This is a genomic window from Embleya sp. L77 (assembly GCF_055557415.1).
The window spans coordinates 6289757-6746420 of sequence record NZ_CM145709.1 but is presented as its reverse complement, the minus strand read 5'-3'; the positions used below and the strand labels follow the sequence as shown (position 1 = coordinate 6746420).

The 456664-nt window shown below is 72.0% G+C and carries 410 protein-coding genes, 9 pseudogenes and 3 riboswitches (2 of these 422 cut by a window edge); of the genes and pseudogenes, 180 read left to right on the top strand and 239 right to left on the bottom strand.

Going from position 1 to position 456664, the window contains the following annotated elements; translation table 11 throughout:
* From ACZOOI_RS28785 to ACZOOI_RS28775, 3 genes are all read right to left on the bottom strand, one after another.
* Nucleotides 1-929 carry the 5' portion of an AAA family ATPase gene (locus ACZOOI_RS28785; protein WP_465278563.1) on the bottom strand. 379 nt of this gene lie to the left of the window's left edge, so the window shows 929 of its 1308 coding nt (coding positions 1-929); its start codon is at nt 927-929; its stop codon lies off the left edge, out of view.
* 200 nt (nt 930-1129) lie between these two features.
* Nucleotides 1130-2557 (bottom strand): hypothetical protein, encoded by a 1428-nt coding sequence (locus tag ACZOOI_RS28780; RefSeq protein WP_465278562.1) that lies wholly within the window; start codon nt 2555-2557, stop codon nt 1130-1132.
* A 287-nt stretch (nt 2558-2844) separates the two neighbouring features.
* On the bottom strand, nt 2845-4176 hold the full coding sequence (locus tag ACZOOI_RS28775; RefSeq protein ID WP_465278561.1) for a GAF domain-containing protein: 1332 nt from the start codon (nt 4174-4176) through the stop codon (nt 2845-2847).
* A gap of 310 nt (nt 4177-4486) precedes the next feature.
* Here ACZOOI_RS28775 and ACZOOI_RS28770 point away from each other — a divergent pair, with 310 nt between their 5' ends.
* A complete protein-coding gene (locus ACZOOI_RS28770; RefSeq protein WP_465278560.1) occupies nt 4487-5296 on the top strand; it encodes an alpha/beta fold hydrolase in 810 nt (269 codons plus the stop codon).
* A 308-nt stretch (nt 5297-5604) separates the two neighbouring features.
* Nucleotides 5605-6429: an SAM-dependent methyltransferase gene (locus ACZOOI_RS28765; protein WP_465278559.1), complete on the top strand. Its 825-nt coding sequence runs from the start codon at nt 5605-5607 to the stop codon at nt 6427-6429.
* 274 nt (nt 6430-6703) lie between these two features.
* Here ACZOOI_RS28765 and ACZOOI_RS28760 read toward each other — a convergent pair whose 3' ends face one another.
* The 5 genes from ACZOOI_RS28760 to ACZOOI_RS28740 form a co-directional block, all read right to left on the bottom strand.
* On the bottom strand, nt 6704-7528 hold the full coding sequence (locus ACZOOI_RS28760; protein WP_465278558.1) for a hypothetical protein: 825 nt from the start codon (nt 7526-7528) through the stop codon (nt 6704-6706).
* A gap of 175 nt (nt 7529-7703) precedes the next feature.
* Complete coding sequence (locus tag ACZOOI_RS28755; RefSeq protein ID WP_465278557.1) at nt 7704-8186, bottom strand: SigE family RNA polymerase sigma factor; 483 nt, start codon at nt 8184-8186, stop codon at nt 7704-7706.
* Between the two features lie 318 nt (nt 8187-8504).
* Entirely contained in the window at nt 8505-9101 is a 597-nt protein-coding gene (locus ACZOOI_RS28750; RefSeq protein ID WP_465278556.1) for a polysaccharide deacetylase family protein, read from the bottom strand.
* A 1110-nt stretch (nt 9102-10211) separates the two neighbouring features.
* On the bottom strand, nt 10212-10964 hold the full coding sequence (locus ACZOOI_RS28745) for a class II aldolase/adducin family protein (RefSeq protein ID WP_465278555.1): 753 nt from the start codon (nt 10962-10964) through the stop codon (nt 10212-10214).
* A 63-nt stretch (nt 10965-11027) separates the two neighbouring features.
* Nucleotides 11028-12224 carry an amidohydrolase family protein gene (locus ACZOOI_RS28740; protein WP_465278554.1) on the bottom strand — a complete coding sequence of 399 codons (1197 nt, stop codon included), beginning with the start codon at nt 12222-12224 and terminating at the stop codon, nt 11028-11030.
* Between the two features lie 79 nt (nt 12225-12303).
* Here ACZOOI_RS28740 and ACZOOI_RS28735 point away from each other — a divergent pair, with 79 nt between their 5' ends.
* The 4 genes from ACZOOI_RS28735 (at nt 12304) to ACZOOI_RS28720 (ending at nt 15748) form a co-directional block, all read left to right on the top strand.
* Nucleotides 12304-13032 carry an IclR family transcriptional regulator gene (locus ACZOOI_RS28735; protein ID WP_465278553.1) on the top strand — a complete coding sequence of 243 codons (729 nt, stop codon included), beginning with the start codon at nt 12304-12306 and terminating at the stop codon, nt 13030-13032.
* 397 nt (nt 13033-13429) lie between these two features.
* The gene (locus tag ACZOOI_RS28730) at nt 13430-14230 is read left to right on the top strand and encodes an alpha/beta fold hydrolase (RefSeq protein ID WP_465278552.1); all 801 of its coding nucleotides are present in this window, start codon (nt 13430-13432) and stop codon (nt 14228-14230) included.
* A 230-nt stretch (nt 14231-14460) separates the two neighbouring features.
* Nucleotides 14461-14685 (top strand): DUF397 domain-containing protein, encoded by a 225-nt coding sequence (locus ACZOOI_RS28725; protein ID WP_465278551.1) that lies wholly within the window; start codon nt 14461-14463, stop codon nt 14683-14685.
* A gap of 109 nt (nt 14686-14794) precedes the next feature.
* Nucleotides 14795-15748, top strand: a complete 954-nt coding sequence (locus tag ACZOOI_RS28720) for a helix-turn-helix domain-containing protein (RefSeq protein ID WP_465278550.1) — start codon at nt 14795-14797, stop codon at nt 15746-15748.
* Nucleotides 15749-15789: 41 nt separating this feature from the next.
* Here the strand turns inward: ACZOOI_RS28720 and ACZOOI_RS28715 are convergent, their stop codons facing one another.
* From ACZOOI_RS28715 to ACZOOI_RS28700, 4 genes are all read right to left on the bottom strand, one after another.
* Complete coding sequence (locus ACZOOI_RS28715) at nt 15790-16602, bottom strand: SAM-dependent methyltransferase (protein ID WP_465278549.1); 813 nt, start codon at nt 16600-16602, stop codon at nt 15790-15792.
* A 358-nt stretch (nt 16603-16960) separates the two neighbouring features.
* On the bottom strand, nt 16961-17470 hold the full coding sequence (locus ACZOOI_RS28710) for an RNA polymerase sigma factor sigma-70 region 4 domain-containing protein (protein WP_465278548.1): 510 nt from the start codon (nt 17468-17470) through the stop codon (nt 16961-16963).
* On the bottom strand, nt 17460-18557 hold the full coding sequence (locus ACZOOI_RS28705) for a helix-turn-helix domain-containing protein (RefSeq protein WP_465278547.1): 1098 nt from the start codon (nt 18555-18557) through the stop codon (nt 17460-17462). Before ACZOOI_RS28705 ends, ACZOOI_RS28710 begins: the two co-directional genes overlap by 11 nt.
* 826 nt (nt 18558-19383) lie before the next feature.
* Complete coding sequence (locus ACZOOI_RS28700) at nt 19384-20196, bottom strand: class I SAM-dependent methyltransferase (protein ID WP_465278546.1); 813 nt, start codon at nt 20194-20196, stop codon at nt 19384-19386.
* Nucleotides 20197-20425: 229 nt separating this feature from the next.
* Between ACZOOI_RS28700 and ACZOOI_RS28695 the strand changes: the two genes are divergently transcribed.
* Complete coding sequence (locus tag ACZOOI_RS28695) at nt 20426-21238, top strand: SAM-dependent methyltransferase (RefSeq protein WP_465278545.1); 813 nt, start codon at nt 20426-20428, stop codon at nt 21236-21238.
* Between the two features lie 200 nt (nt 21239-21438).
* On the opposite strand, the gene ACZOOI_RS28690 is transcribed toward ACZOOI_RS28695, so the two are convergent.
* The 6 genes from ACZOOI_RS28690 to ACZOOI_RS28665 all read right to left on the bottom strand — a co-directional run bounded on the left by ACZOOI_RS28690 (nt 21439) and on the right by ACZOOI_RS28665 (nt 26808).
* Complete coding sequence (locus ACZOOI_RS28690; RefSeq protein WP_465281308.1) at nt 21439-23739, bottom strand: FtsX-like permease family protein; 2301 nt, start codon at nt 23737-23739, stop codon at nt 21439-21441.
* A gap of 20 nt (nt 23740-23759) precedes the next feature.
* Nucleotides 23760-24440 carry an ABC transporter ATP-binding protein gene (locus ACZOOI_RS28685; protein WP_465278544.1) on the bottom strand — a complete coding sequence of 227 codons (681 nt, stop codon included), beginning with the start codon at nt 24438-24440 and terminating at the stop codon, nt 23760-23762.
* Nucleotides 24437-24961 (bottom strand): PadR family transcriptional regulator, encoded by a 525-nt coding sequence (locus ACZOOI_RS28680; protein ID WP_391582288.1) that lies wholly within the window; start codon nt 24959-24961, stop codon nt 24437-24439. The genes ACZOOI_RS28685 and ACZOOI_RS28680 overlap by 4 nt, the downstream gene beginning before the upstream one ends.
* Nucleotides 24962-25173: 212 nt before the next feature.
* Complete coding sequence (locus ACZOOI_RS28675) at nt 25174-25965, bottom strand: S1 family peptidase (RefSeq protein ID WP_465278543.1); 792 nt, start codon at nt 25963-25965, stop codon at nt 25174-25176.
* 244 nt (nt 25966-26209) lie between these two features.
* Nucleotides 26210-26527, bottom strand: coding sequence for a peptidylprolyl isomerase (locus tag ACZOOI_RS28670; protein WP_391582286.1), 318 nt, complete (start codon nt 26525-26527; stop codon nt 26210-26212).
* A 134-nt stretch (nt 26528-26661) separates the two neighbouring features.
* Entirely contained in the window at nt 26662-26808 is a 147-nt protein-coding gene (locus ACZOOI_RS28665; RefSeq protein ID WP_465278542.1) for a hypothetical protein, read from the bottom strand.
* A gap of 217 nt (nt 26809-27025) precedes the next feature.
* Here ACZOOI_RS28665 and ACZOOI_RS28660 point away from each other — a divergent pair, with 217 nt between their 5' ends.
* From ACZOOI_RS28660 to ACZOOI_RS28650, 3 genes are read left to right on the top strand one after another with little or no spacing between them, the layout of a single operon-like run.
* On the top strand, nt 27026-27487 hold the full coding sequence (locus ACZOOI_RS28660) for a hypothetical protein (RefSeq protein WP_391582282.1): 462 nt from the start codon (nt 27026-27028) through the stop codon (nt 27485-27487).
* Nucleotides 27488-27492: 5 nt separating this feature from the next.
* Nucleotides 27493-28014 (top strand): DCC1-like thiol-disulfide oxidoreductase family protein, encoded by a 522-nt coding sequence (locus ACZOOI_RS28655; RefSeq protein WP_465278541.1) that lies wholly within the window; start codon nt 27493-27495, stop codon nt 28012-28014.
* Nucleotides 28015-28025: 11 nt separating this feature from the next.
* Nucleotides 28026-28811, top strand: a complete 786-nt coding sequence (locus ACZOOI_RS28650; RefSeq protein ID WP_465278540.1) for a TetR/AcrR family transcriptional regulator — start codon at nt 28026-28028, stop codon at nt 28809-28811.
* A gap of 14 nt (nt 28812-28825) precedes the next feature.
* Here the strand turns inward: ACZOOI_RS28650 and ACZOOI_RS28645 are convergent.
* Together ACZOOI_RS28645 and ACZOOI_RS28640 are read right to left on the bottom strand one after the other, a co-directional pair.
* Nucleotides 28826-29499, bottom strand: a pseudogene (locus ACZOOI_RS28645) (transposase).
* Nucleotides 29500-29530: 31 nt separating this feature from the next.
* Nucleotides 29531-29722: pseudogene (locus ACZOOI_RS28640) on the bottom strand (DUF6924 domain-containing protein); the annotation flags it as partial.
* 155 nt (nt 29723-29877) lie between these two features.
* Here ACZOOI_RS28640 and ACZOOI_RS28635 point away from each other — a divergent pair.
* From ACZOOI_RS28635 to ACZOOI_RS28625, 3 genes and pseudogenes are all read left to right on the top strand, one after another.
* Nucleotides 29878-30474, top strand: coding sequence for a DUF6461 domain-containing protein (locus ACZOOI_RS28635; protein WP_465278539.1), 597 nt, complete (start codon nt 29878-29880; stop codon nt 30472-30474).
* A gap of 871 nt (nt 30475-31345) precedes the next feature.
* Nucleotides 31346-31756, top strand: coding sequence for a RidA family protein (locus ACZOOI_RS28630; protein ID WP_465278538.1), 411 nt, complete (start codon nt 31346-31348; stop codon nt 31754-31756).
* Nucleotides 31757-31884: 128 nt separating this feature from the next.
* Nucleotides 31885-32208, top strand: a pseudogene (locus ACZOOI_RS28625) (hypothetical protein); the annotation flags it as partial.
* A gap of 3 nt (nt 32209-32211) precedes the next feature.
* Here ACZOOI_RS28625 and ACZOOI_RS28620 read toward each other — a convergent pair.
* Both ACZOOI_RS28620 and ACZOOI_RS28615 read right to left on the bottom strand, forming a co-directional pair.
* A pseudogene (locus ACZOOI_RS28620) lies at nt 32212-32697 on the bottom strand (ATP-binding protein); the annotation flags it as partial.
* A gap of 134 nt (nt 32698-32831) precedes the next feature.
* Nucleotides 32832-33866, bottom strand: a complete 1035-nt coding sequence (locus tag ACZOOI_RS28615) for a beta propeller repeat protein (protein WP_465278537.1) — start codon at nt 33864-33866, stop codon at nt 32832-32834.
* A gap of 140 nt (nt 33867-34006) precedes the next feature.
* Between ACZOOI_RS28615 and ACZOOI_RS28610 the strand changes: the two are divergent.
* From ACZOOI_RS28610 to ACZOOI_RS28590, 5 genes and pseudogenes are all read left to right on the top strand, one after another.
* Nucleotides 34007-34463 (top strand): annotated as a pseudogene (locus tag ACZOOI_RS28610) (transposase).
* Nucleotides 34464-34736: 273 nt separating this feature from the next.
* Nucleotides 34737-35354 (top strand): HD domain-containing protein, encoded by a 618-nt coding sequence (locus ACZOOI_RS28605; protein WP_465278536.1) that lies wholly within the window; start codon nt 34737-34739, stop codon nt 35352-35354.
* Between the two features lie 187 nt (nt 35355-35541).
* Nucleotides 35542-36306, top strand: a complete 765-nt coding sequence (locus tag ACZOOI_RS28600) for a nucleotidyltransferase domain-containing protein (protein ID WP_465278535.1) — start codon at nt 35542-35544, stop codon at nt 36304-36306.
* A gap of 223 nt (nt 36307-36529) precedes the next feature.
* Nucleotides 36530-37324, top strand: coding sequence for an SDR family NAD(P)-dependent oxidoreductase (locus tag ACZOOI_RS28595; protein WP_465278534.1), 795 nt, complete (start codon nt 36530-36532; stop codon nt 37322-37324).
* A 106-nt stretch (nt 37325-37430) separates the two neighbouring features.
* Nucleotides 37431-38024, top strand: coding sequence for a DUF1349 domain-containing protein (locus ACZOOI_RS28590; RefSeq protein ID WP_465278533.1), 594 nt, complete (start codon nt 37431-37433; stop codon nt 38022-38024).
* A gap of 99 nt (nt 38025-38123) precedes the next feature.
* On the opposite strand, the gene ACZOOI_RS28585 is transcribed toward ACZOOI_RS28590, so the two are convergent.
* The 3 genes from ACZOOI_RS28585 to ACZOOI_RS28575 all read right to left on the bottom strand — a co-directional run bounded on the left by ACZOOI_RS28585 (nt 38124) and on the right by ACZOOI_RS28575 (nt 40194).
* A complete protein-coding gene (locus ACZOOI_RS28585; RefSeq protein ID WP_465278532.1) occupies nt 38124-38378 on the bottom strand; it encodes a hypothetical protein in 255 nt (84 codons plus the stop codon).
* 69 nt (nt 38379-38447) lie between these two features.
* Nucleotides 38448-39119 (bottom strand): YigZ family protein, encoded by a 672-nt coding sequence (locus ACZOOI_RS28580; RefSeq protein WP_465278531.1) that lies wholly within the window; start codon nt 39117-39119, stop codon nt 38448-38450.
* A gap of 178 nt (nt 39120-39297) precedes the next feature.
* A complete protein-coding gene (locus ACZOOI_RS28575) occupies nt 39298-40194 on the bottom strand; it encodes a LysR family transcriptional regulator (RefSeq protein WP_465278530.1) in 897 nt (298 codons plus the stop codon).
* Between the two features lie 158 nt (nt 40195-40352).
* Between ACZOOI_RS28575 and ACZOOI_RS28570 the strand changes: the two genes are divergently transcribed.
* Complete coding sequence (locus ACZOOI_RS28570; protein ID WP_465278529.1) at nt 40353-41594, top strand: MFS transporter; 1242 nt, start codon at nt 40353-40355, stop codon at nt 41592-41594.
* Between the two features lie 117 nt (nt 41595-41711).
* Nucleotides 41712-42125, top strand: a complete 414-nt coding sequence (locus ACZOOI_RS28565; protein ID WP_465278528.1) for a VOC family protein — start codon at nt 41712-41714, stop codon at nt 42123-42125.
* Between the two features lie 14 nt (nt 42126-42139).
* Here ACZOOI_RS28565 and ACZOOI_RS28560 read toward each other — a convergent pair whose 3' ends face one another.
* Nucleotides 42140-42829: a helix-turn-helix domain-containing protein gene (locus ACZOOI_RS28560; RefSeq protein WP_465278527.1), complete on the bottom strand. Its 690-nt coding sequence runs from the start codon at nt 42827-42829 to the stop codon at nt 42140-42142.
* 75 nt (nt 42830-42904) lie between these two features.
* Here ACZOOI_RS28560 and ACZOOI_RS28555 point away from each other — a divergent pair, with 75 nt between their 5' ends.
* On the top strand, nt 42905-43114 hold the full coding sequence (locus ACZOOI_RS28555) for a hypothetical protein (RefSeq protein WP_465278526.1): 210 nt from the start codon (nt 42905-42907) through the stop codon (nt 43112-43114).
* Nucleotides 43115-43259: 145 nt separating this feature from the next.
* Here ACZOOI_RS28555 and tsaD read toward each other — a convergent pair whose 3' ends face one another.
* Nucleotides 43260-44333: a tRNA (adenosine(37)-N6)-threonylcarbamoyltransferase complex transferase subunit TsaD gene (tsaD, locus tag ACZOOI_RS28550; protein ID WP_465278525.1), complete on the bottom strand. Its 1074-nt coding sequence runs from the start codon at nt 44331-44333 to the stop codon at nt 43260-43262.
* A gap of 132 nt (nt 44334-44465) precedes the next feature.
* Between tsaD and ACZOOI_RS28545 the strand changes: the two genes are divergently transcribed.
* Together ACZOOI_RS28545 and ACZOOI_RS28540 are read left to right on the top strand one after the other, a co-directional pair.
* Complete coding sequence (locus tag ACZOOI_RS28545; RefSeq protein ID WP_465278524.1) at nt 44466-46748, top strand: excinuclease ABC subunit UvrA; 2283 nt, start codon at nt 44466-44468, stop codon at nt 46746-46748.
* Between the two features lie 115 nt (nt 46749-46863).
* Complete coding sequence (locus tag ACZOOI_RS28540; RefSeq protein WP_465278523.1) at nt 46864-48840, top strand: hypothetical protein; 1977 nt, start codon at nt 46864-46866, stop codon at nt 48838-48840.
* Nucleotides 48841-48908: 68 nt separating this feature from the next.
* On the opposite strand, the gene ACZOOI_RS28535 is transcribed toward ACZOOI_RS28540, so the two are convergent.
* Nucleotides 48909-49703: an ABC transporter permease gene (locus ACZOOI_RS28535; RefSeq protein WP_465278522.1), complete on the bottom strand. Its 795-nt coding sequence runs from the start codon at nt 49701-49703 to the stop codon at nt 48909-48911.
* On the bottom strand, nt 49700-50719 hold the full coding sequence (locus tag ACZOOI_RS28530) for an ATP-binding cassette domain-containing protein (protein WP_465278521.1): 1020 nt from the start codon (nt 50717-50719) through the stop codon (nt 49700-49702). The genes ACZOOI_RS28535 and ACZOOI_RS28530 overlap by 4 nt, the downstream gene beginning before the upstream one ends.
* Before the next feature lie 219 nt (nt 50720-50938).
* Between ACZOOI_RS28530 and ACZOOI_RS28525 the strand changes: the two genes are divergently transcribed.
* From ACZOOI_RS28525 to ACZOOI_RS28505, 5 genes are all read left to right on the top strand, one after another.
* Nucleotides 50939-51736 (top strand): TetR/AcrR family transcriptional regulator, encoded by a 798-nt coding sequence (locus ACZOOI_RS28525; protein ID WP_465278520.1) that lies wholly within the window; start codon nt 50939-50941, stop codon nt 51734-51736.
* Between the two features lie 134 nt (nt 51737-51870).
* Entirely contained in the window at nt 51871-54531 is a 2661-nt protein-coding gene (locus ACZOOI_RS28520) for a DEAD/DEAH box helicase (protein WP_465278519.1), read from the top strand.
* Entirely contained in the window at nt 54528-55361 is an 834-nt protein-coding gene (locus ACZOOI_RS28515) for an SWIM zinc finger family protein (protein WP_465278518.1), read from the top strand. The genes ACZOOI_RS28520 and ACZOOI_RS28515 overlap by 4 nt, the downstream gene beginning before the upstream one ends.
* Before the next feature lie 127 nt (nt 55362-55488).
* Entirely contained in the window at nt 55489-56193 is a 705-nt protein-coding gene (locus ACZOOI_RS28510; protein WP_465278517.1) for an HAD family hydrolase, read from the top strand.
* Nucleotides 56193-56633 carry an NUDIX domain-containing protein gene (locus tag ACZOOI_RS28505; RefSeq protein ID WP_465278516.1) on the top strand — a complete coding sequence of 147 codons (441 nt, stop codon included), beginning with the start codon at nt 56193-56195 and terminating at the stop codon, nt 56631-56633. Before ACZOOI_RS28510 ends, ACZOOI_RS28505 begins: the two co-directional genes overlap by 1 nt.
* Nucleotides 56634-56703: 70 nt before the next feature.
* On the opposite strand, the gene ACZOOI_RS28500 is transcribed toward ACZOOI_RS28505, so the two are convergent.
* Together ACZOOI_RS28500 and ACZOOI_RS28495 are read right to left on the bottom strand one after the other, a co-directional pair.
* Nucleotides 56704-57630 carry a galactosyltransferase-related protein gene (locus ACZOOI_RS28500; RefSeq protein WP_465278515.1) on the bottom strand — a complete coding sequence of 309 codons (927 nt, stop codon included), beginning with the start codon at nt 57628-57630 and terminating at the stop codon, nt 56704-56706.
* Nucleotides 57631-58006: 376 nt separating this feature from the next.
* The gene (locus ACZOOI_RS28495) at nt 58007-58585 is read right to left on the bottom strand and encodes a TetR/AcrR family transcriptional regulator (protein WP_465278514.1); all 579 of its coding nucleotides are present in this window, start codon (nt 58583-58585) and stop codon (nt 58007-58009) included.
* A 154-nt stretch (nt 58586-58739) separates the two neighbouring features.
* Between ACZOOI_RS28495 and ACZOOI_RS28490 the strand changes: the two genes are divergently transcribed.
* Nucleotides 58740-59636, top strand: coding sequence for an SCO6745 family protein (locus tag ACZOOI_RS28490; RefSeq protein WP_465278513.1), 897 nt, complete (start codon nt 58740-58742; stop codon nt 59634-59636).
* 71 nt (nt 59637-59707) lie between these two features.
* Here ACZOOI_RS28490 and ACZOOI_RS28485 read toward each other — a convergent pair whose 3' ends face one another.
* Together ACZOOI_RS28485 and ACZOOI_RS28480 are read right to left on the bottom strand one after the other, a co-directional pair.
* Entirely contained in the window at nt 59708-60259 is a 552-nt protein-coding gene (locus ACZOOI_RS28485) for an urease subunit beta (protein WP_465278512.1), read from the bottom strand.
* 13 nt (nt 60260-60272) lie between these two features.
* Nucleotides 60273-61052 carry a sirohydrochlorin chelatase gene (locus ACZOOI_RS28480; RefSeq protein ID WP_465278511.1) on the bottom strand — a complete coding sequence of 260 codons (780 nt, stop codon included), beginning with the start codon at nt 61050-61052 and terminating at the stop codon, nt 60273-60275.
* Nucleotides 61053-61513: 461 nt separating this feature from the next.
* Between ACZOOI_RS28480 and ACZOOI_RS28475 the strand changes: the two genes are divergently transcribed.
* Nucleotides 61514-61945 carry a type II toxin-antitoxin system PemK/MazF family toxin gene (locus ACZOOI_RS28475; protein WP_465278510.1) on the top strand — a complete coding sequence of 144 codons (432 nt, stop codon included), beginning with the start codon at nt 61514-61516 and terminating at the stop codon, nt 61943-61945.
* Between the two features lie 54 nt (nt 61946-61999).
* Here ACZOOI_RS28475 and ACZOOI_RS28470 read toward each other — a convergent pair whose 3' ends face one another.
* The 8 genes from ACZOOI_RS28470 to ACZOOI_RS28435 all read right to left on the bottom strand — a co-directional run bounded on the left by ACZOOI_RS28470 (nt 62000) and on the right by ACZOOI_RS28435 (nt 73347).
* The gene (locus ACZOOI_RS28470; protein WP_465278509.1) at nt 62000-62350 is read right to left on the bottom strand and encodes a cation:proton antiporter; all 351 of its coding nucleotides are present in this window, start codon (nt 62348-62350) and stop codon (nt 62000-62002) included.
* A gap of 1 nt (nt 62351) precedes the next feature.
* A complete protein-coding gene (locus ACZOOI_RS28465) occupies nt 62352-62615 on the bottom strand; it encodes a monovalent cation/H+ antiporter complex subunit F (protein ID WP_391582252.1) in 264 nt (87 codons plus the stop codon).
* Nucleotides 62612-63175: a Na+/H+ antiporter subunit E gene (locus ACZOOI_RS28460; RefSeq protein WP_465278508.1), complete on the bottom strand. Its 564-nt coding sequence runs from the start codon at nt 63173-63175 to the stop codon at nt 62612-62614. Before ACZOOI_RS28460 ends, ACZOOI_RS28465 begins: the two co-directional genes overlap by 4 nt.
* Entirely contained in the window at nt 63172-64743 is a 1572-nt protein-coding gene (locus ACZOOI_RS28455) for a Na+/H+ antiporter subunit D (RefSeq protein ID WP_465278507.1), read from the bottom strand. The genes ACZOOI_RS28460 and ACZOOI_RS28455 overlap by 4 nt, the downstream gene beginning before the upstream one ends.
* Entirely contained in the window at nt 64740-65528 is a 789-nt protein-coding gene (locus ACZOOI_RS28450) for a Na(+)/H(+) antiporter subunit C (RefSeq protein WP_465278506.1), read from the bottom strand. Before ACZOOI_RS28450 ends, ACZOOI_RS28455 begins: the two co-directional genes overlap by 4 nt.
* Entirely contained in the window at nt 65525-68464 is a 2940-nt protein-coding gene (locus ACZOOI_RS28445) for a Na+/H+ antiporter subunit A (RefSeq protein ID WP_465278505.1), read from the bottom strand. Before ACZOOI_RS28445 ends, ACZOOI_RS28450 begins: the two co-directional genes overlap by 4 nt.
* Before the next feature lie 587 nt (nt 68465-69051).
* Nucleotides 69052-69408: an arsenate reductase family protein gene (locus ACZOOI_RS28440; protein WP_465278504.1), complete on the bottom strand. Its 357-nt coding sequence runs from the start codon at nt 69406-69408 to the stop codon at nt 69052-69054.
* A gap of 648 nt (nt 69409-70056) precedes the next feature.
* Complete coding sequence (locus tag ACZOOI_RS28435; protein ID WP_465278503.1) at nt 70057-73347, bottom strand: AfsR/SARP family transcriptional regulator; 3291 nt, start codon at nt 73345-73347, stop codon at nt 70057-70059.
* 170 nt (nt 73348-73517) lie between these two features.
* Between ACZOOI_RS28435 and ACZOOI_RS28430 the strand changes: the two genes are divergently transcribed.
* Nucleotides 73518-74585, top strand: coding sequence for an NADP-dependent oxidoreductase (locus ACZOOI_RS28430; RefSeq protein WP_465278502.1), 1068 nt, complete (start codon nt 73518-73520; stop codon nt 74583-74585).
* A 53-nt stretch (nt 74586-74638) separates the two neighbouring features.
* Nucleotides 74639-75244, top strand: coding sequence for an NAD(P)H oxidoreductase (locus tag ACZOOI_RS28425; protein ID WP_465278501.1), 606 nt, complete (start codon nt 74639-74641; stop codon nt 75242-75244).
* A gap of 317 nt (nt 75245-75561) precedes the next feature.
* Here the strand turns inward: ACZOOI_RS28425 and ACZOOI_RS28420 are convergent, their stop codons facing one another.
* From ACZOOI_RS28420 to ACZOOI_RS28400, 5 genes are all read right to left on the bottom strand, one after another.
* Complete coding sequence (locus tag ACZOOI_RS28420) at nt 75562-78120, bottom strand: ABC transporter permease (RefSeq protein ID WP_465281307.1); 2559 nt, start codon at nt 78118-78120, stop codon at nt 75562-75564.
* Entirely contained in the window at nt 78120-78869 is a 750-nt protein-coding gene (locus tag ACZOOI_RS28415) for an ABC transporter ATP-binding protein (protein ID WP_465278500.1), read from the bottom strand. Before ACZOOI_RS28415 ends, ACZOOI_RS28420 begins: the two co-directional genes overlap by 1 nt.
* Nucleotides 78870-79167: 298 nt before the next feature.
* Nucleotides 79168-79848, bottom strand: coding sequence for an ArsR/SmtB family transcription factor (locus ACZOOI_RS28410; protein WP_465278499.1), 681 nt, complete (start codon nt 79846-79848; stop codon nt 79168-79170).
* A 156-nt stretch (nt 79849-80004) separates the two neighbouring features.
* The gene (locus ACZOOI_RS28405) at nt 80005-80535 is read right to left on the bottom strand and encodes a DUF1697 domain-containing protein (RefSeq protein ID WP_465278498.1); all 531 of its coding nucleotides are present in this window, start codon (nt 80533-80535) and stop codon (nt 80005-80007) included.
* Nucleotides 80536-80768: 233 nt separating this feature from the next.
* Nucleotides 80769-81335, bottom strand: coding sequence for a TetR/AcrR family transcriptional regulator (locus ACZOOI_RS28400; protein WP_465278497.1), 567 nt, complete (start codon nt 81333-81335; stop codon nt 80769-80771).
* A 101-nt stretch (nt 81336-81436) separates the two neighbouring features.
* Between ACZOOI_RS28400 and ACZOOI_RS28395 the strand changes: the two genes are divergently transcribed.
* Both ACZOOI_RS28395 and ACZOOI_RS28390 read left to right on the top strand, forming a co-directional pair.
* Nucleotides 81437-81931 (top strand): FBP domain-containing protein, encoded by a 495-nt coding sequence (locus tag ACZOOI_RS28395; protein WP_465278496.1) that lies wholly within the window; start codon nt 81437-81439, stop codon nt 81929-81931.
* Between the two features lie 188 nt (nt 81932-82119).
* On the top strand, nt 82120-82959 hold the full coding sequence (locus ACZOOI_RS28390; protein ID WP_465278495.1) for an NAD(P)H-binding protein: 840 nt from the start codon (nt 82120-82122) through the stop codon (nt 82957-82959).
* A gap of 288 nt (nt 82960-83247) precedes the next feature.
* On the opposite strand, the pseudogene ACZOOI_RS28385 reads toward ACZOOI_RS28390, so the two are convergent.
* Nucleotides 83248-83427: pseudogene (locus ACZOOI_RS28385) on the bottom strand (EstA family serine hydrolase); the annotation flags it as partial.
* A gap of 346 nt (nt 83428-83773) precedes the next feature.
* On the opposite strand from ACZOOI_RS28385, the gene ACZOOI_RS28380 reads away from it, so the two are divergent.
* From ACZOOI_RS28380 to ACZOOI_RS28365, 4 genes are all read left to right on the top strand, one after another.
* A complete protein-coding gene (locus tag ACZOOI_RS28380) occupies nt 83774-84517 on the top strand; it encodes a PadR family transcriptional regulator (protein WP_465278494.1) in 744 nt (247 codons plus the stop codon).
* A gap of 209 nt (nt 84518-84726) precedes the next feature.
* Nucleotides 84727-85893, top strand: a complete 1167-nt coding sequence (locus ACZOOI_RS28375) for an ATP-binding cassette domain-containing protein (RefSeq protein ID WP_465278493.1) — start codon at nt 84727-84729, stop codon at nt 85891-85893.
* 95 nt (nt 85894-85988) lie between these two features.
* The gene (locus tag ACZOOI_RS28370) at nt 85989-86735 is read left to right on the top strand and encodes an ABC transporter permease (protein WP_465281306.1); all 747 of its coding nucleotides are present in this window, start codon (nt 85989-85991) and stop codon (nt 86733-86735) included.
* Nucleotides 86736-86854: 119 nt separating this feature from the next.
* Nucleotides 86855-87256 (top strand): VOC family protein, encoded by a 402-nt coding sequence (locus ACZOOI_RS28365; protein WP_465278492.1) that lies wholly within the window; start codon nt 86855-86857, stop codon nt 87254-87256.
* A 25-nt stretch (nt 87257-87281) separates the two neighbouring features.
* Here ACZOOI_RS28365 and ACZOOI_RS28360 read toward each other — a convergent pair whose 3' ends face one another.
* From ACZOOI_RS28360 to ACZOOI_RS28340, 5 genes are all read right to left on the bottom strand, one after another.
* Nucleotides 87282-88073, bottom strand: a complete 792-nt coding sequence (locus tag ACZOOI_RS28360; protein ID WP_465278491.1) for a glutamate racemase — start codon at nt 88071-88073, stop codon at nt 87282-87284.
* A 214-nt stretch (nt 88074-88287) separates the two neighbouring features.
* Entirely contained in the window at nt 88288-88524 is a 237-nt protein-coding gene (locus tag ACZOOI_RS28355; RefSeq protein WP_465278490.1) for a Sir2 family NAD-dependent protein deacetylase, read from the bottom strand.
* 46 nt (nt 88525-88570) lie between these two features.
* Entirely contained in the window at nt 88571-88951 is a 381-nt protein-coding gene (locus ACZOOI_RS28350; RefSeq protein ID WP_465278489.1) for a DUF4180 domain-containing protein, read from the bottom strand.
* A gap of 235 nt (nt 88952-89186) precedes the next feature.
* Nucleotides 89187-91061 (bottom strand): vWA domain-containing protein, encoded by a 1875-nt coding sequence (locus tag ACZOOI_RS28345; RefSeq protein WP_465278488.1) that lies wholly within the window; start codon nt 91059-91061, stop codon nt 89187-89189.
* A 12-nt stretch (nt 91062-91073) separates the two neighbouring features.
* Nucleotides 91074-92135, bottom strand: a complete 1062-nt coding sequence (locus tag ACZOOI_RS28340; protein ID WP_465278487.1) for an ATP-binding protein — start codon at nt 92133-92135, stop codon at nt 91074-91076.
* Between the two features lie 582 nt (nt 92136-92717).
* Here ACZOOI_RS28340 and ACZOOI_RS28335 point away from each other — a divergent pair.
* Nucleotides 92718-93323 carry a hypothetical protein gene (locus ACZOOI_RS28335; protein WP_465278486.1) on the top strand — a complete coding sequence of 202 codons (606 nt, stop codon included), beginning with the start codon at nt 92718-92720 and terminating at the stop codon, nt 93321-93323.
* Nucleotides 93310-93630: a transcriptional regulator gene (locus tag ACZOOI_RS28330; RefSeq protein WP_465278485.1), complete on the top strand. Its 321-nt coding sequence runs from the start codon at nt 93310-93312 to the stop codon at nt 93628-93630. Before ACZOOI_RS28335 ends, ACZOOI_RS28330 begins: the two co-directional genes overlap by 14 nt.
* A gap of 171 nt (nt 93631-93801) precedes the next feature.
* On the opposite strand, the gene ACZOOI_RS28325 is transcribed toward ACZOOI_RS28330, so the two are convergent.
* From ACZOOI_RS28325 to ACZOOI_RS28310, 4 genes are all read right to left on the bottom strand, one after another.
* Nucleotides 93802-94404, bottom strand: a complete 603-nt coding sequence (locus ACZOOI_RS28325) for a DJ-1/PfpI family protein (RefSeq protein WP_465278484.1) — start codon at nt 94402-94404, stop codon at nt 93802-93804.
* Nucleotides 94401-94634, bottom strand: a complete 234-nt coding sequence (locus ACZOOI_RS28320) for a hypothetical protein (RefSeq protein ID WP_465278483.1) — start codon at nt 94632-94634, stop codon at nt 94401-94403. Before ACZOOI_RS28320 ends, ACZOOI_RS28325 begins: the two co-directional genes overlap by 4 nt.
* 148 nt (nt 94635-94782) lie before the next feature.
* Complete coding sequence (locus tag ACZOOI_RS28315) at nt 94783-95160, bottom strand: DUF952 domain-containing protein (protein WP_465278482.1); 378 nt, start codon at nt 95158-95160, stop codon at nt 94783-94785.
* 71 nt (nt 95161-95231) lie between these two features.
* Complete coding sequence (locus tag ACZOOI_RS28310) at nt 95232-95660, bottom strand: DUF4440 domain-containing protein (RefSeq protein WP_465278481.1); 429 nt, start codon at nt 95658-95660, stop codon at nt 95232-95234.
* Between the two features lie 373 nt (nt 95661-96033).
* On the opposite strand from ACZOOI_RS28310, the gene ACZOOI_RS28305 reads away from it, so the two are divergent.
* Complete coding sequence (locus ACZOOI_RS28305; protein WP_465278480.1) at nt 96034-96921, top strand: methyltransferase domain-containing protein; 888 nt, start codon at nt 96034-96036, stop codon at nt 96919-96921.
* Between the two features lie 190 nt (nt 96922-97111).
* On the opposite strand, the gene ACZOOI_RS28300 is transcribed toward ACZOOI_RS28305, so the two are convergent.
* Nucleotides 97112-98764 (bottom strand): MFS transporter, encoded by a 1653-nt coding sequence (locus ACZOOI_RS28300; RefSeq protein ID WP_465278479.1) that lies wholly within the window; start codon nt 98762-98764, stop codon nt 97112-97114.
* A gap of 228 nt (nt 98765-98992) precedes the next feature.
* Between ACZOOI_RS28300 and ACZOOI_RS28295 the strand changes: the two genes are divergently transcribed.
* A complete protein-coding gene (locus tag ACZOOI_RS28295) occupies nt 98993-100030 on the top strand; it encodes a TetR/AcrR family transcriptional regulator C-terminal domain-containing protein (RefSeq protein WP_465278478.1) in 1038 nt (345 codons plus the stop codon).
* A gap of 37 nt (nt 100031-100067) precedes the next feature.
* On the opposite strand, the gene ACZOOI_RS28290 is transcribed toward ACZOOI_RS28295, so the two are convergent.
* Complete coding sequence (locus ACZOOI_RS28290; protein WP_465278477.1) at nt 100068-100496, bottom strand: response regulator; 429 nt, start codon at nt 100494-100496, stop codon at nt 100068-100070.
* Between the two features lie 221 nt (nt 100497-100717).
* Here ACZOOI_RS28290 and ACZOOI_RS28285 point away from each other — a divergent pair, with 221 nt between their 5' ends.
* The 7 genes from ACZOOI_RS28285 (at nt 100718) to ACZOOI_RS28255 (ending at nt 107247) form a co-directional block, all read left to right on the top strand.
* Nucleotides 100718-101323, top strand: a complete 606-nt coding sequence (locus ACZOOI_RS28285) for a class I SAM-dependent methyltransferase (RefSeq protein WP_465278476.1) — start codon at nt 100718-100720, stop codon at nt 101321-101323.
* Nucleotides 101324-101365: 42 nt separating this feature from the next.
* Nucleotides 101366-102142 (top strand): SGNH/GDSL hydrolase family protein, encoded by a 777-nt coding sequence (locus ACZOOI_RS28280; protein WP_465278475.1) that lies wholly within the window; start codon nt 101366-101368, stop codon nt 102140-102142.
* 140 nt (nt 102143-102282) lie between these two features.
* On the top strand, nt 102283-103128 hold the full coding sequence (locus ACZOOI_RS28275; RefSeq protein WP_465278474.1) for a siderophore-interacting protein: 846 nt from the start codon (nt 102283-102285) through the stop codon (nt 103126-103128).
* 187 nt (nt 103129-103315) lie between these two features.
* Nucleotides 103316-104767, top strand: a complete 1452-nt coding sequence (locus tag ACZOOI_RS28270; RefSeq protein WP_465278473.1) for a M1 family metallopeptidase — start codon at nt 103316-103318, stop codon at nt 104765-104767.
* A gap of 179 nt (nt 104768-104946) precedes the next feature.
* A complete protein-coding gene (locus tag ACZOOI_RS28265) occupies nt 104947-106206 on the top strand; it encodes an MFS transporter (RefSeq protein ID WP_465278472.1) in 1260 nt (419 codons plus the stop codon).
* Between the two features lie 74 nt (nt 106207-106280).
* Nucleotides 106281-106790: a TetR/AcrR family transcriptional regulator gene (locus ACZOOI_RS28260; protein WP_465281305.1), complete on the top strand. Its 510-nt coding sequence runs from the start codon at nt 106281-106283 to the stop codon at nt 106788-106790.
* A 34-nt stretch (nt 106791-106824) separates the two neighbouring features.
* Entirely contained in the window at nt 106825-107247 is a 423-nt protein-coding gene (locus ACZOOI_RS28255) for a YchJ family protein (RefSeq protein WP_465278471.1), read from the top strand.
* A gap of 4 nt (nt 107248-107251) precedes the next feature.
* On the opposite strand, the gene ACZOOI_RS28250 is transcribed toward ACZOOI_RS28255, so the two are convergent.
* Nucleotides 107252-107923, bottom strand: coding sequence for a B3/B4 domain-containing protein (locus ACZOOI_RS28250; protein WP_465278470.1), 672 nt, complete (start codon nt 107921-107923; stop codon nt 107252-107254).
* Nucleotides 107924-107985: 62 nt separating this feature from the next.
* Here ACZOOI_RS28250 and ACZOOI_RS28245 point away from each other — a divergent pair, with 62 nt between their 5' ends.
* Entirely contained in the window at nt 107986-108594 is a 609-nt protein-coding gene (locus tag ACZOOI_RS28245) for a helix-turn-helix domain-containing protein (RefSeq protein ID WP_465278469.1), read from the top strand.
* A 43-nt stretch (nt 108595-108637) separates the two neighbouring features.
* Here the strand turns inward: ACZOOI_RS28245 and ACZOOI_RS28240 are convergent, their stop codons facing one another.
* The gene (locus ACZOOI_RS28240; protein WP_465278468.1) at nt 108638-109465 is read right to left on the bottom strand and encodes an MOSC domain-containing protein; all 828 of its coding nucleotides are present in this window, start codon (nt 109463-109465) and stop codon (nt 108638-108640) included.
* Nucleotides 109466-109680: 215 nt separating this feature from the next.
* On the bottom strand, nt 109681-110523 hold the full coding sequence (locus ACZOOI_RS28235) for an SDR family NAD(P)-dependent oxidoreductase (protein ID WP_465278467.1): 843 nt from the start codon (nt 110521-110523) through the stop codon (nt 109681-109683).
* 97 nt (nt 110524-110620) lie between these two features.
* Here ACZOOI_RS28235 and ACZOOI_RS28230 point away from each other — a divergent pair, with 97 nt between their 5' ends.
* Nucleotides 110621-110779 carry a hypothetical protein gene (locus tag ACZOOI_RS28230; protein WP_465278466.1) on the top strand — a complete coding sequence of 53 codons (159 nt, stop codon included), beginning with the start codon at nt 110621-110623 and terminating at the stop codon, nt 110777-110779.
* On the opposite strand, the gene ACZOOI_RS28225 is transcribed toward ACZOOI_RS28230, so the two are convergent.
* Entirely contained in the window at nt 110776-111468 is a 693-nt protein-coding gene (locus tag ACZOOI_RS28225; protein WP_465278465.1) for a TetR/AcrR family transcriptional regulator, read from the bottom strand. The genes ACZOOI_RS28230 and ACZOOI_RS28225 overlap by 4 nt on opposite strands.
* Before the next feature lie 201 nt (nt 111469-111669).
* Here ACZOOI_RS28225 and ACZOOI_RS28220 point away from each other — a divergent pair, with 201 nt between their 5' ends.
* Entirely contained in the window at nt 111670-113277 is a 1608-nt protein-coding gene (locus ACZOOI_RS28220; protein ID WP_465278464.1) for an MFS transporter, read from the top strand.
* Nucleotides 113278-113363: 86 nt separating this feature from the next.
* On the opposite strand, the gene ACZOOI_RS28215 is transcribed toward ACZOOI_RS28220, so the two are convergent.
* Nucleotides 113364-114227, bottom strand: a complete 864-nt coding sequence (locus ACZOOI_RS28215) for a phosphotransferase family protein (RefSeq protein ID WP_465278463.1) — start codon at nt 114225-114227, stop codon at nt 113364-113366.
* Between the two features lie 346 nt (nt 114228-114573).
* Between ACZOOI_RS28215 and ACZOOI_RS28210 the strand changes: the two genes are divergently transcribed.
* The gene (locus ACZOOI_RS28210; protein WP_465278462.1) at nt 114574-115728 is read left to right on the top strand and encodes an SMI1/KNR4 family protein; all 1155 of its coding nucleotides are present in this window, start codon (nt 114574-114576) and stop codon (nt 115726-115728) included.
* A gap of 241 nt (nt 115729-115969) precedes the next feature.
* Here ACZOOI_RS28210 and ACZOOI_RS28205 read toward each other — a convergent pair whose 3' ends face one another.
* Entirely contained in the window at nt 115970-116236 is a 267-nt protein-coding gene (locus tag ACZOOI_RS28205) for a helix-turn-helix domain-containing protein (protein ID WP_465278461.1), read from the bottom strand.
* Nucleotides 116237-116284: 48 nt separating this feature from the next.
* Between ACZOOI_RS28205 and map the strand changes: the two genes are divergently transcribed.
* On the top strand, nt 116285-117052 hold the full coding sequence (map, locus tag ACZOOI_RS28200) for a type I methionyl aminopeptidase (protein ID WP_465278460.1): 768 nt from the start codon (nt 116285-116287) through the stop codon (nt 117050-117052).
* Between the two features lie 60 nt (nt 117053-117112).
* On the opposite strand, the gene ACZOOI_RS28195 is transcribed toward map, so the two are convergent.
* The gene (locus tag ACZOOI_RS28195) at nt 117113-118096 is read right to left on the bottom strand and encodes a Gfo/Idh/MocA family protein (RefSeq protein WP_465278459.1); all 984 of its coding nucleotides are present in this window, start codon (nt 118094-118096) and stop codon (nt 117113-117115) included.
* 229 nt (nt 118097-118325) lie between these two features.
* Here ACZOOI_RS28195 and ACZOOI_RS28190 point away from each other — a divergent pair, with 229 nt between their 5' ends.
* Nucleotides 118326-119120 carry a L,D-transpeptidase family protein gene (locus ACZOOI_RS28190; RefSeq protein ID WP_465278458.1) on the top strand — a complete coding sequence of 265 codons (795 nt, stop codon included), beginning with the start codon at nt 118326-118328 and terminating at the stop codon, nt 119118-119120.
* Nucleotides 119121-119142: 22 nt separating this feature from the next.
* Nucleotides 119143-119667 (top strand): HD domain-containing protein, encoded by a 525-nt coding sequence (locus ACZOOI_RS28185; RefSeq protein WP_465278457.1) that lies wholly within the window; start codon nt 119143-119145, stop codon nt 119665-119667.
* Between the two features lie 101 nt (nt 119668-119768).
* On the opposite strand, the gene ACZOOI_RS28180 is transcribed toward ACZOOI_RS28185, so the two are convergent.
* A complete protein-coding gene (locus ACZOOI_RS28180; RefSeq protein ID WP_465278456.1) occupies nt 119769-120512 on the bottom strand; it encodes an SDR family NAD(P)-dependent oxidoreductase in 744 nt (247 codons plus the stop codon).
* A gap of 72 nt (nt 120513-120584) precedes the next feature.
* Between ACZOOI_RS28180 and ACZOOI_RS28175 the strand changes: the two genes are divergently transcribed.
* From ACZOOI_RS28175 to ACZOOI_RS28165, 3 genes are all read left to right on the top strand, one after another.
* Nucleotides 120585-121196, top strand: coding sequence for a GNAT family N-acetyltransferase (locus ACZOOI_RS28175; RefSeq protein WP_465278455.1), 612 nt, complete (start codon nt 120585-120587; stop codon nt 121194-121196).
* Between the two features lie 149 nt (nt 121197-121345).
* Entirely contained in the window at nt 121346-122281 is a 936-nt protein-coding gene (locus ACZOOI_RS28170; protein WP_465278454.1) for an acyltransferase domain-containing protein, read from the top strand.
* 166 nt (nt 122282-122447) lie between these two features.
* Complete coding sequence (locus tag ACZOOI_RS28165) at nt 122448-123248, top strand: APH(3') family aminoglycoside O-phosphotransferase (protein WP_465278453.1); 801 nt, start codon at nt 122448-122450, stop codon at nt 123246-123248.
* Nucleotides 123249-123390: 142 nt separating this feature from the next.
* Here the strand turns inward: ACZOOI_RS28165 and ACZOOI_RS28160 are convergent, their stop codons facing one another.
* Nucleotides 123391-123999, bottom strand: a complete 609-nt coding sequence (locus ACZOOI_RS28160; RefSeq protein ID WP_465278452.1) for a TetR/AcrR family transcriptional regulator — start codon at nt 123997-123999, stop codon at nt 123391-123393.
* A 223-nt stretch (nt 124000-124222) separates the two neighbouring features.
* Between ACZOOI_RS28160 and ACZOOI_RS28155 the strand changes: the two genes are divergently transcribed.
* The 3 genes from ACZOOI_RS28155 to ACZOOI_RS28145 all read left to right on the top strand — a co-directional run bounded on the left by ACZOOI_RS28155 (nt 124223) and on the right by ACZOOI_RS28145 (nt 126833).
* Nucleotides 124223-125110, top strand: a complete 888-nt coding sequence (locus ACZOOI_RS28155) for a Vgb family protein (RefSeq protein ID WP_465278451.1) — start codon at nt 124223-124225, stop codon at nt 125108-125110.
* A gap of 299 nt (nt 125111-125409) precedes the next feature.
* Nucleotides 125410-125826 (top strand): hypothetical protein, encoded by a 417-nt coding sequence (locus ACZOOI_RS28150; RefSeq protein ID WP_465278450.1) that lies wholly within the window; start codon nt 125410-125412, stop codon nt 125824-125826.
* Nucleotides 125823-126833, top strand: a complete 1011-nt coding sequence (locus tag ACZOOI_RS28145; RefSeq protein WP_465278449.1) for a serine hydrolase domain-containing protein — start codon at nt 125823-125825, stop codon at nt 126831-126833. Before ACZOOI_RS28150 ends, ACZOOI_RS28145 begins: the two co-directional genes overlap by 4 nt.
* A 253-nt stretch (nt 126834-127086) precedes the next feature.
* Here the strand turns inward: ACZOOI_RS28145 and ACZOOI_RS28140 are convergent, their stop codons facing one another.
* Both ACZOOI_RS28140 and ACZOOI_RS28135 read right to left on the bottom strand, forming a co-directional pair.
* The gene (locus tag ACZOOI_RS28140) at nt 127087-128778 is read right to left on the bottom strand and encodes a dihydroxyacetone kinase family protein (RefSeq protein WP_465278448.1); all 1692 of its coding nucleotides are present in this window, start codon (nt 128776-128778) and stop codon (nt 127087-127089) included.
* 150 nt (nt 128779-128928) lie between these two features.
* On the bottom strand, nt 128929-129270 hold the full coding sequence (locus ACZOOI_RS28135) for a S24/S26 family peptidase (RefSeq protein WP_391582191.1): 342 nt from the start codon (nt 129268-129270) through the stop codon (nt 128929-128931).
* A gap of 301 nt (nt 129271-129571) precedes the next feature.
* Here ACZOOI_RS28135 and ACZOOI_RS28130 point away from each other — a divergent pair, with 301 nt between their 5' ends.
* Complete coding sequence (locus tag ACZOOI_RS28130) at nt 129572-130216, top strand: LysE family translocator (RefSeq protein ID WP_465278447.1); 645 nt, start codon at nt 129572-129574, stop codon at nt 130214-130216.
* A 73-nt stretch (nt 130217-130289) separates the two neighbouring features.
* On the opposite strand, the gene ACZOOI_RS28125 is transcribed toward ACZOOI_RS28130, so the two are convergent.
* Entirely contained in the window at nt 130290-130994 is a 705-nt protein-coding gene (locus tag ACZOOI_RS28125) for an MOSC domain-containing protein (protein WP_465278446.1), read from the bottom strand.
* A gap of 151 nt (nt 130995-131145) precedes the next feature.
* On the opposite strand from ACZOOI_RS28125, the gene ACZOOI_RS28120 reads away from it, so the two are divergent.
* Nucleotides 131146-131304 carry a hypothetical protein gene (locus ACZOOI_RS28120; protein ID WP_465278445.1) on the top strand — a complete coding sequence of 53 codons (159 nt, stop codon included), beginning with the start codon at nt 131146-131148 and terminating at the stop codon, nt 131302-131304.
* A 143-nt stretch (nt 131305-131447) separates the two neighbouring features.
* On the opposite strand, the gene ACZOOI_RS28115 is transcribed toward ACZOOI_RS28120, so the two are convergent.
* Nucleotides 131448-131825, bottom strand: a complete 378-nt coding sequence (locus tag ACZOOI_RS28115; RefSeq protein ID WP_465278444.1) for a VOC family protein — start codon at nt 131823-131825, stop codon at nt 131448-131450.
* Between the two features lie 199 nt (nt 131826-132024).
* On the opposite strand from ACZOOI_RS28115, the gene ACZOOI_RS28110 reads away from it, so the two are divergent.
* From ACZOOI_RS28110 to ACZOOI_RS28090, 5 genes are all read left to right on the top strand, one after another.
* Nucleotides 132025-132849 (top strand): GNAT family N-acetyltransferase, encoded by an 825-nt coding sequence (locus ACZOOI_RS28110; RefSeq protein ID WP_465278443.1) that lies wholly within the window; start codon nt 132025-132027, stop codon nt 132847-132849.
* 50 nt (nt 132850-132899) lie between these two features.
* Complete coding sequence (mug, locus tag ACZOOI_RS28105; RefSeq protein WP_465281304.1) at nt 132900-133544, top strand: G/U mismatch-specific DNA glycosylase; 645 nt, start codon at nt 132900-132902, stop codon at nt 133542-133544.
* A gap of 199 nt (nt 133545-133743) precedes the next feature.
* Nucleotides 133744-133932 carry a hypothetical protein gene (locus ACZOOI_RS28100; RefSeq protein WP_465278442.1) on the top strand — a complete coding sequence of 63 codons (189 nt, stop codon included), beginning with the start codon at nt 133744-133746 and terminating at the stop codon, nt 133930-133932.
* A 357-nt stretch (nt 133933-134289) separates the two neighbouring features.
* Nucleotides 134290-134536, top strand: a riboswitch (cobalamin riboswitch).
* 77 nt (nt 134537-134613) lie between these two features.
* Nucleotides 134614-136932, top strand: a complete 2319-nt coding sequence (locus ACZOOI_RS28095) for a ribonucleoside-diphosphate reductase subunit alpha (RefSeq protein ID WP_465281303.1) — start codon at nt 134614-134616, stop codon at nt 136930-136932.
* 17 nt (nt 136933-136949) lie between these two features.
* Complete coding sequence (locus ACZOOI_RS28090; protein ID WP_391582446.1) at nt 136950-137927, top strand: ribonucleotide-diphosphate reductase subunit beta; 978 nt, start codon at nt 136950-136952, stop codon at nt 137925-137927.
* Between the two features lie 118 nt (nt 137928-138045).
* On the opposite strand, the gene ACZOOI_RS28085 is transcribed toward ACZOOI_RS28090, so the two are convergent.
* Nucleotides 138046-138852: a helix-turn-helix domain-containing protein gene (locus ACZOOI_RS28085; RefSeq protein WP_465278441.1), complete on the bottom strand. Its 807-nt coding sequence runs from the start codon at nt 138850-138852 to the stop codon at nt 138046-138048.
* A gap of 133 nt (nt 138853-138985) precedes the next feature.
* Here ACZOOI_RS28085 and ACZOOI_RS28080 point away from each other — a divergent pair, with 133 nt between their 5' ends.
* A complete protein-coding gene (locus tag ACZOOI_RS28080; RefSeq protein WP_465278440.1) occupies nt 138986-139999 on the top strand; it encodes a zinc-dependent alcohol dehydrogenase family protein in 1014 nt (337 codons plus the stop codon).
* A gap of 264 nt (nt 140000-140263) precedes the next feature.
* Here ACZOOI_RS28080 and ACZOOI_RS28075 read toward each other — a convergent pair whose 3' ends face one another.
* Nucleotides 140264-141982 (bottom strand): alkaline phosphatase D family protein, encoded by a 1719-nt coding sequence (locus tag ACZOOI_RS28075; protein WP_465278439.1) that lies wholly within the window; start codon nt 141980-141982, stop codon nt 140264-140266.
* 275 nt (nt 141983-142257) lie between these two features.
* Here ACZOOI_RS28075 and ACZOOI_RS28070 point away from each other — a divergent pair, with 275 nt between their 5' ends.
* Nucleotides 142258-143112 (top strand): amidohydrolase family protein, encoded by an 855-nt coding sequence (locus tag ACZOOI_RS28070; protein ID WP_465278438.1) that lies wholly within the window; start codon nt 142258-142260, stop codon nt 143110-143112.
* Nucleotides 143113-143181: 69 nt separating this feature from the next.
* Here the strand turns inward: ACZOOI_RS28070 and ACZOOI_RS28065 are convergent, their stop codons facing one another.
* Entirely contained in the window at nt 143182-144723 is a 1542-nt protein-coding gene (locus ACZOOI_RS28065) for an ATP-dependent DNA ligase (protein WP_465281302.1), read from the bottom strand.
* Between the two features lie 1007 nt (nt 144724-145730).
* Nucleotides 145731-147173 carry an adenylosuccinate lyase gene (gene purB, locus ACZOOI_RS28060; RefSeq protein ID WP_465278437.1) on the bottom strand — a complete coding sequence of 481 codons (1443 nt, stop codon included), beginning with the start codon at nt 147171-147173 and terminating at the stop codon, nt 145731-145733.
* A 140-nt stretch (nt 147174-147313) separates the two neighbouring features.
* Here purB and ACZOOI_RS28055 point away from each other — a divergent pair, with 140 nt between their 5' ends.
* The 3 genes and pseudogenes from ACZOOI_RS28055 to ACZOOI_RS28045 all read left to right on the top strand — a co-directional run.
* Complete coding sequence (locus tag ACZOOI_RS28055) at nt 147314-147646, top strand: YnfA family protein (protein WP_465278436.1); 333 nt, start codon at nt 147314-147316, stop codon at nt 147644-147646.
* Between the two features lie 90 nt (nt 147647-147736).
* Nucleotides 147737-149005, top strand: coding sequence for a YihY/virulence factor BrkB family protein (locus ACZOOI_RS28050; protein ID WP_465278435.1), 1269 nt, complete (start codon nt 147737-147739; stop codon nt 149003-149005).
* Nucleotides 149006-149017: 12 nt separating this feature from the next.
* Nucleotides 149018-149419 (top strand): annotated as a pseudogene (locus ACZOOI_RS28045) (class I SAM-dependent methyltransferase); the annotation flags it as partial.
* Nucleotides 149420-149435: 16 nt separating this feature from the next.
* Here ACZOOI_RS28045 and ACZOOI_RS28040 read toward each other — a convergent pair.
* From ACZOOI_RS28040 to ACZOOI_RS28005, 8 genes and pseudogenes are all read right to left on the bottom strand, one after another.
* Nucleotides 149436-150470 carry an EamA family transporter gene (locus ACZOOI_RS28040; protein ID WP_465278434.1) on the bottom strand — a complete coding sequence of 345 codons (1035 nt, stop codon included), beginning with the start codon at nt 150468-150470 and terminating at the stop codon, nt 149436-149438.
* A gap of 30 nt (nt 150471-150500) precedes the next feature.
* Complete coding sequence (locus ACZOOI_RS28035; protein WP_465278433.1) at nt 150501-151172, bottom strand: GOLPH3/VPS74 family protein; 672 nt, start codon at nt 151170-151172, stop codon at nt 150501-150503.
* Between the two features lie 218 nt (nt 151173-151390).
* Nucleotides 151391-151651 (bottom strand): annotated as a pseudogene (locus tag ACZOOI_RS28030) (type II toxin-antitoxin system antitoxin); the annotation flags it as partial.
* Nucleotides 151597-152520: an SPFH domain-containing protein gene (locus tag ACZOOI_RS28025; RefSeq protein WP_465278432.1), complete on the bottom strand. Its 924-nt coding sequence runs from the start codon at nt 152518-152520 to the stop codon at nt 151597-151599. The gene ACZOOI_RS28025 and the pseudogene ACZOOI_RS28030, both read right to left, overlap by 55 nt.
* Nucleotides 152521-152680: 160 nt before the next feature.
* Nucleotides 152681-154279 (bottom strand): hypothetical protein, encoded by a 1599-nt coding sequence (locus ACZOOI_RS28020; protein WP_465278431.1) that lies wholly within the window; start codon nt 154277-154279, stop codon nt 152681-152683.
* Nucleotides 154280-154515: 236 nt separating this feature from the next.
* Nucleotides 154516-154743, bottom strand: coding sequence for a hypothetical protein (locus tag ACZOOI_RS28015; protein WP_465278430.1), 228 nt, complete (start codon nt 154741-154743; stop codon nt 154516-154518).
* A gap of 301 nt (nt 154744-155044) precedes the next feature.
* A complete protein-coding gene (locus ACZOOI_RS28010; protein ID WP_465281301.1) occupies nt 155045-155680 on the bottom strand; it encodes a response regulator transcription factor in 636 nt (211 codons plus the stop codon).
* A gap of 11 nt (nt 155681-155691) precedes the next feature.
* Complete coding sequence (locus ACZOOI_RS28005) at nt 155692-156945, bottom strand: sensor histidine kinase (RefSeq protein WP_465278429.1); 1254 nt, start codon at nt 156943-156945, stop codon at nt 155692-155694.
* Nucleotides 156946-157277: 332 nt separating this feature from the next.
* Here ACZOOI_RS28005 and ACZOOI_RS28000 point away from each other — a divergent pair, with 332 nt between their 5' ends.
* Nucleotides 157278-158654, top strand: a complete 1377-nt coding sequence (locus tag ACZOOI_RS28000; RefSeq protein WP_465278428.1) for an FtsW/RodA/SpoVE family cell cycle protein — start codon at nt 157278-157280, stop codon at nt 158652-158654.
* On the top strand, nt 158651-160123 hold the full coding sequence (locus tag ACZOOI_RS27995) for a penicillin-binding transpeptidase domain-containing protein (RefSeq protein WP_465278427.1): 1473 nt from the start codon (nt 158651-158653) through the stop codon (nt 160121-160123). Before ACZOOI_RS28000 ends, ACZOOI_RS27995 begins: the two co-directional genes overlap by 4 nt.
* 54 nt (nt 160124-160177) lie before the next feature.
* Here ACZOOI_RS27995 and ACZOOI_RS27990 read toward each other — a convergent pair whose 3' ends face one another.
* On the bottom strand, nt 160178-160786 hold the full coding sequence (locus tag ACZOOI_RS27990; protein ID WP_465278426.1) for a TetR/AcrR family transcriptional regulator: 609 nt from the start codon (nt 160784-160786) through the stop codon (nt 160178-160180).
* 139 nt (nt 160787-160925) lie between these two features.
* On the opposite strand from ACZOOI_RS27990, the gene hpnH reads away from it, so the two are divergent.
* From hpnH to ACZOOI_RS27970, 4 genes are all read left to right on the top strand, one after another.
* Nucleotides 160926-161930 carry an adenosyl-hopene transferase HpnH gene (hpnH, locus tag ACZOOI_RS27985; RefSeq protein WP_360316710.1) on the top strand — a complete coding sequence of 335 codons (1005 nt, stop codon included), beginning with the start codon at nt 160926-160928 and terminating at the stop codon, nt 161928-161930.
* A gap of 463 nt (nt 161931-162393) precedes the next feature.
* On the top strand, nt 162394-162759 hold the full coding sequence (locus ACZOOI_RS27980) for a hypothetical protein (protein WP_465278425.1): 366 nt from the start codon (nt 162394-162396) through the stop codon (nt 162757-162759).
* Nucleotides 162760-163157: 398 nt separating this feature from the next.
* On the top strand, nt 163158-164126 hold the full coding sequence (locus ACZOOI_RS27975) for a helix-turn-helix domain-containing protein (RefSeq protein WP_465278424.1): 969 nt from the start codon (nt 163158-163160) through the stop codon (nt 164124-164126).
* The gene (locus ACZOOI_RS27970; protein WP_465278423.1) at nt 164123-164578 is read left to right on the top strand and encodes a GNAT family N-acetyltransferase; all 456 of its coding nucleotides are present in this window, start codon (nt 164123-164125) and stop codon (nt 164576-164578) included. Before ACZOOI_RS27975 ends, ACZOOI_RS27970 begins: the two co-directional genes overlap by 4 nt.
* Before the next feature lie 137 nt (nt 164579-164715).
* On the opposite strand, the gene ACZOOI_RS27965 is transcribed toward ACZOOI_RS27970, so the two are convergent.
* Nucleotides 164716-164970, bottom strand: coding sequence for a hypothetical protein (locus ACZOOI_RS27965; RefSeq protein ID WP_391582165.1), 255 nt, complete (start codon nt 164968-164970; stop codon nt 164716-164718).
* A gap of 49 nt (nt 164971-165019) precedes the next feature.
* On the bottom strand, nt 165020-166273 hold the full coding sequence (locus tag ACZOOI_RS27960) for an MFS transporter (protein ID WP_465278422.1): 1254 nt from the start codon (nt 166271-166273) through the stop codon (nt 165020-165022).
* Nucleotides 166274-166330: 57 nt separating this feature from the next.
* Between ACZOOI_RS27960 and ACZOOI_RS27955 the strand changes: the two genes are divergently transcribed.
* From ACZOOI_RS27955 to ACZOOI_RS27920, 8 genes are all read left to right on the top strand, one after another.
* Entirely contained in the window at nt 166331-167206 is an 876-nt protein-coding gene (locus ACZOOI_RS27955) for an acyl-CoA thioesterase (protein WP_465278421.1), read from the top strand.
* Between the two features lie 39 nt (nt 167207-167245).
* The gene (locus tag ACZOOI_RS27950) at nt 167246-167620 is read left to right on the top strand and encodes a VOC family protein (RefSeq protein ID WP_040876040.1); all 375 of its coding nucleotides are present in this window, start codon (nt 167246-167248) and stop codon (nt 167618-167620) included.
* A gap of 212 nt (nt 167621-167832) precedes the next feature.
* Entirely contained in the window at nt 167833-168612 is a 780-nt protein-coding gene (locus ACZOOI_RS27945; RefSeq protein ID WP_465278420.1) for an enoyl-CoA hydratase/isomerase family protein, read from the top strand.
* A 4-nt stretch (nt 168613-168616) separates the two neighbouring features.
* Nucleotides 168617-169531: an SDR family oxidoreductase gene (locus ACZOOI_RS27940; RefSeq protein WP_465278419.1), complete on the top strand. Its 915-nt coding sequence runs from the start codon at nt 168617-168619 to the stop codon at nt 169529-169531.
* Between the two features lie 202 nt (nt 169532-169733).
* On the top strand, nt 169734-170873 hold the full coding sequence (locus ACZOOI_RS27935) for a magnesium and cobalt transport protein CorA (protein WP_465278418.1): 1140 nt from the start codon (nt 169734-169736) through the stop codon (nt 170871-170873).
* A 162-nt stretch (nt 170874-171035) separates the two neighbouring features.
* A complete protein-coding gene (locus ACZOOI_RS27930; protein WP_465278417.1) occupies nt 171036-171776 on the top strand; it encodes an alpha/beta fold hydrolase in 741 nt (246 codons plus the stop codon).
* Between the two features lie 146 nt (nt 171777-171922).
* The gene (locus ACZOOI_RS27925) at nt 171923-173236 is read left to right on the top strand and encodes a sensor histidine kinase (protein ID WP_465278416.1); all 1314 of its coding nucleotides are present in this window, start codon (nt 171923-171925) and stop codon (nt 173234-173236) included.
* Nucleotides 173200-173850 (top strand): LuxR C-terminal-related transcriptional regulator, encoded by a 651-nt coding sequence (locus ACZOOI_RS27920; RefSeq protein ID WP_465278415.1) that lies wholly within the window; start codon nt 173200-173202, stop codon nt 173848-173850. Before ACZOOI_RS27925 ends, ACZOOI_RS27920 begins: the two co-directional genes overlap by 37 nt.
* Nucleotides 173851-173980: 130 nt before the next feature.
* Here the strand turns inward: ACZOOI_RS27920 and ACZOOI_RS27915 are convergent, their stop codons facing one another.
* Nucleotides 173981-174184 carry a hypothetical protein gene (locus ACZOOI_RS27915; protein WP_158695784.1) on the bottom strand — a complete coding sequence of 68 codons (204 nt, stop codon included), beginning with the start codon at nt 174182-174184 and terminating at the stop codon, nt 173981-173983.
* 546 nt (nt 174185-174730) lie between these two features.
* Here ACZOOI_RS27915 and ACZOOI_RS27910 point away from each other — a divergent pair.
* The gene (locus ACZOOI_RS27910) at nt 174731-176158 is read left to right on the top strand and encodes a hemolysin family protein (RefSeq protein WP_465278414.1); all 1428 of its coding nucleotides are present in this window, start codon (nt 174731-174733) and stop codon (nt 176156-176158) included.
* A complete protein-coding gene (locus ACZOOI_RS27905) occupies nt 176155-177222 on the top strand; it encodes a hemolysin family protein (RefSeq protein ID WP_391582154.1) in 1068 nt (355 codons plus the stop codon). The genes ACZOOI_RS27910 and ACZOOI_RS27905 overlap by 4 nt, the downstream gene beginning before the upstream one ends.
* Nucleotides 177223-177308: 86 nt before the next feature.
* Here the strand turns inward: ACZOOI_RS27905 and ACZOOI_RS27900 are convergent, their stop codons facing one another.
* Nucleotides 177309-178457 carry an epoxide hydrolase family protein gene (locus ACZOOI_RS27900; RefSeq protein ID WP_465278413.1) on the bottom strand — a complete coding sequence of 383 codons (1149 nt, stop codon included), beginning with the start codon at nt 178455-178457 and terminating at the stop codon, nt 177309-177311.
* Between the two features lie 33 nt (nt 178458-178490).
* Nucleotides 178491-178781: a hypothetical protein gene (locus tag ACZOOI_RS27895; RefSeq protein ID WP_465278412.1), complete on the bottom strand. Its 291-nt coding sequence runs from the start codon at nt 178779-178781 to the stop codon at nt 178491-178493.
* A 371-nt stretch (nt 178782-179152) separates the two neighbouring features.
* Here ACZOOI_RS27895 and ACZOOI_RS27890 point away from each other — a divergent pair, with 371 nt between their 5' ends.
* The 4 genes from ACZOOI_RS27890 (at nt 179153) to ACZOOI_RS27875 (ending at nt 182702) form a co-directional block, all read left to right on the top strand.
* Entirely contained in the window at nt 179153-179812 is a 660-nt protein-coding gene (locus ACZOOI_RS27890) for a hypothetical protein (protein ID WP_465278411.1), read from the top strand.
* 70 nt (nt 179813-179882) lie between these two features.
* Nucleotides 179883-180404, top strand: a complete 522-nt coding sequence (locus ACZOOI_RS27885) for a pyridoxamine 5'-phosphate oxidase family protein (RefSeq protein WP_465278410.1) — start codon at nt 179883-179885, stop codon at nt 180402-180404.
* 54 nt (nt 180405-180458) lie between these two features.
* Complete coding sequence (locus ACZOOI_RS27880; RefSeq protein ID WP_465278409.1) at nt 180459-181013, top strand: TetR/AcrR family transcriptional regulator; 555 nt, start codon at nt 180459-180461, stop codon at nt 181011-181013.
* 120 nt (nt 181014-181133) lie between these two features.
* Complete coding sequence (locus ACZOOI_RS27875; RefSeq protein WP_465278408.1) at nt 181134-182702, top strand: MFS transporter; 1569 nt, start codon at nt 181134-181136, stop codon at nt 182700-182702.
* 182 nt (nt 182703-182884) lie between these two features.
* Here ACZOOI_RS27875 and ACZOOI_RS27870 read toward each other — a convergent pair whose 3' ends face one another.
* Nucleotides 182885-183361 carry a GNAT family N-acetyltransferase gene (locus ACZOOI_RS27870; protein WP_465278407.1) on the bottom strand — a complete coding sequence of 159 codons (477 nt, stop codon included), beginning with the start codon at nt 183359-183361 and terminating at the stop codon, nt 182885-182887.
* Nucleotides 183362-183501: 140 nt separating this feature from the next.
* Here ACZOOI_RS27870 and ACZOOI_RS27865 point away from each other — a divergent pair, with 140 nt between their 5' ends.
* Nucleotides 183502-184344: a metallophosphoesterase gene (locus ACZOOI_RS27865; RefSeq protein ID WP_465278406.1), complete on the top strand. Its 843-nt coding sequence runs from the start codon at nt 183502-183504 to the stop codon at nt 184342-184344.
* A gap of 72 nt (nt 184345-184416) precedes the next feature.
* On the opposite strand, the gene ACZOOI_RS27860 is transcribed toward ACZOOI_RS27865, so the two are convergent.
* Nucleotides 184417-184824: a VOC family protein gene (locus tag ACZOOI_RS27860; protein ID WP_465278405.1), complete on the bottom strand. Its 408-nt coding sequence runs from the start codon at nt 184822-184824 to the stop codon at nt 184417-184419.
* A 155-nt stretch (nt 184825-184979) separates the two neighbouring features.
* Nucleotides 184980-185840, bottom strand: a complete 861-nt coding sequence (locus ACZOOI_RS27855) for a helix-turn-helix domain-containing protein (protein ID WP_465278404.1) — start codon at nt 185838-185840, stop codon at nt 184980-184982.
* A 52-nt stretch (nt 185841-185892) separates the two neighbouring features.
* Here ACZOOI_RS27855 and ACZOOI_RS27850 point away from each other — a divergent pair, with 52 nt between their 5' ends.
* Nucleotides 185893-186345 carry an RpiB/LacA/LacB family sugar-phosphate isomerase gene (locus ACZOOI_RS27850; RefSeq protein ID WP_465278403.1) on the top strand — a complete coding sequence of 151 codons (453 nt, stop codon included), beginning with the start codon at nt 185893-185895 and terminating at the stop codon, nt 186343-186345.
* Here the strand turns inward: ACZOOI_RS27850 and ACZOOI_RS27845 are convergent.
* The 4 genes from ACZOOI_RS27845 to ACZOOI_RS27830 form a co-directional block, all read right to left on the bottom strand.
* Nucleotides 186311-187072: an HAD family hydrolase gene (locus tag ACZOOI_RS27845; protein WP_465278402.1), complete on the bottom strand. Its 762-nt coding sequence runs from the start codon at nt 187070-187072 to the stop codon at nt 186311-186313. The two genes, ACZOOI_RS27850 and ACZOOI_RS27845, sit on opposite strands and share 35 nt — an antisense overlap.
* A gap of 136 nt (nt 187073-187208) precedes the next feature.
* The gene (locus tag ACZOOI_RS27840) at nt 187209-187895 is read right to left on the bottom strand and encodes a TIGR00266 family protein (RefSeq protein WP_465278401.1); all 687 of its coding nucleotides are present in this window, start codon (nt 187893-187895) and stop codon (nt 187209-187211) included.
* A 96-nt stretch (nt 187896-187991) separates the two neighbouring features.
* Entirely contained in the window at nt 187992-188768 is a 777-nt protein-coding gene (locus ACZOOI_RS27835) for a VOC family protein (protein WP_465278400.1), read from the bottom strand.
* 308 nt (nt 188769-189076) lie between these two features.
* Nucleotides 189077-189691 (bottom strand): hypothetical protein, encoded by a 615-nt coding sequence (locus tag ACZOOI_RS27830; protein ID WP_465278399.1) that lies wholly within the window; start codon nt 189689-189691, stop codon nt 189077-189079.
* A gap of 290 nt (nt 189692-189981) precedes the next feature.
* Here ACZOOI_RS27830 and ACZOOI_RS27825 point away from each other — a divergent pair, with 290 nt between their 5' ends.
* From ACZOOI_RS27825 to ACZOOI_RS27800, 6 genes are all read left to right on the top strand, one after another.
* Entirely contained in the window at nt 189982-191511 is a 1530-nt protein-coding gene (locus ACZOOI_RS27825; RefSeq protein ID WP_465278398.1) for an efflux RND transporter periplasmic adaptor subunit, read from the top strand.
* Nucleotides 191508-192335, top strand: a complete 828-nt coding sequence (locus tag ACZOOI_RS27820) for an ABC transporter ATP-binding protein (RefSeq protein ID WP_465278397.1) — start codon at nt 191508-191510, stop codon at nt 192333-192335. The genes ACZOOI_RS27825 and ACZOOI_RS27820 overlap by 4 nt, the downstream gene beginning before the upstream one ends.
* Complete coding sequence (locus tag ACZOOI_RS27815) at nt 192332-193552, top strand: ABC transporter permease (RefSeq protein ID WP_465278396.1); 1221 nt, start codon at nt 192332-192334, stop codon at nt 193550-193552. Before ACZOOI_RS27820 ends, ACZOOI_RS27815 begins: the two co-directional genes overlap by 4 nt.
* 99 nt (nt 193553-193651) lie before the next feature.
* The gene (locus ACZOOI_RS27810) at nt 193652-194485 is read left to right on the top strand and encodes a DUF5666 domain-containing protein (protein ID WP_465278395.1); all 834 of its coding nucleotides are present in this window, start codon (nt 193652-193654) and stop codon (nt 194483-194485) included.
* 1 nt (nt 194486) lies between these two features.
* A complete protein-coding gene (locus ACZOOI_RS27805; RefSeq protein WP_465278394.1) occupies nt 194487-195218 on the top strand; it encodes a response regulator transcription factor in 732 nt (243 codons plus the stop codon).
* Nucleotides 195219-195228: 10 nt separating this feature from the next.
* Entirely contained in the window at nt 195229-196686 is a 1458-nt protein-coding gene (locus ACZOOI_RS27800; RefSeq protein WP_465278393.1) for a sensor histidine kinase, read from the top strand.
* Nucleotides 196687-196744: 58 nt separating this feature from the next.
* On the opposite strand, the gene ACZOOI_RS27795 is transcribed toward ACZOOI_RS27800, so the two are convergent.
* Together ACZOOI_RS27795 and ACZOOI_RS27790 are read right to left on the bottom strand one after the other, a co-directional pair.
* Nucleotides 196745-197155, bottom strand: coding sequence for a VOC family protein (locus ACZOOI_RS27795; RefSeq protein WP_465278392.1), 411 nt, complete (start codon nt 197153-197155; stop codon nt 196745-196747).
* Nucleotides 197156-197402: 247 nt separating this feature from the next.
* Nucleotides 197403-199538 carry an MMPL family transporter gene (locus tag ACZOOI_RS27790; RefSeq protein ID WP_465278391.1) on the bottom strand — a complete coding sequence of 712 codons (2136 nt, stop codon included), beginning with the start codon at nt 199536-199538 and terminating at the stop codon, nt 197403-197405.
* 304 nt (nt 199539-199842) lie between these two features.
* On the opposite strand from ACZOOI_RS27790, the gene ACZOOI_RS27785 reads away from it, so the two are divergent.
* The 3 genes from ACZOOI_RS27785 to ACZOOI_RS27775 all read left to right on the top strand — a co-directional run bounded on the left by ACZOOI_RS27785 (nt 199843) and on the right by ACZOOI_RS27775 (nt 202919).
* Nucleotides 199843-201783 (top strand): sensor histidine kinase, encoded by a 1941-nt coding sequence (locus ACZOOI_RS27785; RefSeq protein ID WP_465278390.1) that lies wholly within the window; start codon nt 199843-199845, stop codon nt 201781-201783.
* A 247-nt stretch (nt 201784-202030) separates the two neighbouring features.
* Nucleotides 202031-202606: a TerD family protein gene (locus ACZOOI_RS27780; RefSeq protein WP_020548622.1), complete on the top strand. Its 576-nt coding sequence runs from the start codon at nt 202031-202033 to the stop codon at nt 202604-202606.
* A gap of 193 nt (nt 202607-202799) precedes the next feature.
* Complete coding sequence (locus ACZOOI_RS27775) at nt 202800-202919, top strand: Rv0909 family putative TA system antitoxin (RefSeq protein ID WP_379989414.1); 120 nt, start codon at nt 202800-202802, stop codon at nt 202917-202919.
* Nucleotides 202920-202962: 43 nt separating this feature from the next.
* On the opposite strand, the gene ACZOOI_RS27770 is transcribed toward ACZOOI_RS27775, so the two are convergent.
* On the bottom strand, nt 202963-203775 hold the full coding sequence (locus tag ACZOOI_RS27770; RefSeq protein WP_465278389.1) for a TetR/AcrR family transcriptional regulator: 813 nt from the start codon (nt 203773-203775) through the stop codon (nt 202963-202965).
* A 68-nt stretch (nt 203776-203843) separates the two neighbouring features.
* On the opposite strand from ACZOOI_RS27770, the gene ACZOOI_RS27765 reads away from it, so the two are divergent.
* The gene (locus ACZOOI_RS27765; RefSeq protein WP_465278388.1) at nt 203844-204293 is read left to right on the top strand and encodes a PaaI family thioesterase; all 450 of its coding nucleotides are present in this window, start codon (nt 203844-203846) and stop codon (nt 204291-204293) included.
* A 53-nt stretch (nt 204294-204346) separates the two neighbouring features.
* Here ACZOOI_RS27765 and ACZOOI_RS27760 read toward each other — a convergent pair whose 3' ends face one another.
* Nucleotides 204347-205267 carry a LysR family transcriptional regulator gene (locus ACZOOI_RS27760; RefSeq protein WP_465278387.1) on the bottom strand — a complete coding sequence of 307 codons (921 nt, stop codon included), beginning with the start codon at nt 205265-205267 and terminating at the stop codon, nt 204347-204349.
* Nucleotides 205268-205355: 88 nt separating this feature from the next.
* Between ACZOOI_RS27760 and ACZOOI_RS27755 the strand changes: the two genes are divergently transcribed.
* From ACZOOI_RS27755 to ACZOOI_RS27745, 3 genes are read left to right on the top strand one after another with little or no spacing between them, the layout of a single operon-like run.
* Complete coding sequence (locus tag ACZOOI_RS27755) at nt 205356-206069, top strand: succinate dehydrogenase cytochrome b subunit (RefSeq protein WP_465278386.1); 714 nt, start codon at nt 205356-205358, stop codon at nt 206067-206069.
* A gap of 5 nt (nt 206070-206074) precedes the next feature.
* Nucleotides 206075-208060 (top strand): fumarate reductase/succinate dehydrogenase flavoprotein subunit, encoded by a 1986-nt coding sequence (locus tag ACZOOI_RS27750; RefSeq protein ID WP_465278385.1) that lies wholly within the window; start codon nt 206075-206077, stop codon nt 208058-208060.
* Nucleotides 208057-208803: a succinate dehydrogenase/fumarate reductase iron-sulfur subunit gene (locus ACZOOI_RS27745; RefSeq protein ID WP_465278384.1), complete on the top strand. Its 747-nt coding sequence runs from the start codon at nt 208057-208059 to the stop codon at nt 208801-208803. The genes ACZOOI_RS27750 and ACZOOI_RS27745 overlap by 4 nt, the downstream gene beginning before the upstream one ends.
* 298 nt (nt 208804-209101) lie before the next feature.
* Here the strand turns inward: ACZOOI_RS27745 and ACZOOI_RS27740 are convergent, their stop codons facing one another.
* Nucleotides 209102-209878, bottom strand: coding sequence for a FadR/GntR family transcriptional regulator (locus tag ACZOOI_RS27740; protein WP_391582124.1), 777 nt, complete (start codon nt 209876-209878; stop codon nt 209102-209104).
* Nucleotides 209875-210810 (bottom strand): aldo/keto reductase, encoded by a 936-nt coding sequence (locus tag ACZOOI_RS27735; RefSeq protein WP_465278383.1) that lies wholly within the window; start codon nt 210808-210810, stop codon nt 209875-209877. The genes ACZOOI_RS27740 and ACZOOI_RS27735 overlap by 4 nt, the downstream gene beginning before the upstream one ends.
* 115 nt (nt 210811-210925) lie before the next feature.
* Here ACZOOI_RS27735 and ACZOOI_RS27730 point away from each other — a divergent pair, with 115 nt between their 5' ends.
* Nucleotides 210926-212125: a DegT/DnrJ/EryC1/StrS family aminotransferase gene (locus ACZOOI_RS27730; protein ID WP_391582122.1), complete on the top strand. Its 1200-nt coding sequence runs from the start codon at nt 210926-210928 to the stop codon at nt 212123-212125.
* 129 nt (nt 212126-212254) lie between these two features.
* On the opposite strand, the gene ACZOOI_RS27725 is transcribed toward ACZOOI_RS27730, so the two are convergent.
* On the bottom strand, nt 212255-212833 hold the full coding sequence (locus ACZOOI_RS27725; protein WP_465278382.1) for a YceI family protein: 579 nt from the start codon (nt 212831-212833) through the stop codon (nt 212255-212257).
* A 102-nt stretch (nt 212834-212935) separates the two neighbouring features.
* Between ACZOOI_RS27725 and ACZOOI_RS27720 the strand changes: the two genes are divergently transcribed.
* Nucleotides 212936-213445 (top strand): MarR family winged helix-turn-helix transcriptional regulator, encoded by a 510-nt coding sequence (locus ACZOOI_RS27720; protein WP_391582121.1) that lies wholly within the window; start codon nt 212936-212938, stop codon nt 213443-213445.
* 188 nt (nt 213446-213633) lie between these two features.
* Here the strand turns inward: ACZOOI_RS27720 and ACZOOI_RS27715 are convergent, their stop codons facing one another.
* Nucleotides 213634-214380: a nucleotidyltransferase family protein gene (locus ACZOOI_RS27715; protein WP_026217837.1), complete on the bottom strand. Its 747-nt coding sequence runs from the start codon at nt 214378-214380 to the stop codon at nt 213634-213636.
* Between the two features lie 126 nt (nt 214381-214506).
* Here ACZOOI_RS27715 and ACZOOI_RS27710 point away from each other — a divergent pair, with 126 nt between their 5' ends.
* From ACZOOI_RS27710 to ACZOOI_RS27700, 3 genes are all read left to right on the top strand, one after another.
* Nucleotides 214507-215235: a hypothetical protein gene (locus ACZOOI_RS27710; protein WP_391582119.1), complete on the top strand. Its 729-nt coding sequence runs from the start codon at nt 214507-214509 to the stop codon at nt 215233-215235.
* The gene (locus ACZOOI_RS27705; protein WP_465278381.1) at nt 215232-215822 is read left to right on the top strand and encodes a DUF3558 family protein; all 591 of its coding nucleotides are present in this window, start codon (nt 215232-215234) and stop codon (nt 215820-215822) included. Before ACZOOI_RS27710 ends, ACZOOI_RS27705 begins: the two co-directional genes overlap by 4 nt.
* Before the next feature lie 111 nt (nt 215823-215933).
* Complete coding sequence (locus tag ACZOOI_RS27700) at nt 215934-216398, top strand: glycoside hydrolase family 3 protein (protein WP_391582117.1); 465 nt, start codon at nt 215934-215936, stop codon at nt 216396-216398.
* A 29-nt stretch (nt 216399-216427) separates the two neighbouring features.
* Here ACZOOI_RS27700 and ACZOOI_RS27695 read toward each other — a convergent pair whose 3' ends face one another.
* A complete protein-coding gene (locus tag ACZOOI_RS27695; RefSeq protein ID WP_465278380.1) occupies nt 216428-218689 on the bottom strand; it encodes a PI-PLC domain-containing protein in 2262 nt (753 codons plus the stop codon).
* Nucleotides 218690-218821: 132 nt separating this feature from the next.
* Nucleotides 218822-219286, bottom strand: a complete 465-nt coding sequence (locus ACZOOI_RS27690; protein WP_465278379.1) for a DUF4442 domain-containing protein — start codon at nt 219284-219286, stop codon at nt 218822-218824.
* Between the two features lie 88 nt (nt 219287-219374).
* On the opposite strand from ACZOOI_RS27690, the gene ACZOOI_RS27685 reads away from it, so the two are divergent.
* A complete protein-coding gene (locus ACZOOI_RS27685; RefSeq protein WP_465278378.1) occupies nt 219375-220181 on the top strand; it encodes an enoyl-CoA hydratase/isomerase family protein in 807 nt (268 codons plus the stop codon).
* A 14-nt stretch (nt 220182-220195) separates the two neighbouring features.
* Here ACZOOI_RS27685 and ACZOOI_RS27680 read toward each other — a convergent pair whose 3' ends face one another.
* Complete coding sequence (locus ACZOOI_RS27680) at nt 220196-220552, bottom strand: hypothetical protein (protein ID WP_465278377.1); 357 nt, start codon at nt 220550-220552, stop codon at nt 220196-220198.
* A gap of 199 nt (nt 220553-220751) precedes the next feature.
* Between ACZOOI_RS27680 and ACZOOI_RS27675 the strand changes: the two genes are divergently transcribed.
* Together ACZOOI_RS27675 and ACZOOI_RS27670 are read left to right on the top strand one after the other, a co-directional pair.
* Nucleotides 220752-222125 carry a CoA transferase gene (locus ACZOOI_RS27675; RefSeq protein ID WP_465278376.1) on the top strand — a complete coding sequence of 458 codons (1374 nt, stop codon included), beginning with the start codon at nt 220752-220754 and terminating at the stop codon, nt 222123-222125.
* A gap of 200 nt (nt 222126-222325) precedes the next feature.
* A complete protein-coding gene (locus tag ACZOOI_RS27670) occupies nt 222326-222832 on the top strand; it encodes a hypothetical protein (protein WP_391582111.1) in 507 nt (168 codons plus the stop codon).
* 69 nt (nt 222833-222901) lie between these two features.
* Here the strand turns inward: ACZOOI_RS27670 and ACZOOI_RS27665 are convergent, their stop codons facing one another.
* On the bottom strand, nt 222902-223717 hold the full coding sequence (locus ACZOOI_RS27665; protein WP_465278375.1) for an SAM-dependent methyltransferase: 816 nt from the start codon (nt 223715-223717) through the stop codon (nt 222902-222904).
* Between the two features lie 188 nt (nt 223718-223905).
* Between ACZOOI_RS27665 and ACZOOI_RS27660 the strand changes: the two genes are divergently transcribed.
* A complete protein-coding gene (locus tag ACZOOI_RS27660) occupies nt 223906-224334 on the top strand; it encodes an STAS domain-containing protein (RefSeq protein WP_465278374.1) in 429 nt (142 codons plus the stop codon).
* Here ACZOOI_RS27660 and ACZOOI_RS27655 read toward each other — a convergent pair.
* The gene (locus ACZOOI_RS27655) at nt 224245-225234 is read right to left on the bottom strand and encodes a sigma-70 family RNA polymerase sigma factor (RefSeq protein ID WP_465278373.1); all 990 of its coding nucleotides are present in this window, start codon (nt 225232-225234) and stop codon (nt 224245-224247) included. The genes ACZOOI_RS27660 and ACZOOI_RS27655 overlap by 90 nt on opposite strands.
* 106 nt (nt 225235-225340) lie before the next feature.
* Nucleotides 225341-225664: a UBP-type zinc finger domain-containing protein gene (locus ACZOOI_RS27650; protein WP_465278372.1), complete on the bottom strand. Its 324-nt coding sequence runs from the start codon at nt 225662-225664 to the stop codon at nt 225341-225343.
* Between the two features lie 237 nt (nt 225665-225901).
* Here ACZOOI_RS27650 and ACZOOI_RS27645 point away from each other — a divergent pair, with 237 nt between their 5' ends.
* The 3 genes from ACZOOI_RS27645 to ACZOOI_RS27635 all read left to right on the top strand — a co-directional run bounded on the left by ACZOOI_RS27645 (nt 225902) and on the right by ACZOOI_RS27635 (nt 229402).
* The gene (locus ACZOOI_RS27645; protein ID WP_465278371.1) at nt 225902-227386 is read left to right on the top strand and encodes a flavin-containing monooxygenase; all 1485 of its coding nucleotides are present in this window, start codon (nt 225902-225904) and stop codon (nt 227384-227386) included.
* A 124-nt stretch (nt 227387-227510) separates the two neighbouring features.
* Entirely contained in the window at nt 227511-228434 is a 924-nt protein-coding gene (locus ACZOOI_RS27640) for an SDR family NAD(P)-dependent oxidoreductase (RefSeq protein ID WP_465278370.1), read from the top strand.
* 32 nt (nt 228435-228466) lie between these two features.
* Nucleotides 228467-229402 (top strand): alpha/beta fold hydrolase, encoded by a 936-nt coding sequence (locus ACZOOI_RS27635; protein ID WP_465278369.1) that lies wholly within the window; start codon nt 228467-228469, stop codon nt 229400-229402.
* Between the two features lie 205 nt (nt 229403-229607).
* Here the strand turns inward: ACZOOI_RS27635 and ACZOOI_RS27630 are convergent, their stop codons facing one another.
* From ACZOOI_RS27630 to ACZOOI_RS27605, 6 genes are all read right to left on the bottom strand, one after another.
* Nucleotides 229608-231836: a HelD family protein gene (locus ACZOOI_RS27630; RefSeq protein WP_465278368.1), complete on the bottom strand. Its 2229-nt coding sequence runs from the start codon at nt 231834-231836 to the stop codon at nt 229608-229610.
* A 316-nt stretch (nt 231837-232152) separates the two neighbouring features.
* Nucleotides 232153-233724 (bottom strand): putative Ig domain-containing protein, encoded by a 1572-nt coding sequence (locus tag ACZOOI_RS27625; RefSeq protein WP_465278367.1) that lies wholly within the window; start codon nt 233722-233724, stop codon nt 232153-232155.
* Nucleotides 233725-234528: 804 nt separating this feature from the next.
* Nucleotides 234529-235545: a TIGR03617 family F420-dependent LLM class oxidoreductase gene (locus ACZOOI_RS27620; protein WP_465278366.1), complete on the bottom strand. Its 1017-nt coding sequence runs from the start codon at nt 235543-235545 to the stop codon at nt 234529-234531.
* Nucleotides 235542-236447: an SDR family NAD(P)-dependent oxidoreductase gene (locus ACZOOI_RS27615; protein ID WP_465278365.1), complete on the bottom strand. Its 906-nt coding sequence runs from the start codon at nt 236445-236447 to the stop codon at nt 235542-235544. The genes ACZOOI_RS27620 and ACZOOI_RS27615 overlap by 4 nt, the downstream gene beginning before the upstream one ends.
* Nucleotides 236448-236552: 105 nt before the next feature.
* The gene (locus ACZOOI_RS27610) at nt 236553-237185 is read right to left on the bottom strand and encodes a response regulator (RefSeq protein ID WP_465278364.1); all 633 of its coding nucleotides are present in this window, start codon (nt 237183-237185) and stop codon (nt 236553-236555) included.
* Nucleotides 237182-238417: a sensor histidine kinase gene (locus ACZOOI_RS27605; RefSeq protein WP_465278363.1), complete on the bottom strand. Its 1236-nt coding sequence runs from the start codon at nt 238415-238417 to the stop codon at nt 237182-237184. Before ACZOOI_RS27605 ends, ACZOOI_RS27610 begins: the two co-directional genes overlap by 4 nt.
* Before the next feature lie 271 nt (nt 238418-238688).
* On the opposite strand from ACZOOI_RS27605, the gene ACZOOI_RS27600 reads away from it, so the two are divergent.
* Nucleotides 238689-239243 (top strand): GlcG/HbpS family heme-binding protein, encoded by a 555-nt coding sequence (locus ACZOOI_RS27600; RefSeq protein WP_465278362.1) that lies wholly within the window; start codon nt 238689-238691, stop codon nt 239241-239243.
* Nucleotides 239244-239481: 238 nt separating this feature from the next.
* On the opposite strand, the gene ACZOOI_RS27595 is transcribed toward ACZOOI_RS27600, so the two are convergent.
* Nucleotides 239482-239685 (bottom strand): hypothetical protein, encoded by a 204-nt coding sequence (locus ACZOOI_RS27595; protein ID WP_465278361.1) that lies wholly within the window; start codon nt 239683-239685, stop codon nt 239482-239484.
* A 397-nt stretch (nt 239686-240082) separates the two neighbouring features.
* Nucleotides 240083-241432 (bottom strand): GH1 family beta-glucosidase, encoded by a 1350-nt coding sequence (locus tag ACZOOI_RS27590; RefSeq protein WP_465278360.1) that lies wholly within the window; start codon nt 241430-241432, stop codon nt 240083-240085.
* Nucleotides 241433-241628: 196 nt separating this feature from the next.
* Here ACZOOI_RS27590 and ACZOOI_RS27585 point away from each other — a divergent pair, with 196 nt between their 5' ends.
* Entirely contained in the window at nt 241629-245597 is a 3969-nt protein-coding gene (locus ACZOOI_RS27585) for an ABC transporter ATP-binding protein (RefSeq protein ID WP_465278359.1), read from the top strand.
* Nucleotides 245598-246600: 1003 nt separating this feature from the next.
* Here ACZOOI_RS27585 and ACZOOI_RS27580 read toward each other — a convergent pair.
* Genes ACZOOI_RS27580 through ACZOOI_RS27570 form a run of 3 tightly spaced genes read right to left on the bottom strand, consistent with a single transcriptional unit; the run spans nt 246601 to nt 250604 of the window.
* Nucleotides 246601-249141 (bottom strand): FtsX-like permease family protein, encoded by a 2541-nt coding sequence (locus tag ACZOOI_RS27580; RefSeq protein ID WP_465278358.1) that lies wholly within the window; start codon nt 249139-249141, stop codon nt 246601-246603.
* Between the two features lie 6 nt (nt 249142-249147).
* Nucleotides 249148-249927 carry an ABC transporter ATP-binding protein gene (locus ACZOOI_RS27575; protein WP_465278357.1) on the bottom strand — a complete coding sequence of 260 codons (780 nt, stop codon included), beginning with the start codon at nt 249925-249927 and terminating at the stop codon, nt 249148-249150.
* Nucleotides 249924-250604: a hypothetical protein gene (locus ACZOOI_RS27570; RefSeq protein WP_465278356.1), complete on the bottom strand. Its 681-nt coding sequence runs from the start codon at nt 250602-250604 to the stop codon at nt 249924-249926. Before ACZOOI_RS27570 ends, ACZOOI_RS27575 begins: the two co-directional genes overlap by 4 nt.
* 438 nt (nt 250605-251042) lie before the next feature.
* Between ACZOOI_RS27570 and ACZOOI_RS27565 the strand changes: the two genes are divergently transcribed.
* Nucleotides 251043-252305 carry a sensor histidine kinase gene (locus ACZOOI_RS27565; protein ID WP_465278355.1) on the top strand — a complete coding sequence of 421 codons (1263 nt, stop codon included), beginning with the start codon at nt 251043-251045 and terminating at the stop codon, nt 252303-252305.
* Nucleotides 252302-252976 (top strand): response regulator, encoded by a 675-nt coding sequence (locus ACZOOI_RS27560; RefSeq protein ID WP_465278354.1) that lies wholly within the window; start codon nt 252302-252304, stop codon nt 252974-252976. The genes ACZOOI_RS27565 and ACZOOI_RS27560 overlap by 4 nt, the downstream gene beginning before the upstream one ends.
* A gap of 266 nt (nt 252977-253242) precedes the next feature.
* Here ACZOOI_RS27560 and ACZOOI_RS27555 read toward each other — a convergent pair whose 3' ends face one another.
* The 3 genes from ACZOOI_RS27555 to ACZOOI_RS27545 all read right to left on the bottom strand — a co-directional run bounded on the left by ACZOOI_RS27555 (nt 253243) and on the right by ACZOOI_RS27545 (nt 258241).
* Complete coding sequence (locus ACZOOI_RS27555; RefSeq protein ID WP_465278353.1) at nt 253243-255777, bottom strand: ABC transporter permease; 2535 nt, start codon at nt 255775-255777, stop codon at nt 253243-253245.
* Nucleotides 255777-256610 (bottom strand): ABC transporter ATP-binding protein, encoded by an 834-nt coding sequence (locus ACZOOI_RS27550; protein ID WP_465278352.1) that lies wholly within the window; start codon nt 256608-256610, stop codon nt 255777-255779. Before ACZOOI_RS27550 ends, ACZOOI_RS27555 begins: the two co-directional genes overlap by 1 nt.
* Nucleotides 256611-256774: 164 nt before the next feature.
* The gene (locus tag ACZOOI_RS27545) at nt 256775-258241 is read right to left on the bottom strand and encodes an MFS transporter (RefSeq protein WP_465278351.1); all 1467 of its coding nucleotides are present in this window, start codon (nt 258239-258241) and stop codon (nt 256775-256777) included.
* 257 nt (nt 258242-258498) lie between these two features.
* Here ACZOOI_RS27545 and ACZOOI_RS27540 point away from each other — a divergent pair, with 257 nt between their 5' ends.
* Both ACZOOI_RS27540 and ACZOOI_RS27535 read left to right on the top strand, forming a co-directional pair.
* Nucleotides 258499-258990 carry a hypothetical protein gene (locus ACZOOI_RS27540; RefSeq protein ID WP_465278350.1) on the top strand — a complete coding sequence of 164 codons (492 nt, stop codon included), beginning with the start codon at nt 258499-258501 and terminating at the stop codon, nt 258988-258990.
* A 162-nt stretch (nt 258991-259152) separates the two neighbouring features.
* Nucleotides 259153-260244, top strand: coding sequence for an aminotransferase class V-fold PLP-dependent enzyme (locus ACZOOI_RS27535; protein WP_465278349.1), 1092 nt, complete (start codon nt 259153-259155; stop codon nt 260242-260244).
* Between the two features lie 307 nt (nt 260245-260551).
* Here ACZOOI_RS27535 and ACZOOI_RS27530 read toward each other — a convergent pair whose 3' ends face one another.
* Nucleotides 260552-261433: a TIGR03620 family F420-dependent LLM class oxidoreductase gene (locus ACZOOI_RS27530; protein ID WP_465278348.1), complete on the bottom strand. Its 882-nt coding sequence runs from the start codon at nt 261431-261433 to the stop codon at nt 260552-260554.
* 282 nt (nt 261434-261715) lie between these two features.
* On the opposite strand from ACZOOI_RS27530, the gene ACZOOI_RS27525 reads away from it, so the two are divergent.
* On the top strand, nt 261716-262615 hold the full coding sequence (locus ACZOOI_RS27525) for an AIM24 family protein (protein WP_465278347.1): 900 nt from the start codon (nt 261716-261718) through the stop codon (nt 262613-262615).
* A 52-nt stretch (nt 262616-262667) separates the two neighbouring features.
* Here ACZOOI_RS27525 and ACZOOI_RS27520 read toward each other — a convergent pair whose 3' ends face one another.
* From ACZOOI_RS27520 to ACZOOI_RS27510, 3 genes are all read right to left on the bottom strand, one after another.
* On the bottom strand, nt 262668-263525 hold the full coding sequence (locus tag ACZOOI_RS27520) for a thioesterase family protein (protein ID WP_465278346.1): 858 nt from the start codon (nt 263523-263525) through the stop codon (nt 262668-262670).
* Nucleotides 263526-263637: 112 nt separating this feature from the next.
* A complete protein-coding gene (locus ACZOOI_RS27515; protein WP_465278345.1) occupies nt 263638-264066 on the bottom strand; it encodes a proteasome activator in 429 nt (142 codons plus the stop codon).
* A 45-nt stretch (nt 264067-264111) separates the two neighbouring features.
* A complete protein-coding gene (locus ACZOOI_RS27510; RefSeq protein WP_465278344.1) occupies nt 264112-264432 on the bottom strand; it encodes a hypothetical protein in 321 nt (106 codons plus the stop codon).
* Nucleotides 264433-265032: 600 nt separating this feature from the next.
* On the opposite strand from ACZOOI_RS27510, the gene ACZOOI_RS27505 reads away from it, so the two are divergent.
* The gene (locus tag ACZOOI_RS27505) at nt 265033-265638 is read left to right on the top strand and encodes a PadR family transcriptional regulator (protein ID WP_465278343.1); all 606 of its coding nucleotides are present in this window, start codon (nt 265033-265035) and stop codon (nt 265636-265638) included.
* A gap of 183 nt (nt 265639-265821) precedes the next feature.
* Here ACZOOI_RS27505 and ACZOOI_RS27500 read toward each other — a convergent pair whose 3' ends face one another.
* Together ACZOOI_RS27500 and ACZOOI_RS27495 are read right to left on the bottom strand one after the other, a co-directional pair.
* The gene (locus ACZOOI_RS27500) at nt 265822-266805 is read right to left on the bottom strand and encodes a ketopantoate reductase family protein (RefSeq protein WP_465278342.1); all 984 of its coding nucleotides are present in this window, start codon (nt 266803-266805) and stop codon (nt 265822-265824) included.
* 223 nt (nt 266806-267028) lie between these two features.
* Complete coding sequence (locus ACZOOI_RS27495) at nt 267029-267550, bottom strand: GNAT family N-acetyltransferase (protein WP_396004870.1); 522 nt, start codon at nt 267548-267550, stop codon at nt 267029-267031.
* Nucleotides 267551-267850: 300 nt separating this feature from the next.
* Here ACZOOI_RS27495 and ACZOOI_RS27490 point away from each other — a divergent pair, with 300 nt between their 5' ends.
* Entirely contained in the window at nt 267851-269065 is a 1215-nt protein-coding gene (locus ACZOOI_RS27490; RefSeq protein ID WP_465281300.1) for a pyridoxal phosphate-dependent aminotransferase, read from the top strand.
* Between the two features lie 53 nt (nt 269066-269118).
* Here ACZOOI_RS27490 and ACZOOI_RS27485 read toward each other — a convergent pair whose 3' ends face one another.
* On the bottom strand, nt 269119-270036 hold the full coding sequence (locus tag ACZOOI_RS27485) for an LLM class F420-dependent oxidoreductase (RefSeq protein ID WP_465278341.1): 918 nt from the start codon (nt 270034-270036) through the stop codon (nt 269119-269121).
* Between the two features lie 53 nt (nt 270037-270089).
* Nucleotides 270090-271040 (bottom strand): glutamate ABC transporter substrate-binding protein, encoded by a 951-nt coding sequence (locus tag ACZOOI_RS27480; protein WP_465278340.1) that lies wholly within the window; start codon nt 271038-271040, stop codon nt 270090-270092.
* 314 nt (nt 271041-271354) lie between these two features.
* On the opposite strand from ACZOOI_RS27480, the gene gdhA reads away from it, so the two are divergent.
* A complete protein-coding gene (gene gdhA / locus ACZOOI_RS27475) occupies nt 271355-272716 on the top strand; it encodes an NADP-specific glutamate dehydrogenase (protein ID WP_465278339.1) in 1362 nt (453 codons plus the stop codon).
* Between the two features lie 58 nt (nt 272717-272774).
* Here gdhA and ACZOOI_RS27470 read toward each other — a convergent pair whose 3' ends face one another.
* Complete coding sequence (locus ACZOOI_RS27470) at nt 272775-273269, bottom strand: GNAT family N-acetyltransferase (RefSeq protein ID WP_465278338.1); 495 nt, start codon at nt 273267-273269, stop codon at nt 272775-272777.
* A gap of 484 nt (nt 273270-273753) precedes the next feature.
* On the opposite strand from ACZOOI_RS27470, the gene ACZOOI_RS27465 reads away from it, so the two are divergent.
* Nucleotides 273754-274137 (top strand): RNHCP domain-containing protein, encoded by a 384-nt coding sequence (locus tag ACZOOI_RS27465; protein WP_391582072.1) that lies wholly within the window; start codon nt 273754-273756, stop codon nt 274135-274137.
* 2 nt (nt 274138-274139) lie between these two features.
* Nucleotides 274140-274547 carry an RNHCP domain-containing protein gene (locus ACZOOI_RS27460; protein ID WP_391582071.1) on the top strand — a complete coding sequence of 136 codons (408 nt, stop codon included), beginning with the start codon at nt 274140-274142 and terminating at the stop codon, nt 274545-274547.
* A 142-nt stretch (nt 274548-274689) separates the two neighbouring features.
* Here the strand turns inward: ACZOOI_RS27460 and ACZOOI_RS27455 are convergent, their stop codons facing one another.
* Both ACZOOI_RS27455 and ACZOOI_RS27450 read right to left on the bottom strand, forming a co-directional pair.
* Nucleotides 274690-275460, bottom strand: a complete 771-nt coding sequence (locus ACZOOI_RS27455) for a siderophore-interacting protein (RefSeq protein WP_465278337.1) — start codon at nt 275458-275460, stop codon at nt 274690-274692.
* Entirely contained in the window at nt 275457-276959 is a 1503-nt protein-coding gene (locus ACZOOI_RS27450) for an MFS transporter (protein WP_465278336.1), read from the bottom strand. The genes ACZOOI_RS27455 and ACZOOI_RS27450 overlap by 4 nt, the downstream gene beginning before the upstream one ends.
* Before the next feature lie 123 nt (nt 276960-277082).
* Between ACZOOI_RS27450 and ACZOOI_RS27445 the strand changes: the two genes are divergently transcribed.
* A complete protein-coding gene (locus ACZOOI_RS27445; protein WP_465278335.1) occupies nt 277083-277994 on the top strand; it encodes a LysR family transcriptional regulator in 912 nt (303 codons plus the stop codon).
* A gap of 64 nt (nt 277995-278058) precedes the next feature.
* Here ACZOOI_RS27445 and ACZOOI_RS27440 read toward each other — a convergent pair whose 3' ends face one another.
* From ACZOOI_RS27440 to ACZOOI_RS27415, 6 genes are all read right to left on the bottom strand, one after another.
* Entirely contained in the window at nt 278059-278511 is a 453-nt protein-coding gene (locus ACZOOI_RS27440; protein ID WP_465278334.1) for a VOC family protein, read from the bottom strand.
* Nucleotides 278512-278715: 204 nt separating this feature from the next.
* Nucleotides 278716-279513 (bottom strand): PhzF family phenazine biosynthesis protein, encoded by a 798-nt coding sequence (locus ACZOOI_RS27435; RefSeq protein WP_465278333.1) that lies wholly within the window; start codon nt 279511-279513, stop codon nt 278716-278718.
* Nucleotides 279514-279518: 5 nt separating this feature from the next.
* A complete protein-coding gene (locus ACZOOI_RS27430) occupies nt 279519-283235 on the bottom strand; it encodes a VWA domain-containing protein (protein ID WP_465278332.1) in 3717 nt (1238 codons plus the stop codon).
* 295 nt (nt 283236-283530) lie between these two features.
* Nucleotides 283531-284112, bottom strand: coding sequence for an SH3 domain-containing protein (locus ACZOOI_RS27425; RefSeq protein ID WP_465278331.1), 582 nt, complete (start codon nt 284110-284112; stop codon nt 283531-283533).
* A gap of 153 nt (nt 284113-284265) precedes the next feature.
* The gene (locus ACZOOI_RS27420; protein ID WP_465278330.1) at nt 284266-285063 is read right to left on the bottom strand and encodes a CPBP family intramembrane glutamic endopeptidase; all 798 of its coding nucleotides are present in this window, start codon (nt 285061-285063) and stop codon (nt 284266-284268) included.
* 28 nt (nt 285064-285091) lie between these two features.
* A complete protein-coding gene (locus ACZOOI_RS27415; RefSeq protein WP_465278329.1) occupies nt 285092-286570 on the bottom strand; it encodes a glutamate-cysteine ligase family protein in 1479 nt (492 codons plus the stop codon).
* A gap of 320 nt (nt 286571-286890) precedes the next feature.
* Between ACZOOI_RS27415 and ACZOOI_RS27410 the strand changes: the two genes are divergently transcribed.
* The 5 genes from ACZOOI_RS27410 (at nt 286891) to ACZOOI_RS27390 (ending at nt 291403) form a co-directional block, all read left to right on the top strand.
* Nucleotides 286891-287709, top strand: a complete 819-nt coding sequence (locus ACZOOI_RS27410) for a polysaccharide deacetylase family protein (protein WP_465278328.1) — start codon at nt 286891-286893, stop codon at nt 287707-287709.
* A 189-nt stretch (nt 287710-287898) separates the two neighbouring features.
* Nucleotides 287899-289818 carry a recombinase family protein gene (locus ACZOOI_RS27405; protein ID WP_465278327.1) on the top strand — a complete coding sequence of 640 codons (1920 nt, stop codon included), beginning with the start codon at nt 287899-287901 and terminating at the stop codon, nt 289816-289818.
* A 567-nt stretch (nt 289819-290385) separates the two neighbouring features.
* Complete coding sequence (locus ACZOOI_RS27400) at nt 290386-290640, top strand: hypothetical protein (protein ID WP_465278326.1); 255 nt, start codon at nt 290386-290388, stop codon at nt 290638-290640.
* Entirely contained in the window at nt 290637-291134 is a 498-nt protein-coding gene (locus ACZOOI_RS27395) for a hypothetical protein (RefSeq protein WP_465278325.1), read from the top strand. The genes ACZOOI_RS27400 and ACZOOI_RS27395 overlap by 4 nt, the downstream gene beginning before the upstream one ends.
* 2 nt (nt 291135-291136) lie before the next feature.
* A complete protein-coding gene (locus ACZOOI_RS27390; RefSeq protein ID WP_465278324.1) occupies nt 291137-291403 on the top strand; it encodes a hypothetical protein in 267 nt (88 codons plus the stop codon).
* A 311-nt stretch (nt 291404-291714) separates the two neighbouring features.
* On the opposite strand, the gene ACZOOI_RS27385 is transcribed toward ACZOOI_RS27390, so the two are convergent.
* A complete protein-coding gene (locus ACZOOI_RS27385; protein ID WP_465278323.1) occupies nt 291715-292620 on the bottom strand; it encodes a hypothetical protein in 906 nt (301 codons plus the stop codon).
* Between the two features lie 814 nt (nt 292621-293434).
* Here ACZOOI_RS27385 and ACZOOI_RS27380 point away from each other — a divergent pair.
* From ACZOOI_RS27380 to ACZOOI_RS27360, 5 genes are all read left to right on the top strand, one after another.
* Nucleotides 293435-293662, top strand: coding sequence for a hypothetical protein (locus ACZOOI_RS27380; protein ID WP_465278322.1), 228 nt, complete (start codon nt 293435-293437; stop codon nt 293660-293662).
* Nucleotides 293640-294149 carry a DUF6879 family protein gene (locus ACZOOI_RS27375; RefSeq protein WP_465278321.1) on the top strand — a complete coding sequence of 170 codons (510 nt, stop codon included), beginning with the start codon at nt 293640-293642 and terminating at the stop codon, nt 294147-294149. Before ACZOOI_RS27380 ends, ACZOOI_RS27375 begins: the two co-directional genes overlap by 23 nt.
* 4 nt (nt 294150-294153) lie before the next feature.
* Nucleotides 294154-294999, top strand: coding sequence for a DUF5753 domain-containing protein (locus ACZOOI_RS27370; RefSeq protein ID WP_465278320.1), 846 nt, complete (start codon nt 294154-294156; stop codon nt 294997-294999).
* A 61-nt stretch (nt 295000-295060) separates the two neighbouring features.
* Entirely contained in the window at nt 295061-295279 is a 219-nt protein-coding gene (locus ACZOOI_RS27365) for a hypothetical protein (protein WP_465278319.1), read from the top strand.
* Between the two features lie 297 nt (nt 295280-295576).
* On the top strand, nt 295577-295867 hold the full coding sequence (locus ACZOOI_RS27360) for a hypothetical protein (protein ID WP_465278318.1): 291 nt from the start codon (nt 295577-295579) through the stop codon (nt 295865-295867).
* A 63-nt stretch (nt 295868-295930) separates the two neighbouring features.
* On the opposite strand, the gene ACZOOI_RS27355 is transcribed toward ACZOOI_RS27360, so the two are convergent.
* Nucleotides 295931-296197 (bottom strand): GntR family transcriptional regulator, encoded by a 267-nt coding sequence (locus ACZOOI_RS27355; protein ID WP_465278317.1) that lies wholly within the window; start codon nt 296195-296197, stop codon nt 295931-295933.
* A 167-nt stretch (nt 296198-296364) separates the two neighbouring features.
* On the opposite strand from ACZOOI_RS27355, the gene ACZOOI_RS27350 reads away from it, so the two are divergent.
* The 6 genes from ACZOOI_RS27350 (at nt 296365) to ACZOOI_RS27325 (ending at nt 301309) form a co-directional block, all read left to right on the top strand.
* On the top strand, nt 296365-296733 hold the full coding sequence (locus ACZOOI_RS27350; RefSeq protein ID WP_465278316.1) for a hypothetical protein: 369 nt from the start codon (nt 296365-296367) through the stop codon (nt 296731-296733).
* Between the two features lie 458 nt (nt 296734-297191).
* Entirely contained in the window at nt 297192-298424 is a 1233-nt protein-coding gene (locus ACZOOI_RS27345) for a hemolysin family protein (protein WP_465281299.1), read from the top strand.
* Complete coding sequence (locus ACZOOI_RS27340) at nt 298424-299410, top strand: hemolysin family protein (protein ID WP_465278315.1); 987 nt, start codon at nt 298424-298426, stop codon at nt 299408-299410. The genes ACZOOI_RS27345 and ACZOOI_RS27340 overlap by 1 nt, the downstream gene beginning before the upstream one ends.
* 221 nt (nt 299411-299631) lie before the next feature.
* Nucleotides 299632-300201: a hypothetical protein gene (locus ACZOOI_RS27335; RefSeq protein ID WP_396004855.1), complete on the top strand. Its 570-nt coding sequence runs from the start codon at nt 299632-299634 to the stop codon at nt 300199-300201.
* Between the two features lie 154 nt (nt 300202-300355).
* Nucleotides 300356-300556 carry a DUF5999 family protein gene (locus ACZOOI_RS27330; protein ID WP_078978673.1) on the top strand — a complete coding sequence of 67 codons (201 nt, stop codon included), beginning with the start codon at nt 300356-300358 and terminating at the stop codon, nt 300554-300556.
* A gap of 162 nt (nt 300557-300718) precedes the next feature.
* Nucleotides 300719-301309: a TetR/AcrR family transcriptional regulator gene (locus ACZOOI_RS27325; protein ID WP_391582058.1), complete on the top strand. Its 591-nt coding sequence runs from the start codon at nt 300719-300721 to the stop codon at nt 301307-301309.
* 57 nt (nt 301310-301366) lie between these two features.
* Here ACZOOI_RS27325 and gcvP read toward each other — a convergent pair whose 3' ends face one another.
* From gcvP to ACZOOI_RS27240, 17 genes are all read right to left on the bottom strand, one after another.
* A complete protein-coding gene (gcvP, locus tag ACZOOI_RS27320; protein ID WP_465278314.1) occupies nt 301367-304288 on the bottom strand; it encodes an aminomethyl-transferring glycine dehydrogenase in 2922 nt (973 codons plus the stop codon).
* Between the two features lie 61 nt (nt 304289-304349).
* Nucleotides 304350-304486, bottom strand: a riboswitch (glycine riboswitch).
* A 2-nt stretch (nt 304487-304488) separates the two neighbouring features.
* Nucleotides 304489-304585, bottom strand: a riboswitch (glycine riboswitch).
* A 48-nt stretch (nt 304586-304633) separates the two neighbouring features.
* A complete protein-coding gene (locus ACZOOI_RS27315) occupies nt 304634-305326 on the bottom strand; it encodes a DUF4230 domain-containing protein (RefSeq protein WP_465278313.1) in 693 nt (230 codons plus the stop codon).
* 55 nt (nt 305327-305381) lie between these two features.
* A complete protein-coding gene (locus ACZOOI_RS27310) occupies nt 305382-306731 on the bottom strand; it encodes a DNA polymerase IV (protein WP_465278312.1) in 1350 nt (449 codons plus the stop codon).
* Nucleotides 306732-306772: 41 nt separating this feature from the next.
* Complete coding sequence (locus tag ACZOOI_RS27305; protein ID WP_465278311.1) at nt 306773-307459, bottom strand: SanA/YdcF family protein; 687 nt, start codon at nt 307457-307459, stop codon at nt 306773-306775.
* 47 nt (nt 307460-307506) lie between these two features.
* Nucleotides 307507-308121 carry a MerR family transcriptional regulator gene (locus tag ACZOOI_RS27300; protein ID WP_391582053.1) on the bottom strand — a complete coding sequence of 205 codons (615 nt, stop codon included), beginning with the start codon at nt 308119-308121 and terminating at the stop codon, nt 307507-307509.
* Between the two features lie 436 nt (nt 308122-308557).
* Nucleotides 308558-309031, bottom strand: coding sequence for a bifunctional nuclease family protein (locus ACZOOI_RS27295; protein WP_020548711.1), 474 nt, complete (start codon nt 309029-309031; stop codon nt 308558-308560).
* A gap of 146 nt (nt 309032-309177) precedes the next feature.
* Nucleotides 309178-309930: a transcriptional regulator FtsR gene (ftsR, locus tag ACZOOI_RS27290; protein ID WP_465278310.1), complete on the bottom strand. Its 753-nt coding sequence runs from the start codon at nt 309928-309930 to the stop codon at nt 309178-309180.
* Nucleotides 309927-310445, bottom strand: a complete 519-nt coding sequence (locus tag ACZOOI_RS27285) for an FHA domain-containing protein (protein WP_391582051.1) — start codon at nt 310443-310445, stop codon at nt 309927-309929. The genes ftsR and ACZOOI_RS27285 overlap by 4 nt, the downstream gene beginning before the upstream one ends.
* 373 nt (nt 310446-310818) lie before the next feature.
* Nucleotides 310819-311205, bottom strand: a complete 387-nt coding sequence (gene gcvH, locus ACZOOI_RS27280) for a glycine cleavage system protein GcvH (RefSeq protein WP_026217856.1) — start codon at nt 311203-311205, stop codon at nt 310819-310821.
* A 74-nt stretch (nt 311206-311279) separates the two neighbouring features.
* On the bottom strand, nt 311280-312281 hold the full coding sequence (locus tag ACZOOI_RS27275; protein WP_465281298.1) for a DUF881 domain-containing protein: 1002 nt from the start codon (nt 312279-312281) through the stop codon (nt 311280-311282).
* A 352-nt stretch (nt 312282-312633) separates the two neighbouring features.
* Nucleotides 312634-312966 (bottom strand): small basic family protein, encoded by a 333-nt coding sequence (locus ACZOOI_RS27270; protein ID WP_020548716.1) that lies wholly within the window; start codon nt 312964-312966, stop codon nt 312634-312636.
* A complete protein-coding gene (locus tag ACZOOI_RS27265; protein ID WP_465278309.1) occupies nt 312963-313943 on the bottom strand; it encodes a DUF881 domain-containing protein in 981 nt (326 codons plus the stop codon). Before ACZOOI_RS27265 ends, ACZOOI_RS27270 begins: the two co-directional genes overlap by 4 nt.
* Before the next feature lie 203 nt (nt 313944-314146).
* Nucleotides 314147-316642 carry a sugar phosphate nucleotidyltransferase gene (locus ACZOOI_RS27260; RefSeq protein ID WP_391582049.1) on the bottom strand — a complete coding sequence of 832 codons (2496 nt, stop codon included), beginning with the start codon at nt 316640-316642 and terminating at the stop codon, nt 314147-314149.
* 112 nt (nt 316643-316754) lie between these two features.
* Nucleotides 316755-317411: a CDP-alcohol phosphatidyltransferase family protein gene (locus ACZOOI_RS27255; protein WP_391582048.1), complete on the bottom strand. Its 657-nt coding sequence runs from the start codon at nt 317409-317411 to the stop codon at nt 316755-316757.
* Nucleotides 317412-317479: 68 nt separating this feature from the next.
* Nucleotides 317480-318916 (bottom strand): glycosyltransferase 87 family protein, encoded by a 1437-nt coding sequence (locus ACZOOI_RS27250; protein WP_465278308.1) that lies wholly within the window; start codon nt 318914-318916, stop codon nt 317480-317482.
* A gap of 129 nt (nt 318917-319045) precedes the next feature.
* Complete coding sequence (locus ACZOOI_RS27245; RefSeq protein ID WP_465278307.1) at nt 319046-320407, bottom strand: glycosyltransferase 87 family protein; 1362 nt, start codon at nt 320405-320407, stop codon at nt 319046-319048.
* A gap of 107 nt (nt 320408-320514) precedes the next feature.
* Nucleotides 320515-322542 carry an acetoacetate--CoA ligase gene (locus ACZOOI_RS27240; protein ID WP_465278306.1) on the bottom strand — a complete coding sequence of 676 codons (2028 nt, stop codon included), beginning with the start codon at nt 322540-322542 and terminating at the stop codon, nt 320515-320517.
* A gap of 165 nt (nt 322543-322707) precedes the next feature.
* On the opposite strand from ACZOOI_RS27240, the gene ACZOOI_RS27235 reads away from it, so the two are divergent.
* From ACZOOI_RS27235 to ACZOOI_RS27220, 4 genes are all read left to right on the top strand, one after another.
* Nucleotides 322708-323619 (top strand): diiron oxygenase, encoded by a 912-nt coding sequence (locus ACZOOI_RS27235; RefSeq protein ID WP_396004840.1) that lies wholly within the window; start codon nt 322708-322710, stop codon nt 323617-323619.
* Between the two features lie 135 nt (nt 323620-323754).
* A complete protein-coding gene (locus tag ACZOOI_RS27230; RefSeq protein ID WP_391582043.1) occupies nt 323755-324201 on the top strand; it encodes a Zn-ribbon domain-containing OB-fold protein in 447 nt (148 codons plus the stop codon).
* Nucleotides 324198-325391 (top strand): lipid-transfer protein, encoded by a 1194-nt coding sequence (locus tag ACZOOI_RS27225; protein ID WP_391582042.1) that lies wholly within the window; start codon nt 324198-324200, stop codon nt 325389-325391. The genes ACZOOI_RS27230 and ACZOOI_RS27225 overlap by 4 nt, the downstream gene beginning before the upstream one ends.
* Nucleotides 325392-325498: 107 nt before the next feature.
* The gene (locus ACZOOI_RS27220) at nt 325499-326365 is read left to right on the top strand and encodes an amidohydrolase family protein (protein ID WP_465278305.1); all 867 of its coding nucleotides are present in this window, start codon (nt 325499-325501) and stop codon (nt 326363-326365) included.
* Between the two features lie 22 nt (nt 326366-326387).
* On the opposite strand, the gene ACZOOI_RS27215 is transcribed toward ACZOOI_RS27220, so the two are convergent.
* Nucleotides 326388-327362 (bottom strand): LLM class F420-dependent oxidoreductase, encoded by a 975-nt coding sequence (locus ACZOOI_RS27215; RefSeq protein WP_465278304.1) that lies wholly within the window; start codon nt 327360-327362, stop codon nt 326388-326390.
* 102 nt (nt 327363-327464) lie between these two features.
* On the bottom strand, nt 327465-328592 hold the full coding sequence (locus ACZOOI_RS27210; protein WP_465278303.1) for a serpin family protein: 1128 nt from the start codon (nt 328590-328592) through the stop codon (nt 327465-327467).
* A gap of 98 nt (nt 328593-328690) precedes the next feature.
* Here ACZOOI_RS27210 and ACZOOI_RS27205 point away from each other — a divergent pair, with 98 nt between their 5' ends.
* Complete coding sequence (locus ACZOOI_RS27205) at nt 328691-329251, top strand: nuclear transport factor 2 family protein (protein ID WP_465278302.1); 561 nt, start codon at nt 328691-328693, stop codon at nt 329249-329251.
* Here the strand turns inward: ACZOOI_RS27205 and ACZOOI_RS27200 are convergent.
* The 7 genes from ACZOOI_RS27200 to ACZOOI_RS27170 all read right to left on the bottom strand — a co-directional run bounded on the left by ACZOOI_RS27200 (nt 329248) and on the right by ACZOOI_RS27170 (nt 341050).
* Nucleotides 329248-333798 (bottom strand): coiled-coil domain-containing protein, encoded by a 4551-nt coding sequence (locus tag ACZOOI_RS27200; protein WP_465278301.1) that lies wholly within the window; start codon nt 333796-333798, stop codon nt 329248-329250. The two genes, ACZOOI_RS27205 and ACZOOI_RS27200, sit on opposite strands and share 4 nt — an antisense overlap.
* Before the next feature lie 215 nt (nt 333799-334013).
* On the bottom strand, nt 334014-334865 hold the full coding sequence (locus ACZOOI_RS27195; RefSeq protein ID WP_391582035.1) for a hypothetical protein: 852 nt from the start codon (nt 334863-334865) through the stop codon (nt 334014-334016).
* Nucleotides 334862-336409: a hypothetical protein gene (locus tag ACZOOI_RS27190; RefSeq protein ID WP_396004830.1), complete on the bottom strand. Its 1548-nt coding sequence runs from the start codon at nt 336407-336409 to the stop codon at nt 334862-334864. Before ACZOOI_RS27190 ends, ACZOOI_RS27195 begins: the two co-directional genes overlap by 4 nt.
* Before the next feature lie 90 nt (nt 336410-336499).
* A complete protein-coding gene (locus tag ACZOOI_RS27185; protein ID WP_465278300.1) occupies nt 336500-337912 on the bottom strand; it encodes a HEAT repeat domain-containing protein in 1413 nt (470 codons plus the stop codon).
* Nucleotides 337913-338134: 222 nt separating this feature from the next.
* The gene (locus tag ACZOOI_RS27180; protein WP_465278299.1) at nt 338135-338539 is read right to left on the bottom strand and encodes a hypothetical protein; all 405 of its coding nucleotides are present in this window, start codon (nt 338537-338539) and stop codon (nt 338135-338137) included.
* 119 nt (nt 338540-338658) lie between these two features.
* Complete coding sequence (locus tag ACZOOI_RS27175) at nt 338659-338889, bottom strand: hypothetical protein (protein ID WP_465278298.1); 231 nt, start codon at nt 338887-338889, stop codon at nt 338659-338661.
* A 268-nt stretch (nt 338890-339157) separates the two neighbouring features.
* A complete protein-coding gene (locus ACZOOI_RS27170; protein WP_465278297.1) occupies nt 339158-341050 on the bottom strand; it encodes a penicillin-binding transpeptidase domain-containing protein in 1893 nt (630 codons plus the stop codon).
* 263 nt (nt 341051-341313) lie between these two features.
* Between ACZOOI_RS27170 and ACZOOI_RS27165 the strand changes: the two genes are divergently transcribed.
* Nucleotides 341314-341688 carry a WhiB family transcriptional regulator gene (locus ACZOOI_RS27165; protein WP_391582029.1) on the top strand — a complete coding sequence of 125 codons (375 nt, stop codon included), beginning with the start codon at nt 341314-341316 and terminating at the stop codon, nt 341686-341688.
* Between the two features lie 47 nt (nt 341689-341735).
* Here ACZOOI_RS27165 and ACZOOI_RS27160 read toward each other — a convergent pair whose 3' ends face one another.
* Nucleotides 341736-342311, bottom strand: a complete 576-nt coding sequence (locus tag ACZOOI_RS27160) for a phosphoribosyltransferase family protein (protein WP_465278296.1) — start codon at nt 342309-342311, stop codon at nt 341736-341738.
* A 132-nt stretch (nt 342312-342443) separates the two neighbouring features.
* A complete protein-coding gene (locus ACZOOI_RS27155) occupies nt 342444-342671 on the bottom strand; it encodes a hypothetical protein (RefSeq protein WP_020548744.1) in 228 nt (75 codons plus the stop codon).
* Nucleotides 342672-342870: 199 nt separating this feature from the next.
* Between ACZOOI_RS27155 and ACZOOI_RS27150 the strand changes: the two genes are divergently transcribed.
* On the top strand, nt 342871-344958 hold the full coding sequence (locus ACZOOI_RS27150; RefSeq protein ID WP_465278295.1) for a serine/threonine-protein kinase: 2088 nt from the start codon (nt 342871-342873) through the stop codon (nt 344956-344958).
* A gap of 194 nt (nt 344959-345152) precedes the next feature.
* Here ACZOOI_RS27150 and ACZOOI_RS27145 read toward each other — a convergent pair whose 3' ends face one another.
* A complete protein-coding gene (locus ACZOOI_RS27145) occupies nt 345153-346274 on the bottom strand; it encodes a DUF2637 domain-containing protein (RefSeq protein WP_465278294.1) in 1122 nt (373 codons plus the stop codon).
* A gap of 412 nt (nt 346275-346686) precedes the next feature.
* Here ACZOOI_RS27145 and ACZOOI_RS27140 point away from each other — a divergent pair, with 412 nt between their 5' ends.
* Nucleotides 346687-347580 (top strand): hypothetical protein, encoded by an 894-nt coding sequence (locus tag ACZOOI_RS27140; RefSeq protein ID WP_465278293.1) that lies wholly within the window; start codon nt 346687-346689, stop codon nt 347578-347580.
* 42 nt (nt 347581-347622) lie between these two features.
* Here the strand turns inward: ACZOOI_RS27140 and ACZOOI_RS27135 are convergent, their stop codons facing one another.
* The 24 genes and pseudogenes from ACZOOI_RS27135 to argC form a co-directional block, all read right to left on the bottom strand.
* Nucleotides 347623-348414 carry a TrmH family RNA methyltransferase gene (locus ACZOOI_RS27135; RefSeq protein ID WP_465281297.1) on the bottom strand — a complete coding sequence of 264 codons (792 nt, stop codon included), beginning with the start codon at nt 348412-348414 and terminating at the stop codon, nt 347623-347625.
* Between the two features lie 215 nt (nt 348415-348629).
* Nucleotides 348630-349853, bottom strand: coding sequence for a uroporphyrinogen-III C-methyltransferase (gene cobA / locus ACZOOI_RS27130; protein ID WP_465278292.1), 1224 nt, complete (start codon nt 349851-349853; stop codon nt 348630-348632).
* A 221-nt stretch (nt 349854-350074) separates the two neighbouring features.
* Nucleotides 350075-355318 (bottom strand): nicotinate-nucleotide--dimethylbenzimidazole phosphoribosyltransferase, encoded by a 5244-nt coding sequence (cobT, locus tag ACZOOI_RS27125; protein WP_465278291.1) that lies wholly within the window; start codon nt 355316-355318, stop codon nt 350075-350077.
* Complete coding sequence (gene cobC, locus ACZOOI_RS27120) at nt 355315-356418, bottom strand: Rv2231c family pyridoxal phosphate-dependent protein CobC (protein WP_465278290.1); 1104 nt, start codon at nt 356416-356418, stop codon at nt 355315-355317. Before cobC ends, cobT begins: the two co-directional genes overlap by 4 nt.
* Nucleotides 356408-356575, bottom strand: coding sequence for a hypothetical protein (locus ACZOOI_RS27115; protein WP_465278289.1), 168 nt, complete (start codon nt 356573-356575; stop codon nt 356408-356410). Before ACZOOI_RS27115 ends, cobC begins: the two co-directional genes overlap by 11 nt.
* Nucleotides 356576-356602: 27 nt before the next feature.
* The gene (locus ACZOOI_RS27110; protein ID WP_465278288.1) at nt 356603-357214 is read right to left on the bottom strand and encodes a cobalamin biosynthesis protein; all 612 of its coding nucleotides are present in this window, start codon (nt 357212-357214) and stop codon (nt 356603-356605) included.
* Nucleotides 357211-358425, bottom strand: a complete 1215-nt coding sequence (gene cbiE / locus ACZOOI_RS27105; RefSeq protein WP_465278287.1) for a precorrin-6y C5,15-methyltransferase (decarboxylating) subunit CbiE — start codon at nt 358423-358425, stop codon at nt 357211-357213. The genes ACZOOI_RS27110 and cbiE overlap by 4 nt, the downstream gene beginning before the upstream one ends.
* Before the next feature lie 121 nt (nt 358426-358546).
* Complete coding sequence (locus ACZOOI_RS27100; protein ID WP_465278286.1) at nt 358547-360028, bottom strand: cobyrinate a,c-diamide synthase; 1482 nt, start codon at nt 360026-360028, stop codon at nt 358547-358549.
* Nucleotides 360025-360639, bottom strand: coding sequence for a cob(I)yrinic acid a,c-diamide adenosyltransferase (gene cobO / locus ACZOOI_RS27095; protein ID WP_465278285.1), 615 nt, complete (start codon nt 360637-360639; stop codon nt 360025-360027). The genes ACZOOI_RS27100 and cobO overlap by 4 nt, the downstream gene beginning before the upstream one ends.
* Nucleotides 360640-360829: 190 nt before the next feature.
* Nucleotides 360830-362914 carry a putative cobaltochelatase gene (locus ACZOOI_RS27090; protein WP_465278284.1) on the bottom strand — a complete coding sequence of 695 codons (2085 nt, stop codon included), beginning with the start codon at nt 362912-362914 and terminating at the stop codon, nt 360830-360832.
* Nucleotides 362915-363323: 409 nt separating this feature from the next.
* On the bottom strand, nt 363324-364145 hold the full coding sequence (locus tag ACZOOI_RS27085; protein ID WP_465278283.1) for a MetQ/NlpA family ABC transporter substrate-binding protein: 822 nt from the start codon (nt 364143-364145) through the stop codon (nt 363324-363326).
* A 78-nt stretch (nt 364146-364223) separates the two neighbouring features.
* Nucleotides 364224-364877: pseudogene (locus ACZOOI_RS27080) on the bottom strand (methionine ABC transporter permease); the annotation flags it as partial.
* A 2-nt stretch (nt 364878-364879) separates the two neighbouring features.
* On the bottom strand, nt 364880-365941 hold the full coding sequence (locus tag ACZOOI_RS27075) for a methionine ABC transporter ATP-binding protein (RefSeq protein WP_465278282.1): 1062 nt from the start codon (nt 365939-365941) through the stop codon (nt 364880-364882).
* Nucleotides 365942-366330: 389 nt separating this feature from the next.
* Nucleotides 366331-366807, bottom strand: coding sequence for a GNAT family N-acetyltransferase (locus ACZOOI_RS27070; protein WP_391582012.1), 477 nt, complete (start codon nt 366805-366807; stop codon nt 366331-366333).
* 250 nt (nt 366808-367057) lie between these two features.
* Nucleotides 367058-367888: an SDR family NAD(P)-dependent oxidoreductase gene (locus ACZOOI_RS27065; protein WP_465278281.1), complete on the bottom strand. Its 831-nt coding sequence runs from the start codon at nt 367886-367888 to the stop codon at nt 367058-367060.
* Nucleotides 367885-369729, bottom strand: a complete 1845-nt coding sequence (locus tag ACZOOI_RS27060) for a wax ester/triacylglycerol synthase family O-acyltransferase (protein ID WP_465278280.1) — start codon at nt 369727-369729, stop codon at nt 367885-367887. The genes ACZOOI_RS27065 and ACZOOI_RS27060 overlap by 4 nt, the downstream gene beginning before the upstream one ends.
* Nucleotides 369726-370964, bottom strand: coding sequence for an alpha/beta hydrolase family protein (locus ACZOOI_RS27055; RefSeq protein ID WP_465278279.1), 1239 nt, complete (start codon nt 370962-370964; stop codon nt 369726-369728). The genes ACZOOI_RS27060 and ACZOOI_RS27055 overlap by 4 nt, the downstream gene beginning before the upstream one ends.
* A gap of 257 nt (nt 370965-371221) precedes the next feature.
* Entirely contained in the window at nt 371222-372640 is a 1419-nt protein-coding gene (argH, locus tag ACZOOI_RS27050) for an argininosuccinate lyase (RefSeq protein ID WP_465278278.1), read from the bottom strand.
* Nucleotides 372637-373836, bottom strand: coding sequence for an argininosuccinate synthase (locus ACZOOI_RS27045; RefSeq protein ID WP_465278277.1), 1200 nt, complete (start codon nt 373834-373836; stop codon nt 372637-372639). Before ACZOOI_RS27045 ends, argH begins: the two co-directional genes overlap by 4 nt.
* 101 nt (nt 373837-373937) lie before the next feature.
* The gene (locus ACZOOI_RS27040) at nt 373938-374486 is read right to left on the bottom strand and encodes an arginine repressor (RefSeq protein WP_396004803.1); all 549 of its coding nucleotides are present in this window, start codon (nt 374484-374486) and stop codon (nt 373938-373940) included.
* A 42-nt stretch (nt 374487-374528) separates the two neighbouring features.
* On the bottom strand, nt 374529-375737 hold the full coding sequence (locus ACZOOI_RS27035; RefSeq protein ID WP_465278276.1) for an acetylornithine transaminase: 1209 nt from the start codon (nt 375735-375737) through the stop codon (nt 374529-374531).
* Nucleotides 375734-376687 (bottom strand): acetylglutamate kinase, encoded by a 954-nt coding sequence (gene argB / locus ACZOOI_RS27030; protein ID WP_465278275.1) that lies wholly within the window; start codon nt 376685-376687, stop codon nt 375734-375736. Before argB ends, ACZOOI_RS27035 begins: the two co-directional genes overlap by 4 nt.
* A 32-nt stretch (nt 376688-376719) precedes the next feature.
* A complete protein-coding gene (argJ, locus tag ACZOOI_RS27025) occupies nt 376720-377874 on the bottom strand; it encodes a bifunctional glutamate N-acetyltransferase/amino-acid acetyltransferase ArgJ (RefSeq protein ID WP_465278274.1) in 1155 nt (384 codons plus the stop codon).
* Nucleotides 377871-378899, bottom strand: a complete 1029-nt coding sequence (gene argC / locus ACZOOI_RS27020; protein WP_465278273.1) for an N-acetyl-gamma-glutamyl-phosphate reductase — start codon at nt 378897-378899, stop codon at nt 377871-377873. Before argC ends, argJ begins: the two co-directional genes overlap by 4 nt.
* 257 nt (nt 378900-379156) lie before the next feature.
* Here argC and ACZOOI_RS27015 point away from each other — a divergent pair, with 257 nt between their 5' ends.
* Together ACZOOI_RS27015 and ACZOOI_RS27010 are read left to right on the top strand one after the other, a co-directional pair.
* Nucleotides 379157-381034, top strand: a complete 1878-nt coding sequence (locus ACZOOI_RS27015; protein ID WP_465278272.1) for an arabinofuranosyltransferase AftB family protein — start codon at nt 379157-379159, stop codon at nt 381032-381034.
* Between the two features lie 88 nt (nt 381035-381122).
* A complete protein-coding gene (locus tag ACZOOI_RS27010; protein ID WP_465278271.1) occupies nt 381123-382979 on the top strand; it encodes an arabinofuranosyltransferase AftB family protein in 1857 nt (618 codons plus the stop codon).
* A 40-nt stretch (nt 382980-383019) separates the two neighbouring features.
* Here ACZOOI_RS27010 and ACZOOI_RS27005 read toward each other — a convergent pair whose 3' ends face one another.
* Complete coding sequence (locus ACZOOI_RS27005; protein ID WP_465278270.1) at nt 383020-383694, bottom strand: SDR family oxidoreductase; 675 nt, start codon at nt 383692-383694, stop codon at nt 383020-383022.
* 81 nt (nt 383695-383775) lie between these two features.
* On the opposite strand from ACZOOI_RS27005, the gene ACZOOI_RS27000 reads away from it, so the two are divergent.
* The gene (locus ACZOOI_RS27000; RefSeq protein ID WP_465278269.1) at nt 383776-385638 is read left to right on the top strand and encodes an arabinofuranosyltransferase AftB family protein; all 1863 of its coding nucleotides are present in this window, start codon (nt 383776-383778) and stop codon (nt 385636-385638) included.
* Nucleotides 385639-385704: 66 nt separating this feature from the next.
* Here the strand turns inward: ACZOOI_RS27000 and pheT are convergent, their stop codons facing one another.
* The 7 genes from pheT to infC form a co-directional block, all read right to left on the bottom strand.
* Nucleotides 385705-388212 (bottom strand): phenylalanine--tRNA ligase subunit beta, encoded by a 2508-nt coding sequence (gene pheT / locus ACZOOI_RS26995; RefSeq protein ID WP_465278268.1) that lies wholly within the window; start codon nt 388210-388212, stop codon nt 385705-385707.
* A complete protein-coding gene (gene pheS, locus ACZOOI_RS26990) occupies nt 388212-389333 on the bottom strand; it encodes a phenylalanine--tRNA ligase subunit alpha (protein ID WP_391581996.1) in 1122 nt (373 codons plus the stop codon). Before pheS ends, pheT begins: the two co-directional genes overlap by 1 nt.
* A gap of 163 nt (nt 389334-389496) precedes the next feature.
* The gene (locus ACZOOI_RS26985) at nt 389497-390546 is read right to left on the bottom strand and encodes a sensor histidine kinase (RefSeq protein WP_465278267.1); all 1050 of its coding nucleotides are present in this window, start codon (nt 390544-390546) and stop codon (nt 389497-389499) included.
* A gap of 136 nt (nt 390547-390682) precedes the next feature.
* Entirely contained in the window at nt 390683-391531 is an 849-nt protein-coding gene (locus tag ACZOOI_RS26980) for a TrmH family RNA methyltransferase (RefSeq protein WP_465278266.1), read from the bottom strand.
* Between the two features lie 73 nt (nt 391532-391604).
* Nucleotides 391605-391997: a 50S ribosomal protein L20 gene (rplT, locus tag ACZOOI_RS26975; RefSeq protein WP_020552013.1), complete on the bottom strand. Its 393-nt coding sequence runs from the start codon at nt 391995-391997 to the stop codon at nt 391605-391607.
* Between the two features lie 117 nt (nt 391998-392114).
* Nucleotides 392115-392309 carry a 50S ribosomal protein L35 gene (rpmI, locus tag ACZOOI_RS26970; protein WP_078978620.1) on the bottom strand — a complete coding sequence of 65 codons (195 nt, stop codon included), beginning with the start codon at nt 392307-392309 and terminating at the stop codon, nt 392115-392117.
* Nucleotides 392310-392405: 96 nt separating this feature from the next.
* Entirely contained in the window at nt 392406-393131 is a 726-nt protein-coding gene (gene infC, locus ACZOOI_RS26965; RefSeq protein WP_391582441.1) for a translation initiation factor IF-3, read from the bottom strand.
* Between the two features lie 370 nt (nt 393132-393501).
* On the opposite strand from infC, the gene ACZOOI_RS26960 reads away from it, so the two are divergent.
* Nucleotides 393502-393894 carry a DUF1844 domain-containing protein gene (locus ACZOOI_RS26960; protein ID WP_465278265.1) on the top strand — a complete coding sequence of 131 codons (393 nt, stop codon included), beginning with the start codon at nt 393502-393504 and terminating at the stop codon, nt 393892-393894.
* 368 nt (nt 393895-394262) lie between these two features.
* On the opposite strand, the gene ACZOOI_RS26955 is transcribed toward ACZOOI_RS26960, so the two are convergent.
* Together ACZOOI_RS26955 and ACZOOI_RS26950 are read right to left on the bottom strand one after the other, a co-directional pair.
* On the bottom strand, nt 394263-395000 hold the full coding sequence (locus tag ACZOOI_RS26955; RefSeq protein ID WP_465278264.1) for an SseB family protein: 738 nt from the start codon (nt 394998-395000) through the stop codon (nt 394263-394265).
* 397 nt (nt 395001-395397) lie between these two features.
* Nucleotides 395398-397185, bottom strand: coding sequence for a carboxyl transferase domain-containing protein (locus ACZOOI_RS26950; protein ID WP_465278263.1), 1788 nt, complete (start codon nt 397183-397185; stop codon nt 395398-395400).
* Nucleotides 397186-397273: 88 nt separating this feature from the next.
* On the opposite strand from ACZOOI_RS26950, the gene ACZOOI_RS26945 reads away from it, so the two are divergent.
* From ACZOOI_RS26945 to ACZOOI_RS26925, 5 genes are all read left to right on the top strand, one after another.
* A complete protein-coding gene (locus tag ACZOOI_RS26945; RefSeq protein WP_465278262.1) occupies nt 397274-398524 on the top strand; it encodes an amino acid deaminase/aldolase in 1251 nt (416 codons plus the stop codon).
* A 336-nt stretch (nt 398525-398860) separates the two neighbouring features.
* Nucleotides 398861-399235: an STAS domain-containing protein gene (locus ACZOOI_RS26940; RefSeq protein ID WP_020552020.1), complete on the top strand. Its 375-nt coding sequence runs from the start codon at nt 398861-398863 to the stop codon at nt 399233-399235.
* 40 nt (nt 399236-399275) lie between these two features.
* Nucleotides 399276-400217, top strand: a complete 942-nt coding sequence (locus ACZOOI_RS26935) for a 5'-3' exonuclease (RefSeq protein ID WP_465278261.1) — start codon at nt 399276-399278, stop codon at nt 400215-400217.
* Nucleotides 400218-400367: 150 nt separating this feature from the next.
* Nucleotides 400368-401096, top strand: coding sequence for a hypothetical protein (locus tag ACZOOI_RS26930; RefSeq protein WP_465278260.1), 729 nt, complete (start codon nt 400368-400370; stop codon nt 401094-401096).
* Between the two features lie 242 nt (nt 401097-401338).
* Complete coding sequence (locus ACZOOI_RS26925) at nt 401339-403102, top strand: RNA polymerase sigma factor (RefSeq protein WP_465278259.1); 1764 nt, start codon at nt 401339-401341, stop codon at nt 403100-403102.
* A 19-nt stretch (nt 403103-403121) separates the two neighbouring features.
* Here ACZOOI_RS26925 and ACZOOI_RS26920 read toward each other — a convergent pair whose 3' ends face one another.
* From ACZOOI_RS26920 to ACZOOI_RS26880, 9 genes are all read right to left on the bottom strand, one after another.
* Nucleotides 403122-404546, bottom strand: a complete 1425-nt coding sequence (locus ACZOOI_RS26920) for an amidase (protein WP_465278258.1) — start codon at nt 404544-404546, stop codon at nt 403122-403124.
* A gap of 153 nt (nt 404547-404699) precedes the next feature.
* Nucleotides 404700-407429: a DEAD/DEAH box helicase gene (locus ACZOOI_RS26915; protein ID WP_465281296.1), complete on the bottom strand. Its 2730-nt coding sequence runs from the start codon at nt 407427-407429 to the stop codon at nt 404700-404702.
* Nucleotides 407430-407602: 173 nt separating this feature from the next.
* Nucleotides 407603-408490 (bottom strand): diacylglycerol kinase, encoded by an 888-nt coding sequence (locus ACZOOI_RS26910; RefSeq protein ID WP_465278257.1) that lies wholly within the window; start codon nt 408488-408490, stop codon nt 407603-407605.
* A gap of 26 nt (nt 408491-408516) precedes the next feature.
* Nucleotides 408517-409395, bottom strand: a complete 879-nt coding sequence (tatC, locus tag ACZOOI_RS26905; RefSeq protein ID WP_465281295.1) for a twin-arginine translocase subunit TatC — start codon at nt 409393-409395, stop codon at nt 408517-408519.
* A gap of 106 nt (nt 409396-409501) precedes the next feature.
* Nucleotides 409502-409783 (bottom strand): Sec-independent protein translocase subunit TatA, encoded by a 282-nt coding sequence (gene tatA, locus ACZOOI_RS26900; protein ID WP_391581983.1) that lies wholly within the window; start codon nt 409781-409783, stop codon nt 409502-409504.
* Between the two features lie 129 nt (nt 409784-409912).
* A complete protein-coding gene (locus ACZOOI_RS26895) occupies nt 409913-410140 on the bottom strand; it encodes a hypothetical protein (RefSeq protein WP_465278256.1) in 228 nt (75 codons plus the stop codon).
* Between the two features lie 43 nt (nt 410141-410183).
* Nucleotides 410184-410387 carry a hypothetical protein gene (locus ACZOOI_RS26890; protein WP_078978606.1) on the bottom strand — a complete coding sequence of 68 codons (204 nt, stop codon included), beginning with the start codon at nt 410385-410387 and terminating at the stop codon, nt 410184-410186.
* Between the two features lie 113 nt (nt 410388-410500).
* On the bottom strand, nt 410501-411475 hold the full coding sequence (locus tag ACZOOI_RS26885; RefSeq protein ID WP_396004783.1) for a helix-turn-helix transcriptional regulator: 975 nt from the start codon (nt 411473-411475) through the stop codon (nt 410501-410503).
* Nucleotides 411472-412455: a helix-turn-helix transcriptional regulator gene (locus tag ACZOOI_RS26880; protein ID WP_465278255.1), complete on the bottom strand. Its 984-nt coding sequence runs from the start codon at nt 412453-412455 to the stop codon at nt 411472-411474. The genes ACZOOI_RS26885 and ACZOOI_RS26880 overlap by 4 nt, the downstream gene beginning before the upstream one ends.
* 128 nt (nt 412456-412583) lie before the next feature.
* On the opposite strand from ACZOOI_RS26880, the gene ACZOOI_RS26875 reads away from it, so the two are divergent.
* Nucleotides 412584-413669 carry a DUF3866 family protein gene (locus ACZOOI_RS26875; protein ID WP_465278254.1) on the top strand — a complete coding sequence of 362 codons (1086 nt, stop codon included), beginning with the start codon at nt 412584-412586 and terminating at the stop codon, nt 413667-413669.
* A 204-nt stretch (nt 413670-413873) separates the two neighbouring features.
* Here the strand turns inward: ACZOOI_RS26875 and ACZOOI_RS26870 are convergent, their stop codons facing one another.
* From ACZOOI_RS26870 to ACZOOI_RS26850, 5 genes are all read right to left on the bottom strand, one after another.
* On the bottom strand, nt 413874-414251 hold the full coding sequence (locus ACZOOI_RS26870) for an FKBP-type peptidyl-prolyl cis-trans isomerase (protein ID WP_391581978.1): 378 nt from the start codon (nt 414249-414251) through the stop codon (nt 413874-413876).
* Nucleotides 414252-414333: 82 nt separating this feature from the next.
* Nucleotides 414334-415146 carry an FKBP-type peptidyl-prolyl cis-trans isomerase gene (locus ACZOOI_RS26865; RefSeq protein WP_465278253.1) on the bottom strand — a complete coding sequence of 271 codons (813 nt, stop codon included), beginning with the start codon at nt 415144-415146 and terminating at the stop codon, nt 414334-414336.
* Between the two features lie 179 nt (nt 415147-415325).
* Complete coding sequence (locus ACZOOI_RS26860) at nt 415326-416162, bottom strand: ABC transporter ATP-binding protein (protein ID WP_465278252.1); 837 nt, start codon at nt 416160-416162, stop codon at nt 415326-415328.
* A 230-nt stretch (nt 416163-416392) separates the two neighbouring features.
* Complete coding sequence (gene pafA / locus ACZOOI_RS26855; protein ID WP_360306344.1) at nt 416393-417754, bottom strand: Pup--protein ligase; 1362 nt, start codon at nt 417752-417754, stop codon at nt 416393-416395.
* 9 nt (nt 417755-417763) lie between these two features.
* Nucleotides 417764-418993: an MFS transporter gene (locus ACZOOI_RS26850; RefSeq protein WP_465278251.1), complete on the bottom strand. Its 1230-nt coding sequence runs from the start codon at nt 418991-418993 to the stop codon at nt 417764-417766.
* A 155-nt stretch (nt 418994-419148) separates the two neighbouring features.
* Between ACZOOI_RS26850 and ACZOOI_RS26845 the strand changes: the two genes are divergently transcribed.
* Nucleotides 419149-420171, top strand: a complete 1023-nt coding sequence (locus ACZOOI_RS26845) for a LacI family DNA-binding transcriptional regulator (RefSeq protein ID WP_465278250.1) — start codon at nt 419149-419151, stop codon at nt 420169-420171.
* Nucleotides 420172-420245: 74 nt separating this feature from the next.
* Here the strand turns inward: ACZOOI_RS26845 and prcA are convergent, their stop codons facing one another.
* The 6 genes from prcA to arc all read right to left on the bottom strand — a co-directional run bounded on the left by prcA (nt 420246) and on the right by arc (nt 426388).
* Nucleotides 420246-421034, bottom strand: a complete 789-nt coding sequence (prcA, locus tag ACZOOI_RS26840) for a proteasome subunit alpha (RefSeq protein WP_391581973.1) — start codon at nt 421032-421034, stop codon at nt 420246-420248.
* Nucleotides 421035-421098: 64 nt separating this feature from the next.
* Complete coding sequence (gene prcB, locus ACZOOI_RS26835; protein ID WP_465278249.1) at nt 421099-421944, bottom strand: proteasome subunit beta; 846 nt, start codon at nt 421942-421944, stop codon at nt 421099-421101.
* Complete coding sequence (locus ACZOOI_RS26830) at nt 421896-422501, bottom strand: endonuclease VII domain-containing protein (protein ID WP_465278248.1); 606 nt, start codon at nt 422499-422501, stop codon at nt 421896-421898. The genes prcB and ACZOOI_RS26830 overlap by 49 nt, the downstream gene beginning before the upstream one ends.
* Nucleotides 422502-422507: 6 nt before the next feature.
* Nucleotides 422508-422717, bottom strand: a complete 210-nt coding sequence (locus ACZOOI_RS26825) for a ubiquitin-like protein Pup (RefSeq protein ID WP_391581970.1) — start codon at nt 422715-422717, stop codon at nt 422508-422510.
* A gap of 175 nt (nt 422718-422892) precedes the next feature.
* Nucleotides 422893-424398: a depupylase/deamidase Dop gene (gene dop, locus ACZOOI_RS26820; RefSeq protein WP_391581969.1), complete on the bottom strand. Its 1506-nt coding sequence runs from the start codon at nt 424396-424398 to the stop codon at nt 422893-422895.
* A 220-nt stretch (nt 424399-424618) separates the two neighbouring features.
* Entirely contained in the window at nt 424619-426388 is a 1770-nt protein-coding gene (gene arc / locus ACZOOI_RS26815; protein ID WP_391581968.1) for a proteasome ATPase, read from the bottom strand.
* 224 nt (nt 426389-426612) lie between these two features.
* Between arc and ACZOOI_RS26810 the strand changes: the two genes are divergently transcribed.
* On the top strand, nt 426613-426900 hold the full coding sequence (locus ACZOOI_RS26810; RefSeq protein ID WP_465278247.1) for a ferredoxin: 288 nt from the start codon (nt 426613-426615) through the stop codon (nt 426898-426900).
* 33 nt (nt 426901-426933) lie between these two features.
* Here the strand turns inward: ACZOOI_RS26810 and ACZOOI_RS26805 are convergent, their stop codons facing one another.
* Both ACZOOI_RS26805 and ACZOOI_RS26800 read right to left on the bottom strand, forming a co-directional pair.
* The gene (locus ACZOOI_RS26805) at nt 426934-427698 is read right to left on the bottom strand and encodes a hypothetical protein (RefSeq protein ID WP_465278246.1); all 765 of its coding nucleotides are present in this window, start codon (nt 427696-427698) and stop codon (nt 426934-426936) included.
* Between the two features lie 81 nt (nt 427699-427779).
* Complete coding sequence (locus ACZOOI_RS26800) at nt 427780-428688, bottom strand: tRNA (adenine-N1)-methyltransferase (RefSeq protein WP_355532594.1); 909 nt, start codon at nt 428686-428688, stop codon at nt 427780-427782.
* Between the two features lie 95 nt (nt 428689-428783).
* Here ACZOOI_RS26800 and ACZOOI_RS26795 point away from each other — a divergent pair, with 95 nt between their 5' ends.
* A complete protein-coding gene (locus ACZOOI_RS26795; RefSeq protein WP_465278245.1) occupies nt 428784-429959 on the top strand; it encodes a M50 family metallopeptidase in 1176 nt (391 codons plus the stop codon).
* A gap of 206 nt (nt 429960-430165) precedes the next feature.
* Here the strand turns inward: ACZOOI_RS26795 and ACZOOI_RS26790 are convergent, their stop codons facing one another.
* Complete coding sequence (locus tag ACZOOI_RS26790) at nt 430166-431602, bottom strand: cellulase family glycosylhydrolase (RefSeq protein WP_465278244.1); 1437 nt, start codon at nt 431600-431602, stop codon at nt 430166-430168.
* Nucleotides 431603-431739: 137 nt separating this feature from the next.
* Here ACZOOI_RS26790 and ACZOOI_RS26785 point away from each other — a divergent pair, with 137 nt between their 5' ends.
* Nucleotides 431740-432654, top strand: coding sequence for a RecB family exonuclease (locus tag ACZOOI_RS26785; protein ID WP_465278243.1), 915 nt, complete (start codon nt 431740-431742; stop codon nt 432652-432654).
* 39 nt (nt 432655-432693) lie between these two features.
* Here the strand turns inward: ACZOOI_RS26785 and ACZOOI_RS26780 are convergent, their stop codons facing one another.
* The 5 genes from ACZOOI_RS26780 to metH all read right to left on the bottom strand — a co-directional run bounded on the left by ACZOOI_RS26780 (nt 432694) and on the right by metH (nt 440514).
* A complete protein-coding gene (locus ACZOOI_RS26780; protein ID WP_020552051.1) occupies nt 432694-433371 on the bottom strand; it encodes a response regulator in 678 nt (225 codons plus the stop codon).
* A complete protein-coding gene (locus ACZOOI_RS26775; RefSeq protein WP_465278242.1) occupies nt 433368-434741 on the bottom strand; it encodes a sensor histidine kinase in 1374 nt (457 codons plus the stop codon). Before ACZOOI_RS26775 ends, ACZOOI_RS26780 begins: the two co-directional genes overlap by 4 nt.
* 537 nt (nt 434742-435278) lie before the next feature.
* The gene (locus ACZOOI_RS26770; RefSeq protein ID WP_465278241.1) at nt 435279-435983 is read right to left on the bottom strand and encodes an HAD family hydrolase; all 705 of its coding nucleotides are present in this window, start codon (nt 435981-435983) and stop codon (nt 435279-435281) included.
* A gap of 129 nt (nt 435984-436112) precedes the next feature.
* Nucleotides 436113-436961, bottom strand: coding sequence for a putative RNA methyltransferase (locus tag ACZOOI_RS26765; RefSeq protein WP_465278240.1), 849 nt, complete (start codon nt 436959-436961; stop codon nt 436113-436115).
* A 76-nt stretch (nt 436962-437037) separates the two neighbouring features.
* On the bottom strand, nt 437038-440514 hold the full coding sequence (gene metH / locus ACZOOI_RS26760) for a methionine synthase (protein WP_465278239.1): 3477 nt from the start codon (nt 440512-440514) through the stop codon (nt 437038-437040).
* Nucleotides 440515-440871: 357 nt separating this feature from the next.
* On the opposite strand from metH, the gene ACZOOI_RS26755 reads away from it, so the two are divergent.
* Nucleotides 440872-441723: a PAC2 family protein gene (locus ACZOOI_RS26755; RefSeq protein ID WP_379992349.1), complete on the top strand. Its 852-nt coding sequence runs from the start codon at nt 440872-440874 to the stop codon at nt 441721-441723.
* 141 nt (nt 441724-441864) lie between these two features.
* Here ACZOOI_RS26755 and ACZOOI_RS26750 read toward each other — a convergent pair whose 3' ends face one another.
* The 4 genes from ACZOOI_RS26750 to ACZOOI_RS26735 all read right to left on the bottom strand — a co-directional run bounded on the left by ACZOOI_RS26750 (nt 441865) and on the right by ACZOOI_RS26735 (nt 445727).
* Nucleotides 441865-442404 (bottom strand): group III truncated hemoglobin, encoded by a 540-nt coding sequence (locus tag ACZOOI_RS26750; RefSeq protein ID WP_465278238.1) that lies wholly within the window; start codon nt 442402-442404, stop codon nt 441865-441867.
* 224 nt (nt 442405-442628) lie between these two features.
* A complete protein-coding gene (locus ACZOOI_RS26745; protein WP_465281294.1) occupies nt 442629-444419 on the bottom strand; it encodes a glycosyl hydrolase family 18 protein in 1791 nt (596 codons plus the stop codon).
* 311 nt (nt 444420-444730) lie between these two features.
* On the bottom strand, nt 444731-445351 hold the full coding sequence (locus ACZOOI_RS26740; RefSeq protein WP_020552059.1) for a hypothetical protein: 621 nt from the start codon (nt 445349-445351) through the stop codon (nt 444731-444733).
* 46 nt (nt 445352-445397) lie between these two features.
* The gene (locus tag ACZOOI_RS26735) at nt 445398-445727 is read right to left on the bottom strand and encodes a hypothetical protein (RefSeq protein ID WP_465278237.1); all 330 of its coding nucleotides are present in this window, start codon (nt 445725-445727) and stop codon (nt 445398-445400) included.
* Nucleotides 445728-445927: 200 nt separating this feature from the next.
* Between ACZOOI_RS26735 and ACZOOI_RS26730 the strand changes: the two genes are divergently transcribed.
* The 7 genes from ACZOOI_RS26730 (at nt 445928) to ACZOOI_RS26700 (ending at nt 455576) form a co-directional block, all read left to right on the top strand.
* Nucleotides 445928-446908 carry an NAD(P)/FAD-dependent oxidoreductase gene (locus tag ACZOOI_RS26730; RefSeq protein WP_465278236.1) on the top strand — a complete coding sequence of 327 codons (981 nt, stop codon included), beginning with the start codon at nt 445928-445930 and terminating at the stop codon, nt 446906-446908.
* 872 nt (nt 446909-447780) lie between these two features.
* Nucleotides 447781-449427, top strand: a complete 1647-nt coding sequence (locus ACZOOI_RS26725; protein ID WP_465278235.1) for an ABC transporter substrate-binding protein — start codon at nt 447781-447783, stop codon at nt 449425-449427.
* On the top strand, nt 449427-450359 hold the full coding sequence (locus ACZOOI_RS26720) for an ABC transporter permease (RefSeq protein ID WP_465281293.1): 933 nt from the start codon (nt 449427-449429) through the stop codon (nt 450357-450359). Before ACZOOI_RS26725 ends, ACZOOI_RS26720 begins: the two co-directional genes overlap by 1 nt.
* Nucleotides 450360-450361: 2 nt before the next feature.
* Complete coding sequence (locus tag ACZOOI_RS26715; RefSeq protein WP_465278234.1) at nt 450362-451222, top strand: ABC transporter permease; 861 nt, start codon at nt 450362-450364, stop codon at nt 451220-451222.
* Between the two features lie 65 nt (nt 451223-451287).
* Nucleotides 451288-452976 carry a dipeptide ABC transporter ATP-binding protein gene (locus ACZOOI_RS26710; RefSeq protein WP_465278233.1) on the top strand — a complete coding sequence of 563 codons (1689 nt, stop codon included), beginning with the start codon at nt 451288-451290 and terminating at the stop codon, nt 452974-452976.
* Complete coding sequence (locus ACZOOI_RS26705) at nt 452973-454028, top strand: LLM class flavin-dependent oxidoreductase (RefSeq protein ID WP_465278232.1); 1056 nt, start codon at nt 452973-452975, stop codon at nt 454026-454028. Before ACZOOI_RS26710 ends, ACZOOI_RS26705 begins: the two co-directional genes overlap by 4 nt.
* Before the next feature lie 603 nt (nt 454029-454631).
* Entirely contained in the window at nt 454632-455576 is a 945-nt protein-coding gene (locus ACZOOI_RS26700) for a glutathione S-transferase C-terminal domain-containing protein (protein WP_465278231.1), read from the top strand.
* A gap of 57 nt (nt 455577-455633) precedes the next feature.
* Here ACZOOI_RS26700 and ACZOOI_RS26695 read toward each other — a convergent pair whose 3' ends face one another.
* Nucleotides 455634-456664, bottom strand: partial view of an NtaA/DmoA family FMN-dependent monooxygenase gene (locus ACZOOI_RS26695; RefSeq protein ID WP_465278230.1) — the 3' portion only. It continues 451 nt past the right edge of the window; 1031 of the gene's 1482 nt are visible here — the last part of the coding sequence; its start codon lies off the right edge, out of view; its stop codon occupies nt 455634-455636.

Sequence of the window (456664 nt, the reverse complement as noted above, 5' to 3'; positions counted from 1 at the left end):
TCCCCCACCGTGCCCCTGACCAGCATGGAGAGCACCTCCCGGGAGGAACCGGCCGCGGTCGCGAAGGCGATCAGGCACAGCGCCATCTCCCAACTGCGCGGCGACGGCCACGGACCGCCTCGGCCGGTCTCGCTGGTCGGCAGCCGGTGCACGAGCGTCGGTCGCGCCGCGAGCAGCCCGCACACGGCCCGACGGGCGAACGCCACCGCCTCCGGCAGGCCGGTCGGGTCGAGCCGGGGCAGGGTGGCCTTCGGCCACGTGCCACCGAGCCCGCGGACCACGACGTCGTGGTCGTGGGTCCATTGCAGATGCACGAATCGGTTCGCCAGGGGTGCGCTCAGTTCCCAGCCGTCGGCCGCCGAGGAGCGCGGGTTGGCGGCGGCCACGATCCGCACCCCGGGCGGCAACTGCAGTGCGCCGATCCGTCGTTCGAGGACGAGGCGGAGCAGGGCGGCCTGCACGGCCGGTGTCGCGGTGGAGAGTTCGTCCAGGAACAGCAGCCCTCGGCCGGCCCGCACCAGGCGCACCGCCCAGTCCGGCGGGGCCAACGGGACACCCTGTTCGGCGGGATCGTCGCCGACGATGGGCAGCCCGGAGAAGTCGGAGGGTTCGTGCACGCTGGCGATCACCGTGGTCAGCGGAAGGTCCAGGGACGCGGCGAGTTGGGTCAGCGCCGCGGTCTTGCCGATGCCCGGCTCGCCCCACAGGAGTACCGGCAGGTCGGCGGCCACGGCCAGGGTCAGGGCCTCCAGTTGGGTGTCCGGGCGCGGTTCGGTGCCGGCGTCGCGCAGGAGGGCCAACAGGTCGCCGGCGACGTCGAGTTGGCGGGTGTGCCGCGGCTCGACGGACGGGGTGCGGGCCGCGGTGGTGCCGACGGACGGCCGGGAATTCGGCGCGGTGGCGGGGCTGTACGGGGCGTATGTGGTCATGTCTTCATCACCTTTGGGCTTGGGTCCCCGGGGCGGCAGCGGCGGTCGCGCGGGCCTGACCGGACGTCCCCCGGGGCGGGCGGCGGTTGTGTTCCGATGCGCGTGAGTGCGCGGACTGTCGTTTCGGCTCGACGCGACTTCGAGTGCGCGCGAGTGTGCGGATCGAGGTTTCGGGGCGACGCGACTTCCAGAGGTTCGGGTCAACGCGACTTCGAGTGGCACGGGCAGGTGCGATAGCCGCGCGGGCGGCGGTGGTTCTCGTGGATGCGGCCCGCTCCGGGGTCGATCAGGCCTGCTCTGAAGAGGCCGTAGGTGACTCGGCGCAGCGCGGCCGTCTCCAACTCGTCGCGCAGCGGACCGTCGCGCAGCAGTGCCTCGGGGCCCAGCAGGCTCTCGACGACGGCCAGGGCACCGGCGGTGTCGCCGTGGTCCAGGCGTTCGCGAACGCCGGTCAGGCAGTTCGGGCGCCGGTGTGCCTCGTCGATGACCCGCAGACAGGGAAGCGGCGTGCCGGTCAGCGCGGCCAGCAGTTCCTCGCGGCGGATCTCGGCCGGGTCGTGGTCGAGCGGCACCAGTACTCCGTCGACCAGACCGATCCGGTGTCGGGCGCCCCGGCAGTCCACCGGATGCGGTTGGCCTGCCCGGTCCGGGATCCGGGACGCTCCGGCCGGGACGCGATCCGGTACCAGTGCCGAGGCGACCAGCGGGTGCAGTCGATCGATGTCGATCGCGCCGGCGCGCAGCAGCACCAGGTCCGGGAGCATCCAGGTCGCCGCGTCGGGCAGGATCGGCAGCCCGGAGCTGCCGCCGGCCGATTCCGGCGTGGCCCGCACTACGGGCGGCCCGAGGTCGTCGCCGTCGGCCGTCAGGTCCAGGACCCGCCGATGTCGCCCGTCGAGCCGCACCTGGACGCTGCCCGCGGATCGGCCCTCGGCCCGGAGCAGAATCCGCGCCTCGGCCGCCCACCGGTCGAGCGCGCAGTGGTGCGGGTACGGCGGTGCCCCGGGCGGATTCGGATCCCGGTGCGCGACCGGGTCGGCGAGACCGTCGGCGGGCGGCCGGTCGGCCCCGGATCGCATCCGCAGTTCGTCGGTCCTGCGTGCGTCCCACAGGTGGCGGTGCAGGTCCAGGCGGTATCGCCGGTTGGGGTGGGGGTGGGGGTACGAGCGCGGTGGGACATCGGCCCGGTCGGGCGATCCGTCCCACAGCGCGAGGCTGATCCGCTGACCGGCGTCCGCCCATGCGGGTGGAGTCCTGGCCACCAGGTACACCGTGCCCCGGCCCGCACGGCCGTCATCGTCCTCGACGCGGTACCGCGCCAAGGCGATGGTCAGGCCGGGCCGCAGCAGTCCGTCGGGGGCGATCCTCGGCATGTGCCAACGCAGCAGGTCGGGAGCCAAGTGCCGGAGATCGTCCCGGACTCGGGCCGCCAGGTCTCGGCCATGGGTGCGTGCCACAAGGCGTGGATGCACGTCGACGTCGATGCCCGCGGCGGCACATGCCCCCGCCCAGTCGCCGACGCGGCGGCGAGCGGTCGCAGTCTCGATCATGGAGGGCGGCACGGCGAACTCGCGCACGCGCAGCCAAAAGGAGGGGCGGAAATCCCTGTTCGCGATTCGAGTGAGCATCAGCACTCACCTTGCGCGGACGGGACCCCCATTCTGTAAGCAGAAAGAGTGATCATCACCGCAGAGCGTACCGGCCGTGCTCGCGTTCCGCCAAGTACCTCCGCCGGAAGCGTCGCCGGAGCCGGGGAAGTGGCGCGCCCGGCGGGCGGGTTGGCCATGCGGCCGGCGGGAGGCGGACGGCCCGGCCTCGCCGCGCAGTGGATCGGCGCCCCGACCCGGAAGCCGCCCCGCTCCCCCGGCCGCGCAGCGGCCCGGCGGCCCCACGCCCGATCTGCGCGCCCACGACCTCACATCGACCAGCGCAGAGCCGTGTCGTAGTCGGCCGTGGCAAGCACACGGTGGCGGAGGCGTTCGTGCAGTGTGTTGCGCAGGGCGAGGATGCGTGGCGCCGTGGAGCCGGGGAGGAGCGGGCCCCGGTAGTGGTCGAGGAGGGTGTCGATCGGGGTATTGGGGATGGACAGCGCGCGGTCGAGGTCGAGGAAGTCGGCTTCGACGTCGCCGGTCAGGCGGTAGGGGTCGGAGGCCAGCCGGTGGCCCAGGATCGGACGCAGTCGGGCGAGTTCGGCCCGGATGGTGGCCGGGCGGCCGGCGGGCCCGTGGACCGCCTCGGTGATCGCCCGGGCCGTCATGCCTCCCGGTTCGCTCAGCAGGGTCGTGACGATCTCCGCGTGGCGCGGGGTGAGTTCGTGGGTGGTGCCGGCGATCTCCAGGCGGGCCCGGCGCAGGCCCAATGCGCGAAAGCGCAGGGGTGCGGTGGTCAGGGCGCCGGCCGCGGAGTCCTCGGCGATCAGCAGGAACAGGCCGCCCGCGGCCAGGCGTTCGACCAGGACGGGCTGTCCGTCGGGGAGCAGCAGTCGGCCCTCGGTCGGGGGTCCGGGCAGGTGGTGTGGGAGCCAACCGGGTGGATCCGAGCGCACGATGCGGCCCCGCGGGTCGGCGATCGCACTGCGCGTGCCGAGCCGGCGGGCGATGCGTTCGGTGTAGCGGGTGCTCACTCGGGCCTCCGCGCGCAGCCGGATCGTCTCCAGTTCCGATTGGGCCAGTCGGCGGGCGGTGTCCAGGAGGGGTATCGCCAGTGGTTGCCAGTGCCGCTCGGGGCAGGTGAAGTCGAGAATGCCGAGCAGTTCGCCGCTCGCCGGGTCGTGGATCGGGGTGGCGGTACAGGTGTACGCGGTGGCCGCGGACAGGAAGTGTTCGGCGCCGAAGACCTGGAACGGACGGCCGGTCGCGAGCGTCGTGCCGACCCCGCTCGTGCCCGCGGCGTCCTCGCTCCACAGCGCGCCGGGCAGCAGATGCACCCGCTCGGCCGAGCGCAGCGTGGCCGTGTCGCCCTGGACCCAGAGCAGATGCCCTTGGGCGTCGCTGAGGAACAGGAGCCGGCCCGGGTCCGCGGTGAGACCGGCCAGCGAGCGGCGCAGCAGCGGCCAGATCCGGCTCAGCGGGTGTTCCTCGCGCTGCCGGGCCAGTTCGTCGTCGTAAAGGGTGACCGGCGGGAGATAGGCGTCCGGCGGCAGGCCGTGTCGCCGCGCGCGTGACCAGGAGGCCCGGATCGGGTCTCGTATCTCCGCCGCCGATCCGCCGCCCAGGGCTCGGTCGCGCGCCTTCGGTCGTAGCGCCATGTGACCATCATGCCGGCGCGGGGTGAGCTCCTTCGTTTCGGACGTGTAAACGCAATTCATGACGTCGGGGCACGCCGGCCCCGGTCGAGGCGGTCGGCGTCACCTCCGGATGGGGCGGATGGGCCGCATCGGCGACATCGCCGGGTCTGCACCCGGCGGCGCCCGGCGCCGCCCTCGTACCGGATGGCAAAGCGGAATGTGCAACGTTGCTGCAACCCCCCTTCGGTGTCTGGTGGAACGTGCGTGCGCTCACGCAAACTGCGGTGGCGCACGTCGGCGACTCGGCGGCCGGGATCGGAGGAGACAGACGGTGCCCTATCTGGAGTTGTCCGACGCCGTTCCGCTGTACTACGAGGAACACAGCTCCGGCCGGCCGGTTTTGCTGCTGCACGGGTGGACGATGAACAGCACCTTCTGGGCGGGCAATGTCGCCGCCCTGGCGGCGGAGAACCGGGTGATCCTCGCCGATTTCCGCGGGCACGGGCGATCGGGCAAGACGCCCGAGGGGCATTCGTTGGCCCAATACGCCCGTGATGTCCACGAGTTGGTTCGGGCGCTGGATCTGTCCGAATTGACGCTGCTGGGCTGGTCCATGGGTACATCGGTGATTCTGTCGTATGTACGGCAGTTCGGCTGTGCCGGGCTGCGCGGCGCGGTGTTCGTCGATCAGTCTCCGTGCTTCATGGACGCTCCCGACTGGGAGTTCCCGTTGCAGGGCGGCTATTCGGCCGCAGATCTGGCCGTGTTCGCGCAGACGGTTCGGCATGCCCGGCCGCTGGCGATCAAGCCGTTCATCCAGGCGTGCTTCGCCGAGCCGCCGGCTGCGGAGGCCGTGGACGCGGCGTATGCGGAGACCACCCAGACCCACACCTCCTCCGCGCTGGATGTGTGGATGGACATGGCGCATTCCGACTGGCGGCCGGTGCTGCCCGAGGTGAACGTGCCGACCCTGCTCGTCTACGGCGAGCGCAGTCGGATCTTCCCCGGGGACCTCGCCGGTTGGCTCGCCGGGGTTTTGCCCGACGCGCGGGTGGCGAAGTTCCCTGCGAGCGGGCATGTGCCCTTCGTTGAGGAACGCGAACGATTCGACGCTGTCGTCAAGGATTTCCTCCGCCGCTGACCTCCCGGGCGGTGGTACGGAGGAAGATGCGGGACGCCCGGCGGGTATCCCCGCCTCGCCCGATTCGGGCGGCCCGCGACCCGCGACTCGCGCGTCGACAGTCGGGAAGGCCGATGATTGTGATGCCTGACCGGACACCGGGTGGCAGGCCGTGCGGCGGCCGCCCGGCCGACACGCGAGCGGCGGTCGTACGGACATCGGATACGCGGACGTCAGGCACACGGGGGCCGGACGTACGGGAACCGGGCGTACGACCGCCGGCGCGGGTGCCCGCGGCCAGGCCGCCGGAGTCGCCTCCGGCGGCGCCGGTGCCCTGGTCGCGGTTGTCCGGGTTGCGCACCGATCTGCCGCATCCCGCGCGGATGTACGACCACTACCTCAACGGGAAGAACAACTTCGCGATCGATCGCGGCGCCGCGGCGGATGTGCTCGCCCTGGCGCCGGAGGTGCGTGGGATGGCCTTCGCGAATCGGGCGTTCCTGCGGCGCGCGGTGTCGTTCGCGGCCGGGTGTGGGATCCGTCAGTTCCTCGACATCGGGGTGGGTCTGCCGACGGCCGGCGACACCTACGAGTGTGCGGTGCTCGCGACCGAGGAGGCGCGGGCGGTGTACGTCGACAACGACCCGCTGGTGCTCGCGCACGCCCGCGCGTTGTCCACCCGGCCCGGTCGGGTGCACGTGACGGAGGGGGATCTTCGGGATCCGGGCACGCTGTTGGAACGGGCGGCCGGGCGGTCCGGGTTGGACTTCCGCAGGCCGGTGGCGGTGGTGCTGACCGCGGTGTTGCACTATCTGTCGGACGCGGACGATCCGCGGTCCGTGGTGGGTGAGTTGATGGCTGCCACGGCGCCCGGCAGTGCGCTGGTGCTCTCGCACGTGGCCGCCGATCTGCGTCCGGAGGCCGCCCGGGCCACGGCTGAGACGTATCGGCATTCGACCGCCCCACTGTTCCCGCGCGCCCTCCGGGACGTGCGCGCGTTCTTCACCGGGCTGAGCCTGGTCGAGCCCGGAGTGGTCCCGATCTCGACCTGGCGAGCCGACCGCCTGCCGCGCCCGCACGCGGACCGCCAGTGGATGTACGCGGGGGTCGGCCGCAAGCCGGCGGGGGGCGGCCGGACCGGGCAGAGGGCTTGACCGGTACGCAACCCCGAGCGCCCGGTCGGATGACGAATTCGGCTTGGGGCGTGCCGGCCCCGGCCGACCGCGGTCCGCACTGCGACGCACCGGTCGTAGGCGTTTCACGCGCGCCGGGTCCGATCGGCACACCCCGCGTCCCCCGCGGTCGCGCGCACGAACAGCCGGTGCGCGGGCCGGGTATTGCCATCCCGCGTGCTTCGACGACCGCACACCCGCCCTCGGGCCGTGCTCGAGGGCGGGCGCGTGATCGACGTGAGCGGGCGTCAGGGCCTCAGGGGGCCGGGCGGGCCGGCGGCAGGGCGGCGCGCACCGCCGGGTCGGTGGCGAGTGCGGACAACTGGGCGCCGGTCAGCGCAGGGCCGCTCAGCAGGGTGCCGAACTTGTTCCGTGTGGTCGACGTGAACACATACGGGGTCCCGTCGGGAGTAACGAAGGCGAACGCCACCACGACGTCGCCGGGGCCGGTGACATGGGTCGCCGTGCTCGTCTTCGAGCCGTCCGGCAGCACACCGCGCGAGCAGTCGGTCCATGGAACGGCCGGATTCCCCGACTTGTCGAGTCCGGCCGGGACATCACAGGGAGATACGGGCGAAGCGCCGGGCGTGGTCGCGACGCCGCTGCCGAGATCGAGTCCGACGGCGGAGCCGTCGGCGCGGGTGAGCAGGAAGAAGAGCGTGTCGTCGCCCTGTGCCTGGTCCGCAACGGAGACGATGCCGGCGGGCGGGTCGGCTCGGAGCGCCGCCAGGACCCGGTCGTGCACGACACGGGGATCACTTTGCACGGGCCCGCCCCCGCTCGGAGGCGCTGTCGGCAGCGATGCGGTCGACGGGGCCGGGACGGCCCGCGGGGGCGCGGCGGCCGGCCCGACCGCGGTCGGGCCCTCGTCACCGGGCAGCAGGGCGACGACGCCCGCGGTCGCCCCGGCGAGTACGGCTCCCACCGCGAGCGTGCTCAGACCGACGCCCAGTCGCCGGCGACGACGCCGACGCACGCCACCCGCCCGCACGTCGGTCAGCACGTCGGGAACCGGGGGCTCGGCATGCGCCGCCGGGAGCATCTCTCGCATCAGAGCGGGCAATTCGTCTTCGAGTGGCATCGTGTGCTCCTTCGTGTGGTGTGATGAAATCCGGTGGGCGCCGCCCCGGACATCCGTCGGACACGGCTGTCGGGTGACCACCTCGCGTGGTGTCCTGGTGCCTTCGGCGACGACCCATCCGCCGAAAGTCCTTCCGGACCGGACCGGCTGCGCCAAGGCTTGCCATGCGAGCCGGTCAGGAGCGGGCTATGTCGATGAGCGATTCGCCGAGGATCTCGCGCAGTTGGTCCAATCCGCGGCTGGCCGCCGAGCGCACCGCGGACGAGGTCCGGCCCAGCAGCGCCGCTGTCTCCTCGATGCTCTGGTCCTCCCAGTACCGCAGCACCAACACCGCTCGATAGACCGGCGACACCCGTCCCAGCGCAGCCAACAACGCCAATCGACGGGCGCTGTCCACCGTTTCGGCGACGGATTCGGGAATCGCCTCGGCGGGGTACTCGTGGCTGGCGCGCAGGCGCTTGGTGTCCATGAAACCGCGCACCAGCACTCGTCGGGTGTAGGAATCGACGGCGCCCGGGTCACGCATCCGGTGCCAGGAAACGAACACCTTCTCCAGCGCAACCTGGACCAGGTCCTCCGCCTGGTGCCAGTCTCCACACAGCAGATATGCCGTCCGCCGCAACGCCTGATACCGCGCCGCGACGAACTCGTCGAACAAGTGATCCCGCTCCTGTCTCATCCCTGATCCAGCCTCATCCCGAGACCCTCTCTCCCCGTACGACCGATGGCCCCGGCCGTTCGCACTCGCGTTTCCGTGTCGGAGTTAGGGCGGGTCGAGCAGCACGAAATGTTGCGTCCCCGAGCCACATTCGCCACCTCGCCCGCGTCCGGACGGGGACGCGTCGGCGCCCCGGGTCAGTTCGGCGGCTTGGGCTTCGGCTTCGGCTTCGGCCGGACCTACCGGCCACGTGGCGAACACCGCAGCCGCCGCGCCGACGGCAGGTCGGCGCGGCGGCGGGCTCGGCGGGACGGGGACTCAGCGGAACGGGAGGTCGAAGTTCCAGCCCTTGGCCTTGTATTCGGTGATCAGGCGGTCGACCGCGTCCACGGTCTGTTGGCGATCGCCGCCCGCGTCGTGCAGGGTGACCACGCCGGTCGGGGTGATCCCGTCGCGAAGGCGCTGGAGGAGGACGTCCACGCCGGGCAGTTCCCAGTCGCCGGGCATCAGGGTCCAACTCAGCGGGCGCAGGCCGAGGTTCGCGGCGACCGCGGGCGACTGGCCCCAATTGCCGTACGGCGCACGGAAGTAGGGTATTTCGACGCCGGGTACGGCGGTCCGGATCCGGTCGTTGGTCTGCTGGATGTCCGCTTCGATCTCCGCCGGGGAGACGGTGGTCAGGTCGCGGTGGCGATAGGTGTGGTTGCACAGGGTGTGGCCGTCGGCGACGATCGCGCGGACCGTCGGCTGCTGCCACTCGACCATCTCGCCGACGACGCAGAACACCGCCTTGACCTGGTGCTTCTTGAGCACCTGCAGCAGTTGCGGGGTGTACTGCGGACTGGGTCCGTCGTCGAAGGTGAGCGCGACCTGGTTGCCGGGGTGGGCGGTCGTGGTGACCAGGGCCGGGCTCACCGGGCCGGCGGCGGGAGCGCTCGCGGAAACGGCTGCGGGAGCGGCCTCGGCGCCCGCTAAGGCGGTGTCCGCCGTGGGCGATGCGGTGGCGGCGGGTGAACCGACCCAGGCCGTCGCGGCGCAGACCAGTGCGGCGACGACCAGGGGTACCGGACGCCGGCGGCGCGGCCGGGGTCGGAGGTGGGTGGTGCGAGTGGGTGACATCGGGGTGGTTCCTTTCGGTGGAGCGTTGGTCGTGGTGCTGTGGAGCGACCGAATCGCGGCGCCGCGGACTCCGACCCCGGCAGGCATCGGTGGATGCGCCGCCGGACCGAGCAGCACGGGCCGAGCAGCACGTGGCGCGGGCACGAGGGCAGGCCGAAGCGCGGGCAGGGCCCGCACGGCTCCGCCGTCGGCGTTCGGTTTTTTCGGAAGGGAATTCGATATCGGACGTTCATCTTTTGGACTATCCGCCGATACGTATTGCACCGTCACCCGACGCAGGCCGAATGGTTTATGGCCTGCGATCCGGGACACCCGGGCCGCGATTGTGCGCAGAGCATCGAGGCCGGCCGACCTCGATCCGAGAATGAACCGTTCGTAAACGGAACCCTTCCGGAATGCGCACGCAGCAGAGCCTTTCGGTTCTTTTGCCACCGGTCTAGACCTATGTTAGCTTTGCGTGTCGCAGCTCTGACTGTGTGGAATCGCACCTGCTCAGGCGCTTGACCGAGTGATCCGCCATCGATCATAATCTTGCATGATCGCAATCATTTGATCAGCAAGGCGCTCTGAAGAAACGTTTCCTCGCAGCTCGATGCACTTTCCGGCGCATCGAAGCACCGGTGCGTGATTTGCCGCGCCCTCGGAAATCAAGCCATGCCTTCGATATCCAGCCGAGAATCCAAAAAAGGGCCCCGCTCCCCCACCACGAAGTGGCAGAGAAGCGGGGCCTCAGGATTGCGGGACAGCGGATTTCCGGCCACCGGCGAGAGCGGCGCGGATTCCCCCACCCAACTGTCGTCGGCGCCTTCCTCCAGGGCCATCGCACTCGACGCCCGTGCCCCACCCCCGTCGGTCCGGGACGAGGATAGGCGAGGCGCGGGCCTCGCGGGGTGGGAACGTCCGGGGTCAGTCGGCCTCTTTGGGGTCGGCCAGGAGATCCGGGGCGAGGCGTAGTTCCGCGCGCACCGAGGACTCCCAATAGCCGACGAAGCCGTTGCCGTCGCTGCCGCGGCTGCGTTCGAGCCAGTGCGCGGGCAGCGGGCTGGTCCGGCGCCCGTCGGCGGCGCGGACCATCCAGGCGTTCCGGCAGCGGATTTCGAGGGCGACCGCGCGCTGGTGGACGGCGCGCGTGCTGACGCCGAGGACGAACACCCCGTGCCCGGCGAGCAGCGCGAGGTCGACGTCGCCCATCGCCGCGACCACCTTGCGCGCGGCCGCGGAATTGTTCACCGCCTCGTCGTACTCGTCGACGAGCGTCAGGTCCCCGCCGCCGAGGGCGGAGCTCTGGTCGTACGCGGGCGGCACCTCGCCCATGTCGGCCCACACCGTGCCGAATCGCGGGTGGTTGTGCATCGCCACCCGGACGTCCGGGCGGACCTTGTGCAGTTCGAGGTGCAGCGGGATGCCGAGCGGCGCAGGCCAATCGCCCTCGACGACGTTGCCCTCCAGGTCGATGCGGATGATGTCGCGCGGGCGGATCTCGTTCCAGGTCAGCAACCAGGGGTTGCACAGCAGCGTGCCGTCTCCGAGGTTGTAGGTGATGTGGCCGGCGAGGTGGTCGTCGTAGCCCTCGCGCCAGAGCATGCGCGCCAACAGCACGATCTCCTGAGCGGGAGTGAGATCGGGGATCAGCTTTCCGGGCGTCGGTCCGAATGCCATGAAATGCCTTTCACAGAGGAAGAGTCGACCGGAGTCCGGCCCGCACGGCCGGGTCCGCGGCGCTCAGGCGTCGAGCGGCAGGACGACGTCGGGCAGCGGGTGTCGGTAGAGCTTCGCGGCATTCTCGCTGCACATCATCCGCAGCTCGGCGGCGGGAATGTCGCCCCAGTACCGCGCGATCACGTCCTGGGTGTGCGGCCAGGTACCGTCGCCGTGTGGGTAGTCGGTCTCCAGCATGATGTGGTCGACGCCGATGACGTGCCGCAGCGCGATCGTGGAGGGGTCGTCGAGGGTGCAGAACCAGAAGTTGCGGCGCAGCACGTCGGCGGGGCGGTCGTCCCAGCCCAGGCCGTAGCCGGAACGGTCGACGATGTTGTCGAGCCGGTCGATGAGCATGGGCACCCAGCCGATGCCGCCCTCGCTCATGGCGATCTTCAGGTTCGGGTGCCGGACCGGGTAGCCGGACCACAACCATTCGCTGCACGCGCCCAGGGACAGTTGGCCGAACATCGTCGCGCCGAGTTGCAGTGCGGGGCCGCCGGGCGGGATGGCGTGCATGCCCGAGCTGCCCACGTGCAGCGAGATGACGGTGTCGGTGTCGTCGCACGCGCGGATGATCGGGTCCCAGTGCTCGCGGTTCCACAGCGACGGCAGGCCGATCGCGTGCGGGCGTTCGGGGAAGGTCACCGAGGTGAAGCCACGGGCCGCGTTGCGCTCGATCTCGGCCACGGCCTCGGCCGGGTCGGCGAGGTAGGTGATCCCTCCGGGAATGATCCGCTCGGGGTGGGCGCGGTACCACTCCTCGTACATCCAGTCGTTCCACGCGCGCACGCATGCCTTACCCACCTCGACGTCCCGCGCCTGCGCGAACACCCGGCCGCAGAACCCGGTGATCTGGGACGGGAAGTTGAGCATGGCCCAGATGCCGCCGAGGTCCATGTCCCGGACCCGGGCGTGCACGTCGTGGCAGCCGGGTCGCATCTGGTCGAAGCGCGCCGGTTCCAGCTTGACCGTCTCGGGCCGACGGCCGGCGACGGCGTTCATGCCCACCTGCGAGTAGCGCTCGCCCTCGAACTCCCAGACCTGCGCGCCGTTCGCGTCCGCGACGATGCGCGGGCCGCGTGCGCGCAGCGACGCCGGCAGATGGGTGTCGAACAGGTGCGGCGGCTCGACGACGTGGTCGTCGACCGAGATGACGGTGTACCGCACGGTGGCGGGCTCGGGATCGGGGAGGAACAGCTCGGGGTCGAGGGTCGTCACGACAACTCCCTGATCCTTGTGTGTCGCCATGCGACACGCTATATTGCTCAGTGATCCGCAATGTATCGGAGGGCTCCCGATGGCCGTCAAGCCCCTGCAGAGCCTTGCGCGCGCCCTGGAAGTGATCGAGGTCGTCGCCGCGCACGAGCCCGTCGGGGTGGCGGAGCTCGCTCGACTCACCGGAGTGGACAAGAGCGCCCTACAGCGGATCCTGGTCACGTTGCACGCGAGCGGATGGCTGCGGCCCACCGCCGAACCGCCCACCCGATGGCGGCTGACCACCCGCCCCCTGGTCCTGGCGGCTCAGGCGCGACGTCGTGACGACCTGTCCACCCGCGCTCGTCCCGTCCTCGCGGACCTGCGCGAGGCGACCGGGGAGACGGTCACCCTCGCGGTGCCCGACGCCGGGCGCATCGTCGCCGTCGATGTCGCGGAGAGCCGGCAGCTCGTGCGCACCGTCCCGCGCATCGGGCTGGTGTTCCCCGCAGCCACCAGCGCGGCCGGGCTGGCCCTGTGCGCGGCCACACCCCCCGACGAATGGGACCTCTCCGGCATCGATCCGCACGACGAGGGCTTCGGGCGGGAGTTGGCCGACACTCGCAGCCGCGGCTGGTCGCTCAGCATCGGCGCGGTGAACGCCGACATCTCCAGCGTCGGTGCGGCCGTCCTCGACGCGACCGGCCGCCCGATGGCCGCGCTGATCGTCAGCGCCCCGGCCGGCCGACTCGACGAAGTTGGTTGCACGCGCGTCGGGAGGCTGGTCGCCCGGGCGGCGGAGAGCCTGAGCGAGCACTGCCGGCCGTCCTGACGGCATTTCCGGCACGGCCACGATTTCGTCGGCGGCTCCACTCGCGTGCGTACGGGCCGCGCCGGCGTCGTGCGCACCTTCGCCGATTCGGGGACGGGACACGGGTGACGAAACGCGAACGGGGCACGGGCCGGGCGGGTGTGCCTCGGCCGCCGAGCGGATCCCGGTCTGCCGCGCCACCCGTGCCGACCGGCAATTCGGCCATGTACCCGACGGGTTCGAGCCGCACGGGCCGTTCGCGGGCCGTGTCCCGGGTGATCGCGGCGGTCGGCCGATAGCATCGGTCGATCGCGGCGAGCCGGCCGGTTCGACGCCCGCTGGGCGGGGATGCGTACGCTCGGGCCGGCGCGGCCCGGGAGCGCCGTCCCGTCCCGACGGCGAATGGAACTCATCGACCATGCCCTACCTGCACGCCAACGGCATCCGTCTTTCCTACGAGCGCTCCGGTAGCGGGGAAAGTGTTCTTCTGATCATGGGTTCCGGCGCTGCGGGCCGGGTCTGGACCATGCATCAGACGCCCGCGCTGCATCGTGCGGGATTCGAGACGATCGTCTTCGACAATCGGGGAATCGCACCCTCGGACGTGCCGCCCGGGAAGTACTCGCTCGCGGACATGGTGGCCGATACCAAGGGCCTGATCGACGCGTTGGATCTGGCTCCGTGCCGCGTCGTCGGACTGTCCCTGGGGGCGCTGATCGCGCAGGAACTCGCCTTGCGACACCCGGAGTCGGTACACAGTGCGGTGCTCATCGCCACCCGGTCCCGCTCGGACGCCGTCCGGCGCGCGCAGACTCTCGCGGACCGGGAGGTGGCCCAAAGCGGTGTGCCGCTGCCGGCCGCCTATCGCGCGTTGAACACGGCGATCCTGATGTTGTCGCCGACCACGTTGAACGACGACGACGCAGCCGCGACGTGGGTGGAGATCTTCGAGCTGGCCGGCGACGCGAACACCTCCACCGGCCAGACGTGGGTGGACCTGGACGTGGATCGGCGTGCGGAGTTGCGTCGGATCACCGTGCCGTGTCGGGTCGTGGCGTTCGCCGACGACCTGATCGCTCCCGTGCATCTGGCCGCCGAGGTGGCCGACGCCATCCCGAACTGCGACCTCGTCACCATCCCCGACGCGGGCCACCTGGGCCACCTGGAGCGTCCCGAGGAGGTCAACTCGGCGATCGTCGAGTTCCTCGAAAAGTACTGAACGCGAGCCCCGTTCCCTGCGCGAACAATTCGCCCTGCCGGAAGCGGACGGGCGGGTCGGCGCGCCGAGCACACGCGCACTCTTTCGAGGGACTTCACGCCGGGCCTCCCGCGGCTAGGCTGCTTGTCGGATCCATGCTGCAAATGCAGGTGGCTTTGCACGACGACGGTCGCGTCCGTGATCGCGCCGTGCGGGTCACGAGCGGACGGGTTCGGAAAGGGTGATGAGGAATGCGTGCCGGCAACGGGGATCCGGCGGACTCGTTCGGGTCCGTGACGTGGGTGAAGAGCAGTGCGAGCACGGCCGAGGGCAATTGCGTGGAACTGGCCGCGCTGCCCGGCGGGGAGATCGCGGTCCGTGATTCACGGTTCACGCGGGGGCCGGCTCTGGTCTACTCCCGAGCGGAGCTCGCCGCGTTCGTGGCGGGCGCCAGGGCGGCGAGTTCGACTCCTTGATCGACTGAGCCCGGCGGTTCGGCCGGGTCGCGGCCGACCGGATCGACGGACACGCGGGTTCCGACTCGGAATAATGGCGTGCGTCGACACGTCCATTCCTGGAGCCCGCATGTCCGCCGACCGCCCGGCCCGCGTCCCGTCGATCGCACCCGTGGTGTCACTGACCCAGCAGAGCAGTCCGGCCGCCGCCGTGAAGGTACTGGGCGCCACACTGCGCAAGTTGCGCCTGGACAACGGCAAGGGACTCAAGGACGCGGCCGAGGCCATTCGGGCGTCGATGTCCAAGATCAGCAGGCTGGAGCGGGGCGAGAGCCCGCCACGCGCCCGGGACGTCTTCGATCTGGTCCGCTTCTACGGCGTCCACGACGAGGAATCCCTCTTCGAGATAGAGGAGTTGCTCAAGAAGGCGCTGGAGCGCGCGTGGTGGAGCCACTACAGCGACGTGATGCCGGGCTGGTTGGCGCGGTTGATCGGCATGGAGGACGCGGCGGCCAAGATCGACACCTATGAGGTGCATGTCGTACCGGGGCTGTTGCAGGTGCCCGCGTACACCCGCGCGATCGTGCGGACCGGTTTGCCTCGGGCGGCCGACGAGGAGGTCGAGCGGCGGATCGAACTGCGGCGGCAGCGGCAGGCGTTGCTCGCCGACGAGCGCCGTCCGGACCTGACCGCGCTGTTGGACGAGGGCATCCTGCGGCGGCCGGTCGGCGGTCCGGACGTGATGGCCGAGCAGATGCGACACCTGTTGGCCGAGTCGGCCCGGGACCGGATCAACATCCGCATCGTGCGCTTCGACCGCGCGGCCAGTATCACGCCGCCGTCGCCGATGACGTATCTGCGCTTCGCCTCGGGCGGGCCGAGCGAGATGATCTACCTGGAACAGGCCAACAGCGCCACGTACTTGAGCAGGCGTGCGGACATCGACGCCTACCGCGAGATCCTGCTGCGACTGTGGGCCGTGGCCGAGGACCGCCTGTCCAGCCAACGCATGTTGCGCGACGCCGAGCGGCACTTCGCGGCGGCCGGGCCGGACCCGGGCGGAGGTCGAGCCCCGTCCGGATAGGCCACGGCGCACCCGTCGTTCCGGTTCGCGGCGGGGCCCGGTCAGGGAATCCGGGCCAGGCCGCCGTACTCGATCCATTCGTCGGTCTCCTGCCGAGCGATCACGTGCGAGTCGGGCCGCCACGTGGAGACCTCGACCAGGCCCGGTTCCAGGATGGTCAGGCCCTCGAAGTAGCCGTCCACCTGGGCGGGTTCGCGCACCCGGCCCCAGTTGTTCCCGGTCGCCTCGGCCATGAAGTCGCTGACCCCGTCCCGGATCGCCGGGTCCTCGCTGACCAGTTGGCAGATCACCATGTAGCTGCCCGAGGGCAGCCGCTCGGCGACCCGGCGGATCATCGCGGCCGGCTCGGCCGATTCCGGCAGGCAGTGCAGGACCGACACGAACAGCGCGGCCACCGGTTCGTCGAGCCGGATCAGCCGTTCGACCTCCGGGTGTTCGAAGATGCCCGCGGTGTCGGTCATGTCCGCCTGGATCACCGCGGTGTTGTCGTTCTCCTCCAACAACATCCGGCCGTGCGCCAGCACGATGGGGTCGTTGTCGACGTAGACCACCCGGGCCGCGGGGTCGACGCCCTGGGCCACCTGGTGCACGTTCTCCCGGGTCGGCAGGCCGGATCCGTGGTCCAGGAACTGCCGGACCCCGTATTCGGCGGCCAGCACCCGTACCACCCGTTGCAGGAACGCCCGGTTGTTGCGCGCGAGTTCGCGGGTGCTCGGGACGATCTTGAGCAGTTCCTCGCAGGCCGCCCGGTCGGCGGGATAGTTGTCCGTGCCGCCGAGGTACCAGTCGTACATCCGGGCCGCGCTGGGTGTGTCCACGTCGATCTCGGAATCGTGTTTCTCCCCGTGCCCCATTCCGCCCCCTCGTTGTCGCGCCCGCCGGTGCGCCGTCGCCGTCCCGGGCCCACGGGCCATGCTAGGACCGCAGGTCGTCCCGGGGCAGGTACTCGATCGAGATGCGGCCCGCAGCTTTGTGGCCCGCATCGGCGCGGGTGAACCGGAGGGCGACGGGCGAAACGGCGACCGGGGAGAAACGAACCGCGCGGACGGAGAAGGCGGCCGGAGCGAGACGGGCCGCGCGGCGGGGGAAGGCAGCCGAAGCGAGACCGGCCAGGCGGCAGGAGAGACGGCCGCAGCGAGACGGGCCGCGCGGGAGAAGAGGCGGCCGGGCGGGAACGGGCCGCGCGGGAGGGGCCGCACGACCCGTGCCGTCTCATCGGTCGCGATGCCCGGGCCCCGGTACGGCGTCGGGACCGCGTTCGAGGGCCTTGACCACGTCCGTGGGCAGGCTGCGTTCGGCCAGCACCAACTGCGCGGCCACTTCCGGTGGATCGGTGCCCATCAGGTCGGCGGTCGCGGTGAGCGTCATGCCCAGGCGGTAGTGCAGCATCACCGCGTCCGCCTGCGGCGACGGCAATGCCTCGTGCAGGGAGTCCGGCACCGGCCCGGGCGAGCCGGCGACCGCGCGGCCCAGGATGCGCCAGGCCCCGGCGGTCGGGTTCGGCCCGCGCAGGATGTCCGCCCAGTTCGTGGCCAGTTCCGCGACCGCCGACTGCACGGCCCGCTCGCCGCGGACCGGGTCGCCCACCCGCAGCCGGGCGTACTGCGCCCAGCGCGCCCGGTGCAGCAGACAGAACGCGGCGAAGTCGAGCGGAGCACGGGACCGCCCGACGACCGCGACGCCGACGGTGCCCGATCGGCCCGGTGCCGGGTCAAGGGACATCGACACCGCCCGAACGGGCCGGTGAATCCGGGTCGGCGGCCCCGCGTCGGCCACCCGAGCCCGGCTCGGCTCCGCCGGAACGTGCGTGCCCACCCGGCTCGGGCCCGTCGAGCGCGGCGAACGCCAATCCGCCGGCCGGGAATCCGGCGTCGCCGAGACGGGTCAGCACGCCGTAGTGCACCTGGGTCCACAACCTGCGCACCACATCCGGATGCGCGCCCAGTCGCTCGACCAGGATCTCGGCACAGACCCGGTCCGGGATCAGTTCGCCGGCCAGGATCCGCGCCGGCATGTCGGCGGTCAGCGGAGCCGCGCCGAGCAGCTCCGGTGCCGGTTGCCCGGCGGCCAACCACAACCCGCGCAACATCGCCGCCAACAACCGCACCAGATCCCGCAGTTCGCGCCGGATGCCGTGATCGATGCCGCGCGAACACTCCCACAACGCCCGCAACTCGTGGGCGTCGCCGGCCAGCTTCCCGGCCAGTGTCTCCACGACCGGCCACGACGCCCACACCTCTCCGGCCAGGATCCGGGCCAAAAACCCCTCGCTGATTCCGGCCTGCCAGGCCAGGTCCGCGACGGTGATTCCGTCGAGGCGGCGCAGTTCGCGCAGCGCCGCGGCCAACCGCTCCCCGGCGTGCTGCGAGCAGGACAGGTCCTCGTCGCCGCCGACGTCCGCCCCCGGGTGCCCCCGAGCGCCCAGGCGCGCGGCCAATTGCGCGGACCACTCCGGGCGCACCCGCGTCGTCGCCGGTGGGTGCGCCTCACCCACCACCGCCCGATAGCGCTGGGTCTCCCCGCTCAGCCGATCCGCGTACGCCAGCCGCACCCGCAGCGGCTCGCGGGTGCGCTCGGCCTCCTCCAGCGCGCAGGCCACCCGGCGCAGGATCTCCACAATGCCCGCCTCCAGGCCCCGCGAGTCGGCCGGGTCGGCCGGAGGTCGCGCGCCCCGCTCGCGCTCGCGCACCCGCTGCGCGCGCCGCCGACACGTCGGGTCGCAGTACATCCGCTTGCGGCCGGTCACCTTGCGCTGGGCGAAGCGCCGCCCGCACGCCGCGCACCTGGTGATGCCCCTTCGGGTGTTCATCCCCTGTTTCTCCTTCCGGTTCCGGGCGAGGCAATCAAGGGATCCGCCGGGTCCGCGGTGCGCACGCACGTCGCCGGCGGCGCCTGGGCACTCGGCCGGAGCAGGACGTCCGCAACCTCCGCGCTCCCCGTTGTCTCCCCGAAGAGAAACCACGGAATAGTACATTCGGGAATCGTCGGAGGCGGTCGGAAAGCTCTCCGGCGGATAATTCGATCAGCATGGGCGATTCCTTGATCGTCGTTTCCGATGACCCGGGAGCGGTGACCGCCACCCGGGGTCATTCGACGTTCCGGAAGCTACTCCCAGACTTTCCCGGACATCAACGAATCCACAGAAATGCAAATGCACGGAGCCCGGCCCCGAGCATCCGAAACGATCGAGGACGTCCTGCCGATCCGACATCATCGAACGGTCGATGCGCGGAGAACCGCAGGTCCGAGGGCATAAACGCACACACGCCAGCGGGACCCGATCGGAAAGCGTCAACGCCTCGGAGCAGCCAGATTTCCACGCTCGTCATGGAGAGGACACGCCCGTTCGTCGAATCCACTCTCCCGGGTGACGCCCGTGCAATTGCATATGCAAAAGGCCGACCTCTGCGCGCGGCCGGAAATCCCGACAATACCGACACCCGTCCCGCCCGACACACTTCCGAATCCGCACCGGCGCCTTCGCGCCGCTGCGCCGGCCGCCCGCGCACACGCCGCGCACACCCGCGGCCGCGCGGACCCGGGCGCGCCCACGCGCGCCGCCCGCCCGGAAGCGACTCGGGCCCGGTAGCACCGCCCGGCTCGACCCGCCTGCCGGCCCCGCACACCCGCCCAGCTCAGCCGTGCACCCGCCCCGGCCGCCCGCCGCGGATCGCCCAGGCCCGCGCGCCGAGCACGATCGACCCGTCCGCCCGAGTCGGCACCGACGCCCGCAGCGCCTCCCGCAGCCGGTCCCGGGCCGGCCCGGACAGCGCGGCCACATACCCGGGAGCGGGGCCCTGCCCGGCCAGGAACGGCTCCCACAGGTCCGCGAAGCCGGCAAACCCGGTGGTGATCTCGATCGGTACGACCGCCACGTCGAGCAACCCGGCCCGCTCCCAGCACTCCCGCAGCCGATCGGGACGGCACACCGCGAACCGGCGGCCCTCGTCCCACCGTTCCGCCGCCGGGTCCACACCGCGGGCGGCGGCCCAGAAGTACCGCAGGAAGTCCATGCCCTCGGCGTAGTCCCACACATATGCGGCCACCGTCCCGCCGGGCCGCACCACCCGAGTCGCCTCGGCCACCGCCGCGACGGGCGTCGGCAGGAAGTTGAGCACCAGCCCGCTCACCACGACGTCGCACCCGCCGTCCCGAAGCGGCGGCGCCGTCGCGTCGGCCACCACGAAGCCGGCCGGCGCGGGCACCTCGGCCCGGGCCCGGGCCACGAATGCGGCGGCCCGGTCCAGGCCCAGCACCCATTCGGGTCGGGCGCGCGCCACCACGGTCGCGGTCAACGCGCCCGTACCGCAGCCCGTGTCCAGCCATCGCAGCCCCGGCGCGGCATCCAACCAGGCCACGAACTCGGCCGCGACCGCCCGACTCCACCGCCCCATGTACCGCTCATAGGCGTCCCCGGCCGCCCACGTGTCGAACCGCTGCTCGGTCATCCCTCCACCATCCCCGACCCGGACCGGACCGGCCACAACGGCGCCGGTCGGGGGCCGGCGAGCCGGGTCGTCGGCGGGTTCGCGCGGGCCGACACGCCCATGCACCGCGGCGAGCCGATCCGCGCCGGCCTGGCACAATGGTTGGGGAATCGGTTCGATCGCGCCGGTCGGCGCCGTCTTCCGTTCGGAGCGTGCCGGGTGAACGCGTCCAGGGAAGAGGAACCACCCCGTGAGCGAGAGTCGACCCGCCGAGGGCCCGCCGACATCGAACCAGGACGTGGCGCACAACGCCCGGGTCTGGAACCACTGGCTGGGCGGCAAGGACAACTACCCGATCGACCGCAAGGTCGGCGACCACGTCACCGACATGTTCCCCTCGATCGGCGAAGTCGCCCGGGCGGATCGCGTCTTCCTGGGCCGGGTGGTGCGGTTCCTGGCCGGCGAGGCGGGCGTGGACCAGTTCCTGGACATCGGCACCGGGCTGCCCACCGCGGACAACACGCACGAGGTCGCCCAGCGGGTGAACCCCGCCGCGCGAATCGTGTACGTGGACAACGACCCCCTGGTGCTCGCGCACGCCCGCGCCCTGCTCACCAGCACCCCCGAAGGCGCCACCGACTACATCGACGCCGACGCCCACGACCCGGACTCGATCCTTCGCGCCGCCGCGGCGACGCTGGACTTCGAGCGGCCGATCGCGGTGATGCTGCTGGGCAGCCTCAACTTCATCCTGGACACCGACACGGCCGTGGCCATCGTCCACCGACTGATGGCCGCGGTGCCCGCCGGCAGCTACCTCGTGGTCACCCACCCGACCACCGAACTCGGCGGCGAGGGCAACGTCGAGGCGATGCGCTTTTGGAACGAGAACGCCACACCGCCGATCACCGCCCGCAGCCGCGCCGAGTTCGACCGGTTCTTCGAGGGCCTGGAGTTGCTCGAACCGGGGGTCGTCTCCTGCGCACGCTGGCGCGCCGACTCCCCCACCGGCGAAGTTCCGCCCATCGTCCCCCAGTTCGGCGCCGTCGCGCGCAAGACCTGAGAACGGGCGGCACATCCACCGACCCCGGGCGCCCCTGACTGTGGGCCGCCCGGCCCCGCCGGCGCACGCACGCTGTCGGCGGCGCCCGGCGGCCGAGCCGGTGTTCCGCCGACCATCGCGACCACCCGGCCCGCACAGCGGCGGTGCCGGTCCCCACGGCCCGGGTCCGACACCGCCTCGCGGGTTCCGCCCGCCGGCTCCTATTCCGTGCGCAGCCCGTCCGGCCGCATCAACCGCCACAGCGGCGGCAGGCTCAGCGCGGTGACCAGCAGCACCACGCCCGCACCGATCCCGGTCATCGACGCCATGCCGCTCCAGTCCACGGCAAAGGGCCGACCGACCATCCCCAGCAGCGCGGCGCCCAGTCCCACGCCCGTGGCCGCGGCGAGCAGCAGGCCCAGACCCACCGGAATCGCCGTCTGGTAGAGGATCGACCAGCTCAGCGTGCTGCGCCTGGTGCCGAACGCAACCAGCACCGACAACAACTTCCGCCGCTCGCGCAGCTGTTCCAGCATGGTCACCAACAGACTCGCACCGATCAGCAGCAGCACCACGGCCGTACCGATGAACAGCGCGGTGCGCACGTTCGCGAAACGCCGCGACTCGCGGGTCGAGGCCAGGTCGTAGACCGTGGACAGCGGATCGACCCGGGCGGCGGTGTTGCGCACCAGGTCCCGAACGTCCCGGACGGTCGGGTCGATCCGCACGTCCAGCGAGTAGGTCAGGCGCCTGGTCGCCGCCACCGGCACCGCGCCCGGTGTCGCCAGGACGCCGTCGTAGGAAATCCCGCTCGCATCGGCCCGACCCGGCACGGTCGGCGCGGTCGCGGGAATCACCCACGGCGTGCGGGCCGGGGCCGACCCCATGGACATCCCGTACGACGGATCGATGACCACCTGCCGTCCGGGGGTCGGCTTCATCGCGCCCGTCGGGTCCGGCCCGCGCTCCTCGATGATGAACGTGTCACCGTCCGCGCAGCGCTCGATCCGGGCCAACTCGCGCAAGGCGTCGCACGTCCCGATGGTCAGCGACGTCCCCTCGGTCGGATTGTCGGCCCGGTCGCCGATCCGGGTGCCCGCGTGCCCGAAGGCGCTGCGCACCCCCTTGGTCCGCCGAACGCGATCGGTGATCTCGGCGACCCGCTCGCCGCCCACCTGCCCCTCGGACGACACCGACATCTGGGCCCGGCCGGGGTCCTGACCGGTCTCCTTGACGTAGTCGTTCTCGATGCCCGTGAAGAGCATCTGCAAAGCGATCGCACCGGCCACCGCGACCGCGATCCCGTTCACCGAGCGAGCCGCCGCGCCACTGCCCAACTGAAGCCGGCGCACCGCCAGTTGCCACGGCACCCGACCCCCACCGAGCCGGGTCACCAGGGCCTCGACCAGCCACGGCAACAACGCGGTGACACCGACCAGCAGGAACACCGTGCCGCCGATCACCTGGGCCTGGTTGAACTCCCCCGCGTCGGCACCTCGACGGATCATCGGGAAGAGCAGCGCCACACCCACGACCGGCAGCAACAACCGCCACCACACCCGGCGCCGGGCCGGGGTAGCGGTGCGCACCACACCGAGCGGCTCGATCACCACCGTGCGCAGCGCGAACAGCGTCACCGCGACGGCGGCGGCCGGTACCGCGAGCGCGACCAGCACCACCAGCGGCACGCTCGGATCCAGGTCGCCGGGGAAGATGCTCAGGTCGAAAGCCGCCGCCACGTCGGTCATTTGTCGGCCGACGAGGAAGAAGCCGAGCCCGAAGAGCAGGCCGAACAAAGACCCCGCGAGCGCCTCGCCGGCCGCGATCCACCGGGTGGTCCGGGCATCCGCTCCGACCAGCCGCAGCGCCGCGAGCCGGCGGTCCCGCCGCTCACCGCCGAACCGCACGGCCGTGGCGATCAGCACCGCGACCGGCATCAGCAGCACCACGAACATCACCACGACGAGCAGGAGCAGCCGGGGGTCCAGTTTCTCCGCGGGAAAGTCGTTGCCGAACGCGGTGATCCGGAGCGCCGAGCTCGATTCCCCGGACAGCGCGTCGCTGCCGAGGTAGAACGCCAGGTCGTCCGGACCGATCAGGCCCCGGTCGGCGATCCGCCCGGCCGTGCGGTAGGGCAGCCGCTCCTTGAGCAGCGCGCCCCGCTTCGAGGCGAGCAGGTCGGCCAGGGCGGGCGAGACCATCATCTCGCCCGGGGCGGGCAGCCGGCTCAGCCCCGGCGGGATCGGTGCCCGAGGGCCCTCCGGGCGCAGCACCCGGCCGCGGATCTCGTCGCCCTTGTAGGTGGTGTCCGCCACGCCGACCAGCAGGGTGTTCGGCGCGGCGTGCTGGGCCCGGCCCGACAACTCGTCCCGCTCCCGCCCGCGGTCGTCCCGCGCGCCCAGCGCTCCGGGTATCGCGGTGGTCAGCAGCAGCAGCGCCACGCCGAGGCCGACGCCGATCGCGGTCAGCAGCGTGCGGGTCCAGCCCTCCCGGCCGCCGGTGACCGCGAAGCCGATGCCCATCCTCAGATCGCGGAAAACGCTCACGCGGCACGCGCCATGTCCCGGGACCTGCCGTCGCGGACGACGATCTCACGGTCGGAGTAGGCGGCGATCCGGGCTTCGTGGGTGACCAGCACGATCGCGGCCTTCGTGGTGCGGGCGGCCTCGATCAGCAGCTTCATGACGCGTTCGCCGTTGAGCGAGTCCAGCGCACCGGTAGGCTCGTCGGCGAAGACCACGCGGGGGCGGATCACCAGGGCTCGCGCCACCGCGATCCGCTGGCCCTGGCCGCCGGAGATCTCCCCGGGCCGCTTGCCCGCGAGGTCGGCGACTTCCAGGCGCTCCATCCACTCGCGTGCCTTCGCCTCGGCCTCCTTGCGCTTGACCGCGTTCAGCCGCAGCGGCAGCGCGACGTTCTCCAGGCAGGTCAGCTCGGGTACCAACTGGCCGAACTGGAAGACGAACCCGAAGTCGCTCCGGCGCAGCGCGCTGCGCCGGGAGTCCGACATGGCGGTCAGGTCGCCGCCGTCGTAGCGGATGCTGCCCGAGTCGGGGCGGACGATGCCGGCCAGACAGTGCAGCAGGGTGGACTTGCCGGATCCGGACGGGCCCATGATGGCGACGATCTCGCCCGTGCCGACGGTGAACTCGGCACCGGCCAGCGCAGGCGTCGCACCGTACGTCTTGTGCAGCTCGTGGCCGCTGAGCAGGGCGTCGGTCACTTGCGGATCTCCTGGGTGAGTTCGCCGAGACGGGCGGTGGTCAGTTCCAGCCACCGCAGGTCCGCTTCGAGGTGGAACAGCGCGTGGTCGCAGATCAACCGGTCGCTGAGGTCGCCGTCGAGCTTGCGCCGGGTGAGGTCGCGCATCATGCGCAGGTGTTCGGCGCGTTGGGTGTCGAGGATCTCGTTCGCGTCCCGGCCGGTGAGCAGCGCGAGCACGACCTTGGTGTAGAGCGTCGACTGGAGGTAGGGCTCGGGCTTCTCCGGTTGGCCCAGCCACTGTTCGACGTCGGTGACGCCGGCGTCGGTGATCGAGTAGCGCTTGCGCTCGGGGCCGCCGCTGGTTTCGAGGCCGTCTATCTCCACGAGCCCGTTCTTCAGCAGCCGCGACATGGTCGAGTAGACCTGGCCGTAGGCGAGCGAACGGTCCCGGCCGAAGCGCTCGTCGAAGCTGCGCTTGAGGTCGTAGCCGTGCCGGGGGCCGGACTCCAGGAGCCCGAGCAGGGTGTGTCCGATTGACATGCCGAGGACTATACACAGGAGGTATACCTAGTGTGTATAGCGGTAACGACGAAGGCGCGCCGCCCGATCGGCGGCGCGCCTTCGTCGCTCGTCCCTCGTCCCGCGGCCTGCGTCCTGATGAATGCGTCGCTCGACCGCGTGTCGTGCGGCCGGCAGGCCGCGAATCGGCGGGCGGGCCGTGGATCACACGCGGTTCCGGTCTCGCGGACCGCTCAGAGGCCGAGGCCCTTGGTCACGGCGCTCGCCCGGGTGAACACCGACTCGGGCTGCTCGCCCGTGCAGTACTTGTTGCCGGTGGACACGATCCCGATCAGCTTGCCCTTCTCGACCAGCGGCCCGCCCGAGTCGCCGCGGCAGATGCTGGTGCCGGGGTTGTCCGCCGGCGCCTGGCCGCACACCCGGGTGGCCGGGCTGTCCGTGGGGAACGTGTAGGGCTCGCACTGCGCCAGCGGTGAGAGCACCAGGGTCGTCCGCTTGAGCCGCGTGGTCGTCGCCCCGCCGTCCGTCTTGCCCCACCCGTAGACCGTCGCCTGGTTGCCGACCTTGTAGAGCGCGTCGTCCTTGGCGCCGGCAATCGGCAGCGGCTTCTGGTTCAGTGCCCGGTCCAGGTCGAGCACGGCGGCGTCGTAGGTCAGCAGGCCCGGCTCGAACTTCGGATGCAGCTTGCTCCCGGTCACCTTGCGGGTCTGTCCGCCCGTACCCGCCAGATCCAGGCGCCCGGCGACCACCGTGATGGCGGTCGGGTCGTCCAGGCCGTTGACACAGTGGGCCGCGGTGAGCACCTTCTTCGGGGCCACCAGCGTTCCGCCGCACAGTTGTTGGCCGTCGGCGGTGAACAGGGCCACGGCGTACGGCGCGGCGCCGGCGGGCGCGTCGGTGCCGAAGCGCACGGCCGAGGCGGGTGCGGCGCAGACCCCGATGGCGGCCAGGGCGACGGCCGCCGCTCCGAACATCTTCACCGACGGGCGTCCGTGGGTGTCCTGCGTCTGGCGAGTACGAATCATCTCGAGGTGCCTTTCGATCGAACGGCCGTGCGGCGGGGCTCCCGGCGGAGGCGACGGCTCTACTCTCTGGACGCGCGTGGTCGCCCTGCGGATGCATCCCCGTGCGTTCCCGGGCCCATCCCTCGGTCACGAACACTTCCGTCGAACGGTTCCGGCCGCCTTCGTCACCCACCGCCTTCGCCCCGGCCCGGCTTCGTCCCGGCCCGCTTCGTCCCCTCAAGGAGCCGGGCAGCCGCGTGCCCGGTCAGTCCTCGTCGACGAAGCGGGCCGGGCGGGTGCCCGCCAGCTTGATGATGTGGAAGCCGTACTGGGACGCGACCAAGTCGCTGAACTGACCGGGGCGCAGCGCGACCAGCGCCTCGGCGAACGCGTCGGCGTAGTCGTCCTCCTGCCCCCAGCCCAGGTCGCCGCCGTTCGCCGCGGACAGCGGGTCCTTGGAGCGTTTCCGGGCGATCTCGCCGAACCGGCCCGGGTCCCGGGCGAGTTCGTCGAGGATCGCGCGACCCTCGCTCTCGGTCTCCACCGCGATGTGCAGGGCGTGGTATTCCAGCGCGTCGGACAAGGTCGCTCCCGGGGTCGTCGCCACCCGGCGCGCTCGGGCCGAGCGCGGTCACCGAGTTGTCGATCATGTGGATGATAAGGCCGCCACGCGCCGGACCGGGCCCGACCCGCACACGCCGCACGGGCGGTCGGGGACTACCCCGCCGCCGACTCGGCGGATGCCGCGAGCGAGTCCCGGCTCCGGGTCGGGCGGCCCTCGGCCAGGTCGACCAACACCGTGCCCACCCAGGCCGGTTCCGCCGCGGTGACCGCGCGCAGGTGTTCGGCTTCGCCCAGCGCCACCGCATCGACTGGGACGCGCCGGTGGCGGAATAGGCCGCGTCCGCCTCACCTCCGCCAACGCCCGTCGATCGATCCGCACTTGCGGGTCGATCGACGGGTTTCGCCGTTTTCGAACCATGCTCCGACCACCCGGCCTCAAGTGACTTGAACGTGTTCAAAAACAGGTCTACAGTCACGCTCGTCGGCCAGTTGAACACGTTCAAAAAGGAGCCGGGGCATGGATATGACCGTCGTCACCTACGCCATCTATCTGGTCATCAGCATCGGGCTGACCGTGTGGGTGGCCCGCACCCTCAGCCGCAGCGGGCAGGTCTTCCTCCAGGACGTCCTACACGGGCGCGAGGAACTCGCCGTCGCCGTCAACCACCTCCTGGTGGTCGGCTTCTATCTCGTCAACCTCGGCTTCGTCGCGCTCTACCTCAAGGTCGGCGACACCGTCGAGAACGCCCGCGACTCGGTCGAGGCGCTGTCCGTCAAGCTGGGCACGGTGCTGCTGGTCCTGGGCGTGCTGCACCTGCTCAACGTCTACGTGCTGAACCGGATCCGGCAGCGCGGCCTCGACGACGAGGCGTACCGCGCCGGCACCGGCGGGGCGCGCCGCGCGCACAAGGTCTCCGGCCGCGACTTCGCGCCGCCGGTGCCGCCGCAGGGCACGACCCGCCCGGCGCCCGGGGTCTGATCCCGATGACCGCCGAACCCGAGAACACCGTGCCGGGCCGATCGGAGGGGACGGCCCGGCACGGCTCCCCCGACCCCGAATCGCCGGCCCCGGTCCACCGACTCACCGTCCTCTACGACGCCGACTGCCCGCTGTGCACGGCGTTGTGCGACTGGCTCGCCCGGCAGCGGACGCTGGTCGCCGTCGATCTGCTCCCGGCCGACTCGCCCCGGGCGCACAACCGTTTCCCCGAACTCGACCACGCCGCGACCCTGCGCGAACTCACCATCGTGGGCGGCGGCGGCGAGGTGTGGTCGGGGGCCGCGGCATGGGTCACCGTGGCGTGGGCCCTGCGTGCCTACCGGGGCCTGTCGCACCGGCTCGCCACGCCCATGGGCATGCCGGTGGCCCGGGCCGCGGTGCTGGCCGCGGCCCGAATCCGGGCGGTCACCCGCAGCGAACCGCTCCCGCCGTATCCGTACGCCGATCCCTACCGGGAACCGTGGACGGTGGTCGCCTGTGCCGACCGGTGCGAGATCGAGCACTAACCTTGCCTGTCGTGGAGCACGTGGAAGACACCGACGCATCGACCCCGGCCGACAAGGGCGAACCGCCGGACCGGGGCGGGCGACCCGGCAAGAGCGAGCAGACGCGGTCTCTGATCCTGGAGACCGCGCTGCGGCTGTTCCGCGAGCGTGGCTACGACAAGACGACCATGCGGGCCATCGCCCAGGAGTCCGGCGTCTCGGTCGGCAACGCCTACTACTACTTCGGCTCCAAAGAGCACCTCATCCACGGCTTCTACGACCAGGTCACCCACGAGCACATCAGCCGATGCCGGCAGGACCTGCGCGGTGTCCGCGACTTCGGCGACCGGCTCCAGGTGGTGCTGTCCGCGTGGTTGGACGTCGCCGAGCCGTACCACGCGTTCGCGGTGCAGTTCTTCCGCAATGCCGCGGATCCGGAGAGCCCGCTCAGCCCGTTCTCCGCCGAGTCCTATCCGATCCGCGCACAGGTCACCGCGCTGTTCGCCGACGTGCTGCGCGGCTCCTCGCTCCGCATCGACGACGAACTCGCCGAATTGTTGCCCGAGTTGTTGTGGCTGCACCTGATGGGCATCGTGCTCTTCTGGGTCTACGACCGCTCGCCCGAGTGCGCCAAGTCGCGCGCGTTCGTCGCCCGCACCACGCCGATGGTGGAGCGGGTGATCTCGCTGTCCCGCTACAAGGTCCTCCGTCCGCTGGTGCGCGATGCCGAACGGCTGATCCGCGACTACATCGTGCCCGAGGGCGCCGCGGCGGGGAACGCGGGCGGGCCGTCCGAACCGCCCGCGGTTCGCCGCTAGGGCTTGTATGAAAGTCACATCCATTCGTTGATGGCTGCGATGTGGACAGTGGCCTCGTATCGGGCTGCGAGCTTGTCGTACCGTGTTGCGACCGCCCGGTTCCTCTTGAGGTGGTTGATGCCGCATTCGACCGCGTGGCGGGCCTTGTGGTCGTCCGGGTCGAAGGCCGGGGGCCGACCGCCCGTCCGTCCTCGCTTGAGGCGGTTGCGGACCTGGTCGTCCTTCTCCGGGATGGTGCACGCGATCCCGCGGCGCCGCAGCAGCGCGCGGTTGGCCCGGGAGCTGTAGGCCTTGTCGCCGCGCACCCGGTCGGGTCGGGTGCGCGGCCGGCCGGGCCCGGTCCGGGGCACCCGGATCGCCGCGAGGACCGCCGCGAATCGGGGCGAGTCGCCGCGTTGTTGACCGCCCAGGTGATCAATCCGCAGGCGTCCGCGCGGGCCCGGAGTCGTTCGAGGACGTGTTTCCACGTGCCGTCCCGCTGCCACCGTCGGAACAGGCTGTACACACTCGGCCAGGGACCGTACCGCTCGGGCACGTCCCGCCACGGTGCCCCGGTTCGAACTCGCCACCGGATCCCATCGATCAGGTGCCGGCGCGTCCACGGCGTAGGCCGACCCGATCTCCGCGGTATCGGCAACAAGAGCTCCAGTACCGCCCATTGACGTTCCGTCGGATCTCCCCGACTCACCCGGGAACACGTAAATGATCTGTTCGTCTTCTTCCGCGACAGCCTCTTCGTCCACCAGGGCCCGAACATCTACGACCGAGAACCGAAGGTCGCTGACGTAAGTGGCAAGGGAGTGATCGCCGGCAGCATCAAGTGCGGCTCGAACCGCATCCCAGGCCCTCTCGTCACTGAAATCGGTACGCAGAACCAGCGAAGCCAGATCATCGGGCTGAGGCAGGGGCATGAACGGATCCTCCCACCCGAGGTTGACATCCGCCGTCGCCCGAGGTTCAGGGCACCCCACGGAATTGCCGAACACCCCCTGGGCTTGATGCCGTCGGCATCTTCGTGACGCGTGTCAGGCCGGCATTGTCGTTCCACGGCGCCATACTCCGTGGCATGCCGACTGTTCCCGACCCCGGTGTGTATGCCTGGTTCGAGGCGGACCGCCGCCTGCCCTACTACACACTGCTGTTCACAAATCGCCTCGCGCCTGCCGAGGTCCTCCGGCGCCTTGCCTCTCCCGAGCCCGTGACGGGAGCCGGGCGGGAGGCGTCTCCGGACGATGCGGATCGAGTCGACGTCCACGACCTGGGAGAGTGGACTCTGACCGTGGAAGGGCACGGGTTCGAAACCTATGTCGACACCGCGGTCAAGCGTCTGTCGATCGGCACCGAGGTGGTGATGCTCACCTACAACGTGCTGGCCCACTGCCGCTTTCGGCACGTCGTCGACGGCGAAACGTGGACGGACTTCGACGCGGTCGACCCCAGCGACCGCTTCGGGCTCCACCCCGACCGCCTCGCCCACGACATGCGCCGCGCCGGCCTCGACCCCGATCACGACTTCGACACCACCGACGACGACGAACCGCTGCTCTGGCGCTCCCGGACGATGGCCCTGGCCGAGTCGCTCACCGGAATCCGCGTCGCTTCGGAGATCTTCGATACCGCGCCCGCGCTGTCCACGACCATCCGCCTCGACATCGGCGAATAGCAGCCGCCGGCCGAACCTCTTGCGGCAGCCACCAGCGACGGGGCCCGAAGCACACCAACGAGGTGACGCGTTGCCGCCTCGCAAGACTTCCGTCGATCAAGCGCAGGCCGGACGGGCGGGTGTCGTTGGCGTTCGTGGGCACGTTCACGCTTGCCCAACCGCCACAACCATCGACCCGCTGTCGCGAAACCCTCCCAGAGATGGGCGCGTGCACCACCAGCGGCCCGGACCCTGCCAGGGGAACACACCCCGCGCGAATCCCGGCACTTCGCGCAGGAGAGTGTCGGCGCATGCCGGCGGTACGGCGCGAACTGCGCGAACTTTGCGTCTGAGACAAGATCGGGCCACCGCAGAGCACCATCACGTCGTGGAACGTCGAGCCTGGAGCCGACATTCCACGACGCCAACTTGCGGATACCCGCAAGCTACTTCCGGGCAGCCGCAAGATCGGAGATGTGTCGCCCCGGCGTCGACACATCGCGACGCGACTCAACGGCGCCGGAGGCAACTTCCATAACCACGGGGGTAAAGACAGACCACTGACATCACCGTGCCGCTGTGCGAACAACCTCACCACGGATGGAACACCCTCCCGCCGCTGTCCGCGGTCGGTTGAACCGGGATGCCGCCGAAGCTTTCCGGTGGCATCGCGAATCGGAACCCAGCGGCTCATCCCCCACGGGCCGGGACATGGACTACTGCCTGCCCCCGGACTTGCGCACAGGTGCATCCCCGCGGATCCGAGCCAACTGTGTATGTCGAGCAGAAATGACGGCGTTGCCGTGGGGGCGGCGATAAAGGGAAGGCGGGAGCCGCCGGGGTGCCGGCAAAATGTCCGCGCTCAGCACCCGACGAGAAAGGCCCCACGACTATGGCTCGTGCCATTACTTTGATCCGCTCCGCCTCTCTGTCCGACGTCGCCGAGTACGCGTACGCGGCCACGGCGCCCGCGGAGTCACGCCTGATCTTCCTCGCCGGGTCATGTCCGCTGAACGATGACGGCTCCACGGCGGCGATCGGGGACTACGCGGGCCAGGCAGCGAAAGCGATCGAGAACATGCAGGCTGCTCTTGCGGCCTCGGGTGCGTCGCTCCAGGACGTCATCAGCACAAGGGTTCTCGTCGCATCGGCCCGGCGGGAGGACCTGGTCGCCGCCTGGCAGGTGGTCCGGGACTCGTTCGCCGACCATGACGTCCCCAGCACCTTGATGGGGGTCACCGTGCTCGGTTACGACGACCAACTCGTCGAGATCGAGGCCGTCGCCGCCGTGCTCGATTCTTGAGACCTCTTCAAAGGACACCGCCAACGCGGGATGGCCGGCCGGCCGCCAGGACGGCCGGCATCAAGGCAGGTAGCGACAGAGGTCAGCCGGCCTTGGCGGCTTCCTGGCTGACCGACGACACTCGCACGATGGATGACAGCGCATCGCCAGGGTCGGTGGAACGAGGGTGGGATGGGCTGTTTTACCGGGTTCCCACGGACGCGTTCGAGGCATCGTTCCTGCCCAGCCCGGACGAGGACCTGGGATCGGTGTGCAACGTCGATGTCGAGGTCCGGCTGACGGACGGATCACGGTGGAGCGCGACGGTGTTCACTCTCGCCGAAGTCGACCGCTTGATGAAGAGCTGGGCAGACAGCGGTGAGGCGCTGGACGGACGGTACTTCTGGTGCTTGGACGGTTTGATCGTCCGGGAGCCCCGCATCGAGAGCATGAGCGGTGTGATCGCCGGCTTGGCCTGGCCGCAGGTAGGTGCCAAGCTTGCTCGTCAGCCGCCCTGCCGCTTCGGCGGCGGTGAGGTTGCGGACCACGTCGTCGAGGCTGATGAAGTAGATCGAGTAGCCGGCCCGGCAGGCGGCAACCGCAGGCGCGACGGCGATGTGCGTCTTCCCGACGCCGGGAGGGCCGAGCAGTGCGGCGTTCGCCTTGGCTTCGACGAACGACAAGGTCGCGAGATCCTTGACCTTGCGCGGGTCCAGCTCGGACCGGAACGAGAAGTCGTACTCGTCGAGTGTCTTGCAATGCGGCGGCTTCGACAGCCGCAAGCCTTGGCGGAACCGGCGATCGTCACGAACGGCGTACTCCTCGGACAGCACCAGGTCGAGGAAGTCCAGGTAGCCCATCTTGGCGTCGTCGGCACGTTTGGCGAACTCCTCGACGGTTTCCGCAACCGCCGACGCCTCCACTCGGGAATCGGCTATCGCACGCCCCACGAAGTCCAGCATCCGGAGCGGGAATTGAAACTCGCCGCATAGCCCCCGTCCGTGGTGGTGACCGCAGGGTTTGCTCGTCGCCGCCACCCGATACGCCGCCCGACGCGGCTTCGCTGCGGTTGCGGCCGTACCGCACGATGCGTCGCTCAGTAGTACCGGCGGTGCCAACGCCCTGTGGCGAGGTCGAGTTCGGAGTATGCGGCCTCTCCCGGCGTCTCCGTCACGTAGACGCGGCCCTCGCCCTCGGCGATCGACCAGGCGGCGATGTCGTCGCGCAGCGTCTTCGGGCCCTGGGCGGTCAGTTCCACGACGCCGCCCTTCCCCGCGGCGCAGAACAACCGTCCCTCGACGAACGCCACGCCGATGGCGGCGACTCGGTCGCGTACGACCACCGAGAAGCCGCGCTGTGCGGACCCGCGGAGTATGCGGCCGCCGCGCGATCTGCCGGTGACGTACACGTCGCCGTCGGCGTCGAAGGCGATGCCCGCCAGCAGGTCGGCCGCGTCGGGGCCGTCCGGATCGGCGATCCGCGTCCACGCGGTGCCGTCGAAGTGCAACAGGGTGCTGTTGTGGCCGGCGGCATAGACGTCGTTCGCCGTGCGGCCGCGGACGGCGCCGATCGGTGCCCCGATCCCCGGGTGGAACTGCGACCAGTCGAGGCCGTTCCAGTGGTAAAGCGCTCCGCCGAAGGTGGCGATGTGTACGTCGTCGTCCGAAGTCCCCCACACGGCCATGGGGTTCGGCCGACCGCGATTGTGCGCCTGTGCGGGCAGCGCGGTGTGGCGCCAGGTCACACCGCCTTCGGGCGTGTCGAACTCCAGGTCCGGCGGCATGGTGTCCGCCCAGGGAACAGGTGCGCTCGTCCAGACCAGGCCGGTGCTGCTCGTCGCCCACACATGTCCCTGCGGCGAGCACCACAGCTCGCGGAGCGTGTCGTTGGTCGCGAGGATGTTCTCGGCCGGCTCGTCGCTGCCGACGGGGCGCCGGAAGACGTACCCCGTCGCGTTGCCCGAGTCACCCGGGGCGTACGCGATCAGCAGGAAGTGCACCACGCCGCTGGCCTCATGGACGACGACGATGTCCTCCACGAACTCGCGCGAAGCCTCCTCCGAGGACCCGTGCGACCTCCCACCCGAACCCCCGCCCTCCATCACGGCGGCGGCATCCCCCGGCTCGTTCATCGCAGCGCCACCTCCGGCTCGGTCCGGTGCCGACGATCACGGCACACGACGCCGAACCGCTCAACCGGGAGAACAGGCCATCACCACGACCGATCCTAGGGCCCGTATGAAAGTGGATCTTGCTCTGGGATGATCTTGGGGTGAGTCGGGGAGATCTGACGGAACGTCAATGGGCGGTACTGGAGCCCTTGTTGCCGATACCGCAGAGATCGGGTCGGCCTACGCCGTGGACGCGCCGGCACCTGATCGATGGGATCCGGTGGCGAGTTCGAACCGGGGCACCGTGGCGGGACGTGCCCGAGCGGTACGGTCCCTGGCCGAGTGTGTACAGCCTGTTCCGACGGTGGCAGCGGGACGGCACGTGGAAACACGTCCTCGAACGACCCCAGGCCCGCGCGGGTCCGCAACCGCCTCAAGCGAGGACGGACGGGCGGTCGGCCCCCGGCCTTCGACCCGGACGACCACAAGGCCCGCCACGCGGTCGAATGCGGCATCAACCACCTCAAGAGGAACCGGGCGGTCGCAACACGGTACGACAAGCTCGCAGCCCGATACGAGGCCACTGTCCACATCGCAGCCATCAACGAATGGATGTGACTTTCATACAAGCACTAGCGCCTGTCTTCGATCCCACGCCGAGCAGTGCTCCTCCCGGTGCGCTCGTGCCCGTGGCCACCGCGGATCGGCGGCGTGTCCACCGGGCCCACCACGTACTCCGGCGGGATGTCCGGAGGGGATTGCATATCGTGGGGGCGTCCGCGATCTTCACCGCGCCGCGCACCGGGCGCCGGCAGTCGACTGCCGGTCGTCGCCTCGGTGGGGCGGCGCGGCGATCCGGACGCCGACCGACCGTTCGATCGAGGAGTTGCCTTGTCCGGTGTTCCGCTGTTCCCGCCCACCGATGCGCACCTGGCCGCGCAGATCGGCTTCGTCCTGGAGATAGACCGGCTCAAGGGTGTGGTCCGGCGCAACCTGATCGCGGACGCGTCGCGGCGCGAGAACACCGCGGAGCACTCGTGGCACCTGGCCATGCTGGCGGGCACCCTGGCCGAGCACGCCGCGACCGAGGTGGACGTCGCGCGGGTGATCCGGATGTTGCTGATCCACGACCTGGTCGAGATCGACGCGGGTGACACGTTCTACTACGACGCGGTCGCCGAGGTGGACCAGGTCGAGCGCGAGCAAAAGGGCGCGGCCCGCATCTTCGGCCTGCTGCCCGCCGGACAGGGCGCGGAACTGCGGGCGCTGTGGGAGGAGTTCGAGGCCCGGGAAACGCCGGACGCGCGCTTCGCCAAGGCCGTCGACCGGTTCCAGCCGTGCCTGCTCAACTTCCACACCGAGGGCGGCACCTGGCGCGAGTACGACCTCACCCGCACCGAGGTGCTGGCCAAGCAGGGCAGCACGATCGCGGACGGCTCGCCGTCGTTGTGGGCCTACACCCTGGAGCTGATCGACGAGGCGGTCGCCCGCGGCTATCTGCGGCCGTGACCGAATGCGCCTCCGGCCGGTTGAGCACCCGGCCGAACCCGCCCCGGCCCGAAGGAGACCCGGATCGAACGCGGCCCGGAACGGACCGGCGCACGCCCCGTCGGGCCCCGGTGCCGGCGCACCGATCCGCGGGTCGGCCCGTCGGAGGGCACGCCGATCCGCTCCGGGTGCGTTGTAGCCTGCGATCATGACCAGTGACGCATCCTTCACCACCCACGTCACGGAACGCCTTGCCGCGCTGCCCGGCGTCGCGGCAGTCGCGCTCGGCGGATCACGCGCCCAGTGCACCCATCGCCCGGACAGCGACTGGGACTTCTCGGTGTACTACCGGGACGGGTTCACCCCGGACGCGGTCCGCGGCCTCGGCTGGCCGGGCGAGGTCTCCGAGTTCGGCGCGTGGGGTGGCGGGGTCTTCAACGGCGGCGCCTGGTTGACCGTCCAGGACCGCGCCGTCGACCTGCACTATCGCGAACTCGCGGATGTGCAGCGGCGGCTCGCGGACGCACGGGAGGGCCGGTTCGAGGTCGAGCGGCTGCTGTTCCACCTGGCGGGCGTGCCGACCTACCTCGTGGTGGCCGAACTCGCGGTCAACCGGGTCCTGTTCGGCGACCTGCCGCGGCCCTCCTACCCGGAGGCGCTGCGTCGCACCGGACACGCCCGGTGGAGCGACGACGCGCGGCTGACCCTCGGCTACGCCGACCAGGCGCATGCCGGCCGCGGTCATGTCACCGACGTGGCGGGCGCGATCGGCCGCGCGGCCTGCGAGGCCGCGCACGCGGTGGCGGCCGGCCGCGGCGAGTGGGTGACCAATGAGAAGACCCTCCTGGATCGGGCGGGCCTGCGCGGCATCGACGAGATCATCTCCCGCCTGACCCCGTCGACGCTGTCCACCGCGATCGCCGAGACCGGCACCCTCCTCGACACGGCCCTGTCGGCGAGCCGACCCGGCTGACTCGGCCCGCCGGCCGGGCCCTCCCGACCGTCCGTTGCCCGCCGAACTCCGTTGCCAGATAGGCCCTTTCGCCGATCACGGCAGCGCAATCGGCCGCTTGGCCGCGAGCTGTCCATCCCGTCCGGAGACCCCTCGCCACTGCGTCGATCGCGCCGCGAGCCGCGCCGAACGCGACGACCGATTTCCGCCAGCAATGACCTTTCCTCCTGGCAATGATTGAGCCATGAACTTGAACCTGAAGAACAAGGTCGTCGTGGTCACCGGTGGCAGCAAGGGCATCGGCCTGGCGATCGTGCGCGGCTTCGCCGAGGAGGGCGCCCGGGTGGTCGCCGGCAGCCGCACCATATCCCCCGAACTCATCGCACTGCGTGCGGAGTTCGACGTACTCCCGGTGGCCGTGGACCTGACCCGTCCGGACGGCCCGGCCGAACTGGTCCAGGTCGCCCTCGACGCGCACGGCGGCCTGGACGTGCTCGTCAACAACGTCGGCTCCGGCGTCCCGACGCCCTCGATCATCGAGGTCGAGGACGCCGAGTGGCAGCGGATCTTCGAGATCAACCTGTTCAGCGCGGTGCGCGCGACCAAGGCCGCGATGCCGGCCATCCTCGCCCGCAACGGCGGCGCGGTGATCACCATCAGCTCGCTGAACAGTCACCTTCCGGCCGCGTCGCTCGTGCACTACTCGGCCGCGAAGGCCGCGCTGAGCTCGTACTCGAAGTCGCTGGCCGAGGAATTCGGCCCGCAGGGCGTGCGGGTGAACACCGTCTCGCCCGGTCCGGTGCGCACCCCGCTGTGGACCGACCCGGGGCAGTTGGCGGACATGATGGCTGCGTCCGCCGGAACCACCGCGCAGGTGTTCATGGACGAGGTGCTGCCGCAGGCGATGGGTGTGCTCACCGGCCGCGTCTCCGAGCCGCAGGAGGTCGCCGACGTGGTGCTGTTCCTGGCCTCGGAGCGCGCCGCGAACATCATGGGCGTGGACTACATCGTCGACGGCGGCATGCACAAGGCGATCTGACCCACCGGCGGCCGGCCGAGCCGATCCCGGCGGCGAGGAGCGATCCGGGCCCGATCGCTCCGAGCCTGCCGGAATCGGCTCGGCCGGGCCGCATTACGCTCGGCGTATGGATGCCAAGGATGTGGACTGGGACGAGGCGCGCTGGCTCAACGCGCCGAGTGCGGCCGAGCGGGTGGGCACCGCACTCGTGGTGACTCCGCATGCCGGCGCCGACTTCTGGCGACAGACCTCGTACGGCTTCACCCGGGACACCGGGAGCGCGCTGCTCACCGCGTTGCCGCCGGACACCTCGGTGGAGGTGACCTTCGACGGCGACTTCGACTCGCTCTACGACCAGGCCGGCATCTTCGTGCGCGTGGACGAGCAGACCTGGGTCAAGGCCGGGGTCGAGGTCACCGACGGCGCGTTGCACGTGGGCGCCGTGGTCACGCGCGGGATGTCCGACTGGTCGCTCGCGCCGGTCCCCGAGTGGGTGGGCCGGTCGGTCACCGTCCGGGTCAGCCGGACCGGCGATGCGCTGACCATTCGGGCGCGCGCGGACGACGACGACTGGCGCACGATCCGCCTGGCACCGCTCGCCCCGGACGCACAGGCTTTCGCCGGCCCGTTCTGTTGCTCGCCGGAACGCGCGGATCTGCGCGTACGTTTCACCCGCTTCGTCCTCGGACCCGCCGACGCGGGGCTGCACGAGAGCCCCTGAACCGATCGCTTCGTCACCGCGGGGGGCCACTGCGTCACCGAGGTCGGGCGGTGGCACCGAAGCCGAGCGATACCACCGAGGCCGGGCATGGCACCGAGGTCAGGCGCCTCCCGCCGATGGTGGGAGCGTCACGCCGTATTCGCGGGCGGCATGCAGCGCATCCTCCAGCTCGTCCAGCGCGGGTGACAGCGCGTTCGTATCGTGCGCGGCACTTGCCTCGGACAATACGGCACGGGCGCGAATCACCCGTTCCCGAACGACCCTGGCGACCTCCGCCTGGTCGGTCGCCGACTTCTCGTCGTATCCAGCCGTCATCACTTCCTCTTTTCCCGCGGCCCCCGTGCCAGCACCCATGTACCCCTTGGTGTTCCGACTTGCGGCGCGTTTCAACCTGCCTCGGGGCGCTCCGGCGCGAGAAGTGCGTCAAGAAGTGTTTCGGGAGGCGTCCACCTCGACGAATGTGCGCCCGGTCTCGCGAGCGCTCGCTCGGCCGCCGGTCAGGTCGGTCAGCCGAGCCGTGAAGCGCTCCCGATCCGGTTCCGGCACGCACACGTCGATCGCCACCTCGACGCCGTAGCGGATGTCGCGTACCTCGTGGCCGAGCCCGCGCAGGTCGTTCTCCAGCCGGCCGGCGTGGGCGTGGTCGACGTCCACGGTCAACACCAGCATCGGCCGCAGTTCGACCACTCCGACGGTGTCCACCGCCTCGGTCACCGCCGAGCCGTACGCCCTGATCAGGCCGCCGGCGCCGAGCATGATGCCGCCGAAGTAGCGGGTCACCACCGCGACCGTCTCGGTGAGTTCGCGGCGCCGGAGCACCTGGAGCATCGGCGCACCCGCCGTGCCGGACGGTTCGCCGTCGTCGTACCCCTTCTCCTGTCCGCCCGCGATCCACGCCGAGCAGTTGTGCCGCGCGGAAGGATGCAGCGCCCGACGTCGGGCCAGGAATGCCTGCGCCTCGGCGTCGTCGGTCACCCGCGCGACGGCGCACAGGAAGCGCGAGCGCCGCACCTCGATCTCGACCTCACCTTCAGACTTGATCGTGAGCAGCGGCATGACCAGGTCCTTCGGCGCGAGATCGGTTGACGGCACCACGGTATGGCCCCTCGGACGGCGCTGCGGCCCGGGGCACGGGCCGGGGCACGGGCCGGGGCGGGGCAGGGCCGACGCGGCGAACGACGTGCACCCGAACGTCGGGCAAGGACAACGTTTTGTCGATGGATCGTCATGTTCGATCGAGGCCGGCCCGGGGCCGGGTCCGGCCGCGGCCGGATCAGGCGGCTCGCACCGACAGCCGGGTCGACGCGGCGACGAACGAACGCAGCAGGTTCGTCTCGTGCCCGGCCCGCCAGGTGAGCGTGACCGCCGACTCGGCCAGGCCGGTGACCGGCACGAACGCCACGTCGGGTCGCCCGTTGTAGCCGGCGAACTGCGCACAGAACAGCAGCACGCCCAGATCGGCGGCGATCAACGACAACACTTCCTGAAGGGTGCCGGCGCTCGGTCCGTGTGGAATCGGCCGACCGCCCGGAGTCGTCGTCGGCGACTGGAGTTCACGCCAGCGCGCGGGCGCGGGGCCGGCGATGTCCACGAACGTGCACTTGGCCAACTCCTCGGCGCCCACGTGCTCGCGGGCCGCGAACGCATGCCGGGTGGAGACCCCGAGCACGAGCGGGTCGGCGGCGATCACCGGGCCGGTGCGCAACGCCGGGTCGACCACCGGCAGGGTCACGAACGCCGCGTCGATCTCGCCGCGCAGGAGTGGACCGAACGGATCCGACAGCGCCGTCTCGACCAGGTCGGCGCGCGCCCGGGGGTGACCGGTGCGAAAGTCGCCGACCAAATCCAGCAGGGTGCCGTAGGGCGTGCCGACGAATCCGATGCGCAGGGTCCCCTCGATGCCGCGGGCGCGGGCCCGGGCCCGGTCGACCGCTTCGGTGATCCCGTCGAACGCGGGGCCCACCTCGGCCAGGAACAGCTCTCCCTGCGGCGTGAGCCGCACCCGGCGGCTGTTGCGCTCGAACAGCCGGGCGCCGATCCGCTCCTCCAGTTGCCGCAGCAGTTGACTGACCCGGGCCTGCGACGTGTAGAGCCGCGCGGCGGTGCGGGTGAAGTGCAACTCCTCGCTCAACACGACGAAGCACTCCAATTCGCGGAACTCCACGCTCATCCGCGCTCTCCTCCCCTCGGATACCGCTCGACCCCGCCCACGCCGGGGCGTCCGCTCGGCGGTGCACCGGACTTCGACCTGCGAGCATAAGCGAGGCTTGTGCTTGCATGCGATCTTGGCCGTTGTTCGGGTCCCGGGTGCCGGCCAGGCTGAACGTCATGTCCAACCCAGTCGTCGACCCCGCCTCGACCGCTCCGTCCTCGCCCGTTCCCGGACCCGCCGGCGGCTCCGGGCCCGCTCCCGAGACCGCCGGCGTCCGGTCCTGGCTCGCCGTCACGGCCATCGCCGTCGGCACCTTCGCGGTGGTCTGCACCGAGATGCTCCCGGTCGGCCTGCTCACCCCCATCTCGCACGGACTGCACGTGTCCGACGGCACCACCGGCCTGGCCATGTCCCTGGCCGCAGTGGTGGCCGGCCTCGCCGCGCCGATCGTGCTCGTCGCCGCCGGTCGGGTGGACCGGCGGATCGTGTTGGCCGCGATGATGCTCGTGCTGATCGCCGCCAACACGATCAGCGCGCTGGCGCCGAACTTCGCCACCCTGTTGTTCGCCCGCGTGCTCGTGGGCATCGGCATCGGCGGCTTCTGGGCGATCGGCGCGAGCCTGCCGGCGCGCCTGGTGCCCGCCCGATCGGTCGGCCGGGCCGCCGCGGTGATCTTCGGCGGGGTATCGGTGGCCTCGGTGATCGGGGTGCCGGTCGGCACGATGATCGGCGAATGGGCCGGGTGGCGCGTAGCGTTCGCGGTGCCGGCCGGGCTCGGCGCAGCCGTCCTGCTCTCCCTGCGGGTGCTGGTGCCGCCGCTGCCGGCCGAGCGGGCCGTGGGGCCGCGCGAGCTCACCGCGCTGCTGCGTCGGCGCACCGTGCTCGCCGGCGCGGCCGCACTGGTCCTGGTGGTCGCCGGGCACTTCGGCGCCTACACCTACATCCGGCCGATCCTGGAGGAGGTCGGCGACCTGGGTCCGGGACCGATCGGCGGGCTGCTGCTCGGCTACGGCGTCGCGGGTGTGGTGGGCAACTTCGTGGCCGGCGGGTACATCGGGCGGGCTCCGCACGGCACGCTCGCGGTCGCGGCCGGGCTGCTGGCCGTCGCCGTCGTGGTGCTCGCACTGTGCGGGGCCTGGACGCCGGGTACCGCGACGGCGATGCTCGCGTGGGGACTGGCCTACGGCGCGGTGCCGGTGGGCTTGCAGGCGTGGTTGCTGCGCTCGGCTCCGGATGCGCCCGAGGCGGCATCGGCGGTGTTCGTCACCGGGTTCCAGGTCGCCATCGCGCTCGGCTCGCTGCTGGGCGGCGCCGCGGTGGATGCCGTGGCCACCGCCTCGGTGTTGTGGTTCGGCGGTGTCCTGGCCGCGACGACCGCACTGCTCGCCCTGGCGGCGGCGCGGCGGGACCGCGGGTGAGCACCTCCGAGGCGGCGAGTGCGCGCGTCGGACGCGTGCGCCGACACGTCGGACGTGCGGGGAGACACGTCCGATTCGTTCAAGATCGCGACCGCCGGCGCCGGCTAGCGTAAAGGCATGACTTCTCGTGCGTTTCGTTTCCACTTCATCGGGCTCGTGGTCACCGACATGGCCGCGTCGCTCGCGTTCTACCGGGCGCTCGGCCTGGACATCCCCGCCGAGCACGACGCGCTCCCACATGTCGAGGTGACGTTGCCCGAAGGGCCGCTGCTGGTTCTGGACTCGGTCGAGACGGTGCGCTCGTTCGACCCCGGGTGGACCGCACCGACCGGCGGCCACCGGGCCTCGCTGGCCTTCGCGTTCGCCGATCCGGCCGACGTCGACAAGGTGTACGGCGAGTTGGTCGCGGCCGGGCACACCGGATACCTGGCACCGTGGGACGCGTTCTGGGGGCAGCGGTACGCGGTCCTGCACGACCCGGACGGAAACGGCGTCGACCTGCTCGCGCCGCTGCCGGACCCGGCCTCGTAGCGCGCCGCCGAGGTTCAGCCCGACAGCAGGGTGCGCAGCGGGACGCCGGCCAGGGCTTTGACGTCCCGGGCGAAGTGGGCCTGGTCCGCGTAGCCGGCAACGGCGGCGACCCGGGCGGCCGGAACACCGCCGCGCGCCAGATCCAGCGCGCGGTCCAGCCGCAGCACCCGGCCCAGCGTCTTGGGCCCGTAGCCGAACGCGGTGAGCGAGCGGCGGTGCAGTTGCCGCTCGCTCAGGTTGACCTCGGCCGCGACGGCCGCGACGTCGGCGCCGGCCCGCAGTTCGCCGACCACCGCGCCGGCGAACCGGGCCGCCTCGGCGTCCTGGTCGCGCAGCCGCTCGGCGGCCAGGCGTTCGAGGAGGGCGGCCGGATCGGCGGCGCCGGCGATGCGGTCGGTCAGCATCCGCACAGCGCGCTCGCCCCACACGTCGGCCAGCGGGACCCGTCGATCGCGCAGCGTGTCGGCCGGGAGCCCGAACAGCGCGGGCCCGATCCCGGGCGCGCAGCGCACTGCCGCGTAGCGCGCGCCCGGCGTGTTCTCGACCGAATGCGCGAGGGTGTCGGGGCCGGCCACGATCAGCTCGGCACCGGACCAGATCAGATCCATGCAGCCGTCGGGCAACACGCGTGCCGATCCGGCGATCTCGACCGTGCGGGTCCAGACGATCAGCGGCGCCAGGTGGGAACGACGTTCGACGTACACGGTCCCAGTATCCCGGTGGCGGGCGGCGGTACCGTTGGGACGTCAACGTGCACGACTCGGACAGGGTAGGGGCTCATGGACAACGAAGCGCGGCGTGAGCAGCAGCCGACAGCGGAATCCCCCGGCGAGGGCGTGGAGCAGGCCGATCGGGCCGCCCGCTGGGGCAAGCTGCCCGAGCGGGTCGCAACGGCCGACCAGGTCGAGGAACTCCCGGCCGATCCGCCCAACGATCCCGAATTCGGCCGCGACCCGAACAACGACTGGCTGCTGCGCTACGCCCCCTGAGCCGCGGGCGCATCGCGTGCCGGATGCCGCCGGTGCAGCAGCCGCGCGGTGTCCGGCGACGTGACGGCGGTGACCCGTCGTCGGCCCGACCGCCGGTGGCAACGCAGTGCCGGGGCGGCCGGGGTCGCGGTGCGGATCCGCGCGATCATCCGGCGGCGCGCGTCGGTGTCGCCGCGGGGTACAGGCGCGCGTACTCCAGGGGCGCGGACGGGTCGATGGACACATCGAGCGGAGCCGGCGCGACGCCGGCACGGATCAGCAGGTCGCCGACGGCGGCGATCATCGCGCCGTTGTCCGTGCACAGGCGTGCCGGCGGCACCCGCAGGGTGATGCCCGCGGCGGCGCAGCGCTCGGCCGCGAGCGAGCGGACCCGGGAGTTGGCCGCGACGCCGCCGACCACGACCAGGGTCCGCACGTCGTGGGCGGTGCACGCGGCGACCGCCTTGCGGGTCAGGACGTCGGCCACCGCCTCCTGGAGCGCGGCGGCGCCGTCCGCGACCGGCAACGCGCCGCCGGCGGCGCGCGAGCGCTCGGCCCAGCGGGCGGCGGCGGACTTGAGGCCGGAGAAGGAGAACGCGTACGGGTCGTCGCGCGGGCCGGTGAGTCCGCGCGGGAAGGCCACGGCGTGCGGGTCGCCGTCGCGCGCGGCCCGGTCGATCGCCGGCCCGCCCGGATAGGGCAGGCCGAACACCCGGGCCACCTTGTCGAAGCACTCCCCCGCCGCGTCGTCCAAGGTGTCGCCCAGGTGCAGGATCGGGTCCCGGGCGAGGTCGCGCACGAGCAGCAGTGAGGTGTGGCCGCCCGAGACGATCAGCACCACGCAGGGGTCGGGCAGTGGGCCGTGGTCGAGGGTGTCGGCCGCGACGTGTCCGGCCAGATGGTGCACTCCGTACAGGGGCACGTCCAGCGCGAGCGCGAATCCCTTGGCGGCGGCCACGCCGACCTGGAGGGCGGTGGCCAGACCGGGTCCGGTGGTCACCGCGACCGCGCCGACGTCGCGCCGGCGCAGCCCGGCCGAGTCCAGCGCGGCGCGCACCACGGGGGTGATCGCGTGCACGTGCGCGCGGGCGGCGATCTCCGGCACCACTCCGCCGAATCGGGCGTGTTCGGCCATGCTGGTGGCCACCGCGTGGCCGAGCAGCCGGCCGTCCCGGACCAGGCCGACGCCGGTCTCGTCGCAGGACGATTCGATGCCGAGGACGATGGGTGATCCACTCATGGCACGAGCTTAGTTGCCATGGGAACGCACTTGCACATGACCTGCAAACAGGCCCGGCAATCCGTCGGCGGTTCGGAAACGCCGCGAAATCCTTGACAGCATGTGTCAGGGATCCTTTCGTACCTTGCCGACATGAACTACGACAGCATCGTGATCACCGGCGCCCGGGAGCACAACCTCAAGGGTGTGTCGCTGCGCATCCCCAAGAACCGGATCGTCGTGTTCACCGGCGTCTCCGGTTCGGGCAAGTCGTCCATCGTGTTCGACACCATCGCGGTCGAGTCGCAGCGGCAACTCGCCGAGACGTTCACGGCGTTCGTCCGCAACCGACTGCCCAAGCACGAGCGGCCCGAGGCGGACTCGATCGAGCACCTGTCGACGGCGATCATCGTCGACCAGCGCCCGGTGGGCGGCAACTCGCGGTCGACGGTGGGCACGATGACCGACATCCACCCGCTGCTGCGCGTGTTGTTCTCCCGGCACGGCACACCGTCGGCGGGACCCTCCAACCACTACTCGTTCAACGACCCCAACGGCATGTGTCCGACCTGCGAGGGCCTCGGGCGCACCGTGCGGCTGAACCTGGACGCGTTGATCGACCCGAGCCGGAGCATCCGCGACGGCGCGATCCGGCACCCGGGGTTCGCCGTCGGCGGTTGGCAGTGGCAGCTGTACGCGAACCACGACCTCTACCCCACCGACGTCCCGGTGCGCGAGTTCAGCGACGAGCAGTGGCGGCTGTTCCTGCGCGGCACGGGTGCCAAGGTGGAGATCGTCAACAACAACGGCCGGCACCGGATCGACTACGAGGGGCTCGTCGACCGGTTCAACCGGCTCTACCTCAACCGGGACACCTCCGCGCTGGCCGAGAAGAGCCGCGAGACGATCGCCCGGTTCGTCACCGAAGGCGAGTGCCCGGACTGCGCGGGGGCCCGGCTGAACGAGGCGGCGCGATCATCGTTGATCGAGGGGCGCTCGTTGTCGGACTACGCGGCGATGGAGATCGGCGATCTGGTCGAGGTGCTCACCGGGTTGGCCGACCCGGTCGCCCGCCGGGTGGCCCGGCCCGCGGCGGTCGCGCTGGAACGGATCGTCGCGATCGGGCTCGGCTACCTGCACCTGGATCGGCCCACCTCGACGGTGTCCGGCGGCGAGGGGCAGCGGCTGAAGATGGTGCGCTACCTCGGATCGAGCCTGACCGGGATGACCTACATCTTCGACGAGCCGAGCGTGGGCCTGCACCCGCGCGACGTGGTCCGACTCAACGACCTGCTCACCCGGTTGCGGGACAAGGGCAACACCGTGCTGGTGGTCGAGCACGACCCGGACGTGATCGCGATCGCCGACCACATCGTGGACGTCGGGCCCGGGGCGGGCATCCACGGCGGCACCGTCACGTTCGAGGGCAGTTTCGCCGAACTGCGCCTGTCGGACTCGCCGACCGGGCACGCGCTGCGCCGGCTCACCGCGCTCAAGCCGAGCTTTCGCCGGCCCACCGGCGCGCTGGAGATTCGCGGCGCGAACCAGCACAACCTGCGGAACCTGGACGTGGACATCCCCACCGGCGTGCTCACCGTGGTCACCGGGGTGGCGGGCTCGGGCAAGAGCACGCTGATCTCGGACGTACTGGTCGCGGCGCACCCGGATGCGGTGGTGGTCGACCAGTCGGGCGTGGGCATCTCCGCACGCTCGACGCCGGCGAGCTACGTCGGTGTGGCCGATCCGCTGCGCAGGCTGTTCGCGAAGGCCAACGGCGTGGATCCGGGGCTGTTCACGTTCAACTCGCTGGGCGGCTGCCCGGAGTGTCAAGGCCGTGGCGTGATCCGGACCGACATGGCCTTCATGGACCCGGTCACCACCCGCTGCGAGGCGTGCGAGGGACGGCGGTTCCGGGACGAGGTCTTGGCGTACCGGCTGCGCGGCAAGTCGATCGTGGACGTGCTGGCGCTGACCGCCGAGGAGGCGGTGGGCTACCTCACCGAGCCGGCGCTGCGTACCCGGGTGCGGTCGCTGGTCTCGGTCGGCCTCGGCTACCTGACCCTGGGACAACCGCTGAGCTCGCTCTCCGGCGGCGAGTTGCAGCGGCTCAAGCTCGCGAGCGAACTGCACAAGACGGGCAGTCTGTACGTGCTCGACGAGCCGACCACGGGCCTGCACATGTCCGACGTGGAAACCCTGATCGGGTTGCTGGACCGGCTCGTGGACGCGGGCAACACGGTCGTGGTGGTGGAGCACAACCTGGACGTGGTCAAGCGCGCCGACCATGTGCTCGACCTGGGCCCGGGCGGCGGCAAGCACGGCGGCCTGGTCGTCTTCGAGGGCACGCCGGCCGAACTGGTCAAGGCGGAGGACTCGGCGACCGCCGAATTCCTGCGGGCTGCGTTGGCCTCGGCGGAACAGGCCCGGGCGAGCTGACCCGCGCCCGCGCCCGCTGATCCTGCCCCGCGGTCGGCTCGCGGCCCCGGCGAACCCGGTGCCGGCCGCGGGGGGCGGGGTGGGGCGCGTCGGCGGGGCGCGGTAGGGATGTGGCATGGCACCTACGACGGTTGGTCCCTGGGATCAGTGGCTCTCCCCGGCTATGTCGGGTCTGGTCACCGGTCTGGGGATGTGGAATTGGAATGCGTTGGCCTCCCTCGAACGGGTCGGTGGCTACCTCGCCGGCACGTGGGATCCGCCGGCCGGGGAGGACGGGCCGGGGATCGTCGGCGACGGGTCCTGGCCGCCGCTGATCGGCCGGATGGGGGCGGTCGCGCTGCGCGCGGCGGCGCCGGGGACCAGGGTCGAGCACCGCGAGGCGCTGTTGGCGTTCCTGGAGATCTGGGCGGCCACGCCGATGGCCGACCCCTCGGCCCGGTTGCGTACCGGGGTCGCCCGGGCCGACGCCGAGGCCGTGCGGGACGAGCGTGGGGCCACCGTCGCGACCACCTGGCCGAGTGAGGGACGGTGCGGAGTCGTGCAGGTGCGTACCGGGGACGCCGATCCGCCCGAGTTCGGTGCGCCGACCGACTGGGTCGAGGCCGCCCACGGCTGGGGCGACGCGGGTCAACTGCGCCGGCTGGTCGCGCTGGTGCGCGAGCGTGGGCCGATGGCCTGGGATCCGGCGGCGGTGCGACTGCTGGGTGCGGAGACGGGGGTCTCCCGGGCTGCGGCGACGCTGTTGGTGATCGGGGACGCGGGTGGGATTCGTACGCTGCCGCCGCTGGATCCCGAGCAGCGCGCGGTGCTGGGGCTGAGTACGGCCGAAGCGGACGCCGGTTACGACGAGTTGGGCCGGTTGACCGAGCTCGACCGGCTGGAGTTGTTCGCTCACGTCCTGCCCGAGGACCCGGTCGAGTTGTGGGAGCCGGCCGGCCCGGGTGCGCTCGCGGCCCGGATCGCCGCCGCCTGGCAGACCCGGTTCGGACGCGCGCAGCCGGTACCGGAGGCGACCCTCGCCGTGCTCGCCGAGCACACCGGACTCACCGTGCACACCCCCGCCGCGCACGTCTGTGCGGCCTTCATGGCCCCCGAGACGCATCCCCTGACCGGTCGGGATCACGATCCGTGGCTGGCGGAGGGGGTCGGTGGGACGTACTGCACCAGCGAGGAGCAGGGCGTGCGCTGGTTCCAGGAGTTCCTGAAGGCACTCACCGACGCACTGCCGATCGTCTACGCCGAACTGCCCGCCGGGGATCCGGTACGCGCCGGGCTGCCCGCCACGGTGGCCGCGCTGCGCGCTCGGCTCGATCATCCGGGTCTGCTGTTGGACGCCGGGTACACCGCGCGCTACCACGAGTCGGCCGATCGATTGCGCGAGTTGTTCGGCGACCGCCCCTATGTCGGTCCGATCCCGCTGAAGGCCGCGAGCTTCGACGACGGTCTGAGCATCGCGACCCTCGCCGAGCCGAGCGAAGGATGCCCCAACCCCTTCGTGCGCACGTACTTCCGGCCGGCCCGGTACGGCGACGACGAGCGTTCCGCGCTGCTGCGGCGGGTCGCCTCCGGTGGCGCACCCGTGCGTGACGCCGTCGACATGCTGCGCGGGGACTGGTGCTCGCGGGTCGTGGAACGGGTGGCCGGCGACACGCTGCCGGTCGGCGGATACGAGGCCAATCCGGCGCTGAGCGCGCCGGAGACCGTCGCGCGGGTCGAGAAGGCGCTCGGAGTGGACGCCGATGCGGCCGCGCTGTACCTGCAACTGCTCGCGATCGAGCGCCCGAGCGATCGTCGGGTCCGGCTGTGGAACGGCTGGAATGCCGCTCGGCACCGGGAGGCCGCGGCGGCGCTGGTGGCGGCCGGCGTGGTGGTCGCGGACAAGCGGGCCCGCGCCGGCCGTGGAGTCTTCCTGCCGGGCGACTGGGCCAAGGCACGCAAGCCGCTGTGGCCGATCGAGGTGTGGAAGGCGAATCTGCTGGGAGTGCGGCGGATCGGCGACCGGGTCTGGGAGGAGCAGGTCTGGCGGCTGACCCTGCCGGAAATGTTCGCGCACGCCTGGGATCTGGTCGAGCGCGGGGAGGGGCCCGGCTGATCCCGCGCCGGTGCCCGCGTGGTCCGGCCGCTCGCGGGTTCGCGAGCGGCCGGACCACGATGGGGCGGTCAGCGACCGAGTCCGCGATAGCGCCGCACCGACAGCGGCGCGAAGATCGCGATCAGCACGAGCGGCCAGACGAAGGACATCACGATCGTGTGGTCGGCGACCCACGAGCCGCCGGCCCAGCCGGGGTTGCCGAACAATTCGCGGCCGGCGCCCGCGCTCGCGGACAGCGGGTTCCACTCGGCGATCGTGCCGAGCAGGCCCGGCATCGTGTCGGGCGAGACGAACACATTGGACAGGAACCCCAGCGGCCAGACCAGGATCTGCAGGACCGCGACCGACTCGGGCCCCTTGGCACGCAGCGCCAGGTAGATGCCCATCCACAACACCGCCAGCCGCAGCACCAGCAACATCGCGACGGCGAGCGCCGCCCGCGCCGGCCCCTCGTGCCATCGCCAGCCCACCGCGAGCCCGCAGCAGATCAGCACGAACAACCCGACCGCGGCGTGCAGCATGTCGGCGAGCACCCGGCCGCCGACCACGGCCGAGTGCGACATCGGCATCGACCGGAACCGGTCGGTGACCCCGCGCGCCGCGTCGCCGGCGACCGCCGTGAAGGTGGATTCGATCCCGAAGACCATGGTCATCGCGAACATGCCGGGCATCAGGAACTCGCGGTAGTCACCGCCGCCCGGCACGTCCATCCCGCCACCGAACAGGTAGCCGAACATCAGCACCATCAACACCGGGAACAGCAGCCCGACCAGCACCGGCGCGGGCTGCCTTGCCCAGTGCGCGAAGGTGCGGCGGGTCAGCGTCCAGGTGTCCGGCAGGGCCCGGCGCAGCGCGGTACTCATGCCGCCACCTCGCTCGCGTCGCCCGTGCCGGCTCCGCGGGTACGGCGCGATCCGCCCGCGTCGTCGACCGGTTCCCCGTCCCGGCGCACGCCGGTGATGGTCAGGAAGACCTCGTCGAGGGTGGGTCGGCGCAGCACGATGTCCTCGGCCTCGATCCCGGCGTCGTGCAGCGCGCGCACCGTCGCGGTGAGCGCGCCCACCCGGTCGGTGATCGGGATGCCGACGCGGCGCTCGTCGTGGCGGACCTCCGGGTTGCCGTTGCCGATCCGGGCCAGGATCGCGGCCGCGGCGGTCAGGTCGAGCGGTTCGCGGACCACCACGTCGATCCGGTCGCCGCCGAGTCGGGACTTGAGCTCGGCGGGTGTGCCCCGGGCGATCACCCGGCCGTGGTCGACCACCGAGATCGTGTCCGCGAGCCGGTCCGCCTCCTCCAGGTACTGCGTGGTCAGCAGCACGGTCGTACCGCCCGCCACCAGCGCGCGCACCGCGTCCCACACCTCGGTACGGCCACGCGGGTCGAGGCCGGTGGTCGGCTCGTCCAGGAACAACACCTCGGGTGCCTGGATCAGCGACGCGGCCAGGTCCAGCCGGCGCCGCATCCCGCCCGAGTAGGTGGTCACCGCCCGTTCGGCGACGTCGGTCAGCGCGAACCGCTCCAGCAGTTCTCCCGCCCGGGCCCGGGCCGCGCGGGCACCCAGGTGGTACAGCCGGCCGAACATCTCCAGGTTCTGCCGCCCGCCGAGCACCTCGTCCAGTGCGGCGTACTGGCCGAGCAGCCCGATCCGCGTGCGCACCCGCGCCGCGTCGCGCACCACGTCGAACCCGGCCACCTCGGCCCGCCCGCCGTCCGGACCCAGCAGTGTGGTCAGGATCCGCACCGCCGTGGTCTTGCCCGCGCCGTTGGGCCCGAGCAATCCGTGCACCGTCCCGGCCGGGACCTCCAGATCGAAACCGTCCAGCGCCCGTGTGGCGCCGTGCACCTTGGTCACGCCTTCGGCGGAGATCGCCAGTGGCATGTACACCCCTTTGCGTATCGCTGTTCGCGGCCCGATGGAACCACGCAAAATTCGCTCGCACGCTGACTCTGTACGACGTACGGAGTGGATCCGTACGCCGTACCGTACGTGATACGGAGTCTCTCGGCAAGCGTGTTCCCCCATCGCCTCGGCGGCCTTGTCGATCAACTTCGGATGTCGTACCGTACGCAATACGGAGTTCTCGGAGAGGGTACGCACGTGGCACGAGAGAAGAGCAGGCGCGCGGATCCCGCGCGTACCCTCGCCTTGTTGTGGCGCACCGGCGAGGCACCCACCCGCGGCCCCAAGCAGGGGCTGACCGTGGACCGCATCGTGCACGCGGCGATCGAGATCGCCGATGCCGACGGGCTCGCCGCGCTGTCCATGCGCGCGGTCGCCGAGCGGCTCGGGGTCGGCACCATGTCGCTGTACACCTACGTGCCGGGCAAGGCCGAACTGCTGCACGTCATGTTCGACACCGTGCTGGGCGAGAACGAACTGCCCGACACATCCGGGCTCGGCTGGCGCACGGCGCTGGAGCGGCACGCGCGCGCCGACCACGCGCTCGCCCAGCGGCATCCGTGGGTGGTGCAACTGTGGGGCCCCGGCCTGCTGTTGATGGGCCCGCGGATCACCGCCCGGGCCGAGTCGGCGCTGCGCACCATCGCCGACCTCGGACTGACCGAGGCGGAGATGGCGCACATCGTCGGACTCGTCGACGCCTACGTCCGAGGCATCGCCCAACTCGCCGTCGACGTCAACCAGGACGCGGTGAGCAGCGGCGAGGGCTACGAGGACTGGTGGGCGGAGAGCACGCCGTACCTGGAGCGACTCATCCAACCCGCCCGCTTCCCCACCCTCACCCGGGTCTGGGCCGCCGGCACCTACGAGGAGGCCCCCGACGCGGGCTTCGAGTTCGGCCTGCGCCTGGTCCTGGACGGCATCGAGACCCTGATCCGCTCGCGGCGCCCGGCAGAACCGGTCGCCACGACGGACTCCCCCGCACCGCAGGAGTAGCGAACATCGGTACCCGCAGCACGCACGTTCCGACCGACCTGATCCGGCACGCCGCCACCTTCGCGCCGGCCGACCCGCCCCGCGCCGGCACCGTCGCCTTCTGGCCGCACCCGACCGGCACCGACACCGTCACCGTGCTCGACGCCGACGGCAGCGAGCACACCCATCCCGCCGTCCTGGTGCCGGTCGCCGACGCGGTCCGGCTGCTCTCCCGGGCCCGCCGGTCCGCCGACGCCCACCCTGCTGCCGCGTTCTGGGGCGCGGCCACCGTACTCGCCCTGCAACTGGTGGCCCGCGGCCGGATGTTGCCCGGGCTCTCCCCCGGCGACCACGACGCGTGGCGGGCCGGGCCGCTGGACGCCGCCGACGTGGAGCGGGTGCGCGCGCTCGCCGACGCGATGCCGGGCGAGGCACGGGCGATACCCACCCCGAGCGGCGCACTGCTCCCGGAGGCCGCGCCGCTGATCCGGGCCTTCCTGGACGCGGTCGCCGACACCATGCCGCGCACCGCCGCCGCGCCGCCCACCGGTCCCGCCCCGCGTGCCGGCGCCGGCACGGCGTTCGCCGGCACCGACGCGCACCGGCTGCCCGAGTTGCGCTCGTGGTCGGACCGGGTCGCCGCCGGGATCGACACCGGCGTTCGGATCTCGCTGCGGCTGGAGACCCACGACATCGAGCACGCGCCGTTCCGGGCGACCGTCCAGGTCCACTCGCTCGCCGACCCGACCGCGGTGATCGACGCGGACACCCTGTGGACCGGCACCGACCCGCGATTCGGCGAACGGGCCCGACTGGACGTGCTGCTCGCGCTACGCCGGGCCGCCCGGGTGTGGCCCGCGCTGGAGCCGCTGCTGAACGCCGGCGTGCCGGACCGGGTGGTGGTCGGCGACGACGATCTCGGTGCGATGCTCGGCGCCGCCACCGCGCGCCTGGCCGCGGCCGGGGTCGAGGTGCACTGGCCGCGCGACCTGGTGCGCGACCTCACCGCCAAGGCCGTGGTCGGCGTGCACGACCGCGAGCCCGGCGACCTGCGCGCCTTCCTCGGCGGCGACACCCCGCTCGGCTTCGACTGGCAACTCGCCCTGGGCGACCACCCGTTGACCGCCGCCGAAATGCACGCGCTGGCCGAATCGCACCGGCCCGTGGTGCGGCTGCGCGACCGATGGGTACTGGTCGACCCGGCCCTGATCGCCAAGGCCCGCAACCGCTCGATCAAGCCGCTCACCCCGATCGAGGCGCTCACGGCGGCCCTGACCGGCGGCATCGAGGTGGCCGGCAAGCGGATCGAGGTGGGCACCTCGGCCTGGCTGGACGACCTGCGCGAGCGGCTCGCCGATCCGGACGGCGGTGCCGAGCCGATCGCCGCGCCGGACGCGCTCGCCGCGACCCTGCGCGACTACCAACTGCGCGGCCTGCGCTGGCTGGACCGGATGACCTCGCTGGGCCTGGGCGGGTGCCTGGCCGACGACATGGGCCTGGGCAAGACCGTCACCCTGATCGCGCTGCACCTGCACCGCCGGGCCGCCTTGCCGGACGGTGCCGACCCGGCGCCGACCCTGGTGGTGTGCCCGGCGTCGCTGCTGGGCAACTGGGAGCGGGAGATCGAGCGCTTCGCACCGGGCACGCCGGTGCGCCGCTTCCACGGCAGTGCGCGCACCCTCGACGACCTCGCCGACGGCTTCGTGCTCACCACCTACGGCACGATGCGCCTGGACCGGGCCCGGCTGGCCGAGGTGCCGTGGGGCCTGGTGGTCGCGGACGAGGCGCAGCACGTCAAGAACCACACCTCGGGCACCGCCAAGGCGCTGCGCACGATTCCCGCGCAGGCCAGGATCGCGCTCACCGGCACCCCGGTGGAGAACCGGCTGTCCGAGCTGTGGGCGATCCTCGACTGGACCACCCCCGGCCTGCTCGGCGGCCTCGCCGCGTTCCGCCGCCGCTGGGTCAAGCCGGTCGAGGCCGACCGGGACGGGCCCACGGCGGAGCGGCTGGGCCGGCTGATCGCGCCGTTCCTGCTGCGCCGACGCAAGTCCGACCCGGGCATCGCGCCGGAACTGCCCGCCAAGACCGAGACCGACCAGCCCGTGTCGCTCACCCGCGAGCAGGCCGGCCTGTACGAGGCGGCGGTGCGCGAGGCGATGGCCGAACTGCGGGACAGCAAGGGCATGGCCCGGCGCGGGCAGATCGTCGGCCTGCTCACCGGGCTCAAGCAGATCTGCAACCACCCGGCGCAATACCTCAAGGAGAGCGAGCCCCGCCTCGACGGTCGCTCCGGCAAGCTCGAACTGCTCGACGAGTTGCTCGACACGATCCTCGCCGAGGACGGCTCGGTCCTGGTCTTCACCCAGTACGTCACGATGGCCCGGCTGCTGGCCAGGCACCTCGACGCCCGCGGCATCGGCAACCAACTCCTGCACGGCGGCACCGCGCCGGCCCGCCGCGACGCGCTGGTCGCGCGTTTCCAGGACGGCGCCGTACCGGTGTTCCTGCTCTCGCTCAAGGCGGCCGGCACCGGGCTCAACCTCACCCGTGCCGACCATGTCGTGCACTACGACCGCTGGTGGAACCCGGCCGTCGAGGAACAGGCCACCGATCGTGCGTACCGGATCGGCCAGACCCGGCCGGTCCAGGTGCACCGGTTCATCGCCGAGGGCACCATCGAGGACCGGATCGCCGCGATGCTGCGCGACAAGCGTGCGCTGGCCGACTCGGTGCTCACCGGCGGCGAGGCCGCGCTGACCGAACTCTCCGACACCGAACTGGCGAACCTGGTCGAGCTGAGGAGCACCCGATGACCGCGGAACCGGCCCGCGCCTTCCCCGCGTTCGCCCCGCGCGCCACACGCGGCGCCCGGGGACGGACCTGGTGGGGCCGCGCCTGGACCGATGCCCTGGAGGAGTCCGCACTCTCCGGCGAACCGCTGCGCAAGGGCCGCGCGTACGCCGGCTCCGGCCGGGTCGGCCCGATCACCGTGGGCCCGGGCCGGATCGCCGCATCCGTGTACGACGCGGACGGGTCGCAGTACGAGACGGTGGTGCGCATCGAGCGGCTCACCGATGCGCAGTGGGATCGCTTCCTGGACCAGGTGGCCGCCAAGTCCGGGCACCTGGCCGCGCTGCTGGACCGGGACATGCCGCAGGAACTGGTGACGGCGGCCGAGGACGCGGACGTCGGCCTGCTTCCGGGCATCGGCGACCTGGACCCGGACTGCGACTGCCCCGACTGGGAGTTGCCCTGCCGGCATGCCGCCGCGCTGTGCTACCAGGCGGCCTGGCTGCTGGACGCGGACCCGTTCGTGTTGTTGCTGGTCCGCGGGCGGGACGAACGCAAGGTCCTGGACGGCCTGCGCGAGCGGGACCCGAGCAGCCGGGCACCCGGGTCGCCGGCCGGCGCGCCCGGAGCCGGAGGCGGGGTCGCCGCCCGGGAGGCGTACCGTGCGGCCGATCCACTGCCCGCCGACCCGCCTCCGGTGTCGGACGCCGTCCCGGCGGTGGCGATCACGCCTCCGCCCGGGATCCCGGCGGGCACGCTGGAGTCGCTCGTCGCCGAGGCCGCGCGGCGCGCCCGCGAGTTGCTCGACGAGACCCACCCCAGGAGCCCGGCAGGAAGCCCGAGCGGCGGATGAGGAAAGGGCCCGGCCCCGTGCCGCCGGCATGCCGCGGCCTCGATCGGAAAATCCGATGAGCCGGGCCGGCGGCCCGTCCTAGGATGAACGGCCCATGGTCGCCGAGCGGACAGAGACGAAACCACCCATGCACACGCCGACGGGCCTCCCGCGTCAGGTCCTGATCTTCGACGCCGACGACACGCTGTGGGAGAACAACATCCTGTTCGAGCGGGTCATCGACGACTGGCTCGACTGGCTCGACCACCCCACGCTGAATCGGACCGAGATCCGGGCGATGCTGAACGACATCGAGGCCGCGAACGCGATCACGCACGGGTACGGCAGCAAGATGTTCCTGCGCAGTCTGGGCGAGGCGCTGGAGCGGCTGCACGCGCGGCCGGCCACCGAGGCGGAGCTGCGGCACATCGAGCAGCTCGCGGTCGCGCTACTGGAGAACCGGGTGGAACTGGTGCCCGGCGTCGTCGAGACGCTCACCACGCTCGGCGCGCGCCACGACCTGATGCTGCTCACCAAGGGCGACACCGAGGAGCAGCAGCGCAAGATCGACGCGTCCGCGCTGGCCCCCCACTTCCGCAGCGTGCACATCGTGCCGGAGAAGGGCGTCGACGCCTATCTCGAGCTCACCCGCACCCACGGGCTGGTGCCGGAGACGACCTGGATGATCGGGAACTCCCCCAAGTCGGACATCCTGCCGGCGCGCGGCGCGGGGCTGGGTGCGGTGTTCATCCCGAACGCGCACACGTGGGTCCTGGAGCAGAGCGAGTTGGACCCGCACGACGATCGGGTACTGACGCTGACCGCGTTCCCCGAACTGCTGAAGCACTTCTGATGGCGACGAACCGGCCGACGGCCCCGTCGGTGTCCTGCGTGTTCGTCTGCCACGACGGGGCCGGACGGGTGTTGTTGGCGCGCCGGGCGGCGGCGGCCCGGGACGAGGCCGGCACGTGGGACACCGGTGCGGGGGCATTGGAGTGGGGCGAGACGTTCGAGCGTGCGGTGGTCCGCGAGGTGCGCGAGGAGTACGCGACCGAGGCGTTGTCGATCGAGACCCTCGGGGTGCGCAACGTGCTGCGCGGGGACCCGGTCCGGTCGCACTGGGTCGCGGTGGTGTTCGCGGTCCGGGTCGATCCGGATCGGGTCGCCATCGGCGAGCCGCACAAGTTCGACGCGCTGGAGTGGTTCGCGCCCGACGCGCCGCCGACCCCGCTGCACTCCCAGTGCGCCGCGGGCCTCGCACTGTTTCGGGAGTGGCTCGTTCGGGCCCGGTAGCCGGGTCGGGTCGGCGCCGGTCGCGCCCTCGCGGTGACCCGATCCCGGCCCGGTGGGCGGCGCCCGGGGTTCAATGGCCGTGGGGCGTGCCGCCCGGGTCGGCGTGCGCCGCCAGGTCCTGTTCGATCATCGCGTCCGGGCCCGCCCCGATCCGGGTGGCCAACAGGCGTTCGTTGGCCGCCTGTTGCTCGGTGCCGTCGTACGGTGTGCGGTGCTCGAAGTGCAGGCAGCTCCAGGATCGGTCGAGTTGCCGGCCGCGGCGCAACCGGGTACGCGCGGCGACCTTCGCGAGCAGGTCGTCGTCCTCGCCGCCCCAGCCCAGATAGCCCGGGCAGTACCCGCCCACGCGGTCGAAGGTACGACGGTCCACCAGCATCGCCCCCCACTGGTACGGGGCGCGCCACACCCGGCTGCGGGGTCCGTACGGCGCTCGCGCCCGAGGCGGCGGCAACACGCGCGGGGTGGCCGACGCGCCCTCCGGCGCCCCGGGCGGCGGCGGATCCCAGACCATGTGCTCGTCCGGGAACCCGCGCAGCACGCCGTCCGCGTCCTCCCGCACGAAGCAGAACGGGTCCTCGCCCACCGGAACCAGGTCCACCGCGCTCCACCCGGTCGGCAGCCCCGCGGCGCCAACGAGCCGGTACATCCACGGCTGGGCCAGGGCTCCGCCGTCCGCCAGATCCAGCGCGCGGGCCACGAAGTCGCGCCCGAGCGGCGCCACATCGGCATCGGTCAGATACAGCACCGGCGCCCTGGCCCGTTCCGCCGCCGCGTTGCGCAGCAGCCCGGCGCCCAGGCTCGTGCCCGGGGCCCGGATCACCCGCACCCGGCGGCGCTCGTCCAGGTCCGGCGGTACCACCGGCGCCGGTTCGTCGGCCGTCGCCAGCACGACCTCGCAGCACACGCTCTGCGCCAGCCACGCCGCCGCGACCGAGGCGAACACCCCGCGCGCCTCGTGATCGCCGTAGAGGGGCACCACCACGCTCACTTCCGGCATCCCCGGTCTCCCGTCACCCGGTCGCACGGCACCTCCCCGGGCCCAAGGCGCACACCGAGGGTGCGCACATCGGCAGCGGCTCGGCCTCGGTCGACACCACGTCTGCGGCGGTTCGCGTGTGCGAGGTGCCCGGTCACGAACCCCACCTTCCACCGGATCGCGGCGTCGAGGCACGGGAGGCCCCGGCTCGTCGCGAGACGCGGATCCCCACGGGCTCGGCCGGGTCGGGCTCGACCCGACTGTCAGGTGTACCCGGACCGCGTCATCACGGTCAAGAGTCCTTCAGTCACCCATGGTGCACAACGATGCCCGGAATCCATCGTTCCGGGCGGATCGGGCGGCCCCGCGGGCCGAACGGTGCGAGCGGCGCCGTGCGTCACCCCGTCACGGGCCCGGCGAACAACATGCCGGCCAGCGCCCGGAAGGTGTCGGCCGGATCGCCGGCCTCGGGGATCCCACCGGACAGGCGCAGGGTGGCGTAGCCGTGCGCGAGCGACCACGCGGCGAGCACCGCCCGGTCCATGTCGCCCCGGCGCTCGGCCGGCACCCCCGCGACGCCGCCGCGCAGCAACGCACCGGCCCGGGCCCGTTGGCGCAGCAGTTCCGGGTCCGTGCCGTCGACCACATGCGGGCGGTTCATCACCTCGAAGTGCGCGGGATGCGCGAGCGCGAAGCGCACGTACCGCACGCCGAGTTCGCGCAGTGTCTCCGAGCCGCCGGGGGCGACCTCGGCGAGCGCGTCGGCGAGCAGCCCGTAGCCCTCGGCGGCGATCGCGGTGAGCAGTCCGGTCCTGTCGCCGAAGTGGTGTGCGGGGGCCGCGTGCGAGACGCCCGCGCGGCGGGCCAGGTCGCGCAGGCTGATCGCGCCTATCCCGTCCGAGGCCACCACGTCCAAGGCGGCGGTGAGCACGGCGCGGCGCAGGTCGCCGTGGTGATAGGGGCGTCCGGTGGTCATGGGTCGATGCTACCCGGGATCTAGGCATTGACAAGTTTGCGGTGGGCGAGCAATCTTGCCAGTGACAAGTTCGACGCCGGGTTCGGCGACACGACCGCGGCCGAGCGGTCCCGGCACGACCGGGGCCAACCGCCCGGAGGGAAGAGGACACGCCATGAGCGCGACGAACGAGACCCCGAACGCCGGACTGGTGCGCCGGATGTGGCAGACCCTGGAGCCGCTGCACGCGCTGAACTACTACTCGCCGGAGATGTTCAAGGAGGCCGCGGCGCTCGGCTATTCGGTGGACGAACGATGGCCCGCGTACTTCGCGATGCGCGCCGCGGCGCTCGGTGCGGCCTCCGCCGAGTTGGTCACCTCGACCTTCTACAGCTTCAGCCCGGCGATGGTCGCCCGATACGTGCCGCAGGTGTGGGCGATCGCCGACCCCGACGCCGTGCTCGCGGCCCGGCTGCGCGCGGCCGACGCCACGCTGCGCTCGGCGCTCGGCGAGCGGGTCCATGCGCCGGAGATCGCCGAGGCCGCGGCGCTGACCCGCCGGGTGGCCGAGGCCGCCGACACCGTCGGTCGCCCGCTGGCCGCCGCGCACGCCGCACTCCCCTGGGCCGACGAGCCGCACCTGGTGTTGTGGCAGGCGATCACCCGGTTGCGCGAACACCGCGGCGACGGCCACATCGCGGCCCTGCTGACGCACCGCCTGGACGGCGTCGAGGCACTGGTCTCGCACAGCGCCGCCGGTGCGGCCCCGGCCGAGGTGTTCGCAAGCCGGCAGTGGAGCGCCGACGAGTGGGACGCGGCACGCGAGCGCCTGGTCACCCGAGGCTGGCTGAACGCCGACGGCACCGCCACCGAGGCGGGCCGGACCGGCCGCGACTCCGTCGAGGCACTCACCGACGAACTCGCCGCCGGGCCGTGGGAGTGCATCGGCGCCGCCGAGGCGGCCCGACTCGCCGACCTGATCCTGCCCGCCGTGATGGACACGATCGGCACCGGCCTCCTGCCGATGCAGTCCACGCTCGGGATCGGCATGACGTACCCGCACCAGGGCTGATCGCGGGCCCGCGCGCTCCCCGCGCCCGGCCGCGGCGTCGCGGCGGCCGGGCGCGGAAGCCGGAATCCCGCTCAGCGCGGACCCTTTCGCGCGGCGCCGGGCACGGATCCGGGCTTGGTCGGCGGCCTGGTACCCGGCTTGCCGCGGATCGGGCGGCCGGCGGGCCGGCCCGCCCGTCCGGCCGGGGGCTGTGCGGCGCCGGCGGCGGGCTCCGGGGCAACCGCGTCGGTTCGTCCGGCCCGCGCATGCGCCTCCCGGAGACCGTGTTCGATCGCGCCCAGCGTCGCCGCCAGCCGGGCCGGCTGCGCGCCGGCCGCGCCGCGCGGCAGGTCGGTGCAGCCGACCAGGCGCCCCGAGCCCGCGAACGGGCGCAGTTCCACGTTCCGGCTGCCGCCCGGCTCGAACCGGATCGAGGTACCCGCCGCGATGTTGGGCCGTATCCCGAAGGTCGCCGCCCGGTCGAAGACGAGCGTCGGGTCGACCTCGAAGAAGTGGAAGTGCGACCCGACCCGGATCACCCGGTCGCCGGTGTTGCGCACCGGGACGGTCAGCGTGCGGCGATCCGCCGCCGACTCGGCCGGGTGGTCGCGGTAGAGGTACCGCTGTGGTTGGGCCGTGACCATGGGCTGGACCCTCCTAGGCAACGGGAAACACGGACGCGGGCACGAACTCGCGGCCGTGGGTCGGAACGGCCGGCCGACCACGGTCGAGGTGTGGCCCGTCCGGGACGGTGGCCGACGGCGCCTGCGCCCCGACCGCCGCGAGGCCGTCGTCGCCGTGCACCCGCAGCCGCTCGACGGCCGAGCCGACCCGGGCCGCCAGCACCCCGGCCGCCACCGGCCTCGACAACAGCGGGGCCACGCCGGGCACGGCCGGCAGCACGAAGGACGCGGGCAGCGCGACGGTCCGAGCCGCGCCCAGCACACGGCAACGCTCCAAGGCCCGGCCCAGATCCGGATCGCCGCCGATCAGGGCCACCTCGACGATCCGGTGCGGGCCGTGCTGCCACACCAGGCGGGCGATCCGGTACAGCTCCGCGTCCTCGTGCGCGTCCCCGGCCGGGGCCGCCACCAGCAGCGCGGCCCGCTCCGGCACCCGCGCCGCGGCGGCGCGCAGCCATCCGGTGAGCTGCTCCGTGCCGGCGAACGGCCGACTCAGCAGCACCCGGGCCCGGTCCGCCGCCGGCAGCGCGAGCAGCGTGCGTGCGGCGTCCGCGGCCAGTCCCGGGTCCCGGCCCACCGTTATCGGCACCACGCACACCCGATCCGCGCCGGCCCGCAACACCGCGCCCACCGCCCGATGCAGCTGCCGGCCGCACGCCGCCGAAGTCACCTCGGGTCCGAACAACCCCGGCAGCGCCGCGCCGTTCGCGCTCTCGTGCCCGCCGACCACCACCACCGCCACCCGCTTCGACACGACTCAGCCGCCGATCGGGTCGGCACCGGACGCCGACCCCGGGCCGGCCGGCAACGACGCGGCGCACTCGTCGATCTCGCAGGGTTCCGCATTCATCGTGGATTCCTTTCTGCGGCGGGTACGACCGAGGGCCCGCCTCGGCCCGAGGCGTGCGCCGGCCCCCGACGGCCGGGCGCCGGCCCGACCGACCGGCGTGCGGGCGCGCCGAGTCACGGGCCGCGGACCCGGCTGCTCCGCGGACCCGGGACGAACGCGCGGGCCCCGGCCGGCCCCTCGGTCGACGGTTGTCTCGTCCCGGGTATCCGCCGGACCGACCCGCCAACCTCACGCAACGGAGTGAAATACGACCGGCGGCGCGACCGGAAACGTCCACCGGTTCTCGGCGCCCGGCAGCGGCCGGCGGGACCGGCGGGGGGGCGGTGGCCTCCCGGCGTCGGGCACCGATCGGGTAGACAGGCGTCATGAAGTTCCTCGTCCCGGCCCTCGTGGTCGTCCTCGTCGTGGCCGCCCTCGGGTGGTTCCTCAGCCGCCGCCGCACGCGCACCGCGCCGCCGCCGGTGCCGTCCGGCCGCTCGGCCCGTCCGGCTCCCGGTCAGATCTGGTGGGCCTCGGTGCCCTTCGACGAGGGCGACGAGGCCAAGGACCGCCCGTGCCTGGTGGTCCGGGTGGGTCCGCGCGGCGCCGAGGTGCTCAAGATCACCAGCCGGGACCAGAGCACCCGGGACCGCTACGTACGACTGCCCACCAAGACCTGGGATCCCGGTGCGGGCCACCGCAGTTGGCTGGAGACCCGACCGCTGCGCACGATCGACCACGACGCCTTCCGCCGTCCCGCCGGCGTGTGCGATCGACGCGTGTGGTCCCGGATCAGTCGTGTCCATCGCGTGCGCTGACCGACCCCGCGACCGCCGCGTCCGCCGATCTGCACCACGCCCGCCGGCCGGCTCTCAGGGCTTCGGGTCGGCCCCGTCCGCGAGTTCGTCGACGGCCAGATCCCCGGTCGGCAGGTGCGGCAGCCGATAGACCGCGTGTCCCACCAGGTGGGTCGCCACCGGGACCGTGGTCAGTTGGAAGAACGCCACCATCACCAGCATCCCGATGTCGATCCCGCTGCGCAGCCGCAGCCCTAGGCCGAGCGTGACCAGCAGCAGGCCCAGGACCTGCGGCTTGGCCACGGTGTGCATCCGCGACAGCGTGTCCGGGAAGCGCAACAGCCCCACGCCCGCGACGAACGCGAGCACACAACCCGTGAGCAGGCACACCGCGGACGCGCCGTCGGCGAACTCACCGGCCCGCACGTCAGTCGCCCTCGCGCGCCGAGAAGCGCACGATCGACACCGACCCCAGGAAGCCGACCAGGGCCAGCGCCAGCAACACCGGGACGGTCGTGGTGTGCCGGTTCAAGGTGGCCTCCGCCGCGATCGCGGCCAACATCACCGCGAGCAGCATGTCCACCGCGACCGCTCGGTCCAGGGTCGAGGGCCCGCGCACGAGCCGGATCAGGGCGAGCACCGCGGCCGCCCCGAGCAGCACGATCACGGCGCCGCCGACGAGCGGATTCATGCACCACCTCCGGGAGTTCCGGTCGAAACGGCACGCTCCTCGCGGGTACCGAACGCGGCCACCACACGAGTCTCCAGACGCACCACCGCCCGCCGGGCCGCCTCCACCGAGGCAGGTGTCTCGGCGCCCAGGGCGTGGATGAACAACATGGTGGGCCGGCCCCGACGAATCTCGATCACGATGCTGCCGGGCAGCACGTTCAGCGCGAGCACGGTCAGCGTGAGCAGCAGGTCCGAACGCGTGGCCGACTCGACCCCCAGCACCGAACTGCGCGGCAACCGCCCCGGCCACAGCGCCTGCCAGGCCACCCGCAGCGAGGACAGCACCAGATCGAGCGCGAACCGGGCCAGGAATCGGGCCAGTCCCCACGGCCGGAACGCCAACCGGTCGTGCGCCGGCGGCAGCGGCAGCAGTACCAGCACCGACACCGCGACCACGAGCCCGGTGAGCACGTTGGCAACCGTCAGGGTGCCCCACAGTGCGACCCATACCACGACCAGCCACCCCACCGGCAGCGGCGAGATGCGCCGGATGCGAATCCGGTTCCGGCGGGCGGTCACCGACCCGCTCCTCGGGCGAACCCGCCGAACAGCGGCACGGCCTCGATATAGGCGACCCGCCCCACCAGTTCGACACCGATGCGATCGGTCAGCGCGACGAGCGGGCCGGCCAGCACGGTGAACGCCACCCCCACCGCGACCAGGGCACAGGTCGCCAGCGTCATCGCGCGCGGCAGCACACTGGCGGTGGCCGCCACGTCGCGCCCGCTCAGACTCGCGCCGAAGGAGTACGCGGTCGCCCCCGAGGTGTCCGCCGGGCCGCCGAACACCTGCCCCCACACCCGGGCCATCGCGTACAGCGTCAACAGGCTGGTGCCCACGGCCGCACCGATCAGCACGTAGGCCGCCGCCGAGCCGGTCTCCGCGCCCGCCTGCAGCAGCAGCCACTTGCCCAGGAATCCGGACAGCGGCGGAATCCCGCCCAGGTTCATCGCGGGCACGAAGAACAACACCGCCAGCGCCGGCGACATCCACGCCAGCCCGCCCAGCCGGCCCAGGTCGGTGCTTCCGCCCCGCCGCTCGATCAGCCCGGCGACCAGGAACAACGAGGTCTGCACGGTGATGTGGTGCACCGCGTAGAACACCGCGCCGGCCAGGCCCGCCGCGCTCGCGAGCGCGATCCCGAAGACCATGTAGCCGATGTGGCTCACCAGCGTGAACGACAACAGCCGGTTCAGGTCGCTCTGCACGATCGCGCCCAGGATGCCGACGATCATCGTCGCCGCGGCCACCACGAGCAGCAGATCGCCCAGCCGCCCGTCCGGGAACAGCAGCGTCTGCACCCGGATGATCGCGTACACGCCGACCTTGGTGAGCAGTCCGGCGAACACCGCGGTCACCGGTGCGGGCGCGGTCGGGTACGAGTCGGGCAACCACGCAGACAGCGGGAACACCGCCGCCTTGACCCCGAATCCGATCAGCAACATCGATTCCAGGACCACCTGCACACCGGGATCCACCTCGGGCAGCCGCACCGCGAGCTGGGCCAGATTGACCGTGCCGGTCGCCGCGTACACCATCGCGATCGCGGACAGGAACACCACCGAGGAGAGCAGGCCGACCACCACGTAGCCGGCGCCCGCCCGCACCCGGGCGGCGGTGCCGCCGACGGTCAGCAGCACGTAACTGGCCGCGAGCAGCACCTCGAAGCCGACGTACAGGTTGAACAGGTCGCCCGCCAGGAACGCGTTCGCCACTCCCGCGACCAGGATCAGATAGGTGGGGTGGAACACCGACAGCGGCGTGGCCTCGTCCTCGTCCGCCCGGCCCTGGCCGATCGAATAGACCAGCACGCCCAGGGTGACCGCACAGGAGACCACCAGCATCAGCGCCGACAACCGGTCCGCCACCAGCACGATCCCGGTCGGCGCCGGCCACCCCGCCAACCGGGCCACCACCGGGCCGTCCCGATCGGCCGCCACCAGGAGTGCGATCGCCACACCGAGCACGGCGGTCAGCACACCGACGCTGATCAGCCGCTGACCGCGCGGCAATCGACCGCCGATGGCCAACTTGAGCCCGGCGCCGAACAACGGCAGCAGGACCGGGAGCGGCACCAGGTGGTTCATCGAATAGGCCCGTTCCGACCTCGCTCGGGACCGACGGGATCGCCGACGCCGCGCGGAAACTCGGTGTCGGGCACGGCATCCACCACGCTGTCCGCCCGGGCGACGGCCGCCCGCTCGGCCCGCGCCTGCCGGTTCAACTCGCGCCGCGCCCGCCGGAAACGGGCCCGCAGCTCGGCCTGTTGGATGCGGTGCTCGGACTTGATCCCGCGCAGCCGCAGCCGCAGTTCCTCGCGTCGCTCGCGCGCGATCCGCTGCGCCTCCGGTTGACCGCCGTGCCCGCTCGGATCCACGCCCAGCCGCCGGCACTCGGCGGCGTAATTCGCCCGGGCCTCGGCCCCCAGCCGCCGCACCACCGCCCGGCGCTCGGCGGTCTGCCTGCGCAACTCGCGGCGCAGTCGCCGGTGTTCGGCGCGCAGATCGCCGCGCTCGGCGCGGCGCACCACGCGCAGGTCCTCGGTGTCGTCCTGGATCTCGTCGGATCCGGTCAGTTCCCAGTGCCGATGCACCATCGACAATACGAACGCGGTCACCGCGAGCGTGATCACGATCGCGGTCAACACCATCGCCTGCGGCAGCGGGTCGTTCATCGCGGCCGGCAGCGTCACCCCGAGCACCGGGGCGCCGCCCGCACGACCACCCCCTGCGAGCACGATCAGGTTGGCGCCGTTGCCGATCAGCACCACCCCGAGGAGCACCCGGGTCAGGCTGCGTTCGAGCACCAGGTAAACCCCGACGCCCACGAGCACGGCGGCGGTCAGTACCAGGATCATCGTTGGGCTCTTCATACGATCACCGTCCGTTCGGCGTCCCGGTCCCGGGTCTGTTCGATGCGTCGGTCCAACTCCGCGCCCAGCGCGCCGAGCACGTCCTGCACGAGGCCGACCACGAGCAGGTAGACGCCGATGTCGAAGAACACCGACGTCGCGATGTGCACGTCGCCGAAGGGCGGCAGCGTGCCGTCGATCACCGTGCTGCGCAGCGCCGCACCGCCCGCGATCAGGCCGACCAGGGCGGTGCCCGCGCTGATCACCAGCCCGGCGCCGAGCAGCCGCCCGGCGGGCAGCGGTGCGGCTGCGGCCAGTTCGTACCGCCCGCCCGCGAGATAGCGCACCAGCAGCGCGAGCCCGGCGGTGATGCCGCCCGCGAAGCCGCCGCCCGGGGTGGAGTGGCCGCTGAAGAGGAAGTACAGCGACAACACCAGCACGGTCGGGAACGCGACACGCGCGACCACCTCGAAGAGCACCGTGCGCCGTTCGGGGGCGAGCGTGTCGGCGGCGGTCAGCCAGGGGCCGTGCGCCGGGGCCGAGGTGGCCTCGCCGGGGGTGTGGGCGCTGCTTCCGGCGGGGCCCGGCTCCCGGGCTGTGTCGTCGGTGCTGCCGGTGTCTCTCTCGCTGTCGCCGGCCGGTGCCGCCGGGTCCGGGGCGCGGTCGCCCAGTCGGGGCAGTCCGCGGTCGCGGCGGACGAAGATCAGGCTGGTCACGCCGATCGCGGCGACGGCCAGGACGGCGATCTCGCCCATCGTGTCCCACGCGCGGATGTCCACCAGCAGCACGCTCACGATCTCCTTGCCGCCCGCCTCCTTCGCCGCGGCGGCGAAGGCCTGGGACACCGGCGGCCGGGTCCGCGCGGCGAACGCGGAGACGGCGACGCCCGCGAGTACCACCCCGGTGAGCACGCCCAGGGCGATGTGCACGACCCGGCGGCCGGGCCGGGTGGTGTGCGCGAACCGGCGCGGGAGTCGGCGCAGCACCAGCAGGAACACCACCACGCTGACCGTCTCGACCAGGCCCTGGGTGAGCGCGAGATCGGGAGCGCCCTGGAGCACGAACAGCGTTGCGCAGCCGTAGCCGGTGACCCCGACCAGGAGCACCGCGGGCAACCTGTCCCGGGTGCCGGCGGCGATCAACGCGGTGCCGATCACGAGCCCGCCGACCACCACCTGGGCGGCCGAGTCCGACCAGCGCGGCGAGTGCGGGAACGGCAGCGGGAGGTTGCCCAGGGCGGTCGCGGCGGTGATCGCGATCAGGCTGAGCAGGATCACCCCGACGTAGACCGGCATCGAGCCGCGCTGGGTGGTGCCGGTCAGTTGCAGCGCTCCCCGGTCCACGCCGCGCACGAGCGCGTCGTACAGGCGCGAGGGTTCGATCCGGGCGGTGGCCGATTGCAGGCGCAGCACCGGCTCGCGGGCCAGGAACAACACGATGCCCGCGCAGATCGCGGCGCCGGACAGGTTCAGCGCGACGCCCGGGCCGTGCCACAGCGCCAGGTGATCGGCGGACCCGGTGGGCGGGAACAGGTCGGCGTACGAGGAGATCCAGTGGTCCAGCGACCCCGCGGCGAGGCCGAGTGCGAGGCAGCCCGCGCCGAGCAGGACGGCGGGGCCGAGCAGCAGTCCGCTCGGCGGCTCGCACGGGGTGGCGGGTACGTCGGGTTTGCGAGCGAAGGCGCCCCAGACGAAGCGCAGGCTGTACCCGGCGGTCAGCGCCGACCCGGCGACCAGCATGCCGAGCACCACGGTGTCGGTGCGGCCCCGGTGCAGGAACGCCTCGTAGACCGCCTCCTTGGCGACGAATCCGGCCGTCGGCGGCAGTCCGGCCATGGACAGCGCGGCCACCACCGCGACCGCGCACGTGATCGGCATGGTCCGGGCCAGGCCGGAGAGCCGGCGCAGGTCCCGCGTGCCGGCCGCGTGGTCGATGATGCCGACGACCAGGAACAGGGTGGCCTTGAACAGGGCGTGGGCGACCAACATCGCGATGCCGGCGAGCGCCGCGTCCCGGTTGCCCGCGCCGGTGACCACGATCAGCAGGCCGAGTTGGCTGACCGTGCCGTAGGCGAGCACCCGCTTGAGGTCGTCCTCGCGCAGCGCCCGCCAACCGGCCAGGAGCAGAGTGGCGCAACCGGTGATCAGCACGATCGGTCGCCACGGCGCGAGTTCGGCGAAGCCGGGGGCCAGTCGGGCGACCAGGTACACGCCGGCCTTGACCATCGCGGCGGCGTGCAGGTAGGCGCTGACCGGGGTGGGCGCCGCCATCGCGGCGGGCAGCCAGGAGCCGAACGGCACGATCGCCGACTTGGACAGCGCGCCGACCAGGATCAGCACGGTCGCGGTGGTCACGACGGTGCCGCCGGGCGGGGCGGCGAGGATCTCGGAGAGGCGGTAGGTGCCTGCCGTCTCGCCGAGCAGGATCAGTCCGACCAGCATCGCCAGGCCACCGAAGGTGGTCATGGTCAGCGCCTGCATCGCGGCCCGGCGTGGGCCGCGGTGTTCGCTGCGATGGGCGATCAGCAGGTAGGAGAAGACCGTGGTCAGTTCCCAGAACACGTACAGCAGGATCAGGTCGTCGGTGGTGACCAGGCCGATCATCGCCCCGGCGAACGCGACCAGGACGCCGGCGAACGCCCCGAGACCGGGCTCGTCGGCGGCGAAGTAGCGCGCGCAGTAGACCAGGACCAGGACCCCCACGCCCGCCGCGAGGAACACCATCAGCAGCGCGAGCGCGTCGCAGCGAAACGCCAGCGAGACACCGTACCGGGGAATCCACTCGCGCGATTCGACCGCGGCCCGTCCGTCGAACACGGCCCCGGCCTGGGCCAACGCCCACCCCGTGGTCGCCACCGGAAGCGCGGCAAGCACGAGGAAGGCATCCCGCCCGAGCCGCCGAACCAACCACGGGGCGACCGCCGCGACCACGAAGTACGAGGCCACCGAGAAGATCATGACGTCAAGATATGGGGCAATTCGCCCAAATCATCTGTAATCGGACACATGTCTCCCGTTTTTCCACCCACCCCACCAAGCTCCACCCGTCAAAACGCACCGTCGAAGGACGACGACGGGGGCACGGGGCGACGGGGCTTCGGGGCCGGCTGCGGGTCCGGTTGCGGTTGGGGGACGGGCGTGGGGGCCGGCTGGGGCTTCGGCGCGGGCGCGCGGACTCTGGGGCGGGTCGGGCTGCGACTCAGGCGCGGGCACTTGCCCCGGCTCGGGCTCGGGCTTTCGCGCGGCCCCGGCTCAGGTCGGAACTCGGCTCGGGCTCGGGCTCGGGTCCGGCTCGGGATCCGCCGGCTCAGGTAGGGCTCCGGTTCCGGCTCAACCACCGGCTCCGGCGCGGGCACGGCCTCCGGCTCGAGTCAGGGCGAACTCCGACTCGGGTCGGGCCCCGACCCCGGCTCGGCCACCCGCCACGGCTTGGGCTTGGGCTCTGGATCCGGCCCCGGCTCGGGCTCCGAATCCGGTTCGGAATCCGGCTCCGGCTCGGGGTCGGGCTCGGGATCCGACACCGGCTCCGGATCCGGTTCGGGTGCTCAGTCGAGGACGGAGCGGACCGCCTCCGGGGTGCGGGCGACTACGGCGCTGCCGTCGTCGGCGGTGATGATCGGCCGTTGGATCAGGATCGGATGCTCCGCCAACGCAGCGATCCAACGACCCCGTTCGGCCGCCTCACGGGCCCACGTCTTCAGACCCAGTTCGCCGGCGATCGACTCACCGGTACGCGCGATGTCCCACGGCTCCAGCCCCAGCCGAGCCAGGACGGCTTCGAGTTCGGCCACGGTCGGCGGCTCCTCCAGATAGCGCCGCACGGTGTACTCGGCCCCTTCCGCATCCAGCAAAGACAACGCCGACCGGCACTTCGAACACGCGGGATTGATCCAAATCTCCATGACCCCCGACCGTACCCCTCACCCCGCTCCGGCCCCCCACCACACCCAACCGAACAAACCCCCACCTCGGCCCAACCACCCAACTCCCAGCCAACCAAACCACCATCCCGATCCCACGCGAGGCCAACCCCCGCAGCCCAGCAAACCACTCCGAAAACCACCCACCCGAGCCGGCCAAACCTTCAACCCGACCGCGCTTGAGGCCAACGCAGCGAACTCCCGGGGTCGGTCGAACCATCAGCCGGCAGGCGTTGAAGGTCCACCCAAACGATCAGAGTCCCGACGTCGGCCGAAACCACCAGCCCGGCCGGCGCCTGGGCCAACCCAACCAAGCCAACACGCGGCGTTCGCCGAAACCCTCAGCCCGGCCGGCACTTGAGGCCAACCCAACCAAGCCAACACCCAACGCCCGCCGAAACCACCAGCCTGGCCGGCGTTTGAGGCCAACCCAACCGACCCGACACCCAACGCTCGCCGAAACCACCAGCCCGGCCGGCGTTTGAGGCCCACCAAGCGAACACGCAACGCCGCCGGAATCATCAGCCCGGCCGGCGCCTGAGGCCGGCGCGGAAGAGACCGGGTCGCATCGGCGACGGGGGCGCCGACCGTCCCCGCTGCCGCCGGCCGCCAGGCGTCACGCGTCACGCGTCACGCGTCGGCGAATGCGTCCAAGTCGCCCGAGGGTCGGTCGGCCCCGATGCCGAAGGCGGCCGCGTAGGCCGAAGCGCCGAGCGCCCCGAGGGCCGCCGCCTCGATCCGCGTCACGTCGCCGCGTTCGGCGACCGGCAACGGCGCGCCGATCGAGGCCCGGAGTGCGTCCGCGCGGCCCAGCAGGGTCGCCGCCTCGGCCGGCCGGCCCGAGATCGCCTCGACCCCGGCCAGGCCCTCCAGCGCCAGTGCAACGGCCCGCGGATCGCCGGATGCCCGCGCCGCCGCCAAGCCCTCCGCGTGCAATTCCCGCGCGCCGACCGCATCCCCCCGCAGTTCGGCCACGAAGCCCAACTCGGCCAGCAGCAGCGTCACTCCGTAGAACGGCACGCCGTAGTCCTCGTGCAGCCGACGATTCCACTCCAGCGCACTGCGCAAATGCCGCTCGGCCGCCGCGAGGTCTCCCGCCCGCCGCGCCCCCAGTCCGAGCCCCACCTCGGCGAACTCCTCGGCGAACCGGTCCGACTGCCCGACCGCAAGCCGCCGCGCACGCTCGTGGAACTCCTCGGCCCGTGCGAATTCACCCCGCAACAACGCGATCCGGCCGAGCCCGGACCATCGGTAGGACACATCCGTCCACAGGCCCAACTCCTCGGCCCCGCGCAGCCCTTCGCGATGCAGCGCGGCGGCGCGGTCGTACTCGCCGGACACCTCCGCCAGATAGGCGAGTTGGTCCGACGCCTGCACGAGCCCCCAGCGATCGCCCAGCGCCGCGAACCGTGCCGCCGCGTCCGCCGCCGCCTCACCGGCCGCCGCCAGGTCACCGCGGAACATCGCCGCCTTCGCCCGACCGGTCAGCGCCGCCGCCACGCCCCACGTGTCGTCCGCCGCGCGGAAGCCGGCGAGGGCCCGTTCGATCAGTTCGCCGCCCGCGTCCGCGTCGCCCACGTGCAGGTGTGCCAGGCCCAGGAACCATTCGGCCCGGGCCCGCCCCGGCACGATCCCCTCGTACGCCCGCAACGCGTCCCGACTCTGCCGCACCGGATCGTTGCCGTCCCCGATCAACATCGCGAACCCGGCCCGCCAGGCCCCCGCCGCCGCCCGAGCCGGGTCCACCGCACCCACATTTGCGGCACCCACCCGACCCTCCACCGCCGGCGCCAACGCCGCGTCCAGCGCCCGCCACGCCTCGCGATAGCGCCCCCGCAGGAACCGGTACCACGCCGCCCCACCCGCCAGCCGCACCGCGAGCCCCGCGTCCGCGCGCCGCACCGCGCCGTCCAGTGCGCTGCGCAGGTTCCCGTTCTCCGCGTCCAGCCGGGTCAACCACTCACGCTGATCGGGGCCGTACAGACGCGACCCGGCGTACTCGACGAACTCGGCCAGACAGCCGTCGTGCCGACCCTGCACCACATCGAACTCACCCGCCGCGTACAGGTGTTCCATGCAGTACGCGGCTACCGACTCCAGCAGCCGATACCTCGGCCCGTACGGCCCCTCGAGCACCGCCACCAGCGAACGATCGACCAACCGCCCGACCAGATCGAGCACGTCGGCCCGGGCCACCTCGGTCCCCGAGCAGACCGCCTCCGCCGCCTCGGGGGTACATCCGTCCGCGTGGATCGCCAACCGGCGCAGCACGATCCGCTCCGCCGTGCCGAGCAGTTCCCAACTCCAGTCGATCATCGCGCGCAGCGTCTGCTGCCGGGCCGGCACCCCGCGCCGACCCACACCGAGCACCCGGAACCGGTCGTCCAGGCGCGCCGCGAGCCCGTGCACGCCGAGCCCGCGCACCCGGGTGGCGGCCAGTTCCAGAGCCAGCGGAATCCCGTCCAGGCGACGGCAGATCGCCGCGATCGCGTCCGCCGTATGGGCGTCCAGTACGAACCCGGGTGCCGCGGCGGCCGCCCGGGCCACGAACAGCCGTACCGCCGTGGACTCGGCCAGTGCCGCCGGTTCCGCCCCGACGGCCGGCACCACCAACGGCCGCACCACGCACAGCACCTCGCCGCCCACCGTCAGCGGCTCCCGACTCGTGGCCAGGATCCGCAGCTCCGGCGCGGCTCGCAACAGCAGGTCGGCCAGTTCCGCGACCGGTTCGATCACGTGCTCGCAGTTGTCCAGGACCAGCAGCAGCCCACGCCCGCGCAGCGCGTCCGCCAGCCGGGTCCGCGACTCGGCCGCGCGATGCCCCGCACCGGCCGTCACCTCGTCCCGGATGCCCAGCGCCGAGGCGATCGCGTCCGCCAGGTCGTCGCCGCTCGGGTCGCGCCAACCGGCCAGTTCGACCAACCACACCCCGTCCGGGAAGGCCGCGTCCTCGACCGCCCGAGCCGCACTCTCCAGCACGAGCCGCGTCTTGCCCACCCCGCCGGGGCCGGTCAGCGTCACCAACCGGGCGCCCCGGAGCAGCCCGTCGACCTCGGCCACGGCGTCCTCGCGGCCGACCAGTTCGGTCAGCGCCGCGGGCAGATTGGTCCGCGTCCGCGCGGCAACCCCCGTCGCCTCCCCGTTCGCCGCATCGGCCGGCGCCGCAACCGCGGCCAGGCTCGGATCCTGCGCCAGGATCGCCCGATGCAGCGCGGCCAACTCCGGCCCCGGATCCAGGCCCAGTTCCTCCGCCAACCGCTCGCGCAGTTCGGCATACCCGGCCAACGCCTCCTCCTGCCGTCCGGAGCGGTACAGCGCACGCAAGTGCGCCGCACGCAGCCGCTCCCGGACCGGATGCAGCGCGACCTGTTCCCCCAACTCGTCGGCAAGCAGCGTGTGTTCGCCCAGTTCCAGGCGCGCCTCGGCGTAGTCCTCGATGGCGGTCAGCCGTTGCTCGTCCAGCCGGGTGATCGCCGTGCGGGCGAACTCCTCGTCCCGAAAGTCGGCGAACGCCGGCCCACGCCACAGCGCGAGCGCATCCGCGAGCAACCCCGCCCGGGTGCGCACGTCGGCAGCGGCCCGCGCCTGTGCGATCAACTCGGCGAACCGGTCCGCGTCCACGGCGTCCGCGTCCACGCGCAGTTCGTAGCCGGGCGGGCGGTAGGCGACCAGTTCGCGACCTCCGGGCTCGGCCGCCTCCAGCGCCCGGCGCAACTGGGAGACCTTGGTCTGCAGCGTGTTCGTCGGATTGCCGGGCGGGTCCGCGCCCCACAGGTCCTCCACCAACAGGTCCGCGGAGACCGGGCGGCCGCGGTGCACGAGCAGGTCCGCGAGCAGCGCACGCACCTTCGACTCCGGGACCCGAACCGGCCGTCCGTCCGCGGTCCACACCGCCAGCGGACCCATCACCCCGAAGCGCATGCCGCCACGTTAGCGCAGGTCAACCGGGTCCTGACGGTCGCCCGGCGGCGCCCGTGCGTGGACCCGCAGGATTCCGTGCGCGGCCGACGCCACTCTCGTGTCATCGAGTTCGGGACGCCCCGAACGAGACACACCGAACGGCACGAAACACCGAACCGGGAGCCCACACCATGTCCACGAACACCACCACCAACACCAACGTCACCACCGCTACCGCCGCCCACGCCCTCGTCACCACCGGCCGCGAGATCCGCCTGGCCGCCCGCCCCGTGGGCACCCCCACCGCCGACGACTTCGAGCTGGTCACCGCCGAGATTCCGGCCCTGACCGAGGGCCGGATCCTGGTCCGCAACACGTGGATGTCGGTCGACCCGTACATGCGCGGCCGGATGGACGATGTCGAGTCGTACATTCCGCCGTTCGAACTCGGCGCGGTCCTGGACGGCAGCGCGGTCGGCGAGGTGATCGCCTCCCGCTCCGACGCGATCCCGGTCGGCGCGACCGTGTCGCACTTCGCCGGCTGGCGCGAGTACGCGGTCGTGGATGCGGCGACCGCCATCGTGCTGGACACCTCCGCGGTCCCCGCCCAGGCATACCTCGGTGTGCTGGGCACCACCGGTCTGACCGCCTACGCGGCGCTGACCGAGGTGGCCCCGGTCCGCGAGGGCGACACCGTGTTCGTCTCCGGCGCGGCGGGCGCGGTCGGCAGTGTGGCCGGCCAGATCGCCCGCAAGCTGGGCGCCTCCCGGGTGATCGGCTCGGCGGGCGGCCCGGCCAAGGCCGCCCGGCTGCGCGACGAGTTCGGTTACGACGTAGCACTGGACTACCGGGCCGGCGCGATCGGCGACCAGCTCGCCCAGGCCGCTCCCGAGGGCATCGACGTCTATCTCGACCACGTCGGCGGCGACCACCTCGAAGCGGCCATCGCGAACGCCAAGGTCGGCGCCCGGTTCGCGCTGATCGGCGCGATCAGCGGCTACAACGCGACCGAGCCGGTGCCCGGTCCGAGCAACATCTTCCAGGCCTACGTCCGGCGGCTGAATCTGCGCGGCCTGTTGGTCACCGATCACTTCGCGCTGTTCCCGGAGTTCACCGAGCGGGCGATCGGCTGGCTCGGCGACGGTTCGCTGCGCACGCAGGAGACCGTGTTCGAGGGCATCGAGCAGGCTCCCGCCGCCTTCCTCGGTGTGCTCGACGGCGTCAACACCGGCAAGATGCTCGTCCGCCTGGCCGACTGAACCCCCCACCCCCTCCCTTCGTCACCGACGCCACCACCGAGGAAGGCCACGCCATGACCACCGAAGCGCCGCACGCCCTCGTCGTTTTCGCCCACCCGCGGGCCGACTCGCTGACCGCACGGGTCGCCGCCCGAGCCCGGGCCCGGCTGCGGGCCGACGGCCACACCGTGGACGTACTCGACCTGCACGCCGCCGGGTTCGACCCGCGGATGACTGTCGAGGACGAACCCGACTGGGCCGACCGGGACAAGGTCTACAGCGCGGAGGTACGCGCACACATGGCCCGGATCGAGGCGGCCGACACGATCGTCGTGGTCTTCCCCGTGTGGTGGTTCGGCCTGCCCGCCCTGCTCCAGGGCTGGATCGACCGGGTCTGGAACTACGGCTTCGCCTACGGCCGCAGCCGCCCGCGCCTGGCCGGCAAGCGCATGTTGTGGCTCGGCCTGTCCGGCTACTCGCACGAACATTTCACCAAGGGCGGCTGGGACGACCTGCTCGACCGCCGCCTCCGCATCGGCATCTCCAACTTCGTCGGCATCGAAGACGCCCACGTCCACCTCTTCCACGACACGATCGCCACCGGCGCCCACGACACCACTCTCCTCACCTCCACCGAAAAGGTGCTGACCACCTTCACCCACCCAACCCTCACCCCCTGACCCCTCGACTCCGAAGGCGCCGGCCGGACCCCGACCGGCGCCTGAGCCAAACAACAACTCACCCGGCACAAACCAGCCCCGCAGGCCGGTTCCAATCAGCCCGGCCGGCGTTTGAGGCCAATCAGCCCGGCCGGCGCTTGAGGCCAATGAGCCCCGCCGGCGTTTGAGGCGAAACAGCCCCGCCGGCGCTTGAGGCGACCTCGGCCGAAGGCCGGGTTCCCAGCCCGGCCGGCGCATGAGGCCAATCAGCCCCGCCGGCGCTTGAGGCGACCTCGGCCGAAGGCCGGGTTCCCAGCCCGGCCGGCGTTTGAGGCCAATCAGTCCCGCAACCCCATCGTGTCCGCCGGATTCCCCCGCAACGCCACGCGACCAGGCACGACCGTCGCCACGAGTGCCAACCCCGTCGCTGCCACCAACACCGCCGCATACGTCAACGGCGGCGCATACGGAGAGGCACTCGCGGTCATCCCGACGCTGTACGCGGTCAACGTCGCATACGCGACCACCGTCCCCAGCACGGCGGCCAACACCACCACCGCCCCGGTCTCCCAGCGAAGCATCCGCATCACCTGCCGACGCGTGGTACCCACCAGTTGCAGGAGCGCGAACTCCCGCCGCCGCGCCGACGTCGCCATCACCAGCGTGTTCACCACCGCGATGCCGGTGAACGCGATGATCAGCCCCATCGCGACATAGTTGACCTGGGCCTGGGTACCGGCCTGGTCCCGACGCGTCTGTTCGACCTCGCCCCGATCCAGCACCCGGACCCCGGGAAACCCGCCCAGCGCCCGCTGCAACGCCGCCCGCGACAGTGCAGACTCGGCCGCGACCGCATCCGTACCGGAAATCAGCACCGCCTCCGCCGCCGGCCGATCCACGTGCGCCGCCACCAGCGCATGAGGCAGCGTCAGATCGCCGAAGCCCAGGCCGCGTTCGTACACCGCGATCACCTTCAGGGTGACCTGGACCCCGTCGCCCATGGTGATCCGCAGATCATCGCCGACCCCGACCCCCTTGGTCCTGGCCGCCAGTTCACTCACCGCGACCGTGCCGTCGGCAAGCGCCGCGAACGAGCCGGACCGGGTCTTCGGGTCGAGCGTGCGCTGCACGCCCTGCGGAGTGACGCCCTGGGCCGGGAACTTGTCCTGGCCGGCCCGCACGAGCGTGTGCAGGACCTCGGTCGCCACCTCGACCCCCGGCACCGCCCGCACCGCCTCCGCCGCCCTGCCCGGCACCCCGGGGCCCGCGACCAGCGTGTAGGCGGCCAACGTGCCCGCCTTCGCCTGCTCCCCCGCGGCGTGGCTCGCGGTGGTCTGGGTGAACAGGATGGTGGACGCCATCGCCACCGCCAGGCTCAGCGGCGTCACCACCGCGGCCACCCGCTCGGCGGCCGCCCGTGCGTTGCGCGCCGCCAGGAACCCGCTGATCGGCGACAGGCGCCCGACCACCAGGCCCAGTACGGCGATACCCGCGCGCGCGAGCAGCGGACCGAGCAGCGCGATCGCGACGGCGGCGACGATCACCGTCAGGAAGGTGACCGGTGTGGACTTGGGTTCGGTGTCCAGGGTGCGCAGCACCAGCAGGAGTACGCCGTAGCCCAGCGCCGCGACCACGCCGCCGATCGTGCGCACGACGCCGAGCCGCGGTCGTTCGATCGCCGCGTCCGCGAGCGCCTCGGTCGGCCGGACCCGCGCGGCTCGGCGCACCGACACGCGCGCCGCCGTCCAGGCCGCGAACAGGGTCAGCAGTACCGCGCCGATCAGCGGGATCGGACTCAGCTTCAGCGCCAGCGTGTCCGGCATCGCGCCGAACGCGACGAACCGCCCGTGCAGCCAACGGGCCAGCCCCAGCCCGGCGAACGCGCCGAGTGCGCCCGCGATCAGGCCCACCACCAGTGCCTCGCGGCCCACCATCCGGCGGATCTGCCGAGGCGTCGCGCCGATCGCCCGCAACAGCGCGATCTCGCGTCGGCGCTGCTGGACGGACAGCGCGAAGGTGCCCACCACGACCAGGATCGCCACCAGCAACGAGGTGCCGCCGAGCGCGCCGCCCAGGCTGACCAGGGTCACCCGGGCCTTGGCCGCGGCGGGGAACTCGGCCGGCCCGCGATCGGTACCGGTACGCAACTGCGCGCCGGTGCCCGCCAGGGCCTCCCGGGCCGCTGCGCGCACCGTGCTCGGGTTGGCGCCGGGTGCGGTGAACAGGCCCACCGAGGCGACCTGTCCGGGGTGTCCGGCCAGCCGTCGGGCGTCCGCGTCGGCGAAGAACACACTGGCCTGCCGGGCCAGGGCGTCCCGGCCGGGCGGCGCCGCGATGCCCACCACGCGGTAGGCGCCCGGGGCCTGGCCGGCCTGCACGGTGACCGTGCCGCCGACCGGGACCGCGGCCCGGCGGGCCAGATCCGCATCCAGCACGACCTCGCCGGGCGCCGCCGGTGCCCGGCCCGCACGCAGCGTGAACGGGGTCAGTCGGGCCGACTCCCAGGCGTGCCCCCACGCGTTGTCGTCGGTGTCCAGGGCCCGGCCGGAGGCGGTGAGCACGTGGGCCGAGAAGGTCAGTTCCGGGACCACGGCCTCGATGCCCGGTACCGCGCGCAGTTTGTCCACGGCGGCCGTGTCCAGCCACGCCCGCTCGGTCAGCGGCTTCGACTTGGTCTTGGTCTTGCCCTTCTTGTGCTTGGTCCAGTGCAGGTTCTGGTCGGCGGTGACCACGGTGTCGGTACCGGCGTAGCGCTCGATCCGGATGTCGCCGCGCAGGCCGGTCTCCAGCAGCGCGCCGCACGCGGTGACCAGGGCGGCCGCGCACACCAGCGCGACGAACGCGCCGGCGAAGCCGCCCTTGCGGGCGCGCAGGGTACGCAGGGCGAGGAAGAGCATCAGGCCCACGCGCCCAGGTGTGTCATCCGGTCCGCGATCCGGTCCGCGGCGGCCCCGGCCAGGGTGTCGGTGATCCGTCCGTCGGCGAGGAAGAGCACCTCGTCCGCGTAGGACGCGGCGACCGGATCGTGGGTGACCATCACCACGGTCTGGCCCATCGCGTCCACGGTGTCGCGCAGCAGCGCCAGCACCTCCTTGGCGGTGACCGTGTCCAGCGCGCCGGTGGGTTCGTCGGCGAAGACCACCTCGGGCCGGGTGACCAGCGCGCGGGCAATGGCGACCCGCTGCTGCTGGCCGCCGGACAATTCGGCCGGCCGGTGTTCGGTACGCCCGGTCAGGCCCACCCGCTGAACGATCTCCGCCAGCCAGGCCCGATCCGCCTTGCGGCCGGCCAGGCGCAGCGGCAGCGTGATGTTCTCCAGCACGGTCAGCGAGGGCATCAGGTTGAACGCCTGGAAGACGAAGCCGATCCGCTCGCGCCGCAGTTCGGTCAGGCCGGTCTCGGACAGCCCGGACAGGTCGGTGTCGCCGAGCCGCACGCTGCCGCTGGTCGGCCGGTCCAGGCCGGCGGCGCATTGGAGGAACGTGCTCTTCCCGGAGCCCGAGGGCCCCATGACCGCGGTGAAGCTGCCGCGCCGGATGCCGACGGTGACGTCGTGCAGTGCGGTGACTGCGGCGGTGCCCTTGCCGTGGATGCGTCCGACGCCGGTCAGCGACACGGCGTCGGGTGTCTGGTCGTGCGTACTCATGGTGCGGTGCCGCCCTTGTCTCTTCGGATGGGGATCGATGCCGAGCCGGACGGATTCCGGAGTCGCCGACACGTGCGCCGGCGCGCGGCGCATCGGCGGCTCGGTGCTCGGGTTTGGGCTTGGGTGAGGTGCCGAGGTCTCGGACGGCCGGGTCTCGACAACTCGGATCTCGAAATTTGGTCTCGAAAATTTGGGTCTCGAAGAGCGGGCCCGGACAGCCGGGTCCCGCATGCCGGTGCGCCCGGCCGCCGGGGCCCGCACGCGTCGGGTGCCGGGAACCGAATGCCGGACCAACCGCTCAGCGACGGCCGGTTCCGGGCTCACCGCTTCCGGCTTCGGCGCTCTCCGGTGCCCCGGCCCCGCCGTCGTCCCGCCCACCGTCGTCGTGCCCGTCGTCGGCCCCGCCGTCGTCGCGCCCACCGTGCGTGGCCGGGAACGTGAGGAAGCGGGTCCGTACCACGCGGGCCCCGGCCGGCAACGGTCCGGCCCGCTTGTACCGGTTGAGGAGCGCGATGTACTCCTCGAAGAACTCGCCCAGTTCGGCCGGGGTGACATGGATGGTCCCGCGCGAGTACGGCATGTCCATCCCCCCTTCGGCCTCGGTCGTGGTCTGCGCCCTGCGGTACTCCTCCAGGTCGGCCGCGAACGCCAGGCGGTTCAGCTCGTCGACGACCGGCCGAATCTCCTCGCTCTGCTCGCTGCGCGGCGGGAACCGCAGATCCCGCTGCACGGCGCGCCACCACCGCTCGCGCCCGTGTGCGTGCGGATCCACGAAGTCCTCGACGAACCCGTGTCGGGCCAGCTCCCGGAGGTGGTAGCTGGTCGCGCCGGTGTTCAGTGCCAGCGCCCGGGCCAGCGACGCCGACGTCGCGGGCCCACTCGCCTCCAGTTCCCGCAGGATCCGTTGGCGTCGGGGGTGCGCCAAAGCCTTCAGCGCTTCGAGTTCGCTGACATCTCGGCGTTCCGGTGACACGGCCACGTATGCACAATAATCTGTGCACAGGAAATTGTGCAATGGTCTCGACGGTGATCGCGCCCACCGCCCGAAGACGCGGCGGGTCCCGAAACGCCGGTCGATCACCCGAGGCCGATCAGGCGGAGCCGGGGCCGCCGCCATCGGATCGTCGCCCCGCTCTCACTCCACCATCGCGAGCAGCTTGGTCACCGTGTTCCAGTTGCGGACGGTGGCCGTGTTGCCGAGCTTGCGGGCCAGGATCGGCGACAGCCGGGCCTTGCCCAGGCCGTCCGGGAAGTACATGTACAACTCGCGGTCGCCCAGCCGCAGTTCGTCCGGCGCGTAGCCGGCCGGATCGACCTGGCCGAGCGCCTTCGGATCGGCGGCCGGGCTCAGGAACGCCACCGCGCACTTGGCCGGGTCGGATACCTCCAGCGGATTCGCCGCGACCACCGCGCGCAGTTCCGCGCCGCTGCGCACCATCACGTCGACCGCGAATCCGAACTCGCCGGCCAACCCGGCCTCGATCGCCGCCACCAGGTCGGCGGTCGGCTGTTCGGCCGCCTCGAAAACCGCGTTCCCGCTCTGCAACAGCGTCTTGACCTCGGTGTATCCCAGCTCGGTCAGGACACGACGCAGATCCGCCATCGGCACCCGGCGATGCCCACCCACGTTGATGCCGCGCAACAGCGCCACGTACTTCGTCACCATGTGCCTCCTTCGCACCCGGGATCGCCCGTGCGACGCCCGCTCCGCGCACCATGATCGAACCGATCGCGCCGATTCCATCGCATCCGGCGACGGCACGCCGAAGCGGGCCCGGTCGCGGCGGATCACCTCGCGCCCGGCGGCCCTGGGCCGGATTCACCCGGACCGGCTCAGCCGACCGGTGCGGCCCAAACGGGTCGGCCGACCGACTCGGCCGACCCGTTCAGCCGACCGCTTCAGCTCGGCCAGTTCTCCAGCGCCACGTGCAGTGCCTCCACCGCCCGGTCGAAGGACTCGCTCGGTTTGCGTACGTGGCCGAACCCGCCGTTGCCCTCGAGCACCGCGAAACCGTGGAAGACGCTGCGCAACAGCCGTCCCGCGTCGGTCAGGTCCGGCTCCTCCAGGCCGTAGGCGCGCAACATCGCGTAGGTGTTGTCGACATTGCGCCGGTAGCCCTCCGAGGTGGCCAGCAGTGCCGGGTCGATCCGCGCCTGGGTCGCCGCGTAGCGGCCGGGACGCTCCAAGGCGAACTCCCGGTACGCCCGGGCGAAGGCGATCAGCGCATCCCTGCCCGCCCGGCCCGCGACCGCCGCGCCGATTCGATCGGCCAGTTCGTCGGCGGCCAGCATCGCGATCCCGAGCCGCAGTTCCTGGAGGTTCTTCACGTGCGAGTACAGGCTCGCGTCCTTGACCCCGAAGCCGCGCGCCAGCGCGGTCAGGGTGATCTTCTCGAACCCCACCTCGTCCGCCAGATCCGCCGCCGCACGCGTCACCCGTTCCGCCGTCAGTCCCGCCCGAGCCACACGCAACCCTTCCGTCGCGGCGCCGGTCACCGCGCCGTTCGCGTTTCCTAGAGCCTCTAGGTATTTGCCTAGGGTACCTAGGCACTGTTAGTTTCCGCCGCATGAACCCACTCACCGAGCAGGACATCCGTACGTCGTTCGTCAACTGTTCCAAAGGTGCCGCACAGCGCCTTCCGGTACCCCGTGACCTGGCCGAACGCCCGTGGGCCGACCTGGATTTCCTGGGTTGGGGAGATCCGGGGGCACCCGACCGCACCTATCTGGTCACCGAATACCAGGGCGGGATCGTCGGCCTCGCCCTGCGCTTTCCCGCCCAGCAGCGAGGCTACCTGCACCGCAGCATGTGCTCGTTGTGTCTGACCACGCACCCGGGCCGCGGCGTCTCGCTGATGACCGCGCGCAAGACCGGGCGGGCCGGTCGGGACGGCAATTCGTTCGGCGTGTACATCTGCACCGACCTCGCCTGCTCCCTGTACATCCGTGGCCTCAAGACCCCGGCCCCAGGCGGGCGCTTCGAGGAGTCCCTGAGCCTGGCCGAACAGATCGAACGCACCCGAACCAACCTGTCGGCATTTCTGGCCAAGGTCATCGAGTAGCCCGCCGCCCGTGCCTCGGGGACCGGCCTCATCGGGCGGCCGGTCCCGAATCCGGTCACGGATTCGACCTCGGATCCGACCTCGGATCCGGGACCGGCCGAAAGGCCTTGACCTCAAGTGGCGTCGAGGTTGCAAGATCATCTCGACGAGGCGGGACCAACCGTCTTCGAACCACGAGGGACTCGCACATGATTCTGGTGACCGGGGCAACCGGAAACGTCGGCCGACAGGTGGTCGGGCAACTACTGGCCGCGGGAGTCCCCGTGCGGGCGCTGGCGCGCCGTCCGGAGGCGGCAGGGTTGCCCGCCGAGGTCGAGGTGGCGGCTGGCGACCTGGCCGAGCCGGACACCCTCGCGGCGGCTCTGACCGGGGTCGAGGCGGTGTTCCTGGTCTGGCCCTTCCTCACCACCGAGGGTGCGCCCGGCGTGCTGGACGCGATCACCGCGCACACCGATCGCGTCGTCTACCTCTCCTCCTCGCGCGTGCGTGACGATGTCGACCGGCAGGCCGACCCGATCAGCGGGCTGCACGCCGGGATGGAAGGCGTGATCGCGAAGTCGACCGACGCGTGGACCTTCCTCCGGGCGGAGACCATCGCAAGCAACGCACTGGGGTGGGCCGGCCAGATCCGCGAATCCGGCGTCGTCCGCGGGCCGGACCTGGCCGCCAAGCCGGTCGTGCACGAACGCGACGTCGCCGCATCGGCGGTCCGCGTGCTCACCGAGGACGCCCACGCGGGGGCCACGTACGTCCTGACCGGTCCGGAGGTGGTCAGCCGGGCCGACCAGGTCCGGCTGATCGGCGCAGCAATCGGCCGGACGCTGCGCTTCGAGCCGGTCCCGGTGGCCGCCGCACGAGCCCGGATGCTCGCCGACGGCCGCCCGCCGGCCCTCGTCGACGCGCTCCTCGCCGGCGCCGACGCACCCGCCGAACCACCGCTGATCACCACCACGATCCGGGACCTGACCGGCACCCCGGCCCGCTCCTTCGAAACCTGGTCCCAAGACCACCGCCCCGACTTCACCTGACCACCACGCGTCGCGGGGGGGGCGGCGCGGCGCACCCGGGGGGGTTCGGGGCAAGGCGGAGGGCCCACGGCGGGGCGGGGGACGTACCAGCCGCGGAGGCGCGCGGCCGGCGGTTTGCGGGGCCCGACGGCGCGCGAACTCCGGCGCCGCGCCGAGCCCGAATGCCCCGACCCCGCCCGGGGCCACGACAGCGGACCGGGCACGGGTGGAGCAAGACGGTCCCCGCTGGCGCGGTCGTGTGTGGCCGGCCGGGAACGGTCCCCGGCCGGCCGCACACGGCCGTCCGAGTCAGGCGCCGATCGACCGGAAGACCGCCGCCGCCAGCCGAGTGTTCTCCGGGGCCGCGCCGCCCGGGTAGGCGAAGCGACGTCGGGTGTAGGCGTAGGCGGTGCCGCTTCGTGGGTCGGCGAAGCCCAGCGAGCCGGCCGCACCGCTGTGGCCGAACGCGTCGTCCCCCAGGAACTCGTAGCGCACGCCCAACGAGGGCGGCGGCGAATTCGGCCCGAACCTCCTCGAATCCCGCCGCGACGCTCCCCGACACCGCCATCTCGCTCGACATGCTTCCCCCCATGATCTCGGACGTTCACCGAACGCCAACCCCGATGCACGCCAGCGAAATTCCGCCTCGCCGCATATCCGTCACCGCGAATTCGCGCCCGCCCGACGGCGACCCGCCCCATGGCATGCCATCCCTGCGACCCGCCCGAATCGACCGCATGCGCATCCGTCGCCCCCGACCTCCGCGGGGCTGGACTCCGGCTACCCGCAGTCGTATATTCGGTGACGAGTATTCGCACTCTCCCGGAGGCGGTCCATGGCTCGGCGCAAGATCGACAATCCGCTGGCGCTCGCCGTGCTGGTGACGGTCGCCGAGCAGCCGCGCCATCCGTACGAGATCGCCCAGCTGCTGCGCAGTCGGGGCAAGGAAAACAGCATCAAGATCAACTACGGCTCGCTGTACACCGTGGTCCGCAACCTGGAGAAGCACGGTCTGATCGCCGCCACCGGGGTCGACCGTGAGGGCCGCCGGCCGGAGCGCACCACCTATGCGGTGACCGAGGCCGGCGACGCCGAGATGCGCGAGTGGCTGAGCGAGCTGCTGTCCGTTCGGGTGCACGAGTTCCCGCGCTTCGAGGCCGCCCTGTCCCTGATGGGCGTGCTCAACCCGGACGAGGTGACCGACCTGCTCGGGCGTCGCGTCGAAGCCATCGACGCCCACGTCGCACGCGGGCGCGCCGAACTCGCGGAACTCACGAGCTTTCTGCCCAGGGTGTTCCTGATCGAGAACGAGTACGAACTGGCCATGGCCGAGGCCGAGGCGCGCTGGGTGCGCGGCCTGCTCGCCGAGATCGCGGACGACAGCCTCTCCGGTGTCACCGAGTGGCGCCACTTCAGCGCGACCGGCGAAACCCCGGCCCGCTGGGCCGACATGGACACCGCGGGCCAAGCAGTCCTACCCGGCGAACTCGGCGAACTCGGCGAAGTCGACGAGCCCACCGAATCCGCTGAACCCACCGAACAAGACCGGGGAGCCGGCACCGACGACCCCACCCGGTAAATCCACGACCCCGGACCGAAGAAAGGCCCCCGGGCGGTGCTCGAACACCGCTCCCGAGGGCCGGGAACCTCGCACCGAAACCCTGCGGCAACAGGGACCGGCACATATGAGGTGCACCAAACTCATCGTATCCCCGGTCCTCTTGTCGCAGGTCGGCGAGCCACGCGGCGTCGCCGTACCGAATGTCGACCGGAGGGATCCACTCCACCATGGAACACACCGCACGGACGGCGGCAACCGTCCACGACGGTCGCGCGCCCGGACACGCCGGACGCGCCGGCACCGGCGCGCCCGCGATCGAGGCGCACGATCTCGTCAAGACCTATCCGCTCAAGGGCAGCCCTCAGGGCGTCCGGGCGCTGGCCGGGCTGAGCCTGAGCGTCGCGCCCGGCACCGTCTTCGGCCTGCTCGGGCCCAACGGCGCGGGCAAGTCCACCACCGTCAAGATCCTCACCACGCTGGCCGCCGCCGACTCCGGTACGGCCCGGGTGGCCGGGCACGACGTGGCCCGGGACCCGGCCCGGGTCCGCCGGGCCATCGGCGTGGTCGCCCAGCGCTCCGGCGCCGACCCGGCCGCCACCGCTCGGGAGAATCTGATCCTGACCGGGCGCCTGTTCGGCCTGCGCGGTCGCGAGCCCGGCCGGCGCGCCGACCACCTGCTCGACCGCTTCGGCCTGGCCGAGGCCGGGCGCCGCCCGGTGCGCACCTACTCCGGCGGCATGCAGCGCCGGCTGGATGTGGCGCTGGGCCTGGTCCACCATCCCGAGGTGCTCTTCCTGGACGAGCCCACCACCGGCCTCGATCCCGAGGCCCGCGCCGACATGTGGGACGAGATCGGCAGCCTGGCCGGCGAGGGTCTGAGCATCCTGCTCACCACGCACTACCTCGACGAGGCCGACCGGCTCGCCGCGCGACTGGCCATCGTCGACCACGGCCGGGTGGTCGCCGAGGGCGCCCCCGAACAGCTCAAGTCCGGATTGCGCGGCGACGCGGTGCACGTGGACCTGCTCGACCCGGCCGAGCCCGCGGTGCGCGACGCGCTGGCCCGGGTGCCGAGCATCCGCGAGATCACCGTCGATGTCCGCGCGGTGCATGCCCGCGCGGACAACGGGGCCGCCGCGGTACCCGAAGTATTGGCGGCGCTCGACCACGCCGGCGCCCGGGTCGGCGCGGTCACGGTGGCCCGCCCCTCGCTCGACGACGTCTACCTGCGGCACGCCGGCCGCCGCTTCGACGCGGCGGACACGACGAATACGGCGAATACGACGAGTTCGACGGACGCGGCGGACGCGGCGGACGCACCCGATGGCGCCGATGCCGAGACCACCGCAGCCGACAACCTCCGTATCGACGCCGCCGAAGGAGAGACGCGATGACCACCACCGCCGCTGCCGGCGTCGCCACCACCGCAGACACCACGCACGTCCCGAGCGTCGGAGCTCGGCGCGAGACGATCACCCATACCTGGTACATGACCGACCGTCAGTTCCGGGTCTTCGTCCGTCAGCCCGCCTACCTGGTGATCACCCTGATCCAGCCGGTGATCTGGCTCTTCCTCTTCGGCCAACTCTTCCGCGACATCGCCGACCTGCCCGGCTTCGGCACCGGGTCCTACCTCGACTACCTGGTCCCGGGCGTGGTGGTGATGAACGCGGTGTCCGCCAACATGTGGGCCGGCATGGGCATCCTGGAGGAGATCGAGCGCGGCACCCTCAACCGCTTCCTGGTCACCCCGCTCCGGCGCAGTGCGCTCGTCAACGCGAATGTGGTGGCCCAGGGCTGCTCGACCGCGTTCCAGTCGCTGGTGATGATCGGCCTGGGCCGGCTGGCCGGCGCGCACTATCCGGGCGGGTTCGCCGGGGTTGCGGTGCTGATCGTGGTGTCCTCGGTACTGGGCACGGTGTTCGGCGCCTTCTCCAATGCGGTGGGCATGGTGGCCCGCGAACGCGAGACCGTGATCGCGCTGAACACGTTCCTGCTGCTGCCGCTCACGTTCATGTCGTCGGCGTTCATGCCGCCGTCCCGGATGCCGGATTGGATGCGGGCGATCGCGCGCTTCAACCCCCTCGACTGGGCGTTGACGGCGACCCGTTCGGCCATGCGCGCCGACCCCGACTGGGCCCTGGTCGCCGGACGCGGCGCGGCCCTGGTCGCGTTGGCGGCGTTCGCTGTGTGGTTGTCGATGCGCACGTTCCGCGGGTACCGGAAGTCGGTGTAACGCACCGGTTGCACGCCCCGGCTCGGTCCGCGGGTGGTCGGCGAGCGGGTGGCGGCCGGCGGAGTCGGGGTCGGCACACGCCGTGGGGTGGCCGGCGGCCACCCGCTAATCTCACCCGCATGATCAGCGCCGACACGCACATACGCGTCGCCCGCCCCTCGCGCGACCTGGCCGCCGCCGAACGCTTCTACGTCGAGGGCCTGGGGCTGGAAGTCCTGTGGCGCACCACCGAGCGCGTCTCCGGCGAGTGGGACCTGGTCATGGTCGGCATCCCGGGCGGCAGTTGGCACTTCGAGTTGACCATCGACCCGGAGAACCCGCTGCCGCCCACGCCCACGGCCGAGGACCTGTTCGTGCTCTACCTCGGCGCCCCGATCGACCCCGCACTGATCGACCGGCTGGTCGCGGCCGGCGGCACCCGAACCACCGCGCACAACCCGTACTGGGACGAATACGGCGTCACCGTCGTCGACCCCGACGGCTATCAGCTGGTGCTGTGCACCCGGACCTGGAACGTGTAGCGCGGGTCGTCGGCTCCGCGTCGGCTCAGGCCGGCTGCGTGCGGGCGGGCGCCGGCCGACCACCGGCGGCGAGGGCGCGGCCGAGCGGATAGGCCAGCGCGTTCGGCGGCAGCGGGCCGGGACGTCCGCTCAGGGTGACCTCGATCGTGCCGGGCAGCGCGTCCTGGTTCTCGGTCAGGCCCAGCCGGCGCAGCGTCTGCCGGGCGACCGCCTCGGCGCTGTCGTACAGCTCCACTCCGGCGGGCAGCGCGGCGGCGATCCGGTCGGCGACGAGCGGGTAGTGCGTACAGCCCAGGACCACGCCGGCGCAGTGTGCGGGGGTACGCCGCGCGGCATCGGCGATGGCGGTCTCGACGGCCGCCTCATCGGCCCGGTCGATCGCCTCGGCCAGGCCGGGGCAGGCCACCCGCTCCACGGTGCGCCCGGCGGCGAACTCCTCGATCAGCCGGGCCTGGTACGCACTGGCAGTGGTGGCGACGGTGGCCCACACCGCGAACGGGGCGCCCGATCCGGCGGCGGGCTTGATCGCCGGCACGGTGCCCACCACCGGCACGGCGGGCTCGCAGCGTGCGCGCAGGGCGTCCAGGGCGGTCACGGTCGCGGTGTTGCACGGCACCACAATGCCCTCGGCGCCGCGCTCGGCGGCCAGGTCCGCGGCGGCCAGCACGCGTCCGGTGATCACCGCCTCGCCACGGTCGCCCCACGGCATGTGGTCAGGGTCCATACACAGCAGCAGGTCGAGGTCGGGCCGCAACCGTCGCAGCCACCCCGCCGTCGGCAACAGTCCCGTCCCGGAATCGATCAACGCCACAAGCATGCCGTCCAACCTAGTCGCCCCGACCCACGCACCCGACGAGGGGCGCGTTCGTGGGCGTGGTGCCCCCGACACGGCCCGCTCGGTGAACGAGCCGGCATCCGACCACCGGCCGTCGGCAAGGCGCACTCCCGGGCCCGCGTCCGCCCGATCCCGACCACCGAGGCCACCCGCCACCGGCACCCTCGTTCACCGGCGACGTTCTGCGTGACGACGTCTACCCGCACCCGGGCGAGCGCCTGGTGGGCGGCGCCGGGGCGGGCTGCGGACGGCGTCGGCCCGGCCAGGTCCCGCCACAGGCAGCTCGTGCGGAGGGGTCGGTGGTGTGCCGTTTGCGGTGGGTGTCCTGCTCGCGTTCGGGGTCGCGGGTCCAGACGCCGTGCGGGCCGCGGAAGTCGGGGATGCCGGATCCGGTGGAGACGCCCGCCCCGGTGAGCGCTACGAGTCGGCGCACGCCGTGAGTCAAGGAGCCGCGTCGTCGAGGCCGGGGCGGACCGTGTTCACGGGTTGGCGCCCTCCTCCGCGAGGCGGGCGGTGAAGGCGTCCAGGTCGGTCACGAACCACGCCTGCCTGCCCCGGTTGCACTCGCGGACGAAGTCGGTCAGCGCCTCGCTCGCGGTGGTGTGCTCGGTGACGTCGCCCAGGATGGCCACCCCCATCCGGTAGTTGGCGAACTTCTGCAACACCTCGCCGGCCACGCCGGTGCGCAGCCGGAAGAAGTCCGGGTCCAGACGCGCCGTCGGCAGTACGACCCAGCTCGCGCCCCGGTACCCCGCCTCGCCGATCAGATCGAGCGCGTCGCGTACCGAGCGGATCGGCGTGCCCTCCGCCGCGCAGATCCACACCGAGGTGTCGTGCAGGCTTTCCATGGTGTCGGGCATGTCGAGCAACGTCCTTCCGAACTCCGATACGGCGGTCCCGTCTCGCGGCGACCGGGCTCCGAGTCTGGTCGGCGGGTCGGCCCACCGCATCCGAAATTCCGGCCGGCGGGCCGCGGCTCGGCCGGGAGCACCGGGCCGCGGTCTCGGGGTATTCGGGGTACGCGCTCGCCTGCCGAGGCGAATCGTCGCCCGTGGAGGCCGAGTTCTCCGTCGCGTCCGGCTGCCGCCGCCCGCGTCACCGGACCCGGAACACCGGCCCGCGCGCCGTGAACGGCAGCCGGGCACCGGCCGGGACCAAAAAGGCGTGTTCGCGCCGCACCCGCAGCACATCGCACTGCCCGTCGGTGACCACCAGGATCGGGCCGTCCGCGGGGAAGTCCGCGGCGCCCTCCAGGAGCCGGATCCCCGGCTGCAACACCGTGCCGCCGCGTCCGCGCACCCGCACCCTGTGCGCGATGTCCTCGACCGGCAGATAACCCGCGTCGTAGGCGGCGGCGTCGCAGTACACCACGCGCGCGGCCGGCACGTCCCGCGCGGTGGCGTACGACGCGATCGCGCCCAGTGCCTTGCCCAGCAGCACCGGATCCATCGAACCGGAGGTGTCCAGGACCACGCCGAACGTACACAGCCGGTCGACGTCCGAGGGCCGGATCCGACCGGGCCGCGGGATGTCGGGCGTGGACGCCTGGCGCCGGCTCGCTCGGGTGTAGCTGCGTACCGGCTCGGGGCGCCGCACGTACTCGTCGAACCAGCGGGCCAGTCGTACGTCCCATGCGGGCGGCGGCTGTTCGAGCGTGCGGATCTCCTCGATCAGCCCGGCGGGCAGCAGCCCGCGGCCGGGATCGTGGTAGGCCAGCCCGGTGGCGAGCGCCCGCCGATAGAACGCGTCCAGGTCGACGAACGAACCACCGGGCCCACCTGCCCCCGGCAGCGTCCCCGACCGCTCCCGTCGGCTCGACCGCCGGGCCGCGGCGGCCGGTTCGGAGAGCCACTCGCCCAGCATGTCGCCGTGCTCGCGCGAGCCGGGGGTACGCAGCTTGCGGGCCCGGCGCAGGTCGGTGGTCAGCGTGTCGTACACCGACTCGGCGGACAGGCCGGCCAGGCGGGCGTCGTACAGCAGCCCGTCCGGCAACACCCCGACGCCCATCTCCACCAGCCACCCGTTGATCACGTAGTCGCAGGCCACGTTGAACAGGTGCGCGTCCCGGTGCTCGCGCCGGCGGTCGTGCCGCAGCGCGGCGTGCAACATCTCGTGGGCGAGGACGAAGCGCCATTCCTCGACGCTCAGGCCGGCGTGCGGGTTGACGTAGATCTCGCCGTGCTCGGCGTTGACGGCGGCGATGGTGATGTCCCAGGAACGGGCCAGTTCGGCGTCGGCGACGACGGTGAGGCCGGCTGCGAGGGCGCCCAGGAGGGGGTAGGAGGAGACGAACCAGGACAGCGCCCGGTCCCAAGGGCCGTCGGCGCGGGCGGTTCGCCGGTTGCTCTCGCCGGCCGCGGAGTCGAGCGAGCCGGCGACCATGCGGACGAGGCCGCGGGCCAGCAGGGCGGACCAGTCCGGCGGCGGCGCGGCGCTCGCGGAGGGCGGGCTGCGCCACATGCAGGGCGAGTCGCCGTTGACACCGATGCGGCGCAGCGCCGGGGGGACGCCGTCACGGCGCCAGCGGTCGGTGAGTTCGCGCTCGTCGCCGACGGGCAGTTCGGGCAGGTCGTCCAGGGGCGTGCCGATGCCCAGGCCGGCGGCGAAGTGGTGTACCGCGACGCAGCACGCGGTGCCGTACGCGGCGTCGATCTCGGCCGCCGGATCGCCCAGGCCGACCTCGGCGAGGTTGTCCGGATCCAGGTGCCCCATGGCCAGGTGCAGCAGCAGGTGGGTATAGGCGCGGGACCACGCGGCGGGCGGCACGTAGCGGTGCCGATCTACCACGAGGAGGCCGCGGTTGGTGACGTAGCCGAGCGCGCCGGGGGCCTGGTTGGCGTGGGCGTGTCTCGCCGATTCGCCGACGTGGTCCAGTGGCGGGACGCAGGCCAGCTTCCAACCGGCGTTCTGCGCCTTCAGGGCTCGTTGCGCCTGGTCGACCTCGGGTTTGCGGGCGCGGCGCGCGGACATCGGCCCGGCCGCTCAGCGCCGCGCGCCGACCAGGCGCGGCAGGTCGCGGGCGGTCTCGACGAGGAACCACGCGGGCAGCGGGGCGGCGCCGGTGTCGTCCTCGGCGATCACGAGTTGGGCCATCTCCAGCGAGATCTCGGCGAGTTCGACCAGGAGGGCCTTGGCGCGGAAGGCGAAGTCGCGCAGCGCGGGCGAGACGTGCCGACGGTCTGCGGGCAGGTCCTTGGCCAGCCGCGCACGGAAGCTCTCCACCAGGAAGAACAGCAGATCGCGGTCGGCGGGCGCGGCCGGCCAGCGGGCGTCCCCCTTGACGATGGCATCCAGGCCGTACGCGTTGCGCACGGTCTTGAGGAAGCCCAGGAACGCGGCGGCGTGGGTGGGGGTGAGCGTGCCGTGTGCCAGCAGCCGGACGTGCTCGTCGGTGACGTCCGAGCCGAAGGAGTACAGCCCGTCGGAGAGCATGTGCCACGCGCGCGGCGTGGAGAACGCCTCCTCGGTCTTGGGCGGCGCACTCCACAGGTGGTCCGGCCGGGCCCGCACATGGTCCAGGATCCACGGGTGGATGCCGTTCTCGGCGGCCCAGGTCAGCCAGTCGTCGACCGAGGCACGCAAATGTATGTGCACCAGGCGATTGATCAGCGCCGAGGACATCGGCCGAGCCAGCGCGTTGTCGCTCGCCCGGTTGCCCGCGCCGATCACCACGGAGCCGGCCGGCAGCGTGTAGGAGCCGATCCGGCGGTCCAGGATCAGCGAGTAGAACGCCTTCTGCACATCCGGCGACGCGGCGTTGAGTTCGTCGAGGAACAGGCAATACGGCTCGTCCCGGGCGATCTGCTCGGGCGGACAGAACCGACTGCGTCCGTCCACGATCTGCGGTACGCCGATCAGGTCCTCGGGAGCCAACTGGGTGCCGAGCAACGACACACACTCCAACCCGAGCGATCGGGCGAAATCCCGAACCAACGAGGACTTCCCGATCCCGGGCGCCCCCCATACGAAAACCGGCCGCACCAGCGCGGTATGCAACAAGACCTCGGGCAAGAGAGCGGGCGTAATCGTATGCGCGGCCTGCACGGCAACCTTTCCTGAAAGCACGGAAGTCCCGGCAGAACACCACCGCGAGAACAGCGGCAACCGCCCCCCGAATACTGCCCCCCAACCCCAAACCTGTCGCCCGATTTTCCCGCCCGGCGACGCCCCGGGACGACCGAATCAGGCCACGGGACGAATGCGCGGCGGACGTCTCGGCGGACCGGCCGGAGAAGTCCTCCTCGGTGACGGGTTCGACAGCACGGCCGCCGGATCCCGCAGAACTCGTCGCGGCTCGCGGGATCCCCCGGGCCGAGTCACTTCACGGGATCATTTGATCGAGAAATCTCACTCCGTGCCGTGCAATCCCACAACCGGATCGCCAAGGGTTCTCCGGATTCGCCCGCGCCCCCTCGGCGTCCCCCGTCGTACCTGCTCCGCCCGTACCGCCACTCACGCACACCCCCATCGCCCCGCGCCGCACCCTGCTCGCCGCCGCCCACGCCCGGCCCGTCCCCTCGCTCGGCCGCCCCGGACTCCCGCACCAAGTTTGTGCTGCAAACCTGTTTGCAGGCGCCTTCCCAACCCGTAGAGTCTGTGACACAAACCAGTTTGGGGAGGGTCACGATGGATCGTAAGAGCCTCGAATCGGCGGCGGCGGACTACTCGTACCTCAGAGGTCTGCTCTCGGTCCCGGCGGGCGTCCTGATCATCGTCGCCGGGCTGACGAACCTGAGGTGGGAGCCGCTGGACCATGCCTGGGTCACCTGGGCCGCCGGGGCACTGGTGGTCGTGGCCGGGGCGGTGTACCTGTGGGTGACCCGCTACTACGCCGAGAACTACGGTCGGATCACCCCGTCGGGCCGAGACCGCACCAGGGCCGCGATCGTCACCGCCGCGGGCGCGGCCCTGGTGGCCGGCGCGGTGACCCTGGACTGGCGGGTCGTCCTGCCGGTCAGCACCACCACCGCCGCGTTCGCGTCGGTGATGTACGTCTCCTACGCCGTCGGCATGCGGCCGAGGCCGCATCATGTGGCCATCTGGGGCACCGTCGGGGCGGCCGGTCTATTGCCGATCTGGGGGGATGTGGGGGCGACGGGCAAGATCAATGGAGGTCTTATGCTCGTCGGCGTGGCAACGATAGTGACGGGGGGCCTCGATCATGCGGCGCTCCAGCGCGCCTTTGGTCCCGCCCATGGTCCCGAACTCGGCGGCAACGATGGCGGCGCCTAGCGACGGGCCGATCCTCGATCGGCTGATCCACGAACCGGGCCGGCTGGCCATCATGACGGTGCTGTCCACCGTGGAGTCCGCCGACTTCGTGTTCCTGCAGCGCGCAACCGGACTGACCAAGGGCAACCTCTCCAGCCACCTGACCAGACTGGCCGAGGCCGAACTAATCACGATCGAGAAGCGGTTCGTACACCGGAAGCCCAACACGAACGTCGCGCTGACCGCGACCGGCCGGGAGCGCATCGGCCGACATTGGGACCGGTTGGACAGCCTGCGCAACTTCTCGGCGCAATCCCCCTCGGAGTAGCCCGACTTCGACGCGCACCCGGCCGTCACCCCCTACCCGAACGCCGCTCCACATCCCGACCCGACCCACCGCGCAGCATGGCATCGCATCGCATCGCATCCGGACCACGACCCGCTGCCGCCCCGCCCGTGACCCGCCCGACGTTCGGCGCGGTCCGGCCCGGCCCGGTGTTCAGGCCCCAGGGGCGTCCGCCAGGTACGGCGGGGCCGGCTCGTATTGGATGTAGCGGCGTACCGCGCGGGCGTGTTCGACCCCGTGCAGGCGTCCGACCAGCCACAGCGCCATGTCGATACCGGCGGACACGCCCTGGCTGGTGACCAGATTGCCGTCCACGACGTAGCGGGCGTCGCGGACCACGGTGATGTCGCCGCGTGCCGCGAGGGCGTCCTCGAACGTGTGATGGGTGGCCACCCGGCGCCCCCGCGCGGGGCCGGCCTCGTGCAGCAGCAGCGCCCCGGTACACACGCTCGTCACCCACGCGGCGTCCCTCGCGGTACGTGCGATCCACCCGATCAACGCCTCGTGGTCCACCTCGGTCCGAGTCCCGACGCCGCCCGGCACCAACAGCACGTCCAGGCGCGGATGGTCGGCGAAGGTGTGCTCGGGTATCAAGCGCAATCCCTTGGCACAGCGCACCGGTTCGGTGCCGGCCGCGATCGTGGTGACGGTGTCCGCGCCCTCGCGCAACATCGCGGACGCGGTGAACACCTCCCAGGGTCCGACCAGATCGAGTTCTTCGAGTCCATCGAACGCCAACAGCCCGTAGGTGGTCACAACGTCTCCCTCATCGATGCAGTGAATACAGACGACACGGATGGCGACGCGCTGTGCGAGTCCACCACCCCGGTCCGCCGCGCCGGCATCGAGCATCGACACCCGCCGGCGTTGGCGAACACCTCGTAGGGACCGACCGGATCCAACGACTGGAACCGGTCGAAGGCGGCGAAAACGACCTCGCGCTCTCTCACCCCTCCAGCGTCGCGCACGCCGATCGTGGCGTCCACGACACGCATCCCACGAATTACGCCATCGCCTCACCGCAGGCGGAGTCGTCACACCTGGTTACTCCGCGACGTCCCCCGCCATCCCGGCGCCATCTCCGTCCCCTCCGCCCGCATCCGTCTGCGGTCACGCAGGGTCACTCCAGCGCGGTCAGTGCCCGCGCGCCCGCAAGACCCGTCGGACCGCCTCGGCGACCGTGTCGCCGTCGGGCGTCGCGGGCAGTTCCAGCGGCTCGGCCCAGCGCACCGCGGCCGGCTCCACCGGGCCGTACACGTGCGGGAACAGGTCGCCGCCCCGCGAAGGTTCCCAGCGCAGCGTCGATCCCAGCGCACCCGGGTCCACCGCGACCAGGGTCAACGCATCACGGCCGGCGAAGTGGCGACGCGCCGTCTCGGCCACCTGCGTCTGCGTGGACAGGTGCACGTACCCGTCCACCAGGTCGATTCCGGCCCCTTCGAACACCCCGCGCCGCACCGCGGTCGCCCATTCGTCGGTGCCCACCAGCTTGTAGACGGTCTCGTCGCTCATCCCTCGACCCTAAGACAGGCACCACCGACCCGCCTTACCCCGCCGGGCCGCCGGATCCGTCCGGCCGGCCCTCAGGAGCGTTCGACCCACGTCTCGTGCAGATGCCGCCACCGCAGCCCGTGCCCCGCCGACGCATCCCGCTCGAACACCACCGTCGCGGCCCGCACATCGCCGCCGCCGTCCGCGCGCACCTGCACCTCGCGGTACGACGCCACCACCAACTCGCTCGCCGAGGCCACCACGCGCACGTCCTCGATGCCGATCCGCAAGCCCGGCAACACACCCCGTGCCCCGTCGACCATCGCAAGCACCTCGGGTCGGGACAGCGTGCCGCCGCCGGGCTCGACCAGGGTGAAGTCCGGTGCGTGCGCAAGCGCGAATCCGGCCGAATCTCCGCCGGCGCCGGTGAGCAGGCCCTCGATCAGCACATGCAGCCGGACGATCTCCGCCCGACACGCGACCGCATCGTCCTCCACAGCCCCCGCCTCCGTCACCGACATCCCACTCCCCTGTCGAACCTGTCGCCGTCGTACCAGTAGAACCCGTAGAACCCGTGGAACCGCCGGGCAGGACACCCGTCGCACCCTCGCCACCCGACACGCCGCACGCCGCACGCCGCACGCCGCACGCCGCACGCAAACGTATCCGTCCCGGTGGCCACACTCCCGTCCCGCCAGGCACCAACCCGCCTCGACACCGCGCCCGGTCCCGTTCGTCGCCAGCCCCCACACCCGCCTCCCGAGCCGCCCCGCATCGAACCCCCGCCATCGCCATGGATTACCGCGCCCATGCGCCGACGTTGTCCCCCGCAACGCACAAGATCGGACCCGGCCGCCCACCGCGATGAGCGCCCCGACCTCGGGAGACCCAGCGATGACCATCCACCCCAGCCCGGACGACCTGGATCCGGACGCCGTCGGCCGGCACCTCGACAGCGAGGCCGAGCTGCACGCCCCGTTCCTGGAGCAGGCCGCCGCGCGCCTGCGCGACCTCGCGCTGTACGGCGATCGCACGCTCGCCCGGGTGGACCGCATTCTCGACCTAAGCGGCGGCCCGGGCATCGCCTCCTGCCTGCTCGCCCGCTACTTCCCCAGCGCCGACGTGGTCACCGGCGCGCCCAGCCCGATCCTGCTGGCCCGAGCCGGCGCCCGAGCCCGGCGCGAGGGCCTGGGCCACCGGGTCCGCACTCACCGGGTCGACCTGCCCACCGACCTGGACGCGCTGGGCAGCGCCGACCTGATCTGGGCCGGCGACGTGGTGCACCACCTGGGCGACCAACAGGCCGCGCTGGACGCCCTGGCCCGGGTGTTGCGCCCCGGCGGGGTGATCGCGGTCGCCGAACGCGGCCTGGCCCCGCGTTTCCTGCCCCGCGACATCGGCATCGGCCGGCCCGGACTCCAGGCCAGGCTGGACGCCGCGCACGAGGACTGGTTCGCCGAATTGCGTGCGGCGCTGCCCGGTGCCCGCGCCCAGGTCGAGGACTGGCCGGCCATGCTGGCCCGCGCGGGCCTGGTCCCCACCGGTTCGCACTCGTTCCTGATCGACCTGCCGTCGCCGCTGGACGCCGCGCCGCGCGAACACCTGTACGCCGAACTGAAGCACCGCCGGGCCCTGTTGGCCGACCGCCTCGACGAGCAGGACCTGGCCACCGTGGACGCCCTGCTCGACACCGACGCCGACACCGGCATCCTGTGGCGCCCGGACGCCTTCTACCTCGCCGCCACCACGATCCACACCGCCCGCGCCTGCACCCGAAGGTGACCCACGCCGCCGCCCCACCGCCCACCCGAACCCCGGGCCCGCATCGACCCACGACCAACCCCACGACCCGGCCGACGCACGACGAACGACGCCCGACGAACGACCGACCACGGACACCCGAACGGGCGGCGTGGGCGGGGCTACGACCGGCACCGAGCCGATCGTGTCCCCGCCCCCGCCGCCCGCCCGTTCACCGCGCGTCAGACGTCTCCCCGACCGCAACCGCCGCCCGGCCGTCCACCCCGCCCGAAGCGCCACCCGAGCCCGCGCCCGCGCCCGACCCCGGACCGGCTCCCGAACCCACGTCCTCCACCGCAGCATCACCGTTCGCGACCGGCACACCCCGCAGGAACCGGGCGCAGTACGCCGCCGCGACCACCATCACCACCGCCGCCCCGATCGCCGCCGCGCTCATCCCGTCGCAGAACGCCTCCCGAGCCGAATGCACCAGCGCCCGTCCGGAGTCTTCCGGCAGGTGCGCCGCGACCGCCTGCGCGCCGCCGAGCGTCTCCCGGGCCGGGCCGCTCGGCGCGGTGTCCGTCATCGCGCGGTGGTAGACCGCATCGCCGATCGTGCCGAGCAGCGCCATGCCCAGCGCACCGCCCAGTTCGCTCCCCGACTCCAACACCGCGGAGGCGGACGCGGCACGATCGGGCGGTGCGACGCCCATCGCCATCTCGGTCACCTGGGTCATCACGGCGACCACGCCCGCCGCATAGACCGCCGACCCGCCGAGCAGCAGCCCCAACGAGGAGTCCGGCCGGGCTCCGGCCAGTACCGTGAAGCCGCCCGCGCCCAGCACGAACCCGCCGCACATCACCCACACCCGATCCATCCGCCGGGCCAGCACGGTGGCCACCGGAGTGGCCACCGCCACCGCTCCGGAGGGCACCAGACTCCACAGCGCGGCCCGCAACGGGCTCATCCCGAGCACCGATTGCAGATACTGCGTCGTGAAGATGGCGAAGCCGACGATCGCGAACATCGACAACACGTTGGCCACCACCGACCCGCCGAACGCCCGCATGCGCAGCAGTTCCAGGTCCAACAGCGGGTGCGCGGCGGTGAGTTGGCGACGCACGAACAGGGCGCCGACGATCAGCCCGAAGCCGATACTCAGCACCGGCAGGGTGGCCGCGCCGGACCGGGCGATCTCCTTGATCCCGTACACCACCGGCAGCAGCGTGCCCAGCGACAACACCGCGCCGATCAGGTCGAACGGCCCCTGGGCGAGGCCCCGATGGCGCGGCACGAACACCGGGACCAGGAACAGCAGGATCGCCATCGCCGGCACGTTGATCAGGAAGATCGAGCCCCACCAGAAGTGTTCGACGAGCAGGCCGGACAGGATCGGCCCGAGCGAGATGCCGCTGGTCATCACGGCGGTCCAGAGCGCGATCGCGGTTCCGCGCTGTTTGGGGTCGGCGAACATGGTGCGGATCAACGCGAGGGTGGACGGCATCAGCGCCGCGCCGCCCACGCCCAACAGCGCCCGGGCCGCGATCAACGTCTCCGCGTTGTGCGCGTACGCCGCCACCAGCGACGCACCGCCGAACAGCGCCGCGCCCACCAGCAGCAGGCGGCGCCGGCCGATCCGGTCGCCGAGCGCGCCCATCACGATCAGCAGGCCGGAGAGCACGAATCCGTACATGTCCAGGATCCACAACTGCTGCGTACCGGTGGGCTCCAACGCGCGGCCGATGAACGGCACCGCGAAGTAGAGCACCGACACGTCCATGCTCACCAGCAGCAGGGGCAGCAGCAGAACGGCCAGCCCGACCCACTCCCGCCGCCCCGCCAACGGCACCGACCCGGGCCGCTCGGATGTCTCGATGGTCGTCACTGGAACTCTCCCCCGCTGATGCACCTGTACGGCGTACGCCGCTCGACGCGTACAGAGTAAACACGGTCGACCGATCGATGCAACGGCGCTTCAACAGCGATGGATAAAGGCTTAACCAACTAGTGCACCGAACCAGTGCACTAGCCACCGAGGCGCTACGTGCCCTATAGTGCACCGAGCGCCGCCCTAGTGCGCCGCTCGATCGCCCCGACCGCCCCGGAGGCCCGGATGCCCCACCCCACGACACCGGCGACACCGGCAACGCCGACCGCCCCCGCCTCCCCGGCCACCCCCTCGGCCCGGATCGCCGCCGAACTGCGCCGCCGGATCGAGAGCGGCGAGTTGCGGCCCGGCGACCGGGTCCCCTCCACCCGGGCGATCACCGCCGAGTGGGGCGTGGCGATGGCCACCGCGACCAAGGTCCTGACCGCACTGCGCGAGGCCGGCCTGGTCCGTGCCGAACGCGGCATCGGCACCGTCGTCGCCGACCGCCCGGATCGCGCCGACCGCCCGGGCCGTCCGCGTCCGCGCGCCGCGCCCATCGCCGTACCGCCCGTGCACCCCCCGCGCACCGACGCCGAACTCACCCGCGAGCGCGTCGTATCGGCGGCCGTGGCGATCGCCGACGAACGCGGCCTGGCCGCGGTGTCGATGCGCCAGATCGCCGCCGAACTGGGCGTGGCCGCGATGAGCCTGTACCGGCACGTGCCCGGCAAGGAGGACCTGCTCGCGGCGATGGCCGACAGTGTGTTCGCCGAACAGCCCGTCCCGTCCCACGAGCGGGTGGGCTGGCGGGCCCGGCTGGAGACCTCGGCCCGGTTGCAATGGGGGATGTACCGCAGGCATCCGTGGCTGGCCCAGGTCATGTCGATGACCCGCCCGCTGCCGACCGTGCGCGGCATGGCGCATGTGGAGTGGGCGATGGCCGAGTTCGCCGGGCTACCGCCGAGGACGATGATGCACATCGCGGTGACGATGTTGAACTACGTACGCGGTACCGCCGTCAACATCGCGGCCGAATTCGAGGCCGAGCGTGCCACCGGCATCTCCAGCGAGGAGTGGATGCAGGCGCAGGACGAGACGATGGACCTGATCCTGCGCAGCGGCAACTTCCCGATGTACGCCGCCGCGCTGAACGAGCCGGGGCTGGAGTTGGATCTCGATTCGCTGTTCGGCTTCGGGCTCGATCGCCTGCTGGACGGCATCGCCCTGCTGGTGCCCCCAACCGAGCGGGCCCCGACCGAGCGAGCGGCCCCGACCGGGTGAGCGAGCCGCGCCCGGACGGCGGGACGTCGACCACCGCTCACCCGCGCGGCAGGGTCACCAATCCCAGGAAGAACTCGTCGATGCCGCGCACCGCCGCCAGGAACGACTCCAACTCCACCGGCTTGGTCACGAACGCGTTGGCGTGCAGGTCGTAGCTGCGCCGTACGTCGTCGGGCGCGGCCGACGTGGTCAGCACCACCACCGGGATCGTCCGCCACCGCTCGTCGGCCTTCATCGCCGACAACAACTCGCGGCCGTCCATCCGAGGCATGTTCAGGTCCAGGATCACCAGGTCCGGCCGTGGGTGGGTGCGCAGCCACTCCAGGGCCTCCATGCCGTCCGCGGCCCGGCACAACGTGTGCCCCCCGTCCCGATCGAGCAGCGCCTCCTCGATCATCAACGCGTCGCCCGGGTCGTCCTCCACCAGCAACACCGTCAGCATCCCGGTCGTCGTGGTCCGGCTCATCGCACTCACCCTCGGTCACGGCCCCGACCGACCCGCGCCCCGGACCGGCATCACTCGGCGAATTCGGCGCGCTCTCACCACCGACCCACGCCCGAAGGCTAACGCCTCCCCCGCGTCGCACAGGAGCGCGCACCGAACCCACCGCCACATTCCTTGACGCCGCCCACGACATGGCCCATCGTGGTGCGCCGGCCACACACGGCAACCAGGGGGAGTACGCCATGCGGATGAACACGGTCGAGAAAATCGTCGTCGCCAGCCCCCTCCGCCGGGCCCCGCAGATCTGGTACGAGACGCCGTTGCTGCTGCGCCTGGGCGGCCGGCTCGACCCCGGTGCACACGCCCTGGAGATCGGCTGCGGCACCGGCCGGGGCATCGAGCTGATCCTGAACCGGTTCGGCGCGGCCCGGGTGGACGGCATCGACCTGGACTCCGCATCGCTCGCCAGGGCCCGGCGGCGCTGGCACGGCAACAGCCGGGTGGCGCTGGTCGAGTGTTCGGCCACCGACCTGCGGGCCGGCATCGGCGCGGCGGATGCGAGCTACGACGCGGTCTTCGACTTCGCGATCGTGCACCACATCACCGACTGGCGGGCGTGCCTGGCCGAGGTCGGGCGGGTGTTGCGCCCCGGCGGTCGGTTCTACTTCTCCGAGATGACCGCTCGCGCGCTGGCCCGGCCCAGCCTCGCGTTCCTGTTCGACCACCCCACCGAAGACCGGTTCGACGACCGGGACTTCCTCGACGAACTCCCCCGGCACGGGCTCGACGTGATCGGCAGCAAGTCCCTGCTCGGCGACTACTTCTTCGGCGTGGCCCGCCGCCGCTGAGTGGCCGACCCACCGCCGACGGCGAGCTAGGCTTTTCCGGCCATGCACACACCACACCCCACCTTCACGAGTTTCGTCGCGGTCGGTGACTCCTTCACCGAGGGCATGTCCGATCTCGCCGCCGACGGCAGCTACCGCGGCTGGGCCGATCTGCTCGCGGACCGCCTGTCCCTGGACACGCCGACCCTGCGCTACGCCAATCTCGCCGTGCGCGGGAAGTTGATCCGGCAGATCGCCGACGAACAGGTCGACACCGCCGTCGCGCTCGACGGCGACCTGATCACCCTGGCCGGCGGCCTGAACGACGTGCTGCGTCCGCGCTGCGATGTCGGCGCGGTATGCGCGGTGTTCGAACAGGCCGCCGCCAAGCTCGCCGCCGGCGGCGCGCATCTGGTGCTGTTCCGCAGCACCGACCCCACCCGCCGACTGCGCTCCTCGGCCCGACTGATGCCCCGGATCGAGCAGTTGGTCGCCTTCGTGGACGCCGTCGCCGCGCGGCACGACGCCACCGTCGTCGACCTGTTCACCGCCCGCGTGTTCGACGACCCCCGGATGTGGGCCGACGACCGTCTGCATCTGTCCACCGAGGGCCACCGCCGGGTCGCCGAGGCCACCGCACAGGCCCTGGGCCTGCCCGCCGAGTACGACTGGCGCGCGCCGCTGCCCGCCGCCGCGCCGCAGGTCTGGACGGATCGCCGACGCGCCGACGTGCGCTGGGCCAGGACCCATCTGGGCCCGTGGCTCGCCCGCCGGGCCACCGGTCGTTCCTCCGGCGACGGCCGACCGCCCAAGCGCGCCGACCTCACCCCGTGGCGCTGAACGCGTGCCGGCCGGGCACACCAGGCACAAGAGATGCACCCCGGGGGAACCGCCGACGCCTCGCACAGGTTAGGTTTACCTAACTGGCACGGCAGCAGTCGCACGGCACCAGTCGCACAGTGCAGGTGAGGAGAACCTCCATGGCGGAACGCCCGGTACGCAAGACCCGCAAACTGATCGAACTCCAGGTGCGCAGCAGCGAGCGGGTCGGCCCGCATCTCGTCCGGATCGTCGCCGGCGGCGACGGATACCGACACTTCACCGACAACGGCTACACCGACGCCTACGTCAAGGTGCTCTTCCCGGTGCCCGGGGTGACCTACCCCGAGCCGTTCGACATGGAGGTCATCCGTGCCGAACTCCCGCGCGAGGACTGGCCGCGCACCCGTACCTACACGGTGCGCGCGAACAACCCGAACACCGGTGAACTGACCATCGACTTCGTCCACCACGGCGACGAGGGCCTGGCCGGCCCGTGGGCGGCGAACGCCCGCCCCGGCGACACGCTGCGCCTGCTCGGCCCCGGCGGCGCCTACGCGCCCGACCCCGAGGCGGACTGGCACCTGTTCATCGGCGACGAGAGCGCGTACCCCGCGATCAGCGCCTCGCTGGAGCGGCTCCCCGCCGCGGCCAAGGCGATCGCGCTCCTGGAGGTGGGCACCGCCGCCGAGGCCCCGACCGGCACGCCGCCGGCCACCCACCCCGAGCTGGATCTCGACCTCACCTGGATCACCCGCGACGCGGGCCCCGGTCTGCTCGAAGCGCTGCGCACGCTCGACTTCCCCTCCGGTCGGGTGCACGCGTTCGTGCACGGCGAGGCCGGCGTGGTCAAGGAGCTGCGCCGACACCTGGTCGACGAGCGCGGGGTCGACCGCGCCGACATCTCCTTCTCCGGCTACTGGCGCAAGGGCCGCGACGAGGACGGCTTCCAGGCGGACAAGGCCGCCGAGAAGGCCGCGGAACGCGCCGCCGAACAGCGCGCCTGACCCACGCCCGACGGTCGGCGGCCCGGGATCCGGCAACGGTCCCGGGCCGCCTGGCGGAGTGCCCGCGACCGTTCACCCCTCCGGCTGCCGACAATTGCGGCAAACCCCCGGAATGGTCCACGCCACCCGGGTGAAAGCGTGCGTCGGGCACTACCGCGAGCGACGAAGCCGGCACAGGGTGGGGCGCATGAGACGTCCACCACACGCCCTCCTCGCCATCGCGACCGCCCTGACCCTGACCGCGGCCGGCGCAGCCGGCGCGCACGCGAGCGACGCCCGGCCCGCTCCCGGCGCACCCGGCATCGGCGACCCGCTGCTGCCGCTGAGCGGCAACGGCGGTTACCGCGCCGACCATTACACGTTGGACTTCGACTGGCAGGCGCCCGGCACGGCGTTCCCGGCGACCACCACCATGCAGGCCACCGCCACCCAGGCGCTGTCCCGGTTCGACCTGGACTTCGCGGGCAACACACTCGGCCGCGTCACGGTCGACGGGAAGCCGGCGACCGCCACCCGCGAGGGTGACGAGCTGGTGATCACCCCGGCTCGGCCGCTGCGCAAGGGGCGCTCGTTCACGGTGCGGGTCGAGTACACCGCCGATCCCACCCAGCAGCGGCACCGCGACGACGCCATCGAGACGTTCGGCTGGATCCCCACACCCGACGGCACGGTGATCTACCCGCAGCCCGACGGCGCCAAGATGATCTTCCCGAGCAACGACCATCCCAGCCTGCGCACCCGAACGACGGTCAACATCACCGCCGCCGACGACCTGGTCGCACTGTCCAACGGCACCCTCACCCACAAGCGTCGGGCCGCACCGGGCCGCACCCGCTGGACCTACGACAGCCGGCAGCCCGTGGCCGGCCAGCTCTTCCAGCTGGCCGTCGGCAAGTACACGCTGATCGACGGCGGGGCCGCCGACGGCACCCGGCTGCGCGACGCGGTCCCGCCGGACCTGGTCGACCGGGTCGAGCAGTACCGCTCGCTGACGCCCCGTCACCTGGCCTGGGTGGAGAGCAGGCTCGGTCCCTATCCGTTCGACAGCTACGGGCTGCTCGTGGCGGACACCGACCTCGGCGTCGCGCTGGAGACCCAGTCGTTGTCCCTGATCCCGAAGGCCGACCTGCTCGGCGACAGGATCAATGCCGAACGCAACATGGTGCACGAACTCGTCCACCAGTGGACCGGCGACAGCGTGGCCATGGAGCGCTGGTCCGACCTGTGGCTGAGCGAGGGGCACGCCCGCTACTACGAGCGGGTCTACAGCGAGGAGAACGGTGGCGCCAACATGGAGGCGCTGATGCGCGAGGCCTACCGGCAGCACGACATCTGGCGCCGTGACACCGGCGCGCCGGCCGAGCCCACCGAGCCCAATCTGTTCAAGCGCATGCGCTACGACGGCTCGGCGCTGGTCTTCTACGCGCTGCGTGCCGAGGTCGGCGCGGACACCTTCGCCCGGATCGAACGCGCCTGGACCACCCGCTACCGAGGCCGCACCGCGGGCACGGCCGACTACATCGAACTCGCGTCCGAGGTCGCCCACCGCGACCTGGCCCCGTTCCTGAACCCGTGGGTGTACGGCGCCCACACGCCGCCGATGCCCGGTCACCCCGACTGGACCGTCGACCCGGCCTGACCCCGACCCGATCCGCTGAGGCGGCGGTCGGCGACGGGCCGGCCGCCGCGTCGGCATGTCGGGCCACATGCGGCGTCGAGCGGAACGGGTCGGGGGCAAAGCGGCTTGGCGTGCCGCACGTCCCGTGATAGAAACTGGAACGAACGTCCCACTTTATGTTTCTATCGACGGGAACTCCCGTGCGCAACCCCTACCGAGACATCTTCACCGCGCCCGGCGCCAAGGGATTCTCGGCGGCCGGCTTCATCGCCCGCATGCCCATCTCGATGACCGGCATCGGCATCGTCACCATGCTCTCCGAACTGCGCGGCGAGTACGGCCTCGCCGGCGCCGTGGCCGCCACGTTCGCGCTGGCCACCGCACTGATCGCACCGCAGATCTCCCGCCTCGTGGACCGCTACGGCCAGAGCCGGGTGCTCGTCCCGGCCACCGCCGTCAGCGTCCTGGCGATGGGCGTGCTGCTGCTCTGCGCCCGCTACGAAGCCCCGGACTGGACCCTGTTCGCGTGCGCGGTGCCCGCCGGCTGCATGCCCAGCATGGGCGCCATGGTCCGCTCCCGCTGGCTGGTCCTGTATCGGGGTTCGCCGCACCTGCACACCGCGTTCTCGTTCGAGTCCGTGGTGGACGAACTGTGCTTCATCCTCGGCCCGATCATCGCCGTGCAGCTCTCGGTCGCGGCGTTCCCCGAGGCCGGCCCGCTGGCCGCGATCGTCTTCTTCACCATCGGCGTGCTGCTGTTCACCGTGCAGCGCGGCACCGAGCCCCCGCCGCACCCGCGCGTCGCCGGCAAGACCACGTCGGTGATGCGCATCCGGGGCCTCCAGGTGCTCGTGGTCACCCTGGTCGCGATCGGCGCGATCTTCGGCACCGTGGACGTGGTCACCATCGCGTTCGCCGAGGAGCACGGCCAACGCGGCTCCGCGAGCTTCGTGCTGGCCACCTACGCGGCCGGCTCCTGCCTGGCCGGGATCGCCTTCGGCGCCTTCAAGTTCGCCGCCCCGCTGCCCCGGATGTTGCTGATCAGCGTCGGCTGCACCGCCGTCACCATCCTGCCGCTGCTGCTGGTCGGCAGCCTGCCCGCGCTCGCGGCCGCCGTGTTCGTCGCGGGCATGTCGATCTCGCCGACCATGATCGTGACCGTCAGCCTGGTCGAGCGCCTGGTCCCGCCCACCCGACTGACCGAGGGGATGACCTGGACCACCACCGGGATCGGCATCGGCGTCGCGGCCGGCTCCTCGCTGTCCGGCATGGTGGTCGACCACTTCGGGGCTCGGGCGGGCTTCGGCGTCGCCGCCGGCGCGGCCCTGCTCGCCGCGTCCGCGGCCCTCGGTGGATACCGTGTGCTGCGCCGCACCGCCCCGCGCGCGAGCGGGACCACCGTCGCGCACAGCGGCTCGTTGCCCAGTGCCACCCTCATACGAGAAGGTGAATCCCACTGATCGAGGAAGCCGTCGACGGCCGCCGAGCCAAGGGCGAACGCCGCCGTCGGGCGCTGATCGAGGCCACCTTGCGCGTGGTCGAGCGCGACGGTGCGGCCGGGGTCAGCCATCGCACCGTCTCGCGTGAGGCGGGCCTGCCGACCAGCGCCTCCACGTACTACTTCGCCGGGGTCGACGACCTGCTCACCGCGGCACTCACGTCGTGCATGACCGCGGACGCGATCCACGTGCGCTCGATCGCCGTCGCCCCCGGCGACACCCGGCGCGCGCTGGCCGAACACCTGAACCACATCTGCACCTCGCCCGGCCTGCTGGTCGCCGAGTACGAGCTGTTCCTGCTCGCCGCCCGGCGACCGGAGCTGCGCGAGTCCACCGATCACTGGATGGCCGCGGTCACCGACTTCGCGCTGCGCTTCACCACCGACCCGGTCCGGGTCCGGGTCTTCGTCGGCGCCCTGGACGGCCTGCTCATCCAGGCCCTGCTCACCGACGCGCCGCCGAGCACCGACGAGTGGGAGGCGATGATCCGCGACCTGCTGCCCGGCCCGTGCCTGGCACCATCGCCGCCGGAGCACACCGGGTAGGCGGGACGCGCGTCCGTTGGGCCAGAATCGGGTCATGTCCCGACGCACCCCACGCCCCCGCTCCGAGGCCGTCGTCACCGCCGGCTCCCCGTGCCCGTGCGGCCTGCCCGACACCTACGGCGCCTGCTGCGGCGCCCGGCACGCCGGCTCCCCCGCGCCCACCGCCGAGGCGCTGATGCGCTCGCGCTACAGCGCGTTCGCCGTACACGACACGGCCTACCTGCTGCGCACCTGGCATCCCGACACCCGGCCGGAGCGGCTCGACCCGGACGAGCACACCCGGTGGCTGGGCCTGGAGGTGCTCGCGAGCACCGGCGGCGGACCGTTCCACCAGGAGGGCACCGTCGAGTTCATCGCGACCTACCGCGAGCGCGGGCACCGGGACACGCTGCGCGAACACAGCCGGTTCGTCCGCCACGACGGCGCCTGGGTGTACGTCGGACCGCTGCCCCGCTGATGCCTCAGGCGCCGATCAGCCGGCTCTCGATCCGCACCGCCGGAGACAGGTCGCGCAGCCGCTTGGTCAGGTCCTCGCCCGCCTCGTGCAGGGCATCCGGCGTCATCGGCGCCAGCCGCTCCAACAGGAACAGCGCCTCGGTGGTGTCCTCGGTGATCCGGGTGCGCACACACTGACGCCAGTTCCACCGGCGACAGGTGACGCCCTCGTCGTCGCACCACACCACCTCGCCCGGCGCGGGATGGTCGATCGCGGGCACCCCGGCCTCCAGGATCTCGAACGGCTCGGTGCCCTCGGCCCGGAGCAGGCGGGCCGCGCCGCGGTAGCGGGACAGGTCCTCGCCGCCGATCGGGAGCACGTGGCGCACCGAGACCGCGTTGTACAGGTCGACCAGGCGGTTCACCTCGGGCAGCCCGCCGCGCCGCATCAGCGCCTCCACCGAGCAGCGGGTGCGCTGCGGCTTGGCGCCGAAGGCCCGGTACGCCTCCCGCCACGCGATGACGTTCGGGTGCTCCTCGGGCGGGGTCGCGGGCAGCGACAGGGTCGCCTCGGCCAGTGCGGCGCGGGAGCCGTCGTCGCTCGGGCCGCCCGGCAGACCGGTGGCGACCAGGGCCAGGACGACCGCGTCCGGGCGCAGCGCGTGCACGGCCGGGTCGATGGTGATGGTCGTGAGCACGTTCGGGTTCTCCTCCGCGGGCGGTCGGGCCGATCGGGCCTTGGTCCACTACAGTGAACCACATGGAGCAGAATAATGACCCGTTGGCCAATCCCGGTCAACCCGCGGTCAGCCGCGCGATCGCGGCCAACGTCCGCGCCGCCCGCACCGCGCGCGGCTGGTCCCTGGAGGCGCTCGCGACCCGCAGCGGCCTGAGCAAGGGCGCGCTCGTGGGTGTCGAGCAGGGCCGGGGCAACCCGGGCGTGCTCACCCTGGCCCGGATCGCCGACGCACTCGGCCTGCCGCTGACCGGCCTGGTCGACCGGGCCCCCGCGCCGCTCGTCGAGGTCGTTCCGGCAGGCGCCGGCACCCGGTTGTGGCAGGGCGAACACGGCGGCCACGGCGACCTGTTGATCGGCAGCGATCCGCCGGTGTCGGCCGAGCTGTGGCGCTGGACGCTGGCTCCCGGCGACGCGCACGTCAGCGCGGCGCACGGCGCGGGCGTGCGGGAACTGGTCACCGTCCTGGACGGCGTCCTCACCCTGGAGGTGGCCGGCGAGCACGTCGACGTCGCCGCCGGCGGATGTGCGCGTTTCGCGGCCGACCGGGCCCACACCTACCGCAACGACGGCGCGGACACCGCCCGGTTCGTCGGCGTCGTACTCCTGCCCGGCCGACCGGACCTCGGCTGAGCACACCGCCGCCGCGGCAACCGGCCGCCGACCGGCCGCCGTGCTACAGCTCGGCCGTACCCCACTCGGTGACGACCAGTTCGTCGCCGACCGCCACCTTGCCGGGGCGCAGCACGGCGAACTTGCCGCCGAAGGCCACCCCGCCCTGCGGTGCGCGCCGGTAGCCGGCGAAGGTGCGCAGCGGTTCGGGGCCCGCCCTGGTGCCGGTGTCCTGGTCCACCAGGGTCACCGCGCAGCGGATCGCGAGCTTGGCGTAGCCGAGTTCGGCCTCGCCGACCGTGCATCGGCGGACCCGGTCCTCGGTGTGCGGGTCGGCCCAGCCGTCGACCACGACGTTCGGCCGGAAACGGGCCATCGGCAGCGGCGCCGCGCGGCGCTCGCCGAGACGTGCGTTCAGCAGGTCGAGCGAGGTGCGCGAGAGCACGTGCAGCGGCGAGCTGTCGGCGTAGCCGGCGGTACCCGGGATCGCGCCGTCGGTCACCCGCTCGTGCTCCGGCGGCACCCGCACCAGTCGGCTGTCCGCACCGAGTGCCTGCGACAGCCAGTGCGCGGCCGCGTCGCCCTGGTCGATGCCCCGGAAGGGTTTGCCGAACAGCTGCACGTCGCGCCGGGGGCCGCCGGTGTCCACGTCGATCGTCACCGGGGCGGCGCCGGGTCGGTGCAGCGTCAGACGTTCGCCGCCGGCATCGATCTTCGGGCGGATCGGCGCCAGTTGCGGATCGCGGCGCTGGGTGCGGAAGACGCCGTCCGCGTCGACCACCATGAAGGCACGATCGTGGGCGAGCCCGGCGGGGGTCAGCAGGGCCCGATCGCACGGCGTGCCGGCGCAGCCCTTGATCGGATAGCAGATCAGTTCGACGACTGTGGCCATTGCGCGACCCTATCGACGGCCATCCCGCTCGGCCCCGCCGACCACCCGGCGACCGGCGCCGCGCCCGCCTCGCCGCGTCGCGCCGGCCGCCCGTGCCTCCCGCCCGAGAGCCCGGCGCGACGCGACACGACACGACGGCGCGGGGGCGCACTCGGCCGCTCGTGCGAGACGACGACACCACGCAACGACGCGACGGCCCGGGGCGTTCAAGCCGCTCACGCCTCCGCCGGGTGCAGTTCCTTCCAGACCCGCTGTGCGAACACCGTCTCGCCCGCGTGGCGATCGGCGTCGGCGGCGGTGGCGAGCCAGCCGACGATCTCGCCCGGGATGTCGGGGGTGGCCGCGGTGAAGTTGGCCTGGAGGTGGCCGCTGGATCCGCGCGCCTTCTGCGACTCGGTGAGCACGAAGCCGGGGTCGACGTTGAACGCGCGCAGCCCGCGCTCGCGATACTCGGCGTGCAGTACGCCGGCGACCCGCCCGAACGCGGCCTTGGACGCGGCGTAGGCGACGCCCCAGCCGCCCGCGCCGGCCGGGCCGGGCGGGTCGAGTCGGGCCGAGCCCGAGGTCATGTTCACCACGTGGCTGCGCGGGTGTTCGAGCAGGTGCGGCAACAGCCGCTGGATCAGCACGAGTTGGTGCAAGTAGTTGCCCACGAGCAGGTTCTGTGCGGCTTCGATCGGCAGGTCGAGGATCCGGTCCATCGCACCGGGCCCCTGGTAAATGGCGTTGTTGAAGAGCAGGTCGACCCGGCCCCAGGTGGCCAGGGCCGTGTCGCAGGCGTCGAGGATGGAGCGCCGGTCCATCAGGTCCATCCGGATCGGCAGTGCACGCCGCCCCAGCGCCTCGATCTCGCCGGCGGTGGTCTCCAGGCTGCCGGGGATCGCGAACGGCGTCGGGTCCGCCGTGGAGGAGGTGGGCCCGCCGCGACCCTCGCCCTCGTGCACGGTGCGGGCGGTGAGCACCACGTCGTAGCCGGCGCGGGCCAGGGCGATGGCTCCGCAACGGCCGATACCGCGACTGGCGCCGGTAACGAGGGCAACGGGAGTGTGGTGAGGCATGCGCCGACCATGCCGGATTACCTTGACAGAATCCAGTAATTCTTCGGGGGAACTCCGCCCGGTCCACCCCCGACAGCCCGCGGCCCGGGCGGCCGGGATGCGTTCGTTCGGCTACGCGAGCGACCTGATCGCACCGCACCTACTGGAGGGCGCGGGCACCACCGTGGTCAAGTCCATGCGCGACCTGCCCGCCCCGATCACCGGCCCGATCACGGCCACCGGCATGCGCGGCCGCCGGGCGCCGGGCGGTGCCTAGGCCCCGTCCGCCGCCTCGGCCTCGTCCGAGGCCGCGACGCGCGTGACCACCTCGATCGCCCGGGCGGCCGGTACGCCCAGGGCCACCAGCGAGGCGACCGCCTGATCCACCGCGGTCACCCGCACGTCCGCGTTCACCGCCTGGAGCAGCGCCACACACATCCCCTCCAGCGCGAGCGCCAGCACCGGCGCGGGCAGGTGGTCGGCGAACACTCCGGAGCGCTGACCCGCGGTGATCAGTTCGATCGAGCGGTCCCGCACGGGGGCCAGCATCGCCGGGATCCCGCCGTCGCCCAGATTGCGCTGGGCGAAGCTGATCAGCAGCCGATACCGGTCGCCGCCGCGCCAGGCGGCGAGGTCGAAGCGGGCCACCGCCTCCTCGGGTGAGTCCCCGTCCCGCATCGCGCCCTCGACCGCGCCCAGGATGTCCCGCCGCGCCTCCTCGGCCAGCCCGGCGACCAGCGCCTCACGGCTGGGGAAGTGCCCGTAGACGGTGCGCCGCACCACGCCCGCCGCCCGCGCGATGTCGTCCATCGACGCGTCCGCGTCCCGGATCAGTTCGGTCCGGGCCACCGCCAGGATGCGCTCCCGGTTGGACTGCGCGTGGCGCCGGCGCGGCGGCGCGGCGGCGCCCGTCTCCGCATGGCCGGCCGCGGCCGGAGCCTGCCGGGCTCCCGGTTTCGTCTGCATCGCGCGTTCCTTCCTGGGGTGACCTGGAGCCTGCCAGAAATCGGCTCCCGACGGCACCGACACCCGGGCCGCGTCGGCGAATGACCCGATTCGCACCGACTCGTTCCAGCTTATTTGCACAGCCTTGTGCAATCAACTAAGTTGCACATCGTTGTGCAACTATCGCGGCTGCGCCGGCCGCCTGCTCCGAAAGGCGTTCCGATGTCCGTATTCGCCACCACGCCGGTCGATCGCATGGACCGGCCGTACCCCCGCCGCTGGTGGGCCCTGGGCGTGCTCTGCCTGAGCCTGCTGATCATCGTCATGGCCAACACGTCGCTGATCGTGGCCGCGCCCGACATGACCCGCGACCTGGGCCTGACCGGCCGCGACCTGCAATGGGTGATCGACGCCTACACCGTTCCGTACGCGGCGCTGATGCTGGTGCTGGGCGCGATCGGCGACAAGTACAGCCGGCGCGGTGCGCTGATCACCGGCCTGCTGGTCTTCGCGGCGGGCTCGATCGGCGGTTCACTGGTGCACTCCACCTCGGGCGTGATCATCGCCCGCGCGGTGATGGGTCTGGGCGCCGCGGTGATCATGCCCGCGACGTTGTCCCTGCTGGTCGCGTCCTTCCCGCGCGACGAGCGGGCCAAGGCGATCACCGCGTGGACGGCGACCTCGGGCCTGGCGATCGCGCTCGGCCCGCTGCTCGCGGGCCGGCTGCTGGAGAGCCACGCGTGGGGTTCCACGTTCCTGATCAACGTGCCGGTCGCGCTGATCGCGGTGGTCGCCGCACTGTTCGTGGTGCCGCCGTCCAAGGCGCACGACTACGGCCGGCTCGACCTGGTCGGCGGCGCGCTGTCGATCGCGACGCTGGGCTCGCTGGTCTACGCGATCATCGAGGGCCCGCACTTCGGCTGGGGCACCGGTCCGGTGACCGCGCTGGTCGTCTTCGTCCTCGGCCTGGCCTCGTTCATCGCCTGGGAACTGCGGCACCCGCGCCCGATCTTCGACCTGCGCAAGTTCAACGAGCGGGTGTTCTCCGGCTCGATGCTCGCCGTGCTGCTGTTCTTCCTGGGCACCTTCGGTGCGATCTACTTCCTCACCCAGCACCTGCAGTTCGTGCTCGGCTACACCCCGCTGGAGACCGGCGTGCGACTGCTGCCGCTGGCCGGCGCGGTGTGCCTGGGCGCGATCGCCACCGGGCGGCTCACCCCGTGGCTGGGCATGCGGGTGACGGTGACCACCGGCATGGCGCTGGGCACGATCGGCGTGCTGTTGATGACGCGCATCTCGGACGGCTCCGGCTACGGCGACTTCCTGGCCCCGCTGCTGCTGCTCGGCGTCGCGATCGGGCTGAGCGTGTCGCCGTGCACGGAGGCGATCATGGGCTCGTTCCCGGAGAACGAACTGGGCGCGGGCGGCGGTGTCAACGACACCGCGGTCGAGTTGGGCGGCGCACTGGGCATCGCGATCCTGGGCTCGGTGCTGGCCACCTCGTACGAGTCGGAGCTGACCAAGGCCGTCGACGGCAAGCTGCCGCCGGCCGCGATGGACGCGGCCAAGGACTCGATCGGCGGCGCGCTCGCCGCGGCCGAGCAGGTCGGCCACGTCGCCGGCCCGCAGCAGGCACACGCGCTGGTCCAGGCCGCCGACCACGCGTTCGCCCAGGCGGTCGCGCACACCAGCCTGGTCGGCGGGATCGTGCTCGCGGTGGGCACGATCCTGGTCGGCCTGATCCTGCCGAACCGCGCCCGCACCCAGGCGGCGCGCGCGGACGTGACGGGCGCGGACACGCCGGAGAAGGAGAAGGAGTCGGTGGGCTGAGCCACCGGTACGGCGCCGGGGCGGTCGACGCGAGGTCGACCGCCCCGGCGGCTGCCCGGGCCCCGACCGCGGGCTCCTCGGCCGGGTCAGCCCCCGGGCAGCGTCCGTACCGCGCGTCCCACCCACGCCTCGAAGCGTTGCCACTCGACGACTTCCTCGCGCGTCTGCGGCTCCGGCCAGTCGAGCAGCGCGTCGCCGGCGTCGAGCAGATCCCAGTAGGGGTGGTGGTCGTCGGTCCGGCCGGACGCCTTCGCATACGCGGGCAGGAAGTCCTCGGCCACGGCCACCCCGTGGCTCAGCGCGAGATTGAGCCGGAACCGCGCCAGGTCGATGCCGCGCGGACCGACGCACCCGGTGGTCCAGTCCACCACACCGGCGATCCGCTCGCCCAGCCACAGGAGTTGCTCGGCGTGGAAGTCCCGGTGGATGAAACCGGGTGCCGCGTACGGGGGTTGCTCGGCCAGCGCGGCGAACATGCGCTGCCACACGTGCGGGCGCGTGGTCCAGGTGGGCACGGCCCGCGCACCGTCGACCGCCGGGTCGTAGTAGGGCGCGTACTCCACCGGGTCGGCACCGGTCGGGTCCACCGCGTGGATGGCCGCCAGCAACTCGGCGGCGCACGACAGCAGTACGGCCGGATCGGCGGGCGGCTCGGGCGTGCCGGGAAGGCGCGAGGTCAGCAGCGCCGGGGTCGGGCCGTCGAGTCGGGCCGCGATCAGCTCCGGTGCGGGGACGGCGGTGTCGGCGAGCAGCCCCAGGACCCGGGCCTCCCGCTCCGGCCGGTACCACGGATCGACGGCAAGCCGATCGGCGTCGTGGAAGACCCGCAGGACCAGGTCGCCGACGACGTAGAGCCGGTTGGCGCCTTCGCCCATGGGCTCGATCGGGACGTCGCCGACGATGTCGCGCAGCCAGGCGAGGGTCTCGTCGTTCGGCATGGGGACGGGCACGGACGGGGCTCCTGTTCGTCGGGGGTCGCTCCGCGTGCGACCGAGCCGCGGTGTCGCCGCCTCGGCCACCACGTGGCGATCCGAGGCCAAGCCTGCCAGGAACGCCGCCGACGCTCGAACCGCACACCCTCGACCACGATCCCGCCGCTGCTCGGCGGCGTGCTCGGGCACGCCGCGACCGGCGGTGACATTCGGCGTCGCGGCGCCCACCCGGCCGCCGCCGGCCCTGCGCCGACCCTGGTCCGACGACGCGACCCGAGTCCCGAACGGCCCTCGGCGTAACGCCCGTCACCGATCGTTGGCAGGATCTGGTGCCGCCGGACTATGTGTTCGAACAGTGGCGTGCATGGGGGATCGGGTGAGTGGGATGGACTGGCTTCCGTTTTTGCGGACGTGGAGCGAGGAGTGGATCGACGCACTGGAGCCGGAGGAGGTGGAGGTCTTCCCGCAGTCGGCGCGGGCGGCGGGCTGGCTCGGGTTCGCGCCGGCCGGCGAGGAGCGCATCCGCGCGCTGGAGGAGCGGTTGGCACAGCCGCTGCCACCGTCGTACCGCTCGTTCCTGGCGGTCAGCGACGGGTGGCGCAACGTCGGCGAGTTCATCTACGCGTTGGGCTCGACCGAACAGGTCGGCCGGTTCCACGAGTTGTCCCCCCAGTGGTGCCGGATTCTGCTCGGTCTGGAGGAGGACGAGCACTTCCGCGCCGTCTTCCGCCGCGCGGTGCAGATCTCGCTGGAGGGGGACGCCGCGGTGCTGCTGCTGGATCCGGGCGAGGTGGACGCCGACGGGGAGTGGACGGCGTACTTCCATGCCTCGTGGACCGGTGACGCGCCGCGGCGCTACGCCGGGTTCGCCGCGTTGATGCGCAACGAGTACCGCTCGTTCCACCGGCTGCGCAAGCCGGACAACGCGACGTCCCGGGCGTGGGAGGCGCGGATCGAGGAGGCCAGGGTGGCGTGCCTGGCGGGCGCGGTGGACGAGCCGCTCGCGGTGTTCGAGGAGGGAAGTGCGTTCGGCCGGTTTCGGGCGGAGCTGCTGCGCTTCCAACTGCACGCGCTGCTCGGCGGGTCGGTGGAGGCGAAACGGGCCTTCGCCACGATCGTGCGCGGCGAGCAGGACGATCCGGCCCGACGCGTGTTGATCGGCCGCGAACTGGTGCCGGCCTTCGGCGCGTTGGACCGCGGCGAGCGGCGGCCGGCCCTGGCGCGGAGCATCTTCGAGCGCGAACTGGACGAGCTGCGCGAGCGGTTCGACGGCGCGGCGCGCAACGATGGCGGCCCGAAGGGCCCGTGGGCGGACGTGCTCGCGCAGGCGCGCGCGTCGGCCGAGTCCGGTGCGGGGGACGCGGCGTGGCGCACGGTGCTGGCCGGGCTGGTGCATTGGCAGCCGCTCGGGCCGGATCACATCGCGCCGGTCGCGCTGCTCGGCGACCCGGCCCTGGGCCCGCTGTGCACTCCGGAACGGGGTCGCGAACTGCTCGGCATCGCGCGAGCGGGCCGCTGACCGAGGGCGGGCGGGAGCGGGCGGAGGCGCAGCAGGGCATCCGCGTTCCGCGGGGAGCCGCCGCCCCGCCCCGCTCCCGCGCGTGCGTCGCCGACCCGCCCCGCGTGGGTGAGTCGTCGGCCCGGCCCCTCGGGTGAGCCGTCGGCCCGCTGCGCCGAACCGGCGGGCGGCGGGCCGACGGAGAGCGCTGATCCGCCGACCGGGCGGCCTCCTACCGACTGGGCCCGAGCCCCGACCGGCCCTACGCGGAGAGCGCGCCCGGATCTGGGATCACACAGGCCGCGGCGACCTCGTCCAGGGAGAGACCCAGTTCGAGGGCGAGCGCGGCGATCGTGAAGAACGCGGGCGTGGGAGCGCGGCCGGTCTCGATCTTGCGCAGCGTTTCCGGGGACAGACCCGCCGCGATGGCGACGTGGCCGATGCTGCGCTCGCCGCGTGCGCCGCGCAACAACGCGCCGAGATGCAGGCCGCGCTCGCGCTCCAGCGGGGTCAGTGGGGTTCGTACCATGCTCGTGATACTAATACCGGTATAAGAATTGGTCCAGGAGGGGACGTCGTGGTCGAGATCAAAACCCGAGCCGAAATCGCCGCGATGCGCGAGGCCGGCCGGATCGTGGCGAACGCTCTGGAGGCGACCCGCAAGGTCGCCGCCGTCGGCGTGTCGCTCAAGGAGCTGGACGAGGTCGCGCACGCCGTGCTGCGCGAGGCGGGAGCCACGTCCCCGTTCCTGGGCTACAAGCCGTCGTTCGCGCCGGTGCCGTTTCCGGGCGTGATCTGCGCGTCGGTCAACGACGTGGTGGTGCACGGCATCCCGACGGACTACCGGCTGCGCGACGGCGACCTGCTGAGCGTGGACTTCGGCGCGACGCTGCACGGCTGGACCGGCGACGCCGCGATCACCTTCACCGTGGGCACCCCGCGGCCGCGCGACACCGACCTGATCGCCGCGACCCGGCGCGCGCTGGAGGCGGGCATCGCGGCGGCCGTGCCGGGCGGGCGCCTGGGCGACATCTCCGCCGCGATCGGCGCGGCCGCCCGCGACGCCGGCTATGGCATGCCGCAGGACCTCGGCGGCCACGGCATCGGCCGCACGATGCACGAGGACCCGCACGTACGCAACGAGGGCCGCCCGGGTCGAGGCATGCTGCTGCGCCCGGGGCTGACCCTGGCCCTGGAGCCGATGCTGATCGCCGGCGGCAAGGACCGCTGCTTCACCGCCAAGGACGGCTGGACCATCCACAGCGCCGACGGCTCCCGAGCCGCCCACTTCGAACACACCATCGCCATCACCGAGCAAGGCCCCCGAATCCTCACCCTCCCGTAGCCACGGCCCGCCCCGAGCCGGCGGCGAGCCCTGGCAGTCGTGTTCGGGACGGTCGGGGACCTACCCCACCCGCACCGGGCGTCCCTCCCGGCGGGACACCACGCACGCCTCGGCGACGGCCTGGGCCGCGAGGGCGTCCGGGCCGGGGCACGGGCTGGGGATTCGGCCCGCGGCCATGGCGACGAACGCGGCGAGTTCCGCGCGGTACGCGTCGCCGAATCGGGTCAGGAAGTCGCCCTCGGTGACGCCGCCGCACGCGTGCGTACCGTGTGTGCCCGCCAGTTCGAGGCGTACGTCGTATCCCGGCTCGTGCTGCCGACCCGCGTGCGCGGTGCCGAGGGTGCCGTCGGCGAGGCGGAAGAGCACCGCCGACACGTCCACGTCCTCGTGTTCGCGGAACACCGCCGCGCCCCGGTTCGCGCCGATCGCGGTCACCTCGACGATCGGCACGCCGGTGACCCACGGCACGATGTCGAAGTCGTGGATGTGCGTGTCCCGGTAGATGCCGCCCGAGGTCGGCACGAACTCGGGCGGCGGCGGCCGGCGGTCCACGCTCACCGCGTGCACCCTGGTCAGCGTGCCGAGCGTGCCCGCGCGCACCGCCGCCCGAGCCGCGAGGTACATCGGGTCGAACCGGCGTTGGAAGCCCACCTGGAGCTCCGCGCCGCGGGCCTGCACGTACTCGACGACCTCACGCGCGATCTTCGGGTCGAGCGCGATCGGCTTCTCGCACAGGATCGGCAACCGCGCGTCCGCCGCCCGGCGCAACAGCTCCACGTGCACCGCCGTCGGCGCCGCGATCACGACCGCGTCGATCCCGCCGTACAGCTCGGGCACCCGCGCCGCCTCGACTCCGGCCTGCGCGGCGAACGCCTCGGCCCGCCCGTGGTCCGCGTCCGCGACCACGACCCGCTCGACCGCCTCCATCCCACTCAGCGCCCGTGCGTGAAACGCCCCGATCCGCCCGACCCCAAGCACGCCGACCCGCATCGCTCCCCTTTCCGACATCCGCTTCCCTCGACCATCCCACCGGCCCGCCCGCACCCGACCACCGGCCCCGTCGCCGTTTCCGCCGCGGCAGGCACTTCGCCCGCCGCAACGCCCGCCGCAGCGCCTGCCCCGGAGCCATCGCAACACCCACCGCACAGCCCTCGGCAGACCCACCGAAGCGTCCCCGAACGAGTGGTCCCCGACAGGGCCGACCGAGTGGTGCCCTCGAACACACCCACCACCGTGCACGAATAGGTCACGGAGAGCGGGTAGTCGTGGCCCAATGACGATCTCCCGACGTTCGCTGTTCCGCACCGCACCGATCGCACTCGCCCTGATGGCCGTGCCCGCCGCCCGGAACGCCTCCGCCGCCGGATCCGGTCACGGCAACGACGCCGGCGCGTTCGCGGGTACCGCCGGCGGTCCCAGCCCCGACCCGAACGCCGTTCCGCTCCCGGGCCAACCGCCGCTCCCGGTCACCGTCCCGGCCGGCATCGGCCCTCGCTGGGAAGCCGAAATCCCGGCCGAGACCACCCAGTTGTTGCTGGTCGTCGGCGAACACCCGGACTGCGACCGCGCCATGGCCTCGTTCTGGACCCGCCAATCGAGCGGTTGGCACATCGAGTGCACACACCCCGCGCGCAACGGCCGGCTCGGCTGGACGCCCGACCACCGCGAGGGCGACCTCCGCTCGCCGATCGGCGTCTTCACCCTCACCGACGCCGGCGGCCTGCGCCCTGACCCCGGCACCAGGCTCTCCTACGACCGGTCCGACGGCTTCGTCATCGAGGGCACCGGGCTCGCCGGCGAACCGCTCGCCGGCACCTTCGACCACGTGATCGCGATCGACTACAACCGGATTCGCGGTACCTCGCCCCTGGACCCGACCCGCCCGCGCGGCGACGAGTTCGGCGGTGGCATCTGGCTGCACATCGACCACGACGGCCCCACCCACGGCTGCGTGACGCTGCCGCAGGAGGCGCTGCCCGAGCTGCTGCGCGCACTGGATCCGGCGGCTCACCCGATCGTGGTCATGGGCGACGCGGCGACTCTGGCCCTGGGCGGCCCCGCTTCCTGATGTCGGACAGGACTCTTACCCTGTGCGGGTGACCTCCGCCAAGCTCCGTCCGCTGCCCGCCGAAGTGGCCGTCCTCCTGGATCAACTCACGCCCTGTCCGCGCCTGGTCGAACATCTGCGCATCGTGCACGACGTCGCCTACCGGCTCTGCGACTGGGTCGCGGCGAACCACCCGGGCCTGGCCTTCGACCGCGACGCGGTGCTGTTCGGCGCCGCCACCCACGACATCGGCAAGACCCTGCATCCGGCGGAGCTGGCCGGGCCAGGTTCGTGCCACGAGCAGGCCGGCTACGACCTGCTGACCGCCCAGGGTGTACCGCCCGCCCGGGCCCGCTTCGCCCGCACGCACGCAGCGTGGGATCCGAACGATCCGGACGAACTGCTCGTGAGCCTGGCCGACAAGGCCTGGAAGGGCAAGCGGGTCGCGGAGCTGGAACAGGCCCTGGTCACGCTGCTCGCGACCGCCTCCGGACGACCGGAGTGGGAAACCTTCCAGGCCCTGGACGACTTCCTGACCACGATCGACACGGACACGCTGCTGTTCTGATCACCGCGAGATCCTGCGACGACCCGGGCGTCGGCCCCGCGACGACCTCCGGCAGCAACCGCCGCCACCGTGCCGCCGCCACCGACCACGTCCACGGTTGCTCAGCGCGGCAACCTGCGCCACAGCCGCCGCGGCATCACCCGCATGCCCGCGAACACCGGTTGCAGCACGGCGGGCACCCACACCTCGCCCTTGCCGCGCAACAGCGCCCGGATCGTCGCGTCGGCCACCTGGTCCGGGGTGCTGGACAGCGGTGCGGGCGACATGCCCTCGGTCATCCGACCCACCACGAAACCGGGCCGGACCAGCAGCAGGCGCACCCCGCTGCCCGCGAGCGCATCGGCCAGGCCGCTCGCGAAGCCGTCCAGACCGGCCTTGGCCGAGCCGTACACGTAGTTCGCGCGCCGCACCCGTACGCCCGCCACCGACGAGAACACGATCAACCGGCCGTGCCCCTGCGCGCGCAGCACCGTGGCCAGGTGGGTCAGGATGCTCACGTGCGCCGTGTAGTCGGTGTGCACGACGGCGACCGCGTGGGCCGCGTCCAGTTCGGCCCGGCGCTGATCACCGAGGATGCCGAACGCGGTGACCACGATGTCCAGCGGCCCGTGCCGGGCGATCACCTCGTCCAGCATCGGCCGATGCCCGGCCAGGTCGTCGGCGTCGAACTCGACCCGATCCACGTGCCGGGCGCCGGCCTTGCGCAGCAGCGCCTCCTCGTCGTCGAGGTCGTAGCTGCGGCGCGCCGCCAGCACGATGGTGCGCGCCCCGCGCGCGGCCAGCCGCTCGGCGACCGCCAACCCGATCTCACTGCGGCCCCCGAGGACCAATACGGTTCCACTCACCCGCACAGTCTGCCGGATCCGACCGGTGGCCCCGCTCCCCACGATCCGCCCGGACTCAATAGCCTTGCGTCCGTGACGGTGAACACGAACGCGGATGCCTCAGCCGGGACCACCACGGCGGGTACGAACGCGAACCCCGACAAGGACGCGGACGAGCGGCCGATCGTGCTGCGCGCACCGGACACCGTCGAGCAGGCGGTCGAGCCGGTGCACACGATCCTGGCCGAGCTGGTCCTGGGCGGCGCCGCACTCGGCTGGGTCGCCCCGCCCCCGCGTGCCGAGGTGGCCGCGCTGCTCACCGACCTGGCCGCGGCCCAGCGCGCCGGCAACGCGTCGGTGCGGTTCGCGTACGCGGGCGAGGAACTGCTCGGCTTCGGCTACTGGCGCCGCTACACCCGGCCCACCCATCGCCCGAATGCCGACCTGGAGAAGCTCGCGGTGGCCCCGTCTGCGCACGGTCGCGGCATCGGCCGCTTGCTCACCACGGCGCTGATCGAGGACGCGCGCGCCGAAGCGATCGAGATCCTCACCCTCGACGCCCGCGGGGACAACGCGAACGCACTGCACCTGTACCGCTCGCTCGGTTTCGTCGAGTACGGCCGGCTGCACGACTTCGTGGCGGTCGGCTCGGCCCGCTACGACAAGGTCTTCTGTTCCATCGATCTACGCACACCCACCGCGTGACCGGGTGGCGCGGGTCCGCGGGCCGGCGATGGCGCGGTGCAAGGGCCGGGGCCGGCTCGGACGTCGATCGGAGCCGGTCGAACGGTTCGGCGCCGGGCGGCCTGGAATCACTGCGTGCGGATCCGCGGTCGGCCGCGTGGGTGGACGGGTTGGCCGACTTCGCAACCGGCGTCGAGGTGGTCCTGCCCGCGGACGACGACCTGGTCGCGACCCTCTTGGACCTGTCCGTCCCGCACGAGGACTTCAACGAACTCGTCGCGACCCGGGCGGCACTGCTCGCCGATCCGGAGCTGCGCGAGGTGTTCGAACGGGCCGTCCGGGCACTGATCGCGGGCATCGGCACGGTCGAGCAGCACCTGGAAGTCCCGCCGCCGCCGGCCGCCTGGGGTCCGGTCGGGCGCTGGTTCCACGTGTACGTGTTCATCGCGGCGCGCCCGTTCGTGCTGGCCTACCATCGCTCCCTCGGCATCCCCGACGAGGTCTCCCGCCGCACGCTCGCCGATCTCGGCCGGCATGTCGCGGTGCACCGGCGCCGGCTCGGCATCGGAGGGTTGTTCGCACTGCACTGGCCCAAACTGCACTTTCGCGGTGAGCTCTATCAGCTGGGCCGGCTGCAATTCCAACGCTCGTTCGTGCTGCAACGGGCCGCCACGAGCGCTGCCGAACGGGGCCTGTCGTACCGACCGCAGGATCCCGCGCTCGCGCTGCACATCCCGGACTTCCACGGCCCGCTGACCCCGGCGGCCTGCGACGAATCGCTGCGTCTGGCCCGCGAGTTCTTCCCGCGGCACTACCCGACCGAGCGCTACCGACTCGCGGTGTGCGGCTCGTGGCTGCTGGATCCGCAACTGCGCGAATACCTGCCGGAGCACTCCAACATCATCCGTTTCCAGCGCCGCTTCCATCTGTACGCCGAGTCGGACGACCGAAGCCCCGACGACGCCGCTCCGATCGGCTTCGTCTTCGGCGACCCCGACCTGCCCCTCGCGTCCCTCCCCCGCGACACCACCCTCCAACGCGCCATCGGCGACCACATCCGCGCCGGCCGACACTGGCACGTGCACACCGGCTGGTTCGAACTCTGACCCGAGCACCGAACCCCCCGGTCGACCACGAACCCCGCCGGGCACACGACGAGTTCGCACGGTCCGTCGTGGGCTCGTCGTGCCGCTTCCGGGCTCACCCGCAAAGCCCGGGGGCAGGCGGGGAAATTCGCCGGCGGGAAGGCGCCCGGCGGGTGAGGATGGCGGGGTGACGAACGATCTTCGGCGCCGGTTCGCGGCGTATACGTGGGAGCCGGTCACGGTCGGCGCGTCCGGAGCCGATGTGCATCGGCTGCGTCGGCACGGTGAGGAGTTCTACCTCAAGATCGGCACGCCGAGCGCGCATCCGGATTCCGGGTTCCATCTCTCCGCCGAGGTGGCCCGCGGCCTGTGGGCGGCCGAGCACGGGATCCCCGTCGCCGAGATCCTCGACCACGACGTGGAGGCGCCCGGCGGCTGGCTGCTCACCCGCGCCGTGCCCGGCCGCTCCGCGGCCGACCTGTGGCCCGTCGACCGGCGCGACGCGGTCGTCGACGCGATCGCCGACATGGCCCGCACCCTGCACGAACTCCCGCTCGCGGACTGCCCGTTCGACCGCACCCTGGCGGTGACCATCCCGGCCGCCGAGCACGCGCTCGCGGCCGGCCTGGTCGACCTCGACGACCTGGACGAACACCTCGTCGGCCGCACCGGTGCCGAACTCCTGGCCGAACTGGTCGCAACCACCCCGGCCGACGAGGACCCGGTCGTCGGCCACGGCGACTACTGCCCGCCCAACATCCTCCTCGACCCGGAAACGCTGCGCCTGACCGGCCTGATCGACCTCGGGCGACTGGGCCGCACCGACCGGCACGCGGACCCGGCCCTGCTCACCCGCAGCCTTCTCGACGACGACAACGCGCAGTACTCCCCCGCCCACGCGGCCCGCTTCCTGGCCCGCTACGACCCGCAGGGCACCCTCGACCCGAAGCGCCTGCGGTTCTACCGCCTGCTCGACGAGTTCTGCTGACCACCCGCCGCCGAACGAAGCTGCGGCCCGGCCCTGGACCGGGCCCGGTCGTCGTCGAGTGTCTCCCGCGGCACGCGCTCGACCGGCTCGTCGGCCGTCGGGGCGGTTTCCACCACGGCCCGCCCCCGCGACAGCGGCCCGCTCACGCCTGTTCGCGTACGAAGACCCCCGCCCGCGCCGCCACCACCGCCGCATCCGCGCAGCGCCGCGCCTGCCCGGCGCAGACCGGCTCGTTCGTGATGAACAACCGGTAGTAGAGCGCGCCCACGGCCGTGCGCACCACCTCGCCCGCATCGGTGCCCACCGGCAACTCGCCCCGAGCGATCGCCCGTTCGACCACCTCCTCGGCCTGCGCGAGCCGCCCCACCAGGAACCCGTGCAGGGCTTCGCCCGTGATCGGCTCGTGCATCGCCGCGACCACCAACGCCCGTGCGGTGGGCCCGCGTTCGGGGTCCTCGAAGCCGCTCACCACCATCGCGGTGATCGCCCGCAGGTCACCCTGCACGGTGCCGGTGTCCGGGAGCGGCCACGCCTCCTCCGCCGCCAGATCCAACGCGTCCGCGGCCAGCCCGGCCGCGTTCCGCCAGCGCCGATACACCGTGGTCTTGTGCACCCCCGAGCGCGCGGCGACGGCCTCCACGGTCAGTCCGTCGAAGCCCTTGTCCGCCAATTCGGCCAACGTGGCCCGCCGCACGGCGTCCCGCGTCCGCGCGGTCCGCCCACCCGGCCGCACCCCGCCGACGCCGCTCACGCGCCGTACCCCGACCGCGCCGACCCCACCGGGATCCGCATCGGCATCCGTGCCGCCGACATCCGGGCCGACCAAAAGCAACCCAGTTGCATTAGTTCCTCTCCATCCGTCACACTCATTCTAACGCAACCAGGTTGCATTAGCGGCAACGAATGCTCCACCCCCGCCCCCGCCCGATCGCCTCACCTCCGCCCGATCCGCCCGACCGAGGGAACACGCTCGCATGACGACCGCCACCATCCGTGAATTCCCGCTCACCGGGCCCGAGTCCGGCCCGTACGCGATCACCCTGGGCCCGGACGGCGCACTGTGGTTCACCCTCGTGCACGCGGGCCGGATCGACCGGTTCGACCCGACCGGGACGCACACCTCCCACGATCTCGGCGACCCCGCATGCGGACCGACCGTACTGACCGTGGGCCCCGACGATGCGCTGTGGTTCACCGAGTACAAGGCGCATCGGATCGGCCGGATCGACACCGCGGGCGCGGTGACCCACTTCGACCTGCCCACCCCGGGATCCGGCCCGTTCGGCATCACCTCCGGGCCGGACGGCGCGCTGTGGTTCACCGAGACCGCCGCGAACCGGATCGGCCGGATCGACCCGGCCGGCAACGTCACCGACTTCGCGCTGCCGATCGCGGACGCGTTCCCGTCCGCGATCACCGCCGGCGCCGACGGCGCGCTGTGGTTCACCCTCAACGCCGCCGATGCACTGGGGCGGATCGGCACGACCGGCGAGGTGACCGTGCATCCGCTGCCCACCAAGGGCGCCGCCCCGGTCGGGATCGCGGCGTCCGCGGCCGGCTCGTTGTGGTTCACCGAGATCGGCGCCGGCGCGATCGGGCGGCTCGGCCCCACCGGGGAGTACCACCAATTCCCGCTGCCGGACCCGCAGTCTCGCCCGCACGCGGTCGCACTGGACACGGCCGGCCACTGCTGGTTCACCGAATGGGGCACCGGTCGGGTCGGCCGACTCTCCGTCGAGGGCACTCTGACGGAGTACGACTTGCCGACCCCCGAGGCCGAACCGCACGGCCTCGTCCAGGGTCCGGACGGCGCCATCTGGGTCGCTCTGGAAATCGGCGCCCTGGCCCGGATCACCCCCTGAACGACGCCGAAACGCCCCTGGTGGGCACCGATTCACCCGGTCGCGGCAAACTCCGCGCACGCGCCCCGAACGCGCCCGCGCATAACAGGGAAGCAGGACACGCGACTCGTCATCAAATGATGCAAATCATCCCAAAAATTGCCTATGGTCGAGACACGGGGGCATCGCCGAGCCCGGCGGTGGAGTCACGACGAGGGAGCACCCGATGCTTACCCGACACATCCGTCAGCCCGCGTCGGTCACGCCGACCCGGGCGGGTGCCGTCGCGACGCTCATGATCGAGGGGGAGACGACCATCAGTGACGCGCCGCTGTTCGCACCGGAAGATCATCGGTGCCGGACTGCTGGTGCTCGGCCTGCTGCCGTCGCCGAAGCCCCCGAAGGAGCGTTGGGCCGGCCCGGATGTCCGTGACATCACCTGTTCCGACGGGAAGTTGATCACACCCATGCCCTTCGCCGACACCTCGCCACACGAGGACGACACGGCGGCGGTCGAGCGAGTGGCAGGCCGTGCCCTCGGCGTCCTCATGGACGTCGAGGGCACGGTCGTACCCGCCGGATTCGCCCCCGCCGATCCTCGCTCGGCCGAACGCCACGACCCCAACACCGACTTGCCCGGCCTGCGCGTGCTGGGCTCCGACGCATTCGCCCCGCACGTGTTGCGCGGCACGCCGCCGCCGGCCGATCAGGCCGCGCCTGCCCCCGCACTCGGGTGAGCGAGGCGAACGCGGCGCCGATCGCGCCGCTGCTTCGGGCCGCCCCGGCGGCGGGTGCGCTCGTGGTGGCCACCATCCGGGCGGGCGAACACTCGGTGGTGTGTCGGGGAACGGCGGTGGACGCCGACTCCCGCTTCGAACTGGGTTCGGTGACCAAGACGTTCACCGCACTGCTGCTCGCCGACGCGGTCGCCCGCGGCGAGGCGCGGTTGGACGATCCGCTGATCACCTACCTGCCGCCGACCGCGCGCCCGCGCTGGTCCTCGAACATCACCCTGCTGCACCTGGCCACGCACACCTCCGGGCTGCCGCGGCTCCCGCGTGGCTCGCTGCGCACCGCGCTGCCGGCGTGGTACTCGAACCCCTACGCGGGCTACGACGAAAAGCGCCTGTTCGCGCTGCTGGGGCGGGCCCGGCCGCACTCGCGTCCGGGCACCCGGGTGTCCTACTCCAACCTGGGCGTGGGCCTGCTCGGACACGCACTCGCGCGTGCCGCCGGGCAGCCCTACCCGGATCTGGTGGTCTCCCGGCTGGGCGTGCCACTGGGCCTGACGATGACCACGTGCGACCCGAACGGGCCGCAGGTGACCGGGTATCTGCGCGGCCGACCCCGGCCGCCGTGGCGAATGCCGGGGCTGCCGGCGGCCGGGGCGCTGCGCAGCACCGGGACGGACCTGACCCGGTATCTGGCCGCGCACCTGGATCCGGCGGACGTGCAACCCGCCTCGCTCGCCGAGGCGTTGGTCCAGGTGCACCGTCCCAGGCTGATCGCGCCGCACACCGACGATCGGCTGTGTCTGGTGTGGAACCTGCGCCCGCAAACCGGGCACGATCTGCTCTTCCACGGCGGGGCGACCCGCGGCTTCACCGCGTTCGTCGGCTTCAGCCCCCAGGCCGGGGTCGCCCTGACGGCGCTGGCGAACACGGCGGCGGGGCCGCGGGCGCCGTTCCTCCAGGTCGCGTACGAGTGCCTGCGCGACCTCGCGGCGACGGCGATGGCGGAGTGAACCCGAGCGGGCCGCCCACGCAGCGGGGTTCGGGAGCGCGAACGGGCCTCCCGCGCACCGAGGTTCCCGAACGTAAACAAGCCTCCCGCGCCGACGGGTCCGGCCCGGTCGCGGACACGATCCGGGGCGGCGCCCCCGAAGGGGCGGCTCGAACTCCCCTGCCCGGCCGGGCGGACGGCGGATCCCGGCCGGGGCGCCGTTGCGATTCGGTGCGCCCGAAGGCGCGGTGTGTGCGGCCCGGCCGGGTCGGTCGCTACCCGGTCTTCGTCTCGCCGTCCAGCGATGCGGCAATCGCGCGGAGCCAGATCACCACGGCCTCGGCGCCCGGGTCGACGGTGCCGATCGCGCGGTCGCCGAGGTAGCTGCTGCGGCCCCGACGGGCGCTGTGACCGGCCGTCTCCTCGGTGCCGGCCACGGCCGCGTCGATCGCCTCGGCCAGACTCGCACCGCCGGCCAGCGCCTCGCCGGCCGGTACCAGGGCGTCCAGCATGGTCCGGTCGCCGACCTGCGCACCACCGAGTTCGCCGATCGCCCGCGCGCCGGCGGCCAGGGCCTCGCGCCACCCGCGCGGCCCGGTGTCCTGCGCCACGGCCGAGGCCGCACGCAGGAGCAGCACCGAGTACAGCGGGCCGGACGTGCCGCCGAGCGCCCGCCGCACGGTGTCCGCCAGGCCGCGCAGCACGGCGGCCGGCGAACCGCCGCCGTAGCCCGGCAACTCGCGCCCGATCGCCTCGGCCCCGCGCGCGAGGCTGATGCCCAGGTCGCCGTCGCCGACGATCCGGTCCAGCTCGGTCAGGTGCGGTTCGGCCTCGGTCAGCGCCGCACACACGGCCTCGATCGCCCGGGTCAGGGAGGTCGGTTCGGTCAGCGGGGTGCCCGCGTCGGCGCTGCCGGGCGCGGGCGCGGCCGGCAGCACGGTGACCTCACCCACGCGGCCCGCCACCGGGGTCGGCCAGGCGGGAGCCGAGGTGGCCGCGTCCAGTCGGGCCAACCGCGCGTCGTCGACCCGGAGCAGGGACAACGACATGCCGGCCATCTCCAGCGCGGTCAGGAACGAGCCGCGCCAGGCCCGTTCCAGGACCAGGCCCCGACCCGCGAGGTCGTGCACCGCGCCCCGCAGCACGATGTCCAGCTCCATCGTGGGGGTGCCGCCGAGGTTGTTCACCAGCAACGCGACCCGGTCGCCGGCCGCGAGGCCGGTCTCCGCGACGATCCGGTCGAGCAGTTCCGTGACGAACTTGTCGGCGGAGGCGATCTTGTCCCGCCGCACACCCGCCTCGCCGTGGATGCCCAGGCCCAGTTCGACCTCGCCCTCGCCGAGCTCGAACCCGGGTCGGCCGGCCGCCGGCACCGTGCACGGGGTCAGTGCCACACCCATCGTGCCGACCGCGCCCGCCGCCGCCTCGGCCTCGGCCTTGACCTCGGCCAGACTCGCGCCGGCCTCCGCCGCCGCGCCGGCCACCTTGTGCACGAACACCGTTCCGGCGATGCCCCGCCGTCCCGCGGTGTCGTCGCCGCTCGCGAGCGCCACGTCGTCCGCGACCACGACGGTCTCGACCGCGATCCCCTCGGCCCGCGCCAACTCGGCGGCGAGCCCGAAGTTGAGCCGATCCCCGGTGTACGACTTGACCACCAGCAACACGCCCGCCGGCCCGGCGACGGTGCGGATCGCGGCCAGGATGGTGTCGGTGGACGGTGAGGTGAACACGTCCCCCGACACGGCCGCGGTGAGCATCCCGGGCCCGACGTACCCGGCGTGCGCGGGTTCGTGGCCGGCTCCCCCGCCGGAGATCACCGCGACTCGGCCGCGCTCGGCATGGGCCCGGGCGTCGGCTCGCAGCGCGACGTTCGCATCGGCCAGCAGCGCGATGTCGGGATGGGCGAGGGCCAAGCCTTCGAGCATCTCGGGAACGACGTCACGGGCGGCATTGATCAGCTTCTTCATGGCTGAATCTCTACCTGGAAGCGCGCCGGACCAACCCCATCGGGGGGTCGTGGATCGTGTGCGACCGGGTGCGCGAGACCCGCGCGCCCCGGCAGAGCCGAACCTTTCCCGACGCACCGAGGCACGCCGAGCCGCCGCCGGCGGCGCGCACTACTCCATCGACACGGGCGCGCGCACCTTCCGGGACGCCCCCGGGCGTGGGACGCCGTCCACCGACACGCAGATCCCGTACACCCGGGCCTGCGACGTCCAGCCGTTGGCGCGGCCCCGGTTGTTGCTGATCTGCACACGCGCGCGGGTGTCGTCCAGCGCGGAGACCAGGTGGAGGTACATCTTTCCGGCGACCCGGGCGAGCACGATGTCGCCGATTTCGAGGCGGGCCGGGTCGACCGGCGCGACGGTCACGAGTTGGCGACTGCGGATAAGCGGAACCATGGAGGCCCCGCGCGGGCGAAACTCGACGGTGGCGCCGTGCGCCACCTTGGCGGCCATGCTGTCCATCATCCCCATCGCGCACCAGGATGACGGATGGGCGCCGAGCCTGCCACGGGTTTTTTCCCGCCGGCGGGTGTCCACCCACACGCCCTCGTCGCGGCGGTCGGCGGGGCGGCGAAGACCGTCCCCGCCACATCCACCGGCTCACGGATCCGGGGCGAGGGGGCCGGGCCCGTGCGCCGGCGACCACCGGACAACCCGGTTGCCGGGAAAAGCGGGGACCGGACAGAATTGCCCGACCAGCGAACAGCGGCGGCGGGGATTGCGGCCACCGCCCGTACCACCTGCGGGGGCGAGTGTGATCGAGACCAGCGCGATACTCGGGGTGAGCGCCGTGGCGCTCGGGATGGTGCTGACGCCCGGGCCGAACATGATGTACGTGACCTCGCGCAGCATCACCCAGGGTCGCCGGGCCGGCCTGGTGTCGCTGCTCGGTGTGGGGCTGGGCTTCCTGATCTACATGTCGATGGCCAACCTCGGCCTGTCCGCGGTGTTCCTGGTGGTACCGGAGCTGTACACGGCGGTCAAGCTCGCCGGCGCCGCCTACCTCGGCTGGCTCGCGTGGCAGGCGCTGCGGCCGGGTGGCATCTCGGCGTTCGCCCCGCAGGAACTCGCCCCGGACTCGAATCGGCGGCTGTTCACGATGGGTCTGCTGACGAACCTGCTGAACCCCAAGGCCGCGATCATGTACCTGTCGCTGATCCCGCAGTTCGTCGACCCCTCCGCCGGACACGTGCTGCTCCAGGGATTCGCCCTGGGCACGATCCAGATTCTGATCAGCCTCGCGGTGAACACGATCCTGGTCCTGGCGGCCGGCACGATCGCGGTGTTCCTGGCCCGGCGGCCGTCCTGGCTGCGGATCCAGCGCTACGTGATGGGCACCGTCCTGGGCGGGCTCGCGGTCAAGTTGGCCACCGATCGCAGCCACCCGGCGGCTGCGTGACCCCAGGCGCCACGCACCGTTCCGGACCGACCGGGCACCGCGGCGGGGACGGGCGGGCCGCGCGGCGGGCCGGCTACTCGGCGCCCGGTGCGGGCAACAGCTCCGGCGCGGGTATCGCGGTGGTGCGCTTGTGGGCCACCTCGCGTACGTAGTCGGGCAGTTCCGCGACGTCGAGCAGTCGGGGCAGCAGGTCGGCCTCGGTGGTCAGGGCCCGGAAACACTCGCCGATGGTGAGGTCGTGGTGGGCCGGGCGGGAGACGATCGTGATCGCGTCCCCCGCGCCGATCTCGCCCGGTTCGATCACCCGCAGGTAGGTGCCGGGCAGCGCGCGTTCGGTGAACCTGCGCACCCATCGGCGCTCGTCCAGCCACAGCGCGAAGGTCGCACACGGTATGCGCGGGAGGGACACCTCCAACAGCGCTCCGGCCTCGCCCACCCGCCAACGCTCGCCGATCAGCGCGGCCTCCAGGTCCAGGCCGGACGTGGTGAGGTTCTCCCCGAAGCTGCCGTTGCCCAGCTCGCGCCCGAGCTCCCGCGCCCACACGTCCAGGTTCTCGCGCGAATAGGCGTAGACGGCCTGATCGTTCCCGCCGTGATTGTGCCGGTCGTACACGCCGTCGCCGACCAGCCCGCTGCCCAGTCCCCCGGGTCCGGATCCGGGGGCGCGCACGGCGACCGGATGGTCGACGGGTCGTTTGTCGATCCCGGTCGTCCCGACGCCGGACTTGGCCGGATTGGGGCGTGGCCGGGCAAGGTTCACCGAGATCACGTGCGACATGTCGGCAGGCTACCGGGCCGACGACGGCCCGAATCGGGCCGATTGCGGCAACACCGACCGCGTATGCGGGCCGGACTCGGGCAAATACCTGATATCGGCGCCCTCGGGGGCGCCGGGCCCGTCTGTCCGGGCTTCAGGGAGGGATCACGACATGAGTTCGCTGTCGAAGACGCTCAAGAAGATCCAGAGTTACATCCGCCGCAATCCGCAACAGGTCGAGCAGGGCCGTCGGCTCGTGCGCGACCGCCTCGGCCGCCGCCGCGGCGGTCGCGGGCAGGGCCCGGGCAACCCGCCGAGCAACCCGGCCTGATCCGACCGACCGGGGCGAACGCGCCGCGCTCGCAGGCGAATCCGGCGCGCGCGCCCCGGCTCCCGGGGTCGAACTCGCGCGCGGCTCCCCGAAACCCGTACGGCGACCTCGTGTTCATCCCCGCGGTCGGGCGGGCGCGGTGCTCATCCGATCAGGGTCTGCTTGGCCCGCACGACGCAGAATTCGTTGCCCTCCGGGTCGGCCAGTACGGTCCACGATTCGGTGCCGGTCTGGCCGACGTCCACGCGGCGGGCGCCGAGCGCGACGACCCGCTCGATCTCCGCCTCCCGCTCGCCGGGTCCGGCACCCGGGGTCAGGTCCAGGTGCAGCCGGTTCTTGATCGTCTTGACATCCGTGACCGGCATGAAGCAGATGCCGATCGGCGCGCCCGGCTCGGTCCCGATGACCACCTCGCGCTCGCGCTCCGACAGGATCTCCCACCCCAGGACGTCGGCCCAGAAACGGGCCAGGCCCGGCAGATCGTGTGCGTCGATGACGATGTGGTGCAGGGAAATGGCCATGCCCGCCATTGTGTGCCGCACCATCGCTCGGTCCAACGGAATTACCGCCCGCGGGCGGGCCCGTGTCACCTGCCGTCCGACCACCGGCGCGAGCGCGTGTCGGCCCGGCCCCAAGGGTGCCGACCGCCACGTGCTCGACCCGTCCCCGCCGGGCCCACCGGCCGGAATCGAAGCGGACGGGCGTGTCACACTGGCCCGCATGCCGAAGTCCGCCGCAGAGGTGCGCGCCCAGTTGGAGACGTTCTACGACGCGGTGGCTCGCCGGGCCACGCGTACGGAGACGTTCGGCGGGTTGACCCTGTTCATCCGGGAGGGCCAGGGATGGCCCCGTTACGCACGACCCACGCTCGGCAGCTCCGTCGAGCCCACCGCCGCGGACGTCCGCGCGGTGCGGGCGCGGCAGAGAGAGTTGAAAGTGCCCGAGTCGTTCGAATGGGTCGACGAGACCACCCCGACGCTGCGGGCAGCCGCGATCGAGGCCGAGTTGCACGTGCACGAGCACCCGCTGATGGTGCTCGACCCCACCGAACGACCCACCGAACGCCCGGACCTGCCGGACCTGGTGACGGTGCGTCGGGTCCGGGCGGACGCCACCGATCTGGCGATCGTGCACAGCGTCGCGACGGTCGGGTTCGCCAACCCGGGCACCGCTTTCGGAACCGACGGCCCCACCGAGCGGGACACCACCGCCCTGGGCCAGGACCCGAACCTGCTGTCCTACCTCAACGAGCGGCTGCGCTCCGGCGAGACGGTGATGTTCGCCGCGTACAGCCCGGCCGGACCCTTGTGCGTGGGCAGCTACCAGCACCTGTACGACACGGCCGAGATCGTCGGCGTGGCCACCCTCCCCGCGGCCCGACGCGGCGGCCTCGCGGCGGCGGTGACCTGGGAGCTGGCCGGGCATGCGCTCGACGGCGGGAACGACACGGTGTTCCTGTCGGCGGGCGACGAGGACGTGGCGCGCATGTACGGCCGACTCGGCTTCCGGTCGGTGGGCACGGCGCTGATCGCGGAGGCACCGTGAGCGCCGCGAAAGAGCCCGAGCCGGGCCCCGCGAAACCGCTCGTGTTGCCCATCCCGCCGGGCCGCAATCCCACCGCCGCCGAGCTGGCCGCCGCACACGGGCGCAGCATCCCGGACGTCATCGGGCCCGACCTGCGGGTGTTGTTCTGCGGGATCAACCCGGGCCTGTGGTCCGGCGCCACCGGCCGGCACTTCGCCCGTCCGGGGAACCGGTTCTGGCCCGCGCTGTACGCGTCCGGGTTCACACCTCGCCTGCTCGCTCCGACCGAGCAGGACGAGCTGCTCGCGCTCGGTCTCGGCATCACCAACGTGGTGGCCCGCACCACCGCCCGCGCGGACGAGTTGACCAGGGACGAGTACATCGCGGGCGGCGCGGCGCTCACGGCCAGGGTGCACAGGTACCGACCGGCCTGGCTGGCGGTGTTGGGCATCGGCGCCTACCGGACCGGCTTCGGCCGGCCGAAGGCGGTGGTCGGCCGGCAGCACGAGCGGATCGGCGACACCGGGATCTGGGTGCTGCCGAACCCGAGCGGCCTGAACGCGCACTGGACGGCGGCGGCGCTGGGCGAGGCGTTCGCCGAACTCCGCGCGGCGAGCGATCCGAACTCCTCGGGCGCGGGCGGGGCCGCCGAGGGCCGCGCGGCCCCGGAAGCCCCGGCGGGCCCGGAGGGACGGGGCTCCTCGCCGCCGGCGTGAGCCGGCCCGGGTCGGCGACCCCGCGCGACGGCGCGCCGTCCACCGATGCCCGATGCGCGATGCCTGGAGCCCGGGTTCTCGCGTTCCCGGGCGAGTCGGGTCCGTTTCGACTACCTATATCCGAGTCGATACGTCAATCGACCGAGTGGCATCACCCGGTTGGTGGTTACTTCACGCCCCCTCGCGCGGTTGGATCGGCATGAAGATCCTGCGGGCCCCGTTCGGGCCGTGGCCCACCGAGACGATCGAGACCCCCGTCTACGAGGCGTTGGTCGCGGAGTGGCGCGACTCGGGCCGGGAGGTGCCGCGACCGGTGGACCGACCGCACGACCGCCCGGCCCGACACGCCCGCCCGCCGCACTCGGGGCCTCGGACCGGCCGTCCCTGAGCCCGCGCACCGCCCGCGCCCGCGACGCACCGCCCGACCGCCTCCGCCGCCCGCCGAGCGCGGCGCGGCGACCCGTTCTCGGGTCACCCCGGCCGCCGCCCTCGCGCGGATTCGGCAGGTCCCACGACACCGCGCCGCCCGGCGTGTCGCGCGACCGCTCGACGCGGTGCACGCGAGTACCGTCGTGCCGGGTATCCGGCGGGGATACGGCCCCGCACCGCCCGCCGGGCACCGCGCACCCGGCGCCCGGGGGCCGCACCGCCGGGGGCGTGCCCGCCGGCGGTGATCCGTGGTACGCCGAGAACCGCGACACGACACAACACCTGGGGGTGCAACGACCACCCGGCCACTACATATATGCTCTGCGACGCAGCTGGTTCGCCGTTCCTTCAGTGGAAGGGCGACGCGAGAGGGAATCCGGTGTGAAGCCGGAACTGCCCCGCAGCGGTGAGCGGGAACGAACGTCGTCATGGAGCGCCGAACGCCGAGAGGCATTCGGGAAGCGACGACCACTAGGTACTCCGCGGCCCGCCGAGCACGCCGTGCCCGGTGGTGCCCCGGCATGCCCGCGAGTCCGAATACCTGCCGGCTGCCCGTGCCTTCGGGCGCGGGGTCACCTGTACGTACGAGCTCGCGAGGAGAGAGCACGTGACCGTTGTGGACAGCGTGGGCGCGACCCGGATGCGGATCGACGAAAGCCCCGAGGACCAACTGGCAACCCTGGTGCGCACCCAGGCGCGCGATCTGCCGGAGGTCGATCCGGATCGGGTCGTCCGCCGGGTCGTCGCGGGCCTGAACGAGGGCGCGGACAAGGGCGCCGCCGCGGACCTGGCGGTGCGTACCGCCGCCGAGCTGATCGCCGAGGAGCCCGCCTATTCGCGGCTCGCCGCGCGGCTGCTCGCCGGCCGGATCGCGGACGAGGCCCTGGCGGCCGGCGTCACCTCGTTCAGCGCCGGCATCGCGCTCGGTCGCCGGGAGGGCATCATCGGCGCGGAGACCGCGGCGTTCGTCGCGAAGCACGCCGCCGAGCTGGACGCCGCCGTGGACGTCGAAGGCGACCGTCGCTTCGAGTACTTCGGCCTGCGCACCGTGTACGACCGCTACCTGCTGCGCCACCCGGTCTCGCGCAAGGTGGTCGAGACGCCGCAGCACTTCCTGCTGCGTGTGGCGTGCGGCCTGGCCCAGGAGCCCGGCGAGGCGATCGGTTTCTACCGGCTGATGTCCTCGCTCGCCTACCTGCCCAGCTCGCCGACGCTGTTCAACTCCGGCACGGTGCACACCCAGATGTCCTCGTGCTACCTGCTCGACTCGCCCAAGGACGAGCTGGAGTCGATCTACGACATGTACGGGCGGATCGCCCGGCTGTCGAAGTTCGCCGGCGGCATCGGCGTGGCGTGGTCGCGGGTGCGTTCGCGCGGCTCGCTGATCCGCGGCACCAACGGGCACTCCAACGGCATCGTGCCGTGGCTCAAGACGCTCGACTCGTCGGTGGCCGCGGTCAACCAGGGCGGCCGGCGCAAGGGCGCGGCCTGCGTGTACCTGGAGACGTGGCACCCGGACATCCTGGAGTTCCTCGAACTGCGCGAGAACACCGGTGAGGACGCGCGCCGCGCGCACAACCTCAACCTGGCCAACTGGGTGCCGGACCTGTTCATGCGCCGGGTCGAGGAGGACGGCGTCTGGTCGCTGTTCGACCCGAACGAGCTGCCCGAACTGCCCGATCTGTGGGGCGCCGAGTTCGACCGGGTCTACGAAGCCGCCGAGCGGGACGGCCGGTTCGTCCGGCAGATGCCCGCGCGCGACCTGTACGCCCGGATGATGCGCACGCTCGCGCAGACCGGCAACGGCTGGATGACCTTCAAGGACGCGGCCAACCGCACCTGCAACCAGGCCGCGGAGCCGGGCAACGTGGTGCACCTGTCCAACCTGTGCACCGAGATCCTGGAGGTCACCAGCGACGGCGAGACGGCCGTGTGCAACCTCGGCTCGGTCAACCTCGGCGCGCACGTGGTCGCCGGCGAGGGCATGGACTGGGACAAGCTGCGCGCGACGGTCCGCACCGCGGTGGTCTTCCTGGACCGGGTCATCGACATCAACTACTACCCGACCGACCAGGCCGCCGCGTCCAACCCGCGCTGGCGCCCGGTGGGCCTGGGTCTGATGGGCCTGCAGGACGTGTTCTTCACCCTCGGCATGCCGTTCGACTCGGTCGAGGCACGCGAGCTGTCCACGCTGATCTCCGAGGAGATCTACCTCACCGCGTTGGAGACCTCCTCGGCGCTCGCCGAGGTGCACGGCCCGCACCCGGCCTACGCCGAGACGCACGCCGCGCGCGGTCGGCTCCAGCCGGACCTGTGGGAGGGCGTCCACCCGACCCAAACCAAGCGTTGGGATGCGCTGCGCGACCGGGTCGCCGAACACGGCCTGCGCAACTCGCTGCTCGTGGCGATCGCACCGACCGCGACCATCGCCTCGATCGCGGGCGCCTACGAGTGCATCGAGCCGCAGGTGTCGAACCTGTTCAAGCGCGAGACGTTGTCCGGCGAGTTCCTCCAGATCAACGCCTACCTGGTGCGCGAGCTCAAGGCCCGCGGCCTGTGGACCCCCGAGGTCCGCGACCGGATCAAGCGCGCCGAGGGCTCGGTCCAGGGCATCGCCGAACTCCCCGAGGACGTGCGCGAGTTGTACCGCACCGCGTGGGAGCTGCCGCAGCGCGCGCTGATCGACCTGGCGGCGGCCCGCTCGCCGTACATCGACCAGTCGCAGTCGCTGAACCTGTTCATGGCCGACCCGACCATCGGCAAGCTGTCCTCGATGTACCGCTACGCGTGGTCCACCGGTCTCAAGACCACGTACTACCTGCGCTCGCGCCCCGCGACGCGGATCCAGCAGGCGACGGTGCCGGCGCAGGCCTCGGCCGCGCCGGTCGAGGAGATCTCCGACCTGGAGGTCATCGCCTGCTCGCTGGAGAACCCCGAAGCCTGTGAGGCGTGCACGTGAGCCTGCTCGATCCCGGAATGAACCTCACGCTGCGCCCGATGCGGTATCCGGACTTCTACGAGAAGTACCGCGCGGCGATCCGCAATACGTGGACGGTCGAAGAGGTCGACCTGCACAGCGACCTGGCCGACCTGGACAAGCTCAGCCCGGCGGAGCGGCACCTCGTGCAGCGCCTGGTCGCGTTCTTCGCGACCGGTGACACGATCGTGGCGAACAACCTGGTACTGAACCTGTACCGGCACATCAACTCACCCGAGGGCCGGTTGTATCTGTCGCGGCAACTCTTCGAAGAGGCCGTCCATGTGCAGTTCTACCTGACCCTGCTCGACACCTACATGCCCGACCACGAGGAGCGCGAGCAGGCGTTCGCCGCGGTCGAGCACATCCCGTCGATCCGGCGCAAGGCGGAGTTCTGCTTCCGCTGGATCGACTCGGCGATGGGCCTGGACCGGCTCGAATCGCGGGAGGACCGGCGGCAGTTCCTGCTCAACCTGATCTGCTTCGCGGCGTGTATCGAGGGCCTGTTCTTCTACGGCGCCTTCGCGTACGTGTACTTCCTGCGCTCGCGCGGCCTGCTCAACGGGCTCGCCTCGGGGACCAACTGGGTCTTCCGCGACGAGTCGGCGCACATGGACTTCGCGTTCGCCGTGGTGGAGACGGTGCGGGCCGAGGAGCCCGACCTGTTCGACGACGAACTCGCCGAGGACGTCCGGCGCATGCTGGCCGAGGCGGTCGAGGCGGAGACGGCGTTCGCCGAGGACCTGCTCCAGGGCGGCGTGTCCGGGATGACGGTCACGGACATGCGCTCCTACCTGGAGCACGTGGCCGACCGGCGGCTGGCCCAGCTCGGCATGGCCCCGGTCTACGGCTCGGCGAACCCGTTCGGGTTCATGGAGCTTCAGGACGTACAGGAACTCTCGAACTTCTTCGAGCGGCGGGTCTCCGCCTACCAGGTCGCGGTCACCGGCTCGGTGTCCTTCGACGAGGACTTCTGAGCCCGAGGCGTCGTGCTCGACGAAGCCGCCGTGCCGTCCCCTTATCGGGACGGCACGGCGGTTTCGCGTTCTCCCGCCGTGCGGCCGACGCGCCGGCGGTAGGGGGAAGGGGCTGGGCTCACGAGCGTTCGGCCGCCCGACGGCGCAATGCCGTGGCCGTGGCCTCGTCGGCGGGGAGGAATGCCTCCAGGTGCAGTTCGGCGAGGGTGACATCGGTGGCCGTGGCGAAGGACGTCAGCGTGGTCAGCAGGCGCAGTTCGCCCGGGCCCTCGGGGTCGCGCAGGCGGAGCGGGACCGCGAAACCCAGGTGGTCGGGCCCCAGTTCGGCGTCCGGGACGTAGCCGCGCAGCTCCTCGATGAAGGCGTCCAGCAGCGGGTCCGGGCTGCGCAGCGCCTGGGCGCGCATGTTCTCCAGTACGTGGTGGCCCCACGCGTTCAGGTTCCGCACCCGCGGTGCCATGCCCTCGGGATGCAGCATCAGCCGCAGCATGTTCATCGGGGCGCGGAGCAGGTCCGCGGACGCTCCTTCGGTCAGCACGTCGATCGCCGCGTTCGCCGCGACGATCTGCCCGTACGGGCGCAGCACCATCGCCGGGTAGGGCAGGTGGCCTTCGAGCACCGCACGCAGCGCGTCGTGGACCGGGCGCAACATCGGCGCATCCAGGTCCGATTCGGGGAAGACCGGTGCGTATCCGGCGGTGTGCAGCAGCGCGTTGCGCTCGCGCAGGGACAGGCCGAGCGACTCGGCCAGTCGGATGATCATGGTTCGGCCGGGGCGCGATCGGCCGCTTTCGATGAAGCTGAGATGCCGTTGGGAGGTCTCCGCGCGGGCGGCGAGTTCGAGTTGGCTCAGTCGCCGGGCGGTGCGCCAGCGCCGCAACTCGGCGGGGAAGTCCGGGCCGGGGGGCCGGGTCGTCGTGCTCATGAGGCAGTTCTAGGCAGCCGAGGGTATCTCCGGCAATTCCCTCGGGGGAATTGTTCGGCTCCGGAGCCGGTCACATGATCGTTGCCACGGCCCGCCGAACGGGGCGGGCCGATCGGTCGAGGGAGGAAACCCGATGAAGAGCTACCACCTGCGGCCCGGCGCCGGCATCGAGGGCATCACGATCCGCGAGCACGAGCAGCCGGAGCCGGGCCCCGGTCGGGTGCTGGTCCGGGTCCGGGCGACCTCGCTCAGCCTGCGCGAACTGCTGGTCCTGGACGGCGATTACCCGCTGCCGGTGCTGCCCGACACAATCCCGGGCTGCGCCGGGGCCGGCGAGGTGGTCGCGATCGGCGCGGGCGTCACCCGGGTCCGGCTCGGCGACCGGGTGGCCGCGACCGTGTTCCCGGACTGGATCGACGGGCCGTTCGCACTCGACTACGCCGCGCAGTTGGGCAGTTCGCGGGACGGGATGCTGACCGAGTTCGCGGTGGTCGGCGAGCAGGCGCTCGTACCCATCCCCGAGCACCTGTCCTTCGAGGAGGCCGCCGCCTTCCCGCTGACCGCGGTGACGGCGTGGAACGCGCTGACCGGGAGTCGGCCGCTGCTGCCCGGCGAGACCGTGCTGACACTCGGCACCGGCGCCGTATCGCTGTTCGCGGTGCAGTTCGCCAAGGTGTTCGGCGCGCGGGTGATCGCCACCACGTCGAACCCGGACAAGGCGGCGCGGCTGCGTGCGCTGGGTGCGGACGAGGTGGTCGACTACCGCGAGCATCCGCGCTGGGGCGAGCAGGTGCGGCGGGTGACCGGCGGACGCGGTGTCGACCGGGTCGTCGACGTCGCGGGCAACCTGACCCAGTCGCTCGCGGCGACCGCGCTCGGCGGCGAGATCGCCTTCGTCGGACACTGGCTGGGCGCGGACGCCCCCGACGCATCACCCTCCGCGTCGGCCCTGTTCAACGCGGGCGCCGTGCTGCGTCCGCTCGCGGTGGGCAGCCGCGCGCAGTTCGAGGCGATGAACCGCGCCGTGGAGGCTGCGCAGCTGCGCCCGTCGATCCACCGCGAGTTCTCCTTCGACGAGGTCCCGGAGGCGCTGCGCTACTACCGCAAGGGCGGCTTCGTGGGCAATGTCGTGATCGGCCACCGCTGAGCATGTGCAGCCCGGCGGCGGGGGGCTGCACAGGGGCGCGGCTCCGTCCCCGAAGCACGTACCGCCCGGGGCAGGGCAGCGCTTGGGGGCACGGCGCCGCCCGGGAGGAGGCCCGGCCGGGAGGGAGGGGCCGGCCGGGGCAGGGCACCGCTTGGGGGCACGGCACCGCCCGGGAGGGGCCGACCGCCCGCGTGGGGCCCGGCCGGGAGGGGGCCCGGCCGGGCAGACCGCCGCCCCTCCGCCTGCGCCGGGACGGCCGGGTGCTCACCGCTCCCGCAGTGCGGCCCGGCCCACTCGGCGCAGGTGCGCCGCGCGGCCTCGTCGGCCGCCCTCGGCGCGCTCCAGTGACAGCTCGGCCCGGCGGCCCCGGAGCGTGAGCGTCATCAGGTGGTTGCCGAACCACGGGCCACCCAGCTTCGTCCACTCGACCGGCAGCGGGGCCAGCCGCGCATGCCGGGCCAGCACGTGTCCCAGTCGGGTCGCGATGCGGCCCCAACCGAAGCGGAAACCGATCCGAATCGCCGGCGGCACCGAGTTGTGCACCGGCGAGCAGGTCAGCTGGTAGACCCGGGCCGACTCGCCCGGATCCTCCCCGGCCCGCGGCCCCTCCCCCGGGACGAGCCAATACACCTCGGCCGCGTACACGTGGTGCACGTCCCCGGACAACACGCACACGGTTGCCGGCACCGGTCCACCCGACCGGGGTCCGTGCAGTGCGATCCGGCCGAGCAGCGCGGACAACGCCGCGAACGACTCGCGAAAAGCGGCCCAGTGCTCCAGGTCGCCGGCCCGCCGCAGCCACTCGCTCCATTCCGCGACCCGCGGTCCCCGGGCGCCCGCACACAGCGCCTCGTTCCACGACTCCAGGTCGTGGATGCCGTGCGGCAGCAGCCAGGGCAGCGAGGTACCGATCAGCAGGTGGTCGTAACCGCCCTCGTCCGCCTGCTCGGTGATCCAGGCCAGCTCGTCCGCGCCGATCATCGCCCGGCCGTCCCCGGTCAACACCCGGCCCGCGCGCGAGTCGATCATCAGCAGCCGGGTGCGGCCGAAGTCGCGTCGGAAGCTCCACCGGGTGGTCGCCTTGCCCTCCGCCTCCGCATCCGCCCGCAGCGCGAACTCGTGCAGCAGCGGCCCGACGTCCTCGCCCGGCGCCGCCGCCCGGACGGCCGCGAACAGTTCGTCGCGCGCCAACGCGGCCGGGTCCAGGTTGCCCAGGTGCTGATAGATCCAGTACGACGCGAGCGCGCCCGCGATCCGCTCGGACCACCAGTCGGTCGCGGCCATATCGGTGCGCCACGCATGCGAGGTGTTCCAGTCGTCGATCACGTCGTGGTCGTCGAAGATCATCGCGCTCGGCACGGTGGACAACAACCAGCGGATCTGCGGATCGGACCACGACTCGTGATAGAGCAGCGTGTACTCCTCGAAGTCGGCGATCTGCGGCCCCGGCGCCTTGCTCAGGTCACGCCGCCGCGCGAGCCGGTTCTGCATCGCACGCGAGGTCTCGTCCGCGTACACCTGATCGCCGAGCAACAGCAGCGCGTCCGGCAGCGGTTCGTCCGGCGAGCGCATCAGCCGGCGGGCGAGGGTGTCCAGCGCGTCCGGATCCATCCGGCGCTCCTCGCCCTCCTCGGTGCTCGGCGGACTCGACCAGCGGCAGGATCCGAACACCACGTTCAGGTCCCGCTCCGCCTCGCCCTCGTCCGAAGCGGTGCGCACCACGCTCGGCGGGTGGGTCGAGTTCTCCTGCGGCCAGCACACCCGCCCGTCCAGCAGCACCCGGTATTCCCGCGACCGTCCCGGCGTGAGCCCTTCGAGCACCACGAGCACGTAATGGTGCCCGAACACCTGCCAGGTGGCGGCCTCGGCCACGCCGTCCTCACACGCCACGGTCACCACGCACGGCGCGTCGGTCTCCACCCACACGGTGGCACTCGTACGATCCACGTGCCGCAGCACGGGACCGAGCAGCAACTCGGCCATCGTCCTCGGCCCTCCCCACCCTCGTCGACGCCTTCCGTGGCAAGTGCCTGCCCGGCGCGGTCGGCACCAATACTCGTTCTGCCCGCGGACTCTCGGATACGGTATGCGGCTTCTGCGGCCGTTGCGGTGCAACGCGTCCGCGAGCCGCTACGGTATGCGGCGAGCCGTTACGGTCTGCGGCGTGCCCGAGCAGGTACCGGAGCCGTTTTCGGGCCGTGCCGGAGCCGTCTCCGAGCCGTTTTCGGGCCGTCCCGAACCGCATCGGAGGCCGTGCCGTGTCCGAACCGTCCCCCGCGACGCCGAACCCGGGCGGCCGGGTGGTCTCCGACCATCCGACGGTCGATCGTCCGATGTTCGACCGTCCGTTGTTCGACGCGCATCTGCACATCGTCGACCCGCGCTTCCCGCTCGTCGCCAATCACGGCTATCTGCCGCCGACCTTCACCGTCGCCGACTACCTCGCCCGGGTCGCGTCCCTCGGCGTCACCGGTGGCGCCGTGGTGTCCGGTTCGTTCCAGGGCTTCGACCGGACGTATCTGCTCGACGCGCTGCACCGGCTCGGTGCGGGCTTCGTCGGCGTGCTGCACCTTCCGGCGGACGTCGCGGATCACACGATTCGCGAGCTGGACGCGGCGGGCGTACGCGCGGTCCGGTTCAACATCCGTCGGGGCGGTTCCGCGCGGATCGAGCAGTCGGCTCGGCTCGCCCATCGCGTGTACGACCTGGTCGGGTGGCATGCCGAGTTGTACGTCGACGCCCGCGACCTGCCCGACCTGCCGCCCGCTCTGACCACGCTGCCGAAGCTGAGCATCGACCATCTGGGCCTGTCCCGGGAGGGCCTGCCGCACCTGCTGCGCCTGGTCGAGCGCGGGGCCTACGTCAAGGCCACCGGTTTCGGCCGGGTCGACCTGGACGTCCCCGCCACGCTGCGGGCCGTGCTCGCCGTCGCCCCGCACGCGCTCCTGGCCGGCACCGACCTGCCCTCCACCCGGGCGCCCAGGCCGTTCCGCGACACCGACCTCGACATGATCGCCGAGACCGTCGGCCCGGACCTGGCCGGCGCCGTACTGCACGACAACGCGCAAGCCCTCTACCACCCGCGCCGAAACACGGCACCCACACCCGACTGACCGACCGGCCCGGCGCCGCGTTCGATCGCCGGGCTCGGTCCCTCCTCGCGGCCTGGTCCGTTTTCGGGCTCAGTCGCCGGAGGCCAGCGCCCGGACCGTGTCCATGTCGTCCGCCTCGGCTGCCGTCTTGTCCTTGCGGTAGCGCAGCACTCGGGCGAACCGCAGGGCCAGCCCGCCCGGGTAGCGGGTACTGGTCTGCAACCCGTCGAAGGCGATCTCGACCACGAGTTCGGGCCGTACCCACACCGTCCAGTCGTCCCGGCGAACGGCCAATTCCTGCAACCGCTCGGTCTGCCACGCGAGCAGTTCGTCGGTGAGCCCCTTGAACGTCTTGCCGAGCATCACGAAACCGTCCCCGGCCGGGTCCCGCGCGCCCAGGTGCAGGTTGCTCAGCGTCCCGCGGCGGCGTCCGTGGCCCCACTCGGCGGCCAGAACCACCAGGTCGAGGGTGTGCCGCGGCTTGACCTTGACCCACCCGGCGCCGCGCCGACCCGCCGTGTAGGGGGTATCCAGCGACTTGACCACCACACCCTCGTGCCCGCGCGCGACCGCGTCGGCGAAGAACGCGTCGGCGGCGGCATCGTCCCCGGTGAGCAACCGGGGCACCAGCACCTCGGCCGGTGCGAGCGCTTCGAGCGCGGCCCAGCGCTCGGCTCCCGGCCGGTCGATCAGGTCCGTGCCGTCCACGTGCAACACGTCGAACAGGTACACCGTCAACGGCGTCTCGGCCCGCAGCCGCGCGGCGTCGTGGGTGCCGGTCCGGGACGCGGTGATCTGGAACGGATGCGGTCGGCCGTCCGGGCGCAGCGCGATCGCCTCGCCGTCCAGCACCGCGGTGTGCACCGGCAGCGCACGCACGGCCTCGACCAACTCCGGGACGCGCGTGGTGATGTCGTCCAGGCTGCGGGTGAACACCGCGACATGCTCGCCGTCGCGGTGGATCTGCACCCGGATGCCGTCGATCTTCCATTCCAGCGCGACCCTGGCATCGGGGTCCTTGGCCCGCAGCTTGGCCAGCGCGGCGGACACGTCCGGTGCGGAGGCGGCGAGCATCGGGCGCACCGGGTGGCCCACCTGCAGGGTGAAGGCGGCAAGCGCGGCCTTGCCGCCGGCGAGCGCCGCGGCGGCCACCGGGCCGGCGGCGCCACGCAACATCAGCGCTCGACGAACCGCCGCCACCGGCACATCGGCGGCCCGCGCGACGGCGTCCGCCATCACCCCGTCCAACGCGCCCTGCCGCACCTCGCCGACCAACAACCCGATCAGGAACCGCTGCTCGACCGCGGTGGCCCGGACGAACAGGGCCTCGATCAGCGCCCGTCGAGCGGCCTGCGACCCGGCACCGGTGGTGGTGCCGATCGCCTCCAGCGCGGTGTCCACCTCCAGCAGGGTCAGCGACGGTGCGTCGGCCGGCTCCGGCAACTCGCGCAATGCGGCGGGCCCGACGCCGATCTGCCGCTGGGTGAGCGCGCCCGCCAGGTAGGCCACCAGCACGGTCGCCTCCGCCGGATCCGCCCGCCGCAGACACCCGGCCACCAACTCCGCCTTCGCGGTCCGCCCGGCCTCGCCCGCGATCTCCCGCGACACGACGGCCACCTCATGGAACAACAGCGACCCCACGCCACGACTCCTCACACCGAACGCCTCCCCCCACCATCGCCCCACCCACCCTCACTCATGCCCCCGACACCCATCCGGCCGATCCACGAAACACGCGACGAAACGCGAACGAGCCGAAGCGGAGCACGCACGCGGACCGGACGGCCGAAACCGGCGAAGCGAGCGCGACAAGACGGGCACGGCGAAACGGGGCACGCGGCGCGCTGCGGAGCGGGCGCAGCGCACGGGTCGGGCACGGCGGAGGCGGGCGGGGCAGGCGCAGCGGACGCAGCGAAACGGGGCGAGGCGGGCCGGGCGGGGGCAGTGGACGCGGCGGAATGGGCGAGGCGGGCGAAGTGACGGCGACGAAGCGGGTCAAGCGGAGCGGAGCGAGCGGACCCTTGCCCAGCACGCGAGGCGGGGCGAGCACAGCGAAGCGGGCGCGCGGAGCGGATGGCCGCAACGGCGGAACGGGGCGGGTGGGGCAAGCACGGCGAAGCAGGTGCCGCGGAGCAGAGCGGGCGGGCCGGGGCAGCGGACAGGCAGGGCCTGGGCACAGCGCGCGAGGCAAGCGGTACGGCAAGCGTGGCAATGTGCGGCGAGCGCAGCGCGCTTGGCGGGGCGAGCAGATCACCCGTGGCGACGCGGGCGCAACCCGCGTAACGGGGCGAGCACGACACCGCGAGCCCAGCGCCCCGGGGCGACGCTGACGCAACCCGTCACGAGGCGAGCACGACACCGCGAGCGCAGCGCCCGTGGCGACGCCGACGCAACCCCCGTCACGGCGCAAGCACGACACCGCGAGCGCAGCGGGTGGCCCGCCGCGGTGGGTGGTGTGGGTTGCGGGTCGCCCTTGATGTCGGGCTTCGCGGGGCGGCGGTGCGGGGGCGAGGGCGGGTGTGCCGGGTGCGTCGGCCGTGCTGTCGCCGTCGGGTCCGGGCTCCGGATCGGCGACGGGCCGGGACGCAGGGCAAGCCCCCGTGTCCCGGCCCGTCGCAGCGGTCGTTCGGCCGCCGCGGCTAGAGAATTGCGCCCGGGCGGTACTTCGCCGCCTCCGGGTGCTTTGCGGCGACCGTTTCCACGCGTCGGATCACCTCGGCCACCTGGGCCGCCGCCGCGCCGGTGAAGGACAGGCGGTCGGCGAGCAGCGTGTCCAGCGCCGCGCGGTCCAGCGGCAGCCGCTCGTCGGCGGCCAGCCGGTCGAGCAGTTCGTTGCGCTCGACGCCCTCGCGCAGCGCCAGCGCGGAGGCGACCGCGTGCTCCTTGATCACCTCGTGTGCGGCCTCGCGCCCCACGCCGCCGCGGATCGCGGCCATCAGCACCTTGGTCGTGGCCAGGAACGGCAGGTAACGGTCCAGCTCGCGGGCGACCACGGCCGGGAACGCGCCGAACTCCTCCAGCACGGTCAGGAACGTCTCGATCAGGCCGTCGAAGGCGAAGAACGCGTCCGGCAGCGCGACCCGACGCACCACCGAGCAGGACACGTCGCCCTCGTTCCACTGGTCGCCCGCGAGCTCGCCGACCATCGAGGCGTACCCGCGCAGGATCACCGTGAAGCCGTTCACCCGCTCGCACGAGCGCGTGTTCATCTTGTGCGGCATCGCGGACGAGCCGACCTGGCCGGGCTGGAAGCCCTCGGTGACCAGCTCGTGCCCGGCCATCAGCCGGATCGTCTTGGCCAGCGACGACGGCGCCGCGGCCAGTTGCACCAGCGCGGTAACCACGTCGTAGTCGAGCGAGCGCGGGTAGACCTGGCCGACCGAGACGAACGCGTGCTCGAAGCCCAGGTGCGCCGCGACGCGCCCCTCCAGCTCGGCCAGCTTGTCCTCGTCGCCGCCGAGCAGGTCGAGCATGTCCTGCGCGGTGCCCACCGGGCCCTTGATGCCGCGCAGCGGGTAACGGGTGATCAGGTCGTCGAGCCGGTGGTAGGCGACCAGCAGTTCGTCGGTCGCCGAGGCGAACCGCTTGCCCAGCGTGGTGGCCTGCGCGGCGACGTTGTGCGAGCGGCCCGCCATGACCAGCTCGGCGTGCTGCGCGGACAGTTCGGCCAGTCGTACCAGCAGGGCCACCACGCGGTCGCGGATCAGTTCCAGCGACGAGCGGATCTGCAACTGCTCGACGTTCTCGGTCAGGTCGCGCGAGGTCATGCCCTTGTGCACGTGCTCGTGGCCGGCGAGGGCGTTGAACTCCTCGATCCGGGCCTTGACGTCGTGCCGGGTGACCCGCTCGCGCTCGGCGATCGAGGCGAGGTCCACCTGGTCGATCACCCGCTCGTAGTCGGCGACCGCACCCTCGGGGACCTCGATGCCCAGGTCGGCCTGGGCACGCAGGACCGCGAGCCACAGTCGGCGCTCCAGCACCACCTTGTGCTCGGGGGACCACAGCGTGGCCAGCGCCGGGGAGGCGTACCGGTTGGCCAGAACGTTCGGAATGCGGGGCTTGCGCACAGGCTGGGACGTCACGAGCGGCGAGTTTACCGAGCCGTCCCAGCCGCCCACGACGTACGTCCACGTTCGCGCCCCGCGGCGCCGGCCCGCGCGCCCCCGCGACCGTCCGCGAGCGTGCTTTCCCCCCGCTTCCGAGCCGGCCCTAACGTACGCCCATGATCGTCGCGCGCTCGCTCGTCCTGTTCGCGCTCGCCGCCCTCGCCGAGATCGGTGGCGCCTGGCTGGTCTGGCAGTCCGTACGCGAGCATCGCCCGTGGTGGGTGGCCGGCCTCGGGGTGATCGCGCTGGGCATCTACGGGTTCGTGGCCACGCTCCAGCCGGACCCCGACTTCGGCCGGATCCTGGCCGCTTACGGCGGTGTCTTCGTCGCGGGTTCACTCGCGTGGGGGATGGCCGTGGACGGTTTCCGTCCGGACCGCTGGGATCTCGCCGGGGCAACCGTCTGCCTGGCCGGCGTCGCTCTGATCATGTACGCGCCGCGGCGCTGACGCCGCGTCACAACCCGTGTGCCGCACCGCATGTGCCGACCGCCGCCGGGTAGACGCCGGCCATCTCGGGACGACGTTGGGGGCCGGCACATGGGCAAGTGGCAGGACGCACGAAATGCGCGCAAGGCACGAGCCGAGCGTGAGGAGCGAACCGCCCGTGCGTTGCGTGGTGACGGCAGTCGGCCGGCCGCGGACACCGAGCCGCCCGGCAAATCCGACTCGGCCGCGGAGCGGACCGAAAAGGTCCCGGGCCCGCGCGCGGCCGGCCGCCCGAAATCCGAGCAGCCGGCCGCCGACGCGGTGGACCTCGACAAGACCGGGCCCGGCAGCGAGGACACCGCCGAGGGCGCCGCCGAACGGGCACCGGCTCCGGAGAACCTCCCGGAGCGCCCGAGCGACCTCCCCAAGTCGTCGTGGTTCAAGGCCGCGTGGCGCACGATCCGCGAGTTCAAGGAGGACGACCTCAACATCTGGGCCGCCGCGCTCACCTATCAGAGCGTGCTGTCCATCTTCCCCGCGCTGCTGGTCGTGGTTTCGCTGGTCGGCCTGGCCGGTCGCTCGGCCACCGACGCGCTGACCGAGAACGTGCAGAACGTGGCGCCCACCGAGACGCATCAGATCGTGATCAACGCGATCCAGAACCTCGAACACAGCCGCGGCACGGCCGGCCCGCTCGCGCTGGCCGGCCTGGGTCTGGCGTTGTGGTCTGCGTCCGGCTACGTCGCCGCGTTCATGCGCGCGTGCAACACCATCTACGACGTGCCCGAGGGCCGGCCGCTGTGGAAGACGGTGCCCACCCGGGTCGCGGTCACCGTGGTGACGCTGCTGCTGCTGTCGATCTGCGCGATCGCGGTGGTGTTCACCGGCTCGCTGGCCAAACAGGCCGGACACGCGCTGGGGGTGGGCGAGGCGGGCGTGCTGCTGTGGGACTACGCGAAGTGGCCGGTGCTGATCGTGGTGGTCAACTTCCTGTTCGCGCTGCTGTACTGGGCCGCGCCGAACGCCAAGCAGGGCTTTCGCTGGATCACTCCCGGCGGCGTGCTCGCGGTGCTGCTGTGGGCCCTCTTCTCCGCCGCGTTCGCCTATTACGTGGCCAACTTCGGCACCTACAACAAGACCTACGGCACGCTCGCCGCGGTGATCGTGTTCCTGATCTGGCTGTGGTTGACCAACATGGCGATCCTGCTCGGTGCCGAGTACAACGCCGAGATCGAGCGGGCCCGGGCGATCGCCGGCGGCCACCCGCCGACCCTGGAGCCGTACGTCCGGATGCGCAACGCGCCCAAGCCGAAGGGCGCCTGGAAGCGGTGGTTCCGGTTCGGTCGTACGCCGAAGGCGGAGCGGGAAAGCGGAGAGTAGACAATCGAGGGTATGGACAAGATCCGGCCCGCCTACGAGGAACTGGGCGCCGAGGGCTTCTACGCGACACACGGCACGCGGTACCGCAACCCGCACGAGCCGCGGGTGCGGGCGGTGCTGGCCGAGGCGTTGGCGGAGCCGGTGGCCGCCGAGCCGAGGCTCCTCGACCGCGTGCTCGACCTGGCCTGCGGCAGCGGCGAGGCCACCCTCGCGCTGCGCGAACTCGGTGCACGCGAGATCTCGGGCATCGATCCGTACACGGGCGTCGCCTACCGCGAGCGGACCGGGACGCCCGCCGAGCCGCTGCGCTTCGAGGAGATCGCGGCGGGCGCGCTGGCGGGCCGGACCTACTCGCTCGTGGTGTGCAGCTACGCACTGCACCTGCTCGCCGAATCCCGACTGCCCGCGCTGGCCTACGCGCTGACCGAGGTCACGACCGCGTTCGTGGTGGTGACTCCACACAAGCGTCCGGTGCTGCGGCCGGAGTGGGGATGGCACCTGAACCGGGAACTGGTCGTGGATCGGGCTCGGGCCCGGCTGTATCGGAGCTCGCCCGAACCCGCCGAGGCGACTGGGCCACGGTGACGCCGGCGCTGGCGATCACCACCAGCGCGATGCCCGCGACCTGGATCGGCACGAGCGACTGATGCAGTACGAGGAATCCGGCGATCGCGGCCACGGCGGGTTCCAGGCTGGCCAGCAGCCCGAACGTCGCGGGCGTCAGATGCTTCATCGCAAGCATCTCGAAGCTGTACGGGAGCGCCGAGGACAGCAGCGCGACACACGCGCCCAGCCCGAGCACCTTGGGCTCCAGAAGCGCGCTCCCGGCCGTGACCACGCCGAACGGGGTGACCAGCACCGCGGCCACCGCGAAGCCGAGCGCCAGGCCCTCGACGCCGTCGAAGCGCTTGGAGATCTTCGAGGCGACCACGATGTAGCCCGCCCAGCAGGCCGCCGCCGCCATCACGAACGCGACACCGACCGGGTCCAGCCCGCTGAACCCGCCGCGGCCCAGGAGCAGTACACCGACGGCCGCGAGCACGATCCAGATCATGTCGCGCAACCGGCGGGACAACACCACGGCCAGGCCGAGCGGCCCGAGGAACTCCAGCGTGACCGCCGGGCCGAGCGGCAGCCGGTCGATCGCCTCGTAGAAGAACATGTTCATGCCCGCGAACATCACGCCCAGGCCGACCACCACGAGCCAGTCCGCCCGGGTGCGCCCGCGCAGCCGCGGCCGGGCGAAGGCCAGCAGGATGCTCGCCGCCAGGACCAGCCGCAGTGTGACCGCGCCGGCGGGTCCCACGTACGGGAACAGCCGGGCGGCGAACGCCGCGCCGAACTGGATCGAGCACGCGCTCGCCAGCACCAGCAACACCGAGCGTCCCTGTGCGCCCGGCAGCAGCCGGTCGACGAATGCGGGCAGCGCCCGCGGGGTCGCGTCGGGGGTGGTGCGGGAGGTCATTCCTCGACACTACGGACATCGTCAAGCCGATCAGACGCCGGCCCCGGACGCCGCGGATTTGCGATCGCGGACCACCTTGCGCAGCGCCTCGGGCACCGGGCCCAGGCCCGCCTCCAGCTCGCGGATCCGGCCCTTGGCCGCCCGGCGTTCCCGACCGCCGAGCACCACCCGCAGTTCGCCCTCGTAGGCCAGTGCGGCCAGCGCCGCATCCGCCGCGGGCACGCGTGCCACCGGCCGGCCCGGCTTGAGCGCGTCCCACATCGCCCTGGTCGCGGCGGTGCGCAGTTGCGGTTGGCGCAGCAGCATCCGTCGGACCGGGACGATGCCCAGGAGCCGGTGCGACTCGAACCTGATCACCCGCTCGCGTTCGAGGCCGGCACCGACGCGGCCGGTGGCCTGCCGGTCGCCCTTCTTGACCCAGTGGCGCCACCGGTGGGCCCGCTCGCTCGCGGTGATCCTGCCCAGCAGGTCGGCCGCCAGGTCGCAGTCCGGTGCGGCGGCACCCCGATGCGCGGTCGCCGTGACCCTCCCGGCGTCGTCACGGATCAGGCCCTGCTCGTAGAGGTCGTACAGGGCAGCGGCCTGGAGTGTGGCTCCCAGGTTGCTTCGGCTCAGCAGTCGCTGCCGCTCGGGGCTGTAGGCGAGCAGGAACACTCGCCGGGCCAGGGATACGTTCACGTCGACCTCCAGGGATACGTTCACGTCGACCTCCTCGGCGCCAGGGCGTCGCGTCGTCTTCGGGCCGGTCCTCACGGCGCGGTACCGAGGTCGCCAGTGTCGCCACCGCCGCGGCCACGATGGCCGGCACCGCCAGAATCGTCTCGAACGCCACCGTCGCCTCCCCCGGACTCGGTATCGGACTCGCGGGGCTCGGACTCGCGGGGCTCGGATTCGGCTTCGGCGGGCGCCGGGCGCGCGGCGGCGTCGGCCTTGGGGGGCCTGCCCCGGCGGGCCGGACGACCGGCGTTGCCCGGCATCCGACCCGCGTCGCCCAGCGAGCGCCGCAGCAGGAACTCGATCTGCGCGTTGGTGCTGCGCAGTTCGTCGGCGGCCCACTTGGCGATCGCATCGTGCACCGCCGGGTCCAGGCGGAGCAGGATCTTCTTGCGCTCGGTCACCGGGCCGGCTACGCGTAGAGGGAACCGGTGTTGACCACCGGCTGGGTGGCCTGGTCGCTGCACAGCACCACGAGCAGGTTGCTGACCATCGCCGCGCGCCGGTCGTCGTCCAACTCGACCAGGTCGCCCTCTTCCAGCCGGTTCAGCGCGAGTTCGACCATGCCCACCGCGCCCTCGACGATCCGCTGCCGGGCGGCGACCACCGCGCCCGCCTGCTGGCGGCGCAACATCGCCTGGGCGATCTCCGGCGCGTAGGCGAGCCGGGTGATCCGCGACTCGACCACGCTGACCCCGGCCGAGGCGACCCGCGCGCCGATCTCCGCGGAGAGCTTGCCGGTGATCTCGTCGGCGTTGTCGCGCAGGGACATGCCGCCGTTGCCGTGGTCGTCGTACGGATAGCTGTTGGCGATGTGCCGCACCGCGGTCTCGGTCTGGATCGCGACGAACTCCTCGAAGTCGTCCACCTCGAACTTGGCCTGCGCGGTGTCCTTGACCTGCCACACCACGACCGCGGCGATCTCGATCGGGTTGCCGTCGTTGTCGTTGACCTTGGCGGTCTGCGTCTCGTGGTTGCGGATGCGGGTGGAGACCTTGGTGCGGTCGGTGAACGGGTTCACCCAGCGCAGGCCGTCGGTGCGCACGGTGCCCTTGTAGTGCCCGAAGAGCTGGAGCACCCGGGCCTCGCCGGGGGCCACGGTGGTCAGACCGCAAAGCGCGAACAGCGACGCGACGATGATCACGATGCCGGCGGTGATGGCCGCGACCTTCTGACCGTCGTGCAGCAGGGCGCCGAAAATGGTGAGCCCGACACCGCCGGCGACGAAGAGCACCCCGACCGCGAGGGCGGGCAGACCGGAGACGCCGGTCACCACCTTCTCCCGGACCTGGGGGGCCGGCATTTCCACGATGGACTCGGGGCCGATATCGCTCATGTGGTCACTCCCGCTCGGTTTGGCTTGCCATCACCACTATAGCAAAGTGATATCACTTTATGCCGAGGGGCAAACCTCGATCCCTACGCCGACGCGGCTGGGGCGGGTGCGGGCCGGGCGCGTGCGGGCCGACCACCACCGGCCGCGCCGGCTGCGGTGGTCAGCCCAGGGTCTTGATCGTGGTGCCGTTGCGTACGTTGGCCACCGGTGCCGCCGGCGGCGGCGGGAGCGCGCCGGGCGGGGCCTTGATCACCAGTTGGCGGGCGTCGGCGGAGCCGCTGACCGAGCCGGACGCGGTCACCTTGACCACGTCGCGCGTGCCCGCCGCGACCAGGTACCAGGCGCCGGTCCGCGAGCGCCACCACGTCGAGGTGACGATGTCGTTCCCGGACCGACTGCACGCGGGCGAGTCGGCGAGCCGGTTGACGGTCTGCGCGCCGGTCGCACTCGCCCCGGGCGGCAGGAACTGCACCACCACGTCGCCGCCGCCCTTGCGGTCGAACGCGTGCAGGCAGGACCACATCGCCTCCCCCGCCGCCTCGGGCAGGTCGAAGTGCGCGAACTCCCAGTTGTTGACCAGCCGCAGCCCCCGTCCGCGCAACGTGTCCAGCGCACACGCGGTCCGCGACCACACGCCGAGGGCGCGTTCACTGGAGGCGGCCTCGACCGGCCGGCCGGTGTGGACGTGGTCCGGTGGCGGCATGTAGGTGAGGTGTGTCGCGGACAGTTCGCCCAGGTCCGCGAGCAGATAGGGGTGGTTGTCGGCGGCGCGCCCGGCCAACAGTTCGAGCACGGGCACGGTGGCGCAGCCCTTCCCAGCCGTACCGAGGTCGGGCATCGGGGCGGTGACCCTGTCGGTGATCGCCGGCGGCCTGCTCTTGCCCTCGGGGCGACGCAGGTCCCGCACCGCGGCCTCGTCCACCCAGGGCGCGAGCAACATCCGGACGCCGCTGGGATCACGGCGCAGCACCACGGCCGAGGCCGAACGCTCGTCCGAGTCGTCGGCCGCGCCGACCTCCAGGGTGCGCCTGCCGTGGTCGTCGGTATAGCGGGCCGGACGCGTGCCGTCGGCGAGGAGCACGGCGGCCGCCCCCGCGACGTCGCCCGCGTACAGCAGGCGGGGGGCGCCGGTCGGCGGGCCGGCGGCGGTGCCGCGGCCGAGCGTGACGGGGGTGCCGTCGGCGGGGTCGGTCCAGGCCCGCACCGCGCGCCGGGTCAACGCCTCGTCGCGGGCCCGGGTTCCTCGGGTGGACCACACGTCGAAGTCGAGGCGGGTCGTGCCGACCCAGGCACCGGCCGGGATCAATCGGGGCGGACCGCCGACCGGCTGCGCGGCGGGTGCGGCCCGATCGGCTCGGCCGCCGCCGCCGGCCGAGGGGTCGGTACCGCCGGTCGTATGCCAGACGATCGTGGCGATCACGGTGACCGAGGCCAGGACGCCCAGTGCGGTGTGCCGACGTCGCCGACGGCGCAGCAGGTCGGAGGGAGTCGCCCGCAGGGTGCACGGGTCGAACGGGTCGGCGCGCAGCAGGTCGCGGGCTGATCCGGGTCCGCCCCCCGGATGTCCGGCCGGGCGCAGCGCCGGCGCACCGGCATCCGCCTCGGTCTCGGCGGCCAGGACGTCCTCGACCCCGGCGGCGAGCAGGAACTCGCTCGCCTCGACGGGGTCCAGGCCGTCCAGCACGCGCAGGACGAAGAACGCGCGGGCCCGGGCCGGACAATCGGCCGAGTGCCTGCTCGATCGCCGGTTCGTCCGCACCGCCGGTCGGTGGGAACAGCCGCAGGCCCCAGACCTGCGGCAGCAGCACCCGACGCCGCGTGGAGCGGTTCAGGCGCAGCGCGCCGCGCACGATGCGCAGCCGGACAAGGTCGGCATCGCTCATGCCCGCGACGCCCGGGCCGCGGCCGAGATTACGCAGTCGGCCCGGCAGCGCGCTTGGACCAGAGCGTGCGCGGCCAGCACCCGGCGGTGGCGCTCCATGGCGGGCGGCAGGATCAAGTAGGCGACCGGACGAGTTCGGGATATCGCCCGACCACCAGGGCCTCGGTGCGGCGCACCGCCCCCTGGTCCAGCCGGCGTCGGCACAGGGCGACGAGATCGGCCCGGGCCTGCCGGGCCCGCTCGCGGGTGCTCCGGTCGCTCCGGCAGGCACCCGCACCGGTGCCGTTCGGGTCGGATCGGGTCGCCGGGTCGGGTGTGCTCTCGTCGCGACCGTGTCGCATGTGTGGATCCCCTCTCGCCGCGCCTCGGCCGGCGCCCGCGAATCGGTACGGGGCCCATGCGCACGATGGCCAACGAGCACCGCCGGGAGGGGTCACACATAGTACGAATATCTTCTTTTATGTCATCTTTTGGCCGAACCGATCGGGCATGCGCTCGGCCTCGACAACCGGATCGACCGATCTCGGTCAACAGGCCGACGGATCCGACCGGATCGAGCGGACCGGGCCGACCGGGCCGACCGGCCGGCTCAGCCGAACCGACCGAGTCGGCCGACACGGCCGAGCCGCCCCGAGGCCATGCTCAGCCGGGGCCCACGAAACCCGACTCGTAGGCGGCGATCACCGCCTGGGTGCGGTCGCGGGCCCCCAACTTGCCCAACACTGCGCTCACATGGCTCTTGACCGTTTCGGTGCCCAGGAACAGTTCGGCGGCGATCTCCGCGTTGTTCAGCCCCCGGGCCATCGCCCGCAACACGTCGCCCTCGCGCTCGGTCAGATTGGCCCGGGCCACCGCGTCGGCACGGGCCGCCTTCCCGTGGCGCTCGACCAACGCCCGCAGCTTGGCCGGAAACAGCAGGGAGTCTCCGGTGGCCAACGCCCGCACCGCGCCGGTGATCTCCGCGGGACGGGCCCGCTTGAGCAGGAAGCCGTGCGCTCCCACCCGCAGCGCCTCGTAGACGTATTCGTCGTTCTCGAAGGTGGTCATGATCAGGATCTTGGGCGGCTGGTCGAGATGGGCGAGCAGGTCCCGGGTGGCCTGGATCCCGTCCACGCGCGGCATCCGCACATCCATCACGACCACGTCCGGGCGCAGCGAGCGCACCAGCGAGAGCACGCCCGCGCCGTCGTCGGCCTCGCCCACGACCTCGAAGTCGGGCTGCGCACCCAGGATGGCCCGCAGGCCCGCCCGAACCAGTTCGTCGTCGTCCACCAGCATGATCGCGATCGTCACGACGCCCACCGTAGGGGCAGGCGCACGTGCACCCGCCAGTAGCCGTCCTGAGCGCCCGCGGTGGCCTCTCCGCCGAGCAGCGCGGCCCGTTCGCGAATGCCGCGCAGCCCGCTGCCACCGCCCGCGCCGACCACCGATCGCTCCGTGCCCGCGGCGGGCACGTTGTTCAGCACGGTCAGCTCGACGTCGTGGTCGTCCACCGCGACGGTGACGTCGATCGGCACCGGACCCGCGTGCCGCAGCACGTTGGTGAGCGACTCCTGCACGATCCGGTAGCCCTCGCGCGAGATCACCGCCGGCACCGCGTCGAGGGGGCCCGACACCCGCAGTTCGACCGAGGCCCCGGCGCCTCGCGTGCCGTCGACGAGCACCTTGAGTTCGGGCAGGCCGGGGCGAGGCGCGGCCGGCTCCGGCGCTTCGCGCAACAGCAGCAGCATGCGTTCCAAGTCCTCCAGGGCCTGCCGGCCGGTCTCCTCGATCGCTTCGAGCGCCCGATCCGCGAAGCCGGGATCGCTGTCGAGCAATTGCCGGGCGGCGCCGGCCTGAAGCACCGTCACCGACAGTGCGTGGCCGATCGAGTCGTGCAATTCGCGGGCGAGTCGATTGTGTTCGAGCAGTTGCTCGGTCCGACGCTCGGCTATCGCGAGGCGTTCGCTCGCGGACGGCCCGAGCAACCTGGTGCCGAGCCGGGTGAGCAGCCAACCCACGCCGGCCAGGTAGTAGAGCGCCCCGACGATGACGAGCAGGCCCAGCGGGATGAGCCACCAGTGCCCGGCACCACCGGGGAAGGCGATCCCGCTGAACCTCACGCCCATGTCCGTCGCCGGCGACACGATCATCGCGATCCCCACGAACACCGTGTTGCCGGCGAGCGCGAGACCGAGCCAGGCCAGTTCGACCCGCAGCACCAGCCACAGTGCGGTGCGCCATCGGTCCGCCCACCCCTGGGACCGGGTGACCACGATGTCGCTCTCGTCGCCGGGACGCAGCAGCAGTCGGGCCAGGAATCCCTCGAACCGACGCGCCTCGGCGAGCAGCCCGAAGGCGACCAGGATCGGGATCGGGACGGCCAGCAGCGCGAAGCCGTCGGCGGCCCCGCCCTCCCCCTCCAGGCCCGGATACACCAGTGCGACCGCAACGCCCAGGGCCAGCGCCGTGAACATGTGGAAGGCCCGCGTGTAGGTGGAGGCCGCGACAAGTGGCCGGGTGAGGCGGGCGAGCGAGGTGCGAAGCGGCGCGATCCGGGACATGCCGCCATCCTGCCGGGTCGTCGGGCGCGCGACCTCCCCCGCCCGGGGGAGACCGTCCCCACGGTTGGGGGATCGGGTACGACACCTCGACATCACAGCCTTGAGGCACCGCAGCAACCGGGCGGTGCCCACTCCGAAGCAGCCGAGGGAGCACAGCAGATGATCCGCATCCGCAACCTGACGAAGCGTTACGGCGAGGTGCTCGCCGTCGACGACCTCGACTTCGAGGTCGCCTCCGGCACGGTGACGGGCTTCCCGGGCCCCAACGGCTCGGGCAGGTCGAAGCGCGACCCTCCGGTTACCCAGGGTCACTTGTGGGCATTCCAGAGCGCATGTCCAGATGGCGGCGGCGCGCGACGACGGCAGGGGAACCCCGGCCGCCCACCCGGCGCAACACCGAACTCCTGCTGCTCGTCTTCGCAGTCCTGGTCCCCGTCCTCGCCTACGCGAACGTCGGCCTGGCCAAGGACGGCTCGATTCCACCGGATACCGCGCGATACGGGCTCGGGCTCGGCTTTCTCGTGCTGGTCGCCCACCTCCTGGTGCGCCGCTTCGCGCCGTATGCCGACCCGGTGCTGCTGCCGATCGCCGCACTGCTCAACGGCCTGGGGCTGGTGCTGATCTACCGACTCGACCTGGAGACGCCGAAGGTGCAGGCCGCGCCCTCGCAACTGATGTGGTCGGCCATCGGGGTGATCCTGTTCGCGGTGGTGATGATCGCCGTGCGCGATCACCGCACCCTGGGCAAGTACGCATACCTGGCGGCGGCCGTGGCCCTGTTCCTGATGATCGTCCCGGTCTTCTTCCCGGCCATCAACGGCGCCAAGGTGTGGATCCGGCTCGGTCCCTTCTCGCTGCAACCCGGCGAGTTCGCCAAGATCATCCTGGTCGTCTTCTTCGCGTCCTACCTCGCCACCACGCGCGAGACGCTGATGATGATCGGCCGCCGGTTCTGCGGCGTGAACCTGCCGCGCGGCCGCGACCTGGGCCCGGTCGTCGCGGTGTGGCTGGCCTCGGTCGGCATCCTGGTCCTGGAACGCGATCTGGGCACGTCCCTGCTCTACTTCGGCGCATTCGTGGTGATGCTCTATGTCGCGACCGCGCGCATCAGCTGGATCCTGGTCGGCCTGATCCTGATCGCACTCGGCGCGTTCGTGGTCGGCTCCGCCGAACCCCACGTGCACAACCGGGTGCAGAACTGGCTGGACCCGTTCGCGAGCATCCACGCAGGACTCGGCCCGGGCCAACTGGCCCAGTCGCTGTTCTGTTTCGCGGCCGGCGGCCTGCTCGGCGCCGGCCTCGGCCTGGGGCACTCGATCCTGGTCGGCTTCGCCGCCAAGAGCGACTTCGTCCTGGCCACCGTCGGCGAGGAGCTCGGACTGACCGGCATCGCCGCGCTGTTCGTGCTCTACGCCCTCCTGGTCGCGCGCGGCTTCCGGGCCGGCCTGACCGCGCCGGACCCGTTCGGCTCGCTGCTCGCCTACGGGCTCTCCGCCGTGCTGGCGATCCAGGTGTTCGTGGTCGCGGGCGGGGTGACCGCGCTGATCCCGCTCACCGGCATGACCATGCCCTTCCTCGCCCAGGGCGGCTCGTCCGTGGTCACCAACTGGGCACTGATCGCATTGCTGATGAAGGTCAGCGACCGGGGCCGCCGGCCACCCGCGCCGATCGAGGAACCCAGCCCGGTACCCGAGGAGGTGCCCGCGTGATCGTCACCGCCCGGCGAGCCGCCGGATTCTGTCTGCTGCTGCTCCTGGCGCTGCTGGGCAACGCCACCTGGCTCATGGCGCACAAGGCCGACGCCTACGACCACATGGCGGGCAACCGCCGTCCGCAGATCGTGCGTTACCAGCAGGCGCGCGGCGACATCCTGGTGGCCGGCCGGGCGGTCACCGGTTCACCGCACACCGCCACGTCCTCCGACCTGGCCTACGGCCGCAGCTACACCGACGGCCCGCTCTACGCCCCGGTCACCGGCTACGCCTCTCAGCTCTACGGCGCCTCGCTACTCGAAGGCGTCGAGGACGACCTCCTGGCGGGCACCGATCCACGCCTGGGCGCATGGCCGGTGGTCACCGCGATCACCCGCAGGCGCAGCCCCGCCGGCAACGTGGCCACCACGATCCTGCCCGCCGCCCAGCAGGCCGCGTTCGCCGGTCTGGCGAGCACCGGCAACAAGGGCGCGGTGGCCGCGCTCGACCCCGCCACCGGCGCGATCCTGGCCCTGGTGAGCACGCCGTCCTACGACCCGGGCAGGCTGGCCGGTGCCAACAAGGCGACCCGGGCGGCATGGACGGCGCTGGACGCCGACCCCGACCGACCGATGCTCAATCGTGCGCTGCGCGAGACCTATCCCCCGGGCTCCACCTTCAAGGTGGTCACCGCCGCGGCGGCGCTCGCCTCCGGCACGGTCACCGACCCGGACGAGCCGACCACCTCGCCCGACCCCTATCCGCTGCCCGAGTCGACCACCCGGCTCGGCAACGAGGTCTCCGGCTGCCGCGACGCATCCCTGCGTTACGCGCTGGCGATGTCCTGCAACACCGTGTTCGCCAAGCTCGGGGTCGACATGGGCGCCGATGTGATGCGCCGGCAGGCCAAGGCGTTCGGTTTCGACGACCCCAAGCTGCGGATCCCGGTCGCGGTCACCGAGAGCGTGTTCCCCGGACATCCGGATCGCCCGCAGACCGCGCTGTCCTCGATCGGCCAGTTCGACACGCGGGCCACCCCGCTCCAGATGGCGATGGTCGCCGCCGGCGTGGCCAACGACGGCGAGGTGATGCGGCCGTACCTGGTCGAGCGGCTCACCCGCAGCGACGGCAGCACCGTGCACACCACCGGCCGCGAGACCCTGGCCCGGGCGGTCTCCCCGCCGGTGGCACGCCGACTGCAGAAGATGATGGAGGACGCGGTCACCACCGGCACCGGCGGCAACGGGCGGATCGACGGCGCCGTCGTCGGCGGCAAGACCGGTACCGCCCAGCACGGCGAGAACAACCGCGCCGTGCCCTACGCGTGGTTCATCGCCTACGCCAAGGCCGACGCCGCCGCCAAACCCGCCGTGGCGGTCGCCGTCGTGGTCGAGGACGGCTCGGCCGACCGCGCCGACATCACCGGCGGCGGCCTCGCCGCCCCGATCGCCAAGGCCGTGATGTCCGCGGTGCTCGCCGCCCGATGAGCCCGCCGCCGGGCCCGCCCGCCGATCGACCGCCGATCAACCCCGGAGCGGCGGTCAGCTCTTGCGCAGCCCGGCCAGCACCCGGTCGATGACCCGGCCCACCTCGGCCCGGGCATTCGCGGGGTCGGCGGCTCGCGCGGTGTACATGCTCGCCTCCGAGATCAGCGAGGCCAGCAGCCGGGCCAGCGGCGGCACCGGCAATTCGTCGATCTCGCCGTTGTCCATCGCCTGCCGCAACCACGCGGCCAACAACCCGTGACCGTGCTCGTCCACGAGCGCGTCCCACGACCCGGGCCCGAGCACCGCCGGACCGTCCACCAGCACGATCCGCTGAAAGTCCCCGGTCGTGCACACGTCCAGGAACGACTGGAATCCGTGTCGCAGCTGATCCCACGGTTCGCTGGGGTGGTCCTGGGCATGACGCATCTCGTGGGCGACCAGCGCCTCGGCCGCCTCCGTCGCGACGGTCTCCATGACCGCGCGAAACAGATCGGCCTTGTCCTTGAAGTGGTGGTACAGCGCACCCCGGGTCACCCGGGCCCCGGCCACGATCTCCTCGGTGCCGGTCTGCGCGTACCCCTGCGTCGCGAACAGCTCACGCGCGGCGGCCAGCAGGGCCGCTCGGGTGTCCGCCACATGTTGTGCCCGACGCGTGACCGCCATACAACCCCCACGTGACGTACAGCCTGTATGTTGAAGATGTTGTCATCATCGGGCACACCCGGGCAACGACGCCACGCCGAGTCGAGTTTCAGCGGACGCCGACGCCCCCGGGTTCGGGGATAGAGAGGACGCGACGGTCATGGGCCTGCCGCTGAACCTGGCTGTGAAAATCGGCACTCACCTGGTCAAGCAGAAGATCAAGCGGGTCGACAAGTTCGCGATGATCGTGGAGGTCGAGCCGCTGTTCGCCTGCAACCTCAAGTGCGGTGGGTGCGGCAAGATCCAGCAGCCGCACGACGTGTTGCGCAAGCGCATGTCGGTCGAGCAGGCCGTGGCGGCCGTCGAGGAGTGTGGCGCGCCGATGGTGTCGCTGGCCGGCGGTGAGCCGCTGATGCACAAGCAGATCGACCTGATCGTCGAGGAACTGCTCAAGCGCAAGAAGTTCGTGATCATCTGCACCAACGCCGTGCTGCTGCCCAAGCACCTGCACAAGTTCAAGCCGAACAAGAACTTCGCGTGGATGGTGCACATCGACGGCCTGCGCGAGAAGCACGACCAGGCGGTGGACAAGGAAGGCGTCTTCGACGAGGCCGTGGCCGCCGTCAAGATGGCCAAGGCCGCCGGATTCCAGGTCTACACGAACAGCACGTTCTTCAACACGGACTCCCCCGAGAGCATCGTGGACGTGCTGAACTTCCTCAACGACGATCTCAAGGTCGACCGGATCCAGATCTCCCCGGCCTACGCCTACGAGAAGGCCCCGGTACAGAACCGCTTCCTCGGCGTCGAGCAGACCCGAAAGCTGTTCGCATCCGCCTTCGCCGGCGGCAACCGCAAGAAGTGGCGGCTCAACCACTCCGCGCTCTTCCTCGACTTCCTGGAGGGCAAGCGCGACTTCGAGTGCACGCCGTGGGCCATCCCGTCCTACTCGTTGCTCGGCTGGCAGCAGCCCTGCTACCTGATGGGCGACGGCTACGTGCAGAGCTACAAGGAGTTGCTCACCGACACCGAGTGGGAGAACTACGGCCGCGGCAAGGACCCGCGCTGCGACAACTGCATGGCGCACTGCGGCTACGAACCCACCGCCGTCCTGGCCACCATGGGCAGCCTCAAGGAAAGCCTCCGCGCAGTCGTCGCCGGCTGACCCACCTGCGGGGGTCGGCGGCAGAAACTCCGCCGGCCCCACCAGGAAGCAACCGCCGCCCACACACCCGAGCATCGTCTGCCGGAGCACCGGCACCGGACTCCACGCGCGCATCATGACCGCCAGGGCCAGCGAAATCATCGCCGACGGCGAGAGGTTCACGTGATGTGGAACTCCATTGGCGGACAAGGGCCCGCAGCGCGGCCGGATGTTCACGGGCGCGCCGATTGGGAAGCCCGGTCACCCCTCACCGGCGACCGGGCTGCCACAACCTGATGAATCGTCAGCGTAGCGGAATGATCGTTGACACGTGTCGCATGGGTCGGCTCGGAACCAAATCTTGACCCTTTTCGGCACGTGAGACCTGGCATGTCGGGTAGATTCGCGCCGCCGTCGGCCCACCACGGGGCCATGGCGACTCCGCGAGGCGCGTGTTCCGCGGGTTGAAATGGGGGCTTGTCAGATGGTTCATCGTGTTCTTCGGCGTCTCGCCGGTCCGATCCTGCTCGCGGTGTTCGCGGCCGTGTTGACCGCCGTGCCCGCGCAGGCCGCGCCCGCGCCGGCCCAGGCGCAGGTCCGCCAGGTCTCGTCCGCGACAGTATCGACCGCGCTCACCCCGGCCGGCGTGCAGACGGCCGCGGACACCTCGGCGCAGACCACGTCGCACCGGGCCGCCGCGCAGCAGAGTCACCCGACCAAGAAGACCAAGAAAAAGAAGAAGAAGAGCTTCTTCAAGAAGGCCGGCAAGTTCATCTTCGGGGTTATCGGCATCATCATCCTCGCGATCATCATCTTCTTCGTCTGGCGGGCACTCAAGCGCCGCAACTGATCAAGCGCTCCGCCCGGCCGGCCCTCCCGGCCGATCCGGAACACACCGCGCGCCCGGCCCATGTCCCTTGGGCCGGGCGCGCGGTCGTTCCGCCGTATCCTCGCTCCCCGTATCGTCGCTCCCTCGCATCGTCGTTCACCCGTGGCGCCCGCCGCCCGGAGCGCCGTCGGGCCTGCCCGCCATTCAGTGGTGCCACGACCGGGACTTGTCCCGATCGCGCGTGTCGGCCGATCGGCCCAGCACCGACAGACCACCGAGAACCATCGTGACCACCAGGAAAACCGCCAGAACTGTCATGCCTCAAGACTGCCCGATGCTTGCACATACATCGAGTGGCAGGACTGCCTGATGTGCACAACATCCTGCCATCTCGGCCGAACTGCCGGCATGCTGTACGCATGCTGCGCAACGTGGTCGTGATCGTTCAGGACGGGGTCGCGCCCTTCGAACTCGGGGTGCTGTGCGAGGTGTTCGGCATCGACCGGAGCGAGGAGGGGTGTCCGGTCTACGACTTCGCGGTATGCGCGGTCACCCCCGGCCGGGTCCGCGCCAAGGCCGGCTACGACGTATACGTCGAGCACGGCCTCGACCGGGTCGCGCAGGCGGACCTGGTCGCGGTTCCCGCGTCCGCCGAGCACGACGAGCACGCGGCGCCGGATCCGCTGCTCCTGGACGCGCTGCGGGCCGCCGAGGCCCGAGGCGCATGGATCATGAGCGTCTGCACGGGTGCCTTCACGCTGGCCCGGGCCGGCCTGCTCGACGACCGGCGCTGCACGTCGCACTGGAAGTACACGGACCGCCTCGCCCGCCTGTACCCGAAGGCCGTCGTCGAACCGGACGTGCTCTACGTCGAGGACCGGCGGGTGATCACCAGCGCCGGCACCGCCGCCGGCATCGACGCGTGCCTGCACCTGGTCCGGCTGGAGGACGGCTCCCGCGTGGCCAACGCGATCGCCCGCCGCATGGTCGTGCCGCCGCACCGCGAGGGCGGCCAGGCGCAATACATCGCCCGACCGCTGCCCGAGCGCTCCGGGAGCCCGCTCCAGGCCACCCTCGCGTGGATGGAGCAGCGGCTGGCCCGGGAGGTGACGGTCGATCAGATGGCCGAGCACGCGCTGATGTCGCCGCGTACGTTCGCCCGCCGGTTCCAGCAGGAGACCGGCACCACACCCTACGAATGGCTCACCGCGCAGCGCGTGTTGCTCGCCCAGGAACTGTTGGAGGAGACCGACCTGCCGATCGACACCGTCGCCGAGCGCTCGGGCTTCGGCAGCGCGGCGACGCTGCGCCACCACTTCCTGCGCCGTCGCGGCACCACGCCGCAGAACTACCGTCGGACCTTCTGCCCCGGGAGCGCCACCGCATGACCGCACCGCCGATCCGCACCGCTCGCGCCGACGACTACGACGCCATCGTCGCGGTCCTGGATGAGTGGTGGGGTCGGCCGATGACCGGCATGTTGCCGCGCCTGTTCCTCGACCACTTCCACCCGACCAGCCTGGTCGCCGAGGACGACGCCGGGCTCGGCGGCTTCCTGATCGGGCTGCTCTCGCCCGCTCACCGGGAGCAGGCGTACATCCACTTCGCCGGCGTCCGACCCGACCTGCGCCGCTCCGGACTGGCGCGGCAGTTGTACGAGCGCTTCTTCGCGCTCGCCCGCGCGGACGGCCGCACTCTCGTGCGCGCGATCACCGGCCCGGTCAACACCGGCTCGATCCGTTTTCACACCGCGATGGGCTTCACCGTGCACGGCCCGGTCGCGAATCTGGACGGTCCCGGCGCGGATCGGATGCGGTTCGAGCGGAGCCTGACGGCATGAGCACGCGGCACCGACGCCGGCCGCCGAAGCCGGACGGATCCGCGGCGTCGGCGCCGGATGTCGGTGCGGCGGCGTAACCTACGTCCTTCGACGGTCCGGTCCGGCGCTCTCTTGCCCCTGTTCGGGCCGGGCCGTCGTCAGGTCAGCTTGGCGGCGGCACGCAGCGCACGCATGATCTTGAACCGGTTCGGTCCGAGCACCATCATCGGGTGTGCGTGCAGTGCGCGTATGGCATTGCGTTCCGCCCGAACCGCCGCCGACCACTGACGGGTCAGTTCGGCGTCCAGCCGCCCGGGGTTCTCGCGCGCGAACGTCGTGACGACGTCGGCCGCGTGGTCGCGGTCCCGCTGAAGGGCAACCAGCTCAGCCGGGATTTCCGCCGTTTCATACATGCGGATCATCGTAGGTGGCAAGCCGCCTTCGACCTAGGACATGCGTGCGTCACATATGTCGTGAATCCTGAGCATCGTCCGCTGGCGCCGGTTCCGGATCCGGATCCGGATCCGGCCCCCGCTCGCCGCGACCCGCCGCGCAGTACAGCGCGACCGCGCCGCCCAGGGCCGCCGTGCCGAGCAGAATGATCCGGTAGTCCAGCACCGCCAACAGACCCGCCACGCCGAGGATGGCGAACGCCGTCGGCGCGAACATGATCGTCCCCGCGGTCGCCGCGACCCGGCCCACCAGGTGCCCCGGCGTCTCCCGCTGCAATACGGTCATCGTCGCCACGTGCACCGCAGGCAGCCCGAAACCGATCGCCACGCTGCCGGCCACGACCACGGGCAGCCACTCGATCACCCGCAGGCCCACCCCGACCGCGAACAGCGCCAGGCCCAGCACCGCGAACCCGCGTGCGCCGAACCGGCGGATCAGGGTGCCCGCGCACAGCCCGACCGCCACCGACCCGGCGCCCTGCGCGGTGTACAGCACGCCGACGAACGCAGGCGAGCGCCCGAGCCCTTGGTCCACCACGGCGTAGATCGCGCCACCGCTGAGCCCGGACACCAGCATCGCCAAACCGCCGGAGAACACCAGGCGGCGCAGCGGCCGATGCGCCCACAGGTAGCCCGTGCCCGCCGTGGCCTGCCCCCACCACCCGGTCTCGGCCTTCGCCTTGACCGGTTGGTCGAAGCGCATCAGCGCGAAGACCCCGGCCGCGAGCACGAACGTGCCCGCGTCCAACAGCGCGACGGTGTGCCCGCCGGACCACGCGAACAGCCCCGCGCCCGCCAGCGGGGCGATCAGCTTCATGCCCTCGGCGGCGCTGAGCCGCATCCCGTTCAGATCGCCCAGGATGCCCGGTGCGACGCCGGCCGTGAGCGCGGTCGACTCGGCGGCGTCCAGGAGCACGAAGCCGATGCCGTAGCCGAACATCACCGCGAACAGGATCCACACCTGATCGCCCGAGTGCACGGTCAGGGTGAGGGTCAACAGCGCGGCGAGTGCCAGGTTGACGGACAGGAGCATGCGTCTGGCGGGCCATCGGTCCGCGGCCGCGCCGAGCAGCGGGCCGAGCAGGGTCGGTGCGAACACCCCGAGCGCCATCAGCGCCGCCACGCTGTCCGAACCGGTCAGCGTCTTGGCCCAGACCCCGGCGACGAGCGACATCGCGCTGCTGCCGAAGCTGGAGACCACCACGCCGCTCAGATACAACCCCGCGTTGCGGTCCTTCAGCACCTTTACCGCACCCCACGCCACGTCCCCACCGTGCCCCTCGTTGTCGTCGTCGCGGCTGTCCTTGCTGTACTAGCAGCCATGAGCTGCGCCGTCACCCAATTCGTCGAAGAAGTTGAGCCGACCCGACTCAAGTCCGATCTATTCGAGGGGAAAAGCCCTGATCCGGACGCTTTTCGGGTCTTCGGTGGCTGGCTGGTCGCGCAGGCGCTCGCCGCCGCCGGGGCCACCGTCGACGGCGACCGGGTGCCGCACTCCCTGCACGCGTCGTTCCTGCGGCCGGCCGATGCCACGCTGCCGCTGACCTACCGGGTCACCCGCACCCTCCAGGGCCGGACGCTGAGCCATCGTCAGGTCGACGTGCTCCAGACGGACAAGGTCGTCGTGCACCTGGTCGCGTCCTTCCGGGTGACCCGCCCCCAGACACCGTTCGACCACGCGCCGAGCGCACCCGCCGTGCCCGACCCGACGACGCTGCCCACGCTCGCACAGCGGCTGGACGCACTGAACGGCCCGCTGCGCCGACCGCAGTTGGTCCGGCGCAACCCGGTGGACCTGCGCTTCGTCGAGCCGCCGACCTGGGCCGACGAGACGTCCACCGCGCGACCGCCGCACAACGCGCTGTGGTGTCGCGCCGACGGCGAACTGCCGGATCGCCCGCTGCTGCACGCGTGCGCCGTCGCGTACGCGACCGACCTGAGCATCCTGGACACGCTGGTACTGCCGCATGCCGCGACCCTGGGCCGGCGCTGGATCCCCCGGGCCAGCCTGGACCACGCGATTCGGTTCCATCGCCCGTTCCGCGCGGACCGGTGGTGGCTCTACGACCAGGAGGGCACCACCCTGCACGCCGCGCACGGCACGGTGCACGGTCGGATCTTCGACGCGGCGGGCGCGCTGTTTGCGACGGTGAGCCAGGAGGCACTGTTCGGCGAGCCGGTCGAACACCGGTCGTAGCGCCACCGAGGGCCGGGGGCGCCTGCCGAGGGAGTGCGCATGTTGCAGGTCGGAAAGGTCTCACTGAACGTCAGCGACCAGGACGCGGCGAAGCGCTTCTGGGTCGACAAGATGGGCTTCGAGGAGGTCATGGACACGCCGATGGGCGAAGCCGGCAGCCCGCGCTGGATCGAGGTCCGCGCCCCGGGTGACGGCATCACGCTGATCCTGTTCAGCCACCGCTTCGACATGGAGAAGGTCGGCTCGCTCAACAACGTGTTGTTCACGTGCGACGACCTGCAGAGCACCTACCGGGAACTGGTCGCCAGGGGCATCGACTTCCCGGACAAGCCCGCCCAGCAGGAATGGGGCTGGTGGGCCACCTTCCGCGACAACGAGGGCAACTTCTACGGACTGACCCAGCGCAACCCGTGACCACGAGCGGCCGACGCGGCTGCGCCGCTGCCGTTGCGTCGGGCGGTGACACCGTCGCGACGCCGCCGTGACCGCGCGGATCGACGGCACCGACGCGACCCGGCCGACGGCCGCGGCCCGGCCGGGCGACCGGCTGTGATCTTGCCCGCTTGCGGTCGTTGCGGCGCCGTGGGTCTCGATTCCTGTGCGGCGTTGGGATATCCCAGGGTGTCATGGCGGACAAGGTGCTTCTCGACTACGACGGACCGATCGCGACGATCACCAACAACAACCCGGACAAGCACAACGCGTTCGACGACGAGATGGATCAGCTCCTGTGGCAGATCCTCGGCGAGTTGAGGCAGCGCCCCGAGGTTCGGGCGGTGATCTGGCGTGCGGTGGGCAAGTCCTTCTCCTCCGGTCGCGACGTGTCCTCGATCGGCGGTCACCGGGTCGAATTGACGCACCATCAGTTGATGACGCGCGGACATCGCGGCGTGCAGCAGCTGTTCGAGTTGGACGCGCCGGTGCTGGTGGCCTGCCAGGGTTGGTCGATCGGCGCGTCCTTCCAGCGTGCACTGTTGTGCGACATCCGGGTGGCCGCCGAGGGGGCTCGGTTCATGCTGCCCGAGACCACGCACGGGGTGATCCCGGACACCGGCGGCGTGGCCCGGCTGTACCAGATCTGCGGGCCCGGGGTGGCCGCCGACCTGGTGCTCACCGGCCGCCCGATGCACGCCGCCGAGGCGTACGCGCACGGCATCGTCTCGCGCGTGGTGCCGCCCGCCGAACTGGACGCCAAGGTGCGCGAGATGGCCGAGCGGATCGCCGCCGCGCCGGCGGTGACCGTCAAGATGGCCCGGCGCGTGCTCGGCCACCTCGCCGAACCCGCCGTACGCACCTCGATGGCTGAGGAACTGATCGCGCAGACCTTCGTCAACAAGTCGGACGACTACGCCGAGTTCCGCGCCGCCCGCGCCGAACGGCGGCCCGCCCACTACACCGGGAGCTGACCCCATGACCGAGGCATCCGACGGCATCATCGGCCTGCCCGAACCGCCCGCCCTGGGCGCCGGCGCGCTGCCGGCCGGAACCTACGCGGACCGTACGGTGTTCGTCACCGGCGGCGGCACCGGCCTGGGCAAGGCGATCGCGATCGAGTTCGCCCGACTGGGCGCGAACCTGGTGGTGGCCAGCCGCAAGGAGGACCACCTGGAGGCGGCCCGCGAGGCGCTGACCGAGGCCGGCGCCAAGGTGCGCACCGTGGCCTGCGACATCCGCGAGCCCGCCGAGATCGCCGCGGCCTTCGACGCGGCCGTCGACACGTTCGGGCTCCCGGACGTACTGATCAACAACGCGGCGGCCAACTTCCCGGTGCCGGCCGAGGAGATGTCCCCCAACGCGTGGCGCACCGTCGTGGACATCACCCTCAACGGCACCTATTTCTGCGCCCGCGAGTTCGCCCGCCGACACCTGGCGGCCGGCACACCCGGTTCGATCGTCAACATCGGCGCGTCCTACGCCTGGACCGGCGGCCCCGGCTTCGCCCACAGCGCGGCGGCCAAGGCGGGCGTGAAGAACATGGTCGAGACGCTGGCCGTCGAATGGGGCCCGTACGGGATCCAGGTCAACGGCCTGGTCCCGGGCCTGTTCCCGCACGAGGACATGACCGCCGCCATCAAGGAAAACCTGGCCGACAAAGGCAACCCGGCCGGCACCCACGACAAGGATCCGTGCCAGCCCGCGATGCGCGTCGGCCGACCGCGCGAGCTGGGCTGGGCCGCGACCTTCCTGGCCTCGCCCTACGCGCGCTTCATCTCCGGCCACACCCTGGTCGTGGACGGCGCGAACTGGCAGCGCCGCGGCCTGGTCAACCCGCCGGTGGTCACCGTCCGGCAGCAGATGGGCAAGGGTCCGTTCGAGCTGCCGTGAGCACGTCCCGGGCGGTGCGTCGGCAAACGCCCCGCGCTGCCGGCCGCGGTGCTGCCGGCAACCGAATCGCCATATGGCATGAATCCGTAATATCTGTGCGGAAAAATGGACAATACGATGGTCGGGTCGGTTGTGATTTTCCGGCGCGACCGGCCCGTCGTCACGTCCGTGCTCTTCGCCGCCCAGTGTCTCGGAGCCCCGCATGCCCGATCGGCGTCTGCCCTTCCGCGCCCGCAGGCACGGTGCGCTCGAACCCTCCGAACCACCCGAGCGTTCGATGGACCCGCGGGCGGCGGACTCCCCGGAGCCGCCGCCCGTCGAGCACAGCCTGATCGACGCGGCGATCTACGTGGAGGGGGCACGGGTCGCCTCGCCGAGCACGCTCGCCGACACCTACCGCGAACTGCACGCCCGCCCCGGCGCGATGGCCTGGATCGGGCTCTACCGCCCCTCCGAGAGCCAACTCCTCTCCGCGGCCGACGAGTTCGACCTGCACGCGCTGGCCATCGAGGACGCGATCGTGGCCCACCAGCGCCCCAAGCTCGAACGCTACGGCGAAACCCTGTTCGTGGTGCTGCGCGCGGCCCGCTACCTCGACGACGTCGAGGAGGTCGACTTCGGCGAGCTGCACGTCTTCCTCGGCGCCAACTTCGTGGTCACCGTGCGCCACTCCGAGTCCCCCGACCTCTCCGTGGTCCGCCGCTGGGCCGAGGACCGGCCCGAACTCCTGCGCCAGGGCCCGGAGGCGGTGCTGTACGCGATCCTGGACAGCGTCGTGGACGCCTACGCCCCGGTCGTCGGCGGTCTGCAGAACGACATCGACGAGATCGAGGCGGAGGCCTTCCTCGGCGCCCCGAACGTCTCCCGGCGGATCTACGAACTCTCCCGCGAGGTGATCGAGTTCCAGCGCGCGACCCGGCCGCTCCTGCTCATGCTCACCGATCTGTCCACCGGCTTCGACAAGTACCACGTGGACCAGGAACTGCGCCGCTACCTGCGCGACGTCCAGGACCACGCGACGATCGCCGTGGAACGCGTGGCCGGCTTCCGCCAGCTGCTCGAAGGCATCATGCGGGTCAACGCGATCGTGGTGACCCAGGCCCAGAACGAGGAGATGAAACAGCTCACCGCGGCCAGCAACGCGCAGAACGAGGAGGTCAAGAAGATCTCCGCGTACGCCGCCATCCTGTTCGCGCCGACCCTGATCGGCACGGTCTACGGGATGAACTTCGACGACATGCCCGAGCTGCACTGGACCCTCGGCTACCCCTTCGCGGTCGGCCTGATGGTCCTGGTCTGCGTGGTCCTCTACGTCGTCTTCAAGCGCCGCAACTGGCTCTGAGCCCGCCGGGTCCGACGCGGGCGCAACCGGCGAGCGCGCGACCCGCCGGCACGCCGCCGGGCCCGGGCCCGACCCGAGCGCAAACCTGTCGCGTTCTGTCAGGTATCCGGTCCAGGATCGCACATGCAAGGACGCACACGAATCATCACGAGGAGCATCTCCATGGCGCACATCGTTCTCGTTCCCGGCTACTGGCTCGGCGCATGGGCGTGGGATCGGGTCGTCGAACCGCTGCGCGCCGCCGGACACGACGTGCTCGCGGTGACGCTCCCGGGGCTGGCCGACGAGGCCGCCGACGCCACCGGAATCGACCTCGCGACACAGACCGACGCCCTGGTCGAGGAGATCACCTCGCGCGGCCTCACCGACGTGGTCCTGGCCGCCCACTCCGGCGGCGCGTTCACCGCCTACGAGGCACTGGGTCGGATCCCGGAACGCATCGCCCGGATCGTCTACGTGGATTCCGGCCCGGTGGCCGAGGGCGTCTCGCTCCTGGACCTGACCGAGCCCGCCGAGCGCGCCCGGATCGAGGCCGAGGTGGCCGAGCGCGGCGACGGCCGATACACCTACCCCTGGGATCCGACGAGCGCAGCCGAGATGCTCGACGGGCTCGGCTCCGCCGACCTGGAGATGCTGCGCACCCGCGCCGTGGCACAGCCGTACGCGGTCGCCGCCAGTGCGGAGCAGGTCGGCGACCCGGCCCGGCTCAAGGTGCCCGCGCACATGATCACGTGTCTGTTCCCGGCCGAGCAGGTCGAGGCCATGATCGCGCAGGGGCACCCGTTCATGGCCGAGTTCGCGCTGGCCGAGCAGCGGAGCGTGCACGGCCTGCCGACCGGCCACTGGCCGATGTTCTCCCGTCCCGAGGAACTTGCCCGGTTGTTGTCGACCATCGCCTCCTGAGCGGCGGCCGACGCCGGCCAACCGGTATGCGGGGTGGGCCCAGCCCCACCCCCGCGCGGGGTGCCTCCCCAGTGACCTGCACGGTCGTCGCCCGACACACTGGTGCCACCACCGGCAGTGCACGCAACATCCACGGGAGGACCCCTATGAGCACGCTCACGCCGCACAGCGCCGATCCACCGGCGACGGGTTGGCGGCTCGGTCGGGCGCTGTTGTCCGCCTGGCGTGGGTTCATCCTGGTCTTCCTCTCCGTACCGACCCTCGCGTTGTTCATCACCTGCATCGTGTTCCTGGCACTCGTGCCGATCGGCGTCGGCCTGCTCTTCTTCCTTCCCCTGCTACTGCTGCTGCGCGCCACCGCCAACCTGACCCGCACCGCGATGCGCTCGTGGGCCGGCGTGCCGATCGCGACGCCCTACCGGCGGCTGCCGCAGGGCAAGGGCGTGACCGGGTTGTGGCAGCGCACCCGGCAGACGATCACCGAGGGGGCGACCTGGCGGGACCTGCTCTGGGCGCTGCTGTACCTGCCGTCGAGCCTGCTGCTCGCCTGCTTCCCGATGTTGCTGATCGTGAACGGCCTGCACGGCGCGCTGATGCCCTTCCTGTGGGAGGTGGCCTACCGCCACGTCGACCCGCAGTGGTACACGTTCATCAAGGTGGACAGCTCGCAGCAGGCCGGTCTCGCGGTGCCGTGGGGCCTGGTCCAGATGATCGCCGGCCTGGCCCTGGCTCCCTGGTTCGCCCGGGTCAACGCGCTGTGGAACCGGTCCCTGCTCGCCCCCACCAAGGAGGCCGAGTTGGCGCTGCGGGTGCAGCACCTGACCGAGAGCCGGACCGACGCCGTGGACGCCTCGGCGGCCGAACTGCGCCGGATCGAGCGGGACCTGCACGACGGCGCACAGGCCCGCCTGGTCGCGATGGGCATGAACCTGGGCGCCGCGGAGGCGCTGCTGAGCACCGACCCGGAGGCGGCCCGCACGCTGCTCGCCGAGACCCGCGCGGCCTCCGCCAAGGCCCTGCACGAACTGCGCGACCTGGTCCGGGGCATCCACCCGCCGGTGCTCTCCGACCGCGGTCTGGGCGACGCGGTGCGCGCGGTGGCCCTGGAGAGCCCGCTCGACGTCAACGTCAACGTCACGCTGCCCGCCCGGCCGGAGCTCCCGCTGGAGTCCGCGGCCTACTTCGCGGTCACCGAGGTGCTCACCAACGCGGCCAAGCACTCCGGCGGACAGCACGTCGAGATCGATCTGACCTACGTGGACGGCAAGTTGCGGATCACCGTCACCGACGACGGCGTCGGCGGTGCCGATCTGGCGAAGGGCACGGGTCTGCGCGGCATCGAGCGGCGACTCGATACATTCGACGGAACGCTCGCCCTGCACTCCCCCGTGGGCGGCCCGACGACTGTGATCATGGAGCTGCCGTGCGACTTGTCCTCGCGGAAGACCTCGCCCTCCTGAGGGATGGGCTCGTCCGCCTGCTCCAGGCCCACGGCTTCGAGATCGTCGCCGCCGTGGACAACGGTCCGGAATTGCTCCGGGCCCTGGTGGACCACAAGCCGGACGTCGCGGTCGTCGACGTCCGGCTGCCGCCCACCTTCACCGACGAGGGCCTCCAGGCCGCCCTGGAGGCCCGTCGGCGCGTTCCGGGGCTGCCGATCCTGGTGTTGTCGCAGTACGTCGAGCAGTTGTACGCCCGCGAGTTGCTCGCCGACGGCACCGGCGCGGTCGGCTACCTGCTCAAGGATCGAGTGTTCGACACGAACGAGTTCGTGGACGCGGTCCGCCGGGTCGCGGCGGGGGGCACCGCGATGGACCCCGAGGTGATCTCGAAACTGCTCGCCCGCAACGTGCGGGACAAACCGCTGGCGCAGCTGACGCCGCGGGAGCGTGAGGTGCTGGAGCTGATGGCCGAGGGTTGTTCGAACGCGGCCATCGCGGGTCGGCTGTTCGTCTCGGAGGGTGCGGTGAGCAAGCACACCACGAACATCTTCGCGAAGTTGTCGATCGACACGTCGGACGAGACGAATCGGCGCGTGCTCGCGGTGCTGGCCTACCTCAACGGGAGCAACTGAACACCGAAGCCGACCCGACCACCGAAGGTGTCCCCCCGACGATGCGACCGGGCAAGACCATCGACCACGCGAGCGACCGAGTGGGATCGCTCTCACGACGGCCGACCGGGCCGGGTCGTCACGTGCGTGTTCACGAGCCGGTGGTCAGCCGCAACAACCGGTCCCGTTCCTCCTCCACGATGCGCTGGGCGCGCAGTACGACGGCCTCGGGCACGCCGTCCGGCAGTTCTCCGAAGTCGCGGAAGCGGCGGAGGTCGCGTGGACGAACGCCGGTGATGTCGTAGGCCTTCAACGCGGCGAGCGACACGGCGTAGTCGTCGAGTGTGCGAGGCATGGTCTCCTTCTCGCGCGCTGGGAGGTCCGATGCGGGCACCTCGGGCGAGCCGGCGTCGGCCGGATCAGGGCTGCTGTCGTACACGCTGCCCCCGTCTGATGTTGTCAACGTCATTGCGGCGGTGCAGGTTCCCGGTACCAATCTTCCGGACGGGAAGGCGCGGGTCGCTCCCCCGTACGGATGAACTTCGCGACGCCTGCGGCAGGAGGCGCAGTGCGTCCGTACTCCCCTCGCCGCAGCACGCGGGATGCGCGTGTTCGACGAGCCTGATCACCACACGGTGTTCGAGGAAGCACAGATTGTCATGACGCGGGGTCCAAAGCCAAGCATCTTTTGCTACTGGTTCGAATCCGATGCTCTTCGCACGCTTCCGCGCCCGGGCCCGGGGAACAAGCGCGCACGATGATACGTTCGGCGAGGTAAGTGTTTTGACCCCGAATTGCCCGTTGAGCAAGGAGCGTGCGTGTCCGCCCAAGAGACGGACCCCCCTAGTACCGGTCCCTCCCGAGACTGTGATCGAAGCCGCGACGTCCGGGAGGCGGTCTCATGACCGCGGCTCTGGGCATAGCCGCGATCGTCGTGCTGACCCTCGGGACCGGTTTCTTCGTCGCCCAGGAGTTCGCCTACGTGGCGGCCGATCGGAGCCTGCTGCGCCGCCGTGCCGAATCCGGCGACAAGGCAGCGGCCCGGGCGATGACCGTGATGGGGCGACTTTCGTTCATGCTGTCCGGTGCCCAACTGGGCATCACCGTGACGGCCCTGTTGGTCGGCTTCATCGCCGAACCCGCGCTCGCCGCGGTGATCTCCCCCCTCCTGGACCTGATCGCCGTACCCGGCGGCGCGGTCCCGGTGATCTCGCTGATCCTCGGCTTCGCGGTGGCCACCGCGATCCAGATGGTGCTCGGTGAGCTGGTCCCCAAGAACTGGGGCATCGCCGAGCCCGAGCGGGTGGCGATCCTGCTGGGGCGACCCACGCTGGTCTACCTCAAGGTCGCCGGCCCCCTGATTCGCCTCTTCGACACGCTGGCCAACCGCATCGTGCGCGCGATCGGCATCGAACCGGTCGAGGAACTGCACGGCGGCGCCACCACCGAGGAACTCGCGCACATCGTCGACGAGGCCGGCCGGGACGGCGACCTGGACCCCGCGCTGTCCGGGATCCTGCGCCGCGCGATCGCCTTCGGCGACCTGACCGTGGACCAGGTGATGGTGCCGCGTCCGGACGTGGTCCGGGTGCGGGCCGAGACCACCGCCGCCGAACTGATCGATCTGGTCGCCGAGTGCGGCCACTCGCACTATCCGGTGGTCGGCGAGCGGGTGGACGACGTACTGGGCGTGGTCGGGGTGGCCTGCCTCCTGGAGGTGGCACCCGAGGACGCCGCGCACGTGACCGCCGGGTCCATCGCGCGCCCCGCGCTGCTCGTTCCGGACACCGCCGGGCTGGCCTCGCTGCTCGAACAGCTGCGGGCCGCGCACGAGGAGTTCGCGGTCGTCCTGGACGAGCACGGCGGCCTGGCCGGGATCGTCACCTACGAGGACGTGGCCGAGGAGCTGGTCGGCGAGATCGCCGACGAGAGCGACGACGAGGACCCCGTCGACACCGAGCCCGAGGACGGCTGGTGGCGGCTGGACGCGGGGCTGCGCGTGGACGAGGCCGAGCGGATCGTCGGCGCGGAGTTGCCGGACGGCCCGTACGACACACTGGGCGGCCTGGTCATCGCCCACCTCGGCCGGTTGCCCGAGGTGGGCGACCGGATCAGGGTGCCCGACCCCGACGAGGTACGCGCCGGGCGCGCGGCCGACGAGGACGACGAACCGATCCGCTACACCGAGATCGAGGTGCTGGAGGTCGAGCGGCACGTGCCGGCGCTGGTCCGGATCCGCGTGCTGACCTCGGCCCCCTCGTTCCCCCGGGACGCTTCCGAATGGAGCGCCGGGGGGCGCTCCAAGCGCACCACAGAGGTGACCGCATGACCCCGTCCCTGGCCTCCGGTGGCGGCCTGGGCTCGCTGGAACTGGGCCTGTGGCCGGCGCTGGCCGTCACGATCGCGCTGCTCGTGGGCAACGCGTTCTTCGTGGCCGCCGAATTCGCGATGGTGGCCGCACGCCGGCATCGCCTGGAGGCGCTGGTCGCCGAGCGCAAACGCGGCGCGAAGTCGGCCCTGGCCGGCGTGCGCGAGCTGTCGCTGATGCTGGCCGGTGCCCAACTGGGCATCACCATGTGTTCGCTGGGCCTGGGCATCGTCTCCGAGCCGGCCATCGCGACCATGCTCGACCCGCTGTTCGACGCGGTCGGCATGCCGGCCGCGGCCGGGCACGCGGTGGCGTTCACGATCGCACTCGTGGTCGTGGTGATCCTGCACATGGTGCTGGGCGAGATGGCACCCAAGTCGTGGGCGATCGCCGGCCCCGAAAAGGTCGCGCTCGTGCTCGCGCCGTCCTTCCGCGGCTACACCCGGGTGGTGCGGCCGCTGTTGCTGGCGATGAACGGGGTCAGCAACGCGATCCTGCGGCTCGCCGGGGTGGACCCCAAGGACGAGTTGTCCCATCCCAAGGACGCGGAGGGGCTGCGCCGGCTGGTCGGCGAGTCCCGTCGGCTCGGCCTGATCGACGGTTCGTCGCACGATGTGCTCTCCGGCACGCTGCGCACGCACACCGAGCCGCTGGCCCGACTGGTCGTGCCGACCGCCGAGATCGACTCGGTGCCGGCCGACGCGGGGCCGGACGAGATCGTCGCGATGTCCCGCCGCAACGGCCGCAACCGGCTGCTGGTGCGCAGCGAGGACGGCACGCTGTTCGGCGTCGTGCACATCCGCAAGGTGCTCACGTCGCGCACCCAGAGCTCCGGCAACACCGCCGGCGAGCTGGCCACGTCGGTGCTCACCCTGGGCGTGGACACCCCGATCCAGCGCGCCGTGGCCGCCCTCCAGGAACGCCGGGCATCGCTGGCCCTGGTACACGCCGCCGACGGCACACTGCTGGGCCTGGTCGGCCTGGACGACCTCCTCGGCAGCGTCCTGGGCGCAAGAGCGGCATAGAGCCCGAGTCCGGAAGGTCCCGTCCCGCCTCGGGCGGGACGGGACCTTCCGCCCGACGCGCCCAACCGCCTCCCGGGCCGCCCGGCTCAGTCGCGGATCAGGCGGAAGAAGCGACGGACCTCCTCGACGAAGGTTTCCGGTTGTTCGAAGGCGGCGAAGTGGCCGCCGCGGTCGAGTTCGTTCCAGTAGCGGAGATCGGTGAAGCGGCCGGCCGCCCAGCGGCGCGAGGAGCGGATGATCTCGTGCGGGAAGATCGAGCAGCCGGTCGGGACCCCGACCTCGGACAGGTCGGGGCTGCGGTAGCTCTCCCAGTACAGCCGGGCCGAGGACGCGGCCGTGCCGGTGAGCCAGTACAGCGTCACGTTGTCCAGCATGTGATCGCGGGACAGCGCGTTCTCCGGGTGGCCCTCGCAGTCGGTCCACTCGTGGAACTTCTCCACGATCCAGGCCAGTTGGCCGACCGGCGAGTCGGCCAGGGCGTAGCCGAGCGTCTGCGGCCGGGTGGACTGGATCTTGCTGTAGCCCGCGCCCCACTCGGAGTGTGTGCCCAGGTCGGCCAGCGCCTGCTGTTCGGCCGGCGTGGGGTCCTTCATCGCTTCCGCGTCCGGCATCGCCACCGGCATGTTCAGGTGGATGCCGAGCACATGATCTGGGTCCTGCCGACCGATCGACGCGGTGACCATCGACCCCCAGTCGCCGCCCTGCGCGCCGTAGCGCGCGTAGCCCAGGTCGGCCATCAGCGCGGCCCAGGCCCGGGCGATCCGGTCGATCCCCCAGCCGGTGCCGGCCGGCCGGTCACTGAAGCCGTATCCGGGCAGCGAGGGCAGCACCACGTGGAACGCGTCGGCCGCGTCGCCGCCGTGTGCGGTGGGGTCGGTCAACGGGCCGATCACGTCCAGGAATTCGACGATCGACCCGGGCCAGCCGTGGGTGAGGATCAGCGGCAGCGCATCCGGATGCGGTGAGGGCGCGTGCAGGAAGTGCACCCCCAGGCCGTCGATGTCGGCCTTGAAGTGGGCATGGCCGTTCAGCCGCGCCTCGGTTTTGCGCCAGTCGTAGGTGGTCCGCCAGTACTCGGCCAACTCGCGTGTATAGGCCAGCGGGATGCCCTGGGACCAGTCGTCCACCGGTTCGGCCTCGGGCCAGCGGGTGCGCGCCAGGCGCTCCCGCAGGTCCACCAGGTCGGCGTCGGGTATGTCGATCCGAAAGGGCGTGATGTGCGACGGGTCGGGCATGGACCGGCAACTCCATCCGTGGCGGGGATCGGGTCACGGAGACGATTGCGGGCCCCGACCGTCGTCGACGATCGGTGCGACCGGATCGGGGCTTCTGTCGTGCGTCTCCGGGTTGGTACTCAACCCGATCACCAGGGCCCCGCACCAGAGCGCCGCCACCACGGACAGCACGATTTTGGTCATCGGCGTCCATCGGGTGACCATCCACATCAACAGCGCCCCGATCGGCGGCAGGACCACGAGCAGGAGCAGGATCCACCGCTGCTTGGTGAACCAGGGGCGTTCGTTCTCGATGCGCCGCTTCCGGCGGCTGGTGCGTATCACTGGTTCCGGCCCCCTAGGAACACCCGACGGACCACCCGCGGGTGGGTCGCCCCACGTCTGCCCGGCGAAGCGCGGCTCAGTCCCGGCAATGCGCGACGCGGTTGCCCGGCGAGGCGCGGCCCGGTTCCCGGCAAAGCGCGGCCGGGTTCCGAGAGTTCGCGGCTCCGTCCCGGCAAGGCGCGGCCCCCTCCCTGCGAGACGCAGCCCCTCCCGGCGAGGCGCCGGCCGATCCCGGGCGGGTCCCCGCCCGGTCCCGCCGGGGGCGGCCGTGCTCCGTATGGGTGAAGTCCGCGCCGAAGTGCCCGGTCGGCTTTCGTCCGGCCCGGCGGACCGGCAGGTTGTTCATTTCGTCCGCCTCCGGAAGGCCCCCGATGAACCGTCACCTCCGCAGCGGGGTCGGCGTCGCCGCCGCGCTCCTGACCCTGAGTTCACTCGCCGCCGGCACGCCCGTGTCCGCCCACGAGCCCCCGCCGGGCGCCGGGCCCACCGTGGCGCCCGGGCGCGGCGCCCCACAGGGGCCGCTGCCGCACCCGAAGGCGGCGACCAACGCCGAGTTGCCGCCCTGGCCGGTCCCCGAGGACAGCGCCCGGCGCGGCGCCGACGCGGGTCTGAAGCTGGACACGATGGAGGGTGCCGTCCAGCACTTCCACGTGCACCTGGACATCTTCGTCGGCCTCGACCGGGTCGATGTCGCGCCCGACATCGGCATCGACAAGCGAACCGGGCTGCTGGCCGATCTGCACACGCACGACGACAGCGGTGTGTTGCACGTGGAGAGCCACGACGCGAACGCCCGCTTCGTACTGGGCCAGTTGTTCGCCATGTGGAACGTCCGCTTCGACGAGACCCACTTGGGCGCCCTCACCCCGGACGCCACGCACACCTACCGCACCTACCTGAACGGCACGTTGGTCGGCGGCGATCCGGCCCGGATCGAACTGCGTCCGCACGATCAGATCTCGGTGATGTTCCAGGACCACAAGGTCCGGATCAAGCCGCCGGCCTCGTACGACTTCCCGCCGGGCCTTTAGGGTCGCGCGCGTTCACGACAGTATGGGTGCTGGTGTACCGGGACGTCAGCACGAGACAGGGGTTGCCGCCATGACCGATCTGGAAACCGCGGCCCCGGCCTTCATCGCCATGGCGCACTCGATCGTGTGGGCCTCGATCGCCACCGTGGACAGTGCGGGTCGGCCGCGGACCCGGATCCTGCACCCGTACTGGGTATGGGAACACGGGCGGTTGACCGGTTGGGTGGCCACCGCGCCCACCGCGACCAAGCGCGCGCACATCGCCCGCAATCCGTTCGTGTCGTGCAACTACTGGTCGCCCTCGCACGACACGTGCGTGGCCGAGTGCCGCGCGGATCTGCTCTTCGAGCCGGAGATCCGCGAGCGGGTGTGGAACCTGTTCCGGGACACCCCCGAGCCGCTGGGCTACGACCCGGCCGGAACGGGGGTGCCCGGCTGGGAGGACCCCCTGTCGCCGGGCTTCGCGGTGATGCGCCTGTCGCCGTGGCGGCTGCGGATCTTTCCCGGCGCGGCGCTCAGGGATGGGGCCGCCGAGCCGGTGCTGACCTGGCAGGAGCCGCGACCGGAGCTGACGCCACAGGGTTCCAACTGAACCCACCCGGTAAATCGTGAGACACGATTGTCTCATTCGGGCTAGAGTTGATCCATGCCCACCGACAACGAGCACGTGCTGCGCGCCGCCGTCACCCTGCTGCTCCGGCGACCCGCGTCGTCCATGGACGAGATCGCCCGAGCCGCCGGGATCAGCCGCGCCACGCTGCACCGGATGTTCCCGGGCCGGCCGGCGCTGATCGCCGCGCTCGGCGCGGAGGCCTCGGCGCAGATCGGCCGCGCGATCGACGCCGCCGACCTGACCGCCGGCGAGGACGTCCCCGCGGTGCTGCGCGGACTGGTGGACCGCCTCATGCCGTGCGCCGAATATCTGGCGTTCCTGTACGGGGAGAGCTCCCTGGTCGGCGATCCGGACCTGGAGCAGGCCTGGAGCGTGATGGACGAGCAGGTTGCCGCCGCGGTCCGGCGCGGCCAGGAGAACGGCTCGATGCGGGTGGACCTCACCGCGCAGTGGGTCTCCGAGGCGCTGTTCTCGTTCGTCGCCGCCGCCGGCTGGGCGGTCCACGAGGGCCGGCTCGCCGGCCGGGACGCGGCCCGCTCGGTGGCCGAACTCCTCCTGGGCGGCGCCGCCCGCCGCCCGCCCGGCTGATCCGGCTTCGGCACGAATCGGCCGCCACGGCACGCCCACGCCGCCGCCCCGGCACCGTCCCACCGCGACTCCCCGGCTGATCCGCACAGCCGATCCGTCTCTTTGCTTGGAATCCTGATCATGGCAAGTGGCACGACCTCCTCGAGTTCCGTTCATACCGGCACCGGCGACTCCGCAAAGGGTGCGCCGGGCCGTTGGATCGCCCTGGGTGTACTGACCCTGTCGGTGCTGCTCGTGGCGATCGACGCCACGGTGCTCGGCCTGGCGATCCCCTTCCTCAGCGAGGACCTCGAACCGACCGGCACGCAACTGTTGTGGATCGGCGACGTCTACTCGTTCGTCATCGCCGGCCTGCTGGTCACCGCCGGCACCCTGGGCGACCGGATCGGCCGCAAGAAGCTGCTGCTCTGGGGCTCGGCGGCGTTCGGCGCGCTGTCCGTGGTGGCCGCCTACGCGCCCAGCGCCGAGGCGCTGATCGCGGCCCGCGTCGCGATGGGCGTGGCCGGTGCGTCGCTGATGCCGTCCACGCTCGCGCTGGTGCGCAACATCTTCCCGGACGCCCGCGAGCGCAGTTTCGCGATCGGCGTGTGGGGCGCGATGTCGATGGCCGGCGCCGCGTTCGGCCCGGTGGTCGGCGGCTTCCTGCTCGAACACTTCTGGTGGGGCTCGGTCTTCCTGATCAATCTGCCGGTGATGGCGGTGCTGATCGTGGTCGGCGTCAAGATGTTGCCGGAGTCGCGCAATCCGAACCCGGGTCCGTGGGACATGCTCAGCGCGGCGCTGTCGCTGGTCGGCATGATCGCCACCGTCTACGCGATCAAGGAGGCCGCCACCCACGGTCTGCTGCGCTGGGACGTGTGGGCGGCGCTGGTGATCGGCGTGGGCGCCCTGGCCTGGTTCGGCCGCCGCCAGTTGTCGCTGCCGGTACCGCTGCTGGACATGCGGTTGTTCCGCAACCGGGCGTTCAGCGGCTCGGTGCTCGCCGACCTGCTCACCGTGCTCGGCATGTCCGGGCTGATCTTCTTCCTGTCCCAGTTCCTGCAACTGGTCCAGGGCCGCAGCCCGTTGCAGGCCGGCCTGGCCGAACTGCCGGCCACGGCCGGGGCGATCGTCTCGGGTCTGCTCGCGGGCCTGGCCGCACGCCGCTTGACCCCGCGCGTGGTGGTGACGAGCGGTCTGACCGCGATCGGCCTCGCCCTGGGCGCGCTGACCGTGCTGTCCGAGGACACGCCGTACCTCTACCTGGGCGGTGTGCTGCTCCTGGTCGGTGTCGGCGCGGGCTTCTCGTTCACCGTCACCGCCGACCTGATCCTGGGCAGCGCGCCGAAGGAGAACGCGGGCGCGGCCTCGGCGGTCTCGGAGACCGCGTACGAGTTGGGCGCGGCGCTGGGCATCGCGCTGCTGGGTTCGGTGGTCACCGGGATCTACCGGGGACACGTGACGATCCCCGAGGGCATCTCCGCGGACGCGGCCTCCGACGCCCGCGAGTCGCTCGCGGGCGCCGCGGAGGCGGCCGGGACGGTCCACGGCCAGGCCGCGACGGACCTCACCCACTCGGCGAACGACGCGTTCCTGGAGGGGCTGCGGATCGCGGCCGGCGCGGGCGCCGCGGTACTGCTCGCGGCGGCCGTCGCGGCCTGGTTCATGCTGCGCGGCGCGCGCACGGCCGAGTCGGACGTCGAGCACTAGAACCCGCCCGGCGGACGCCGGCCCGGCCGATCGAGGGTCCGGCGGCGGGACCGGTCCCGTCGCCGGACCCTCGACGTGCGAAGCGGCGGTGCGGGAGAGATCCGCGAAGCGGACCTCGGGGTCGGGTCGGGTCGTGCCGAACGGCGCGTCGCCCGGCCCCGGCCGCGTCGCAGGAGTGCCGCTCAGAGCACCTTGGCGAAGCACATGCTGTTCTCGTGGTCCTTGTAGTAGCCGAACCCGGGTATCGGTTCGTAGCCGCACGAGCGGTACAGCGCGATCGCCTCGGGCTGCTTGTCGCCGGTCTCCAGGACCAGGCGCAGTCGGCCGGCCGCACGGGCGGCCTCCTCCAGGTGCGCGAGCATCACCCGGGACAGGCCGCGTCCGCGCGCGTGCGGCACCACGTACATGCGCTTGAGTTCGGCGTCGCCCGCCCGCAGGCCCGGGTCGTCGTCCGCGCCGCCGCGGGCCCGCCAGCCGCCGCTGGCGACCGGGGCGCCGTCCCGGTAGGCCACGCAGAAGAGGCCCTCCGGCGGCAGGAAGTCGGCCGGGTCGACCGCCGACTCGTCGGGGTCGCCGTAACGCTCCACGTACTCCTGCTGCACATCCCCGACCAGTTTGCGCACGTCGGGGTGGTCGTACCCCAGAGTCTTGATCTCCACGGGAAGACGCTAGCTCGTGCGTTCGGGCAGGCCGTCGGCAGGTCGCCGGGAGAAATGCTTGACCTTGTCGCCTATCGGCGATGGACTGTGCCCCCCCCGGGTGACACGTGTCGCGTCACCCTGCCCGCAGGAGGATTGCCGTGCGTATCCCGCGCCACACGCTGGTCCAGTTCAGCGACGTGCACCTGGTCCCGGAGGGTGAGCTGCTGCTCGACCGGCTGGACACCGCCGAACAGCTTCGCCAGGCGCTCGCGGCGGTGGAGGAGGCCGATCTGGCACCCGCCGCCCTGCTGTTCACCGGCGACCTCGCGGACACCGGCGACCCGCGGGCCTATCGGCGACTGCGGGAGCTGCTGGCCGAGGCCGGACCGCGGATCGGCGCGCCGGCGCTCTACGGGATGGGCAACCACGACGACCGCGCGGCGTTTCGCGAGGGGCTGCTCGGCGTGCCCGCCTCCACCGAACCGCACGACTTCGTGCACACGGCCGGCGAGGTACGGGTGATCATGCTGGACAGCACCACGCCCGGCAGCCACTCCGGCGACCTGACCGAGGATCAGTTGCAATGGCTGCGCGCCGAGTTGGCCACGCCGGCGGCCGGCGGCACGGTGCTCGGCCTGCATCACCCGCCGATCCCCACGCCGCTCGCGTTCCTGGAACGACTCTCGCTGCGCGCCCCGGCCCGGCTGGGTGCGGTGATCGCCGGCACCGATGTGCGGATCGTGCTGACCGGCCACAACCACCACGCGACCTGCGGGGTGTTGGCCGGAGTGCCGGTGTGGGCGGCCCCGGCCGTCGCCTACCGCGCCGACGTGTTCCCGCCGGCGGGCACCTACCAGGGGGTGGCGGGCGTCGGCTACACCCGGGTGGACCTGTACGAGGACTGCGCGACGGCGACCTTCGTCCCGGTCGGCCCGATCGAGCCGGTGTACGCCTACGAACGGGCCAAGGTGGACCGCTACCTCGCCGCGCACGAGGGCTGATCGGCACGGTCCGAGCGGCGCCCCGCGTCGCCGCTCGGACCCCCGGCCGAACCGCGCCGACGGATCGCAGGGTCAGACCGTCGGGCGATACGTCCCGAAGCTCCACAGGTTGCCCTCCGGGTCGCGCACGGTGTAGCCGCGGCCGCCGTAGTCCTCGTCCTTCGGCTCGCGCACCACGGTCGCGCCCGCAGCCACCGCGCGGGCGCAGTGCGCGTCCACATCGCCGTCGATGATGCCGTAGAGGGACGCGCCGCCGACCGGCACGCGCAGTTGCTCGCCGCAGCCCTCGGGCAGGTTGGTGCCGAGCATGACCATGCTGTTGCCGAAGGTCAGCTCCGCGTGCGCGACGATGTCGTCGTCACCGGGAATCACCATGACCGCGCTCATCCCGAAGGCGTTCTCCAGGAAGGCGATCGCGGCGGTCGCGTCGTTGTAGCGCAGCGTCGGGATCAGGTCGCAGACGAGGGTCTTGTCGCTCATGGTGCACTCCTTGATGCCGGATGTTGCCGAATGCCGCCGGACGTCACCGGATGCGGTGCGCTGCTTCCGATGCCTGCCGGGTGGACGGTTCCAGCTTCCGGCGAGTGACCCCGCGCGGTATTGGATAAACGGGAACGATCGGCGGGGCCGGCCGGTCAACCCGCGAGGCCGCCGCCGGCGGGCATCCGGGCGGCCAGGTAGGCACCGGGCGTGCAGCCCGCGAGCGCCTTGAAGTCGCGGTTGAAGTGCGCCTGGTCGTAGTAACCCGCCTCGGTGGCGATCCGCGCCCAGTTGCGCGGTGACCCGTCGAGCAGTTCGATCGCGTGCCGAAAGCGCAACACCCGGGCCACCGTCTTGGGCGGCAGGCCGAGCGTCTCCCGAAAGCGCGCTCCGAGGTGACGCCGGCTCCAGCCGGTCTCCCGGGCGAGCGCGGCGATCTCGACCCGGCCCGCGCTCGCCGCCATCAGCTCCCAGCAGCGGACCACCTCGGGCAGCGGCACGGGGCCACGCTCGCGGCGGCGCAGCAGGATCTCGTCCAGGTGCGCGAACCGCGCGGGCCAGTCGGGCGCGGACCGCAACCGGTCCACCAGCGTGCCCACGTCCCACCCGGGCAGGTCGTCGAGATGCACGGCCCGGTCGGCGATCTCCGCGAGCGGCAGGCCGAGCAGCGTGTAGGCGCCGAGCGGGGTGAGGTCGAGCTGGATGCCGGCCTGGTGGCCGTCGTGCTCGACGAGCGCGGGCCCGTCGTGCAGGCCGGCCACGAACGAACTGGTGGTGCCCGGCCCGTATCCGGGCTCGCGTGGGGACCACACCCGCACCGGTGCGAAGCCGATGATGACCGTGATCGACCCGGTCGCCGGCTCGCGGCGGCGCAGCGGTGCGAGGGTGTGCTCGTCGTAGCCGCGGTAGGCGTCGATCAGCGACGAGAGCGCGGGATGCGGGGGCCCTGCCACCGTCTCCATCGACCCGAGCGCGGAGGTGTGTCGGGTCACGTGCAGAGTGTCCGTGGGGACCATGCTTTCCAGTCTCACACCCGGCACCGACAATGCACCGACCAAGGAGTGTCCGATGCGCATCGCGATCTCGGCCGACCAGATCAAGGGCTGTGGCGTCTACCTCGCCGACGAACTGCGCAAGCGCGGTCACGAGGTGCTGCCGTTCGGCGCCTTCGACCCCGAGCACCGGCCGGAGTTCGCCGACGACTGGGCGCCGGTGAGTGCGGCTGCCTCGCGGGAGGTGACGGCGGGTCGGGCCGATCAGGCGATCGTGTGTTGCTGGACCGGTACGGGCGCCTCGATCGCGGCGAACAAGGTGGACGGGATCCGGGCGGCGCTGTGCACGGACGCGGCCACCGCGGCCGGTGCCCGGCGCTGGAACCACGCCAACGTGCTCGCGCTGAGCCTGCGGCTGACCTCCGGGCCGGTGCTGATCGAGATCCTGGACGCGTGGTTCGACACCGCCGAGAGCCAGGACATCGCCGACGTGCTCAACGTCGAGCGTGTGGCGGAGATCCGCGGCTGACCCGGACCCTGGGGTCCGCTCGGCCCGAGGCGGCTCGATCGAGGTAGTCGGGGAGGTCGGCGAAGTGGTCGATCACCCCGATCGCCTCGGGCAGGCCCGCGGGACGGCCGGCGGGCGCGATCAGCACCGCCTGCATGCCGTAGACGTACGGTCCGGTGGCGTCCTTCGTCGGGGTGTTGCCGACGAACATGATCTGCTCGCGGGCAATGCCGCCGCACGCGCGTTCGACCTCGGCGTAAAAGTGCGGATGCGGTTTGCGCAGGCCGATCGTGCAGGACAGGACGACGGCGTCGAAGCACGCCTCGATGCCCGCCTCGGCCAGGGTCCGCCGGCGCACCGACTCGGGACGCTGGGTGTCGCAGGCGAGCACGCACACCAGGTCGCGGCGCTCGCGGATGCGCAGCAGCGCCTCGGCGGCCCGGCGGATGACCCGCGAATCGGGGATCCGCCCGAAGACCGGTTCGGCGGCCGCCTCGGGGTCCGGGATGCGCGCCCCGCACAGGGCCGCGGCATGCCGGATCTCGTCCGCGAACGAGGTGTGCGTGTCCCGGACCCGGTCGCCCTCGCGGGTGATGCGGTGCACGTGGTCGAAGGCGGCGACGAAGGTGTCCGGGACGTCGGTGCCGGGCATCGTGCGCAGCACCTCCAGGACCGTGCGGCCGTCCGGTTTGGGCCCGGGAACCGCCAGGGTGTCGCCGAAGTCGAGGGCCAGGGCGCGAAGCGTCATGATCACGGGGATCCCCGAAAGGGGTCGGGCCTACTCCTTCCCGGGCGAGTCGGTGCACTGGTCGGGCACTGCCCCGGGGAGCGCGCCGCGCGGCCGACCGAGGCGGCACGGCCGGGCCGGTGTCGGGGCCGGTGGGTCAGCTGCGTACACCCGGCAGGCTTGTGACGAAGTCGGCGAACGCGGACGGGTTGCGGGTTTGCACGAGCACCCGGCCCGGGCCGGTGAAGTCGAAGACCAGGCCCTCGCCGGAGGTGACCGAGGCGATGGTCCGCCCGCGCGCGGCCCGGCGGGTGGCGAAGGTGATCGTGGGCGCGTAGGCGACCACGTGGCCGGTGTCGACCACGACCTGCTCCCCCGCCTCCAGGTCCAGCACGTCCAACGCGCCGTAGCAGCCCATGATCACCTCGCCCCGGCCGGACGCGTGCACCAGGAAGCCGCCCTCGCCGCCGACCAGGTTGCGCAGCCCGCCCCAGCGGGTGTCGATCCGCACGTCGGCGGAGTTGGCCAACCAGGTGCTGCGGGTCAGCAGGAACTCGGGCACCTCGGGGGTGAGCGTCACGTTGGCGATGTCGCCGGGCAGCGCGGCGGCCACGTCGACCCAGCCCCCCTGGGCGGGTGCGGTGAACGTGGTCTGGAAGAACGACTCGCCGCCGAGCACGCTGCGCTTGAGCCCGCGGATGATGCCGCCCTCGACCTTGGCGGAGATCTCCACGCCCGCGCTGTGCGCCATCATCGCGCCGGACTCGGCCCGCATCGCCTCGCCCGGATCGAGCCGGCAGCGGGCGGCGGCGAACGCGGGACCGTGTCTGACTTCGACTCTCATCCCGCGAACGTGCCACGCGCCGGCCCGGCGCCCCGACCGGAACGACCCGACCGGACGACTCGCGTCACCCGATCGGGTCGGCGCCTCGGCCGCTGTCTACTCGGCCGGCGGAATGCCCTTGATGATCGCGAAGCGCGCGCCGAAGGGGTCTTGCAGCATCGCGATCCGGCCGACGTCCGGGATGTCGTACGGGGCCATCAGCTCGGTCGCGGCCAGCTCGATCGCCCGGGCGAACGACGCGTCGCAGTCGTCGACGCCGATGTAGATCTGCCATTGCGGGGCGGTCTGCCCGGGGTCGACCTCCATCACGCCGCCGTGCATGGCGTCCACATTCTCGCCCGGGTAGGCGAGGCTGTAGATACCGGCGGGCGAGGGGAAGTCCTGGTAGTTCCAGCCGAACACCGAGTGGTAGAAGCCGGTGGCCGCGACCCGGTCGGCGGTGTACAGCTCGGTCCAACACAGCGCGCCGACGTCCTGAACCAGTTCCAGGCCCTTGTTCGTGCCCTGCTGCCAGGCCATGAAGCTCACACCGGTGGAGTCGGCGTACCCGGCCATCCGGCCCATGTCCATGACGTCCATCGGCGGGAGCAGCACCCGACCGCCGGCCTGCTCGACCGCCTTGGTGGTGGCGTCGATGTTCGGGGCGTGGAAGTACACGGACCACGCCGGGGATGCGCTCTGGTCCATCAGCGGGGCGAACGCGGCAACGCTCTTGCCGTCCTTGCGCAGGATCCCGTAGCCGCCGGTCTCGGGACCGGTGATCTCCAGATCCCACCCGAACAGGTCGCCGTAGAACGCGCCGGCCGCCGGAAGGTCGGGCACCCCGAGGTCGATCCAGAGCGGGGCGCCGGGGGCAAAATCGGTCGTGAGCATGACTGGTCACTCTCCAGGGGGTCGATCGCGGTGCAAAGCGCGGTATCGCCTGTACAGAGGTGGACCGGACCCGGCCGAAGAACTCATCGCTCCCCGGCCGAGCACCATCCGGCACCTCGCACACGGCCTTACCGAATGCCCTATTTGCCGCAATTGACACCGCCGATGGAACCCGCGGCTCGCACCGACCCGAGCAGCCGCACGACCCGCCCTCGGGCCGGCCGCCCCGCGCGCGACACGGCCGGACCGGCGGGCGGCGCGGGACACGGGACGCAGGGCCGGGGCGCAGGGGCACGGGCGGCCTCCGCCTACGTCGTCGGCGCCGCCGTGGGCGGGCCCGTGGGTGCCTCCGGAGTCGAGGGCAGGAGGGCCTCGCAGATCTTCAGCGCCTCGACGACCTTCGGATCGGACCGGTCCAGCGCGGCGGCCCCACCCGCCGGCAATTCGACCCGATGGTCCTTCAGGCAACCCGCGAACGCCTCCGCGGAGTTGCCGCCGCGCCGGGGGCGGTCCGTGCCGCCTCCCGGCCCCCGCGAGGGCCGCACCTTCGCGCACGCCTCCTCGGCCTTGCGGTACGCCGGATCGGTCGAGCGCGGATCGGGCCGCCCGCTCGGGAACCCGGTGGGCCGTTCGCCGGCCGGTCGACTCGGGCGCGCCGACGGACGACCGGACGGGCGGCCCGCGCCCGGGGGACGGGTGCCGCCGTCCGGTCGGCCCGTCGGTACCTCGACCCCGTTCGCGCGCAGGCAGTCGGTGTACGCCTTGCCGGCGTCCCCACCACCGCTCGCCGCGCTCGACGGGGCCGAGGCACTCGTGCTCGTGGTGCCGCCGCTCCCCCCACATCCGGCCGACAACACGAGTGCCGAGGCGGCGATCGGCAGCACCGATGAGGTCCACGCCGGTCGAGCCGGGTACCTCGTCATGACGTCCTTCCCACGAGCCTCGGGGGCGGCGCCGGACGACGCACCGCCCATCCTCCCCGGACTCAAGCACGGCGGGGTGGTCGTCGCCCGCGCGCCGCCTGGGAGTTCCCTGGGAGCCCCGCCCCGGGTCGGGCGCCGCTCCGCCCGCGTCGGCCGCGACTTGTCGCGATCGGGCTCGGTTTCGGCGGGTCCGACCGGTGGCCGCGGACCCCTGGCCGCTGCCGCGCTCCCAGGCAACTCCCAGGCGCCGGACAGTCTTCGGGGACGTGCCCGGACCAGGCTGTGCGGCCATGAGGCGTGTACGACTGCGACGGAAGTCGGTCCTGATCAACCTGGCCCTGGCCACCGCGATGGTGACCGGCGCCGGCTTCGCCTACGCGGCCGTGGACGACGGCGGCGGATCGTCCCGCGCCGGCCGGACGCGCACCGGCAAGGTGACCAAGGGGACGGTGCTGGCCACGGTGTCCGCGTCGGGGTCGTTGACCTCCCCCTCGGATGTCGGCGTCGGCTTCACCGCCGCCGGCAAGGTCACCACCGTCGCGGTCGAGGTCGGCGACACCGTCACCGCCGGCCAGGTCCTCGCGCAGATCGACCCGACCCAGGCACAGGAAGCCCTCGACGCGGCGAAGGCGGCCGTCACGGTGGCCCAGGCGAACCTGACCAAGGCCCGGGCGGGCACTCCGGTCCAGCAGAACGGCGGCGGCGGCAACGGCAGTGGCGGCGGCAATCAGGGCGCGGACGCCCAGAACACGGTCCTGCGCGGCTCGACCGGTGGCGTCGCCGCGAGCGGAGGCAACGGCACCGACGCTGTGCCCACCGCCACGTCCACGACGGCGCCGCCCCGGACCACGTCGCCTCCCGTCACCCAGCCGCACCCGACCGTCACCGTCACCGTCACCAAGACCCCGACGGCCACCCCGTCGCCGAGCACGACGGTGGACGCGGCAGCGGTGAGCCAGGCCGAGTCGGCCCTGATCACGGCGAACAACAAACTCGCCGACGCCCAGCGGGCCCTGGACGGCTGCGTGCTCAAGGCACCGTCGGCCGGCATCGTGGCATCGGTGTCCGGCAAGGTCGGCGACACCGTCTCCGCGACCACCTCCGCAAGCGGGTCGGGCGGGTCCGGCGGCACCGGCGGCGGCCAGGGAGGCTCGTCCACGTCGTCGTCGAGCACCGCCGTGACCGGCTTCGTGGTGATCGCCAACCCGACCGGCATGCAGACCCGGGTGTCCTTCCCGGAGGCCGACGCCGCCAAGGTCAAGGCCGGGCAGCCGGCCACCGTGACGCTCAACGTGAACTCCGCGATCCGACTCAATGCCAAGGTGGTCGGTGTGAACCCGCTGCCGGACAGCGGCTCGACCTCGGGTTCGGTCAAGTACGGCGCGACGATCGCGCTGGAGGGCGACGTCTCCGCGCTGCGCACCGGACAGACCGCGAACATCTCGGTGATCGTCGCCGAGGCCGACAACACCTTGCAGGTGCCCTCGGCGGCGGTCTCCGGCACGGGCGCGACGGCCTCGGTCCGGGTCCTGGTCGACGGCGTCGAGCAGCGCCGCACGGTGACCGCGGGCGTGGTCGGCGACCAGACCACCCAGATCGTCTCCGGTCTGGCCGAGGGCGACGAGATCGTGATCGGCACCGTCGCCGCGACCGGTGGTGCCGGCTCCACGTCGGGACGCTCCGGCCAGTCCACCCGAGGCGGCACGGCGGGCGGCGGCCCGCCCGCCCCGGGCATCGGCAACTTCCCCGGCGGCGGCGCGATCGGCGGCAACACGACCGGCGGGTCCGGCGGCGGCATCCCGCGTGGCGGCTCGCGATGACCGGGCCGGACGCGGGCCGACCCGCGCCGGTGATCGACGTGCGCGCGGTGACCAAGTCGTACGGACACGGCGCCGCCTCGGTGCACGCGCTGCGCGGCGTCGATCTGACCATCGAGAGCGGCGAATACGTCGCCATCATGGGCAGTTCGGGTTCGGGCAAGTCGACCCTGATGAACGTGCTCGGCTGCCTGGACGTACCCACCACGGGCCGTTATCTGCTGGACGGCCTCGACGTCGGCCGGCTGGACGAGCACCAGCTCGCGCTGGTCCGCAATCGCCGGATCGGCTTCGTCTTCCAGTCGTTCAACCTGATCCCGCGCACCAGCGCGCTCGCCCAGGTCGAACTTCCGCTCTCCTACGCCGGGGTGCGGGCCAGGGAGCGCCGCCGCCGCGCCCTGGCCGCGCTCGACCTGGTCGGCCTGGCCGACCGCACCGACCACGCGCCCAACGAACTCTCCGGCGGCCAGCAGCAACGCGTCGCACTGGCCCGGGCCTTGGTCACCGCACCGGCGCTGCTGCTGGCCGACGAGCCGACCGGGAACCTGGACAGCCACAGCACCGCGGAGGTGCTCGGCATTCTGGACCGGCTGCACGGTGCCGGACGCACGATCGTGATCATCACCCACGAGAACGAGGTGGCCGCGCGCGCCGAGCGGGTCCTGCGCCTGGTCGACGGCCTGCTGGTCGCCGACCACCGGCGCCCGCGGGGGCCGGTGTCCGCACCGCCGCCGCCCCCACCCGTTCCGGCCGCCGCGACCGTCCCATTCTCGGCAACCGTCCCGCCCGGAACGTCCGGTGCATCCGGCGAAGGAGCCCGCCGGTGAACCCCGTCGAGGTGCTGCGCTTCGCCGTCCTGGGTCTGGCCGCCAACAAGATCCGCACTGCGCTGACCATGCTCGGCGTACTGATCGGCGTCGGCGCGGTGATCCTGCTGGTCGCCGTCGGCAACGGCTCGTCCAAGTCCGTCCAGGCCTCGATCCAGCGGCTGGGCACCAACCTGTTGACCGTTTCGCACACCGCCGGTGGCGGCCGGTTCGGCGCGGCCGGCCAGGGCGGCGCGCTCAAGGACCTCACCCCGGACGACGCCCAGGCGCTCGTCGACAAGACCATGGCCCCGCACGTGCGGTCGGCCGCACCGGTGCAGACCACGTCGCAGAGCATCACCTACGCCGGCCAGTCGGTGACCGTGTCCCAGATCGTCGGCACCACCCCGGACTGGTTCGCCACCACCAACCACGACCTCGGCCGGGGCACCCTGTTCGGCACCGAGGACGTGAGCGCGCGCCGCAAGGTCGCCGTCCTGGGCAGCACCACGGTGGAGAACGTGTTCGGCACGGAGAACCCGATCGACAAGGAGATCCTGATCGGCGGCATCCCGTTCCGGGTCGCCGGCGTATTGCAGACCAAGGGCGGCACCGGTGCCGGGGACTCCGACGACACGATCGTGCTGCCGGTGACCACGATGCGCGACAGCCTGACCGGCTACGGCTCGTTGTCCTCGATCGCGGTCCGGGCCACCTCCTCCGCCGACACCGTGCTCGCCCAGGACGAGGTCACCTCGATCCTGAACAACCGGCACCGGATCACCGGTTCCGCGCAGAGCGACTTCCGGATCACCAACCAGCAGTCGCTGCTGAGCGCCAACGACGAGACCGACAAGACCTTCACCGTGCTGCTCGCGGCGGTCGCGGCGATCTCGCTGCTCGTCGGCGGGATCGGAATCACCAACATCATGCTGGTGACCGTCGCCGAGCGCACCCGCGAGATCGGCATCCGCAAGGCGATCGGCGCCCCACGCGCCGCGATCCTGGGCCAGTTCCTTGCCGAATCGACCCTGTTGTCCGTACTCGGCGGCGGTCTGGGCGTGGCCGCCGGGCTGTTCGCGGCGCGGTTCGAGGTGGTCGGGATCAGGCCGGTGGTGGTGCCGAGTTCGGTGGTCGGATCGTTCGCCGTGTCGGTGGCCATCGGCCTGTTCTTCGGCGGCTACCCGGCGGCACGTGCCGCCGCGCTGCGGCCGATCGAGGCGCTGCGACACGAATAGGCCGCACGAACGGACCGTACGCATGGGCCGAACCGACCGGCCCGACGAACAGCCCGTACGATCCCCGCCGTTCCCGCGTCCAGGAGGAGACCCGAGACCATGACGCCGAAGCACCACGCCGGGCGGCCCGACACCCGGCCGCCGAATCCGGTCACCGACCGGGCGCGACCCGACTCCGAAGCCCTCGGCTCCCCTTCCCGCATCCCCGCGCCCGGTGACCCCGGGCCGGCCGCGAACGAGGCGGCCGAGACCGGGTTCGTCGCCGGCTTCCGAACCGAGGCGGAAGCCCGCGACGAGCCCCACCCCGACGAGTCGCCGGAGGACATCCTCGGCCGACCGCCGACCGCGCGCGACATAGCCGCCGAACTCGCCGCCCCGCCCCGGCGCAGGCTGCCCCTGGTCACCCTGGCCCTGGGCGCGGGCGTGTTCGCCTCGGTCGGCTTCCTGGCCGGTGTCGAGGTGCAGAAGGACCACGGCGGCGGCACGAACCAGGCCGCCGGCCCCGCCGCCGGCGCCGCGCAGGGCGCAAACCCGTACGGTGCCCGCGCCACGGCGGGCGGCGGGGCGGCCACGGCCGGTGGCCAACCGGGCACCGGCCGCACCGGCGGCGGCACGGGCGGCACCGGCGCCGCCGCGGACCTCACCACCGGCACCGTGAAGGTCGTGGACAACTCTTTCATCTACGTCTCAGATTCAGCCGGCAACATCGTCAAGGTGAAAACCGACGCCGGTACCCGGATCCAGGTCGTCCGCGACGGCAAACCCGTCGACCTCGCACCCGGCGACACCGTCGTGGTGCGCGGTGCCACCGACGCCGACGGCTCGGTGACCGCCACCTCGGTCACCGAGGGCACCGGCGCGGCCGGACGCCCCGGGACCGGCGGCTTCGGCACGAGCGGCGGCACGGCCGGCGGCACGGGCGGGGCGGGCTGACGTGGCCGCACCCGTCGAGGTCGGCGCCCGGGCCCGCCTGTTGGTGGTCGACGACGAACCCAACATCCGCGAACTCCTGTCCGCCAGCCTGCGCTTCGCCGGCTTCGAGGTCGACTCGGCGGCCGACGGCGCGGCCGCACTGGCGGCGGTGGAGCGCTGTCGGCCGAGCCTGGTCGTGCTCGACGTGATGCTCCCGGACCTGGACGGCTTCGAGGTGGTCCGCCGGCTGCGCGCCGACGGAACCCACCTGCCGGTGCTGTTCCTGACCGCCAAGGACACCACCAAGGACAAGATCACCGGGTTGACCCTGGGCGGCGACGACTACGTCACCAAGCCGTTCAGCCTGGAGGAGTTGATCGCCCGCATCCACGCGGTGCTGCGCCGGGTGGACGGCGGCACGGGCGTACCGACCCCCTCGAACCGGATCGTGGTCGCCGACCTCGAACTCGACCCGGACGGCCACGAGGTGCTGCGCGGCGGCCGGCCGGTGCCGCTCTCGCCCACCGAGTTCAAGCTGCTGCGCTACCTGATGCTCAACACCGGCCGGGTGGTGTCCAAGACCCAGATCCTGGACCACGTCTGGCAGTACGACTTCGGCGGCGACCTGAGCATCGTCGAGTCCTACATCAGCTACCTCCGGCGCAAGGTCGAACTCGATGTCGGCGGCCGCAAGTTGATCCACACCGTGCGCGGCGTGGGCTACGTGCTGCGCCGTCCGCAGCCGACGGCCTGACGGCGCGCCGATGCGCCTCCCGCACCCGAGCCGGTCCTCGCTGCGCGTCCGGGTCCTGATCATCGCCATGGCCCTGGTCGCCGTCGCGCTGCTGGTCAGCCAGACGGTCGTGGTGGGCTCGCTGCGCGGCTACCTCACCGATCAGGTGGACCGGCAACTGGGCCAGGCCGCACGGGGGATGGCGTTCCGCCTGCCGGAGGGCCCCGGCGAGCAGCGCGGCGGCCCGTCGGGCAATCGCGGCCGGGCGCCCGGCGTCCTGCCGAGCCGGATCGTGGCCGAATACCTGTATCCGGACGGCGGCACCCGCCAGCGGATCCGCTCGCCGGGCACCGAGGAGGAACTGGGGCCGCGGTTGCCGAAACTGGATACCGCGGCGGTGCTGGCCCTGGACCGGCGCCCGTTCGAGACCGACTCGGTGACCGGCGGCGCGCGCTGGCGGGTGCTCGCGGTGCCGATGGCGAGCGGTGAGGGCAGCGTGGTGCTGGCCCAGCCGATGAACGACGTGCGGGCCACGGTGGACCGCATGCGCACGGTGTGCCTGATGATCGGCCTGACCTGCCTGGCCGTATTGGCGGCGGCCGGCTGGTTCGCGCTGCGCGGCGGCCTGCGTCCGCTGCGCCGGATCGAGGAAACGGCGGCGGCGATCGCGGCCGGCGACCTCTCGCATCGGGTCCCGGTACCCGCGCCCGGGACCGAGATCGGCCGGCTGTCCACGTCGATCAACGGCATGCTCGCCCAGATCGAGACCGCGTTCGCGGCCCGCGCCGACTCGGAGACCCGGATGCGCCGATTCGTCGCCGACGCCGGCCACGAACTGCGCACCCCGCTGGCCAGCGTGCGCGGCTTCGCCGAGTTGTACCGGATGGGCGCGCTCACCGATCCGGCCGAGGTGGCCCGCACCATGCGCCGGATCGAGGACGAGGCGATCCGGATGGGCGGCCTGGTCGAGGACCTGCTGCAACTGGCCCGTCTGGACGAACAGCGCCCGCTCTGCAACGAGCCGGTGGACCTGCGCATCCTGGCCGCCGACGCGGTGCACGACATCAAGGCGCTGGCCCCGGACCGGCCGGTGACCCTCACCGGGTCGGACGGCGGCGCGGCCCGTCCGGTCGTCGTCTCCGGCGACGAGTCGCGGCTGCGTCAGGTGGTGGCCAACCTGGTCTCCAACGCGCTCACCCACACCCCGGCCGGGACCGCGATCCGGATCACGGTGGGCCGCACCCCCGCCCCGGACCCGTGCGCGGTCCTGGAGGTCGCCGACGCCGGCCCCGGCCTGGCCCCGGCCGACGCCCGACGCGTCTTCGAACGCTTCTACCGCGTCGACTCCTCCCGCAGCCGCGCCGCGGGCGGCGGTTCGGGCCTGGGCCTGGCCATCGTCGCCGCCCTGGTCAACGCGCACGGCGGCCGGGTGGAGGTACGCACGACCCCCGGCGCGGGCGCAGCCTTCCGGGTGCTGCTGCCGGGGTGACCCTCGCGACGGCCCCGCCCGGGCGGCCCGACCCGCGGCGAGAGCCGGGGCGTCGCGGTCAGGTCTGCGCGGGCATCGCCGACATGTCCATGTACACGACCTCCCACAGGTGCCCGTCCGGGTCCTGGAAGCTGCGGCCGTACATGAAGCCCTGGTCCATCGTGTCGTTCGACGTGCCGCCTCCGGCCGCGAACGCCTTCTCGACCAGTTCGTCCACTTCCTCGCGGCTGTCCGCGCTCAGACACACGATGGCCTCGGTGGTCCGCGTCGCGTCGGCGATCTCCTTCTTGGTGAAGGTCTTGAAGAAGGGCTCGACGAGCACCATCAGGTGGATCGTGTCGCTGATCGCGAACGAGCTCGCGTTCTCGTCACTGAACTGCGCATTCTGCTCGAACCCGAGCGCGGTGTAGAACGCGGTCGCCTTCGCGAGGTCCTGCACCGGCAGATTTACGAAGATCATCCTGGCCATGACGCGCCCCATTTCGTAGGTCTCGATGTTGTCGAAGGTTCAGACGGTCCCCCGCCGAAAAACTCATCGGCCCCGCCACATCTTTTTTGCTCCCGCCACAGAGCATCCCTAACGGCACCGACATCACCGGCAACCGCCCGGCCCCCACCGGGTGAACCGACCCCGACAGGCCGGGACAATGCGGGCCTTTCATCCGCTGCGAGCCTCGCGAGGCCGCCGCGGTCCCCGCCGGCGGCGACGCCTCGGGTCAGACGACCCGTTGCGTTTCGCGTTGCTTCTCGCCCGCCGGCCCGGTGTCGCCGTGGCCGGGCCACCAGGCCGCGTGGCCGATCAGGGCGGTCAGGCTCGGGGTGAAGATCAGCGCCATGATGAAGGCCGCGATCGCGATGCCGCTGGAGAGGGCGAAGCCCATCTGGGAGAGCGTCGAGTTGCCGGCCAGCATCAGGGTCGCGAAGGTGCCGGCCAGGATCACGCCCGCCGCGGCGATCGTGGGGCCCGAGTGCTTGACCGCGACGGCCGCCGCGTCGTGCGGGTTGTGGCCCTCGCGGGCCTCCTCGCGCAGGCGCGACACCATCAGGATGTTGTAGTCGGTGCCGAGGGCGACCACGAAGAGGTACATGATCACCGGGAGCATGAACATCAGCCCGGGCTGGTCGCCGATCTTCTGGAACAGCACCGACGTGGCCCCGAGCGTGGCGCCGAAGCCCAGGGCCACCGAGGCCATCAGGTACCACGGCGCGACCAGGCTGCGCAGCAGCAGGCCCAGGATGATCATGATGCACACCGCCGCGACCGGGAAGACCACCGAGTAGTCCCGGTCCACCGCGCGGTTGATGTCCACGTACACCGCGCTGATCCCGCCCACCAGTGCCCGGGTCCCGGCCGGCGCGGCCTCGTGCATGGTCGGGCGCAGGCGGTCCTTGATCGTGGACAGGGCATCGTCGGTGGCCGGCGAGTCGGACAGGACCACCGAGTAGAAGGCGGTCTGCCCGTCGGCGCTGAGCACCGCCTCGGTCACCGAGCCGACCCCCTCGACCCGGGGCAGCGCCGCCTCGAACGGCGCCCGCTCCGCCGGCGTGAGCGGCCGGCCGGTGGTGGACGTCAGGTAGACCTCGGTCGGGTCGGTGGTGCCGGGCGGGAAGCCCTTCTCCAGGTTCTTCATCGCGACCACGGATTCCTTGTCCGAGGGCAACGACGAACCCGCCAGGTCGAAGTTGGCCTTGTAGCCCAAGGCGCCGATCGCGAGCACGCCCATCACCAGCGCGGACAACACCGCGAACACCGCCGGCCGCCGGCCGATGCCCCGACCGAGCCGGGCGAAGCCGCTGCCGTGCGGCGCCACCCGCCAGGACTTGGACGGCCAGAACACGCGCGTACCCAGCAGCGAGACCACCGCCGGCACCAACGTCAGACCGGCCAGCAGCGTCACGAACACCGCGATCGCCAGTGCCGGCCCCATCGAGCGCAGCATCCCGAGCGTGGACAGCGTCAGCGCGGCGAAGGCCACGATCACCGCCGCCGCGGCGGACGCGATCGCCTCGCCGACCCTGGACACCGCGTGCACCATGCCGTTCTTGGCGTCGTCGCCCTCGCGCAGCACCTCGCGGTAGCGGAACAGCAGGAACAGGACGTAGTCCGTACCGACGCCGAACAGCACCACGGTGAGGAGTTGTTCGATCGAGCTGTCCGCCTTCATGTCGAAGATCTTGTTGGCGGACGCGATCAGCCCGGTGGCCATCGGCGCGATCAACCCGATGATCACCACCGGCAGCAGCGCGATGATCGGGCTGCGGAAGATGATCAGCAGCAACAACACGATGATCACGATGGTGCCGACCGCGACCAGGGTGCCCGCGGTCTCGGACGAGTCCCGTTCGTCGAGCGCCTGCGCGGCCTGACCGGTGATGCCGGCGCTCAGGCCGGTTCCGGCCACCTGCGCCTTGACGTCCTTGCGCATCGCCTCGACCGCGTCCTGCGGCGTCTCGTCGTTGGGATCGGTGATCTCCGGCATCGCGACCGTCGAGGTCTGCACGAGCCCGTTCGGCGAGACCTGACCCGGCGTCACCGCGAGCACGTCCTTGATCCCGCGCGCCTGCACCAACGCCGAGATCCGGGCCACCTCGGCGCTGTCCGCCGCGGTCATCGGCTTGCCGTCCGAGCGCTGGAAGACGATCACCGCGCCGATGTTCTCCTGCTGCGGGAAGTCCTCGCTGCGCAGGTCGGACGCGCGCACCGACTCGTAGGACTCGGGCAGGAAGCTCTTCTCGTCGGTGGAGGACGTGAGCTTCGGCGCGAGGCCGATCACCACACCGGCGGCGATCACCCAGGCCAGGATCACCCACCAGGGCCTGCGTACGACAAACCCGCCCAGGGCCGCGAACATGGGCGCCTCGCTTCGCACTCGTGACGGATACCGCTGCCTCACGTCACCGTCGGCCGAGCCGGACGGGTGCGCCAGTGGGGTGATCCGTGCGAGTGACCCGCCCGTATCCGCGCCGGCGACGCGCTCCGGGGCACCCGACCCGGGTTCCGGGCGCGGTCGACCCGGGGGGTGACGGCCCGATGTCCGGTCGGTACGGTTTGCCTGCCGTCGAGACAGGGGCCGGGGCCGGAGCGGTGTCCGGGCCGGCCGGCATGCCCGCAGCCGCCGGCGGCGGCTGCACCGCGGAACAGCACAGGGGATGGTCATGGTGGCGTCCAGGGTTCGTCGCGACGCGCTGCGGGCCGCCTTCGGCCCGCGTGCGGACGCCGAGCCGGCTGCCCTGCTCGCGCGGGTGGTGGTCGCGACGGTCACCTGCGGCTTCTTCTTCGGCGGCTTCGTCGGCCTGGTCCAATCGACCCGGTTGTCGACCGGCGCCAAGGCGATCGCACTGGCACTCCTGCTCGCCCTGGTCATCCTGCATCTGCGCAACTGTGTACGCCCGGCGGACGGCTCGCGGCCGGCCGGCTGGGCCTGGACGCTCGGTGCGCAGGCGGTGCTCACCTACCTGCCGATGACCTGGTTCCACGAGACCTGGTACGGCAACCCGGGCTTCCTGGCCGGCGCCGCGCTGCTTCTGCTGCGGCCGGCCTGGGCGGGCTGGGCCGGGTTCCTGGCGGTGGTGGCCGCCCAGGTGCCGGTCGGGCTCGCGGTGCGGCCGACCGTGGTGGAGGCGCTGTACCTGGTGGTGGGCCAGGCCGTGCTGGTCGGTCTGGCGGTGTACGCGCTCGCCGGGCTGGCCGACCTGGTCGCCGCGCTGGCCGCGACCCGCACCGCGCTCGCCGACGCCGAGGTCGCCCGCCAACGGCTGGGCTTCGCCCGGCAGCTGACCGAAGGCGTCGGGGCGAGCCTGACCCGGATCCTGGACCGCGGCGACGCGTTGCTGGCCGGCCTGCGCGAGCACCCCGAACGCACCCGCCCGGAGCTGGCCGACGCGCTGACGGAGGCCAGGGACGCGATGACGTCGGCCCGGGCCTTCGCGCACGCGCACAAGAGCGCCGAGAGTACCCCGCCGCCCGCGATCACCGACGAGCCGACGCCGCGCGCGGTCGCGGTGCTGCGGGTGGTGATCCTGGTGCTGATCATCGTGCCGCTGCCGCTGCGGGTGCTGGCCGCGAGCGACTACTCGGCCGGCCGCCGCGCGCTGTTCGGGCTCCTGCTGGTCGCCTTCGTCGCGCTGTACATCCGCAACTGCACACCGGTCCCGGGCGGGCGACCCCGGTGGTGGCAGTGGACGTTCGCGGCGCAGATCGCACTCGCCTACGTGCCGCTCGTGGTGTTCGACGCCCGGGTCTGGTCGGTGGGGCTGTTCCTGGCCGGGCTCGCGCTGGTGCTGCTGCGCGGGCCGTGGCGGGTGCTCGTGGTGGCCGGGTTCGCGTGCCACGACGTGTACTTCGGCATCTGGAGCCCGACCGCGCTCGACCACGTCTACCACGTGGTGTGGATCCTGGAGCGTGCGGCGCTGGTGTACGGGCTGGTCCGGATGGCCGACCTGGCGCGGGCGTTGTGCGTGGCCCGGATCGAGTTGGCCGCCGCGCACGTGGCCCGCGAGCGGCTGCGTTTCGGGCACGACCTGCACGATCTGCTCGGGTTCAGCCTGTCCGCGCTGGTACTCAGGAGCCAACTCGCGCTGCGCCTGCTCGACCGCGATCCGAAGTCGGCGGCGGACCAGCTCGCCGAGGGTCTGGCGATGGCCCGACAGGCGCTGGCCGACGTGGGCACGGTCGCGGGCGGGTATCGCGGGATGTCCTTGGCGGTGGAGGCGCTCGCCGCCCGGGACATGCTGGCCGGGGCCGGGATGGTGGTGGAGGTCGCCGTCGACGTGGGCGAGTTGCCCGCCGGCGCCGACACCGTATTGGCGACCGTGCTGCGCGAGGGCGCCACCAACGTGCTGCGGCACAGCGCCGCGAGCCGGTGCGCGATCACCGCGACGGTAGAGCCGGACGGTGCCGTCGTCCTGGTCCTGACCAACGACGGCGTCCGCGGCGGCGCCGGTGTCGCGCCGATCGGGTCGGGGCTGGGGCTGCGTTCGCTCGACGGACGACTGGCGGCGCTGGGCGGCACGCTCACCGCCGGCGTCGTCGGCGAGGCGTTCCGGCTGTCCGCCCGGGTGCCCGGACCGGGGCGGACTGCGCCCCAGGATGCGTGAATCCGCCCGGATGTGGCCGAAACGACGGACCCGGACCCAGAGTTCGGCTGCCCGTAGTCGTCCGCCGATGGTGGGATGGGGTATCACTGCATTGGCGATCGCACGTCCCACGACTTGCGCACGTCGCGCCGGCGCACGCCGGGCTTCTACAGTCCTGTAGATCCTGTAGATTTACCCATCGGGCGGCCGTCGCGTGATCACCCGATCCGCCTGTACCCCGATATGCACGAGGGAAGGAAGCACTGCCATGGGAGTCAGTCTCGCCAAGGGCGGCAACGTATCCCTGTCCAAGGCCGCGCCCGGTCTCACCGCCGTCGCGGTGGGTCTCGGATGGGATGCGCGCAGCACGACCGGTGCGGACTTCGACCTCGACGCGAGCGCACTGCTGCTCGGCAACGACGGTCGGGTGCTGTCCGATCTGCACTTCGTCTTCTACAACAACCTGACCAGCCCCGACGGCTCGGTCCAGCACACCGGTGACAACCTCACCGGCGAGGGCGAGGGCGACGACGAGACCGTCAACGTCGACCTCGCGTCCGTGCCGGCCGATGTCCAGCGGGTCGTCTTCCCGGTGTCCATCCACGACGCGGTGGCCCGGGACCAGTCCTTCGGCCAGGTGCGCAACGCGTACATCCGGGTCGTCAACCGCGCGGACAACAACGAACTCGCGCGCTACGACCTCACCGAGGACGCGTCCACCGAGACCGCGATGGTCTTCGGTGAGCTGTACCGCAACGGCAACGAGTGGAAGTTCCGCGCGGTCGGCCAGGGCTACGCCTCGGGTCTGGCCGGCATCGCGAAGGACTTCGGCGTCAACGTCTGAGCCGACTCCCGGGATCGAACCCGGGCGCACGAACCGCACGCGCCGTGCAGCAGGGCCGCATCGTCCTCGATGCGGCCCTGACGTCGCACCGGGGAACGATTCGACCCGGACGGCGGTTGATCCTGAACCAGAGCACGAAGCAGTACGGCGGCGGTGCGACCCACCGCCCCGTACCGAACAAGGAGTGGGCGTCATGGCCGGTCTCGACAAGTTGATCAAGAAGGCGACCGACTACGCCAAGAAGAACCCGGACAAGGTCAAGTCCATCGTGGACAAGGTGAAGAAGCAGGCGGACAAGCGCAAGGGTCACTGACCCCCACGCGCACCGGGCGCGCGGCCGCCTCCCCCGCCTGGCGCTACGGGAGCGGCCCGCCGCCCGAGGGTTCGACGCCCTCGGGTGCGTCGTCAGGGGATTCGCCGCCCCGGGCTTCGCCGCCCGCCGGCTCGATCTCCGCCGGATCCGCGCACTCCGGCCGGTGCAGCCGCTCCGCCAGCGCGTCGAATCCCGCCGCGAACGCACTCGTGCTCGGCGCCGGACCGGGACCGCGCAGCCGCCCGGCGAGCGCGGAGCCCAACCCGGCCATCCGGGTCACCTCGTCCGCCATCGTCTCCACGTCGTCCGGCCACGGGTAGTTCGGCTGCGCGAGATACAGCGCGACCAGGCCGTGCAGCGCCGCGAGCATCTGCAGGGTCAGCCGGGTCGGGTCGCCGACCAGGACACCCGCGTCCAGACACGGCTGAATCGCCTCGCCGACGTAGGCCAGACACGCGTCAGCCGCAGTCCGTCCGGTCTGTGCATCGGATCTCGGGCGCATCATCAACAGCCGGTACTGCACCGGGTGTTCGAGCCCGAAGCGAACGAACGCGGCACCGCGCCGACGCATCGACTGGTAGGGGTCCTCGACGCCGGCCCCCACCTCGCGCATCCGCCGCCCGAGGTCCTCCCACACCGCGAGGCAGACCGCCTCGACCAGGTCCTGCTTGCTCGCGAAGTGCAGGTATACCGACGGCGTCGTCACGCCCACCCGCGCGGCCACCGCGCGCAGCGTCAGCGCGGACTCGTCGCCGGCCTCCTCCAGCAGCGCGGTCGCCGCGCGCAGGATCTCATCGCGCAGCAGCGCACCGTCCCCGGGTCGGGCGCGGGTGCGGGATCGGCTGGTGGAAGACACGGGCCCAGTTGACAGCCGCCGAGTTGACGTTGTCAACTTGACAACGTCAACTCAGTGAGGGGTTCGGGATGAGCACTACGTCGTCGACTGCGGGACCGACCGGTCTGGAACAGCTCCAGGCCCTCCGGGAACATGGCATGCACACGGGAATCGGCCCGTTCATCGGCATGGAGCCGGAGGAGGTCGAGGACGGCCGGATCGTGTTCAGCGCGTCCGCCCGCCCGGAGTTCGCCAACCCGATCGGCACCATGCACGGCGGCATCGCGGCCACCCTGCTCGATTCGGCGATGGCCTGCGCGGTGCACACGACGCTGCCGGCCGCCACCGGCTACACGTCGCTGGACATCTCGGTGCGCTACCTGCGCCCCGGCCCGCTGGACGGCAGCAAGCTGCGCGCCGAGGGCCGGGTGATCCACCGCGGGCGCACCATCCGCACCGCCGAGGCCGAACTCACCGACCACCAGGGCCGATTGCTGGCCACCGCGACCACGACCTGCCTGATCATGCCGCTGGGCTGAGGTCGCGACGTCGTCGCCGGCGGACGCCGGGTCGGGTGTGTGCCGGCGGCGGCTCACGCATCGCCGGCACCGATCCGCTCGACTCCCGCCGGAAGCCGGTCCGGGACCAGGAACGCCCGCAATTCGTCCCGGAAGGCGCGCGCCGCGTGGGTGAGCGCGGCGTCGCTGCGGTGCGCGAGCGCGATGGTGCGGGACAGGCCCGGCGGGGTGAGCGGCGTCGCGGTCAGCCCAGGCCGCCCGGCCAACACCATGCTCGGCACGATGGCCGGCCCCAGGCCCACTTCGACGAACCGCAGCACCGCGTCCATCTCGCCCCCCTCGATCGCGAACTCCGGCTCGAAGCCCGCCTCGTGACACGCCGTCAGGGTCGCCTCGCGCAGGTCGTAGCCGTCCCGGAACATCACCAGGCGCACTCCGCGCAGCGCCTCGATCGGCACCGTCGCACCGGTCACCGGCGGCGTGCCCGCGAGCACCAGGTCCTCACGCAGCAGCGGCTCGGTGGTCAGCGCCGCGCCCACCCCCTGCGGCGGCACCACGATCAGCGCCAGATCCAGGTCACCGCGCAACAACGAGCGCACCAGGTCGCGCGAGCCGTTTTCGTCCACCAGCAGCCGGATGCCCGCGTAGCGGTCCTGGAAGCTGCGCAGCACCTCGGCCAGCAGGCTCGCCGACAACGACGGCGTGGCGCCGATCCGCACCCGGCCCGAGCGCAGCCCGACCAGCTCGGCCACCTCCAGATGTGCCACGTCCACATCCGCCAGGATCCGCCGCGCGATCGGCAACAACCGCTCCCCCGCCGGGGTCGGCGCGATGTTGCCGCGCACACGGGTGAACAGTTCGGCGCCCAACTCGTGCTCCAGGGCCCGGATCTGCTTGGACAACGACGGTTGGGCGACGTGCGTGCGCGCCGCCGCGCGGGTGAAGTGGCGGGTCTCGGCGACCGCGACGAAGTAGACGAGCTGCTGAAACTGCATGCCCCCAGCCTTGCATAGCCGTCGGCTATCGAAACCAGGCATTTCCGATCTTGGACGGCATGACCTTGGTCCACCTACCGTCGAACGCATGGCGACCCTGACCCGCGCTCCCGCCTCCGCCGGGCAGCGCAGGCAGGGAGCGTCGCACCGCTCGACCGTCGTGATGAAGATCGCGATGGCGCTCAGCGGTGCCGTGCTCCTTGCCTATCTGACCGCCCACATGTTGGGCAATCTGAAGATCTTCTTCGGCGAGTCGAGCTTCGACCACTACGCCCACTGGCTGCGCACCATCGGCGAACCGCTGGTACCGCACGAGGGCACGCTGTGGATCATTCGTGCGGCATTGACGGTGAGCGTGGTCGTGCACATGGCGATGGCGATCCTGCTCACCCGGCGCGCCCGCCGGGCCCGGCCGGTCAAGTACGTGCACCGCCCGCCGGTGCAGGGCTCGTACGCGGCCCGCACCATGCGCTGGGGCGGTGTGATCATCGCCCTGTTCGTGGTCTACCACCTGCTCGACCTCACCGTCGGGGTGGCCAACCCGGTCGGCGCCTCCGGCAAGCCGTACACGAACGTCACCGCCGACTTCGAGCACTGGTACATCACCGCGATCTACACGGTCGCGGTCGTCGCGGTCGGCTTCCACCTGCGGCACGGCGTGTGGAGCATGACCCGCACGCTCGGTCGGCAACGGCCGGGGACCGAGCGGCTGATCGCCCGGGTCGCGACCGGCTACGCCGTACTGATGACGGTCGGATTCCTGTCCGTGCCTTTCGCCGTGACCGTCGGAATCGTGGGGTGAACGTGATGGAACCGCACACGGAGTACACCGAACCCGCCGAACCCGCCGGGCGCACCGACTACACGCGGTACACCGTCGGCGCGGAGATCGCCGACCACGCCGCCCCCGCCGGCGACCTGGCCGAGCGCTGGGAGCAGCGCCGGCTGGCCGCGCGGCTGGTCAATCCGGCCAACCGGCGCCGGCTGCCGGTGATCGTGGTCGGCACCGGCCTGGCAGGCGCCTCCGCCGCCGCCACGCTGGCCGAACTGGGCCACCCGGTCACCTCGTTCTGCTACCAGGACTCGCCGCGCCGGGCACACAGCATCGCCGCGCAGGGCGGCATCAACGCCGCCAAGAACTATCGCGGCGACGGCGACAGCGTGGCCCGGCTGTTCAAGGACACCATCAAGGGCGGCGACTTCCGCGCCCGCGAGTCCAACGTGCACCGACTGGCCGAGGTCAGCACCCAGATCATCGACCAGTGCGTCGCGCAAGGCGTGCCGTTCGCGCGCGACTACGGCGGCCTGCTGGACACCCGCTCGTTCGGCGGCGCCCAGGTCTCCCGGACCTTTTACGCACGCGGCCAGACCGGCCAGCAACTCCTGCTCGGCGCCTACCAGGCGATGTCGCGCCAGGTCGCGGCCGGCAACGTCACCGTGCACGCGCGCACCGAGATGCTGGACCTGGTGGTGGTGGACGGGCGGGCCCGCGGCGTGGTGGTGCGCGACCTGGTCACCGGCGAGGTGTCCACCCACCTGGCCGAGGCGGTCGTACTGGCCACCGGCGGCTACGGCAACGCCTACTTCCTGTCCACGAACGCGATGGGCTGCAACGCGAGCGCGATCTGGCGCGCGCATCGGCGCGGCGCGCTGTTCGCCAACCCGTGCTTCACCCAGATCCACCCGACCTGCATCCCGGTTTCCGGCGAGCATCAGTCCAAGCTCACCCTGATGAGCGAGTCGCTGCGCAACGACGGCCGGGTGTGGGTACCGACCACCGGCGGCGACACCCGCGCGCCGGGTGACATCCCGGCGGCGGAGCGGGACTACTTCCTGGAGCGCATGTACCCGGCCTTCGGCAACCTCGTCCCGCGCGACATCGCCTCGCGCGCGGCCAAGCGAGTCTGCGACGAGGGGCGCGGCGTGGGGCCGGGCGGGCTGGGCGTCTACCTCGACTTCGCGGACGCCATCGCCCGGCTGGGCGCACCGGCCGTCGAGGAGAAGTACGGCAACCTCTTCGCGATGTACGAGCGCATCACCGGCGAGGACCCGTACACCGTGCCGATGCGGATCTACCCGGCGGTGCACTACACGATGGGCGGCTTGTGGGTCGACTACGACCTCCAGTCCACCATCCCGGGCCTGTTCGTGATCGGCGAGGCGAACTTCTCCGACCACGGCGCGAACCGGCTGGGTGCCTCGGCGCTCATGCAGGGGCTGGCCGACGGCTACTTCGTGCTCCCGACCACGCTCACCCACTACCTCGCGGCGGGACCCTTCGCGCCGGTGGACGCGGACGATCCGGAGCTGGTGGCCACGGAAGCGGGCGTCCAGGACCGGGTCAAGCGGCTGCTCGCGATCGACGGCGACCTGTCCGCCGACCACTTCCACCGTGAGCTGGGCCTGCTGATGTGGGAGAAGTGCGGCATGGAGCGCGACGCCGCCGGGCTGCGCGAGGCGCTGGCGCGGATCCCGGAGCTGCGTGCGCAGTTCTGGTCGCGACTGCGCGTGCCGGGCACCGGCGCGGGGCTGAACCAGTCGCTGGAGAAGGCCGGCCGGGTCGCCGACTTCCTCGAACTCGCCGAGCTGATGTGTTTGGACGCACTGCACCGCGAGGAGTCCTGCGGCGGCCACTTCCGCGCCGAACACCAGAGCCCCGGCGGTGAGGCGGCCCGGGACGACGAGGCGTTCGCCTACGTCGCCGCATGGGAGTACACGGACGGCCCGCCGATCCTGCACCGCGAGCAGCTCACCTTCGACAACGTCACTCTGGCCACAAGGAATTACGCGTGAAACTCACCCTGCGCATCTGGCGGCAGAAGGGCCCCGCGGATCGGGGCGGCATGGTCGCCTACGACGTGCCGGACGCGTCGGCGGACATGTCGTTCCTGGAGTTGCTCGACGTGCTCAACGAGCGGCTCACCGAGAGCGGCGAGGAGCCGGTGGCCTTCGACCACGACTGCCGCGAGGGCATCTGCGGCGCGTGCAGCCTGGTCATCGACGGGGTGCCGCACGGGCCGCAGAAGGCCACCACGACCTGCCAGTTGCACCTGCGGCACTTCCGCGACGGGCAGACCATCGACGTCGAGCCGTGGCGTGCGGCGGCCTTCCCGGTGGTCAAGGACCTGGTGGTGGACCGTTCCGGCCTGGACCGGATCATCGAGGCGGGCGGCTATGTGACCGCCCCCACCGGCTCGGCCCCCGAGGCGCACGCCACACCGATTCCCAAGGCCGACGCGGACGCCGCGTTCGAGGCCGCGACCTGCATCGGCTGCGGCGCGTGCGTGGCGGCCTGCCCGAACGGCTCGGCGATGTTGTTCACTGCCGCGAAGGCCACCCACCTGGGTCTGCTGCCGCAGGGCAGGGTGGAGCAGGACACCCGCGTCGAGGCGATGATCCACGCCCACGACGAGGCGGACTTCGGCGGCTGCACCAACACCGGCGAATGCACGGCGGTGTGCCCCAAGGGCATCCCGCTGGGCGTCATCGGCCGCTTCAACGGCGATGTCCTGGGCGCACTGTGGCGAGGTCGCTGAAATTCTCGTCGCCGCATGGCGCCGCACCCGAACCGTCCTCCGCCCGGTTGGCCTCATGCGCCGGCCATGCTGGTTCGCCTCAAACGCCGGCGGGGCTGATTGGTCCGCCCGGCTGAGCTTCGTAGCTGCGGTCGAACGGTCCGAGCCCAACCGCAGCAAATCCAGCCCGGCCGGCGCTTGAGGCCACTCAGCCCCGCCGGCGCTTGAGGCGAACCAGCCCGGCCGGCGCTTGAGGCCAAACAGCCCGGCCGGCGTTTGAGGCCACCCGGCCCCGCCCCCTCGACCGCATGGCCCCGGTTCAGGTCGACGTGATGGGCGCCCCGCCGCGATCACGCAGGGGGTAGTCCTGGGCCGCTTCGAGGTGGCGGACCGATTCGCGGTAGACCTCGGTCTCGTCGCCGGCCTCGATCAGCGCGATCAACCGCTCGTGGTCACGCAATCCCGCGCGTCGAACCCGCTCCCCCGTGTCGGCCAGTGCCTCCTGGGCCCACTCCCGCTCCTGCTGCGCCCACAACACCTCGACCGCGCCGAGCAGGATCTTCATCGTCTCGTTGCCGCACAACAGCACCAACGCCTCGTGGAAGTCGCGGCCGGCCCGGATGTAGGCCGGCCCGTCCTCGACCGCGCGTTCCATCCGCGCGTGCACCTCGCGCAACCACGGCAGCACCTCGGTGGCCCGGTCCGGGCGCGCCGCGCACAGTGCCGCGCAGACCGGCTCCAGGCGGCGCAGCGCCTGGGCGAGGTCGTCCAGGCGGACCTGGCGCGCGTGCATCACCATCCCGAACATGTGTGCCGCGTCCGCGGGTTGCGGCACGTGCACCACCGCACCGCCGGTGTTGCCGCGTTTGACGGTGATCAGGCCCTCGGTCTCCAGGATCCGAAACGCCTGCCGCAGCGTGGTGCGACCGACCCCGAACTCGGCGATCAGGTCGTCCTGTTTGGGCAGCATGTCCCCGTCCCGCAGCGGACCGTCCAGGATCCGGCGGCGCAGCCGGCGGGCGAGTTCGTCCGCGATGCCGGCGTTGCGCAGGGATCGCTCGGTGCCGGCGCGGACCGGCTGCGCCGCCGCGTTCACGCCGGTACCGCCGCGGCGAGTTCGGCGATCTCGGCGACCTGGGTCGCGGTCAGCTCGACGATCGCGGCGGCATTGGCCGAGGCCTGTTCGGGGCGGGTCGCGCCGACCAGGACGGAGGACACCTCGGGCTGCGCGGCCAGCCAGGACAGCGCGAGTTGGAGCAGGGTCAGGTCCCGGCTCTCGGCGTAGGCGGTGAGCCGCTCGACGATGGCGAAGTTGTCGTCGGTGGCCACGCCCTGGGCGAAGCGCGGGATTGCCGCGAACCGGCTGCCTTGGGGAAACTCCTCGCCGCGCCGGTACTTGCCGCTGAGCAGGCCGGACGCGAGCGGGAAGTACGGGATGACACCGACGCCGAAGTGCCGGGCGGCGGGCACCATGTCCCGTTCGACGGTGCGCTCCAGCAGGCTCCACTCGACCTGCGCGGCGACGAAACGGGTCGGGCCCGCGAGGTGTGCGGCGTCGGCCAGTTGCCAGGCGGCCAGGTTGGAGGTGCCCGCGTAGCGCACCTTCCCTGCCCGGACCAGGTCGTCGAGCGCGCCCAGCGTCTCCTCGATCGGGGTCTCCGGGTCGGCGTAGTGCTGGTAGTACAGGTCGATGTGGTCGGTGCCCAGGCGCCGGAGGCTGCCCTCGCAGCTGCGCACGATGTGCCGGCGCGAGGAGCCGCGGCCGTACGGCCCTTCGGCCGCCTTCGCGCCGAACTTGGTCGCCACGACCACGTCCTCGCGGCGGCTGCCCAGGGCCTTGCCCAGCAGCACCTCGGATTGCCCGCCGCCGTACACGTCGGCGGTGTCGAACAGGGTCACTCCCGCGTCGAGCGCCGCGCCGACCACCTTGTCGGCACCGTCCTGGTCCATCCGCATCCCGAAGTTGTTGCAGCCGAGGCCGATCGCGGAAACCTTCAGACCCGACTTGCCCACAGTGGTGTAGCGCACGCTCAGCTCCCGTCGTCTTGTTCGCCCATCATAGCCATGATAGCTATGACACATCGTCAGCTGACGTTTCGTCAGCCATGTTGCGCTCGCGACATCACCACGAGGGTAGGCACTCATGCGCAAGATCCCGTACGCCGGCAGCGTGCACGACCAGAGCGAGATCGACGCGATGTTGACGGTGCTGAACGGGCCGCCCTCGGCGATGGGCATCGGGCGCAACGTGGCGGCCATGGAGACGCGCGTCGCGGAGTTGTTCGGCAAGCGCAACGGCCTGATGTGCAACTCGGGTTCCTCCGCGCTCTATCTCGCGATCGAATTGTTGCGGCTGTCCCCGGGGGACGAGATCATCACCTCCACGCTGACCTTTTCCACCGACATCGCGCCGATGGTCAAGGCCGGCCTGGTGCCGGTGCTCGCGGACGTCGAGCCGGACACCTACCAGATCGACCCGGCCCGGATCGAGGCCCTGATCGGCCCGCGCACCCGGGCCGTCCTGACCCCCAACCTCGCGGGCAACGCCCCCGACTGGGACGTGATCCGCACGATCGCGGACCGGCACGGCCTCAAGGTGATCGAGGACTCCTGCGACGCGCTCGGCGCCACCTTGCGCGGCACGCCGACGGGGACCCGCGCGGACATCTCGGTGACCAGTTTCGCGATGTCGCACATCATCACCTGCGCGGGCAACGGCGGCATGGTGCTCACCGACGACGAGGACCTGCGCGACCGGGGCCTGATGTTGCGGCGCTGGGGCCGGCGCAGCGAACTGCAGTTGTTCGGCTCCAAGCGCGGCAACCGCGACTTCTTCGAGGAGATCGACGGCGTGCTGTACGACAACCTGTTCATCTTCGACGAGATCGGCTGGAACTTCGAACCCTCCGAGCTGGGCGCCGCCTTCGGTCTGGCCCAGCTCGCCAAGTTGCCCCGGTTCCTGGCCACGCGCCAAGCGCACTTCGCGGCGCATCACGCCTACTTCGACGCGCGCCCCGAGTTCACCGCGCCGCGGCAGACCGAGGGGCTGGAGACGGGTTGGCTCAACTTCCCCATCCTGTTGAACGAGGGGGTGTCCTTCACCCGCGGCGAGATGCAGGCGTGGCTGGAGGAGCGCGGGGTGTCCACCCGCACCGTGTGGTCGGGCAACATCCTGCGCCAGCCGGGCTTCAAGGACATCGCGCATCGCGCCGACCCGGCCGGCTACCCGAACGCCGACCGGGTGATGGAGCACGCGCTGATCGTGCCGATGAACCACCGGATGGACGCCGAGGACGTGGCCTACATCCACGAGCAGGTGGACGCGTTCCTGGCGAGCCGCTGAGCTCGGGGCCCCGGTCGGGAGCGCGCGGCGCGCCCGCGCCGTCGAGCCGGCCGGGGCCGCCGCACGCATGTCGAAGGGGCCGGGCACCATGCGCCCGGCCCCTTCGACACGTCCCGTCGATCGAGCGGATCAGCCCTCCTGGCGGACGGCCTCGCCCTCGATCTCGATCTTGATCTTCTTCGAGACCAGCACGCCGCCGCTCTCCAGCGCCTGGTTCCAGGTGATCCCGAAGTCCTCGCGGTCGATCTCGGTGGTCGCGGTGAACGCGAGTACCTCCTGCCCCCACGGGCTGGTCGCCAGACCCTCCAGTTCGACCGCGAGTTCGACCTCGCGGGCGATGCCCTTGATGGTCAGTTCGCCGTCCAGGGTGAACTCGTTGCCGCTGTGGCCGCTCAGGCGCAGCGTACGGAAGGTCATCTGCGGATACTTCTCCACCTCCAGGAAGTCCGCGCTCGCCAGGTGGGCGTCGCGGTCCTTGTGGCCGGTGGTCATGCTCGCGGTGGAGATCGTCGTCTCGACCCGGGAGTCCATCGGGTCCTCGGCGACGGTGATCTCGCCGGAGAAGTCGGTGAACTGCCCGCGGACCTTGCTCACCATCAAGTGCCGCGCCGTGAACCCGACGCGGGTGTGGGCCGCGTCGAGCGCGTACCTGCCGGCCGTCGGGATCGTGAGCCCTTCCCAGTCGCGGCGGGGTGTGGTGGCGGTCATGTCGCACTCCTCGGGGAGAATGTCGTTGCCTTGCGGATATCGACCTCAGCAATAGCTTGGACAAAGATATTCCGCATGTCAACTACTCGCTATGATAGTGACATGCACACTCCCCCGAGAGCCGCATCCCCAGCCCCTTCGACGACCACCCCCTTCGACGATCCGCGCATCACCGCCATGGGACTGCTCGTGGAGGTCTACACCGGCCTGATGGACCGGCTCAGTCCGCAGTTGGGCGAGCACGGTCTGTCCACCGTGGACTTCAACGTGCTGGTCCGGTTGTCCCGCTCGGCCGAGCAACGCCTGCGGATGAGCGACCTCGCCGCCCAGACGTCGTTGTCCACATCCGGCGTGACCCGGGTGGTGGATCGCCTGGAAAAGGAGGGACTGGTCGCCCGGGAGAACTGTCCCACCGACCGCCGGGCACTGTTCGCGGTGCTCACCCGCGACGGCGCGGATCGCATCGGCGGCGTCCTGCCCGGCCATGTCGAACTGCTGCAGACCTGGCTGATCGACCCGCTGACCGAGAGCCAGCTCGCCGGTCTGTTGGACGGACTGCGGGTGGTGCGCGACACCGCCAACCCGGGCGCCCGCGCGGGCATCACGTCCTGACACCGCGGCCGGACACCCGCTCAGCTCGCTCGAGCCCGTGGCCGCGGGGGTCACGGGAAGCGCGCACGCGAGACCCCGAGCAACCCACTCGCTGACGGAGGAAGCCGCCAGGAAAACCCCGGGAGAACGGCCCGGCCCCAGCCGTCGAGCGGCTGGGGCCGGGCCTGTTCGATCCGAACGGGAAGCGCTCAGCCGTCGCCGCGCAGCTCCCTGGCCGCCTCGGACAGGTCCTTGGCGGTGTCGATCGCACGCCAGTAGGCGCCCTGCGGAATCGGGAAACCGGCCAGCCGCTGGGCCCGGGCCAGCCCGGGGAACGTGGTGCGCTCGTGGTCGCCGACGTCCGGCAGCAGCGCGGTGAACTCGGGCGCGAACACGTACACGCCCGCGTTGATCAGGTACGGCGAGGGCGGCGCCTCGATGAAGTCCAGGACGTGGCCGTACTTGTCGGTCTCCACCACCCCCCACGGGATCCGGGGCCGGGCCAGCGCGAGCGTGGCCAACGCGGTGCGCTCGTGGTGGAAGGCGGCCATCTCGGTGAGCGAGAACCGGGTCCAGATGTCGCCATTGGTGGCGTACCACGGCTCGTCCGGGCGCGGCAGCGCGGCGGCGGCGAACTTCAGCCCGCCGCCCCGGCCCAGCGGCTCGGTCTCCACGACGGTCTCCACGCGCACCGGCAGATCGGCGCTCTTGAGCCAGTCCTGGAGCACCTCGGCGAGGTGCCCGCAGGAGACCACGACATCGCGCACGCCCTCGGCGGCCAGCCAGCGCAGCTGGTGTCCGATGATCGGGGTGCCGGTGCCGGGAATCTCCACCATCGGCTTGGGTCGATCGTCGGTATAGGGGCGCAGCCGGGAACCCTGCCCGCCGGCGAGGATCACGGCCTGCGTCACCGCGCGAGCCCCCGGGTGGGTGGTTGAGTGTGGTGCGGAAGTCATGGGCGCATTATCGCGCCCTCACATCCCCCTCGACTTGCAAGGGAGGTACCACTCGTTCGGGAACGCCTCGGGCCCTAGGTTCATCTCATGGACGACTGCACTTCGAACACCGGGGGGAACACCACAGTGCGCACCAGGACTGTCCGCACGGGCGTGGTCGCGGTACTCGTCGCGTTGACCGTGGGCGCCGGCGTCGCCGGCTGCGGAAACAACGACAGGTCGCCGCTGGACACCGTTCGCGCGCTCGAAAGCGCCAAGCCGACGCCGACGAGCGCGCCGACCGGTCGACCGACGAACACCGCGACCAAGCCGCCGCGCCGCACCACCGCGCCGCCCACCGACGGCGCCTCGTCGTCCGCGAGCACATCGGCCACGGCCTCGCCGAGCGCCTCCTCGACCGGGACCTCGGCGCCGGCGACCGGGACGACCGGTCCCTACATCAACGACCCGTGCCGCTTCTTCACCGCGGCCGAGGTGGCCACGCTGCTCGGACTGCCGGTGGTCAAGGCGGAGGTGGATCAAAAGCTCAAGAGCGCGAGCAGCTCGTTCTGCGACTACCGGGACTCCCGAGGGTTGTCCATGATGACCGTGATGATGTCCTCCAGCGACGCCAAGTACAGCACCGCCGAACAGGCCGCGAAGGGCACCATCGACGGGGGCGACAACCCCACGGCCCTGCCCGGGGTGGGCGACGCGGCCTTCACCTACCGCGATTCGACCGCCAACGGCGTGGTCTGGGCCAAGCTCCTCGGCGACACCTACCTGGACGCGGACGTCTACGTCACCCGCAGCGACAAGGACGTGTCGGCCGACGTCCTGGCCGGCATCGCCCGGACGATGGTCGGCCGGCTGTGACCGCGCGCGTCGGACCCACCGCCACCCTGGTGGGGGTGGTGGGTCTGGCGTGCCTGCTCGGCGGCTGCGAGGACTCGGACGAGCCGCCCCGGCACGCGGCCGTCTCCGCACCCGCACCCGGCGACAACGCGGGCGCACCCCCTCGGCCCACCCCCTCTCCGGTGGGCAACAGCATCTCGCCCGCCGACAGTTGCGACCTGCTTTCGCCCACCCGGGTCGAGGAGGTGCTCGCGATCGGTCCCGTGCACACCAGGCCCGCGGACGCCGGGCGCACCTGCGAGTACGTCGATGCCGGGGGCCGGCACGTACTGACCGTCACCGTCGGGCAGTTGCCGCAGGCGATGGTCGGCGGACCGCTGGACACCGCGCGCTCGACCGCCACCGGTCCCGGCCCGCACGAGGTGCTGCCCGGGATCTCGGACGCGGCGGTGGTCTACCGCGATCCCGCCCGCGGCGACGGCATCGCCTTCGCCCGGGCCCGCGGCGATCTGGTCACCTCCGTGGACATCACCATCCCGGTCGTCGATCGCGAGCGGCTGGTTGCGCTGGCCCGCACCGCGGCCGCGGCACTGGACGCGCCGGGCTGAGCAGGCCGGTTCGGGGTAGGCACCGGCAACCTGGTGCCCGAGACGTCGTCCCCGGCGCGTAGGGTCCGGGGTCAGGGCGGCGCCTGCCGCGGCCGGGAGGAGGGCTCACCCATGACGGACCGGGACCCGCACGCCGTCGTGCTGCTCACGAACCGCATCAGCTCACGGATCAGCACGAGCGGCGGACCGGCCCTACCCCTGCGCGACGCGTTGCGCGTGTACACCGAGCACGTCGACGCCGGCGTCGCGGCCCGCTACGCGACCGTGGTGACCGACCTCGCGGACGCCGACGTGGCCCTGCTGCGCCTGCCCGAGGACCACCACGGCGCCGAATTGGATCGGATCGTGGACATCGCCGCGTCGGTGCCCACGGTCGCGGTGATCGACCTGTACCGGCCGGCCGCGGTGGCCGATCTGGTCGGCTACTGCGCCGCGTTGCTGGGCACCCGGGGCGCGGACGACGAGGGTGTGCTCGATGTGGTGTTCGGCCGCTACGCGCCCGCCGGACGGCTCGCCAGCGACCTGCCGGCGGACGCGGAGCCGCTCTTCGAAACCGGACACGGCCTGTCCTACTGATCCTTTTCTGTCGATAAATTGACGGCCCATCAGTGGGTTTTCCGGGTGATGTTCAACACGTCCACGGCACCCTTGGCGTCGCCGATGGTGGCGAAGTCGACCGCGACGAAGTTCACCGGTGCGCCGCGTTCGCGTTCGCACCGACGGGCCCGATCCAGCAGGAACGGCCGCGAGTTGACCTGTCCGGCGTCGAGTCGGCTGCCGCCGGTGGAGGTGACGAAGTTGTTCATCAGGAACAGTCGCTTGTCCACGTCGCCGCGATTGGGCGCACAGGTCATCTCGGCCGGGCTCGCGAAGGCGTACGGCGTCTCCATCCCGTACTTGTAGAAGTTGCGGTACCACGGGGCCGGTCCGTCGGCGCGTTCGGCGAAGACCACCAGGCGACGGTTCTTCTCGACCATCGAGCCGAGCGTGGGCCACGGCTCGTTCGGATCGGCCGCCGGCGTGAACAGCAGTCGCTCCAGGCCCGCCTCGCGAAACGCCCATTCGGTCTGCTGCGCGGTGATCGCGTCCTGCACGATCATGGTGACCACCTCGTGCGGGTTGCGGTCCATCCACTGGCCCACCGCGCGCAGCGTCTCCACCATCGGCAACGCACCGCCCCGGCACACCGAGTGGCACAACCACAGCCCGGGTCGGGCCGGCGCGACGTCGTTGATCACCCCGGCGACGATCCTGCGCGACTCGGGATCCAGGTCCGACTCGGCGAGCCGGCCGGCCACCTCCTCGGGCGCCTCCCACGTGTAGGAATCCACCAGCAGGCCGCGCACGCCGGCATCCAACTGGGTGACGATGTCCGCGTCCTGGAGCGGACTGAGGAAACGGGCCGCGGTGGAGGACATCGAGTTGTGCGTGGCCAGGTAGGCGACCTGGTCGTAGCGCCGGTTGCACAGCTCGGTCATCCCGTTGCAGCGCTTGGCGTCGGAGCCGGATCCGGAGGTGGGCACCGGGACGAAGATGGTCAGCGCGATCGCGCCGGCCGCGACCACCGCCGCGCCGGAGGTGAGCACCCGCCGGGTGGTGTGCCGCACCGGCGCGGCCCGCCGGTGCTTGTGCTTGTCCCACAGCGCGACCGCGCCGAAGGTGACCCCGCCGAACACCAGCGGCACCGCCGCCGCGGCCAGCCAGACCCCGACGATGTCGCGCGCCGCGGCCTCCTGGAGGTCGCCGGTCAGCCGGACCACCGAGGGCGCCCAGCCCTCCCGGTGCTCCGAGACCACGTGCGGCAGCAGTCCCCACGCGACCAGGCAGCCCAGCCCGGCGAGCAGCCCGCCGCCCGCCAGGGCCAGCGCGGGCAGCCGCAACCGGGCCGCGCCGCGCGCCGACCCGGTGCGCCACAGCACCACCAGGCCCAGCAGCGCGGTCACGCTCGCCACGGTGAGCAGCCGGCCCAGGCCGAACACCGTCATCGCGCGCAGTTGTTCGAGCTGACCCAGCTTCAGTCTGGTGTCCCGGTCGGCCTGACTCGCCCGCAGATCCAGGGTCAGGTCCCAGGTGCCGCCGCCCGAGAGTCCGGTCAGGCCCAGCTGCGCCTGGCGCACCTTCTCGCCGAAGATCACCGGGACGATCGCCACCAGCACCCCGCCGAGGTCGTCGGCGCGCAGCGAGGCGACCACCTGGCCGCGGATCGGCGCACGCGCCTCCACCGGCAGCCGGGCCAGGATCAGGTCGGCCACCTCGGGAGCCGCGGCCGGGTCCAGGTTCAGCGCCGGCAGCGCCTCGGGCGGACGGCCCTGCGCGAGCGCGTCCAGCGCCTTGGAGACCCCGTCCACCAGCGCCGGCGCGTTGTCCTCGGTCACCCGGGGCACGTCGCCGGTGAGGTCGCCGACGAACACGTCGGCGACCTTGCCCAGGTTGTTGATCACCGGCTTGAGGTCGACGGTCAGTCGCAGTTCGCGCTCGTCGCCGCGCAGGTAGCCGACGGTGTGCCCGACCTGCTCGCGCACCATCCCGCGCAGCGTGGACGGCGGCAGCACCAGGCGCAGGTTGGCGGTGATCTGGTTGGGCGGTATCGGCAGCCGGCCCAGCAGGTCGTTGGTGACCGCGGCCAGGCGCGGGTCGACCAGCACCTCGTCGTAGAGCCGGTCGTAGGCGTGCTCGCGTTCGAGCACACCGTCGTACCAGTCGCCCGAGAGCACGGTGGCCCGCGCGACCCCGAGTCCGGTGACCACCGTGATGGACAACACCACGAGGGCGGTCGTCAGGGCCCGCAACACGCGGCGCCACCGTCGCCACGCCTCGTGGACCCTGAGTCGGCGGGACACCTTGCCCACCACGATCGGCCCGGTCATCCGAGCAGAATAGGAAACCATCACCAACCCGAACAAACACATGATCGGGACGCTCCCGACCGGCACGGGCGCTTGCCTGCCCTGGCGCGGTGACCGGAAACGTCCACCGGTTACCGCGCCAGTGTGCGCCTCTCAGACGCGGTTGGGGCGCAGCGTCCAAGTGACGGTCATTTCCGCGGTGACGGTGCCCGCTTCGTCCCGAATGCTGATCGCGACCACGAACTCCGGGCGCTTGCCCGCGTCGAGTTCGGCGACCACGTCGGCGGCGGGGCGCCCCAGGCGGGCCTCGGCCAGCACCGGACCGTGCGCGACCTTGAGGTATCGGATCGCGGCGTCCACCGCGAGCGGCGTCGCGCGGGCGAGCTGATCACCGAACGCCGCGATCACGATCGCCCCGGAGGCGGACTCGGCGAGGGTGAACATGGCACCGGCGTGCGGGCCGCCGATGTGGTTGTGGTGCGCGGGCTCGTCCGGCAGCCGCAGCACGGCGCGGTCGGCGGCGAGTTCCACGAACTCCAGCCCGAGCGTGCGCACGAAGGGCACCGAGGCGCGCAGGCCCTCGGCGACGGCGTCGAAGTCGGTCGTCGATTCAGTCATGGACGCGATGCTACCGGCAGGTAACTTCATCGGACGCGGCGCCTCGCGGGCATTTCCTCCACCCGGTGAATATGCTTGACTGAGTCACATGAAATACGTGCGCATCGAGCGTCCCGAACCCCGCATCGCGATCGTGCGACTGGATCGACCGGACCGGCTCAACGCCCTCTCCGCGACCATGGTGAGCGACCTGAAGACGGCCTTCGCCGGCCTGCATCGCGAACGCGGGCTGCGCGCGATCGTGCTGACCGGCGAGGGCCGCGGGTTCTGCTCCGGCGCCGACCTCTCCGGCGACCCGGACCACGCACCCGACGCCGAGGGCCGCGGCCCGGTCGGACACGTCTACCGCTCGCAGGAGCACCTGTCCGAACTGATCCTGGCCGTGCACGAATGCGAGAAGCCGGTGATCGCCGCCGTGCACGGCGCCGCCGTCGGCGGCGGGCTGGCCCTGGCCCTGGCCTGCGACCTGCGGGTCGCGGACGAGAGCACCCGTTTCGGCTCCGTGTTCATCAAGGTCGGCCTGTCCTCCGCCGACGTGGGCACCAGCTACCTGCTGCCGCGCCTGGTCGGCCCCACCCGCGCAGCCGAACTGATGCTCACCGGGCGGCACTTCGACGCCGCCGAAGCCGACGCCTACGGCCTGCTCAACGCCCGCGTGCCGGCCGGCGAACACCTGGGCGCCGCACTGGACCTGGCCCGGGGCATCGCCGCCAACAGCGAGTACGGCGTATGGATGACCAAGAAGGGCCTGTGGTCCGGCATCGGCGCGACCTCGCTGCGCCAGCAACTCGAACTGGAGAACCGCACCCAGGTGCTCGGCACCTTCACCGGCAACATGACCGAGGCCGCCGCGGCCTTCCGCGAGCGCCGGACACCGACCTGGCAGGACATGTAGCCCGCGAACGACGCTCACTCGCCCGCGGCAGGACCGGGTCTCGCCCAGCGGAACGCCCGCCCGGCCGCGGCCGCGTGCTCGCCCGGATTCGCCGCGAGCCGGACCTCCTCGATCGCGTTCCCGTGCGCGTCCCGACCCGGAACCCGGGTCAGGTAGCCCGCCGCCGCCAACTCGTCCAGGTAGGTCGCGATCGACGCGGCGCTCTCCCCCGGACGGGCGCCCAACGCCTGCGGATCCGGACGGGCTCCGTCCGGCAACAACAGCAGATACACCGCGAGGCCCCGCGCGGGCACACTCAGCCGGGAGTCCTTCAGGAGCGCGTCGTGGGACCCGAGCCCCGACCCGCCGTCCTCGCCCCAGATGCGCCTCATGACCCCAGTCTCGAACACGACCAGGCCCGACAGGGCAAACCGCACAACCCCTACACAAACGAGTGACCAATCGTTTGCCCGGACGCCCACAGTGCGGACGCGGGCACACTCGGGCACCGGCGACCCGCTAGTTTTCCCCCGGGACCCCTCGAACAGGCGGTCCCGTCGGCTGCGGAGTTCCCGGAACTGTGAGGCTTCGATGCGTACCACCCCCGCGCAACTCCTCGACCAGGCCTGGCGCGCCCTCGGCGGCAACCCCGCCGACCGCGCGCACATCACCCTCACCGGCCCCGAGCACACGCTCTCCTCCGCGCTGCCGGTGACCGCGCTCGCCCAGGCCTCGATCGGCGCCGTCGTGCTCGCCGCGCGCGAACTCGGCGCGGCCCGCGGCGCGTCCTTCCCCACGCCGCCGGTCCTGGACAGCCGCGCCGCAGCCGTCGCCGTCGGCAGCGACCGGCATCTGCGCCTGGCCGGCGAGCCGTTGGTGTCCATGCACCCGCTCTCCCGCTTCCACCGCAGCGCCGACGGCTGGGTGCGCCTGCACGGCAACTACCCGCACCACCGCGCCGCGGCGTTCGCCGCACTCGGCGTGGACTCGGTGGACGCCGCGGTCGACGCACTGGCCCGGCTCACCGGCACCGAAATCGAGGAACTACTCGCGGCCCACGGCGCGTTGGGCTTCGCCGTGCGCGAGCCGGCCGAATGGGCCGCGCACCCGCAGGGCGCCTCGATCGCCGCCGCGCCGCTGCTGGAGCTGACCCGCACCGCCGCCGGCGAACCGTGGTCCCCCACAACCGACCCCGCGCCCGCCGCCGGCGTCCGGATCCTGGACCTGACCCGGGTACTCGCCGGCCCCACCGGCACCCGAACCCTCGCCCATCTGGGCGCCGACGTGCTCCGAGTGGACTCGCCGCACCTGCCGGAGAACCCCGGCGAGTACTGGGACAACGCGTTCGGCAAACGCTCCACCCTGCTCGACCTGCGCGACCGCACCGATCGGGCCCGCTTCGACGAACTGCTCGCCGGGGCCGATGTGTTGATCACCGGATACCGCACCGACGCGATGGCCGCCCTGGGCCTGGACCAGGACACGCTCGCCGCCCGGCACCCCGGATTGATCACCGCCGCATTCAACGCGTGGGGCCCCGGGCCGTGGGTGAACCGGCGCGGCTTCGACAGCCTGGTCCAGGGCGCCTGCGGCATCGCCCGGATCGAGGCGGGCGAGCGACCGGAGCCGGGGGCGCTGCCGACCCAGGCACTGGACCGGGCCACCGGGTACCTGCTCGCGGCGGCCGTCCTGCGCGCGCTGACGCTGCGCCTGGCCGACCGGCGCGGCAGCAGGATCGACCTCGCGCTGGCCCGTACCGCCCACTGGTTGATCGGCGCCCACGCGCCCGGCGAGCCCGAGATCGCGCAGCCGTACGACCCGGCTCCGTACCTGGCCACGACCGAGACGGCGGTGGGTTCGCTCACCCACGCACTGCCGCCGTTCGAACTGCCCGGCCTGCCCGCGGCATGGGCCCATCCGCCCACCCCCTGGGGCTCCGACGAACCGGTGTGGCGCACCGCCTGAACCGCGGGGCCAAGACGTGTCGGTCGCCTCCCACGAACCTCGTGACCCACCGTCAACTCCCGTGCCGATCACCGGACTTGATCGGACGAATGGGCAGGTCGCACGGGTCCCGATGTCAGTGCCGGATGGGATGCTTGACGCATGGGTTGAGCGCCACCGCGGCCGACCCGCCGCGGCTCGACGCAGAGGAGGATCCCTCGATGTCCACTGTCAACACCATGATCCGGCTGACCCCCGTGAAACCCGCGACCGTGCGCCGGGCCCTGACCCGGATCGACACCAAGACCGTGCGCACCCACCCCGACGGCGTGCGGCCCGGCGCGCCCGGCATCTCGGTGCGCACACTGGCCACCCTCCAGCGCGGGCGACTGGTCCGACTCGGTGCCGAAGTTCCGCTGCGCGGACGGAACATGGGCATCACCAGGGCCGGCCGACAGGCGCTGATCGCCCGCGGCGCGCACCGCAAGGGCGCCTGGGCGCGGCTGCTGCGCGAGGAACTGACCTGGACCACCGCGGGCGGCGAGGTGCTGGAGATCGCCGACATGCATCCCTACCACTGCGCGAACGCGGCCGCCTGGCTCCAGCGCAACGCGTCCGCGATCCGGGCAGACGCCGAACCCCGCCGGCGCGGCGACGCGGTCGCCTGGATCGACGAGACGCCGCTGATGCGCGCGCTGGTCGCGGCGGTCGAAGGCGCCCTGCCGTAAAGCGCGTCGGGCCCGGTGTGCGCCCACCGATCCGGTGGACGCACGCCGGGCCCGCACCGTGCTCGGGGTTCAGACCTTACGACCGACCGCGGTGTAGATCCACGACTGCGCCAGTCGCTCGGGCGACAGGTCCGCGCCCTCCTCCGGACGCCACAACGGCGCCTGGACCAGCCCGGGTTCGACCAGTTCCACGCCGGTCAGGAAGGATGCGAACTCGGCGTGCGGACGCGGCAGCATGAACTCGGCGTCGGCGTTGATCTCCAATACCTGCTCCGCGGCGATCGGCGGCAGGAAGTCCGACGTGGTGTGCGAGGCGATCAGCAGACTGCCCGAAGGCACCGCGGCCAGCAACCGGTTCACCACGCCCGCCGGGTCCTCGGCGGCCGAGACGTAGTGCAGGATCGCCACCAGCATCAGCGCCACCGGACGCTCGAAGTCGATCACCTCGCGCACCTCGGGCGCGGCCAGGATCTTCTCCGGCTCGCGCACGTCACCCATGGTGAAGCTGGTCCGGCCGCGATCGGTGGCGGGCATCAACGCACGGGCGTGCGCGAGCACGATCGGGTCGTTGTCCACGTAGGCCACCCGGGCCGACGGAATGATCTCCTGGGCGACTTCGTGCGTGTTGCCGGGCGCCGGGATCCCGGTCCCGATGTCGAGGAACTGGTCGATGCCCTGCTCCGCCGCGTACCGCACGGCGCGTCCGAGGAAGGCCCGGTTGTCCAGCGCGGTGACCGAGGTCTGCGGGGCGACCGCGATGAACCGTTCCGCCAGCTCGCGGTCGACCGGATAGTTGGTCTTGCCGCCGATGTGGTAGTCGTACACACGGGCGGGGTGGGGACGACTGACGTCGATCCCGGTGGGTGCCCAGTCCTGCTCGGACAACGTGTCATCCCCTCGAAGTCGGTACCGCGCCAGCCTACGACACGCCAAACAACCCGTTCCACAAGGGACTTGCCACGCTTTGCACCCCTGCCGGGAAACCCTCGGCGACCTCCGGGCGAACCCGGGTGATGAGTTTTGCCCGCCAGGGCGGTCATAACCGGGTACAGCGTCGTCACAGGAGGTCGTCGATGGTCGATCCGCCCGAAGAACCCACCCCGTCCACCGGCGCACTGATCGTGTACGCGCCCCTCGTCCGTGCGGACGTCCCGGGCCTGTGCGCCCGCCTGCTCGAACTGCTGCACGGCGATCGGGCCGACCCGTTCCCGTGCGACGTGAGCGCGTTGACCCACCCGGACCTGGCCGCGATCGAGGCGCTGGCCCGACTCCAACTCACCGCCTGCGGCCTCGACCGGCGGATCCGACTGCACGGCGCGAGCGGCGAGTTGCGCGACCTGCTGACCCTGACCGGCCTGGACGACATCGTCCCGACCGGCCCGGGTCCGCTCGGCGTGGGATTGAAGACAGGACTAGGCGTCGAGTGTCGCCGGGAGACCGAACAGCGGGAACAGATGCGGGACGTCGAGGAACGAGTTGAGGCCGATGATCTGCCCCTGTGACATCTCGATCACCTGGAGCGCCCACGGCTCGAAGCTGCCGCCGGGACCGCTGGGGCGGTACTGCCCGAAGCCCGGCGTGCCGTTGGCCACGATCGGGACCAGCCGCGAGCCCCGGCAGCCGATACCGGTGCCCAGGAACCAGGCCCGAATGTCCTCGTGCCCGCGCAGCCACAGCTCGTACGGCGGCATCGACAGGGTCGCGTCCTCGCGCAGCAGGGCGGTGAGCGAGTCGAGGTCGTAGCGCTCGAACGCGTCCACGTAGCGGGCGAGCAGCGACTGCTGCTCCTCGTCCAGCGGCCGCACCGGGTCGGTCGCGGCGACCTCGTTCTCCGCGAGCGCGGCCCGGGCCCGCTGGAGCGCGCTGTTCACCGACGCCACCGTGCTGCCGAGCAGCTCGGCCACCTCGCTCGCCTTCCAGGCGAGCACCTCGCGCAGGATCAGCACGGCGCGCTGCCGGGGCGGCAGGTGTTGGAGCGCGGCGACGAAGGCGAGCCGCACACTCTCGCGCGCGACCGCCAACTCGGCCGGGTCGGCCACGCTCGGCACGACCCGGCCGTCCGGGATCGGCTCGATCCAGGTGGCCTCGGGCAGCGCGGGGGTCAGCGCCGAGGAGGCGGACACGGGTGAGGAGAGGTCCATCGGTCGGGCCCGGCGCTCGCGCCCGTTGAGGCTGTCCAGACACACGTTGGTGGCGATCCGGTACAGCCAGGAGCGGACCGAGGAGCGGCCCTCGAATCGCTCGAAGCTCTTCCAGGCCCGCACCATGGTGTCCTGGACCGCGTCCTCCGCCTCGAAGACCGAGCCCAGCATCCGGTAGCAGTAGCCGGTGAGCTCCACCCGAAACGGCTCGAAGTGCACCTCCACGACATCGGCGCCGTCCGTTGCCACGAGATCACTCATCGGGTACTCCCACCGGTTTCGGCTGTGTCGACCACGCCCCAGAGTCTAGGCAGCCGCACCGACACACGCCTCGGCATCGGTCCGCCGCCGCGCTCGCACCGGGGCGTCAGTCCACCGGCACCGCGACCAACTCGTCCGCATAGCACCACGCCCAGTCCTCGCCGGGCTCGAACGAGCACACCAGCGGATGGCCCGCGGCGTTCCAGTGCGCGGTCGCGTGCCGATTCGGCGAGCTGTCGCAACAGCCGATGTGACCGCACGTGAGGCACTCCCGCAGGTGCACCCATTGCGTACCGTCGCGCAGACAGTCCTCGCAGCCCTTCGTCGAGCCCGGAACCACCGTCTCGGGCAGCGTGCCCAGGTGCTCGCAGGGCCCGTCCGTGGGTCGCCCGGCACCGTCCTGGACCACCTGGTAACGAATCCCGGCCATCGTCGTACTCCTCACCACAGTGCCACGGGCACCTGCGATCCCGCGGGCCCGATCGATCTCCTCTTCCCTACCACGTGCGGCCGTACGCGTGCCCCGAACGACCGCGCGACGGCGCCGGCGGGCGGCGCCACGAGGCTGCGGCAACGATGGGCGAAGGACCGCGCTCCGGTCTTCCGCGCCGAGGCTACTTGTCAGTAGCCTCCGGATGCAGAGCCCCTACCCGGTACGGAGGCCGCAGTGGACACGACGCACGTTCGAGTGGCCGTGATCGGAGCGGGCTTCTCCGGCCTGGCCGCCGGCCATCGGCTTCGACACCACGCCGGCATCGAGGACTTCGTCATCCTGGAGCGCGCCCACGACGTCGGCGGCACCTGGCGGGACAACACGTATCCGGGCGCGGCCTGCGACGTGCCGTCCAACCTGTACTGCTTCTCCTACGCACCGAACCCGGCCTGGACGCACGCGTTCTCGCCGGGCGCGGAGATCCAGGCGTATCTGCGCCGCTGTGCGCGCGAGTTCGGCCTGATGCCACACCTGCGGCTGGGCCACGAGGTGACCGCCGCGCGGTGGGAGCACGAGCGGGCGCGCTGGCGACTGACCACCGGCGCCGGCACCTACACGGCCGACGTGGTGATCGCCGGGGCCGGCCCGCTCACCGAGCCGGCGCTGCCCGCGCTGCCCGGTCTGGAGGACTTCGGCGGGCACGTGTTCCACTCCGCCCGCTGGGACCACGGGCACGACCTGACCGGCAGGCATGTCGCGGTGGTGGGCACCGGCGCCTCCTCGGTCCAGTTCGTTCCGCGGATCCAGCCGCAGGCGAGCCGGTTGGACGTGTACCAGCGCACCCCGCCGTGGATCATGCCGCGCCGCGACCGGCCGCTGCCCGACTGGCAGCGGCGGCTCTACCGGCGACTGCCGGCGGCGCAGCAGGTGGTGCGCCAGGGCTTGTACTGGCAGCGCGAGGCCACCCTCGGCGCATTCCTGGGGCCGCGTGACCTCGTCACCGCACTGGCCACGAAGCAGTGCCTGGCGCATCTGCGCAAGCAGGTCGCGGATCCGGGTCTGCGTGCCCGGCTGACCCCGGACTATCGTTTCGGCTGCAAGCGGGTGCTGCTGTCGAACGACTACTATCCGGCGCTGACCAGGCCCAACGTCGAGGTGGTGACGTCCGCGATCAGCGCGGTGCGCCCGGGCGGATTGCTCACCGCGGACGGGATCGAGCACAAGGCGGACACGATCGTCTTCGGCACCGGATTCGAGGCCACCAGGCCACCGATCGCAGGCATGGTGACCGGGCGCGACGGACGCACGCTGAGCGAGGTGTGGCGCGACGGGATGGCGGCCCACCGGGGGGCGATGGTGGCCGGCTTCCCGAATCTGTTCCTGGTGATCGGTCCGGGCACCGGACTGGGGCACTCGTCGATGACCGTGGTGATCGAGGCGCAGGTGCGCTACGCGGTGGACGCGATCCGGCAGATGCACGATCAGGGCATCGCCGACGTCGAGGTGCTGCCCGAGGCGCAGGACGCCTACAACGCGTGGCTGGACGAGCGCATGGGCCGCACGGTGTGGACCACCGGCGGGTGCACGAGTTGGTACATGGACGAGCGCAACGGCCGGGTCACCGCGCTGTGGCCGGGTTCGCTGACCCGGTTCCGGCGGATGAGCCGACGGTTCTCGCCGGCGGGTCATCGGGCCCGGCGGTGGGACCGGGTCACCTAGGCCAGTTATCCGATTATCGGACTTATCTGATCGTCGAAATCTGATGAGATGCATGCGGTTCTGCGTGCGGGGCGAGCGGAGCCGGCGGTTGCCGGGGTTCGGGCGGTACGGACAGGGAGTGCGTGTGATCCGGGAATTCACAGGTCGGGTGTGCGTCGTCACCGGCGCGGGATCGGGCATCGGGCGGGCCCTCGCGTACGAACTGGCCGCGCACGGAGCGCGGCTGGCGCTCGCCGACGTGGACGCGGTGGGGCTGGAGGAGACGAAGGCGCAGGCCGCGAAGCTGGGCGCGGCGCAGGTCCACTGCACGGTGCTCGACGTCGCCGACCGCACGGCCGTACACGCCTGGGCGGACGCCACCGCCGACCGGTTCGGCGGGGTCGACCTGGTGGTCAACAACGCGGGCGTGGCCTTGACCGCGGACGTCGAGGAGATGTCCTGGGACGACTTCGAGTGGCTGATCGGGATCAACTTCTGGGGCGTCGCCTACGGCACCAAGGCATTCCTGCCGCACCTGCGCCGCTCGCCCCAGGGGCATCTGGTCAACATCTCGTCGGTGTTCGGATTGTTCGGTGTGCCCTCGCAGAGCGCGTACTGCGCGGCCAAGTACGCGGTGCGCGGCTTCACCGAGTCGGTGCGCCAGGAGATGCGGCTCTCCGGCTCCGGGGTCGGGGTGACCACCGTGCACCCCGGCGGGATCAAGACGAACATCGTGCGCAACTCGCGGGCCGCCGCCGGGCACGACAAGGACGAGGTGGTGGCCCTGCACGACGCGGCCTCGCGCACCTCGGCGCAGCGCGCGGCCCGGATCATCCTGCGTGGTGTGCGCCGCGGCCGGGCCCGGGTGTTCGTCGGCGCGGACGCGACCGCGATCGATGTCGGCTCCCGGCTGCTCGGATCGATATTCGAACCGGTGGTGCGCGTGGTGTCCAGGCGGACGGGCCCCACCACCCTGGTGCCCGCCCGGCGCACCGTGCCCGCGCAGTCGCCCGCCGCGGTGCCGGTTTTGCCGGCGGACGAGTATTCAGACCCCGTTACCGGCGGGTAGAAAAGAGGCGAGGGCGCGAGCGGGAGGCGAACATGACGGCGGACATCAGGGGCACCGGGGCACTCGTACGAGACGACGTCACGGTCCGCACCGGCGACGGCGCGGAACTGCGGGTGAACGTATCGGGGCCGCCGGACGCGGCGGTCACCGTCGTCTTCGCCCACGGCTGGACCCTGCACGGCGACATCTGGCGGACCCAGGTCGAGGCGCTGGTGTCGGCGGGTGTGCGGACGGTCAGCTACGACCACCGCGGACACGGGCGATCCACCGCCGGGCGGGCCGCGCCGTGGACGATCGACCTGTTGGGCGACGACCTCGCCGACGTGATCGACGCGGTCGCGCCGAGCGGCCCGGTGTTGCTGTGCGGCCACTCCATGGGCGGCATGACGATCATGGCGCTGGCCGCGGCCCGGCCCGAGCTGTTCGGATCCCGGGTGGCCGGCGTGGTCCTGGTCGGCACCTCGGCGGGCGATCTGGTGCCGACCGGACGCGGGCTGCCCGCGGCGGTGCGGCTCAGGTCGGCCGCGCAGATCCGGTTCTTCGCGTTCGGCCGGCGCCACCCACGCCTGGTGACCCGGGGACGCACCCTGCTGCCCGGCCCGGACCGGCCCGGTCACCTGCGGATCGTGCGGCGCGGCCTGTTCGGCCCGACGGCCGACCCGACGGTGGTGCACGCCTGTGCGCAGATGTTGTTCGCCACGCCGATGACGACGGTGTGCGGGTTCTTCCCCGCGTTGGCCGGGCACGACAAGGCCGGCGCGCTGACCGCGCTCGCGGACGTGCCGGTGCACATCGTGGTGGGCGCGCACGACCGGCTCACCCCGCTCGCGCACAGCCGGGCGCTGGCGGCCGAGCTGCCCGGGGCCACGCTGCACGTCGAGCCCGAGTGCGGGCACATGGTCTTCACCGAACGCCCGGAAAGCGTGACCGAACCGCTGCGCACACTGTGCGCGAGGGTGGCCGCGTAAGGCGCGTCCCGCCGCGAACGCCGGCCGGGGTCGGCCCCCGGCCGGCGTTCGCGAACCGGCGCCGACCCCGTCCGGCGGTTGAGGACGGTCGCCGACCCGTCCGGCGTTCGAGAACGACCGCCGTCGCGGGGACCGGTGGAGCACGACCGCCGTCCCGGGGACCGGTGGGCATCCGAGGACGACCGCCCATCGGTCCCCGGGACCGTCAGCGCGGTTCGATCCCCAGCAGCTCCGCGGTCCAGTCCGGGTCCGCCGTGACCACGGCCAGCAGCCGGGTGGCCCGGGTCAGCGCCACGTAGAGCGTGCGCATGCCGTTCGGTGACTGTTCGACGATCCCGCGCGGGTCGACGATCACCGCCACGTCGAACTCCAGGCCCTTGGCGTCCAGCGCGTCCATCGGCTGCACCCGCGGGTCCAGGCCCGCCAACTCGGCCGCCAGCTCCTCGGTCGCCCCGACCGGGGTGACCACGCCGATGGTGCCCTCCACGGTCTCCAGCAGCTCGCGCACCAGCTTGCGCACCACCGGGCCGGTCCGCTCCCCCGCCGTGGCGTGCACGGTCGGCGGCTCGCCGCCGCTGCGCACCGCCCGGGCCGGCCGGGCCCCGGGCACCGCCCGCACCAGCACCCGCGCGGCGACGTCGGCCACCTCCACCGGGTTGCGGTAGTTGGTGGTCAACTCGAACTCGTACCGACCCCGCTCGCGCAACGCCTCGGCCATCGCGGCCGCCGATGCGCTCGGGTCCTCCCACGCGCTCTGCGCGGGATCCTCGACGATGGTCCAGGTCGCGTGCACGCCGCGGCGGCCGAGCATGCGCCACTGCATCGGAGTCAGGTCCTGCGCCTCGTCGATGACGATGTGCGCGTACTCGACCGGCTCGTCCTCGTCCTCCTCGCGCGGCCTGCGGGCACCGCGACCGCCGGCCATCCGGTCCGCGTAGGTGGTCACCTCGGTGATCTCGTCCGGGACGTCCCGACCCACCGTCTCGCCACTGAAGATGTCCCGACCGTCCACCACGTACGGGTTGTCCTCGTCCGGGTTGCCGTAGGCCACCGTGCGCTTGCGCGGGATCGGCCCGAGCAGCCCGGACAGCTCGTCCATCAGCGCCACGTCGTGGAAGGAGACCTCGCCGGTGCGCGCGGTGCGCGCCCACGAGTTCGCCAGCACCGACACCTGCGCGGGCGTCAGGTCGCGTTCGTAGCGGCGCAGCCGCTCCGGATCGGCCAGGCCGGCGAGCACGTCCACGGGCCGCTGGAGCGGCCACCACGCGCGCAGGAACGCGGCGAACTCGTCGCGCGCGGCCACGTCCTCGTGGAAGGCGTCCTTCTCGCCGCGCCCGGCGCCGCGGGAGAGCAGTCGGCCCCACAGTTCAGTGAGCAGTTGGCGGGCCACCTGGAGCCGGGCGGTGTTGGGGCCGCCGCGGTTCTTGGCCAGCACCTCGCGACGGATCCGGCGCAGCGCCTTGTGGTCGAGCACGATCCGGGTGCCACGGTGCGAGATCGCGAACTCGGTCGGCGCGCCGGCCGGCACGTCGGCCACCGCGCGGCGGAGCAGGTGGGTCATCGCGGCGGCGCCCTTGAGCCTGGCCGCCGCCGCGTCGTCGTGGTAGGCCGCCTCGACGCCCTCGACCATGTCGCCCAGCGAGCGCAGCACCGCGCCGCCTTCGCCGAGCGAGGGCAGCACCCGTTCGATGTAGGCGGTGAAGCGCGGGTTGGGGCCGACCACGAGGACACCGCGGGAGCCGAAGCGGCGGCGGTGTTGGAACATCAGGTACGCGACGCGATGCAGCGCGACGGCGGTCTTGCCGGTACCCGGGCCGCCGCGCACGATCACCGAGCGGTCGATCGGGGCCCGGATGGCCTCGTCCTGCTCGCGTTGGATGGTCGCCACGATGTCGTGCATCGAGCCGTCCCGGGTGCGCGAGAGCGCGGCCAGGAAGGCGCCGTCGCCGACGATGACCATGTCGCCGGCGGCGTCCGGGTCGAGCAGGTCGTCCTCGATGTCGACCACCGAGCGGCCTCGGCAGTGCAGCACCCGGCGGCGGACCACGCCGCGCGGGTCGTCCGGGGTGGCCCGGTAGAAGGCCTCCGCGGCGGGCGCGCGCCAGTCGACGACGAGCACCTCGCTGTCCTCGTCGCGAATGCCGATCCGACCGATGTGGCGGACCTCGTCGTCGAGCTGGTCGAGGCGGCCGAAGACGAGGCCGTCGTCGGCGGCGTCGAGCGAGCGGGCCCACAGTTCGGCGCGGTAGACCATGACGTCCCGCTCGACCAGCGCCGCGCGCGTGCCGACCTGCGCCTGCCGGTAGCCCTGTTGGAGCAGCGCCTGGGCTTCGTCGCGCATGTGTTCCAGGCGCGTGTAGGAGCGATCGACATGGCCCTGTTCCGCGGCGAGCTCGCGTTCCTTGGCCTGGGGGTCGCCTGCCGGCGCGGGCATAGTGATGCTCCTTGTGACGTGACACAGGTCTGCGCCCACGATGGACGAGGCGCCGACGATCGTATGGCGTCGCCGGCGCTGTCCCCCGCGGGCCGATCCGCCCACGGGGGTTGCGGCTGGGGGTCGGGGGTGCTCCCCCGAGGGACACAGTATTCGGGACCCGCCGCGGTCTTTGCGACGCCCGGGCCCGGGGGGGCCGATCGGGCAGGCCCCGCGGCCCGATCGCGGCGGGTGCGAGGCCGGCTCCGGGGACGCCGTCGGCAGGGCCGGTGCGGCGGCCCACCCGGACGCTGCCCGGGCCCGGCTCGGGTCCTGCTCAGCCCTGCCTGGCGCGCAGCCGGCGCACCGCGACGACCATCCCGATCAGGCCCAGGAGTCCGAGTATCCCCCACAGCCAGGTGCTCACGTTCGACCCGCCGTCCCCGCCGGTGCTGCCGGGCGCGAGTGCGGCCTGGGCGGACCCGGCGGACGCCGCGGCCGGGGCCGTCACGGTGATCCCGAAGCGTGCCTTGGCCTCGTGCCTGGTCGGTGCGTTGTCCGAGACGGTGATCCCGAATCCGGTCTCGCCGGGGGCGGTGGGAGTGCCGGTGATCACACCGCTGTCCGGGTCCAGGGTCAGTCCCGGCGGCAGCGGGTCGTCGGCGACCCAGTGGTAGGGGGCGGTGCCGCCCTGGGCGGCGAGTTTGGTGGTGTAGGGCTGTCCGACGGTCGCGTGCGGCAGTACGGCGGCGGGCAGCACCAGTGTGGCCGAGGGCACCACGTCGACGGGTGCGGACGGGTCGGATTCGCCGACCGCGTTGAGCGCGGTGATCGCGTACGAGTAGGTGGTGCCGTTGTCCAGGCTCTGGTCGGCGTAGGTCAGGGTGTCCGCGCCCAGGGTGGCGAGCGGCGACGCCGATTTGGGTTCGCCGTTGGTCGAGCGCAGGATCCGGTAGCCGGTGATCGGGCTGTCGCCGGTGTCCGCCGGCGGCATCCAGGACAGCACCGCCTGGGCCTGCCCGGCGGTGGCGGCCAGGCCGCCGGGCGCGCCCGGCTTGCCGCTGCCCACCCCGGACAGCGTGACCGTACGGCTGCCGCCGGGGATGTTGCCGGTCAGCGTGAGCGTGCCGGCGGCCGAGCCTCGCTTGGTCGGGGTGAACGTGATCGCGAAGGAGCACGCGGAGCCGCCGGGCACGTTGGTGTCCGGGCCGGACGCGCACGTGGTGCCGCCGGCGTCGATCGCGAACGGGCCGTCGGCCTTCGCGGAGGCGATCATGAACGGCACGTCGGCCGTGACGGTGATCGGCAGGTTGCGGGTGACCTTCTGGCCGACCGGGGACGTGCCGAAGTCGACGGCCGGGAGCAGATCGCCGACCTGGGCGGCGGGCACCGTGAAGGACAGCAGTGCGTGGCCGTCGCCGACCCCGCCGGTGGCGGAGGTCTGCGCGCCGGGGAAGACGATCGGGTCGGCGTACGCGCCGATGCCGCCCGCGGCGGGGGCGAACAGCCAGGGCAGCGGGGCCGTCGCCGAGGACAGCGTGGTGCCGCTGTCGGTGATCCCGACCACCAGGGTCGCGCCGGCCCGGACCGGACCGGCCGCGGCGATCGCGGCGGAGCCGGCCACCGACGAGCCGGGAACGGTGCCGGCCGCCTTGCCGTACACGGTCACCGTCATCGCAGTGGCGCCGACCGGCACGGTCACCCGGTGGTCGCCGTTGCCGGTGACCGCCGTCTGCACCTGGGTGGTGCCGCTGGGAGCGGTCGGCGCGGCGGGGCGGGCCCGGACGGCATCGGGCCGGCCGGCACCGGCGACCGCCGCCGGCGCGAGCGCGGCGAGGGCACACATCGTCGCGAGCAGCCCCGCCCCCAGTGCTCCGGGGCGGATACGACGGCGGATGGCGCTGTGCATGGAGATGGACCCCCGGGTGGGCTGCGGCTGTCGATACCGGACGGCACCGGACGGCCCACCGCGGTCCCCGATTCACGGGGTCGGCGGATTCCGCGCGCACGGTTTCTCCGGCAGCTCCTCAGCGCGGATGCTAGCGCTCACAGGGAGCGACCGGGAGTGCCCCCGAGGAGAAGATCACCCGATGGAATTCGCTGTTCCGGGCCGCCGGTACGAGCGGGACCCGGCAAAGCTGACCATCCGTCAGATATTGCCGGCACCGCCGGGGCCCGCCCGGACGCCGATTCGCCGGCCGGCGCCGATTCACCGACAGGCGGCGGGTCGGGCCGGTGGACGGCCGGCGTCCCGGCCCGTTCCCGCAGCGCGGACCAATCCGCGCCGTCGCGCGTGTCGGCGCCGAAGCGGGGGCCGAGCAGGGCGGTGCCCGCGATGAACAGGACCAGGGACCAGGCGACATACACGTTCACGACACACTCCCGGCGGCACGGTGGAATCGGCCTGTACAACAACCAGGCCAGTTCCCATTGTTCGCCCGACTGGCCTGCCCATAAAGAGCCAATCACCGGGAGGTGGACTGTGTTCGACGACCCATGGGGATCGGATATGGCGATCCTCCGGCGCGAAGGGGTACCGACCCGGCATCGTGGCCTCAAGCTCCCGCCGGGCCCGGGACGGTACCGGCGGGGCAGCCGGCGGCGTGCACCTCCCCCCAGTGCGCCGCCGAGGAAGGCGGGCCCGCGGGCATTCCCCCCGCTCGCGGGCCCGTCGCCCGCTTCCGACACCGATCGCCCGGCCGGCGCGCCCGGTTCAGCGCAGCGCGAGCACCACGTCCCGGATCCGCGCATCGTGCGCCGGATCGGCCGGCAGCGGCACGGTGACCGCATCCACCAGGCCGCCCCAGCGCGCCCGGATCAGCGCGGGCAACTCCTCGTACGGCGCCATCGGCACCAGCGTGTCCAGCACCTCGTCGGTGACGTGCCGAGCCAACTCGGACCAGTCGTCCCGGCGGATCATCTGCTGCAACCGGTCCTGGAGTTCGCCCCATCCGTACAGGTCGAGCGTGCCGCGATACGCGGGCGTGGAGTACAGGAACGCGAACAGCCGTCGCTGCCGCTCGCGTTCCGCGTCCAGCCGGGCCCGGTCCGGGCCGGCGATCAGTTGGGTGCCGGCGACCAGTTCGAACGCGCGCGGAACCGCCGCGCGGGCCCGGCCCTCGGCCACCGCGGGCCGGGCGAGGGTCTCCAGCCAGCGCGGGCCGGAGTTGGTGGGATGGGTGACCAGGCCGTCCGCGAGTTCGCCGGCGAGCGTGCACATCGCCCGGCCGACCCCGCCGAGCAGGATCCGCGGGGCGGCGGTGTCCGGGTCCGGGCCGGGGTTGAAGTACGGCTGCATCCGGGTGAGTCGGTGATGCGGCCCCTCGTACCCGGGCGGCTCGCCGGTCCGGAACGCCTCGAAGGCGGCCCGCACCGCGCCCACGTAGTCGCGCATCCGGGCCACCGGCGGCGACCACGGCATCCCGTACCGGTCCTCGATGTTCTGCCGCACCTGGCTGCCCAGGCCGAGTTGGAAGCGCCCGCCGGAGAACCGGGCCAGGTCCCACGCGCCGTACGCGGTCAGCAGCGGCGAGCGCACGAAGGCCAGCGCGACCGACGTGCGCACCACGATCCGCTCGGTGTGTTCGAGGGCGAGCAGCGCGACCGCGAACGCGTCGTGCACCGTCTCGGCCACGTGCAACCCGTCGAAACCGGCCGCCTCGGCCCGGCGCGCGTGTGCCGCGACCTCGCGCAGCGGCAGCCGCGGATCCATCCCGGTGTAGACCCTCACCAGGGGAAGTCTTCGCCGACCAGGCCCTCGGACAGCGTCCACAACCGCGCGGCGTCCGCCTCGTCCAGGGCCCACGGCGCGTGCTCGGTGGTGATCGCGCAGTCCGCGAGGTAGACGCCGCCGACGTCCGCGAGTTCGCTCCCGACCGCCGCCCAGACCTGGGTCGCCGCACCGTTCGCGACCTGCTTGAGCGGCGGCATGTTCGCGGCGGTGACCTTCTTCTGCAGATCGCGCCCGGCGTCGCGGGTCATATGCCGACCGAGGTTGGTCGCCACCATGCCCGGATGCACCGCGAGGGACCGTACGCCGCGCCCGCGCAACCGGCGATCCAGTTCGACGGTGAACAGGATGTTGGCGGTCTTGGACGCGCCGTACGCCTGCCAGGGGTGGTAGTCCTGCGGTGCGCTCTCGTAGTTGGGGTCGGCCCAGCGAATCCCGGACGCGACGTGCCCGGCGGAGCTGAGGTTGACCACCCGCGCGCCCGGACCGAGGGTGGGCACCAGCAGGTTGGTCCACAGGAAGTGGCCCAGGTGGTTGGTGCCGAATTGCAGCTCGAAGCCGTCCGCGGTGCGGGCGAACGGGGTCGCCATCACCCCCGCGTTGTTCAGGAGCACGTCCACCTTCGGGAAGCGCTCGCGCAGTTCGGCGGCGCCGGCGCGGATCGAGGCGAGCGAGGTGAGGTCCAGGACGACGTACTCCACCTTCGCGGGCAGCTCCGCGACCGCCGCCCGGGCCTTGTCCGCGTCGCGCGCGGTCAGCACCACGTGCGCACCCGCCGCCGCCAGCGCCCGCGCGCTCTCCAGCCCCAGGCCGGAGGTGCCGCCGGTGATCACGATGGTGCGGCCGGTGGGGTCCAGGCCCGCCAGGACGTCGTCGGTGGTGGTGTCGGGTCCGAATGGCATGGCACACTCCGCCGGATAGATGCTTGACTGTGTCGAGCACTATGCGGCGCGGCCGACGGGTTTGCAAGACCGCGGGCGCGCTCCGGACGCCGAGATGACGGGTCGTCAGGTCAGCCGGATCAGGCGCCGCTCGGTGGCCACGCTCACCGCGGCGGTCCGGGTGTCCACGCCGAGCTTCGCGTAGATGTGGCCCAGGTGGGTCTTCACCGTGGCCTGCGAGATGAACAGTTCCCGGGCGATCTCCGCGTTGCCGACGCCGCGCGCGAGCAGGTGCAGGATCTCCACCTCGCGGGCGGTGAGCGTACTGTCCGGCTTGCGCATCCGAGTGAACAGGCGCGCGGCCACCTCGGGGGCCAGTACGGTCCGACCCGCCGCGGCGTCGTGCACCGCGCGGAACAGGTCCTCGGGGCTGCCCGCCTTGAGCAGGTAGCCGGCCGCGCCCGCCTCGATCGCACGGGAGACGTCCGCGTCCGTGTCGTACATGGTCAGCACCAGCACGTGCGGCGGCTCGGGCAGCGCCAGCAGGCGCCGGGTGGCCTCGACGCCGTCGATCCCGCCGACCAGTTGCAGATCCATCAGCACCACGTCGGGGCGCAGCGCGGCGGCCAGCCGAATCGCCTCCTCCCCGCTCGCCGCCTCGCCCGCCACCTCGATGCCCGCCTCGCCGGCGAACAGCGCGAGCAGACCGGCCCGGACCACGGCGTGGTCGTCGCACACGATCAGGCGAATCGGGTTCACGGTGCGGCTCCCGGGGTCGGACGGGGGGTGGGCTCGGCAGCGCCGCCCGCGGCCTGCGGTGCGTCGGCGCGGGACGGGTCGGCGCGGGGTGCGTCGGCCGGCGGCGCATCGGCCGCGTCGGGGATGGTCGCGGCCAGGGCCGTGCCCTCGCCGGGGGCGCTCTCGACGGTGAGTTCGCCGCCCAGCTCGGCCAACCGGCGGCGCAGCGACGGGAGGCCGTAGCCGCGCAGGTCTCCCACGCGGGTCAGGCCCGGGTCGAAGCCGACGCCGTCGTCGCGGATGTCCAGCGCCACCCGATCCGGCAGGTAGGTGAGACTCACGTGCACGGTCCGGGCCCGGGCGTGTTCGCGCACGTTGGCCAGCGCGCCCTGGGCGGTCCGGGTGAGCGCGGCCTGCACCGGCTCGGCCAGTGCGCGGATCCGGCCGTCCACGGCGAGGGTCACACTCGGCCCGTCCTCGGTCCGGAACCGCTCGACGACCCGGGCCAGGCCGCCCGCGAGGCCGGGGTCGTCGGCGAGTTCGGCGGGTGCCAGATCGCGGACGAACCGGCGGATCTCCTCGACGCCGAGCGCCGCCACCTGTTCCGCCCGGTGTACGTGCGCGCGAGCGGCGGCGGGGTCGGTGTCCCAGCTGCGGTCCGCGGCCTGGAGCAACATCCGCAGGCTGGAGGTGCCCTGCGCGATGGTGTCGTGGATCTCCCGGGACAACCGCTCCCGCTCGGCCAGCACGCCCGCTCGGCGCTCGCTGACCGCCAATTCGTCGACGGTCTCGCGCAGCCGTCGCTCGTCGCTGCGCATCCGGGTGAACACGGCGGTGGCGATCGCGGCCACGGCGGGCGGGCCGAGGAACAGGCTGGGGTCGATGGTGTCGGCGAGTCGGTACTGGGCGATCACCACCGCGCCGGTGAGCAGCACCACCGTGCCGATCGCCGCCCGGGTCGACAACACCCGCAGCCCGGCGTAGAGCAGCGGCACCGCGCACCACGCGAAGCTCGGCGCGACGGCGACCAGGGCCAGCCAGGTGGCGAGCACCGCGGTCAGCCAGGCCGCTCGGGCGGACGAGGGGTCCTCGGGCAGGGTCAGGCCGGCCAGGTAGAGCACGGCGAGCAGCAGCGCGAGCGCGAGCACCCATGGAGCCCGGCCGTCGGTGCCGTGTCGGACCGTGTATCGGCCGAGCGACGCGGCGAGCAGCAGCAGGAAACCCGCGTGGATCACCAACCCGGCGTGCCGCACCGGCCATGGCTCTGTTCGCTGTCGGGGCACGACGTACCTGTTCCCTGTCCCGCTCGGCTCGATCACGCGCGACGCGCGCGGATCGACGATCCCCTCCACCGTGGACCGGCTCGCCCGGGTCCGGATCGGCCGATCGGTTGATCTTCGCACCGCCCGATCGGCGCGCCGGAACCGGCGACTCTGCCGATGGCGGGCGGGCGGATCGACGGGAGTGTGGAGGCATCGGGGCAATGCCCGGGAACGACGCAGGAATGTGAAAGAGGTACGGACGATGAGCAACTTTTCGACGCGTGGTCGGGTGCTGACCGGGGTCTTCTCGCTGGCGGCGGTCGGCGCGGTCACCGCCGGTGTCGCGGCGGCCCAGGTGCCCGGCACCGAGGCCAAGCACGACGAGCGCCCGGCAGCGGCTGTGGTGTCGGTCAAGACGCTGGGCGTGGACGCCGCGAGCAAGGCGGCCCAGGCCGCGCTCGACGCCGCCGAGAAGGACGGCCAGAAGGTCACCGTGGTCGTGGTCGCCCGGGACGGCTCCACCCGCGTGGTGCTCAAGGGCGACGGCGCGGGCCCGCAGTCGGAGGAGTCCGCCCGGCGCAAGGCGTACACCGCCGTGTCCTGGAACGCCCCGACCTCGACGCTCGCCCAGCGGGTCACCGCGCCGGGCGCATCGCTCCGGGACATCCCCGGCACGCTGTTCCTGGCCGGCGCGGTGCCGGTCGCCGTGGACGGCGCCCCGATCGTGGGCATCGGGGTGGCCGGTGCTCCCGGCGGCGACCTGGACGAGAAGTATGCCGCCGAGGGCCTCAAGGCGATCGCCGGTCAGCTGAAGTAGCCGAGCGCCGAGCCCGCCCGCGCGCCCGACGAGACCGGGCGCCGGGCCCGCTCCCCGGCGTCGGGCGATCCCGGATCGAGGGGACGAGGCACCGCTCCTCGCCCCTCGGCTCCGGTTCCGGGTCCGGGTCCGGGTCCGGGTCCGGGTCCGGCGCCGTCGGTTCCGGAGCCGAGACCGCCGCCGTCGTCGCCGGGACCGCCGGGTGGTGAGTCGCCGGTACCCGCCGGGTAGTGGGCGGTCAGCCGAAGAACACCGCGCCGTCGGTGTTGAAGACCGCGCTCTGGAAGGGCAGCAGCAGTTGGGCCGGCAGAAAGCTGTCCGGCGTCAACGGTTCGCGGGGCGTCTGCGCGGCGCGCGCCGCGGGAATGTACAGCGAGGCCATCGAACCGAAGATGACCGCCGTGATGATCACGGCCGCCTTGCGAAATCCGTGCTTGACCATGGAATTGCCCTTCACCGGGGACGTCGGGGGAAACGAATCGGCGTCCCGCCGCACTCGGGAATTCCGGGCACGGCTCCGCCGCGCCGCCCGGGGATTTCATGGCGGCGCGGCAACTCTAAGGTTTTGTCGGCAAAGGAAAAGACGCCGTTCGCCCTCCCGGGTGACGTCATCGGTTGGCCCAGGGCCCAGGACACGCAATTTCACTCGGAAGGGTGAGGATTGTGCGCCTGCGCGCTCCGGCACGTGTCCAAGTCCCGTGCCGGGCGTTATCCGGGCCGCCCGACGCCGATTCGCTCGCGCAGTCGGTGACAGGACATTGCGGCGTCCGGTTCCCGGTCGGGAAGTCGACATGGATCAAGCCGAAACGTTGCCGGTGGAAACGCGGCGCCCCGGCCCGCTACTTTCCCCGGCCCGCCCGGTGGGCGGCGATCAGGTCGCGGTACCAGGCGTAGGACGCCTTGGGGGTGCGGCGCTGCGTGGTGAAGTCGACGTGCACCAGGCCGAACCGTTGGTGATAGCCCTCGGCCCATTCGAAGTTGTCCAGCAGGGACCAGACGAAATAGCCGCGGACGTCGATTCCGGCTTTGCCCGCCGCGCTCACCGCGGCGATGTGCCCGTCCAGGAACGCGATGCGGTCCGGGTCGTCGAGTCCCTCGGCGGTCGAGCAGCCGTTCTCGGTGATCCAGATCGGCGGCAGTGTGTCGCCGTAGCGCGCGCCGAGCCCGGTCAACAGGGTGCTCAGGCCCTCGGGAACCACCGGCCAGTCGAAGGCGGTCCGCGGCACGCCGGTGATCTCCACCGTCGTGAACGGCAGCGGCGCGCCCGGCTCGCCCTCGGCGATCAGCGTCGGGTTGTAGTAGTTGACGCCCAGGCCGGTCAGCGAGCCGCCGATCAGGTCGAGGTCGCCGGGCTCGACGAAGGGCAGCACCGTACTGTCCCGGCCGTACGCGCTCAGGTCCGGGTAGCGGCCGAGCAGCAGCGGGTCGGTGAACAGCCGATTGTGCAGCACGTCGTAGGCGGCTGCGGCGGCCTGATCGGCGGCGCTCTCGCTCGCGGCGGTCACCGGGGTCAGGTTGTTGGAGACCAGGATGTGTTCGGCGCCGGCCTCGCGCAGCACCCCGGCGGCCAGTCCGTGACCGAGCAGTTGGTGGTGCGCGGCGGGCAGCGCGTCCAGGAGCAGCGCACGACCCGGCGCGTGTACGCCGAGCGCATAGCCCCAGGCCATGTGGATGAACGGCTCGTTGAGCGTGATCCAGGTGCGCACCCGGTCGCCCAGCCGGGCCGCGACGTGCCCCGCGTAGTCCGCGAATCGGGCGGCGGTGTCGCGCGCGAGCCAGCCGCCGTCGTCCTCCAGGGCCTGCGGCAGGTCCCAGTGGAACAGCGTCGGGGTGGGCGTGATGCCGCGTTCGATCAGCGCGTCGACCAGGCGGTCGTAGAAGTCCAGGCCCGCCGGGTTCGGCTTGCCCCGCCCGTCCGGCTGGATCCGGGGCCAGGCGATGGAGAACCGGTAGGCGTCCACGCCCAGGTCGGCCATCAGCGCGACGTCCTCGGCCCAGCGGTGGTAGTGGTCGCAGGCGATCTCGCCGGTCTGGCCGTCCCGGGTCCGGCCCGGTTCGGCGCAGAAGGTGTCCCAGACCGAGCGGCCCCGGCCGTCCTCGGCCACCGCGCCCTCGATCTGGTAGGCGGCGGTCGCGGTGCCCCAGGAGAAGCCGGCGGGCAGGTCCCGAGGGGTGGCGGGGGACGTCATGGCGGCTCCTGTGTGGCGTTCGCGGGCGGTCCGGGGCGATTTCGGGCGATCCGCCGGGCCGGGCCGGCGCGCCCGCGGGCGGGTCCGGTCGGGCAGCGGATCGCGGCCCATGATGGCCCGCGCGGGGTGCACGGTCCAGGGTGTGATCGGGTCATCCGAACATCGTTTTCTCGGTTGACAATTAGAATGGTTGTCCATGACAACCGGACCCGCGCCCGGCCGCCCCGAACAGGGCTGGCTACGCCGCCTGATGGCCGCCTCGTGGCGGTACCGGAGCAGCGTGCTGATCGCGTTCGGCGCGTCCCTGGTGGGCATGGCGGTCACCGCGCTGGTCCCGCTGGTGCAGCGCAGGGTGGTCGACGACGCGGTCGCCGGCGAGCTCGGCGGGCTGCTGCCGCTGTCGGTGCTGCTGCTGGGCGCGGCCGTGGTGGTCTTCGGCTGTACGTACGCGCGGCGCTATGTCGGCGGCAAGTTGTCCCTGGACGTGCAGTACGACCTGCGCACCCGCATCTTCGGTGCGCTCTCCCGACTGGACGGCGCCCGGCAGGACGAATTGCAGACCGGGCAGATCGTCAGTCGGGGCATCTCCGACGTGACGATGGTCCAGGGCTTCCTGTCGATGATCCCGATGATGACCGGCAGCGTGCTGCTCTTCGTCATCTCGCTCGGCGTGATGTTCTGGCTGTCGCCGCTGCTCACGCTGGTGTCGCTGGCGGTGGGGCCGGGTTTGTTCGCGGTGGCCTACCTGTCCCGGAAGCGGCTTTTCCCGGCCACCTGGCAGGCCCAGCAGGATGCCGCCGCGCTGGCCGGTGTCGTGGAGAGCGCGGTGACCGGGGTCCGGGTGGTCAAGGGCTTCGGGCAGGAGGAGCAGGAGCTGGACCGACTGGAGGCGGCCGGCCGCAGGCTGTTCGCCTCCCGGCTGCGCTCGGTCCGGTTGAACAGCCGGTACACGCCGACGCTTTCCGCGATCCCGGCAATCGGCCAGGTCGGCGTGCTCGCGCTCGGCGGCTGGTTGGCCGTGCGCGGCGAGATCACCCTGGGCACGTTCCTGGCCTTCTCCACCTATCTGGGCCAGCTGGTCGGGCCGGTGCGGATGCTCTCCGGTCTGCTGACCTTCGGTCAACAGGCGCGGGCCAGCGTCGAGCGCATCTTCGAGGTGATCGACTCCCAGCCGATCGTGACCGAGAAGCCGGACGCCGAGGTGTTGCCGGTGGTGGCCGCGTCGGTGGAGCTGGCCGACGTGCGGTTCGGCTACGTCGCTTCGCGGCCGGTGCTCGACGGGTTGTCGCTGCGGGTGGAGCCGGGCGAGACACTGGCCCTGGTGGGCACCTCCGGATCGGGCAAGTCCACCGTGTCGATGCTGCTGCCCCGGTTCTACGACGTACAGTCCGGCGCGATCCTGGTGGACGGGCGCGACGTGCGGGATCTGACCTTCGACTCGTTGCGCTCGGCGATCGGGCTGGTGATGGAGGACAGCTTCCTGTTCTCGGACACCGTGCGGGCCAACATCGCGTACGGCCGGCCGGACGCGACCGAGGAGCAGGTACTCGCGGCGGCGCGGGCGGCCGAGGCCGACGCGTTCATCCGCGAACTGCCCGCCGGCTACGACACGGTGGTCGGCGAGCAGGGGTTGACCCTGTCCGGCGGGCAGCGGCAGCGGGTCGCGCTCGCCCGGGCGTTGCTCACCGATCCGCGGATCCTGCTGCTGGACGACGCCACCTCGGCGGTGGACCCCAAGGTCGAGGCGGAGATCCACGCCACGCTGCACCGGGTGATGGCCGGGCGGACCACGATCCTGGTCGCGCACCGCCGCTCGACGCTGCAACTGGCCGACCGGATCGCGGTCCTGGATCGGGGCCGGCTGGTGGACGTGGGCAGCCACGACGAACTGAGCGCACGGTGCCCGCTGTACCGGCTGCTGCTGTCCGGGCCGGGCGAGGACGCCGAGGGGGTGGACGCGCACGAGGCGGCCGCGGCTGCCGAGTCGGTCACGGCTGCGGAGCCGGTCGTGCTTGCCGAGTCGTCGGCGGTTGCCGAGTCGGTCGTGCTTCCCGAACCGGTTGCGGTGGCCGGGCCGGTCCCGGCTGCCGGGCCGGTCGCGCCGCTCGACGCGAGCGGGGTGACGCCCGCGCTGTGGGATCGCTCGACGCCGGCCGACCCGGCGCCGGCGGCCGCGTCCGGTGTGCTCGCCGGGACCGGGACGGGCGGCGGCCCGCGCGGTTGGGCGGCCATGCTTCAGGCCACGCCGGAGCTGCTGGCCCAGGTGGACAAGCTTCCGCCCGCGACGGATCGGCCCGACGTGGACGAAGCGCAGGCGCGACGTTCCGACTCGGCGTTCGATCTGCGCTCGTTGTTGCGGCCCTTCCGGTGGGCGCTGTTGCTCGCCTTCGTGCTGGTGATCCTGGACACCGGCGCGCAACTCGCGCTGCCGGCGCTGATCCGGGACGGGATCGACCGGGGCATCGACGACGGGGCGACCGGCGCGATCATGACGGTGTCGCTGATCGCCGTCGTGATCGTGGCGGCCGACTGGTTCGTCAACGTCGCTCAGGCGCTGATCGCGGGCCGCACCGGCGAGCGGCTGCTCTACACGCTGCGGGTGAAGACCTTCGCCCACCTGCAACGGCTGGGCCTGGACTACTACGAACGCGAGTTGTCCGGGCGGATCATGACCCGGATGACCACCGACGTGGACGCGCTGTCCACGTTCCTGCAGACCGGGTTGGTCAGCGCGGTGGTCAGCGTGCTGACCTTCTTCGGGATCATGGTCGCGCTGCTCGTGCTCGACTGGGAGCTCGGGCTGATCGTGATGAGTGTGCTGCCGATCCTGATCGCGGCGACCGTGGTGTTCCGGTCCCGGTCGTCCAAGGCCTACACGGAGGCGCGCGAGAAGGTCAGCGTGGTCAACGCCGATCTCCAGGAGAACGTCGCGGGGTTGCGGACGTCGCAGGCGTTTCGCCGCGAGGGCCGAAACTCCGAGCGGTTCGCCGAACGCAGCGACGACTATCGCGCTTCGCGGCTGCGGGCGCAGCGCTATATCGCGCTTTACTTCCCGTTCGGACAGTTCCTGTCCAACGTCGCGGCGGGCATCGCGCTGATCGTCGGAGCGCATCGGGTGGGCGGCGGGACGTTGTCGGCGGGTGCGTTGATCGCCTACCTGCTCTACATCGACATGTTCTTCTCGCCGATCCAGCAGCTCTCCCAGGTCTTCGACGGCTACCAGCAGGCGGCGGTGGGGCTGCGCCGGATCCGCGATCTGCTGCGCACCCCCACCACGACACCGCCTCCGGCCGTGCCGGTACCGGTGCCGGCGAGCGGGCTCAAGGGGGCGATCGCCTTCGAGAACGTGCGATTCGCGTACAACGCACCCGCGTTCGTGGACTTCGCGGACGAGGACGCCACCGCGGTCGCCACCGCCGCCCGGTCGGGCGAGGGCGGGCCGGGCGCGGGCGAGTCTGCGGCGGGGACGCCCGAGGTGTTGTCCGGCATCTCGCTGTACATCGAGCCCGGCGAGACGGTCGCGCTGGTGGGACAGACCGGGGCGGGCAAGTCCACGCTGGTCAAGCTGGTGGCCCGGTTCTACGACGTGACCGCCGGCGCGGTGCTGGTGGACGGCGTGGACGTGCGCGACTACGACCTCTCGGCCTACCGCCACCGACTCGGCATCGTCCCGCAGGAGGCGTATCTGGCTCAGGGCAGCGTGCGGGACGCGATCGCGTACGGCCGCCCGGACGCCACGGACGCCGAGGTCGAGGCGGCGGCCCGCGCGGTCGGCGCACATGCCGCCATCGCCGACTTGAGCGGGGGCTACCTGCACGACGTCGGCGAGCGTGGACGCAACCTGTCGGCGGGCCAGCGCCAACTGATCGCGCTCGCCCGCGCCTACCTGGTCGACCCGGACATCCTCCTGCTCGACGAGGCCACCGCCGCACTCGACCTGGCCACCGAGGCCGCGGTCACCCGCGCCACCGAGGCACTCACCGGCCGCCGCACCACGCTGGTCGTCGCCCACCGCCTGACCACCGCCGCCCGCGCCGACCGCATCGCCGTCATCGACCAGGGCCGCCTGGTCGAACTCGGCACCCACACCCAACTCCTCACCCAAGCAGGCCCCTACGCCTCCCTATGGGCAGCCTTCACCGGCACAAAAGAACACGCAGCCTAACCACCCAACCCACCCGAACCCCTCCACCCGTCCGGCACTTGAGAACAACGGCGCCGCAACCCCGAACACCGACCGGACCAAACCCCTCACCCCGGCCGGCGTTTGAGACCACCTCGACCGGAGCCCGGGGCCAGCCCGTCGGGCGCTCGAGGACAGCCGCGCCCTCACCGCACGCAACCGGGCGCAAGCCCAACCGCCGACCGGGCCGAATCCTCCAGCCCGTCCGGCGCTTGAGGACAACGACAACGCAACCCCCGAACACCGACCGAACCAAAACCTCAGCCCGGCCGGCGCTTGAGACCACCTCGACCGGAGCCCGGGGCCAGCCCGTCCGGCGCTCAAGGACACCCGCGACCACACCGCACACAACGGCCGCCAGCCCAACCGCCGACCGGGCCGAATCCTCAGCCCGGCCGGCGCTTGAGACCACCTCGACCGGAGCCCGGGGCCAGCCCGTCCGGCGCTCAAGGACACCCGCGACCACACCGCACGCAACGGGCGCAAGCCCGACCGCAGACCGGGCCGAATCCTCCAGCCCGTCCGGCGCTTCAGGGCAACGACGACGCAACCCCCGAACGCCGACCGAACCAAACCCTCAGCCCGGCCGGCGTTTGAGGCCACCTCGGCCGGAGGCCGGGGCCAGCCCGTCGGGCGCTCGAGGACAGCCGCGCCCTCACCGCATGCAACGGGCGCCAGCCCGACCGCAGACCTGGCCGAATCCTCCAGCCCGTCCGGCGCTTGAGGACAACGACGACGCAAACCCGAACGCCGACCGAACCAAACCCTCAGCCCGGCCGGCGTTTGAGGCCACCTCGGCCGGAGGCCGGGGCCAGCCCGTCGGGCGCTCGAGGACAGCCGCGCCCTCACCGCATGCAACGGGCGCCAGCCCGACCGCAGACCTGGCCGAATCCTCCAGCCCGTCCGGCGCTTGAGGACAACGACGACGCAAACCCGAACGCCGACCGAACCAAAACCTCAGCCCGGCCGGCGTTTGAGGCCACCCCTACTCGGTCGCAACCGAGCGCAGGACCGGCAACCGCGCAGCCCGCGCAGCGGGCCTCGCCCCGGCCGCCAGGCCACCGAGCGCGCCCACCCCCACCAGCACCGCCAGTTGCACCGTGGGCACCGAGAACGGCAGCGCCGCCCCCGTATCGGCGCCGCCGATCGCGCGGATCGCCACCCAGCCCAGGAACAGGCCCACCACGAGCCCGCTCGCCGCGCCGATCACCGCGACCAGCGTCGACTCCCAGCGCAGCGCCGACCGCACCTGGGACCGCGCCGCGCCGATCGCCCGCAACAGGCCCAGCTCACGGGTGCGTTCGTAGGCCGCCAGGGACAGCGTGTTGGCGATCCCGCCCAGCGCGATCACCAACGCGAGCGCCAGCAGCACGTAGACCACCGCGACCAGCGTCTGCAACATCGCGGCCTGCGCCTGCACGAACCCTTCCCGGTCCCGTACCGGCGGCGCGCCGTAATCCTTGGCCAACCGCTCGACCGCCGCCTCGACCGTGTCCGTCGAGGTGCCCGGCGCCAACCGCAGCACCGTCGCCGCGTCCAGGGCAGTGTCCGCATGCGGCTCCCATGCGGTGCGATCGATGAGATAATCGCCGACCACGGCGGTGCGGCCGTAGAGCCCGGTGACCGTGAACGGCTGCCGCGCACCGTCCGGGAAGGTGACCTCGGCGGTCGAACCGACCTGCCAACCCCGGTCCTTCGCGGTGTCGGCGGACACCGCCATGCCGTTCTTGCCGAGCCCGGTCACCCGCCCCTGCTGCACGTCGAGATCGAACAGCCGGTCCAGCCGGTCCGAATCCACCGCCAGCAGTTGCCGACCGTGCCCGTCCACGAGCGCGCCCGCGTTGCGGATCCCGGTCGCCGCGATCACGCCGGGCAACTCGGATGCCCTGCGGGTGAGTTCGGGGCTGTGACCGCCACCGGACCAGCCGCCGGGCGAGGATCCGCCGATCACCAGCTGTCCCGCGATCACCTTGCGGGTCTGCTCACCGGCACCCTCCTTGAGCGAGGCCGCGAACACGGCGAACAGCGTGACGATGGCGATCCCGAGCAACATCGCGGTCGCCGCCCCGGCCGTCCGGCGCGGACTGCGCAGCAGGTTGCCGCGGGCCAACGCACCCGGCGCACCACGCAGTCGCGGCAGCGGGGCGGTAAGCGGTCCGCCGGCCGCCCGGATGCCCGCCGGGGCGACCAGCAGCACACCCGCGAGCAGGGCCGGCGCGGCGATCGCCAGTCCCACGAGGCCGCCGCCGGCGATGCCCACCGCGAGGCCGGCCGCAAGCAGCACCAGGCCCGCGATCAGTCGCCGCCGCGGCAGTTCGGTGCGCTCCGCGCCCGCCCCGCGCAGCGCCGTCACCGGCGCCACGCGCGAGCCGCGCACGGCCGGCACCAGGGCTGCGAACGCGGTCACCACAATGCCGACGGGCAGCACCGTGAACGCGGTGGACGCCTTGAACGTCAGCCCCCGCGCGGGCAGTTCGAAGCCGAGTCCGGCGAACAGCTCCTTGAGTCCGGCGGCCAGGCCGAGCCCGGCCGCAAGGCCGAGTGCGGAGGCCAGCACGCCGATCACCAGGGCCTCGATCAGCGCCTGCCGCAGCGCCTGACCCCGGCTCGCGCCCAGCGCCCGCATCAGCGCGACCTCGCGGGTGCGCTGCGCGGCCACCACGGAGAACGTGTGGTTGATCGAGAAGGCCGCGACGACCAGCGCGATCGCGGCGAAGACGGTCAGGAAGGTGCGGAAGACGCTCAGGAAGCCGTCCTCCACCGCGGACACCGCCTCGCCCGTGGCCACACTGCCGGGCACCGCCTCCACGTCGGCCGGCAGCACCTGCCGGATCCGCGCGGACAGGTCCTTCTGGTCGGTGCCGGGCACCGCCCGGACCGCGATCGTGCCGACCTTGCCGGGATCGCGCAGCACGTGTCGGCGCGCGCCGTCGAGGTCGAACGCGGTGTAGGAACCGCCGCCGAAGGCATCCAGGTCACCGAAGGTGGCCACGCCCACGACGGTCACCGGCACCGGCCCGGGGGTGAGCACGGTGACCCGGTCGCCGGGCTTCAGGTGCCCCTGTTTCGCGGTGGCCCGGTCGATCACCACTTCGTCGGGCGCCGTCGGCGCGCGGCCCGTGGCCAGCCGGTACGGCGTCAGGGCCGGATCGGGTATCCAATTGCCCGCCGTCCGTGGGCCGTTGCCGGTCAGCGCCTTGCCGTCCTTGCCGACCACCTGGCCGTAGCCCTGGATCACCGGTTCGGCGCCCGCGACCCCGGGCACCGCCCGGACCCGGTCCACCAGTGCGGCGTCGATCGCGCCACGTTGGGTGCCGGGGTCATCGGTCACCGAGGTGGCGTTGCGCACCACCACGTCGGTACCGGCGCCGCTGTCCCGGATCAGGCCGCCGATGGAGGAATTCATCGTGTCGGCGAGCACGAGCGCGCCGGAGAGGAAGGCCGTGCCCAGCAGCACGGCGAGGGCCAGGCCCACGAGCCGGCGTTTGCGGGCCCACAGGTTGGCGAGCGAGAGTCGGATCAACATCGCGCGTCACTCCCCTCGCGCGCCGGCACCCGCGGCGACACGGTCGAATGCCTTCATCCGATCCAGCACCCGGTCCGGTGTCGGCGCCTGCATGTGGTCGGCTATCCGGCCGTCGGCCAGGAACACCACGCTGTCCGCGTAGCCCGCGGCGACCGGGTCGTGGGTGACCATCAGCACGGTCTGTTCGAGTTCGTTCACGGCGTCGCGCAACAGCGCGAGCACCTCGGCACCGGAGCGCGAGTCGAGGTTGCCGGTCGGCTCGTCGGCCATCACGATCTCCGGCCGGCCGACCAGTGCCCGGGCGACCGCGACGCGCTGCTGCTGCCCGCCGGAGAGCTCGCCGGGCCGGTGGTGCAGCCGCTGCTGCAACCCGACCGCGGCGACCACCCGGTCCAGCCAGGCCGGGTCCGTCTTGCGGCCCGCGAGCGACGCGGGCAGCACGATGTTCTCCAGCGCGGTCATCGTGGGCAGCAGGTTGAACGCCTGGAAGACGAACCCGATCCGGTCCCGGCGCAGCCGGGTGAGCTGCCGGTCGGTGAGCGAGCCCAGCTCGGTGTCGCCGAGGAAGACCGCGCCGTCGGTGACGTCGTCGAGGCCGGCCAGGCAGTGCAGCAGCGTGGACTTGCCGGATCCCGAGGGGCCCATCACGGCGGTGAACCTGCCGCGCGGGAAGCCGATGGTGACGTCGTCCAGGGCGCGGACGACGGTGTCCCCCTCGCCGTGCACCCGCGAGACGTGTTCGGCGCGGGCCGCGTGGTCGTTCGTGGGGTCGATGGTGGTGGTCATGACGATCCTTCTCGGGAGAGGGGACGGGATGAACGAAGGGGTGCGGGTCGGCCCGCAGCGGCGGGCCCAGGCACGGCGCCGGCCGGGTCGGTGTCACCGGCAGCGCCGGCCGAGGCGCGTCGAGCGCGCGGCGGGCCGTCGGTGTGCCGGCCGGACCGGGGGCGACCGCGGCCGCGGTCGCCCGAGGGCTTGAAGACGGACAGCGCCGTCGAGACGATCAGCGCGAGCAGTTGGAAGATCACCACGGCCAGGTGCCAGGTCTGCAGCGGCGGCAGCGCATCCGCGTTCCCGCCGGAGGCGGAGGCGGCGATCATCCGGTGAGCGAACTGGCTGACCACCCCGGCGCCGGCCACGATCACCGCGATCAGCAGCACGATCTTGATCTTGATCCAGAGGTGCCGCCACAGCCCCCACGGCGTCCGCAGGCACAGCAGCACACCGGTGATCAGGGACAGCACGGCGAACGGGATGCCGCCGGCCAGCGCGAATATCCGCATCAGTTGATACGCACCGTGTCGCAGTGCGGGGTCGTCGGTCGAGCGGGCCACGACGGCGATCAGCAGCATGACCCACTCGACGCCCAGCAGGCCGACCGCGAACACGACGTGCCCGGAGTTGACCGCCCTGCGAACGGACCTCGAATAGCGCCGTTCGCCGGTCGTCGGGGACGCGTTCACGGTGACCTCCTGGGAAGCAGTGGCGGACGGGGGGCGAGTCGGGGCGTGGGCCCGAGCCGTATCGGCAAGGTGGGGAATCGGCTTCGCTCCGGGGCCTTGCCGACGGGATCAACTCTTCCGATTCGCGGCCCGGCCGGCGTCCGGCCCGGGGATGCACCGGACCTGCTGCCCCGGTAGGTGCAAGGGGGCGTCGACCAGCACGTTCCTGCTCCCTGGGGAGCAGTCCACAGGGGCCTGCCTGCTTCCCCGGGAGCAGGCGACAAGCCCACGCGCAGCCGACGCGCGCGGCGCCCCACGCGCCCTACCGTTGATCACATGACGTGCCCCTCGAATCCCCCGACCCGGCGTCCGGGCTCGCGGCCCCGACCGCCGTGGTCGCGGGTTTCCCGCCCCGGTGCGCACTGGCTCGCGCACACTCTCCGCCCGGTCCCGCCCGTCGTGCGCGACATCGCGCTCGGGGTGCTGGTCTGCGTGGTGCAACTGGGCACGATGCTCTTCGCGGCGCACCGCCAACCGGACGCCGCCCGGGATCAGGACGTGTGGAGCGTGCTGTTGATCGTCGCCGGCCCGCTGGCGCTGATCGTGCGCCGCCGTCACCGCGCCGGCGTACTCCTGGTGGCGGTCGGCACGGCGCTGCTCTACACGATGCTCGACTATCCGCGCGGCCCGATCTTCTTCGCGATGATCATCGCGCTGTGGGGCGCCTTCGCCGCCGGCCTGCGCCTGTTGGCGTATGTGGTCCTGGTGCTGGGCTACCTCGGCTTCGTCTGGATCTCGCCGCTGGTGACCTCCGAGCCGACGCCCGACCTGGCGCCCGCCTTGGGCATCGCCGCGTGGCTGCTGGTGCTCGCGGGCATCGGCGAGGTGGTCCGGCTGCGCCGCGCGTTCAACGCCGCCGAGGCGCAACGCGCCCGGGTGCAGTCGCTCGGCCTGGCCGAGGCCGAGCGCCGCCGAGCGGGTGACGAACGGCTGCGGATCGCCCGCGAGTTGCACGATGTGCTCGCGCACCACATCTCGCTGATGAACGTGCAGGCGTCGGTGGGCCTGGAGTTGATGGACTCCTCGCCGGAGCAGGCCCGCGAGGCACTGACCGCGGTCAAGTACGCGAGTCGGGAGGCGCTGCGCGAGTTGCGCTCGGTGCTGGACATCCTCAAGGGCGACTCGGTCGACCGTTCGGGTCCGGACGGAGCCCCGCGCGCGCCCACCGCGGGCCTGGATCGGCTCGACGACCTGGTCACGCGCACCTCGGCGGGCGGATTGACCGTGCGGGTCGAGCGCGCCGGCACCGCCCGCCCGCTGAGTTCGGCGGTGGACCTGGCGGCATACCGGATCGTGCAGGAGGCGCTGACCAACACCCTGCGGCACGCCGCGGCGAGCGAGGCCGTGGTCACGGTGACCTATGGCGAGACCGGTCTGGAGTTGTCGATCCGCGACAACGGCCGAGGCGCCGGGCCCGAGCCGAGGCCGGCCCCCGCCGACGCGCTGAGTTCGGGCGGCAACGGACTGCACGGCATGCGTCAACGGGCCGCCGCGCTCGGTGGCCGCTGTGTCGCGGGGCCGGTGCCCGGGCGCGGCTTTCACGTCCAGGCCCACCTGCCCTACGGTGATCGCGCCGACGGGCATGATGGCAGCGGGCGTGCACCGACCCGGTCGGCGGCGACCGCCGGCGCTCCGACCCAGCCCATCGAGGGGGATGCATGATCAGGTTGGTGCTGGCCGACGACCAGGCCCTGGTGCGCGCGGGCTTTCGGGCCCTGTTGTCCGCGCAGCCGGACATGGAGGTCGTGGGCGAGGCGGGCGAGGGCGGCGAGGCGGTCCGGCTCACCCGCGAACTGCGCCCCGACGTCGTGCTGATGGACATCCGGATGCCGGGCATGGACGGCCTGGAGGCCGCCCGGGTGATCGCCGCGGACCCGACGTTGACCGACGTGCGCGTGGTCATCCTGACCACGTTCGACCTCGACGAGTACGTCTTCGAGGCGCTGCGCAACGGCGCGAGCGGCTTCCTGGTCAAGGACACCGAACCGGCCGAACTCCTGCGCGGGGTGCGGGTGGTCGCGGCGGGCGACGCGCTGTTGTCGCCGAATGTGACCCGTCGACTGATCGAGGAGTACGCGGCCGGCGCCGCGCGCCCCACCGCCCCGCCCTCCGCCGAACTGGCCCTGCTCACCGAACGCGAGCGGGAGATCGTCGGGCTGGTCGGCCGCGGGCTGTCCAACGACGAGATCGCCGAACACCTGGTGCTCAGTCCGCTCACCGCGAAAACCCACGTGAGCCGGGCGATGACCAAGCTGTCCGTGCGCGACCGGGCCCAACTGGTGGTCTTCGCCTACGAAACCGGCCTGGTCACACCGGGCCGCACGTCCCCCTGAACAACCGCATCCAACCGGCCCCTGAAAAACCGCACGGAACCGCACGGAACCGCACCGAGCCGAACCGGCCCGGCCCGACCTGACCCGTTCGGGCGGGCCCCTCCCCGATCCACTGACACCCACCGACCCCGACCCGGGCCCAGGCGCAAACCCGAACCCGAACCCGAACCCGAACCCGAACGCACGAAAGCGCCGGACGGACCAGGATCGGTCCGTCCGGCGCTCGTACCGTGACGACTTCGGCTATCGGCCGACTGCCACGCGCCCTACTCCTTGGCGCCGACCGCGTCGATCGGAGTCAGCCGCAACAACCGGCGGGCCACCGGGGCCACCGTCAGCGGCGCCAGGAGCAGCGCCGCCGCGCTGATCGCCAGGCAGAGCGGCAGCGGCACATACGGCACGGTGGTCCCGTAGGACCCCTTGTTGACCGGGATCAGCGTGGCCAGCGCCACCGACAGGCCCAAGCCCAGACCGATCACGCCCACCAGGATCGCCTCGCGGCGGATCACCGCCCTCACCTGACCGGTGGTGCTGCCGATCATCCGCATCAGGCCCAACTCCCGCGTGCGCGCCGCGGTGGTGACCGCCATCGTGTTGATCGCCGCGATCGTGGCGAAGCCCGCGAGGATGACCAGCATCACGTAGTTCAGCCACTTGTTGGTCTCGCGGTCCTTGTCCATCTGCGTGGCGTACCCGGCACGGTCCGCGACCGACGCGCCCGCGTGCCGCCCGGTCAGCGTGCTCAACGCTGCGTCGGTGGCCCGGGTGTCCGCACCGGCGGCGAACTTCACCAGCAGGCGGGTGTCCATCGCGGTCTGCACGTGCCCGGCGACCGCGGCCCGCGGCAGCGTCACGGCCGCGGTGCCCAGCCCGCGGTCGTACAGGGCCACCACGGTCGGCCTGATCTCCGTGCCGTCGCCGAGCCACATCGACACCTGCCCGCCGACCCTGCCGTGCAGCGCCGAGGCGATCATCCGGTCCAACGCGACCGCTCCGCCCGCCGGTTGCGGCGCGCCGGGCCGCAGCGCATCGGTGCTGCCCTCGCGCACGTCCAGGTCCAGCGTGCTCGCCAGATCCTGCGTGGTGCCGCCGATGCCCTGCGCGCTCTGCTTCTCCAGGCCGCCGCTGCGGACGACCACGACCGAGGTGTTCAGCACCGAGGTCACCGACGCGACACCGGGGGTACCCGCGACATCGGCGGCGGTCTGCGTGGTGAATCCGGGCCCGGCCAGCACCCGGTCCGCGGTCACCGCGTCCTTGGACTGCACGCTCGCGTAGTGGTCCTCGGCAGCGAACATGAAGCTCAGCGTCGCGGCGAAGGCGACCGACAGCGCGATCGGGGTGATCGCCGAGGCGAGACGCCGCGAGTTGGCCCGGGCGTTGTCGAACGCGAGTTGTCCGGTGGTGCCGAACAGGCTTCCCACCCAGCCGAGCAGCGTCACCAACACGTGCGCCAGGCTCGGGCCGAGCAGACCGATCGCGACCATGAACAGCATGACCACGCCACCGGCCGCGGCGACCGCGTCTTCACCGGTCGCATTCAGCGCGATCCGGGTCACCGCGATCCCGCCGCCGAGTGCGCCGAGACCGAGCAGCAGCCGGAACCAGCCGACGAAGGCCCGTTCGGTGGCGGCGTCGCCCAGTGCCTCGGTGGGCCGGATCTTCGCGCTCCGCCGGGCGGCGAGCAGCCCCGCGCCCAGTGCGGTGAGCGTGCCCGCGCCGACCGCGACGAGCATCGGGATCGGGCCGACCGACACCTCGACGCCGTGTGCGATGAGCCCGCGGTCGTCCATCGCGCCGAACCACCAGTGCGCCAACAGCGTGCCGGGCAGCACCCCGAGAGCGCCCGCGGCCAGCGAGACCAGACCGGTCTCGGTCGCGATCATCCGGCGGATCTGCCACGGGGTGGCGCCCACCGCACGCAGCAGGGCGATGTCCCGACGGCGCTGGCCCACCGACAGCGCGGTCGCGCCGGCGACCACGAAGATCGCCACCGCGAGCACGATGCCGCCCAGCGTGCCGCCGATCGAGGTGAGCATTTCCTTGGTTTCCCCGAACTGAGCGAACTCGGCCGCACCGCGGGCGTCCCCGGTGGACACCTTGGCGCCGGTGCCGGCCAGCGCGGTCCGCACGTCCTCGGCGACCTTGCCGGTGTCCGCGCCGGCCGCCGGGAGCACCCCGATCGCGGTGACCGTGCCGGGGTGTCCGGCCAGGCGCTGCGCCTCCGCGTCCGCCACGTACAGGTGTGCGCCGTGGCCCGGCACCACGCCGGTCACCCGCAGCGCGACCTCACCGCCCGGTGTGGCCACCCGCAGCGTGTCGCCGACCTTGGTCGCACCGGCGGCGGCCGTGGTCAGTACGGCCTGTCCCGCACCGGGCGCGGTGCCCTCGCGGGTGCCCGCCAGCGGCGCCGAGGACCACCCGTGCGCGTCCAGGACGACCCGGTCGGTCTGCGCCGGGAAGGTCAGGTCGGGAATGACCGTACGCACCCCCGGCACCGCGGCGATCCGGCCCGCGAGCCCGGCGTCGATCCGGGACCGCTCGGGCAGCGGCGCGGACTCGGTGTACGTGCCCTCGCCGTGGCCCAGTCGCTTGCTGATCTTGTCCGCACCGCTGACCAGCACGGGGGTGTCGGCGTAGCGCTCGGGTGCGGAGTGTGCGCGCAGGCCGGTCTCCATGAACACGCCGCACATCGTGACCAGCATCGCGGCGAACAGCAGCGCCACGAACGAGCCGGCGAAGGACGCGGGCCGAAAGCGCACCGAGGTGCGCGCGAGACCGTTGGGTCGAAGAAGGGACATCAGGCGGCCTGTTCCTGTCGGGTGCCCACCTGCGAGAGGTCGACCATTCGGGCGGCGACCGCCTCGGGGGTGGGCCGGTACAGCTCACCCGCGAGGTTGCCCTCCGCCAGGAAGACCACCCGGTCCGCATAGGAGGCGGCGACCGGGTCGTGGGTGACCATGACGATGGTGGCGCCGGTGTCGTCCACCGCGCGGCGCAGCAGGCCGAGTACCTCGGCGGCGGTGGTGGTGTCCAGTGCACCGGTGGGCTCGTCCGCGAACAGCACGTCGGGTCGGGTGACCAGGGCGCGGGCGATCGCCACGCGTTGTTGCTGACCGCCGGACAGTTGGGCGGGCCGGCGGTTCGCGTGCCGGTCCAGGCCGACCATCGCGAGCACGTCGGCGGCGCGCCGGCGGTCCGCGCGTACCCCCGCCAGGCGCAGCGGGAGCAGCACGTTCTTCTCCACGGTCAGCGAGGGCAGCAGGTTGAACGCCTGGAAGACGAAGCCGAGCCGGGTCCGGCGCAGCCGGGTGAGCTCGTTCTCCTTCATCGCGGTCAGGTCGTCGGTGCCCAGCAGCACTCGGCCGCCGTCCGGCCGGTCCAGGCCCGCGGCGCAGTGCAGGAACGTGCTCTTGCCGGATCCGGACGGACCCATCACCGCGGTGAACGTGCCCCTGGGGATGGCCAGATCGATGCCGCGCAGTGCGTGTACCGCCGACGCGCCCTTGCCGTACGCCTTGGTCACCGCGTCCAAGCGCACCGCGCAGTCGATCGACGCGGGCGCCGCGTACCGCGGGGTGTACGCGGCATCCTTCTTCGCCTGCCGTGTACCGCGACCGCCTCGCCCGAACATGCTGCCTCCCGTGCCTCGTAACGCCTGTCGAAACCAACAGGTTCGACGCTACGGATCGGGGCATGTGCGGCACGAGGGTGCGACCACGCGGATCGGGGGTGGGGCCAACCCCACCCCGGTCGGGGGCAGGGACGTACGGGCCGGGGCGACGCCCGGCCACGGGCTCAGCCGACGGGGCGGGCGCCCGGCTTGGCCCGGCTGGGCACCACGAAGGTGACGCCGAGGGCGACGAGCGCGGCGACCGCGGCGCAGCCGAAGGTCAGGATGAAGCCGCGTTCGGCGGGCAGTCCGCCCGGGCCGGGGTTGGCGGTGAGCAGCGTCGTGGAGATCGCGCTCGCGCAGGACATGCCCACGGTGCGGGCGATCGTGTTGATGCCGGTGGCGATGCCGGTCTGCTCGACGGGGACGGCGCCGACGATCAGGTTGGCCATCGCCGACATGGCGAGTCCGATGCCGATGCCGAAGACGAACATCGCGACCAGGATGTGCCAACCGCTGGTGTGCAGGAGCGCCAGGAAGATGAAGCCCGCGGCCATCAGCACACAGCCGGCGACCATGGCCATCTTCGAGCCGAATCGTTTGTCGATCACGCCCGCCATCGGGCCGATCAGCAACATCGCGAACGCCTGCGGGAGCACGTACAGGCCGGACACGGTCACCGTGGTGCCGAAGCCGTAGCCGGTGCTCTCGGGCATCTGCAGAAAGCGCGGGACGAGCAGCATGCCCGCCATCATCGAGAAGCCGACGAGCAGGCCGCCGAGGTTGGTCGCCCACACTCCGCGCAGTCGCATCACCCGCATGTCCACGAGCGGTTCGTCCGTGCGCGACTCGGCGAACACCCACAGTCCGAGGAAGACGAAGCCGGCCACGAACAGGCCGACGGTGTTCGTCGAGCCCCAGCCCCAGGACTCGCCCTTGCTCAGCGCCAGCATCACGCCGACCAGGCCGAGCGACAACAGCGCGCCGCCGAGCCAGTGGATCCTTGTCTTGACCCGGACCGGCGAGTCGGGGATCAAAAACCACGACGCGATCGCGGTGATCAGGCAGGTCACCATCGGGATCCAGAACAGCCAGTGGTAGGACAGGTGGTCCATGATCGGGCCGGTGACCACGATGCCTATGCCGCCGCCGATGCCCATGATCGCGGACATCAGGCCGATCGCACCGGCCCGGCGCTCCGGCGGGAACTCGTCGCGCACGATGCCGAAGGAGAGCGGGAAGACCGCGCCGCCGAAGCCCTGGATCACCCGACCGATGATCATCAGTCCGACCGAGTCGGCGAGCGCACACACCAGCGAGCCGAATGCGAGCATGCCGATGGTGAACACGAACAGGCGCTTCTTGCCGTACATGTCGCCCAGGCGCCCGAGGATCGGCGTGGTCACCGAGGCGCACAGCAGGTAGCCGGTCATCAGCCACGAGGTGGCGTCGGCGGTCGCACCGATCTCGGTCTGGATCTGCGGGAGGGCCGGCGCCAGCATCGACTGGAGCAGCGAGTAGGTCAGCGCACCCATGATCAGGACGAGCAGGACGAACCCCGTCCGGCTCATGCCCGCGGACGAGGTCTTGCTCGGTGTTTCGGGTGCGACGGGCGGGACAGTGGCGGACGGCGCCTGCTGCGCGCTCTTCAAGGCTGGTTCCTTACATGTACGGGCCACCGACAGGAACACACGGCGCCCCGCGACAGGGTTTTTGGTTGGGTGTATCAACCGACTTTATGCGCCCCCGGGACAGCTTGATCACCGCCCGACGAGCCCTCGGGGTAAATTCCCCGTAAGAATTTGGTGCACAAGTTCCGGAAATCCCCCCAATATCGGGCAAAACTCGACGTGGGATTCTGTGCCAAGATCGATCTGACGCATCGTCACTTCCTGGGAAGGCAACCCCCGTGGCGGATCGAGAGCCCGAACTGCGCATCACCCACATCTCCGAAACCCCGTGGCACGAGGTCAAGGCCCAGTCACACGGGGGCCGACGCACCTCGGTCTGGGAGAAGTTCCTGGAGTGGTCCCCCGAGCGCATGGTCATCTACGCCCGCTACGACGCGGGAGTCGTGGTCGAACGCCACGGCCACATGTCCGAGCACTACGTCTTCGTGCTCGGCGGCGAGGTCCTGATCGGCGACCGCCCGTGCCCCACCGGCACCCACATCACCCTCGAACAGGGCGCCGCCTTCGGCCCGCTGATCGCCGGCCCCGAGGGCGCCACCCTGTACGAGATCATGTGCGGCGACCCTCGCGCGGTCCCCGCCGACCGCGAGGGCTTCGACCGCCTGTGCGCCGAACGCGACATCACTCCCCTCCCCAACCCCCCGGTCCCCTGGCCCAGTTGGCTCGCCACCCGCACCGACGGCGACCCGGGCGACGTGGACCGGCCCTGACCAACGGTTCACGGGGCCGACCACCGTCCCCGGAGTACGACCCGGGGACGGTGGTCGGCGAGACCAGGCATCAGCGCAGCCTCCTCCTGTTCACCGGAAATCAGGCCACCTGCGACAAGGTGGACCTGTATCCGGGGGCCGCGAGCCGCCTAGCCTCGGGGCATGGACCTGAAACTGGACCCGAATCCGAACCCGAATCCGAACCCGATTCCGAGCCCGGAACCGAACGATTCGCCTTCGTACTGGAGTGCGGAGGCCGGCTGGCTCAACACCGCAAGCAGCGGTCTGCCGCCCGACGCCGCCCTGGCGGCGCTGACCCGGGCCCAGGAGACCTGGCATCGCGGGCGTACCGACATGGACGGCTTCCACGCGGCCGGCGAACGGGCACGCGCGACCTTCGGGCGGATCGTCGGCGCGCCGGCCGAGACGATCATGGCGGGCAACACCACCTCCGGGCTGCTCGCACCGTTCGCCGCCGGGCTGCCGGCCGGCGGGCGACTCGTGGTGCCGGAGGTCGAGTTCACCTCGAATCTGTTTCCCTGGCTGGTCCAAGAGGCCCGCGGCGTCGAGGTGGTCACGGTGCCGGCCGCCGAACTGGTCGAGGCGATCGACGAGCGCACCACGGCCGTCGCGTTCAGCCTGGTCCAGTCCGCCGACGGGTCGATCGCCGCCGAGGCGGACATCGTCGCGGCGGCCCGCGCGTACGGCGCGAGCGTGTACGTGGACGGCACCCAGGCGTGCGGATGGCTGCCGGTGGACGCGACCCGGTACGACCTGTTCGTGGTCAGCGCCTACAAGTGGCTGATGGCCCCGCGCGGCGCGGCCTACGGCTACGTCTCCCCGGAACTGGCCGCCCGCACCCTCCCGCACGCCGCCAACTGGTACGCCGGAGCGCCCGACGTCGACCCCTACTACGGCCCGCCGCTGCGCCTGACCGACACCGCACGCCGGTTCGACACCTCGCCGTCGTGGTTCTGCCAGGTGGGTGCCGATCCCGCGCTCGCACTGGTCGAGCGGATCGGCGTCGAGCACATCCGCGCCCACGACGTCGCCCTGGCCAACCGCTTCCTGACCGCTCTGGGCCTGCCTCCCGGCGACAGCGCGATCGTCGCGATCGACCTCCCCGACGCCCAGGCCCGCCTGGAGGCCGCCGACATCCGCGTCTCCGCCCGCGCGGGCCGCACCCGGCTCGCCTTCCACGTGTACAACACCGAAGCCGAAGTCGACGCAGCCGTGGCCGCACTCACGTCCTGACCGGCACGGCCCCGACCAACGACGGCCATACCGAGCCCGCCGGTCCGCCGAGCGCGGCCGGACACCGAGCGGACCGGCGGCGCGAACCGAAAGCGGGCAAGCCCGGACACCGGGCGAGCGAGACGCCGGGCGGGCAAAAACCGGACGCCGGGCGGCCGAGCAAGGCGCCGGACAAGCAGGACCGGACGCCGGGCGACCGGGATGTGGGCAAGCAAACCGGCACACCGGCAAGCAAGGCCGGACGCCCGTCCAGCGGCCGGGGCGCCGGACGAGCCCACGCCACCCCCGGCGCCCGGCCGCGCGTGCCTCAGAGGAGCACCGAAGCCAACGACCGCCAATCCGCCATCGGCGCCTCGGTCATCGTCTCGCCGAGCACCTGGACGCAGACGTGGTCGGCACCGGCGGCGAAGTGCGCGTCCACGCCCGCGCGGATCGCCGATTCGTCCCCCGAGACCACCAGTCGGTCGACCAGGCGTTCACTGCCGCCGTCGGCGAAGTCGTCCTCGGTCAGGCCCAGACGCAGCAGGTTGCGGCGATAGTTGGGCAGTCCGAGGTAGATCCGCAGGTGCTCCCGGGCGCGCCGCAACACCGTCTCCCGGTCCGTCGCGACGACCACGGCCTGCTCCACCGCGAGCAGCGGATCCGAGCCCAGCGCCGCCCGCGCCTCGGCGGTGTGCTCGGGGGTGACCAGATAGGTGTGCGCGCCCTCGGCCCGCTCCCGGGCGAGATCCAGCATCCGCGGGCCGAGCGCCGCGAGCACGCGCGGCGGGCGCGGGTTGTCGCCGCCGGCCGCGAAGTACAGCGCGGAGTCCATCGCGTCCAGGTACTCCCGCATCAGCGCGAGCGGCTTCTCGTACCGGCGCCCGCCCGGCCGCAGCCCCTCGACCAGCCCGCCGTGGCTGATTCCCAGTCCGGTCAGGAAGCGTCCCGGGTATGCCTCGTGCACCGTGCGCGACGCCGCGTTGGCGGCCATCGCGTCCCGCGCCCACACGTTGGCGATTCCCGTCGCCGCGGCGATGCGCGGTGCGGCGCCCAGCACCAGGAGCGCCTGGGTGAACGCCTCGCGGCCCACCGTCTCGCCCCACCACAGTGCGCCGTAGCCGAGTTCGTCCAGTTCCGCCACGGTCTCGCGCAGCCGCGGCACGGGCAGGAAGTCGAGCGCGGCGGTCCACAGCCCGATCCGGCCCACGTCCGGAAGAAGTCCCTTCCCGGGCGACCGAGGCTCGGTCGATGTCGAAGTCGGTGCCGGTTCCGCTGCCGGTGTGGGTGTCGGTCCCGATGCCGGTGTCGGTGTGGTCATGGCGCGCTCCCGAGATTCTGTAACGCCGTAACAGAGAGATTCTCCCGCACCATACCCGGCGACATGGGCCACCCTTGGTTCCGAGGGAACCATCGACGCGGAATCATGGTCTGGTCACACGAACCATGTGCCAACCGCACCCATGCCGTTGCCGGATCCGTCGGAGACCTCGTGCAGAGTCCGCTGTTCAACCACACGGTGAGCCAGTCCGCAGAGCGCTACAGCCTGCAGAACGCGCACATGCTCCGGGTACTGCTGGCCCCGGAGGTGGGCACCGAGGTACTCGCCCGCAAGGGCGCGATGGTGGCGTACCAGGGAAACGTTCAGTTCGAGGGGGCGTTCCAGACCGCCGCCGAGATCCGCACCGGCGCGCTGACCGGCGACATGCTGGACCTGATGCGCTGCCACGGACACGGCACGGTCTACCTGGCCAACCAGGCGCAGAGCATCCACATCCTGAATCTGCACAACGAGTCGCTGATCGTCGAGGACGAGAACGTCCTGGCCCTGGACAACACGCTGAACTGGAGCGTCGTCCAGATCGACGCGGGCTACAACGTGGGCGGCATGGGCGCCTATTCGATGCAGATCGGCGGCACCGGAAAGATCGTGATCACCACGTCCGGCGCACCGCTGGTACTGCGCGCCGGCAACGATCGCGAGGTGTTCGCGGACGCCGACGCGGTGATCGCCTGGACCGCCGGCCTACAGACCAGCCTCCAGGCGCAGACCACGTCGTCGCGGATCTGGCGGCGTCGCCGCCAGACCGGCGAGGGTTGGACGATGGCCTTCATCGGCGAGGGCTACGTGGTGGTCCAGCCGAGCGAGATCCTGCCCCCGAACGTGACCGCGATGGACGGAAACCGCTTCGTCGGCATGGGTCGGGACGGATTCCAGAACAACACGTGGGGCGGCCCCGGCGGCCCGCACGGCGCCCCGCCCGCGCCGCCGCCCGGTCCCGGCCCGTACGGCGGTCCCGGGCCCTACCCCCCGGGTCAACCGGGTCCGTACGGGCCGCCCGGCCCACAGGGCCCCTACGGTCCGCCCGGGCCGTACGGACCCCCGCGCTGAGCCCACCCCGAGCCCGCGGTCGGCCACCTCACCCACGGGCGGCCGACCCGCCCTACGCCTCCCGCGGTCGAGGCGCCCGCGCCAACTGCCGGGACTGCGCCACCAGGCGGTCCGCCGAGTCCCACACCTCGCCGTCCTCCTCCAGGTAGCCGCCGGCCAGATTGCGCGTGGTCAGCGACACCCGCAGCCACCCCGGCACCGGCCGGGCCCGCACATGCACGGTCAGCTCCACGGTCGGCACCCAGCCACGCAGGCCCAGGTCGAATGCCGTCGGCGGAAGCGCGTCGACCGCCAGCAGCAGCGCGATCGGATCCGGCTCGCGGCCGTCCGCAAGCCGCCACCAGGCGCGCATCTCGCCGCGTCCGGACGGCTTCCCGGCGAGCCAGCCGGCCGTCGCCGGGTCGAGCAGTTGCTCGGTGCGGTCCATGAACGTGGTGCGCCGAAACGGCGCCACGTCGGCAAAACTCGCGGCGCACTCCTCGGGCGAGGGCAGTTGCGGCGGCCGGGCGTCGGTCCGCACCTGCGGGTCCAACCCGGCCAGGTCGCCGTAGGAGGCGGTCACGTGCACCCGGGTCTCGCCGTCCTGCACGATCCGGGCGGTGCCGGTGCTGAGCGTGCGCCCCGCGCGCAGTATTTCCGTACGCACCTCGGCGGGTCCCGGGTGCGACGTGGTCAGGTAGTGCGCGGTGATCGTGAACGGGTCCGGGTGCGGTAGGGCGGCACCGAGCGCGCGGCCGGCGAGGGCGAGCAGGTACCCGCCGTTGAGGCCCATGCCGAACGCCCAGTCCGGGGAGAGTGTGGTGTCGTAGGTGCCCGGTGCATCCGGACGCGGGACGCACGTGGTGTCCCGATCCAGTTCGTGGCGCGGCACGGCGGCCGGCCCGGTCTCGGCGGATGCCTGGTCGGTCATGGTGACGACTCCACGGATGCTCGGCTGACGAACAATCAGCTTGGCACAGTCATGGATCCGGGCCGCCGCCGCATCCTCACGACCGGCGGCCCGACGTCGCCCCGGCCCGCACTCACAGATACGAGCCGTCGTCCTCCCCGCCCGGGAGCCCGGGCGGCCCCACCTCGGCGTTGTTGCGCAACATCAGGGTCAACCGGATGCCGCCCCACAACCCTTCCAACCAGCCGATCAGCTGGGCGTGCACTATCCGCAGTTCCGCCACGCTCGGCGCACCGCCGTCGGCGAAGGGGCGGGTGAGCCGCTCCAGCTCCTCGTACAGGTCGGGCGCGAGCGAGCGCCGCAGTTCGGGCAGCGAGCGCTCGTAGACGGTGCGCACGCGGTCCCGGCCGGACTCGTCCAACGGCGCGTCGCGCAGTTCCTCCAGCAGGTGGCGAATCATCTCGGCGACCCTCATCACGCGGTCGGGTGCCGGGACCAATTCGCCGAGCGGGCGCTGGTCGTCCCCGTCGTGGGTGGTGGTGACAACAATCGGATCAGCCATGCGCCGCGCCTACCCTGCGCCCAGGCCGGAAAACCGTGGGCGGGTTCAGCCCCGGACCCGCGAGGCGGGCGGAGCGGGCGGTCCGGACGGTCCCGGATCACACCCGCGCACCGGTCGAGCGTGCTCGTCGGGCAGCGGATGTGCGCGCGCCTCGTCGTCCTCGATCGACGGCTCGGGCCCCGGTCGATTGCTCTCGGGCAGCGACGCGACCGCCGCCGGCTCACCCGCGGGCACCGGCACCCCGGCCGCCTGCATGTCGGCGCTCCGCTCCACCCGAGCCCGCGCCTTGGCGCCCCGAAGCACCACGATCACGCACGCGAGGAACGCCAGGTATGCGACCACCCCCACCGCCAACCAGGTCCACACAGCCCTCTCCCCACGCCGTTCGATCACCAAGAGCCATCGACCGAAATCTACCCGTGAGCGACCTTCGCCCAACGCGTCTCATGCGTCCGCCTCGTGCGGGTTCCGTGGAGATCCTGCGCAGGACCGCCGCGAAGGGGCCTCCCGATCGCCCGAACCGATCGACGACCACACGCCCCGAAGGACTCGTCACATCGAACGCCTCGACATCCCGCGCCTCGATCCGAGCGTCGGCGCGAACGTCGACCACCACAGCCGAGCCGTCCTCGCGACGCACGAAGTAGTCAGGGGCGTGCCGACGCTCCCGCTCACCGTCGTGCCAGTACATCCGGAACCGCTGCGAGGCGATCCCCACCACCTGCGGATCGAAGACCAACAGGATCAGGCGATCCCGCTCCGACCAGCACTCGAAGCCGACGTGCCGCCCACGGACACCCGGCTGAGCGGACCGCAATCACATGCTTGCGAAAGAAGCACTCCCGATATATCGTTGAGCCATCGCGAACGATCGCGATACGCACACTGGCCCACCGGAAGATCACCCGGAAGGCCGTACCCGAGATCGGCGGCTCGACGAGTCGCCTCTGCACAAGGAGAAAACTCATGCACCGCAGCAAAGGACGCCCCCTGTGGGGCGCAGAAGGACAGAACCGCCCGGCCTTCGGACCGTGGGGGCCGCCCGGCCCCGGCCCGTGGGGACGCGGGCACGGCCACGGTGGCCGTGGCGGACCGGAGGGGCGCGGTCGAGGCCGTGGGCGCGGTCGCGCCCGCCGCGGCGACGTGCGCGCATCGATCCTGTCCCTGCTCACCGAACGGCCGATGCACGGCTACGAAATGATCCAGGAGATCGGCGAACGCACCGGCGGGGTGTGGAAGCCCAGCCCCGGTTCGGTCTACCCGACCCTCCAGCTCCTGGAGGACGAGGGCGTGATCGAGGGTGTCGAGGGCAGCGGCCGCAAGCTGTTCACCCTCACCGACGCCGGCCGCGAGGAGGCCGCCGCGCTCCCCGAGGGCACCAAGCCCTGGGACGAGGCCAGCCAGGGCGTCGACTTCGAGGCGGTCCACGACCTGCGCTCGGCGATGCACGGCATCGGCGACGCACTGCGCCAGTTGATGATGAACGGCACCGAGGCGCAGCGGGCCAAGGCCCTGGAGGTCGTCACCGACACGCGCAAGCGGCTCTACCTGATCCTGGCGGAAGCCGACTGATGTGGGTCGCCCGGATCACCGATCACCGGCTGCGGCTCGGCCGGCCCGTGCCGCCGACGCACCAGCCGGTTCCGCGCAGGGCGTCCCGGTAGTCGAACCCGACTGCCGGGGCGCCCTCCGCTCCGCCGTTCGAATCCGACCGTCGGGGTCTCCCCCGACCACCGGATCGCATGCCGACCGTCCTCAGCGGGTCGAATCCCGGCCGTCCACGACGGCGCGGAGCAGGTCGAGTTCGGACACCGAGCCGGGTTCGCCGCCGGTCGCGACCAATCGGTTCGCCGCACGCTGCAACTCGGCGTTGACCGGGGTCGGCACGCCGTGCAGCCGGCCGATCCGGACGATCTCGCCGTTGAGATAGTCCGTCTCGATGCCGCCGGTACGGCGGTACAGGCTCTGCCAGGACGAGCCGCCGGGGCGCCGCTCGCCGCCCACCGGGCGCACCTGCACGAGCGGGCTCACCGGCGCGAACTCGGCGTGGATGCCGGCCGAGAAGAGCACCGTGCGGGCCTCGTCCATGGCCAGTCGGTCCAGATTCCCGCCGCGCGCGCTCGGGCCGCACAGGGCCTCGACCGCGTTGCCCAGGTTGGTCACCAGCTTGCCGTACTTGTACGCGGTGATGTCCTCGAACACGTCGGAGCCGTAGCCGGCGCCCGACAAGACACGTGACACCTGGGCCGCGAACGCGTCCCGACCGCGCGGGTGGCGGCCGATGTCGAGGACTCCGGTCACCGGCGACGAGTAGGCGTGCACGATGCCGGGTTCGAGGAAGGCGGTCGGGCACGCGACCAGGACGCCGTACACGTTCGCGAACAGGCGCAGCGCGGTGTCCTCGTTGGCCACGCCGTTTTGCGCACACAGGATCGGCACCCGCGAAGGGGCGTAACGGGCCAGCTCGCGCAGGGCGCCTGCGGTGTCCTGGGACTTCACGCACAGCACCACCGCATCGACGTCGGCCCAGTCCACGAGCGGGTCCAGCGTCGCGATGTCGGTCACCGCGTCGAGACGCACGACGTCCTCGCCGTCCGGGAACCGGACCCGCAGCCCGTGCGCACGGATGGCGTCGACGTGGGCGCGCCGGCCCACCAGGTGCACCCCGTGCCCCGACTGCGCGAGGCGAGCACCGAGGACGCTGCCGATTGCCCCGGCCCCCAGGACTACAAATCGCATGGCCGATCCCTCCCCGACGCGAGAGGCCATCCAAACACGTCCCGGCACCGCCGTGGGGCGCACGCGGCCGGCGGTTTCCGGCCGGCACCCGGCACGCGTGCGCGCGTGCCGGGTGGGCCTGCGCGCCGCGTGCGTGCGCACGTGTGCCGAACGGCGCCGCGCGGGCCCGGCCCGTCGCGTCAGCGGCTCGTCGGGCCGCCGCCCGTGCCGAGCAGCGCCTCGCTCAGGTCGACGCCCAGGCCGGTACGTACCCGCCGCCCCGGTGCCCCGGACCGGAGCCGCCGGACGGCGCCGGTGCGCGTCGCGCCGCGGGGACGTGCCGGATCGAGGTGTGCGGCTCGCCGTCCACGACGGTGCGCCCGCCGCGCGGTTCGAAGCCGCGACGGGTGAACCAGTCGGCGCTGCGCGCGTACACGTCGGAGATCACCGGGCGCGGGCCCGCCAGGACCAGGGCGTGCCGGACCAGGACGGTGGCGTGCCCCTGCCGTCGGTGCGACAACAACGTGCACACGCGGCCCATCCGCAACAGGCCGTCCCCCTCCTCGGTCAGCCGCAGCGTGGACACCGCCACGCCGTCCTGTTCCGCCCACAGGTGCGCGGTTCCGGGCTCGATGTCACGCCCGTCGGGATCGAGCCAGGGCTGTCGACGTGCGACCACGAATACCCGGCTGCGCAGCGTCAGCAGCCGGTACAGACTCGCGGCGTCGATTTCGCCCGCAGTTCCGTAGAAGTACGACACGTCCATATGCGGCAGGGTGGCACCGCGAACGCGCCCTCGGGTGATTTGGATCTGCCACGCGGGCAACGCGCGGATGAACTCTTGTCGTCCAACCGGAGGCGTCACGAGCGGGTGCCGGCTCGGTCCCGGGCGGGTACCGGGTGATCCACGTGGCAAATATCCCACTGCGTGCCGGACCCCGGGCGTGGAAGACTCGCAGCGTCGCCCGCGCACACCGTGCACCCGAGGATCGCGCGGGCGATTGCCCTGCGAGGAGGAGATATCCAGGTGAGCGTCGAAGAGTTGTCGCAGTCACAACATCGTCCGTTGCCCGAGGTGCGCCAGTCGGGGAAGCTCGCGGACGTCTGTTACGACATCCGCGGCCCGGTCCTCGACGAGGCGAAACGCCTGGAGGACGAGGGTCACCGGATCCTCAAGCTGAACATCGGCAACCCGGCGCCGTTCGGCTTCGAGGCACCCGACGAGATCCTGCACGACATGATCCGCAACCTGCCGGCCGCGCAGGGCTACTCGGACTCCAAGGGCGTGCTGTCCGCCCGCAGGGCGGTGGTGCAGCACTACCAGACGCGCGGCATCGAGGGCGTCGACGTCGACGACGTCTACCTGGGCAACGGCGTGTCCGAGCTGATCGTGATGGCTCTGCAGGCGCTGTTGAACAACGGCGACGAGGTGCTCGTGCCGATGCCGGACTACCCGCTGTGGACGGCCGCGGTGAGCCTGTCCGGCGGTACCCCGGTGCACTACCTGTGCGACGAGGGCGCGGAGTGGTATCCCGACCTCGACGACATCGCGGCCAAGATCACCGACCGCACCCGCGCGATCGTGGTGATCAATCCGAACAACCCGACCGGCTCGGTCTACCCGCAGCCGATCCTGGAAGGCATCGTCGAGCTCGCCCGTCGGCACGGGCTCCTCCTCCTCGCCGACGAGATCTACGACAAGATCCTCTACGACGACGCCGTGCACATCCCGCTCGCCTCGCTCGCGCCGGATCTGCTGTGCCTGACCTTCAACGGCCTGTCCAAGGCATACCGGGTGGCCGGGTTCCGCTCCGGGTGGCTGCTGCTGTCCGGTCCCAAGCGGCACGCGGCCAACTACATCGAGGGCCTGAACATCCTGGCCAACATGCGCCTGTGCGCGAACGTGCCCTCGCAGCACGCGATCGCCACCGCGCTGGGCGGCTACCAGAGCATCAACGACCTGATCCTGCCCGGCGGCCGGCTGCACGCCCAGCGCGACGCCGCGTACCAGGCGCTGACCTCGATCCCGGGGGTGACCTGCGTCAAGCCCAAGGGTGCGCTGTACGCGTTCCCGCGGATCGACCCGGACGTGTGCAAGATCGTCGACGACGAGAAGTTCGTCTTCGACCTGCTCCAGAGCCAGCGGATCCTGGTCGTGCAGGGCACCGGATTCAACTGGCACCAGCCGGACCACTTCCGCGTCGTGACCCTCCCCCAGGTCGACGACCTGACCGACGCGATCACCCGGATCGGCGACTTCATCGGCTCCTACGGCCAGTGAGCCGGTGATACCGCGCGGAGCCCGGCGTCGGATCGGCGCCGGGCTCCGCCCGCTCAGCCCAGGAGCGGACGCACGACCAGTTTCTTCACCCGCGGCACGACCAGCTCGCCGAACGCGGCGGTCTGCTCCAGGTACTGCGCCCGCGACGTGGCCGGCAGCGTCAGCGTCACCCCGGTCACCCCGGCCTCGGCCTGCTCGGTCAGGTCGGCGACGATCGCCTCGTGGTCGATGCCGTCGCCGTCGAACATGCTCATCCCGCGCGGCATGAAGGTGACGTCGATCGGATCGGTACGGCCCACCGAGGCCGCGTACTCGCGGGCGTAGTCCAGCCGCGCCGCCAGGTCGGCGAGCGTCTCCAGGCCCGGGGTCTTGAGGTACTTGGACGCGCCCGCCGGGGCCGGCATCGGCAGCCAGCCGTCGCACAGGTCCACCACTCGCCGGATCGCCCGCTTGCTGTTGCCGCCCACCCAGATCGGGATCCGCGGCTGTGCCGGCCGCGGGCGCATGGTGTTGCCGCCCACGCTCTCCCCGGTCCACGCCGCGCGCATCGCCCGCAGCGCGTCGTCCAGCACGTCGTTGCGGTTCGCGTAGTCGGCGCCCAGCGCGGCGAACTCGGGCTCCAGGTAGCCCGCGCCCACGCCCAGGATCACCCGACCGCCGGACAGCGCGTCCAGCGAGGAGATCATCTTCGCGGACAGGTACGGATTGCGGTACGCCGGTACGAACAGGTTGGTGTGCAGCCGCAGCCGAGTGGTGGCCGCCGCCGCGAAGGACAGCGTGACCATCGGGTCGAGCGTGTGGTGACCGCCGTGGGCGAGCCACTGGTCGCCGGGGAACGGATGGTCGGTGGTGAAGACCGCGTCGAACCCGGCGGACTCGGCCGCGCGGGACATCTCCATCACGGCCTCGGCGCTGATCAGATCGGCGCCGGCCTCGACCAGGTGCGTGGGCAGTCCGAGCGAAAGGAACATGGCGGCAACGTAGCAGCGACCTGACGCATCGTCAGTAACCGCTGCCACAACGGTCATCCGTCGTAGGTGGTGGTCGGCGGCTTGGCCGGCCCGAGCGCGGCGCGCAGCCACTTGTCGTACAGCCCCTGCCACCGGTTGCTGCTCTTCAACTGCTCCAGCACGCCGTTGAGGAAGCGCACGAAGTCGGTCTGCCCCTTGGGCACCGCGATGCCCTTGACCTCCTCCACGGCGGTCGGCCCGACCACCTCCAGCCGCGGGTCCTGCTCCCGCAGGCTCTCCAGGAGCGACGCGTTGGTGTACACCGCGGCCACCCGGCCCTCCTGGAGGGCGACCAGGCAGTCGGTGCGGTCCGCGACCGCGTACACCCGGGCCTTGGACTCGGCCACCCGGCGCTCGGGCGTGGTGTTCGAGGACACGCACACGTACTGTCCGGCCAGATCGGCCAGGCTCGCCACCTTCGTCTTCTTGGGCACCAGGAAGCGCAGCGCGTCCTCCAGGTACGCGGCGGAGAACTCCACCTGCTGCATACGCTCGCAGGTTATGGTCATCGCGTCCACGACCATGTCCACCTCGCCGTTGACCAGGACGTCGATCCGGCGACCGGGCGGGATGGTCTTGAACTGGACCCGGTCCGCGTCGCCGAAGATCGCCCGGGCCACCTCCCGGGCCAGGTCGATGTCGAAGCCTTCGAGTTCCTCTTTGTCCAGGCTGCGCGCGGAGAACATCCGGGTGTTCTGGTCGACACCGACCACCAGCCGCCCCCGGTCCTGGATCGCCCGCATCGTCGAACCGGCCGGCATCGCGCCCGCCCGGGCCGAGGTGGTCGGGGTCAGACTCCGACTCGGGTCGCACGCCGGCGCCGGCGCCGGGGGTGCGAGCACCGGATCGGGCTTACCGACCTCGATCGGGGTGAACCGGGCCGACGGCTCGGACCGCGCGTCGGCGCCGCCCGACCCGCCCGTCCCGCACGCGGTCGTCAGGAGCACGAGTGTCAGGGCCGCCACTCGACGTGACGCTGCATCAAATCTTATGGGCCACACGGGATGCAGCATCGCAGGTGAGGGTTCGACAGGAACGAGGGCGTTCCCTCATCCCGACGCGCCGACCCGCCGACGATCGTCCGGGGCCGCGGGACGGATAGCGTGACCGCAGTGCGATCGCCCGCGACGCGCCCGTCGGGTGAGGGTTCGACAGGAACGAGGGCGTTCCCTCATCCCGACGCGCCGACCCGCCGACGATCGTCCGGGGCCGCGGGACGGATAGCGTGACCGCAGTGCGATCGCCCGCGACGCGCCCGTCGACGGAAGGACAACCACCCATGAGTCCCCAGACATTCGCCGAGCTCACCGGTCCTGCGGCAACGACCTTCGACGAGGTGCTGCGCCGCAACCCCGGCGAGCCCGAGTTCCACCAGGCGGTGCACGAGGTGTTGGAAAGCCTCGCCACTGCGCTGATCAGGCGACCCGAACTCGCCGACGCGGCACTGCTGGAGCGGCTCGTGGAGCCCGAACGCCAGGTGCTGTTCCGGGTGCCGTGGACCGACGACTCCGGTCGAGTCCGGGTCAACCGCGGCTTCCGGGTCGAGTTCAACGGCGCGCTCGGTCCGTACAAGGGCGGACTGCGCTTCCATCCCTCGGTCAACCTGAGCGTGGTCAAGTTCCTCGGCTTCGAACAGATCTTCAAGAACGCCCTGACCGGGCTGGGCATCGGCGGCGGGAAGGGCGGGTCGGACTTCGACCCGAAGGGTCGCTCGGACGCCGAGGTGATGCGCTTTTGTCAATCGTTCATGACCGAGCTGTACCGGCACCTGGGCGAGCACACCGACGTGCCGGCGGGCGACATCGGCGTCGGCGGGCGGGAGATCGGCTATCTGTTCGGCCAGTACCGCCGGATCACCAACCGGTACGAGTCCGGCGTGCTCACCGGCAAGGGGCTGGGCTGGGGCGGTTCGCAGGTGCGCACCGAGGCCACCGGCTACGGCTGTGTGTACTTCCTGGCCGAGATGTTGCGGGTGCGCGGTGACGACCTGATGGATCGCCGGGCGGTGGTCTCCGGTTCGGGCAACGTGTCGATCTTCGCCATCGAGAAGGCCCGCGAACTCGGCGCCAAGGTCGTGGCGGCGTCCGACTCGGCCGGCTACATCGTCGACGACAAGGGCATCGACCTGGATCTGCTCAAGGAGATCAAGCTGGAGCGGCGCGGACGGATCGCGGAGTACGCGGACCGTGTGCCGCACGCGCGCTACGTGTCGGGCGGCTCGGTCTGGGAGGTCCCGTGCGATGTCGCGCTGCCTTGCGCAACGCAGAACGAGCTGTCCGGTGCGGCTGCCGCGCACCTGGTCAAGCACGGTCTGATGGCGGTCGCGGAGGGCGCCAACATGCCGTGCACCCCGGACGCGGTGCACGTCTTCCGCGCGGCGGACGTGCCGTTCGCACCGGGCAAGGCGGCGAACGCGGGTGGTGTGGCCACCTCGGCCCTGGAGATGGCGCAGAACGCGGCCCGCACGTCGTGGAGCTTCGCCGACACCGACGCCCGACTGGGTGCGATCATGCGCGACATCCACGCCACGTGCCTGGAAACGGCCGCCGAGCACGGCCACGAGGGCGACTACGTATTGGGCGCCAACGTCGCCGGCTTCCTGCGCGTCGCCGAGGCGATGACCGCGTTCGGCGTGGTGTGACCGGGTAGTCCCGTCCCGGTGCCGCGCGGCACCGGCGGCGCAGCCGTCGACCGACCGGTCAGCGCCGCCGGTCGGGCGACGGTGCCCGGTCCACCGTCCGGCGGAACACCTGTCGCGAACCGCCTTCCGGGCCACGCTCGGCCGGCTCCGCGGCGACGAAGCCGAGCGACGCGTAGAACGCCCGGGAGCCGCCCTCGATCGCGCCCGGGTGGTCCGCCCCGAAGGTGATCAACTCGATGGTGCCCGGCCCGCGCACGTACCGACGCGTCGCCTCCGCCATCAGCGCCCGGCCCACGCCGCGGCCCCGGGCGGCCTCGGACACCACCAGCCAGTGCACGTGGTGCACCGGCGGTTCGGTGCCGAACAGCAGGCCGCCGAGCAGCCCGGGCCCCGAGTCCCGCGGGACCACGAGTGCCAGGCCGGCGCCGATGTGCTCGTCCAGCGCGGTGTGGAATCCGGACTCCTCCACCATCGGTCCGAACCAGTGCTCCACCTCGGCGGCCAGGGCCAGAAGTCCGGGCCGGTCCACCGCCTGCGCGAGTCTGACGATCATCGGACCAGTCTGGCAGGACCGATCGGGCGCCCGGGCGGATCGGGCCGCGCCGCGGCTCGGGTCGCGGTCCGGGATGGCGGCCTCGGGTCGCGGCTCGGGGCTCGGCCCCCGTGGCTCGCGTTCGCGGCTCGGGGCGTGAGACTCGTGGCTCGCGTTCGCGGCTTGGGCTCGCTGCTCGCCGGCGAATGAAAATCGTTGGCCCCGTCGCCGCGCCCGCTGTTACGTTCGCCCGGTCACGTCCGCGCAGCGCGGACGTCCACCCTCATCGGAAATCAGGTGTTGATGCCCCTGTCCGCGCCGAGCGCGCCTCACCAGACCGTGGCCGGATCCGGCGTCGGGGATCCCCCCGACCGCCGCTGATCCTCCCGGTGGCCGCGCCGGCCCGTCCGCGTTCGCCGCGGCGGGTCGAGCCGACGGCCCCTCCCGAGAGCGCTCGGCGCTTCCTTGCTGTCTTCGCTTCCGCCTCCGGCAAGGAGATTTCCGAGTGTCCACCGGCAGCCACAACTCCGGTAAACAACACACCGTCCCACCGCGCACCGACACCTTCGACTGTGTCCGCTGCGGGCTCACCGTGACCACCGTCGATCCGGCCGGCGGCCGGCGCAACCACTGCCCGAGCTGCCTGCACTCCCGGCACGTCCTCGACCGGGTCGAGGGCGGACCGTCCGAGTGCGCGGCGCGGATGTCGCCGATCTCGATCGCGGTGCTGCGCAGCGGCGACTGGATGATCGTGCATCGATGCATCCGGTGTGACGAACTGACCTCGAATGCCATCGCTCCGGACGACAACCAGCTCATCCTGATTCGGATGGCCGTCCGGCCGCTGGCCCAACCCCCGTTCCCGCTCGAAGTGTTCGGGGAGTGGTGACGGTGGCCCGACGCAAACCGGCCGACCGGCGCCCGCAGCGGTACAAGGACGTCACTCACGGACGGACCGGGCGCGGCGACGCCTTCCGCTGCGTCGGTTGTCGGCTCGACGTGCCGTTGCTCGCGCCCGGTACGGCACACCGCAACCACTGTCCGCACTGCCTCACCAGCCTGCACCTCGATCGCCGCGTCCCGGGCGATCGGGCGGCCGACTGTCGGGGCCGAATGACCGTGCTGAGCATGTCGGTTCGGGCGGACGGCGAATGGCAGCTGATCCATCAGTGCCAGTCCTGCGGGGCACTGGGCGCGAACCGGATCGCCGGCGACGACAATCCGCTCGCCCTGATCCGGTTGGCGATGCGCCCGCTGACCGATCCGACCCGCCCGATCCGCGCTCTGCTCACGCTGTAGCGGAGCCCGACCGGGCGACCCGGGAGGCCGGGCGCCCGGGACGGCCCCGGTGATGGACGCGCGGGCGCCGGTCGAGTCGACATCGACTCGACCGGCGCCCGAAGTCGGCTCGGCCACACCGGACGTACCGGGCCGACCGCGGTCATTCCATGCCCGTCCTCCCTGGAGACCAGAAGGGCTTGGTGATCACCGACCGGCGGTCCCAGCCGTGGTCGGCGACGAGCCGGTCGCGGACCAGCTTGACCGTCTTCGCCTCACCCGCCACATAGGCGATGCCCGGCGTCGCCGGCAGCGCCAGCCGGCCGACCGCCTCGGCCAGGGTCGCCGAGGACGCCGCCGACGCGTCGCCGCGAGTCAGCCAGGTGAGCCGCTCGGCGTGCGGCATCGGCAGCCGGTCGGCCTCGGTCGCGGTCTCGATCACCCCGTACACGTTCAGCGCCGGACCCACCGCCGCGATCATCGCGCCCAGCGCCACCGATGCGGTCTCCTCGCCCACGAACACGTGGTAGGGCGCATCCGGACGCAGCACGAAGCCGCCCTCGGGTCGGCCGAACCGGACCCGGTCGCCGGGTCGCGCCGCCCGACCCCACGCGGCTCCCGGCCCCGGGCCACCGTCGTGGTCCAGCACGCACAGGTCCAGCGTCCCGGCCGCCGGGTCGTGCTCCCACACCGAGTAGGTGCGCAGCAGGTTGCCCGGGCCCTGGCGCCAACCCGCGATCGAGAGCATGTCGTTGACGTGCACCCGGACCTGTTGCCCGGGTCGGCAGGCCAGTTCGCGCAGCGAGGCGTCGCCGATCCGGATCCGCCGCATCCGGGCCGCGATCGGCTCGGTCTCCACGATCGTGCCGGTCAGGAACACCCGGTCGAGCAGCCTGCCCACCGGCCCACGTCGGCGACTCGTGGCCCCATTCATGCGGCACCGCCCGAGGCGATCGGAGCGGCCGAGGCGTGCGCGCGATCCCGGTAGCCCATCGCGACCACCGCCGTGATCGCCAGCAGCAGGCCGCTGACGACCAGGAAGCCGACCGACATCGCGTCGGTGAACGAGTCCACGACGCGGGCGTGTTCCGCGCCCTCTGTCCGGGCCAGTTCCACGGCCGGCTGACCGGAGAACCGGGCGGCCAGGACGGTGCCGAACACGGCGACTCCCAACGCGGCACCGACCTCGCGGGCAGCGGTGTTCAGCCCCGAGCCCAACCCCGCCTGATGGGCCGGGAGTTCGGAGACCACCCCGAAGGACAGCGCGGGCGCGCACAGACCGGTGCCCGCCGACAGGATCAACAGGAACCCGGCGTACACCGCGTACGGCGTGTGTGCGTCCACGCTCGCCATGCACAGCAGTCCGATTCCGATCAGACTCAACCCGAACACCACCAACGGCCGGGTTCCGAACCGCTGTTGCGCCTTGACCGCGACCTTGGGCGCGAGCGCCATGCCGACCGTGAGCGGGATGATGGCAAATCCGGCGCGCAGCGCCGAGAAGCCCTTCACGTATTGCAGGTACTGGGCATTGATGAAGAACAGCGCGAACAGCCCGAAGAAGCTCGCACCGATGCCGAGCACGCCGGCCCGGAGCTTGGCGGACTTGAATACCCGCGGGTCGAGCAGCGGGTGCTCGGCGCGCAGCGCGTGCAGCACGAAGCCGGCCAGCAGCAGGCCGCCGAGCCCGAAGCCGCCGATCACGTGGCCGGAGCCCCAACCGAACTCCGGGCCCTCGATGATCCCGTACAACACCGCGACCAGACCGGTGATCAGCAGTGCGGATCCCATCGGGTCGAGCGCCGCCGGGTGCGTGCCGGTACGCGGGGTGACCCGTTGCACGACCGCGGCGAGCACCGCGGCCGAGGGGACCATGATCCAGAACAGGCCCTGCCAGGGCAGGTATTCCTGGACCAGGCCGCCGCCCACGTTGCCGAGCAGACCGCCCAGGCCGACCGCGAGGGTCCAGGACGCCATCGCCTGTGGCCGGCGCTCGGCCGGGAAGACGTGCATCAGGATGGACATGGTCGCGGGCATGATCAGCGCGGCGCCCGCCCCGGAGATACCGCGGCCGGCGATCAGCGTGGCCGAGTTCGTGGCGAGCGCGCTGACCGTGGCGCCGGCGGCGAACACGCCGAGCCCGGCGAGCAGCGCGCCCTTGCGGCCGTAGCGGTCGCCGAGGGCGCCGGCCGGGATGAGCAGTCCGGCGAAGACGATCACGTACGCGTCGACGATCCACAGGATGCTGTCGGCGGACGGGTGCAACCGGGACGCGGCCAGTTGCGGAATGGCCAGGTTGATGGCGGCGACCATGCTCTGCGCGACCAGCACGCAGGCGCACATCGCGAGCAGCACGGCGCGCGATGCGCCGGCACGGTCGGGTTCGGGGCTGTCGGCGCGAGGCGCCGACGTGGCCCGGACAGGCGTGGACATGGGTCCCCCAGGAGGAGCCGACTGACGGAAGAGGAAGGGGTGATGCGGGGAACTGCGTGTCCGGACCTCTTCACCGTAGGGTGAGACGTCGATTGACTCCAGTGCATGTTCTGCATGGAAAGGATGCATGTGACGCAATCGGGGATGGACCTCAATCTGCTCACCGCGCTGGACGCACTCCTGGAGGAGTGCAGCGTCTCCGGCGCGGCGCAGCGCATGCATCTGTCCGAGCCCGCGATGAGCCGTACGCTCGGCCGGATCCGCAAGGCGCTGGGCGACCCGATCCTGGTCCGGGCCGGCCGCTCGATGGTGCCCACTCCGCACGCGCTGGCCATCCGGGCCGAGGTGCGCGTCATCGTGGAACGCGCCCGCACCCTGTTCACCGCCGCCGGCGAGGTGGATCTGCGCACCCTTTCCCGCACCTTCACCGTCCTCGCACACGACGCCTTCACCGCGGCGTGCGCCGAGACGCTGTTCGCGCGTGCGGCGCGGGAGGCGCCGGGGGTGCGGCTGAAGTTCCTCGGGGAGGGCTACGTCGACGCTCCGGCGCTGCGTGAGGGGATCGCCGACCTGGAGGTGGGCGTGATCGACACCGTCTCGCCGGAGGTGCACACCGAGCACCTCTTCGACGACCGCATGGTCGCGTGCGTACGGGTCGGTCACCCGCTGCTGGAGGGGCGTTGCACCCCCGAGCGGTTCGCCGCCGCCGAGCATCTGATCGTCTCGCGCCGGGGCAAGCTGCACGGACCGGTCGACGCCGCGCTCGCCGAACTGGGCCTGACCCGCCGGGTGGTGGGCACCGTGCCGACCTTCCCGTCCTCGCTGTTCATCCTCCGGGCGGGCGACCTGGTCGGCCTGGTCGCGGAGCAACTCACCACGATGGTCGCGGAGATGGGGTTGCGCACGTTCGAGGTGCCGCTGGACCTGCCGCCGTTGCCGATGGGCCTGGCCTGGCATCCGCGCAACAACGCCGATCCCGGGCATGCGTGGCTGCGCGGGTGCCTGCGCGACGTGATGACGGGGCTGACCGAGTGAGCGCCTGCGGGTTGCGTGCGGTCGGACCTCGGGCCGCTTCCGTGCCGGCCGGGTCCCGCGCCGGTCAGCCCTCGAGCTTCATCAGTTCCACCCGGGTCCCGTCCGGGTCGGCCAGGAAGACCAGTTCGGTGGAGCCGGTGTCGCTGCGCAGACTGGCCCGCGTGTCGGCCAGGAGCGTGCCGCCGTACTCGACCAGGCGGGCCGCGGCGGCGTCCACGTCCTCGACGATGAAGGACAGGTGGGTCAGTCCGAGCTGGTTGCGCCGCCGCGACGGCTCGCCCAGCGGGTCCGGCGAGGCGTAGTGCAGCAGTTCCACGACCATGCCCGCCTTGGCGATCATCTGCGACACCAGGCGCACGTCACCCTCGACCTCCAGGGTGTGCGCGACCTCGTTGCCCACGTCGTAGCGCACCACGGGGGCGAAGCCCAGGCCGTCGCAGTAGAACCGCATCGCCCGGTCCAGATCGGTGACACACAGCCCCAGGTGGGATGCGTTGTAGCTGACGGCCTCGGACATGGTGCGACTCCCGGCTCTGCTGACGGTGTGTCAGGTCGGTTGGTGCCCGCACGCTAGCAACGGCGGGCACAATGATCCACCGCCGTTTCCGCCGATCCGGGCGGCGCCGGGTCGAGCGCCGTCGAGCCACCGAAGTCCGCCCCGCGCAATCCCGAGCCGCCCGGCCCGGACTCGCGCGGTCCCCGCCGCTCGGCCCCGACCCGCTCAGTCGGTGACCAGGTCTCCCTCCAGCACCGTGACCGCACGTCCCGACAGCCGCACCCGATCGCCGACCAACTCCACGCCGACCGTGCCGCCGCGCGCGGACAGTTGCGCGCCGTTCATCCGCCTGCGGTCCAGGCGCGGCGCCCAGTACGGCCCGAGCACACAGTGCGCCGAACCGGTGACCGGGTCCTCGGCAATGCCCACCGAGGGCGCGAACACGCGCGAGACGAAGTCGGCCCGGCCCTCGCCCGCGGCGGTGACGATCAACGCCCGGTACGGCAACGCGGCGATCATCTCCGGGTCCGGGACCACCGCCCGTACGGCCGCCTCGGACGCCACCTCCACCAGCAGGTCGTCGCCGCCCGCGGCCACCCGGATCGGCTCGACCCCCAGGGCCAGGCCCAGGTCGGCCGGTACCGGCACCTCGCGCGGCGGCAGCGCGGGGAAGTCCAGGAGCACGCCGGAGCTGTCCAGGGTCGCGGTGAGCACCCCGCTGCGGGTCGCGAAGCGGATCCGCGAAGTGCTCGCCAGGCCCTGCCCGAACAGCACGTGCGCCGTCGCCAGGGTCGCGTGCCCGCACAGGTCCACCTCGGTCTGCGGGGTGAACCAGCGCAGTGCGAAGTCCGCGTCGACGCCCGCGGTGGGCACCACGAACGCGGTCTCGGAATGCCGTAGCTCGGTCGCGACCGACTGCATCCAGGCGACGTCGTCCACATGCGCGGAATCGGGCAGACACACCCCCGCCGGATTGCCTCGGAACGGTCGGTCGGTGAACGCGTCCACGACAAAAATCCGCATGCCGGTCACGGTACCCGGCGGCGGCGGACCCGGGGGCCTACCCATGACCACCCGAACCACACGGCGCCGCCGAACGCGAGCGTACCCAGGCCCACCAGCAGCCACGGCCACCAGCTGAGGTCCACCCGTTCGTCGCCCCGGTACAGCAGGTCGTCGCCGGACACCTCCGGCCGCAGTTCGAGTCGGGTGTCCGGGAGGTGCTCCTTGAACGACTCGGCCAGCGGGGTGCGCACCTCCCCGACCACGTGCGCCTTGGCCTCGTAGTGGCCGGCGTCCTTCCACATGCCGTCGGTGCGGTGCGTGCGCGCGGCGAGGTTGACCGAGAAGTAGACGGGTCGGCCCGGCGCCAGCAGCGGCGCGCCGTCCTTGAGGCCGACCACCCCGACGCCGTCCACCCGCAGCCGGGTGACCTGGAGCGGGACCCGGGTCGTGGTCGCGACCAGGCGCAGGCACAACTCGCGGCCCGAGGACAGGTCGAGCCGGGTGTTCGACGGCACCGGTCGGAACGTGCGGCAGTCCAGCGCGTCCGGCTGCTCGGCCGGCGGCATCAACCACGTGGCCTGCACCCCGCCGTCCTTGTCCGCCGCCACGATCCGGGCGGCGCTGCGCAGTTGCAGGCCGGTACGGGCCTGGGTCAGGCCGGTGCCCGGGTCGGCCGGGTTGTCCCGCAGGATGCGGGTGTCCGGCAGCACCCGCTGTAGAGCCGGTCCCGCGCCGGCGTCGCTCGCCAGGGGGATCGCGAAGCCGGTGACCGTGCGGCCCTCCTCGCCGAGCCGGTCGAAGTCCCTGCGCAGGTCCGGGCCGACCGCGTCGCGGGTCGCGTCCGAGAGCAGCAGCACCCCGTTCACCGAGTTGGGCGCGGACGTGCGCAGCACGGTCAGTGCCCGGTCGAGCGCGGCGTGCAGATCGGCGGGCTCCGCCGTCCGCCTCGGCGGCACGGTGCCCGCCGGGTCGCCCTCCGTCGGATCACCGACCCGCGGGGCGGGCAGCCGCGCGGCCATCGCGGCCGGATCGGTGACCGGCTCCAGGCCGTTGCCGTACTCGGTCGCGGTGGTGTCGAAACTGATCAGCGAGACCCGGTCGGACGGGGTGAGCCGGCCCAGGAACGCGGTCATCGCGGTCTTGACCGCGGCGTAGCGACCGGTGCGGTTCATCGACTCCGAGGCATCCACCAGGATCACGTAGTTCGCGCCCTCGCGATCCGCGCCCAGGCTCGCGATCAGCCGTTCTGCGCCGTACGGATCGGGGGGTTCGGCACCGACCGCCGCCGGCTGCGGGGCCGCCACCGAGTCGTGCGCGGGCACCGCGGCGCACAGCGCGATCAGGGTCAGAACCACCGCGACGGCGAGCGCACGCGGCCCTTCGCCGTGTTTGAGCGCGGCCCGCAGTTGTTTGAGGTGTCGGCGGAACGCGTCGAACTCGTCCTGTTCGCGCTCGACGATCAACAGTGCGGCCTCCGGCCCCCAGCTGTGCGCGGCGATCAGGACCCGGATCGCCCGCAGTTCCTCGCGCGCCTGGGCCGGGGTCGGCCCACGGGCGGTCAGTTCGCGTTCCAGGTGGGGCAGCAGTCGGTCCCGCTCGCGGTCGCCGGCGCCGTGCCACCAGCGGCCGACCTCGTGCACGTACAGGTCGCGGCGCGCACGGGCCGGGCCGTCGACGATCTCCCCCGCCCACACCCGGGCCACCGCTTCGGCGTCCGCCCCGCGCAGCGCGTCCCGGAACCAGCCGCTCGCGGCGCGCGCGGCCAGTTCCGGGCGGGCCCGGGCGACCGCGGCCCACCACGCGTTGTCCAGTCCGGGCAGCTCGGCGAGGCGGGGGTCGGCGAGCACCGCGTCGGCGACCGCGGCGGTGACCGCCGGGTCGTCGGCCCGGACCAGTTCGCCGAGCAGTTCGGCGGTGACCGGCATGGCCCGCAACAGTGCGGCGATCCAGCCGGCGAACCGCCCCTGGGCGACCGGCTCCCGGCGCAGCGCCAGCAGATCCGCCGCGACGTACGGCCCGTCCGTGGGCGCGCCGCCCAGCGCCAGCCGCAGCACGTCGGCGCGTACTCGGGCGGCGACCGGGGCCTGGGCGCCCAGCGGAGTGCCCAGGAGCGCGGCCAGGCCCTGCGCGGCCGGGTCCGCGCGGCGGTCGGTGAGCGGGACCAGGGTCGGCCACAGGTCGTGCAGGACGGCGGCGATCGTGGCGGGGTCGGTGTGCCCGGCCACGCGCAGTGTGAACACCGCCTCGGCGCTCGGTATCTCGGCGGTCCGCAACCGCTCGCCCACCAACAGCGCGTACGGCGCGAGCCATTCGGGCGCCCGGTCGTCCCACGGCCGGATCACCTCCAGCCACGCGCGCAGATCCGGTCCCGAGGTGTCCAGGAGCCGGCGCAGCACCACCGGGTGGTTCCACAGCGCGTCGTAGAGCGCGGGCACGTCGGTGGTCGGCGCCGGGCCCAGCAGTCGGCACAGGTCCGCGACCAGCGCCTCGGGCGAGACCGAGCCGCCGTCGATCCGGCCCGCGCCGTCCGTCGCCGCATCCGCGCCGTGCGGGGCACGCAGTTCGGTGCCCGCGGGCGGGGTGGCGCCGGCGAGCAGCGGCGGGACCGGGCCGAGCAGGACGTGGACGAGCCGATCACCCCGGCCGGCCGCCACCGCCGTGTTCCAGCCGACCGCCAACCCGGCCGGCCGGGCCCGCAGCGCGGCGGCCATGTCCCGGGTCACCTCGTCGCCGTCCTCCGCCCGCCAGCGCTCGGCGATCGGGGCGGCCAGCGTGGTGTCCCCGCTCAGCAACCGGTCCAGCATCGACGCGGGGCGGGCCTCGACCGCGGGTGCCCGCGAGGCGGGGCCGGCCGCGGCGGCGCCCACGAACTCGGCGGCCGTACGCGGCGCGTCGCCGCCCGCGCCCATCCCGGCGGCCCGGGCTCCCGCCTCGGCGAGCAGCCCGAGCAGGTGATCCCCGGCGGCGGGCGTGCCCGGTTCGTGCAGCGTGGCGAGGGCGGCGATCAGCGGGTCGAGCCCGACCCGGCGGCGCAGCGTGGTCAGTTCGCCCAGGTAGGCACGGGCCGCGGGCAGGTCGGGCAGGTCGGGCATGCCGTCCAGGGCCACCCGCACCGTGCCGGGCGCGGGCACCCGGCCGAAAACCAGCCGTGGTCGCAGTCGCCCGGTGGAGCCCATCGAGGTCGCGAAGCGCAGGCCGGCGCGGCAGCCGTACGGCAACAACGCGGCCACTCGGTCCAGGAGTTCCAATCGGCTCCGGGTGTCCAGGTGGTCCGCGCCGGTGATCACCACCGGGCCGGCCAGGACCGCCGCCGCCACACCCGCGAGCCATGCGAAGTCGTCCGCCCGCAGGCCGACCGCGCCCGGCGAGCCGGGCAGCCGGACCCGCAGCGGTCGCTCCCGGTCGGTGGGCAGTTCGATGCCGCGAAAGGCCAGCCACAGCGCGGTGTAACCGGCCTCGGCGGCGGCGATCTCGGCGTACGGCGCGGTGAAGTAGCGGACCCCGTCCGCATCGCGCAGGGTCATCGCGACGAACGGGTCCTCGCGGCCGGTACTGGTCAGTCCCACCCACCCGGGCGGCGCGTACTCGTCGAGGGTGGGTCGCACCAGTCGTTCGAAGTGAGCCCGCCGTTCCGGCCCCGCGCTGCACGCCGGCACCCGACCGTCGTGGTACCAGGCCCAATGCGCCCGCAAGGTGCCCGCGGTCTCGCGGGGGCGGTCGTGTCGGTCGGTCGCGTCCACGTGAACCTTTCCGTGCGCGGGGTGCCGGTCGGGGTCGAGGGCCGGGGGCAAGGGTCGGCCCGGTCGCCGGCGGTTCGGCCGGGCGGCCGGGGGGCGGCGGCGGAAGGGACAGTCGTTCCGCCGATTTCGGTTGTTCCCCGGGAACCGTCGACATGACCCCCTCGGGCCCCATGTTCTGCGGATGCACCTCGGACATGGGCTCCCCCGGGTACGAAGTCGATCCGCCCCTGCCCGCCGTGCGCCGATGAACCGACCGACCGACGGGTTCACCTCCGGTGCTGCTCCGATCGAGCCGTCAACCGGTGCACGCGGGTACCTGTTTGCTCAGGTCGCCGCCGCTCTCCAGGTAGATCGCGGGCACGAAACCGGTCTTGCCCTCCACGTCGATCTGCGCCCAGGTGCGGCTGGAGGAGCCCGCGTAATAGGCGATCGAGCCCTCCGCGTGGCAGTTCGCCCGGACCTGGGTGCCGGTCTTGATCTGCACGACCTTGTCCGACTGGTACGACGTGCCCTTGTACATCACCAGCCAGCCGCCGGTGTGCACGGTCGCCGCGACCGAACCGGGCCGGGGCCCGGCGGCGCTCTGCCCGGTACCGGAGGTGGCCTTGCCGGTGCCGGAGGTCGTCGGGTTCGGCGACCCGGACGAGCTCTTGCTCGAACCGGCGCCGGCCGTCTTGGTCTTCTTGTCGCTCGAACCGCCCCCGTCCACTGTGAGCAGTGCCACGAAGAAGACGATCACCAACAGGATCAGCCCGCCGACCACCATCAGGATCCGCACCGGATGCCGACTCAGCGCGTGCAGTCCGAACCGCCCGCGCGGCGGCCCGCCGATGGGCGTCGGTGTGGAGAAGAGCTCCACCCGCCTCCGGTTGTCCATACGACCCCCTGCGTCCCCGCGTCGCCCGATATGCATCTGTCCGTGACGAACCCCTCTCGGAGAGGTCTGCCCACAATGACCATCAGACACCAACGACGGGTCCGAGACGTACCGACGAGTCCATAAATCGATCGCCTTCGGCGGGACGCACCGCTAGGGCGTCGGGACCCAGTCCACCCTGCCGGCGAGCAGCACGTAGCCCACGAACGCCACGATGTCGATCAGCGCGTGTGCCACCAGCAGCGGCATGACCCGGCCCCAGCGCTTGTACAGCAGGCAGAACACGACGCCCATCACGACGTTCCCGAAGAACCCGCCGATGCCCTGATACAGGTGGTACGAGCCGCGCACCACCGCGCTGATCGCCACCGCCCTGACCCACGGCACCTCCAACTGGCCGAGTCGGCGCAGCAGATAGCCGAGGACGATCACCTCCTCCAGGGCCGCGTTCTGGATCGCGGACAACACCAGCACCGGGATCCGCCACCACACGTCCGGCAGCGTGGTCGGCACCACGGTCAGGTTCGCGCCCGCGGCGTGCGCGCCCAGGTACAGCGCCAGCCCCGACCCGCCGATCGCCGCCGCCACGCCCGCCCCGCGGCCCAGGTCCCACCACGGCCGGGTCCGATCGACCCCCAGCGCCCGCAACGAGCCGCCCTCGCGCATCAGCAGGTGCGCGACCAGGAACACCGGCACCAGCGCGGTGGCGATCCCGAACAGTTGCCAGGCCAGGTCCAGCCACGGCCGATCCGCCGCCCGCGAGCCGTTGAGCACGGCGGCCTTGTGCCCCAGGCCGCCGGGCGCGGTCAGCGAGCCGAGAAACGAGATCAGTGAGGAGACCCCGGATGCGCCCAGGGACAGGGCCAGCACCAGCACCACTTCCGAGCGCAGCACTCGGCGCCGGGGCAAGGCGGGGGTCTCGACGGACTCGGGCTCGGTGATCACCCGCACACGTTATCGAGCGCGGACAAGCCCGCCGTCAGCCCACGGGCCACGTGTGCACGGCGTCCCCGCCGCGCATGTGCTCGGCGTAGCGCAGGGTCATCGCGCGCAGGGCCTCCAACCGGTCCATGCCCTTGGTGTCCCGGTAGTGGTGGTACTGCGCGCTCTGCCAGGTGGCCCCGTTGGTGCGCAGCAGGCAGCGCTGCTCGATGATGCCCAGGTACTCGTCCCGCTCGCGCGGATCGATCCCCCACCGGTCCAGGCCCTCGTAGGCGCGCGGCAGCAGGTCCTCCAGCACCAGTTCGGTGACCGGCACGGTGCCGTGGCCGGGCCAGTTCAGTCGTGCGTCGATGCCGTACCGGGCACCGGCGTGGAAATTCTCGGTGGCGACCTCGAACGGCATGCGTTCCCAGACCGGATGCTCGTCGTCCACCAGCGAACGCACCACGCCGTAGTAGAAGGCCGCGTTGGCCATGATGTCGACCACGGTCGGCCCGGCCGGCAACACCCGGTTCTCCACCCGCAGGTGCGGCTTGCCGCGGGCCACGTCGTAGACCGGGCGGTTCCATCGGTAGATCGTGCCGTTGTGCAGCTTGAGTTCGCGCAGGTGCGGGACGTCGCCGCGATCCAGTGCCTCGATCGGGTCCTCGTCGTCGCAGATCGGCAACAACGACGGGAAGTACTTGAGGTTCTCCTCGAACAGGTCCACGACCGAATCGATCCACCGTTCGCCGAACCAGGTCAGCGGTCGTACGCCCTGCGCGATCAGCTCCTCGGGCCGGGTGTCGCACGCCTGCTCGAACAGGATCGGGCGCGTCTCGCGCCACAGCTCGCGGCCGAACAGGAACGGTGAATTCGCCCCGATTCCGCACTGCACCCCGGTGATGGATTGCGCCGCGTTCCACAGCGGACCGAAATTTTTCGGGGTGACCTGGAGGTGGAACTGCACGGACGTACAGGCGGCCTCGGAGACAATCGTGGTGGCCGTCGTGTCGAGCCGCTCGACACCCTCGATATGCAACCGTATGTCCTCGCCTCGGGCGTTGAGGATCTGATCGTTGAGAAGGGTGTATCGAGCGTTGTCGGATATGGTCTCGAACGCCATGTGCGCATCGGTCAGGGTCGGCAGAATGCCGATCATCACGATCCGCGCGTCGAGTTCCGCGGCCTTGCGGTCGGCGTAGTCCAGGCTCGTGCGCAGTTCCTCGACCAATTCCGAGAACACCGGTCCGGTGAGCCGATGCGGCGGAATGTTGACCTCGATGTTGAACAGTCCCAGCTCGGTCTGAAAATCCGGGCTGGCGATCCGCCGCAACACCTCGGCATTGCTCATCCGGGGTCGGCCGGCGGCGTCGGCCAGGTTCAGTTCGATCTCGACGCCCATGAGCTTGCGGGCGCTCTCGAACCGGTCCTCGTCCAGCATGCGTTGCAGCGTTTCCAGACAGCGGCGCAACTTGTGCCGGTATCGCTGCCGATCGGATCGGCAGAACTCGGTGACCTCGACCTTTTCGCCCATGAATGCCCCTCCCTCGTGAACCCGGCTCCCGCGGAGCCGGTCGAGTGGTCGCAATCCGGTACCTGTCGGATCGGGACGACCTGATCGTTCCCGCCGACGTTCTCCCAAACCGATGCATCGGGCCGACATTGGGAACATTACCGATCGACCGTGACGAATCACAGGGGAACCGCAGGGCCGGCAAACACGTCACTGATCACATCGAGAGAGCACCTGCCGGCCGATCTTCAAGGCTTGCCGGAGATCACCTAGGGTGTGCTCTTGCCGTGACGGGCGTAGCGAGATCCATGGGGGTTGCCGTGCGGGAGTTGGTTCGGGCGATGCCCATACAGGGTCTGCGTTTCCAGGTCGTGGTCACAACGATCTCGATACTCGTCTGCGCTGCCCTGATCTGGAATGTCGGCAATGCCGGCCGATGGTCGGAGGCGGCCGCTTCGCCCCAGGCCGCGAATGCGCCCAAGGAGATACAGGCCCCGCCGCTGCCGCCGGGCAACCCGAACGCCCGGGAGCCGGCCACCCCGCCCGCCGCGCCGCCGCCCCCGGTGGATCCCACTCTGGTGTCCAAGGTCCCAGGCGAGGGCAAGGTGGTCGCGCTGACCCTGGACGACGGGCCGTGGCCGGAGTGGACCGACAAGGCCCTCGGGCTGCTCGCCCGCTACGACGTCAAGGCCACCTTCTGCATGGTGGGCCAGCAGGCCAAGGATCATCCCGACCTGGTCCGCAAGGTGGTCGCCGCCGGCCACGGGCTGTGCAACCACAGCATGACGCACGACATCAACCTCAAGAAGCGCACGCCGGACGAGATACACGGCCAGATGCAGCAGACCCTGGAGTGGATCCACAAGGCGTCCCCGGGCACGCCCGTGCGCTGGTTCCGCGCGCCGGGCGGCAACTGGTCCGACGAGGTGCGCCAGACCGCCGCGTCGCTGGGCATGGGCTCGTTGCACTGGACGGTGGACACCAACGACTGGCAGAAGCCGGGCGTGGACAAGATGGTCCAGAACGTGCACGGCCAACTGGGCCCGCGCGGCGTGATCCTGTGCCACGACGGCGGCGGCGAACGCAGCCAGACGATCGCCATGCTGGAGCGAATAATCCCCGAACTCAAGTCCGCCGGCTACACCTTCGTCATCCCGTAACCACCCGCCACACAAGCCGACCCGACCCACAACCGCAACCTCCGCACCCACCCGAGCCGAATCCGGCCCGTCCGGCGCTTGCGCACAACCCCCGACCCACCCGACACACAACGCCAACCTCCGCCCCGACCGAGCCGAATCCAGCCCGTCCACCGAACGAGAGTCACTAGTACATCTAGGAGACTCCCCGTGGTCACGGCATCGTCGCAGGTCAGCACCCCCGAGGCCATCACTGGTCCCTACACCGCAGTGTGTGCACTCCGCGGCGTTGCCGCCATCCGCCTTTCCGTACTGACCGACGAAACAACCAGCCCCACCCGACAGCTCGAAGCCTGCCAGGGAGCGGCGGCAGCTCTCGGCATCGACCTCGGCGACCGGATCGCCTACGACCTTGACGTAAGCGCGTCGAAAACCAGCCCTTTCGCGCGCCCCGAGTTGGGCCCGTGGCTGCGCAAGCCGTCCGAGTTCACGGCGCTGGTGTTCTGGCGCTTCGATCGTGCGATTCGCTCCATGGCGGACATGCGCGACTTGGCAGCGTGGGCGAAAGAGCACCGGATCATGCTCGTGTTCGCCGAGGGGGTCGGTGGAACCGGCCGGTTGATCTTCGACTTCCGGAACCCGCTGGACCCGGTCAGCGAACTCATGATGACCATGTTCGCGTTCGCCGCTCAGGTCGAGGCGACGTCCATCCGGGAACGCGTCGCCGGGGCGCAAGCCGCCATGCGGACCATGTCCTACCGGTGGCCGGGCGGTCAGCCCCCGTTCGGGTACATGTCGGCACCCATGCCCGCGGAGCACGGCGGGTCGGGCTTCACACTCATACCCGACCCGTACGGGGTGAAGATCCTCGAACGGATCATCCGGGAACTGTTGGACGGCAAGCCGTTGGCAGCCATCGCCCACGGACTAAACCAGGACAAGCGGCCGACGTGGCGCGACCACTGCGCGGTCAAGGCGGGGCGGCCGACGGGCGGGCGGACCGGCGGGCCCAAGACCAGCCCCTCACGCAAGGTCGACCAGTTCCAGTGGACCCCGCACACCATCAACGTCATCCTTCGGTCAACCACCCTATTGGGGTGGAAGCAGCACAAGGGCGAGCCCGTCCGCGACGCGGCGGGCGCCCCGATCATGTTCACTGCGGCACCGCTGCTGACCCGCGAGGAATTCGACGCGATCGGCGCCGTACTCGACTCCCGGACCCGTGCCAAGACGACCGCTGCCGTCCGCAAGGACACGACCGCCGTGCTTCTGCGCGTTGTCCACTGCGACGGGTGCGGCGGTCGGATGTACCGCAACGACGGAACCGGCAGGAAGCACGCCGCGTACTTCTGTAACCCGTACTCCCGGGGCACCGTGTGCGAGCACCGCGCAACCATCCGGGCGGACTGGATCGAAAAGTACGTGGAACGCGAGTTCCTACGGCTGGTCGGGGCGATCGAGTACCGACAGACCATCGTCACCCCCGGATACGACCCCGAACCCGAGATCGCTGCCACGCTCGCCGAACTGGAACGGCACAACGCCCGGCAGGGACAGCAGAAGTCCAAAGCGGCGGCAGCCCTGTGGCAACGGGACGCGGACGCCCTTGACGCACGTCTCGCCACCCTGGAATCCACTCCCGCCCGACCCGAACGGCGCGAGACCGTTCCGACCGGCCGCACCTACGCCGACGACTGGCGAGAAGCCGACACGGACGGCAAGCGCGCCATGCTGCTTGAGGCAGGCGCGAAACTCACAGTGCGCAAGGGGCCGAGGGCACCCCAAGAGCTTGACGAGTCGCTTGTCGAGTTCACGCTGAACGGCGAGCTTGACCCGATCGTTGAGGAGTCCGACGCGCTCGCCAGCGCCGAGACCGAGCGGCCGACCGTGGCGACGTCGGCGGGAACACGCGTGCGTCTGAACGGACCCGACGACCAGGGCACCCCGCGGCGGGCAAGCCCCGCAACACCGCGCGAACAGTCGGAGAGCATCGCAACGTGGCGGTCGTGCTGCCCGAGTCGACCTCGGCGGACAAGCCCCGCAACAGCGCGCGAACGGTCAACGGTGGGTCATCCGTCGCCCGACCCCGGGAAGGGTTGGCCAGCGCCGACCGGTCGCGGGTGCCCATAGCCACCTAAACGGCGCATCCGGTAGTCGGCGCGGTGACGAGGTGACGTTCGAGACCCACTTTCTGGAATGCCTTAGAGATCTCTAAGACATACCGAAAACAGGGTCCCGAACGTCACCTCGTCACCACTCGGCGCCCCGCGGCCATCGTCCCTCCCCATAGGTCATGAGAGGCCGGTCACCGGGCTCCCCTCACCACCGTCGACCGGTTCCGCCGTAACAGCGGGCCATCGCTGACCCCCACTACTCCCGAGAGAGAAACGGGGCAGCACGACTTGCCGAGGTCGATCCAGTCGACCGGACCGGCCATCGCGCGTCCCTACTACTCCCGAAAGAGAGACCGGTTACCGCGCTCCCACCCTGCAAGCAGAACGGCGGACCGAGCGCTTCCAGGCCATCGCTGGTCCCTACTCCGTATTGAGAGACCGGCTACCGCGCTCCCACTCCGCACGACGGACCGGCGGACCGAGTACCCGGCTCCATATGCGGGGCCAACACAGCAACACGACGCACGCAGCCCTTGGCGAACACGCCTGGGGCTCTCCCATGTCCGCACACCATGGAGAGTGAATGACCATCAAGGCCGAGCACTACACACTGTCGACGGATCGGCAGGAGACGAAGCTTCGACTCCGGGCGGGGCTTTGGAAGTACAGCGCGGAAATGGAACGTCTCGCCGCGCTGAGCGTAAGCACCCCGGACGCTATGGATCGCCTGAGCCCCACCCTTCGCATGTCGCTCGGGTACTACCTGAACGACAAGAAGATCGCCGCGCAGAGTGGCCGTGACGTGCCCGCCGCCGGCGCCGAGGGAGTGGCCGCATGAGTTCCGAACTGGACAAGGCCGCCGAGAAGCTGGCCAAGCTGCAAGCCCAAGCCGAGAAGTACTCGACTCCCCTTGCCGAAGCCCAGGCAGCGCTTGAGGCCGCGCAGGAGGCGGAAGCCGCGCGACAGCAGGAGCGGCGAGAGGAACACAGCCGTGCGTTCCTCAAGACGTGGCGCGAGCACGCCAACACGGTGACCGATGAGGGGAGCGCCGCACACGAGCGATTCAAGGAACTCATCTGCGCCGAGCCCTGGTTCATGGCCTATGCCGAATACCGCGCCGGCCGCGAGAAGCGCAGGCACGTTCTGGATGCCGCGCAGGCTGCTCAGAGGGTGGTGGGCGAGGAGATCACCGTTCCGGAACAGCGCTGGTACGAGTCGTCCCTACTCCAAGAGATCGTGAACATGGCGGACGTGAAGGCGACGGAGATTGGTGGCGAGTACGCAAAGGAACTAAATGCCGAGCGCGACGCTTACGTGAAGGGCACGGACTAGCGATGGCCGTTGACGCGCTGGACCCCGGCCCGAACGGGGACTACCCGTACTTCCCCAGGGACGCTTTGGGTCGCCCTGTGTGGAGCGACACCCCCGACTCCTTGCCGGTGGTGAACGGCGGGGCACCGATGCCGCGCGGTATCCGCCGACAGCGTTCGGTCGATGACGGCCTGGCCTTGATCGACGTGACGCCGACGGGGCCGGACGGGTTGCCGATCGATCCGCCGGTCATCACTCCGAAGGGGGCGGATGCTTCAGAGCTGGAGTAAGCACGTCAGCCCGTTCTGTTCGGTCTGCGGGCAAGGAGCGGACGTGTCGGCGCACTGGCCGTTGACACGGCGCGAGCTGGTTGCGCGTGGCGTGTCCCATCCGGACATGCCCGGGTACCGGCGGTCGTTCTGCGTGCCGTGCTACTTGGCCGCTGTGAAGGCACGACGAAGGTAGACCGCCCGCTTGCACCGTGGCGTCAGAGACACAGTGTGTGGCGCGCACCCTGCCCCAGTACGCCCGGCCGGTCAGCCGGTGTCGGAACACGGCGGAAGCGGAGGTTCGACCCCTCCTGTCTCGCAAAGGATCGCTCTCACCGATTCGGCTCCCTATCTGCCAAGTAGAGCGGCTTGTTGGGCCAGTCGGCTATAGGGCCATGGAACGTTATTGCTTCTCTCGACGTTGATTGGGTCCGCCCGGCAAGAGCCTGGGCCAATTCGTCACATGTTTGCGCTGGTTCCGGCCCCGGAAGAAATATCGTATGCCTTCCTATGCCAACACGGATACATCGGAACCTCAAAGGATCGCTCACGATCTGGATATCCCGCCGCTCTGGCGCAACATCCGGCTCGTATCCACAGATCGTGGGAGCCACTCCGTCTACCGTGAGCGCATTCCTAATGGGATTGAGCACCGCGCGGAGTATGTATCGCCAACCAAATACCGAGAATGCCGCCAGGTATGCCGCTCGGACGTACGAGGTCATTGCCCTGACTACGTCGCCCTTCCCCTCACGCAACTTCAGTTCCACATTTTCCAGCGGGGTTGGCGAATTCAAAGCCGCTAGGTGCGTCGTCCAATCACTCGGATTGTTTCTAGCGGGATCACCCTGCATCGCAAAGCCCTTTTCCATACGTTGAACCATTCCGTTGATCGAGAAGCCATCCCCGACTAGCGTTGCATCCCAATCCCCTCCTTTCCCGTGGAGAAATTTTTCCAGCTTGGCACGACCGGCCGCGTGGGCGTCAAACTGAGCGCCGGCGGAATGGTTGCATCTCGCACACGTAAGCACCATAGGCTTGCCTCCCACTGACTTCGGCGGGACATGTTCATCCGTCAAATCCCCGGCCGCAATTGCCGTCGACGGGAAAGCGATTAGACAAATTGGGCAGGCGTAGAAGTCCCCTTCTTTTGGTATCGCATTCTCCCATCCGCGCCTATTGAGTTCCGCACGAAACAGGGGCGCGCCTTCGTTGAACCACTCTTCCTTCTTGCCCATGTCTCAGTGTGCGCCGAAAGCCAACCAACCGCCTCATGGGCGCCCAACATAAGGAGACCCCATGCCCCGAAGACCCCGCCCCCCTTGCCCGATCCCCGGGTGTCCCGAGCTGACCTCGGGCGGTCAATGCCCGAAGCACAAGCGGCAAGCCGAGAGGCTTCGCGCGCCGACCTCGGATGACCGGTACGCGTCGACCAGGTGGAAGCGGTTGCGGCGTGCGTTCATCTACGCGAACCCGTGGTGTGTGCTGTGTGCTCGCGCCGCGACGGTCGCCGACCACTTCCCGCTCAGCCGGAAGCAGTTGCGCGACCAAGGCGTGACCGATCCGGACTCGCCCGAGCGTCTGCGTCCGCTGTGTACGAGCTGCCACAACCGCGAGACCGCGCGGCTTCAGCCCGGCGGTTGGGCTGCTGAGCGCGTTCGTCCCGTTCGCGGCTGAGCCGAGCTGTCCTCGGCGCGGCCGACCAGGCGGTGACCCCCTGCCCCCGGCTCAGCCTGGCGGCAGGGAGGGGAAATTTCAGCACGGCTCATTGAGCCGTTTTGGTGGCCATCTACAACTGTCAATGCTCGCAACCCTGCCCCGACTCGTTGGCTACTCGCCATCGGGTCGGGGCACTTTTGCGTTCACGGCACAGCGGAATGGCCCACCACCCGTGGCAGATGCGTATCCGGAGGGGTCCGCTCCGGCCTCCGTGCGTTCACGGCAGTTGCCCAATCTCGCGTGCAAGTTCGCGCAAGTTGCCGGCCTAGCGAGTGGCCCATGAAGCAAGCTCGTTCAAGGCGCGTGACAGACCATGAGACCCAGGGGGCGACGATGGCACTTCACAAGCTCGGCAAGGACCCCGAGAGCCCGAACAACGGCAGCCCGACCCTGTACTACGACGACGAGACCGATACCTACCTGTTCCAGTCCTGGAAGGTCACCGACGCCGACCGGTTGGCCCGGATGGACGTGCCCGACCATGAGACCGTGATCGAGTTCCCACGTCGGATGATGCAGTTCTTCCCGGAGGTCCAGGGTGGCGGCGGTACCCAAGTTTGAGGAGCTGTTCCGGTCGGTCCAACGCACGGCCGTGCACCTGGAGTTGCGTGACGAGTACGCCCGGGACGCGGACTTCCACGCCTGGCGCTCCGGCGAACGCTTCGACCCGGCTGTGCGTTGGCGGTTCTGGTTCGACCTCGCCTCCGAGACCACCGCACGGGGCGTACGAATGCGGCGGGCCCGGGTCGTGTCCGAACCGGTCAGCGACTACATCCGCTACGAGTACGACGTCACCGACGCGCACAACGTGAAGGCGGGTGAGGACGTCCGCTGGTTGGCACGCAAGGAGGCCGCCGTCCTGGCGCTGCCGGGAACCGACTTCTGGCTGTTCGACGGCGAGGTGGTCATGTTCAACCACTTCGCCGGCGACGGCACGATGACCGGGGAGGAAGTGGTGACCGCCCCGGACGTGGTCGCGCTGTGCACAACAGCGTTCGAGGCGGTCTGGGAACGAGCCACGCCCCACCGGGACTACCGGCCCGCCTGATCCCATGTCCTCGTCGTCGAACGTCGTACAGGCGCGGCAGGCCCTCGGACAGCGCCTGCGGGAGATCCGCAAGGACGCGGGACTGACCGCGCGGGCGTTGGCGGCGCTCGCGGGATGGCACGAGTCGAAGTGCTCGCGCATCGAACACGGCCGCACGCCACCGTCCGACGCCGACCTCCGCACCTGGACACGGCTTTGCGAAGCCGAGGGGCAGACCGCCGACCTGATCGCCGTGTCGCGCGGCATCGCGGGCATGTACGTCGAGTGGCGACGGATGGAGCGATCCGGGCTCAGGCAGGCGCAGGAATCGGTGTTGCCGCTGTGGGAGCGGACGCGGCACTTTCGCTCCTACTCGTCGTGGATGGTGCCCGGTCCGCTCCAGACCCGCGCGTATACCCGCGCCCTGCTCTCGGCGATCCGCGACCGGCGTACGCTGCCCGACGACCTGGATGCGGCCGTCGCGGTGCGCATGGACAAGCAGCGGGTACTCCACGAGGGCGGGCGCCGGTTCGCGTTCGTCGTGGAGGAGAGCGTCCTGCGGCATCGCGTCGGTGGCACGGAGACGATGGCCGGACAGCTCGGGCATCTGCTCTCGCTCGCGTCGCTGCCGTCGATCAGTCTCGGCATCGTCCCGCTGTCGGCGGATCGTACGGCACTGTGGCCGGTTGAGGACTTCTGGATCTTCGACGGCGAACAGGTCAACGTCGAATTGGTGTCCGCCTTCCTGACCATCACCCAGCCCCACGAGATCGGCATGTACGCGGGGACGTTCGCCGAACTCGCCGAACTGGCCGTGTACGGCGCGCCCGCACGTTCGCTGATCACTGCCGCCGTCGACTCCCTCGGGTGAATCTGCGCAAGTCCGTGCACGTTCGTTGAGCACCGGTACGACCCTTCCTAGCGTCGACACCATGGCCGCAGGCAACGAACACACAGACACCGCCCCCGGCGACGGGATATGGCTCGCGGTCTACCGGGTCGACCGTGCCGGAGCACATGTCGTGCGACCACGGGAGCGGTTCACGGACCGTGACCCGACGGCCTGGCCGTGGGCCAACGTGTGGCCGAAGACCGAACCCCCGTGCTCCTGCTCGCCGAACTGCCAATACCTGCACCCCGACACGCCCTGAACCGCGCCAGCTCCATAGCCATATGGCCGAGTCAGGGTGCACGATCCACCGCCCACCGCTGCAACGCGCCGGACAGACCGACTCGGCACAGACCGGAAGGGAACGCAGCATGTCGAAGTCCCCACCGCGAACCGCAGGATGCCGAAAGGGTGCTCCGGGTACTCACACCAAGCGGCCGGACAGGTGCGCGCCGTCGCCGACCCCGGTTGAACGCGTACTCCGCGAACCTGTCATCCGCAAGATTCGCGAGCGACACCGTCGACGCGTCGAAGCATGCACTATCCCCGGACTCGCCACGTGAGCGCCGACTTCGTCGCGCATCCGGGCGGTATCGCCGAACGGATCATCGAAGCACGCCAGTTGCCACCGCGAGAGCAGGCACGACCCGCCACAACGCGATACACACCCGGCGATTGGGTCGCCCCTCTGCCCGGCCGAGGTCACGACTTCGTCGTCGGCAGGGTCGAGCGTGCCGAGGACTGCGCCGGGCTCGACAACGACCAAGTCGTCATTGTGCTATCGCCCGGAGGCGGCATGCCGCACATGGTCAAGGCATCCGAGGTTCACCGCGTCGACCCGCCGCGCTGACCCCTCGTTCGGCCCGGTCCGAGTGCTCGGCGAAGAACGCCGGGCGGGGCTCCTACGGCACTCTCATTCGGACGTCTCGGGGCCGGTCGATGGACTTTCGACCACGTAGCTGCCTCGCCCCGAGACGGTTTCGACCAGCCCGGCGTCTCGCAGCCACGCAACGGCGCTCCGAACCGTATTGCGCGCCACGCCGTACTCCTCGCACAACTCTTTCTCGGACGGGATCGGCCTACCGCCGGCGATCACCCCGGACTTGATGTCGGCCTCCAGATACGCCGCGATCTGGCGGTACGGCGGTGTCGGGGAACGGTGGTCGATTTCGCGCGCCATGCCAGCACTCTAGACGCCAAAGATCCCAGCCTGTCCCTATACGTACCTATACAGACTTGAACCAAGGTAGACAGGGCTATACAGGTTGGCTAGCTTCAGGCGTGAAAGAACCCGGCGACCGCGCCAACGGTCCCGGGAGTGGCCATCAGCTATTGGGAGCTGACGACATGACGAATCCTATTGCCCGCGCACTCGCATGGGTGCTGCGACTCCTCACCCCCGCGACCCGCGGCAAGCGCAGTATCTACGCCGAGCGGACCCCGCGCCGGTTCGAGCCCCGCAAGCCCACGCCGACCCCGGCCCAATCCATCTGGCGCGACTTCGTACCGCCCACCCCCGCCGACGAACCGCCCATGCAGGACTCGGCAACGGTCGTCCGGCCGTACCTGATGACCCCCGAAGAAATCGCCGAGTGGCGCCGGCAGAGCGCCGAGCCAGACCGGCAACGGACACGACTCGCCGAACTCGCCGAAGCATCGCGCCGACCCGTTCACGACTGGACCGTCGCAGCACGCGCGGCGGGGGTACTGGCGTGATACCCGCCCCCTCGTATACGTGCTGTGACTGCAAGCGTGAAGGCGCCAACGTTGCGCTGATTCGGGCACTCGACACCGGCGGCAAGCCGGGGCCCATCTGGCGCCTGTACGGCTGCCCGGAGTGCTTCCCGAACCTGGTAGGCCCCATCGACTGGGATGAACCGCTGCCGCCCGTAACGCTCCCGTTCTAGCCCACCCCAGCCCCGTCCGGCCATCGCCCGCCGGGCGGGGCTCTTTCAGACCGATCTTTGTTTAGTCGCTCTCGTTCGGTCCGGCGCTTGAGGACAACGCCCGAGCCGCCGAACGCGCAACGGCAAGCTCCCGCGCCCGACCCGGCCCCGCAAACCCCGCGCGCACCCGCGCCCGAGTGCATAGGCCGCCCGCCCACCGGGCATGTGTGCGAGGCCCGCTCACCGCGCCAACCGGGAGGCCGCCCGATCGACGCCGCTTTGGCCATCGTGCTGCTCGTGCTGCTGATCGCCGGCAACGGCATGTTCGTCGCCGCCGAGTTCTCCCTGGTCACGGTCGAGCGCGGCGAGGTGGCGGCCCGGGCCGAGGCCGGCGATCGGGGCGCGGGCCGGGTCCTGAGCGCGCTGCGCACCCTGTCCTTCCAACTGTCCGGCGCCCAGTTGGGCATCACGCTGACCTCGCTGATCGCCGGCTACCTCGCCGAAGCGGCCTTCCGGCTGCCCAGGTTCGCCGCCCTGGCCCTGGCCTCCGGGTTGCAGATGGTGCTGGGCGAACTCGTCCCCAAGAACGCCGCGATCGCCCGCCCGCTGGGCGTCGCCCGCGTCGCGGGCCCGTTCCAGGTCGGCTTCTCCCGGCTGTTCCGGCCGCTGATCGTGTTCCTCAACGGCTCGGCCAACTTCTTCGTGCGCAAGCTCGGCATCGAGCCGCAGGAGGAGTTGGGCTCGGCCCGCTCGCCCGACGAACTGGCCCAACTGGTCCGGCACTCCGCCCGCGCAGGAGCATTGCCCGCGGGCACCGCCCGGGTGCTGCACCGGGCGCTGCGCTTCGCCGACAAGCAGGCCGCCGAGGCGATGACCCCGCGCACCGAACTGGTCACCCTGCCCGCGACCGCGTCGGTGAGCGAACTGATGGACACCGCCCGCGCGTGCGGCCACAGCCGGATCCCGGTCCGCGGCCAGGACCTGGACGAGATCGTCGGCGTGGCGGTGCTGCGCGACGCACTGCACGTGCCGGCCGCCGAACGGGCGCGCACCCCGCTCGCCCGGATCGCCCGCGCCCCGGTCCTGGTGCCGACCTCGCTCGACCTCAAGCGGGCGGTCGAACGACTGCGCGAGGGCCGGACCCAGTTGGCGATCGTGGTGGACGAGTACGGCGGCACCGCCGGTGTGCTCACCGCCGAGGACCTCGCCGAGGAGTTGGTGGGCGATCTCGCCGACGAACACGACCCGGCGGACGAGCCGGACGCGCCGCCGCAACGGCTGCCGAGTTCACGCGTGTTGCGGTTGTCCGGCCTGCTGCGCGCGGACGAGGTCGAGGAGGCCAGCGGCTGGCGGCTGCCGGACGGCGACTACAGCACGCTGGCCGGGCTGATCCTGGCCCGGCTGGGTCGGCTGCCCGCGGTCGGCGACCACGTAAAGGTGGACGGCCGGCGGCTGACCGTGGTGGCGATGGACCGGCACCGGATCGACGAGGTGGAGCTGCGGATGGAGGCCGACTCCTGATGGGCGACTTCCTGCTCTCGCTGGTCCTGCTCGCGGCCAACGCCTTCTTCGTCGGCGCCGAGTTCTCGGTGATCTCGGCGCGGCGCACCCGGATCGCGCCGCAGGCCGAGGCGGGCTCGCGCCGGGCGGCGATGGTGCTCACCGCGATGGGCCGGCTGTCCACCATGCTCGCCGCCGCCCAACTGGGCATCACCGTGGCCTCGCTCGGCCTGGGCGCGGTCGCCGAACCCGCGCTGGCGCACGCCGTGGCCGCTCCGATCGAGGCGATCGGGCTGCCCGCCGGGGCGGTGCACCCGATCGCGTTCGTGCTCGCGCTGGCGGTGGTGGTGTTCTGCCACATGGTGCTCGGCGAGATGGTGCCCAAGAACATCGCCCTGGCCGGGCCGGAGGAATGCGCGCTGTGGCTGACCCCGCCACTGTTGCTCTTCGCCCGGCTGACCGCGCCGATCCTGTGGCTGCTCAACCACGTGGCCAATCTGTTCCTGCGCGTCTTTCGGGTGCGGCCGGTGGACGAGGTGCGCAGCGTGTACACCGCCGAGGAACTCCCGGCGCTGCTCGCCGAGTCGCGCGAGCACGACCTGCTGGACGTACGCGAGCACGACCGGCTGGCCGGCGTGCTGGCGCTGCACTCCAGCCCCGCGGCCTCGGTGATGCGGCCGTGGACCGACGTGGTGGCGCTGCCCGGACCGGTCTCGGCGGCGGCCCTGGAGGAGGCCGCGGTACGCACCGGCCTGTCCCGCTTCCCGGTCCTGGACGCGGCCGACCGGCCGGTGGGCTACGTACACGTGCTCGACGTGCTGGCCCCCGAAGCGGACGGCTCGGTGCCGGTCTACCCCCTCGTCACGGTCGGCCCGGATGCCATGCTCACCGCCCTGTTGGCCCGTATGCGCGGCTCCCGCTCCCATCTGGCCCTGGTCGGCGAACCGGGCACGGTGCCGCTCGGTCTGGTCACCTTCGACGACGTGATGTCCTCGCTGTTCCCCTGATCGAGATCGTTCCAAAAGGTCTTCAAACGGGTGTCAGTTCGCAATACACCGTTACTTTTCGGAGCCGTTTCGGTACAATGCGCTGACCGGCCCTGCCGGGTCCCTCTGTACGCCGCCGGGTCGTCCCCCGGCCGGATACCCGGTTCCCCACAGCACAGCGCCGCTTTCCCCTCCCCGGATTCTCCGGGTTTTTGGACTCTGCATCGAAATGAGGCGGTCTCATGGTCCTGCGTGTGCCCGAGGCTCCCGAGTCGGCCCGCCGAGCGGCCCGAGCCGTGCTTGAATCCCGCGCGTTGCTCCCCGCCGACTGCCGCGCCGATCAAGCCGCGCTCACAGCCGGATTCCCGCACCGCGTCTTCGAGATCGACCTGCTCGACCTGGTCGCCGATCAGGGCGTACGCAGCGCCCGCCCGGTGGGTTGGCGCTGGCTCATGTGGTCCGGCGACGTGGTCGTCGGCGGCATCGAGGTCCGCCCCGGCCCGACCGGTCACGGCGTCGGTCGATTCGTCGAGGGACCGTTCACCGTCGCCACCGCACCGGCCGCCGCCGCGGCCCGGGCGCTTCCGCAGACCCTGCTCCGCCGCGACGAGGCGCGCCTGCTGAACGTGCCCGGGATGTACATGGTCGCGCTGTGGTTGGCCGACGAGGCGGGCGGTGTGGACCTGCTGATCCCGCTCGCGCCGGCGCCGTGCGGCGTGCAGGCGCTGCGCTGCTACACCGCGGCGGAACTGGCCGCGGTGCTGGCCGCGCGCACCCGCCGGCCGGCCGCCGTGGGCGCTCCGGACAGCTGATCACACCCGACCGTTCACACGTGTGGTCACATCTTGGGCGCAGTCGGGTGAGAACTGCGAGAAGTCCTGCGCGCGGGCCTTCGGAGGCGGACACTGTGAGCTGCCGGGCAAGGCTGCCCGACGCGCTCCGCGCAGACACCGAGAAGGTACGAGGATGTGCCAGCACCGACCGCATTGCCCACCGGCGGACAGCCCCGATCGTGAGGCCGCCGCCGTTGTGGCCGCTCATTTCGAACAGGGATGGAGCCTGCTGTGCAACGGCGTCGTCCTGTTCGAGGACACGGGCGAACTGCTGCCGGACGGACGCACCATCGCCCCGCACCGGCCCCGAGTGGGGTTGGTTTCGGCGGCCTGATCCGTTCGCACGGCCCAACGAGCCGGAGGTCACCTCGCAACGACCTCCGGCTCTTGCCTGCCCGGGGCCGGTCGGGCCGCCTTCCCGATACAGTCCGAGCGGCAGCATGCGATCTGCGGCGACACGATGTCGGGCGCGACGACGACTGGGAGTTCCATCCCCATGGGCACTGGCGGCACCCCTCGGCCCGGTCGCCCGCGTGATCCACGCACCGACGAACTGATCCTGGCCGCGGCCCGCGAGCTGGTCGCCGAGCAGGGCTACAACCGGGTCAGCATCGACGCCGTCGCCCGTCGGGCGGGCGTGACCAGGCCCACCGTGTACCGCCGCTGGCCCTCGAAGGCGCACCTGGTGCACGAGGCGGTCTACCCGGCCCGCGAGATGAGCTTTCGGCCGCTGCCGCACGAGGACTTCGCGACCGGCGTACTGCGCTTCGCCGAGGCCGCGCTGGAGTCCTTCCGTCGCCCGGAGACCGCCGCCGCGGTGCCGGGGCTACTCGCCGAGTACCGCGACCAGCCCGAGCTCAAGGAACTGCTCGTGGCCCGGATGGATCCGGTCCGGGCGATCTTCCGGGCCTTCGTGGCCGACGCGGTCGCGCGCGGCCAGGCCCGCCCGGACGTGGACGCCGACCTGCTCTTCGAATCGCTCAGCGGCGCGTTGATGTTCGGCGTCCTGGGCAGCGACCTGGCCGCCAAACCGGGGTTCGCCGCGTCGGTGGCCCACCTGCTGACCCACGGCGCGGCCCGCCCCTGATCGGTTCGCCCCTGGTCGGGACGTCCGCGATCGGGAGCGGGCCGCGCCCGGTTCGGGTCAGTTGTTGCCGTACGCCTCGATCGGCGGGCACGAGCAGACCAGGTTGCGGTCGCCCTGGGCGCCGTCGATCCGGCGCACCGGCGGCCAGTACTTCTCGGCCGGCACCACACCGGCGGGGAAGACCGCCTCCGCCCGGGTGTAGGCGTGCGTCCACTCGCCGGCGAGCAGCTCGGCGGTGTGCGGCGCGTTGCCGAGCGGGTTGTCGTCGGCGGGCAGCTCACCCGACGCGACCCGGTCGATCTCGCCCTTGATCGCGATCATCGCGTCGCAGAACCGGTCGATCTCGCGCAGGTTCTCGCTCTCCGTCGGCTCGATCATCAGCGTGCCGGGCACCGGGAACGACATGGTCGGCGCGTGGAACCCGTAGTCGATCAGCCGCTTGGCGACGTCGTCGACGCTGACCCCGGCGGTCTTGGTGATCCCCCGCACGTCGATGATGCACTCGTGCGCGACCAGGCCGTTCGGGCCGGTGTAGAGCACCGGGAAGTGCGGTGCGAGCCGCTTGGCGATGTAGTTGGCGCCCAGCACCGCGACCTGGGTGGCCTCCTTGAGCCCGTCCGGGCCCATCAGCCGCAGGTACGTCCACGGGATCGGCAGGATCGCCGCCGAGCCCCACGGAGCGGCCGAGATCGGCCCCACGCCGGTCTCCGGGCCCGCGGTGGGCTGGAGCGGGTGGTTGGGCAGGTACGGCGCCAGGTGCGCGCGCACCGCGACCGGGCCCACGCCCGGACCGCCGCCGCCGTGCGGGATGCAGAACGTCTTGTGCAGGTTCAGGTGCGATACGTCGGCGCCGATCGCGCCGCCCGGCTGGGCCAGCCCGACCAGCGCGTTCAGGTTCGCACCGTCCACGTAGACCTGGCCGCCGGCCTCGTGGACGGCCGCGCACACCTGCTCGATGCCCTCCTCGAACACGCCGTGCGTGGACGGGTAGGTCACCATCAGCACCGCGAGCGTGTCCCGGTGCCGCTTGATCTTGTCGTGCAGGTCGGCCAGGTCCACGTCGCCGTTCTCGCCGGTCTTGACCACCACGACGCGCATGCCCGCCATCACCGCGCTGGCCGCGTTCGTGCCGTGCGCGGAGGAGGGGATCAGGCACACGTCGCGGGCGGTGTCGCCGTTGGCGCGGTGATAGGCGCGCACCGCGAGCAGGCCCGCCAACTCGCCCTGCGAACCGGCGTTGGGCTGGAGCGAGACCTTGGCGTAGCCGGTGATCCGGGCCAGCGAGTCGGCCAGGCCGTCGATCAGCTCCAGGTATCCGGCGGCCTGCTCCACCGGCGCGAACGGGTGCAGGTTCGCGAACTCGGGCCACGTGATCGGTTCCATCTCGACCGTGGCGTTGAGCTTCATCGTGCACGAGCCGAGCGGGATCATGCCCCGGTCGAGTGCGTAGTCCTTGTCCGCCAGCCGCTTGAGGTAGCGCAGCATGTCGGTCTCGGAGCGGTGCGTGTGGAAGACCGGGTGGGTCAGGAACTCGGTGTCGCGCAGCAGCGACTGCGGCAGCGCGTCGGCGGTGTCCGCGTCCAGCGCGGCCACGTCGCCGGTGACCCCGAACGCTCCCCAGACCGCCTCGACGTGCGCCCGCAGGGTGGTCTCGTCGCAGGTGATCCCCACGTGGTCGGCGTCCACGGGGCGCAGGTTGATCCCGGCCGCGCGGGCCGCGGCGAGCACCTGCTCGGCCCGACCGGGCACGCGCACGGTGATCGTGTCGAAGAAATCGCCGTGCACGACCTCGACGCCGCCCGCCCGCAGCCCGGCCGCGAGCACGGCCGTGTAGCGGTGGGTGCGGCGGGCGATCGAGGTGAGCCCGTCAGGCCCGTGGTAGACCGCGTACATCCCGGCCATCACGGCCAGCAGGACCTGCGCGGTGCAGATGTTGCTGGTCGCCTTCTCCCGGCGGATGTGCTGTTCACGGGTCTGCAGCGCGAGCCGGTAGGCGGGCGCGCCGTCGGCGTCCACGGACACCCCGACCAGCCGGCCCGGCATGCTGCGGGTGAGCTTCTCGCGGACCGCCATGTATCCCGCGTGCGGACCGCCGAAGGCCATCGGCACGCCGAACCGCTGGGTGGTGCCGACCGCGATGTCGGCGCCCATCGCGCCCGGCGCGCGCAGCACGGTGAGCGCGAGCAGGTCGGCGGCGACCGCCACCAGCGCGCCCTGTGCGTGCGCCGCCTCGATCACCGGGGTCAGGTCGCGGACCCGGCCGTCGGCGCCGGGGTACTGGAGCAGCACGCCAAAGCAGCCGCCCTCGGGCAGCCCGTCGGTGGTGTCGGCGACCACGACCTCGATGCCCAGCGCCTGCGCCCGCGTGCGCACCACGGCGACGGTCTGCGGCAGCGTGGCCGCGTCCACGACGAACACGTCGCTCTTGGCCCGACCGGCCCGCCGGGCCAGGGTCATCGCCTCGGCGGCGGCGGTGGCCTCGTCGAGCAGCGAGGCACCGGCCACGTCCAGGCCGGTCAGGTCGGTGACCACGGTCTGGAAGTTGAGCAGCGCCTCCAGCCGGCCCTGCGAGATCTCCGGCTGGTAGGGCGTGTAGGCCGTGTACCAGGCGGGGTTCTCCAACACGTTCCGGGTGATCACCGGCGGGGTGAAGGTGCCGTGGTAGCCGAGCCCGATCATCGAGGTCAGCACGGTGTTGCGGGAGGCCAGCTCGCGCAGTTCGGCGAGCACCTCGGCCTCGGAGCGCGCGGCGGGCAGTTCGAAGCCCTCCAGCGCGCGGATCGCGGCGGGCACCGCCGCGTCGGTCAGCTCGTCCAGGGATCCGTAGCCGATCGCGGCGAGCATCTTCGCCTGCTCGTCGGCGTCCGGACCGATGTGCCGGCCGGTGAACGGCGACGCGGCCTCCAGGCCGGTCAACGAGCCGGGACCGGAGGGGAGTACGGCGTGAGCACGCGTCGGGGCAGGGGTGCGCGGGGTCATCGCGAAAGGCCTCCTGGATCGCTCCTGGACGGACACGCGGGTCGCGCGCCCACCGGCCTCCCCCTCTGTCATCTGTACCTGAGAGCTTCACCGCGCCCGGAGCACCGGTCGAACCGGTTCCCACGGGCGCGATTTGCACCGTCGGCGAGGATCCGACCCGACTCGGCGAGCCACGTGCGGATCCTGCTTTCCAGAGTGCCCACGACCACGCGGTACGGGTGCCTGAGAGATTCCGGGGAGGAGTTGCTCCTTCGGCGCCCCGTGTGCACGACACGAGGACTCTCCCGCGCGAACGTAATGGGCGACCTCAACGGTATCAGCGTGACCCTCGATCGGGCCTGCGCACTAGGCGTAGGTCACAGTGGTCGTGGTGTAACCCAGGGACCGCATCATCCCCTGGAGCATGCCGGTGGTGTTGCGCTCGGCCCGCTCCACCAGTCCGGCGGTCTTCGCCGCGTCGTCGATCTTCTTGGCCGCCAGCACGTAGAGCTGCTGCTGATCGGAGGGATTGCCGGAGAAGAAGTCGCCGAGGCGGTCGAACAGACCCCGGTCCTGGGCGATCACGTGGCTGTTCTTCTGGTCGAGGGCTGCGGGCGCGAGCCGCGCGTGCGGGAGCTTGATGGTCACGCTCTTGTTGTCCGGCGAGGTCTGGATCGCGTCCTGGCCGATCCCGCCGAACTCCACGAAGCCGCCGACCTGGCCGACCCCGATGAACAGCGTGCGCTGACCGCGGACGGCGTCCGGGAGGAACTTGGCGTCCTTCTCCAGGTCCACGACGACCTGGAAGGTGCCGCTGACCGCCTCGTAGCGGCTGAGATCCTGCACGGCCTTGAGCATCACCGGTCCGCTGTGGTCCTTGGTGGTCTCGCCGAACGGGTTGAACTTGCCCGGCAACAGGTTGACCAGCCCGACCAGCACCAGGGCCAGCACGATGAAGCCGACCAGGAGCGTGACCAGGAAGGCGGGCAGGCCGAGCCTGCGGCGAACCGATCGGAAGGCACCTTGCCCTCGCGCCGGCCGCTCTTTGACATCAGTCATGGTGAGGACACCCCCGAGGAGTCGTCTGCCCCGCGCCTGCCCCGGATCCCGGCGGCTATCCCCGGTCGGCGGCGGGTAGCGGAATCGGTTCCCCCGGTCGCAGCGCCGGGTCGGTGATCACGAACGTGCGCACCCGGCCCGGCCGGCCGCCCGGCACCTCGAACCGCACGGTGACCCGGCCGACACCGCTGCCCTGCACCCAGCCGGGTCCGAACTCCTCGTGCACCACGTCCTGGCCCGGCGACCAGGAGATCCGCTGTGGCGCGGCCTCGACGAGCGGCTCCGCGTCGCTCTCCGGGTCCTCCTCGATCGGTTCGCCGGCCCCGGGCTCGGCCGCGCCGAACAGGTCCTGCTGGGCGAAGTCGGCCAGGCCGCTCACGCCCACCCCGAGCAGCCGCACGCCGCCCGTGACGTCCACCTGCGCGGCCAGTCGGCGGATCGTCTCGCGCACCACGCCCGGATCGTCGGTGGGCCCGCGCAGCGTCTCCGAGCGGGTCAGCGTGCTGAAGTCGTAGCGGCGCAGCTTGAGCACGATCGTGCGCCCGGAGCGCCCGGCGGCGCGCAGCCGCTCCACGCACCGGATCGAGAGCCGGTCCAGCTCTCGCGTGATGCGCTCGCGGTCCACCAGGTCGGTGGCGAAGGTGTCCTCCACCGACACCGACTTGGCGTCCCGGTCGGCGACCACCGGGCGGGCGTCCAGCCCGGCGGCCAGCACGTGCAGGCCGTGGCCGTGTGCCTGGCCCAGCAGTCGGACCAGCTCGCTCTCGTCGACGGCGGCCAGATCGGCCACGGTGTCCAGGCCGGCCCGGCGCAGCACGTCGCCGGTGGCCGGTCCGACCCCGGGCAGTGCGCGCACCGGCAGCGGGTCCAGCATCGCCCGCTCGGCGCCGGGTGCCACCACGCACAGCCCGTCCGGCTTGTCCGCCTCGGACGCGATCTTGGCCAGCAGCTTGGAGGTGGCCGCGCCGACCGAGCAGGTCAGCCCGGTGGCCGCGTGGATGTCCGCGCGCAGGCGTACGGCGATCTCGGTGACCCGTTCGGTGTCCAGCGTGCCGCCGTGCGGGCCCGCCTCCAGGTCGACGAACGCCTCGTCCAGACTGAGCGGCTCCACCAGCGGGGACAGCCGGTGCAGCAGCTCCATCACGGTGTCGCTGACCTGCCGGTACAGCGCGAAGCGCGGGCTGAGGAAGGCGGCGTTGGGGCAGCGTCGCCGGGCCTCGCCGATCGACATCGCCGAGCGCACGCCGAACACGCGGGCCTCATACGAGGCGGTGGCCACCACGCCGCGTGCGCCGATGCCGCCGACGATCACCGCCTTGCCGGCCAGGCTGGGCTTCGCGACCTGCTCGACCGACGCGTAGAACGCGTCCATGTCGAGGTGAAGGATGCCCGGGGCCTGTCTCACACCGCGCAATGATGACGCACGGGACCGACATCCGCGCGCGCTCAGTCGCCCAGGGCGCGGCGGATCTCGTCGTTCCTCGGGTCGCGGGCGCGTGGATCGGGTTTGAGCACGATCTGACCGGTCGCCTTGACCGCGGCGAGCATCTCGCGCCCGGTGCCGTACACGGTGGGCCCGATGTGGCCCCACGTGAAGGACTCGTCCGGGACGCCGTACGCGGATATCCCGGCGGCCCGGCACAGTCCGAGCGCACGCCGCAGATGGAAGCTCTGCGTGACCACGATGACCCGGTCGATCCCGTAGACGCGCTTCGCCCGGATGCAGGATTCCCAGGTGGAGAATCCCGATTCGTCGGTCACGATCCGATGCTGCGGTATCCCCCTGTCCGCGAGGTAGCGCCGCATCACCCCGGTCTCGTCGTAGCGGTTGCCGCCGCCGTCGCCGCTGACCAGGATCACCCGGGTCCGGCCGGCCCGGTACAACCCCAGGGCCACGTCCAGCCGGCGGGCCAGCAGATCGGACGGCCGGTCCCCGTGCACGCCCGCGCCGAGCACCATCGTGACGTCCTGATATGGCACGTCGGCGGGCGAGCGGACCCGGTTCCCGGCGTACAGGTGCAGCCCCGTGATCGGGGCCAGCCCGGCCACGGTGAGCAGGACGGCGGCCTGATAACCGCGTCGTTGGGCTCGCCGCGAGCGCGGCAGGGTCGGCCGGCGAATGATCACGTCCATGGGGACGTTCCTGCCCGTCGGCCCGGTTCCCATCCGCCGCGGGCGGCTCAGACCGCCTTGTCGCGTCGCCTGCGCGCCAACTCGTCGCCCGGATGGACTTGCGTGATCGTCTCTCCGGTACCGGTGTGCTCGCCCTGGAGCTGGGCGAGCGAGCCCTCGACCTCGCGCCAGACCGCCCCCACGGCGATCCCGAAGACCCCCTGGCCGCCCTGGACCAGATCGATGACCTCGTCGTACGACGTGCACTCGTACACACTGGCGCCGTCGCTCATCAGCGTCATCCCGGCCAGGTCGCCGATCCCGCGACCGCGCAGGTGGGCCACCGCGATTCGGATGTTCTGCAGCGAGACTCCGGTGTCCAGGAGCCGCTTGACGATCTTGAGCACCAGGATGTCGCGGAAGCCGTACAGACGTTGGGTGCCCGAGCCGTGGGCCGGGCGGACGGTGGGCTCGACCAGCCCGGTGCGCGCCCAGTAGTCGAGTTGGCGGTAGGTGATGCCGGCCGCCGCGCATGCCGTCGGGCCGCGGTAGCCGACGTCCTCCGACGGCGTGCCGGCCGGCGAGACGTCCTGCCGCCGGGGGCCCGCACCGGGGTCGGTCGCCGGCAGAGGACGTGCCGTGCGGGCGCGTTCCGCCGCCGTGATGTCGCCGGTGCTGCTCACGCCGACCTCCCTTTCGTCTCCCCGCGCCCGAGTACGGCGCGGCGAGTCTCTTCAGTCCCGGGCCGCAGGCGGCGAGGTGCAACGCGCAGGGGTCATCCCGGAACTGTCGTTTTCGACGGTAGGCAGTCACCAACAGCGCGTCAACGACCGGGCCGTTCGGCACGCCGAGTGACGCTCCTCGCACGAGTGGTTTGAACCTCTGCGCCAGGGGTAGGTCTGGCCGCTTTGCCACTGATCGAAACGGATCGAGCCGGACCGGCTTCGACCGCACGCGCATCGGGGTCCGTCCCGGCCGACGGCCCCCGGTGCGCGTCCGAGGCCGCCGCCCGGCCGACCGGTACCGGCACGCAAAAAACCGCCGACCGGTACCCCTCGCCGAGGACGGCGGGCAGGGACGGTCGGCGGCTTCGCACGCGCACCGGGCCGGGCGGGCCGGCTACTGGCTCGTGGTGCCGAAGTCCTCGGGCGAGATGTCGTTCAGGAACTCCCTGAACTTCTCGATCTCGTCCTCCTGCTCGTTGGGGATCACGATGCCCGCCTCGTCCAGGACCGCGTCGCTGCCGACGATCGACGTCCCGGTCCGCAGCGCGAGCGCGATCGCATCCGACGGGCGCGCGCTGACCTCCACGCCGCCGGAGAAGACCAGCTCGGCGTAGAAAACGCCCTCGCGCAGGTCGGTGATCCGGATCTGGGTCAATTCCTGTCCCAGCGCCTCCAGCACGTCCCGGAAGAGATCGTGCGTCAGAGGACGCGCGGGTACCACGCCCTGTTGGGCGAACGCGATGGCCGTCGCCTCTACCGGGCCGATCCAGATGGGGAGATAACGATCGCCCCCCGTCTCCCGTAGGAGCACGATCGGCTGGTTAGAGGGCATCTCCACCCGGACGCCCACAACCTCTAGCTCGTTCACATCGCCACACTAGCGCGCCGGGCTGTCGGTCACCGATCCCCGGGGGCCGAATAGGTCGGGGATTCGTCGTTTTTTCTTCGTGGGGCGGAATGTCGACCCCGGCACGCCGCACCATCGGGATCGGCGCCGGACGGATGCCGGGCCGTTCAGCGGCCCAGCCGGGGCGCGAGCGCGGTGGTGACCAGGACGGTGTGCAGGCGCGAGGTGAGCGCGAGCAGGTCGCGCACGGTCTCCTCGGCGCCCGCCTTGGCCCGCGCGCCCCGGCGGTGCAGGAGCGGCGCGACGATCTGTTCGACCAGCGCGGCCTCGCGGTCCGCGGCGGCCTTGGTCTGCCGCAGGTGCCGCGGCTCGACGCCGTAGCGGCCCAGCGCGGCCACCAGGCGGGCCACCACGAGCGCGTCGCCGTCGTAGACCACCGCGGGCTCGCCCTCGGTGCCGCCGGGCCGCGGGCGGTGCGGCTGGATCAGGCCGAACTCCTCCAGCCGCGCCAGGTCCACGTCCTGGATGCCGGCCGCGGCGATCAGGCCCGGCCGGTCGAGCAGCACCGTGGTGCCGTCCCGACCGGCCGACCCCGAATCGCCGTCGGCGTCCTCGGAGCGCTCGGATTCGGCCGGGGTCGGGCCGGCCGGTTCGAGTCCGCGATCCATCGCGTCCAGTTGATCCTTGATCACCCGGAGCGGCAGATAGCGATCGCGCTGCACCCGCAGCACGTAGCGCAGACGTTCGATGTCGGCGGCGCCGAACTTGCGATAGCCCGACGGGCTCCGCTGCGGCTCGATGAGCCCCTCCGCCTCGAGGAACCGGATTTTCGAGATGCTGATGTCCGGAAACTCGGGACGCAGCAGGGTCAACACCCCGCCGATGCTCAAGGAGACCGATCCGGCCGCCGCCGGACTCACCCGATCTGCCCTTGCCGACTGGGGAAGAAGACCAGTCGGTACTTGCCGATCTGCACCTCGTCGCCCGGCGTCAGCGGGACCTCGTCGATCCGCTCGCGACCCACGTAGGTGCCGTTCAGGCTGCCCACGTCGGCGACCGCGAAGCCGCCGGCGGTGCGGCGGAACTCGGCGTGCTTGCGCGAGACCGTCACGTCGTCGAGGAAGATGTCGCTCTGCGGATGCCGACCGGCCGTGGTGCGGTCCGAGTCGAGCAGGAAGCGGCTGCCCGAGTTGGGGCCCCGGCGCACCACGAGCAAGGCGGTACCCGGCGGAAGCGCGTCCACCGCGGCCTGCGCCTCGGGGGTGAGGATCTCGCGGGGCGCGGGTTCCGCGTCCAGCGCCTCGATGCCGCTGATCGAGATGGTCGAGGTCTGCTCGGACGCACGCTCGGCACCCGCACCCAGGCGTGCGCCGCAGTTGGAGCAGAACCGGCCACCGGGCGGATTGTGATGCCCACACGTGCCGCAGACCACCACGTCGGCCTCCTGACCCGTTCCGGTCGAACCTCGACCTTCGGTCGAGAGTTGCCCGAAACTTATGCGCGCCGTGTGTTCGTGGTCAACAGCGACATGCCCGGCGGTGGCGTCGGGCTCGCCCAGCGGCGGAGCGGGTGCGGGAGGTGAACCGGCGGACGCCCCGTAGGGGGTGCCCGGCGGCATCGTCGGCGGGGCGGCCGGCGGGTTGCCGGCCCTCCCCGCATCGGCAGCCGGCGCGTCGCCGGAGCGACGGGAACGACCGAACAATTTCGCGAACAACTTCACGGGCGAACCTCCCCGAGAGAACCTGGCCCGCCCGTGGGGCAGGAGGAGTGGGTCGTGGTGATGGACTGCCTACCGCTTCGCCGGGCCGTCAGGAGCCAAGGCTGTTCTGATAGGCGGCCGCGTCCAAGAGCGCGGCCGGTGCGGCGGGATCGTCGAGGCGCACCTCGAACATCCAACCGTCGCCGTAGGGATCGGAGTTGACCAACTCCGGTGCGCCGTCGAGCACGTCGTTGACGGTGGTCACGACGCCGTCGAGCGGCGCGAAGAGGTCGCTGACACTCTTGGTCGATTCCAGTTCGCCGCAGGGCTGTCCGGCCACGACGCGAGTGCCGACCGGCGGCAGCGTGACGTAGACGATGTCACCTAGCGCGTCCTGCGCGAATTCGGTGATGCCGATCCGCACCGTCCCGGAGATCTCTTCCATGACGCGCACCCATTCGTGCTCCGTCGTGTACGCGAGATCTGCGGGGTACATGCGGACAGCCTGCCCTTCTTGCCTGATGAGTGATGCACCGACGGCGACCGGCGGACTGATTCTGTCAGGTGTGCTCACCCGTTACCGGCGCCCGGTGCCGAGCGAGCGTAACCAGGCTTGTTCGCAGGCCGCAAGGCGTCGATCAGCACCTCCTGCGAGGGGGTGACGATGGCCCCCGCCTGCTTCTTCTCCAGGGTCTTCACCACGCCCCCGGGGATGTTCAGCGCGGGCTGGAGATCCTGCGGATTTCCGATCACCTTGAACACATACGGCGGGAGCACCTTGGTGCCGTCGATCACGATGTCGCCGGGCGGTGTGCCGTTGAACCAGGTGCCCGCCACCACGCGCACGTCGTTGATCTGGATCACCTCGGCACCGGCCGCGCGCAGCTCCTGGAGCGTGTCCAGCAGGACGTCGCCGCTGACCGTGCGCTGCGGGTCGGTGATGGTCAGCGTGATGCCGGGCCCGGTGGCCTTGACGGTACCCGCGAGCACGCCCAGGGCGTCCGCCTTGGCCTCGTTCTGCTCACGCGCCTCCTGGACCCGGTCGTTGCTGTTCTGCAGCTGGGTACGGCTGTTCTCCAGGCGGTGCTTCTCGTCCTCCAACCGCCGGGTGCGCTCGCCGAGTTCGTCCAGGACCCGGACCAGGTCCTCCTGCCGCGCGCCGCGCAGCGGGTCCGACTCGGTGTTCGAGCGCACCTGGATGGCCAGCCCCGCGCCGAGCGCGAACAGCAGCACGGCGCCCACGAGTTGAGCCCGGCTCACGCGCGGCGGCCAGAACGCGTCGAGCAGCCTGCGCCGGCCCGGCTGATCGTCCACCGGATCGTGCGTGTGCGGCTCGGAAACCGCGTTCGAATCCGTTTCCGTCTCGGGCGTGTCGCGCGCCGCGTGCGCTCCCGCGTGCGGCGGCGCGAGCGGGGCACGCGGATCGCGCGGGTCTCCGGGGTCGCGTGCGACACGCGGTCGAGGCGTCTCACCCGGCCGGGACGCCCCGGGCACGGGCGCGGCGGGCACCAGTGGCGGTATCGGCACGCGCGGCGCCCCGGGGTCCGGCTGCGGCCGGGACGCCGGCGGCATCTCCCGCATCTCGTGCGCCGATTCGCGGACCGGCGCGGTGATCGGCGGGATCTCCGAGGTCACCTCGGCGGCCTGCTCGCGGATCCGCTCCCGGATGTGCCGACCCTCGTGGTAGAGGTCGACCGGGCGCCGGGTCTCGACCGTGGGCTTGCGCGTGGACGGCGTCTCGGGTTCCGGCTCGGGTTCGGGCACGAGCACGGGTTCGGGCATGGATTCGGGCACGAGTCCGGGCACGGGTCCGGGTGCGGGCTCCTCGGCGGTGCGCGGGATGCCCAGCTCGCGGGGGTCCTCGTCGTGGCGGGCATGCCGCCCGCGCGTCTCGTCCGTTTCGTCGGCCATGTGTGACTCCCCGTCAGGCCCGGAAGACGTGTCGGCGGATGGCCGCCGCGTTGGAGAAGATCCGGATGCCGAGCACGACCACCACGCCGGTGGACAGCTGTGCGCCGACGCCCAGTTTGTCGCCGAGGAAGACGATCAGCGCGGCGACGACCACGTTCGACAGGAACGAGACCACGAAGACCTTGTCGTCGAAGATGCCGTCGAGCAGTGCGCGCAGTCCGCCGAAGACCGCGTCCAGCGCGGCCACCACCGCGATGGGCAGGTACGGCTCCAGCTCGTGCGGGATCACGGGTCGGGCGAGGTACCCGACCACGACCCCGAGGACCAGGCCGAGGACCGCGATCACTGTTTACCCTTTCGTTCGGTCTGCTTCTGCGACGCTGTCGGCGAGCCGGTCGGCGAGGCCGAACCGCTCGGCGGCGGCCCGCCGCGGCCCGTGGGCGTGGCGGGCGGTGTGCTCGGGGTCTGCTTCGCCGGTGCGCTCGGCGGCGGGCTCGCGGGCGCGCTGCCCGGGACGTCGGCGTAGCGCAGCGAGGTGCCCAGCGCGGCCGGCAGCTTGAGCTTCTTCTGTGCGCTCAGGTTGATCCGGATCCCGAAGTTCTCTTCCAGCTGGCGCAGATAGCGCCCGTCCGCACCGACCATGAACTCGACCTGCATCGGCTTCGCGTCACCGATCGCCAGGATCGTATACGGCGGAGCCAGCGGCCGGTTGTCGACCAGGATCGAGGCGCCCGCGGCGCGGATCGCGGACAGCGCGGTCAGCCGCTGGTTGTTGATCGAGATGGCCTCGGCGCCGGCCTTCCACAGGCCGTTCACCAGGCGCTGGAGGTCGCGGTCCAGGATCCGGCCGTTCGCCGCCGCCTCGGCCTGGCGCGGGTCGGTCGAACCGTCCGAGTTGTCCGATCCCTTGGCGTCGTCCGCGATCACCTTCAGGCCCGGACCCTCGACCGGGTCGGATCCGGTGAGCAGCGCGAGCAGTTGCACCCGGTCCTTGGCGCCCTTGGGCAGCGAGACCTCCTGGATCGCGTCGACCTCGTCGCGCAACCGCTCGACGGTGGCCGTGAGCGCGTCCACCTCGGCCTCGTCGGTGTGGATCCGGTCCGCCAGCTGGTGGCGCTCCCGCTCGGCCTGCGGAGCGGCGGCGTGCACCTTCATCGCGGCCACCATCAGGATCATCGCGATCAGCGCGACCCCGACCACGGCCAGCACGCGGGCCAGCGGGCCCTTGTTCATCCCGGTGTCCCCGCGCACCGCACGGCGGGCGGTGGCCTCCGCGTAGCCCGCGTCCAGGCTGTTCGTCATCATGTCCACGAGCAGGGACATCGAGGCGTCCGGCCGCCTGTACCGGCTCGTGCCTGGTGTCTCCCGCGATGACATGCGCCCCATCGTTCCATGCCCGACGGAGTGCTCGATGCAGGGTCCGACACCGGGTCCGGCCGCGGATCGCGGCAGGCGATCCACGGCCGGGGAAGACCTTACAAGACCGCTACCGGGCCCGCCGGCGTCGGCGGGCCCGGAGCATCCGGTCAGTCGCCCGCGTGCTCCACGACCCGGCTCCACTCGTCCAGGAGTTCGTCCGCAGCGTCGTCGTCCGGGCCCTCGGCCCACACGTGGGTGACCGCCTCGGCCGGGTCCGGCAGCACCAGGGCCCAGCGGCCGTCGGCCTCCACGACCCGGACGCCGTCGGTGGTGTCGATCTCGCGGTCGCCCGCCGCCTCCACGACCCGGCGCATGACCATGCCCTTGGCCGCCCACGGCGTCGGCACGTCCCGCCGGCGCACGTGCGCACGCGGGATCCGCGCGTCGATCTGGCTCAGCGTCAGCTGGGTCCGGGCGACCAGCCCGATCAGCCGGACGAACGCGGCGGTGCCGTCGAAGACGGTGCTGAACTCGGGGATCACGAACCCGCCGCGGCCGTCGCCGCCGAAGATCGTGTCGTCGGACATGGCCACCCGCGCGAGGTCGTCCGGCGACGTGGTGGTCCACTGCACCTGGACCCCGTGATAGGCGGCGACCTGCTCGGCGATCCGGGTCGTGGTCACCGGCAGTGCGATCTTCCCGCCGCCGCGCTCGGCCGCGACGCAGTCCAGCAGTACCAGCAAGGCGCGGTGGTCGTCGATGATCCGGCCCCGCTCGTCCACCAGCGACATGCGCTCGCCGACCGGGTCGAAGCGCACGCCGAACCCGGACTTGGAGGAGGCCACGAGCTCGCCCAGCCGCAGCAGCCCCTCGTGCCGCTCGTCGGCGGTCTCGGTGGGCCGGGCGTCGTCCAGGCCGGAGTTGACGGTGAGTGCGTCGATGCCCAGCCGGCCCAGGATGCTGGGCAGCAGCAGGGCGGCGTTGCCGTGTGCGGCGTCCACCACCACCTTGAGCCCGGACTCGGGCACGCCGGTGATGTCCAGGGCCTTCAGCAGCGAGCCCGAGTAGCTGTCGAACGGTCGTGCGGGGAAGGTCAGTTCGCCGATCTCGCCGGGGAACGCGCGGCGATACTCCTGGCGGGAGAAGACCCGGTCGAGCTTGCGCTGGGCGGCCTGGGACAGGTCCGCCCCGCGCTCGTCGAAGAACATGATGTCCACCGAGTCCGGCACCCCGGGCGTGGTGCGGATCATGATCCCGCCGGCCGAGCCGCGCGCGGTCTCCTGGCGGGCCACCGGCATCGGCACGTTCTCCAGGTCGCGCACGTTGATCGCGGAGGTCTGGAGCGCGGAGATGACCGCCCGCTTGAGCGCCCGGGCACCACGCGAGTGGTCGCGCGCGGTGGTGACGGTGGCGCCCTTCTTGAGCGTGGTGGCGTATGCGCCGGCCAAGCGCACCGCCAGCTCGGGGGTGATCTCGACATTGAGGATGCCGGAGACCCCGCGCGGGCCGAACAGGTACTTCTGGCCGCGCGACTCCCAGATCACCGAGGTGTTGACGACCGCGCCGGCCTCGATCGTCTTGAACGGGTAGATCCGCACGTCCCCGGCGACCAGGGACTCCTCCTCGATCAGGCACTCGTCGCCGATCACCGCGCCCTCTTCGATCCGGGCGGCGCGCATCACGTCGGTGTTCTTGCCGATCACGCAGCCGCGCAGGTTGGTCTGCGGGCCGATGTAGACGTTGTCGTGCACGACCGCCTTGTGCAGGAAGGCGCCGCGCTTGACCACGACGTTGGACCCGAGCACGGTGTGCTCGCGGATCTCCACGCCGCCCTCGACCTTGGCGTAGTCGCCGATGTACAGCGGACCCTTGAGGATCGCGTCCCGGTCCACCTCGGCGCCCTCGGCGACCCAGACGCCCGGGGAGAGCTCGAAGCCGTCGATGTCCACGTCGACTTTGCCGGTGAGCACGTCGGCCTGCGCCTTGAGGTAGCTCTCGTGGGTGCCCACGTCCTCCCAGTAGCCCTCGGCGACATAGCCGTAGATCGGCTTGCCCTCCTTGAGCAGCTTGGGGAACACGTCGCCCGACCAGTCCACGGACACGCCCGCGGCGACGTAGTCGAAGACCTCGGGCTCCATCACGTAGATGCCGGTGTTGACGGTGTCCGAGAAGACCTGACCCCAGGTCGGCTTCTCCAGGAACCGGTCCACCCGGCCCTCGTCGTCGATGATCGTGATGCCGAACTCGAGGGGGTCGGGCACCCGGGTCAGGCACACGGTGACCATCGCGCCCTTGGCGCGGTGGTACTCCACGAGCGCGGTCAGGTCGAAGTCGGTGAGCGCGTCGCCGGAGATGACCAGGAACGTGTCGTCCTTGAGCGCCTCCTCGGCGTTCTTGACGCTGCCCGCGGTGCCGAGCGGGGTCTCCTCGTTCGCGTATGTCAGGGTCATCCCGAGTTCTTCGCCGTCGCCGAAGTAGTTGCGAACCAGCGACGCAAGGAACTGGACGGTGACCACGGTCTCGGAAAGCCCGTGCCGCTTCAGGAGCCGTAGTACGTGCTCCATGATCGGCCGGTTCACCACCGGCAGAAGCGGCTTGGGCATGCTGGAGGTCATCGGGCGCAGGCGGGTGCCCTCGCCTCCGGCCATGACGACGGCCTTCATCGGTCTCGTCCTCCTATCGCGTCACACCACCCGCACCCACGGCTGAACTGCCGGGGCCGGGTGGCGTGCCTTCAGTACGTGGATATCGCCTCGGTGTCCGGCGATCCCTGCGCTACCCGGCGGTCGCTGCGCGACTCGCCTTGTCCGCGGCCACGAGGTGTTTGGCCTGGGCTGCGTAGAGGACTCCTGCCCACCAGTACAGCGCAGTACCCCACCAGGCGAACGCCCATCCGAAGATCGCGGCGAGAGTTGCGACACGTCCGGTGCCGTCGCTGAGCAGCAGCAGCGGGAAGGCGTACATCAGATTGAAGGTCGCGGCCTTGCCGACGAAGCTGACCGACAGCGCGCCGTAGCGGTGCCGGCGCAGGATCAGCAGCACCACGCCCATGAACAGTTCGCGGCCCAGGATGATCGCGGTCAGCCAGATCGGCAGGATCTCGCGCCAGGTCAGACCGACCAGGGTGGCCAGCACGTAGAGCCGGTCCGCGGCCGGGTCCAGGATCGCGCCGACCTTGCTGACCTGGTTCCACCTGCGGGCCAGTTTGCCGTCGAGGTAGTCGCTGATCCCGCTGAGCATGAGCAGCGCCAGTGCCCACAGGTCGTGCTTGGGCCCGCCGAATTCGGGCGCCAGGATGAGCCACAGGAAGACCGGGACACCGAGCAGACGGGCGAAGCTGAGCGCATTGGGAATCGTCAGGACCCGGTCGCTGGGAGCGTCCACGCCGCCGTCCCGGGGGTGCGGCGGCGCCGCGTCCACGTGCGCCTCCACGGGGCCTCTGCTTTCTGCCGGTGGGCCGTCTCGTACTGGTCCTGCTCGTTCGGTGTGCGGCATCCAGCCTAGTGACGCACGGATCCGCTGCTCACCGGGTCCGGGTCGGGCGTGCCGGTCTCGGCGAGCGGCTCGGTGAGCGTGGGCAGCGGGGTGCGGTCGCGCAGGATGCGCCAGACCAGGATCAGGGTCAGCGCGATCCCGGCGAACAGGTAGCCGTTGCCGAGCACGAACTCGATCGGCGTCCAGTGCCGTTCCCGGCTGCCGTCCCGGGGGGCGAGCCAGATCAGGCCCCACGGCTGGAGGGTGCGCGAGCCGTCCCAGTCGCCGTACACGTTCAGCCGCATCGGCCACGCGGCGAAGAAAACGAAGAACGTGCCGGTCAGCCACCACCACAGCGGCCGGGCGAGGGTCAGCGCGGCGTGCGCGAGCAGGACGAACGCGGGCACCACCCAGACCCAGTGGTGCGACCACGAGATGGGCGACACGAACAGCGACAGGCCGCCGGTGATCACCACGCCGACCAGTTCATGGCCGCGCAGCGACGCCCGGGCGGCGGCCACCAGGCCGAGCGTGCCGACCAGCAGGCACAGCAGCAACCACAGCACCGAGGCCGCCCCGCCGTCGCCGAGCATTCGGGTGAACATGCCCTGCACGGACTGGTTGTTGAGCGTGCCCACGCTGAGCTTGTCGTTGACCTTGCCGCTGATCGACACGAGGTGCGACCAGTAGTAGACGGACGCGCTCGGCGCGGCGACCAGGCCCACCAGGATGGTCCCCAGGAACGCGCTGCCTGCCACCGCGGCGGCCCGGAACCGGCGGGTGATCAGCAGGTAGACGATGAAGATCGCGGGGGTGAGCTTGAGGCCGGCCGCGATGCCGACCCCGATGCCCTTGAACCGGCGGCTGTCCGGGAGCCCCAGGTCGAGCACGATCAGGGCCAGGAGCAGGAGGTTGATCTGCCCCCAGACGAGCGTCCACTCCACCGGCTCCAGCCACAGCACCACGGCGAAGGTGGTCGCGCTGATGCCGAACCGGCCCAGGCCGCGGCGATAGCCGAGCATGCCCCACGCGGACCAGACCACGGCGAACAGCGACAGCAGGTTGACGACCGCCATGAACCACTTGAGGCCGGCGAAGCCCAGCGGGAGCAGGATGTAGAAGAGCAGTCCGGAGAACGGCGGGTAGATGAACGGCAGTTTGTCGGTCCACTTGCCGTAGTTGACGGTGTAGATCTGGTCGCCGTCGCGGAACGCGTGTGCGGCCTCGTGGTAGACGCTCAGGTCGAGCATGTGCCACATGTCGCGGCGGCCGAGGTGGGTCCACATCACCCACAGACCGAGCGACAACACCAGCAGGAGGCCGCCGACGAGCGCGACGCGACCGGGCCGACGGGGTTCCCGGCTGCGCTCGTGCCCGAACGGGACGCGGGGCGCGAGCGTCAGGAGCTCGCGGCAGGAGGTCACGAGCACGTGGGGGAAGGACATGTCGGTCGGGGACTCCACAACTGCACGGTTCAATGGGCGCCTGGCCGGGTGGCGCCGGGTCAGGATATCCACACGGTCGGATCGGCCCCGCCCGGTGCCTGGTTGCCGGAAGCCGGCGAATGTCCCCGAATGCGCTGTCGGGATCGTTCAGGCCCTGGCCGGAGCCGGAGTGGTGGTGCCCGGAGCCGTTCGGGCCGGCGGTTCCGGCGGGTCGAGCGTAACGGCTTCCGCGGTGCGACTCGCCCATTTTCGTCGGGTCGCCGGTACGCCCAGCGCAATCGTGATCAGCGCGGCGAGCCCGGCGAGAGTGTACGCGTCGGCGAGCAGCAGATCCCACCCGGCGAGCCGGAGTTCGCGGCCGTCGCGGTAGGGCACCTGCCAGATCAGCCCGGTCGGTACCGGGACCGGGAGTTCCACGCGGCGACCCGGGACCGCGGCGGTCAGCGCGACCAGGGCGAACGCGGCCAGTGCGGCGGGGACCCGGAGCGGGCCGCGTCGGCGGCGGGCGGTGTCGGCCAGGAGCACGGCACCGGGCACGATCCACACCCAGTGGTGGGTCCAGGAGATCGGCGACACGAGCAGCCCGGTCAGCGCGGTCACGCACAACCCGGCCAGGTCCCGGCGCGGATCCCCCGGTCGGCCCCGTGCCACCATCACGGCCAGCGCGAGCCCGCCGACCCCCACCGCGATCGCGATGGCCGGCCACACCGGGCCGGGCGGGGGCAGCTGATGGGTGAACCGGATCAGCAACCCGCGCAGCGATTGGTTGCCCGGTGCCTGGGCCGGGCCGACCCGGGTGTCGTCGAAGAACAGGCCGCCCCAGTAGCGCAGCGACTCGCGCGGCAGCGCGGTGAAGGCGACGAACAGGCTCGCCCCGAGCGCGAGCAGCGCGTTGCGGCCCTCGCGCACCCGGCCGGTCAGGAACAGGTACAGGATCACGATCGCGGGGGTGAGCTTGAGCCCGGCGGCCAGGCCCACCCCGCAGCCGCGCAGCCGGGCACCGGGGGCGCGGGAGAGGTCGGCCAGGACCAGCGCCAGCAGGAGCAGGTTGATCTGGCCGAAGCGCAGCGTCTCCTGGACGGGTTCGGTCCACAGCAGGACCGCGGCGGTGCTCGCCGCGGCGGCGAGTCGGCGGGTGCCGCGCACCCCGGCCATGCCCCAGGCCAGGTATGCGCCGATGCCCAGCAGCGCGAGGTTGCCGCCGACCGAGACCCAGCGCAGTACCCCCCAGGGCAGCCACGCCAGCGGGGTGAACAGCAGTGCGGCGCACGGGGTGTAGGTGAACGGCAGGCGTGCCGTCCCGACGGACATCGAGTAGAGCCGCCCGTCGCCCTCCACGATCGCGCGCCCGCCGGCCTGGTAGACCCGCAGGTCGCCGAGCCACCACATGGTCGCCGGTCGGGTCAGCGCGAGCGCGAGGTAGGCGGCGACCGATGTCACGACCAGGATCGCGGCCAGTGCCGGGAGACGTCCGAGAAGGCGCTGGGGGCGACATGACGTCTCGGGCATGAACCTGATCGTGCCATCGGACGCGCCCGATTACTCCTTACTACTCCATGCGCGTCACATTGTTGTGTTCTTTTGACGATTACCGGGCGTTGCTGCGGCCTCGCCGGCTATGCCCGCTTCTCCCCCGGATTCGTCTCCTGCTTGTCCTCCTGCGCGCGGGCCCGCGACCGGCCCACCTCGGCGTAGAAGCGGAGCACGTCGAGGTCGTCCACCGAGCCCGGGTTGACCGCGTCCTCCAGCCGGCGGCCCTGGAGCAGCTTCTTCACCGGGATCTCGATGCGCTTGCCGGTGAGGGTGTGCGGCACGCCCGGCGCCGCGATGATCTCGTCCGGCACGTGCCGCGGCGAGACCTCCTCGCGGATCACCGTGCGGATCCGGGCCTTGAGCGTGTCGTCGAGGGTGTGTCCGGGCGCGGTGACCACGAACAGCGGCATCCAGTAGCCGCCGTCGGGCAGTTCCAGGCCCACCACGAGCGATTCGCGCACCTCGGGAAGGCGTTCGACCGCCTCGTAGATGTCGCTGGAGCCCATCCGCACGCCCTGGCGGTTGAGTGTCGAGTCGGAGCGGCCGTGCACCACGATCGTGCCGCGCTCGGTGAGCGTGATCCAGTCGCCGTGCCGCCACACGCCCGGGTAGGTGTCGAAGTAGCTGGCCTGGTAGCGCGCGTCGTCGGGGTCGTTCCAGAAGTACACCGGCATCGAGGGCATCGGCACGGTGATCACCAGTTCGCCGACCTCGTCCACCACCGGCCGGCCGTCCTCGTCCCACGCCTCGACCGCGCAGCCCAGCGCGCGGCACTGGATCTCGCCGAGGTACACCGCCAGGTCCGGGCTGCCGCCGACGAAGGCGCTGCACACGTCGGTGCCGCCGCTGACCGAGGCCAGCCACATGTCCGCGCCCACCGCGTCGTAGATCCAGCGGAAGCCGTCCGGTGGGAGCGGCGAACCGGTGGTGCCGATCGCCCGCACCCGGCTCAGGTCCTGGGTGACGCGCGGGGTCAGCTCGTTCTTGCGGCAGGCCATCACGTACGCGGCGGAGGTGCCGAACCAGGTCACCTTCGCCCGTTCGACCACGGTCCACTGCGCCTCGGGGCCGGGGTAGCCGGGGCTGCCGTCGTAGAGCACGATCGTGCTGCCCGCGAGCAGGCCGCCGACGAGCATGTTCCACATCATCCAGCCGGTCGAGGTGTACCAGAAGAACCGGTCCTCGGGGCCCAGGTCGAGCTGGAGAGCGGCCTGCTTGAGGTGTTCGAGCACGATGCCGCCGTGGCCCTGGACGATCGCCTTGGGCAGGCCGGTGGTGCCGGAGGAGTACAGGATCCACAGCGGGTGGTCGAAGCCGACCTGCTCGAAGTCGAGGTCGGCGGCGGCCACCTCGCGCCCGATCACCTCGGCCCACGCCAGCACGTCGGCCGGCGCCGGCTCATCGAGCAGCGGCACATGCAACACGTGTCGCACGGTCGGCAGGCCCTCGCGCAGATCGGCGACCACGTCGGCGCGGCGGATCTCCTTGCCGCCGTAGCGGTAGCCGTCCACCGCAATCAGCACGACCGGCTCGATCTGCTGGAACCGGTCGAGCACGCTGCGTGCGCCGAAGTCGGGTGCGCAGGCCGACCAGACCGCGCCGATGGACGCGCAGGCGAGCAGGCCGACCACCGCGTGCGGAGTGTTGGGCACGTAGGCCGCCACCCGGTCGCCCGGTCGCACGCCCAGCTCGCGCAGGGTGGCCGCGCAGGAGGCGACCTGGCGGCGCAGCTCGGCCCAGGAGATCTCGCGCGGGAGCAGTTCCTCGTCCAGGTACACGATCGCGGCCCGCTCGGGATCACCGTCCGCGGTGTGCCGCAGCACCTGCTGTGCGTAGTTGAGGCGGGCATCGGGGAACCAGCGGGCCCCGGGCATGGTCCGCTCGGCGAGCACCACCTCCCGGTCGCCCAGGTCCAGCTCGAACCAGTCGCAGAGCGAGGTCCAGAACGCCTCGGGCTCGGTGGTCGACCAAGCCCACAGTTGTGCGTAGTCCTCGGCCCGGACGCCGCGTTCGGCGCCGAGCCATTCGCGATACCGGGTGACCGTCGCGGCCGCGACCCGTTCGGCCGAAGGCTGCCACAGCAGTTCGGCCCGCTCGCTCGATTCCGTCATGTCGTATGTCCCCTCCGCGCGATGTGCCCCCCGACCCTGCCATCTCGCGCCCCGGCGCGCATCCCCCGACCGGGTCGCGAAAGGATCTTCGCGGGCACTCTGGACGCGCCGCGCCGAACGCGGGATGTTACCGACGGGAAACAAGCCCGGCAGAGGAGGTCTCGCATGCCCACCACGCACGGCACCGTCACCGACCGCGAGCGCGTCGCGGAGCGGCTGCTCGCCGCGTCGCACGCGCACGCGTTCGACCCGATCACCGACATCGACTGGGACGCGCCGCTGGTCGACGGCGCGTTCTTTTTGCCCGCGCACCGGGTCAGCCTGTACGGCACGCCGATCTGGGAGCGGATGAGCGAGCGGCAGCGGATCGACCTGTCCCGGCACGAGGTGGCCTCGATGGCCAGTGTCGGCATCTGGTTCGAGGTCGTGCTGATGCAGTTGCTCATCCGGCACGTCTACGACCGCCCGCTGACCTCGCGGCACGTGCAGTACGCGTTCATGGAGATCGCCGAGGAGTGCCGGCACTCGACCATGTTCGGCAGGTTGATCGACAAGCTGGACTGCCCGGAGTACGGGCCCGGCCCGTACGCGCACATGGCGGCGCGGGCGATGAAGACGCTCGGCTCGGGCGTGCAGGCCTTCGCGATGGCGTTGATCGCCGAGGAGGTCCTGGACACGATGCAGCGCGAGATGATGGCCGACGAGTCGCTCCAGCCGATCACCCGGCAGACCGCGCGCATCCACGTGGTCGAGGAGGCCCGGCACGTGCGCTACGCCCGCGACGAGGTGGCCCGCGGCGCGCCGCACATGTCGCGGACCGAGCGGGCGATCACCCGCCTGGCGCTGGCCCGGGCCGCGCACATCATCGCCACCCGCCTGGTGCACCCGGGTGTGTATGCGGCGGTCGGTCTGGATGCGGGCGAGGCGTACAAGGTGGCGCGCGCCAATCCGCATCGGCTGGACACGTTGGGCCACTGGTCGCGGCGGCTGATCGCGTTCTACGACGAGCACGGTCTGCTCGGTGGGCCGGGGCAACGGTTGTGGCGGGCCTCGGGACTGATGGGACGTCAGATATAGGGGTGGGGCGGCCGGTGGCGGGCCGGCGGGTGTGACCGTAAATACCCCGGTCGGGTTGGCGCACGGAACTGACGATCCGTCAGACTGTGGTCCGTACACACATCGGACGACACGGCCAGACGAGTTGGAGGGCCCGTGACGAAGGACCACAAGCCTGTGGTCCCCGGTTGGTTCACCACGTCCGGGGAGGACTTCTCCCTCCTCGGCACCCGGTGTACCGCCTGTGGGACCGTGTTCTTCCCGCGCCAGGAGACGTTCTGCAGCAATCCGGCGTGCGCCGGCACCGAGTTCGCCGAGGTGCCGCTGTCCCGGCGCGGCACGGTCTGGTCCTACACGAACGCCGGCTACCGCCCGCCGGCCCCGTTCGTGTCCGACCCGGACACCGAGTGGCAACCGTTCACCATCATCGCGGTGCGCCTGGAGGCCGAGGGCCTGATCGTGCTCGGCCAGGGCGCGCCCGGGGTCGGCGTGGACGACCTGAAGGTCGGGGTCGAGGTCGAGATCGTGCCCGGCGTGCTGTACGAGAACGACGAGCACGTCTACACCACGTGGAACGTGCGGCCCGTGGAGGTCAAGGCATGAGCACCGACCGCGAGATCGTCGTCCTGGGTGCGGGCATGCACCCGTGGGGCAAGTGGGGCCGCAACTTCGTCGAGTACGGCGTCAAGGCCGCGCAGGACGCGCTGAAGGACGCCGGGCTGGCCTGGCAGGACATCCAGTTCGTGGCCGGCGCCGACACCATCCGCAACGGCTATCCCGGCTTCGTCGCGGGCGCCACCTTCGCCCAGGCGCTCGGCTGGACCGGGGCGCGCATCTCCAGCTCCTACGCCGCCTGCGCGTCCGGCTCGCACGCGATCGCGAGCGCCCGCGCGCAGATCCTCGCGGGCCTGTGCGACGTCGCGCTCGTGGTCGGCGCGGACGCGGCCCCCAAGGGCTTCTTCGCCCCGGTCGGCGGCGACCGCCCGGACGACCCGGACTGGGTGCGCTTCCACGTGCTCGGCGCGACCAACCCGGCCTACTTCGGGATGTACGCGCGGCGCCGTATCGACCTCTACGGAGCCTCGGTCGAGGACTTCGCCCGGGTCAAGGTCAAGAACGCGCGCAACGGGCTGGCCAACCCGAACGCGCGCTACCGCAAGGCGTTCACGATGGAGGACGTCGCGGCCTCGCCGATCGTGTGCGACCCGCTGCGGCTGATGGACATCTGCGCCACCTCCGACGGCGCGGCGGCGGTCGTGTTGTGCAGCAAGGAGTTCGCCGCCCGGCACACCACCTCCCCGGTGCGGATCTCGGCGGTCTCCACGGTCACCCCGACCTTCCCGAGCGCGCTGATCGAACTGCCCGACATCGCCACCGACTCCTCGGTGGCGGTGGCCCCGAACGAGTTGTCCTTCCGCGCGTCGCTGGCGCACGCGGCCTACCAGGAGGCCGGCATCGGCCCGGAGGACCTGAGCCTGGCCGAGGTCTACGACCTGTCCACCGCGCTGGAGCTGGACTGGATCGAGGACCTGGGCATCTGCGCGCGCGGCGAGGCGGAGAAGCTGCTGCGCGACGGCGCGACCGAGATCACCGGGCGGATCCCGGTGAACGCCTCCGGCGGCCTGGGCTCGTTCGGCGAGGCGGTGCCGGCGCAGGCGATCGCCCAGGTCTGTGAACTCACCTGGCAGTTGCGCGGCGAGGCGGGCGGGCGTCAGGTGCCCGGCGCGACGGTGGGCATAACCGCGAACCAGGGCCTGTTCGGACACGGTTCCTCGATCATCGTCACCCGTTAGGTCCGGCTCGAAGATCATCGAAACGGTCTCGGGGCCGGCCGGGTTCTCGGCGGAGCCGAGGACTCGGCACAGGCTCCGGGATCGTTTCCGTTCCAACGGAGGGTCGGATGGGATTTCCGGACGGCATCGGCGTGGTCGACCTGCTGATGGGCCTGCCGAACCGCGATCGGCGCTGGTGGGCGACCGCGATGGCGGGCACGCTGCGGGACGAGGACAGCCGGACGGGGATGACCCATCCGGCCGGGTACATGTTCAAGGACCTGCCCGAGATGGAGCGCACCGACTCCTCGGCCGAGGACCTGCTGCGCGAGATGGACCGGTTCGGCGTGGAGAAGGCGCTGATCCCGGTCTCGTTCGAGGACGAGGACACGTCGGCGGCGGTACGCCGGCACCCGGATCGGCTGCTCGGCAGCTTCCAGGTCGATCCCACCGACGTGATGGCGGGCGTGCGCGGTCTGCGTCGGGCGCGAGAGGAGGCGGGTGTGGTGGCCGCGACCTTCTTCCCGTGCGGGTGCACACCTCCGGTGCCGATCGACGACCGGTTGGCCTACCCGCTCTACGCGACCTGTGTCGAGCTGGGTCTGCCGGTGTTCGTGAACGCGGGCATCCCCGGACCCCGGGTGCCGGCCGCCGCGCAGGAGGTGATGCGCTTCGACCGGGTCTGCTACGACTTCCCCGAACTCACGGTGGTGATGCGGCACGGCGGCGAGCCGTGGTGCGACCTCGCGGTCAAGCTGATGCTCAAGTGGCCCGGACTGCACTGGTCCTCGTCGGCCTTCGCCCCCAAGCACTACCCGCGCGCGATCGTCGACTACGCGAACACGCGCGGGGCCGACAAGATCCTCTACGCGGGCTACTTCCCGTACGGCCTGACCCTGGATCGCATCTTCGCCGAGTTGCCCGGGGTCGGATTCAAGGACGAGGTGTGGCCGAAGTTCCTGCGCGCCAACGCGTTGCGGGTCCTGGGGTGGTGATCGCTCGGCGCCGGGCTCGGGCTCAGTCGGTGCCGGGCGCGAGCGCGAGCGCGGCCTCGATCGGCCCGGCGTCCGGGCGCGGGTCGACGACCGCCAGGACCGGCACCGTGACGCCCGCCTCGACGTAGCGGGCGATCCCGGCCCGGCAACGGTCGGGACCGCCGTGCACGATCAGGTCGTCCACGACCGCGTCCGGGACCAGTTCCAGGGCGCGCTTGCGGTCGCCCTCGGCCCACGCCGCCCACATCGGCGCCAACTCCTCGGCGCGGCCCAGCCAGCGGTGGAAATCGGCGTACACCGGCACGGTCAGGTAGCTCGTGATCATCCGCCGGCCGATCGCCCGCGCGGTGTCCCGGTCCTCGATCGGCACCACGAAGATCCGCGCGACGATCTCCTTGTCCGGCCCGCCCTCGTGCACGTACGGCACCACCCGCTTCACGTCCTCGGCGGAGAGCCAGTTCAAGATCGCGCCGTCCCCCTCCCGCCCGGCCAGGCGCAGCATGCCCGGGCGCAGCGCGGCGACCAGGATCGGCGGTGGGCTCTGCGGTGGCCGGGACAACCGGAAGCCGCGCACCGAGAAGGTCTCGTAGTCCTCGGTCACCTTGTCCCCCGCGAAGGCCGCGCGCAGGAACCGCACGGTGTCGCGCACCCGCTGGTACGGCCGGTCGAAGCTCGCCCCGTTCCACGCCTCGACGATCGGCGCGGACCCCGCGCCGATGCCCAGCCGAAACCGTCCCGGAGCCACCTCGGCAAGCGCCGCGGCGGTCATCGCCAGCGTCGCCGGGCCGCGCGTGTACGGCGAGACGATCGCGGTACCCAGCCGCACGTCCGGGTCGGCCAGGCCGGCCACGGTGAGCGGGGTGAAGCCGTCCAGGCCGTCCACCTCGGCCGACCAGACGTCCGTGTAGCCGGCCGCGCGCAGTTTGCGAATCAACCGCGGATGGTCGGCGAGCGGCGCGTTCAGCGGGACGGTGATGCCATGCCTGGACTGGCTCATGCGTGCTCCTCCGCGGTCCTGATGGTCCATCAGGACTACCACAACCGGCCGGATACCACCCCGAACCCGGTGCCGACCGCGTACGGCGCACCCGGCCGGGCCTCACAACCCCTGATCGGGCGCGTCCCGCGGCGCGGTGGCCTGGAAGGCCGCGAACAGCGGCACGTAGCCGGACGCGTCCATCACCACACATGCGAACGGCCGGTCGAAGGCCACCCGCCGCCGGACCGGCTCCGGCTCGTTGCTCATCCAGTCCAGCGTGACCGTGGTCACCGCGGTGGCCTCGACGCCCTCCTCGGCGATCCGCAGCAGCGATTCCTGGAGCACCCGGTCGATCCGCACCGGCTCGTCCGTCATCCCGCCGAAGTCCGCGTCGTCGGTCAACGCGGTCTCCACTCCCAGATCCATCAGATGCGGCACCACATCCAGCCGGGTGCGCAGCTCGAAGCGCGGCAGCCGCAGCTCGACGTCCTCGCCCTCGTACGCCTTTCCCGTGTCGCGCGGCGCCCACGCGGCGGTGATCACCGACGCCGGCGGGGCGTGCTCCGGGCCGAGCGCGAACCGCACCCGGGCGGGCTGCTCCCCCGCGCACACCAACTCGACCACGGTGACCTCGCCGTCCCGACCGGAGATCGCCCACACGTCCGCGGCCGGTACCTCGCGCTGCATCATCGGCACCCGGGTATGCGTGCCGTCGGCGGCGTGGAACCGAAGGTCGTGCGTCCTGGCCGCATCGAACTCCTCGCGCCAGCGGGCCCGCAGGGCGAGCGCGTTGACCAGGACCACCCGGGTCGCCGCGTCCGACCCGACGGGTATGCCCGGGATCAGCCCGTCGGTGGCTCGCGCGACCCACGCGTCCAGCTCGTCCTGCGCCTGCAACGCGCCGAACCCGATGTCCGGCAGCGCCGCGCGGAAGCCCTCGCGCAGCGGCGACTTGCTCCACACCCCGGTCGCCACCGCAAGCGCCTCGGTGCCGGCCAGATCGCGCGCCACCGCGGTCACCACCGGCGCCGACTCGCGCCACGCGAGGCCGACCAGATCGGCGAGCTCCTCCGCGGTGTCGCCCTCCGCACCGGTGGCCACCGCCGCGAGCGCGAGCCACAGACCGGTCGGCGAACACACCACGTCGCCGCCGGCCGCCCGCACCCCGGGGTCGCTCAGCATCGAGTCGAGCCAGCGCGAAGCCAGTTCCCTTACGGTGCCCGCGTGTTCGCGCAAAGCCGGTTCCATCTGATCACCTTCGTCGTCGCCGCGTCGTCGCTGCCCGGAGTAGTTCGGTGTCCCCCGGCCGAGGGGATCCATGCCTCCCGACCGTAGTGTCGTGGGTCATGAACGACTTCGGCGGGGACCTGGAGCTGCGCAGGCTGATCGACCGTCAGGCCATCCACGACGTCGTCCTGCGGTACTGCCGGGGGATCGACCGGATGGATCTCGACGCCGTCCGCGCGTGCTACCACCCCGATGCCACCGACGAGCACGGCAGCTTCACCGGGACGGTGGACGAATACCTCGCGTGGATCGGGCGATTGCTCCCCCGGTACACCTCGACCATGCATCTCGTCGGCAACCACCTGGTGGAATTCCGCGACGACACGCCCGATCTCGCCCGTTCGGAGACGTACGGAATGGCCTTCCACCGCAGCGCCGACCCGGCCCCGCGCGGCAACCTGATCACCGGCTTCCGCTACATCGACGACTTCGCCCGACGCGACGGCGTGTGGCGGATCGCCCGCCGGGTGGCCACCACCGAGTGGGTCCGGGTGGACGACGCGGCCGGGCAGTGGCCGGTGCCCGAGGGCATGCGCACAGGCCGACGGGACCGCACGGACGCGGTCTACGCGCCCTTCCCCGCCGACCCGCCCGGCTCGCCCGACCGGCCCCGGTCCTAGCCGATCGGCTCCGCCGCGGTCTCGGTCGGCCGGCGGAAGACCCGCGTCGCGTGGATCTCGCCGACGATCTGCGGCTCGTCCGGCTCCTGCGGCACCGGCAACCCGGGCCGCAGGTGCTCCTCGACCGAGATGTACTTGAGCCCGGCGCGCAGGTCCGCGTCGTTGCGCAGCCGCACCACCAACGGGAACTCGGCCAGCGCCGTGGTGTCGAACAGCCCGGTCGTGTACACCAGTTGCACCCCGAGCGCGTCCGCGACCGCGCGTTGCAGCTCCAGCAGATAGGACGCGTTGGCCCGCCCGATCGGGTTGTCCAGGAACAACGTCCCGGCGTGCCGGTGCCGGGCCCGACCCCGATCGTTGCTGCGCAGCGCCGCCATCGTGCAGTACAGCGCGATGGCCGCGGTGAGCAACTGGCCGCCGGAGAACACGTCGCCCATCTGCCCCACCGGCACCCGCTCGGCGCGCAGCACCGAGTCCGGCTTGAGGATCTCCACCTGCACCCCGCGCGGCCGCAGCGCCGCGTGCACCCCGCGCAGGAGCAGCGTCATCCCGTCCCGCCGCACGCCGCCGACCGTGCCGTCGCGACCGCGCTTGATCGTGCGGGTCGCCTCGTCGACCACCTCGCCCAGCGCCTCCACCAGGCCCGCCGCGTCCGGTTCGTCGAACCGGATCCGCAGGAACTCCTGGCCGGACCACTCGCCGAGTTCCTCCGGCAGCCTGGACAACCGCTGCGCCGCACGCAGCGTGGTCAGCGCGGCCTCGACCATGCCGCGCATCCGGTCCACGATGCTGTCCCGGTTGCGCTCGATCTGGCGCAGCTCGTCGGTGAGCACCCGCAGCCGCGGCGCGAACGCGGCCGACCAGGCGGGCGCGTGCTCGGCCAGCGCGGCCGGCGGCAGTTCCCGGATCTGCTGCCGGGCGGGCATCCGGACCTGCTCGAACCGGGCCGCGCCCGCGTGCCGCACGAGCGTCTCGGTCCGCTCCCGGACCTGCGCCTCGGCGGCGGACAGGTCCGCCGCCGCGGCCCGCAGCGCACGCCGGCACGTGGTCGCCGCGTCCCGCGCGTCCGCGACCGGACCCGCGAACGGCGTGGCGGGCGGCTGCTCGGGATCCACCGGCACGGCCGGCAGCGTGTCCGTGAGCGAGGCCGCCACCTCGCCGAAGGCGCCCGCCGCGTGGTCGGCGTCGGTGTGCTCGCGGGCCAGCCGGCCGTGCGTCTCGCGGGCCGCGGTCAGCGCCTCGCTGCGGGCGGCGTGTTCGGCGCCGGCGGCGCGCAGCAATTCCAGCGCGTGCGCGCCGTCCCGGGGCCGCTGCTCCTCGGGCAGGTCCAGGTGGTGTTCGCGGCCCTCGGCCGGCGCGTGCCGCTCGACCTCGCCGCGCAGTCGGCCCAGCAGTTCGCTGGCCGCGTCGGCCCGGCCCTCCAGGGTGCGGACGTGGTCCTCGGCGCGACCGGCCGCGGCCAACCGGGACGGACCGTCGGAGCCGTCGAATCCGTCCAGCAGCTCGGCCGCCTGTCGGCGCACCTTCGCGCTGAGCCGGTCCAGCGTGCTCTGCGCGGCGGACTCCTCACTCTCCGCCCGGGCCTGCTCGGCACGCAGGTCCGCACCCACGCCGACCTTCTCGTAGAGCGCGCGGGCCGTGCGGTACGCCTCGCGCAACGAGGGCAACGACGCACGTGCGGCGGCCTCGTCGGCCGGCGCATCGGCGAGCTGCTCCTCCAGCGCACCGGTGATCTCGGCCCGTTCCTCGCGCAGCGCACGAGCGGTACGCCGGGCATCGTCGGCGGAGCGCTGCGCCTGCCGGCGGTCCTCGTCCGCGGTCCGGGCCAGCGTACGGTCCGCCTCGACGCCCGCCTCGTGTTCGCCGGTCTCCTGTTCCAACTCGCGGATCCGGCGCGCCCACCCGGCCCGCTCGCGCAGCCGGAAGGCCAGGCCGGCCAGCGCGTCCGCCCGACGGCGGGCGGTCTGCGCGGCGTCCATCCGCCGATCCCGCCGGTCCACGGCCTGCGCCCGGGCCTGCTCGGCGCTCACCGCGGCGATCTCCGCGGCCTCTCCCGCGGCCTGTGCGGCGGCCAGTTCCAGCCGCGCGTCGGTGACCGCCTCGAACAGCGCGTCGAGCCGGCCCGCCGGGCACGCGGCCCGCCAGGTCGCCAGCCGCCCGGCCAGCGCCCGGTCGCCCTCCAGGCGCGCGGCCCGCACCCGGATCGCCTCCTGCCGCTCGGCCGCCCGGCGGCGCAGCGCGTCCCGCTCGGTGTCCGCGGCGCGTTCGTCGTGCATCGCCGGGTTCGGCGGCACCAGGAACGTGTCGGGGCGCTCCCGGCCGGGTTCGAGCAGCGCCTCCGGCGTGCCCACCGCGACCGCCGAGCGTGGCAGCAGCGCCGCCTCGGCGAGCACGTCCCGGGCCCGGTCCATCGCGTTGTGCATGGTCACGATCACGCCGTCGACCAGTTCGGGGCGGGCCGCGAGCACCGCGGAGTGCCGCTCGGCGGGCACCGACTGGGCCAGGTAGCGCCACCCCGGCAGGGCCGGAATGCCGTGCTCGCCCAGGAGTTCGACCGCGGCCAGCACGTCCGGTCCGGCGGGCAACAGACCGCCGTCGCCGAGCGCCCCCAGGATCCGCGAGTCGTCGGCGGCGCCGGTACGCAGTTGGAACAGCGTGCGCTCGCCGTCGCTGACCGCCTCGGCGAGCAGTTCGCGCAGCACGTCGGCGGCCCGGTCGAAGGCCCGTGCGGCCTGCTCGCCGACCGCCTCCTCGGCATCGGGACCGAGCAGTTCGCGCACGCGCGGATCGGCCGCCAGCGCCGCCGCGTTCGCGTGCACGGCGGCCAGGTCGGCCTCGGCCACGCCGAGGCGGTCCGCCGCCCGGGCCGCGGCCAACTCGGCCCGCCCGCGCGCCGACTCGGCCTCGCGCACCCCGGCGGCGAGCTGTTCGGCGCTCGCCCGGGCCTCGGCCCACGCGGCGGAGGCGGCCTTCTCCTCGTCCGCGGCGCGGGCGGCGGATTCGGCCGGATCGCCGTCGTCGTCGATCCAGCCCGCCTGGACCGCCAGGTCGAGTTCGGCGCCCACCTCGGCGAGCCGGCCGCGCAGGTGCGCGGCCTCGCTGCGGGTGCGCTGCGCCTCGGTCGCCGCGGTGGTCGCGGCCCGCTGGGCCCGTTCGCCGCGCTCCTGGAGCTCGGCGGCCCGGCGTTCCTCGGTGTCCGCCCGAGCCTCGGCCCCGGCGGCGGCCGCGTGCAGCGCGCGCACCAGCGCGCCGGCGGCCTCCTGGCGGGCGGCCAGCGCGGGCGCGGCATCGCGCTCGGCCGCCCGGATCGCCACGTCCACCCGCTCCGAGCGGTCCACGGCCGCCCGGTGGCGCAGCACCGCCTCGGTGGCCAACCAGGCCGAGTGCAGCCCGCGGGCCTCGCCCAGTTCGCGCTTGAGCCGCGCGGCGTCCTTCTCCGCGGCGGTCAGCCGCATCCCGGCGTGCCGGTGGGTGATCTCGGCGGTGACCAGCGCGGCGTGCGCCCGGGCCTGCTCGGCGGCGTCCACCGCGGCGCTGGATTCGGCCACCCGGCGGGCGAGTTCGGCGGCCCGTTCGCGCTCGCGCTCGGCCCGGGCGCCCAGTTCGCGGCCCAGCCCGCGCGCGGTGTCCTCGGCGCCGCGGTGCGCCGCCCGCACCCTGGTGCGCCGACCGGCCGCCTCGCCCACCGCGTCCAGCAGTTCGACCGCGCCCTCGACGAAGTCCCGCTCGGCGGTCAGTTCGGCCCGCTGGGCGAGCTTGACCGCGAACCCGTCGACCAGGTCGGCCAGTCCGTCGGTGTCCGCCGGATCGGAGACCGCGCGCAGCAGCAGGTCGACGAAGTCCGCGTCGTTCTTGACCGCGAACAGGCCCGCCGCCTCACCCTCGTCGGCGTTCATCTCGCGCTGGTAGCGGAACAGTTCCGGGTCCAGGCCGAGTGCGTTCAGGTGCTCGATCCAGCGGTCGTGGATCTCCTCCCACACCACGTCCACGTCCGGGTAGACCTTGTGCAGTTCGGTCATCGCGTCGCGGAAGCCGCGCATGGTGCGCCGCCGCCCGCCGACCTGGACCGGCAGCCCCTCCAGGGTGAGCCCGGGGCCGGGCCGGAAGGAGTACCAGCTCTCGGCGAACCTGCGCGGGTCGGAGGAGACCTGGCGCCCGCGCCACTCGCTGACCTTGCCGACCACGACCGTCTCGCCGGTGACCACGTGTTGCCATTCCAGCGCGACGTGCCCGCAGTCGTCGGCGAGCAGGAACTTGCGCAGCACGCCGGAGCTGGCGCCGCCGAGCGTGTTGCGGTGTCCGGGCAGCATCACCGAGAAGATCAGCTTGAGCAGGACCGACTTGCCGCCGCCGTTCTCCAGGAACAGCACACCCGCCGGCGCGGGTCGGCGCGGCGGTCCGACCGGCTCGCCCTCGAACAGCTGCGCCTGCCTGGGCGCCGGGTCGGGCACGGGCGCACCGACGCCGCGCAGGTCGAGCACGGTGTCGGCGTACCGCGCACCGGCGGGCCCGATGGAAAACAGCCGGACCCGGGACAGCTCGTACATCGGCGGTCAAATCTCTCTGGTCGAAGCACAGGACAAAACCATCACACAACGGACGATCATCCGGCGGACGATCTCCGGCGAAGCGGCACTCGGCGAGTGGAGCAGCACCCGCCTCCCGGGTCGGCCCCGCGCACCGGCCGGGACCGGGCGGGTCGGGCCCGAAGAAGGCCCGAGGCGCGAGGAAGGCCCGAGGCGCGAGTGGGACCCGGCCCGAGTCAGACCCCGTGGAAGGGCAATCCGGCGCCGGGCGCCAATTCGCCGCCGTCGGTCGCGGCGGCCAGCAGACTCGGGCTGCCGTCGGTGACCGCCACCACGCCCAGCTCCAACAGCTCGGACATGGCCGCCGAACCGGCCGTGTCGCGCACCTGGAGCTGATAGCGGGCGGTGGTGCGGTAGGTGCCGCCCGCGTCGTCGGAGACCCGCTGCAGGAAGCCCGAGTCGACCAGGAACGCGACCGCCTTGGCCACGATCCCGATGGTGGACGCGGCCAGTCTGCGGGCGTCCTTGGTCGCGCCGGTGGCGCTGCGTCGGGCGTACACCCGCCAGGCCGCCTCCAGGCCGGGGCCGTCCACCTCGGGGTCGCTGATCTCGCCGCGCTGCTCGGCGCGTTCCTCCAGACGCAGGCAGGCCTGGCGGACGAAGGCGTCCACGCCGTGCACGCTGAGCCGGCCCACATAGGCGTCGTCGGCGAGGTCCTCGGGGCGCGGGAAGGCCATCGCGGCGACCGCGAGGTGGGCGAGGCCGTGCAGGAACCGGTCGGCCGACTCGGTGCCGGCCCGGCGCGCGTAGTCGCCCATCCGGACCGCGAACACCGAGTCCTCGCCGGCGGTCACCGCCATCCCGGCGCGCGGCGACACCTCCAGGACCACCAGCCCCAGGCCGGCCGCGACCGCCGCGGCCAGCGCGGCGAAGCGCGGGTCCTCGCGGTGTCTGCGGATCAGGTCGGCGTACTCGGCATCCCGGGCGGGCAGCAGCTTGGGCTGGAGGCCGTAGGCGACCAGCCGCGCGGCGTCGCCCACGTCGGCCGAGGTGATCGGTGCGGCTTCGGTGACCGTGTCGTGGTTCATCCGGGGGTGGGCCCTTCCGGCTCGGGTCGCGCGCCGGTCAGGACCGCCGTGCCGATGATCAGGTCGGCGCCGCCGACCTCGTGGTCGTCGAGTTCGGTGCCGTCGTCCACGGCCACCAGGAGGGTGCGGTCGCCCTGCCGCAGCGCGGTGCCCACCGGCGGCGAGGCGGCGTGGAAGGCGAGCAGCGCGACCAGGTAGCCGAGGTCGGGATCCGCCTCGCGGGCCTCGGCGAGCAGCCCGGAGAGCCGGCGCGGGGTCTCCGGTGGGATGTCCAGGAGCAGCGCCGCCGCATCGTGCTGGCTCTCGGTGTAGCGGCTGTCGTCGGGGGTGAGCGACACGTCCGGCTCGGGCAGTTCGGCGCCGAGGTGGTCGCGTGGCGCGGGCGGGGTGAGCAACATCTCCGTCAGGTCGTGCAGCCGCACCGCGACCGGCGTGCGCAGGCCGGTGCCCGCGGCGAAGAACCGGTCGGTCACCCGGCGTGCGTCGCCGACCGGCAACTCCAGGAGCGGGCGCAGCAGTTGCCCGTACAGGTCGAGCCCGGTGCGGGTGCTCGGCGCGGCGAACGCCTGCCGGTCCTGCTCGGCCCGGAACAGCGGCCCGGCCTCCATCAACCGGGTCTGCAACTGGGTGTGCCGGCGGATGCAGTCCTGCACGATGTCGACCAGTTCGGCCGCGCCGCGTTTGCGCTCGCTCTCCTCGGCCTCGTCCCGGGCCCGCCGGATGTTGATCAGGATCGCGTTCTCGTGCCGGTAGCGGTCGGCGACGTGTTCGAACGCCTCGTCGATCAGGTCCGGCACGGACCGCAGCCAGTCCACCGCGCGCACGTTGCGCCGGGTCGCGTCGAGGGCGCGGCGCAGCGACTCGGCGTACTGCACGGTGCGGTAGCGGGCCTGTTCGGCGGCGAACCTGGCCTCGGCCAGTCGGCCGCGCCGGATCAGGTGTTCGAGCTTGACGTCGGCGGCGATCTGGGCGCTGGTGACATCGGTGTCCAGCGCGCCGACCAGGACGTTGATCGCCTCGTCGGTGGCGCGCAGGAAGATGTGCCCGTCCGGTCCCGGGACCTCTTCGAGCAGCTTGAAGTCGTAGTCGCGCCGGATGTATTCACCCTCGCGGGTCCACATCCCGTAGACCGCGCGAAAGCCGCGGTCCACGCTGCCGACGTTGATCAGGTTCTCCAGCACCCAGCGCGCGACCCGTTCGTACTCGGCGGGATCGCGTCCGGGGGCCTGCGCGGCCACCCGGGGGCGGAGCCGGGACACGATCTCGTCGTGGTCGGCTCCGGTGTCGAAGTCCATCGTGATGGTGACCAGGTCGATCGCGGCCAGACCGAGTTCGGCCATCGCATAGACGGTGTACTCGCCCGCCAGGTTGGCCTTGCGCGCCTCCAGGTCGTGCAGCGGCGCGGTACAGGCGAGGGCCTTGAGGCGGCGGGCGAGCCCCTCCTCGGTCACCCCGGAGCGCGGGTGTGCCGCGCCCGGGGGCAGCGCCGGGCCGGGTGTCGGCGGCACTTCCCCGGGCAGGCCGGCTCGGGCGGGAACGGTCATGGGAGTAGAGCCTAGGACGTCTCGCCGACAGGTTCGGCGCCCGCCCGGCGGCGAGGGAGCCGAACGGGGCGCGGGTCGGCGGGCGAGCGGCTACATCTCGCTCAGTCTGGCCAGGGCGGCGGTGCGCACGTCGTCGTGCTCGGCCGGGTCGCCCGCGAGTCGGCGCAGTCGCGTCACGGCCTCGGGGCGGCGCGCGTCCACGTGGCGCGCGGCGATCAATCGGGTGTCGGCCTGGCAGTCCCACAGGGCTTCCACGGCCGTTTCGGCGGCGAACGAGGGCTCTATCCGGGCCAGGGTCTGCACCGCGCAGGCGCGCAGGCCGGCGGACGCGGCCTCCTGGTAGACGCCCTTGACCAGGTCGAGCGCGTCGACCAGGGCCAGCCGCCCTATCCCGGTGACCAGGTCGCACAGGCGGAAGTGCTCGGCCTGGTCGACGATCGGGTCGCCGGCGCGCATCGACGCGGCCACCCGGGTGCGCAGCGCGTCCAGCAGAATCGGTCCGTCGACGGTTTCCCCGGCGCCGGCCAGTATCCGCACCGCGACCTCGCCGAGCAGGTCCTCGCGGGCGGCCCAGCCGCGGGCCCGGGCGACCGCGGCCGGGCTGCGCAGCCCGCCGACGGCCTGCGCGGCGGCAAGCCGCACCACGGCCGGCGCGTCCGGCGCGAGCGCACCCTCGGCCAGGTCCAGGAGTGCGCCGTCGCCCTGTTCGCCGAGGTATCTCAGCGCGGCGGCTCTGGCGCCGTCCGGCCCGGCCCAGGCGGCGGCCAGGATCGCGCCGCGGTGTTCGGGCCCGGCGACCGCGCTCAGCCGTCGTCCGCACGCGAGCGATTGTCGGGGGCCGTCGGCGGCCTCGGCGAGCACCTGGTCGACGGTCTGCGCGGGGGCGGTCGGCCCGGTCGGCGTCTTGACCGAGCGGGTCAGCTCCCAGCGCCACCAGTCCAGGTCGACCTGTTCGACGACCGCGCGCACCCGCTCGTCCTCGGCCGCCCAGACCCGCCATGGGCGCATCCCGGTGGAGCGCTTGACGCAGTCGTAGAGCTCGTCGTCCTCGCCGCGGTCCAGGACCACCTCCAGCAGACCGGCCAGGGCCACGTCGTGGCCGATCGCGGCGAGCCGGTCCAACGCCTCGGGCCAGTCGCGGCCCTCCTCGACGTACTCGCGCAGCAGCGCGGTCGCGTCGGCGCGGCCGAGTCGGGCGAGGGTGCCCAGGACGGCGAGCGGGAGCGCGGTGCGGTCCGCGTCCTCGTCCGTCCAGTCGTCGTCGCACAGGAGATGTCGGGCGAGGCCGTCGAGACCGGCGTCGAGGTCCGCGTACAGGCGTGCGTAGTACAGCGACCGCGACTCGGTGGCCGGAACGGCACGGGGATCGCGGACCACACAGCCGTCGAGCGCGTCGAGCACAGCGACGCGGTCGGCGACGAGGGCCCGCCGGGCGCCCTGACCGTGGCCGCTGCGAAGCAGGCCAAGGAGGGCGTCATGCGAGGTGATGACCGGATCGAACATGCCGCAAGCATCGGTGGCCGGCAACCCTGGAGCAACAGGATTTAGGACACATGTACCCGTTGCCCGTTGTTTCGGGGAAACCGTGTTGCTGTTTCGTCACCGGAAGCCATGAACTGTACCGTCCGCGTTCGCCCGGACGCCGCATGGGTGTGCCCGGTCGCGGCCCGCCCGCGGGCTCCCGCCACCCTCGCCCGCCCACGGGTGATCGGCCCGGCGCCCGGCTCACTGCTGTTTGGGCACCTGCACGCGTGGTCGATCGTGTCGCACGGTGCCGTAGTCCTGGCCGTCGAGCGGACCCAGCACGCTCGCCGGCACGAAGGACTCCATCGCCCAGGCCCTGGTCTGCACGTCGGCGGCGAAGCCGTACGCCCCCCAGACGGGCCAGCGCACGCGGGCGCGCCAACTGCCGTCCCGGTACTGGTGCCAGCTCACCAGGGTGACCTCCAGGTGTTGTCCGTCCGGGAGGAGCATCCGTACCCGCGGACCGCTCGGGTGCGGGTCCGCCTCCTTGCGTCGTTCGCCGACCGGGCCGAAGAGCGGCTCACGGCGGCCGGCGGATTCCGGCGCGCGGGTGGGCGACTCGCCGCCGGCGGCCGATGTCGGTACTACTGCGGTCTTGCTGCTCACGCGGCCATTGTGCGGCGCGGCGACGGCCCGCCGGCCCGAAAGCGCCCGGGCACGCACGCGTCCCACCCGTACGGCGCACGGGCGCCACGCGAGTGGGACGGGCAGGGGGGTGCGATGCGTCAGGACACCACCCGAAGCTCGGCCGGGGCGACCACGCTCAGGCCGAGCGTCGCGGCCAGGTCCTCGACCAGGTTCACCGCTTGTTCCGCGGTCAGTCGTTCGACCGTCCACTCGTCGGTGGGGCGGCCTTCGGCGTCGGTGTGCGGACCGAATCTCAACTCGATCGGACGATCCGCGTCGGCGCAGGGCAGCACCGGAACCCGGGCCACCAGGGTGACATTGTTCGACATGACGTCGACTCCCTTCCAGGAGAGCGAAAACGATCGCCGTTGTCATTGCCGGTCACCACTCACGCTCGCATCGCCCACGGACCGTGTCCAGGTGTCTGTGGAGGCGCGGGGAGCGCACAGGGCGCGCCCCGACGCACGACACGGCCCCGGGGCGGATCGCGCGCCGGGGCCGTGTCGTCGATCGTGTGGGGGAACTCCCCCGGCAGGTCGGTGCGGTCGCCGCCCGGGTGGGGCGCACGGCTCGACACCGCATGCGGTCAGGGGTGGGTCAGCCGAAGAAGGCCTTCACCACCGGTCCCGCCGCCGAGCCGCCGGACTTGCCCTTCTCCACCAGAACCGCGATCGCGACGTCGTCCTTGAACGCGATCATCCAGCCGTGCGTGAGGGTCTCGCCCTTCTCGTCGAACTCGGCGGTACCGGTCTTGGCGCCCACGGTGCCCGGGATGCCCTGGAGCATCTTGCCCGAGCCGTTGGCCACCACGCCCTGCATCAGCGACTTCAGCTGACCGGCGATCGCCGGGTCCAGGTCGTGCGAGGGCACCCGACCGGGCACGTCGTCCGGCGCGAGGACGGGCTGGTTGAACTTGCCGGAGGCGATCGTCGCGGCGACCGAGGCCATCACCAGCGGGCTGGCCAGCACCCGGCCCTGGCCGATCATCGACGCGGCCTTGTCGTTCTCGCTGTTGGCCGGGGGCACCGAACCGTCGAAGGTCACCGTGCCCACGTCCCACTTGGCGCCGATCCCGAACTGCTCGGCCGCCAGCTTGTTCAGCGTGTCGTTCTCGATCTTCGAGCGGTTGCCGATGAACGCCGTGTTGCAGGACTGCGCGAAGTCCTCCTGGAAGAGCGCGTTGGGCATCGGCTGGAGACCGTCGTAGTTCTTGAACGTCTGGCCGTTGACCACGAGCGTGTTCTCGCACGGCACCTTGTCGGTCGGCTTGAGGCCGGCCCGCAGCAGCGCCCCGGAGGAAACCGTCTTGAAGGTCGAGCCCGGTGGGTACCGACCGGTGAAGGCGCGGTTGTCGCCGTTCGCGGGGGTGTTCGCGGCGCCCAGGATGCCGCCGGTCTTGGCGTCGAGCACCACGATCGAGGCGTTGTTGCCACCGCTGACCGCCTTGAGCGCCTCCTCGGCCCGCTTCTGGGTGCTCGGGTCCAGGGTGGTCTTCAGCGGCTCGGACGGCTTGCCCTTGATGTCGACCAGGGTCGTCTTCTCCGCGCCGGCGGCGTCCACGATGCTGATCTTCAGGGCCGCGGTGCCGGCCAGCTTCTTCTCGTAGCGGTACTGCAGGCCGGAGGCGCCCACCGGGTCCGCGGAGGACGCGCTCGGGTCGGCGTTCTTGAGCAGGTCCGCGTTGTCGCCGGAGCCGACCGTGCCGACGATCTGCTTCGCCACGTCGCTGGTCTGCTGCGTGCTCTCCTTGATCTGTATGCCGCCCAGGCCGGCCAGCTTGAGCTGCCCGTTGCCGTCCCACTTGTCCTTGCGCAGGGTCACCAGCGCCAGCGACTGGTTCGGATCCGCCGCCGCGACCCGGGACTTGAGCTTGGGAATGTCCAGGTCGAACAGCGGATCGGCGAGCGCGGCGTAGAGCGCGTCCGGGTTGGTGATCTTGGCCGGCCACAGGGACAGCGCCACCACCGGCGTCGCGGTGGCCAGCGACTTGCCCGAGCGGTCCAGGATGTCGCCGCGCTTGGGCAGCGTGCGATCACGCTTGATCTTGCCGGTGTCGGCGAGTTGGGGGTGCACGATGGTCTGGGTCCAGTGCACGGCGGTCTTGCCGTTCGCGGTGACCACCGGGACGGTCGACTCGATCCTGACCGGGTCGGCCACGCCCTTGAGGGTCAGCGTCGCGTTGTAGGTGAGCGTCGAGGGCGCCTTGTCCTTGCCCTTGGTGTACGTACCGGGCTTGTACTCGGCCTTGACGATGCCCAGCTGCTTGCCCGTCGTGTCCAGTGCCTGCTGTGCCGAGGTGGGGTTGTCCGTGAGGGACGCGGCCTTGGGCAGGTCGCCGCTCTGCCACGCGGTCAGGAAGCTCCTGGCCGTCGTCTCGGACGTGTCCTTCTTCTCGTCGCCGCCGCCGCTGCACGACGTCAGCGCGGCCACCACGACAACGGACAACGCCAACGGTACGGCCGACGGGATCCGCCGCATCTTGCTGCCCACCAGATTCCTCCCGAACGTCCACGAACCCCCGGCAGCCCGCCGGAGGTCTTCGGTCACGCTACCCGGACCGCCGGCGGGCGTCGGCCATCGGGCAGCCGTACGACCGACTTGTGACCTGGTTGTTGAGGTGCCCGAAACACCTCGGGTGAGGGATCGCCCTCAACCCTGGGCGAACGGGAGCCGAATTCGCGGCCGGAGGAAACCGGTCCCCCATGCGGTGCGTCGATAGGAGCATGAGGGTCCGCCGGGTCGGGGACCCCGAGTTGACCGTTGGCACCGTCGAGCAGGAGGAGAACGGGGCGATGGGGACCACACGGATCGCCATACCGACACCACCGCGTTACGGGTGGCAGGAGGACGCGGCATGCAGGGGCCTGGACGCCGGGCTCTTCTTCGGTGACGACCAGGAGCGCCCCGGCGAGCGCCGGGCGCGCGAACGGGTCGCCAAGAAGGTCTGCATCTCCTGCCCGGTGCGGCGGCGCTGCCACGAGCACGCCATGTCGGTCCCGGAACGCCGAGGTGTGTGGGCGGGTCTGGGCGAAACCGAACGCGCCGCACTGCTGCGCGAACAGGAACAGGAACACGAGCACCGGCACGAGCACGAGCACGAGCGGGAGAAGACCACGACGGCCGCCTGACCGCGCCCGGGGGCGCGAGGCCCGCGCCGGCGCGGCCGGATCCGGGGTCAGGCCGGCAGGTCGTCCTCGCCGAGCAGCCCGCGCACGCCCAGTCGGGCTCGCACGTGCGGCGCGCACGCGTCCACCACGACCGCCGCGCCGATCCACTCGGCGCCGGCCTCGGTGACCATCCGCCGCACGGCGCCGGCCTGCGCACCGGTCTCGATCCACTCGTCGACCAGGAGCACTCGATCGCCCGGTCGGAACAGCCGGCTCGGGACCGCCAACGTGAGGCCGCCGTCCTGGTATTCGGGCGGGGTGGCGGCGCGCAGCATGGGGTCGTCGCCGGGCCGTCGGCCGTCGCCGAGGATGCGCCGATCCTTGCGGATCTCGACGAAGCCGACGCCCAGGTGCAGCGCCGTGATCGGCCCCAGGACCAGCCCGCGGGTCTCGATGCCGACGATCAGCGTGGGCCGCGCGTCCGCGTGCAGCGCGCCGAGCCCGGGACCGAGCATGGCGAGCACCTCGGGATCGTGCCACCAGCCGGAGACGTCGGCGAAGGTGCCCCACGGGGTCTCCTGCCAGGTGAACGCGTCCGCGAGTCGCCGCGCGATGGCTTCCACGCTGCCCTGACGACTCGTCACCTCGGTGCACCCCGTTTCCGTTCCCGCACCGGCACGTCCGGATCTCGACCGGACAGGCTACCGGTGCGGGCGGGCGCGATCCGCGAACCCGCCCCGGGCGGCCCGCACTCGACCGGCCGCCCGGGCCCGCGGTCAGTCCGCGCCGGGACGGTCCAACGGCTGTTCGACCAGCGCGAGTACCCGACTGGCCATGAAGCGCGCGGTGCGCACCACGGTGCCCGTCCGGGTCAGTTCGCTCACCTCGACGACACCGCGCCGGACCGCGACATCCAGCCGGCGTCCCGCACGCGTCGCGGTCATCTCGTAGGTCTTGGTGCTGTCGCCCGCGTCGACCACTATCTCGACCCGATCGCCCTTCATCTGCGCCCCCTTCGACCGATTACCCCCATCTTCTCCCACAGGTCCGACATCGACCGTCTCCCCGATGGGGGTGGTCCGGCCCCGACTCCGGGGCGCCTTACCGCGTCGGGCACCGGGGTTCCTCTAACGTGTGTCGCACACAGGGGATTCGGGCACACGACACCCGGACGACGGCACCACGCGAGGGGATCGGGCACACATGACGATGGTGCGGCTGCGACGGCAGGATCCGCGCATCGTCGGTTCCTATCGGTTGCTGCGTCGTCTCGGCGCCGGCGGCATGGGTGTGGTCTACCTCGGCGTGGACCGGCACGGAAACCGCGTCGCGCTCAAGCTGATCCGCCAAGAGCTGGCCGGAAACCCGGAGTTCCGCTCGCGGTTCGCCCGCGAGGTGGACGCCGCCCGGATGGTCCGCGGCAATCGCACCGCCGCGCTGGTGGACGCCGACGCGAGCGCCGACCGCCCGTGGCTGGCCACGGTCTACGTGCCCGGCCCCTCGCTGCAGCGCCGGGTCGGCGAGCGCGGCCCGCTGGGCTGTCTGGACCTGGCACGGGTCGGCTCGGCGGTGGCCGACGGTCTGGTGTCCGTGCACGCGGTCGGCGTGGTGCACCGCGACGTGAAGCCGTCCAACATCCTGCTGTCCCCCGACGGGCCGCAGATCATCGACTTCGGCATCGCCTACGCGGACGGCGCCGGCACCCTGACGGTGACCGGAACCGCGGTCGGCTCACCGGGATTTCTGGCCCCCGAGCAGGTCCGCGGGCAGACCGTGACGCCGGCCACCGACATATTCGCGCTCGGCGTCACGCTGGCCTACGCGGGCCGCGGCGCACCGCCGTTCGGGTCGGGGCCGGTGGACGCGCTGCTGTACCGCGTCGTGCACGAGGAACCGGATCTGGAGGGGGTGCCCGAGCAGGTGGTGCCGTTGATCTCGGCCTGCCTGTCCAAGGACCCCCGGATGCGACCGTCCGCCGAACAGGTACGCGAACGACTGGCCGCGATCGCTCGCCAACGCGAGGCCGAACGCGGTGCATCGGGCCGTGGGTCGGCGGTGACACCGGCCGCGGCGGTCGCGGGTTCGGCCTCGGTCGCGGGCCGGCCCGACGGCGGCCCGACGGCCGCGTCCCCGGGCCGCGAGCGGGACCGGGCCAGGCGTGAAGCGGCCCGCCGGGACGGCGCGCGCCGGGGCGAGGACACCCGCGCCGACCGATCCACGGCGAGCCGGGCCGAGTCCGGCCGGGCGGAGTCGGGTCGGGTGCCGGTCGAGGGGCGTTCGACGAGCCGGCCCGAGTCGAGCCGGCACGAGTCGACCCGGCCCGACGGTGGGCGACCGGACGCACGGGCGCACGAGGGGCGCGGGCACGACGGGCGGGCGGTGGAGGCCGGGCGGGCGGAACCGGTGCGGCACGAGCCGGGCCGGGCCGAGGCCGGGCGGCACGACGCACGCCACGAGGGGGGACGGCACGACTCCGGGCGGCACGACCTCCCCCGCGGTGAACGTGGCGAGCGAGGTGACCGCAACGAGCGTGCCGAGCGCAACGAGCCGACGCGCGGCGCCGTCCCGGACCGGCAGGAGCGTGCGGACCGCGCCGATCGCCCGGACCCCAAGCGGGCCGGCCGGGTCGATCACGGACCGCGCTCGCGCGCCGGTGCCGTCGTCGGCGGCACGCCCCGCCGACGTCGGCCCGAGGACCGACGGCGGTTGCTGATCCAGCAGTTGATCGTCTTCGTCGTGGTGACCGCCATCGCCGCCTTGGCCATCGCCGCGTTCCAGAACGACGGTGGGGACGACGGCGACGACGCCAAGACCTCGACCGTCGCCCAGCCCGCTCCACCGCCGCCGGGCCCGGGCGCGTTCCGGATCGGTCCGGCGCACGGCTCGATCCCGATCGCCGACTGGTCCGACCGCACCTACGCGGACCCCTCCGCCGGCGGCGCCACCGTCACCCTCGCCGACGGCTCGGCGGTGGTCGGCAGCGACCGGATCACCCTCGGCGACGTGCTCCCGGCAAGCCTGGACGGCGCACCGGCCGCGGTCGTGGTGCTCACCCGCTCCCCCGGTGCGGGCGGCCCGCCGACCCACCTGGTCGAGCTCTACCGGTTCGCCGACGGCACGCCGATCGCCGTGGCGGCGCTGGCCGCAGCCGCCGATCCGCAGGCGGTGGCCACCCGCTGGACGGTGGCCGAGGGTGCGATCGTGCGCATCCAGTCCTATGTGGACATCGCCGACGTGACCACCCGCTACGTGGTCGGCCCCGACGGCGTCCTGGTCCCGGCCGGAGTCTGAGCGGGCAGCACACACGCTGTCGCCGGCCGGTCCGACGCCCACATGCGCACCGGGCCGCACACCCGAGGCCGCCGCACGAGGAGGCGACCCGCACGCACGACGCACACCACGCGCGAGAAGGGGCACCCGGCCAAGCCGGGTGCCCCTTCTCGTATCGGATCACATCTCGTCGGGTCGGATCGCACTGTCCGGGCTCAGCCGAACTGGCGCTCCAGGTCCTTCAGTTTGCGCTCCAGCGAGTCGAGCCGGGGCAGCGTCATGGTGTCGTCCTCGGCGGTGAGGTCGATGACGTCACGCCGCTCGCCACCGGTGCCGGCAGTCGCCGCCGGGAGTTCGCTCGCTCGCGCGGAGGGGGCAAGAGCCGGACGGCCGGCAGGGTTGTTCGAGTCGGCTGAGCCGCCGTGGCCGGAAACGTCGTTTCCGGCTATAGCAGGCTCCGAGAGTGCTTCGGAGCCGCCACCTCCCGGCAGAGCAGCCATTTCCTGACGCGCGGCGCCGCGGCGGCCGAAGTGCCCGCCACCGCCCTCACCGCGACTGAGCGCCTTGAGCTGCGCCCGCTCCCGCTTGCCGTCGATCCGCCGACGCTCGCGGTCGTCCTGCTTGGCCCGCTTGTCCTCGCGGACCTCCTCGACGGCCTCGTCGAGGGTGCGCACGCCTTCGAGCAGCATGAGCGACCACGCGTTGAACGTCTCGTGCGGGGCACGCAGCCATCGCACGATCCGAATCTGCGGCAACGGACGGGGAACCAGGCCCTGTTCGCGCAACGCGGCCCGACGGGTCTGCTTGAGCGCGCGGTCGAACAGGACGGCCGCGGAGAGCGACATGCCGGCGAAGAACTGCGGCGCACCGGCGTGCATGTCGCCGCGCGGCGCGTGCACCCAGTTGAACCAGGCCGAGGCACCCGCGAACGTCCAGACCAGTATCCGTGAGCCGAGCGCCGCGTCACCGTGGCTGGCCTCGCGCACCGCGAGCACGGAGCAGAACATCGCCGCCCCGTCGAGCCCGAACGGCACCAGGTATTCCCAGCCGTTGGCCAACCCGAGGTTCTCCCGGCCGAAGCCGACCAGGCCGTGGAACGACAGCGCGGCCGCGACACCGGCACAGACGAACAGCAGGGTGTACGAGGCGACGCCGTACATCAGTTCCTTGCGCCGCCGGCGGTCCTGCTCACGCTCCCAGCTGTCGGATCCTTCCCCGGTATCCGTCGCGTCGACCTTGCGGCGTCGGACGACCAGATACGCCACAAGCGCCATAAGGGCGACCAGTTCCGCCAAGCCGACGAGGGCCCAGGCCAGGGGTACACCCATGATCTCCAACGAGCTATGCCTCGCTTCCCGTTCCTGATCCGATTGCGCGGCGCCCCATACTGGCGGAATTTCGCCTGGTGCGGGTCGAATCCACCGAATATCCCGCGTGTGGGTGACAGGACATTCCCCTGCACAACCACCTTTTCGGCCGCCCGTGCGACCCCAACAGGCCACTGCGCCAATTAGGGCGACGCTCGACCGTACTGCACTTCCGCGCACACGCTAGTCCAAGATCACATTCGATCGAAATTGGCATGACACGATCGGCATGTCGTGGGAGAAATCAGGGAAGGTCCTACCGCCCAATTCCGCGTGATCGGAAGAAATACCCCAAGAAACGCAAGAAAGAGGGAAGCGGATCACTACCAACCAACCGCGCAAACGCTCACGTTCAGGTGTGAATCCGGACGCGAGTGATCGGATGAAACTGCATCGGACCGTTGCCTACCTGGACGGACGGCCCTACACGCTGATCACATTGCGACCGTCCACCACGACCCGGTTCGCCGTCAACCACTTCCACGACTGTTGGCACGTGTTGTCCGACCAGGCCGGGGCACGCCTGTTCGCCCGACTCCTGTGGGGCCTGGCCTACGACCGGCACGAGAACACCCTCGTGGTGATCGACCGGCGGTTCCTGGACCCGACTCCCTTCGAGGCCGAACCCTCGCTGCCGATCGTGCTGTTCGCGACCGAGCGCACCCCGTTCGGCGGCCGGGCCGCACGCGGGTTGCGCCGGTTGTTGCCCACACTCGGCCCGCCGGACGGCACCGTTCGTTGGCAGACCCACGGGCTGACCGCCGCGCTCGCCGCCCGCGCGACCTGGCAGCGCGAGCATCCGGAGCCGCCCTGGGACTGGGAACGCGAGCGCCGGCACAAGCGGAAGCCGTACCACGCGGTGCACGATGGCCTGTTGGTAGTGCCCGGAACCACCGGAGCCCTGCTGCGCGACGCGGTGTCGATCGCGAGCCTGGCGGTGTCCGTCGAGGTGCCGATGGCCTACGAGTACCTGCACCACTACGAGTTCCAGGTCTTCCACGACTACCGGCGCCGGGTCAGCGCCGCGCGCACCGCACGCCGCGAGATCGAGGCGCTGCCGGTGCCGCCGGACCGGGGCACCGGCCCGGGCCCCCACGAGGGCGACCTGATCCGCCGGCACATCTGGGTCCGGGGCACCGAGATCCGCGAACGGCGCATGCGCGGGCGGCGCGTCCTGCGTCGGCCGGCGCTCTACCAGACCCGTTCGATCAACGAGATCGAGCGCTCCGGCGAGTCCTCGTTCGAGCGCCTGGCGAACATCCCCGCCGATGAATGAAGCCGCGCCCGGCGAGGCGGCCGACCCGTCCGGGGCCGCGGCTCAGCCGTAGCTCACCGCGTAGAAGGCGACCGCCGCCGCGGCACCCACATTCAGCGAGTCGACCCCGTGCGACATCGGGATCCGCACGAGTCGATCGGCCGCGGCGAGCGCCTTCGCGGTCAGGCCGGGACCCTCGGCGCCGAGCATCAGCGCACACCGGTCCAGGTCCGCCGGCGGCAGTTCGTGCAGCGCCACCGACCCCTCGGCGGGAGTCATCGCGAGCAGTGTCAGACCGGCGCCGCGCAGCACGTCGAGCCCGCCCGGCCACGGCTCCAGCCGGGCGTAGGGCACCGAGAACACGGCACCCATCGAGACCTTGACCGAACGCCGGTACAGCGGATCCGCACAATCCGGCGACAACAGCACGGCGTCCATGCCCAGGGCCGCCGCGCCGCGGAAGATCGCGCCCACGTTGGTGTGGTCGTTCACCCCCTCCAGGACCGCGACCCGGCGCGCGCCGGCCACCACGTCCGCAGCCGCCGGCAACGGCTTGCGGCCCATCGAGGCGAGCGCGCCGCGATGCACCTGATAGCCGGTCACCCGCTCGACCACCTCGGGGCTGCCCACGTACACCGGCGCGGCGGCGGCCTCGATCACATCCGTCATGGTCTCGATCCAGCGCTGGGACAGCAGCATGGAGCGCATCGGGTAACCCGCCGCGAGCGCGCGGCGGATCACCTTCTCGCCCTCCGCCATGAACAGCCCCTCGGCCGGTTCGCGGCGGCGGCGCAGTTCCACGTCGGTCAGGTCGGTGTAGTCGACGAGGCGCGGGTCGGCGGGGTCGTCGAGCATGATCACGGGCACGGCCCCAGTGTCCCAGCCGCGCCGTGGCGCATCCGCGTGGGCATCCAAGGGACACAGAACTCACCCGGAGCCGGCATCCCGACAGCCCGTCCGACGCTTGCGGACAACCGAACCGACTGCCGGACGCATCCCGGCGGTCGGCCCGGAGTTCGAGGGCACGCGATGCAGCCGACCCGATCCCGGCTCGGGGCTGCCTGCGTGCGTCAGTCGGTGAGCGCCACCACGTCGCCGATCACGACGATCGCCGGCGGCCTGATCCCCGCCGCGACCACGTCCTGCGCCGCCGCGGCCAACGACGTACGAAGCACCCGCTGGGTGGCCATCGTGCCCTCCTGGATCACCGCCACCGGAGTCGTCCCCGCGCGCCCGTGCGCCAGCAGCGCCGAGGTGATCGGCCCGAGTCGCTCCACGGCCATCAGCAACACCAGTGTCCCGCGCAGGCGGGCCAGCGCCGCCCAGTCCACGAGCGAGCGCGGGTCCTCGGGCGCGACATGCCCCGACACCACGGCGAACTCGTGCGCCACACCCCGGTGGGTGACCGGGATGCCGGCTATCGCGGGCACCGAGATGGCGCTCGTGATCCCGGGCACCACCTGGCACGGCACGCCCGCCTCGGCGCATGCGAGCGCCTCCTCGAAGCCGCGGCCGAAGACGTAGTTGTCGCCGCCCTTGAGCCGGACCACGAACCGGCCCGCCTTGGCGTGCTCGATCATCGCGTCGTTGATCGCCTCCTGGGCCATCGCCCGCCCGTACGGGATCTTCGCCGCGTCGATCACCTCGACGTGCGGCGGCAGCTCGCCCAGCAGCGCGCGCGGGCCCAGCCGGTCGGCGATCACCACGTCGGCCTCGGCGAGCAGTCGCCGCCCGCGCACGGTGATCAGGTCCGGGTCGCCGGGGCCACCACCGACCAGGGCCACTCCGGGCAGCGCGCCGACCGGGCGCTCCCCCCGGGCGGCCAGCGAGCCGTCGTGCAGGCCCTCGACGATGCGATCCCGCACGCCCGCCGCACGCCGCGGGTCACCGCCAGCCAGCACCGCCACGGTCAGGCCGTCGTGCCGGCCGCTCGCCGGCGTCCATGCGCTGGCGTGCGACGCGTCGTCACAGCGCACGCAGAACACCCGCAGCGCCTCGGCGTCGGCGGCCACCGCCTCGTTGACCTCGGCCACGTCGGTTGCGGCCAGCGCGTACCACGCGCCGTCCAGGTCACCGGGCGCGTAGGCGCGCGGCGCCCAACGCAGCTCGCCGGCGGTCGCCATGCCCTCGACCGCCGGGGTCGCCTCGGGGGCGACCACGAGCACGTCCGCGCCCGCGTCGAGCAGGGCGGGCAGTCGGCGCTGGGCGACCGTACCGGCGCCGACCACGACGACCCGGCGTCCTTCCAGACGCAGGCCGGCGGGATAGGCGGGAGGACCAGGGAGTCGGGACATCGTTCTCACTTTTCCGGGTGGGGCGGGGTGCGCTGCGTACGGTGTTGCTCGGTCTTCCGGTGCACGAATCGGTACCGCTCCGGCCTCGGTCCCTCGCGGCCCCGGTATCGCTCCGGGGTCGGTCCGGCCGTCGCCTCGGCGGTTTTTCCGCGCGGAAAGGGCACCTCCGCCACTCCATCGTGGCGGAGGTGCCCTTCGGCTGCTGCGGGCGGGGGTCGAAATCAGTCGGTTTTGCCGCTGACTCCCGCCGAGTCGAACGTCGCCACATCGTGCAGGACGCGGACCGCGCTCTGCACCAGCGGCAGCGCGAGCACCGCGCCGGTGCCCTCGCCGAGCCGCATCTCCAACTCGACCAGCGGACGCAGCGACAACTTCGCCAGGGCCGCCGCATGGCCGGGTTCGGCCGAACGGTGACCCGCGACGCACGCCTGGATGGCCTCCGGCGCGATCGCCTGCGCGACCAGGGCCGCCGCACCGGCGATCACCCCGTCGAGCACGACCGGTACGCGCAACGCCGCCGCGCCGATGATGAACCCGGCGAGCGCCGCGTGTTCCAGGCCGCCGATCGCGGCCAATACGCCGATCGGGTCGCCGGGATCGGGTTCGTGCCGCGCCAGCGCCGCCTTGACCACCTCGATCTTGCGCCGGTGGGTGGCATCGTCGATGCCGGTCCCGCGACCGGTCACCTCGGCGACCTCCACGCCGGTGAACACCGAGATCAGCGCGGCGGACGCGGTCGTGTTCGCGATCCCCATGTCGCCGGTGAGCAGCCCCCGGTTGCCGGCCGTGACCAGGTCGCGGGCCGTCTCGATGCCGACCTCGATCGCCGCGATGGCCTCCTCGCGGGTCATCGCGGGGCCCTGGGTCATGTCCGCGGTGCCCGGCCGGATCCGGCGCGGCAGCAGTCCGGTCGCGTTCGGCAACTCGGTCGCGACTCCGACGTCCACGACGCACACCTCGACGCCGATCTGCTTGGCGAACGCGTTGACCACGGCGCCGCCGGCGAGGAAGTTGCCCACCATCTGCGCGGTGACCTCCTGCGGCCACGGCGACACGCCCTGCGCGTGCACCCCGTGGTCGGCGGCGAACACCGCGACCGCGGCGGGCTCGGGGACGGGCGGCGGGAAGGTCCGGGCCAGGCCGGACAACTGCGCGCCGATCGTCTCCAGGATGCCCAGCGAGCCGGGCGGCTTGGTCATGTTGCGCTGGTGCTCCCACGCCGCGCCCAGCGCCTTGGCGTCGAGCGGACGCACCGACCGGAGCGTCTCGTCGAGCAGGCTGACCGGCTCCTCGCCGGGCAGGCCGCGCCGACCGTAGGTCTCCTCGTGCACCACCCACGACAGCGGCCGGGCCCTGGCCCATCCCGAGGTGGCCAGCTCCGGCTCGTCCGGGAACGCGTCCACGTAGCCGACGCACAGGTAGGCGACCACGTCGATGTGGTCGGGCAGACCCAGCGCCGTGGCCAGCTCGCGCTCGTCGAAGAAGCTCACCCAGCCGACGCCCAGGCCCTCGGCCCGGGCGGCCAGCCACAGGTTCTCCACCGCGAGCGCGCTGGAGTAGGGGCCCATCTGCGGCTGGGTGTGCCGGCCCAGGGTGTGCCGACCGCCGCGTGTGGAGTCCACGGTGACCACGATGTTGACCGGGGTCTCCAGGATCGCCTCGACCTTGATCTCCAGGAACTGCTTGGCCCGGGCCTTGGGCAGCGAGGTGGCGTACGCCTCACGCTGGCGCTGGGCCAGTTCCTGGACGGTGACCCGGGTCTCCTCGGAGCGGATCACCACGAAGTCCCACGGCTGCGAATAACCGACGCTGGGCGCCGCGTGCGCGGCCTCCAGCACCCGGACCAGGACGTCGTCCGGCACCGGGTCGGGCCGGAACCCGGCCCGGACGTCCCGGCGCTCGCGCATCACCCGATGCACCGCCTCGCGCGCCGCGTCGTCGTAGCCGGGAGCGGCGGGGCCGCGCTCGACCTCGGGCTCGGGCTCCGCCTGGGCGTCCGGCTCCGACTCCGACTGCGGTTGCGACTGCGACTGCTGTCCCGGCTCCGGCGTGGCCGGGTCCCGAGGCTCGTCGGTGGGTGCGGCGGCAACCGCCTCCGGCGCCGAATCCTGGGCCACCGGCCCGGAATCGGCCGCCGCCGCTGCCGGTTCGACCGCGACCGGCCGCTCGGCGGCGGGCAGCACCACGGTGACCGCGGTCGCCGAGGCGGGCTCGGCCGCCGCGTCGTCGTCGGTCGGCGCGTCCGCCGGCGCATCGCCTGCGGGCTCCGCCGGCGCGGGCGTCTCGGGCGCGACCGGGTCGGCCTGCCCGCCCTGGGCGGCGTCGGCCGGAGCGGTGCCGACCGGCTCGGCCGGCGGCGGCGGAATCCTGGGGATCTCGCCGCTCCCGGCGACGACCGCGGGCTGCGGCTGCCGATCGGGCTCGGCGCCGGGCGTGCTCTGGGGGCCGTGCATGGCGGTGCTTTCCTCGGACGTACGGGGACCCGCCGGGCCGGCGGCGGCCGATCCGGCCTCGACCGGGCCGGCAGGCGGCGCGGTTCCGGTCGCGGTGGGTACCGCGACGGGCTCGGGGGCCGTCGCGGGCGCCGGGTGCTCGGCGCTCGGCGGGGCGGGGATCTCCTCGGCGAGGAGTTCCGCCGCGATGGACCGGGTGGTCGATCCGGCCGGGACCGCGACGGCGGGCGCCGCGTTCGGGAGCGGGGCCGGGGCGGCCTCGGTCGACGCGTCGTCCGCTGCTGCGACGGGCGCCGTCGCGGCGGACGCATCGCCCGCTTCGACCACGACCGGCGCACCGTCGGCGACGGGCTCCGGGCCGGGGGCGGCGGGCTGCTCCGCGGGCGCCTCCGGGACAGCCTCGGCGGCGGGTGCCGCGCCCACCTGCTCGGCCGCCGGCACGGGCTGCTCGCCCGAGGTCGGAACGACCCCGTCCGGCGCGGCCGATGCGGGCTGCTCGACGGGCTCGGCCGATGCGGGCTGCCCGGTCGGCGTGACCGGCGCGGCCGCGGTCTCGGCCGCCGGCCCGGTCGGCTCGGCGGGCGTGGTCGGGCCGGTCGCCACCGGCGGCACGGGTTGCGCCGCGGAGACGGGCTGCGCGGCCGACTCGGTCTGCCCGGCCGGCTGCGGCGGCGCGACCGAAGCAGCCTGCCCGGAGGGGGCAACCGGCTCGGCGGGCACCGTGGTTGCGGTCGGCTCGGCGGACGCCGTGGTTGCGGTCGGCTCGGCGGACGCCGTGGTTGCGGTCGGCTCGGCGGACGCCGTGGTTGCGGTCGGCTCGGCGGACGCCGTGGTTGCGGTCGGCTCCGTCGCGCCGGTGGCCGCACTCGGCACCGCCGGCACCACGCCCTGCTCCGGAACCACCGGCTCCGCCGCCGCACTTTCGACGGCCGACTCGCCGGCGCCGGCCTCCGGCGCGACCGCCACGGCGGCAACGGGCTCGGCCTGCGGTCCGGTTGCCGGACCGACGGGCGGTGCGTCGGCCGCGATCGGCGCCGTGTTCGAACCCTCGGACGGCCCCTCGGCCGCAACGGGCTCCGCCGGTACGGGCGGTGCGACCGGCGTACCCTCCGCCGGCGCATCCGGCACCGCCGAACCCGCGTTCGCCTGCGGCACGTCCGGCGCCGCGACCACCCCGGCAACGGGCGCGACCGGCCCGACCGCCTGCTCGGCGACCTGCACGGCCTCCGACTCCGGCGGTGGCACCGGGCCGATCGGCGTTCCCGCGGGAATCGCCCCGTGCTCACCCGAATCGGCCGGCGCCGCGCCGTTCTCGGGCTTGCGTCGCCGACTTCCGGTGCCTTCCGGCACCACGGCCGCGGCCGGCGGCACCTGCCCCGCCGGTACCGACGGTGCGGCGTCGTCCTGCTGCGCCGCGACGGGCGGCGCGGGTTCGACCACGGCCTCGGCCACGACCGGACCGGCCTCGACGCCAACCGGCGCCGACGCGGCGTCGACGGGCGCTTGGGATCCCGGCGCAGCCGCAGGCACGACCGCCTGCGGCTGCGCCGGGTCGGCCCCACCCACTGCGGCCACGCCCGGCGGCACCGAAACGGCCGCCTCCGCACCGCCGATCGGGCCAGCGGCGGGCGTGGGTGCGGTGGCCGGCGACGCGTTCGGCCCGCTCAGCGCGTCGACGACCGCGTCCGGCGCGGCCTGGACGAACCTGGGATGCGCGGGCTGCGTCGGCACGCCCGGCAACGGTTGCGGTATGGCCGGCGCGGTGACTCCCCGCTCGGGCTCGGCCACCGGCGCGACCGGCGACGGCGACTGCTCCGCGACCGGCGCGGCGGCTGCGACCGGCTCGACCGGGGCGGCAGCCGCGACGGGCTCGGCAGGCGCGGGCTCGGCAGGCGCCGGCTCGGCAGGCGCCGGCTCGACCGGCTGCGGCGCGACCGGCGGCGGTACCACCGGCACCGCCTGCATCGGCGTCGCCTGGGCCGGAATACCGGTGTTCACCGCGTCGCCCACCGGGTGTGCGCCACTGTGCGGACCGGTCTGCTGCGGCACCGGGCCGCGGCCGACCCGCCGCTGCCGCCGTGGCGGCAGGGTGGTGCGCTGCGGCACGGCGGCGGCGACCGGGAACGGCGGAGTGTCCGCCGGGTTCCCGCCGACCGGCGGGGCCGGCTGCGGGGGGGCCGGCGGCTGCGGGGCCGCCGACTGCGGGGCCTGCTGCGGCTGCTCCACGCTCTGCGCCGCGCGCACGCGCTGACGCAGCCGACCGCCGGTGACGCCCGGCTGTTCGACGAACGCACCGGCCTGCGGGCCGGGTGCCGTATGCGGCGCCGCACCCGACGGCACCTCGCCCCCGGTCGCGCCCTGCGGCACGTCCGAGCCGTACTCGGCGACCGGTGGCACGGCGACCGGCTGCACGAACTGCGGCGCGGCGGGCGGCGGTACGACGGGCGCCGCCTGCACCGGCGGCGCGGCGGGCGCGGCCTGGGCCGGCCCGCCCTGCGCGGGTACTGCCTGGGCCGGTGCCGGATACGGCTCGGCCACGCCCTGCGGCGCGCCGTACTCCCCGGGGCCGAACCCCTGGACCGGCTGCGGGACTTCCTGATGCGGCGTCATGGGGCCGGGCGGATACGGGATCTGGCCGGCCGTCATCGGCGCGACATAGGTCTCCGGCTGCTCCGGCTCGTCGATGATCATCGCGGCGAACATGCCGGACTGCGGGCCGGGCACGGCGTCATACGCCTGCTCGACCGGCGGTACCGGAACCTGTCCCGAAGCGTCGTCGCCGGCCGCGGCCATGCGGTCGGCCAGGGACATCCCGGGCGCGGCCGGTACCGGCACGTTCGGGTCGGCCCAGCCTGCCTGCGGCCCCGGCATCAACAGCGAGTCCTCGTCGTCCAGATCGTCGTACGGGTATGGACCGGCCGGTTCCCCCACCGGGCCGGTGCCGGCGGCGTGCCTGGCGGGGGCAGGGCCCACGCCCTCCCCGGCAGGTCGGCGCTCGTCGGCTTCGCTCATGTAACTACTCCTTCCAGGGCAGCCGCGAAGGCCAGCGTCGTGGCACGATCCCGCACCGCGATCCGAAGCCAATCCGGGCCGAGGCCCGGAAAGGTGTCGGCCCGCCGAACCGCGTAGCCTCGCTCCCTCAGCTGCTCGCGGATCTCTGGGCCCCCCTCGATCCGCGCGAGCACGAACGAGGAACGGGGAACGACCGGTAGCCGCATCCCCGAAACCGTGCGCAGCCTCTCCACGAGGTACGAACGGTCAGCCGCGAGCGTAACGGCCAACGCCTCCGCCTGCGCGAGCGCCTCCGGCGTGCAGCACGCCTCGGCGGCGATCAACGCCGGTGTCGACACCGACCACAACGGCTGAGCGTCCGTGAGGATGCGCACCAGATCCGGGGAAGCCAGGACGTAACCGATTCGAAGTCCGGCCAACGCCCAGGTTTTCGTGAGACTTCGCACAACCACGAGCCCGGGCAGGTCGCGTCGGTCGGCCACGCTTTCGGGTTCGCCGGGGATGGTGTCGGCGAACGCCTCGTCGACCACCAGGATCCGGCCGGGGCGCGCGAGGGCGGCGATCGTGGCCGCCGGGTGCAGGACCGAGGTGGGGTTGGTGGGGTTGCCCAGGACGACCAGGTCGGCCTCGTCCGGAATCCGGGCCGGATCGAGGGCGAAGCCGTCCCGCTCGTCCAGCAGTACCCGGTGCACGGTGTGCCCGGCGGCCCGCAACGCGGCCTCGGGCTCGGTGAACTGCGGGTGTACGACCACCGCGTGTCGCGGGGCCAGGGTCCGGGCGAGCAGCACGAACGCCTCGGCGGCGCCCGCCGTGGGCAACACCTCGGCGATCGGGCGCCGGTGTCGGGCCGCGATGGCGGCCCGGGCCCGGCCCGTGTCGGGGTAGGCGGCCAGGTCGCCCAGGCTCGCGGCGAGGCGGTGCACGAGCCACGCCGGCGGGGCCGCGAGCCGGACGTTGACCGCGAGGTCCACCAGTCCCGGCCCGATCTCCGCGTCGCCGTGGTGGCGCAGGTCCACGTCCGGTGCAACGCCCGCGCCCGGCGTGCCGTCCCGTTCGTCGGGAATGGGCCCGTCGAGTTCCGTCATCGCGTCACTGCCCATGTCCGTGGTTCCCGTACCCCTGCCCGGTGCCCCTGCCCGCCGTGTCGTTGGTGTCCATGATGGTGGTGATGGTGCCCGGTCCGACGGCCGGGGTCCCGGCGTTGACCGCGAGCCGGCACTTCCCGACCGGTTTGCCGTGCGAAATCGACTGCCTCATCGCCGAGTCCGCCCATTTCCATACCGATCACGGCGTTTCCTGTTGCACCCCCGCGTTCACCGCCGCACCCGCCGGTCCCGGGCCGGCCGATCCCCCGCCCGCCGGCCGATGGCGGGCCACCGCGACCGTACAGCGGGGGCGCGCGCCCACGCCGCGGGTCTTGGCCACCAGCAACTCGCCCAACCACGGGCCCGGTACCGGCCCCAGCCGCGCGGCCGCCTCGGCCACGCCCGGCGTCCCGACCGCCGCCCTGACCCGCTCGCTGGGATGCGGCACCGGCACCGCGGCGAGTTCCTCCGCCGCGCGCGCGAACAGCGGCAGTCCCAGCAGCGCCGCTCCCGCGACCAGACCCGGCTCGTCCGCCCGGGCCGTCACGGTCACCAGCGCCAGCACCGCCGAGCGCGCCAGGCCGGCCCGCGCGAGCACGGCGCACACGCTCGCGCGCACCTCCTCCGCGCCCACCCCGCGCGCCGCCCCGACCCCGACCACCAGGTCCGGCCCGTGCGCCGCCGGGCCGGCCGTGGCCGAAACCAGCCCCTGCGTCCCCGGTACGGCCGCCGCCGGCGCAGCACCCGACGCGACGACTCCCGCCGCCGAGGCGGCGATCACCCGCCCGCCCGACACCCGGTCCCCGGTCAAGCCCGGTCCCCCCACAGCACGAACACCGGATGCGCCGGTTCCAGGCGTTGGGCACCACCGGTGACCGGCGAAAGCCGCGAGGCCTGCAACAGACAACCCTCCACGGTGTATCCCGAGCGCTCCAGCACCGCGCGCGACTCGGCCACCCGATCCACCTCGGACATCGCGGCCACGATCCGCTCCGGCCGGCGCGCCGCGCACGCGGCCACCGTCGAGGGTCCGCCGCCGCCGACGAACACCACGTCCGGCAACGGCAATCGGGACAACACCTCCGGCGCCTTGCCGTGCACCACCTGCACCTCGACCCCGAACCGGCCCGCGTTCTCGGTGATCAGGTCGCACCCGAACGCGTCCTGCTCGACCGCGACCACCGCCGCGCCGTGCCGCGCGCACTCGATGCCCACCGAACCGCTGCCGGCGCCGATGTCCCAGACCAGGTCGCCCAGCCGCGGCCCGAGCCGGGCCACCGCCAGCGCGCGCACCTCGGCCCGGGTGATCGCGCCCGCCCGATGCGCGTACACGTCCTCCGCCACCGCCCAGCCGCGCACCGGCCCGGGAAAGCCCGGGCGTTCGCCCGCCAGCCAGCCCGCCGCCGCGCCCGCGCGCGGGGCCGGCCCGATCACGATCACCACGTCCACATCGGACCACTCGTGCTCGATCGCATGCTCGGCGGAGACCATCGAGATCTCCTCCTGCTCGGTGCCCAGGTGCTCGCACACCACGAAGGTGCGCGGCACATCCGGGAGCAGCGCGGCGAGTTCGGCCGGCCCCGCCCCCGGCCCGGTGAGCACCGCGACCTTGCCGAACGCCCGGCACACGTTCGCCGCCCGCCGTACGTCCCGGCCCAGCGCGCTGACCACCCGCGCGTCGTCCCACGGCATCGAGGCCCGGGCGAACGCCAGCGCCACCGAGGACACCGCGGGCACGATCTCCAACTCCAGGCCGTATTCGGCCCGGCGCAACAACCGCACGATCCCGAAGAACCCGGGATCGCCGACGGCCAGAACCACCGCTATGCCGCGATGCGCGCCGATCCGCTGCGCGGCCACGTGCACGTTGCCCAGCACCACCCGCTCGGCGCCCTCGGGCACCGCGACGGCGGCCAACAGCCGTTCCGGGCCCGCCACCAGGGTCGCCGTCCGCAACGCCTCCACCGCCGGTGCCGACAGCGGCGCGCCGTCGTACCCGATCACGGTCACCCGATCAGCCATGGCCATCCCCTCACCGCGCCGAACCCCGGGGGGAGGTCCCGCGCGTGGTCATGCGGCGGCGCCCACGAAGAGGAGCCCGTATCCGACACGACGTCGGCTCCCCCCTTCGAGGTTGCGCCGCTCACCGCCCGAGCGTGCTCCCGTTGCCGCGGTCGGTAACCGGCCACGCCTGCGCGCCCTCCCGCGCACCCGCACCCGCCGACGCGCCCGTATCCACATCCGCCGCCGCTCCCGCGCCCGCCGGATCGGCCGCGAGCGCACAGGAACGGGCGAACCGCCGGGCCAGATCGGGCGCGCCGGCCCAGTGCGCGTGCAGATACGACGCGTGCACCGATCCCGCGACGTGTCCTTCCAGGCCGGAGTCGCCCAGGCTCCACGCCGCTCGGCGCCCGGCCCGCGGCGTGAGCGTCGTGCGATGGAACTCGTGCCCGCGCACCACCCGACCGGTCGCGGCGAGCACCGAGTCGTGCGCGGCCGTCGCCTCCCGATAGCCCAGGGTCAGCCGCTCGGTCATCCGCGCGTCGGCGTCCAGCACCCCGCACATCGGCGCACCGTCCAGGGTCCGGGCCAGGTAGAGCAGACCCGCGCACTCGGCCGCGATCGGGCCGCCGCGCGCGGCCAGCGCCACCACGTCCGCCCGCAGCGTCGCATTGGCCGACAACTCCGCCGCGTACACCTCGGGAAAGCCGCCGCCCAGCACGAGCCCCGCCGTGCCCGCGGGCAGCCGTTCGTCCCGCAGCGGGTCGACGGTGACCACCTCGGCCCCGGCCGCGCCGAGCAGTTCGGCGGTCTCCGCGTACGCGAAGGTGAATGCCGAACCACCCGCCAGCGCGACGACGGGTCGCCCCGGAATCGGGCCGGCCACCTCGTGCACCGGGTCCCACGGCGCATCCGGCAGCGGCCCCGCGCCCGCCGCGATCCGCCGCACCGCGGCCAGGTCCACGCTGCGCGCGACCAGTTCGCCGAGCGCGTCCACCGTGCGCACCGCGTCGGCGTGCCGTTCGGCGACCGGGACCAGGCCCAGGTGCCGCGCGGGTTTGGCGATCGCGTCGTGCCGGCGCAGCACACCCAGGACCGGCATGCCGATCTCGTCCAGCGCCTCGCGCAGCATGCTCTCGTGCCGGTCCGAGCCGACCCGGTTCAGGATCACCCCGGCCACGCCCACGTCCGGATCGAATGCGTCGAACCCGCGCACGAGCGCGGCCACCGAGCGGCTCTGCGCCCGCGCGTCCACGACCAGGATCACCGGCGCCGCGAGCAGCCGCGCGACGTGCGCGGTGGAGGCGTACCCACCCCGCCCGGCCGCACCGTCGAACATGCCCATCACGCCCTCGACCACGGCCAGATCGCCACCGCGCGCGCCGTGCGCGAACAGCGGCGCGATCCGGTCCTCGCCGACCAGGAACGGGTCCAGGTTGCGTCCGGGCCGGCCGGCCGCGAGCGCGTGATAGCCGGGATCGATGTAGTCCGGCCCCACCTTGTGCGGCGACACCACGTCGCCGCGCCGGGTGAACGCCGCGATCAGCCCGGTGGCGACGGTGGTCTTGCCGTGCCCGGAGGCGGGGGCGGCGATCACCACGCGCGGGGGCGCCGGGGCACTCACCACTCGATGCCTCGCTGGCCCTTTTGGCCCGCGTCCATCGGGTGCTTGATCTTGGTCATCTCGGTGACCAGGTCGGCCGCCTCGATCAGCCGCGGGTCCGCGTCGCGGCCGGTGATCACCACGTGTTGGCTGCCGGGACGATCGCGCAGCACCGCGACCACCTCGTCCACGTCCACCCAGCCCCACTTCATCGGGTAGGTGAACTCGTCGAGCACGTACACCCGGTAGGTCTCCGCGGCCAGGTCGCGCTTGATCTGCTCCCAGCCCTGTCGGGCCGCCTCGGCGTGGTCCTCCTGGGTGCCCTCGCGCTGGATCCAGGACCAGCCCTCGCCCATCTTGTGCCAGGTGACCGGACCACCCTCGCCGGTCTCGGTGTGCACGCGGCCGAGGGTGCGCAGCACGGTCTCCTCGCCGACCCTCCACTTCGCCGACTTCACGAACTGGAACACCCCGATCGGCCAACCCTGATTCCAGCCGCGCAGCGCCAACCCGAACGCGGCGGTGGACTTGCCCTTGCCGGGCCCGGTGTGCACGACGACCAGGGCCCGATTCCGACGCTGACGCGTGGTCAGCCCGTCGGCGGGCACGTGCGTGGGAACGCCCTGCGGCATGGTGATCTCCCTTTGTCCAGAGGAATGTCGACCGTGTACGAACGTCGACGAAGGCACGAGCGCAATACCGACCCGGCCCCGGTCCCCGCCCGGATCGAACACCGCGACCCATCCGGTGTTCGAGGCCGGCGGGTCGCCCAACCGCCCACCGGCGGCCGGTGGCGGATCCGGCGGGCGGCCGGGCCGCGGGTCACGCGACCGAACGCACGTCCCGAACCAGGCCCGCCAGGCCGTCCGCCGCCAGTTCGTCCAGGGTGACCACCGGCCCGCCCAGGTCGCCGGCGAGCCGCGCCGCCAACCCGAGCCGTACCGGCCCGCTCTCGCAGTCCACCACCAACGACGCGACCCCCGTCGCGGCCAACAACCGCGCCGCCCGCCGGCTCTCGCCCAGGGCGTCCCTGCCGCCCGTGGCCCGCCCGTCGGTGACCACGACCAGCAGCGGCCGGCGCAGCGGGTCACGCAGCCGCTCCACCCGCAACGTCTCGTGTGCGCGCAGCAGTCCGGCCCCCACCGGGGTGCGCCCGCCGGTGGGCAGCGCGGCCAGTCGGGCCGCGCCGATCTCGACCGAGGAGGTCGGCGGCAACACCAGCGCGGCGTCCGCGCCGCGGAAGGTGACCAGGCCGACCTTGTCCCGCCGCTGGTAGGCGTCCAGGAGCAGGGAGAGCACCGCGCCCTTGACCGCGCGCATGCGCTTGCGCGCCGCCATCGACCCGGACGCGTCCACCACGAACAGCACCAGGTTGCCCTCGCGGCCCTCGCGGACCGCCTCGCGCAGATCCGCACGCCGCAGCAGCAGCCCCGCGCCGGTGCGGCCCCGCGCCTTCTGGTGCAGCGCCGCCGCCCGCACCGTGGCCGCGACGTGCAGCCGGGTCACCCGGCCGGCCGCGACCTGCGAGCCCGTGGTGCGCCCACTCGCGGTCCGCGCGCGCGAGCGCCGCCCGGCCGCGCCCTGACCCACCCCGGGCACCGAGAACAGCCGGGTGCGGTACGGCTCGGCGGCCGCGACGGCGGCCTGCTCCCGCCCGCCGCCCGAGGCGGTGGGCGCGCCCTCGACGGGCGCGTCCTCGGTGCCGGGCGCCGAACTCGGCGCCGCCTCGGTCCGGCCGGGCGCCGTCCCCGAACCATCGGACCCGTCCGGCCCATCGGACCCGTCCGGCCCATCGGACCGGCCCGAACCCTCCGACCCGTCCGCGTCCGGCGGCGGCGATCCACCGCCGTCCGGCCCGTCCCCCTCCGGTTCCGGCTCGGGTTCGGGTTCCGGCTCGTCCGGGTCGCGCAGTGCCTCGTCGAGGAGTTCCTCGTCCAACCCCGGCGCGTCGAAGGGGTTGCGCCGCCGTCGGTGCGGCAGCGCCAACAGCGCCGCCGCGCGCACGTCCTGCGCCGTCACCTCGGTCCGCCCGTGCCAGGCGGCCAGCGCGATAGAGGTGCGCGCCGTGACCAGGTCCGCTCGCATCCCGTCCACCTCGAACGACGCGCACACCCGTGCGATCCGCTCCAACTCGGCGTCCGGAAGCACCACATCCGCCAAAACCCGGCGGGCGCGCAGGATGCGCTCGGCCAACTCGGCGTCCTCGCCCGCCCAGCGGGCCGCGAACGCCTCGGGGTCGGCCTCGTACGCCAACCGTCGGCGCACCACCTCGGCCCGCTCGCGCGGCTCCCGGCTGGCCGCGACCTCCACCGTCAGCCCGAACCGGTCGAGCAACTGCGGTCGCAGCTCGCCCTCTTCCGGGTTCATCGTGCCCACGAGCAGGAACCGCGCGGCGTGCCGCACGGACACTCCCTCGCGTTCGACGTGCGAGGTGCCCATCGCGGCCGCGTCCAGGAGCAGGTCCACCAGGTGGTCGTGCAGCAGGTTGACCTCGTCGACGTACAACACGCCGCGGTGCGCGGCGGCCAGCAGGCCGGGCTCGTACGCCTTGACGCCCTCGGTCAGCGCGCGTTCGATATCCAGCGAGCCGGCCAGTCGGTCCTCGCTGGCGCCGACCGGCAGTTCGACCAGGCGCGCGGCGCGGGTGGTGCCGGCGATCCCCGGGTCGTGCGGGCCGTCCGGGCACCGGGCATCCGGGGCGGCCGGATCGCACGAGAAGCGGCAACCGGGCACCACCGCGACCTCGGGCAGTTGGCCGGCGAGCGCGCGCACCATGGTCGACTTGGCGGTGCCCTTCTCGCCGCGCACGAGCACTCCGCCGACCGCGGGCGAGACCGCGTTGAGCACGAGCGCCAGCCGCAGATCGGCCAGGCCGACGATCGCGGAGAACGGGTAGGCGGCGCTCATCGGCGTCGCCCCGCGCCACTGGATATGCGGTCGGTTGTCACAAAGCACGCAGGCATGCGCCGTCGGCCTCCCTCGGGTGTCCACGCCCTGGTCGGTTGCAGGACCCGCGACCCGGGTCCCGGACAGCGGCAAGTCTCTGGCTCACGCCCGCCCGAGGGCGCGCGTTCACAGTGGCGGGACCGCTCCGGGTTGCCGTGCCGCGCCGCCTCCCTCGGATGTACCGGTGTCGAGGTGTGCCCGAACCCTCGCGGAGCACGCGCATACCTCGACACCGGGCCCGAAGGTGCTCCGCGCGATACGCCGGATTCCTTCCCTGCTGTCGGCGACAGCCTCTCATACGCCGGAAAACGCGCCACGGCCCCCGCCACATGATGTGGCGGGGGCCGTGGTGGGGTGTGCTGCGCGCGGATCAGAACGCGGGGAGCACGTTGCCCTTGTACTCGTCGGCGATGTACTTCTTCACCTCGGGCGAGTTCAGCAGCTTGGCCAGCTTCTGCACGCGCGGGTCGTTCTCCTTGCCCTTCTTGACCACCAGGACGTTCGCGTACGGGTTGTTCTCCGCCTTCTCCACCGCGATGCCGTCCTTGCCCGGGGTCAGCTTGGCGCTCAGCGCGTAGTTGCCGTTGATCACCGCGCCGTCCACGTCGTCCAGCGCGCGGGGCAGCTGGGCCGCCTCGATCGCCTTGAACGTGAGCTTCTTCGGGTTGTCCACGACGTCCTTCTCGGTCGCCGTGGTGCCCGCGCCGTCCTTGAGCTTGATCACTCCGTTGTCGGCGAGCAGCTTGAGCGCGCGACCGCCGTTGGTGGCGTCGCTGGGGAACGCGACGGTCGCGCCGTCCTTCAGGTCGGCGAGCGACTTGACCTTCTTGGAGTAGAGCGCCAGCGGCTCCAGGTGCACCGGCACGACCGGGACCAGGCTGGTCTTCCTCTCCTTGTTGAACTCGTCCAGATACGGCTTGTGCTGGAAGAAGTTGGCGTCGACGTTGCCCTCGTCCAGGGCCGGGTTCTGCTGGGTGTAGTCGGCGAATTCCTTGACGTCCAGCTTCAGGCCCTCCTTCGCCGCGAGGTTGTCCTTGATGTACTTCAGGATCTGCGCGTGCGGGACGGCGGAGGCGGCGACCTTGAGCGGGTCGGACGCGGACGAGCCCTTGTCGTCGTCGCTGCCGCAGGCGGCGAGACCGAGCCCGAGGGCGGCGACGGCGGTGAGGGCGACGAACTTGTTGATACGCACGAAGAGTGCCTTTCCTGGTGGTGCGGTGTACGCGGGCGGGATGCCTCGCGTCGTACGGGGGCCGGGCGCGAAGGCCTAGCGGTGGGCGAGCCTGCGGGAGAGCAGATCGCCGACGAATTGCACGAGTTGAACCAGCACGACGAGCACCGCGATGGTGACGAGCATCAGGTTCGTCTCGAAGCGTTGGTAGCCGTAGCGGATGGCTAGGTCGCCCAGCCCACCGCCGCCGACCACGCCCGCCATCGCGGAGTAGCCGACGATCGCCACGACGGTCACCGTGATCGCGGAGATGATCGAGGGCACCGCCTCGCGCACGAGCACCTTGCGCACGATGGTGGTCGTGCTCGCGCCCATCGACTGAGCGGCCTCGATCAGTCCGCGGTCCACCTCGCGCACGGCGGTCTCCACCAGGCGCGCGAAGAACGGGATGGCGCCCACGGTGAGCGGCACGATCGCCGCGTCGGTGCCGATCGTGGTCCCCACCACCCAGCGGGTGAACGGGATCAGCGCGACCAGCAGGATCAGGAACGGGACCGAGCGGCCCACGTTGACCACCAAGCCCAGCAGCTTGTTCGCCGGTGCGAACGCGAGCGGGCCGCCCCGGTCGGTGAGCACGAGCAGGAGCCCGATCGGCAACCCGATCAGTACGGTGATCAGCGTCGAGACACCGACCATGTACAACGTCTCCTGGGTCGCGGTCTCCAGAAGTGGCCGCATTTCGGACCAGGTCATCTTCAGATCTCCTTGCCCGCGAGCGCCACGCCGTCGGCGGCGGCGACGTCGGCGTCCGACTCGGTGGGGGTCGCCGGGCCCTCGTCGACCACGTCGACTTGTAGGCCCTGCTCGCGCAGGTAGCCGATGGGCACCACGTTGTGCTCGAACGTGCCGTCCAGCGAGATCCGCATCCGGCCGATCTGCCGACCGCCGACGCTCTCCACCGCCGCGCCCAGCACGTTGACGTCCACGTTGTAGGTGCGTGCGAGCGTGGAGATGAACGGCTGCGCCGTCTCCTCGCCGCGGAAGGTGATGTCGACCACGGTGCGGCCCTCCAGCAGGCCCGGCGTGCCCAGCGGGAACATCTCCCGGGCCAGCCGCGAGTCGGAGCGGCCGAGCAGTTCGCCCACCGTCCCGGACTCGACGATCCGGCCGCCCTCCATCAGGGCCGCCGAGTCGCAGATGTTCTTGACCACGTCCATCTCGTGGGTGATCAGCAGGATGGTCAGGCCGAGCCGGTCGCGCAGGTCGCGCAGCAGCGCCAGGATCGAGCGGGTGGTCTCCGGGTCGAGTGCCGAGGTGGCCTCGTCGGACAGCAGCACGCGCGGCTCGGCGGCCAGCGCGCGGGCGATGCCCACCCGCTGCTTCTGCCCGCCGGACAGTTGTGCGGGGTACGCCTTGGCGTGCTCGCTCAGCCCGACCAGTTCGAGCAGTTCGGCGACCCGGCGGGCCCGGTCCCGGCGCGGGATGCCGGCGATCTCCAGCGGCACCGCGACGTTCCCGGCGACGGTGCGGCTGGAGAGCAGGTTGAAGTGCTGGAAGATCATCCCGATGCGGCGCCGCTCGGCACGCAGCGCGCTCGCGGACAGCGCGGTCAACTCGCGCCCGCCCACCTCGACGGTGCCCGATGTGGGGCGCTCCAGCAGGTTCAGGCAGCGAATCAACGTGCTCTTGCCGGCGCCGCTGCGGCCGAGCACGCCGAAGATCTCGCCTTCGCGCACGTGCAGGTCGACGTTGTCGAGCGCGGTCACCTGCCGTTCTCGGCTGCGATAGACCTTGCTCAGGGCAGTGGTACGGATCACCGTGATGTCCTCGGTTGGATGCGCGTGCCGAATCGGGCCCGGCGAGGGGCCGCGCGATTTCGTCACACAGGGGGCGTGGCGGGGATGACACCGGGGGCGCAAAGCGCTCGGCCCGGGAGAGGGATCAGGCCCTCAAATCCTCAACAGCCACACATTCGACAGGTCTGACACGAACGGCACATGCGACGACAACCCGTGGCGGTAGCCGCGGTGCCGGATGTGTGAGCCGTCGTGAACATGATCCGATTAAAGCAGACACCCGTCCCGCAATGGAAATGTCATTGCGCCGGGACGCCTGCGACCGGACCCGACGAAGCCCCGGCGACCATGGATTCCATGGTCGCCGGGGCTTCGGGGCTTCGGGCGCCGCTTCGTTGGGCGCGGGTCGATCAGGCCGCGAGGACGGCCGTCTTGCGCAGGTAGACCAGGCTCAGCCGAGGGCTGACCTTCTCGATCCGGCCGGAGACATACCCGAGCCGCTCGTACAGTCGCAGGTTGTTCTCGCTGCGGTGACCGGTGAACAACTCGTACTCGGCCGCGTCCGCGAGCTTCTCCTCGATCGCGCGCAGCAGTCGGGTGCCGAGCATGTGCCGCTGCAGCCGGGGGTGCACGACCAGTTTGCCGATCCGGGCCACGCCGTCCTCGATGGTGCCGCGTACCGAACCGACGACCTCGTCGCCCAGGCGCGCCACCAGGACGGTGTGCGTGTCGAACTCGGCGCGCAGGCTCTCCAGGCTCTGCGTCAGCGGCTCGATGCCGTAGTCGTTGTACAGGGCTGCTTCGCCCTGGTAACAGAGGTACTGAAGCTTGAGGATCTGCTCGGCGTCGGATACGTCCGCCGTGCCGATGCCTACGTTCTGCCCCATCGGATTGCTCCCCTGATCGCCCTGATCACCGTGCGGATGTGTGTGCCGCAGCGTCATGCCACAGTGCCTCCGCGAAGGGGGAGGGTTGTCCCCTTCTCGAACACGAGCGTGAACACTGCATTCGTCACTGTTCCACACGGCTTTTCCCGGACTTCTACCCGGTCCTCACCTACGCGCAATCCGCTGTTCAGGCAACCGCTCGGGCCAAGTGCCCCCGATCGAATGATTTTTGCGTCGGCCGGTCGGCCCACTACAGGCCGGTGACCCGGCGCACGACCCCCTCCTTGATCGCCCGCACCGTCGAGAACGGCTCGGTGACCCGATGCACGAGCAGGGTCAGGTGCGCGTCGGCGCCCACCACGTACCGCGATCTGGGCGACTTGACGGTGGCCGCCTCGACGATCGTGGCGGCCACCGTCTCCGGGTCGCTCCACAGCGGCTTCATGATCGAAAAGCCCAGGTCCATTCGCTGGAAGGCGGTCGCGAAGGCCCCGCCGCGATGCCGCTCGACGGCCTCGGCCATCTCGTCGGTGACGCCGCTGCGGAACCCGCCGGGCGAGACGACCACGACGTCGACCCCGGCGCCGGCCACCTCCACGCGCAGCGCGTCCGAGACCGCCTCCATCGCGTGCTTCCCGGCCTGGTACCAGCCCAGCAGCGGGTAGCTGATCTGCCCGGCGAGCGAGGAGATCTGGATCACGCGACCCCACCCACGCCCGCGCATGTGCGGGATGGCCAGGCGGGCCAGCCGCATCGGGCCGAACAGCGCGGTCTCCATTTGGTGCCGGGCGTCCTCCTCGGACACGTCCAGCACCGGCGCGAAGGACGTGCCGCCGGCGTTGTTGACCAGGATGTCGGGGCGCACGTCTTCGATCACGTCCTTGCCGCCGGCCGCGTCGGTGATGTCCAGGAGCACGGTGCGCACCTCGACGCCGGCCTCGGCCGCCGCCGCGGCGACCGTCTCCGCCTTCGCCGCCGAGCGCACCGTGCCCACCGTGTGGACGCCCGCCGCGGCGAACGCCAGCACGGTGGCCAGCCCCAGGCCGGAGTTGGCCCCGGTGACCAGTGCCGTTCTGCTCACGCGCGACCCGCCTCGACGCCGGCGGCACGGGATTTCGGCCGTCCGCGGCGCGCCGCGGCATTCCCGGTCGGCTTGGCCGCGGCGCTCATCGTCGCGCCCTTGCCGGCCCGCTCGCCCAAGCCCGAGCCCGAGCCCCCACCCGCGCCGGCGCCGGACGTGCCGGCCGCCTGGCTGCGCCGGGGAGCGGGCACCTTGATCGCGGGCACCAAAGCGGCAGCGGCCTCGGGCTCGGACCCGGGCTCGAACCCGGACCCGGGCCCCGGCACGGACTCGACCTCGGGCCCGGACCCCGGCACGAACTCGGGCTCGGACTCGACCTCGGCCTCGAACCGGGCCCCCTCCCGCGCCGCCGGCGCGTGCACCCCGCCGGCGACCGCCTCGGCCGCGGCCTCGCCGACCGGATCGCTCGCCCGATCGGCGGGGAGATCGTGCACGCTCTGCTCCGGCGCGAGCTCGTCGGCCGCCTTCAACAGCAGGTTGAGCTGCTCGACGATGCTGTCGGCCAGCGCGAACGGGTCCGGCAGCGCCTCCTTGTCCGCGAGCACGCCGATGTCGATCTGGTCGTGGTAGCTCATGCCACCGATGAACAATCCGAAGCCGTCGGCGATGATCCCCATCGAATGGAATGCCTCCACCTTCTGCCCGTGGGCATACAGGGGCGTGCGCGGACCGGGCACGTTCGAGATGGTGGCGTTGCACAACGCGGGCAGCACGGCGGCGAGTTGCGCATCCCGGTACAGCCCGCCCAGCAGGCCGAGCAGGGCCGGCGGCGGCGTCTCGGCCAGACCGGTGAGCAACTCGCCGCCCATTGCGCTCTGTACGGCTTTGGCTGCGTTGGAGTTCTCGTGGATGCACAACAGTCGCTCGGCGGGCTCCGCGACGTCGGTGGCCAGCCCCACGAGCATGCCGGTGATCATGTTGCCGCCCGCGCGCTCACCACCGCGCGTGGCGTCCACGGGCACCGTGGCGATCAACTGCCGATCGGGCAACTCGCCCAGCCCCTGCAGCTGTTCGCGCAGCGCACCGGCCACGATCGCGAGCACGACGTCGTTGACCTTGACCCCGAACGCGTTCTTGACCAGCTTGACGTCGGACAGCGAGACGGTGCAGAACCCGTACGAACGCCGTTTGCCGATCGGCTCGTTGTACCGGGTCCTCGGCACGTTCAGCGGCAGCGCCCGCCCCAGTCGCCCGGTCAGCGCGGCCTGCACGACGCCCTGCCCCAGCCGACCGAGTTGCCGACCCACCCGGACCGGGGTGCCGGCCAGCGAGAGCGCGCCCTCGCGCACCGCCTGCCAACCCTGCGGCGGTTCGATCCCCTCGACCGGCGCCACCACCGGGACCGCCTCGGACGCGAGCGACGCGTCGGGGTCGGCGTCGAAGAAGATCTCCTGCATGGCCGCGCCGGAGCGGCCGTCGATGCACGCGTGATGCACCTTCCACAGGTGCGCGACGCGCCCGTGCTCCAAGCCTTCGACGATCCACCACTCCCACAGCGGCCGATCCCGCGGAAGCCGGTGTCGGTAGATCTCCTCGGCCATGACGGTGAGTTCACGCCGTCCGCCCGGGGCCTCCAGGGTGGCCCGGTGCAGGTGGTTCGCAAGCTCGAAGTCGGGGTCCTCGACCCAGTGCGGCCGGGCCAGCCCCCACGGGCCCTGCACCAGTTTGCGACCGAGCAGCGGCAGCCGGGGCAGACGCGCGGCCAACCTGCGCTCGAAGGCCGCGCGATCGACCCGGCCGCCGGTGTCGGAGGCGTCGACGATGGTCAGGCAGACCACGTGCGCCGGCCACTCCTGCGACTCCAGGGCCAGAAAAGCCGAATCCAGACCGGAGAGCTTCACCAGGTGTTCCTCCTCCCGATGCCCGACGAGGTCAGGGCATCCTCGATGAAGCGGCGCGCCTGTCGGTTCCACACGGCTCCGATGTGCGAGCCGCGGTACCAGCAGACGGATGGTTCCTCCCAGTGCTTCCAGAGCCGGTACGCCTGCTGCGGGGTGGCCATACGGTCGGCCAGGCCGGCATAGACGAAGCGGCGGTCCAACGGCACCCGCGGTGTCATCGCCAGCGGCGAGACCACCCGGTGGACCGTCTCGGCCTCCTCGCCGAGCAGGCCCGCCGCGCGTACCTCGCGCTTGATGTCGTCGGGTGCGTGGTGCGACATCACCCACGCCATGTCGACCGAGGGAACACCGACGATCACGCAGTCGAGGTCCTCCAGACTCGCGACCAGGGCGGCGACGTAGGCCCCCAGCGAGAGCCCGTGCACCGCGATCGGGGTGTCCCCCTGCCGGCGGACCCAGTCCAGGCAGCGGCGCACGTCCCACACGGCCTGTCCCAGGCCGTGCACGTTGCCGAGGTAGTCGAACGAGATGAACGGCGTGTCCTGGGCGCGCGCGGACTTGCGCGGCCCGTGCATCGGCAGCACCGGGTGGATCACGTTGATGCCCAGTTCACGGTGCAGCCGTTGGGAGTGGAACGCCGTCAGGTCGCCGGGGCGCCCCATGCCGAAGCCGTGCAGGTTCACCAGCCACGGCCGCGGCTTGCCGGGGTGGCGCAGCACGTACGCCCACACCCGCTGGTTCGCGCCCGCCGCCTGCCACCGGGTGGCGCCCGGAACGCCCGCCCAGGGCACGTACTCGCTGACGAACGCCAGCTGTTCGTACCCGATCGTGCCGTAGAGCCTGCCCCGCAGCACCGGATCGATCAGCGCCGGCGGCTCGGGGTGGAACAGGGTCGGGTCGTCCAGATAGGTCTCGGCGCGGAACTTGTGCACCGCGTCGGAGATTTCCTCCCGGATGCGCAGGGCGTCCTCGGGATCGGGCGAGAGCCGACCGGTCGCCAGGAGCGCGACCACGACCTCGTCGAGGAAGGCCGCGTAGACCAGCCCCGGCGTGGGAAAGACGGTCGGCATCTCCGGATAACGCCGGCGTTCGGCGCGCAGCGAGCGCACATAGGAGCGCACCCCGAAGCCCACGGACTGGGGCACGCTGCGCAGCAGCCCGGCAATCGGCAGGTCCGAGAGCATGGAAGCGGACTTCTCACCCTCGGAACGTATGCGGCGCAGGCGATCGAGCATGCTGATCCCTCCCCTCGATCAGGGCCGACCCTAGTACGCGACGCACGGAGCGAACACAGTTAATCGCTTCTGGTAACGGCGATTTCACATTTGGGACTGGAACCTCGACTTCCGCTCACACACGTGCAACAGGCCCGAAACCGGACTCGGTCCGCCCCCGGCACGACAAACTGCTCCCGGACACGCCGATGGGCCCGCTTCCTCCCCCCGGAGAATGCGGGCCCATCGTCTCAGCTCGATCGCGGTGCCGTCTGGTGTTATGCGCCGGCCCACGTGCGCTGGGCGGCCAAGTCCAGCCGAATCTCCGCGAGTTGCTCGGCGACTCGGGCCGGGGCGGTGCCGCCGCGCCCGTCCCGCGAGGCCACCGAACCGGCCACGGTCAGCACCGAGCGCACCTGTGGAGTCAACTCCGGCGAGATCTCCGCGAGTTGATCATCCGTCAGGTCCCACAGTTCGAGCCCGCGCGGCTCGCAGTACTTCACACACGCGCCGGCCACGTCGTGCGCGACCCTGAACGGCGTGCCCTGGCGCACCAACCACTCGGCGATGTCGGTGGCGAGCGAGAACCCGGCCGGGGCCAACTCCGCCATCCGCTCCCGGTGGAAGGTCAGCGTGGCGATCATGCCGGTGAACGCCGGGAGCAGCACTTCGAGCGTGTCGCACGAATCGAAGACCGGCTCCTTGTCCTCCTGGAGATCGCGGTTGTAGGCCAACGGCAGCGCCTTGAGCGTGGCCATCAGCCCGGTCAGGTTGCCGATCAGCCGGCCGGACTTGCCGCGCGCGAGCTCGGCGATGTCCGGGTTCTTCTTCTGCGGCATGATCGAGGACCCGGTGGAGAAGGCGTCGTCCAGGGTCACGAAGGAGAACTCCTTCGTGTTCCAGATGATGATCTCCTCGGCCAGCCGGGACAGGTTCACCCCGAGCATCGCGGTGACGAACGCGAACTCGGCCGCGAAGTCGCGCGAGGCGGTGCCGTCGATCGAGTTCGCCGCGGATGCGGAGAACCCGAGGTCGCGGGCCACAGACTCGGGGCTGAGCCCGAGCGAGGAACCCGCGAGCGCGCCGGATCCGTACGCGGACACGTCCGCGCGCCGGTCCCAGTCGCGCAGCCGGTCGGCGTCGCGTGCCAACGCCTGCACGTGCGCGAGCAGATGGTGGGCGAGCAGCACCGGCTGGGCGTGCTGGAGGTGGGTGCGGCCCGGCATGACCACGTCCGCGTGCGCGGCGGCCTGTTCGACCAGCGCCTCCTGGAGGTCGGCCAACAGCCGGCCCAGGATCCGCGCGTGCTCGCGCAGGTACATCCGACCCAAAGTGGCGATCTGGTCGTTGCGCGAGCGCCCCGCGCGCAGCTTGCCGCCCAGGTCGGGGCCGAGGATTTCGAGCAGTCCGCGCTCCAGCGCGGTGTGCACGTCCTCGTCCGCGATGGTGGCGACCAGGTCACCGGACTCGACGTTGTCTTCCAGCGTGTCCAGGCCGGCGAGCATGCGAGTCAGCTCGTCGTCGCTGAGCAGCCCGGCCGCGTGCAGCACACGCGCGTGCGCCCGCGAGCCGGCGATGTCGTACGGCGCGAGCCGCCAGTCGAAGTGCACGCTGGCGGAGAGCAGGGCGAGGGCTTCGGAGGGGCCGCCGGAGAAGCGGCCGCCCCACAGGCTCACCCGATCGGGGTTGTTGGTCACGACCGGTCGTTGTCCCGCCGTGCGGCAATCTTGCTGGACAGGCCGAACAACTCGATGAAGCCCTTGGCCTGCGACTGGTCGAACGTGTCGCCCGTGTCGTAGGTGGCCAGGTTGAAGTCGTAGAGCGACTCCTCGCTGCGCCGACCGGTGACCACGGCCCGACCGCCGTGCAGGGTCATCCGGATGTCGCCGGACACGTGCTCGTTGGCCTCGGCGATGAAGCCGTCCAGGGCCCGCTTGAGCGGGGAGAACCACAGGCCGTCGTAGACCAGTTCGGCCCAGCGCTGCTCGACCGTGCGCTTGTAGCGGGCCAGTTCGCGCTCGACGGTGACGTTCTCCAGCTCCTGGTGCGCGGTGATCAGCGCGATCGCGCCCGGGGCCTCGTACACCTCGCGGCTCTTGATGCCCACGAGCCTGTCCTCGACCATGTCGATCCGGCCGATGCCCTGGGTGCCGGCCCGCCGGTTCAGCTCCTCGATCGCCTGGAGCACGCTGACCGCGCGGCCGTCGATGGCGACCGGCACACCGCGCTCGAAGGTGATCACGACCTCGTCCGCGTCCCGCGGTGTGGCCGGGTTCTGGGTGTACTCGTACACGTCCTCGATCGGCGCGTTCCAGATGTCCTCCAGGAACCCGGTCTCCACGGCCCGCCCGAAGACGTTCTGGTCGATCGAGTACGGCGACTTCTTGGTGGTGGCGATCGGCAGGTTCTTCGCCTCGGCGAACGCGATCGCCTTGTCCCGGGTCATCGCGTAGTCGCGGACCGGGGCGATGCACTTGAGCTCGGGAGCCAGCGAGGAGATGCCGACCTCGAACCGGACCTGGTCGTTGCCCTTGCCGGTGCAGCCGTGCGCGACGGTGTCGGCGCCGTGCTTCTTCGCGGCGGCGACCAGGTGCTTGACGATCACCGGGCGCGAGAGCGAGGAGACCAGCGGGTAACGGTCCATGTAGAGCGCGTTGGCCCGGATCGCGGGCAGGCAGTAGCCGTCGGCGAACTCGTCGCGGGCGTCCGCGACCTCGGCCTCGACCGCGCCGCAGGCCAGCGCCCGCTTGCGGATGATGTCCAGGTCCTCGCCGTTCTGGCCGACGTCGACGGCCACCGCGATGACCTCGGCGCCGGTTTCCTCGGCGATCCACTGAATACAGACGGAGGTGTCGAGACCTCCGGAGTAGGCGAGTACGACGCGCTCGGTCACGAGCGTGCTCCTTCGAAGAGTGATCGGGCGGATCTGGTGCGGTGTTTCGCCGGAGCCGAGCGCTCTAGCGGGGTGCGGAAGTGTGGGTGGCCGGACACGGCCTAGGCCTTGTTCTCGGCGAGCGCCAGGAGGTGGGCGGCGAGCGCCGCGCCTCCCTCGGGGTCGCGCGAGACCATCAGGATGGTGTCGTCGCCGGCGATGGTGCCCAGGATCAGCCGCGACTCGGCGTGGTCCATGGCCGAGGCCAGGAACTGGGCCGCCCCGGGCGGTGTGCGCACCACCACGAGGTTGCCCGACGCCTCGGCCGACACCAGCAGTTCGCCGGCCAGGCGCGACAGCCGGCCCTCGACCGCGGAGTCCTCCAGTGGCGCCCGGGGGGTGCGGTCGCCACCTTCCGCCGGTACGGCGTAGATGAGCGATCCCTCGCCGTCGCGGATCTTGACCGCGCCGAGCTCGTCGAGGTCCCGGGAGAGGGTGGCCTGGGTGACGGCGAGGCCGTCCTCGGCGAGCAGCCGGGCGAGTTGGTTCTGCGACCGGACCCGGTGCCGGGTCAGGATGTCGACGATCCGCCGGTGCCGGGCGATCCGGGTGCTGGGCACCGCGTACACGCCCTCGACCGGGGTCGCTTCACTGCCGTGCTCGCTGCTCATGGGACGACCTCGCCTAGCGTTCGACTCGTCGTCGGGTGTGGGTCACGGTGTTCCTCCGGCGGGTGCGGCGGCGAGGCCGGCGTCCAGGATGGCGGGCAGGGCTCCGAGCAGCGCGTCCACGTCCGCGTCGTCGACGACGAGCGGCGGGGCGAGCCTGACCCGGGTGGGCACTGCGGCGTTGACGAGGAAGCCCGCGTCCTGCGCCGCCTTTTGCACGGCCGGCGCCACCGGTGCGCTGAGCACGATACCGATCAACAGCCCTGCTCCGCTGACCCGTGCGACCAGCGGATGGGCGATCTTTTCGATTCCCGCCCGAAGCTGCTCGCCCAGGCGCGCCGAGCGCGCGCACAGGTCCTCGTTCTCGATGGTCTCCAGCACCGCGAGCGCCGCGGCGCAGCACACCGGATTGCCGCCGAACGTGGTGCCGTGCTGGCCCGGTTGCAACAGCTGCGCCGCCGCGCCGAACGCCACGCAGGCGCCGATCGGCAGGCCGCCACCCAGGCCCTTGGCCAGGGTGACCACGTCGGGTTCGATGCCCAGTGGCTGGTGTGCGAACCACGCGCCGGTGCGGGCTATGCCGGTCTGGATCTCGTCCAGGATCAGCAGCGCGCCGTGCGCGGCGGTGATCTCCCGGGCCGCGACCAGGTAGCCCTCGCCGGGCATGACCACACCGTTCTCGCCCTGGATGGGCTCCAGGATCACCGCGGCCGTCTGCGGTCCGACCGCGGCGCGCAGCGCCTCGATGTCGCCGTAGGGCACGAAGTCGACGCCGCCGGGCAGCGGGGCGAACGGCTCGCGCTTGGCGGGCTGGCCGGTCATCGCCAGCGCGCCCATGGTGCGGCCGTGGAAGCCGCCCTCGGCCGCGATGATCTGCGGCCGGCCGGTGCGCCGGGCGAGCTTGAACGCGGCCTCGTTGGCCTCGGCACCCGAGTTGCCGAAGTAGACCCGGCCGGGTCGGCCGAACAGGTCGAGCAGCCGTTCGGCGAGCGCGACCGGCGGCTCGGCGATGTAGAGGTTGGACACGTGGCCCAGCCGGCCCAGCTGGTCGCTCACCGCGGCGGCGATCGCCGGGTGGGCGTGGCCGAGCGAGTTGACCGCGATGCCGCCGAGGAAGTCGACGTAGGTGTTGCCGGCGCTGTCCACGACCCGCGCCCCCAAGCCGCTGACCAGCTCGATCGAGGGCGTGCCGTAGTTGTTCATCAGCGACCGGTTCCACCGCTGTGTCAGCGCACCCGTTCCGGTGTTCGTCATGCCGCCCCCTCCGCCTCGTCGTCGTGTCCGGCGAAGGCGCCGGACTGCCGGGCCGGGACCACCATGGTCCCGATCCCCTCGTCGGTGAACACTTCCAGCAGCAACGAGTGCGCGACCCGCCCGTCCAGGACGTGCGCGGCCGGCACCCCGGCCCGCACCGCCCGCAGGCACGCCTCCATCTTGGGGAGCATGCCGCTGGAGAGGTTCGGCATCAACGCCGCCAACTCGTCGGCGTCCAGGCTGGATATCACCTCGTCGCTGGTGGGCCAGTTCGCGTACAGCCCCTCGACGTCGGTGAGCACGACCAGTTTCTCCGCGCCCAGCGCGACCGCCAGCGCGGAGGCCGCGGTGTCCGCGTTGACGTTGTAGACGTGCCCGTCGGCGCCACGGGCGATCGAGGAGATCACCGGGATGCGGTTGTCGTGCAGCAGTGCCTTGATCGCGCCCGGGTCGACCTCGACGATGTCGCCGACCAGACCGATGTCGATGGCCTCGCCGTCCACGATCGCGTGCCGCTTCTCGGCGGTCATCGTGTGCGCGTCCTCGCCGGTCATCCCGACGGCGAACGGACCGTGTGCGTTGATCAGGCCGACGATCTCGCGCTGCACCTGGCCCGCGAGCACCATGCGCACCACGTCCATCGCCTCGGGCGTGGTCACCCGCAGGCCGCCCGCGAACGAGGACTCGATGCCCAGCCGGTCCAGCTGCGCGCTGATCTGCGGGCCGCCACCGTGCACGATCACCGGGCGCAGCCCGGCGAAGCGCAGGAACACCAGGTCTTGGGCGAAGGCGCGCTTGAGGGCGTCGTCGACCATGGCGTTGCCGCCGAACTTGATCACCACGGTCTTGCCGTAGAAGCGCTCCAACCACGGCAGCGCCTCGATCAGCGTGCGCGCCTTGGTCAGTGCCGCATTGTTGCGGCCCTGTTTGCCGGCCGATTCCGTCCGCATCCCGCTCCCCCTCGTCTGGCTGTCCGTACCGGTCATGACGAGTAGGCCGAGTTCTCGTGCACGTATTCGGCCGTGAGGTCGTTGGTCCACACGGTCACGGCGGCGTCGCCCGCGTTCAGGTCGGCCACGATGTGCGTCTCGCGCGGGGTCATGTCCACCAGCTCGCGGTCCTCGCCCACGAAGCCGTTGCGACACACCCATACGCCGTTGAACGCGACGTCGAGCCGATCCGGGTCGAAGGCCGCGGCGGTGGTGCCGATCGCGGCCAGCACCCGGCCCCAGTTGGCGTCCTCGCCGTGCACGGCGCACTTGAACAGGTTGTTCCGGGCGATCGAGCGGGCCACCTCCAGGGCGTCCGCCTCGGTCGCGCCGCCCACGACGTCGATCCGGATGTCCTTGCTCGCGCCTTCGGCGTCGCCGATCAGCTGCCGGGCCAGGTCGCCGGCGACCGCGCGCACCGCCTCGGCGAACGCGGCGAGGTCGGGCTCGACGCCGGAGGCGCCGGAGGCCATCAGCAGCACGGTGTCGTTGGTGGACATGCAGCCGTCGGAGTCGATCCGGTCGAACGTGGTGTGCGTGGCGCCGCGCAGCACCGCGTCCAGCGTCTCGGCGTCGACCGCGGCGTCGGTGGTGAGCACGACGAGCATCGTGGCCAGGCCCGGCGCGAGCATGCCCGCGCCCTTGGCCATCCCGCCGACCGTCCACCCGGCGGGGTCGGTGACCACGGCCTGCTTGTGCACGCTGTCGGTGGTCTTGATCGCGATCGCCGCGTCCTCGCCGCCGTCCGCGCTCAGCGCCGCGGCGGCCTTGGCCACGCCCGGCAGCAGTTTGTCCATCGGCAGTTGCAGGCCGATCAGACCGGTGGAGGCCACCACGATCTCGCCCGCGTTGAGCCCGAGCAGCTCGGCGGCCCGCTCGGCGGTGGCGTGCGTGTTGCCGAAGCCCTCGCTGCCGGTGCACGCGTTGGCGCCACCGGAGTTGAGCACCACCGCCTGCACCTGGCCGGCCTTGACCACCTGCTCCGACCACACCACCGGTGCGGCCTTGACCCGGTTCGAGGTGAACACGGCCGCGCCGGCGATCGAGGGGCCGTCGTTGACGACCAGGGCCACGTCCGGCAGGCCCGTGCTCTTGAGGCCCGCGGCCACGCCCGAGGCCCGGAAGCCCTTTGCTGCGGTGACGCTCACGGTGCTACCCCTGTCTTGCTCAGTCCCAGGTCCTCGGCCAGGCCGAGGGCGATGTTGGTGCTCTGGATGGCGCCGCCCGCGGTGCCCTTGGCGAGGTTGTCGATCGCGCCGACCACGACCACTCGGCCGGCCCGCTCGTCGACGGCGACCTGCAACACGGCGGTGTTCGCGCCGTAGACCATCGCGGTCGCCGGCCACTGCCCCTCGGCCAGCAGGTGCACGAAGGGCTCGTCGGCGTAGGCCGCGGCATACGCCGCGCGCACCGTCTCGGCGCCGACGCCGGGCGCCAGCCGGGCGGTGCAGGTGGCCAGGATGCCGCGCGACATCGGCACCAGGGTCGGGGTGAAGGAGACCGTGACGTCCGCGTCGGTGACCGCGCGCAGGCCCTGGATGATCTCGGGCGTGTGCCGATGCACCCCACCCACGCCGTACGCGCTCGCGGAGCCCATCACCTCGCTGCCGAGCAGGTGCGTCTTGGGTGCCTTGCCCGCTCCGGAGGTGCCGGAGGCGGCCACCACGACCCAGTCGGGCTCGACCAGGCCGGCGGCCAGCGCGGGCACCGTGCACAGCAGTGAGACGGTCGGATAACAGCCCGGCACCGCGATCCGCCTGGTGCCCGCCAGCGCGGCCCGGCCGCCCGGCAGCTCGGGCAGTCCGTACGGCCATGTCCCGGCATGGGAGGATCCGTAGAACTCCTCCCAGTCCGCCGCCTCCCGCAGGCGGTAGTCCGCACCGCAGTCCACCACGAGCACGTCCGCGCCCAGCTGCGCGGCCAGCGCACCGGACTGTCCGTGCGGCAGGGCCAGGAAGACCACGTCGTGACCAGCGAGGTTCTCGGCGGTGGTCTCGGCGAGCACCCGGTCGGCCAGCGGCAACAGGTGCGGCTGCAGCTCGCCCAGGCGTCGGCCCGCGTTGGACCCCGCCGTGAGCGTGCCGATCTCGATCTCCGGGTGCGCGAGCAGCAGGCGCAGGAGTTCCCCGCCCGCGTAACCACTCGCCCCGGCCAGTGCCGCCTTGGCCCCCATTACCGCCTCCTCGTGAGGAGCATGACTATACGGATATGCGAATCTCTATGCAAGTACGGTGCGTGACCGCCGGGACCGGCCCCCGTTCCGGGCAAGCCTGCCGCCCGTTGCCGCCACCCCAGTAGGGCGCATGGCCGGTGCGTTAGGATCAGCCGACTTCCGATACGCGCTCCCCAGTGGGCAGTCGACCGCCGGCGGGACGGCAGCGACGCGCAGCAGACGGCGGGCGCCCCCGCCCAGGAAACGAACGAGACCACGTGACCCCTCCCCCCGGCACCTCCGGGCCCGCCGGCGCCTCGGGCGCCACCGGCACGGACCTACAGTCCCCGACCGGCGAGCCGCACTCGGCTCCCGAGCCGGACCCCGCCGACGCGTCGGCGGATCCGTCCTCGGCACGGCGTCGGCACCCGCGCGTCCCGTTGCCGGACCTGCTCGCCCTGGGGCTGCCGACACTGGTGTTCGCGATCATGGGCTGGCATCAGCGCTGGATCACCGACGACGGCCTGATCTTCACCCGCGCGGTCCGCGAGATCCTGGCCGGCAACGGCCCGGTGTACAGCTCCGGCGAACGGGTCGAGACGTCCACCAGCACGCTGTGGCAGTGGCTGCTCGCGCTGCTCGGGTGGATCACCCCGTTCGACTACGCGCCCACGGCCGTCTACACCGGCCTGATCCTGGCCGTGATCGGACTGTGGCTGTCCCTGGACGGCACCCGCCGACTCTTCCGCGGCATGGCCGTCACCCGCCTGCTGCTGCCCGCCGGCGTGCTCGTGTTCATCGCCGTCCCCTCGGTGTGGGACTTCGCCACCGCCGGCATGGAGACCGGCCTGATCCTGTTCTGGATCGGCCTGTCCTGGTGGTTGCTGATCGGCACCTGGCTGCGCCCGGTCGACACCCACACCACCCGCCGCACCCTCGCGCTCTCCCTGTGGTTCGGCCTGGGCCCGCTGGTCCGCCCCGACCTGGGCCTGACCATGGTGGTCCTGCTCGTCGCGCAATTCCTGCTGATCGGCGCGCGCTGGCCCAAGGCCCTGGCGATGCTGGCCTGCGCCGGCTTCCTGCCCGCCGCGTACGAGATCTTCCGAATGGGCTACTACGGCCTGATCTTCCCGATGCCCGCGCTCACCAAGGAGGCGTCGGGCTCGTTGTGGGGGCGGGGCTGGGACTACCTGACCGACTACATGCGGCCGTACCACCTGTGGATCCCGATGATCCTGATCCTGGTCGCCGCCGCGGTCGCCCTCACCCGGCGCCGCCCGGCCGACCGCCGCACTTGGATCGTCATCGCCACCCCCCTGGTCGCCGCCCTGGGCCAGACCGTCTACGTGCTCAAGGTCGGCGGCGACTTCATGCACGGCCGGATGTGGCTGCCGATCCTGCTCCTGGTGCTGCTCCCGCTCCTGCTCGCGCCGCTGGACCGGCTGGTCACCCCGGCGATCGTGCTCGTCGCGATCTGGGCCGTCGTCTGCGGCACCACGCTGCGCTCCGGCGTGATCACCACGCCCGCCCCCGACGGCAACGGCAACCAGGTCTGGAACGAACGCGACACCTATGCCGCCTGGACCCGGACCGACAACCCCACCACCGAGGAAGCGCACATCCGGACGCTGCCGACGATAAAAGAGGCCTTCCGCAACGAAAAGGCCACCGGCGAGCGTTTGTTGTTCGTGGACCCGAACTACATGAAGCTCCCGCCGCTGCCGCTGCGCCGTGATCTGCCCTTCGACAAGGGCCTGGTCATCGGCCGCCTGGGCGTGGGCGGCTCGATCACCCCGCCCGGCGGCATCGTGGTCGACGTGTGGGGCCTGTCCAACACGGTCGGCGCGCACATCACCGAGACCCGACACACCGCGGCGGGCCACAAGAAACTGCTGCCCTTCGCCTGGAACGTCGCGCTGTACGTGGACCCGGCCGGCGACGCACTGGTGCCCGAGGACGCCGCGCCCGCCGCCGAGATCCGGGCCGCCCGGGCCGCGCTGCAATGCGGTGACCTCAAGGAACTCGTCGACTCGGTCACCGAACCGATGTCCGCGTCACGCTTCTGGAAGAACCTGACCGGCGCCGCGGGCCGCACCGACCTGCGCATCCCGGCCAACCCGATCCAGGCCGAGAAGAAATTCTGCACCCCCTCCTGAGCCCGCCATCGGCCCGGCGGGCGATCATCAGTGGTTATGGTGTGGTCGGCCCGCCCGCCCCGTCTGGAGTCAACGAACCATGAGCCTCGTGAGTGTGCTTTCCGGGCGCTCGCGCTCCGGGCTGCGGGCCCATCCCTCGACGGACGGCCCGCAGCCCCGCGGCATCACCCGCTGGAACACCGCGATGGTGCTGGTGCCCACGCTGATCCTGCTGGTCCTGGGCTGGCATCGACGCTGGATCAGCGACGACGGCCTGATCTTCACCCGCACGGTCCGCCAGATCCTGGCCGGGCACGGCCCGGTGTTCAACGTCGGCGAACGCGCCGAGGCGTCCACGAGCACACTGTGGCAGTGGATCCTGGTGCTGGCCTCGTGGATCACCCAGATGGACGTGGGCCGGCTCGCGGTCCACCTCGGCCTGCTGTGCACCACCGCCGGCTACGCGCTGGCCCTGCACACCACCCGCCGGCTGTACACCCGCGGCACCACGACGATCCCGCTGGTGCCCCTCGGCGTGATCGCCATGCTCGCGCTGCCGCCGGTGTGGGACTTCGCCACGTCCGGCCTGGAAACCGGCCTGACCACGCTGTGGACCGCCGGCTGCTGGTGGCTGCTGGTCCGCCTCCCGCACGACCCGCGCGCCCGGGTCACCTACGGCCTGGCCTTCCTGGCCGGCCTGGGCCCGATGGTGCGGCCCGACCTGGCCATCGCCACGCTCGGCTTCCTGATCGCGCTCGCCGTCATCCGCCGCCCGCGCGTACCGCACTCCCTGGCCCTGCTCGGCACCGCATTCACCGTGCCGCTGCTGTACGAGATCTTCCGGATGGGCTACTACGGCGTCCTGCTCCCGCTGCCGGCCGTCACCAAGGAAGCCTCCGCCGCCGACTGGTCCCGAGGCTGGAACTACGTCCGCGACCTGACCGACCCGTACCACCTGTGGATCCCGTGCGTCGTGCTCCTGGCCGTCCTGGTCGGCCTGTCCGTACCGCGTCTGCGCGACCCCGCAGGCGCGGGTGCGCGCCTGCGCGCGATCGACCGGGCCGGCCGGGCCCGGATCACCGTGTTCGCGGTGCCCGCCCTGTGCGGCCTGGCGATGCTGCTCTACGTGATCCGCGTCGGCGGCGACTTCATGCACGCCCGGATGTTGCTGCCGGGGCTGTTCATGCTGCTCCTGCCGATCCTGCTGGTCCCCGCGAACCGGCTCGCGATCCCGGCGGCCACGGTCCTGATCGGCTGGGCCACGGTCTGCGCGATCACCTTCCGGGTGCCCTACGAGGGCATCGGCCCGCGCGGCATCGCCGACGAACGCGCCTTCTACATCGGCGCGCTCAAGGTGGCCAACCCGGTCACCGCGTACTCCTACGTGGCCAACTACCCACGCTTCCCCGCCGCCGCGAAAGCCGCCCGCGCCGACCACACGCACGTGATCGTCTACCCCTGGTACGACGGCTTCTACGTCACCGCGCTCGACCCCGACCTGCCCGCCCCGGTCGCCACCGTCTGGAGCAACCTGGGCATGAACGGCGCCAACACCCCGCTCGACGGCGTCTCCGTCGACATCCTGGGCCTGGCCTATCCGCTCGCCGCCCACGTCGAACTCACCACCCGCGGTCGCCCCGGCCACGAGAAGGCGATCGACATCGCCTGGGTCTTCGCCCAGTACGCCTCCCCCGACGCCGTCCTGCCGCCGGGCATCGACCCGGTCCGGGTCAAGGCCGCCCGATACGCCCTCACCTGCGGCGACGCCAACCGGGGCAAGCTCAAGGAGCTCCAGGACTCGGTCCACGAACCGATGTCCTGGAGCCGCTTCAAGAAGAACTTCACCGGCGCCTTCGAGCGCACCTCGTTCCGCTTCCCGGTCGACCCGGTCACCGCCGCCAAGGAGATCTGCGGCGTCGACGTCCTCGCCAAAGGCGTCCTCCCCGAGGACAACCCCAACCGCTGACCCCCACGCCGGCCCACGGGCCACGCCCGCACCCCCGGCCTCACCCCCGTGAGCGCACCGTCACGTCATCGATCCGCGAATCGCCCGGCAGCGTGAGCGTCGACACCACGACCCCCGCCACCGTCGCGGGATCGCTGTAGCGCTCGGGCTCGAACTCCCCGCCCTCCTGCTCCCGCACCCCGCGCTGCATCGCCGTGGCCGTGCGCCCCGGATACACGCTGGTCACCCGCAGCGCCGGCTCCTCCTCCCGCAGCCCGTCGGCCAGCGCCTTCAGCGCGTGCTTGCTCGCCGCGTACGCCGTCCAGCCCGCGTTGGTCCGCAGCCCCGCCCCACTGTTGAGCAGGACCACGTCGGCCCGGCCGCGCCGCAACGCCGGCAACAGCACGCGCGTAACCTCCGCGACCGCAACCACGTTGACGGTCAGTGTGCGCGACCACACCGCCTCGGCCGTCTCCGCCACCGTGCCCAGTTCCGCGATGCCCGCACTGTGCACCAGGCCCGCGAACGTCTCCTCGGCAAGCGGCGCCAACGCGTCCGCGATCGTCTCGGGACGCTCCAGGTCCGCGACCACGGTGCGCACGCCGGGCCCGGCCAACTCCGCGGCCCGCCGCTCCGACCGCACGATCGCGACCAGGTCGTGGCCGCTCTCCCGCAGCCGCCGGGCAATCTCCGCACCGATACCGCTGCCCGCACCGGTGATCACATAAGTACTCATCCCGCCACCCTACGAGGTGCGCGAGCACCGAGACCGACGATCTCGTGCGGCCGCGCCCGGCCCGACTGGAGTCCGCTGACGATGACCCTGACCACCACGTTGCCCGGACAGGGCCCGCCGCCCACCGATCCGGCCGATCCGCCCCCCGAGCCACCGCGCCCGGCCGCGCGCTGGAACGTGGCGATGGTGCTGTTGCCCGCCGTGTTCGTCGCCGTCCTGGGTGGCCGGCGCAGCTGGCTGTGCGACGACGGCCTGATCTTCATCCGACCGGTCCGGCAGATCCTGGCCGGTCGCGGCCCCGTGTTCAACCCCGGCGAGCGCGCCGAGGCGGCGACCAGCACGCTGTGGCAGTGGCTGCTGGTCGCCGGCACCCGGCTCACCGGCCAGGACCCCGCGCCCCTGGCCGTACGCCTGGGCCTGCTGTGCAGCGTGATCGGCTGGTTCCTGGCCGCCGACGCCTGCCGTCGACTGCACGTGACCGGATCCGGCGGTGCCTTCCTGCTCCCGTGCGGCGCACTGGTCCTGCTCGCGCTGCCGCCGGTGTGGGACTTCGCCACGTCCGGCCTGGAAACCGGCCTGACCACGCTGTGGACCGCCGGCTGCTGGTGGCTGCTGGTCCGCCTCCCGCACGACCCGCGCGCCGGCGCCGCGTACGCCCTGGCCCTGCTCGCCGGCCTGGGCCCGCTGGTCCGCCCCGACCTGGCCGTCGCCGCCCTCGGCTTCCTGATCGCCCTGGCCCTGATGCACCGCCCCCGCGCAGGCCGCGCGCTCGCCCTGCTCGGCACCGCCGGCGCCATCCCGCTGGCGTACGAGATCTTCCGGATGGGCTACTACGGCGTGTTGCTCCCGCTCCCCGCGATCACCAAGGAGGCCTCCGCCGCCGACTGGGCCCGAGGCTGGGCCTACGTCCGCGATCTGACCGACCCGTACCACCTGTGGCTGCCCCTGCTGGTGGCGGCCGCGGCGGCCGCGGGCGCCGCGGCGGGCCGACTGCGCCCGGCCGGACCCCACCGGTGCGCGCCCGCCGTCCGCAGCCGACGCGTCCTGTACGCCACGCCGGTGCTGTCCGGCCTGGTGATGCTGCTCTACGTGGTCCGCGTCGGCGGCGACTTCATGCACGCCCGGATGTTGCTCCCCGGCCTGTTCCTGCTGCTCCTGCCGATCCTGCTGGTCCCGGCGAGCCGGCTCGCGGTGCCCGCGGTGAGCGCGCTGCTGGCCTGGTCGCTGCTGACCGCGGCCGTCTTCCGGGTGCCCTACGCCGGCATCGGCCCGCGCGGCATCGCCGACGAACGCGGCTTCTACACGTCGGTCCTGGGCGTGGCCAACCCGGTCACCGCCGACGCGTTCGTCAACGGCTCCCCCGGCTTCCCGACGATGATCCGGGGCCCGCACCCGGCGTATCGCCACACCCTGGTCGACCGATCGACGACCCACTCCTTCGTGGTCCCGCTGCGCCCGGACCTGCACGCGTCGATCGTGGCGATGTGGTCCTCGCTGGGCACGAACGGCGCAGCCACCCCGACGACCGGGATCGCCATCGACGACCTGGGCCTGGCCTACCCGCTCGGCGCACACATCCGGCTGACCACCCGCGGCCGCCCCGGACACGAGAAGCGGATCGACCCAGCCTGGGTGCTCGCCGAGTACGCCGACCCGGCCGCGCCGGCGCCCCCCGGCATCGACCCGATCCGGATCGCCGCCGCCCGCTACACGCTCACGTGCGGCCCGACCGACCGCGGTCGGCTCAAGGAACTGCGCGACTCGGTGCACGCCCCGATGTCCTGGCGGCGCTTCACCGCCAACCTGATCGGCGCCCTGGACCGCACGGCCTTCCGCTTCCCCAACGACCCGATCGCCGCCGCCCGACAGATCTGCGGCGTCGACGTCCTGAAACCGGGCGTGCTGCCCACCGCGCCCGCCCCGGATCCGATTCCGCCGCCCTGACACGACTGCGGCCCGCACCCCCGAAGGTGTACGGGCCGCAGCCGAGCGACGACATGCGCTCGGGCGTCACGCCCCGCGCAGTACCGCCCCGGTCCGCTCGGCCGCGAGCGCCACCGCCGCGTCGCGCGCGGCCGTCGCCTCCTCGACCGTGAGCGTGCGGTCCGGCGCCCGGAAACGCAGCGCGTAGGCCAACGACTTGTGGCCCTCGGCGACCTGCGCGCCGGTGTACACGTCGAACAGTCGCAGCGACTCCAACAGTGCGCCCGCGCCCTCGATCAGGGCCGCCTCCACCGTCGCGGCCGGCACCGAGGCGTCCACGACCAGCGCGACGTCCTGCGTGGCCACCGGGTACGAGGAGATGTGCCCGGCCTGCGGCAGGTGTTCTCCGTCCAGGTCGGCGGTCAGCAGATCCAGGTCCAGTTCCATCGCGGACACCCGCTCGGGCAGGTGCAGCGTCTTGAGCACCCGCGGGTGCAGCTCGCCCGCGTGCCCCACGACCCGCTCGGTCCCGTCCGGCGCGGTCGCCACGAGCGCCGCGCAGCGCCCGGGATGCCACGGCTCGTACTGGTCCTGACGCACCGTCAGCTCAACGCCGACGGCATCCGCGACCACCCGTGCGGCCTCGATCGCGTCCGCCCAGTTCTGCGGCCGACCCTTGCCCCACCAGCCGGAGTGCTCGCGCTCGCCGGCCAGCACCACCGCGACCCGCTGCGGCTGATCGGGCAACGCCGCCGCCAGCGACGCCAGTTCCTCGTCGGTGGGCCGCCGGTCCACGGCAAGCCGCGGCGCGCGCGGGGTCGAAGCGTTCGGCAGGAAGACCACTCCCGACTCGAACAGCGCCAAGTCGCCGTTGCCGCGCCCCAGGTTGCGGCGCAGCGTCCCGAGCAGGCCCGGCAGCAGCGTCGTGCGCAGCGCCGGCTCCTCCTCGGAGATCGGGTTGACCAGCACCACCGTGCGCCGCCGCGCGTCGTCCTCGGCGAGCCCGAGATCGTCGAACGCGCCCTGGCCCACGAACGGGTAGGCGAGCACCTCGGTGTAGCCCGCGCCCGCGAGCCCGCGCCCGATCCGACGCCTGCGCCGCTGGTCGACGGTCAACCCACGACCGGCCGGCACCTGCGGCAGCGTGGAGGGAACCTGCTCATAGCCCTCCAACCGGATGACCTCTTCGGCCAGGTCGTTCGGGTCGGTCAGGTCGGGCCGCCAGGTCGGCGGCACCACGGTCAGCTCGTCGATGCCCTCGACCGAGCAGCCCACCTCCTGCAACCGCTGGGCGACCGTCTCGCGGGGGTAGGGAACACCCGCGACCTTCGCCGCGTGGTCCGCCGCGAGCACGATCCGCACCACCTCGCGCGGCGCGTCCACCTCGGTCACGCCCGCCTCGGCCTGGGCCCGCTCGCCGCCGAGCGCGGCCAGCAGGTCCACCGCGCGCTGCGCCGCGGCCCGGGCCGCCTCCGGGTCCACGCCGCGCTCGAACCGACGCGACGCCTCCGAACCCAGCTTGTGCCGGCGCGCGGTGCGCGCGATGGCCACCGGGTCGAAGTGCGCGGCCTCGATCACGATGTCGGCGGTGTCCACGCCGATCTCGGTGCTCGCCCCGCCCATCACCCCCGCGAGGCCGATCGGTCCGCGATTGTCGCAGATCAGCAGGTCCTCGGGGTCGAGCTTGCGCTCGGCGTCGTCGAGCGTGGTCAGCGTCTCGCCCTCGTGCGCGCGACGCACCACGATCGCGCCCTGCAACCGGGACCGGTCGTAGGCGTGCAGCGGCTGGCCCAGTTCGAGCATCACGTAGTTGGTGACGTCCACGACGAGCGAGATCGGCCGCATGCCGCCCATCTGCACCCGGCGCTGCAACCACAGCGGGGACGGCGCCTCGGGGTCGATGCCGACCACGGTGCGCGCGACGAACCGGTCGCAGCCGGCCGCGTCCTCGACCAGGACCGGGTAGCCGTACGAGTTCGCGTCCGGCACATCCAGCAGCGCCGGGTCGCGCAGCGGCTGCCCGTAGGCGATCGCCGCCTCGCGGGCGACGCCGCGCATCGACAGGCAGTAGCCCCGGTCCGGGGTCACCGCGATGTCGAGCACCTCGTCGATCAGGCCGAGCAGTTCGATCGCGTCCGCGCCGACCTGGGCCTCGATCGGCAGCACGATGATGCCGTCGTGGTCGTCGCCCATGCCCAGTTCACGGGCCGAGCAGATCATCCCGCGCGAGACGTGGCCGTAGGTCTTGCGCTCGGCGATCTCGAACGGGCCGGGCAGCACGCCGCCCGGCAGGATCACCACGACCTTGTCGTCGACCTCGAAGTTGCGTGCGCCGCAGACGATTTCCTGCGGCTCACCGGTGCCGTTGGCGTCGCCGACGTCGACCTTGCAGAACCGGATCGGCTTCTTGAAGCCCTCCAGTTCCTCGATCTCCAGCACCCGGCCGACCACGAGCGGACCCTTGAGGTCCGCGCCGAGCTGCTCGACCGTCTCGACCTCCAGGCCCAGCGCCACGAGCTTGTCGGCGACGTCGCGCCCGGACTCGCCGGCGGGGAGGTCGACGTACTCCCGCAGCCAAGAAAGCGGGACCCGCATCAGATCTCCATCCCGAACGGAAGGGTGAACCGGACGTCACCCTCGACCATGTCTCGCATGTCCTCGACGTTGTGCCGGAACATCAGCGCACGCTCCAGGCCCACGCCGAACGCGAAGCCGCTGTACACCTCGGGGTCGATGCCGCACGCGATCAGCACGCGCGGGTTGACCATGCCGCAGCCGCCCCACTCGATCCAGCCCTCGGACCGGCAGGTCCGACACGGCCGCTCCGGGTCGCCCACCGAAGCACCGCGACACACGAAGCACTTGAGGTCGAGCTCGGCGGAGGGCTCGGTGAAGGGGAAGTACGACGGGCGCAGCCGGGTGACGATGCCCTCGCCGAACATCGCCTGCACGAAGTGGTCGAGGGTGCCCTTGAGGTCGCCCATCGTCAGGCCCTTGTCCACGGCCAGGCCCTCGATCTGGCCGAAGACCGGGGTGTGCGTGGCGTCCAGCTCGTCGGTGCGGTAGACCCGGCCCGGGCAGACCACGTAGATCGGCGGAGTCCGGGTCAGCATCGTGCGGATCTGCACCGGCGAGGTGTGCGTGCGCAGCACCACGCCCGAATCCGCCGAGCCGTCCTCGGCGCGCACGAAGAAGGTGTCCTGCATGGTCCGCGCGGGGTGGTCCGGCAGGATGTTCAGGGCGTCGAAGTTGTACCACTCCGCCTCGACCTGCGGGCCCTCGGCGACCTCGTAGCCCATCGCGACGAAGAGGTCCTCGATCCGCTCGGACAGCGTGGTCAGCGGGTGCCGCGCGCCGCGCGGGGCGCGGTCCCACGGCAGCGTGACGTCCACCGCCTCCTCGACCAGCACGCGCGCGTCCCGCTCGGCCTCCAGCTCGACCTGGCGCTGCTCCAGGGCCTTCTTCACCGCGCCGCGCGCCTGCCCGACCCGCTTGCCGGCCTCGGCCTTGGCCTGCGGCGGGAGCGCGCCGATCTCGCGGTTGGCGAGCGCGAGCGGCGATCGGTCGCCGGTGTGCGCGACCTTCGCCTCCTGCAGCTCGGCGAGGTCGCTCGCGGCGGCGACCGCCGCGAGCGCCGCGTCGCGGGCCCGCTCGACTTCCTCTGGTTTCAACGCCTCGACCTCGACCGGGTCGTACGACTTGTTCGGTGCCGACATCTGTGTCCAGTGCTCCTGTGGGGGATCCGCCGGTGGTGGAGGCGGCAACGACGTCCTGCGACGTCCGCGCTCCGAGTTTACTGACGCCGCATGGGCGTGCGTGTTTCGGCCGGACCGCGACGACGTGTGGTGGAGCGTCCCGGCTTGCCGCTTCGGCGGCGTGCTACATCAGGACGTCCGGCATCGCGGCCGGCAGGGTAAATCGAAATCGGGCCCCGCCGCCCTCGGCGCGATCCACGCCGATGCTGCCCGCGTGTGCCTGCACCAGGCCCTTGACGATGTACAGCCCCAGGCCGGTGCCGCCGCGGCGGTTGCCGCGCCAGAAACGGGTGAAGACGCGGTCGAGGAGTTCGTCCGGGATGCCCGGGCCCTCGTCGCTCACCGTGATCTCCGTCCCCTGCGCACCGGGCGCGGACCCGATGGAGACCGCGCGCATCTCGATGGTGACGGTTCCGGCGCCGTGGCGCACCGCGTTTTCCAGCAGATTGCCGAGGATCTGGTCGAGCTTGTCGGCATCCAGCCACATGCTGGGCAGCGGCCCGTCCACCACGACCACGAACCGCTCGTCGGGCAGCCCGTTGCACTCCATCGCGCGCAGGTGACGGTGGACCGCCTCCTCCATGTCGACGACCTGCCGGTTCAGTTGCAGCCGGCCCGCGTCGATCCGGGAGATGTCCAGGAGTTCGGTGATCAGCCGGGTGACCCGGTCCGCGTCCGCGTCCACCGTCTCCAGCATCAGCCGCTTCTGCTCGTCGGTGAACCGCTCCCACTTGGCCAGCAGCGTCGCGGTGAAGCCCTTGACCGAGGTCAGCGGCGAGCGCAGTTCGTGCGCGACGGTGGCGATCAGATCGGAGTGGCCGCGCTCGATCCGCCTGCGCGCATCCGTGCAGCGCAGCGACACCACGAGCCTGGCCAGCGGGCTGTGCGGTCCGTCGGTGCGCACGAAGGACGCCGTGACCAGGATCTCCCGGCCGGCCAGGAGCAGATTGCGCTCCGGCTGCCGGGTCCGGGTGCCCAGGCCGCCGTAGGGGTCGGTGCACACCCACCAGCGTCTGCCCTCGAGGTCCTCCAGCGGCAGCGCGTCCGCGATGTGTTTGCCGAGCGCGTCCTCGGGACGCGTCCCGGTGATCCGGGCGGCGGCGGTGTTGAACGTGACCACCGTGCCGTTCTCGTCCGCGATCACCAGGCCGTCGGGCAGCATGTCGGCGTCCATCGGCCCCCTTCCCGTTTCGGGCCCGAGGGAGTTCCGGGCCGGACACACTATCCCAACGCACGACGTGCCGTCCGGATGCGGCGGACGCAACGGACTCGTTCCCTGGCGACCGGTGGTCAAGCCGGGTACGCCGGGGTCATCGTGCGCTTCGCGCACCGCAGCGACAGCCCCCGTGCCCGCGTTGCGCACGGGCGGACGCGTACAGACACACGGCTGCGGCGGTCGCCAGGTTCAAACTCTCGGCCCGCCCGTGGATCGGCACCCGCACCACGGCGTCGGCCAGCGCCCGGGTCTCCTCGGGCAGCCCCCACGCCTCGTTGCCGAATATCCACGCGGTCGGCCCGCTGAGCCCGCCCGCGTCCAACTCCCCGTCCAGGTCCGCGTCTCCGGCGCCGTCGGCGGCCAGGATGCGCAATCCGGCGGCGCGCAGTGCGGCGACGGTGTCCTCGATCCGGGCGCCGGTGACCACCGGCAGGTGGAAGAGGCTGCCCACCGAGGCGCGCACGGCCTTGGGGTTGTACGGGTCCACCGAAGCGTCGGTGAGCACGACCGCCTCGGCGCCGGCCGCGTCCGCGGCGCGCAGCACGGTGCCGGCGTTGCCGGGGTCGCGCACGTTCGCGAGCACCGCGACCAGATCCGGCCGCGCGGCCATCGCGCTCTCCAGCGGCACGTCCACGAACCGGCACAGCGCGACCACGCCCTGCGGCGTCACGGTCTGGCTGATCGCCGCGACCACCTCGTCGGTGGCGGTGAACACCGGGACGCGGGCCTCGTGCGCGCCCGCGACCAGATCGGGGTAGCGCTCGGCCACCTCGGGGGTGATGTACAACTCGCGCAACGTCCCGGGCAGCGCCACCGCCTCGCGGACCGCCTGCGGTCCCTCGGCCAGGAACAACCGTTCACGGGCCCGGAAAGCGCGTTTGGCGAGCCGCCGGGCCGCCGCCACTCGTGGTGATCGGGTGGACGTCAGCTCGGGGCTCGCCATCGCGTTACCGTTCTTTGCTCTCGGCCTGTAACGACGTAAGAAGTACTGCGACATCGACGACGTGAGTCGACGATCAGGCCGCGGCGTCTTCCTTCTTCGCGTTGACATCGGCCGGGAGGGCCTTCTGCGCTACCTCGACGAGGGCGGCGAACGCCGGGGCGTCGTTGACCGCGAGCTCGGCGAGCATCTTGCGGTCGATCTCCACACCGGCGGCCTTGAGGCCCTGCACGAAGCGGTTGTAGGTCATTCCGTTCAGGCGGGCAGCGGCGTTGATGCGCTGGATCCACAGCTGACGGAAGTCCCCCTTCCGCTTCTTGCGGTCGTTGTAGTTGTAGACCATGGAGTGGGTGACCTGCTCCTTGGCCTTCCTGTACAGACGGGACCGCTGGCCGCGGTAGCCGGACGCCCGCTCGAGGATGACGCGACGCTTCTTGTGGGCGTTGACTGACCGCTTGACGCGTGCCACTTGATGAACTCCTTGATGTCAGACCACGGTGTATCGACCGCGACCCGGGTAAGTCTGGGACCGTCGCCGGTCGCCGACCGGTGGGTTCTCGTCAGCCGGTGCGACGACTGCTGCCTACTACTTCTTGAGCAGCTTCTTGATCTTCTTGGCGTCGGCCGGGGCCACCTCGACGACACCGGCGAGCCGCCGGGTCAGGGTCGAGGGCTTGTGTTCGAGAAGGTGACGGCGACCCGCACGCTGACGCAGCACCTTGCCGGAGCCGGTGATACGAAAGCGCTTGCTGGCACCGCTGTGGGTCTTGTTCTTCGGCATGTCGCCGCAGTCTCCTCGTCGTGCCGCACCCGCCCGGTGGTGACCGGGCAGGCACAGGTGTGTGTGCATATCGGGCGCGGGGCGACCCGTTCCGGGTCAGACCTGCTCGTCGGCCTTCGGCTCCGCGTCGCTCGCGACGGGGGCCTCGGCGGCCGGAGCGGCTTCGGCCGGGGCGGCCTCGGCTTCGGCAGCCTCGGGAGCGTCCGCGGTTTCCGTCTCGTCGGGGTGATCGTCCCCGGCCTCGACGGCAACACGGCGAGCGTCCTTGCGAGCCGCCTGGGCCTCGCGGGCCTCGGCCATGGCCTCGGTCTTCTTCTTGTGCGGGCCGAGAACCATGATCATGTTGCGGCCGTCCTGCTTCGGGTTCGACTCGATGAACCCGAGGTCCTGGACGTCCGTCGCGAGGCGCTGCAGCAGTCGGTAGCCCAACTCGGGCCGGGACTGCTCGCGACCACGGAACATGATCGTGATCTTGACCTTGTCGCCCTGCTTCAGGAACCGCTCGACGTGACCCTTCTTGGTGTCATAGTCGTGCGGGTCGATCTTCGGCCGGAGCTTCATCTCCTTGATGACCGTGTGCGCCTGGTTCTTGCGCGCTTCACGGGCCTTCATGGCCGACTCGTACTTGAACTTGCCGTAGTCCATGAGCTTGCAGACCGGCGGCCGGGCGTTGGCCGCGACCTCGACGAGGTCGAGGTCGTACTCCTGGGCAAGTTCCATGGCCTTGGCCAGCGGGACGATTCCGACCTGCTCGCCGCCAGGACCAACGAGTCGCACCTCGGGGACGCGAATCCGGTCGTTGATGCGGGGCTCGGCGCTGATGGGGCCTCCTCATACCTGAAGCGACCGCGGGCGAAGCGGTCACATTTGTCTCGGTGTAACTTCCCCCCGAGCCAGACCCTCGCAAAGCCATCCAGGCAACGCGAAAAAGCCTCGCACGGTTGCATGCGAGGCTCCACCACCGGCAACGAAGCCGCCCAGGGGCGGCGAACGTGAAACGAACGCACACGAAGTGCGTCACGCCGGACCGGTACCCGTCGTCCGTGAGGTCGATCGGGTGGGAGACGGAGCCTCCGCTTGCAGGCCGGGCATGCAGATGCCCGGTCGGTCGATACACCACTCTACCACTGGCTCGAACATGCCGAAGGGCCCCGTTGTTCCCCGATTCCGGGGCATACCCGAGACTGGGCACATGAGCGAGAGCGCCCCACCCATGTCACCCGATCCCTCCGACGACGTCGCCGACCGCCCCGACCGGGTCGAGACGATGACCCGGGACATCGCAGACGTGCCGGCCGTCGAGGTCATCACCACCTTGTCCGTGCACCTGATGAGCGCGGCGGCGGTCAAACTCGGCCTGGCCGAGGACGGCGAGGCGCACAAGGACCTGGACGAGGCCCGCAAGCTGATCACCGCCCTGGCGGGCCTGGTCACCGCGGCCGCCCCCGAGGTCGGCTCCTACCACGCGGGCCCGCTCCGCGACGGCTTGAAGACCCTGCAACTCGCCTTCCGCGAGGCCTCCACACACCCCGACCAGGCAGGCAAGGGCCCGGGCGAAAAACTCACCGGCCCGGTCCACGCCTGATCCGCGTCCCGCGGATCCTGGTGCATCGGATCGCATCCCCCGGTGCCCCGGCCCGGCGCGCCGGAGAAACACCCGGGTGGCGGTTCCACTCGACAGCTTCTCCGGCGCCGCCCGACCCGGAACCGTAGGCCTGACCCGCAGCCGGATCGGCCCGGACCCGTCCGGACCGATCCGAGGTCATGCGGCCGGTGCGAAGTCATCCACCCGGGCCCGGAGCCATACGCCCGCTCCAAAGCAATCCAGGCACCCAGCCCGTCCGGCGTTCGAGGACAAGCGGGCCGCAGGCCGGCTCGGCCCGACCCGGCGCATCCGACCCATGTGGGCTCCGGGCCGCTCCGCCACCACCCGCGCGCTCCGCGCCCGAGTGTTCAGCGCACGTACAGCGGTTCCACGTCGAGTGCGCTGCCGGGAGGCAACATCTCCAGGTCCAGGCCGCGGTCCAACCGCGCCCGCACCACGTCGTCCTCGGCCAGTCGTCCCACGATCCGCCGCGCGGCCTCGGTGACCTCGGTCGGTGAGGCCGCCGCGACCAGGCTCAGGGTCAACTCGTGTCCGCCGCCCTCGGTCAGGTAGACCGCCGAGACGGCCCCCTCCGGCACCACCGCCGCCCGCACCGCGCCCAGGACGTCCGGATCCCGATGCGGCGCCACGTGTGCGCGCCCCTCGGCCACCGCCCGCAGCCGACTCCCGCTGAGCTCGTAAGGATGCGGCCCGGCCAGGTCCAGCAGCAGCGTGTCCGCCTCCTCCGCGTACGCGGCGTGCGCGGCACGCGCGGCCTCGACCGGGATCGGCCGCGCGTCCGACCGCCAGCGGGACAGCGCCGCCACCGAGGTGAACGCGGGCAGCGCCCGGCGCCCGTCCGGCCCCTGGATCGTGGGCACCGCCATGTCGCTGGACTTCTCCCGGCGCAGCTCCCCCGGCGCCACGTCCTCCTCCTCGGTCAGGATCGCCACGACCGGTACCAGCAGCCGCGCCTCGCGCAACGCCAGCGAGACCGCCTCGTCGTCCACCTCCCGAGCCGCCAGGGCCTCGGCCAGCGCCGGATCCGCGCTGCCGTCGTCGTCGGGAAAACCGGTGTCGGGAATGCTCTTGCCGCTGAAATCCACCCGTCGACTCTAGTCCCGCCCCCGACGAACCTCATCCCGCGAGGCGCCCGCCCCGCCCCCGGCCACACCCCTCGAACGCCCGGCCCCGATACCGCTCCGGCCTCCCACCCCGCCGCTGCCACCGCCACGGTAAGGACGCGGGTCGACGACCACTTGCCGACCCGCGACCCCTACCGAGGTCCGGCTCGCCCGAACCGGATCGGGCCACGACGGCTTCCTCGAGGCGTCGTGTCCCGAACGGGCCGAGCGCCGGGCCGAGCCGGCCCGTCCTGGCCCGTGCTCGGACGGGTGGGCTGTGACCGGTCCGGTTCCCGAACCGGGTTCAGCGTAGGAACCGGCGGGATTTGCCGTCCGGGACTCCCAGCAAGCTCACCCGTTCGAGTGACACCCGGATCACTCACGAGAGGCCGAGACGCCGATAGCGGGCCATCCGCGCGGCCAGGCGCTCGTCCGGGTCCAGGGCCCGCAACGTGCTCAGCTCGTGGTCGAGCACGGCCGCCACCCGGCGCACGAACGCCTCGGGTTCGTCGGCGGCGTCCGGGTGCTCGGGCACCACCCGGTCCACGATCCGGTCCCGATACAGGTCTGCGGAGCGGATCCCCTGCCGCCCGGCGATCTCGGCGGCCCGCTCGGTACTGCGGTACAGGATCGCCGCCGCGCCCTCCGGGGGCAGCGGCGACAACCAGCCGTGCTGCGCGCAGATCACCCGGTCGGCGGGGAGCAGCGCGAGCGCACCGCCGCCGGAGCCCTGGCCGAGCAGCAGGCACACGGTCGGCGCGCGCAACAGCACCAACTCGGCCAGGCAGCGGGCGATTTCGCCGGCCAGACCGCCCTCCTCGGCCTCGCGCGAGAGCGCGGCGCCGGCGGTGTCCACCACCGTCACCAGCGGAAGCCCCAATTCGGCGGCCAGCCGCATGCCCCGCCGGGCCTGACGCAGCCCGGCCGGGCCGAACGGACCGTGCTCGCTCTGCCGGGTACGGTCCTGGCCCAGCACCACGCACGGCGCACCGGGTCCCGGACCGGCCCCGAACCGGGCCAGCACCAGGCGCAGCGCCGGCTCGCTCTCCCCCTCGCCGGTCCCGCGCAGCGGGGTGACCGAACGCGCGCCGTGCCGCAACAGCGTGCGCAGCCCCGGCCGGCGCGGATCGCGCGAACGCTCCACCGACGTCCACGCCGGCACGTCGGACGGCGGCCCGACAGCGTCCTCGGGCACCGGCCCCGGCTGCGTGCCGGGCGACGAACCGACCGGCAGCTCGCCCGGCGGAAACGGCGCGGTATCGGACGCCACGACACCGGACGGCAGGCCCGAGAGCGCGGCACCGGACGGCGCGTCACCGGACAGCGGGCCCGACGGCGCAGCACCGGACCTCGCGCCACCGGCCGGTCCACCACCGGACGCCGCGGCACCGGACAACGGGCCCGACGGCGCACCCCCGGCCGCCGCGGTACCGACCGGCCGGCCCGACGCCGCCGCACCGGCCGCAAGCCCCGAGGCCGCCGTGCCCGAGTCGAGCACGTCGAAGACCCGGATCGCGACCTGACGCAGTTCCTCCGGCGGCACGACCGCGTCGATCAGGCCGTGTTCGTACAGGTTCTCCGCGACCTGGACGCCGGTCGGGAACGGCTGCTCGTGCAGCGCCTCGTACACGCGCGGGCCGAGGAAGCCGATCAGCGCACCGGGCTGGGCGGCGGTGACGTGCCCGAGCGAGCCCCAGGAGGCGAACACGCCGCCCGTGGTGGGGTGGCGAAGGTAGACGAGGTAGGGCAGGCCCGCGGCGCGGTGTGCGGCCACCGCGGCGGAGATCTTGACCATCTGCAGGAACGCGACCGTGCCCTCCTGCATGCGGGTACCGCCGGAGGTGGGCGAGGCGACCAGCGGCAGGCCCTCCGCGGTGGCCCGCTCCACCGCGAGGGTGAGCCGTTCGGCGCCCGCCACGCCGATCGAGCCGGCCAGGAAGTCGAACTCGCATGCGGCCACCGCCACCCGACGACCGTGGATCCGGCCCTCCCCGGTGACCAACGCCTCGTCCAGGCCGGTCCGGGAGCTGGCCGCCGCCAACTCCGCCGCGTACGCCGGATCCGGTGCCGCGAGCGTGGGCAGCGGATCGTTCCAGGCACGAAAACTGCCCGGATCCAGGACACCTTCGATCAGATCGAGGGCCCGCACTCGCTCGGGGTGACTCATACGATCAAGCTAATGCCACACCCGGCAACGTTCACCCCGCCGCCGATGAGTCCTACCGGTCGGTACGCCGATCTGGCAGGCTGCGGGAATGGCTCCTCTCACCGCCGCGCCGCCCGTGTCCGCTCCCGCCGCGCCGCCCACCCTCGGCGCCGATCGTTCCCGCTACGACAGGGCCACCGCACACCTGGATGCGCCGTTCGCAATCGTGGACCTGGCCGCCTACCGGGCCAACGCCGCGGACCTGGTGCGCCGCGCGGGCGGCACGCCGGTGCGGGTGGCGAGCAAGTCGGTGCGCTGCCTGCCGCTGCTGCACGAGGTGTTGGCGCTGGACGGCTTCCGCGGCGTGATGGCGTTCACCCTGCCCGAGGGGCTGTGGCTGGCGAGCGAGGGAATCACCGACATCCTGGTGGCCTATCCCTCGACGGACCGCGCCGGCTATCGCCGGCTGGCGGCGGACGCCGAGGCCGCCGCGCGGGTGACGATCATGATCGACGACCCGGCCCAACTGGACCTGATCGAGCGCGCGATCGCGGACGTGCGGCCCCGCGCCGAGCTGCGGGTGTGCGTGGACATCGACACCTCCTGGCAACCGCTCGGCGGCCGGGTGCACATCGGCGCGCACCGCTCGCCGCTGCACACGCCGGAACAGGTGGTCGCGGTCGCCGAGGCGGTCACCCGCCGGCCGGGCTTTCGCCTCGTGGGGCTGATGGCCTACGAGGCGCACATCGCGGGCGTCGGCGACGCGCCCGAGGGCCGCGCGCTCTACGGCCGGATCCTGCGCGCGATGCAGGCCGGGGCCGGCGCCGAACTGAGCCGGCGCCGGGCCGAGATCGTGCGTGCGGTGCGCGCGATCGCTCCGCTGGAGTTCGTCAACGGCGGCGGCACCGGCAGCGTCGAGCGCACCGCCGCGGAGTCCTCGATCACCGAGGTCGCGGCCGGGTCCGGGCTCTTCCAACCGCGCCTGTTCGACCACTACACCTGCTTCCGGGGCCGCCCCGCCGCGCTGTTCGCACTGCCCGTGGTGCGCCGCGCCGGACACGGCTGCGTGACCGTGCTCGGCGGCGGCTACCCGGCGTCGGGAGTGCCCGCGGCCGACCGGCTGCCCCAGCCGTACCTGCCGCAGGGCCTGTCGTACCAGCCGCAGGAGGCGGCGGGCGAGGTGCAGACGCCGCTGCGCGGCGCGCCGGCGGACGACCTGCGGATCGGCGACTCGGTGTGGTTCCGACACGCCAAGGCGGGCGAACTGTGCGAGCGCTTCGACGCGTTGCATCTGGTCGAGGGCGATCGGGTGGTGCGTACGGTGCCCACCTACCGGGGCGAGGGCCACACGTTCCTGTGAGCGCGAAGCGGCTTCCGGTGGGCACCCGCCCTTTCCGGTGACCACCGGGCGGTTCCCGGTGAGCAACCACCGCTTCGGTGGGCACGGGGCGGCCCCGGTTGAGCGCCGGCCTCTCGCGGTGACCCCAGGGCCGCTTCCGGTGACCGCGAGGGCGCGTGGAGTGCGGCGGCGACGGGGACCGACCGGCCGTTACCCGGACAAGACCCACCCGTTCGGCCCACCGCGCAAAAAACGACCCGTCGAGGGGCTGTCCGGCACTACCGCGGATGGCCCACAATGCCCTTGCCGGCGCCGTATCGGCGCGGCGGTACGTCCGGCCGGTGAAAGGTCGCAGCCATGATCGCGCGCTTGGGCACGCTCGGGCAGGAACACCCCGTCACCGGGGTGACGATCTGGCGCGGCTGTGCGGTCGTCCACCTGGCCGGCGAACTGGACCTGCACAACGCCCCGTTGCTGCATCGCACGCTGATCGAGCTGATCGACGGCGGGTGTCGCCGGGTGGTCGTGGACGCCACCGGGCTGAACTTCTGCGACTCGGTCGGCCTGGGTGTGCTGATAGACGCGTTCAAGTCGATGCACGCCTTCTCCGGCGAACTGCGCTTGGCCGCACCCGATCGCAACGTCCGCGCGACGCTGCGGATGACCGGCCTGATCGATGTGCTGGGCGTGCGGGACACCCTGCAGGAAGTGCTCGACGAGTTCGCCGACTGAGTACGGTCCCGCGCGCGGGCCGGCGTCGGTCCGGTGCGGCATGATCGGGCGGGTGACTGAACGTCTGATGCTCCTCGACACCGCGTCCCTGTACTTCCGCGCCTACTTCGGCGTCCCGGAATCGGTCAAGGCTCCCGACGGCACACCGGTCAACGCCGTGCGCGGCCTGGTCGACTTCATCACACGCCTGGTCGAGGACCGCCGGCCCACCCGACTGGTGGCGTGCATGGATGCGGACTGGCGACCGCAGTTCCGGGTCGACGCGATTCCCTCCTACAAGGCACACCGGGTCGCCGAGGAGGCCGGGCCGGACGAGGAGGAGATCCCGGACACGCTCGCCCCCCAGGTGCCGGTGATCGAACAGGTGTTGGACGCGCTGGGCATCCCGCGCGTGGGCGTGCCGGGCTTCGAGGCGGACGACGTGATCGGCACGCTGGCCGAACGCGCGGGCATCGCGGTGGACATCGTCACCGGCGACCGGGACCTGTTCCAACTCGTCGACGACGCACGCGCGATCCGGGTGCTCTACACCGTCAAGGGGGTGGCCGCGCACGAGGTGATCGACGAGGCCGCCGTGCTCGCCCGCTACGGCGTACCCGCCTCGGCCTACGCGGACTTCGCCACGCTGCGCGGCGACGCCAGCGACGGGCTGCCCGGGGTCAAGGGCATCGGGGACAAGACCGCGGCGCAGTTGATCGGCGAGTACGGCGACCTGGCGGGCGTGCGCGCGGCCGCGGCCGACCCGGCGGCCAGGCTGACCCCGGCGCGGCGGGCCCGGATCCTGGAGGCGAGCGACTACCTGGACGTGGCCCCGGGCGTGGTGCGGGTGGTGCGGGACGTGCCGCTGCCGCCGCCGGCCGGGTGGGATCGGCCGCTGCCCACCGAGCCGGCCGACCCGGTCGCGCTCGACGCGCTGCGCCGGCAGTGGGGCCTGAGCGGTCCGGTGCACCGGTTGCTCGAGGTGCTCACCCCCGATCGCTGATGCCCGGAATCTCCACCTGAGGACGCGGCCGCCCACTCGAAAGGGTCGCTCCCGAACGCGCCGGGCGCACGAGCGCCGATGTGACCCAGGTCACATCGGAAAGTTCCTGGGAATCTGTCACGTTCGCCGTGAAGGCATGTCTCCCCAGGCATGCATACCGAGTGTGACACCACGATTACAGTCCAACCCGACCGCGATCGGCTCCGCGGCGAGTGGCAACGGGTGACCCTGCGGGCCGGGTGGCCGGCCCGGGTCGCCTGGCACAGCGACGCCGTCGAGCAATGCCTGGACGCCTTCGTCCGCGGCGACCACGCGCACTCCGCCTGCCTGGCCCTGGCCCGGGATCGGGCCGCCGCCGAGATCCCGTTGGAGGTGGCGCTGGCCGAACTGGACGCGCTGTTCCTGTGCGGCCTCGCGCACAGCACCCCCGGCCCGCTCGTGCAGGCCTACCTGAGCACCCGCGCCCGGGCCAACCCGCCCGGCACCCTGCCGCCCGGCACCGACCCGATCACCGAACTCCCCTCCGCCGCACTCCTCCAGCAACGACTGGCCCGGCGAGCCGCCGCCGGCGAGCACGTACGGATCGTGGTGGTGCGCCTGGAGGTGCCCGAGTCACTGCTGTGGGGCCACCTGCGCCACCTGCTGCTGACCGCCCGACACCTGGAACGCGCACTCGGCGACCAGGCCCACGCGGTGCCGCCCGGGCGACTGATGGCCCTGCTCGACGGCGACGACCCGGAGCTGCCGGACCGCCTGGACCGGCTGTGCCGGGCACCGGTGGACCCGTTGGACGGCCCCGGCGGAGTACCCGGCGGCGCCCCGCGCATCCCGCGTTCGAGCGTGCGTTTGACCATCGCGCCGGGCACGACGGGCCGGTAGCACGCGATGAACCGGCTCTACGTACGCGCGTTCGTCACCCGAATGACGCAGCGTCACACCCACTGCGCACCACCCACCGGCACGGGCGCGGGCCTTCTGTCCCCGCGCCCGTGCCACACCACCCGCGCCGGAGCGCACTCCGGGTGCCTTGCCGGGCCCCACCGCTTGTGGACAGACCGTGTCCGGATGGTCACGATGCTGTCCGGACGATCGGGTACGGCACGGGAACAAGGGGGCAGACGGTGGCACGCGAGGACGACGCGGCGACCCCCGACCCCATCGGCGACGGGAACGGCGGCGCCGCCGAGGCGACCGGCTCGGGCGCACGTCCCCCGTTCGTCCCCGGCCAGCGCGGCGTGCATCACCCTCGGGTGTACGACGGCGAGTTCCGGCCCGAGCCGGCCGCAGCCGAACCGGCCCAGCCCCGGCCGGCCGACGCCGCAGCGACCCACCCCTTCGCGACCGGCCCGGGTGGCCCGCACCCCGACGCGGCACCGGACGCCGACACCGGCCGGGCGCGCGCACCCGCGGGCCCCCCGGACGGCGAACTGGCCGACCTGGTGCGCGCCGGCGACGGCGACGCCTACGGCCTGCTCTATCAGCGCCACGTCGACTCGGTCCGCCGTTTCTCTCGCACCTGCACCCGCACCCCCGAGGCCGCCGACGACCTGTGCGCCGAGGCGTTCGCCCGCACGCTCCAGGCGTTGCGCTCGGGCCAGGGGCCGAAGGAGGCGTTCCGGGCCTACCTGCTCACCACCGTGCGACACGTCGCCGGCGACTGGACCAGGAGCAACCGCCGCGAATGGCTCACCGAGGACTTCACCGTCTTCGAGTCCGCCTGGGAGAACCAGGACCGGATGGTGAAGGCCGACGACGCCCGGCTCGCGCTCCAGGCGTTCCAGGACCTGCCCGAGCGGTCCCGGATGGTGCTGTGGCACGTGGACATCGAGGGCGAGCAGGCCGTCCAGGTCGCCCCGCTGGTCGGCGAGAACCCGGACAACGTGCGCAAGATCCTGGAGCGGGCCCGCCAGGAACTGCGCGACAACTACTTCGTGGCGTTCGCCACCGGCGGCGTCAAGGACGAGAACTGCAAGAAGTTCACCCGGCACTACGGCAGGCACATCCGCAACCGGATGGACTCCGAGAAGCGCCGGGAAAGCATCGACGCGCACCTGAAGACGTGCAGCCGATGCAACGAGACCTACGCCGAGATGGTCGACGTCCGCGACCGATACGGGCCGATCGCGCTGGCCCTGATCGGCATCACCGCGCCGATCTTCCTCAGCGGCACCGCCGTGGCCGCGGGCACCGCCGCGGCGGCCACGGCCGTGGCCGGCGGCATGGGTCTGGCCGTCGGCGCCTCCGGTGCGGGCGGCGTCGCAAGCGGCGTGGCCGCGGGCGCCGCCGCGGCCGGGAGCGCGGCGGCCGGCGCGGGCGCGGGCACGGCCGCGGTCAAGGGCGCGAGCCAGGCCGGCCAGACCGCCGGCCGCTCGTCGCTGATCGCGGGCGGCGTAGTGGTGGTCGTGGCGGTGGCCGCCTTCGCCCTCGTGGACACCGACAAGCCCAAGCCGAAGCACCCCGCTCCGCCGGCGGCGGCCTCCGCGCCCGCCCCCCTGCCGGCGCCGTCCACCGCCGAGACGCCTCCCCCGCAACCCTCGCCGCCCAAGCCGGAGGTCGAGCCGGCCGCGGAACCCTCCGCCGAGCCGGCCTCGACCCCGCCGCCGCGGCGACCCACGCCCACCAAGTACCCGGCGACCCGGCCCGCCCCGACCAGGGTCAAGCCGACCCGGTCGGTGCCGACCCTGGTGGCCGACAACAAGGAGTTCCGCGCCGACGACGGCAAGGTCGGCTTCAAGTGCGACAACGGCGCCGGCAAATGGTGCGAGAACCCCACCATCACCGTGCCCAGCGCACTGGCCGCACCACTGATGCGGCCCGGCTCCACCGCCGCGTGCACCGAGGTCGAGGGCAAGAACGGCTCGCACTACACGCTGTGCCGGCGCTGACCCCCGAAACCCGGCCGCCCTAGTTCGCCGCGCCCGCGGTGCCCGCCCACGGGGCCGCCGCCTCCAGTTGTCCGGCGAGGCGGAACAGCGTGCTCTCGTCGCCGTAGCGGCCGGCGAACTGCACGCCCAGCGGCAGCCCGTCCGAGGTGTGCCCCAGCGGCACCGACATGGCCGGCTGCCCGGTCACGTTGAACAGGCTCGTGAACGCGGCCATACCGCGCATCCCGTTCAGCGCGGCCCGCGGGTCGCGGTTGGGGTCCAACTCGCCCAGCAGCGGCGGCACCACCGCCATCGTCGGGGTCAGCAGCACGTCGAAGCGCCCGGTCAGGCGGGTCACCGCCCGCCCGATCGCATGCATCTTGTCGACCGCGGCCAGGTAGCGGGCCAGCGACAACCCGCGGCCCTTGTCCACGATCAGCCGGGTGGCCCCGTCCAGATCGTCCGCCTGAAGCTCGCGCCCCAGCTCGGCCAGGCGCAGATCCACCATGCGCGCCATGTGCGCGGCGCTGATCGGCGCGATCACCTCGCCCGGCCGGGTCAGCGTGTCCGGCCAGGTCACCGGCTCCACGTCGTGCCCCAGGGCGACACACAGCGCGGCGGCCTCCTCGGCGACCCGCACGCACTCGGGGTCCACCAGTACGTCCGCGTCCACCGGCGTCAGGATCAGCCCGATCCGCAGCCGCCCGGGATCCGCGCCCACCTCGGCGGCATACGGGCCCACCGGCGGCGGCGCGTGATACGGGTCGCCCGGCTCCGGGGTGCCGGTGACGTCGAGCAGCGTCGCGCTGTCGCGCACCGTGCGGGTGACCGCGTGCGCGACCGCCAGACCGCCCCACGACTCGCCGTGCTCCGGACCGGGAGTGACCCGGCCGCGGCTCGGCTTGAGCCCGAACACCCCACAGCACGCGGCCGGGATCCGGATCGAGCCGCCGCCGTCGGTGGCGTGCGCGACCGGCACCATGCCCGCCGCGACCGCCGCCGCCGACCCGCCGCTGGAGCCACCCGCGCTGCGGTCGAGATGCCACGGGTTGTGCGCGGGCCCGAACAGGCCGGACTCGGTGCTCGTACCGAGCCCGAACTCGGGGGTGTTGGTCTTGCCCACGATCAGCACACCGGCCGCCCGCAACCGGGTCACCAGCGTGCTGTCGCGCGCGGCGATCGAACCCGCGAACAATCGCGACCCGTTGCTCGTGGTCATCCCGGCCACGTCACACTCGAGGTCCTTGATCAGATACGGCACGCCCGCGAGCACGCCCGGCAGCAGCCCGGCGACCGCGGCCCGGGCCTGCTCCTCGCACAACGCGACCACGGCGCCCAGGGCCGGTTCGCGCTCCTTGATCGCCTCGAAGGTGACGTCGAGCACCTCGTCCGCGGTCACCTCGCCGCGGGCGATCAGGCCCGCGAGCCCGGTGGCGTCATAGGACTGATACTCGTCGATCCGCACGGCACGACCTCCAGCGCTGGTGAACACGTCCGCCCCGCACCGTACGCGACGGTTGCCCGGCGCCGTCCGCCCCGTGGACGGATCGTCAAAATCCGGCGCGCGGCACCGCGACCGGCCCGCGCCGGTCACCGAAGGTGCCGCGCGGTGGTTTCCTCAGCCCACCGACGAGTACGCGACCACGCCTCGGCGCAGCCCCTCGACCGCCTTGCGCGCGGTCCCGCCGACCTTGCTGTCGTCGGGGGCCGCGGCGGCGATCTGGCCCAGCACGTCGACGAGTTGCTTGATCCAGCGGACGAAGTCACCGGCCGGCAGGTCCGCTTCGCCGAGCACCGCGTCCAGGCTCAGCCCCGAGGCCCACGAGTACGCCGTCCAGGCGAAGCCCAAGTCCGGCTCGCGCAGGAAGTCGAGGTGGTGCTGCCCCTCCAGCGCGTCCAGGTGACCCCACAGCCGCACCATGTCGGCCAGCGCGGCGTGCGCCGCACCGCCCGGCAGCTTGGGAGCCATCGCGTCGTCCGGCTGCCGCGACTCGTACACCAGCGCGGAGGCGCACGCGGCCAACTCGGCCGGGGTCAGCTCCTCCCACAGGCCCTCGCGCAGGCACTCGGCGGTCAGCAGGTCCAGCTCGGCGTAGATCCGCGCGAGTCGGCGCCCGTCCTCGGTGACCGTGTCGCCCTCGAGGTAGTCCAGGTCGGTGAGCATCGCGCAGACCCGGTCGAAGGTGCGCGCGATGGTGTGCGTGCGGCCCTTCATCCGATTCTCGATCACCTGCGTGTCGCGCAGCAGCCGGTAGTAGCGCTCGGCCCACCGCGCGTGTTCCTCGCGCTCGTCGCAGCCGTGGCACGGGTGTTGCCGGATGGCCTGCCGCAGCCGGGTGATCTCCGGGTCGTCGGCCGCCGGCGAACGCTGCTTGCGGGCCCGCGGCTGGTCCACGTGGCCGGCCTTGCTGCGCAGCGAGGACGCCAGGTCGCGGCGGGACTGCGGATTGCGCGCGTTGAACGAGCGCGGGATGCGCAGCCGGTCGATCGCGGTAACCGGCACGGGGAAGTCGATCCCGGCCAGTCGGCGGGCCTGCCGGTCCGAGGTGAGCACGAACGGGCGCGGCCCCTCCGGACCCTGGTCGGTGCCCGGGTCCAGGACCACCGCGAGGCCCGCGTACTTGCCGGTGGGCACCACGATGATGTCGCCCGGCCTGAGCTTCTCCAGCGACGCCGCGGCCTGCGCCCGACGCTGCGAGGCGCCCTCGCGGGCCAGCTCGGTCTCGCGATCCTTGAGCGCACGGCGCAGCTGCCCGTACTCGGCGAAGTCGCCCAGATGGCAGGTCATCGCCTCGTGGTAGCCGGCCAGCCCCTCCTCGTTGCGCTGCACCTGCCGGGTCAGCCCGACCACCGAGCGGTCCGCCTGGAACTGCGCGAACGAGGTCTCCAGGAGCTCGCGCGAGCGGTGCCGGCCGACCTGACCGACCAGGTTGACCGCCATGTTGTAGGACGGCTTGAAGGACGAGCGCAGCGGATAGGTGCGGGTACCCGCGAGGCCGGCCAGGTGGCCGGCGTCGAAGCCCTGGTGCCACAGCACCACCGCGTGGCCCTCCACGTCGATGCCGCGGCGCCCGGCGCGCCCGGTGAGCTGGGTGTACTCGCCGGCGGTCAGGTCGGCGTGCGTCTCGCCGTTCCACTTGACCAGCTTCTCCAACACCACCGAGCGGGCGGGCATGTTGATCCCCAGCGCCAGCGTCTCGGTCGCGAACACCGCCTTGACCAGGCCCTTGACGAACAGTTCCTCGACGACCTCCTTGAAGGTCGGCAACATGCCCGCGTGGTGCGCCGCGATCCCGCGCTGGAGCGCCTCCAGCCACGAGTGGTAGCCCAGCACGTGCCGGTCCTCGTCCGGGATCCCGGTGGTGCGCGCCTCCACGATCGCGCGCACCTCGGCCCGCTCCGCCTCGCCGTTGAGCCGCAGGCCCGCGTACAGGCACTGCTGGACGGCCGCCTCGCAGCCCTTGCGGCTGAAGATGAAGGTGATCGCGGGCAGCAGGCCCTCGGCGTCGAGCCGGTCGATCACGTCGGCCCGGCTGGGCGTCCAGATCCGGCTGCGCACCGGCCGGGTCTCCTGACCGCGGTTGCGCCGGTAGCGGTCCTGCGGTCGGCCCGCGCGCTCGCTCTCCATCCGGCCCAGCCGGATCAGCTCGGGGTTGACCTCGGTGCGGTTCTCGTCGGTGAACAGGTCGTAGGTGCGGTTGCCCGCGATCACGTGCTGCCACAGCGGCACCGGGCGATGCTCGGAGACCACGACGGCGGTGTCGCCGCGCACGGTGCCCAGCCAGTCGCCGAACTCCTCGGCGTTGCTGACGGTCGCCGAGAGCGAGACCAGAGTGACCGATTCGGAGAGGTGGATGATCACCTCTTCCCACACCGCGCCGCGGAAGCGGTCGGAGAGGTAGTGCACCTCGTCCATCACCACATAGCCCAGGCCGTTCAACGCGTTCGAGGACGCGTAGAGCATGTTCCGCAGCACCTCGGTGGTCATCACGATCACCGGGGCGTCGCTGTTGACCGAGTTGTCCCCGGTGAGCAGGCCCACGTTCGCCGCGCCGTAGAGCTTCTGGAAGTCGGCGAACTTCTGGTTCGACAGCGCCTTGATGGGCGTCGTGTAGAAGCACTTGCGGCCCTGTTCGAGCGCGAGGTGCACGGCGAACTCGCCGACCACCGTCTTGCCGGAACCGGTCGGCGCCGCGACCAGGACCCCCTTGCCGCTTTCCAACGCGCGGCACGCCTCGACCTGGAAGGGGTCTAGGCCGAAGGGGTACTGCTCGCGGAACGCGTGCAGACTCGTCCGTTCGTCGGCGGCCTGGCGGCGCGAGGCCGCGTAGCGCTCGGCGGGGGACATCTGGGTGTCGCGGTCCGTGCCGCGTGAAGGATCGAGAGGCATCTCGTCAAGCAGACTACCGGCCGGGACCGACGGCTGTGATCACCTTTTTTCGATCATGACATGCGGCTCCATCACGACGTGCGGCTCGATCAGGCTCGATCAGGAGACGCCGCCCGGTGGCGGGCCTCGGCTCAGTCGCGTGCCGCGGGAGTCAGTACCCGGACCGCGTCGGGTATGCAGTCCGCGGTCAGCGGCAACGCGCCCAGCCGCTCGCCGTCGGCCCACCCGCTGAGCCCGCGCGCACTCAGCGACACGGTCGCGGCGCGGTGGACGGTGACCAGCGGGTGGCTCACGTGCTTCCCGCTGTAGACCTTGGGGAACACCCGCAACAACTCGGCCCGCCCGCATCCGGCCACCACGGTGACGTCGAACAGGCCGTCGGCGAGGTCGGCGTCGGGACACATCCGCATGCCTCCGCCATAGGAGCGGCCGTTGCCCACCGCGATCAGAGTGGCCTCGACGTCGAAGGGCTTGCCGTCCAACTCCAGCTCGTAGGCGATCGGCTTCAGCGCGCCCAGCTCGCCCAGCAACGCGGCGTTGTAGCGGGTCCGCCCGCGCGCCCAGGTCATCCGGTTGGCGCGCTCGTTGACCCGCGAGTCGAAGCCGGTACACAGTATGGTCCCGAACCAGCGCTCGCCCGCCCGGCCCAGGTCCACCGGCCGGGCGTGCAGGTCGGCCACCACCCGCGCGGCGGCGGCCACATCGCCCACCGGCAGGTCCAGGGCACGCGCGAAGTCGTTCCCGGAACCGATCGGCACCACACCCAGCGGCGTACTCGTGCCCGCCACCGCCTGCAGCGCGGCCGCCACCGTGCCGTCGCCGCCGACCGCGACCACCGCGTCCACGCCGCGGCGCACCACCGCGCGCAGTCGGGCGATCCCCTCCGCGACACCGGGGGCGGACACCTGATGCGGTGTCAGCCCCCGGTCGCGAAGCAGGTCGGCGGCGACCGACGCCGCCTTCAGGCCGCGACCACGACCCGCGGTGGGGTTGACGAATACCGCTATCTCCCGAGACACAAGGCGCGAGATTAGCCCACCGGACCTCAGGTGATGTCGTCCACCCTGGCCGAGGGGCCCGGCTCCGGCTCGTCCGCGACGGCGCTCGGGCGGTCGACCGGGCGCACCGAGGTGTCCAGGACCGACGCCTCGTCGTCGTCGAGGTCGGCGCCGAACACTTCCGCGTGCCGCTTGCCGCGCCGCCGGTCGTTGAGCCAGGCCACGATCAGCGCGATCCCGTACAGGATCGTGATCGGGATGGACAGCAGGATCATCGTCAGCGGGTCCGTGGTGGGAGTGGCCACCGCGCCGAAGACGAAGATGCCCATCACCACCCAGCGCCACCAGCCCGCGAGCTGCCTCGCGGTGACGACCCCGCCGAAGTTCAGCATGATCAGCACGAGCGGCAGCTCGCACGCGATGCCGAAGACCACGACCATGCGGATGACGAAGTTGAGGTAGTCGTCCAGCTGGATCTGGTTGCTGGCGTCCGTGAGCGTGAAGTCCAGGAGCACCTGGAGGGCGTGCGGCAGGATCCAGTACGAGAAGTAGGCACCGCCCAGGAACAGCGGCACACCCACGCCGACGAAGGCCAGCGAGTATTTCTTCTCGTTCTTGTGCAGCCCCGGCGCCAGGAAGGCCCACATCTGGTAGAGCCAGATCGGTGAGGCCGCGATGATGCCGGTGGCCAGCGAGATCTTCAGGGCCATCGAGAACGGCGAGAGCACGCCCTGTTGGACCAGGACACCCTGACCGCACTTGGTGACGCCGGTGCCCTTGACGTTCTTGAGATCGCAGACGGGGTCGACCAGGAACGCGCCGATGTCCTCGTAGAAGAACGCGGCGACGATGGTCACGACGATGATGGCCAGGAGCGCCTTGACGAGCCGATTGCGCAGTTCGCGCAAATGCTCCATCAGGGGCATGCGCCCCTCGGCGTCCTTGATCTTCTTTTGTTTCGGGCCGGACTCTCGTCCGCGCCCTGCCTTGTCAAGCACCTTGAGGGCCGACTCCTAAAAGGCGCGCGCGGATTCAGCGACGGTTGTGATCGGGCTCGCCGACCGGCCGCGCCTCGCTCACGTCACCCGGAGCCGCCTGGATGGTGCGCGGCGGCGTCTCGGTGGACTTGGCGGTCTTGTCGGACGCGGGGGCCTCGGCCGTCCCGTCCTCCTTCATCGCCTTGGTCTCGCTCTTGAGAATGCGCAGCGAACGGCCCAGCGCACGCGCCGTGTCCGGCAGACGCTTGGCGCCGAACAGCAGCACGACGACAACCAGGATCAGGATGATCTCGGGCCAACCGAGCTTGCCAAACATAGTCAGTACCTCATTGCCGGGGCCGGGGGGTTACGGGTTCGATCGTACGCCGGTGCATGTGACACACGTGCAACGCAATGGTGGCGAACAACTGCACCGGACGTAACCCCCAGGGGTCACGTATGCGGATCACTGTCGGTGAGCGGCCGTGGGGCCGGGGTGCGGTGCGGAATCACGCCGCAGGGACGGGCCGCCGGCCGCGTCCAGCTCGGCCGCGGCCTCGGACAGCCGGGTCGAGGCGTCCGCGACGGCCGCTCCGAGGTGACGCACGTCACCGAACAATCGCCAGGCGAACCAGCCGATGACGCCGAGTCCGGCGAGGACGAGCACGAGGAAGACAAGGACCCACGGCAACATGCGGCGACCCTAACAGCCCCCGCACCCGCCGCTGCGCCGCCGTTCAGCGTGCGACCTGCATCGACGACACTCCGCCGTCGGTGAGCAGTTCGACGATCCGCTCACCGGCCGGCCGGCGTACCGAGTCGGCGCAGGTGGGGCAGCGGAACAGGTAGAAGGACTTGTTCGGTCGGAGCACCAGCCGCAGCTGATCCGCCGTCAGCTCGACCCGTCCGCAAACCGGGCAGCGCGCCGTGAACGTCGACACCGTGGGCCTCCTCGCATTCTCGGGAAGGTTGTCGTCGGTGGTACCGGAGGTGCCGCTGAGCCGCGGTCGGGGGCATGTGCCGTTTCTTGACAATCGCCGCCGGCCGCGGCGAATCAGCCGGCCTGGTCCGCGTAGGCCGCGAGCGCGGCCGAGGCGGTCCGTCGTACATCGTCCACGAGCTCCGGCGGGGAGATCACCCTGCCGTGCCCGCCCAACCGCAGCGCGAGCCGCCGGATCCCGGCGGGGTCGGGCGTGCGCAGGGTCAACCGCAGGCCGCCGTCGGCCAGTTCCTCGACCTTGTCGTAGCGGTAGTACTCGGTGACCCAGCGCCCGCCGGGCCCCAGTTCGAGCACCACCTCGATGCCGTCGGCCGCGGTGGGCGCGAAGCCGTCCGCGAGGTCCAGCGGCTCGATCGGCTGCGGCTCGGACGCCTCGTCCAGCAGCACCGCCTCGGCGACCCGGTCCAGCCGGAACAACCGGCGACCCTCGGCCTGTCGGCACCACGCCACCAGGTAGGTGTGCCCGTCGACCAGGACCAGCCGGATCGGGTCCACCTCGCGCTCGGTGATCTCGTCCCGGCGCGGGACGTAGTAGCGCAGCCGCAGCCGGCGCTTCTCGCTCACCGCGCGGTCCATCGTGGCGAACGCCGACTCCTGGGCCGCGTCGTCGCCCTCGAACTCGACCGTCACCCCTTCCGCGGCACGGGCGGCCTCGCCGGCGGCGTCCTCCAGCTTGGCGGTCACCCGGCCCAGCGCGACCTTGTCCCGCTCGCGCAGCCCGGACAGGCCCGCCAACGCGCGCAGCGCCACGAGCAGGGCGAGTGCCTCGTGCGGGGCCAGGCGCACCGGGCGCACCGGCGCGTCGGCGTTGTCCAGGAAGACCCGGCCCTCGAAGTCGACGTGCGGCTCCAGCAGGTCGTCGGCCATGAAGCTGGTGCCGCACATGTGCAGCGTGCCCAGATCCGCCTCGACCTGTGCGACCGGCAGGCCGAACGCCCGCGCGACGTCGTCCAGATGCGTGCCGGGGCGCTCGCGCAGGTAGGCCACCAGCGACAACAGCCGCCGGGTGTCGTCGATCGCGTTGCTCATCCGACCTTCACCTGTCCCGTCGCCTCTCCGGCGGCCTCGCGCAGTTGCGCGACCACGGCGGCGCGCAGATGGGGCGGCTCCAGCACGACCACGTCGGGGCCGAACTCGGCGAGCCAGTGGTGCAATCCGTGTCCGTGGCTCAGCTCCAACTCGTCCCAGCCGTCGCCGGCCGGCACCACCGCGCTCGCCCGGGCGCGCAGCGGGAACCCGGCGCCGGTGCGCACCCGGATCCGGGCGATGCCCTCGCCGCCCTCGCCGGCGAAGCGCGCGACCTGGCCGCGCACGTCCACCTTCTGCGGCACCTCGGCTTGGAACTGCTCCTTGAGCGGCTTCGGCTTGGGCTTGTCGGCGATCCGGTCGAGCCGGAACACGCGCTGCTCCTGCCGGTCCCGGGAGAAGCCCACCAGATACCACCGGCCGCGCCAGCAGCTCATCCCCCACGGCTCGACCACACGCGGCGTGGCCTCGGCGGCGCCGGAGCGGCGGTAGGCGAACTGGATCGGGCGGCGGGTGCGCAGCGCGTCCAGCAACGGCCCGAAGGCGGGCTCGCGCGCGGTCACCCGGGGCTCGACGCTGGTCAGCGGCGCCGAGTCGATCTCGACGCCGGCGGCCTTGAGCTTGTACAGCGCGCCGGTCGCGGCTCCGGCCAGGGCGGACTGCTGCCAGGCACCGGCGGCCAGCGCCAGCGCGGCGGCCTCCTCCGGGTCCAGTTCCACCGGCGGCAGCGCGTTCATCTCGGGGCGGATCCGGTAGCCGTCCGCCGACTCGATCAGCGGGTCGTTGGCACCGGTCTCGACGATGAAGCCGAGTTCGCGTACGTCGTCCTTGTCCCGCTCGAACATGCGATCGAAGGCCTCGTCGGACGTGCACAGCCGATACGACTCGATCGACTGCCGCAACTCTTCCTTCGTGACGTAGCGACGGGCGGCGAGCAGGCACATCACCAGGCTCACCAACCGCTCCTGCTTCGGAATCGCCATCAGATCCCCAGTCCCTCCCACAAGGCGCAGCCCCGACCGTACCGCGTTCGGTGCGTCGGTTGGTCCCGGCCGTCGATCTGGTCCTTCGGTTCGCCCCGCGCCCCCCGCCGGCGTTAGGCTGCCGGACCGTGATCACCTGGCGACGCGGCGAAGTGACGGCGATCAAACGGGCCTGGCGCGGGGCGGTCGAGCTGACCGTGGCCGTCCCGGAACCCACCCCCGCACGGGAGTTGCGCGCGATCGCCTACCCGCACCTGACCGGCACCCCGGTGATCGGCGACACCGTACTGCTCAACACCACCGCGCAGGACATGGGCCTGGGCACCGGCGGCTACGCACTGGTGGTGGCGCTGCCGGATCGCCTGCCCGCGGACCCGCCGCCAAGACCGGGGCACGTGGTCAAGGCCCGCTACACCCCGATGCAGGCGGTCGTACTCGGCGTGGACGAGCAGGACTCGCCACACCACGCGACGCTGCGCGACGCGGACTCACTGGACGGCATGCCGGTCGTGGTCGCCGACCTGCACTCCGCGCTGCCCGCGATCTGCGCCGGCATCCGTGCCGCGCGCCCGCACGCGCGTGTGGTGTACGTGATGACCGACGGCGGCACGCTGCCGCTGTGGTTCTCGATGACCGTCGACACGCTCCGCGAACACGGCTGGCTGGCGGGCTCGGTGACGGTGGGCCAAGCGCTCGGCGGCGACCTGGAGGCGGTCACCCTGCACACCGGCCTGCTCGCGGCCCGGCACGTCCAGGGCGCGGACGTGGCGATCGTCGCGCAGGGACCGGGCAATCTGGGCACGGGCACGCCGTGGGGCTTCTCCGGCGTCGCGGCGGGCGAGGCGATCAACGCCATCGCCGCACTCGGCGGCCGGCCGGTGGCCTCGCTGCGGATCTCCGACGCGGACGGGCGCGAACGCCATCAGGGTGTCTCGCACCACTGCCTGACCGCGTACGGCCGGGTCGCACTGGCCCGGGCCGACGTGATCGTGCCCGCGCTGCCGGCGGCGCTGGCACATCGGGTCGCGGCGGACGTCGAGCCGTTGCGGGTCGGGCACGACGTGCACACGGTGCCCGTCGACGGCCTCGACGCCGCGCTGCGCACGAGCCCCGCCCGGCTGTCCACGATGGGCCGCGGCCTCGACGCGGACCACGCCTACTTCCTCGCCGCCGCCGCCGCGGGCCGCTTCGCGGCGGACCTGCTCCCGGACTGACCGGCCGGCGGCCTGCTCGTCCTCGAACGCCGGACCGGCCGGGTCGGCCGGCTCGGTTCATCGTCTTCGAACCCGGACGGGCCGGGCCAGGTGGCACTTTCGGCCCGTCCGCCGCGCCGAGGACGCCTCGGGCCACAGAGGCCCCGGAACGCCGAAGGCCCCGATCCGCGCGGGATGCGCGAACCGGGGCCGAGTGAAATCCGACTAGCCGACCTTCATCAGGTCGACCACGAAGATCAGCGTCTCACCCGGTGCGATCGCGCCGGGCGCGCCGCGGTCGCCGTAGGCCTGGTGCGGCGGGATGACCAGCTTGCGCCGGCCGCCGACCTTCATGCCCTGCACGCCCTTGTCCCAGCCCTCGATGACCTGGCCGACACCGAGCCGGAAGTCGAGCGGGGCGTTGCGGTTCCAGGACGCGTCGAACTCCTCGCCGGAGGAGAACGCGACACCGACGTAGTGCACGCTGACGTTCTGACCCGCCTGGGCGACCGGGCCTTCGCCCTCCCAGATCTCGGTGATCTCCAGGTCGGCGGGCACGCCACCCTCGGGGAAGTCGATCTCGGGCTTCGTAAGCTCGCTCACAGCTGTATCCGTATCCGTTCGAGTGCTGAATGCCGTTCCAACGTACCGGGCCGGTCGCCCGATCCGGTCATCCGACGGGCCGTCAGGCGGCCGTGCCGCCGAGCGCGTCGACGATGTCGACGACGAACACGAGCGTCGAGTTGGCCGGGATGGTCGGCGGCTTGCCCTCGGCGCCGTAACCCTTGTCGGCGGGCAGCACCAGCAGCACGCGGCTGCCGACCTTCTGCCCCACCAGACCCTCGTCCCACCCGGGCACGACCTGGCCGACACCGATCTTGAACGCGGTCGCGCCGCCGTGGTCCCACGACGAGTCGAACTTGGTGCCCTTGTCGAACAGGGCGCCGGTGTACTGGGCGACCAGCGTCTGGCCCTTCTGGACCACCGGGCCGGTGCCCTCGATCAGCGGCTGCACGGTCAGCTTGGTCGGCGCGGCGGTGCCCGGCGGGATGGTGATCTCCGCGGCCTTGCCGGACTCGACCTTGGCGACGGGCAGGCCGGCCGGCGGGGTCACCGCGGTGCCCTTGGCCTCCGCCTTCGCGTCGATCGTCTTGGTCGCCTTCAGGTCCAGCATCAGCACGACGGCCTGCTTCTCCTGGGTGACCTTGGCCGGTACGACCACGAGCATCCGGGTGCCGACCTTCTTGCCGATTATCCCCTGCCCGATCTCCTTCAGGAGTTCCTGGCTGCCGGCCTGGAAGACCTCGGGGGTCTTGGTGTCGTACGAGTTGCCCGCGTCCGTGCCGTCCCAGTTCTTGCCGACGGTGTCCGCGACGACGTAGTCGTCCTTCTTGATCACGTCGCCGGTGCCCTCGATGAGGATCGTCGACGTCGTCTTGTCGCCCGACTTCCCCTTGGGGATCTTGATGTCCGGCTTCTGGCCGAACGCTCCGGTCACGACCGGTTTAACGGTTTTTCCTCCGTCGTCATCGCCACACGCGACCGCGGTGAAGGCCAGTGCGGGGACCAGAAGGAGCGCAGCGAGACGGCGCACGATGTTCCTCTGCTGAGATGGACAAGGACCGGGACACTCTATGGGACCCGGATGTCAGGACGACGTGAAGACGACAACCGCGTTCAGGCAACCTCGCGGCCGGTTCGCTTGAGCCGCGCGGCCCACCGCCCGTCCTCGCTGCGCACCGACAGCGGGATGCCGAAGCACTCGCTCAGGTTGGCGTCCGTCATCACCTCGCGGGCCGGCCCGGCCGCCACGGTCGCGCCGCGGCGCAGCAACAGCGCATGGGTCACCGCGCTGGGCAGTTCCTCCAGGTGGTGGGTGACGATCACCAGGGTCAGCCGCGGGTACTCCCGCGTGAGCGAGTCGATCGCCTCCAGGAGCTCCTCGCGGCTGGGCAGGTCCAGCGCGTTGGCCGGCTCGTCCAGCAGCAGCAGTCGCGGGTCGGGCATCAGCGCGCGGGCGATCCGGGCCCGACCGCGCTCGCCCTGCGAGCACACCGCGATCTCGCGCTCCGCCAGCCGCTCCAGGCCCAGCAGCGCGATCAGCTCGGCGGCCCGGCCCCGCTCGGCCGGCCCGTACTTGCCGTACAGCGGCTGCACCGTGCCGCTCGCCCCGGTGAGCACGTAGTCGGTCACCGTCAGGTATTCCGGGATGCGCAGCGCCGCGTTGACCGCGCCCACCCGGGCCCGCACCTCCCGCACGTCCACCCGGCCCAGCTGCTTGCCCAGCACCGTCACCGAGCCGTTGCCGGGAAAGCGCAGCGCGCCGGCGAGCGCCAGGATCGTGCTCTTGCCCGCGCCGTTGTGTCCCAGCAGCGCCCAGCGCTCGCCCTCGCGGACCGTCCAGTCCACGCCGACGAGCATGTCCGTGCGCCCGCCGGGCCCGTGCGCCCACACATCCACCGCGTCGAGCTCGAAGACGGGTGGAGCGATGTCCCATGTAGGTGTATCGACCATCGAGCCAGCATGCCACTCGCCCGCCCGCTCCCGGCATCGGGAGGGGGCGGGCGAGCACTTCGTCTCACATGCCGGCCGGCGCGGGTCGAGAACGCCGACCGACGATCACCGTCGGTGCTGTGCTCACTTGCGGGATGGCGGCCTGCGGGTGGTGGCCTGCGGGCGCCGGTGTGCCGGCGACTCACCCGCCGGGTGACCCACCCGCCGGGGCGGCTCACCTGCCGAACGCCTCACATGCTGGCGATCAGCTTCTCCACCCGGTCGTCCACGGATCGGAAGGGGTCCTTGCACAGCACGGTGCGCTGCGCCTGGTCGTTGAGCTTGAGGTGCACCCAGTCGACGGTGAAGTCGCGCCGCTGCTCCTGGGCCTTCTTGATGAACTCGCCGCGCAGTCGCGCGCGAGTGGTCTGCGGCGGCAGCGATTTCGCCTCGAAGATCTTCAGATCGTTGCCGATCCGCTCGATCTGCCCGCGTCTCTCCATCAGGTAGTAGAGACCGCGGCGCCGGTGGATGTCGTGGTAGGCGAGGTCGATCTGGGCGACCCTGGGCGAGGACATGGGCAGGTTGTGCTTGGCCCGATACCGCTCGATCAGCTGGTACTTGATCACCCAGTCGATCTCACGCCCGACCAGGTCCAGGTTGCCGGAGTCGATCGCGTCGAGCGTGCGCTCCCACAGGTCGAGCACCTTCTCCACGGTGCCGGTGCGGATGCCCCGGCGGTCCGCGAACTCCTGGGCCTTGGTCAGGTATTCCCGCTGGATGTCCAGCGCGCTGGCCTCGCGGCCGTTGGCGAGCCGGACCTTGCGCGAGCCGGTCATGTCGTGACTGACCTCGCGGATCGCCCGGATCGGGTTCTCCAGGGTCAGGTCCCGCATGACGATCCCGGCCTCGATCATCCGCAACACCAGGTCGGTGGAACCGACCTTGAGCAGCGTGGTGGGCTCGGCCATGTTGGAGTCGCCGACGATCACATGCAGCCGCCGATAGCGCTCGGCGTCGGCATGCGGTTCGTCGCGCGTGTTGATTATCGGACGGGAACGGGTCGTGGCCGAACTGACGCCTTCCCAAATGTGCTCGGCACGCTGGCTGACGCAGTACACCGCACCACGCGGCGTCTGCAGCACCTTGCCCGCGCCGCACAACATCTGACGGGTCACCAGGAACGGGATGAGCACATCGGCGAGCCGGGAGAATTCCCCGTGCCGCGCCACCAGATAGTTCTCGTGGCAACCGTAGGAGTTGCCGGCGGAATCGGTGTTGTTCTTGAAGAGATACACGTCACCCGCGATGCCCTCTTCGTGCAGCCGCCGTTCGGCGTCGACGAGGAGGCCCTCGAGAATGCGCTCACCGGCCTTGTCGTGCACGACAAGTTCCGGCACCGAGTCGCACTCGGGCGTCGCGTATTCGGGGTGGCTGCCCACGTCCAGATACAGCCGGGCCCCATTGCGTAGGAAGACATTGCTGCTTCGGCCCCACGAAACGACTCGGCGGAAGAGGTAGCGCGCCACCTCGTCCGGGGAGAGCCTGCGCTGCCCCCGGAACGTACAGGTGACGCCGTACTCGTTCTCCAGCCCGAAGATGCGGCGGTCCATGCGGCAACATTACGCCGACGACGTGCCGTTCCGGGACAACTCCGCGTCGGTGGTTTCCACCAAATGGATCACGTTTGAAATCAGCCGGCCCCGACCGGCCAGCAATACCAGCAAACCGAGCCCCGCGCCGACGCTCGCGACCGCGAACGCGCCCCGCGCGCCGGCCACTTCACCGGCCCAGCCGGCCAGCCCCATGCCCAGTGCCGAACCGGCCCCGATCGCCGCCACCAGCCACGCGAACGCCTCGGTCACCGTGCCGCGCGGCGCCAACTCGTCGATCAGGGTGAACACACAGGCGATCGCCGGCGCCAGGAACACCCCGGACAGCACCGCAAGCGGCACCATCACCCATGGCCCGGGCACCGCCATCAGGGGCAGGTAACACACCGTCAGCCACCACATGAACCACAACAACCGCCGAGCCGGCGGGGTCCGCCAGGCCCGCACCCCGTGCACCAGACCACCCAGCAGCGCGCCGAAGGACATCGCCGCCAGGAACACCCCGGACAGCGCGCCGGAGTCCTCGTGATCCGCGTAGGCCACGGCCGCGACGCTGAGCACACCCAGCGCGATGCCCGCCAGGGTGAATGCGACCAGGACCACGCGCAGGCCCGCCGAGCGCAGCGCGCCCGCCCAGTGCGGGGTGTGCTGCTCGCCGCGCCAGACCCGGGAGGGCCGCGCGGTGGCCACGATCACGGTGCCCGCAACCCCGATCAGCCCGGTCAGCAGCACGGCCAGCTGCGCCGAGGCCACCTGCACCACGACCACCACGATCAGCGGCCCCACGGTGAACAGGATCTCCTGCGCGGCGGCGTCCAGGGCGTACGCCGCCTGCACCCGCTCGGGCGTGAGCACCGAGGGCCACAACGCCCGCAGCCCCGCCTCCAGGGGCGGCGTGGTGAAGCCCGCGACCAGCACCGAGGCCACCGCAAGCGGCAGTGGATACGCACCCACCAGCGCGAAGACCGCGTAGGCCAGCGCCGAGACCGTCGCCGAGCCCAGCAACACGCCGGTCTGCCCACGACGATCCATCCACCGACCCAGCACCGGCTGCCCGGCCGCACTGGCCAGGCCGTAGACCGCGGACAGCGCGCCCGCGAGCCCGTAGCCGCCGCCGTCCGCGCGCACCAGCAACAGCACCGCCAACGCGCCCATGCCGTTGGGCAATCGGCCGAACAGCGTGCCGCCGAGCAACCGCGCCGCGTACGGCACCCGAAGCAGGTCCAGATAGGTCCGCATCCGCGGTACCGCCCTCCCGTGCCGCGGCCGGCACACTCTCAGCACCCGAAGTCATACGTATGACTCCCGAACACCACTGTGCCGCCGAGCCGACACGATGGCAAGCGGGTTCTACGCTTGGCCCGCACCGTCCGCCGACACCGCCCGAGGTCCCCTTGCCGTCGCCCCAGCCCCCCGCCGGTCGCCCGACCAGCAAGGACGTCGCCAAACACGCCGGCGTGTCGCAGTCCACCGTGTCCCTGGTGCTCGCCGAGAAATGGCGCGGCCGGGTCTCCCCCGCCACCGTCGAGGCGGTCCGCGACGCGGTCGCGGCGCTCGGCTACCGGCCCAACAGCTCGGCTCGTTCGCTGCGCCTGGGCCGCACACACACCGTGATGCTCGTCGTGCCCGTGCTCACCTCGCCGTTCTTCGGCGCGGTGCACACCGGGGCCGCGCAGGTCGCGGCCGAGCGCGACTTCGGCGTGGTGGTCTACCCCACCCGCGACGGCGTCGACCTGGCCCCGAACCCGTTCTCCTCGGCCGCCATCGACGGCGTGCTGGCCTCCTCGATGGCCGCCGAGCCGCTGGACGTACTGCGCTCGGCCGGACCCGGCACCGAGGACCTGCCACTGGTGATGCTGGACAGCGAACCCGGGCGCGGCGTGCCGACTGTGAACGACGACGTCGCCGAGGGCATGCGCACCCTCGCCGAGTACCTGGTCGGCCTGGGCCACCGCCGGGTCGCCCGACTGCGCTCCGCCGTGCAGACCTGGACCTTCCGGGCCCGGGACGCCGCCTTCCGCGCCGCGCTCGGGCCCGCCGAGGTGGTCGCCGAGGCCACCGCGCCACTGACCCTGGACGGCGGGCGCACGGCCGCCCTGACACTGCTCGCCTCGCCCGCCCGACCCACCGTGCTGGTGTGCGACGACGACCTCCAGGCGGCCGGCGCCTACAAGGCGGCCCGCGCGCTCGGTCGCCGGGTGCCCCGGGACGTGTCCGTCACCGGCTTCGGCGACCTGCGCTACGCACGCGTGGTCGAGCCGGAGCTGACCACCGTGCGCCTGCCCGCCGTCGAACTGGGCGCACGCGGCATGACCGCGCTGCTCGACCTGCTGGACACCGGCGACGCGGGCCCGGACGTGGTGCTGCCCGGCGAATTGCTGGTCCGCGGCTCCACAGCACCCCCGGCGTCCGGCTGACCCGCCGCCGAGGCCCGACACGCGTCAGGGCCCGCGTACCGACGCGGTACGCGGGCCCTGTGACGTGTGGGTGACTACTCCTCGCCGGTCTCCGGCGTGGCCTCGGGCGCGGTCTCGGCCGCCCCCTCCTCGACGACCTCGACGGCCCCCTCGCCGGCCGGCTCCGCCTCGCCGAGCAGGCGGGTCAGCTGACCGCCCACCAGGCGCTTGAACTTGCGCTGCTGGGGCCGGGTCCGGTCCAGCGTGGCGACCTCCAACTGCGAGGCCGTGATCGAGCGCTTCTCGCCGACGCCGTCGCGCGAGAGCGCGTCGACCGCGACCTTGAGCGCGGCTTCGAGGGTGAGCCCCTCGCGGTGGTGGCGCTTGAGCTGCTCGGTGATCTGCTCGACGTTGCCGCCCATGGCGACGTAATTGTGCTCGTCGGCCACCGAGCCGTCGTAGGTGAGCCGATAGATCTGGTCGTCCTCCGGGGCGCTGCCGACCTCGGCGACGATCAGCTCCACCTCGTACGGCTTCTCGCCGCCGCTGGAGAAGATGGTGCCCAGCGTCTGCGCGTACACGTTCGCCAACCCGCGGGCGGTGACGTCGTTGCGCGCGTACGAGTAGCCGCGGATGTCGGCGTAGCGCACGCCGCCGATCCGCAGGTTCTCGAACTCGTTGTACTTGCCGACCGCGGCGAACGCGATGCGGTCGTAGATCTCGCTGATCTTGTGCAGGGCGCGAGAGTAGTTCTCCGCCACGAACAGGATGCCGTCCGCGTAGGTCAGCACGACCACACTGCGGCCGCGGGCGATGCCCTTGCGGGCATAGTCGGCCCGGTCCGCCATGGCCTGCTGCGGCGACACATAGAAGGGCGTCGTCACCGTGGAGTCCTTTTCGTCGGAGCCGGTCTCGAAGGGTCGGCTGGTCGGGTCCTCGACATCGGGGTCACGTCAGCGGTGAGGTCGGGCCGTTGGGGTTGTCCATCCGGGCGTCGACCACGGTGCGGACGATTCGGCCGACCTCCTCCGAGGAGAGCCGGCGGATGCCGTCCTCGGTCACCAGGGTCACCACCGGGAAGATCCGCCGAGTCAGGTCCGGCCCGCCGGTGGCCGAGTCGTCGTCGGCCGCGTCGTAGAGCGCCTGGATGCACACCGTCACGATGCCGTCGGCGTCCAGGCCGGGACGGTACAGCTTCTTCAGCGCGCCCCGGGCGAACAGCGAGCCCGAGCCCACCGAGTGGAAGCCGTGCTCCTCGGATCGGCCACCGGTGATGTCGTAGCTGAAGATCCGCCCGATTCCGCCCTCCAGGTCGAAGCCGGCGAACAGCGGCACCACCGCGAGACCCTGCATGGCCATCCCGAGGTTGCCGCGGATCATCTGCGACAGCCGGTTGGCCTTGCCCTCGAGGGACAGCGTGGTGCCCTCGATCTTCTCGTAGTGCTCCAGCTCGACCTGGAACAGCCGAACCATCTCGACCGCGAGGCCGGCGGTGCCGGCGATGCCCACGACCGAGTACTCGTCGGCGGGGAACACCTTCTCGATGTCCCGCTGTGCGATCAGGTTCCCCATCGTGGCCCGCCGGTCGCCGGCCATCACCACGCCACCGTCGAACGTCGCGGTCACGATCGTCGTGCCGTGCGGCGCCTCGATCGTCACGGGCTGCACCGGAGGCGTCCTACGCGCGGGCAACAGTTCGGGCCGGTAGGCGTCGAGAAATTCGGCGAACGAGGACGACCCGGGGGTCAGGAAGGCAGCCGGTAGACGCCCGGTGCCACGAGTGTTGGCTTCCACACGATCCCTTCCACATAGGTTGCGGCCCGGCGCAACGCGTCGGGTCGATCCTTGAACATGCCCAGTGCGGCATTGCAGTTGAAGCAGAGTACGGCTCGGACCTTACCGGTTTCGTGATCATGATCGACGTGTTCGGGCCTGGTGGCCACACAGATCGGACATACGCCCATTTGGTCGGTGAGCATGCGCTGCAGGTCGGCCTCGGTGAGGCCGTATTTGCGCATGAAGTATCCGGCTCGGCCGTCGACTTTACGACAGGATTTACAGCGCGCCGCGAGCCCGTCCCATTGTCGCGAACTTTTATGCCACTCGGAATGCGGTTTAATCTGTTCACACTTCGGACAACGCTTGTGGCCGTCCGGCACATCGATCTTGGGACGCACCTTGAAACCCGCGCGCTCCCTGCGGGCTCGATAGGAAATCGCCGCACGCTTTCGATTGCACGCAAGGCAATAGAATGAAAGCCCGTCAGGACTCGTCGCGTTGGATCCGAAGTCCTGAGCAGGCTTCCACTCCTTACAGTCGGGGCAATTCTTGCCCGATTCCAAATCGGACATTTAGTGCTATTCCCCACCCTTCTGGACAAATCCCCTAACGAATTCCTCAGCGTTCTCCTCGAGCACCTCGTCGATTTCGTCCAATACCGAGTCGACGTCATCCGTCAACTTCTCGTGGCGTTCCTGCACGTCGGACTGAGTCTCGGCAGTGGTCTCCTCGACCTCTTCCGAGCGCTTAGTCGCGCGCTGTTGACCGCCGCTGTCCTTAGTGGCCATGTCACTCACCCCACCTTGTGATCATTTCCTTGAACCGGTGCCTATCCATTCCTCGGAGCATCCACACCCCCGATCCCGAAGGATCGGGGGTGTAAGTGCCAACGAGTGTCGGATGCCAGGTGTTCCGGAACGGGATTTATCCGTTCATTCGCTTTGTTCCCGCGAACGAACGAGGTCACCCACCCGTGAGGGCGCGGACCAGATCCTCGGCCGTGCGGCAGCGGTCGAGCAGGTCCTTCACGTGAGCCTTCGTCCCGCGCAGCGGTTCCAGGGTGGGTACCCGCTGGAGCGAGTCGTGACCCGCGACGTCGAAGATCACCGAGTCCCACGACGCGGCCGCGACCTCGTCGGCGTACTGCTCCAGACATCGACCGCGGAAGTAGGCCCGGGTGTCCTCCGGCGGCAGGTGCACGGCGCGCTGCACCTCGGCCTCGCCGGCGATCCGCTCGAAGCGGTCCTCCAGCTTGTTGTACAGGCCCTTGTCCGGCCGTACGTCGGCGTACTGGAGGTCGACCAGGTGCAGCCTGGGCGCGTCCCAGTCCAGCGCGTCGCGCTGGCGGTAGCCCTCCAGGAGCTGGAGCTTGGCCACCCAGTCCAGCTCGCGCGCGAGCGACATCGGATCGGTCTCCAGCCGGGCGAGCACCGATTCCCAGCGGTCGAGCACGTCGGTGGTGTCCTCGTCGACGTCCTTGCCGAACCGGTTCTCGACGTACTTGCGGGCCAACTCCAGGTATTCCAGCTGGAGCTGGATCGCGGTCAGTTTGCGACCGCTGCGCAGCGTGATCAGCTGCTTGAGAGTGGGGTCGTGGGAGACCTCGTGCAGCGTGCGCACGGGCTGGTCCACGGTCAGGTCGTTGCCGAGGAAACGATCCTCGATCATCGACAGGACGAGCGCGGTGGTACCGAGCTTGAGGTAGGTGGACACCTCGGAGAGGTTGGCGTCGCCGATGATCACGTGCAGGCGCCGATACTTCTCGGCGTCGGCGTGCGGCTCGTCGCGGGTGTTGATGATCGGCCGCTTGAGCGTGGTCTCCAGGCCCACCTCGACCTCGAAGTAGTCCGCCCGCTGGCTGATCTGGAAGCCGTGCGCGGAGCCGTCCTGGCCGATGCCCACCCGGCCCGCGCCGCAGATCACCTGCCGGGAGACGAAGAACGGGGTCAGGTGTCGCACGATGTCGGCGAACGGCGTGGCGCGCTGCATGAGGTAGTTCTCGTGCGTGCCGTAGGACGCGCCCTTGTTGTCGGTGTTGTTCTTGTACAGCAGGATCTGCTGCCCGCCGGGCAGCTCGCCGGCCCGCCGTGCAGCCTCGGCCATGATCCGTTCGCCGGCCTTGTCCCAGATCACCGCGTCGCGGGGATTGGTGGTTTCGGGCGCGCTGTACTCCGGGTGGGCGTGGTCGACGTAGAGCCGAGCACCGTTGGTCAGGATCACGTTGGCGAGACCGACGTCCTCGTCGGTCAGCTGGCTGGAGTCGGCCAGCTCGCGCGCGAGGTCGAACCCGCGCGCGTCGCGCAGCGGATTCTCTTCCTCGAAGTCCCAGCGGGCCCGGCGGGCACGCTGCATCGCTGCGGCGTACGCGTTCACGATCTGGGAAGACGTCAACATCGCGTTGGCGTTCGGATGTCCGGGTACGGAGATCCCGTACTCGGTTTCAATGCCCATCACACGCCGGACGGTCATGCGACCCCCTCGTCCCTCACCCGGCCGGTACCCGATCCACACTCACCGTGATCCGGGTACACCCTGGTCATGCTGCCGAGCCTATTGCCGTCGGATTGCCTTGGGGATACGGCCGGAACTATTGCCCTGTGCGGAAATGTCGTCCCGGCACGGCGCCGCGGCCCGTGTTCGACCTGAACACGGGCCGCGGCATCGGTGGTCAATCGGTACTCGATCGGGATCAGAGGTACTGACCGGTATTGGCCACGGTGTCGATGGAGCGCCCGGCCTCGTCGCCCTGCTTGCCCGAGACCAGAGTGCGGATGTAGACGATCCGCTCGCCCTTCTTGCCCGAGATCCGCGCCCAGTCGTCGGGGTTGGTGGTGTTGGGCAGGTCCTCGTTCTCCTTGAACTCGTCGACGCACGCGGCGAGCAGGTGGGCCACCCGGATGCCCTTCTGGCGGTGTTCCAGGAAGTCCTTGATCGCCATCTTCTTCGCGCGGCCCACGATGTTCTCGATCATCGCGCCGGAGTTGAAGTCCTTGAAGTACAGGGTCTCCTTGTCACCGTTGGCGTAGGTGACCTCCAGGAAGCGGTTCTCGTCGTTCTCGGAGTACATCCGCTCCACGGCGACCTGGATCATGCCGGTGACGGTGGCGGCCCGGTTGCCGCCGTGTTCCACCAGGTCGTCGTCGTGCAGGGGCAGCGAGACCTTGAGGTACTTGGCGAAGATGTCCTTGGCCGCCTCGGCGTCCGGACGCTCGATCTTGATCTTCACGTCGAGCCGACCCGGTCGCAGGATGGCCGGGTCGATCATGTCCTCGCGGTTGGAGGCGCCGATCACGATGACGTTCTCCAGGCCCTCCACGCCGTCGATCTCGGACAACAGCTGGGGGACGATGGTGTTCTCCACGTCCGAGCTGACGCCCGATCCTCGGGTGCGGAAGAGCGAGTCCATCTCGTCGAAGAAGACGATGACGGGCGTGCCCTCGCTGGCCTTCTCCCGGGCCCGCTGGAAGACCAGGCGGATGTGCCGCTCGGTCTCGCCGACGTACTTGTTGAGCAGCTCGGGGCCCTTGATGTTGAGGAAGTAGCTCTTGCCCTGTTCGTTGCCCTGGGCCTCGGCGACCTTCTTCGCGAGCGAGTTGGCGACCGCCTTGGCGATCAACGTCTTGCCGCAGCCGGGGGGGCCGTAGAGCAGGATGCCCTTGGGCGGGCGGAGCTCGTGCTCCTTGAACAGGTCGGGGTGCAGGTAGGGCAGCTCGACCGCGTCCCGGATCATCTCGATCTGGTTCCGCAGACCGCCGATCTTGGTGTAGTCGATGTCCGGGACCTCTTCGAGGACCAGCTCCTCGACCTCGCTCTTGGGAACCCGCTCGTAGACGTAGCCCGATCGCGAGTCGAGCAGCAGCGAGTCCCCCGCACGCAGCGGGGAATCCAGGAGCGGTTCGGCGAGGCGCACCACGCGCTCCTCGTCGGTGTGCCCGATGACCAGCGCTCGTTCGCCGTCCTCCAGCAGCTCCTTGAGCATCACCACGTCGCCGACGCGCTCGAACTCCATCGCGTCGACCACGTTCATGGCCTCGTTGAGCATGACCTCTTGGCCACGCCGGAGTTCGTCGAGTTCGATGTTGGGGCTGACGTTCACCCGGAGCTTGCGCCCGCCGGTGAAGATGTCCGCCGTGCCGTCCTCGTTGGCCTGTAGGAACACGCCGAACCCCGAGGGGGGTTGGGCGAGTCGGTCCACTTCCTCCTTGAGGGCCACGATCTGGTCGCGGGCCTCCCTCAAGGTCGCGACCAATCGCTCGTTCTGTGTGGTCATGCCGGCCAAGGACGTCTGGAGATCGACGACCCGCTCCTCGAGCAAACGGCTCTGGCGCGGTGAGTCGGCGAGCTTGCGACGCAGGACGGCGACTTCCTGCTCTAGAAAAGAAACCTGGCTTACGAGGTCGTCCGTACCCCGAGCCGGCCTCCCACCACCACGGTTCATGTCGTCGTCGTGGACTGCCACGGCCCTCACCTCCTCCTGGGAGCTGCGACGTCTCCGACCCTACCTACGGCAGGAGGGGTTGAAACCCCTTGATCAGCAAGACTGTCCGGGCGTGTCCGATCTTCACCCGTGCGATTGCCCCCACGCTTGTGAGGATCAGATACCCACCTCATCACCTCGGGAAGCAGGCGCGAGTAGGGTCTGTCGAGCGCGTGTCGATACGAATCGGTGAAGAGTGAGGCCCCATGTCCGCAGAAAACGAACCCCTCGAGGTCTGGATCGATCAGGATCTCTGCACCGGGGACGGTATCTGCGTCCAATACGCGCGAGAGGTTTTCGAGCTGGACATCGACGGGCTGGCGTACGTCAAGGGTGCCGACGACGAGCTGCGCACCGAACCGGGAGCGGTGGTTCCGGTGCCCGGGCCGCTACTCGTGGAAGTGATCGACGCCACACGCAAGTGCCCGGGCGAGTGCATCCACATGCGCCGGATTTCCGACGGCGTCGAGGTGTTTGGCCCGGACGTCGCCTGAATTCCGCTTCGTACACCGGTGTCTGGCGACGCGTCAGATCCGCTCGGCACCGAGCGGGGTCAGTCGCCAACGAAGCGTTCCGTCCAGATCGGGGCAGCAGCGAGGCCCGTCGGGGACGGACCAGCCCCGGGTGCGGGCGGTGATCGTGTCGCCGCTGCGGGTGACATCGCTCACCAGGAGGCCCTCGTCGGTGTCGAGCAGGGTGGCCACCAGTCGCGGTGGGCCGGTGTCCGCGTCGCCGTAGGCCAGCAGCGCCGCGGGCGGGCTGCCGGAGCCGGCCGCGCACTCGACCCGGACCACGGTGGGACCGGTGGGGTCGGTCAGCACGGTCTGGATCCGAGTGCCCACGCCCGGGCAGTCGAGCGGGAACGCGACGTTCGCAAGCTCCGCCTCGGTGGGGCCGGCGGCGGTTCGGCTGCGGCTGCCGGCGAGCGGCACGGTCTGCGCGGCTTCGGGGGCGGGCCCCGCCGATCGACCCTGGTTCGACGTGTTCTCGGTGTGCTCGCCCGGTTGGATCGTGCGCGGCGCGGCCGGTGGATCCTGTTGGTTGGGGCGGTGCCTGGCCGGTGCGGTGACGCCGGGTATGCCGCCGTCCAGCGAGGCCGCGGTCCAGATCACCAGGCCGGTGCCCACGATGAAGACGAACACGACGGCCGCGGCGGCGAAGGCGATGCCGTTGCGCACGTCGGGGACCTCGACGTGCCTGGGCACGGAGGTGTCGGGTGGTGCGTCGGTGGTCACGAGCCCGCGGGTACTGTCGCCGCGCGCGGGCCGGGTCTCGAAGTGATCGTCCGCCACGGTGGACGACCCTATGCGGCGGGCCGGGTCCTGGTATAGGGTCCCCGACCCGCCTTGTCTCAACCATTGCCTGACGATGGGTCAGGATTCGAGCGGGGCTCCGGCTTCCGCGCCGGGGCCGGCGTAGTCGTCGCCGTAGGAGCCCTTGGACGGGCGGCGCCGGCGCAGCGGCGGCTCGACGCCGTCGGCGAGGCGCCGGGCGGTGACCAGGAAGCCGGTGTGGCCGATCATCCGGTGGTCGGGGCGGACCGCGAGGCCTTCGACGTGCCAGGAGCGGACCATCGACTCGAACGGCTGCGGCTCGGTGAAGCAGTTCATCACGCGCATGGTCTCCACGGTGCGCGAGAGCTGCGTGGTGGTGGCCACGTAGCAGCACACCAGGCCGCCGGGGGCGAGTGCCTTGTAGACCGCGTCCAGGCATTCCCAGGGCGCGAGCATGTCGAGGATGACCCGGTCGACGCCGGTCTCCACGAGGTTGTCCTGGAGGTCGCCGACGGTGAGCTTCCACGCGGGGTGGGGGGCGCCGAAGTAGCGCTCGACGTTCTTGCGGGCGATGTCCGCGAAGTCCTGTCGACGTTCGTAGGAGGCGAGCTGCCCGGTGTCGCCGATGGCGCGGAGCAGGAAGGTGCTCAGCGCGCCGGAGCCGACGCCGGCCTCGACGACGCGGGCGCCGGCGAAGATGTCGGCCATCGCGAGGATCTGGCCGGCGTCCTTCGGGTAGATCACCGCGGCACCGCGGGGCATGGACAGGACGAAGTCGGGGAGCAGAGGTCGCAGCGCCAGATAGTCGGTGTTCCCGGTGGACCGTACGACGGTCCCTTCGGGAGCGCCGATCAGCGCGTCGTGTTGAAACGAGCCCTTGTGGGTGTGGAACGCCTTGCCCGCTTCGAGCGTGAAGGTGTGGTGGCGGCCCTTGGGATCGGTCAGCTGAACCTGGTCCCCGACCTGGAAGGGTCCGCGCCTGCGCGCGGCACCGGTCGGTTCGGACATGGGGGTCAGCCTAGTCGGTCGGGGGCGACGCTCCGACGCGTGGGTGCGGGCCCCGTGGGGGTCAAACCCGGACTCGGTTGCATAGCATCTTGGACGTGACTGATTCGAGCAGGCCGCAGGGACGCAGGATGCGGCAGGGCGAGGCCCCGCGCCGGGAACCGAGGCGTGGCCTGCTCATGGGTCGCCCCTTCGGAGTGCCGGTCTATGTCGCGCCGACGTGGTTCGTGATCGCCGCGGTGATCACGGTGTTGTTCGCGCCGACGTTCGAGAGCCTGTTCCCGGATCTGGGTCCGTGGCGGTTCGTGTTGTCGTTCGGCTTCGCGGTGCTGTTGTACGTGTCGGTCCTGGTGCACGAGTTGGCGCACGCGGTGACGGCGCTGCGGCTGGGCCTGCCGGTGCGGCGGATCACCATCCAGTTCCTGGGCGGGGTGTCCGAGATCGACAAGCCGGAGACGGCCCGGCACGAGTTCCTGGTGTCGGCGGCGGGTCCGGCGCTGTCGCTTGCGCTCGGTGGCGGCTTCTGGGTGATCGGCCTGGCCCTGGACGTGGACACGTTGGCGGGGCGCATGATCGCGTTGCTGGCGGTGTCCAATCTGCTGGTGGCGGCGTTCAATCTGCTGCCGGGGTTGCCGTTGGACGGTGGCCGGATGTTGCGGGCGGTGGTGTGGCGGGTCAGCGGGCGGCCGTTGGCCGGCACGATCGCCGCGTCCTGGGCCGGGCGGGTGCTGGCCGTGGTGGTGCTGATCGCGGCGGTGGTGTGGTCGCTGGGTGCGGACGCGGGGGCGCGCACGTACACACTGATCTTCGGCGCCCTGGTGGCCGGATTCATGTGGGCGGGCGCGGTGCAGTCGCTGCGCGCGGAGCGGCTTCGGGAGCGGTTGCCGGAGTTGCGGGTGCGGTTGTTGACCCGGCGGGCGATTCCGGTGGCGGCGGATGTGCCGTTGTCGGAGGCGCTGCGGCGGGCGCACGAGGAGGGCGCACGCGGGTTGGTGGTGGTGGACCGCGGTGGGGATCCGGTGGCCCTGGTGCGCGAGTCCGCGGTGTTGGCGACGCCGGAGCATCGCCGGCCGTGGGTGGCGGTGGGGCCGTTGGCGCGGGATCTGGTGCCGGGGATGAAGGTGGGCGCGGATCTGGCCGGGGAGGACCTGCTGGTGGCGATGCGGGCGGCGCCGGCGAGTGAGTACCTGGTGGTGGAGCCGGACGGTGGGGTGTACGGGGTGCTTTCCCGGACGGATGTCGAGCATGCGTTTTTGGCCATGATGCGGGGTTGAGGGCGGGGCTTTCGGCCTCATTCGCCGGCCGGGCTGGAGTGTTTGCGCGGTAGGTCTTCGCTGTTGCGGTGAGTGGTGCCGGGGCCTCTTGGGCCTCAAGCGCCGGCCGGGCTGAGGGGTTGCCCGGCCGGGCTGGGTCGTTGGCTTGGTGGGGCTGGATGGTTTGCCGGCCGGGCTTGGTTTGGTAGGCGGCTCGGGGCTGGGGGTCAGGGGGTTGGGGTGATGGTGAGGGTGTAGCGGCCCTCTTTCGTGGTGGTGATGCGCGCCGTGTTGTTGCGGGTGTCGGTGCGGGTGTGGCCGGGGCCGGCGACGTGGATGGTCGGGGGCTTGGCGTAGACGTCCTTGGGGAGGACGATCTCGGTGGGGCCGTCGGCGCCTCGGCGGGTGGTGAAGGTCAGCGTGTAGGTGCGGGTGTCCGGGTCGTAGCGGTAGCTCTCCGGGTCGCCGGCCACGGCGCGCGCGTAGGGCTGTACCAAAAGTTTGTTGTTGGGCTTCATGCGGCCGGCGGCGTCCAGGGTGCAGTAGCCGCCGCCGTTGCACCATTGCCAGCCGGCCCAGCCGCTGCCGAATCGGTCCATGGCCGCGGTCATCCGCTTGTAGAACAGCGGGATGTTGGGCAGCGACTGGTCGGGCGGGCCCCACTCCCCCACGATCACCGGGAGTTTGTTCGCCTTCGGGTAGGCGCTGATCGCGGCCTCGTAGTTCTCGATGAAGCCGCCGTCGGGGTCGTAGTCGGCGCCGGTCTCCATCGCGCTCTCGTAGAAGTGCGGGGCGTAGGCGACCTTGTCGTCGGTGATCGGGCCGAGCGCGGTGGGCAGGCCGAGGCCGACCACGGGGGTGGGTTCGACGAGGATCCAGTTGCGTCGGTCGACCAGGCGGATGGCGTCGGTGAGCCGGTTCCACATGTCGGTGATCTGTGTCGATTCGAGCCGGGCGGCGGCGGTGGGGATGTCCTCGCCGTCACGGAAGCGGCCCATCGGTTCGTTCATCAGGTCGTAGCCGAGCACGGCGGGGTGTCGGCCGAAGGTCGCGGCGACCTTGATCCACATCGCGGCCTGCGCGCGCTGGAGGTCGCGGTCCGCGTACAGGTGGTCGAACGCGGCCTGCACGCCGGGCGTGTAGTACTCGGCGAACCAGTCGCCGGGGACCGGCTCGTACGGCAGGCCCTCGTCGCGGGTGGTCCATTCCGGGTTGCCCCGGTGGTCGTTGAAGTACGGCCCGTAGATGTCCTGGTGGGCGTCCAGGACGACCTTGATCCGGTACTTGTCCGCCCAGCCCAGGATCCGCTCGATCCGGGCCAGGTAGTCGCGGCTGTACCGGCCCGGGCGCGGCTCCAGGTCGTCCCAGAAGAACAGCACCCGGGCCAGGTTGAAGCCGCGCTCGGACAGTTCGCGGAACTGGGTCTCGGTGACGTTCTTGAACGCGTCCGCGCCGCGGTGGTCCTTGTCGCCGATGTTGAACCCGCGCCACTGGGTCGCCCGGCCGTGCTCGTCGGCGATGAAGGTGCGGTCGCCGACGGTGACCTTGTCCGGCGTGCGGCCGTGCCGGTCGCCGTGCCCGTACGCGGGCGCGGGCAGGCTCGCCAGGAGCAGGCCGGCGGCGATCGCGGCGGCGTGCGTGCGGGGGCGGGTGAGGACGCGCATGGGGCCTCCGTCGAGGTGCGGAAGGGGGTGCCTGGGACTCGCGGTGCCGGGACTCTACTGAGCGGTAGCAGCGATTGACAGGGTGCGCGGCCCCTCGGGCGCACAGGGTGTCGCCCCACGCGCTTAGGGTGTTCGGCATGAGCGTCAGCCCCTCCGAAACCACCTCCGCCGAGGAATCCTCCGTCGTCGGGCCCGCGGTCGAGACCACGACCGTCGTGGTGCCCGCTCCGGCCGGCGAGCGGGCGCCGCGGCCGCCGGTGTCGTTGTCGCCGTCCCGGGCCGCGGACTTCATGCAGTGTCCGCTGCTGTATCGGCTGCGGGTGATCGACAAGCTGCCGGAGAAGCCGAGTGCGGCGGCCACCCGCGGCACGGTGGTGCACACGGTGCTGGAGCGCCTGTTCGACCTGCCCAGCGGCGAGCGCACCCCGGAGCGCGCGTTGGCGATGGTGCGGCCGGCATGGGACGAGTTGTTGGCCGAGCGGCCGGAGCTGGCCGAGTTGTTCGGCGCGGACGCCGCGAGCCTGGGCGCGTGGTTGCAGGACGCGGACAAGCTGGTCGAGCGCTATTTCACGCTGGAGGATCCCAACCGGCTGGAGCCGGCCCGCCGGGAGCTCTATGTGGAGACGACGCTGGACGACGGCCTGGTGCTGCGCGGGATCGTGGACCGGCTCGACGTGGCGCCGGCGGGCGATCTGCGGGTGGTGGACTACAAGACGGGCAAGGCGCCGTCGCCGATGTTCCAGGACAAGCCGCTGTTCCAGATGAAGTTCTACGCGCTGGTGTTGTGGCGGCAACACGGGCGGGTGCCGCGCCGGTTGCAGCTGGTCTATCTGGGCAGCGGCGACGTGATCACCTACGACCCGGACGAGGGCGAGTTGTTGGCGGTGGAGCGCAAGCTGCGAGCGCTGTGGCAGGCGATCGACCTGGCCACCCGGACCGGTGAGTGGCTGCCCCGGAAGTCCAAGCTGTGCGGGTGGTGCGATCACCGGGAGGTGTGCCCCGAGTTCGGTGGCACACCCCCGGTGTATCCGCTGCCGGTGGTGCCGGCGTAGGTCCCCTGCGCCGCTCCCCCGCCGGAAGGCCGGCGGTGGTCAGATCGCGCCGGGGCGGACCAGGCCGCTCTCGTAGGCGTAGACGGCGGCCTGGACCCGGTCGCGCAGGCCCAGTTTGGTCAGGACGTGGCCGACGTGGGTCTTGACCGTGGTCTCGCTGACGTAGAGCTCGGCGGCGATCTCGGCGTTGGACATGCCGCGGGCGACCAGCCGCAGCACCTCCACCTCGCGTTCGGTGAGCATCGCGAGCGTGTCGGGGGTGGGGTCCTCGGCGGAGGGCAGGCGCGCGGCGTACATGTCCAGGAGCCGCCGGGTGATGCTGGGCGCGAGCAGCGCCTCGCCCTCGGCGATCACCCGGATCGCGGTGACCAGGTCGTCGGCGGGCACGTCCTTGAGCAGGAAGCCGCTCGCTCCCGCGCGCAGCGCCTCGACCACGTACTCGTCCAGGTCGAACGTGGTGAGCACGAGCACGCGTGCGGTGTTCTCCCCGTCCCGGCCGGAGCCGGCGATCCGCCGGGTGGCCTCGACGCCGTCCATGCGGGGCATGCGGATGTCCATCAGCACGACGTCGGGCTGTAGGGCGCGGACCTGTTCGACGGCCTGTTCGCCGTCGGCGGCCTCGCCGACGACGGCGATGTCGGGCTCGGCCTCCAGGATCATCCGGAAGCCGGTGCGCAGCAGTGGCTGATCGTCGACCAGGATGACGCGGATCGTCATGGGCGGGTCTGCTCCAGTCGGTCGGGGGCGGCACCGTCCGGCGGGGCGGCGGTGTCGGGGGTGTTCGTGGTGGACAGGGGGATGCGCGCGAGGACCTCGAAGCCGTCCTGGGCCCGTGGCCCCGCGTACAGGCGTCCACCGTAGAGGGAGACCCTCTCACGCATGCCGAGCAGGCCGTGTCCGGTGCGGTCGCCGGTGGCCACGGTGCTGCCGCCCCGGCCGTCGTCGGCGACGCGCACCAGCAGTTCGCTGCGGCTGTAGCGCAGCAGTACCCGGGCCTCCGCGGGGCCGGCGTGCTTGAGCGTGTTCGTGAGCGCTTCCTGGACGATCCGGTAGGCCGCCAGGTCGATGCCCGGCGGGAGCGCGCAGGGGGCGCCCTCCAGGGACAGCTCGACCGGGAGCCCGGCTTCGCGGACCTGGGTGACCAGCGTGTCGAGCTGGTCCAGGCCCGGCTGGGGCGCGTTGTGGCCTTCGTTGGGGCCGCCCACCGCGTCGGTGGTGTCGCGCAGGATGCCGACCAGGCGGCGCATCTCGACCAGGGCGCCCCGGCCGGTCTGTTCGACCGCGGCCATCGCCTCCTTGGCCCGGTCCGGATTGCGCGCGACCATGCGCTGCGCGGCGGAGGCCTGCACGGTCATCACCGAGACGTGGTGCGCGACGACGTCGTGCAGCTCGCGGGCGATGCGGCCGCGTTCCTCGGCGATCGCGGCCCGGGTGTCCGCCTCGCGGGTGCGTTCCAGGCGGTCGGCGCGGGCCTCCAGCTCGGCGGTGTAGGCGCGGCGGAAGCCGACGCTGCGGGCGAATGCCCACACCGCGAACATCGCGGCCAGGTTGGCGACCAGGTCGAGGAAGACGATGTCGCTGTTGCGCATCAGCAGCCACACGACGGTGGCGCTCTCGGTGAAGGCGAGTGCCGCCGCGGCGGGCACGCGGGAGCGGCCGACCGCGACCGCGTACAGCGCGACGATCTGGCCGAGCCCGGCGCCGGCGGATTCGTAGTGCGAGCCGGCCAGGATCAGCCCGGCGACGCTGACCCAGATCAGCACGCGCAGCGAGTGGGCCCCACGCCACAGCAGCGGGAAGGCGGTGAGCAGCGCGAGCAGGACGCCCCACACGTCCGGTTCGCGGACGTTGCGCATGCCCAGTTCGTGGAAGTACAGGCCGCCCACGGCGAAGACCGCCAGGAGCAGCACCAGGGCCACGTCGAGCACGGTGGGGCGCGGCCACGGTTGGCGTGCGTCGCGGCCGAGTTCCCGGACGATGTCGGCAAGGCAGGCGCGTGCTCGGGCGAGCCCGGGCAGGCATTCGCCGGCTGCGGGTGGGGCTGGGGTCCCGGCGGGGGTGTCCGGGTCGGGGGTCACTGCGCGCACACCCTTACGGTAGGGCCCCCGGTCGGGGGTTTTGACCCCCTGGGGGCCCGGTCTCGTCCCCTGGGAGGAGCGGTGGGCCGATCTCCTCCTCCGGGCGGAGCCGCGGTCCGTACTCAACGGTCTGGCGGGACGGGCGAGGGGGTGCGGAGAACACGAGGGACTTCCCTGAAGCCCTGGTCTTCCCGATCGCCAACACTGGACAACACACGGGGAACCCGGAAACGGGAACCTCGGGGATGTACTACGGGGGTAGTACGGGGGTCCGAGCCCTTCGGGGTTCGGGCGGAGCACGGCCGACCTCTCGGCGGTCACGGGGACGGGGGAAACCGCCGCCGGGAGGTCGAGCAGGACCGACGGGGATGCAGTACGGGTCGGAGCACGGGGGCTCCGGCACGGGGAAACGCAGTAACGCGGTACACGGGGAAAACGCAGTACGGGGGAAACACGGGGATGTGGGAGCGGGCGGGCCTTCGGGCCCGTCCGCTCCCACCCGTTTGTGCCGGTCGGCCGGCGGCGGGTGGCCCCGGGGGCGCGGGCTCAGCGTGCCACGCGGGCCCGGACCAGGTCGCCCAGGAAGTCCAGGTCGACCTCTTCGAGGGATTCCACGACGGTGCGCGTCGGCGCGGCCGGGATCGGCGTCATGCTGGGCACCGCGAGTACGGCGCAGCCGGCCGCCTCGCCGGAGGCGATACCGGTGGGCGAGTCCTCGACGACCACGCAGGCCCACGGGTGCGCGCCGAGCCGGCGGGCCGCGGTCAGGTACGGGTCGGGGTGCGGCTTGGTGCGGGCGATCTCGTCGCCGGCCAGGGTGAAGCGGAAGTGGTGGGCGCCGATCGAGGGCAGCACCGCGTCCACGATCACCCGCTGGGAGGCGGTGACCAGTGCGCAGGGCACGCCTGCCTCGTCGACTTCGGCGAGCAGCCGCTTGGCGCCGGGGCGCAGGTCCACGCCGTCGCGCAGCGCGGCGACCATGCCGGCGTTGATCCGGCGTTCGAGTTCGGCGGGGGCGACGTCGAGGCCGGAGACCGAGAGCAGGTAGGCGACGGCGGGCTCCATCGGGCTGCCGAGCAGGTGTTCGGCGTGCTGCGCGGTGAGGGTGAAGCCGAGGTCGGCCATCACGGCGGTCTCGGTGGCGAACCAGTTGCGTTCCGTGTCGACCAGGGTGCCGTCCATGTCGAACAGGACCGCCGCGAGGCCGTGGCCCGGGCGTGATCCGGTCGTGGTCGTGAGCGCTGCCGTCATCGTGTGGCCGCCTCTCCCCCGGTACGGGACATCGTGGTGTGGATGGGGTGGGTGAATCTCCTCACGCGGGTTCTCCATGGGGTCGGATCCGCCGGTTGGCTCCGGCGGGTCCTCGATTGTGCGGCGCCGTCAGGGATTGGGCAACCGCCGAACGGGGTCGTATGCGGAAACGGTGACCGAAGCGGTCACGGCGAGTGGGTCGGCCAGGTCCGCGATGGCGGAGCGCAGCCGGTCGGGGTCGGTGTGCCAGGCGCTGGGGCCCATGGCCACCACGCCGGCGATCGCGGTGTGGTCGAGGGCCATGGTGAAGGTGACGCTCTGCCGCGCGCGCACGGTGAACCACGGCGCGAGCTTGGCGTCGATGCGTGTCTGCTTGTCGGGGTCGACCTGGAGCAGGTCGAGTGCGGGCACCAGCTCGGCCAGGTGGCCCGTGGTGGGTGCGGCGACCACGAGGGTGCCTTCGGGGGCGAGGATCCGGTGCAGTTCGGGCGGGTTGCGCGGGGCGAACACGTTGAGCACCCGGGCCGCGGCGCCGGTGCGCACCGGCAGGGGGCGCCACGCGTCGCATACGGCGGCGCCCATCCGCGGGTGGGCGCGGGCGGCCCGGCGCAGCGCGTATTTGGAGATGTCCAGGGCCAGTCCGTATCGGCCCGGCAGTGCGTCGAGCACGCGCGCGAGGTGGTGTCCGGTGCCGGCGCCGACGTCGACGAGGGTTCCGGGGACGGCGTCGGCGCAGGCGGCGGTGAGTGCGTCGGCGATCGGGTCGTAGTGGCCCGCGCCGAGGAAGTCGACGCGGGCGGCGACCATGGCGGCGGTGTCGGCGGTGCCCACCGAGCCCGTCCCGGTGAGCAGGTTGACGTAGCCCTGTCGGGCAATGTCGAAGGTGTGTCCGGCTGCGCAGCGCAGGCCGGCCGGGTCTCCCGCCAGGTCGGCGCCGCAGTGCGGGCAGGCGAGGGTTTCCACGACGTCGCCGAGCATGTGCCTCGTTCGTGCCGCCGGTGCGGCCGGGGCCGGTGTGGCCCCGGCCGTGGCCGGTTCGGATGGGTGGGGTGGATCAGCGGGCGTTGAAGTAGTTCGCCTCGGGGTGGTGCAACACGATCGCGTCGGTGGATTGTTCCGGGTGCAGCTGGAACTCCTCGGACAGCTCGACGCCGATCCGCTCCGGCTTCAGCAGCTCGGTGATCTTGGCCCGGTCCTCCAGGTCGGGACAGGCGCCGTAGCCGAGCGAGAAGCGCGCGCCGCGGTAGTGCAGCTTGAGCATGCCGTCCAGGTCGTTCGGGTCCTCGCCGGCGAAGCCGAGTTCGGCGCGTACCCGAGCGTGCCAGTATTCGGCCAGTGCTTCGGCGAGTTGCACGGACAGGCCGTGCAGTTCGAGGTAGTCGCGGTAGGCGTTGTCGGCGAAGAGCTTGGCGGTGGCGTCGGACAGGCGCGGGCCCATGGTGGCGATCTGGAAGCCGACCACGTCGATCTCGCCGGATTCCTCCGGGCGGAAGAAGTCGGCGAGGCACAGGTGCCGGTCGCGGCGCTGGCGCGGGAAGCTGAACCGGGTGCGCTCGTTCCCGGCGTCGTCGAGCACGATCAGGTCGTCGCCCTTGGACACGCACGGGAAGTAGCCGTAGACCACGCCGGCGTCGAGCAGGTTGTCGGTGACGATCCGGTCCAGCCAGTAGCGCAGCCGCGGGCGGCCTTCGGTCTCGACGAGTTCCTCGTAGGAGGGCCCGTCGCCGCCTCGGGTGGGCTTGAGGCCCCACTGGCCCATGAAGGTGGCGCGTTCGTCGAGCCAGGAGGCGTAGTCGTTGAGCTGGATGCCCTTGACCACGCGGTCGCCCCAGAACGGCGGGGTGGGCACGGGGTTGTCGATCGCCACGTCCGAGCGGGCGGGCATCTCCTCGGGTTCGGTTTCGATCACCTTGGCGGCGGCCACCTTGCGTCGGCGCAGCGCGGGCAGTTCCACGCCGGGCACGCCGCGCTTGACGCCCATCAGGGCGTCCATCAGGCGCAGGCCCTCGAAGGCGTCGCGGGCGTAGCGGACCTCGCCGGCGTAGATGTCGTAGAGGTCCTCTTCGACGTAGGCGCGGGTGAGGGCGGCGCCGCCGAGGATGACCGGGTAGCCGGCGGCCAGGCCGCGGGTGTTCAGCTCCTGGAGGTTTTCCTTCATGATCACGGTGGACTTGACCAGCAGGCCGGACATCCCGATCACGTCGGCGCGGTGTTCCTCGGCGGCTTCCAGGATGGCCGAGACCGGCTGCTTGATGCCGATGTTGACCACGTTGTAGCCGTTGTTGGACAGGATGATGTCGACCAGGTTCTTGCCGATGTCGTGCACGTCGCCCTTGACGGTGGCGAGCACGATGGTGCCCTTGCCGTCCTCGCCCTCGACCTTTTCGATGTGCGGTTCCAGGTGGGCGACGGCGGACTTCATCACTTCGGCGGACTGGAGCACGAAGGGCAGCTGCATCTGGCCGGAGCCGAACAGTTCGCCGACGACCTTCATGCCGGCCAGGAGCGTGTCGTTGATGATCACCAGGGCGCTGCGCTCGCGCAGTGCCTCGTCCAGGTCCTCTTCGAGGCCGGCCCGCTCGCCGTCGATGATCCGGCGTTCCAGCCGCTCGTTCAGCGGCAGCGCGGCCAGTTCCTGGGCGCGGGTGGCGCGCACCGACTTGGCGTCGACGCCCTCGAACAGCTCCAGGAAGCGCTGGAGCGGGTCGTAGTCCTCGCGGCGGCGGTCGTAGACCATGTCGAGGGCGACCTCGCGCTGCTCCTCGGGGATGCGCGCCATCGGCAGGATCTTGCTGGCGTGCACGATCGCCGAGTCCAGGCCGGCTTCGATGCATTCGTTGAGGAAGACCGAGTTGAGCACGATGCGCGCGGCCGGGTTGAGGCCGAAGGAGACGTTGGACAGGCCCAGGGTGGTCTGTACGTCGGGGTGGCGGCGCTTGATCTCGCGGATCGCCTCGATGGTCTCGATGCCGTCGCGCCGGGTCTCCTCCTGGCCGGTGCCGATCGGGAAGGTGAGCGCGTCGATGATGATGTCGGAGACCTTGATCCCCCACTCGCCGGTGAGGGCGGTGATCAGCCGTTCGGCGACTCGGACCTTCCATTCGGCGGTGCGGGCCTGGCCCTCCTCGTCGATGGTCAGCGCGACCACGGCGGCGCCGTGTTCCTTGACCAGCGGCATGATCCGGCGAAAACGCGAGGTGGGTCCGTCGCCGTCCTCGTAGTTGACCGAGTTGACCACGGCGCGCCCGCCGAGCAGCTCCAGGCCCGCTTCGAGCACCTCGGGCTCGGTGGAGTCGAGCATGATCGGCAGCGTGGAGGCGGTGGCCAGGCGGCCGGCCAGGGCCTTCATGTCGGCGACGCCGTCCCGGCCGACGTAGTCGATGTTCAGGTCGAGCATGTGTGCGCCGTCGCGGGTCTGGTCGCGGGCGATGTCGAGGCAGTCGTCGTAGCGGCCTTCGAGCATGGCCTCGCGGAACGCCTTGGAGCCGTTGGCGTTGGTGCGCTCGCCGATGGACAGGTAGGACAGGTCCTGGCGGAAGGGCACCGACTGGTAGAGCGATGCGGCGGCGGGTTCGTGCCGGGGGTTGCGGGGGGTGAGTTCGCGGCCGTGCACGCGCTCGACGACGGCCTTCAGGTGCGCGGGCGTGGTGCCGCAGCAGCCGCCGACCAGGGCCAGGCCGTATTCGCGGGTGAAGCTGTCGTGCGCGTCGGCCAGTTCCTGGGGGCTGAGCGGGTAGTGCGCGCCGTCCTTGGTCAGGATCGGCAGGCCGGCGTTGGGCATCGCGGTGACCCCGATGCCGGCGTGCTTGGCCAGGTGGCGCAGGTGCTCGCTCATCTCGACCGGGCCGGTGGCGCAGTTGAGTCCGATGAAGTCGATGCCCAGCGGTTCCAGGGCGGTCAGCGCGGCGCCGATCTCGGAGCCCATCAGCATCGCGCCGGTGGTCTCGACGGTGACCTGGGCGAAGATCGGCAGGTCCACGCCGGCCTTCTTGAGCGCGCGCTGCGAGCCGATGATCGCGGCCTTGGTCTGCAGCAGGTCCTGGCTGGTCTCGATGAGCAGGGCGTGTGCGCCGCCGTCGATCAGGCCGGCCGCGTTGATCTCGAAGGCGTCGCGCAGGGTGGCGAAGGGCACGTGGCCCAGGCTGGGCAGCTTGGTGCCGGGGCCGATCGAGCCGAGCACCCAGCGCGGGCGGTCGGGGGTGGAGTAGCCGTCGGCCACTTCACGGGCGATCCGCGCGCCGGCTTCGGCGAGTTCGTAGATGCGGTCCTGGATGTCGTACTCGCCCAGGTTGCCGAGGTTGGCGCCGAAGGTGTTGGTTTCGACGCAGTCGACGCCGACGTCGAAGTATTCCTTGTGCACGTTGCGCACGATGTCGGGACGCGTGACGTTGAGGATTTCGTTGCAGCCCTCGTGGCCCTGGAAGTCGTCCAGGCTCGGGTCCTGAGCCTGGAGCATGGTTCCCATTGCTCCATCGGCGACGACGACGCGGGTGGCGAGTGCTTCGCGAAGCTGCTGCGGGGTGGCTGTCATGAGAATGCGTCTCCGATGGGTGCGACGGCTGTCGGCTTGCCCGGGGCCGCCGAGACGGCTCGGGCCAGAGCGCCAGCTTAATGCGATCCGCGCGCGGAGCCCGGTGGCGCGCGGGTGACGTCGCCCACTGATCACCGAATGCTCACCCGTGCTCACCCGTGCTCACCCGTGCGTTCGGGGTGTGTTTGCGGTTCGGTTGCCCGGCGGCGCCCGGATTTCACTGTGGGCGAAGTCGACGCGGGCGGGTCTGGCCGAGGGTGCCTCAACCCGTAATGTGGGGACCGTACAGCTCTCGCGGCCCCGGGGACGGGTGCCCGCGGCGCACGGATCCCGGCCCCGGCCGGAAGGAGGCACTGGGTGATCGAGCTCGACGACCTGCCCGAGCTGATCGACCCGGTCATGGTGGCCGCATTCGAGGGGTGGAACGACGCGGGCGATGCCGCTTCCGCCGCGATCGAGCACCTCGACCGGGTCTGGAAGGGCGAGGTGTTCGCGGCCCTGGATGCCGAGGACTACTACGACTTCCAGGTGAATCGTCCGACGATATGGCTGGATGGGGACACCCGGCGGATCACCTGGCCCACGACCCGGCTCTCGGTGGTCCGGCTGGCCGAGCCGCGTCGGGACCTGGTGCTGGTGCACGGCATCGAGCCGAATCTGCGCTGGCGTTCGTTCTGCAACGAACTGTTGGGCTTCGCGCACGAGTTGGGCGTGGAGACGGTGGTGGTGCTGGGCGCGATGCTGGGCGATGCGCCGCACTCGCGGCCGGTCCCGGTGAACGGCACCACGTCGGACCCGGTGGTGGCCGCGAACGTGGGCCTGGAGCAGTCCCGGTACGAGGGACCCACGGGCATTGTGGGCGTGTTCCAGGAGGCCTGCGCGCATGCGGGGATGCCCGCGTTGACGTTCTGGGCGTCGGTGCCGCACTACGTGGCGCAGCCGCCCTCGCCGAAGGCCACGCTGGCGCTGTTGCGCAAGCTGGAGGATTTCCTGGACCTGACCGTGCCGATGGGCGAGCTGGCCGAGGACGCGCGGGCGTGGCAGGTGGGGGTGGATCAGCTCGCGGCCGAGGACACCGAGGTCGCCGAGTACGTGCGCTCGCTGGAGGCCGCGCGCGACACCGAGGATCTGCCCGAGGCGTCCGGCGATGCGATCGCGGCCGAGTTCGAGCGGTATCTCAAGCGCAAGGGTGATCAGCCGGAGGGCTGATCGGGCGCGGGGCGAGTGGGGCGCGGGACGAGCGGGGGCGCGGGGCGCCGTCCGGTGATCGCGGGGCGGGGTGCGTGGGCCGTCGCCGGCCGCGGTGTCTCCCGCCGAGCCTGCCCCTCCCGGGCCGGCCCCCGCGGGTGTTCAGGCCGAGCGGCGGCGCAGTTCCAGCGTCGCCAGTGGGATGAAGCCGCCGGGGCCGGGCTCGGCGGGGGCGTCGGCGCCGGCGAGTCGGCGCAGCATGGCCAGGGCGATGCGTTCGCCCTGGGCCTTGGCGCGTTCCGCGCGTGGTCCGGCGTAGCCGCCGTCGACGCAGGCCCGCCAGAGCTGAACCCAGCGGCCGAAGTGTCGGGCGGTCAGCGGTTCGGCGCGGTGCAGCGCGTGGTGCACGGCGAACGCGTCGCCGCGGTAGTCGGCGGTGCGCAGCAGGGCGCGTTCCCAGAAGTCGGTGATCCGGGGCAGGTGTGCGTCCAGGTCGGTGCCGGCGATCTGGGTGAAGTAGGCGCCGATCACCGGGTCGGCGAAGGCTGCGCCGTAGAAGCGGCGGAGCAGGGCGTCGATGTCGGCGCGGGTTTCGATGTCGGCGCGGCCGCCGGCGGGCGGCGCGGTGTGCGGGGGCGGCGCGTCCCGGTCGGGAGTGGTCCGCGGTGTGAGGTGCATCGGTGGTCGCCGGTCGCCGTCCATACCGCCAGCTTAGGGCGCGGGTGTCGGGGGCGGCTGGGGCCGAACGGCCCGGGCGGTTGGGTTCTGTGGACCCCACCCGCCCGGTCTGTGCCGGAACCGCCGTCCGCGCCGGTGGACGACGGGTCCGCTCGTGGTGTCGTGACCGGGCACCCCGGTGGGCCCGGCCACGACCTTGCGGTCACGAAGCGGTGAAGGCGGCCGCGTTCGTGGCCGCGTCCTGGGGGCTAGCCGAGGCCGCTGTGGATCGCGGCCGCGAGTTCGCCGTTGGTGGTGTCACCGCTGAACTCCCAGAAGAACGCGCCGCGCAGGTTCTGCGCCTTGGCCCAGCTCATCTTCGAGGCGACGGTGGCCGGGGTGTCGTAGCTCCACCAGTTGCTGCCGCACTTGGCGTACGCGGTGCCCGCGATGGTGCCGGTGGTGGGGCAGCTGCTCTTGAGGACCTTGTAGTCCTCGATGCCGGCCTCGTAGGTGCCGGGGGCGGCGCCGGTGGCGGTGCCGCCGGGTTCGGCCTGGGTCACTCCGGTCCAGCCGCGGCCGTAGAAGCCGATGCCGAGCAGGAGCTTGCTTGCCGGGACGCCCTTGGTCTTGAGCTTGGCGATCGCGTCGGCGGAGTTGAAGCCGTCCTTGGGGATGCCGGTGTACGAGGTCAGCGGCGAGTGCGGGGCGGTCGGGCCCTTGGCGTCCCACGCGCCGAAGAAGTCGTACGTCATCACGTTGTACCAGTCGACGGACGCCGAGGCGCCGCCGTAGTCGGCCGCGTCGATCTTGCCCGCGGAGGACGCGTCGGCGGTGATCGCTGCGGTGACCAGGTTGTTCGTGCCGAACTTGGCCCGGGTGGCGGCGAGCAGCGTCTTGATCGAGGCCGCACCGCTGGTGTCGCAGGTCAGGCCGCACGCGTTGGGGTATTCCCAGTCCAGGTCGATGCCGTCGAACACGTCGGCCCAGCGCGGGTCCTCGACCAGGTTGTAGCAGGACTCGGCGAACGCGGCGGGGTTGGCCGCGGCCTGGCCGAAGCCGCCGGACCAGGTCCAGCCGCCGAAGGACCACAGGATCTTGATGTGGGGGTACTTGGCCTTGAGCTGACGCAGCTGGTTGAAGTTGCCGCGCAGCGGCTGCTCCCAGTTGTCGGCCACGCCGCTGACGCTCTGATCGGCCGTGAACGCCTTGTCGTAGTCGGCGTAGGAGTCGCCGATGGTGCACTTGCCGCCCTGGACGTTGCCGAAGGCGTAGTTGATGTGGGTGATCTTGGCGGCCGAGCCGGATGTGACGATGTTCTTCACGTTGTAGTTGCGGCCGTAGATGCCCCAGTTGGTGAAGTAGCCGAGCTTGACGGCGCTGCCGCCGGGGTTGCCCCCGCCGCCGGTGGTGTGCACGGTGACCGCGGCACTGGCCGGGCCGGTCTGGTCGACGGTGTCCCGGGCGACGACGCTGTACGAGTAGTCGGTGCCCGCGGCCAGGCCGCTGTCGGTGTAGGTGGGCGTGGTGACGGTGGCGATCTTGCTGCCGCCGCGCAGCACGTCGTAGTTCTTGATGCCGTGGTCGTCGGTCGCCGCGGCCCAGGTCAGCTTGACGCCGTTGTCGGTGACGTTGCTCGCCACGGGCGTGCCGGGGGCCGAGGGCGGGTTGTCGCCGGGGTTCGTGGGTCCCCCGTCGCAGGAGCCGCCGTTGATCTTGCACCCGGTGGGGTTGCCGGGGCCGGTGCCGTTGAAGCCGAAGGTCACCGACGCGCCGGGTCCGACCGTGCCGTTCCAGCCGACGTTCTTGGCGGAGTAGTGGTCACCCGTGCGGGTGACGGTGGCGTCCCAGGAGGAGCCGACGGCGGTGCCGGCCGGGAAGTCCCATTCCAGGGTCCACGAGGTGATCGCCGCGGTGCCGGTGTTCTTGATGGTCCAGCTGCCGCCGAAGCCGGAGCCCCAGTCGGAGGTCTTCACGAATGTGGCGGTGGTACCGGCGGCCTGTGCGGGGGACGCGAGGCCGACCATCGCTGCCAGGGGGAGCAGCAGGGCACTCATCATGGCGACAAGGGTGCGCCGGGACAGGGTGGTGCGTCGTTTGGTTCCTGTGCTCAAGGGTGCTCCTCGAGTGGGGCCAGACATGCGGGGACGTGGCACCTCCCGGTGGGGAAACGATTCGACTGCCACCCCACCGCGGGTCCCAGTGAGAGTAGGAAAGGTCTGGACCAGGGGTCAATGGTCTGTACCAAAATGGTCTGGACCAACCGCCCTGCCCGGCGCCGGAAATGCCGCACGCGGGCCCCGAAGGGCCCGCGTGGTCAGGGGCTTTGCCGAACTTGCCGAAATTTTCCGCGGGTTCGGCGAATCCGAAGTCAGCGCCGAGCGGGGGCGTACGGCGCGCCGGGTGCCGGTGCGGTGCCGTCCACGGCCGCGCGCCAGCGGTCGTGCAGCCACATCTGGGTGCGCCGGCGGGCGGCCCGCTCGTCCCACTGCACGTCGCGCTCGTAGGTCAGCACGGACAGGTCCCCGGCGAGCACCGCCCACGTGTAGAGCCCGTTGATGTGACGCGCGTTGACCCGCATTCCGCTCACCGAGGCGGCTCGACCGGCCGCGGTGCCGATGGTCTCGTCGTGTTGCGCGACCCACTGCACGGTCAGCCCCTCGGCGTGCAGCGGGTCCACGTGGTGCCAGAACGCCTCGGCGGCGGCGTGCGCCTCCTCGGTGCCGGGCAGCGGGCCCGGGCGCGGGCCGTCCAGCCGGGTCCAGCCCAGCAGGGTGCCGTCGGCGCGGTCGACCACCACGCTGGCGTGCGGGCCGCCCGGGTGCGGGTGGGTGGCCGGTTGGTGGCGCACGACCACGACGGGGCGTTCGTCGTGCCAGGCGTAGTCGAGCGCCGTGAGTATCCAGGTGCGGGGTATCGACAGTCGGCACTTCGCCAGCAGAGCGGCGACGGCGGTGGTGACGTCGGTGTCCCTGCCGGGGAACAGGGTCATGGTGCATCCTCGCGGTCGTGCGGGACTCGAACGGGGTCGGAGCGGATCAGGGCGGTGCGGCGGCCACGGCGAACGCGGTGGGCTCGCGCACCGGGCCGGGACCGACGGGCCAGGAGAGGGCGTCGGCGCCGCGCGGAACCGCGAGCGCCGCCAGTTTGCCGCACACCTGTTCGGCGCCGCCGTCGAGGGTGAGTCGACCGGCCCGCGCGGGGGTGGTCCGGGCGGCGCGACAGGGTGTCGGCGCCGGGGCGTTGCGGGCGTCGCCGGGGCGGGTCGACGAGTCGGGGGGCGGGGTCCGGGCGTGGCCTGAAGCCCTGGCATCCACGACCCGCGCCGGGGTGGCGGCCGAGGGAGGCGGCGCACAGGAGTTCTCCATGAACCGGACCCTAACGATCGGCGGGCCGGATGAGAACAAGTTCCATCGCTTCCATACGCCACCGTACGGACATTTGCCCGTGGTTGGGCGAGCTCGTGCCCCGTCGGTGCTTCCGTTCGTGTGACGCGGGGCACGAACTCGAAGAAGCCTGCGTGCCGTTGGACTAGGGTCCGGTCAACCCCGCTCGGGAAGGAGCGCGCGTGTCCTCCACCGTCGACACCGATCTGCTCGTCATCGGTGCGGGCCCCACCGGCCTGTACGCCGCCTACTACGCGGGCTTCCGGGGCCTGCGCACCGCACTCCTGGACTCGTTGCCCGAACCCGGTGGGCAGATCTCCGCGATGTACCCGGAGAAGATGATCTACGACGTCGCGGGTTTCCCGGCGATCAAGGGCCAGGACCTGGTCGATGCGCTGGTCGAGCAGGCCGCGCCGTTCGAGCCGAGCTATCTGCTCGGCCACCGCGCCGAGCAGCTGGAACAGGACGACGACGGCGTCACCATCACCTGCGCGAGCGGCCTGGTGGTGCGCGCCAAGGTGGTGCTGATCAGCGGCGGGATCGGTACGTTCAGCCCCCGTCCGCTGCCCGCCGCCGACGCGTTCACCGGCGAGGGGGTGCGCTACTTCGTACCGCGCCTGGCCGATCTGGCCGGGTTGGACGTGCTGATCGTGGGCGGCGGCGATTCGGCGTTCGACTGGGCGACCAGCCTGGAGCCGGTCGCCAAGTCGATCACGCTGGTGCACCGCCGGGACAAGTTCCGCGCCCACGAGCACACCGTGCGCCGGGTGTTGGCCTCGACCACCGAGGTGATCACCTCCGCCGAGGTCACCGTGCTGCACGGCGACGGACACGTCCGGGCCGCGGACGTGGTCGCCAAGGCCGACGGCGCGGTGCGCACCCTCCCGGTGCAGGCCGTGGTGGCCGCGCTGGGCTTCATCGCCGACCTGGGCCCCATGACGCACTGGGGCCTGGAGCAGCGCAAGCGGCACATCGTGGTGGACCAGGCGATGCGCACCAACCTGACGCGGGTCTTCGCGGCCGGTGACATCGTCGACTACGACGGCAAGGTCAAGCTGATCGCCACCGGGTTCGGCGAGGCGGCCACCGCGGTCAACAACGCGATGACCGTGGTCGACCCGTCGGCGCACGTCTTCCCGGGGCATTCCTCGGACGTGCCGTAGGAGGACCCGGGCGGGGTCGGGGCGTTCGGGAGGTGCGGGGGTGCCCGGCGGCGCCGGTGCGGGGCGCTGCGGGGCCGAGGGACGGGTGTGGGGTCGGTCCGCGGCGCGGCGGGCGCTGTGGGGCCGGTGTGGGGCGCTGCGGGGCCGGGGTGTCGGGCATCTGGTGCGGCGGGCGCTGCGGGGCCTGAGTTCCTGATGTCGGGTGGCGAGTGCCTGGTGTCGAGTGCAGCCGGGTGGCCGGGGCCGAATGGCGGGCGCCGCGTCCCGGGTGCCCGTCCCGTGTGTCGGGTCCCGGAGGTCGGCCCGGTGATATTGCCCGGCGGGGCGCTATTGCCGAGCCGCGCGCCGGGGCACTTTCCGGCCGACCCGGCCGAAAAGCGGAATAGGCACTTGTTGTGTCGGCGGATGACTCGATAGGCTCACGCAGTCGCAGATATCGATCCATTGTTGTCGAAGGACGTCATGACGCTCGTGGTGCCGGTCACCGCCTCCACGCCCGGAGTCTCCTCCCGGCGGGTCGAGGCCGTCGCGCCCTGTGGCGCGGCTGTGCGCCGTCCGCGAACTCCCCTGTGTACCCGCCGGCATGTCGATTTCGGCCGCGTGCACAGCTCGGCCTGTCGCACCCGCTGACCCCCGCGGACCGGGCTGCTCCGCCGCCGGACGCTCGCCGGCGATCCCCCTGATCGCCGATCGGCCGTCCGCCCGCCGTTTCACGACCTCGCCCTCGATTCGCCGCGTCCCGCGCCGGCGCGATTTCCGACGCGCCCTTTCTGCGCGCCGCTCCCGACGCCGCGCGTTCGCGCGAATCGACGGTTATCCCTGCTCGAAATCACGCGCACCGCCGCGTGAATTCGCCATGCCCGGAGATTCCCATGCGTTTTTCGGTATTCGCCGCCTCCGCCCCTCCTCGAAGACTGCGCCGCACCGTCGGCACCGGCGCCGCGACGGCTGCCCTCGCGCTGCTGGCCGGCGCCTGCAACGGCGCCGGCGACAAGGCCGCGAACTCCGCCGAGGTCGGCCCGCCGCAGGCCGGCGGCACGCTCACCTTCGCGCTGGCCGCCGACCCCACGTGCCTGGACCCGCAGCAGTTCGGCGCGAACGCGAGCCTGAACGTGGGCCGCCAGATCGTCGACTCGCTGACCGACCAGGACGAGAAGACCGGCGAGATCAAGCCGTGGCTGGCCACCTCGTGGGAGGTGGACCCGCAGGCCACCCATTTCACCTTTCACCTGCGACCGGGCGTCACCTTCGCGGACGGCACACCGCTGGACGGCGCAGCGGTCAAGGCCAACCTCGACGCGGTGGTCGCACTGGGTGCCAAGGCCACCATCGCGGGCAGCTACCTCACCGGGTACCGGGGCACCACCGTGCTGGACCCGGCCACCGTGCGGGTGGAATTCGCCGCGCCCAGCGCCCAGTTCCTCCAGGCCACCTCGACCATGTCGCTGGGGCTGCTCTCCCCCGCCACCTTGGCCAAGACCGCCGAGCAGCGCTGCCAGGGCGACCTGGTCGGCTCGGGGCCGTTCACGCTGCGCTCCTACAAGCCGAACCAGAGCGTGGAGTTGGCCAAGCGGACCGGCTACGCGTGGGGTTCGTCGCTGTTCGCCCATCCGGGCGAGGCGTACCTGGACAAGCTGGTGTTCAAGATCGTGCCCGAGTCCGGCGTGCGCGCCGGCAGCCTGGAGTCCGCCCAGGTGGACGCGATCAGCGACGTGCAGCCGCAGGACGAGGGCCGATTCGCCTCCGGGTACACCGTGCCGACCCGGCCCAACCCGGGCGTCGTGTTCAGCCTCCAGGCCAACGTCTCCCGGCCGATCCTGGCCGAGGAGACAGTCCGCAGGGCGATCCAAAAGGCGGTGGATCGGCCCGAGTTGGCGCAGACCGTGCTCACCTCCAAGTACCGGGCCGCCACTTCGCCGCTGGCCTCGGTCACCCCCGGGTACGTGGACCTGTCCGCGCAGCTGGGCCACGACCCGGAGGGCGCCAAGCGGCTGTTGGAGGAGGCCGGTTGGAAGGTCGGTTCGGACGGCGTGCGGGTCAAGGACGGGCGCCGGCTCGTCGTGGACGTGATCTTCGCGCCGCTGTTCAACGCCAGCCAGTCCGTCCTGGAACTGGTCCAGCAGCAACTGCGCAAGGTCGGCGTGGATTTGCGGCTGCGCAAGCTCGCCGCCGGTGAGCAGAACCAGGTGCAGAACTCGGGCGACTACGACTTCGCGTACTACAACGTCACCCGCGCGGATCCGGACATCCTGCGCACGCTGTTCAGTACCAGGACGGGCAACCGGCTCAGGCTCGCCCCGGGTGACCTGGACACCGTGCTGGACGACCAGGCGCAGAGCCTGGACCCGGCGCAGCGCAACGCCAAGGTCGCCCAGGCGCAGCGGATCGTCGCCGACCGGGCGTACGTGATCCCGCTGTTCGAGCTGTCCCAGGTGCATGCCCTCGGTCCCAGGGTGCACGGGTTGAGTTTCGAGGCGTCCTCGCGCCTGCAGTTCCACGACACGTGGGTGAGCAGCTGATGGGCGGCTATCTGGTGCGTCGGGTGCTTCAGGCGGTGGTGGTGCTGTGGGCGGCGTTCACGGTGTCGTTCGTCGTGTTGTATCTGCTGCCGGGCGATTCGTTGTCGATCAAGCTGGGCGGTCTGGAGGGCACCGCCACCCGGGCGCAGATCGATGCGGTGCGCAGCGCGAACGGCCTCGACGACCCGGTCCATGTGCAGTACGCGCGTGCGCTGGGGGACGCGCTCACCGGTGATCTGGGCACGTCGGCGCAGACCGGGGCGCCGGTGGCGCGCACGATCGCGGACGCGCTGCCGCAGACGCTGGCGTTGACCGGTGCGGCGATGGTGTTGGCGGTGCTCGGCGGTGGCGGGGTGGCGTTGGCTGCGACGTTCACCCGGCTGCGGGCGCTGCGTCAGGTGTTGTTGTCGCTGCCGGCGATCGGGATCTCGATGCCGGGCTTTTGGGTGGGGTTGTTGCTGGTGCAGGTGGTGTCCTTCCAGTGGGGGCTGCTGCCGGCGATGGGCAACGAGGGCGTGCGGAGCCTGGTGTTGCCGGCGATCACGCTGGCGCTGCCGGCGGGCGCGCTGATCGCGCAGGTGCTGGCGAAGAGCATGACCACCGCGCTGGCCGAGCCGTACGTGGAGACCGCGCGGGCCAAGGGTGCCGGCCGGGTGCGGATCCATCTGCGGCATGCGCTGCGCAACGCGTCGTTGCCGGCGATCACGCTGGCGGCGGTGGTGTCGGGGAACCTGCTGGTGGAGTCGGTGGTGGTGGAGACGGTGTTCTCCCGGGCCGGGATCGGCCGGCTGACGGCCGCCGCGGTGGACAACCAGGACGTGGCGATGGTGCAGGGCGTGGTGTTGCTCGCGGCGCTGGTGTTCGTGCTGGTGGCGTTGGCGGTGGACCTGCTGTATCCGGTGCTGGATCCGCGCGTGGGAAGGACGGTGTGACGATGGCGGCCGGTTTCGCGACGGATGTGTTGCCCGCCGCGCGTGGGCATGTGCGGTTCGTGTTGCGCCGTCCCGGGTTGTTGTTGTCGCTGGTGGTGTCCGCGCTGGTGCTGCTGGCGGCGTTGTTCCCGGGGCTGTTCACCGACGGCGATCCGCTGGTGGGCACGCCGCGGGAGAAGTTGCGGGGGCCGAGTGCGGAGCACCTGTTCGGAACGGATCAGCTCGGGCGGGATCTGTTCACCCGGGTGGTGCACGCGAGTTCGTTGTCGTTGCGGGCGACGTTCGTCGCCGTGGCGGTGGCGCTCGTGGTGGGCGGGGTGCTCGGGTTGTCGGCCGGGTTCTTCGGCGGGTGGTTGGACGACGTGGTGATGCGGGTGGTCGACGTGTTGCAGGCGATTCCGCGGTTGTTGTTGTCGCTGGCGCTGGTCGGCGCGTTGGGCTTCGGTACCACCAAGGTGGCGATCGCGGTGGGGGTGGCCGGTGTCGCGGGCTTCGCCCGGGTGATGCGGGCCGAGGTGTTGCGGGTGCGCTCGTCGGTGTACGTGGAGGCGGCGCGGGCGAGCGGGGTGCGCTCGGGCGGGATTTTGGCCCGGCATGTGTTGCCGAACGCGTCCGGGCCGGTGTTGGTGATGGCGGCGTTGGAGTTCGGTATCGCGATCCTGTCCGTGTCGGCGCTGAGCTTCCTGGGTTTCGGTGCGCCGCCGCCGACGCCGGAGTGGGGCGTGCTGGTCGCCGACGGGCGCAATTTCGTGGCCACCGCGTGGTGGTTGACCACATTTCCCGGCCTGGTGATCGCGGCGACGGTGTTGTCCGCGAATCGCATCTCGCGGGCCTTGGACGGAGAGCGGAGGCAGGATCGATGAGCGGGAAGGTGCGGGGGCCGGCCGGGGGCTCGCAAGGGGCCGGGGGCGGAGGCGAAGCCGGGCCGGTGGGCGCCGGCCGGGTGGCGGGCGCGTTGTCGGTGGTGGAGGCCGCGGGCGCCCCGTTGTTGGACATCCGGGGGCTGCGGGTGTCCTATCGGACCTCGAGCGGGCCGGTGGACGCGGTGACCGCCGCGGACCTGACCGTGAACGCGGGCGAAGTGGTGGCCGTGGTGGGCGAGTCGGGCTCGGGCAAGAGCACCACCGCGCATGCGATCGTGGGTTTGTTGCCGACCGGTGGCCGGGTCGGCGCGGGGCGGGTGTTGTTCGAGGGCCGTGATCTGCTGACGCTGGGTGAGCGTGACCTGCGCGAGGTGCGCGGTCGGTCGATCGGGTTGATCCCGCAGGATCCGATGCTTTCGCTCAACCCGGTGCGGCGGATCGGCGATCAGGTGGCCGAGGCGCTGATCGTGCACGGCCTGGCGGGCGGCAAGGAGGCGGCCGAGCGTGCGGTGGCCGCGCTCGGCGAGGCGGGCCTGTCCGAACCCGCCACCCGAGCGCGGCAGTTCCCGCACGAGTTGTCCGGCGGCATGCGGCAGCGGGTGTTGATCGCGATCGCGCTGGCCTGCCGGCCCCGGCTGGTCATCGCGGACGAGCCCACCAGTGCGCTCGACGTCACCGTGCAGCGGCGGATCCTGGACCACATCGACGAGCTCACCCACGCGCACGGCACCGCGATGTTGCTGATCACCCACGACCTGGGCGTGGCCGCCGACCGCGCCGCGCGGGTGGTGGTGATGTCCCGGGGCATGGTGGTCGAGCAGGGGCCTGCGGCGCGGATCCTGAGTGATCCCGAACACCCGTACACCCGCCGGCTGATCGCCGCCGCGCCGAGCCTTGCCAAGCGTCGGGCGCGGCCGCGCCCGGTGCGTGAACCGGTGCCGCGAGCCGAGCCGTTGCTCACCGTGACCGGGCTGGTCAAGGAGTTCGCGCTGCCGAAGACCAAGGGGGGTGCGCGCACGCTGCGCGCGGTGGACGACGTCTCGTTCACGGTGCGCCGCGGTGAGACGTTCGCGCTGGTCGGCGAGTCCGGTTCGGGCAAGTCGACCACGGTGCGGATGATCCTGGGCTTGGAGGCGCCCAGCGCGGGCCGGATCCTGATCGAGGGGCGGGAGGCGACCCGACCCGGGCGCGGCGAGTTGCGCGCCCTGCGCCGGCGCATGCAGTTGATCTACCAGAACCCCTACGCCTCGCTGGATCCGCGCTTCACGGTGTCCGAGATCGTCGAGGAGCCGCTGCGCGCGTACCGGGTCGGCAGCCGGGCGCAGCAGCGGGCCCGGGCGGCGGCGTTGATCGATCAGGTGGCGCTGCCGGAGGGTGTGCTGCGCCGCAAACCGGCGGAGTTGTCCGGTGGGCAGCGGCAACGGGTGGCGATCGCGCGGGCGTTGGCGCTGGAGCCGGATCTGGTGGTGTGCGACGAGCCGGTGTCCGCGCTGGACGTCTCGGTCCAGGCGCAGATCCTGGAGTTGCTGAGCCGGCTCCAGGACGAGTTGGGGGTTGGTTACCTGTTCATTTCGCACGACTTGGCGGTGGTGCGCCAAATCGCCGATCGGGTGGGTGTGATGAAGGCCGGTCGGCTGGTCGAGAAGGGCGGTTGCGAGCAGGTGCTCTCGACGCCCACGCACCCGTACACGCGCGAGCTGATCGCGGCCATCCCCGGGCGTCGGCGCCCGCAACCGTTGGGAGCGGTGTCATGAGGTTCGCGGTGTTCACCCTGGGCGCCAACGCCCCGCATGCGATCACCGGGCGGCGCGCGCCGGCGCACGAGCAGTTGGCGGAGCTTGTCGAAACGGCGGCGTTGGCCGAGGAGTTGGGTTTCGATGCGTTCGGGGTGGGTGAGCGGCACGGTGAGCCGTTCCTGTCCTCGGCGCCGCCGGTGATCCTGGCGGCGGTCGCGCAGCGCACCTCGCGCATTCGGCTGTTGACCACGCTGACGGTGATCAGCGTGCTGGATCCGGTCCGGGTCGCCGAGGACTACGCGACGCTGGACCAGTTGTCCCGGGGCCGGCTGGATCTGATGGTCGGCAAGGGCAACGATCCGCGGCACTTCGGGTTGTTCGGGCTCTCCGAGGACGACCAGTGGGAGTTGCAGGAGGAGAAGTTCGAGCTGCTGCGCCGGTTGTGGAGCGAGGAGAAGGTCACCTGGTCCGGGCGTTTTCGCAGTCCGCTGCACGAGGTGACGACCCATCCGCGGCCGTTCCCGCGGCCGCGGGGGCGGCCTCCGGTGATCTGGCACGGCAGCGCGACCAGCCGGGCGTCCACGGAGTTGGCGGCGAAGTGGGGCGATCCGCTGTTCACCGCGAACGGCTTCCATCCGATGGCCAAGTACGCCGACCTGATCGAGCACTATCGCGAGCGCTGGGCGGCGTACGGGCGCGACCCGGCGGACGCGGTGGTGGGCTCGGGCGCGGGTGGCTGCTACGTGGCGCCCACGTCGCAGGAGGCGCTGGCGCGGTATCGGCCCTACTACGACGCGTTCGCCGGGTCGGCTGCGGCGCGGCACAATCGCTCGCCGTTCACGTCGCTGGAGGACAACATCGCCAACGGCCCGGCACTGGTGGGCAGTCCGGCGCAGATCGTGGACAAGATCGGGCGCTACCACGCGGCCTACGGGCACCAGGTGCAGGCGATCGGGACGGAGGAGCTCGACCGTGCGGAGCGGCGGGCGGTCCTGGAGTTGTTCGCGGGCGAGGTGGCACCGGTGCTGCGGGCCGCGCTCCCGTCGCGGGTTTGGGAGCAGGTGGCCTGAACTCGTCGCTGGAAGCGGGGGTTGGGGGCGGGCGGGAGCGCGGCGATCTCGGCGGTCGGTGGGTGTCTCCGGCCGGGTCGGCGAGTATCTCGGCCGGGTGGGCGGGGCCCTGCCGGGTCGGGCGGGTGTGGTGGGGTCCGGACGGGTCGGGGGGCGGGTCGGGGGTCGGGCCGGGTCGGGTGTGGACGGCGGCGGGTGTCGAGTCAGGGCGGTCGGGTCCGGGCGGTCACGTCCGGTTGGTCACGTCCGGTTGGTCGGGGCTTCTCCGCCGGAGTCGGTCGGTCGAGTCCGGTTCGGGTCGGTCGGTGGGGTGCGCGGATCGGGGCAAGGCTCTTGCGGGGACGTGTCCGGAGCGCGAATAATCCGAGCCATGGACGGCTGCGTGTGTCACGCGGGCCCCCGCCCGGGACTGCCGAGGGCGCGGGTCCTGATCGCCGTCCATCTCCTGATTCGCCGACACATCGACTTCCTGCGCGTGTGCAGCGCGAGTTGTCGCTCGGTCTGAGTTCCACGCCACCGGTCCGCCCGCATTGGGGTCGGATCGCGCCGTGCCGTGCCGCCTCGACCGTTGCCACACTCATGACCTGCGCGAGGGAGACCCGTATGTCCACAACACCCCCGAAGGCCGCCGGACCGATCGACTTCCGCACCCACGGGCGCTACCGCGTCCGCCACTCCGGGTCCCCGCTGCCGGGCCTGGAGACCATCCGCCCGCCGATGCAGCGCTTCCGCGGCCGGATCGGCGCCGGTTTCCGTGCCGAGGCCAACCGCTACCACCTCTACCTGTGCCTGGCCTGCCCGCGTTCGCTGCGGGTGGCCATCACGCGCGACCTCGCGGGGCTGGGCGAGGTGGTGGGCACGTCGTTGGTGGATCCGGTCCGGGACGGGCGCGGCTGGGCGTTTCGGGACGGGGACGGCCACGGCCTGGACCCCAACGGCGGGTTCGCGTTCCTGCGCGAGGCGTACGAGGCGACCGAGTACCACTACGACGGCCCGGTGAGTGTGCCGGTGTTGTGGGATCGGTGGAGCGGACGCATCGTCAGCAACCATGCGCCGCACATCCTGCGCGACCTGGCGACCGGGTTCGGCACCGGCCACGCGTTGTACCCGGCGGAGCGGGAGGAGGAACTGTGCGCGTTGGACACCCTGTTCGAAGAGGATGTCACCGACGCCGCGCAGCGGGCCGGGCGGGCGTCGGCGGGCCCGCGGCGGGCCGAGGCGATGGGCATCGTCACGGCGACCCTGGCGGTGGCCGAACGGCGGCTCGCGGCCCGGCCGTTCCTTCTCGGTGACACGCTCACTGCGGCGGACGTGCAGTTGTGGACCACGCTCGTGCACCTGGACGCGGTGCACAAGCGGCACTTGGACGCCCAGGACGTGCACCGGCTCGCGGCGCATCCGCATCTGTGGGCGTACGCGCGGCGGTTGAATCGCATCCCGGCGTTCCGCGACAATCTGCGTCTGGACCACATCGCCCGAAACCACCGGAGCCACTGTCGTGGCCCGGCGGCGTCGGGGGTCTCGATCGCGCTCAACGACTGGAGCTGATCCGGCCGGCGCGGCGGTGTGGGGCCGAGAGTGCACGCACGCTCCGGTGTTCGGCGCTCACACCGCCACGTCGGTGCGGTGTGCGCCGGCCGGGCGCGGCGCCGGCAGGTGCAGGTGTTCGCGCAGGGTGGTGCCCTCGTATTCGCTGCGGAAGACGCCGCGTTCCTGGAGGATCGGCACCACCTGGTCGACGAACTCGTCCAGGCCGTTCGGGGTCAGGTGCGGGACCAGGATGAAGCCGTCGCTCGCGCCGTCGCGCACGTGCACCTCCATCCGGTCGGCGACGTGTTCGGCGGTGCCGATGAACGTCTGTCGGGCGGACACCTCCACGACCACCTCGCGCAGGCTCAGGCCGCCCTTGGCCGCCGCGAGTTCGCGCCAGGTGCGGGCCAGTTCCAGCGGGTCTCCGCCGGTGCGGACCCGGCCCCGGGCGATCGAGGTGCCGTCGGTGATCGGGTCGAAGTCCGGGAGCGGGCCGTCCGGGTCCAGGTCGGACAGGTCTCGGCCCCACACCTGTTCGACGAACTGGATCGCGTTCTGTGGGCTGACCTGCTGTCGACGGATCCAGGCGGCCTTTTCCCGGGCCTCCTCGGCGGTCGTGCCGATCACCGCGGTGACCGCGGGCAGGATCCTCAGCTCGTCCGGACTGCGCCCGTGCCGGGCCGCGCGGCCCTTCATGTCCGCGTAGAAGGCCCGCCCGGCGTCGTATTCGGCGTGCCGGGAGAAGATCACGTCCGCGTGCGCGGCGCCGAATTCGCGGCCGTCCTCGGAGTCGCCGGCCTGGATCAGCACCGGCCGCCCCTGCGGGCCGCGCGGCACGGTGAAGCGGCCCTCGATGGCGAAGTGCCGTCCGTGGTAGTCGAATCGACCCGCGTCGGGCGCGGCGAACACGCCCTTCTCGGCGTCTGCTACGTGCGCGTCCGGGGCCCAGCTGTCCCACAGCGTGCGGGCCGCCTCGACGAACTCGATGGCCCGCTCGTAGCGTTCCTCGCGCGGGAGGAAGCCGCCGCGGCGGAAGTTTTCCCCGGTCCAGGCGTCCGGTGAGGTGACCACGTTCCAGGCCGCGCGGCCGGCGCTGAGGTGGTCCA

Bases quoted from the DNA above. Each gene is read 5' to 3' on its own strand.
- ACZOOI_RS28780 (WP_465278562.1), bottom strand. From the start codon at position 2,557: ATGCTCACTCGAATCGCGAACAGGGATTTCCGCCCCTCCTTTTGGCTG.
- ACZOOI_RS28775 (WP_465278561.1), bottom strand. From the start codon at position 4,176: ATGGCGCTACGACCGAAGGCGCGCGACCGAGCCCTGGGCGGCGGATCG.
- ACZOOI_RS28760 (WP_465278558.1), bottom strand. From the start codon at position 7,528: ATGCCACTCGAAGACGAATTGCCCGCTCTGATGCGAGAGATGCTCCCG.
- ACZOOI_RS28745 (WP_465278555.1), bottom strand. From the start codon at position 10,964: ATGGCATTCGGACCGACGCCCGGAAAGCTGATCCCCGATCTCACTCCC.
- ACZOOI_RS28735 (WP_465278553.1), top strand. From the start codon at position 12,304: ATGGCCGTCAAGCCCCTGCAGAGCCTTGCGCGCGCCCTGGAAGTGATC.
- ACZOOI_RS28730 (WP_465278552.1), top strand. From the start codon at position 13,430: ATGCCCTACCTGCACGCCAACGGCATCCGTCTTTCCTACGAGCGCTCC.
- ACZOOI_RS28725 (WP_465278551.1), top strand. From the start codon at position 14,461: ATGCGTGCCGGCAACGGGGATCCGGCGGACTCGTTCGGGTCCGTGACG.
- ACZOOI_RS28720 (WP_465278550.1), top strand. From the start codon at position 14,795: ATGTCCGCCGACCGCCCGGCCCGCGTCCCGTCGATCGCACCCGTGGTG.
- ACZOOI_RS28715 (WP_465278549.1), bottom strand. From the start codon at position 16,602: ATGGGGCACGGGGAGAAACACGATTCCGAGATCGACGTGGACACACCC.
- ACZOOI_RS28710 (WP_465278548.1), bottom strand. From the start codon at position 17,470: ATGTCCCTTGACCCGGCACCGGGCCGATCGGGCACCGTCGGCGTCGCG.
- ACZOOI_RS28705 (WP_465278547.1), bottom strand. From the start codon at position 18,557: ATGAACACCCGAAGGGGCATCACCAGGTGCGCGGCGTGCGGGCGGCGC.
- ACZOOI_RS28700 (WP_465278546.1), bottom strand. From the start codon at position 20,196: ATGACCGAGCAGCGGTTCGACACGTGGGCGGCCGGGGACGCCTATGAG.
- ACZOOI_RS28690 (WP_465281308.1), bottom strand. From the start codon at position 23,739: ATGGGCATCGGCTTCGCGGTCACCGGCGGCCGGGAGGGCTGGACCCGC.
- ACZOOI_RS28680 (WP_391582288.1), bottom strand. From the start codon at position 24,961: ATGTCAATCGGACACACCCTGCTCGGGCTCCTGGAGTCCGGCCCCCGG.
- ACZOOI_RS28675 (WP_465278543.1), bottom strand. From the start codon at position 25,965: ATGATTCGTACTCGCCAGACGCAGGACACCCACGGACGCCCGTCGGTG.
- ACZOOI_RS28660 (WP_391582282.1), top strand. From the start codon at position 27,026: ATGGATATGACCGTCGTCACCTACGCCATCTATCTGGTCATCAGCATC.
- ACZOOI_RS28655 (WP_465278541.1), top strand. From the start codon at position 27,493: ATGACCGCCGAACCCGAGAACACCGTGCCGGGCCGATCGGAGGGGACG.
- ACZOOI_RS28635 (WP_465278539.1), top strand. From the start codon at position 29,878: ATGCCGACTGTTCCCGACCCCGGTGTGTATGCCTGGTTCGAGGCGGAC.
- ACZOOI_RS28630 (WP_465278538.1), top strand. From the start codon at position 31,346: ATGGCTCGTGCCATTACTTTGATCCGCTCCGCCTCTCTGTCCGACGTC.
- ACZOOI_RS28615 (WP_465278537.1), bottom strand. From the start codon at position 33,866: ATGAACGAGCCGGGGGATGCCGCCGCCGTGATGGAGGGCGGGGGTTCG.
- ACZOOI_RS28600 (WP_465278535.1), top strand. From the start codon at position 35,542: ATGACCAGTGACGCATCCTTCACCACCCACGTCACGGAACGCCTTGCC.
- ACZOOI_RS28595 (WP_465278534.1), top strand. From the start codon at position 36,530: ATGAACTTGAACCTGAAGAACAAGGTCGTCGTGGTCACCGGTGGCAGC.
- ACZOOI_RS28590 (WP_465278533.1), top strand. From the start codon at position 37,431: ATGGATGCCAAGGATGTGGACTGGGACGAGGCGCGCTGGCTCAACGCG.
- ACZOOI_RS28585 (WP_465278532.1), bottom strand. From the start codon at position 38,378: ATGGGTGCTGGCACGGGGGCCGCGGGAAAAGAGGAAGTGATGACGGCT.
- ACZOOI_RS28575 (WP_465278530.1), bottom strand. From the start codon at position 40,194: ATGAGCGTGGAGTTCCGCGAATTGGAGTGCTTCGTCGTGTTGAGCGAG.
- ACZOOI_RS28570 (WP_465278529.1), top strand. From the start codon at position 40,353: ATGTCCAACCCAGTCGTCGACCCCGCCTCGACCGCTCCGTCCTCGCCC.
- ACZOOI_RS28565 (WP_465278528.1), top strand. From the start codon at position 41,712: ATGACTTCTCGTGCGTTTCGTTTCCACTTCATCGGGCTCGTGGTCACC.
- ACZOOI_RS28555 (WP_465278526.1), top strand. From the start codon at position 42,905: ATGGACAACGAAGCGCGGCGTGAGCAGCAGCCGACAGCGGAATCCCCC.
- tsaD (WP_465278525.1), bottom strand. From the start codon at position 44,333: ATGAGTGGATCACCCATCGTCCTCGGCATCGAATCGTCCTGCGACGAG.
- ACZOOI_RS28545 (WP_465278524.1), top strand. From the start codon at position 44,466: ATGAACTACGACAGCATCGTGATCACCGGCGCCCGGGAGCACAACCTC.
- ACZOOI_RS28540 (WP_465278523.1), top strand. From the start codon at position 46,864: ATGGCACCTACGACGGTTGGTCCCTGGGATCAGTGGCTCTCCCCGGCT.
- ACZOOI_RS28535 (WP_465278522.1), bottom strand. From the start codon at position 49,703: ATGAGTACCGCGCTGCGCCGGGCCCTGCCGGACACCTGGACGCTGACC.
- ACZOOI_RS28530 (WP_465278521.1), bottom strand. From the start codon at position 50,719: ATGCCACTGGCGATCTCCGCCGAAGGCGTGACCAAGGTGCACGGCGCC.
- ACZOOI_RS28515 (WP_465278518.1), top strand. From the start codon at position 54,528: ATGACCGCGGAACCGGCCCGCGCCTTCCCCGCGTTCGCCCCGCGCGCC.
- ACZOOI_RS28510 (WP_465278517.1), top strand. From the start codon at position 55,489: ATGCACACGCCGACGGGCCTCCCGCGTCAGGTCCTGATCTTCGACGCC.
- ACZOOI_RS28505 (WP_465278516.1), top strand. From the start codon at position 56,193: ATGGCGACGAACCGGCCGACGGCCCCGTCGGTGTCCTGCGTGTTCGTC.
- ACZOOI_RS28500 (WP_465278515.1), bottom strand. From the start codon at position 57,630: ATGCCGGAAGTGAGCGTGGTGGTGCCCCTCTACGGCGATCACGAGGCG.
- ACZOOI_RS28495 (WP_465278514.1), bottom strand. From the start codon at position 58,585: ATGACCACCGGACGCCCCTATCACCACGGCGACCTGCGCCGCGCCGTG.
- ACZOOI_RS28490 (WP_465278513.1), top strand. From the start codon at position 58,740: ATGAGCGCGACGAACGAGACCCCGAACGCCGGACTGGTGCGCCGGATG.
- ACZOOI_RS28485 (WP_465278512.1), bottom strand. From the start codon at position 60,259: ATGGTCACGGCCCAACCACAGCGGTACCTCTACCGCGACCACCCGGCC.
- ACZOOI_RS28475 (WP_465278510.1), top strand. From the start codon at position 61,514: ATGAAGTTCCTCGTCCCGGCCCTCGTGGTCGTCCTCGTCGTGGCCGCC.
- ACZOOI_RS28465 (WP_391582252.1), bottom strand. From the start codon at position 62,615: ATGAATCCGCTCGTCGGCGGCGCCGTGATCGTGCTGCTCGGGGCGGCC.
- ACZOOI_RS28455 (WP_465278507.1), bottom strand. From the start codon at position 64,743: ATGAACCACCTGGTGCCGCTCCCGGTCCTGCTGCCGTTGTTCGGCGCC.
- ACZOOI_RS28450 (WP_465278506.1), bottom strand. From the start codon at position 65,528: ATGAAGAGCCCAACGATGATCCTGGTACTGACCGCCGCCGTGCTCGTG.
- ACZOOI_RS28445 (WP_465278505.1), bottom strand. From the start codon at position 68,464: ATGATCTTCTCGGTGGCCTCGTACTTCGTGGTCGCGGCGGTCGCCCCG.
- ACZOOI_RS28440 (WP_465278504.1), bottom strand. From the start codon at position 69,408: ATGGAGATTTGGATCAATCCCGCGTGTTCGAAGTGCCGGTCGGCGTTG.
- ACZOOI_RS28435 (WP_465278503.1), bottom strand. From the start codon at position 73,347: ATGCGCTTCGGGGTGATGGGTCCGCTGGCGGTGTGGACCGCGGACGGA.
- ACZOOI_RS28430 (WP_465278502.1), top strand. From the start codon at position 73,518: ATGTCCACGAACACCACCACCAACACCAACGTCACCACCGCTACCGCC.
- ACZOOI_RS28425 (WP_465278501.1), top strand. From the start codon at position 74,639: ATGACCACCGAAGCGCCGCACGCCCTCGTCGTTTTCGCCCACCCGCGG.
- ACZOOI_RS28420 (WP_465281307.1), bottom strand. From the start codon at position 78,120: ATGCTCTTCCTCGCCCTGCGTACCCTGCGCGCCCGCAAGGGCGGCTTC.
- ACZOOI_RS28415 (WP_465278500.1), bottom strand. From the start codon at position 78,869: ATGAGTACGCACGACCAGACACCCGACGCCGTGTCGCTGACCGGCGTC.
- ACZOOI_RS28405 (WP_465278498.1), bottom strand. From the start codon at position 80,535: ATGGTGACGAAGTACGTGGCGCTGTTGCGCGGCATCAACGTGGGTGGG.
- ACZOOI_RS28395 (WP_465278496.1), top strand. From the start codon at position 81,437: ATGAACCCACTCACCGAGCAGGACATCCGTACGTCGTTCGTCAACTGT.
- ACZOOI_RS28390 (WP_465278495.1), top strand. From the start codon at position 82,120: ATGATTCTGGTGACCGGGGCAACCGGAAACGTCGGCCGACAGGTGGTC.
- ACZOOI_RS28380 (WP_465278494.1), top strand. From the start codon at position 83,774: ATGGCTCGGCGCAAGATCGACAATCCGCTGGCGCTCGCCGTGCTGGTG.
- ACZOOI_RS28375 (WP_465278493.1), top strand. From the start codon at position 84,727: ATGGAACACACCGCACGGACGGCGGCAACCGTCCACGACGGTCGCGCG.
- ACZOOI_RS28370 (WP_465281306.1), top strand. From the start codon at position 85,989: ATGACCGACCGTCAGTTCCGGGTCTTCGTCCGTCAGCCCGCCTACCTG.
- ACZOOI_RS28365 (WP_465278492.1), top strand. From the start codon at position 86,855: ATGATCAGCGCCGACACGCACATACGCGTCGCCCGCCCCTCGCGCGAC.
- ACZOOI_RS28360 (WP_465278491.1), bottom strand. From the start codon at position 88,073: ATGCTTGTGGCGTTGATCGATTCCGGGACGGGACTGTTGCCGACGGCG.
- ACZOOI_RS28350 (WP_465278489.1), bottom strand. From the start codon at position 88,951: ATGCCCGACACCATGGAAAGCCTGCACGACACCTCGGTGTGGATCTGC.
- ACZOOI_RS28345 (WP_465278488.1), bottom strand. From the start codon at position 91,061: ATGTCCGCGCGCCGCGCCCGCAAACCCGAGGTCGACCAGGCGCAACGA.
- ACZOOI_RS28335 (WP_465278486.1), top strand. From the start codon at position 92,718: ATGGATCGTAAGAGCCTCGAATCGGCGGCGGCGGACTACTCGTACCTC.
- ACZOOI_RS28330 (WP_465278485.1), top strand. From the start codon at position 93,310: ATGGCGGCGCCTAGCGACGGGCCGATCCTCGATCGGCTGATCCACGAA.
- ACZOOI_RS28315 (WP_465278482.1), bottom strand. From the start codon at position 95,160: ATGAGCGACGAGACCGTCTACAAGCTGGTGGGCACCGACGAATGGGCG.
- ACZOOI_RS28310 (WP_465278481.1), bottom strand. From the start codon at position 95,660: ATGTCGGTGACGGAGGCGGGGGCTGTGGAGGACGATGCGGTCGCGTGT.
- ACZOOI_RS28305 (WP_465278480.1), top strand. From the start codon at position 96,034: ATGACCATCCACCCCAGCCCGGACGACCTGGATCCGGACGCCGTCGGC.
- ACZOOI_RS28295 (WP_465278478.1), top strand. From the start codon at position 98,993: ATGCCCCACCCCACGACACCGGCGACACCGGCAACGCCGACCGCCCCC.
- ACZOOI_RS28290 (WP_465278477.1), bottom strand. From the start codon at position 100,496: ATGAGCCGGACCACGACGACCGGGATGCTGACGGTGTTGCTGGTGGAG.
- ACZOOI_RS28285 (WP_465278476.1), top strand. From the start codon at position 100,718: ATGCGGATGAACACGGTCGAGAAAATCGTCGTCGCCAGCCCCCTCCGC.
- ACZOOI_RS28280 (WP_465278475.1), top strand. From the start codon at position 101,366: ATGCACACACCACACCCCACCTTCACGAGTTTCGTCGCGGTCGGTGAC.
- ACZOOI_RS28275 (WP_465278474.1), top strand. From the start codon at position 102,283: ATGGCGGAACGCCCGGTACGCAAGACCCGCAAACTGATCGAACTCCAG.
- ACZOOI_RS28270 (WP_465278473.1), top strand. From the start codon at position 103,316: ATGAGACGTCCACCACACGCCCTCCTCGCCATCGCGACCGCCCTGACC.
- ACZOOI_RS28255 (WP_465278471.1), top strand. From the start codon at position 106,825: ATGTCCCGACGCACCCCACGCCCCCGCTCCGAGGCCGTCGTCACCGCC.
- ACZOOI_RS28245 (WP_465278469.1), top strand. From the start codon at position 107,986: ATGGAGCAGAATAATGACCCGTTGGCCAATCCCGGTCAACCCGCGGTC.
- ACZOOI_RS28240 (WP_465278468.1), bottom strand. From the start codon at position 109,465: ATGGCCACAGTCGTCGAACTGATCTGCTATCCGATCAAGGGCTGCGCC.
- ACZOOI_RS28235 (WP_465278467.1), bottom strand. From the start codon at position 110,523: ATGCCTCACCACACTCCCGTTGCCCTCGTTACCGGCGCCAGTCGCGGT.
- ACZOOI_RS28230 (WP_465278466.1), top strand. From the start codon at position 110,621: ATGCGTTCGTTCGGCTACGCGAGCGACCTGATCGCACCGCACCTACTG.
- ACZOOI_RS28225 (WP_465278465.1), bottom strand. From the start codon at position 111,468: ATGCAGACGAAACCGGGAGCCCGGCAGGCTCCGGCCGCGGCCGGCCAT.
- ACZOOI_RS28220 (WP_465278464.1), top strand. From the start codon at position 111,670: ATGTCCGTATTCGCCACCACGCCGGTCGATCGCATGGACCGGCCGTAC.
- ACZOOI_RS28210 (WP_465278462.1), top strand. From the start codon at position 114,574: ATGGGGGATCGGGTGAGTGGGATGGACTGGCTTCCGTTTTTGCGGACG.
- ACZOOI_RS28205 (WP_465278461.1), bottom strand. From the start codon at position 116,236: ATGGTACGAACCCCACTGACCCCGCTGGAGCGCGAGCGCGGCCTGCAT.
- ACZOOI_RS28190 (WP_465278458.1), top strand. From the start codon at position 118,326: ATGACGATCTCCCGACGTTCGCTGTTCCGCACCGCACCGATCGCACTC.
- ACZOOI_RS28155 (WP_465278451.1), top strand. From the start codon at position 124,223: ATGACGACCGCCACCATCCGTGAATTCCCGCTCACCGGGCCCGAGTCC.
- ACZOOI_RS28140 (WP_465278448.1), bottom strand. From the start codon at position 128,778: ATGAAGAAGCTGATCAATGCCGCCCGTGACGTCGTTCCCGAGATGCTC.
- ACZOOI_RS28135 (WP_391582191.1), bottom strand. From the start codon at position 129,270: ATGGCCGCCAAGGTGGCGCACGGCGCCACCGTCGAGTTTCGCCCGCGC.
- ACZOOI_RS28125 (WP_465278446.1), bottom strand. From the start codon at position 130,994: ATGTCGCACGTGATCTCGGTGAACCTTGCCCGGCCACGCCCCAATCCG.
- ACZOOI_RS28120 (WP_465278445.1), top strand. From the start codon at position 131,146: ATGAGTTCGCTGTCGAAGACGCTCAAGAAGATCCAGAGTTACATCCGC.
- ACZOOI_RS28115 (WP_465278444.1), bottom strand. From the start codon at position 131,825: ATGGCCATTTCCCTGCACCACATCGTCATCGACGCACACGATCTGCCG.
- ACZOOI_RS28110 (WP_465278443.1), top strand. From the start codon at position 132,025: ATGCCGAAGTCCGCCGCAGAGGTGCGCGCCCAGTTGGAGACGTTCTAC.
- ACZOOI_RS28100 (WP_465278442.1), top strand. From the start codon at position 133,744: ATGAAGATCCTGCGGGCCCCGTTCGGGCCGTGGCCCACCGAGACGATC.
- ACZOOI_RS28095 (WP_465281303.1), top strand. From the start codon at position 134,614: ATGCGGATCGACGAAAGCCCCGAGGACCAACTGGCAACCCTGGTGCGC.
- ACZOOI_RS28090 (WP_391582446.1), top strand. From the start codon at position 136,950: ATGAACCTCACGCTGCGCCCGATGCGGTATCCGGACTTCTACGAGAAG.
- ACZOOI_RS28085 (WP_465278441.1), bottom strand. From the start codon at position 138,852: ATGAGCACGACGACCCGGCCCCCCGGCCCGGACTTCCCCGCCGAGTTG.
- ACZOOI_RS28080 (WP_465278440.1), top strand. From the start codon at position 138,986: ATGAAGAGCTACCACCTGCGGCCCGGCGCCGGCATCGAGGGCATCACG.
- ACZOOI_RS28075 (WP_465278439.1), bottom strand. From the start codon at position 141,982: ATGGCCGAGTTGCTGCTCGGTCCCGTGCTGCGGCACGTGGATCGTACG.
- ACZOOI_RS28055 (WP_465278436.1), top strand. From the start codon at position 147,314: ATGATCGTCGCGCGCTCGCTCGTCCTGTTCGCGCTCGCCGCCCTCGCC.
- ACZOOI_RS28050 (WP_465278435.1), top strand. From the start codon at position 147,737: ATGGGCAAGTGGCAGGACGCACGAAATGCGCGCAAGGCACGAGCCGAG.
- ACZOOI_RS28040 (WP_465278434.1), bottom strand. From the start codon at position 150,470: ATGACCTCCCGCACCACCCCCGACGCGACCCCGCGGGCGCTGCCCGCA.
- ACZOOI_RS28025 (WP_465278432.1), bottom strand. From the start codon at position 152,520: ATGAGCGATATCGGCCCCGAGTCCATCGTGGAAATGCCGGCCCCCCAG.
- ACZOOI_RS28015 (WP_465278430.1), bottom strand. From the start codon at position 154,743: ATGCGACACGGTCGCGACGAGAGCACACCCGACCCGGCGACCCGATCC.
- ACZOOI_RS28010 (WP_465281301.1), bottom strand. From the start codon at position 155,680: ATGCTGGTGGACGACGACGAACTGGTTCGGGCGGGCCTGCGGGCCATC.
- ACZOOI_RS28005 (WP_465278429.1), bottom strand. From the start codon at position 156,945: ATGTCCCGGATCGCGCCGCTTCGCACCTCGCTCGCCCGCCTCACCCGG.
- ACZOOI_RS28000 (WP_465278428.1), top strand. From the start codon at position 157,278: ATGTCCAGATGGCGGCGGCGCGCGACGACGGCAGGGGAACCCCGGCCG.
- ACZOOI_RS27990 (WP_465278426.1), bottom strand. From the start codon at position 160,786: ATGGCGGTCACGCGTCGGGCACAACATGTGGCGGACACCCGAGCGGCC.
- hpnH (WP_360316710.1), top strand. From the start codon at position 160,926: ATGGGCCTGCCGCTGAACCTGGCTGTGAAAATCGGCACTCACCTGGTC.
- ACZOOI_RS27980 (WP_465278425.1), top strand. From the start codon at position 162,394: ATGGTTCATCGTGTTCTTCGGCGTCTCGCCGGTCCGATCCTGCTCGCG.
- ACZOOI_RS27975 (WP_465278424.1), top strand. From the start codon at position 163,158: ATGCTGCGCAACGTGGTCGTGATCGTTCAGGACGGGGTCGCGCCCTTC.
- ACZOOI_RS27970 (WP_465278423.1), top strand. From the start codon at position 164,123: ATGACCGCACCGCCGATCCGCACCGCTCGCGCCGACGACTACGACGCC.
- ACZOOI_RS27965 (WP_391582165.1), bottom strand. From the start codon at position 164,970: ATGTATGAAACGGCGGAAATCCCGGCTGAGCTGGTTGCCCTTCAGCGG.
- ACZOOI_RS27955 (WP_465278421.1), top strand. From the start codon at position 166,331: ATGAGCTGCGCCGTCACCCAATTCGTCGAAGAAGTTGAGCCGACCCGA.
- ACZOOI_RS27950 (WP_040876040.1), top strand. From the start codon at position 167,246: ATGTTGCAGGTCGGAAAGGTCTCACTGAACGTCAGCGACCAGGACGCG.
- ACZOOI_RS27945 (WP_465278420.1), top strand. From the start codon at position 167,833: ATGGCGGACAAGGTGCTTCTCGACTACGACGGACCGATCGCGACGATC.
- ACZOOI_RS27940 (WP_465278419.1), top strand. From the start codon at position 168,617: ATGACCGAGGCATCCGACGGCATCATCGGCCTGCCCGAACCGCCCGCC.
- ACZOOI_RS27935 (WP_465278418.1), top strand. From the start codon at position 169,734: ATGCCCGATCGGCGTCTGCCCTTCCGCGCCCGCAGGCACGGTGCGCTC.
- ACZOOI_RS27930 (WP_465278417.1), top strand. From the start codon at position 171,036: ATGGCGCACATCGTTCTCGTTCCCGGCTACTGGCTCGGCGCATGGGCG.
- ACZOOI_RS27925 (WP_465278416.1), top strand. From the start codon at position 171,923: ATGAGCACGCTCACGCCGCACAGCGCCGATCCACCGGCGACGGGTTGG.
- ACZOOI_RS27915 (WP_158695784.1), bottom strand. From the start codon at position 174,184: ATGCCTCGCACACTCGACGACTACGCCGTGTCGCTCGCCGCGTTGAAG.
- ACZOOI_RS27910 (WP_465278414.1), top strand. From the start codon at position 174,731: ATGACCGCGGCTCTGGGCATAGCCGCGATCGTCGTGCTGACCCTCGGG.
- ACZOOI_RS27905 (WP_391582154.1), top strand. From the start codon at position 176,155: ATGACCCCGTCCCTGGCCTCCGGTGGCGGCCTGGGCTCGCTGGAACTG.
- ACZOOI_RS27900 (WP_465278413.1), bottom strand. From the start codon at position 178,457: ATGCCCGACCCGTCGCACATCACGCCCTTTCGGATCGACATACCCGAC.
- ACZOOI_RS27890 (WP_465278411.1), top strand. From the start codon at position 179,153: ATGAACCGTCACCTCCGCAGCGGGGTCGGCGTCGCCGCCGCGCTCCTG.
- ACZOOI_RS27885 (WP_465278410.1), top strand. From the start codon at position 179,883: ATGACCGATCTGGAAACCGCGGCCCCGGCCTTCATCGCCATGGCGCAC.
- ACZOOI_RS27880 (WP_465278409.1), top strand. From the start codon at position 180,459: ATGCCCACCGACAACGAGCACGTGCTGCGCGCCGCCGTCACCCTGCTG.
- ACZOOI_RS27875 (WP_465278408.1), top strand. From the start codon at position 181,134: ATGGCAAGTGGCACGACCTCCTCGAGTTCCGTTCATACCGGCACCGGC.
- ACZOOI_RS27860 (WP_465278405.1), bottom strand. From the start codon at position 184,824: ATGAGCGACAAGACCCTCGTCTGCGACCTGATCCCGACGCTGCGCTAC.
- ACZOOI_RS27855 (WP_465278404.1), bottom strand. From the start codon at position 185,840: ATGGTCCCCACGGACACTCTGCACGTGACCCGACACACCTCCGCGCTC.
- ACZOOI_RS27850 (WP_465278403.1), top strand. From the start codon at position 185,893: ATGCGCATCGCGATCTCGGCCGACCAGATCAAGGGCTGTGGCGTCTAC.
- ACZOOI_RS27845 (WP_465278402.1), bottom strand. From the start codon at position 187,072: ATGACGCTTCGCGCCCTGGCCCTCGACTTCGGCGACACCCTGGCGGTT.
- ACZOOI_RS27840 (WP_465278401.1), bottom strand. From the start codon at position 187,895: ATGAGAGTCGAAGTCAGACACGGTCCCGCGTTCGCCGCCGCCCGCTGC.
- ACZOOI_RS27835 (WP_465278400.1), bottom strand. From the start codon at position 188,768: ATGCTCACGACCGATTTTGCCCCCGGCGCCCCGCTCTGGATCGACCTC.
- ACZOOI_RS27830 (WP_465278399.1), bottom strand. From the start codon at position 189,691: ATGACGAGGTACCCGGCTCGACCGGCGTGGACCTCATCGGTGCTGCCG.
- ACZOOI_RS27825 (WP_465278398.1), top strand. From the start codon at position 189,982: ATGAGGCGTGTACGACTGCGACGGAAGTCGGTCCTGATCAACCTGGCC.
- ACZOOI_RS27820 (WP_465278397.1), top strand. From the start codon at position 191,508: ATGACCGGGCCGGACGCGGGCCGACCCGCGCCGGTGATCGACGTGCGC.
- ACZOOI_RS27810 (WP_465278395.1), top strand. From the start codon at position 193,652: ATGACGCCGAAGCACCACGCCGGGCGGCCCGACACCCGGCCGCCGAAT.
- ACZOOI_RS27800 (WP_465278393.1), top strand. From the start codon at position 195,229: ATGCGCCTCCCGCACCCGAGCCGGTCCTCGCTGCGCGTCCGGGTCCTG.
- ACZOOI_RS27795 (WP_465278392.1), bottom strand. From the start codon at position 197,155: ATGGCCAGGATGATCTTCGTAAATCTGCCGGTGCAGGACCTCGCGAAG.
- ACZOOI_RS27790 (WP_465278391.1), bottom strand. From the start codon at position 199,538: ATGTTCGCGGCCCTGGGCGGGTTTGTCGTACGCAGGCCCTGGTGGGTG.
- ACZOOI_RS27785 (WP_465278390.1), top strand. From the start codon at position 199,843: ATGGTGGCGTCCAGGGTTCGTCGCGACGCGCTGCGGGCCGCCTTCGGC.
- ACZOOI_RS27780 (WP_020548622.1), top strand. From the start codon at position 202,031: ATGGGAGTCAGTCTCGCCAAGGGCGGCAACGTATCCCTGTCCAAGGCC.
- ACZOOI_RS27775 (WP_379989414.1), top strand. From the start codon at position 202,800: ATGGCCGGTCTCGACAAGTTGATCAAGAAGGCGACCGACTACGCCAAG.
- ACZOOI_RS27765 (WP_465278388.1), top strand. From the start codon at position 203,844: ATGAGCACTACGTCGTCGACTGCGGGACCGACCGGTCTGGAACAGCTC.
- ACZOOI_RS27760 (WP_465278387.1), bottom strand. From the start codon at position 205,267: ATGCAGTTTCAGCAGCTCGTCTACTTCGTCGCGGTCGCCGAGACCCGC.
- ACZOOI_RS27755 (WP_465278386.1), top strand. From the start codon at position 205,356: ATGGCGACCCTGACCCGCGCTCCCGCCTCCGCCGGGCAGCGCAGGCAG.
- ACZOOI_RS27750 (WP_465278385.1), top strand. From the start codon at position 206,075: ATGGAACCGCACACGGAGTACACCGAACCCGCCGAACCCGCCGGGCGC.
- ACZOOI_RS27730 (WP_391582122.1), top strand. From the start codon at position 210,926: ATGCGCAAGATCCCGTACGCCGGCAGCGTGCACGACCAGAGCGAGATC.
- ACZOOI_RS27725 (WP_465278382.1), bottom strand. From the start codon at position 212,833: ATGACCGCCACCACACCCCGCCGCGACTGGGAAGGGCTCACGATCCCG.
- ACZOOI_RS27720 (WP_391582121.1), top strand. From the start codon at position 212,936: ATGCACACTCCCCCGAGAGCCGCATCCCCAGCCCCTTCGACGACCACC.
- ACZOOI_RS27715 (WP_026217837.1), bottom strand. From the start codon at position 214,380: ATGACTTCCGCACCACACTCAACCACCCACCCGGGGGCTCGCGCGGTG.
- ACZOOI_RS27700 (WP_391582117.1), top strand. From the start codon at position 215,934: ATGACGGACCGGGACCCGCACGCCGTCGTGCTGCTCACGAACCGCATC.
- ACZOOI_RS27695 (WP_465278380.1), bottom strand. From the start codon at position 218,689: ATGACCGGGCCGATCGTGGTGGGCAAGGTGTCCCGCCGACTCAGGGTC.
- ACZOOI_RS27690 (WP_465278379.1), bottom strand. From the start codon at position 219,286: ATGACTGAATCGACGACCGACTTCGACGCCGTCGCCGAGGGCCTGCGC.
- ACZOOI_RS27685 (WP_465278378.1), top strand. From the start codon at position 219,375: ATGAAATACGTGCGCATCGAGCGTCCCGAACCCCGCATCGCGATCGTG.
- ACZOOI_RS27680 (WP_465278377.1), bottom strand. From the start codon at position 220,552: ATGAGGCGCATCTGGGGCGAGGACGGCGGGTCGGGGCTCGGGTCCCAC.
- ACZOOI_RS27675 (WP_465278376.1), top strand. From the start codon at position 220,752: ATGCGTACCACCCCCGCGCAACTCCTCGACCAGGCCTGGCGCGCCCTC.
- ACZOOI_RS27670 (WP_391582111.1), top strand. From the start codon at position 222,326: ATGTCCACTGTCAACACCATGATCCGGCTGACCCCCGTGAAACCCGCG.
- ACZOOI_RS27660 (WP_465278374.1), top strand. From the start codon at position 223,906: ATGGTCGATCCGCCCGAAGAACCCACCCCGTCCACCGGCGCACTGATC.
- ACZOOI_RS27655 (WP_465278373.1), bottom strand. From the start codon at position 225,234: ATGAGTGATCTCGTGGCAACGGACGGCGCCGATGTCGTGGAGGTGCAC.
- ACZOOI_RS27650 (WP_465278372.1), bottom strand. From the start codon at position 225,664: ATGGCCGGGATTCGTTACCAGGTGGTCCAGGACGGTGCCGGGCGACCC.
- ACZOOI_RS27635 (WP_465278369.1), top strand. From the start codon at position 228,467: ATGACGGCGGACATCAGGGGCACCGGGGCACTCGTACGAGACGACGTC.
- ACZOOI_RS27630 (WP_465278368.1), bottom strand. From the start codon at position 231,836: ATGCCCGCGCCGGCAGGCGACCCCCAGGCCAAGGAACGCGAGCTCGCC.
- ACZOOI_RS27625 (WP_465278367.1), bottom strand. From the start codon at position 233,724: ATGCACAGCGCCATCCGCCGTCGTATCCGCCCCGGAGCACTGGGGGCG.
- ACZOOI_RS27615 (WP_465278365.1), bottom strand. From the start codon at position 236,447: ATGCCATTCGGACCCGACACCACCACCGACGACGTCCTGGCGGGCCTG.
- ACZOOI_RS27600 (WP_465278362.1), top strand. From the start codon at position 238,689: ATGAGCAACTTTTCGACGCGTGGTCGGGTGCTGACCGGGGTCTTCTCG.
- ACZOOI_RS27595 (WP_465278361.1), bottom strand. From the start codon at position 239,685: ATGGTCAAGCACGGATTTCGCAAGGCGGCCGTGATCATCACGGCGGTC.
- ACZOOI_RS27590 (WP_465278360.1), bottom strand. From the start codon at position 241,432: ATGACGTCCCCCGCCACCCCTCGGGACCTGCCCGCCGGCTTCTCCTGG.
- ACZOOI_RS27585 (WP_465278359.1), top strand. From the start codon at position 241,629: ATGACAACCGGACCCGCGCCCGGCCGCCCCGAACAGGGCTGGCTACGC.
- ACZOOI_RS27580 (WP_465278358.1), bottom strand. From the start codon at position 249,141: ATGTTGATCCGACTCTCGCTCGCCAACCTGTGGGCCCGCAAACGCCGG.
- ACZOOI_RS27575 (WP_465278357.1), bottom strand. From the start codon at position 249,927: ATGACCACCACCATCGACCCCACGAACGACCACGCGGCCCGCGCCGAA.
- ACZOOI_RS27560 (WP_465278354.1), top strand. From the start codon at position 252,302: ATGATCAGGTTGGTGCTGGCCGACGACCAGGCCCTGGTGCGCGCGGGC.
- ACZOOI_RS27555 (WP_465278353.1), bottom strand. From the start codon at position 255,777: ATGTCCCTTCTTCGACCCAACGGTCTCGCGCGCACCTCGGTGCGCTTT.
- ACZOOI_RS27550 (WP_465278352.1), bottom strand. From the start codon at position 256,610: ATGTTCGGGCGAGGCGGTCGCGGTACACGGCAGGCGAAGAAGGATGCC.
- ACZOOI_RS27535 (WP_465278349.1), top strand. From the start codon at position 259,153: ATGGACCTGAAACTGGACCCGAATCCGAACCCGAATCCGAACCCGATT.
- ACZOOI_RS27520 (WP_465278346.1), bottom strand. From the start codon at position 263,525: ATGACCGACCAGGCATCCGCCGAGACCGGGCCGGCCGCCGTGCCGCGC.
- ACZOOI_RS27515 (WP_465278345.1), bottom strand. From the start codon at position 264,066: ATGGCTGATCCGATTGTTGTCACCACCACCCACGACGGGGACGACCAG.
- ACZOOI_RS27505 (WP_465278343.1), top strand. From the start codon at position 265,033: ATGCACCGCAGCAAAGGACGCCCCCTGTGGGGCGCAGAAGGACAGAAC.
- ACZOOI_RS27500 (WP_465278342.1), bottom strand. From the start codon at position 266,805: ATGCGATTTGTAGTCCTGGGGGCCGGGGCAATCGGCAGCGTCCTCGGT.
- ACZOOI_RS27495 (WP_396004870.1), bottom strand. From the start codon at position 267,550: ATGGACGTGTCGTACTTCTACGGAACTGCGGGCGAAATCGACGCCGCG.
- ACZOOI_RS27485 (WP_465278341.1), bottom strand. From the start codon at position 270,036: ATGTTCCTTTCGCTCGGACTGCCCACGCACCTGGTCGAGGCCGGCGCC.
- gdhA (WP_465278339.1), top strand. From the start codon at position 271,355: ATGAGTCCCCAGACATTCGCCGAGCTCACCGGTCCTGCGGCAACGACC.
- ACZOOI_RS27470 (WP_465278338.1), bottom strand. From the start codon at position 273,269: ATGATCGTCAGACTCGCGCAGGCGGTGGACCGGCCCGGACTTCTGGCC.
- ACZOOI_RS27455 (WP_465278337.1), bottom strand. From the start codon at position 275,460: ATGAATGGGGCCACGAGTCGCCGACGTGGGCCGGTGGGCAGGCTGCTC.
- ACZOOI_RS27450 (WP_465278336.1), bottom strand. From the start codon at position 276,959: ATGTCCACGCCTGTCCGGGCCACGTCGGCGCCTCGCGCCGACAGCCCC.
- ACZOOI_RS27445 (WP_465278335.1), top strand. From the start codon at position 277,083: ATGCATGTGACGCAATCGGGGATGGACCTCAATCTGCTCACCGCGCTG.
- ACZOOI_RS27440 (WP_465278334.1), bottom strand. From the start codon at position 278,511: ATGTCCGAGGCCGTCAGCTACAACGCATCCCACCTGGGGCTGTGTGTC.
- ACZOOI_RS27435 (WP_465278333.1), bottom strand. From the start codon at position 279,513: ATGCGGATTTTTGTCGTGGACGCGTTCACCGACCGACCGTTCCGAGGC.
- ACZOOI_RS27425 (WP_465278331.1), bottom strand. From the start codon at position 284,112: ATGGACAACCGGAGGCGGGTGGAGCTCTTCTCCACACCGACGCCCATC.
- ACZOOI_RS27415 (WP_465278329.1), bottom strand. From the start codon at position 286,570: ATGGGCGAAAAGGTCGAGGTCACCGAGTTCTGCCGATCCGATCGGCAG.
- ACZOOI_RS27410 (WP_465278328.1), top strand. From the start codon at position 286,891: ATGCCCATACAGGGTCTGCGTTTCCAGGTCGTGGTCACAACGATCTCG.
- ACZOOI_RS27400 (WP_465278326.1), top strand. From the start codon at position 290,386: ATGACCATCAAGGCCGAGCACTACACACTGTCGACGGATCGGCAGGAG.
- ACZOOI_RS27395 (WP_465278325.1), top strand. From the start codon at position 290,637: ATGAGTTCCGAACTGGACAAGGCCGCCGAGAAGCTGGCCAAGCTGCAA.
- ACZOOI_RS27390 (WP_465278324.1), top strand. From the start codon at position 291,137: ATGGCCGTTGACGCGCTGGACCCCGGCCCGAACGGGGACTACCCGTAC.
- ACZOOI_RS27385 (WP_465278323.1), bottom strand. From the start codon at position 292,620: ATGGGCAAGAAGGAAGAGTGGTTCAACGAAGGCGCGCCCCTGTTTCGT.
- ACZOOI_RS27380 (WP_465278322.1), top strand. From the start codon at position 293,435: ATGGCACTTCACAAGCTCGGCAAGGACCCCGAGAGCCCGAACAACGGC.
- ACZOOI_RS27370 (WP_465278320.1), top strand. From the start codon at position 294,154: ATGTCCTCGTCGTCGAACGTCGTACAGGCGCGGCAGGCCCTCGGACAG.
- ACZOOI_RS27365 (WP_465278319.1), top strand. From the start codon at position 295,061: ATGGCCGCAGGCAACGAACACACAGACACCGCCCCCGGCGACGGGATA.
- ACZOOI_RS27355 (WP_465278317.1), bottom strand. From the start codon at position 296,197: ATGGCGCGCGAAATCGACCACCGTTCCCCGACACCGCCGTACCGCCAG.
- ACZOOI_RS27350 (WP_465278316.1), top strand. From the start codon at position 296,365: ATGACGAATCCTATTGCCCGCGCACTCGCATGGGTGCTGCGACTCCTC.
- ACZOOI_RS27340 (WP_465278315.1), top strand. From the start codon at position 298,424: ATGGGCGACTTCCTGCTCTCGCTGGTCCTGCTCGCGGCCAACGCCTTC.
- ACZOOI_RS27335 (WP_396004855.1), top strand. From the start codon at position 299,632: ATGGTCCTGCGTGTGCCCGAGGCTCCCGAGTCGGCCCGCCGAGCGGCC.
- ACZOOI_RS27330 (WP_078978673.1), top strand. From the start codon at position 300,356: ATGTGCCAGCACCGACCGCATTGCCCACCGGCGGACAGCCCCGATCGT.
- ACZOOI_RS27325 (WP_391582058.1), top strand. From the start codon at position 300,719: ATGGGCACTGGCGGCACCCCTCGGCCCGGTCGCCCGCGTGATCCACGC.
- gcvP (WP_465278314.1), bottom strand. From the start codon at position 304,288: ATGACCCCGCGCACCCCTGCCCCGACGCGTGCTCACGCCGTACTCCCC.
- ACZOOI_RS27315 (WP_465278313.1), bottom strand. From the start codon at position 305,326: ATGACTGATGTCAAAGAGCGGCCGGCGCGAGGGCAAGGTGCCTTCCGA.
- ACZOOI_RS27305 (WP_465278311.1), bottom strand. From the start codon at position 307,459: ATGGACGTGATCATTCGCCGGCCGACCCTGCCGCGCTCGCGGCGAGCC.
- gcvH (WP_026217856.1), bottom strand. From the start codon at position 311,205: ATGTACCCCGCAGATCTCGCGTACACGACGGAGCACGAATGGGTGCGC.
- ACZOOI_RS27275 (WP_465281298.1), bottom strand. From the start codon at position 312,281: ATGCCGCCGGCGTCCCGGCCGCAGCCGGACCCCGGGGCGCCGCGCGTG.
- ACZOOI_RS27265 (WP_465278309.1), bottom strand. From the start codon at position 313,943: ATGTCCCTGCTCGTGGACATGATGACGAACAGCCTGGACGCGGGCTAC.
- ACZOOI_RS27260 (WP_391582049.1), bottom strand. From the start codon at position 316,642: ATGAAGGCCGTCGTCATGGCCGGAGGCGAGGGCACCCGCCTGCGCCCG.
- ACZOOI_RS27245 (WP_465278307.1), bottom strand. From the start codon at position 320,407: ATGCCCGAGACGTCATGTCGCCCCCAGCGCCTTCTCGGACGTCTCCCG.
- ACZOOI_RS27240 (WP_465278306.1), bottom strand. From the start codon at position 322,542: ATGACGGAATCGAGCGAGCGGGCCGAACTGCTGTGGCAGCCTTCGGCC.
- ACZOOI_RS27235 (WP_396004840.1), top strand. From the start codon at position 322,708: ATGCCCACCACGCACGGCACCGTCACCGACCGCGAGCGCGTCGCGGAG.
- ACZOOI_RS27225 (WP_391582042.1), top strand. From the start codon at position 324,198: ATGAGCACCGACCGCGAGATCGTCGTCCTGGGTGCGGGCATGCACCCG.
- ACZOOI_RS27220 (WP_465278305.1), top strand. From the start codon at position 325,499: ATGGGATTTCCGGACGGCATCGGCGTGGTCGACCTGCTGATGGGCCTG.
- ACZOOI_RS27215 (WP_465278304.1), bottom strand. From the start codon at position 327,362: ATGAGCCAGTCCAGGCATGGCATCACCGTCCCGCTGAACGCGCCGCTC.
- ACZOOI_RS27210 (WP_465278303.1), bottom strand. From the start codon at position 328,592: ATGGAACCGGCTTTGCGCGAACACGCGGGCACCGTAAGGGAACTGGCT.
- ACZOOI_RS27205 (WP_465278302.1), top strand. From the start codon at position 328,691: ATGAACGACTTCGGCGGGGACCTGGAGCTGCGCAGGCTGATCGACCGT.
- ACZOOI_RS27200 (WP_465278301.1), bottom strand. From the start codon at position 333,798: ATGTACGAGCTGTCCCGGGTCCGGCTGTTTTCCATCGGGCCCGCCGGT.
- ACZOOI_RS27195 (WP_391582035.1), bottom strand. From the start codon at position 334,865: ATGAACCACGACACGGTCACCGAAGCCGCACCGATCACCTCGGCCGAC.
- ACZOOI_RS27190 (WP_396004830.1), bottom strand. From the start codon at position 336,409: ATGACCGTTCCCGCCCGAGCCGGCCTGCCCGGGGAAGTGCCGCCGACA.
- ACZOOI_RS27185 (WP_465278300.1), bottom strand. From the start codon at position 337,912: ATGTTCGATCCGGTCATCACCTCGCATGACGCCCTCCTTGGCCTGCTT.
- ACZOOI_RS27175 (WP_465278298.1), bottom strand. From the start codon at position 338,889: ATGTCGAACAATGTCACCCTGGTGGCCCGGGTTCCGGTGCTGCCCTGC.
- ACZOOI_RS27155 (WP_020548744.1), bottom strand. From the start codon at position 342,671: ATGAAGGGCGATCGGGTCGAGATAGTGGTCGACGCGGGCGACAGCACC.
- ACZOOI_RS27150 (WP_465278295.1), top strand. From the start codon at position 342,871: ATGACGATGGTGCGGCTGCGACGGCAGGATCCGCGCATCGTCGGTTCC.
- ACZOOI_RS27140 (WP_465278293.1), top strand. From the start codon at position 346,687: ATGAAACTGCATCGGACCGTTGCCTACCTGGACGGACGGCCCTACACG.
- ACZOOI_RS27135 (WP_465281297.1), bottom strand. From the start codon at position 348,414: ATGCTCGACGACCCCGCCGACCCGCGCCTCGTCGACTACACCGACCTG.
- cobA (WP_465278292.1), bottom strand. From the start codon at position 349,853: ATGTCCCGACTCCCTGGTCCTCCCGCCTATCCCGCCGGCCTGCGTCTG.
- cobT (WP_465278291.1), bottom strand. From the start codon at position 355,318: ATGAGCGAAGCCGACGAGCGCCGACCTGCCGGGGAGGGCGTGGGCCCT.
- cobC (WP_465278290.1), bottom strand. From the start codon at position 356,418: ATGGGCAGTGACGCGATGACGGAACTCGACGGGCCCATTCCCGACGAA.
- ACZOOI_RS27115 (WP_465278289.1), bottom strand. From the start codon at position 356,575: ATGAGGCAGTCGATTTCGCACGGCAAACCGGTCGGGAAGTGCCGGCTC.
- cbiE (WP_465278287.1), bottom strand. From the start codon at position 358,425: ATGGCTGATCGGGTGACCGTGATCGGGTACGACGGCGCGCCGCTGTCG.
- cobO (WP_465278285.1), bottom strand. From the start codon at position 360,639: ATGCCGCAGGGCGTTCCCACGCACGTGCCCGCCGACGGGCTGACCACG.
- ACZOOI_RS27090 (WP_465278284.1), bottom strand. From the start codon at position 362,914: ATGAGCGCCGCCTACCCGTTCTCCGCGATCGTCGGCCTGGCCGATCTG.
- ACZOOI_RS27070 (WP_391582012.1), bottom strand. From the start codon at position 366,807: ATGGGGCAGAACGTAGGCATCGGCACGGCGGACGTATCCGACGCCGAG.
- ACZOOI_RS27055 (WP_465278279.1), bottom strand. From the start codon at position 370,964: ATGCTCGATCGCCTGCGCCGCATACGTTCCGAGGGTGAGAAGTCCGCT.
- ACZOOI_RS27040 (WP_396004803.1), bottom strand. From the start codon at position 374,486: ATGAGCAGCGAGCACGGCAGTGAAGCGACCCCGGTCGAGGGCGTGTAC.
- ACZOOI_RS27035 (WP_465278276.1), bottom strand. From the start codon at position 375,737: ATGACGAACACCGGAACGGGTGCGCTGACACAGCGGTGGAACCGGTCG.
- argB (WP_465278275.1), bottom strand. From the start codon at position 376,687: ATGCGGACGGAATCGGCCGGCAAACAGGGCCGCAACAATGCGGCACTG.
- argC (WP_465278273.1), bottom strand. From the start codon at position 378,899: ATGGGGGCCAAGGCGGCACTGGCCGGGGCGAGTGGTTACGCGGGCGGG.
- ACZOOI_RS27005 (WP_465278270.1), bottom strand. From the start codon at position 383,694: ATGAGTACTTATGTGATCACCGGTGCGGGCAGCGGTATCGGTGCGGAG.
- ACZOOI_RS27000 (WP_465278269.1), top strand. From the start codon at position 383,776: ATGACCCTGACCACCACGTTGCCCGGACAGGGCCCGCCGCCCACCGAT.
- pheT (WP_465278268.1), bottom strand. From the start codon at position 388,212: ATGCGGGTCCCGCTTTCTTGGCTGCGGGAGTACGTCGACCTCCCCGCC.
- pheS (WP_391581996.1), bottom strand. From the start codon at position 389,333: ATGTCGGCACCGAACAAGTCGTACGACCCGGTCGAGGTCGAGGCGTTG.
- ACZOOI_RS26985 (WP_465278267.1), bottom strand. From the start codon at position 390,546: ATGGACGCCGACATGCTGCCCGACGGCCTGGTGATCGCGGACGAGAAC.
- ACZOOI_RS26980 (WP_465278266.1), bottom strand. From the start codon at position 391,531: ATGGCGAGCCCCGAGCTGACGTCCACCCGATCACCACGAGTGGCGGCG.
- rpmI (WP_078978620.1), bottom strand. From the start codon at position 392,309: ATGCCGAAGAACAAGACCCACAGCGGTGCCAGCAAGCGCTTTCGTATC.
- ACZOOI_RS26960 (WP_465278265.1), top strand. From the start codon at position 393,502: ATGAGCGAGAGCGCCCCACCCATGTCACCCGATCCCTCCGACGACGTC.
- ACZOOI_RS26950 (WP_465278263.1), bottom strand. From the start codon at position 397,185: ATGAGTCACCCCGAGCGAGTGCGGGCCCTCGATCTGATCGAAGGTGTC.
- ACZOOI_RS26945 (WP_465278262.1), top strand. From the start codon at position 397,274: ATGGCTCCTCTCACCGCCGCGCCGCCCGTGTCCGCTCCCGCCGCGCCG.
- ACZOOI_RS26940 (WP_020552020.1), top strand. From the start codon at position 398,861: ATGATCGCGCGCTTGGGCACGCTCGGGCAGGAACACCCCGTCACCGGG.
- ACZOOI_RS26935 (WP_465278261.1), top strand. From the start codon at position 399,276: ATGATCGGGCGGGTGACTGAACGTCTGATGCTCCTCGACACCGCGTCC.
- ACZOOI_RS26930 (WP_465278260.1), top strand. From the start codon at position 400,368: ATGCATACCGAGTGTGACACCACGATTACAGTCCAACCCGACCGCGAT.
- ACZOOI_RS26915 (WP_465281296.1), bottom strand. From the start codon at position 407,429: ATGTCCCCCGCCGAGCGCTACGCGGCCTCGCGCCGCCAGGCCGCCGAC.
- tatC (WP_465281295.1), bottom strand. From the start codon at position 409,395: ATGCCCCTGATGGAGCATTTGCGCGAACTGCGCAATCGGCTCGTCAAG.
- tatA (WP_391581983.1), bottom strand. From the start codon at position 409,783: ATGTTTGGCAAGCTCGGTTGGCCCGAGATCATCCTGATCCTGGTTGTC.
- ACZOOI_RS26895 (WP_465278256.1), bottom strand. From the start codon at position 410,140: ATGTTGCCGTGGGTCCTTGTCTTCCTCGTGCTCGTCCTCGCCGGACTC.
- ACZOOI_RS26885 (WP_396004783.1), bottom strand. From the start codon at position 411,475: ATGAGCAACGCGATCGACGACACCCGGCGGCTGTTGTCGCTGGTGGCC.
- ACZOOI_RS26880 (WP_465278255.1), bottom strand. From the start codon at position 412,455: ATGGCGATTCCGAAGCAGGAGCGGTTGGTGAGCCTGGTGATGTGCCTG.
- ACZOOI_RS26860 (WP_465278252.1), bottom strand. From the start codon at position 416,162: ATGGTCGATACACCTACATGGGACATCGCTCCACCCGTCTTCGAGCTC.
- pafA (WP_360306344.1), bottom strand. From the start codon at position 417,754: ATGGACCGCCGCATCTTCGGGCTGGAGAACGAGTACGGCGTCACCTGT.
- ACZOOI_RS26850 (WP_465278251.1), bottom strand. From the start codon at position 418,993: ATGCGGACCTATCTGGACCTGCTTCGGGTGCCGTACGCGGCGCGGTTG.
- ACZOOI_RS26830 (WP_465278248.1), bottom strand. From the start codon at position 422,501: ATGTCCGATTTGGAATCGGGCAAGAATTGCCCCGACTGTAAGGAGTGG.
- ACZOOI_RS26825 (WP_391581970.1), bottom strand. From the start codon at position 422,717: ATGGCCACTAAGGACAGCGGCGGTCAACAGCGCGCGACTAAGCGCTCG.
- dop (WP_391581969.1), bottom strand. From the start codon at position 424,398: ATGACCGTCCGGCGTGTGATGGGCATTGAAACCGAGTACGGGATCTCC.
- ACZOOI_RS26810 (WP_465278247.1), top strand. From the start codon at position 426,613: ATGTCCGCAGAAAACGAACCCCTCGAGGTCTGGATCGATCAGGATCTC.
- ACZOOI_RS26800 (WP_355532594.1), bottom strand. From the start codon at position 428,688: ATGTCCGAACCGACCGGTGCCGCGCGCAGGCGCGGACCCTTCCAGGTC.
- ACZOOI_RS26790 (WP_465278244.1), bottom strand. From the start codon at position 431,602: ATGCGCGTCCTCACCCGCCCCCGCACGCACGCCGCCGCGATCGCCGCC.
- ACZOOI_RS26785 (WP_465278243.1), top strand. From the start codon at position 431,740: ATGAGCGTCAGCCCCTCCGAAACCACCTCCGCCGAGGAATCCTCCGTC.
- ACZOOI_RS26780 (WP_020552051.1), bottom strand. From the start codon at position 433,371: ATGACGATCCGCGTCATCCTGGTCGACGATCAGCCACTGCTGCGCACC.
- ACZOOI_RS26770 (WP_465278241.1), bottom strand. From the start codon at position 435,983: ATGACGGCAGCGCTCACGACCACGACCGGATCACGCCCGGGCCACGGC.
- ACZOOI_RS26765 (WP_465278240.1), bottom strand. From the start codon at position 436,961: ATGCTCGGCGACGTCGTGGAAACCCTCGCCTGCCCGCACTGCGGCGCC.
- metH (WP_465278239.1), bottom strand. From the start codon at position 440,514: ATGACAGCCACCCCGCAGCAGCTTCGCGAAGCACTCGCCACCCGCGTC.
- ACZOOI_RS26750 (WP_465278238.1), bottom strand. From the start codon at position 442,404: ATGGACGGCGACCGGCGACCACCGATGCACCTCACACCGCGGACCACT.
- ACZOOI_RS26745 (WP_465281294.1), bottom strand. From the start codon at position 444,419: ATGATGAGTGCCCTGCTGCTCCCCCTGGCAGCGATGGTCGGCCTCGCG.
- ACZOOI_RS26740 (WP_020552059.1), bottom strand. From the start codon at position 445,351: ATGACCCTGTTCCCCGGCAGGGACACCGACGTCACCACCGCCGTCGCC.
- ACZOOI_RS26735 (WP_465278237.1), bottom strand. From the start codon at position 445,727: ATGGAGAACTCCTGTGCGCCGCCTCCCTCGGCCGCCACCCCGGCGCGG.
- ACZOOI_RS26725 (WP_465278235.1), top strand. From the start codon at position 447,781: ATGCGTTTTTCGGTATTCGCCGCCTCCGCCCCTCCTCGAAGACTGCGC.
- ACZOOI_RS26720 (WP_465281293.1), top strand. From the start codon at position 449,427: ATGGGCGGCTATCTGGTGCGTCGGGTGCTTCAGGCGGTGGTGGTGCTG.
- ACZOOI_RS26715 (WP_465278234.1), top strand. From the start codon at position 450,362: ATGGCGGCCGGTTTCGCGACGGATGTGTTGCCCGCCGCGCGTGGGCAT.
- ACZOOI_RS26705 (WP_465278232.1), top strand. From the start codon at position 452,973: ATGAGGTTCGCGGTGTTCACCCTGGGCGCCAACGCCCCGCATGCGATC.
- ACZOOI_RS26700 (WP_465278231.1), top strand. From the start codon at position 454,632: ATGTCCACAACACCCCCGAAGGCCGCCGGACCGATCGACTTCCGCACC.